We start from the raw sequence: 447,073 nt of genomic DNA, 5'->3' as shown, positions 1-447,073 counted from the left end.
TCCGGCGCAGGCCGAATGGAAACGAGGCGTGATGAGCGGCGAGATCGAGCTGGAGGAGATCGACACGGAGGCCTTTACGGATCGCTACGGCAAGCTCGCGATCAACGTCGCGCCGGCGAAGGCTGCGGCGGGGTAGGGCTCGCACCTGGCCGCATGGGCCCCGGCTCAGCAGCGCATCGCTGCACGCTGCGCTGCGTCCGGGGCACGAGACTGTCGATCGACTTGCTCCTCTCGTGTCCCGGACGCGCTGCAGCGCGCAAGCGCTGCTGCGCAGAGCCGGGACCCGGAGGCGTCGTGAGCCGCCGTCTCCGGCTTTCGGCAACATCCCGCGCCTGCTATCCTCCGCTAAAAGAACTTCGGTGGAGGAAACCAATGCGGCCCCAAGGGATGGTCTCAAATCCTGCGGCCGGCGATGTCACGCCGGCGGTGCTCGCCATCGGCCGGCCTGACTTTCCGAACATCCTCATCGACACGCTGCGCCGGCAGGCGGGGGTCGGTCATTGCATGGTGTTTGCGCTGACGCGCGCGGGCGCGGCCCGTTGTTTGCTGGACGCCGGCAACATCCCGATCGGCGGCGATCTCGGCGCCGCCTATGCCGGCCAGTTCCACGAATCCGATCCGAACCGCGATGCGCTGTTCGAGGCCGAGGGCGATGCGCCGATCATGCTCCCGGCGTTCGCCCCGCGCATGTACGGCGCGCGCTATCGCAAGATCTTCTTCAACGATTCCGGCATCGTCGACAAATGCGCGACCGCGATCTGGACCGGCGACACCTGCTTCTATGTCAACTTCTACCGCATCGCGGCGCAGGGCCGCTTCGGCGACGAGCAGCGCCGACGGCTCGAGGGAATCGCACCGGCGATCGCGGCGAGTGTCGCCCGCCATTTCCAGGCAAACGCAACGCCGGACCAGACCCTCGCCGCGCTGTTCGCGACGCGCGCGCCGCTCGCCGATCTCACGCCGCGCGAGCAGGACGTCTGCCGGCGTATCTTGTCCGGCTTCAGCTCCGAAGCGATCTCGCAAGCACTCGGCATCAGCCTGCATTCGACACTGACCTATCGCAAGCGCGCCTATGAGCGGCTCGGCATCTCCTCGCAGAGCGAGCTGTTCGCGATCGTGCTCCGCTTGCTCTCGGGACCTCACAGCCTGAACTGAGGGACACTGGGTTCGCGATATCTGCTTCCGGGAGCAAAGCGGACACGCAGTCTGGCCGCCATGATCGTCGCCTTTTGGACCCGGAGCTGACGTTGTCGGGCAATGCGCGTGACGTTTAATCATCTAGGCTTTTGCAAGATAAACTACAGATGGTTCCACCTCGACAAGAAATTCATCGTTCGCGAGGCTTGGCACTCCAATCCATGTAGCACACGGCGGATCGTCACCGAACGTTGCTCTGAGTGCGCCACTGATGGCCTCGCCCTCGTGCATATGGCTTTGCTTTATGTAGAGCCGCAATGCACCGACCTGATCAAGTTTTGCGCCTACCGATGCAAGTGCGACAGCGAGGTTCTCCAAGCTCTTTCGGAGTTGGCGCCCGATATCTCCCGCGCCAACGACCTTTCGATCGGCGTCCCAGGCGACTTGACCGGACACGTGCACGGTGTCACCGAAGGGCGTCGGGACAACCACCACTTGCGCGAATCCATAATGTAGGCTGTCAAAGATTCCGGTCGGAGAATGTACCCGTCGGCTCATGGGCGCTCCTTAGTCAGTGTGGCCCAATCAGCGACGCCACCGCTCTGCAAATAGACCACATGAATATATAAGGGAAACTTCGGCTTTTGACCCTTCGCTGCCGTTAAAGCGGTGCCGCTACATGACGGTTCAGAGGGTAGACCGGAAGTCTGCAGCCGAGCGCTGGACTGACGCTTTGACCCATTTTGGACATCAGCTGCAAACCCACGCCCAGCCTCGTTGAAACGTGCTGGCCGAGCTTGTATGCTCAACGCAAAATTGTGAAGGCTCGGAAGACATCGGTCGGGAGGGCGCGCAAAATGAATCCAATCTCCCGAAGGATTATTGTCGCGACGCTTCCGCTTGTAGCAATTGGGCTTGCGGCCGCCGCTCGCGCTCAAGGCAGCCCGTCATCCAATACCGGTGCGACGTTGTTCCAGAATGTGCGCATCTTCGACGGCAAGGGCGCTTCACTCTCCGCATCGTCCAATGTGTTGGTCAGAGGCAATATCATCGAGCGCATCTCGACGGAGCCGATCGCCGCAGACCCAGGCGTATCTGTGATCGCCGGGAACGGGCGAACCCTCATGCCCGGCCTGATCGACGCCCACTGGCATGCGATGCTGATCCGGCCAAATCCTGCCCAGGCGATAGCGGGTGACGTCGGATACAACAATATTGCCGCAGCCGTCGAGGCGACCGACACGCTGATGCGTGGTTTCACCACGGTCCGCGACGTAGGCGGTCCCGTATTTGGACTGAAAGCCGCCATCGATGCGGGATTGGTGGCAGGGCCCCGCATCTATCCCTCGGGAGCAATGATCACGGTGACCAGTGGACACGGGGATTTTCGCCAGCTGTCGGAGCTGCCGCGCACGATCGGCGGCATGCTCAGCCGCATGGAGCAGATTGGCGGCAGCGTGGTCGCCGACAGCCCCGACGAAGTCCGCGTCCGCGTCCGCGAGCAACTCATGCAAGGTGCCTCCCAGATCAAGCTGACGGCCGGTGGCGGTGTTTCCTCGCCGTTCAGTCCCATCGACGTGTCGACTTTCACGGAACTGGAACTGCGGGCGGCCGTTGAAGCGGCCGACAATTGGGGCACTTACGTCACTGTCCACGCGTTCACGCCTGCAGCAATCCAGCGGGCGATTGCCGCCGGTGTGAAGTGCATCGAGCACGGCTTCCTCATGGATGATGCCACCGCCAAACTGATTGCCGAAAAAGGGATATGGCTCAGTACGCAACCTCTCCCGGAGGAATTGAGGGAAGGCTTTCCGCCAGGCTCGGTCCAGCGAGCCAAGGCGGATGAGGTCTGGCCCGGCATAGCCAGATCCTACGAGCTGGCGAGGAAGTACAAGATCAAGACGGCGTGGGGCACCGACGTCCTGTTCTCTGCAGCGCTGGCGCGCCAACAAGGGGCCATCCTGGCCTCACTCGCTCGCTGGTACACGCCCGCCGAAGCGCTGACCATGGCGACATCGACAAACGCCGAACTGCTGGCGCTATCGGGCAAACGAAATCCTTATCCCGGCAAGCTCGGCCTCGTGGAACAGGGCGCACTCGCGGATCTGCTGCTCGTCGACGGAAATCCCCTGGACAATATCGGCCTTCTTGCCGACCCCGCCAAGAATTTCAAGATCATCATGAAAGATGGAATCATCTACAAGGATGCGCTTGCCCGTTAGCAGCAACGTCATCGCGCTGTTCGATGGGTCGCGCTCGATTCCAGGGCAAGTACCAACCCGGGCCGGGCAATTCGGCTTGTAGCCCGTTCGAGACATCCAGCGATATCCGCTCTGTGGCCGCTATCGGGGGAAAGCGGAAGTCCCCCGGCGCGCGCATTTTTGGGCGCAGACTGGCACGGCTATCCAGTTGCCGCGGGTCGGTTACCGGCTTCTCGCACGAGCGTTCGCGCGCCATCGCTCGGGGAGGCTCTGCGGCGAGGCGGCCGGTTTCCACTGCAGGGACACGACCCAGTTGTCGAAGACCGTGTTGAAGCTCCCGGACTGGTACGAGAAGTTCTCGTACGCCGGCCAAAAGTAACCGGCATCGGCTGCGTAGGTAAAGAGCGTCCAGGTATGGGGCTTCTTCCAGAACGCGTTGCCGCCGTCCGGGTCCCCGTCGAGGGCGCTGAAGTCGAGGAAGAGCCAGAGAGGTGCATTCTTGGTGCCGAGGTTCGTATCCGGCGAGTTGAACTGCAGCGCGTTCCAGTAGATCCCAGGTCCGGCTCCGGGATCAGCATCGTCCACGAGCTTCTGCAGCCGCCAATAGAAGCTCGCGTCGCCGGTCATAGTGGTCTCGCCGGTGAACGTGATCAGGCCAGCCTGCGGGCCTGACTGGATGATGCCGCTGATGGAGGTGGTCCCGCTGATTGTTCCGCTCCCTTGCAATATGCCGCCGGGAGCAGGCGTATCGGTGCCGGTCGCTGCAATGGTGACCGGGCCCGAGACCGTCCCACCGTTCATGAACAGTGTGCCCGACTCGCCGACAACAACCGCGCCGGTCACCGTGCCGGCGACCTCCAGCGTCGCCGCGTAGGATACCAGCACCTCGCCGGCACCCGTTGCTGATCCACCGGTACCGCCGGCAATCAGCGTACCCCCATTGACCCTGATCAGACCGGAAAGCGTGCCGCTGCTGTCTGCACTCAGGGTCAGCGTGCCGGGACCGAAGATCGTCAGGCCCGCCGATCCCTCGATGGCGGCTGCGATCTGCGAACTACCGCCGCTGGCATTGGTGTAGATCAGGCCTTCTGCCGCGCCGAACGAAAGGCTCGCAGTAGCGATGCTGCCGCCGTTCATGATGAGGCCCGCGGCGTCGCCGCTCGCCTGGCTTCCGACCAGAATGCTCGCATCGCCGCCCGTAATCGCCCCGCCGTTCACTTCGAGCGCCGCCACCTGCGGCACACCGCTGCTCTCGACCGCCTGGCTGTCGACGACCTCGTAGACGGCATCGGCCGGAACGTCGTTGATGCCGACATCCGTCGACGACACGGTCGCCGCGCTCGCGAAGCCCTCGGAGGGCGAATAGGTCAGGAACTTGCCCGAACTGGCCGCGTCGTCGTCCTCTCCGAGAATGTAGGGAGCGACGATCCCGTTCGTGATGATGGGCAGGTTTGCTCCCGTTCCTGCCACGAACACCTGTTGCGTCAGCCCAAGCTGGGCCATGCCGCCGCCCGGCACGATAACAAGAGTTCCGCCGGAGTTGCGGACAATGTTCGTCAGGGTACCGTCGTCATTGCCCCCGATTACGACGCGATAGTTGCCGCTTCCGGAAAGCTGCAAGGCGCCTCCTGTAGAGCCGATGACGAACGTCGCCAGAGATCCCGAGGCGATCTGCACATCGACCGTCGCGCCGTCCGAACGAAGCTCGAGTATTCCGCCGTTCGTCACCATCACCCTGAAGCTGCCAAATGGTGTGCCGGATGTCCGGGTACTTGCCAGCGTCCCAGCGCCTACGGTGTTGTGTCCCATCAGCTGGTTCGTGTTGGTGAGCAGGAGCGTGCCTTCGCCGTATTTGTGGAGGCCGCCCAGCCCGGAGATCGGCGCGACGACGGTCAGCGTGCCGCCGTTCGTGTTGATGACCTTAGGCTGGTTGATCGTCCACGTGCTGGGTTCATATCCGGATGTCGAGGGCAGCGCCGACGGCGAGATCGCCCAGGCTTGCCCCTGCCAGAGCACGGCGTAGACGCCCCACCCGGTGAGCGCGTCGGTGACGACCTGGCTGTAGTCTTCGGAGGGTAGCGGCAGATTTTCCAGCGTCCATCCGCTGGGCATCTGCGCGATCTGGACGGTCTGCGGATTGCTGGACGGGAGGTTGGGTACGTTCTCGAACGAGGCGGGGAAAGCGTTGTTGATGGTGATCGTGCCGCCCGTCAGGTTCACCGTGAGCGGCGCGAGGACATGGCCGCCGTTATTTTCCATGTATCCCTTCGTCGTCTGGGAAACGGAATACCAGCCAACCGCGAAATTGGCCAAGACGATCGTCTGCGGACTCTCGGACACGTTCGGGGCCAACTGATCGGCGAGCCACGCGAGGTCCGGATTGGAAGTGCTCGTCAAATGATAGAGATCAGGCCCGATTCCGCAGGCCGACAGATAGTCGGCCATCCCGCTGGTCATGCCGTCCACGAAGCTGCCGCTCTCGCTCGACGTCCGCATCAAGCCTGCGACCACCCTTTCCAGGTTGATCGCCACGGGGTCGTCCTCGCCGTTGTAGACCGCAGGAGCAACCTGCGTGAAGCCGTTTGCCGACAGCCAGTAAAGGCCCATGACCATCGACGTCGGGCCGCAATAGGCTTCACCGTCCCCCGGCAGGCTCTGCCCGAAGGGCCCGAAATCGGTCTGGATGATCGAAGGCGTGCTCTTGATGGGGTCTTTCCACATGGGGCTGGTCCACTCCTGTCCGACAAGGCCACGGTACGCGCTTGAGCCGCAGGTTAATGTCCCGTCAATTGCGGGACACAACTTGTGGATACTTTAGTTGGTCGATACCGTCTAAGAGTGTAGAGCGGAATCTTGAAAGTAGGCAAGCTGGGTCTCCAGCTTGGCCGGGCAGGGACGGCTTAGGAGTTCAAGCGCGGGCCGCCGAGCGGCAGCATGTTCGTCGTGAGTGGCGCATATCTGCCACCAGCGGCGATGTCCTGCGGCAGGGCCTGATAACAGGTGGTGTCGCGGCCGTCCTCGTAACGCGAACGTCTACTTCTGAGGCGTGCTGCGAATCCTGGAAGTGGCACCTTTGAGATATGGCGACCGGCTCTGAAGATGTCCGTTCATTGGGGCAGACCGGACGTATCCGACTGACTGCTCAAACGGCGCCTTTGACCCGAAGCCGACCTTTTCGGTTGAACTCCTCAGAGGTCAATCAGATATTCAATGAGGGCAGAACCAACGACGGCCCGGTATTCGGAACCAAGGAAGCAGCCCCCTCTCGGTGTTCTTAGATCAGGGCGGTCACGGGGGTAGGCAGGCCCGAGTAAGCTTCGCGCAAGCTGCGAGGCTGGCGGCTAGATTACGAACGTCGTGCTAAGGTTGAGGACCGCCTTTATCACCCACTGGCCCCTGATCGTAAAGGTCATCGGATCGGGGTTGGGTATCTCGAAATTGAAAAAGACGCTTCCATTCTTGTTAAGTGCCACGCCCGACAGCGCATTTGGCAAAAATGACACGTTTTGAGTGACGTCGCCACGATGTCCCTTTATGTCCTTCAATGACCATGGACCGCTGAAATTGCGCACAAGTTGGCTATCTAATTGGAAGTCTGTGTCCGAAACACCGGATCCAGAAATTGCTCCGGAGCAGCCTAATAATGCTGCGATGTTGGCTATTCTGCTGCCAATCTTAAACGATATCGAAGCGGCACCCGATTCCGTGCGTATCCTTAGTACGTGCGCAGCAATAAACCAATCGTCTGCTTTTGTGTCTACCGCCAACACTGCCTCCCCAGGTTTACAGCCTTGATGTTAGTGCAATACGCATGTGAGGAGGTTCATGCTCGCTTGCGGGCCGTAGGGTGCCCAGCTGTGCAGCGGCATTGAGCAGAGGTGCAATAGCGATGGCACACCAGCGGCACCTCCCCCCGACCTTCGGACACGCATTCGGCATTCCTGCTCCGGTCGTATCTCCCAGCGAAAATGATATTCTGATCAGGAAGCCAAGCAGGGAATGTCTGTATTTGGCCGTGCCTGACCTTGGCCCAAAGCGCCGCAAGGTCCGCTTCCTTTAGCTGACCCGAACAGGGCGATGCGAGCGGGCAAAGGCGGACCCACTACGGTCATTGTTGTGAGCAAAAGTGGAACTTCCATCGAACCAGGCGGTGTCGTCGATCCCTAGTATCAATGTGTATGGAGACGACCGCGCCTAAGACTTGGGAGGAGAGCGGGCATGCTAATAAACGCCAAGGTGGCAGCCAGGCTTCCCGCCCGGGACCTGAATCGGGCGCGGGCGTTCTATTCGGAAAAACTTGGGCTTGATCCGGTCGAACAGCGTGAGGGTGGGCTCCGCTACGTCTGTGCGGGCGGTGAGTTTGCGATCTTCGTCTCGGCTGGAATGCAATCCGGCACGCACACGCAGATGGCCTGGGAAGTCGAGGACATCGAGACAACCGTGCGCGAGCTTCGTGCCCGGGGAGTTGAGTTCGAGGAGTATGACCTGCCAGGACTGAAGACCGTTGATGGGATCGCAGAAATTACCGGGAATTATCCCAGCAAGGGTATCGGTGAGAGGGGCGCTTGGTTCCGCGACAGCGAAGGCAACGTGCTGGGAATCGGGCAGCCAATCCGATCATAAGGTACGCTCCGCACGTCTGCAGTGGGCCCGAAGGCGAAGATTGTGATGGCGTCTGGCCGCGTCAGCGGTCGAGGTTAGATCGGACTTGGCAGAACCCAAGCCAAATCGACGCGATTGGCCCCGAAGCCGCGGTTCATGAAGGGCGGCGTGTCCGCTCCGCCGGGCGATTCAAATCTCGACTCGTTCCACGACGAGAAGCGCGCGTTCATGCCGCGGCCTGAATAGCAGACGGTACTCCCGGTTCCTGTGTTGCCGAACAGGAGTTCAGCGTTAACCACAGCTAACGGTTCCGGTCTGAGCGAAATCGCTTGGAAGTTTCTTAAATTTTGCTGGGTACCTCTCTTGGGCATGGTGACCTGGGGAGAGACGTGAGCAAGCGGGCCAAACGTGGAAAGGCGGAGACGCTCGCGCTGCCGATGGCCGCGAGAGTTGCCATGGGCGCGGTGGCCGTCGCCGCATTGGGCTACGGTTTGCTGTCCCGTCCGGCGAGCGTGCAGCAGGCGAAGAAGCCGTCCGCACCACAAGCCCAGGCATCGTCAACGCCCGTTTACGTGGCCACCCCGGTTCATGCATCAGCGCCGGCTCCGGCTCCTGCTCCGATTCCGGCCCCGGCGCCTCTGGTCGAACCGCCAAAAGCCGCTGAAGGTCCCGGAGCATTCGTTCGGCAGGTGGTCGACTATGCCAGCCGCCAGCCGCCGGGCACCGTGATCATCGATACCAAGAACACATTCCTTTATTTCGTTCTGAACGACGCGCAGGCGATGCGTTATGGCATCGGTGTCGGCCGCGAAGGTTTCACATGGTCCGGTGAGCAGACTGTGGCCCGCAAGGCCGAATGGCCGGATTGGCATCCGCCTGCGGAGATGGTGTCACGTCAGCCTTATCTGCCGCGGTTCATGGCAGGTGGCCCCGGCAATCCGCTCGGCGCCCGGGCGATGTATCTGGGCGAGACCGAATATCGAATTCACGGCACCAACAATCCCGCGACGATTGGGAAGAAGGTGTCGTCTGGCTGCATCCGGCTGACCAACGAGGACGTCACGGATCTCTACGAGCGGGTGAAGGTCGGAGCGAAAGTGATCGTGCTTCCGGCGACCGCTGCCCGTCGTCCGGGAACGCCGCCCGATGCCGCCTTCCGATTGCCGGATCCGGCATCGCCGTCAAAGCGGCCCCTGGCGGCCAACGCGCAGATGCCGTCATCCGGACCGAAGATCGCCGAGGCCCGGTAACTCCAATGCCGCCCGTCCCTATCGTTAGGGACAGACGCCGGCGTCGGACCTCGCTAGTCTCCTGGAAACGAGACTCCAGGAGGGACCGCCTTGAGCACCGCGCCGCGCATCGACATCGACCCGGCCGCCTTCTGGGCCGATCCCTATCCGATGCTCGCGAAGATGAGGCGAGAGGCGCCGATCGCGTTCGTGCCGCAGCTCGGCTCGACGCTGCTGACGAGCCGCGACGACATCTCGATCTCCGAGAAGCAGATCGACGTGTTCTCCTCGCACCAGCCCGCCGGCCTGATGAACCGGCTGATGGGCCACAACATGATGCGCAAGGACGGCGAGGCGCACCAGGTCGAGCGCCGCGCGATGTTTCCGACGGTCTCGCCGAAGACGGTGAAGGCGCACTGGACCGCGCTGTTCCAGGCCCATGCCGACCGCATCCTCGATGCGATCAAACCGGGCCGGATCGATTTCATGCGCGACTTCGCGCTGCCCTTCTCCGGCGAGTGCCTGAAGTCGATCACCGGCCTCACCAATATCGGCTTCGGGGCCATGGATGCGTGGTCGCAAGGCATGATCGAGGGCATCGCCAACTATGCCGGCGACCCCGAGGTCGAGGCGCGCTGCCATGCCGCGACGTCGGGCATCGATGCCGCGATCGACGACATGCTGCCGGTGATGCGCAAGCATCCCGACCAGAGCATTCTCGGCGTGCTCCTCGCCTCGGGCATGCCGATGGAGAGCGTGCGTGCCAACGTCAAGCTCGCGATCTCGGGTGGCCAGAACGAGCCGCGCAAGGCGATCGCCGGCACGGTGTGGGCGCTGCTCACCCATCCCGAGCAACTCGATCTCGTGCGCAAGGGCGAGGTGTCCTGGCTGCAGGCCTTCGAGGAATATGCCCGCTGGATCTCGCCCATCGGCATGTCGCCGCGGCGGATCGCAAAGCCCTGGAGCATCCGCGACGTCTCGTTTGAGACCGACGAGCGCGTATTCCTGATGTTCGGCTCCGCCAACCGCGACGAGAAGCACTTCGAGCGCGCCGATGCGTTCGACGTGAGACGAGACACCTCCAAGAGCGTCGCCTTCGGCGCCGGCCCGCATTTCTGCGCCGGCGCCTTCGCCTCCCGCGCCATGATCGCCGACGTCGCGCTGCCGACCGTGTTCGCCCGCGCCAAACGGCTCGAATTGGCCGATGACGAGGAAGTGCGGATCGGCGGCTGGGCATTTCGTGGGCTGCTCAATCTGCCCGTGAGATGGCAGCACTAGCTGCCGAGGGCCTGCCTGCTCCTCCTGCCGCACGATGACATTCTGTCACTGTATTGCCCGACGGGTCAAGTGAGATTCGGCAAATACGAAATATGTTTCGAAACAAGACCTTGGCTACTGTGCATGGGGTTGTTCTCGCATTTCTTTGGTCTTGGGTCCCTGTGCGCTGCGATTGTCACATTCGCGTGCGGAAAAATTCGCTCTGCATTCGCTCCGCGGATTGAAAGATTAATCATGCCCCGCGCCTCGCGCGCAGTGCTCGCATCGCTATTTTTCCGCACGTCTCGACACCCGCAATAAGCCGCACCATCATTCGGGCAACGCGAATGAATGACGGCCGCATGCGGCCGGGAGTGTGGAATGCGGCGTCGAGACTTTCTGAGACTTTCCGTCGGAACTGCGGCCGTCGCCGCGTTCGCCTCGCGCGTCAACGCGCAAGGCGCGGTGAAGGAAATTCGTATCGGCTACCAGAAGAACGGCGTGCTGGTCGTCGCGCGCCAGCAGGCCGCCTTGGAAAAACATTTCGCCCCGCAAGGCATCGAGGTGAAGTGGGTCGAGTTCTCCTCGGGGCCTCCGATGATGGAGGCGATGAACGTCGGCAGCGTCGACTACGGCGCGGTCGGCGATTCCCCGCCGGTGTTCGCCCAGGCCGCGGGCGCCGCGATCGTCTATGCCGCCGGCCAGCCCATCACCAACGGCCAGGGCATCCTGGTGCCGAAGGATTCGCCGATCCGCACCATCGCCGAATTGAAAGGCAAGCGCATCGGCTTCACCAAGGGCTCCAGCGCGCACAACATCGTGGTGCAGACGCTGGAGAAGGCCGGCCTCACCTATGCCGACATCACGCCGGTCTACCTGACGCCACCTGACGCCGGCCCTGCCTTCGCCAATGGCAGCATCGAGGCCTGGGCAATCTGGGATCCTTACTTCGCGATCGGCGAGACCAGGCAGAGCGGCCGCATCCTGATCAATGCGCGCGAGGTCACCAAGACCAATTCGTTCTACATCGCCAACCGCGACTTCGCGAAGAACCACGGCGCGATCCTGCAACAGATCGTCGACGTCACCACCGCGACCGCCAGATGGGCCGAGCAGCACCGCGACGAGGTCGCGAAATCGCTCGCTGCGGTCACCGGCATTCCCCTCGACATCCAGACCATCGCCGCGAACCGTTCGTCATTCGTGGTCGGCCCCGTCACCGACGACATCGTCGCGACCCAGCAGGGCGTCGCCGACCGTTTCCACAAGCTCGGCCTGATCCCGAAGCCGATCGTGATTCGCGACATCGTCTGGCGCAACCCGGCAGCCTGATCGTGCCGACCGGCCTTCCCATCCACAGGGGTTTGAACATGAGACGTATCATTCAGCGTCCGATCGCGGCCATCGTGCTCTCGATCGGCATCGTCGCCGCCGCGGTCGGCACGACTTACGGTTAGGAGCACATCCATGAGCCAATCCAAGAGCAATATCCTCTGGTTCCTGCCGACCCATGGCGACGGGCGCTATCTCGGCACCGGCATCGGCGGCCGCGAGGTCGACTTCAACTATCTGCGCCAGATCGCGCAGGCCGCAGACCAGCTCGGCTATTTCGGCGTGCTGATCCCGACCGGCCGGTCGTGCGAGGATTCCTGGATCGTCGCCTCGAGCGTGGCGCCGTTCACCGAGCGGCTGCGCTATCTCGTGGCGGTCCGTCCCGGCCTGCAATCGCCGAGCGTGGCGGCGCGCATGACGGCGACGCTCGATCGCATCTCGAACGGCCGGCTCCTCGTCAACGTCGTCACCGGCGGCGATCCGGTCGAGAACAAGGGCGACGGCGTCTTCCTCGGCCATGACGAGCGCTATGAGGTCACCCGCGAGTTCCTGGGCGTCTACAGCGACCTGCTCGCCGGCAAGACCGTCAATGTCGAAGGCAAGCACATCCGTGTCGAGGGCGGCAGGCTGCTGTTTCCTCCGGTGCAGTCGCCGCGGCCGCCGCTCTATTTCGGCGGTTCGTCCGATGCCGGCATCGATGTCGCCGTGGACACCGTCGACAAATATCTCACCTGGGGCGAGCCGCCGGCGCAGGTCGCCGAGAAGATAGCTAAGGTGAGGGAGGTCGCCGCCGCGCGCGGCAGGAAACTCTCCTTCGGCATTCGCCTTCACGTGATCGTGCGCGAGACCAATGAAGAGGCCTGGAGCGCGGCGAACGAGCTGATCAAGCATGTCAGCGACGAGACCGTCGCGCTGGCGCAGAAGAACTTCGCCCGCATGGATTCCGTCGGCCAGCAGCGCATGGCGCAGCTTCATGGCGGCAGGCGCGACAAGCTCGAGATCGCGCCGAACCTGTGGGCCGGTGTCGGCCTCGTGCGCGGCGGCGCCGGCACGGCGCTGGTCGGCGACGCCCGGACCGTCGCGGCCCGCATCAGGGAGTATCAGGATCTCGGGATCGATACCTTCATCATGTCGGGCTATCCGCATCTGGAGGAAGCCTATCGCTTCGCCGAGCTGGTGTTCCCGCTGCTCTCGCTGGAGCAGCCGAGCAACGTGACGAAGCTCCATTTCAACGGCGGTCCGTTCGGCGAGACGGTCGGCAGCGATCTCCGTCCGCAGCACCGGGTGTCGCAGTCATGAGCCTGATCGACAGCGTTTCGCTTCCGCGCAGCCTGCGCCTGCCGCGCCTCGACGGCCTGATCCAGTGGATCGTGCCGCTCGCCATCATCGCGATCTGGCAGGTCGCGAGCGTCACCGGCTTCGTGCCGACCCGCGTGCTGCCGGCGCCGAGCGACGTCGTGCTGGCCGGCTGGAAGCTGCTGCTCTCCGGCGAACTCGTCCGCAACATCTGGGTCTCGTTCTGGCGCGCCTCGATCGGTTTTCTGATCGGCGGCAGCATCGGTTTTGCGTTCGGCCTCGCCAACGGCCTGTCGCAGCTCTCGGCAAGGCTCACCGACACCACGCTGCAGATGGTGCGCAACGTGCCGCATCTGGCGCTTATCCCGCTCGTCATCCTCTGGTTCGGCATCGACGAGAGCGCAAAGCTGTTCCTGGTGGCGCTCGGCGTCTTCTTCCCGATCTATCTCAACACGCTGCACGGCATCCGCACGGTCGATCCCCAGCTGATCGAGATGGGGCGCATCTACGGCATGACCGACGGCGAATTGTTCCGCCGCGTGATCTTCCCTGGCGCGCTGCCCTCGATCTTCGTCGGCATCCGCTTCGCGCTCGGCATCATGTGGCTGACCCTGATCGTCGCCGAGACCATCGCGGCCTCCTCGGGCCTCGGCTACATGGCGATGCAGGCGCGCGAGTTCATGCTGATCGACGTCGTCGTGCTCTCGATCCTGATCTACGCCCTGCTCGGCAAGCTTGCCGACAGCGCCTCCCGCGTGCTGGAGCGCCTGACGCTCTCCTGGCACCCCGCCTTCCAGAAACGTTGAGCAAGAAATACTGGGAATCACATGCAGACAGCGCTTCGTACCTCTCTTCCCGAGACCGAGCTCGCCAGCCGGGCCAATTTCGTCCCTCATGCGCGTGCCGTGCACGAGGAGCGTCCGGTTCACACCGGCGGCCGGCCGCTCAGCATCCGGGGCTTGCGCAAATCCTTCGGCGCCAACGAGGTGCTGCGCGGCATCGATCTGCACATCCCCGCCGGCCAGTTCGTCGCGATCGTCGGCAAGAGCGGCTGCGGCAAGAGCACGCTGCTGCGTCTGATCGCCGGCCTGGACGAGATCGATGCCGGCAGCATCAGCTTCGGCGGTGACGTCCAGCCCGAAGACATCCGCGTGATGTTCCAGGAGCCGCGGCTGCTGCCCTGGGCCCGCGTGCTCGCCAATGTCGAGGTCGGCCTCGGCCGCGATCGTGCCTCCGGCAATGCGCATGCGCGTGCCGAGAAAGCCTTGAGCGAGGTCGGTCTCGCCGACAAGCGCGACCAATGGCCCTCGGTGCTGTCGGGCGGCCAAAAGCAGCGCGTCGCGCTCGGCCGCGCATTGGTCTCGCGCCCGCGCGTGCTCGCCTTCGACGAGCCGCTCGGCGCGCTGGACGCACTGACCCGCATCTCGATGCAGCGGCTCCTGGAACGCGTCTGGCGTGACCAGGGCTTTACCGCGATCCTGGTGACCCACGACGTCTCGGAAGCCGTCGCCTTGGCGGACCGGGTGCTGGTGATCGAGGAGGGCCGGATCGCCCATGACGTCACCGTCAACGCGGCCCGGCCACGCCAGCGCGGCTCGGCCGAGCTCGCAAGCCTTGAAGGCTCGATCCTCAGCCACCTTTTGTCGGCGGACGATCGTACCTAAATAAGAGGGATCCCCGCTTCGGGGAGCAATGCCATGAATGTAGTGCCCCGCGATCTCATGACCGAAATCCCCGTCTCGTCTGCCGATTTTCGCGGCGCCATGCGCCACCTCACCGGCGGCGTCAGCGTCATCACCGCCGGGCGGGGCAAGGATATTACGGGCATGACGGTGACCTCGGTCACCTCGCTGTCGGTGGAGCCGCCGACGCTGCTGGTCAGCATCAACCGCGATGCGTCGTCCTTTCCGCTGATCAAGCGCCACGGCGCCTTCGGCGTGAACATCCTCAACGCCGACCAGCTCGAGATTGCCGAGCGCTTTTCCGGCAAGGGCGGGTTGAAGGGCGCCGATCGCTTCGCAGGCGCCAAATGGGTGACGGCGGTCTCGGGCGTTCCCCTGCTGTTCGGCGCATTGTCCGCCTTCGATTGCGAGGTCGAGGAGATCGTCGAACGCCACTCGCACGGCATCGTCATCGGCCGTGTCAGGGACATCAGGAGCTCGGCCCGCACAGCTGCACTGGCCTATTGGCACGGCCAGTATGTGGCGGTCGACCAGGACGAGGACGCGGCCAGGCTTGCGGATGTCAGCCTTCCCGCGCGCGGCCGGCGCGGCATTTGATCGCCGCGCGTGTCGGCGCGGAAGGCTGGCCTTTTCCCCGTCGTCGCTCTAGAAGCGCCTGAACCCCCATGCGGGACGGCAATGGAGCGGATCGATGAAACGCGTTGCGACCTGGGCCTTCTACGCCGTCGGCGCGCTTGCGATCGCCTATCTCGCGCTCTACGCCTACGCGATGTTCTCAGGCTCTCCGATCGTGCCGGGCGACCCCATCCACATCTTCCGCAAGCCCGACGCGCCGAGTTATTCGTAGAACTTGGTCGGTCTCGTAGAGTGGGCAAAGGCGCCCTTGCGCCGTGCCCACCATCTTTCCCGCAGGTGACGGAAGTGGTGGGCACGCTTCGCTTTGCCCACCCTACGGCAGCTGCATTCACCCCCGCAAGATCGCCAGCGCGAGCGCCTGTGCGCGCGGCACGATGCTGTCGAGCTCGAGATATTCCTCCGGCGTGTGCGCGAGCCCGCCGACCGGGCCGAGGCCGCAGATGGTCGGCGTGCCGACCGCGGCCGTGAAGCCGGAATCAGCACAGCCGCCGGAGAATTCGCCCTGGAGCGTGGTGAGGCCGACCTGTCTTGCGGCGGCCTGATAATTTTCGAACAGCGCTTTCGAATCCGGGCTCTGCACCACCGGCACGAACTCGCCCTTGATCGTCAGCGTTGCACTCGTGCCCGGCACGTAGGAGGTCGCGACAATCGTCTCGATTGCGGCCATCACCCTCGCGCGATGCGCCGGATCGACGTAACGCAGGTCGATCTGGCCCTCGGCGTAGGGCGCCGTGGTGTTGACGGACTGGCCGCCCGAGACGAGGCCGACATTCAGCGTGATGCCCTTGTCGAGATCGGTCAGCGCATGGATCTGCACGATCTTGTGTGCGAGCTCGCCGATCGCGCTGATGCCGGCGGCGAAATTGGCGCCGGAATGGGCGGCCTTGCCGGTGATGCCGAGATGCATGAAGATGCCGCCCTTGCGGCCGGTGACGATATTGCCGGTGGGGCGGCCCGGCTCGGAATTGAACACCGCGCGCGCGGCGCGTCCTTCACGTTCGATCACCGGGCGTGAGGAGGGCGAGCCGATCTCCTCGTCCGAGGTGATCAATACCTTGATCGGGTGCGGTGAGCCGCCGAATTTGTGGAAGGCGGTTGCCACGAACACGTTCATGACGAGGCCGGACTTCATGTCGGCGACACCCGGTCCATAGGCGCGGCCATCTCTGATCGTGAACGGACGCCGCCCGGCCTCGCCCTTGCCGAACACGGTGTCGCGATGCCCCATCAACAGCACGGGCTTCTCGTTGCTGCCGGGCTTTGCCACCTCGGCATGGATCGCATCGCCGAAAGTGGCGTTGGCCTCGCGCCGGAATGGAATGCCGTGCTCGGCAAAATGCCGCTCGAACCGCGCGCCGACCGCGTCGACGCCTTCCTTGTCGTAGGACCCGGAATCGATGTTCACGACGTCGCGGAGCAGATCGATCATCGCCTGCCGCTGCGACGCCAGCCAATCCGTGATTTGAGCTTCAGACATGTGGTCCCTCGCGTGGTTTTCGGGCGTGGTTATAGGGCGTTGTGCCGGCTTGACCTAGTCGCCGAATGCGGCTCCCCTTTGCATTCGAAGCAGCCGAAGTTCTCTCACCGTCACCCTGAGGTGGCCGCTTCTTCAGCGGCCCTCGAAGGGCGACGGCCCGGCTGTGGCCGTTCATCCTTCGAGGCTCCGCACGCGATGGGTTCGCATCGCGCTTCGCACCTCAGGATGACGGGGTGAGTATTGGTGCGCGCCAAACAAAAATGCCCGGGACTGAGCCCGGGCATTTGCATCCTCGATGTTCGGCAGGAGCGCTACGCCCCCATCATCGGCATGCGCGGATACTCGCCCGGCGTTCCCGCGGGCGGGATCGGGATGCCGCCGTCGGCATATTCGTTGAGCTTGTTGCGCAGCGTGCGGATCGAGATGCCGAGGATGTTGGCGGCATGGGTCCGGTTGCCGAGGCAGTGCTTCAGCGTCTCCAGGATGAGGTCGCGCTCGACATCGGCCACGGTGCGCCCCACCAGCGCCCGCGTCACCTGCTCGGCGGCCATGGTGGCATGCGCCACGGCCGGCGCGGTCTTGGCGAGATCGAGGCGGTCGCCGTCCGGCGTGATGATGGCGTCGGGTCCGATCTCGTCGCCGTGCGCCATCAGCACCGCGCGGTGCATGGTGTTTTCGAGCTCGCGGACGTTGCCCTGCCAGCGGTTGCCGGAGAGCACGCGGCGGGCTTCCGCCGAGATCGGGCGCAGCGGCACGCCGTTGGCCTCCGCATACTTCTTCACGAAATGCTGGGCGAGCTCCAGGATGTCGGCAGGGCGCTCGCGCAGCGGCGGGATCTTCAGATTGACGACGTTGAGGCGGAACAGCAGGTCCTCGCGGAACGTGCCCTCGCGCACGGCTTCGACGAGGTTGCGGTTCGAGGTGGCGATGATGCGGATGTCCACCGGCACCGGCTTGGTGCCACCGACGCGGTCAATCACGCGCTCCTGGATGGCGCGCAGCAGTTTCGATTGCAGGCGGACGTCCATCTCCGAGATTTCGTCGAGCAGCAGCGTGCCGCCGGTCGCTTCCTCGAACTTGCCGATCCGGCGCGCGACTGCGCCGGTGAAGGCGCCCTTCTCGTGGCCGAACAGCTCGGACTCCAGGAGGTGTTCGGGGATCGCGGCGCAGTTGATGGAGATGAACGGGCGTTTGGCGCGCGCCGAGCGGGTATGGACGTAACGGGCCAGCACCTCCTTGCCCGTGCCGGATTCCCCCGTGATCATCACCGATGCGTCGGAGCCGGCGATCTGCTGGGCAAGCTTGATCACCTTCGCCATCGCCTCGTCGCGATAGACCAGCTCGCGGGAATCGTTGGCGACCGCGGCGAGCACCGCGGCGATCAGTTCCGGGTCCGGCGGCAGCGGGATGTATTCCTTGGCACCGGCGTGGATCGCGGCGACCGCGGCGCGGGCGTCGTTGGTGATGCCGCAGGCGACGATCGGGGCGTGGATGTGCTCGGCCTCCAGCCGCAGCACGAGGTCGCGGATGTCGAGGGCGACGTCGACCAGCAGGAGGTCGGCGCCCTTGCCGCCGCGCAGCACGCGCATCGCCTGCTCGTGATCCTCGGCATGGGTCACGGTGGCGCCGTTCTCCATCGCGATCTTGGTGGCGGTGGTGAGCTGGCCCTTCAATGTGCCAACGATGAGAAGCCGCATGTCAGTCTCCTGTCCGTCTGTTCGCGCTGCCGCGCGTCATGTCCTTGTGCTAGCCGCGTTCGGCCTTGATGATTTCCGTCATGGTGACGCCGAGCTTGTCCTCGACCAGGACGACCTCGCCGCGGGCGACCAGCTTGTTGTTGACGTAGATGTCGATGGCTTCGCCGACGCGCCGGTCGAGCTCGAGCACGGTGCCTGGTCCGAGCTTCAGGAGCTCGCCGACGTCCATCTTGGAGCGGCCGAGCACGGCCGAGACCTGCACCGGCACGTCGAACACCGCTTCGAGGTCGGCGGCGGCACGCGCCGCATATTCGTCCTCGCTGTAGCCGACGTCGGTGCCGGTCGGCGGCATCGGGCCGTTGAGATCGGGCAGCGGGACCTGTCCGTCTGTTTCGCTCATGGCTTAATTCCCCCTGCGGGACGCGATATAGCGCCCGACCATTTCGTCGATCTTGGCCGCGATGGCGCCGCGCTCCAGCACGACGCCGCCATCGGCCCATTCGATCCGGCAGTCGCCGGTGGCGATTTCCGGCTCGGCCAGGATCACCAGGCGGCCCTCGAAGCCGCTCTGCTTGGCGAGCTGCTCGATCTTCTCTCGCGCGGCGTCGTAAAGCGCATCGTTGATGCGGACGACGAGATGCGGCGTCGCGACCAGATGCGAGAAGCAGTCCTTGACCAGCGCTATGACCTCGCCGAGCGGCTCGGCGGCGACGAGATCAGCGCACAGCTTGCGCGCCACCGCGACCGCGACCTCGACAGCCTCGGTCTCCATCCTGGTCTCGATGTTGCCGATGCCGGAGGCGACGCCCCGAATTGCGATGTTGATCTCCTCCATGGCGAGCGCGACGCGGCGGTCGCTCTCGGCCTTGGCCTCGTGCTGGCCGGCGGCAAAGCCCTGCTGGTAGGCGCGCGCCTCGGCTTCCGCGATCTTCTGGGCGATCTCGGCTGCGGTCGCGGCCTTCTCGCGCGTCGTCCGCTCGGGCGCCGCGAAGTCGGTATCGAACAGGAATTTTGCCGGAGCGGCCATCAGTACACCAGCTCGTCGTCGGCGCGGTTCTTGGTCAGCATGATCTCGCCCTTGGCGGCGAGATCCTTGGCGAGATTGACCAGAAGCGCCTGCGCTTCGTCGACGTCGCGCAGGCGCACCGGGCCCATCGCCGCCATGTCGTCCTGGAGCATCTTGGCCGCGCGCGAGGACATGTTGCCGAAGAAGAAGTTGCGGACGTCCTCGTTGGCGCTCTTCAGCGCGACGCCGAGCTTGTCCTTGTCGACGTTTCGCATCAGGGTCTGGGCGGAGCCGGAATCGAGCTTCACGAGGTCGTCGAAGGTGAACATCAGCGCCTTGATGCGCTCGGCCGATTCGCGGTTGTCCTCTTCCAGCGAGGTGATGAAGCGGGTTTCGGTCTGGCGGTCGAAATTGTTGAAGATCTCCGCCATCACCTCGTGGGCGTCGCGGCGGCGGGTCTGCGACAGGTTGGACATGAATTCGGTGCGCAGCGTCTTCTCCACGCTCTCGATCACCTCCTTCTGCACCGCTTCCATCTTCAGCATGCGGTTGACGACGTCGAGCGCGAGCTCCTCGGGCAGGATGCCGAGCACGCGCGCCGCATGCTCGGACTTCAGCTTCGACAGCACCACGGCGATGGTCTGCGGATATTCGTTCTTGAGGTAGTTGGCGAGGACCTCTTCCTGCACGTTGGAGAGCTTCTCCCACATGTTGCGTCCCGCGGGGCCGCGGATCTCATCCATGATGCCGTTGACGCGCTCCGGCGGCAGATATTGCTGGAGCAGGCGCTCGGTGGCGTCGAAATTGCCCATCAGTGCGCCGGAAGCCGACATGCGCGAGACGAATTCGAGCAGCATGTCCTCGACGGTTTCGACCTCGACGGTGCCAAGCGTCGACATCTCCAGCGAGAGCTGGCGCACCTCGTCGTCGTCGAGCAGGCTCCAGATCTTGCCGCCATATTGCTCGCCCAGCGCCAGCATCAGGATCGCAGCACGCTTCGGCCCGGCCAGCGCCTCGGACTTGCTGCCCCCGCGGCTGCCGGCGCGCTGGCCCAGCGTGGAGATCACGCTGGTGATGTCATTCGAATTGGCGTTTTGCAGGGAGGCGGCCATGTCAGATCACTTCTTGATGCACTTGGCAGAGTTGCGTGGCTTGGGTTATTTCGCGGGTTCGGTAAGCCATTGGCGGATGATGGCGACGGTTTCGTTGGGGTTGCGCTCGGCGAGCTCGCCGACGCGATGAACGGACTGGGCGTGGACCTGGCCCTGGATGGTGGCGACGTCGATGGCGCTGGCGGCGCCGCTCGGCAGCAGCGGCTGGCCGGAGGCCGGCGCGGCCTCTTCCGACGCGGCGGGGCCCGTCAGCACGCCGGAGATGGCGGCGGCGACCTCGTCGGAGGCGAGGATGCGCTTGACCAGCGGGCGGATCACCAGGAACAGCACGACCAGGCCGAGCAGCATCATTACGCCGAGCTCGACGAAGTACATGACGTCGTCCTTGGTGAACTGGAGCATGCCGAGGAAGCCTGAGGACTCGCCGACCGGCGCGGTTGAGGGCGCGTCGGCAAAGCGCAGATTCACGACCTCGACCTGGTCGCCGCGCTTCTGGTCGAAGCCGATCGCCGAGCGCACCAGGGTGGCGATGCTGTCGAGCTGCTCCTTGGTGCGGTCCTGATAGGCCAGCTCGCCCTTGTCGTTCTTGCTGTAGATGCCGTCGACCAGCACCGCGACCGAGATGCGGTTGACCCGGCCGGCTTCGGTCACCTCGGTCTTGGTGGTGCGGGAGATCTCGTAATTGTTGGTCTCTTCGGACTTCTTGCTCTGGTCCTTGGCGACGGCGGCGGCGTTGTTCTGCTGGTTGCCGGGCAGCTCGTTGTTGACGGTGACCTGGCCGTTGTTGTCGGCGGTCATGCTCTGCTCTTCGCGGGTCTGGCTCGAGCGCAGCACGCGGCCTTCGGGGTCGAACTTGTCCGAGGTCTGGGTGATCTTGTTGAAGTCGAAATCGGCGGAGAGCTGAACGCGGGCGCGGCCCGAGCCGACCACGGAGGACACGATGTCCTCGACCTGCTTGCGCATGCGCTTTTCGAAGGCGATGCGGCGCTCGTCTCCGACCGTCTGCTCCGGATCGGTCGCCGCGCCGTCGGCGAGCAGCTGGCCGGCCTCGTCGACGATCGAGACCCGCTGCGGCTTCAGCCCGTTGACGGCGGAGGCGACGAGATGGCGGATGGCGCGGATCTGCTGGGCTTCCAGCGAGCCGCGGACGCGGACCACGATCGAGGCCGACGGCTCCGGCGCCTCGCGCGCAAACAGCGGGCGCTCGGGCAGCACCAGATGGACGCGCGCGGCCTGGATGCGGTCGATGGCGCGGATGGTGCGGGCGAGCTCGCCCTCCAGCGCGCGGAGATGATTGATGTTCTGGACGAAGGAGGTGGTGCCGAGTGCGTCCGACTTGTCGAACACCTCGTAGCCGACGCCGCCCCCCTTGGGCAGGCCGCCCTCGGCAAGCTTCATCCGCAGCCGCGTGACCTTGTCCTTGGGCACCATGATGATGGAGCCCTCATTGCGGATCTCGAACTGGATGCCCTGGCGTTCCAGGTCCTTGATGATGCTCGAGGAATCCTCGACGCTGAGGTCCGTGAACAGCGTCGTCATCTGCGGCGTGGTGACGCGCATGATGACGAAGGCGAAGAAGCCGATGAGCGCGGCAGTGACCGCGATCATCGCCCCGAACCGGGCGGCACCGATACTCTTCAGAAAGTCCGCAAGCCCTTGCAAGCAACCGCCCCAACAGATTCGGCCGCTTTCACCGGAAAGGCCGAGTGGGCAATTATTGCCTAGGTGATGGTTTCGATATGGTTAACGAGAGTTAAGAGGTCGGACAAAACTGCATCATCAAAAAAATCGGCCTCGCAGGGCGAGGCCGATTTTCGTCAAAAGCAGCAGATTTCCGGATCGCCTACTGGCGATATTGCTGGATGCGGGTGGTGCGAAGACCCGCCAGACCGTGCTGGTCGATGGAAAACTGCCAGGAGAGGAATTCGTCGACCGTCAGGGTATAACGGCTGCAGGCCTCCTCGAGCGAGAGAAGCCCACCACGGACAGCGGCGACGACTTCGGCCTTGCGGCGGATGACCCAGCGTTTGGTGCCCGGAGCAGGCAGATCCGCGATCGTCAACGGACTGCCGTCCGGCCCGATGACGTATTTTACCCTCGGGCGATGGGGTTCTGTCATGGCGTACTCACAAACTCTCAACCACTGAACTCACGCCAGTAACCCTACGCCCCGCGGCTTAAAAATCCGCTAAGCCTAAGGCTTCAATACAATTCTCGTTGAAACTTGCGGGAACACGGCCGTCTCGACGGCGGGAGACGCGATTCCGGCGGGCCAAGCGGGACAGAAGGTAAATACTTTAATAACGAACCGGACCCGAGCGCGGTGCCGCCGACGCCCCAACCGTCGTCCCGGGGCGCGCGTAGCGCGAGCCCGGGACACCCATAACCCTAGGGAGTAGTTCTTACGAAGACTCGGGGTTACTGCCTCACGCGAAAACGACTTCCTGGGGTTATGGATCCCCGCTTTCGCGGGGATGACACTGAATTTGTCGTTGCAGCGTTTCCCCTCAATAGGCGCTTGTCGCGATGATGCTCTTGACCTGGCTCAGCGTGTAGCTGGCACCGTCGATGGTGAGCAGCGGCGGCGACTGGGTCAGGTCGACCGACGACACCACGCCCTGCACCTGCGCGGCGATGCCGACATTGTTGTTCGCCACGTCCTTGCCCGTGGCCGAGATCGTGTACTTGCCGTCGGGCCATTGCGTGCCGTCATTGCCCATGCCGTTCCAGGTGAAGGGAATGTCGGTGCCGGCGGAGGAGCTGTATTTGCCGGTGAACACGGTCTGGCCGCTGGAATTGGCGATGGAGATCTCGACGGTGGAGTCCGTCGGCACGTTGAGATGCCAAATCGCCGCCGAGTTCGTCATGCTCGTCGTCGAGCCGTCGACCAGCGCGGTCTTGCCGACGAAGCCCAGCGCCTGGGTCGCCTGCGTGGTCTGCTGGAGGGTGACGAGCTGGGCCAGCGAATCGTTGGTCTTGAGCTGCTGCTCGACGCCGGCGAACTGCACCAGCTGCTGGGTGAACTGGTTGGTGTCGAGCGGATCCAGCGGGTTCTGGTTCTGGAGCTGCGTCGTCAGCAGCGTCAGGAAGGTCTGGAAGTTGCCGGCGAGCGTCGACCCCGTGGTCGAGCTCATCGAGTTCGACGAGGAGGATTTCGGGATGTCGGTCGTCCCGGAGACGACGGAAGGGGCGGTGGCGGCATTCGTGGTGGCCATTTTCGAATACTCCTCACACTCTGATGTCGACGCCGCTGCTCGATCCGAGCATGCGGCCGTAGCCGCGTCCGACGGGCGCGGCGGCAACTGTTTCGTCCTCGCTGATGATCAGCCGGCGGGCATTGCCGCCATTCTCGTGATTCTGCCCGGAATTCTGGCCCGATGAATTCTGGTCGCGCAGGCTGAAGGACAGCCCGTTGCTGCCGGTCTTGAAGCCTGCATCGTCGAGCGCGCGCTGCAATTGCGGTGCGTCCTGCTTGAGCATCGAGAGCGTCTCCGGCTTCTCCACCGTGAGATGCGAGGTGACCTGGCCGTTGCGGTCGACATTGATGCGGACGTCGATGCGGCCGAGCTCGGCCGGGTCGAGGCTGATGTCGAACCGGGACTTGCCGGCGCGAATGGCAGCCGCGATCTCGATCGGCACGCCGCTGATCGGCACGGTCGCATGGCTTGCCGCGGTCGCGGTGAGCGTCGCGGTCGATGCTGTGGCGGCCGAGGTCGTATTGGTCAGCGGCGCCTGCACGGCGGAAGCGGCCTGCGCGCCGGTATCCGTCGGGGCGATGGTGGCTTGCGTGCCCGCATGCGCGTGCGTGGCTGGCGCGCCCTGTGCCGGGTCGGCGGCGCGGTCGGCGAGGGCTGCCTTGGCCTCGGTCGCTCCGCCATCTGCCTGCGGCTTTGCGGTTTGCGGATGCGCGGCCGTCGCGGTCGCCGGAGCCTGCGCGGCGTTCGTCTTGCCGGTGTCCTGGCCGATATTCGAGACGTCGGTCTGGGCCTGCGCGGTTGCGGCGTCCTTGAACGAGGTCTTCGGCGTGCCCTGGCTGGCGGCGGCGATCAGTCCGCCATTGGCCTTTGCATCGGTCGCGGTCGCCTCGCTCGCGCCGGTCGCGGTCTCGCCGAGCGTCGTCGTGGTCTCGGCATCGATCTCGGCGCCTGCGGCCTTGGCGCTCTTGTCGCCGGCGGTATCGGTCTTGTTGCCGGCGATCTGCGCCGCAGTGGAGGCACTGGCGGCAAGACCTGCTGCGGCGATCGTCAGCGGCGAGGCGGCGGCATCGCCGGCCTGGCTCGTAGCCGCATTCGGATCGGCCGGCACAACGGGCGCGGCAACGACAATCGCGTTCGGATCGGGCAGGGCGGGCTGCGTCGCATCGGTCGGCGCGGCGGCAGCCGCGTCGACAGTGGTGGTGAGGGCGTCGGTGCCGTCGGTCTTGTCGCCCTTGGTCTCGTCGGATTCGTCCGCCGATTTGGCGTCCGATGTCTCGGACTTGTCCTTGATCTTGCCGGCGTCCTTGGCGGGATCACTGGCCGCGTCGCTCTTGTCGTTCTTCGCCGGCGCAGACGTCTCGGTATCGTCGCTCGCCCTGCTCTGCGAAGACTGCTCCGTGGAAGAGGTGTCGCGCGGACTCCGGTCGGATGCCGTGGAGGATGACGTCGAATCGCTCCGGCGCGCCGTATCCTGCGCCTGCGCCTTGTTGCTGATTGCCTGGGTATTGCTGTCGACCAGCGAGCCGAAAGCGTCGCTCGCGGGCGTGTCCTTCGAGGCTTGCGACCGGGCAGGCTTTTGCTGCGCGCTCTGGACTTGCACGCTTGCCACGACATCTGACGTACGACCAACCACAGGCGACCCCTTGGAAGCAACTTCGGACAAGGCGTAGCAAGGAGCGGGCCAGCGTCTCTCCATGTAGATTTATGCAGCAAAATCAATGTGTTGATTGTTTATGCCGCCGCCCGGCAGCGCGCCGCGCCCCCCGCCATTTCTGCCGGCCCCGGCAAGAATTGCCCTAAGCTGGCCGCCCGCGTGATTGCTTCACCGGAATGCCGCCTATATTAAAGAGGTCACTCTCAGCCGCTTTCGACTTGGGCAGCCGTGCCCTTCGGGAACTAAAGTTCCGGGGGATCGCCGATGCCCCGCGAGAAGGCACAGGAATCGCGGATCGCGCTACGCCGCCGTCACAACGCTTTAAGGCCCATGCTGAACAGTCTGGATCTCGAAGGCCGTCCCGAAGACACCAGGGTCGTCGTCGCCATGTCGGGCGGCGTCGATTCTTCGACGACGGCTGCGCTGCTGAAGGCGGAGGGCTACGACGTCGTCGGCATCACGCTGCAGCTCTACGACCATGGCGCGGCGACCCACCGCAAGGGCGCCTGCTGCGCGGGCCAGGACATCCACGACGCCCGCGATGTCGCGGCCAAGCTCGGCATTCCCCATTACGTGCTCGACTACGAGGACCGTTTTCGCGAGTCCGTCATCGACAACTTTGCCGACTCCTACGCGCTCGGCGAGACGCCGGTGCCGTGCGTCGAGTGCAACCGCTCGGTCAAGTTCCGCGATCTCCTGAAGACCGCGCGTGAGCTCGGCGCGCAGGCGCTCGCGACAGGCCATTATGTTGCCTCCCGCCGCCTGCCCGATGGCTCGCGGGCGCTGGTCTGCGCCGCGGATGCCGACCGCGACCAGAGCTATTTCCTGTTCGCGACCACGCGCGAGCAGCTCGACTTCCTGCGCTTTCCGCTCGGCGACATGACCAAGCCGCAGACCCGCGAGCTGGCGCGCCGCTTTGGGCTCGTGGTCGCCGACAAGCACGACAGCCAGGACATCTGCTTCGTGCCGACGGGCCGCTACACCGACATCATCACGCGCCTGCGTCCGAACGCGATGGACCCCGGCGACATCGTCGATCTCGACGGACGCGTGCTCGGCCGGCACAACGGCATCGCCAATTTCACCGTCGGCCAGCGCCGCGGCCTCGGCATCGCATCCGGTTCGCCGCTGTTCGTGGTGCGGCTGGATGCAGCACACCGCCGCGTCGTCGTCGGTCCGCGCGATGCGCTGAAGATGCACCGCATCGTGCTGCGCGACGTCAACTGGATCGGCGATGGCGACATCGACAGCGCGATCGGCGGCGGCCTCGAGATGTTCGTGCGCGTGCGCTCGACCCGCAGCCCCCAGCCGGCGTGGCTGCGCGGCGGCAATGGCCAATACGAGGTCGAGCTCGTCGCCGGCGAGGAGGGCGTCTCGCCCGGCCAGGCCTGCGTTTTCTACGACGCAGCCAGCGGCCAGGCCCGCGTGCTCGGCGGCGGCTTCATCCAGAGCGCCGCGGCGAAGGTCGGCGCGGCCACCTCGCGCCCGCTGGCGGAAGCGGTCCGCGGCTGAGCAGCATGAGCCGGAAAAGTGTGAGCGGTTTTCCGACAAGATCATGCGCAAGACAATGACGACATTCAGCGCAGCTGGTCGGGCTGGGGTCACCTCTCCCGCAGGGAGAGGTCGGATCGCATCGATAGATGCGATCCGGGTGAGGGGTTACGGTCCACTGTATGCCGCGGCCCCTCACCCGGATTGCTGCGCAATCCGACCTCTCCCCGTCGGGGAGAGGTGAAGTAAGGGCAGGGGCATGGCAGCAGACATCTCGCGGGCCGGGGTCGAGAAGGCCTATGGCCGCTGGGCGCCGGTCTATGATCTCGTGTTCGGCAAGGTGTTCGACGCCGGAAGGCAGTCGACCATCGCGGAGGCCGACCGCATCGGCGGCCGCATTCTCGACGTCGGCGTCGGCACCGGGCTTTCGCTCTCCGACTACGCGCGCACGACGAAGGTATGCGGCGTCGACATTTCCGAGCCGATGTTGCGCAAGGCGCAGGCGCGCGTGCGCGCGCTTCGCTTGAGCAACGTCGAAGTGCTCTCGGTGATGGATGCGAAGAACCTCGCCTTCCCCGACAACGCCTTCGACGCGGTGGTCGCGCAATATGTCATCACTGCCGTGCCCGATCCCGAAGGCACGCTCGACGAGTTCGTCCGCGTGCTCAAGCCCGGCGGCGAGCTGATCCTCGTCAACCACATCGGCGCCGAGAGCGGCCCCCGAAAGCTGTTCGAACTCGCCTTTGCTCCCATCGCCCGCCGCCTCGGCTGGCGCCCGGAATTCCCGTGGGCTCGCCTCGTCAACTGGGCCGCCAGGCACGGCGGCATCACCCTCACCGAGCGCCGCCCCATGCCGCCGATGGGCCATTTCTCGCTGATCCGCTACCGCAAATCGTGATTGCATGACATGGGAACAGGGGACGCCGCGCGGGCGTTTCCTTTCCATGCGCACGACATCACACATCATTCTGGCCGGCCTCCTGATCGCCGCTTCAGGCAGCGCGATCGCGCAGGCCCCGCCCGCCCCGGCGACGCCGCCGCAACAGACCGCGCCGCCGTCCCCGCAACACGCGGTGAACTGCACGCCGCAGGACCGTCCGAATCGTCAGGCCGACGGCACCACCACCGGCCAGTCCCGGGAACCGCTCGGCGATAGGCTGGCCAAATCCGACGGCGTGCTCTGCCCGCCCTCAGGCATCGACCCCGAGATGCACGCGCCGGCCCCCGACACCGGCGGCAACACCCCCGTGATCCCGCCCCCCGGCAGCCCCGGCGGCGATCCGAATGTGAGGCCGAAATAGGCCTTTAGTCCCCCAGAATCTCGTCGTGCCCGGGCTTGTCCCGGGCATCCACGTTCCTGGGCTGCGAATGAAGGCGTGGATGGCCGGGACAAGCCCGGCCATGACGAAGGTATTGAAAAAGAGGCCGTATTCGCCAAGTGGCTTGTGCGACCTGGCCTCGGCGAGGCCGGAAAAAGGCGGCCCACTTTGCTTGACTTCCCGCCGCCCGCTTCTTTATATGCCGCGCGTTCGCGAGATCGGCCTCAGTCGCCGCCGCGATCCCTGTGGCGGGGTAGCTCAGCTGGTTAGAGCACGGGAATCATAATCCTGGGGTCGGGGGTTCGAGTCCCTCCCCCGCTACCAATCGTTCGATTTTGCCCGCTGAACTGCGATTTGCTGCGATCTCATCCGCTAGCGCTAGGAAGCCGACCCGATGCGTGAATTGCGTCGGCTGATAGGGCCGCGCATACGGTCGGGGAACCCCGTTCCTGGATACATGCGCATCGCGCTTCAGAACGGATCTACGGGAACCGCGAAGATATAGCCGACGCCGCGTTCGGTCTGAATGACGCGCGGCGCACTCGGATCGACCTCCAGCTTGCGCCGCAGCCGCAGCACCTGAACGTCGATGCTGCGGTCGAAAATGTCTTCATGAATGCGCGTCGCCTGAAGCAGATGCTCGCGGGTCAGGGGACGCTGTGGCGCCTCGAGGAACGCGAGCAGCAAGGCATATTCTCCCTTGCTGAGCGGGACCTGCGCTTGACTGGGATCGATGAGCTTTCGGCCACGCCGTTCCAGCTTCCACCCATTGAAGCGATAGCCTCCGCGCTCGGGATCGCGGCCGCGCGCGGCTCGGCCTATCTCCTGCCGCCGCAACACCGCCCGAACGCGTGCCAGCAGTTCGCGCAGCGAGAACGGCTTGACGATGTAGTCGTCGGCGCCGAGCTCGAGCCCGACGATGCGATCGATTTCGTCTGGGCGGTGGCCCGTCGTGATGATGACAGGCACATCGGAATGAGAACGGATCTCCCGCAGCACATCCAGACCATCGTCCTGACCAAGGCGAAGGTCGAGAATGATCAGGCTGGGCCGGCCGGCCTCGAAATGATGCTTGAGTTCGGACCTGTTGCACGCCGCCCTGGTCGGGACATTGTGCTCCTCCAGATATTTCATCACCATCTGTCGCAAGGCGGGATCGTCATCGACAACTACGACGTGGCCAACTGCATGCATACTTCACTCAAAAATCCGCTATCTCATCCTGATCCCTGAGGATACCAGGGTCGAATCCAAACGAGCGCAATTCCCCCGGCAAGCCGCCAGCGAGATCCTGGCCGTGACATTCACGACCATCCTCATGGAACAAGAGGCACTGGCCATCGCGTAGCGGTCTCGCCTTCCTCAACCCGCACGATCAGAGCAGCGTGATGTCTCGGTCATCAATTGCCGCTTCCGACCAAAATCGCCGCCGTATCTCTGCGGCGCGCCGAACGGCGCTCTTCCGACTACGAGCGCAGAATTACCGTCCCATTTCAGGCCCGGCACCCTGCGTTACAATCGTAATCCAAGTGCGTCATTGCGGCTCGCGTGGTGCGGCTCGCCATCAATCTCCCCGGCAATGAGCCCACGCTCGAGGGGAGAGACTTCTCCACACCATCGGCGAGCCGCATGCTTCGTGTCGCTCCCGCGCAGGAGCGACTATGGCCGGTCCGAACGATCAGGCGGTTTCAGCGGTAGCGCGATATCGCGCACGCGAAGTCCTGATGTAGCGCGCACGTCCTATCCATGACAGGCGGTCGTTCGCAACCGGGACGATCGACGTGAATCGAGATAAGGGAATGCCGATGTACAAACGATTTGGGCGGCGGACGGCGGTCGCCGCTTCGTTGCTGTTCAACTGGGTGCCCGCCCTTGCGGCCGATGCAAACACGACCAGTGCGGTCCACGGGATCGCAGCCTGCTCGCTTGGCCAGGATCAAGCCTCGGAGCATGCCGGCACGTTCCGCCAGGCTCCCATAGGTCACCGGCAGCCGCGGCCAGGCGACATTCCTGAGGGGATGCGTCTGTCGCCGCTTGAACTGGAGCTCAGACAGATCGATGAGGAGGTCGATCGCAGACTGATCATCTGCCGCGGCTGTTGAACCCCAAGCCGTCCAGGGCGGACACGGCGCTCGAGCGCCTCGATGGGCAATGCGCCAACTGCGTCAAGAATTTACGCTATCGAACTCGATGCCTCACGCTTGACTGCGTGGAGGTGACAGCGCCCGTTCGTGTGGCACTCGTGTCCATTCCGAGCCGAAGGATTTCCCTTGGCCGCAGAACGAGACAAGGCGCCCGCCGGAAGCGGGCGCCTTGAGGGAATGGTTCACCAGGGGCCATTCGATCGGGTTTCTCTCCTATGCGATAGCCCGGACAAGAGAGGGGATCGTTTCCCAACCCAGGGCTATGTCACCTTGCTGCTCGGCGGGAGCGGGCGGGCTTCATGGTGGCGGCGCGCGGCTGCGCGCGTCGTTGGCTTTCCAGACGGCGGATGGTCCGGACAACCTCCGAGCGCGTGTCGATGCTGGCGAATTCGTCGGCCATTTGGGTGGCGCGCATGCGGTAGGAAGGACGATCGAGCACTGTTCGCGTTGCCTCTCGCAGTGCTTCAGATGTCGGTGCGTTGGTCGCCAGGTTGATCCCGACGCCCGACCACGCCACGCGTGCGTTGACGTCGGCCTTGTCCTCGATCAGGCCCGCCGTAACCAGAGGGATTCCGAAGCTCAGTGCCTGGTTGACGGTGCCATAGCCTCCGTTGGTGACGAGTGCATCCACGCGGGGGAGCAGCCATTCGAACGGCAGATAGCTGGCAAGCCGCGCATTGGAGGGTATGGGTCCGGGAATCGTTTCAATCGGTCGGCCGCCGGCGGTGGCGACAACCAGCAAGTCGGGCTCGTTGGCGAGAGCCGCAAGTGTTGGCGCGAGCAGGAGCCCGAAATTGTGGTTGGTCACGGTACCCTGCGTGACCAGGACGACCTTGCGTGAACCGTCCAGCTCGTGCGCCCAAGGCGGCAACGGGGCCTGATTTCGGATGATGGGCGGCGTTCCGACGAAATGCACCGTGGGTGGAAGCTCGCGCGGGAATTCGAGGCCCGGCACTGACAGCTGCAAGTAGGCATCGGCCAGGCTGACGACGGAATGAAAGAGCGGCACCGACACCGGTCCCACGCCGTAGGTCTTCAGCACCTCGTTCAGTTTGCGCAGGACGGGCTGGTTGACGTTGGCGTCGCGCTCTCCCGCCAGGACGGCGTATTGCTCGCGCTGATCCTTCGTCGTCGCGGGTGGCAGGCCAACGAAATCCGGTGCGCCGTCATCGCGCTTCCAGTGCAAGAACGATGTGCCGCACAGCACGATCGGCGGCCTCATCTCGCGCGGTCCGAGCAGCATCGGCAGGACGCCGAACAGCAAGTCATCGCCGACGATGACGTCGGCTTGAAAGTGCTTCAGCGCCTCGCGAAGGCCTCGGTCCTGGGCAGGGATGGCATCGACGAAGAGGCGTTCGCAGACGATGCGCAGCCACTGGGATCCCGGTGGGATATCCTTCAGTTCGGGAATCGGCGAGGGCAGATCCCGCCCGTCGAAATCGGCGTTGGCCGGAAGAGGAAGGAATTGCGCGCCGCTGGCTTCGATGCGATCGCGAAATGCGGTCCCGGTCAGGAAGGCGATCTCGTGGTCGTCGTCGAGAAGTATCCGCGTGATCGCGAGCATCGGACTGATGTGGCCCGCCGCAAGCGTCGAAGCGATGAGAATCTTCATTGTTGGCCTCTGATTGTCGAACCTCGACCGTGGCTGGTCGACTAGCAGAGGGAGGGTGCTAAGCCGACTGTTACGGCCAAGCTTCGGCGCGGCCTCCAATTGGTTACGGCGGAAACGCAGCAAGGCCAATTCGGGACGCAGCCCAGCTTGGCTGCACGTCCCAGTGCGCGGCGGCTACCAACTCAACGGCGGGAAGCTGCGATTCGCAGCGGCAGGCTCGCAGCGGTGCCGTTCGGAACGCTCCGAAACGTACGGCACAATGCCAGCCGCCCCAGTCGACAGGCGACAATGTGGCCAAAAGAGACTGCCGATGTTGCAGCCGCAGCGTGACTTTGCCGATCTGCAATGATGCGGACATCGCGGTGCCTCAGGTTCCCTAGCCTCAACCGTCACCTGCCGGGTGGCGCCTGGCGAACAGAAGATGGGAGCCGCATCCTTGAACCGTCGCGACTGTCTGATCACCAGCTGCCTTGCACTGAGCGGGCTCGCAAAACCCGCAGCTGCCAGCGCTGCAGAGTCGGATCGCATCCGGCTTTCACTGAACGAGAACCCGTTCGGCCCATCGCCCCGCGCGCTCGCGGCGGTCCGCGATCAAATTGGCGAACTGTGCCGCTATGGCGGGGATCTCGGATCTGCCCTCACGGAGTTGCTGGCCTTGCGCGAACGCGTGCTGGACGATCAGATCGTGATCGGCGATATCCTCAAGCCGCTCGGATTGCATCTCGCCCAAGGCGCGCCGCTCGTAGCCGAGTTCATCTATTCCGAGCCGGGTTATGCGGCTCTGGTGGATGCGACGCGGCCAAGCGGCGGGGTCGTGGTCGGCGTTCCTCTCAATTCGAGGCTCGAGAACGATCTTGACGCCATTGCGGCCAAAGTCAGCGAACGGACGCGGGCGATCTACCTCGTCAATCCTCATAATCCGTCGGGCACCGTCAGCGATCCGGCAGCTTTTCGCGCTCACGTTCGCGCGATGTCGAAGCAAACGGCCGTCATTGTCGACGAGGCCTATCTGGAGTTCGATCCTGATTTCGAGAAGCGAACGGTCATGGACCTCGTCCGGGCGGGCGAGAACGTGGTCGTGTTCCGGACTTTCGACAAGATGTTCGGATTGGCCGGTCTCGGGCTTGGCTATGCGGCGGCGCCTCCGGCGCTCGCAACGTCGCTTAGGCGGGCCGGGTTCGGTCGGGTCGACGCACTTGATCGGCTCGCACTCGTGGCGGCGGCAGCAAGCATACGGGATACCGAGTATGTGGCGACGACGCGTACAAAGGTCGCCGCCGAGCGGGACAAATGGCACCAGTTGCTCGCCAGTCTGAAGCTTCGCCACTCCGACTCGCGGGCAAACTTCATCTTCTTCGAGGCCGACCGTCCTCAGACCGAGATTGCTGCGGCCCTGCGGAGCAAAGGTATCGACATTGGCCGCGCCTTTCCGCCGCTTGAGCGCTGGGTCCGTATCACGATTGGTCTGCCGCACGAGAACGCGGCGACGCGTGCTGTCGTTGCCGAACCGTTGCGGTGAGACCCCCATATGCGATTGCCCTGCCTCAGTCCGCGAGCGGCCTCGTATCCTTCCCTGCTTGACAGAGACGTGAGTTGATCGCGGTCGCGGCCGCAACTACGTGAAGCGTCGCCAGTCTCACCAGTTCCTCAGCCCTCACCTTCTGCGACAACGGAGTGTCATACTGAATGAACGTTGTGGAGTATCCGATCGGGGGCGGTGCGACCATTTCGGCGCAGGAGCAGCCTGGTGTTCTGAGGTGTTTTCGATCGTTCCCACTATCCGACATCATCGAAGCAATCTGGGACTGTGACATTCCCGATGGCGATTTCGCCAAGTCGCTTACGATCAAGTGCCCGCCCGGCACATCCTTGCAGCTGATCGGCCAGTACCGGAAGCCGGCCAGAATCGCACAGAGCGAGACGGTCCTTCCGTCAAAATGCGCTACCCATGTTCAGACGCATGCTCTCACTCTGTTCCCCACGGGAGCGTTCGGAGCCGTCATCGTTTGCCTCAGGCCGGACGCAGCCAGCCGCATCGTCAAGGCTCCGTTCAGGGAGTTCGCGAACGCCAGTCTCTATCTCGGGGATCTGTTCGGCAATTGGGAAGTCGAGATGTGCGACGACCTGCTCGCCGGGGCGAGGACGAGCCAGGAGCGGATCGCCGGTGTCCAGGCCTTCCTGCTTCGGCAGCTGAGTCCCCAAATAGACAGTCTCGCCAACCGCGCGGCTGGGTATCTCAGAAAAAATCCGGCCATGCCTGTCAGCGCGCTGGCCGCGCTGCTCGGCACCAGCGAGCGCAACCTGTCACGCGGCTTCAAGAGAGCCTTCGGCCTCAGCCCGAAGCGGTTTGCGCGCCTTGCGCGGTTTCAGAGAATTCTCGCTGAGCGGCGCCTCGACCGCTCCTGGGCGCAGGTCGCCCATGCCTGTGGTCTTTCCGATCAAGCCCATCTCATCGGCGAGTTCCATGATCTCGTGGGCGAGGCACCAACGCAATTCTTCACGCGCGAGCTGCACATCGGGGCCGATGGAATGGACGAAGCCAACCTCATCATCCAGCGAACGGCCGGAACGGTCGGTCGCAATTAGTTGATGCGGACTTCCGAAACGGCCAAGAGCGGTTTTGAACGCTCACCTAGCTGAAACGCATTGGTTGTTTCGAGCGAAGGTGAAACATGTTGGCTCGCCTGAGGGACCCCGGGCCCGTTGAGAATGCGGCGGAGAAGCCCTCTGTCTATCCAAGCTTATCTCGGATTTGCGACAGTGCGGGTGCAATCACGAGCGCCGCGCACAATATCCTCCTTGTCGAGGACGACCCGGAAACGCGCTCGTCGGTCGTCGATCTTTTTGAAGATCATCATTTTGCCGTTCATGCCATCTCCCGCCGGCATGAGATCAGTCGATACTTCGCCTGCAATCATCCAAACTTGCTCATTCTCGACCTGCAACTGGGCCAGGACAGCGATTTGAACCTTTTGAGGGAGCTTCGATCCCGCTTCGACGTCCCCATTATCGCGACCGGCGACCGCCGCGACGAGATCAGTTGCGTAATTGCCCTCGAACTCGGGGCCGACGACTATATCGCCAAGCCGTTCGGCCTGAGGGAGTTGCTCGCGCGCGCTCGCGCCGTGCTTCGGCGGCAGAAGTGCGGCCGAGCGGCTCGGACGAACGGCTCGCAGCGCGGCGGCTTCAGGTTCTGCGGGTGGACGCTCGAACGCCGCGCCCGACGCCTGCTTAGGCCCGACGGCAGTCCCCTGGTGCTGACGAAAGCCGAATACGTCCTGCTCGTCGCTTTCCTCGAAGCACCGCAGCAGACGCTCTCGCGCGAGCAATTGCTGCAGGCAACCCGAATCCACGAGGATGTGTTCGATCGGAGCATCGATGTGCGGGTCTGGCGTCTCAGACGCAAGCTCGAGATCGATCCGCGCGCGCCCGAGATCATCAAGACCCAACGCGCGGTCGGCTATCTGTTCACTCCCCCGGTTGAGGCATTCTAACCGGCGAAGCGTGGGCTTTGTTCGGTCGCAGCGTCCCGCAAGCATCACGGAAGCGCGCCGAGACGTGAGCGATTTACGTCTGTCACGTAAACCTGACGCAGCCGTCCGATACTGCCAAGACGGATATCGCCGATCTTGTCACGCTGGTCCGGGTGCGATTGTCTCGATGAGAGAGGAACGATGAGCAATTCGGAGAAAGTGGCTGTGGTGACCGGGGCATCCCAGGGCATCGGCGCCGGAATAGTCGAGAAACTCCTCGACAACGGCTACCGCGTCGTCGCCTGCTCGCGAAACATCACCAGCAGCGGCCGGCCAGATCTTGTCGAGGTGGCCGGCGACGTCGCACGGCCCGAGACCGCCAGGCTCGTGATCCAGGCGGCAAGAGAGCGCTTCGGCCGCCTCGATACCCTTGTCAACAATGCCGGTGCCTTCCTGTCGAAGCCCTTCACCGAGTACACGGAAAGCGAGTTTGCGAACCTCGTCCAGGTCAATATGGGAGGTTTCTTTCACATCTCGCAGCTGGCCATTGCCCAGATGCTTCGTCAGGCGAGCGGCCACATCATCAACATTACGTCCAGTCTCCTGGCCGAGCAGCCGGTGAAAGGATTGCCCGCGGCTTTGACGGCAATCACCAAGGGTGGCGTCAACGCGGCGACACGGTCGCTTGCGATCGAATACGCGGATAAGGGCATCCGCGTGAATGCGGTAGCTCCCGGCGCGGTTCGCACGCCGATGCATGCCCCCGAGAGCCATGGGTTTCTAGCGACGATGCACCCGATCGGGCGCATTGGAGAAATTGAGGATATCGTCGACGCGGTCCTCTATCTCGACAATGCATCCTTCGTGACCGGGGAGATATTGCACGTCGATGGCGGCGCCAACGCCGGTCGTTGGTGACCGCCGGAGGGATCTCCGGGTGTCAGGATACGGGAGAGAGCGTTGAGCGTTTATCCTCGACCCATACTCGACTTGTTCGGAATTGATCTGCCGATCATCCAGGCTCCGATGCTCGGCATGGTGACAACCGACATGGTCATTGGAGTTGCCGAAGCAGGCGGGCTCGGCTCGCTTCCTGCGTCCGGACTCAATGCGGAACAGACCCGTAGCATCGTCCGCGAAATACGGCGGCGCACGCCGAGGCCGCTCAACCTGAACTTTCTTTGCCATGAGGCGCCCACACGGGACCGGCGGCGTGAGGAGGCCTGGTTCCCCTCTGTATCGAGAGGCGGCGCGCTCGACGCCGCCCGAGCAAACGGTGATCACCAACGTCTTCACCGGACGGCCTGCGCGCGTATGCGACACGCGGGTCGTTCGAGAGCTTGGCCCGATCGGGATCGACATGCCCGAATTCCCCATTCCGGCAGCTCCACTGGCGCCGTTGCGTGCTGCATCCGAACGTCAAGGGCGCACGGATTTCACCCCGCTGTGGTGCGGTCAGTCAGCGCGCCTGGGCCGCGCGCTCTCAGCTGCCGCGTTGACGAGACGGCTGTCGGATGCCCGCGAGCACGGATCTCAACCATCGGTGACGAGAGCCGGCGATTGAGCTTCCGTGTGGGTGCCGACGACCAGCGATACGGCGACATCCGGTGCTGACGAGAACTGCAGCGCGGCCGTGCGAAGATCAACGCCAAACTGGTTGGCGATGGCACGCAGCTTGTCCCGCTTGACGATGTGCTCCGCCGGGATCTTCCAGCTGTTCTGGCCGCAATTGTATCGCGAACGACCAGAGATGAAGCCGGCATTGAGGGATGATCCCACGACGAAGCTCACGTTCTTTTGCCGTGCGACTGGGAAGAGATTGTTCAGCGCATTGGCGTGATCGATCAGGGAGTACTGCGAGGCGAGCAGGCACACGTCAGGGTCCGCCTCCTGCATGACGCGCAGGATCGGTTCCGGCGTGTTTACCCCGGTCCCCCACGCCTTGATGATGCCCTCCTCCCGCATCCGGGACAGCGTGGGGAAGGCCCCCTTCATCGCGATCGCGAACTCCTCCTGTGTTTTGCGCGATTGGCCATGGTTCTGTCTCCGTGAGGGGGCTGCTGTGCGGCAGTTGCCAGCGACGGCGCCAGGATGGTCCCAGCTGCGGCGGCTCCGGCGATTGTCAGGAAATCACGACGGCTGTTCGTTTTGTCAGGCACGAGACTCCTCCTTCGCGAGTGATATGGTTCGGCTAACAATCGAAAGAAGGTTGCGTTCGTTGAGCTGTGCTCAATGCCGCCTTGATATCGGCGTGATCGGTTGTGATCCCAATGCTCATGCGCGAAGCGCCTTGTTACCATTGTAATCGTCGCCAGCTGGGGTGCTTCGCTGCGAGCGGAGGCCAGATGCGTTCTGACAGCAACTCTCAAAAACGTGTGCTGCAGTTCGGGGGGCCTTCCTATATCTTCGGGGAGCCGCGACATGGAACACCCAAAGGACTACCAGACCGACCGCGCTTGCCACCCATCCTCGGAATTGATGCGGTCGGATGGTCCATTGCCCCCAAGCGACACCTCGAAGCGCCGGGTGCCACTCTGTCTTGTCGTCGAGGACGACATGACCATGCGGCATCTGGTGACCAACTATCTCGAAGACCATGACATTCGGACTCTCTCTGCTTCGCGACGAGAGGAGGTCCCGGCTCTTCTTCTCCGCAATTCACCGGACCTCGTGGTGCTCGATCTTCGCCTTGGTCAGGAGGACGGTCTGGATCTGCTGCGCGAGATACGCGCGCAATCGGATGTGCCGGTCATCATCACGACGGGGCATCGGCGCGACGAGATCGATCGCGTGATCGGGCTCGAGTTGGGCGCGGACGACTATTTGACGAAGCCCTTCGGTCTGAGGGAACTCGTCGCCCGCATCAAAGCCGTTCTCAGGCGGCGGGAGGCCGCACCGTCCCTGGCCCAGCAGCGTGATGCCGAGAACGGCCGCTGGCGCTTTGGCAGCTGGCAGGTCGATCGGCGCCTGCGTCGGCTGACGAATTCGCACGGCGAACCAGTCGGCCTCACGAAAGGCGAATATGCGCTGCTGATGGCCTTCCTCGATGCGCCGCAAAAGCCGCTGTCCCGTGAGCATCTCTTGCAGGCGACGCGTCTGCACGAGGATGTATACGACCGGAGCATCGACGTGCAGGTGCTCCGGCTGCGCCGCAAGCTGGAAACAGATCCGAGTGTGCCGTCCATCATCCGGACCGAACGCGGCATTGGCTATGTCTTCACGCTATCGGTGGAGCGGCTTTGACGGTCGGAGCGGTGAGGGGCCGCCCATTCGGCGGCGGGCTGGTAACATGGCGCGCCGCTTCGAATGTGCCGGAATTCGTATTACAGATGTAGTCGTTTTGGCCCGCGTTGGAATGTCCTGGAAACGTGACGGCAGCAGAGTCTCCCATGCAAACGACATGGAGACGATCATGCTGATGGTCAAGAAGACAACATGCGATGGTCCACGAAGCGCGATCCAGGAGCGACCTGACGAACGTGTGCGCCACGAACGATCTCTGCCCGCAATAAGGCCCTCATCCTGGCCCGCGCGAATCGATGAAGGTGCGCTTCAACCGAAGGTGACGAGGCGCTTCACGAATGTCCTCGCACGATCGGCGATGGTCCCGGCCAAAGCGCTTGTCGATTTCACGGTGACCGTTGGCTCCGTGCTGACTGCCGAGTTCCTTGCTGGTTGTGCCGCCTACGCTTGTGCGATGTATCCATACCATGCTCTGCCGGAAGAACGCGAAGCGGAAGTCGAGATCGAGCCCGCTCCCGATCAGGCGAAGAGCGATCGGGCGCACAGGGGTCGGGGAAACCTGCGCTTGATCGCGCGTCAGGTCAGCCTGCCGGTCGAGGACGTGGAATCGCATCGGCCGCTGCCGCTGCCGGATGCGCAGCCGTTCATGTCCGACGTTCCGCTCGTCAGTCGCCCCGCGCAATCGTCCCCAGCCTGGTATGCATCGATCGGCGCGGCGGCGCTGGCGCTGGGCAGATCGATCGGCGAACGCAGGGCCGTGCGGCGCTCCGTGGCCGAACTGCGCCAGCTCGATGATCGGCTCCTGCGAGACATGGGGCTTTGTCGTCTCGATATCGAAAACGCAGTCAAAGGTGAAATCGATCTGAGATGAAATCGATCGTGGCAGCCGTCTGCGCAACAGTGTTACTTGCAGGAACGTTTGCCGGCCTCGGGCCGTCGACGGTATCGTCTTCGACGGCCCCGACCGAAGCCGATGGCGAGCCGATCACGCCGATCCCGCCGCCGCCGCCGGCTGATCCCCGAAAACTCGCTCTGGGCGAGCGCCTGTTTGGCGATACGCGGCTGTCCGCCGACGGGAGGTTTGCCTGCTCATCCTGCCACGACCTCCGCACCAATGGAGCGGATGGAGGCAGAAGCCGGAATCCGGCATCAGGGCAGCTCGACACGCTCACCGTGTTCAATGCCGCTCTGAGCTTTCGTCTGACGTGGGAAGGCCGTTTTCGCAGTTTTTCCGATCAGACGGAAGATTCGATCAGCAGCCCGACCAGCATGCGCAGCACCGTTGCCGACGTCGTGCAGAAGTTGAAGGCCGATGCGGCCCTGAACAAGCAGTTTCGTGCTGCCTACGGCCGCGACGTCGATCGCGACAGCCTGCTCGATGCCATCTCGACATTCGAGCGATCCCTGCTCACGCCGGACAGCCGCTTCGATCGGTGGCTCGCAGGCGATGCATCCGCGCTCTCTCCGGCCGAACTCGAAGGCTACAAGACCTTCAAGGCTTTCGGCTGCAGCGCGTGCCATCAAGGCGTCAATATCGGGGGCAATCTGATCGCTCGTCAGGGCATTTTCCGTCCCCTGGTTGCACGCGGGCCTTTCCGGGTTCGTGTGCCGAGCCTGCGCAATGTCGCCGTCACCGCACCCTATTTCCACGACGGAAGCGGCGCCACCCTGGAAGACGCGGTGCGCCGGATGGCGGCTGCGCAGCTCGATCGGACGTTGAACGATGATCAGGTTGCCTCGCTGGTAGCCTTCCTCGGAACCTTGACGGGCAATTACCGTGGCAAACCCGTGACCGGAGCGGCGCCATGAGGGCCGTGCGATGGGCGGCGGTCGTGATCGGGCTGTCGGTTCTGCTGACCTGGTTCTCATGGCGCGCGGTGAATCCGGAGGCGGAGCTTTATGATCGTGCGCTGATCGAGATCGATCGTTTCGGCTTGATCGAGGATGCGCTGTACCGTGACCTCTTCACCGCCCGCGCGGGCCTGTTACTCAACTATGATCCATTGGTCAGCGAGATCGATGGGCTGCACGAGGCCATCGCCCGCTTGCGCGCAACCGTCGAGGTCGACGGCCGGACCGCCGACATGGTCAATCGGCTCGCCGCCTCGGTGGACCGCCAGGAGGAACTGGTCGAGTATTTCAAGAGCCAGAACGCGGTCATGCACAACTCGCTGTCCTTCTTCGCGCGTTTCGCAACGAATTCGGACCGCCGCGATCTGGACCTCGCCATCAGGTCGGCGGGGACGGCCATTCTCCACCTGACGCTGGACACGTCGTCGACTGCGGTCAAGGAAGCCGAAGAGCGCCTGGACGAACTGGACGGGCAGGCGGCCGGATCCGGGCAGGTGGTCCTGATCGAGCCCTTCCTCGCTCATGGCCGTTTGCTGCATCGGCTGCTGCCTTCGGTCGACAACATCCTGAAGAAGATGTTGACGCTGCGACACAAGCAGGATCAGGCGGCCTTGCGCGCGACTATCCTGGACCTGCAGGTCACCTCGCGAAATTCGGCCCGCTTCTATCGCGCAATGCTCTACGGCTCCTCGATCGCGCTGATCGCATTCCTGATCTATCTCGGTCTCCGGTTGAGATCACGCGCCAACGCGCTGCATCGGCGCGCGGCGCTGGAACACATTATTGCGGACATATCGATGAATTTCATCAATGCGACTCCGCAAGGCATCGAAGCGGAAATCCAGCGAGCCATCGCTTCGTTCGGTATTTTTGCAGGATCTGACCGCGTCTATGTCGTCGTGTCCGGCGCGACGACACGGTCGTATGTCTGGCATCAGCCGGGCAGGGAGTTCCCGCCCGGCTGGCCTGAAGCCGCGGTCGATCTGGCCTGCCGGATGGTCGACGGGGAAGGAGTCGTCCACGTGCCCGACGTGCGCCGCATGCCCGTGGGCGACAACAAGCTCTTCCTGGAGGGCATGGGTCTCGGGGGATGGGCATGTGCGATCAATAGCGATCGTCAAGGCCGCATGGTCGCGTTCGGCTTCGATGCCGTCGGTTGCAAGTGTCGCGTTTCTCACGCCGGCGAACTCGTTCTCCTGCGTATGGCCTTGGACACTTTCATCCATGCAGTCGAGCGGCGAAGTGTCGACGAGGAGCGAAATCGCCTGCAGAAGCGCTTGCAGCAGGCGCGCCGCATGGAGAGGATCGGCACTTTCACCAGCGGCATCGCTCATAACTTCAATAACATCCTGGGAGGAATCCTCGGCTATGCCGAAGTGATGGAAGAGCACGCCCGCTCCAGCCCCGCGCTGGTGCGCTATCTCGCCGGGATACGGCGAAGCGCAGACCGGGCCCGCGATCTCGTCAGTCAAATCCTCATGTTCGGCCGTCGCTCCGACATTCGTCGCGACTCCGTCAGCATCGGTGCGCTCGTCGCCGAAACGGTCTCGCTGTTGCGCGTTGCGCTGCCGCCCCGGATTGAAATGGTGGTCAGACAGCATCCGGCCGGATTGATCGTCATTGGCGAGAGCGTGCAGCTGCAACAGGTCATCATGAACCTGTGCAACAACGCGGCGAACGCGATACCGGAGTCAGGACGAATTGAGATCGAGATCGAGCTGCATGAGGTGCTCGATCCGATCTGCCTCAGCCACGACAAGATTGAGCCTGGCCAGTACGTGCGAATTTCGGTTTCGGACACGGGGGCGGGCATGGACGGACCGACATTGGACCGGATATTCGAGCCGTTCTTCACGACGAGGTCCAGCGGAAACGGATTGGGACTCGCAACGGTGAAGGAGATCGTGCTCGACCACGGCGGAGGGATCAATGTGCGCAGTTGTCCGGGCGAGGGCAGCCATTTCGACGTCTGGTTGCCGCGGGCCACGGCGGCGGCCTTGCCGGAGCAGCGCCCGCCTGAGCATATGACAGGACAGGGCAAGGTCGTGATGCTCGTAGCCGGCGACATTCACCGCCTTCGTGGTGACGAGGAAATGATTGCTGCGCTCGGCTTCGAAGCCGTGGGCTTCGCCACGGCTGAGGCTGCACGTTCCGCGTCCAAAGCAGCTCCCGACCGGTTCGATTTCGTGGTCGTCGGTCCGGTCGGCTCGCTCGGGCAATCCCTTGAACTGGCGACCGTGCTGCATCACGAGCTTCCGTCGGTTCCGATCGTCCTTGCGACGAGGACGGCATTCGAGATCGGTGCCGATGCGTTGTTGGGGGCTGGTATTTCTGACGTCGTGCGATGGCCCATTGTTGCCGAGGAGATTGCGATTGTCCTGTCGCAGATCTCCCGCGTCGGCAGGCGCGAGGTCTCGAGGCGACTGATATCGGAGGCGTCAGCGACACTTCCGGCGCTATCGTGATGCGGAGAAATTGGCGAGACGGAAGGACCGGCGGACTTTCCCATCACCTGACGCTTTTTCAGCGCGCAAGGGTCCGAGCCAGGATGCCCTCCAAAGGAAACAAGATCAACGGGCGCGTCGTAATTGATGTGACGGTGTAGAATCGCCTCTCACGACAGCGTACGCCGCCGGCCTGCTGGAATAGCCGAGGGCGGCGCCGATGGTCCGGGCCGCCTCCATGACGTGAACCGAATACTCCTTGATCTGCTTGCGCTTCACGCGGGTGTCGGGGCCGGACATGCCGATCGCTCCCACCAGTTCGCCGGAGCGGCCGAGGATCGCGCAAGCGCAGGCCGCGATGCCCTCGCGCCACTCGCCATGCAGCACGGAGGAGTAGCCTTGCGCGCGTGCCAGCTCGATGTCCTCCCGCAGTTCCTCGATCGTCGTTCGCGTCGTTTCCGTGTAGCGCCTCAGATGCGGCCGGAATCGTTCCAGGTAGTCATCAGGCATATGTGCGAGCATTGCCTTCCCCGTCGCCATGGTGAAAGCGGGTGCGCGCATGCCCACGCTCGTATGGGCGCGGATATGGTGAGCGCTTTCGATCTTGTCGACGTAGACGACGTCGGTATCTTCGAGCACGGACAGGTGAATGGTCTCGCCGGTGATCTCGGCAAGCTTGGTCATTGCCGGTCGCGCGACGTTGATGAGATCCATCCGGTGGATGACATGGCTGCCGAGCGCCCAGATCTTGGTCGTGAGCTCGTAGGTGCTGTGCGGGGGGATCTGGCGCACATAGCCTTGGGACTGCAAAGTCATCAGCAGCCGATGCACGTTGCTCTTGGTGAGCTTCAGCTCGCTCGCGAGGTCCGTGACCCCGCGGGGCCGCTCGCTCAGAGCAAGCGCTTCCAGGAGACGCAGTCCCTTGGTAAAAGCCTTATCCATCCACCAGCCAAAATAGAATGATCTTTCACTCGATCTAGCATGGCCGCGCGAACGGCAATAGCCCGGGTGTGGAATCGGCCCCGATCCTTTCGGATCGGGGCCGATCAGCCTGCTTACTGGGCCAGCAAGGCGTTGAGCTTCTCCTGCCCGTACTCTTCGTTGGTGGAATTTCCGGCCGGCGAAGCCGCGCCCCAATAATCCGGACTCCATTCGATTGCTTTCGAGATGTTGTCCGGGTTGTTGGCCCAGTAACGGGCGAGCTTCTTGTCGGTCGCCGCCTCGAACACGACCCGGGAGGGGAGGGCTACCGGGAAGGTCGAGGTGAGCTGCGCCGCGCGCTTGGGCTCGAGCCGCCAGGACAGCAGTTTCAGCGCGTTGTCGTAGTTCGGCGCTCCCTTGGGGATCGAGAAGAAGTCGTAGTAGACGAAGCCCTGGTTGAAGGTCAGGTCGATCGGCGCGCCCTCCAGGGCGAGCTTGCTCATCGAGCCGGTATAGGCCATGCACATGTCGGCCTCGCCGTCGAGCAGGAGTTGCGGCGGCTGTGCCGACGTCGTCCACCATTTGGCGATGTGCGGCTTGATCTCCTTGACCTTCTTCAGCGCCCGCTCCATGTCGATCGGGTAGAGCTTGCTCTTCTCCACGCCGTCAGCCATCAGCGCCGCTTCGAACACGAAGCGGGGCCAGGCGGGCATGCAGCGCCGGCCGGGGAATTTCTTCACGTCCCAGAAGTCGGCCCAACTCGTCGGTACGTTTTCTCCCTTGTACTTGTCCTTGTTGTAGACGAGGCCGACGCCGATCACCTGCAAGGCTACGCCCTTCTTGCGCTTCAGATTGTCCGGCATCGCCGCCAGCGTTTGCTTCGCCCCGTCCGACAGCTTGGAATAGTCGATATCGGCCAGGCAGCAGTCGCCGAGCAGCTTCGTCTCCTGGTCGAAGATAAACGTCAGGTCCCATTGCGCTTTGCCGGCTTCGGCCTGAGCCTTGATGCGCGGGCCGCTACGGGCTTCCTGGACGGTGACGACCTTGATTCCGGTCTCCTTCTCGAACGGGTCGTACATGACCTTGCGCAATGCATCGCCATATCCGCCGCCCGGATCCTGCATGATCACGACGTTGCTCTGCGCTTGAGCCAGACCCGTCCCCATCGCGATGCACAGGGCCGAGGCCAATACGGAAGCCGATAGCCGCCAGCGTTTCATTCCCAGCATTTTCTCTTTCCTCCTGTTGAAATCGATCATTGTGACGTCGCTTTCCGCGACGTCGCGAGAACGGGGCGTGCAAGGGCGAGCCCGGCGACCACCAGCAGCACCTCCAGCGTCGAGACCACGGCCAGCACCGGGTTGAGCCGATAGTTGACGTCGCCCCACAGCATGAGCGGAAGCGTCTTCAGCTCCGCGCTCGACAGGAATAGCGTCAGCACCAGCTCGTCGAACGAATGCAGGAAGGCAAAGAATGTCGCCGCAGCCAGGCCCGGCATGATGGCAGGCAGCGTCACCAGGCGGAACACCGTCAAGGACGACGCGCCATGGACGGCGGCCGCCTGTTCGAGCCTGGAATCGACGCCTTGAAGCGAGGCGGACAGGATCACGACGACGAGGGGAAGGCCGCCGATCGCATGCGCCGCGGCAAGGCCGAAGACGGAGCCGACGAGATCGAAGCGCAGGAACAGGCTGTAGAGCGACAGGCCGAGCACGACCGGAGGGACGATGATCGGACTGACGAGAAGCAGCATGATGGCGGATTTGCCGCGAATGCTGCTCCTGACGATGCCGAGGGCGGCCGACGCGCCCAGCACGATCGCGATTCCGGAGGACATCGCCGCGACGACCAGGGATGTCCAGAACGCCCGCATCCAGTTCGAATCGGAAAAGAACTGCTCGTACCAGCGCAGCGAGAAGCCCGGTGGCGGGAAGGTCAGATAGCTTGCGCTGCTGAAGGAAATGATCATCACGACGATGATCGGCAGGATGAGAATGGCAATGACCAGGCCGCCCATGATGCGAACGGTCCAGGTCCCGCAACTCGCCGGCAGGCGCCCGAACAGCCTCAGAAGCGGCCAACCGATCACGTCGGCAGCTGAGGCGCCGAGACTGCGGCGGCCGACATCGGCGGCGTGGCGGTCTATCGTCCTCGGTGTGGCCTCCGTCAGCTTGCGGCCGCCCCAGATGAACTCGAATCCAAGGAACCGTCCGGCCACCGCGACCACCGCCAATGTGATCGTCAGCAGCACCACGCCCAAGGCCTGCAGGAATCCCTCCGAGGTGACCGAGTCCGCCTGCTGGGTGATATGCATGGCAAACATCTGGTCCCCGGGTCCGCCGAGCAGGGTTGGCGTAATGAAGAAGCCGATCGCGGCGACGAAGACGAGCAGGAAGCCGGCGCCCATGCCGGGCAAGGTCAGTGGCAACATCACGCGCCAGAAAGCCGCAATGGGCCCGGCGCCGCTGGCCAGCGCCGCGCGCGTCAGGCTTTGATCGAGCCGCGCCACACTGGAATAGATCGTCAGCACCATCAACGGCAGAAGCACAGCGGTCATGCCGAGAAGCACCGTGCCGCGATTGAAGAGCAGCTGCACCGGCTCGCTCAATATGCCGATCGAAACCAGCATCTTGTTGACCGGCCCGTTGCGGCCGAGCAGGACCATCCAGGCGTAGGTCCGGATCAGGATGGCGATGAAATAGGGCAGCACGATCGCGGTCGCGATCAGGACCTGGGCAATGCCGCGACTGCGGTGAATGAGCAGCGCGGTCGGATATCCGAACAGCAGGCACAGGCCCGCAACGGTGACCGAGATCTGCATCGTGCGGACGAGCGAATCCCAATAGAGCGGTATCGCGAATACCCGCTCGAAGTAGGACGTCCATGATGGCCCGCTCAGGCTGATACGGATGAGGTCAATCAGCGGGAGCAGGTAGATGAAGGCCAGGAAGGCGAGCGCAGGCAGGAGCAGCAGCGCGGGATCCCTCAACCTCCTGACGAGATCAAGATCCGCGGGACGGTCTGCCTGGACGCCGATCGATGCCGAGGTCATGCAAGCACCCAGCAGTCCGCGGCGCCCCAGCTCACGTGCAGACGATCCCCGACGGTCGGCAGGGGCCGGTCGGCCATGTCGGTGCACCTGATCAGGAGTGGCTCTCCGCCGTCCATCTGGGCTTCGATCCGCAGGATCTCGCCGAGGAAGATCGCAGACGTGACGCTGACGGGCGCGGAATTCGCAGTCGGTTCGTTCGACACGGCGATGCGTTCCGGACGCACGAGCACCGTTGCGCGCCCAACGTCGATCGTGTCCCGGCTTTCGGCGTTGAACACGTATCCTGCGCGGCTCTTCATCGTCAGCGTCGATCCGCGCTTGTGCAGAATCTCAGCCTCGATCAGATTGCTCTCGCCGACGAACGAGGCGACGAAGCGATCGATCGGATGCCGATAGATGTCCAGCGGGCGGCCGATTTGAACGATCTTGCCGGCGTTGAGTACCGCGATGCGGTCGCTCATCGTCAGGGCTTCGCCCTGGTCATGGGTGACGAACAGGATCGTGCTCCCGATGGTCCGGTGAAGGTCGCGGATCTCGATCTGGATCGACTCGCGCAACCGCCGGTCCAGGGCGCTGAGGGGTTCGTCCATCAGCACGACCTTGGGCCTCCTCACGATCGCGCGGGCGATCGCGACACGCTGCTGCTGCCCGCCCGACATTTGCGAAGGAGACTTCGTCGCATGCTCCGTCAGCCGCATGATCTCCAGCGTTTCGGCGACGCGCCGCTCCGCAGTCGCCCGGTCGACACCGGCCATGCGAAGTGGAAACGCGACGTTCTGGCTGACCGTCATGTTCGGAAACAGCGCGTAGCTCTGGAACACCATGCCGAAGCCGCGCTTGTGCGTCGGAACGTTGTGGACAGGCTTGCCGTCGACGAGGATTTCGCCGCTGTCGAGGCTCTGGAATCCGGCCACGAGATTGAGCAGCGTCGTCTTTCCGCTGCCGGAAGGGCCAAGAAGCGTAATGAACTCGCCCGGCTCGATGTCGATGCTGATGCGGTCGACCGCGTGGAAGCTGCCGTATCTTTTCACCGCGTCGCGGACGGCGATGCTCGATCCGATGGCGTCGCGTTCCCGGAGGCGGCCGGTCGGCGAGGTCCCAACGTTCGCGTCGCCGGCGCGCATTGCGCGCAGAGCCGCTGGCTCAGCCATTCTCTCCTCCCAAATTGTTCTATATTGTAGAACGCTATTCCAATTATTGTTGGCCTAGCGCGCCGTCTTGTCAAGTCGAGACACCCGATCGCGGCGCGATGGCGCGCTGCTGCGATCCATGCGGAGGCCGGATCCCCTGCAAACAAAGGCTCCATTCGTGAAGCCAGATTGACAGTGTCATCCCGATCCGCCTAACATAAACTTGGAATAGCGTTCTACAATATAGAACATACCGAAGGGAGGACGATGGTGTTGAGTGAGCCTCGCGCAATGGCGAAGCACATCGAGCCGGGCATGCGCGTGGCGCTGCCGGTCGACTACGCCGGCGTCTCCATGGCCATGACGCGGCCCATCATCGAGCATGGCGCGGGCAATCTCGATCTCGTCTGCGTGCCAACCGGCGGATTGCAGGTCGACCAGCTTGTCGGCGCGGGTCTTGTCCGGACCGTGGAGACCAGCGCCGTCTCGCTGGGTGAAGCCGGTGCCGCGCCCCGGTTCAACGCTGCGGTCAAGGAGGGCGCCGTTCGATTGAAGGACGCAACGTGTCCTGCCATCCATGCCGGCCTGATGGCGGCGCAGAAGGGCAGTCCCTTCATGCCGCTCCGGGGGCTGATCGGAACGGATCTGCTCCGCCATCGCGACGATTGGCGCGTCGTCGACAATCCGCTGGCGGATGGAGGCGATCCGATCGTGCTGATTCCCGCCATCAAGCCCGACGTCACGATCTTCCACGTGCCCATGGCTGATCGCTTCGGCAATGTCTGGATCGGCCGTCGACGCGAGCTTGCCGCCATGGCCTACGCTTCGCGCACCGTTCTGGTCACGGTGGAGCGAATCGTCGAGGAAAATCTGCTCGCCGACGAGATGAGCGCTGCCGGCGTGCTGCCGGCACTCTACGTCACGGCAGTCGCGCGCGCTCCGAAGGGGGCGTGGCCCTACGGTCTGTGGGGCGAATATCCGGCCGATAGCGCGGAGATCGCACGTTACGCGAAGGCCGCGCGAACGGCCGACGGCTTCTCTGCCTACATGGCGCAGGCGCAGATGGAGCCCGCGTGATGGCTGAAGTTCTCCCTCGCGAAGTGCTGATTTGCACGATCGCGCGGTTGCTCGACGGGGTCAGGCACGTCGCCGTAGGTGCCTCCTCTCCGATTCCTGCCGCCGGCGCGATGCTGCTGCGTGCAATGAAGGAAGCGGGCGGCACCGTCGGGCCACGCATCTCCATTCTCGGTTCTGTCGAGCATAATTTCTTCACCAACGGTTCGGCGGAGCTGTTCGATTGTGCCGGTCAGGGCCGGATCGACGCGTTCTTCCTCGGCGGAGGCCAGATCGACGGCTTCGGCAACGTGAACCTCGTCGGGACCGGCGATTATCCGCGCTCCAGCGTGCGCTGGCCCGGCTCGTTCGGGTCGGCCTATCTCTACTTTGTCGTGCCGCGGGTCATCCTCTTCCGCGAGGAGCATACGCCCCGCGTCTTCGTCGAGCACGTGGACTTCATCAGTGCGCCGGGCGTCAGTCCTGAAGGAGTCTTCCGGAGCGGCGGCCCCATTGCTCTCCTGACCGGCAAGGGACTCTTTCGATTCGACAAGAGGCGGCCGGGGTTCGACCTGGAGAGCGTCCATCCCGGGCACGATCTTGCGGAGATCAAGCAAGCGACCGGTTTTCGCTTTGGCCATGATGCCGAGCCGAGGCAGACCCCGCTGCCCGATCGATCGACGCTCGACCTGCTCCGCGGCCGTGTCTTCGACGAGCTCGCCGAGACCTATCCCGAATTCGCCGCCCATATGCGGCGCGATCTTGTGGCGGTCGACGCATGAGCAGGATCAAGCGGGTCCCGCATTGCAGCCATTGGGGTGCGTACACGATCCTCGTCGAGGACGATCGCATCGTCGGCGTCGAGCCGTTCGAGCACGATCCGGCGCCTTCCCCGATCATCCACTCCATTGCCGAATGGGCCAACCCCGAGCGGCGCGTGCTGCGACCGATGGTCCGCTCGGGCTGGCTCGACAAGCGCGAGAAAAGCGATCGCCGGGGCCGCGGCCGCGAGAAATTCGTGCCGGTGAGCTGGGACGAGGTGACGACGCTGGTCGCCGACGAAGTGCGCCGCGTGGCCGGTACGTTCGGCAATGCGTCGATCTTCGCGGGCTCCTATGGTTGGACCAATTCCGGCCGCCTGCATCATGCTTCTTCGCTTCTGAAGCGCATGCTCAATCTGGTGGGCGGCTTCACCAGGCACGTCGACACCTATTCGATCGCGGCAGGTCCCGTGATCCTGCGCCACACGCTGGGCAGCGACGACGCATGCGGCGGCCGCGCCAATACGCTCGACACGATCGCGCAGCACACCGAGACGCTGATGGTGTTCGGTGCTCTCTCGCCGCGAACCGCGCAAAACGAGGCCGGGGGAATTGGCAGCCACCGTCTTGAGACTTATCTCAGGAAGATCGTCGAGCGCGGCGTCAAGGTCATCCACGTCTCGCCGCTGAAGGACGATCTGCCGGAGTGGGTCGATGCCGAATGGTGGCCGATTCGACCGAACACGGACGCTGCGCTGATGCTCGGGCTTGCCGGCGAGATCGTGAAGGCGGGCAGGCACGACAGGGATTTCCTCGCGCGCTGCACCAGCGGCGCGGATCGCCTTCTTCGCTATCTCGAAGGCCAGGCGGATGGCGGACGCAAGGATGCCGCGTGGGCCGCCGGCATCTGCGGGCTCGATGCGGGCCGGATTGCCGAGCTCGCGAGGCGCCTTGTCGACACGCGGAGCATGCTGACGGTGAGCTGGAGCCTGCAGCGTGCCCATCACGGCGAACAGCCGTTCTGGGCCGCGCTCGGACTTGCATCGGTTGTCGGCCAGATCGGGTTGCCGGGCGGCGGCGTCGGCTACGGCTACGCCTCGCTGGGGGGCGTGGGGGCACCGCTCAATCTGAGCCGCTCTCCTGCCATTTCACAGCTGACGAGGCCGATCGACAGCTTCATTCCGGTGGCGCGGATCAGCGACATGCTGCTCAATCCTGGCAGGCCGTTCAGCTACGAAGGCGAGATCCGCACCTATCCGGATACGAGGCTGGTCTATTGGGCGGGCGGCAATCCCTATCATCATCACCAGGATCTCAACCGCCTGTCGGAAGCCTGGACGAGGCCCGAAACGATCATCGTGCAGGACCCGATGTTCACGGCGACAGCCCAGCGGGCCGACATCGTGCTGCCGGCAACCACGTCGATCGAGCGCAACGATCTTGCCGGCAACAGGCGCTCCGACTTCATCCTGGCGATGAAGAAGGCGATCGAGCCGCTCGGCGAATCCCACTCCGACTTCGAGATATTCAACGCGATCGCAGGTAAGCTCGGGGTGGCCGATCGGTTCAACGAGGGCCGGGACGAAATGGACTGGGTCCGCCATCTCTACGAAGCCTGCCGCAGCGACGCCTCGCAGCGCTTCGGCTTCGCGATGCCGGATTTCGATGCGTTCTGGGAAGCCGGCTATGCGCGCTGCCCGGTCAAGGCAGGGCATACGTTCCTGTCCGACTTCCGCAACGAGCCGGAGGCGCATCCGCTCGGGACCGAAAGCGGAAAGATCGTGCTCGGCAGCGAGACTCTGGCCAGGCTGGACTATGCCGACTGCCGCCCGCATCCCGCGTGGATCGAGCCGGCTGAATGGCTCGGCAACGCCGCCGACGCCGGCCAGATGCACCTCATCTCGCACCAGCCGGCCGGCCGTCTTCACAGTCAGCTCGAAACCGGCGCATCGAGCCGGAGCATGAAGCGCAATGGCCGTGAACAGGCCCGCCTTCATCCTGACGACGCGGTTGCTCTCGGCATCGCCGACGGCCAGACGATCCGCATCTGGAACGGCCGCGGGGAGTGCCTCGCGACGGCAGAGGTCACCGACAAGGTCCGTCAGGGCGTACTGGTGCTTCCGACCGGTGCCTGGTTCACGCCGACCGGCAATAGCGGCCTGGAGATCGCAGGCAATCCGAACGTGCTCACGCTCGATATCGGAACGTCTCAATTCGGCCAGGGCTGCTCGGCCCATACCTGCCTCGTGCGAGTCGAGCCGTACGCCGCCGATCGGCGCGATGCGTTCGAGGCCTATCAGGAAACGCTCGTCGCGCTCGCGGCAGTCTAACAGGAGCTTGGAACATGTCTGCGCCCGCCATCAGCCGCTTTCCCGTCCCCGATATCGCGACACTCCCCGAGGATATCCGCTCGCGGATCGAGGCGGTTCAGGAGAAGTCCGGCTTCGTCCCCAACGTCTTCCTGACACTCGCGCATCGTCCTGACGAGTTCCGGGCATTCTTCGCCTATCACGACGCTCTGATGGACAAGCCCGGGCCGATCACCAAGGCCGAGCGCGAGATGATCGTTGTCGCGACCAGCAGCGCCAATCAATGCCAGTATTGCGTCGTCGCGCATGGCGCCATCCTGCGCGTGCGCGCGAAGAATCCGCTGATCGCGGACCAGGTCGCCGTCAACTACCGCAAGGCCGATATCACCGCCCGGCAGAGGGCGATGCTCGATTTCGCGATGAAAGTCTCGGCGCGCGCCTATGAGGTGGACGACTCCGACATCGTCGATCTCAAGGGACACGGCTTCACCGAGGAGGACGTCTGGGACATTGCCGCCATCGCTGCCTTCTTCGGCATGTCGAACCGCCTCGCCAACGTCACCAGCATGCGTCCGAACGACGAGTTCTTCGCGATGGGACGCTGAACGCCGCGGACGGAAACTGAAATGGTATCGTTGGTCATCGACAGACGCTTCCGGGGCCCGCCCAATTCCGGCAACGGAGGCTACGTTTGCGGATGTCTCGCAAGGTACGTCGCCGGAGACGCCGAAGTGACGTTGCGCGCCCCGCCGCCGCTGGAGCGGCCGCTCGACGTGCTGACGAAGGTCGACGGCGGGATCGAGTTGCGCGAAAAGGACGAGCTGCTCGCGACGGCGCGTGCAGCAGGCATCGATGTGTCGGACGTTCCCAGGGTGAGCTACGAGGTGGCCGAAGAGGCGGTCGGCAGAACACCCTACGACGAGCAGACCCACAACCTTCCGGGATGCTTCGTCTGCGGCCCCGCACGTGGCCATGGCGACGGTCTCCGGATCTTCGCAGGTCCGCTGCAGGCGGGGGCAGTCCCGGGCAAGCCCGTCGTGTTCGCGGCCTCCTGGGTGCCTCACGGCAGTCTGTCCGGCGAGGACGGTCATGTCGCGCCCGAATTCGTCTGGGCCGCTCTCGATTGCCCGACCGGCTATTGCAGCGTGGGCGCCCGTCACCTGGGATTGAACGGTGACGAGACGGTCCTGCTCGGACGCATGGCTGCACGGATCAATCGCCGGCCGCGTCCCGGGGATCGATGCGTGGTGGTGGCGTGGCCGACGGGGCGGGAAGGCCGCAAGCTCTTTGCCGAAAGCGCCCTGCTTGATGCGGAGCAGGAGGTGCTGGCGACCGCGCGAGCCACCTGGCTGTTGGTCGACCGGCAGGTCCAGCTCGGAGCAAGTGCATGAACGCGAATGGGAAACAGGGCATGAGCGGCTGCGATACGGAGCTCGAACTTCGTCAATCCATCATCGATGCGTGTCGCGAGATGGCGGCGCAAGGCATCAACCAGGGAACGTCCGGAAACATCAGCGTCCGAACCGACGACGGCATCCTGCTCACGCCGTCCGGTCTTCCATACGACCGCATGAAGCCCGAAGACATCGTTGCCATGAAGTGGGACGGCTCGTGGACCGCCTCGGCCGGCAACGTTCCGTCGACGGAATGGCGTTTTCACCTCGACATCCTGAGGTCGAAGCCGGAGGTTGGCGCCGTGGTTCACGCCCATCCGATCTTCTGCACGATCATCGCGATCATGAATCGCTCGATCCCCGCGATTCACTACATGATCGCCGCTGCCGGCGGAAACAACGTTCCCTGCGCGCCCTATGCCCAATACGGCACGGCGGAGCTGTCGCAGGCCGCCCTGGACGCGCTTCGCTATCGCCGCGCCTGCCTGCTCGCGCATCACGGGCTGATCGCCATCGGTCCCAACCTGCGCAAGGCCATGTGGCTCGCGGTGGAGGTCGAGGTGCTCGCCAAGCAGTATCACGGCTGTCTTCAGCTTGGCTCTCCTCCGCTGCTGCCGGACGAGGAAATCGACAGCATCCTGAAGCGATGGGGGCAATACGGCCTGCGCGATAGCGAGGGTGCGCCCAAGATCCCCCAGCATTCGAGCTAGATCACGATCAAACAACTATCCTGCGAGACCCCATGGCTCATTCTCACGACGTCAGCGTCTGCGGCACTTATATTCTGGATATTCTGGGAGTTCCGGTGACGGAGATTCCGCCCGGTGGCGGCCGCTTGCTGATCGAAGAGATACGTCTCGCGGTCGCAGGCACCGCCGGCGGAACGGTCGTCCCTTGCGCGCGCCTCGGTCTGAAGGCGCTCGCGGTGGGCGCCGTCGGCTCCGACGAGAAGGCCGACTGGATGTTGAGCGCGCTGCAGCGTGAAGGCATCGACATCTCTCTCATGGAGCGGATGGCCGACAGTCCGACTTCGGCCACGATCCTGCCGATCAGGCCCGACGGCTCGCGTCCGGTCATGCATGCAAGGGGTGCGTCCGCCCGCTGGCGCATCGCGCCCGAAACGCAAACCGCTGCCTGCCGAAGCAGAATTCTGCATCTCGGCGGGGTCGGCTCCTTGCTTGCGATGGATGGAGCGCCGTCCGTCGCATTGCTGCGCGAGGCGAAGGCGGCCGGCTGTACCACGACGCTCGATCTCATCCAGGCGCGGCGTGAAACGCTGGCGCTGGTCGAGCCGCTGCTGCCCTATGTCGACTTCTTCATGCCGAGCATCGATGAGACCAATGCGATGGTCGGAACCGACGATCCTGCCGCGTGCGCGCGGTTCTTCATCGAGAGGGGCGCGGGGGCCTGCGCCATCTCTCTTGGCGCCGATGGCTCGTTCGTGATGACGCGTGACGGACGCCAGTTCACCGTGCCGGCGTTCGAGGTCGCGGTCCGCGACACCTCGGGATGTGGCGATTCCTACACAGGCGGCTTCATCGCCGGTCTGGTTCGCGACTGGGACCTGCTCGACTGCGCCAGGCTCGCGACCGCGACGGCCGCGATCGTCGCGACCGGGCTGGGTTCGGGCGCCAATCTCGTCTCGTTCGAGGAGACCGTGAAGGCCATGAACACCTTCCCGGTCCGCAAGGCCGCTCGCGCCTGATCCATTCACACCGGCAGAAACTATTCATTCGAACAACAGGGGAGAACGCAACATGGCCCGACATGCGATCGTGACGGGAGCAAGCCGCGGAATTGGCCGCGCGATAGCCATCGGCCTTGCAAGGCGCGGCTACGATCTCGCGCTGACCGACATCGCTGCCCAGGAGAAGGTCCTTCTCGAGACCGTTGCAGAGGTCAGGAAGCTTGGCGGCCGATGCATCCCGGTGCTGGGCGATGTGAGTGATATCGGCGATTGCAGGCGGGCCGTGGCTGAAGCCATCCAGGGACTTGGGCACATCGATGTCCTCGTCAACAATGCGGGAATCCTCAGGCTGGCGACCATCGACGAGCTGACGACCGATACGTGGGATCAGACGTTCGCCGTCAACACGCGCGGCGTGTTCCAGATGACCCAGGCCGTGGTGGCCCATATGAAGGAGCGCAAATACGGGCGAATCGTCAACATCGCCTCGCTCGCCGCCCGAACGGGCGGTCCGGGACAGTCCCACTACGCTGCATCGAAGTCGGCCGTGGTCGGCTTCACGCGCGTCTCGTCCATGGAGTTCGGAGGCCACGGCATCACCGTGAATGCCGTATGTCCAGGCATCATCGTGACGGAGATGGGGCTCAACAATCTCCGCGATCCCGAGCGAGTTGCCTATTTCGAGAAGGTCACCGACCTCCACCGGCTCGGCCAACCGGAGGACGTCGTCGGTCCAGTAGCGTTCTTTGCGTCGGATGATTCCGCGTTCGTAACCGGCCAGGCCCTCAACGTCGACGGAGGCATCTTCTACAGCTAGCAGCTGGGTCGTGCGCCGCCAGCAAGTTTCTGGCTCCGGGAGCACGGCATAGCCGTGCAACCATCGCGCAGGGAGGGCCGAGTGATTGGCACGACCTGTATGCTGCTGTGCGGTCTCCTGGCGCTATTTCGCGCAGCAGACCGCGGGTGCGAGGTCAGCTCCTGTCCTTCCCTGCGCCTCCTGGCTTTAGAGGGTGGAGCGATCAAGCAAAGCTTGGGCGGATTGCGCCGCGAGAGCGCGAAGCCGCAGCCGCTATTTGATAGCCGAGGCCAGCGGCAATTTCGCTGGTGAGAATGGATTCCGCCCGGCGTGGACGGGCGCGCAGGAACTCTTGCACATGGTCGAAGCTTGACTCCGCGGGCCAGCGTCGCCGCCGATGGCTGGCCTGCACGGCCCCGCCTCCAAGCCCCCCAGTACCCCCAAGGGTGGGGCCGTGCTTCCAAAGCAGGAGGTGCAATTGTCCGAGCCGACCGAGCAAGAGATCAGAGAACGCGCGCATCGCTTGTGGGAGCAAGCCGGCAGGCCTGAAGGCCGCGAGGAAGAGTTTTGGCACGCCGCCGAGCAGGAGCTGCGCAACGAGGACAAGTCGAACACGTTGCGGACGCCGGATACGCTGTGACCGACAAGACCTGCCCCTCCTGCCACGGACTGGGATGGGTCTGCGAAAACCACCCGTTCCGGGTCTGGAGTGAGAAGCTGGCCGGCTGCCGCTGAGGCGAGGGCATGCCCTGCATCTGCAACACGGCCGAAGATCCCGAAGTCAGGGTGGTGATCGTCGAAGCGGACGCGACGTGGCACTAAGGCGCGATGCGATTGCGATGAATCGTCATCGCGCTTCGGGGCGTTGATGGGCTTCGCTTGCTCTACCGTTCCTGAGAGCTTGATTGCCCGTACCTCTCGCAAGAAGGAGAAAAGCCGCCGGGTTCCTCGCCCTGGCGGCTTTCGAAAGTCCGTAGCTGTCGATCGTCTCCGCAGCTCGTGCGTACCGCCGTTACCTTGTTTGCGGCCATGCCTGGTCTTTGTAGGGGAAGGCGCGCGCTTCTGCTGTGATCTGGAGCACACAATGGAAGGGATTCGGTCCATGTCGCCTTCCGGATCCCGGCGCTGCACCGCGATAAGCGCATTCACGCGCGTCTTCGACACGCGATCTGCGTTGCAGCTTGTCCGGGACCCGAGAGATTTCGGCGAGCTCCCCGTCAGCTCCGATACCACGCCGCCAGGTTCCATGTGATGGTGTCCCACCCGGAGATGTCGGTCATGAGGCTGTTGACGCTCGCGTTGACGATGTGGCGCGAGAGCAGCGGCAGGAACACGTTGGCCCCGCAGAAGATCTCGTCGACCTTCATCAGCAGCGCGGCGCGCTTGACCGGGTCGAGCTCGTTCTGGGCGGCCTTGTAGGCCTTGTCGGCTTCGGGATCGGAATAGCGCGAGTTGTTGCGGCCCAGCCACTTGTTGTCCTTGGTGGCGATCTCCCAGGAGACACACTGGTTCAGCAAGCGCTCCGGATCGGGCTGCGGCTGCGTCGTGTTGTACATCTCCATGTCGGCATAGAATTTCGAGTAGGTGTCGGGGTTGCCGACGTCGGAGGAGAAGAACACCGATGCGGTCACGGCCTTGATCTCGATCTCGATGCCGGCCTTCTGGCAGGCCTGCTTGATGATGGCCTGGGTCTTCTGGCGCGGGGCGTTGGTCGAGGTCTGGAAGACGTATTTGAGCTTCTTGCCGTCTTTCTCGCGGATGCCGTCCGCGCCCCTGGTCCAGCCGGCCTCGTCGAGGATCTTGTTGGCCTTGTCGATGTCGAACTCGTATTTCAGCCTGGGGGACTTGAACTGCTTGGGCGCGTTGACGAAGCTCGCGGTTGCGAGGGCGCCGCGCCCGTAGATGAATTTCTGGATCGAATCGCGGTCGATCAGGAGATTGATCGCCCGACGAACCGCGGGATCGGACAGTGTCGGGTGCTTGGTCTTGACGCTCGAACGCTCGCCGTCGACCTCGGTCCAGGGGTCCGTCGTGTTGAGGATGATGAACTCGACATTGCCCGAAGGCGTGATGTCGAGCTTGCCTTTGCCGCCCGCCTCCATGCGCTTGAGGACCTCCTCCTCCACCTGCATGTTCCAGGCAAAGTCGTATTCGCCGGTTTGCAGCACCGCGCGCGCCGCAGACACCGCGTCGCCGCCACCCTTGACCTCGAGCGTATCGAAATGCGGCTGGTTCTTGACGTGATAGTCGGGATTGCGCTCGGCGCGGATCAGGTCACCGGGCTTGAACTCGACGAATTTGTAGGGGCCGGTGCCGACCGGTTTCAGATTGGCCGGCGCCTCGCGCGACTTGGCGCCGACATAGTCGCCGAAATGATGCTTTGGCAGGATTTGTCCGACCGAGCCGCCGACGAACGGGTCGGCCCAGAACGGCGTCGGCGCCTTGAAGAGCACCTTGACGGCGTAGTCGTCGATCTTCTCGACCTTGATGTCCTTGTAGGAGCCCGTGGTGTAAGCCGCGGTCGCGAGGTCCGCGGCGTACTGCCAGGTGAAGACGACGTCGTCGGCGGTGAAGGGCTTGCCGTCGTGCCAGTTGACGCCCCGCTTCAGCTTCCAGATCACGCTCATGCCGTCCGCGGCAAGGCCGCCGTTCGCCTTGGTCGGCACCTCGGCGGCCAGGCAGGGAATGAGATTGCCGTCTTTGTCCCAGCCGGCGAGCGGCTCGAAGAAGATGCGCGTGGCGATCTGGTCCTTGGTGCCGATCGCGAAATGCGGATTGAGCAGGGTGGGTGCCTGCCAGAGCAGGATCTTGAGCGTGCCGCCGCCGCCGGCCTTGGTCGGCTTGTACTGCAGCCTGGCGTCCGCCATCGCCACGTCGTGCCAAACCAGGATCTGGCTCGCGACCGGTGCCGCGATCCCGATCGCGGCGACTTTCCGAATGAACGAGCGTCGCGACAGCCTGCCTTGCTTGACCTCGGCGATCAAACCGCGAATTTCGTTCTCGTTCATCGGATGTCCTCCACCTGCGCAACTCGTCGCCAAGCAACCATCATGTTTCATGACGGCCGGGGCGGCAATGCCGGCAAGGCGGGGATGCGACGAAATGACGATGCGGAGAGCGCCCCCCGGTCGGGGCGCGGACCCGGATCGCCTGCCTGAGAGACCCAGGTGGCGATCCGGTGCGATCTAGGTGAACTTGGGGAAGTTCTAAGGCCGCACCGAAACGCTAACCCGGCAGGCGCAGATCCATCAAGTTTCGGAGTGTTGCGCTGGCGAAAGAATCATTGCCGCGGCCGGGAAATCGCCACACATGACGGATGCCCGGCGTGATTTCTTTTCCGTTTGATGTCGAATGGAGAACGTGCGTCCGCGGGGGCCTGCCAATATGGTTTTCCATTTCATTGATTTCGCGCGGCGGGGAAGCGAATACGGTTCCATATTTGTCTGTCGCAGACCTACGGAGACCAAGATGTCGTTTCGCCTCCCTTTGATACTCTCGACCGTGCTCGCCGTCTGGTCCGCCGCAGCAACCGCCGAGACGATCAAGATCGGGGTGACGCCGGGTCCGCATGCGCAGATCCTCGAGGCCGTGAAGCCGATCGCCGCCAGGCAGGGGCTCGACATCCAGCTCCTCGAGTTCTCCGATTACGTGGTGCCGAACGCCGCGCTCGACGCCGGCGAGATCCAGGCCAATTCGTTCCAGAATCAGCCCTACCTGGACAACCAGAAGGCCGATCGCGGCTACAAGATCGAGGCCGTCGGCCTGACCGTGAATTTCCCGATCGGCGTCTATTCGAAGAAGCACAAGGCCTTCGCCGACCTCCCCGAGGGCGGCAAGGTCTCGATCCCGAACGATCCGACCAATGGCGGCCGCGTGCTGCTGCTGCTGCGCGACAAGGGCGTGATCAAGCTGAAGGACGGTGTCGGCTTCAAGCCGACGGTGCTCGACATCACCGAGAATCCCAGGAAGCTGAAGTTCATCGAGGTGGACGCGGCGCAGGCGCCGCGCGCGCTCGACGACGTCGATGCCGCCGCGATCAACACCAATTATGCAACCCAGGCCGGCCTCGATCCGGTCAAGGATCCGATCCTGCGCGAGGATCCGAAGGGCCCCTACGTCAACCTGATCGCCGTCCGCACCGCCGACAAGGACAAGCCCTGGGTCAAGATCCTCGTGGACAGCTATCACACCCCGGAGGTCAAGGAGTTCGTGCTGACCAAGTTCAAGGGCGCCGTGCTGCCGAGCTGGTAGGCAATCTGCCTGCGTAAAGTCCAAGTAACGGCGATCCGGCGGGCAGCCTTGCGCAATGCCCCGCTTGTCTGGAGCTGCGGCAACCGACATCATCGGGGGCGTGGCAATCCTCGCCCGACAGGGGTCGTATGAAACGCTTCGCAAACCTGAAACGTCTGGGCTTCTTCACGCGGTTGCTCGACGAGGCGCCGCCGGCGGACCGCTATCGCTTTGCGGCCGAGCAGATCGTGCACGCCGAGAAGGCCGGGCTCGATTCCGCATGGATCGCGCAGCATCATTTTCACGAGCGCGAGGGCGGCCTGCCGTCGCCCTTCACGTTCCTCGGCTACGTCGCCGCGCAAACCTCGCGCATCCGCCTCGGCACCGGCATCGTCACGCTGCCGCTGGAGAATGCGGTCAGGGTTGCGGAGAATGCCGCGGTGCTCGATCTGCTCTGCAACGGCCGCTTCGAGCTCGGCGTCGGCACCGGCGGCAATCCCTCGGCCTTTGCCGCTTTCGGCCTCGACAGCGCGCAGCGCAACGAGATCTTTGCGCGCAATCTCGAAATCGTTCGCACGGCCCTGGTCGGCCAGCCGCTCGACGGCGGCGACACGATCTATCCGTTGCGGCCGCAACTGGACAAGCGCATCTGGCAGGCGACATTCTCGGTCGCGGGCGGTGCCCGGGCCGGCAAGGCCGGCGATGGACTATTGCTGTCGCGCACCCAGCCGCGGGCCAAGGAGGCGCCGAAAGCCACGCTCGCCGAGATCCAGAACCCGATCATCGATGCCTATCTCGCAGCGCTGCCGCCGGGATGCGAGCCCCGCATCATGGCCTCGCGCAGCGTCTTCGTCGCCGACGACCATCGCGAGGCGATGCGCCTCGCAGACATCGGACTGCGTCGCGCCCTGCCGCAGTTCCTCAAGGGAGGCCACGCCAGGCCGGGCGAGACGCTGGAGGAAATGATCACCGCGTTCGACACCCATGTCGGCGGCGCCGATGAGGTGATCGCCTCGCTCCGCACGGATGCCACGCTCGAGCGGGTGACCGATCTCGTCTTCCAGGTGCATTCGGTCGATGCGCCACATCCTTATGTGCTGCGATCGATCGAGCTCGTCGCCGACAAGGTCGCGCCGGCGCTAGGCTGGACCCGGACGGCACCCGAAGTGGCGCTGGCGGGCTAGCCGGAATGAAACATGTTCGCGCTGCACGAGGCTGACTGATGGGTACACTGGACATCATCGACACGCTCGCCGGGATCGAGCCGGGATCGGCTCTCGACGCCATCCGCGCGCGTCGTCCGCAGGCGCGCGAGAACGCGCAGAAGAGCTATCTCGCCCTGTTCGACCCGATCGATTCGAGCGAATTCTCGCTTTCCGAGCGCGCAGCCGTGGCGGCTTTCGTGACCGGGCTTCATGGCGAGTCCCCCGTCGCCGCCTTCTATCGCGAGAAGCTTGCCACGAGCGCGGATGGAGCGCCCTTGCTCGAAGCGATCAAGGCCGAGATCGCGCGCGGCAGGACGTCCGGGCCGTACGGCGCCTATCCGGCCGGTCCGTTGTCGATCGAGAACAAGGCCGGGCTGATCTATCGCGTCAGCGCGGAGCGGAAGACTGTCCTCGGCGCCCGGCTGGCCGCGGCACTGGAGCACGCGCATCTCCTGGTGTTCCACCCGCGCGATGCTGTGTCCGCCGACATGAAGGCGCTGCTGACGGCCGGCTGGTCGAGCACCGGCATCGTGACGTTCTCCCAGCTCGTTGCGTTCCTGTCGTTCCAGGTGCGCGTCGTCAGCGGCTTGCGCACGCTCGCAGCGGCAAGCGCGCAGGAGGTCGCATCATGAACGCCGTCAATCCGCCCGTCGTCTTCACTCAGGACGAACTCGGCTGGGTCTCGTGGATCGATCCGCTGCCCGAGACCGAGCTGACCGAACGGCACTTCGCCGGTCTGGTCGACCGCGCCCGCGCCAAATCGGAATATTTCCGGCTCCTGGTGCGCGATCCCGAGGTGCTGGAAGCCCGCACCAAGACCGACAAGGACATCTTCTACAACGTTGCTGACGGCCTGCCGCGCGCCGAGCGCGAGCTCGCGGCGGCTGCGACCTCGCGCTACAACGGCTGCATCTACTGCGCCTCCGTGCATGCGCGGTTCGCGAGCACCTACTCCAAACGCCGCGACGACGTGCAGCGCCTGCTCGACGAAGGCGTTGGAGCCGAACTCGGCGAACGCTGGAATGCCGTGGTCAAGGCGTCCGTGGCATTGGCCGCGACGCCGATCACGTTCGGTCCCGACAATATCGAGGAGCTGCGCCGTGCGGGCCTCGACGATGCCGAGATCGTCGACGTCATCAACAGCGCCTCGTTCTTCAACTGGGCGAACCGGCTGATGCTGTCGCTCGGCGAGCCCTCGAAATAGGCAATCTCACCGGCACGAGAATTGCTGCTGTTTCAACATTGAATGGATGGAGCCGTGCATGAGCAACATCGATCGCCGCACCCTGGTCAGGGGCTCACTCGCCGCCATGATGGCGGGGGCGGCCTTTTCGCGCGCCGCCCTTGCGCAATCCGCCGAACCGATCCTGCTCGGCGTCAGCGGCCCCTTGACCGGGCCCAATGCGCAATATGGCGCCCAATGGAAGCAGGGCTTTGATCTCGCGCTTGACGAGATTCACGCCGCCGGCGGGATCAACGGACGCAAGCTCGCCTACCAGTTCGAGGACAGCCAGAGCGATCCGCGCCAGTCGGTGGCGATCGCCCAGAAATTCGTCTCCGATCCCCGCATCGTGATGGAGCTCGGCGATTTCTCCAGTCCCGCCTCGATGGCGGCCTCGCCGATCTATCAGCGCGGCGGCCTCGTGCAATTCGGCTTCACCAACTCACACCCCGATTTCACCAAGGGCGGCGACTTCATGTGGAGCACGTCCGTCAGCCAGGCCGACGAGCAGCCGCTGCTGGCGTCCTATGCTGTCAGGCGCCTTGGCCTGAAGAAGCTCGCGGTGCTGCACCTCAACACCGACTGGGGCCGCACCAGCCGCGACCATTTCGTCAAGGCGGCGAAGGAGTACGGCGCCGAGGTCGCGGTGACCGAGGGCTACATCGCGGAGGAGCGCGACTTCCGCTCGACGCTGGTGCGCGTGCGCGACGCCAGTCCGGACGGGCTGATCCTGATCTCCTATTATTCCGACGGTGCGCTGATCGCCCGCCAGGCACGCCAGGTCGGCCTGAAGCAGACGATCTGCGCGGCAAGCTCGGTGTACTCGCCGAAATTCCTGGAGCTCGGCGGCGAAGCGGTCGAGGACGTCCATCTCGGCACGCGTTATTTCCCGGAAGATCCGCGGCCAGAGGTGAAGAAGTTCATCGCGGGCTTCAAGGCCAAGTACAACGGACAGGAGCCCGACGCCTTCAACGCCTATTCCTATGACGCGATGAACATGGCCGCTGCCGTGGTGAAGATCGGCGGCACCGACCGCCGGGCCATCCGCGACGCCTTCGCCAAGGTGAAGGACGTCTCCAGCGTCATCTACGGCCAGGCGACGTTCGACGTCGAGAGCCGCCGCGTCAAGGGTGCCATGAACGCCGAGCTCGTCGTGCGCAAGGGCCAGTTCACGCTGTGGGACGGCAAGCCGACCTGACCTGATGGCCGGAGCGGGCGCTCCGGCCGCGCTTCTCTTTTCGCGGGGATCATCGCTTGTCTTCCTGGCTCGACTACACGATCAACGGGCTGATCGTCGGCAATGTCTACGCCCTCGTTGCGGTCGGGCTCGCGCTGATCTTCGGCGTCAGCCGGCTGATCAACTTCGCGCAAGGATCGATCTATCTGGTCGGGGCCTATATCGGCTGGGTCGCGGTGGTGAAGCTGCATACACCGCTGCCGCTGACCATCATCGTGGTGGCGGTGGTCGCGGCGATGGTCGGCTTGATCATCGAGCGGTTCGGCCTGCGTCCGCTTCAGAACTCGGTGCGGATCGCGCCGCTGCTCGCGACCATCGGCATCAGCTTCGTGCTCGATCAATTGGTGATGCTGACCTTCTCGCCCAATCCGCGCGCGCTGCCGAGCCAGCTGCCTGACGTTCGCTTTCAGCTCGGTGGCGGCACCGTCGGGCCGCTCGATCTTCTGATCGCCGGCGTCGGCATCACCAGCGCGCTGTTGCTGTTCGTATTCCTGCGCTACAGCAAGCTCGGCTGGGCGGTGCGTGCCACCGCGCAGGATCGCGACGCAGCCATGCAGATGGGCGTCGACGTCAACCGCGTCAATCAGGCGGTGTTCGGCATCGCGTCCGCGCTCGGCGGCGTCTCCGGCATGCTGGTCGGCATGTACTACAACCAGATCGACACTGCGATGAGCCTGCAGGCGACGCTCAAAGGCGTCGTCGCGGAAGTGGTCGGCGGCGCCGGCAACGTGCCCGGCGCGGTGATCGGCAGCCTGTTGCTCGGACTGGTGGAGAGCTACGGCGTCGCCGTGTTCGGCACCAGCTACCGCAATCTGTTCGCGTTCCTGCTGCTGGTCGTCGTGCTCGTGCTGCGCCCGAACGGCCTGTTCGCAAGCGCGCGGCAGGCCCCGCCCGAGCCGCTCACCGGCACCTTCATCGCGCCGAGCCGTCCGGTCCGCATTCCGCGCTGGGCCCTGTTGGTCGCGGCTGCTGCCTTCGCGGTGCTGCCGTTCTTCCCGGTGTCCTCCTACGTGCTCCAGACCCTGATCAACGCCTGGCTGCTCGGCATGCTCGCGCTCAGCCTGACGCTGGTCGCGGGCACGATCGGCCAGGTCTCGCTCGGTCACGCCGCGCTGCTCGCGATCGGCGCCTACACCTCGGCGCTGCTGTCACTGACGCTGGCCGTTCCGGTCGGCCTTGCCGTCATCGGCGGCGGCCTGATGAGTGCTGCGCTCGGCACGCTGTTGATCTCCCCGTCGTTTCGCCTGCGCGGGCACTATGTGTCGATTGCGACACTCGCCATCGGCGAAATCGTCTCGCTGGTGATCCTCAATTGGGAGAGCGTCACCCGCGGTCCGATCGGCATCTCAGGCATCCCGCCGTTGTCGCTGTTCGGCTATGACCTGATCAGCCCGTTCTCGGTCTACTGGTTCAGCTTCGCGGTGATGCTCGTGCTGGCCCTGCTGCAGGGACGGCTGCTCGGTTCGCATCTCGGCCGCAGCTTTCGCGCCATCCGCGACGATGACATCGCCGCACGTGCCTATGGGCTCAGCCTGAACCGCTACAAGTCGCTGGCCTTCATCTTCGGCGGTTTCGCCGCCGGCGTCAGCGGCGGCATCGCCGCGCATCTTTATTCCTATATCAACCACGAGACCTTCAACACGCAGCAATCCATCCTGGCGCTGACGGTCGTGATCCTCGGCGGCCTCGGCAACGTGGTCGGCGCGATCCTCGGATCTGTCGCATTGGTCGGCTTGCCCGAACTCTTCCGCATCGCGGCCGAGTACCGCATCCTGATCTATGGCATCGTGCTGCTGCTGCTCGTGAGGTTCAGGCCGCAGGGCCTGTTGGGGACGATCTGATGGTGGAGCAGCACGCGCCCATGTTGTCCCTGCGCGGCCTGACGCGCCGCTTCGGCGGCCTCACCGCGGTCGATGCGATCGATCTCGACCTCGCCAGGGGCGAGCTCATCAGCATCATCGGCCCGAACGGCGCCGGCAAGACGACGCTGTTCAATCTCGTGACCGGGCTCGACCGGCCCGATGGCGGCGCCGTACGCTTCGAAGGCCGGGACATCACCGGTCTCTCGCCGGAACGGCTCGCGGCCGAAGGCATCGCCCGCACCTTCCAGCTCGGGCGCGTGTTCGGCAATCTCAGCGTCATGGACAACGTCCTGATCGGCGCGCATACGCGACTGCGTGCCGTGAAGCCGACGGTGCCGGTGATCGGCCCGCTGCTGGAGTTGGGCCTTGCGCTGCTGCGGCCCGCCAGCGTCAGGGCCGAAGAGGAGCGGTTGCGCGACGAAGTGAAGGCCATTCTCGCCCGCTTCGGCGAGCGGCTGCTGCCGCGGATCGACCAGCCCGCCTATAGTCTGTCCTACGCCAACCGCCGCCGCGTCGAGATCGCGCGTGCGCTCGCCTTGAGGCCGCGCCTCTTGCTGCTCGACGAACCCACCGCCGGCATGAACCCGACCGAGACCGCGGAGATGCAGGGCCTCGTCGCCGGGCTGAAGGCGGAAGGGCTGACCATCCTCCTGATCGAGCACAAGCTGGAGATGGTGATGCGCCTGTCCGACCGCGTCATCGTCATGGACGAGGGCAAGAAGATCGCGGAAGGGCCGGGCGAAGAGGTGCGTGGTGATCCCAAGGTGATCGAGGCCTATCTCGGCCACGGCCTGTCGGGCACGACGGAGCGGGAGAGTGCGGCATGACGAATCCTTCGCCCGAACTGCTGCTGACCCTCTTCAACGTCAACACGTTCTACGGCCAGGCGCAGGTGCATTTCGACCTGTCGATCACGGTTGCGCGCGGCCACATCGTCTGCCTGCTCGGCGGCAATGCCAGCGGCAAGTCGACGACGATGAAGATCATTCTCGGTCTGGTCAAACCGCGCTCGGGCGAGGTGACGTTCGACGGCGCCTCACTGATCGGCCTCTCCACGCCGCAGATCGTCCGCCGCGGCATCGCCTCGGTGCCGGAGGCGCGGCGGCTGTTCGCGGACATGAGCGTGCGCGAGAACATCCTGATGGGCGCCTTCGTGCGCAACGACCGTGAGGCGGTGGCGCTGGATCTCGACAGGATGCTGACGCTGTTCCCGAAGCTTGGCCAGCGGCTGTCGCAGCGCGCCGGCTCCTTGTCCGGCGGCGAGCAGCAGATGGTGGCGATGGCGCGCGCTCTGATGAGCCGGCCGCGCATGATCGTGATGGACGAGCCGACCATGGGCTTGTCGCCGCTCTATGTCGATCGCGTGCTGGAGTTGATCCGCTCCATCAACCAGGCGGGCGTCTCGGTGTTCATGGTCGAGCAGAACGCCAGCCTCGCGCTCGAGATCGCACATGAAGCCTATGTGCTGCAGACCGGCAGGATCGTGCTGTCAGGCCCGGCGCGAGCGCTGAAGGATGATCCGCGGGTGCGCGATGCCTATCTCGGCGGCTCCGAGGCAGCGTAGCAATTCGGGTGCGATGACGCGCCCGCAGGCGGGACAAGCGCGGCATGACGAACCCTCTCCGGGACTAGCCAGTGTGACCAATCTATGAAAAAATCATACCGTTGGCGCGACAGGGTGTGCGGCGGGACGGAATGAACTTCGTGACGAAATTGGTGCGGGCGGCCGAGCCCGGAACGGTGGTGCTGCTCGGCGGGCTCGTCGCCGCCAACGTCGCCGCATGGGCCTGGGCCTTCTCGCTGTTCGGCGACCGGCCGACGGTGATGGCAACGGCGCTGCTGGCCTGGGTCTTCGGCCTCCGCCACGCCGTCGATGCCGATCACATCGCCGCCATCGACAACGTCGTGCGCAAGCTGATGCAGGCGGGCGGCGCGCCGCGCAGCGTCGGTCTCTATTTCGCGCTCGGCCATTCCACCGTGGTCGTGGTCGCGACCATGCTGCTGGCGCTCGGCGTCGTGAGTCTTGGCGGTGACAGCCTGCTCAAGGAGATCGGCGGTCTGATCGGCACGTCCGTGTCGGCGCTGTTCCTGCTGGTGATCGCAGCCATCAATCTCGCCATCTTCGCCGGCCTGTGGCGGACGTTTCGCATGGCGCGAGAGCAGGGCGTTCACGATGCCGCAGGCCTCGATGCGCTTATCGCCCGTCGCGGCGTCCTGGCGCGGCTGCTCGGTCCGCTGTTCCGTCTCGTGACGAAGCCGTGGCACATGTATCCGCTCGGGTTCCTGTTCGGCCTCGGCTTCGACACCGCGACGGAGATCGGTCTGCTCAGCATCTCCGCCAGCGAAGCCGCGCGCGGCGCCTCGCTCGCCGATGTCCTGGTCTTCCCGGCGCTGTTCGCCGCCGGCATGGCGCTGGTCGACACCGCCGATTCGGCGCTGATGGTCAGCGCCTATCGCTGGGCCTTCGTCGATCCCCTGCGCAAGCTCTGGTACAATCTCACGATCACGGGCGCTTCCGTCGCGGTCGCGCTGTTCATCGGCGGCATCGAAGCGCTCGGCCTGATCAGCGATCGGCTCGGCCTCTCCGGCGGCATGTGGACGCTGGTCGACGGCCTGAACGAGTCGCTGGCGAATGTCGGCTTCGCGGTGATCGCGCTGTTCGCGATCGCATGGCTCGCCTCGATCGTGCTCTATCGCCGCATGTTCTCGGATGACGGGCGAGGATCGGCGGACGCGGCAGAAGGCTTCGATGCGACCGAGGCCGTCGTGGTGAGACGTCCCTGATTCCACCTATTCAGAGCGAAGCCGCGCTCTGGACCTGTTCCACCGGCAAGTCATCGGCGTTGGGATCGCCCGGCGCGGTCGCCCAGGCGAGTTCCACCAGGGTCACGATCCGGCGTCCGCCGCCGTCAAGCTGGCAGACGATCAGGCCCTGCTCCTCCATATAGCCGAGCAGCCGCTGCGCGCGGCGCAGCGAATGCGAGCCGTAGGCGCGGGCGATCGCAGCATCGCCGGGACAAGGCCAGCCTTCCTTGGCCGCGCGCGCGATCATCATGAACACGCCCTGCATGTCGTCGGGCAGGATCGAGGCGCGCAGCGTGACGTCCTGCCAGGCGTCGTCATCGGCGAGATCAGTCCCGAGCCCGGCGCGCGCATGCGTCAGCATGCGGCGGAATTCGTTGAGGTCCGGCACCGCCGCGCCGAGGCCCTCGATGCGGCAGCGGACCACGAACTCCTGATAGAGCACGCCGATGGCGCGGAAGCCGGCATCGGGCTCCGCCAGCACGGCGCGCAAGGTGCGGGCGACGCGTTCGCGCCGCTCGGCGAGCTCTTCTGCGCTCACCGGCACCTCGGCCACTTCGGTCCGGATCTCCGGCGCGGCGGCCGCCTTCGCTGCGCGAAGCTGCTCCAGCAGATCCGGCGCAGGCCGGCGCTGTTGCCGGCTGGCATCGGGCGGTGGTGCCGCGAGGATCACGGCGCGCGCATCCTCCAGGGTTGCCTCCGGCAGCGGCATCAGCCGCGGCGTCGAATTGCGCGGACTTGTATCGGTCGGGCCGATGTTCAGGCGCAGCGGACGGCGCGACAGCGCAGGTCCCAGCGCCATGAACTGTCCGCGCTCGAGGTCGCGAAAGGCTTCGGCCTGCCGCCGCTCCATGCCGAGCAGATCGGCGGCGCGCGCCATGTCGATGTCGAGGAAGGTCCGGCCCATCAGGAAGTTGGAGGCTTCCGCCGCGACATTCTTGGCGAGCTTCGCCAGCCGCTGGGTCGCGATGATGCCGGCGAGCCCGCGCTTGCGGCCGCGGCACATCAGATTGGTCATGGCGCCGAGCGACAGTTTTCGCGCCTCGTCGGAGACTTCGCCGGCAACGGCCGGCGCGAACAGCTGCGCCTCGTCCACCACCACCAGCATCGGATACCAATGGTCGCGGTCGACGTCGAACAGGCCGCCGAGGAAGGCCGCGGCGCGCCGCATCTGGTTCTCGGCGTCGAGCCCTTCGAGATTGAGCACGGTGGAGACGCGATGCAGCCGGGCACGCTCGCCCGCGACCTGAAGGCCGCGCTCGGTGTGGTCCTCGGCCTCGATCACGAGATGGCCGAAGCGCTCGGCCAGTGTCACGAAGTCGCCTTCGGGATCGATGATGGCCTGCTGCACCCAGGGCGCGCTCTGCTCCAGGAGCCGCCGCAGCAGGTGCGATTTGCCGGAGCCCGAATTGCCCTGCACCAGGAGGCGGGTCGCCAGCAGTTCCTCGAGGTCCATGGCGGCCGCGGCGCCTGCCGTGGTCTGCCCCATCTCGATCGCAACCGTCATGTCCCCGACTCAAGTCCCCATCATTCGCGGACAGGGGCTTATCAATCCCGTCGCGGCGCGTCGAGCGGTGCAGGGCGAATCATGCCGCGTTGCCCACGACGGGGTTCAGGCGTGCCCCGACAACCGTAGAAGCGCGGGCCGATAGGGGGCTTGCGGATCATCGTCCCCGGTCTCGGGGATCGCGCAGGAGCCGAATTCCTGCCTGATCCGCTCGATCTCGGCGATTCGCTCGTGCAGCCGCTGCAAATGCTCCGGCGATGTCGCCTTCCAGAATTGGAAAGTGTCGGCCGTGAGCGGCAGGAAGGCGGTGCCGAACGGCGTCGGCTCGGGAACGATGGTGCGTCCAAGCAGCAGGAAGCGCTCGGTGGCGGAGACGACGAGGGTGGCATAGCCGCGGTTTCCGATCCGCCTGATGCCGTTCAGCGACCATTCGGCGAGCTTGCTGAAATATGGCTCCCCGCGCCAGCGATCCGGGCAGTCGTCGTCGACGGTGACATTGACGGCGTCCTGGCTGAAATGCACGACGAGGCCGGCCGTCTCGGGAAACCAGTCGTCGTCGAGATGGCCCTGCAGCCAGGCGCACGCGAATGAGCGGCACATTTGCGGGCGGCGGTCATAGATCGTGCACCCCGTGCCGGTCTGCCAATGCCGGCACAGCTGGTTCACCGGCTTGTCGACCGCGGCCACTTCGAGGATATCGCAGCAGGCGTTGCACGATCCGCATTGCCGGGCCGGCCGGGTCGTCTTCGGCAGGCCGGTCGCGCGAAAGCCCTGTGCGTCGCGGACCAGCAGCTTCTGCTTCTCCAGCGCATTCAACGCACGTTCGATCTTGAGACGGGATAGTCCGGTGGCGTCGATCACGCCCTTCATCGTCGTCGCGCCCGCCTCCACGGCGCGGACGACGCTCAGCATCGCCTGATCCATTCTTGTTGTTCTTGTCTGGCTAACTCAGTAGTGCATAGCGATCGCGCCGGAACAAACGGACCGGCTAACAGGTTGCGAAAACCTGACCTAGAAACGTATCTTGCTCATCTCCCCGTGGCGGAGCAAGACGCCGTGCCCGTCCTGCGTGCATGCAACGTTTGCGCGAATGAAGGACCTGCGCGTGTGCGAGCTGATTCCGCGTGGAATCGGCTCGCTTTGCCCACGAAGCGCCGGGTTATGACGAGCGGCATGCGGTCGTCTCACGCAGTCGTGATATCGGCGGTCCGCGCGCAGGCGCGGCCAATCGTGTGGCCGATGAGGCGCAAGAATTGTCGTTGAGTTTGTGCAACACCGGGAACAGCGTCGCGCCGAAGCTGGGCGAGCGGCAATGCAAGAGGCGATCCCGCGCTCGCCACGGAATGACGCAGATCAAGATCCGTGAGCCCCAGGCCTGTTATTTGGCCGTATGACTTTTCTGACCTTCATCACGGCGGCCTATTTCCTGCTGGCGGTGCCGGGGCCGACCAACACCTTGCTCGCGACATCAGGCGCGGGGGCTGGTATCTCGCGCTCCCTTCATCTGCTCGCGGCGGAGCTGTGCGGCTACCTGCTGGCGATCGCAGTGCTGCGGCTGGCGCTTGGTCCCGTCATCAGCGACATCCCGATTGCGGCGGTCGTGCTCCGCGTCGCCGTGACCATCTACATCCTGTGCCTCGCCGTCATGCTCTGGCGCGTCAACACGCGCGAGTTGCGCGAGGGGGCTGCGGTGACGTTCGGCCAGGTGCTGCTGACGACCCTGTTGAACCCGAAAGCGCTGGTCTTCGCGTTCCTGCTCCTGCCCCTTGGGGCCGGGCCGCTTGAAATGTTGCCCTGGCTCGGCGTGATCGCGCTTCAGATCGTCACTGCTGGAGCCGCGTGGATCATTCTGGGCGCAACGCTCGGCCGCGGCGCCCGCCACCTCGGGCATCCCGACCTGATCGCGCGCACCGGCGCGGTCACGCTGGTCGCCGTGACCGGCCTGATCTGGCTTCAATCGTTTCTGATCGCCTGAGCGCCGACGTCGCTGGAAACGGCGCGTTATTGCGCGCCCGATCCACCCTGCACGATCCTCTCGTTCAGCTTCTGGTCCACGGTGTCGACGGTGCGGTCGATCTCGGCGTTCGGGACGCCGAGCTGATGCGAGATCAGTTTCACCAGGAGGTCGACGCGCTCGATGAAGGGCGCGCCGCTCGCGACCGCGCGCGCGGCCGAAGACGGCTTGAGCAGGCTTTCTGCTGCCTTGGCGTATTTCGCGAACGGCACCTGGTCCTGCGGATCGGCGCCGAGCCGGCGGGCGATCGCGTCGACGTGGTCGTAGATCGTCTGCGAGCGCTTGAGATCGCCGTGCACGGCATCGCGGATCGACTGCGGCTCGCTGGGCGTGATGCAGCGGTAATTGCCGGTGAGCAGCATCGACCATTTCGCCAGCGGCACGAACAGCGAGTCGAACACTTTCAGCTTCACCGGCACGTCGTGGCCGTCGAGCGTCACGGCGTCGATGTCGGCTTCGAGCTCGCGCAGCAGCTTGTTGTGCTTCTCGTCGGCAAAGACCGATGCCTTGAAGTTGGTCGGCAGGCCGACATGAAGCACGTTGGCGGCTTCTTCCGGCGGACGGAATGCCTGCGGATCGGGCGAGCACAGCGTCACCAGCCCCGGCTCGAACCGCTCCCACACCTGTGCATTGGTGTAGGCCTCCTCGAGATCCATGTCGGCGAGTGCCGGAATCCGCTTCAGATAGGGCAGCGGCGGCATGTTCATGATCGACAGGCACGGCAGTTTCGCCGCGGCGATCTTGACCATGAGAACGCGCACCGTGTGGTTGGTGTATTGCGGCTCCTGCATCGCAAGTCCGACCAGATCGTAACGGGAGAGGTCGACATTGGCCGGCGTGACCGCATCGAGCTTGCCGGGCAGGTCGCGCGAGAAGATCGCACGGTGCACCGCCTCGTCGCGCAACTTGATGCGCACCTCGGTACCATCCCGATTGATCAGCTCCGCGGTCTTGGCGCGGCAGACCAGGGTTACGTTATGCCCTGCCATCAGCAGCTTCGTGCCCAGCAGCGAGCCGTAAGAAGCCCCCAGAATCAATATGTTGCGCGCCATGCTCCGTCCCTTTGAATGTGTGCAATTTTCAGCCCTGCCCTTTCTCTGCGGGCGAGTTGGCGGCATGTAAGGCGAACTGCGGGAAGTTGGCAACTGGGATAATGCATACAAGGAGGCGCCACTGCCCCCGAGGCCGAGGCTCGGACCTTGTTCCTTCAAGGCGATTGAGCTTCCCGGATTGGGTTGGCGTTGCGGCTATTCCACTCCCTCGCGGGCGCGACCGTCGTCGTCACGCGCCCTTCGCGAACGACTGTCACAATGGAAGATCTTGGCGTCTTCCTGCGGGCTTGGCACACGATGGTAGTGCGCTGCACCCTTCACCACATCGTGCTTTCACAATCGGGGCTTACACAGGCATGTCTCTTGTGTCGGCACGAATGGTTTTGACTCGCCGATCGCAACAAGAAACGACAAAGCCCGCTGCGTAAACCTCGTAGGTTGCGTGGCGCTAGACTGTGGATCAGCGACGGAGCTGAAACGTGACGATTGGGGTGAGCCGGCCGGGATTTTGTGCCCAAGCCCGCTCGTTTGGAATGCGGATCGCTTCGCGCAGCAGCTTTGCTGCGCGGCGTCGAGATGGCGACGAAGACCATCACCGAGTCAGGCAGCGTTGTGGGGCGCAGACGCAATCAGGCGCGCCCGCGATCGGGCGTGTGTGGCCCCGCGCAGAGCACGACGCCGGCGAGTCTGGACGCAGGTCCGCGCAATCGTTGGCGGCGGCGTTCGGGGGCCGACATGGAAGGTGAAACTTCGCCTCACCGTTCGTGCGACGGCGCCGGACGAAATCTGGCTCATTTGCGGGATCGAGCCTCCCAGTTTTTCGAAAGCCTGTCCGTCATGGAGCTTGCGCACGAGTCGCACCGGCATCTGTGGATTTCGGACTGGTTGAGCGTGGCCGACGACTACCGGACATTGGCCGAATCTGCGCGCGAGACGCGTTCGGCTCAGATTGCCGGGGAAGCGTGGCTGTGCTCGCTGACGGCCCTCGAAGTCGTCAGAAGTCTGAGTAGTCCGGGAGATGTCGAGAGTGCCGACCTCGCAGACGAGGTCGTCACCGGCCTGAGAGGCCTCGAGACAGAGGCTGGTCTGCCGATCGAGCGCGTCAAGATCGACTGCTTCGATCAAGGCGCCCTGGCTGGCTTCTTCCTGCCCGCGCTTCGTCGCGGCTCTGCCGCGCCGGCGGTGATCTGCGTCAGCGACGACGATGCCACCCTGGGCTCGATGATGAGCAGGCTGTTGCCCGCCTCGCTCTGCGGGACCATGTCGCTGCTGCTCGTTGACTCCGGCAATTCGACCGTTCATCGCTCCTTCAAGCCGGAGCACAGGCTTCAGTTCTGGTTGGACTACCTGGAAGCCCGCCCCGATGTCGACCCGCGGCGGATCGGTATCTACGGCGAAGGGGCGGGCGCCGCTCATGCCTCCCGCCTTGCGCTCTCGGATCGCAGGATCGCGGCCGCCGTGTGCGACGGCGGGCTTGTGAGGCCGGTCATGTGCCAGGCGTCACTTCGCTGGATGACCGGCTTCGGGCAGGCCGTCCCTGACGAGGTCTCGAGAGAGGCAATGCTGCCGCCGCGTCGAGTCCCGTGCCCGCTGCTCATGGTCGTCGGGAGTCGCTCCATGGTGTGGGAGCAGGATGCTCTCGAGCTGCAAGCCGACTACCGGCGGATTGGAGCCGATTGCTCGGTCGTCGTGCCCAACAACTTCCCGCACCCGCTCGGCGAGGTCGAGAATTTCGTCGCCGTTGACGACTTCATTGTCGAGTGGCTCGACAGCAAGCTTGGAACTGCCCGCAAGCTCGACCCGGTGACCCACCTCTAGCCTGGTCCGGCGGAATTGCAGGTCCCCGCGGCGCGACGACAGCAGCGTCCGGCTTGCATTCTGCGCCCGGCATCGGCCGATCAGGACGCGTCGATAGCCAGCAATCGCGCAGCCAGCCGGGCGTTCTTGGCGATCATTGCGAGCGAAGCGTTCAATTCAGCCAAGGTCTTTTCGTCCAAATCGTTGAACATCGTCGAATTCAGGGCGAGCTTTCGCTTCGATAATTTCTCGATCTCGGTCGTCGCCTTCGCCGTGAGCGACATCAGGACGAAGCGGGCATCGTCCGCCGCCGGTCGTCGTGACAGAAAGCCGCCTTTTTCGAGGGTCTTGGTTTGGTTGGTCACGAAAGCCGGGTGGACCCGCAGCTTGTTGGCGATGTCGATCCCGGCGACGCCGCGCCCCTCGTCCAGTTCGGTGATCGCCATCAGGATCAGCCATTGCGGCTGGGTAATGCCCAGCAGTCCGGCCCAGCTGGTGTGAATGTTCTCCAGCTGCGAGTGAATTTCGACGACGTTCCAGACGAAGTCCATGATCGCCCTGTCGAGTTTCTTCTCGATCATCCAGCTGCCCCATTCTGCTCTGATCGTTCTTCTTGTTGTGCCCTGGAGCAGTGTTTTAGCCGGATATTGCGGAGCCGTCTCGGACTTCGCGTAAAGATGGAACGGTAGACACCGCATCGCAAAAACAAACCAGCGCTTCGATGCTTGCAAAAAACAATTAATTAGATTACGTCTCTTCGCACTCAGAATTTGCTGCTCTTGACCGTTGCGATAGGCAGCGATGTGAGACCTCCAAGAAAGCCCTCGGGATGCCCCCTGGGGGCTTTTTCTTTTATTTCAAGCCGTTTCTTAGGTGCGTTGGGGCCGCCTGTTGCGCTCGGGCAACATCCCCAATGGAAGTTTCAATTCACTGGATCAATAAATTGAGGCAATGAATTTTATAAACTATACGTGAGGTACGACGGAGGGGGGGCACCTCGCTGTCGTTTCAGTCCGGACCTTCAGTGCGGATCTGAATTGAACGGAAATTAAAGTGGGTAAAGCGGCCTCCGCCGAGGAGCCGAGCCCCCTGAACCGACGTGGAGGTTTACCAATGAAGTTGACGAAGACGCTCTTTCTCGGCTCGGCAGCCGGCCTGATGGCCGTCTCCGGTGCGTTCGCAGCCGATCTTCCCGTGAAGGCCAAGGCCGTCGAATACGTGAAGATCTGCTCGCTGTACGGCGCCGGCTTCTACTACATCCCGGGCACCGACACCTGCATCAAGCTGGGTGGTTACCTGCGCGCCGAAGTCGCGTTCAACACCAACAGCAACTACGGCATCTCGAACGGCGCTCCGGCCGGTGCACACAACCGTCTGAGCAACTACTACTCGATGCGCGCTCGTCAGGATCTCAACATCGACACGCGCACCGCGACCGAATATGGCGTCGTCCGCACCTACTTCGACGCGGTCTTCACCTGGACGACCGGTGGCTACGTCGGCACCGGCTCGGGTACGGGCACGACCGGTTACACAGCCACGACGGCTGGTACCACCACCATCAACTCGACCGACGGCGGCACCTCGGGCGGTTCGCTCGGCGTGTACTACGCCTTTATCCAGTTCGCCGGCTTCACCATGGGTAAGGCCGTGTCGCAGTTCGACGCGCCCTGGACCAACTATCCCGGCAACAACATCGACAGCCTCGTCGGCGGCAGCGGCACGGTCACTGGTGTCAACCAGTTCACCTACACCGCTGACTTCGGTCAGGGCATCACGGCAGCCTTCTCGGCCGAAGATGCGACGGCCTACTACCAGGCCGGCAACCTCAACTTGAACGGCGCGACCGCCGCTGGCATGGTTGGCGGTTCGTATGGCTCGAATGCCATTGGCGGCTCGCGTTCGCCGAACCTCGTCGGTATGGTCCGTGTCGACCAGGCTTGGGGTCTGTTCCAGGCGTCGGTTGCCGCGCATGACAACCACGTCGCCTATTACGGCGCGACCGAGACCTCTGGCCACCCCGACGACAAGTGGGGTTGGGCGGTTCAGCTCGCTCTGTCGATCAAGAACATCCCGACCGGCGCGGGTGACACGATCAACATCCAGGGCGTCTACACCGACGGTGCGACCCGCTACAACTTCCAGAACCTGGCGGGCAGCTCCTACCAGATGTACGGCAGCTCGGGCAATGCGTACCAGAGCGTCGGCTTCGCCAATGCTCCGGATACGGTGTTCGTGACCGGCGGCTCGCAGGAGACCGTCAAGACCTGGGGCTTCCGTGGTGCTTACACCCACAACTGGGATCCCTACTGGAACACCGCGCTCTACGGTGCTTACGCTCAGGCCCAGTTCGGCACGCTCGCCAAGACCACGCTCTGCGGCGCCAACGGTGCAGGCGGCGTGTTCGGCGGTCTCGCCGGTGTCACGGGTTGTAACCCTGACTTCGCCGTCGGCCAGATCGGTATCATCACCCGCTGGACCCCGGTCAAGAACCTCACCTTCTCGGGCGACTTCAACTGGACCCGTCTCGACCAGAAGTACTCGGGCACTGCCGTGCTCAGCCCGGCTGCCAACACGGCCAAGCCGACTGCTGTGTACGAGCTGAAGGACCAGGACAGCTTCACGCTGCTGCTCCGCGCCCAGCGCAACTGGTAAGATCTGTCGAAGCATTTCGACGAGCACCCGGCGGGAAACCGCCGGGTGCTTTTTTGTTGTACGGTATGCGCCATGAAACTGGATCGGTTGTCCGATCGTGCGCTGCGAACATCCGGTCGTCCGCGCCTGAGACGCGATTGTCGGATGGCGTTGCGCGCCATCCGGGGGCAAGGGGCTTTGCTGTGTCGCCCTCTGTCAACCCGGTGTCGCGAAAATATTTCGCTTTACCGAAATTCGGATTTATCGTATGTGTCGCCCATCCCGGCTCATCCTTGAGGGGCGATCGTGTGGTCGTCATTGTCGCGAGCCGGGCTTGCGGTGGACGCGGCAGCGTCGGGCGCGAGTTGCCGGGGCAGGGCGGATTGCTCTCCGTGAGCCCTGAGGCTTCGCGCGGACGAACGGCGCTGTCAGGTTCGTCTCGTCTGTAAGTTTCCAGCTCCGTCGACAGGGCCGGGAAAACTGCGGCGAAATGGCGGGCCGTGCGTACGGCAAAACCGTGTGGTCCTGGCCGTCGTTGCTACGGTCAAGCTCTTGCGGAGGCGGCAGTCGCGTCAACCGGCGCGGTGCCGGTGAATTTCGCGAGAGCCAGGGAGGCCAGAACGAACTCGGCTCCCGGGAGAGCACGGCATAAGCCGTCCGACCATCGCGCAGGGAAGGCCGTGTGTTGGGCTTCACCTGTATGCTGCTGTGCGGTTCTTCCTGCGTGTGCATTTCGCGCAGCGGACCGCGGGTGCCGGCCGGCACCCGGCCTTCCCTGTGCCCTCTTGGCTCAAGAGGGTGGAGCGACGAGCAAAGCTCGGGCGGGTTCAGCCGCGAGAACGCGGAGGCATGTCTTGCAAGTTGAAATGCGTGTTGGGACTGCGATGACGCCTGTGCTCCGCAATTGCGAGTTGGAACCAGGCTTGAGGAGCAGACGCGCGCTGAATGAAACTTTGGAATCCCTCCAGGGAAACACACCGGATTTGCTTCGCTGCGCTCGCAATGCCGACGTGCTCGCGGGAGGGACACGTGCGCATCTCGAAGAGATTCTTCCGCTGCGAGATCTTCCGCAAGCATCTTCCGCAAGTCTTGGGTCGTCATCCCAGGCTGTACGGCTGCGGTCGAGCCGTCCGCCTCACCCCCGGCTCGCCGCGCGCGCGGGGTCGAGATGCTGCTCGATCTTGGGGCGGTCGCGCGTGCGCTCGAAACTGGTGCAGAGCAGCTCGGTCTCCTCGAGGGAGACCGGCGCACGATAGAGCCGGCACATGAATTCGGCGGTTGCACGTCCCTTGCCGGTGCCCGGACCGCGCTCTGCGAGAAACATGCAGTCCCGGCAGATACTGGCATTGAGCCGCTGATGGGCAGCATCGAGGTGATTAAGGATCTCGCGGAGAGAGTCGCGCAACCTGATGCACTCGTCGGTCCCGAGCGAAGTGACCGCATTCACCACGTGATTGATCGGGTCGTGCTGGCTCAGGCATTTCTCGCCCTGGGCGGTGACGTGCAGGACGACAGAACGCTTGTCCTCATGCGACGGCTTTCGCACCAGAAAGGACTTGCCCTCCAGAGTCTTCACGATCTGCGATGCAGTCGCTCGGGTGGCGCCGATGAAGCCGGCCAGCGCGGACGGGGTGCGCGAAAACCTGTTGGCGCGGCCGAGAAAGCGCAGCGCCATCCACTCCCGATCGCGCAATCCATGCTGATCGCCTTCGAAATACCAAGCCCTCGCCGCCTGAACCAGCAGCTCGACGGCTTCTCGCGCCAACGGCATGGAATCTACCTCGTCCCCGGAACTTTGTCTGCGGCGCCCCGGAGCCGCTCTGCGCCCTGAGTGTGCGACGAGCCTGTCGTGCCGAACTCTCGTTCAAAGGCACGGACCACAACGCGCCGCACCTTGGCCGTTGCGGAACGCGTCGTCCGGAACGAGAGGCTGCGTCGATGGCATGCCAGCAGCGTCGTCGTCGCGCGGGAGCCCGGGTTGCCGTCACCGGCAGACGGTGGATCGGAGTGGTTCAACCGAAGCCCCCAAAAGTTCAAGTCACAGGCAGACGTTTCTTATACTCGAGCGAAACGATGAATGAGCTTCTCAACAAAATCAAGTCAAGACGCTCGCTGAGACTGGATGTCGTCGTAAGCGACTGTAACGTTCAAGACAATCGCGCTCTTCGGGACACATGATGGTGAACGCAATGCGCTACTCGACGAGCAACATGCGCCCGACTTTGCGAGCGGCTGATTGCGCGGCATGTTGTTGTCTGTCGTCGACGCAAATTGACCGAAGCTTGTGCACGACGATGATGTGTGTCGGCACGTCATCCACAACTTGTGCGTTCCGGCGGAGAATCGCCCAAGGGAACTCACAGGAATTACACGTGGCGGTTGTCGTCGCCGTGCTCGCAGAATCGTCGCGCTCGATCGCTTGCACCGCGGCGGCGCGCGGTGCTCACCCGAATGGTGACGGGCTCATGACCGAAATCGGTGACGGATACGGGAACGCATGCGCCGGAAGCGTAACACCATGCGCAATCTCCTGTCGAAAACCACGACCAGGACGGGCGGCAGGCGCCTCTCATACGCCGCCTCACCCTTCCGTTCGCTGGTCGCCCTTGAGCATGTCCCGGAGCTCGCGGAACGGATCGGCGCTCGGCGGAGCCGAAGCGCCCTGCCGCATCGCGTTGTAGATTCTCGGAACCATGTCGACCGCCTGATCGAGACCCGAATCACGTCCCGACTGATATCCGCCCATCAAGCGAAGATCGCGCGTGTCCTCGTATTGCGCGATCATGGCGCGCAGCTTGCTCACCAATTCGCGCTCCTCGGGGTCCCAGACGTTATGGGCGAGGCGTGAGACCGACGCCAGAACATCGACGGCCGGATAGCGCGCCTGGTCGGCGATGTGCCTGGAGAGCACGATGTGCCCATCAAGCGTGCTGCGGATGGTGTCGGCGATCGGCTCGTTGTGATCGTCGCCGTCGACCAGCACGGAGAAAATCCCGGTAATCGTGCCGGATCCCTCCTCGCCTGGACCGGCGCGCTCCAGGAGGCGCGGCAAATCGGTGAAGACCGTCGGCGCGTAGCCGCGCGCGACCGCGGGCTCCCCGGCGGCGAGCGCGACCTCGCGAGCGGCGTGGGCGAAACGGGTGATCGAATCGACCATGAGCAGGACTGATTCGCCGCGATCGCGGAAATATTCGGCGACCGCCATGGCCGTCTTCGGCGCCAGCCGCCGCATCATCGGGCTTTCGTCCCCGGTCGACACGATGGTGACTGCGCGGAGACGGTCGCTGCCCAGCACGTCCTCGATGAACTCGCGCACCTCGCGGCCGCGCTCGCCGACCAGGGCCAGCACGACGGTGTCGAAGCCCTGGCTGCGGGCGAGCATCGCAAGCAGCGTCGATTTGCCGACGCCGGAGCCGGCGAAGATGCCGACGCGCTGGCCGGCGCAGATCGGCGAAAACAGGTCGATGACGCGCACGCCGGTGCGCAGCGGCTTGTGCACGCGAGCGCGCTTCATGGCCGACGGTGCCTCCGCTTCCGCCGAGACCGCCTGGGGGCCCTGGATGAGGGGGCCCTGTCCGTCCAGCGGTGCGCCGAGAGCGTTGATGACGCGGCCCTTCCAGCTCGGATCGGGCGCGAAGGACAGAGGCGGCATCCGGTAGGCGACCGAGCCGAGCCCGCCGGCAAATTGGCGGTCAAACGGCTTGGCAACGATGCCGTCGCTGTCGATCCGCACCACCTCGCCGATCTGGCGCTTTCCGGCCGAATTGACGCCGATGAGCTCGCCGAGCCTGACGAAGCGCGACAGGCCGGAGACGCGGAAATGCGTCGGCGCGATCTCGGAGATCGCGCCGCTGACGCTTGCCAGGGGAGTGCTCTGCTGAAGCTCCAGCAGCGCCCACTCGAGTTGCCGAAGAGCGTTCAAGGAAACCGTCCAACCTCAATCTCAACGCGCGCGAGGCGCAGTCTACTTGCCGGGTTCGCCGAGTGTCCGGATCGCGTTCTGGAGCGAGCTCTCGGTGCCCTCGATCATCGAATTGGTGCCGTCGAAGGCGCGCGAGGCCGCGATCAGCTTGGTCAATTCCATCATGGGATTGGCCCCGGAGCCCTCGACATAGCCCTGCTTGAAGCCGTCGCGCGAGAAATCGGCGATGGCGGTCGCGGGCCGGTCGGGCGTCACGCCGGAATTGCCGTAGCGTTCGAGATTGGCATCAGCGGGGATGTTGAACAGGCCGATGGTGCCGATCTCGTTGTTGTCCTGGGTGATCGCGCCGCTGCGCGCGATCGAGATCGGTCCGCCGTTCGGGTCCAGCGTGATCTGCGCGCCGCCGGAATCGACGACTGGGAAGCCGCTCACGGTCTGAAGATCGCCGTTGGGAGCGATCTGGAGGCGGCCGTCGCGCGTGTAGACCGTGCCGTTCGGACCGGCGAAGGCGATCCAGCCCTGTCCGACCACGGCGACGTCGAGCGGGTTGCCGCTCTCGGTGATGCTGCCCATCTCGCGGGAGATGATGTTGTCGCCGGGCGAGGAGAACGCCACCGGCGTCGGGCCCGCCTTGGAGAGCACGGTCTCGAACTTCACCACGTCGGTGCGGAACGCCGCCGTGTTGACGTTGGCGACGTTGTTGGCGATCGTCTGGAGGCGCTTTTCGAGGGCGACCTGCGCCGACAATCCCACATAGAGAGCCGATTGCATGGCTTACCTGTTGAACTTGATGTTCTGAAGTGTCGCGAGCAGGTTGGTATCCATGCTGATCGACGTCGCGGCGCCGGCGATCAGGACCAGCGCGGGGTTGGTCGAGGTGTCGTTCTGGGCCTGGGTCGCGTCCCACATCGCCGCAAAGCGCTGCACGAACTTGGTGACCTTGGCCGGGTCCTGGAAATCGGCGAGATCGATCTTGCTCGCGATCAGCTTGGCCTGCGCGTCGATGTCGGCCGAGCTGATCGTCGACGGCAGGCCGAGCGCGGTCTGAACCACCTGCGTCAACGCCTTGTCGGCGAGGATCTGGTAGGGGGTCGTGATCGTGGAAGCCTTGCGGGTGAAATACAGCGCCAGGCGCAAGCCTTCGTTCTGATTGCCGGCCTTCTCTTCCATCGTCTGCGTGACGTATTGGGTCGCGGTGCCGGTCGTGGCTGCGGCGGCCTGCGTTGCCTTGTCGCCGAGGGCAGCGAAATTGAACGCGGTCGCGAATTGCCGGTAGCGGGTGTCGGTCAGCTTGTTGGCGAAGGCGTCCTTGCTCGCAACGCCCTCGGTCAGCACCTTGCGCATGAACGCCTTGGCATAGGTCATGTCGCTGAGGCCGTAGGCCTTCATGGCGTAGGAATAGAGACGATAGTCCTTCAGGAAATCGTCGATGGTCTTCACGTTGCCGATATGGCTGAGGAAGTAGTCGGTCTCGCGGCTGACGTCCGGTTGCTGTGCGACCTGCGTCAGCGACTTGCCCATGTCCTTGGTCAGTCGGGTGTAGTCCGCGATGGTGGATAGCATGACGCGCGCCCCTCTGGCCGCTGTTGCGGCTTCGCCTCAAACTGCCGCGAATTGCTTGCGCGAGGCTGGCGACGAAGAAGCCAGCCTCGCGCAAGCGTGGCCGACTAGATATTCCCGATGGGATCGGCGATGGAGCGGCGCGTTGGGCAGTTTCGTGGGGATTTTCATCACGGTAGCGGCACTGCTCGGCGGCTTTGCAGCCATGGGCGGGCATCTGGCCGTGCTCATGCAGCCGTGGGAATTCGTGATCATCGTGGGCACGGCGGTCGGCACCTTCATCGTGGCCAATCCTTGGAAGACGGTCGTGGACACCGGCGTTGCCTGCATGCAGGCCATCACCGGCGCGGTGCCGGGGCAGCGCTATTATCTCGACCTGCTCGGGGCCCTGCATGCCCTGATGCGTGAGCTGCGGGGCAAGGGCCGCAACGAGGTCGAGGCGCATATCGACGATCCCTCGTCCTCCGAGATCTTCAAGGCGTTTCCGAGCGTGCTCGGCGATCCTTCGCTGCTCCAGTTCATCTGCGACTACGTCCGCCTCATCATCATGGGCAACGCGCGCACCCACGAGATCGAGGCGCTGATGGACGAGGAGATCCATACCATCGTGAAAGGCAAGCTGGCGCCCTATCATGCGCTGGTGACGGTGTCCGAGGCGCTGCCGGCGCTCGGTATCGTCGCCGCCGTGCTCGGCGTCATCAAGGCCATGGGCGCGCTCGACCAATCGCCGAAGCTGCTGGGCGGCTTCATCGGCGCTGCCCTGGTCGGCACCTTCGCCGGCATCTTCCTGTCCTATGGCGTGCTTTCGCCCTTCGCGATCAAGATCAAGATGACGCGCGAGAAGAAGTGCCGTCCCTACATCATCGTCAAGCAGACGCTGCTGGCGTTCATGAACGGCGCCATGCCGCAGATCGCGGTCGAGCACGGCCGCAAGATGATCGCAAGCACGGAGCGGCCGTCGATCGACGTCGTCGAGAACGAGACCATCGCAGGTCCCAAGCCGGTCGTGGCCGAAGCCGAACCCAAGGCGGCGCGCGCATGATGATGGAAGACGCCGAAGTGGATCAGCGCAAGCAGCTGCCGAACTACCTGCTGGACGCAGCCGGCATATCGATCGATCGTATGCCGATGCTCAATGTGATCTTCGATCGCATGGCGGCATCGTGCACCGACAGTCTCCAGCCGATGGCTGGAACACCCTGCTATTTCTCGGTCAACGGCATCACCAACGACCGCGTCGGCGACATCATCAAGGACTACGAGGCCAACGCGGTCGCGGCGGTGCTCTATGCCGAGCAGTGGGACTCCCGCATCATCATCATGCTCGATCGTGACTTCGTGTTCACGATGGTCGAGGCGATGTTCGGCTCCGACGGCGCCGAGCCGCCGCTCGACGTCGAGCGCTCTTTCTCCAACATCGAGCTCCGCCTGGTGCAGGCACTGTTCGAGCGGTTCGCCAAGGCGCTGCAATCCGCCTTCGCCGGCACTTCGAACGTCACCTTTCGCGTGGAGCGGGTCGAGACGGCGATGGCTTCGCTGGCGATCGGGCGAAGCGGCAACATGTCGATCTGCGCGAACATCATGCTGCAGGCGCTCTATCGCGGCGGCCAGATGTTCCTCATCATTCCTCACTCCGCGCTCAATCCGCTCCGGCAGAAGCTTGCTCATGTCGTGGTCAGCGACGGTCGCGCGGCCGACCCACGCTGGCGCGAGCAGATGGAGAGCGAGGTCCACCGGACCGAGGTGACGCTCAGCGCGGTGCTCGACGAGAAGACGGTGTCTCTCGGCGACGTCGTGAAGTTCCAGGTCGGGCAGGTGCTCGAGCTTGAGGCCACGCCGCGCACGCTGGCCCGTCTCGAAAGCAACAATCAGGTGCTGTTCTGGTGTCAGATCGGCCAGCTTGACGGCTATTACGCCATGCAGGTGGCAGATCCGGTCGACCAGAAACGGGAGTTCGTCGATGATATCCTATCTCGTTGATGCCGTGCTGCTGATCGCGCTCGCCTTCACCAGCATGCGGGTGACAAGGATGCACCGCGAGCTGGCGCGGCTGCGCAGCTATCAGGGCGAATTCTCGACCATCGTGCACGAGACGGCGGGCGCCTTCGACACGGTCATCACGGCGGCGCACGATTCCACCGCAAATCTCGGACGGCTCGCCAACGTGCTGAGCACGAAGATCGATCAGGCCCACGAGGCGATCGCGGCGCTCGATGCCAGAAGCGGCCTCGCACCGGCCGCGACCGCAGGCGGCGCCGACTTGAACAAGCATTGAAGCCGAAGCCGGCAGGACGACTACGATCGGAACGCCACGGCGCTCCGGCAGCGGACATACCAAGAGGCGATACCAGATGGCGCAATCCTTCGACTATGAATCTGCACCCGCATCGGCAGAAGCCGAAACGTCTCCTCTTGAGCGGCTGGCGGAGATCGCCCAGCGCACGGCCGAGGAGACCGGCAAGTTCGCCAATATCGACGCCATCCTGCGGATTCCCGTCACCATGCAAGTGGTGCTCGGCTCGGCGACCATTCCGGTGGCGAACCTGATGAAGCTCGGCCGCGGCGCCGTGGTTCCGCTCGATCACCGGGTCGGAGAGCCCGTCGACGTCGTCGTCAACGGCCGCATCGTCGCCCGCGGCGAGGTGGTCGTCGTCGAAGAGGACAATTCCCGCTTCGGCGTCTCGCTCACGGAGATCGTTGGTCCGCTGGGCCAGGGTGATACCTGATCATGGCGGCACCGGTCGGCATCGCGCCAGCCAAGCAGCGAGGTGTTACCACGCTGGGCGGCACGGAAAAGGTTGCCGCGCTCCTGCTGGCGATGGGCCGGCAGGCGGCGGCGAGCGTGCTGCAGCAGTTCGAGCCGCAGGAGATCCGCATCGTTACGAAGGCGGCGGCGGAGCTGCGGCCGATCACCGCGCAGGAGCTCGAGGGAATCGTCGAGGAGTTCGCCCAGCAGTTCTCGATGGGCGCGAACATCCTCGGCACCCTCGGCGGCCTGGAAGCCGTGCTCGGCGACGTGCTTCCGGCCGACCAGGTCTCGCAGATCATGTCGGATCTGCTCGGCAATTCGAGCCGGTCGGTGTGGGACCGCGTCTCGTCGGTGTCTGAGAACTCGCTCGCGAGCTATCTGTCCAAGGAGCATCCGCAGACGGCGGCGCTGATCCTCTCCAAGGTCAAGCCAGCCTGCGCCGCCAAGGTGATGAGCCAGCTGCCCTCGAGCCTGCGCAACGAACTGATGCGGCGCGTTCTGAGCCTCAAGCCGATCGTCGACGATGCCATGCGCATCATCGAGAAGACGCTGCACGAAGACCTGACGCTGAACTTCGCCCGCAACCTCGGTGCCGACACCTACGCCCGCGTCGCCGACATCATCAACAAGATGGAACGCGGTCATATCGAGGACATGCTGAAGAGCCTGTCGGAGAAGCGGCCGAAGTCGGCCGAAGTGCTGAAGGAGCTGCTGTTCACCTTCGACGACGTGGTCAACCTGACGCCGAAGGCGCGCACCATGATCTTCGACCAGGTGCCGACCGATCGCATCGTCGTCGCGCTGAAGGGCACCGACAAGCATTTCCGCGAGCTGATCCTGTCCTCGGTCGCCTCGCGCGTCCGCCGCGTGGTCGAGCACGAGCTCGCCATCGGCGAGCCGTCGAACCAGCGCGACGTGCTGGAGGCGCGACGCGTGATCACCGATCTTGCGCTCGAGCTGGCGGAGAAGGGCGAAATCGAGCTCAACCCCGAGCAGGAGGATGAGCTGGTCTTCCGCTGACCGCTGAACGGGCATGGCAGAAACATCCGATCCGGAGAGCAAGACAGAAGAGCCGACCGAGAAGAAAGTCCGTGATGCGCTCGAGCAGGGCAAGATTCCGGTCTCTCGGGAGGCCTCCATATTCGCCTCGATGGCCGCGCTGATGGTGATCCAGGCCTTCCTGATCGGCCAGGGCGTGCAGCAATTGACGCCGACGCTGAAGAGCCTCCTCGACGATCCCGAGGGCTTCCCGCTCAGCACGGGCGCAGACGCGCAGAACCTGCTCACCGTGGTCGGACTTCAGGCGCTCCGGTTCCTGGTGCCGCTGGTCGTCATCCTGGTGGTGTTCGGGCTCGCCGCTTCGCTGCTGCAAAACGCCCCGCGCGTGGTGCTCGCGCGCATCAAGCCGGACTTGAACCGGATCTCCCCGATCAGCGGGTGGAGCCGGTTGTTCGGGACGCAGGGCCTGATCGAGTTCGCCAAGTCGCTGTTCAAGCTTGGCGCGGTGAGCGCCGTCGTCGCCTTCGTACTGCGCTCGTCCGAAGCGAGGGCGTTCGAGGCGATGTACACCGATCCGGTCGCGCTGCCGGAGATGATTCTCAACATCGCGATGCGGATCGTCTCGGCGATCTGCATCGCGACCATCGTCCTGGTGGCGATCGATCTCGCCTGGGCGCGCTTTCACTGGCGGCGCGAGCTGCGCATGACCAAGCAGGAGATCAAGGACGAGCACAAGCAGGCGGAAGGCGATCCGCTGATCAAGGCGCGCCTGCGCTCGCTGGCGCGCGACCGTTCGCGCCAGCGCATGATCGCCTCGGCCTCGCGCGCGACGCTGGTGATCGCGAACCCGACGCATTTCGCGATCGCGCTGCGCTACAAGCGCGAGGAAAATGCCGCGCCGCTCGTCGTGGCCAAGGGCATGGACGTGATCGCGCTGAAGATCCGCGAGGTTGCCGAGCAGAACCGAATCCCCGTCATCGAGAACAAGGCGCTGGCGCGCGCGCTCTACGAGGCGGTCCAGGTCGATCAGGTGATTCCGGCTGAATTCTTCCGACCCGTCGCCGAGATCATCTACTTCCTCCAATCCAAGCAGACGCCGCGGCCGGAGAAGGTCCAGTAGAATTTCGGAGGATGGCGTCTGCCTCATCAGCCTGACGAAAGCTTGACGCCCTAAGCTTCTCTCGAATGGACCAGAATGGGGCTGTCGTGGGACCGCTTTATCTCTTCGAACTCGCATCGTCGCAGGCGCGGTACCTCGAACTCCGCCAGTCGACCATCGCCGCGAACGTCGCCAACGCCAACACGCCGGGCTTTCGGGCGCGCGACGTCGAGCCGTTCAACAAGGTGCTCGACGGCATGCCGGTCAGGCTTGCGACGACGTCGCCGTCGCACATGCAATTGTCCGCAACCGAGACCGACACGCGGGCGACCGCGAAGAAGGACAGCTGGGAGGTGGTTCACTCCGGCAACTCCGTCAGCCTCGAGCAGGAAATGATCAAGGGCAGCGACGTCAATCGCGACTATTCGATGAACTCGGCGATCGTGCGGTCGTTCCACCGCATGGTTCTGTCGAGCGCAAAAGCCTGAGGTGAACTGACATGCTGGACTCACTGCAATCTTCGTTGACGGTCGCGAGCTCCGGGCTCGAAGCGCAGTCGACGCGCATGCGCATCGTCTCGGAGAATCTCGCGAACGCCACCTCGACCGGGCGCATTGCCGGCGCCGATCCGTATCAGCGCAAGACCATCACCTTCGATGCCGCGATGGACCGGGCCTCGGGCGCGCAGCTCGCGAAGGTCAAGGAGATCGGGGTCGACACCACGCCGTATCGCGTGGAGTACGATCCGGGACATCCCGCTGCCGACAAGGCCGGCTACGTCAAGCTGCCGAACGTCAACATGATGATCGAAATGGCCGACATGCGGGAAGTCAACCGGTCCTATGAAGCCAATCTCCAGGTCGTCAAGCAGGTGAGATCCATGCTCGGCATGACCATCGATCTTCTGAGGAACTGACAATGCTAGAGGCGATTTCATCCACGGCGATATCCGCTGGCCAGGCGGCGACCCGCGCGACCGAGACGCAGGCCGTCTCGCCCGCGGCGACCACGGCGATCCAGACCGGTGACGATTTCGGCTTCGAATCCGTGATGAAGCAGGTGACGACCGACGCGATCGGGACGCTGAAGGCGGGTGAGGCGGCGTCGATCTCGGCGATGCAGGGCAAGGAATCGACGCGTCGCGTCGTGGAGGCGCTGATGTCAGCCGAGCAGGCCCTGCAGACGGCGGTCGCGGTTCGCGACAAGGTCGTGCAGGCCTACCAAGAAGTCGTTCGGATGTCGATCTGATCTGAAGGAATGAAATAAGTGAAATCGCTCGCCATTGCGGCCACGGGCATGAACGCCCAGCAGACCAACATCGAAGTCATCGCGAACAACATCGCCAACATCAACTCGACCTCGTACAAGCGGGCGCGCGCGGAGTTCACCGATCTGTTCTACCAGATGGACCGCATGCAGGGCGTGGCCAACGTCAACGGCTCCTCGCCGATTCCGGAAGGCGCCAATCTCGGCCTCGGCGTCAAGTCGGCGGCGATCCGCAAGCTGCACATCCAGGGCGCGCTGACCCAGACCGGCAACCCCTACGACCTCGCGATCAACGGTCGCGGCTGGTTTCAGGTGCTCGGCCCCAACAACGAGGTGCAGTACACCCGCGCGGGCTCGTTCAACACCAATGCCAACGCTCAGCTCGTCACGATCGACGGCTATCTCCTGGATCCCGCGATCACCGTGCCGCAGGGAACGGTCGAGGTCACGGTCAACGCCACCGGCCAGGTGTTTGCCAAGCTGGATACGGAAGTGAACCCGCGGCAGATCGGTCAGCTCAACCTCGCCAACTTCGCCAATGAAGCGGGCCTGGAGCCGCTGGGCGGAAATCTCTATCGCGAGACCACGGCGTCCGGCACGCCGGTCGTCGGGCTGCCCGGCGATGCCGGCTACGGCAAGATCAACCAGAAATGGCTCGAAGCCTCCAACGTCGATCCGGTCAAGGAAATCACCGAGTTGATCTCGGCGCAGCGCGCCTATGAAATGAATGCCAAGGTCATCCAGGCCTCGGATGAAATGGCCCAGACGGTCTCGAAGGGCATGCGCTAGTTCCGGTGTCTCGATGTTGAACAGGGTGGGCCTGATCATGCGCGGGTTGGCCGCCGTGCTGCTGGTTCTCGTCGCGGCGCGCGGCGCTGCGGCCGAGGAGAAGCGGCTTCCCGTGCCGGCCGTCTCGATCCGCGCCGGCGAGCTGATCCGGGAGGAGATGATCACCGAACGCGCCTTCGCGCCGAGCCTGCTCGGCGTCGCCATGTTCATCGAGGGCCGTCAGGTCCTGGTCGGCCGCATGGCGCGGCGCGCTCTGTTTCCGGGCCAGCCCATTCCGACCAATGCGGTGGAAGACCCCTGGACCGTCGCCCGCGGCGCCACGGTCAAGGTCGTGGTCGAAGACAGCGGCCTGTCCATCGTCACCTACGGTTCGGCGATGCAGTCGGGTGCGGCCGGCGCGCTCATCCCGGTACGCAATACGGATACCGGGGTGATCATCAGGGGCGTCGTCCAGCCGGACGGCACCGTCAAGGTCGTGGACGGGTCATGACAAGACTCCTGCTTGCGTTCGTCCTGCTCATGTCGGTCGCCGGCGCCCAGGCCGCCGTCCGCGTCAAGGACATTGCGGACATCAAGGGTTTGCGCGAGAACCAGATCGTCGGTTACGGCCTCGTCATCGGCCTGAACGGCACCGGCGACACGCTTCGCAACGCGCCGTTCACGGAACAGTCCCTGCAATCGATGCTCGAGAACATGGGCATCAATGTCAGGAACGAGACCACGAGCACCAACAATCCCCCGCGTCCGACGACGCTGCGCACGCGCAACGTCGCGGCGGTGATGGTGACCGCGGACCTGCCGCCATCGATCGGGCCCGGCGAGCGCATGGACGTCACCGTGTCGTCGCTCGGCGATGCGACGTCGCTGCTCGGCGGCACACTGGTCATGACGTCGCTGCGCGCCGCGGACGGCGCCGTCTATGCGGTGGCGCAGGGCGCGATCACGGTGGCCGGCTACAGCGTCGGAGGCCAGGCGCAGAACGTCAGCCAGGGTACGCCGACGGCCGGGCGCATCCCGAACGGTGCACTGGTCGAGCGCGAGGTGCAGGGAAGTCTCCGCGAGATGGAGTTCCTGGTGCTGGAGCTGAAGAACCCCGACTTCGTCACCGCGACGCGCATCCTCGACGCCATCAACCGATACGCCGGCGGACGCTACCGTGCGCAGATCGCCTTCGAGCGCGACTACCGCACCATCGTGCTGTCGAAGCCGCGTCACATTGGCCCTGTCCGTTTCCTGGCCGAGATCGGCGAACTGACGGTCGAGCCGGATACGCCGGCGCGGGTCGTGATCAACGAGCGCACCGGCACGGTAGTGATCGGGCGCGACGTGAGGATATCGACCGTTGCCGTCACCCACGGCAATCTGACGGTTCGTGTCACGGAGATGCCGGTCGTGTCGCAGCCGGCGCCGTTCTCGCGAGGGCAGACGGTGGTCGTCCCGCAGACGGTGGTCGAGGCCAACGAGGCGGGAGCGCAGGTGGCGATCCTGAGCGGGGTCGACCTCCAGCGCCTGGTGCGCGGGCTGAACCAGATCGGCCTGAAGCCATCGGGGATCATCGCGATCCTCCAGGCGATCAAGACGGCAGGCGCGCTCCAGGCCGACGTCATCGTGCAATGATGCATAAGCGTCGTGCAAGCTTGGTCGCTCAATGCTCAAGTCTCGACCGAGAATCGCACGCGGCCCGATGCTGAAGCTGGATCACAAAGCCAAACTCCTCCTGCTGGCCGCGGCCTCAATGCTCGCGAGCGCATCGCCCGTGCTGGCGCTGGACGAGGCGAGGCCGTCGAGGCCGCTCAACCTGCTCTCCTTCGCGCGCGCCCGCGCGGCGGGACCGCAGAAGCCGCAGGTGCCGGCCGCCCCGAATTCCGGCGAGAGTGCTTCGATCCGGGCGACGGCATGGGCGGCCGAAGAGTCAGGACCCGCGGTCACCGGGGCGATGCCGGCTTCCGAGACCCCGACACCCGCGCCTGCGCCCGCACCGGTCCGTCCGGCCAAGCCCGGCAGCGTCGCGGCGCCGCCGAAGCCTGCGCCGCCGCAGGCTGCGCCGGCCCCTGACAACGAGATCGCCCTGTTCTGCAGCAACGTCGCCGATCCCGCCGTCGACGCAAGGCTGGCCTGGCAGCTCAGGGAGCTGGAGAAGGCCGAGAGTCAACTGCGCGAGCGCATTGCCGAGGTCGAGGCCAAGCGCGCCGAATACGAGAAGTGGATGGCGCTGCGCGACGACTTCCTGAAGAAGGCCGAGGCGAGCATGGTCGAGATCTATTCGCGCATGAAGCCCGAGGCCGCGGCGACCCAGATCGCCGGCATGAGCGACGAGACCGCCGCCGCGGTGCTCGCCAAGCTCAGCCCGAGGAACTCGAGCGCGATCTTCAATGAGATGGATACGGCTCGCGCGGCCCACCTCGCCGACCTGCTCGGCGGTATGCGTCGCGTGGACGACGGAAAGACCAAATAGATGAACAAGCCGATCCTCATCCCTTCGCTTCTGCTGGCGTCCGTGGTCCTGGCGGGATGCTTCCATGATCCGGCCGAAGTCCTGACCGGTCCGCAAATGTCGCCCGTCGGCAGCGGCCTGAGGATGCAGGCCGATCCGATCCCGGTGACGCCGCGCATGCGCACGCCTGTCAGCTATCGTTCGACCTGGGACGACGGCACCGATCTCTACCGCGATCCCCGGGCCCGGCGCACCGGTGACGTCGTGACGGTGATCATCTCGATGCAGGACAAGGCCAAGCTCGACAACAAGACCGACCGTTCCCGCGATTCCCAGGTCAAGTTCGGGCTCGACTGGCTGATGGACGTCGCAGGCTGGAGCGACACCGGCCAAGCCAACGCCAACCTCAACACCAATACCCAGATCAAGGGCAACGGCCAGATCGATCGCACCGAGGACATCAAGCTGTCGATCGCGGCCATCGTCACCGACGTGCTGCCGAACGGCAACATGATGATCAGCGGCTCGCAGGAATTTCGCGTCAACACGGAGATGCGCGTGCTCAACGTCGGCGGCATCGTACGTCCGCGCGACATCTCGCGAACCAACACGATCTCCTACGACAAGATCGCCGAGGCGCGCGTATCCTATGGCGGGCGCGGAAATCTGTCGGACGTGCAGCAGCCTGGATGGGGACACCGGATCTATGATGCCGTGGCACCATTCTGAGGCTTGCGGACGGGTCGCGCCGCGATGGCAGGGGGCGTTATGCGCCTGATTGCCGCCATCGTCGTGCTGACCTTGATCGCGATCGGCGCGGGCGCCCTTGCCGGCCTGCATCTGATCGCGACCGCCGAGCGCGTTGCCGATGCGAAGAAGAGCGCCACGCCGCCGCCGATCGCCTCGAGCTACGCCGGCAGCGCGCGGCTCAGGAAACTGTCTCCGATCGTGACCAATCTCGCCGCGCCGGCCAACAACTGGGCGCGCATCGAAGCCTCCATGGTGACTGACAGCATGAGCGACGAGGATGCCGGCATTCTGGCCGCCCACATCAGCGAGGACATCGTGACCTACCTGCGGTCGGCGACCGTTGCGCAGTTCGAGGGATCGCGTGGGCTCCAGCATCTGCGTGACGACCTGACCGAGCGCGCCAACATCCGCTCGTCGGGCAAGGTCCGCGAACTGATCATCGAGACGCTGGTGATCCAGTGAGAGTGAAAGTCCTGCTGCTCGCGTTTGTCCTGGTCGTGCTGCCCGAAGCGGCGCTGGCCCAGATTCCGGACCTGAATTCCCTGTTGCCGCCGGGAAACGGCTCGACCAGCGGCCGCATCATCCAGCTGATGGCGCTGATCACGGTGTTGTCGGTCGCGCCGGGGCTGCTCATCATGGTGACGAGCTTCACGCGATTTGCGGTGGCGTTGTCGTTCCTGCGCGCCGGTCTCGGCCTGCAGACCACGCCTGCGAACCTCGTACTGATCAGTCTCGCGTTGTTCATGACCTTCTACGTCATGGCACCGACCTTCGACAGGGCCTGGGAGACCGGCGTCCAGCCGCTGATGAAGAACGAGATCTCCGAAGAGCAAGCCTATCTGAAGATCACCGATCCGTTCCGCGAGTTCATGCTGGCCCATGTCCGCGACAAGGATCTCCAGACCTTCGAAGCGCTCGCCGCGGAAAGCTTCCGCAAGAAGTTCGACGACAAGCGCGTTGATCTGCGCGTCATCATTCCGGCCTTCATGATCTCCGAGCTCAGGCGCTCGTTCGAGATCGGATTCCTCATCATCCTGCCGTTCCTGGTGATCGACATGATCGTGGCGACGCTGACCATGTCGATGGGCATGATGATGATGCCGCCGACGATCCTCGCGCTGCCGTTCAAGATGCTGTTCTTCGTGCTGATCGACGGCTGGAACCTGCTGGCCTCCGGACTGGTGCGCTCGTTCTCGTAAGAGCCGAGATCGCTGACCGGATGGATATGGTTAAGCGATCGGCGCGGGATATGGTTAGCGGCTGGTAATGTTAACCATATGATTTTACGCCGAAATTCAGGCCGGCCTTAATCTGGAGGCAAGATTCGGCGTGCTAGCAATGCGGCACGGCGGGTTGGACCCCACCCACATCAGTCCAAAGGCATGATGCCGTCCCTCCGTACCGGTGAAAGCCCGGTATGTCCCCTCGTGAAAATGTATCGCGTACAAAAAAGGGACATTCGCAATGTCAAGCCTGCTTACGAACTCGACTGCCATGACCGCCCTCCAGACCCTGCGGTCTGTGAGTTCGCAACTCTCCACCACGCAGAACCGGATCTCCACCGGCCAGCGCGTGGCCACCGCTTCGGACAACGCAGCCTACTGGTCGATCGCGACGTCGATGCGCGCCGACAACGCCACGCTCTCCGCCGTTTCCGACTCGCTCGGTCTGTCGGCCGCGACCGTCGACACCGAATATACCGCTCTGACCTCGGTGATCGGCGACAAGGACTCGGGTCTGACCAAGCTCCAGGCGCTGCTGGTCCAATCCAAGACCGCCGGTATCGATCGCACCAAGATCCAGGCCGACATCACCCAGATCCAGCAGGATATGAAGCTCAAGGCCAACTCGGCCACCTTCAACGGCATCAACTGGCTGAGCACGACGACCGGTACCACCCCGACGAGCTTCAATCTCGTATCGTCGTATTCGCGTGTCGGCGGCACGCCCACCATCGGCTCCATCACGGTGACGACCGCCAACTACACGCTCTACTCCACGACGCAGACCGGCATCCTGGACACGGTGAGCGGCAGCGCGTCGGTCGACACGATCAACATCTCCGCGCTGACCGACTCGGCGGCTGACCAGACCACGCTCGATGGCTACATCGCGCAGGTCACCACTGCGATCAACTCGGTGGCCTCGGCTGCCGCCAATCTCGGTGCCGTCAAGAACCGTATCTCGACCAACACTAACTTCGTGAAGTCGCTGATGGACTCGGTTGACCGCGGTGTCGGCCAGCTCGTCGACGCGGACATGAATGCGGAATCCACCCGCCTGGCCGCTCTTCAGGTTCAGCAGCAGCTCGGCGTTCAGGCGCTTTCGATCGCCAACAACAGCAGCCAGAGCATCCTGTCGCTGTTCCGCTAAGACTCAAGTCATCGGAGGAGGGCCGCGCTTCTCGCGAAGCGCGGCCCTTTCGTTGGGGCGTGACGCCACGCGCACGCCGTCATTTCGGCTCCCTGTTGCCGCTGGAGCACAGCGCCACAAGCCTCGCACAAGCTTCGCTCGCTAACCTCGCCGTTACGACAGATTGGGCCCTGAATCCGCGTTTGCGGGAAGCCCAAAGGCATGACGCCGCCCTGTCGTACCGGTGCAAGCCCGGTATGTCCCCCAAGCTCGATTCAATCTTCAAAGGGACATCAAAATGGGTTCTAGTCTCCTCACCAACTCCTCCGCCATGACCGCGCTCCAGACCTTGCGGTCTGTCAGCGCGCAACTCGCCACCACCCAGAACCGGATCTCCACCGGCCAGCGTGTGGCCACCGCTTCGGACAACGCCGCCTACTGGTCGATCGCGACGTCGATGCGCTCCGACAACGCCGCGCTCTCCGCCGTCTCCGACTCGCTCGGTCTGTCGGCCGCGACCGTCGACACCGAATATACCGCTCTGACCTCGGTGATCGGCGACAAGGAATCCGGCCTGACCAAGCTGCAGGCGCTGCTGGTCGAAGCCAAGACCGCCGGTATCGATCGCACCAAGATCCAGGCCGACATCACCCAGATCCAGCAGGATATGAAGCTCAAGGCCAATTCGGCCACCTTCAACGGCATCAACTGGCTGAGCACGACGACCGGTACCACCCCGACGAGCTTCAATCTCGTATCGTCGTATTCGCGTGTCGGCGGCACGCCCACCATCGGCTCCATCACGGTGACGACCGCCAACTACACGCTGTACTCGACCACGCAGACCGGCATCCTGGACACCGTGAGCGGCAGCGCGTCGGTCGACACGATCAACATCTCCGCGCTGACCGACTCGGCGGCTGATCAGACCACGCTCGATGCCTACATCGCGCAGGTCACCGCTGCGATCAACTCGGTGAGCTCGGCTGCCGCCGATCTCGGTGCCGTCAAGAACCGCATCTCGACCAACTCGGAGTTCGTGAAGACCCTGATGGACTCCGTGGACCGCGGTGTCGGCCAGCTCGTCGACGCCGACATGAACGCGGAATCGACCCGCCTCCAGGCTCTGCAGACCCAGCAGCAGCTCGGCGTTCAGGCGCTCTCGATCGCCAACCAGAACAGCCAGAGCATCCTGTCGCTGTTCCGCGGCTAAGCGGCGCTTTCGAAATGACCGTGCTCCCTCAGGGAGCACGATCCCCGCCATGATCGGCGGATGCGACGGCACACGACACGCCGGCATCGACCTTCCGACGCCAGACTTCATGCAATACGCCGCAGCCGATAGCGCTGCCATGCGCCCGAGCGTCGGCTTGTGGCCGCCGAACGGATTGCGTCGTCCTGGCTTCTTGCAAAATTGCAACGCCTCGCCAGCGAACTGACACATTCGCGGCCTCGCGCAACCTTCAGACAAGGTTGGCAGCTGAGTGTCCTGTACGTTCGCATTGGTACGAGGTCATATGCTCAGTCGTGCGCAGGTACAGCAACTGCTCAACAATCTGCTGGAGCTTGGGCCGCGACGCCTGATGGCCTTGGGACTGATCGGCTTTGCCGTTCTCGTCACCGTCGTCGGCGGTACCTATTATCTCAGCCGCCCCGAGTTCGAAACGCTCTATACCGGCCTCACCCGCGAAGATGTGACGCGCATAGGCGCGGCGCTGCGCGAGCAGAACATCACCTTCGACGTCAATTCCGCCGGCGATGCGGTCTCGGTGCGCCCGAGCCAGACCATGCAGGCGCGGATGCTGCTTGCCGAGAAGGGGCTGCCGACCAGCGCCAACTCCGGTTACGAGCTGTTCGACAAGATCGGCTCGCTCGGCCTGACGTCGTTCATGCAGGAGGTCACCAAGCTCCGCGCACTGGAGGGCGAGATTGCGCGCACGGTGCAACTGATGAAGGGCGTGAAGGCGGCGCGGGTGCACATCGTGCTGCCGGTCCGCGGCTCGTTCCGCGCGACGCAGCAGCCGCCATCGGCCTCGGTCGTGCTGCGCACCGACGGCGCGATCGAGGCGCGCACGGCGCAGTCGATCCGTCATCTCGTCGCCGCCGCCATCCCCGGCATGAGCCGCGACAAGGTGACGGTGCTGGACGCCGACGGATCGATGCTGCTCGCCGAAGAGGACGAGGCGAGCGCCGCGCCGACCAAGATGGCGAGCCTTCAGAAGACGGTCGGCGGCATGGTGCAGGAGAACATCCGCAAGGCGCTGACGCCGTATCTCGGCCTCGACAATTTCGAGGTGAGCGTTGCGCCGCAGCTCTCCACCGACAAGCGGCAGATCAACGAGACGGTCTATGATCCCGAGAGCCGCGCCGAACGTTCGGTCCGGAACGTGCGCGAGAAGGAATCGTCGCAGAACGCCGACCGCTCGACGCCGACCACGGTGCAGCAGAATCTTCCCGACCAGCAGGTGAATGCCGGCGGCGGCAAGAACTCGAGCGAGGACAAGAGCCGCCGCGAGGACGTCACCAATTTCGAGGTCTCGTCCAAGACCACGACGACGGTAAGCGACGGCTATTCGGTCAAGAAGCTCTTCATCGCCGTCCTGGTCAACCGCGCGCGGCTGGTCGCCGATCTCGGCGACAAGAGCAACCAGGCCATCGTCGACAGCAAGCTTGCAGAGATCAGTCAGCTCGCGGCGACGGCGGGCGGACTGGACAAGACGCGCGGCGACCAGATCCAGGTGACGGCGGTCGACTTCATCGAGGGCTCGCGCGAACTGGCGCCGGTGCCCCCGATCAGCTTCGTCGAGATGATCAACAAGCAGCTCGGCAGCGTCATCAACGCAGTGACGATTCTGGCGGTTGCTGCGATGCTTGTCTGGTTCGGGCTTCGGCCCGCGGTCAACGGCATTTTGACCCATCGCGCGGAGCAGGAGCAGGCCGAGGCGGCTGAGGCCGCCCAAATCGAGGCTGCGGCGGCCCTTGCGTTGCCCGACAGCGAGGAGGCCGAGCTCAACCTCGTCGAAGACCTCGAAGGCAAGATGCAGCGAACGCCGCAGAAGCGGCTGGAGCAGATCGTCCGGCTCGATCAGATGCAGGCGGCTGCGATCCTTAAAGACTGGATGCGACGTGAGGAGGCGGCATGAACGCGGCAATCGGAAAACTCCTGACGCAGTTCGACGCGAATGGCCGGGTCAAGTCGTCGCCGCCTCCGTCGCCGAAAATCCAGGACGTGCTGACGCGGTCGAAGGAAGCCTGGCGCGAGCCGCAACCTCATCCGCAGCCCCAGACCCAGCCGCAGCCGCAGCTACAGGCGCCGCCTCCGGCGCCCGCGACGGAAGCTCCATCCGCCAACCTCCTGGACGATGCCTATCGGCGAGGCCATGCCGCCGGCGTCGCGGAAGGCGAGGCCAAGTTGGCGGAGGAGCGCGTCCGCAGTGCGATCCGGCTCGGAGAGGAGCGGGCAAAATGGTCCGACCAGCAGGCGGTCGCGATCGTTGGCGGCTTCGAGGCGGCCTGCCGGGAGATCGAGAGCAACATCGCAAGCTCCGTTGCACGGATATTGCTGCCGTTCCTCACCGAGGCGGTGCGCAACAAGGCCATCGGGTCACTGGTCGAGCAGATTGCGGTGCTGACCGGCGGTTCACCGGTGCCGGTCTTCAAGGTCACCGGCCCGAGCGAGCTGCTCGACCTCGTGAAGACGCAGCTCGAGGCTTCCAGGCGAACCGGCATCGAGTACGAGGCCGCCGACACCTTCGAGGTCCGCGTCGTGGCCGACCAGACCGTGATCGAGACGCAGATCTCCGCGTGGAGCGAGCGCCTCAGGGAAGCGCGCCGGTAGTCCGCCATGGAAGAGGTCAAGCATGAGATCGTGATCGTCCGCCGGCGTAGCGCCTTCGCCGAGGAGGCGCATCACGGCGGCGTCTGGAAGATCGCCTATGCGGACTTCATGACCGCGATGATGGCGTTCTTCCTGGTCATGTGGCTGCTCAATGCGCTCAACCAGGACCAGAAGCAGGTGGTCGCGAGCTATTTCAATCCGATCAAGCTCGCGGAGAACGCACCTGCTCCAAAGGGTCTCAAGGATCTCTCCAAGAAGGAGCCGTCCTCGTTCGAAGGCCAGGACGGCAAGCGTCAGCCGGCCGGGCCGAACGAAGAACGTCGCGGTGACTCTCCGACGGCCGAGAAGCCGGCCTCCTTCGAGGAGAAGGTCCTGTTCCGCGATCCCTATGCGACGCTCGCGGAGATCGCCAACAGCGCGAACCAGTCCACGGGTCAGCGGCGTGCGGGCGCTCTGACGTCGGTCGAAGAGGACGGCCTCAAGGGCGGCGACGCCTACCGCGATCCTTTCGATCCCGGCTATTGGAAGCTGGCGCCGCAGGCGTCCAAGGACGCCGATCGTTTCATCGAGAGCGAGCCCAAGCCGAATGCCTCCGCGCGCGACGGTGCAGCCGGACCAAACCCGGGCGAGCCGCAGGCACGCCGTGCCAAGGCGGAAGAGGCCGGCGGAAGCGTGGCTCCGAACGCAGATAGTCCGTCCGCAAGCCTGTCGCCCCTTCTGCCGCCGGGCCCCGCACCCACGCAATCCTCGCGCGAGGGCGCCCAGCCTGGCGTTCAAGCCAATGCCGCCCCCCAGGCGCGTCCCAACGACACGGTAAAGGAGTCCGAACCGCGCGATGCGGCGCAAACTCAGCAGCCGACCCTCAAGCAGCTTCAGTCCGCGATCGCGGACGCGCTGTCGGATATCAAAGCGGGGGCGGGACCGGCGGCCGAGGTGCGTCAGGTCGAGGAAGGTCTCCTGGTCAGCCTGACCGACGATGCGAGCTTCGGCATGTTCGCGGTCGGCTCGGCCGAGCCGCGGCCCGAGCTGATCCGCGTGATCGACAAGATCGGGCCGCTGCTGACGAAACGCCAGGGCACGATCATCGTCCGCGGCCATACCGACAATCGACCATATCGTTCGGAAACCTACGACAACTGGCGGCTGTCGACTGCTCGTGCGCAAATGGCATATTACATGCTGGTTCGCTCCGGCGTCGATGCGCGGCGGATCGAGCATATCGAAGGCTACGCCGACCGTCGGCCGAAGCTTCCGAACGATCCGGCGGCCGCACAGAACCGCCGGATCGAGATCCTGATCCGGGAGAAACGCCCTTGATCAGGCTGCTGCGCCGCGCCGCCCTGCTGCTGCTGCCGTTCACGGCGGCGAGCGCGCTTGCCCAGCCTGCGCCCCAGCCCGGCGAGCCCTATGAGCTCGTTCGTGCGCTACAGGCGGTGCAGGACGGCATCGCCAACGGCGACACCGCCGCGCATAGCAGCCACATCTCGCTGATCCGGCAGATCGGCGAGAAGTTTCTCGCGGCCGATCCCGCCGTGTGGAGCAATCCGCAGAACAGCCAGGCTGTGGTCATCTACCTGCTCAGCGGCGGTGCGCCGCAAGTGGTCCGCAAGCTGCCGCGCGACAGGATGAACGTCGACGAGCGGCTGTTCAATGGTGCGCTCGCCTATGTCGAGGGTCGTCAGGACGAAGCGCGGGAGCTGCTCAAGGACGTCAAGCCGCGGACGATTCCCTCGGGCCTGGGCGGACAGGTCGCGCTGGTCCAGGGCGCGCTGTTCGCGCGCGCAGAGGCATCGCTCGCGATCGAGCGTCTGGACGATGCGCGCCTGCTGTTGCCCGGCACGCTCGTCGAGGAGGCGGCGCTGCGGCGCGAGATACTGCTGGTGGGTCAGGCGGAGGATTTCGAGAAGTTCGAGTTCCTGACGCTGGCCTATATCCGCCATTACCGCAACTCGATCTATGCCGGCGACTTCTGGCAGCGCTTCTCCGCGGGGCTGACGCAATCGAGCCTGGCGCTCGACGAGCGCCGTTTTGCGCGGATCACGGCCCTGTTGGAGCAGATCGATCGTGCGAGCCGCCTCAAGCTGTACCTCGTGATCGCGCGCGCCGCGATGGTACGCGGACGGCTGGCCGTGACCCGGCTTGCCGGCGAGCGGGCGCTGGCGCTCAGCGCCGACGCCTCGGCGGATCGCGAGCGCGCCCATTTCTTCCGCGGTGCCTCGCGGGTGCTTACCGACGAATATGACGGCGGTCTCGCCGAGTTGAAGGCGCTCGACCGGTCGAAGCTGCCCGAGCGCGACGTCCCCCTTCTGAATGCCACGGTGCAGCTCGCGCTCGACGTCCGCAAGCCGTTCGCGCTCGGATCCGTTGCGGCTGCCGACAAGCCTCCGGCAACGCCGGCGCGGCTCGATCTGTCCTCATCGACCGTGACGCTCGCGCGCGCGCAGAAGCAGCTCGGCGAGCTCGAACTCCTTACCAGGGACCGCCGTCCATGACCAAGCTCAGTGGAACCTCCGGACAGCTCTTCTCGGGTCTCGCCGAGAGCCTCAACGTGCGCGGGACGTCACGATCCGCGAAGAGCGCCGGGACCAGACCGCAGGCAAACTCGTCGTTCAACGATCTGCTCCACACCGTCTCGAATCTCGCGAAGCAGGCACTGAGCGATGGTGCCAGCGACACGACCGCGAAGGCCGGAACGCTGCGCACGCGTCTGGCCCATTCCAGCGAGCAGGAGAAGCCGAAGGACGCGGCGGTGCGCGAGCGCATCGCGGCGTCCGAGGGACCAGAGGCCACAGAGGAGTCCTCCGACGACAAGGCCGACAGGTCGTCGGAGAAACTACGTCCGGTGGATCAAGCCGCCGGGGCAGACGTCCAGGGTCAATCGGGCATTGCCGTGGCGGTTGGGCAGGAGATCGCTGCCGCGCCTGCCGTGAAGACGCAGCTGCAATTGCTGTCCGCCGACAAGGACGGACCCGCCCGCGACGAGCGGTCCTCCACGACGAAGCGCGAGGCTTCCGGCACGGGCGCGGCGAAGGTGGCGACGGTCGACACCGCCCCATCCGGTGTCGCTCCCACCGCCGCGCGCTCGCAGGCTGCGGCTTCGCAAGCGACGGGCGCGGAGCAGTCGGCACCGACGCAAGGCACGGAGGCTTCGAGCGCAATGCCCGCGTCAGCGGGCTTCGAGGCGGTCACGGCCAATGTCGAGCGCGCCGCCAAGGCCTCGGCGCGCGCCGCGCTGCCCGAGACGACCAAGGTCACCGTGGTCCAGCAGGAGACCCATCTGCCGCCGGCGCAGTTCAACGCCCCGCAACAGGTCGCCAATGCAGTCATCGCCGAGCTGAAGGAGTCCCCGGCACCGGCGGCGTCGGCTGCGTCGGACCTTGCGGCTTCCCAGACCAATGCGCCGGATCAGCCGCTCAAGATCCTGACCGTCAATCTCGAGCCGCCGGCGCTCGGCAACGTCACCGTGCGCCTGCGTCTCGTCGGCACCGAGGTGTCCGTCCAGCTTGCGGCCGAGCGCAAGGACACGAGCCAGATGCTCGACCAGCAGCGCGACCAGATCCGCGATCTCATGCAGTCGGCGGGCTACGTCGCCGACGTCGCGCCGGTCCAGCACGGCTCGCTGGACGGATTCCAAAGCGGCTCCGGCCAATCTCAGCCGCAGCTCTCGGGCCAGCACCAGCCCTCGTCGCAGTCGCAAGGCACGTTCGGCGGTGCCGGCACGTCGTCGGGGCAATCCGACGGCGGTGCGAAGCAGGCCCGGCAGGAGCACCAGTTCAACCAGGAGACGCGTCATGATCAGGACGTGGCGCCGCATCATCGTCGCGGCCCTGTTTATCTCTAGTGCGAGCGCTGCCCAGGCGGCCGCCGAAACTGCGCGCCCCTGCGAGCGCGAGATGGCGCGCGCGGCTCGGCAGCACGGGATTCCGCTCGGCATTCTCTACGCGGTCGGCCTCACCGAGACCGGTCGGCGCGGCGCGCTGCATCCTTACGCCCTCGGTGCCGACGGCCAGACCGTGTTCGCCAAGGACATGACTGACGCAATCGCGAATTTCGAGGCGATGCGCAGCAAGGGGATCAAGCTCATCGACCTCGGTTGCATGCAGATCAACCACTATTATCACGGCGACAAGTTCGCTTCGGTACGGGCGATGTTCGATCCCGCCAGGAACGTCGACTACGCCGCGCGCTTCCTGAAGGAGCTGAAGCAGCGCGAAGGCAGCTGGACCATGGCGGTCGCGCGCTACAATGCCGGTCCCAACAACCAGCCGGCACAGAAGCGCTACGTCTGTCACATCGTCGCTCATCTCGTCTCGAGCGGGTTCGGCGCGTGGACCGACAAGGCGCGCTCGTTCTGCCAACCGAAAACGACATGACAACATGAAGTTGTGCATCGCTTCCAATCATCAGCCCCGCGCAAGCAAGACCCCCCATTGTAGCTGCAACCTACCAAAGGAGCCCAATTCATGAGCCTGTATGGTGTTATGCGCACCGGCGTTTCCGGTATGTCTGCGCAGTCCAACAAGCTGTCGACGGTCTCGGACAACATCGCCAACGTCAACACGACCGGCTACAAGCGGGCTTCCACGGAGTTCTCCTCGCTGATCCTGAAGAGCGGCTCCGGCAACTACGATTCCGGCGCCGTCGAGACTACGGTCCGCTACGCCATCACCGATCCCGGGCATACGCAGTTCACCACGTCGAGCACGGACCTCGCCGTTCAGGGCAATGGCTTCTTCGTGGTGTCGAACGCGAACAACACGCAGCAGTATCTGACGCGCGCCGGCTCCTTCGTGCCGGACAGTCAGGGCAATCTGGTCAACGCGGCCGGCTACTATCTTCTGGGGCAGCCCGGTCTCGTGACCAACTTCTCGCAGAACAGCCTGTCCGGCTTGCAGATCGTCAACGTTGCCCAGGTTCCCCAGGTGCCTGTGCCGTCGACGGCGGCAACGCTCACGACCGGAAATCTGGATCCGAAGGCGGCTGTTATCGCCGGTCCGCCCGGCCCGGCGTCATACTCATCGAAGAGCTCGATCGTGGCCTACAACAATATCGGCCAGGCTGTTACGCTCGACGTCTATATGTCCCACACGGCGACGGCTGCCGGCTCGGATACCTGGCAGATTCAGGTCTATGACTCCGCGACGGGCACCTCGCTCGGCGCCGCCACCACGTTCACCTTCGACACCACGGCGGCCGGCAGGGGCGCGCTGGACGCGGCGAGCCCGACCGGTCTCACCGTGACCGTCCCCGGCGGTGCGGCGCTGACCATGGACCTGTCGAACATGACGCAGGTCGGAACCGACTTCAGCTTCAAGGCGACCGTCAATGGCAGCGTTCCCTCGGCCATCGACAAGGTCGACGTCGACGATGCGGGCCACGTGACGGCGATTCTCAAGAACGGGCAGCAGCTGACGCTCTACACGATCATGCTCGCCGACGTCGCGAGTCCCGACAATCTGACGCCCGAGCCGGGCAACGTCTATTCGACCAACATGGATTCCGGCAACGCGCAAGCGGGAAATGCCGGCACCGGCGGGCTCGGCACGATCCAGTCCGGCGCCCTGGAAGCCTCCAACGTCGACCTCGCGGACGAGCTCACCGGGATGATCGAGGCCCAACGCGGCTTCACCGCGAACTCGAAGTCGTTCCAGACCGGTGCCGACCTGCTCGACGTCGTCGTCAACTTGAAGCGCTGAATTCTTCAGCGCCCATTCCGGGCAAGAGCAACCCATGTCCCTGACCTCCGCTCTCGACTCCGCGCGCGCTTCGCTCATGGCGTCGGGCATTCAGTCTTCGACGATCTCGCGCAACATCGCCGGTGCCAGCGCTGCCGGCTATTCGCGCAAGATCGCCGTGCTGGACAATCTGCCAAATGCCGGCGTCTATGTCGCGGCGATCCAGCGCGCCGCGAGCGGCGGCCTGTTCACCAACGTCCTGACCGCGACCTCGGCGTCCGCCAAGCAAAGCGTGATCTATGACGGTCTCCAGAAGATCGCGGCATCGACCGTGGATGATCCCGAGCTTGATCAATCGCCGACGGCGCAGCTCAATGAGCTGAAGCAAGCGCTGCAGAAATATGCCAATGCCCCGGACAACACCACGCTGGCGCAGGCGGCGGTCGCATCCGCGAAGGACATGGCCACCGCGCTGAACCAGGCGACCCGGACCGTGCAGTCGGTCCGCGAGGGCGCCGATGCCGACATGAGGACGTCGGTCCAGAACATCAACCAGTTGCTCTCCCAGTTCGAGACCGTGAACACCGCGATCGTGAAGGGCACGATCTCCGGCGACGACATCACCGATTACCTCGACCAGCGCGACAACATCGTCTCGCAGCTGTCGCAGGAGGTCGGCGTCACGATGTCGATCCGTCCCAACGGCGACGCTGCGCTCTACGCCGACAGCGGCGTCGTGCTGTTCGACAAGACGGCGCGGACCGTGAGCTTTGCGCCGACGAATGCCTACACCGCCGGCACCACGGGCAATGCCGTCTACATCGACGGCGTCCCCGTGACCGGGGCCAATTCGGTGATGCCGCTGAAGTCGGGCAAGCTCGCGGGCCTCGCCCAGCTGCGTGACCAGGACGCCGTCACCTATCAGAGCCAGCTCGACGAAATCGCGCGCGGCCTGATCAACACTTTCAGGGAAAGCGATCAGACCGCTGCGGCTCTGCCCGACGTCCCCGGTCTGTTCACCTATCCCGGCGCGCCGGCCATGCCCGCGAGCGCCACCGTCTCGGTGGGCCTCGCCGGCACGATCTCGGTCGCCGCATCGGTCGGTCCGGCCCAGGGCGGCAACCCGAATCTGCTGCGCGACGGCGCGATCAGCGGCAACCCCGCCTACCAATACAACACCGCGGGCAACGGCGGCTACTCGACCCGGCTGCAGCAGCTCATCGACGGCATGGATGCGTCGCAGCCGTTCGATCCAACAACGCAAGGCAAGCCGAGCGGCAACCTGATCGACTTCGCGTCGTCGTCGACGAGCTGGATCGAGAACCAGCGCAAGACCGCCAACGACAACTCCGAGTACCAGAACACGCTGCTCAACCGCAGCATCACGGCGTTGTCGAACGTCAATGGCGTCAACATGGACGACGAGATGGCGTTGATGCTCCAGGTCGAGCGAACCTATTCGGCTTCGTCAAAGATCATTTCGACCGTCGATGAAATGCTGCAGAGCCTGCTGGCTGCGGTGGGGAACTAAGCCATGATGAGCGCGAACTACGTCTCGACCTTGATGCTGTCCTCGTCTTTGAGGTCCTCGATCACGAATAACCAGGCTGCGCTGAGCAGGGCCTCGACGGAGGCGACCACCGGCCGCTTCTACGACGTCGGCCTCGAGCTTGGCGCCACGACGGGAAGCGACCTCACGCTGCGGGCTGACTTCAGCTTCGCCGATCAGCTCGTCGATACCAACGGGCTTGTCGCGGGACGCCTGGACGTGACGCAGAACCGCATCACCCAGCTCAGCAAGACCGCGACGGACTTCCTCAAGGACCTGATCGCGGCCCGCAGCACCGACGGCGGCGGGCGGGTCATCCTGCCGCCTGCGGCCTCCAATCTCCAGGATCTGATCGGGGCGCTGAACGTCTCCTACAACGGCTCGTATCTGTTCTCGGGCATCAACACGCAGAACACGCCCATCACGGCTTACACCGCCGGCTCGGCCAGCAAGAATCAGGTCGACGCGGATTTCCTCGCGACCTTCGGCTTCTCGCAATCTTCGCCCGCCGTGGGCACCATTACCCCGGCCCAGATGCAGACCTTCCTCGACACCACGTTCGATGCCGAGTTCGCGAGCCCGGCCTGGAATACCAACTGGTCATCGGCCACCGACCAGACCATGCAAAGCCGCATCTCGACGACCGAGATCGCCGATACGTCCGTCAGTGCCAACGAGGCCGGCTTCCGCAAGCTCGCCGAGGCCTACACCATGATGGCCGATCTCGGGAATGTGAACCTGAGCCAGGAGACGTTCCAGGTCGTCGTGGACAAGGCGATCGGGCTCGTCGGCAACGCCATCACGGACCTCGCTGCGCTCGGCGGCAGCGTCGGCACGGTCCAGCAGCGGATCACCACCGCAACCGCCAAGCTCAAGACGCAGCAGGACATTCTGAACAATCAGATCGTCGGTATGGAGAAGGTCGACCCGACCGAAGCCTCGGTCCGTGTCAACACCCTGCAGACCCAGATCCAGACCGCCCTGGCGCTCACCTCGCAGCTCCAGAAGATCAGCCTCATCAATTATCTCTGAGCCAAGGCTGCCCCTGGAAGCCTCGTAACCCTTGTCGAGTTGTTCGGTCTCCTGCGAAGAGTGGTCCTGATGACGTTTGAAGCCTATGAAGCGGTCGTTGACGAAAGTGGCTATGAGGCGCGAAGCCGGGAACGGCAGGCGCTCACTCTCGGAATCGACCGGCTCGAGCGGATCCAGAAGGGTCGCTTCAGCGCCGAGGACCTGGTCGAGAGCCTGCTCTATGTGCGGCGGCTGTGGACGATCTTCATCGAAGATCTCGCGCACCCGGAAAACGGGCTGCCGGAGAAGTTGCGCGCCGACATCATCTCGATCGGCCTATGGGTCGTCAAGGAAGCCGACCGTCTTCGCGAGCAGAGGTCGAACGACGTGGTGCAACTCATCGAGATCAACCGCCTGATCAGAGACGCGCTCTAATGAAGATTTCCCTGCGGGCGGGCGAGCGGATCTACATCAATGGCGCGGTGCTTCGCGTGGACCGCAAGGTCTCCGTCGAGCTCGTCAACGACGTGATGTTCCTGCTCGAAGGGCAGATCATGCAGGCTTCCGACGCCACCACGGCGCTGCGGCAGCTCTATTTCATCGTCCAGCTCATGCTGATGAACCCGACCGACGTCCGCGACGCTGCGGCGCTCTACGCGCAGCATCACGCCGCCCTGTGTGCTGTATGCGAAAACCGCGAGATGCTGGACGGACTCGGCGCGATCGACGAACTGGTCGAGTCGACCCGCTACTTCGAAGCGCTCAAGCGAATTCGGGCACTGTTCCCGGTGGAGCAGGCCATCCTGGCCGGCGCCGCCACCGTTTCCCCATTCGAGGCTGCCTGACAGCGGAGAGGCCAGATGAACGTCACCAGCGCGACCGATACGACCGGAAATGGCTCCAGTTCGAACAGCACCAACTCGCCGACGTCGAGCAACAGTGTGGACTACAACACGTTTCTTCAGCTCCTCATCGCCGAGATGAAGAATCAGGATCCGACCAATCCGATGGATACCTCGGAATATATGAGCCAGTTCGCCCAGCTCTCGACGGTCGAGCAGGCGATGCAGACGAATTCGAAGCTGGACGCGCTGCTGTCCTCGCAGTCCTTGTCGCAGGCCAACGGGCTGATCGGGAAGACGGTCAGCTTCACCGATTCGACCGGTGCCAGTTTCAGCGGCAAGGTCGTTTCGGTCTCCATCAACAGCGACGGCTCCATCGCGACGCTCGCGGACGGCACGAAGGTCGCCGTCGGGCCCGGACTCACGATCAGCCAGTCATGAACGAGCGGGACGCTCTCGATATCGTCCAGGCCGCGATCTGGACCATCATCGTCGCCTCTGGTCCCGCGGTCGGCGCCGCGATGCTGGTCGGCACCGTCATCGCGTTGATCCAGGCCCTGACCCAGATCCAGGAGGTGACGCTGACCTTCGTTCCGAAGATCATCGTCATTCTCCTCGTCGTTGCCGTCTCGGGCTCCTTCATCGGTGCGCATCTGTCGACTTTCACCGAGATGGTCTATTCGCGGATCGAACACGGCTTCTGATCCGGACAGCCCGGCACCACCCTCGCGTAAGCTTTGCGCGGCAGATTGCGGGCGGACCCTTCTGCCGGTGACCCATGGCCGATACGTTAGCTGCCAGCCTGCCCAGCCCGCGCCGCCTCGGAGCGGACGCCTTCTTCGCGGCCGGCATCGTGACCATGCTCACGATCCTGTTCCTGCCGATTCCTCCGATCCTGATCGATCTCGGCCTCGCATTCTCGATCGCGCTGTCGGCGCTGATTCTGATGGTCGCGCTATGGATTCAGCGTCCGCTCGACTTCTCGGCCTTCCCGACCGTACTGCTGATCGCGACGATCCTGCGCCTGGCGCTGAACATCGCGACGACGCGCCTGATCCTGTCGCGGGGCGGGGAGGGCGAACAGGCCGCAGGCCATGTCGTCGCCGGATTCTCGAAGTTCGTCATGGGCGGCGACTTCGTCATCGGCCTGATCATCTTCGCGATCCTTGTCACCGTGAATTTCGTCGTGATCACCAAGGGTGCGACGCGTATCGCCGAGGTCGGCGCCCGTTTCACCCTGGACGCCATTCCCGGCAAGCAGATGGCGATCGACGCGGATCTTTCCGCAGGCCTGATCGACGACAAGGAAGCCCAGCGCCGTCGGCGCGAGCTCGAAGAGGAGAGCGCGTTCTTCGGCGCCATGGACGGCGCCTCGAAATTCGTCCGCGGCGACGCCATCGCCGGCCTCATCATTACGGCGATCAACATCTTCGGCGGCATCGTCATCGGCGTCACCCATCACGGATTGACTCTCTCCCGCGCCGCCGACGTCTACACCAAGCTTTCCGTCGGCGACGGTCTGGTATCGCAGATGCCGGCGCTGATCGTGTCGCTGTCCGCGGGCCTCCTGGTCTCCAAGGGCGGCACCAGGGGCTCGGCCGAGCAGGCGGTGCTGCGGCAGCTCGGCGGCTATCCGCGCGCGGTGTCGGCTGCCGCGCTGATGATGTTCGTGCTCGCCCTGATGCCGGGGCTGCCGATGGCGCCGTTCGTGCTGCTTGGGGGTGTCATGGCCTTCGTCGGCTATTCGCTGCCGAGGCGGCAGGCGGCGCGGGAGCGCAAGGAGGCTGCATCCAAGGCCGACGAGCGCGCCCAGGCCGAGGCCAAGGAATCGGTGAAGGAGCAGCTCAAGACCGCCGAGATCGAGCTGGCGCTCGGCGGCCACCTTTCGGTCCATCTCTTGGGCTCGCGCACCGAGCTCGCCCACCGCGTGGCCAAGATCCGCAAGAAGTTTGCCAAGCAGTACGGCTTCGTCATTCCCGAGATCAAGCTCACCGACAATCTGTCGATTGATCCCAAGAGCTACCAGATCCGGATCCACGACACGCGCGTTGCCCATGGTGAGCTCAGGCTCGGCGAGGTGCTGGTGCTGGTCGACAAGGACGGCAAGCCCGACGTGCCGGGCGACGAGGTGATCGAGCCTGCCTTCGGCATGAAGGCGCTGTGGGTGACGGAAGCCTTCACCGACGAGGTCAAGCGGCAGGGCTGCAAGCCGGTCGACAATCTGTCGGTGCTGCTCACCCATTTGAGCGAAGTGATCAGGGCAAACCTCGCCCAGCTCCTGTCCTACAAGGACATGCGGGGCCTGCTCGACCGGCTCGATCCCGAATACAAGCGCCTTGTCGAGGATCTCTGCCCCTCGCAGATCTCCTATTCGGGCCTGCTGGCGATCCTCAAGATTCTGCTGGCCGAGCGCGTGTCGATCCGCAACCTCCATCTGATCCTCGAGGCGATCGCCGAGATCGCGCCCCATGTGCGGCGCTCCGAGCAGGTCGCCGAGCACGTGCGGACGCGGCTTGCCCAGCAGATCTGCGGCGACCTCTCCGACAATGGCGTGCTCAACGTGGTCCGTCTCGGCAACCGCTGGGACCTGGCGTTCCACCAGAGCCTGAAGCGCGATGGCAAGGGCGACGTCGTCGAGTTCGACGCCGATCCGCGCCTGATCGAGCAGTTCGCGACCGAAGCCAGCGCCGCGATCCGCAAGTTCACCGAGAACGGCACCAGCGTGGTGCTGGCGGTGACCCCCGAAGCCCGTCCCTACGTCCGGATGATCCTGGAGCGGGTGTTCCCGACCCTGCCGATCCTGTCGCACGTCGAAGTCGCGCGCAGTGCCGAGATCAGGGCGCTCGGAGCCGTATCGTGATCAGCGGCCTCGCCGACAGCGTACTGGTGACGTTCATCGTGTTCTGCCGCATCGGCGCCTGCCTGATGCTGGTGCCCGGCTATTCCAGCGTCAACGTTCCGCCCCAGGTGCGCCTGTTCGTCGCGCTGGTCACGACGTTTGCGCTGACGCCGATCCTGATCGCGGTCCTGAAGCCGCTCACGGACAACGCGGCACCGCTGACGCTGGCGCTCCTGATCTGCTCGGAGCTCGTGGTCGGCAGCGTCATCGGGCTCGGCGGGCGCGTGTTCTTCCTCGCGCTCCAGACCATGGCGACCATGATGGCGAGTGCGATCGGGCTCAGCAACATCCCGGGCACCCCGGTCGGCGACACCGATCCGGCGCCGGCCCTGGTGCCTCTGATCATGGCGGCCGTCACCACGCTGTTCTTCATGACCGACCAGCATTGGCAGGTGCTGCGCGGGCTGATGAACTCCTACGACGTCTGGCAGCCCGGCAGCAAGCTTGGTGGCAGCATGGCGCTCGACCTGCTCGTCGGTCGCCTCTCGGAAGCGTTCGTGCTGACGCTGCGGATCACCAGTCCCTTCATCGTCTATTCGGTGATCGTCAACCTGGCGGTCGGCCTGATCAACAAGCTGACGCCGGCGATCCCGGTCTATTTCATCTCGGTGCCCTTCGTGCTGTTCGGCGGCTTCCTGCTGCTCTATCTCACCAGCGACGAACTGCTGACGCAATTCATGCTCGGCGTCTCGTCGTGGCTGGCGGAGTGACCCGGTCATGACGTCGCGCGCGCACAAGCTCGGCCGGATGGTCTCGCTGGTGAAGCTCCAGCTCCGGCTGTCCGAATGGCAGCTCGCGCAACTGCGGCAGCAGGAGCGCAGCCTGCAGGACGAGCAGGAATGGCTGGTCGGAGCCCTGAACGACGGCAGGCCGCCCGCTGGATCGTCGAGCGAATCGATCGCGCGGCGCCTGAACAGGACGAGCGTCGGCGCACGCGCGGTGCGGGCGCAGGCCGCGCAGCAGCTCGACCATGTTCGCGCGGAAAGCCGCCGCGTGAGGCAGCTCGAGGAGGTGGCGAAGGCCGCGCTCGCCGACAAGCTCCGTGACGCGGAGAAGCGCGCGCTCGAGGAGATGACGGGAACAAGCCCTGCCGTGCGCGCGTGGATGCCACGGCCAGCCAACCGGGACAAGATATGATCGTGACCGCGACACCCGACCTCGTTCTCGATGTCCTCGAAGCCGCCGATCCCGTGTCGCAGCGCGCGGCGACCGCGAAGCTCGACGCGTTGAAATCCGCCGATGCCGACTTCGCCGCCACGATGGACGCCGAGATCGGCAAGGCTGCCGCCGATCAATCCGCGAAGGTTTCGGAAGCGCAGCCGGGTGCAGTGAACGGTTCGCCGGTGCAGGTGATCAAGGCGCCGGCATCCGGCGATGTTTATCGCAAGTTTGAAGCGTTCATCCTCCAGACCTTCGTCGAGACGATGTTGCCGAAGGAGTCGGAGGAGGTGTTTGGCAAGGGCACGGCTGGCGGCGTCTGGAAGTCGATGCTTGCGGAGCAGCTTGGCAACCAGCTGGCAAAGGGCAAGGGCATTGGCATTGCCAGGCAGCTCGCCGCCGCACATCCGGCCGGACCGGACGCGGCGGGGAAGGCTGGATCATGATCTGCGAACGGGTGACAGAAGTTGAGGGGTGAATTTCCGATGCAGGCACAAGAAGGCGCGGCGGCCATGGCGATGGACCAGGCGGTCGCGGACAGCGAAATGATGACGACGGAAGCAGCAGCAAGCGATGCGCTGCTGCCCGTCCTGCTGCCGATCGCGGGCGGCGAGGCGGTGGTCGAGGCCGCGGACGCGGTGAGATCGGACGAGGTGCGCGGCCTCTTAGCCGCAATCCGCCGGCTCGCGAGTATCGTCGAGGAGGAGACGGCCGCGCTCGCGACGGGTCGGAAGATCGATTTCGACGACTTCAGCGCGCGGAAGAGCCGGAGCATGCTCGAATTCGTCCGCCTGATGCGGGCGCGGATGCACCTCGGCAGTGAAGTCGAGATCACCGAGGAGATCCAGCGGCTGCGCGAGAAGCTCGAGCGGAATCGTTCCATTCTGGAAATGCACTACGATGCGGTGCGTGAGGTCGCGAGCATCATCGTCACGGCGATCAAGGAAGCCGAATCGGACGGCACTTATACCGGTCGCGCAACGCAGGACGGAAAATGATCAGGCTGGTGCTGGCCGGACTGTGGGTATGCATCCTCACCGCGGGCACGAGCTATGCCGTCGCCTATTGGAAGGAGAACGGCAGCCTGCTGCCGGCGAAGGACGAATATCTCGACGGGCTGCAATATCAGAAGACGCGGGCACTCAGCGTGCCCATGGTCGAGAACGGCAATGTGCAGGGCTACATCGTCGCGCGCTTCGTCTACACCGTCGAGGGTCGGACCATGCACCAGCTGAACGTTCCGCCGGAACCGTTCGTCGTCGACGAGGCCTTTCGCAGGATCTATGCCGACGAGCGTCTCGATTTCAGGAAGCTCGCCCGTTACGACCTTTCCATCCTGACCACGGCCATCAAGCAGCGTGTCAACGAGCGGATGCAGGCTGAAATCGTCCAGGACGTCCTGGTGGAGGACTTCAACTACGTGTCCAAGGAAGAATTCCAGCAGAAGCCCTAGAGCAAGCCATCCCGGACGGCGTTTCCGGGAGGATCGTGCCCCAAATGGCCAGCTGACGCCGGCGCCACGACAGTCGCGCCCCGAATGCAGGCATCTGTCCTGCCGCCTCTGCCGCTGAAAGCACAACGGCCTCTGCGAAGTTGCTCGCAGAGGCCGTTGCAGGTCTGGCGGCAGCCTCCTGCCGCGTCAGTTTCCGGCCGAATAGGCCGCGGGGGCGGCATGGGCTCTGTTCAGGAGGATCCCGACCTCGTCGAGCTCCTGCACCGGCTCGTCGAGGGTCTCGCCGGCAGGAATGTTGAGGCGGTATCCGACGTAGCGTCGGGCCACGATCGCGTCGAAGCCGAGGCGGTCGCGGAGCTTCTTGCGCAGCTTGCTGACGTGACTCTCGATCACGCTCTCGTCGAAGGTGGACTCGAAGATGCCGTAGACCGCGTTGAAGATCTGCGTCTTGGTGATCCACTTGCCGTGGTTGGCGACCATATATTCGAGAATGCGCAGTTCGCGGCGGGGCAGGGTGAGGGCGTGGCCCGCGATCTCGGGGTCACGGCCGTTGAAGAAGACCTGAATCCTGCTCTCGCAGGGCCTCGGCAGCTCGCCTACCCGGCGCCGCGCGATCGCGGCCGTTCGGGCGAGGATCTCCCGCAGGTGAACCGGCACGTGCACGACGTCGTCGACGCCCGATTCGAACAGCTCCAGCGTGTTCTTGAGCATCTTCTGGCCGCTCACGGCGATGATGGGCGCCGAGGAACGCTTGCGCATCGCCCGTGGCAGACTTCCGCGTGCATCGCAATCCCCGAGGAGAAAGGCGTCCACCGCTGCCAAATCCGATTCACTCGCGGATTGCAGCCAGTCCCAGAATTCTCCGGAAGAGAAGCCGATCGACGATACACCTTCGCGAACGAGCCCTCCGACGTAGCTGTTCGCGACGCTCTCGCGATCATCAACGATAATATACATCAGTCTTTCGCCCCTGTTTCGCACTTGTTGCGGCCGGCTGGTTGTTGTGATGCTCCGGCTCGGCAACGATGCTGTTTGACGACATTCCTTCCCGCGAACCGTTGTTATGGTTTCGATATTCGCGGGCAGCCCTACGCATTCAGTGCCTGCGTCACGCAGGCCTGCTACATCAACTCGATACTGAACGCTTACTGGCGTGAGGCTCGGCGGGTGCCTTGCGGATCACCTCGCGGAGCGGATTGAGAAACGACCTAGATCAGGTGCGCCAAGTTGCTCATCGCTTCCGAACACTGCTGAACTGTGTCGATCTCCTCGCCAACTGGCGAGAATCACTTGAGTAGGACCGTAACAATTGCCGGTTTCCGATCAAGCGTGCGCAACAAAGCGGTTGCTACACGTGCTTGATGCTGTTGATTCGTTTCCGGTTGTTTCTTGGTGTATTCAATCGCATCAGTTGATTTGGATACCAAACTAGTTTTGCACCGCAGCGGATATAAAGTTCCGCATCCCCGTACAATTGCAGCTGTTTTGAGTACCGCAACGGTCTTGCAAATCGATCTGTCTTCAACCCCGGATTGACTCCGGCGCTTGTTTTTCCACCTGCGACAAGTCGACTCACTTGTGGCGACACGATGCCAGCTTGGTGAAATCTTGGCGAGTGTGTGTCTTTCGAGTCGCACTATCGCCGCGTGTATGACGCGATCCGACTCTTGCAGCGCCAGATCGCGCGCTATGGAAAGTTTTCGATGCACATGTTTCAGACAAGCTTCGGCAAATAGCGTCACCGTTCGACAGATCGAACGAACGGAGCATTTTCGCATGTTGTCCGATGGACAAGCTCGTCCCAACGCGACCGCGGATGCTTCCGCGGCGGCGAAGCCGGCTCCGGAGGCGCGCGATACAAAGGACAGTGCGACGCGAGGGGACAAGCCCGTTGCGAGCGCAAAGCGTGTATCGGCCGCGGCGAGCGACGAAGTTCTCGCGAAGGAAGCTCTCGAGGGGCTGAAGCGCATTCGTGCCAAGGCGCGCCTCGACAAGATGGCGATCCCGAAACCTGCGCCGGCCGTGATCAAGCCGGCCGTGATCGTGGCCAAGCCACCGCCGCCCCGTCCGACATGGGTCGCACCGCTCGCAACTCTGGCAGTCGCTGCCATGCTGGTGGTCTGCGCCTGCACCGGCGTGATCGCCTATCTCACCACCCAGCCCGCTCAGAACAACGTTGCGACCAATACCGAGATCAGGAATCTGCGCGAGACCGTGGCGCAACTGCGCAGGCAGGTGTCGGGCGTGTCCGAAAATCTCGATGGCTTGCGTACTGCGGTCGATCAATCGAGCAAGGCGACGAATGATCGCTTCGGCAGATTTGCCGAGAACCTGGACCGGATCGAGCGGGTGAGCTCGTCCTCGACGGCGAAGCTCGACAAGCTTGCCCAGGCACAGGTTCAGGCGCAGGCCCAGGCTCCGGCGCCGGCAATGGTGCAATCGCAGCCGGCGTCGCAGCAAGGACCGGTGATGGCTTCGGTCGCGGCGCCCGAATTCACGGGCTCGGTGCCTGCGTCCGAGCGTACGTCGGTGCCGCGCAAGATGATCAAGGGCTGGTCGGTCCGCCAGGCCTATGAGGGGATTGCGATTCTGCAAGGCCCGAACGGGGTCATCGAGGCCGTGCTGGGACAACAAGTGCCCGGCCTCGGTCGCATCGAAGAGATCAGAAACGAGAACGGGCGCCTGGTGGTGGAATCCAGCGGCGGCGTCATCTATTCGTCACGCAAGGCGACGCCTTGAGCAGCCTTCTATTGACGGTGATGCTCGAAGCTGGTGCATAGCAGATCGACCTCTGTCTCCGCGATCGGTGCACGAAACAGGCGGCAACTGAACTCGACCGTCGTCTTGCTGTCCGTGGTGGTGCGATCTTCCCGCAGGAAGATGCATCGCTTGCAAACGTCGGTGTGATGCCGCTGCTCGGCTGCGTCGGACTGATCCAGCACGTGCCGGAACGTGTCGCGGAAGCGGATCTTGACGTCGTCGTCGAGAACGGCAATCGCCTCGACGAGAACGTTGACGGGGTCGCGCACCAGGAACTTCTTGCCCTGCTGGGTCACGCTCAACATCACCGACCGCTTGTCCGTGGCCGAACGTTTTCGTTCGAGGTAGCCGAGCCGCTCGAGTTCGCCGATGATGAACGAGGCGGTGCCCCGCGTGGTGCCGACGTAGCTCGCCAGCGCCGACGGCGTTCGGGAAAACCGGTTGGCCCGGGAGAGGAAGCGCAGCGCCATCCATTCGCGGTCGCGCAAGCCGTGCTTGGTGCCTTCGAACCACAGGATGCGCGCGGCCTGCTCCAACAATTCAATCGATTCGCGAGCCAAATTCATTTCAGTTCCAGGTCGTATAAACGTCTATTCAATTGAGCCTTGGGTAGCGCAATCCGGGTGACGAGAATGAAGCCCGCAGGCGCTCCTTCGTCCGTTGATGGGCGGCGGATCACGCTTGGGGGAAGAAGCCTCTCCGTTTCGGAGATGGAACTTCCGGCCGTGGACTAGTGCGTCACAAAGAAAGTTCGAGTAAATCGCGCGGCTCGGATCCTCGGAAAATTTCAATCAAATGACGACGGTTCGCCCGCGAATTGGCGATGATGTGCGATGCGCGAGCAACATGATGTGTCATTGCCGCCGCTGCAGTGGCCATTTGTTGCGGCTGAGCATGTCGAGCGTGCGAACAAGGGCATCCTTCGCGACCTCTCGCAGCGTGGCCGGCCGGGAAGGAACCATATTCTTCGGTTAATGGATGTTGCGATGCAATGTAGCTAGACGGTTAAGTCCGGTACACGCGCGATCCAGGGACCGGGTGTCCTTGCGAGATGGACAGGCAGGCGAGGTTCGACGTCGAAACGTGCCGCCTTCGTGGCCACGATCGGCAGCATCCTCGAATTCGTCGCCTCGTGCTCGCAGGCTGGTGATTTGCGTTTCGCCGGCAACTATTGGCGAATGCGTCGCGCCAGGGGATAGCAGGCAGCAGGAAGGGATGAACCGATGAGCTTCGAAATCACCACGACATCCGACGTCGTCGGGCTGACCAAAAGCGCCCCGGTCTCACGTCGTGGATTCATGAGTGCCACCGCGGCCGTCGCGGCGGGCTATACGCTTGCGGCCGGGCCCGTGCGCGCCGAGGTGGTCACGACCGACACCAATGGTCTTGAGGCCGGCGATGCCAAGATCAAGGCCGGCTCCGAGGAGATGCCGGTCTATTTCGCCCGCCCGGCCGGCAATGCCAAGGCGCCGGTGGTCGTCGTGGCGATGGAGATTTTCGGCCTGCACGAATACATCAGGGACGTGACGCGGCGCCTGGCCAAGCTCGGCGCGTTCGCGGTCGCGCCCGACTATTACTTCCGCAAGGGCGTCGACTTGACCAAGGCGTCGGACATCAAGGACCTGCTGGCTGTGGTGAATGCCAAGCCGGACGCCGAGATGATGTCAGATCTCGATGCGACGGCGGCGTGGGCGGGATCGCAGGGCGGTGACACCGCCAGGCTCGGCATCATCGGCTTCTGCCGGGGCGGCCGCACGGTCTGGGAGTACGCCGCCCATAGCGGCGCTCTCAAGGCGGGCGTCGCCTTCTATGGCACGCTGGTCGATCCTGCCAATCCGGCGTGGCCGAAGAGCCCGATGCAGGTCGCGCCCGAGATGAAGGCGCCGGTGCTCGGCCTTTACGGCGGCGCCGATACCGGCATTCCCGTCGCCCAGGTCGAGCAGATGAAGGCAGCCCTCGAGCAGAACAAGAAGACGGCCGAGTTCAAGATCTACCCCGAAGCGCCGCACGGCTTCCATGCCGACTATCGCAGCAGCTACCGCAAGGAAGCCGCAGAAGACGCCTGGAAGCAGGCGCAGGCCTGGTTCAAGAAATACGGCGTGTTGAGCTGATGCTGGGCATCAAGAGAGCGGCCAAAGCGGCCGCCCTCTCTCTATCAATGCGTACCGGTCTCACTTCGTCATCGCGCCGTAGACGATGTCCTGAACCTGCTCGCGGTAATATTTCCTGAGCTCGCCGGGCGCGGCCGTTCCCACCACGACGACGAGACGCTCCTTGGGGTCGCAGAAGAACTGCGTTCCAAAGGCACCATTCCAGGTGAACTCGCCGGGATTGCCGGGGACTGAAGACAATCCTTCGCTGGTCCGGACCGCAACCGAAAGGCCGAAGCCGAAGCCGCCGCGATGCGGCTCGACATTGGCCACCTTGTTCCTGATCCCGGGGCCGAGGTGATTGGACGTCATGTGATGCACGGTCTTCGGACCGAGGATGCGCTGGCCGTCGAGTTCGCCGCCGTTGAGCAGCATCTGTCCGAAGCGGATGTAGTCGCCGACCGTCGCGAACGAGCACGCGCCGCCACAATCGAACTTGGTCGGGGTGTCCAGGAGCTTGATGGCCTGCGGCTTGCCGGTCAGCGGATCGTTCGTGAACGGGCGGGCAAGGCGAGGGCGCTGGGCGTCGGTCGGGTGGAAGGTCGCATCCTTCATGCCGAGCGGCTGCCAGACGTTGGCGGCGAGATAGTCGCCGAGCTTCTGCTCGCTCACCTTCTCGACGACCGCGCCGAGCACGTCGATCGAGAAACCATATTCGAACTCGGTCGAGGGCTGATGCGCCAGCGGCAGCTTGGTGATGCGGTCGATGAAGGCCTGGGTGTCGCCTTCGATCGCCGGCGCGACGCCGTCGGGATATTGCCGCGCCACCGGGCTCGATGAGTCCGGGCGGCCGCCATACATCAATCCCGACGTATGCCGGTAGAGATCGTGGATGAAGATCGGCGAGGCCTGCGGCTCGAGCTTGAGCGAACCGTCGGCCTGGGGAACACCGACCTTCATGTCGGCGAAGCCCGGATAGTAATCGGACAGCTTGGCCTGGAGCGGCAGACGTCCCTGCTCCATCAGGGTCAGGCCGGCGACCGCGGCCATCGGCTTGGTCATCGAGGCCAGCGCAAAGATCGCATCGATCGGCATCGGCGTGCTCTTGGCGGGATCGAGCAGGCCATAGGCCTTGTAGTGGACGAGCTTGCCGTCGCGCGCGATGGCGACGACTGCGCCGGGTACGCGCTTGGCCGCGATCTCGCGCGCGAAGAAGCTATCGAGGCGTGCAAGGCCTTGTTTCGAAAAACCGACGTCGTCGGGATTGGCTTCGGGCAGCGGGGCGGCACGCGCCGCACCGAGCGCGATGACGGCAGTCGCAGCGATCATGGCGATCGTCTTGTTCATTGCATTCTCCCAAGAGGCGAGCTCGTTGTGTGGTGGCTCGCTCGATGGCTAGATCACGACCGCACCGGGATGAAGTCAAGCGCGGGCAAGGCATGTCAGGGAGGCGTTGGAGTGCAGGCCTATCGTCCTTCGCCTGTCCGCCACAGCGCGTCGAGGCCGTGCCGATAGGTGGGGCAGGCCAGCGAGACGCCGAGCTCGCGCTTCAGTTTCGCATTGGAGACACGGGCGCTGCTGGCATAGAAGCTGCGGGCCATTGCCGACATGTCGGCGGTCGCGAACGCCTCTTCTGGCGGCGGCGCCACGCCCATCAGCTTCGCCGCATAGGCGATCACGTCCTGCGGCGGCGCGGGCTCGTCATCGCAGACGTTCCAGGTGCCGCCGTTCGGGTAACGAATAGCGGCCATGATCGCGCTCGCGATGTCGTCGACGTGGATGCGGTTGAACACCTGTCCCGGCTTGATGATGCGCCTCGCCGTTCCCGCGCGCAGCGTCACGAGCGCGTTGCGACCGGGACCGTAGATGCCCGCGAGCCGCAGGATCGCCGCATCGCCGCGCGCCGCGTCCGTCCAGGCCTGCTCCGCAGCAACCCGCATGCGCGTGCGGTCGAGGACGGCCTGCGGCGGCGTGCTCTCGTCGACCCACGCGCCGCCGTGATCACCGTACACGCCGATGGTGGAGAGATAGACGACCTTGCGGCGGCCTTCCTGTAGCACGTCGCCGAACGCCGTGATCGCGGGATCGCCGGCGCTGCCGGGCGGGATCGATACCAGGAGGACATCGGCATCGCGAACCTGTTGAACCGTCTGTTGCGACGGACGGCTGCCGGAAAACGGATGCACCTCCAGGCGGCCGAGGTCGTTCCGTTGCGCGGGGTCGCGCACGGTGCCAGCGACATGCGAGAAGCTGCTGCCGTGTTGGCGAACGAAGTGCCGGGCACTGTAGCCGAGGCCGAGGATGAAGAGCCGCATGCGTCTCCTGTGCAGGTCGGAGTTCCCGCTCGCGCCGTGGCGCCTCTCGCTCATAAGAGATTTTTGGGTCCGGCAAAAGATATTGCGATTTGTCACGCCCGCCACTGCGGGCAATGCTCGCATGTCACAGGCAGCTCGGGAGGGAGGCGTCGTTGGCGACCGGGTCGATCATTCAGGCGGAGGCGCCCGCGGCAGTGCGATGCGATGCCAGCGAGCTGATCCGGCGCGCGGCGGCGCTGATCTTCGACGTCGACGGCACCCTCGCCGAGACCGAGGAGCTGCATCGGCAGGCCTTCAACTTCGCCTTCGTCCGCCACGGTCTCGACTGGCGGTGGGACCGTGCCGTCTACAAGGACCTGTTGCGCGTGACGGGCGGCAAGGAGCGCATGCGCGCCTACCACACGAGGCTCGGGACCGCTCCGCCATTGTCGGACAGGGACATCGCAGAGCTGCACCGCGTCAAGACCGCGCATTATGCCGAGCTGATCGAAACGGGCTGCTGTCCCTTGAGGCCTGGCGTGACGGATCTACTCGCTGCGGCCCGGGCGCGCGGCCAGCGGCTTGCCATTGCGACCACCACCTCGCATGGAAACATCGATGCGCTGCTCTCGCAGGTGCTGGGCAAGCGCTGGGCCGCGGATTTCGAGGCGATCGTCGCCGGCGATGACGTGCGGCACAAGAAGCCTGCGCCGGACGTCTATCTCGAGATCCTGGCGCGGCTGAAGCTGGGCGCGCCCGACTGCGTCGCGATCGAGGATTCCGCCAACGGCCTGATTGCGGCCTCGCGTGCCGGCATCCCGGTTCTGATCACGCGCAGCATGTTCTTTGGGGACGATGACTTCACCGCGGCGCGGGTGGTGCTGGACGACCTGTCGGAACTCGGTGCCGCCAAACAAAAAACTGAAGAACAACCCCATGCACAGTAGATCACGCCCACGTGATCGCTGCGGTCAGTGGACGCGGTGGCTCGTTCTATCGTCCTCAGCCTGTTCGACAATCTGCGCGATCGGGCTGGACTGATGGTGCACCAGGCGCCAGTCGTCGCCGACGCGGCGAAAATGGTTCGCGGCGGCCAAGGCGGTGCCGTCGACGATCTCGATGCAGAGCACCCGCGCGCTGTCGCCATCGACGATCGCCTGTGGCTCGGCGCAGACGATCTGCGGCCGCTCCGGGTTTTGCAGGATGTCGCGCCAGCTTCCGATCACGGTGGCGCGCCCGATGATGGCCGGCCAGCCGGGATGGATGCAGGAGATGGCGTCGTCATCCGCCCACATCCGCTGCATTTCGTCGAAATCGCCGGCCGAAAAGGCGGCGTAGAAGGCCGCGTTGGCGGCGATGACCTTGCTGTCCTTTGCCATGCCTCCGGGGTGGGGCAAGGACAGGCAAAAATCAAGCGCGACTTCCGTCGATTTTGGCCGCAGTGCAGCATTCAGGATCGCGCCTGCTCTGTGGGCGATCCACGCGGGGGAAGGCGGGCGAAGACGCATCATCCGATCGCAAAATCGGCTGCCGTCTCCGCGTGAATGGCCGTCGTGTCGAACGTCTCGACCGAGGTATCGTCCTGGCCGACCAGCATCGTGATCTCGGTGCAGCCGAGGATCATGCACTCGGCGCCGCGGTCGACGAGGGCCGCCATCACCTCCTGATAGCGACGGCGCGAGGGAGCGGCGACGTTCCCGAGGCACAGCTCGTCGTAGATGATGCGGTTCACGTCGGCGCGCTCGTCGGCCGGAGGAATCAGCACATCGAGATCATGCGCGCGCAGCCGATCGATGTAGAAATCCTGCTCCATCGTGAACTTGGTGCCGAGCAGCCCGACCCGCCGGTATCCCTTGGCCCGAATCCGCTGCGCCGTCGCGTCGCCGATGTCGATGAACGGAACGGTCAAGCTCGCCGTGATCTCGGGCGCCAGCTTATGCATCGTGTTCGTGCAGAGCACGATCGCACGCGCCCCGGCGCTTTCGAGCCGCCGTGCGACCTCCGCCAGGCTGGCCGCCGCCTCCTGCCAGCGGCCGGCGTACTGCATCTGTTTGATCTCCTCGAAATCGTAGGAATACATCAACAAGGGAGCCGAATGCAGCTTGCCCAAGCGGTCGCGGACCCGCTCGTTGATCAGCTTGTAGTAGAGCGCGGTGCTCTCCCAGCTCATGCCGCCGATCAGGCCGATGGTTTGCATTCCAGTGCTCCCAGCAGTGATTCAATCGCATCGTAGACGAAGATGCCGAAGCTCGGTAGCCGTCCCTTGATTGCGGCGCCTTCGTTGTGTCATTGTTCCCCCGCGCCGATTTGATCCTCAGCTTGCGGGCGCTTCTACAAATGCAGCTAAAGAGAACCGCTATCCCTGCATCGTCCCGCATTGCGTGAATCGTCGGCCATCTCGACTGGGAGGGTCAAATGAAATTTGCTGCGATCGCGGATGTGCACGGGAATCGTCCGGCGCTGGACGCCGTTCTTGCGGACATTGCCGCGCTCGGTATCGACGACGTCGTAAATCTTGGAGACCACGTCAGCGGACCCCTCGAGGCGGCAAGAACCGCAGACCTGCTCATCGAGCGGGGCTTTCCGTCGGTGCGGGGCGATCAGGATCGAATCCTGCTGGAGCTCCGGCAGGCGGGTACTTCCGCGCGCAGCGATTTCCAGCAACTCGCGCGCAAGCATTTCGACTGGATGGCGAGCATGCCGCCCACGCTGATGTACAGAGACCGCGTGTTCCTGTGCCATGCGTCACCCAGGAACGATGCCGCCTTTTGGCTCGATCAGATAGCCGATGACGGCGGCGTGCGTGCCAGTCCGATCGAGGCGATCGAGTCCGAAGCCGCGGGGATCACTGCCCAGGTCATCCTGTGCGGGCACACTCACATTCCGAGGGTCGTTCGTCTGAGGGATGGGCGACTGGTCGTAAACCCCGGCAGCGTCGGGCTGCCTGGCTACGACGGGAAGTTGCCTGTGCCCTACGTGGTTGAGGTCGGCACGCCCCACGCGTGCTATGCCCTGCTGGAGCATGCCGGAGGAGCCTGGACCGCGACGATCCGCTACGTGCCCTACGATAGCGCGGCCATGGCCGCACTGGCGCGCAGCAAGGGCATGCTCACCTGGGCGAGCGCGATTGCAACCGGCTGGATTCGGCCGGAGCGGAGTTAGGCCGGCACCGGGTCAGAACGGCACGCCGCGCTCCTCGCTGAAGCCGCGGAGCTCCAAGCCCTTCGGTATCTGCTCGCGGATCTGGTCCTGGGTGGCCGCGATACGGGCGGTCGTGCAAACGGCAGGGACGGGCATGCCGCCTGCGCAGGCTGCGAAAAGCCTTTCGATCTTGCGCGTCCTGTCGGCCTGTCCTACGCCACGTCCGAACGCAATTTTGCGAGGCGGTGAGGGGCATCGCCGAAGTCTCGAGGGAGCCGACATGACCATTCGCAACACCCGCACCGGAGGCCAGATCCTGATCGATCAGCTCGTCGCCCAAGGCGTCGAGCGCGTCACCTGCGTGCCGGGCGAGAGCTATCTGGCGGCGCTCGACGCACTGCATGACAGCCCGATCGACGTCATGATCTGCCGGGCCGAAGGCGGCGCGGCGATGATGGCGGAGGCCTATGGCAAGCTGACGGGGCGGCCCGGTGTCTGCTTCGTCACCCGCGGGCCCGGCGCGACCAATGCCAGCCATGGCGTCCACATCGCGATGCAGGATTCGACGCCGATGATCCTGTTCGTCGGCCAGGTCGATACCGGCATGCGCGAGCGCGAGGCGTTCCAGGAGCTCGACTACAAGGCGGTGTTCGGCTCCATGGCGAAATGGGCAGTCGAGATCGATCGCCCCGACCGCATTCCGGAGCTGGTCGCGCGCGCCTTCCGCGTCGCCATGCAGGGCCGCCCCGGTCCCGTGGTGATCGCGCTGCCGGAGAACATGCTGACCGAGACCGCCGCCGTTGCCGATGCCATGCGCATCGAGCCTGCCGTGAGCTGGCCGGCGCCTGCCGATATCGAACGCGTCGGCGCGATGCTTGCGAGCGCCAAGGCGCCGCTGGTCATCCTCGGCGGCACGCGCTGGACCGATGAGGCGACCAAGAGCATTGCGCGATTTGCCGAGCGGTTCGACCTGCCGGTCGCGACCTCGTTCCGCAGGGCCTCGCTGATCGATGCCGACCATTCACACTATGCCGGCGATCTCGGCATCGGGCCGAGCCCGGGCCTGAAGGCGCGCATCGAGGGCGCCGATGTCATTCTGCTCATCGGGGGCCGCATGTCGGAGATGCCGTCCTCATCCTATACGCTGCTCGACATTCCGACCCCGCAACAGAAGCTGATCCATGTGCACCCGGGCTCCGAAGAGCTCGGCCGGGTCTATCAGCCGGCGCTTGCGATCCAGGCAACGCCGGCCGCATTCGCTGCCGCCGTCGAGACGCTGAAGCCATCAGGCACGGTGGCCTGGAAGGGCGAGGCCGCCAAGGCGCACGCCGATTATCTCGCCTGGACCGAAAAGGCGCGCGAGCTGCCGGGATCGTTCCAGTACGGCCAGGTGATGACCTGGCTGCGCGACCGCCTGCCGAAGGACGCCATCGTCTGCAACGGCGCCGGCAACTATGCCGGCTGGATCCATCGCCATCACCGCTTCCACAGCTTTGCCGCCCAGCTCGCGCCGACCTCGGGCTCGATGGGCTATGGCGTGCCGGCCGGCGTGCTCGCCAAGCGGCAGTATCCGGATCGCGTCGTCGTCGCGTTCGCCGGTGACGGCTGCTTCCTGATGAACGGCCAGGAATTCGCGACGGCCGTGCAGTATGACGCGCCGCTGATCGTCGTCGTCATCGACAATTCGCAATACGGCACCATCCGCATGCACCAGGAGCGCGACTATCCCGGCCGTGTCGTCGGCACCCAGCTCAAGAATCCGGACTTCGCGATGTATGCGAAGGCGTTCGGCGGCCATGGCGAGCGCGTCGAGCGCACCGAAGAATTCGCTCCGGCCTTCGAGCGCGCGCTGGCCTCGGGAAAGCCGTCGATCCTCCACTGCATCATCGATCCCCGTGCGATCTCGGTCGGCAAGGATTTCGTGCCCGCGGTGAAGGCCTAAAGCGATGTCGGCCGTCCGCCACGTCGCCATCATCGGTGCCGGCGCGATCGGCGTGATCAGCGCGATCGAGGCGCTGCGCGAGGGCCATCGCGTCACGCTGATCGACCCGGGCGAGCCCGGCGGCGAACAGGCGGCGAGCTATGGCAATGCCGGCTGGCTGTCGTCGCATTCGGTGATCCCGCCGGCCGAGCCGGGCATCTGGAAGAAGGTGCCGGGATATCTGATGGATCCGCTCGGGCCGCTCGCGATCCGCTGGTCCTATTTGCCAAAGGCGCTGCCCTGGCTGGTCAAGTACCTGCTCTCGGGCTGGACCGCCTCGCGCGTCGAGACGACGGCGTTCGCGTTGCGTGATCTCCTGAAGGATGCGCCGTTGCTGCACCGGAAGCTCGCGGAAGAGGCTGGCGTGCCTGAATTGATCGAGCGCAACGGCGTGATGCATGTCTTCCCCGCGCGCGGCAATTTCGACAATGACCTCGGCTGGCGCCTGCGCAGGAAGGTCGGCGTCCAATGGCTCGAGCTCAACGCGGACGAGATGCGGCAGCGCGAGCCGGACCTGCATCCGCGCTACACCTTTGGCGTGGTGGTGGAGGAGGCCGGACGGTGCCGCGATCCCGGTGCCTATGTCGCCGCGCTCGCCGCACATGCATTGGTGAGCGGTGCCAGGCTGGTGCGCGCCAAGGCGACGGGGCTCAAGCTTTCCGGCAACAAGCTCGTCGCCGTCATCACCGAGACCGGCGAGATTGCCTGCGATGCCGCGGTGATCGCCGCCGGCGCGCGATCCAGGCAGCTCACCGCGTCGGTCGGAGATCCCCTGCCGCTCGAGACCGAGCGTGGCTATCACGTCGTGATCGAGAATCCTGAGTCCGGTCCGCGTAGCTCGATGATGGCGTCCGACGCCAAGATGGTGGTGAACTGGACCAACAAGGGCCTGCGCGCCGCCGGCACGGTGGAGATTGCCGGTCTCGAAGCCGCGCCGAACTGGAAACGCGCCGAGATCCTGCGCAGCCACCTCCTCAGCATGTTCCCGAAACTGCCGAAGGACATCCCGGCCTCGCGCATCAAGACCTGGTTCGGCCATCGCCCGAGCATGCCGGACGGGCGTCCCTGTATCGGCTACGCGCGCGCCTCGCGCGACATCGTGTATGCCTTCGGCCACGGCCATGTCGGCCTGGTTGGCTCGGCCCGCACCGGCCGTCTTGTCGCCCAGCTTGTGAGCGGCAAGGCGCCGGAGATTCCACTCGCGCCATTCGCGCCCCATCGTTTCCTCTGAGAGCGCACCATGATCGTCTCAGCCAGTCCGTCCTCCCGCATCGCCCGTGGTGGCAAGGCCATCTATGGCGCGCCGCTCGGCATCCTGATGCTGGAGGCGCGCTTCCCCCGGATTCCCGGCGACATGGGCAACGGCACGACCTGGCCGTTCCCCGTGCTCTATCGTGTGGTGAGTGGGGCTTCGCCGGAGAAGGTGGTGCTGAATGGCGCAGCCGGCCTGCTGCCCGACTTCATCGACGCGGCCAAGGATCTGGTGCGGCTCGGGGCCGAAGCCATCACCACCAATTGCGGCTTCCTCTCGCTGTTCCAGAAGGAGATCGCGGCGGCCGTCGGCGTCCCCGTCGCGACCTCGTCGCTGATGCAGGTGCCCTGGGTGCAGGCGACGTTGCCGCCGGGCAAGCGCGTCGGTCTCGTCACGGTGTCGGGCTCGACCCTGACGCCGGCCCATCTCGAAGGCGCCGGCGTGCCGCTCGACACGCCGCTGGTCGGCACCGAGAACGGCAAGGAGTTCTTCCGCGTCCTGATCAAGGCCGAGAAGGACGACATGGACGTCGCGCAAGCGGAGCGCGACGTGGTCGAGGCCGGCAAGGCGCTCGTCGCCAGGAATCCGGATGTCGGCGCCATCGTGCTCGAATGCACCAACATGCCGCCTTATGCCGCAGCGCTTCAAGCCGAAGTCGGGCTGCCGGTCTACGACATCTATTCCATGATCACCTGGTTTTACGCCGGACTGCGCCCGCGCGTCTTTGCGTGAACGCGTCCGCGAGATCGTCACAAGTCCTGGAGCGAACCCATGAAACTATCCGGCAAGGTCGTGGCCATCACCGGCGCGGCGCGCGGCATCGGCAAGGCCTGCGCGAAGAGATTCCTGGACGATGGCGTCAAGGTCGTCATCTCCGATGTCGATGCCGAGAGCCTCGCCGGGACGGCTGCCGAGTTGGGGCGGCCGGATGCCTTGCGCACTGTGGTCGGCAATGTCGCCAAGCGTGCCGATGTTGATCAGCTCGTCGCGACCGCCGTGAAGGAGTTCGGCCGGCTCGACATCATGGTCAACAATGCCGGCGTCGCCCGCAACCGGGACATCCTCGACATCACCGAAGAGGAGTTCGACGAGATCATCGGCATCAACCTGAAAGGCGCGTTCTTCGGCGTGCAGGCGGCGGCGAGGCAAATGATCGCGCAAGGCGGTGGTGGCGTCATCATCAACATGTCCTCGGTGAATGCGCTGCTCGCGATCCCGGCGCTGGCGACCTACGCGATGTCCAAGGGCGGCATGAAGCAGCTCACCTCGGTCGCGGCGGTGGCGCTGGCGCCGCACAACATCCGCGTGGTTGCCGTCGGGCCGGGCACGATCCTGACCGACATGGTGGCCTCGTCCATCTACACCTCGGAGGATGCCCGCAAGACCGTGATGTCACGCACGCCGGCCGGCCGCGGCGGCGAGCCGAGCGAGGTCGCGTCGGTCGTGGCGTTCCTCGCCAGCGACGATGCGTCCTACATCACCGGGCAGACGATCTATCCCGATGGCGGCCGGCTGATCCTGAATTATACGGTGCCTGTGAAGGACAAGTAGGCCTCGCTGTATCTCAGTCGTCATGCCCGGGCTTGTCCCGGGCATCCACGGCTTTCGGCAATCACGGTGCTGCGTGGATGGCCGGGACAAGCCCGGCCATGACGGCAGGGAGGCCACGACGCCTCACTCCGCCGCAACATTGATCCCGTAACCCAGCCGCTTCGAAATGCCTCCCGCACAGTCGCGCAAGGCATGCGCGATCGGGCTGTCCCAGCGCGCGTCGAACGTGCCTTCCGGCCCCATCGCGGTGATGACCAGCGCGACATGGCCGGAATGGTCGAACACCGGCGCCGAGAATGCGTTGACCCCGGGCAGGGGATCGCCGAGCGCACGGGCAAGGCCGTGCTTGCGGACCTCGGCGAGTATCTCTGCGACTTTCGCGCCCTTCACGGCGCGCTTCGGGTTGTAGCCGACGCCGCGACGATCGAGCCCGCTTTCGAGCGCGGCAGCGATCGTCTTCTCCGGCAGGAACGCCGCAAAAGCGCGGCCCGTCGCGGTTTCCAGCAGTGCCATCACCGAACCGGCCCGCATCACGATGTGGACGGGCTGGGCCGGCTCTTCGAGCTGCACCACGGTTGGACCGTGCGTGCCCCAGACGGCGAGCGAGACTGCATGTCCGATCTGGTTCGCGAGCGCCGCGATCCTGGGACGCGCGATGCGCACGCCCGAGAGCCGGCGCAGGCTGATCAGGCCGAGCTCGAGCGCCAGCGCGCCGATCTCGTAGCGGCCGGTGGTTTCGTCCTGCTCGATCAGGCCGATGCGGGAGAAGCTCGCGAGATAGGGATGCGCCTTGGCCGGCGTCATGCCGGCTTCGCGTGCGAGATCGCGCAGCATCATCGGCTCGCCGCATCTTGCGAGCGCGCGGAGCAATTCTCCGCCGACCTCGATCGACTGGATGCCGCGGCTTTCTCTCTTCATGCGCCTCCTGGCGGGTGGCCTACGCTGCGTCGCGCTTGGCGGCGCTGTCGGCAAGATGCCGTCCGGCAATGTAGCCGAAGGTCAGCGCCGGCCCAAGCGTGATGCCGGCGCCTGGATAATTGCCGCCCATGATGCTCGCCATGTCGTTGCCGGCGGCATAAAGGCCGGGAATCACCCGGCCCTCGGCGTCGAGCGCCCGCGCGTTCTCGTCGGTGACGATGCCGGCATAGGTGCCGAGATCGCCGATCACCATCTTGATGGCGTAGAACGGTCCGTCCTCGATCGGCGCGACGCAGGGGTTCGGGCCGTGCAGTGCGTCGCCCTGGTAGCGGTTGTAGGCTTTCGAGCCCTTGCCGAAGGCGGCATCGTGACCGAGTGGGGCGGTCGCATTGAACTGCCTGACCGTTTCGGCGAACGCCTTGGCATCGATCCCGGCCTTCGCCGCCAGCGCCTCCAGCGTGTCGCCGCGCATGAGATAGCCGGACTTCAGGTGATGGCCCAGCGGCATCGGGAAGGGCGGCACGCAGCCGAGGCCGTATTTGCGCAACGTCTTGTGGTCGCAGACGAGGAGCGCGGCGATCTCCTCGCCCGGCTTGGCCGCCTTGACCATGGCCTGGACGAAGTCGTGATAGGAATTGCCTTCATTGGCAAAGCGCTTGCCGTCGCGCATCACCGCGATCACGCCGGGCTTGGCGCGGTCGATGAAATGCGGCATCACGCCCTTGGAGCCGTCCTTGCGAGTGGTCAGCGACACCGGCACCCAGGCTGCCGCGTTCGGCAGGCGGTCCTCGACATGCCCGCCGGCGGCTTCCGCCAGACGTAGTCCATCCCCGGTATTGCCGGTCGGCCCCGGCGAAAAATGCTCGTTGCCGGTCGGTGCATGCGGAAACATCCTCTTGCGCCGTTCCACATCATGCGGAAAGCCGCCGCAGGCGAGCACGACGCCCTGGCGTGCCCGGATGCGCACGTTGCGTCCTTCGCGCGAGACGATCGCGCCGGTGACGGCGCCATTCTCGACCGTCAGCTCGCGCACCGGCGAGGACAGCCACATCGGAATCTTCAGATCCAGCGCGGATTTTGCGAGGCGCCCCGCCAGCGCATTGCCGTTCGTGAGCGTCATGCCGCGGCCGTAGCGCAGCACGTCCATCAGATGCCGCGACAGGCGCTTGGCGACGTAGACCGCGGAGGTCAGCGACTTCGTCACCCGCATGAAATGGATGATCTCCTTGCCGGAGCCAAGCATCATGCCGAACACGGTCAGCTCGGGCAGCGGCATGCCCAGCGTCTTGATCTGATCACCGAGCTCGCGCCCGTCGAACGGCCGCGTCACCATGGAGCGGCCGCCCTGGGCGCCACCGGGGGCCTCCGCGTGATAATCCGGAAACACCAGCGGCATGTCGAAGCGCAACGCGGTCCTGGTCGTGAAGAAATCGACCGCCTCGGGGCCGGCGCTCAGGAAGGCATCGACGCGCGCGGCATCGTAGTTGTTGCCGGCTTCGTGGCGAAGATAGGTGCGGGCCTGTTCCGGCGTCTCCTCGATGCCGTAGGCTTTCGCCAGCGACGTCCCGGGAATCCAGAGCCAGCCGCCGGAGCGCGCGGTGGTGCCGCCGAAGCGCGGCTCCTTCTCGACGATCAGCACATCGAGGCCACGGGAGCGCGCGGTGATCGCGGCCGACATGCCGGAGCAGCCCGATCCGGCCACGAGCACATCGCACTCGTAAGTCTCAATGGCGCCATGCTCGTTGCCGGTCATGCCTCACCTCATTTCTTCAGGAGCGGACATTTGGATTCGGAGACGGGGCGGAAGGCGTCCTCGCCCTTCACGGTCTTGACGATATCCAGATAGTCCCACGGCTCCTTCGATTGCTCGGGCGTCTTCACCTTGGCGAGATACATGTCGCGGATGACGCGGCCGTCCTCGCGCAATTTGCCGCCGTGAACGAAGATATCCTCGATCGGCAGCTCGCGCATCCTGGCCATCACCTTGGCGGAATCGTCGGTGCCGGCGGCCTTGATGGCCTTCAGATAATGCAGAACCGCGCCGTAGACCCCGGTCTGGATCATGGTCGGCATCACCTTGGTGCGCTCGTAGAACTTCTTGGACCAGGCGCGCGTCGCCTCGTCCATGTTCCAGTAGGAAGCCGTGGTCATGTAGGTGCCCTGCGCAGCCTTCAGGCCGATCGCGTGCACGTCGGTGTCGAACATCAGGAGGCCGACCAGCTTCTGGCCGCCCTGGACCAGGCCGAACTCGCCGGACTGCTTGATGGCGTTGTCGGTGTCCTGGCCGGCATTGGCGAAGGCGACCACGTCGGATTTCGAGCTCTGCGCCTGGAGCGCGAAGGAGGAGAAGTCGGCGGTGTTGGTCGGATGCTTCACGCCGCCGAGCACCTTGCCGCCCATCTCGTTGATGAAGCGGGTTGCGTCCTTCTCGAGCTGCTGGCCGAAGGCGTAGTCGGCGGTGATGAAGTACCAGGACTTGCCGCCTTCCTTGATGACGGCCGAGGCCGTCACCTTCGACAGCGCGTAGGTGTCATAAGTGAAGTGCACGGTGTTCGGGCTGCACAGCTCGTCCGTCAGCGAGCTCGCGCCGGGACCGGACAGCAGCGCGATCTTGCCCCGCTCGCGCACCATGTTGTGCACGGCGATCGCGATGCCGGAATTGGGGATGTCGACGACGGCGTCGACCTTGCCGTTGTCGAACCAGCCGCGCACGATCTGCACGCCGACGTCGGTCTTCATCTGATGGTCGGCGCCGATAATCTCGATCGGCTTGCCGAGCACGGTCGGCCCGAACTCCTCCACCGCCATCTTCGCCGCTTCCACCGAGCCCGGCCCGCTATTGTCGCGGCCCCAGCTGGACAGATCCGTCAGCACGCCAATCCGCACCACGTCGTCGGAGACTTGTGCGGTGGCCGCTGTGGTCATGGCGGCCGAAGTCATCGCCGCGAGCATGGCGCAGGCCAGAAGCCCTCTCATCATCGTTCCCTCACTTGATCGGCCGCCTGGCGCGGCAGGTTGTTCTGGAGGTAAATTAGATAATAGCGAATAAGTTTGTCAATGGCGAATAAATGCGGGGTGGGGTTCCACGATCGCCCGGCGATGCAATTGCCTCACCACCATCATCGCGAGCGGCTTGTCCGCCGAAGCTCGAAGAGCGAAAGCGGAAACGGAAGCGAGGCAATCCAGATCTTCCCGCGGAGGCATTCTGGATTGATTCGTCGCAAGGGCTCCCCGCAATGACTGATGTGGCAGTCGTGCGCCAAAATCTCGCGCCGTATCGTGCGAGAGCCGGCGCTTCCGCAGGTTGCAACGGCCGCTGCGATTGGCCATGATGCCCAACGGAATCTCTGGGCAGGGCATGACGGCAGCAGTAGGGGCCTCCGCTTCGGCGGAGAGATCGACGACGGCGCACGTAGTGTGGGCGAGCGCGCTCGGCACCGCCATCGAGTGGTACGATTTCCTGATCTATGGCACGGCGGCAGCGCTGGTCTTCAACAAGCTGTTCTTTCCGAGCTTCGATCCCTTCGTCGGCACGCTGGCGGCGTTCTCGACCTATGCGGTCGGCTTCGTGGCGCGGCCGATCGGCGGCGCCATCATCGGGCACTACGGAGACCGGCTCGGCCGCAAGACCATGCTGGTCGCGACCATGATCGCGATGGGACTCGGCACCTTCCTGATCGGCTGCCTGCCGACCTACAGCCAGATCGGCCTCTGGGCCCCGGTCCTGCTCGTGATCTTCCGTTTCGTTCAGGGCATCGGGCTCGGGGGCGAGTGGAGCGGCGCGGTGGTGATGGTGATCGAGCACGCCGGCAATCGCCGCGGCTTCTACGGCAGCCTGGTGCAGATCGGCTTTCCCGTCGGGGTCGCCGCCTCCACGGGCATCTTCGCTCTGATGACGAAGCTGCCCGAGGCGGACTTCCTCAGCTGGGGCTGGCGCGTGCCGTTCCTGATCAGCATTCTGCTCGTCGGCGTCGGCTTCATCGTGCGTCTCAAGCTCGCGGAGACGCCTCACTTCAAGGAGATCGTCGAACGCAAGGAGGTGCTGGCGCAGCCGGCCCTCGAGGTGCTGCGCCGCGACTGGCGCAGCTTCCTGCTGGCGATCGGCATCACGGTATCGGAGGTCGGGCTCGCTTATCTCCTGACCGTCTTCACCGTGGTTTATGCCACGACAAGGCTCGGCCTGCCGCGGCAGGTGATCCTGGATGCGGTGGTCTATGCCGCCATCGTCGAGTTCGCGACGCTGCCGCTGGCCGGCTGGCTCTCCGACATCTTCGGCCGCAAGGCGCTGTATCTGGCCGGCGGCGTCTTCTCGGTGGCGCTGGCCTTTCCGCTGTTCTGGTTCCTGGACACCAGGGAGCCGGCGCTGATCACGCTCGCGCTCGTTGTCACGATGACGCTGACCCATGCGCTGTTGTTCGGCCCCAAGGCCGCGTTCATGCCGGAGCTGTTCCGCACCCAGGTGCGCTACAGCGGTGCCTCGCTCGGCGCCAACGTCGCGGCAGCGCTGAGCGGCGGCTTCTCGCCGCTGATCGCGGCTGGGCTGCTGGCATGGGCCGGCTCGTACTGGGCGGTGTCCGTCTACATCATCGCGCTGTCGATCGTCACGATCATCGCCACGCTGCTGGCGCCGGAGACGGCGCGGGACGCGCTGAGATCCTGACCATCAACGCCCGATCCCGGGGGCAGGGCTATGAGTGGCGTCGGTGCCCGCTGAAACTGCTGCCGCGCACTCCGTCCTCATCGTGAGGGCCCGCCAACGGCGGGCGTCTCGGAGGATGTCCGCAGGGAAAGCGCTCAAATGCGATAGCCCTGCCCCGGTCTGAACAGCCCCGGGGGGCCTCGGATTTTTTTTCGGCCGGGCCCTTGAAATCGATTTCCGATTTTCTAAGTCGTTTTTCGCCGCGAGAGCGGTGTGCCGGATGCCAGAATCGGGTCCGGCACGGGCGCCGGGCTGGTCTTTTCAGACCCGTCTGAATCCCCGCCTTGCGCTCCTTCGTATCCATCTTGCTCTCAGGAGGACTTGGTTATGAGGACCAGTTTTGATTTCGCGCCCCTGTGGCGCTCCACCATCGGCTTCGATCACCTGGCCGACCTCGTCGACAGCACGCTGCGCCAGGCGACCGAGGACAACTATCCCCCCTACAACATCGAGCGTTCCGGCGAAGACCATTACCGGATCAGCCTTGCGGTGGCAGGCTTCGGCGCCAGCGACATCACCGTGACGGCCGAGCAGAACGCGCTCACCATCGAGGGCAAGAAGCCCGAGACCGCCGCGCGCGAATACCTGTACCAGGGCATCGCCGCGCGACCGTTCCGGCGCGTGTTCAATCTCGCCGACTACGTCCAGGTGAAGCAGGCCTCGTTCCAGGACGGGCTCCTGATCATCGACCTCGTCCGCGAGGTTCCGGAAGCCATGAAGCCGCGCCGGATCGCGATCACGAACGGCGCTCCTGCGGCATCGCAGATCGAGCAGAAGAAAGCAGCCTAAAGCGCTCGATCGATTGAATGGCGGAACGCGGCGCGCGGATGCGCGGGCCGCGCTCCCGATGCATGAAGGAGAGAACCATGGCTTTTCGTGATCTCATTCCCTGGTCGAGAAACCAGGAGCTGGCGCCCGCGCGCGACAATTTCGATCCGTTCCTGACGCTTCACCGCGAGATGAACCGTCTGTTCGACGACGTCTTCCGTGGCTTCGGCGGGACCGGCCTGTCGCCGCTGATGGAAGGCCGGTTCGGCTGGCCGAAGGTCGAGCTCAGCGAGACCGACAAGACGCTGACGGTCTCGGCCGAGCTACCCGGCCTCACCGAGAAGGACGTGCAGGTCGAGATCGCCAATGGCGTCCTGACCGTCCGCGGCGAGAAGAAGGCAGAGCGCAACGGCGAAGGCAGGTACTTCACCGAGCGCTATTACGGCGCCTTCGAGCGGCAGATCCCGCTGGAGGGCGTCGAGGAGGACAAGGCCGAGGCGTCGTTCAGGAACGGCGTCCTGACCGTGTCGCTGCCGAAATCGGAGAAGGCGCGCGAAGGCGTCAAGCGCATCGCGATCAACACGCATTGATGTCAAGCGGGACGGCGACGGTTGGCGCCGCCGTCCCGTCGTCGACAAAACCGTCCCCCGGAAAGGAGCATGAGGGAGACACACCGATGACCAACGCGAATACCAATCCCGGCACTCTCAATCCGCTGTTTCATCCTGCGGCCCACTACGAGTCGCCCGCCGACGTTCTGAACGCGCCGGAGCTGTCTTCGCCGGAGAAGCGCATCATCCTGTCGTCCTGGGCATCCGACATGTACGCGGTCGAATCCTGTCCCGCCTTGCGCGAGATTCCCGGCATGAGCCACACGGTCCGGCTCGCCGACATTCTGGCCGCCTTGCGCAAGCTCGACGGCGACAATGACAATGACGATCCGCCGCGGGGCGGCGGCGTGCCGATGCGGCTGCGGCGGCCATGGGCCGCCGCAGAAGAGCGGGCTGCATGATGTTCACGCCCGCCGTTCTCGGGCTCGTGCTGCTCGGCCAATCCGCGGCCGCCTGGGCCGTTCCGTTTCTGGCCCTTCAGGGCTGGATCGTCGCCTCACGCGACGAAGGCTGACGAAGGTCTCGAACATCCACACAACACAAGCGGCAGGTGACGATGATGAATGCTGTGCGTCTGCTCTCGCTGGCCCTGCTGGTGCTGACGCTCACGGCGTCGCAGCCTGCCGCCGGCCAGATTCCGGATCTGAAGACCGGCGGCTCGGTGCCGACCCTGGCGCCGCTGGTGCGCCAGGTGACGCCCGCCGTGGTCAACATTTCCGTGCACGGCCGCGTGCGCGAGGACAACCCGCTCTATCGCGACCCGCTCTTCCGCGAATTCTTCGACGTTCCCAGGCAGATCGAGAAGGAGGTCAATGCGACCGGCTCCGGGGTCATCGTCGACGCCCAGCGCGGCTATGTGCTGACCAACAATCACGTGGTCGAAGGCACCGCCGCCGTTCAGATCACGACCAAGGACGGCCGCCAGTTTTCCGCCAGGGTCATCGGCCGTGATCCGCCGACGGATGTCGCGGTGCTCCAGGTCCAGAACCCGGCCGGGCTCAAAGCGCTTCCCTTCGGCGACAGCGACGGGCTCGAGGTCGGTGATTTCGTGCTTGCGATCGGCAATCCCTTCGGCCTCGGCCAGACCGTGACGTCAGGGCTCGTCAGCGCGCTGGGCCGCACCGGCCTCGGCAAGCAGGGCTATGAGGATTTCATCCAGACCGATGCGGCGATCAATCCCGGCAATTCCGGCGGGGCGCTGGTCAGCCTGCGCGGCGAGCTCGTCGGCATCAACTCTGCGATCATCTCGCCGGCGGGCGGCAATGTCGGCATCGGCTTTGCCATTCCGGTCAACATGGCGCGCAAGGTGATGGAGCAGATCATCGCCAACGGCCGCGTCGAGCGCGGCCGTATCGGCGTTTCGCTGAAGGACCTGCATCCCTCGATCAACAAGGGATTGAATCAAGGTGCCGTCATCGCCGAGATCGCTGCGGATTCGCCCGCAGAGAAGGCCGGCTTGCGCAAGGGCGATATCGTGACCGGAGCCGACGACCGCCCGATACGCACCGCCGCCCAGCTCCGCAACACGATCGGCCTTGCGCGCATCGGCGAGGACGTGAAGCTCACTCTGCTGCGCAAGGGTGCGCCGCTCACCGCTACCGTGAGAGTGGCGCCGGCGACTGAGCCCAGCAGCGCGCTCGCAGGCCCCAATCGCCTCGTTCGCTGAAACGAATGCGGGGACGAACCGCGCAAGCAGGTCGTCCCCTGCGATGGCAGGGCTATCGCATATGAGATGTCGCTATGGGCACCGGCTGTCTCCACAGCGTCATGGCCGGGCTTGTCCCGGCCATCCACGCCTTTCCACGCGGCACAAGAACGTGGATGCCCGGGACAAGCCCGGGCATGACGACCTCTGCAAAATTCAAATGCGATTGCCCTGGGGTGACGGGGCGTGTGATCTCCCAGCTCAGGCGGCGCGGTGATCCAGCCCGCCTTGCAGGTCCCGGATCAGCCGCCGCTCGCGTTCGATGCGTTGGCGATAGAGCTCGCGCTCGTGCTCGGTCTTGGCGCTTGCAAGAAGCAGCTCGTAATGGCCGATGACCTTCTCGCTGCCTCGAATGAGCAGGTCTCGCTGGCTGTTCATTGCGCCATCCCCGTCGCACTGGCCGGCGCTCCGGAGGTGCGGAAGCTGACAGGGAAGGTCGCCGCGGTCAGGCCATCGAGCGCCGATTGCTCTTCCGCGAGGCGTCTCTCGACGAACTGGCGCTCCAGCTGCGACAGCCTGGTATTCAGCAGACGCCGGTAGCGGTGGATGTTGTTGCGGTGCGCACGAATGCGGGCCAGATTCTCATCGAGCATCATCGTCTCTCCAGACGGTCTTCAGGTCCTTTGATTGTCGAGGGGCGAGAAGTTCTTCTCGGCGAAAAAATAAGCAACTGAAGATCGGTGTCAAGACGTGCGAAGCCGGTGCCGCTGTCGTCCTCGCGATCTCGAGAAAGACATGGCGGCAGAAGCGCTCGGAGATTGAACTTCGACCACGCCGCGTGCTCGGCCCGATCCACTCGGCCAGGAAGCCGCGTGCGCTCCGCACGTTTGGCGCTGATGGTCCGGTCTGACGCGGGTTGCCCGAGTTCCATTTGGCCATTGCCTCTTGTTGGCCGGCAAGCGAACCTCGTGCGGCCATATTTCGGCAGGAGTGATTTCCCGAGAGGGAGGCGCTCCGATGACCAAAGCTCTGATCACCGCTGCTGCAATACTGGCGTGCGTGCCGGCGAGCGCGATTGCGCAGGAGCGCGCGGGCGATGCGGCGCTCGGCGCGGTGTCGGGCGCGGTCGTGCTGGGCCCGGTCGGAGCGGTCGCCGGAGCCTTGATCGGCTACACTGCCGGACCTTCGATCGCCCGCTCCTGGGGCCTGAGAGGTTCGCGGCCGGCAACACACCGGCAGCCGCCTCGCCGCGCGGCCGCGATCCGCGCCGCACCGCGCACGCGAGAGGCGATGGCTGCCAACGGCCAGATGCGAGCTGCCGGCAATCCGGCCCCACCGGTTCAAGCCGCGCCTGCGGCGCCGGCCCCAACCTCGGCGCCGCCCGTTCAGGGATTCGACTGAAGCCGGGACTTCAAGTCGAAGCTTCGGGCGCAGCCGATCGAGCTGGCGGGGCTTGCGTCCTGGCCTAGGATTGGCCCAGGATCTTCCTCGCGGCGCGAAGGTGCGGCTTGTCGATCATCTGGCCATCGAGCCGCAGCGTGCCGGAATCGGGATTGCTCGCGAACGCCGCGATCACCTTCTCTGCCCATTTGCGCTCCGTGTCGGTCGGCTCGAAGGCCGCGTTGACGATGTCGACGTGCTTGGGATGGATCAGCGCCTTGGCCGAAAAGCCGTCGCGCCGCGCCGCGCGCGTCTCGGCTTCGAGGCCCGCGAGGTTGTCGATGTCGGTGTAGACCGTGTCGATCGGCGCGACCTCGGCCGCCGCCGCGGCCATCAGGCAGAGATCGCGCGCGAGGCGATAGGGGCTGTGGAAGACGCCGCCGCTCGCTTTCTCGGTCGCGCCGAGCGAGGCGGAGAGATCCTCGGCGCCCCACATCAGGCCGGCAAGGCGAGGGGAGCAGCCCTTGTAGCTGCCGAGCCCGAAGATCGAGCCGGCGGTCTCCGTCGCGACGCAGACGATACGAGTCGTGCCGATCTCGATGCCGGCTGCTGCTTCCAGGGCTTCGAGCCAGGTCGCGACCTGCCGCACGTCGTCGCCACCTTGCGATTTCGGCAGCACGATGCCGTCGGGCCTGCCCGGCATCACCGCGGCGAGATCGGCCAGCGTCATGCCGGTGTCGAGCGCGTTGACCCGGACGTAGAGCTGATGTGGCTTGCTGCGACCCTTCAGCGTCGCAAGCGTCAGCCCGCGCGCCTCCGCTTTCTTCTCGGTGACGACGGAGTCCTCGAGATCGATGATCAGCGCGTCGGCCTTGCCTTCGCTCGCCTTCTCGAATTTGCGCGGGGAATCGCCCGGCACGAACAGCATCGAACGCATCAGACCGGCCTCTTGTGCATCATCGCCATGCGGCGGCATTTGCCGACGATCTCGTCGTTCTGGTTCAAGGCCTGGTGCTCGAACTCGACGATGCCGGCCGTGGGCCGCGATTTGGAGTCCCGCACCGAGAGCACCTTTGTCGTGGCCCGCAACGTGTCGCCATGGAAGACCGGCTTTGGAAAGGTGACGTCGGTCATGCCGAGATTGGCGACGGTGGTCCCCATGGTCGTATCATAGACCGTCATGCCGATCATGATGCCGAGGGTGTAAAGGCTGTTGAAAATGCGCTGGCCGAACTCGGTCTTCTCGGCGAAATGCGCGTCGATGTGGAGCGGCTGCGGGTTGAGCGTCAGCAGGCTGAACATGGTGTTGTCCATCTCCGTGACGGTCCGGGTCAAAGGATGCCTGAACTCCTGGCCCACGGAAAAGTCTTCGAAATAAAGTCCTGCCATCGCGGTTTCCTCCCTGCGAAATTACGGCGCACGCATACCTTCGCGCCGCATGACCCCATGCATGGTAGACACAGTTGATCGCCAATTTCACGTATCTGTACCCGGTTTTTCGAGCTAAAGAACGCAGGCGAGGCGTCAGGGCGCAGCAAGCGGCCACGGCCTTTGCGTGGGGAACGCGAAAGAAGGGAGATGGCGCGGTCGCGGCTCCCAAGAAGGAGACCAACGACATGGATTTCGCGCTCACCGATCAGCAGGAAGCCATTCGCGACGCCGTCGCCAAGATATGCGAGGGCTTTCCCGACGCATACTGGCTGAAGAAGGATCACGACGGCGGCTTCCCGCACGACTTCCACAAGGCGCTGGCGGACGCCGGCTGGCTCGGTATCTGCGTGCCGGAAGAATATGGCGGCTCCGGGCTCGGCATCACCGAAGCCGCGGTCATGATGCGCACCATCGCGGAGTCGGGTGCCGGCATGTCCGGCGCCTCCGCGGTGCACATTAACGTGTTCGGCCTCAATCCCGTCGTCGTGTTCGGCACCGAGGAGCAGCGCAGGCGCATGCTGCCGCCGATGGTCGAGGGCCGCGAGAAGGCCTGCTTTGCCGTGACCGAGCCCAACACCGGTCTCAACACCACGCAGCTCAAGACCCGTGCGGTCGCCAAGAACGACCGCTACATCGTCAACGGCCAGAAGGTGTGGATCTCGACCGCGCAGGTCGCGCACAAGATCCTGCTGCTGGCGCGCACCACGCCGCTGGAAGAGGTGCGCTCGCCCACCCATGGCCTCAGCCTGTTCTATACCGATTTCGACCGCAACAGGATCAAGGTCCACGAGATCGAGAAGATGGGCCGCAAGATCGTCGACTCCAACGAGCTGTTCTTCGAGGACTTTGAAATTCCGATGGAGGATCGGATCGGCGAAGAGGGCAAGGGCTTCGAGTACATCCTCGAAGGCATGAACCCCGAGCGCATCCTGATTGCCGCGGAGGCGGTCGGCCTCGGCAAGCTCGCGCTGTCGCGCGCCACCGAATACGCCAAGACCCGCGTCGTGTTCAATCGCCCGATCGGCAAGAACCAGGGCATCCAGCATCCGCTCGCAGTGAACTGGGTCGAGCTCGAGGCCGCCTGGCTGATGGTGATGTCGGCGGCCTGGCAGTACGACAAGGGCATGCCGTGCGGTGCTGCGGCCAATGCCGCGAAATATCTCGCCGGCGAAGCGGGCTTCTCGGCCTGCGAGCAGGCGGTGATGACCCATGGCGGCTTCGGCTATGCCAAGGAATTCCACGTCGAGCGCTACCTGCGCGAAGTGCTGATCCCGCGCATTGCGCCGGTCAGCCCGCAGCTCGCGCTCAGCTTCATCGCGGAAAAGGTGCTCGGGCTCGCGAAGTCGTACTGAGCGAGTTTTGTTGGCGCAAACCAGAGAGGCGGCCTATTCGGCAGCGATCCGCTCCATCGCCATGGCACGGAGCCTGGCGCGCTGGATCTTGACGCCGTTGGCGCTGTCGGTGACGGGGAAAGCGTCCACGACATAGATCCGCGCCGGCATCTTGTAGCCGGCGAGCCGCTCGCGCAGGCGTGCCGCGAGCGCATCCTGCTGCGGCGGCTCCCCTGCCGGAATCACGAAGGCGACGCAGCGCGCCTGGCCCTTCAGATCAACTGCAACCACCTGGGCGTCGGCCACGCCGGTGCACGATTTGAGCTCGTCCTCGATCTCGCCCGGCCCGACCAGGAAGCCGCCGAGCCGCATCGCATCGCCGGCGCGCGTCTCGTAGACGAAGGAGCCATCGCCGCGCAGCCGGCCGATGTCGCCGGTGCGGAAGAACCCGCCGGCGGTGATCGCCTCGCGCGTCGCCTCGGGATTGTTGAAATAGCCGAGGAAGCGTGATGGTGCGCTGATCTCGATCTCCCCGGAGACGCCCTGAGCCGCAAGCTCGCCGGTCTCGAGGTCGCGGATGCGGACTTTCGCATTGGGCGACATTGGCCAGCCGCCGCCCTCGATGCGGTCGGCGAAGGCATCACCGGCGCGGGCGATCGAGAACAGCGCCTGCACCTCGCTCGAGCCGTAGAGGCCGAACAACGGCATGCCGCGCGTCTCGGCCTCCGCTGCAAGCTCGCGCCAACCGGGTTGGAACGCGGCGAAGCCGCAGACCTCGAGATTTGGAAATGGGCGTGGCGCATCGGTGAGGGCGAGGATGCGGCGGAACATCTCGTCCGAGCCGAAGGAGTGCGTAATTCCGTGCTCGCCAAGGATCTTCAGGGCCGGCGCGGCCTCGAAGGCGTCGAGTACATGGATGGTGGCGCCGGCTGCGATGAAACCGAGCAGGCTGGTCATGCCGAAGGTGCCGCAGAACGGCAGCATGGCCAGCAGCGAGTGACGCTGGTGATCGAGCCGGAGCGCGTGGGCGACGGAGGCGGCGTGCGTCGCCAGCGTCCGCTGCGAATGTCCGACGAGCTTCGGCCCCTTGGTCGTCCCTGATGTCGTGTAGAGCAGCACCGGCAGGTCGACGTCGCCTTGAGCAGGCGGAGCCGGCGGATAGGACTTGTCGAAGGCATCGAACCGCACGCAGGGCCAGTGTGCCGGGATCGCATCCGCGCCGACCACGGCGAGATTTTGCAGCGCGGGCACCTCGGCCTCGGCGATATCGGCGAGGATGGCGGCAAAGTCGATCGAGCGGAATGCGGCCTCGACCACCATCAGCCTGGCAGCGGACACCTTGAGCAGGTGCGCGACTTCCGCGCTGCGGTAGCGCGTGTTGACGGCGGCGACGACCGCGCCGAGCCGTGCGGCGGCGAACAACAATGCCAGCCACTCGATCCGGTTGACCAGCCAGACCGCGACGACGTCGCCCCTGCCGATGCCCTGGCCCGCAAGCCAGGCGGCGGTCTGATCGACCTTCGTCGAGAATTCCGCGCGAGAGACTGGTCTGCCGTCGAATACCAGGGCGGGATCGGCGGCGGTTTCGATACGGATCAGCGATTGCAGTGAAAAATCGTTGGCGCTCATGGCAATCGGAGTAACCCGATCGCGCCAAGCTGTCTACTTGGTGCCGAACATCCGGTCGCCGGCATCGCCCAGGCCCGGCACGATGTAGCCGTGGTCGTTGAGCCGCTCGTCGATCGCGGCGGTCCAGATCGGCACGTCGGGATGCTCGCTCTCGAACTGCGCGATGCCCTCGGGCGCGGCCAGAAGACAGACGAAACGGATGTCGCGGGCGCCGCGCGCCTTGAGCAGGGAGGCGCCGGCGCAGGCCGAGTTGCCGGTCGCCAGCATCGGGTCCATCAGGATCACGGTGCGGTCGGACAGGTCCTGCGGCGCCTTGAAGTAATATTCCACGGCCTGCAACGTCTCGGGGTCGCGGTAGAGCCCGATATGGGCGATGCGCGCCGAAGGCATCAAGGCGAGCATGCCGTCGAGGAAGCCGACGCCGGCGCGCAGGATCGGCGCCAGCGTGAGCTTCTTGCCGGCGATCTTCGGCGCCCGCATCGGCGCGATCGGCGTCTCGATCTCGACCAGCTCCAGCGGCAGGTCGCGCGTCACCTCGTAGCACAGCAGCATCCCGATCTCGTTCAGGATCTCGCGAAAGCTCTTGGTCGAGCGGTCCTTCTCCCGCATCAGGGAGAGCTTGTGCTGGACCAGGGGGTGGGCGACGACGTTGACGTTGCTGGCGCTCATGAAACCGCTCTACACCGTTCCATGAAATTGCGCCAGATCGGCCGGGTCTTTTCCGTGGGAGACGCGGCCTAACGGGGCATCGCGACCGCGCTGCGGGCGCGGTTGCTCGCCTCGTAGGCAGCCATGGTCAGCTCGCGGTCGATCGCCATGCGCATGGCGTCCATGGCCGGCTGGCGCAGGCGCCTCTTCGCGGTCGCATGCGACGGCTTGTGGATGGCGCGCAAGCCAGCGATGATCTTCTCGAGCGTGGTGTCGACCATCTCCGGCGCGACCACGCGATCGAGAAGGCCGGCGGTCAACGCCTCCTCCGGCTCGTACATCTCGCCCAGCGTGGCGGTACGGCTGAGCCAGGCCGGATGCAGGCGGCTGCGCGCGAGCTCGATGGCAAAGCTGGGTGGCGCGATGCCGATCGCGACCTCGTTCAGCCCCATGCGGTGCGGTCCGCGTGCGCCGAGCCTGACGTCGCAGGCGAGCAGCAGGAACGCCCCCATCGGATAAGCATGGCCCTCCATCACGCCGATGGTCGGATGCGGAAACGACATCAGCCGCAGCGCAAGCTCCGCGCCGGCCCGGACCATCTCGAGGCTCCTGGCGGCATCGCCCGAGGCGAACACTTTCAGGTCGAAGCCGGCGGAAAAGACGCCCGGCCGCGCCGAGCGCAGCACCACGATCTCCGCTTCCGTCTCGGCACGGTCGAAGGCGGCTGCGATCTCGCCCAGCATCGCGGCCGACATCGCATTGACCTTGCCGTCGTCGAGCCCGATCCGCGCCACGCCGTCTCTGAGTTCGTAGGTCACTCCCTTGGGCATCTGCCTCTCCCTGTCATGGTCATGTCTTGACTGTCGGAGGCTGATGTAGACCAATCAATATAAACTCTTGACCGGAGGAGAGTGCCATGCCGGCCGTGCCAAAGCACCGTCAGCCCATCATCAATGCCGCGGTGACCCTGTTCCGCCGGCAGGGATTTGCCCGCACCGGCCTTAACGACATCGTCGACGTCAGCGGCGCGCCGAAGGGATCGCTCTACCATTACTTTCCGGACGGAAAATCCTCGATCGCGGTGGCAGCGGTGGAGGAGGCGGGGCGCCGCGTCGCGGCGACGGTCGCCAGGCTCGCGGCGGAGTGCGGCTCGACCGGCGAGCTGTTGCGCGCGCACGCAAGGCTGCTGGCAGGCTGGATGCAGGGCTCCGGCTTCCGCAACGGCTGCCCGATCACGACCGTGCTGCTCGAGCTCGCGCCGCGCGAACGGGCCGTGTCGGAGGCCGGTCGCAAAGCCTATGCGGCGCGTCTGGCGATCCTGCGCGACAAGCTGGTCGCCGACGGCTTCGCCAGGCCACGGGCGGAGGCGCTGGCCGTGCTCTGCACGTCGGCGCTGCAGGGCGCATTGATCCAGGCCCGCGTCGAGCGTAGCCGCCGGCCGATCGAAGTCACCGCGGGCGAGCTGGCACGGCTGATCGAAGCGGAGCGGATGAGCTAAAGCATGATCCGGAAAAGTGCGCGGCGGTTTTCCGAAAAGATCATGCTTAAACAACAACCTAAAGCGCGATGACGATTCATCCTAATCGCATCGCGCTTTAGACTCCAAGCCCGCGCGCCACCAGCGTGATCACGAGCGTCAGGATGCCGCCCCAGACCAAGCTCAGCGTCATCGTCAGAATGGTCACGGTTATTGCCTGCTCCAGAGTTCCCCTGAAGGGCTGCATGCTAGCCGTCCGAGGTCGGGTTCGCGGTGGCGCGCATGCCGAGCAGCAACGCGCCCATCAATGCGACCAGGATGACGATCTTGAGCTCGATCATGTCGTTACCTCGCAAGGCGCGCCAGGCGCCGCTTCGCCCCGCTCAGCCATCGCGCCGCCAGCGCGCCCAGCGGATTGCCCTGGTTCGCGACGTCGAGCTCGAAGGCCTCGGCCGGAAACACCAGCGCGAATCGTGCCGGTGCGCTCTGCCGGTTGGCGAAATCGATCGCGGAGCTCCTGAACAGGAAGAGGCCGCCGACGCGCCCCCTGGCCTCGCGGGCCACCCAGAGCCCGGCACGGTTACGTCCGATGAAGAAAGCGGGAATGGCGGTACTGACGACATCAGGGTCGAGTGGCTTCAGTGCCGTCGTCGTGCCGATTTCAGGCGCCGTCGTTCGCGACTCCGGCAGGCGGTGCACGGCTTGAAGGGCGATCGCGGCCATGGCGGCCTCCTCACAGATCTGCAAGGTCACGACGTCTGCCGCGCCGGTCAGGCGGGGAGATGCCAGACATGGATTGCGGTTCTCAGCGCGATCAGCGCGGTGAGCACGCTGCCCATCGAGAGCAGGCCGAGCGCCCGGAGCGCGATACGCTCGAGCCGGGCCTTGCGCGCTTCGGAGATGCGCGCCGTGCGTTCGGCGCCGAAGGGCCGGTCGAAACCATGTGTCAGGATCGACATCGTGGAAGTCCTTGTCCTTGGCGCAGCGAGACGGCCGCTCCAATCTGCCGCTTATGATGTCCATCGTTGCGTAGGATTGCGAGATGAGCGCCGGTGCATCCGCATATGAATGTCATAAAGATGCCGATCCTCGCGCCGGCAGCCCTCTGAAGAGATCGGGGTTCCGCTTCGGTCGGGGGGCCTGAGACGGCGCGGAATCCGAATGCGTGATCTCGACCGCCGCGGCAAAGGCGAGGCGCAGCCGCGGCTCCTCGATCTGCCTGCAGAACCGGTCCAGGATGTCCGCCGCGTTCTGTGGCTGCCCGCTGATCGCCGCGCAGAGCTGGGAACTGGTTCGCCGGAAGAAGTGGAACGTCTCGTCGGCGGTGCGCCGTCCCCCGAGGCGATCGAGCTCCGCCGCGAGTGCTGCAACGTTGAGCCTGTCGGCTTCATCCCGTGTCACGGCAAAGCGCAGCAGCGCCAGCTTCCAGGCGTGGAGCAGCCTGTCAGATCCATCGAGCGGGTTGAGCATGCAATTCCGGACGGCCTAGAGCATGATCCGGAAAAGTGTGCAGCGGTTTTCCGAAGAGATCATGCTCAAACAATAACCTCGAGCGCGGTGACGATTCATCCCAATCTCATCGCGCTATAGCCGCGTCAGGCTCCGACGCTGTCGATCAATTCTTCGTCGGCGATCGCAGCGAATGCGCGCACCACGCCTCTCTGCGCGGCTGCGTCCAGCGGCACGATCGGAAGCCTGGTGGCGGCGGACATCAGGCCAAGGAGGTTGAGACCGTATTTGAGCGCGGCCGGACTTTCCCTGGACAGGCAGGCGATGAGCGGGATCAGGCGCTTGTGCAGATAGCGGGCGGATTGCAGCCGGCCCTGCCTGACGTGCGAGAAGATCGTGCGACAGAGATCCGGCGCGATGTTGGCGACTTCCGAGATCGCGCCATCGCCGCCGTCCGCGATGAAGCCGAATGTGGTGGTGTCGTCGCCGGAGAGAAAGCGAAAACTTGCCGGCAAGTTGCGGGACAGCCGCATCGGACGGGTGATGTCACCGCTCCCATCGCGGAGGCCGACGAACTGGCGGGACTCGACCAGACGCAGAAGCGTCTCGTCGGCGAGCGGGCGCAGCGTGCGGGAGGGATTGTCGTGCAGGATCACGGGCAGCCCGATCGCACCGGCGATGGTGCGGAAATGCGCGAGCATGCCTTCCTGCATCGGCTTGTTGTAGGCGGGCACGACCGACATGACGGCATCGGCGCCGGCCGCCTCCGCCCGCCGCGCAAGCTCGATGGCGTGGCTGGTTGCGTTGGATACCGCGCCTGCGATGACCCGCACGCGGCCGCGAGCGACGTCGACCGCGGTGCGAATGACGAGCTCCTGCTCGGCCGACGAGAGCGTCGGCGCTTCCCCGGCCGTCTCGCAGACCACGATGGCCGGCACGCCGGCCGCGACCTGTCGCTCGCACAGTGCGGCGAACGCCGCGAGATCGATCGCATCTGCCCCGTCGAACGGGGTCGGCAGGTCGGGAATGAATCCGGTGAACCAGGCGGCGGGAGGGATGAGCATTGGTTTTCCCCTGTTGGCGCTGGCTCAGGCGGCGCGCTGCGCGACGGTGGTATTGGGGCTCTTGCCCATGTCGAGCTCGATCTCGCGCGGCAGCTCGACGATGGTTTCGGGATGCTGTCCGTTCTCGAACAGTGCATATTTGATCGCCTGGGCGCGGCTGACGAACAGGCCGCCATAGAGGCCGTTCTGCTCCTGAGCGACCCATTGCCCCCGGCGATTGCGGCCGATGAAGACGATGGTCGAGGGCGAGCTGCACGAGGGAGGTTCGACGAGTTTCACGGGTTTGATCCTTCTGAACGACGCCGGCTTCGGACGCAGGTCCTCGCCGGCGTGCTCAATATCCTCAGTCGCGAATATGATTTCGAGGGCGGGTGAGCCGCGATCTCATAGGAAGATCATAAAGCCGGAGCCGTGCGGTTCAGGCCGGATCGATGACGACGTGGACCAGCGCGAACAGTGCGCCGAACGCGACAGCCTCGTCCCAATGATTGAGCGCAGCTCCGAACAGCGGCTCCCGCCTGACGAGGCTGGCGAGCGCGCACAGGACGATCGACATCCAGAGCAGGACGGCGAGGCTCCGGCCGAAGCCGACGCTGCCGAATGCGGCAAAGCCCATGAGCAGCACGAGGCGGACGGCGAATCGCGCGATCACGCGCGCCGGGCTCAGCATGCGCGGCATGTCCGGAGCTTGCGGCATGGCCTCGATCCGTCGGGCGTGTCTAGGCGAAGTTGTCGCAGACGACCGGCTCGCAGAGCGGATCCGGGACGGGACGAACGGAAGGAACGCTCGGCCGCGATACATCCGCCGGCAGCGCCCGGACGTCGAGGAACGCCGACATCAGGGCGAGCGCGAGGTCGGCATGGCACGCCTCGACCGCGGCGTCCAGCCAGTCCGGCAGCTCTCGCTCGCGCGACAGCGCGCAATGCCACTCGCCCTCGTCATAGGCGATGCGGCGGACCTGCCACATCGGCAGCTCCAGCTCCATCAGCACCAGCGCCGCGTCGGCCCATGCCTCGGCGTCGATCAGGCGTGTGAGGCGTTCGGTGCGGCCGTTCTGGCCGAGCGAGGGGATGCGCCGGCAGGCCGTTTCGATGATCTCGATCATCAACGGTCGCGTCATCGCCTGCGCATTGCGCAAGCGGTCGCCGAGTGATGGGGGATCGTAGCGTCGGAGAGCAGCGGTCATGTCAGGCCTCCTGGAGTTGGCGTCGGTCAGTCGGCCGGCCTCTCCAAGATGGCCCGGAGGGCATTTGAAAACGAGATAGGGATCGGGCGAGAGATATAGGGATTTCATAAGTGTACGGAGTCTTCCGTCCAGGCGCGCCGGATCTTCGACTGTCATCTCCGCCGAAGGTGGGGGCTTATAGAAGAAGGGCTTTTTGAAAAGACCTTGGCCACGGCTTGCTGTAACCACGATTGCGAGGGCGATGGTGGGCCGCGCCGCTGCGCTGCCGACCCGGAACGACCGCCTGGAATGCATTGCCGGCGTCACGTCGCCGCCGGTCATGGCGAGCCGGCCTTTATGAGATTCCTATAACGTCGCCATAGGCTCCATCTCGAAAACCTATGTGCGCGGTGGCAAGTCAGTGCAGTGAAAGTTCCAGGCGGGCGCCGCGGGACATGCGCTGTGCTTGATCAATCGCAAGCTGCCTGCCGGAATCAGAGACATGGTTGCGCCAGAGGCAGAGCGCAACGAGGAGCACTTCGATGATGGACATTCTCATGCTGGCGCTGGGCTTCGGCTTCTTCGCGCTCGCGATCGGTTACACCTACGCCTGCGAACGGCTGTGAGGGAGCGGACCATGATCTTCGACTATACGCTCGCCGGCGCCGTCTCGTTCGGCCTCCTGGTCTATCTCACCTACGCACTGCTGCGGCCCGAACGGTTCTGACGCCGTGCTGCTGCTCGTCGAATTGCTGCTGGCCGACGCTGCGCTCGTCGCGGGCCTGCTTGCGCTGCTCCTGCCGCTATTGCGCCGGACCCGAAGCCTGAAGGGTTAATGCCATGACTGTCATCGGTTGGTTCCAGATCATTCTTTATTGTGCGATCGTCGTCGCGCTGACCATGCCGCTCGGCTGGTACATGACGCGCGTGTTCAACGGCGAGCGCACATTCCTGTCGCCCGTCCTGCGCCCGATCGAGGCCGGCATCTATTGGATCTCCGGTGTCGACGAGAGGCGGGAGCAGCACTGGCTGACCTACACGGTCGCCATGCTGTTGTTTCATGTCGGCGGCTTCCTCATCATCTACGGCCTGATGCGGCTCCAGGCCATGCTGCCCTTCAATCCGGCCGGGCAGTCCGCGGTCGCCGAAGACCTGTCGTTCAACACCGCGATTTCCTTCATCACCAACACCAACTGGCAGAACTACGGCGGCGAGAGCACGCTGTCCTATCTGACCCAGATGGTCGGCCTCACGCACCAGAACTTCCTGTCGGCGGCGACCGGCATCGTGCTCGCGGTCGCGCTGATCCGCGGCTTTGCCCGCGCCTCGATGCGCACCGTCGGCAATTTCTGGGTCGATGTGACCCGCTGCACCCTTTATATCCTGCTGCCGATCTGCATCGTCTTCACGTTGTTCCTGGTCTGGCAGGGCATGCCGCAGACGCTCGGGGCCTATGTCGAGGCGACCACGCTCGAAGGCGCCAAGCAGACCATCGCGGTCGGCCCGGTCGCTTCGCAGGTCGCGATCAAGATGCTCGGCACCAATGGCGGCGGCTTCTTCAATGCCAACGCCGCGCACCCCTTCGAGAATCCGACCGCGCTGTCGAACTTCGTGCAGATGCTGTCGATCTTCGTGCTTGGCGCTGCGCTGACCAACGTGTTCGGCCGCATGGTCGGCAACCAGCGCCAGGGTTGGGCGATCCTCGCCGTGATGGGCGTGCTGTTCGTCGCCGGCGTCGGCGTCTGCTATTGGGCGGAAGCCAACGGCACCTCGACCATGCATGCGCTGGGCCTGACCGGCGGCAACATGGAAGGTAAGGAGGTCCGCTTCGGCATCGTCGCGTCCTCGCTGTTCGCCGTGATCACTACGGCCGCCTCCTGCGGCGCCGTCAATGCCATGCACGACAGCTTCACCGCGCTCGGCGGCATGATCCCGCTGATCAACATGCAGCTCGGAGAGATCATCGTCGGTGGCGTCGGCGCCGGCATGTACGGCATGCTGCTGTTCGTCATCCTCGCGATCTTCGTCGCGGGCCTGATGGTCGGCCGCACGCCGGAATATGTCGGCAAGAAGATCGAGGCGCGCGAGGTCAAGATGGCGATGCTCGCCATTCTCGTCCTGCCGCTGATGATTCTCGGTTGGACCGCCGTCGGCGTGGTCTATCCGGCGGCGGTCGCCTCCATGGCGAATGCCGGGCCGCACGGCTTCACCGAAGTGCTGTACGCCTTCACCTCGGGGACCGCCAACAACGGCTCGGCCTTCGCAGGCCTCACCGGCAACACCTTCTTCTACAATCTCACGCTCGCCAGCGCGATGTTCGTCGGCCGCTTCTTCATGATCGTGCCGGCGATGGCGATCGCGGGATCGCTCGCGGCGAAGAAATCGATCCCGCCGTCGATGGGCACGTTCCCGACCACCGGTGGCCTGTTCGTCGGTCTCGTCGTCGGCGTCATCCTGATCATGGGCGGCCTGACGTTCTTCCCGGCGCTCGCCCTCGGCCCCATCGTCGAGCAACTCGCGATGAACGCCGGCAACCTGTTCTGATCCAGCTCTTTCGGAGTGACCTCCATGGAACCCGTCCATAAACCCAACAAGCGCATGCCGGTGTCGGCGATGCTGGATCCCAGGATCGTGATGCCGGCGATCGGCGCGGCTTTCGCCAAGCTGGATCCGCGCGCCATGATCAAGAACCCGGTCATGTTCGTGGTCGAGATCGTCGCTGCGCTCACCACCGTGATCTTCCTGCGCGATCTGCTGACCGGCGGGGAAAATCTCGGATTCACCTTCCAGATCATCCTCTGGCTGTGGTTCACCGTGCTGTTCGCCAACCTTGCCGAAGCAGTCGCCGAGGGCCGAGGCAAGGCGCAGGCCGAGACGCTGCGCAAGACCCGCACCGAGAGCCAGGCCAAGCTCCTGAGCGGCGCGAGCCGCGATTACAAGCTCGTATCAGGCACGAGCCTGAAGGTCGGCGATCTCGTGCTGGTCGAGGCGGGCGACACGATCCCCTCGGACGGTGAGGTGATCGAGGGCGTCGCCTCCGTCAACGAGGCCGCCATCACCGGCGAGTCGGCGCCCGTGATCCGCGAATCCGGCGGCGACCGTTCGGCGGTGACCGGCGGCACGCAGGTGCTGTCGGACTGGATCCGCGTCCGCATCACGGCAGCCCAGGGCTCGACCTTCATCGACCGCATGATCAAGCTGGTCGAGGGCGCCGAGCGGCAGAAGACGCCGAACGAGATCGCGCTCAACATTCTGCTCGCCGGCCTCACCATCATCTTCGTGTTCGCCACCGTGACGATCCCGAGCTATGCGGCCTATGCCGGCGGCTCGATCTCGGTGATCGTGCTGGTTGCGCTGTTCGTGACGCTGATCCCGACCACCATCGGCGCGCTGCTGTCGGCGATCGGCATCGCCGGCATGGACCGCCTGGTCCGCTTCAACGTGCTGGCGATGTCCGGCCGCGCGGTCGAAGCCGCCGGAGACGTCGACACGCTGTTGCTCGACAAGACCGGCACCATCACGCTCGGCAACCGGCAGGCGACCGCGTTCCGTCCCGTGCGCGGTGTGACCGAGCAGGAATTGGCCGACGCCGCCCAACTCGCCTCGCTGGCGGACGAGACGCCGGAAGGTCGCTCCATCGTCGTGCTGGCGAAGGAGAAGTACGGTATCCGCGGCCGCGACATGGCGGAGCTCGGCGCCACCTTCGTTCCGTTCACGGCGCAGACCCGCATGAGCGGTGTCGATGCCGGCGGCTCGTCGGTGCGCAAGGGTGCGGTCGATGCCATCCTCAATTATGTCAACGGCGGCGCGCCGACGGCGGTCGCCTCGGGCAACGCGGCGCGGGCCATCCAGCCCGCGGCGCTCTCCGACGTTGCGCGCGAGATCAGCGCCATCGCCGACGAGATCTCGAAGTCCGGCGGCACGCCGCTCGCGGTGGCCAGGGACGGCCGCCTGCTCGGGATCGTCCAGCTCAAGGACATCGTCAAGGGCGGCATTCGCGAGCGCTTCGCAGAGCTGCGTCGCATGGGCATCCGCACCATCATGATCACCGGCGACAATCCGATGACGGCCGCCGCCATCGCCGCGGAAGCCGGCGTCGACGACTTCCTGGCGCAGGCAACTCCCGAGGACAAGCTCAAGCTGATCCGCGACGAGCAGGCCAAGGGCAAGCTGGTCGCCATGTGCGGCGACGGCACCAACGACGCGCCGGCGCTCGCCCAGGCCGACGTCGGTGTCGCCATGAACACCGGCACCCAGGCCGCCCGCGAGGCCGGCAACATGGTCGACCTCGACTCCAACCCGACCAAGCTCATCGAGGTGGTCGAGATCGGCAAGCAGCTCTTGATGACGCGCGGCGCGCTGACGACGTTCTCGATCGCCAACGACGTGGCCAAGTACTTCGCGATCATCCCGGCGATGTTCCTGGCGTTCTACCCCCAGCTCAACGTGCTCAACGTCATGAACCTGTCGAGCCCGCAGAGCGCCATCCTATCGGCGATCATCTTCAACGCGTTGATCATCATTGCGCTGATCCCGCTCGCGCTGAAGGGCGTCGCCTATCGCGCGGTCGGTGCCGGTGCGTTGCTGCGGCGTAACCTCTTGATCTACGGGCTTGGCGGCATCGTCATTCCCTTCATCGGCATCAAGGCGATCGACCTCGTGGTGACCGCCTTGCATTTGGCATAACGCCGTCATTGCGAGGAGCGAAGCGACGAAGCAATCCAGACTGCCTCCCAAGAACGCCCCTGGATTGCTTCGCTTCGCTCGCAATGACGAAAGAAAGGAAGACTTCAAATGCTCAGAGAAATCCGCCCCGCCATCGTCCTCTTGCTGGCGCTCACCGCCATCACCGGCCTTGCCTATCCGCTCGCGATGACCGCCATTGCCGGCACGTTGTTTCCCGTGCAGGCGCAGGGCAGCCTCATCGAGAAGGACGGCAAGGTGGTCGGCTCCGCCCTGATCGGGCAGGAGTTCAAGGACGACAAGTACTTCCATGGCCGTCTCTCGGCGACGCTTGCGCCGGACCCCAATGATTCGACCAAGACGGTGTCGGCCCCCTACAACGCCGCCAATTCGGGCGGCTCCAACCTCGGCCCGACCAGCAAGGCGCTGGCCGACCGGCTCAAGGAAGATGTCGACAAGCTCAGGCGCGAGAATCCGAACGCGGCCGTGCCGGTCGACCTGGTGACGACCTCGGCCAGCGGCCTCGACCCGAACATCTCGCCGGAAGCGGCGCAATTCCAGGTGCCGCGCGTGGCAAAGGCGCGGAATCTGCCTGAGGATCAGGTCAAGCAGCTCGTGACCGCCAACACCGAAGGCCGTCTGCTCGGCCTGCTCGGCGAACCCAGGGTTAACGTTCTGGCGCTGAATCTCGCGCTCGATCGCATGGCCGCGAAGTAGCAGTCTAGGCTCGCGGCACGCAGATGATTATATTGGCGAGATGGTCCGAGAGCGCCGCGATCCCGAACAACGTCCCTCTCCCGAAGCGCTGCTGGAAGCCGCGCGCCGGGAGGAGAGTGCCAGCGGCAAGCTGAAGATCTTCGTCGGCGCCGCTCCCGGCGTCGGCAAGACCTACGAGATGCTGCAAAGCGCCCATGCCAAGCGCAAGGCCGGCATCGATGTCGTGGTCGGGTTCGTCGAAACCCATGGCCGCGCCGAGACCGAGGCGCTGGTGCGCGGCCTCGAAGTGGTCCCGCGCAAGAGGCTGGAGTACCGCGGCCAGATTGTCGAGGAGATGGATCTCGATGCGGTGATCGCGCGGCGGCCGCAGATTGCTTTGGTCGATGAACTCGCCCACACCAACGCGCCCCTTTGCCGCCATCCCAAGCGCTATCTCGACGTCGAGGAGCTGCTCTCCCACGGCATCGACGTCTACACCGCCGTCAACATCCAGCACATCGAGAGCCTGAACGACGTCGTTGCCCAGATCACCCATGTCAGGGTCCGCGAGACCGTGCCGGATTCGGTATTCGACCGCGCCGATGCGATCGAGCTGATCGACCTGACGCCGGACGATCTGATCCAGCGGCTGAAGGAGGGCAAGGTCTATGTGCCCAAGCAGGCCGAGCGGGCGCTGGAGCATTATTTCTCGCCGGGCAATCTCACCGCGCTCCGTGAGCTCGCACTGCGGCGCACCGCCGAGCGGGTCGACGAGCAGCTGCTCAACCACATGCAGGCCAATGCCATCGCCGGGCCCTGGGCCGCGGGTGAGCGCATCCTGGTCTGCGTCAGCGAGGATCCACGGGCCGCCGGCCTCGTGCGCTACACCAAGCGGCTGGCCGACCGGCTGCATGCGCCTTTCACCGCGATCTCGATCGAGACGCGGAGATCCCTGCAATTGTCGGACGAGGAGCGCGATCGGCTGGCCGACACGTTGCGGCTGGCGGAAGCCCTCGGCGGCGAAGCGCTGACCATTCCCGCCGTCGGCCGCCGTATCGCCGATGACGTCGTCAATTTCGCGCAAGGCAACAACGTCACCCAGATCGTGATCGGCAAGTCGACGCGCTCGCGCTGGTTCGAGATGACGCGCGGCTCCGTCGTGCACGACCTGGTGCGCCGCGCCGGCAACATCACCGTCCACGTCATCGCCGGTGACGAGATGCCCGGCGAGGCCGCGCCCAAGACCGCGGTGCAGACCGCCGCGCGGTCGGAGCCGTTCAATCCGCTGCCCTATCTGAAGGCGCTCGGCATCGTGCTGATCGGCCTCGGCGCCGCGGAGCTGATCCAGCCCCGCTTCGGCATCGAGAACGTCGACCTCGTGCTGCTGACGGCGGTGGTCGTGGTTGCCGTGCGCTATGGCCTATGGCCGTCGCTGCTGGCGACCGTCGCCGCCTCGCTGTCCTACAATTTCTTCTTCCTGCCGCCGATCTACACCTTCACGATCACCGACCCGACCAACGTCGCCGCCTTCGTGCTGTTCATGGTGGTGGCGATGATCGTCTCCAATGTCGCGGCGCGCGTGCGCATCCAGGCCGACACCGCGATCGGCCGGATCAGGATGACCGAGCAGCTCTATGCCTTCAGCCGCAAGCTCGCCGGCACCGCCACGCTCGACGACGTGCTGTGGGCGACCGCCTACCAGATCGCGTTGATGCTGAAGGTGCGCGTGGTGCTGCTGCTGCCTGACGAGGGCCTGCTCACGGTGAAGTCCGGCTATCCGCCCGAAGACGAGCTCGACCAGGCCGATCTTGCCGCCGCCAATTGGGCCTGGAGCAACGATCGCCCCGCCGGCCGCGGCTCGGACACGTTGCCGGGCGCAAAGCGGCTGTTTCTGCCGATGCGAACCGGGCGCGGCCCGATCGGCGTCATCGGCATCGACAACGACCGCACCGGCCCGCTGCTGACGCCGGACCAGCGCCGGCTGCTCGATGCGCTGGTCGACCAGGGCGCGCTCGCGATCGAGCGCGTGCTGCTGGTCGAGGACATGGACCGCGTCAAGCGCACGGTCGAATCCGAGCGGCTGCGCTCGGCGCTGTTGACCTCGATCTCGCATGATCTGAAGACGCCGCTCGCCTCCGTGTTGGGAGCGGCCTCCACCATGCGCGATCTCGCCGGCGCCCTCTCCGACACCGAGAAGCGCGACCTGCTCGCCACCGTGATTGACGAATCCGAGCGGCTCAACCGCTTCATTGCCAATCTGCTCGACATGACCAAGCTCGAATCCGGCGCTATCGTGCCCAATACGGCGCTGCACGATCTCGGCGAAATCGTGGGCAGCGCGCTGCGGCGCGCCAGCAAGATCCTCAACCGACACAAGGTCGAGCTGGTGCTGGCCGCCGATCTGCCGATGCTCCAGCTCGATGCCGTGCTGTTCGAGCAGGTGCTGTTCAATCTGCTCGACAATGCCGCAAAATATTCGCCGCCAGAGACCACGATCTCGATTCGCGGCCGGCGCGAGAGCGGTCATGTCGTGCTCGATATCGCCGACGAGGGGGCCGGCATTCCGCCTGACGAGCTCGAGAGCGTGTTCGACAAGTTCTATCGCGCGCAGAAAGGCGATCACGTCCGGCCCGGCACCGGGCTCGGGCTCGCCATCTCCCGCGGCTTCGTCGAGGCGATGCGCGGCACGATCTCCGCCGCCAATCGCAGCGAGCGGAGCGGCGCGGTCCTCACCATTCGCCTGCCCGTTCCGGCAGAGAGCCACGCATTGGATACCGCCGCATGAGCGCTGCTCCGATCAAGGTCCTGGTCATCGACGACGAGCCGCCGATCCGCAAACTGCTGCGGATGGGGCTGACGACGCAAGGCTACGAGATCCTGGAGGCGTCGAACGGCAAGGCTGCACTGGAGAAGCTTGACGAAGGGCCGGCGCTGATCATCCTCGATCTCGGCCTGCCCGACGTTCAGGGGCATGATCTGCTCCGCACCATGCGCGCCCGCAACGAAGGCGTGCCGATCGTGGTGCTGTCGAGCCGCGGCGACGAAGCCGGCAAGGTGCAGGCGCTCGATCTCGGCGCCGACGATTATCTGACCAAGCCGTTCGGCATGGAGGAGCTTTTGGCGCGCCTGCGCGCCGCGCTGCGCCACCAGCTTCAGGTCAAGGGCGAGCGCCCTGTGTTCCGCACCGGCGATCTCTCCGTCGATCTGGTCCGTCGCATCGTCAAGGTCGGCGAGCGCGAAGTGAAGCTCTCGCCGAAGGAATATGACCTGTTGCGCGTGCTGGTGCAGCATGCCGGCAAGGTGCTCACGCACAGGTTCCTGCTGAAGGAGCTGTGGGACGAACTGACCGACGCGCAATATTTGCGTGTCTATGTCCGCCAGCTCCGGCAGAAGATCGAAGCAGATCCGGAACGGCCGCAATACGTGCTGACGGAAACCGGGATCGGGTACCGGCTGAAGGCGGGGGATTAGCACCGTCGAGCGAGCCGTCATGGCCGGGTCAAGCCCGGGCATGACGACGGAGGTTGAGGCGCGAGCTCACGTCGAGCCGGATTAGCCCGCCTTCCGATGCCTCGCCGTCGACCGGTGCGGCTTCTTCGCGGCGCGATGCCGTCCGCTCGCACGCCGCGTATGGGATTGCGTCGCCGTCTTCTTCCCGCCGCGTCCCTTCAGGCTCTGCTTCAGCGCGTCCATCAGGCTGACGACGTTGCTCGGTCGCTCCTCGGGCTCCGGCAGCTCGATCTTCTTGCCGCTGGCCTTGCGCTTCACCAGCGCCTTCAGCGCGTCCTCGTACTCGTCCTTGAACTTGCCGGGGTCGAAATGCGCCGCCTTGGTGCGCAGGATATGGCCGGCGAGCTCGACCATGTCCTTGGTGATCTTCGGGCTCTTGATGTCGTCGAAGAACTGGTCCTCCTCGCGCAGCTCGTATGGGAAACGCAGCGTGGTGCCGAGCAGGCCCTTGCCGAGCGGCTCGATCGCCATCACGTGCTCGCGGTTGGTCAGCACGATCTTGGCGAGCGCGACGCGCTCCTCGTCCTTCATGGCGTCGCGGATCACGGCGAAGGCGTCGACCGCGGCCTTGCCGTCGGGCGCGATGTAATAGGGATGGTTGAGATAGCGCTGGTCGATCTCATCGCGCGGCACGAAGCTCTCGATGTCGATGGTGTGATTGCTCTCGATCTGGACCGCTTCGAGCTCCTCCGGCTCGATCTCGACATATTTGCCCTTGCGCAGCTCGTAGCCGCGGCCCTTCTGGTCGCTCTCGACGACGTCGCCGGTCTCGGAATCGATCATCTGCTGCTTGAGCCGGTTCCCGGTCTCGCGGTTGATCAGGTGAAACCGCGTCTTCTCGGCCGCAGTGGTCGCCGGATAAAGCACGACCGGGCAACTAACCAGCGACAGCTTCAACGTTCCCTTCCAATAGGCGCGCGGGGCCATTCCGTTCTCCAGCGTTTTCAAGGCGTTTTGGAACCCCAACCGTCCCATAGGGTTTTGGTTCCGGGCGGGACTTTCGCCGTGATAGGCTTGGATGCCGAAAGAGAAGCGGGACCGGTCGTGCTGCAAAAACTCTCCACTTACCGACGGAAGCGGGATTTCGAAAAGACGCCCGAACCATCGGGCAAGAGCGCAGTGGCGCCGTCGAAGCAGCGGCGCTTCGTCATCCAGAAGCACGACGCCAGCCGCCTGCACTACGATCTGCGACTCGAATTCGACGGAGTGTTCAAGTCCTGGGCGGTGACGAAAGGACCCTCGCTCGATCCGCACGACAAGCGGCTGGCAGTCGAGGTGGAAGACCATCCGCTCGACTATGGCGATTTCGAAGGCACGATTCCGGAAGGGCAATATGGCGGCGGCACGGTGATGCTGTGGGACCGCGGCACCTGGGAATCGGATGACCCGGAAGCCGGCTTCAAGAAGGGCGATCTGAAGTTCACCCTGCACGGCGAGAAGCTGCATGGAAGCTGGGTGCTGGTGCGCATGCGCAACGACCGTACCGGCGGCAAGCGTACCAACTGGCTCCTGATCAAGCATCGTGACGAATATGTCCGCGAAGGCGCGGACAACGACGTTCTCGACCAGGACAAGTCCGTCGCCTCCGGCCGCGCGATGGAGCAGATCGCCGAAGGCAAGGGTCGCGCGCCAAAGCCGTTCATGCTGGCCAATGGTCCTAAGGGTCCCAGGGGCAGGGCCGATGCAGTCTGGCAATCCAACCGTGCCGAGGAGACGAAAGGGCGCACGGTCAAGCCGGCGCCGCGCACCGCGCTGAAGGACGGCAGAGCGGCGAAGAAGAGAGCCACGACTTCGACGAGCGCCAGCAAGGTCGCGGAGATGCCGGATTTCGTCGCGCCGCAGCTCTGTACGCTGGTGGAGCGGCCGCCGGCCGACCAGGGCTGGTGCCACGAGATCAAGTTTGACGGCTACCGGGTGCAGCTCCGGGTCGAGGCCGGCGAGGCGACGCTGAAGACGCGCAAGGGTCTCGACTGGACCGGCAAGTTCGCCTCCATTGCCAAGGAAGCGGCTGCGCTGCCCGACGTGATGATCGACGGCGAGATCGTCGCGCTCGACCATAACGGCGCGCCGAACTTCTCCTCGCTGCAGGCTGCGTTGTCCGACGGCAAGACCGACGAGCTGATCTTCTTTGCCTTCGACCTGCTCTTCGCCGAGGGCGAGGATGACCGCCGCCTGCCGCTCGGCGAACGCAAGGCCCGGCTGAAGGAGCTGCTGGAGTCCGGCAGGCGGAAATCGAGCCAGCTCCGCTATGTCGAGCATTTCGAGAGCGGCGGCGATGCCGTGCTGCAATCGGCCTGCAAGCTCGAGCTCGAGGGCATCGTCTCGAAGAAGCTGAACGCGCCCTATCGTTCCGGCCGCACCGAGAGCTGGGTCAAGTCGAAATGTCGCGCCGGCCACGAGGTGGTGATCGGCGGCTACAAGACCACGAACGGCAAGTTCCGCTCGCTGATGGCGGGCGTGCAGCGCGGCGATCATCTCGCCTTTGTCGGCATGGTCGGCACCGGCTTCGGCGCGGACAAGGTCAAGCGCATCATGCCTGCTTTGAAAGCCATGGCGGCCAAGGACAGCCCCTTCGGCGGCAAGAATGCGCCGAGGAAGACCCGCGACGTGCACTGGCTGAAGCCGGAGCTCGTCGCCGAGATCGAGTTCGCCGGCTTCACCGCCGACGGCAACATTCGCCAGGCGGCGTTCAAGGGACTGCGGCAGGACAAGCCTGCCGAGGAGGTCGAGGCGGAGACGCCCGTCGACACCGAGCTCGCCGAGCCCTCCGCCACGAAGGCGGCGCGCACGAAGGCGGGGCGGCAGTCGAAGCAGACCGCTCAAAATACCGAGGTCATGGGTGTCGTCATCTCCAAGCCGGACAAAGAGCTGTGGCCTGACGACGGCGATGGCGGCGTCGTCACGAAGCTGGACCTTGCCCGCTATCTCGAAGCCGTCGGCGAATGGATGATCGTGCACCTCAAGGGCCGGCCGTGTTCGCTGATCCGCGCGCCGGACGGCATCAAGGGCGAGTGCTTCTTCCAGCGCCATGCGATGCAGGGGACGTCGAACCTTCTGGAGCTCGCAAGGGTCTCCGGCGACCGCAAGCCCTACCTTCAGATCGATCGGATCGAGGGGCTCGCCGCCGTGGCGCAGATCGGCGGCGTCGAGCTGCATCCCTGGAATTGCGCGCCTTATGCCTATGACACGCCGGGTCGGCTGGTGTTCGATCTCGATCCCGCGCCCGACGTCGACTTCGCCGGCGTCGTCGAGGCGGCCAAGGAGATGCGGCAGCGCCTTTCCGACATCGGCATGGACAGCTTCTGCAAGACCACGGGCGGCAAGGGCCTGCACGTCGTGGTGCCGCTGCTCCACGGTGCGCGCGACAAGGTGAGCTGGAAGGAGGCCAAGGCGTTCGCGCAGGGCGTCTGTCAGTGGATGGCCGACGACGATCCCGAACGCTACCTGATCAACATGTCGAAGAAGCTGCGCAAGGGAAAGATCTTCCTGGATTATCTGCGCAACGACCGCATGTCCACGGCGGTGGCCCCCTTGTCGCCGCGGGCGCGCGCCGGGGCCACGGTATCGATGCCGCTGACCTGGGCGCAGGTGAAGAGCGATCTCGATCCCAAGCGCTACACGCTGCGCTCCGTGCCGGGCCTGTTGCCGCGATCGAAGGCGTGGGAGGGCTATGACGATGCCGCCGTTTCGATCAAGGCGGCGATGAAGAAGCTGGCGGCGAAGGTAAAGTAGGCGCTTTCCAAGACGTCATTCCGAGCTGCGCGAAGCGCAGACCCGGAATCCAGCGGTGTGGCGCGGGCGCGCGCCCGGAATGACCGCCCTGACTAGATCCGTCCCATCAGTAGCAGGATCAGCAGGATGATGATGACGAGCCCGAGGCCGCCGCCACCATAATATCCGGTGCCGTAGAACGGCCCGCCGCCGATGCCGCTGAAGCCGCCAAGCAGGGCGATGATCAGAATGATCAGAATGATCGTGCCGATTGACATGCGAGTCTCCTCCAGCCCTTTGTTGAAAGGGTCGTTTGCACCTGTCCCGTCGTGCGGGGGCAACTTGCCGCAGGTTGTAAAGTTCCCGCATTGAAACAAGGCCGAGGGTCCAACTTGCATGGAACCTTTGCAGGTGCAGCGGGCATGACTATGTGGGAAGAGCCATCACCGGACAGGAACCATGTCAGCACCGCTTGTCGTTTCAATCCCGCATCGTCTCGGCCGCGAGGAGGCGGTGCGCCGGCTCAAGACCGGGCTTGGCCGCGCCGCGGCAAGCATTCCGGTAATGCAGGTCGAGGAGGAACGCTGGACCGGCGACAGCATGAATTTCCGCATCCGCGCGCTTGGGCAGATCGCGACCGGCCAGGTCGACGTCGCTGACGACCAGGTCAGGGTCGAGGTGGTGCTGCCCTGGCTGTTGCAGCGCTTTGCCGAGATGGCGCAGGCGACGATCAGGAAGCGGGGCCAGTTGCTGCTGACCAAGGACGGCGGCAAGTAGCCTCAGCCGCGTACGCGCTGCCGCATCGGCTTCACCGCGTTCGCAGTCCGCGCCTCGATGACGGCTACGGGAAGATCGCGCCAGGCCTGCGCGAGCCGGACTTCGTTCCCCGCAAGGCCCGTCGCGGTATAGCCGCTGATATCGACGGTCGCATCGAAGCCTTCCACCGCGGGCCATTCCCGGCCCCCTTGGGTAAACGGTGCGAAATGACGCCCGACCACGACGATCGCGGCCGCGCGGCCATGACGGCGCGCAAAGGCGATCACGTGGTCGGCATGTGCGCCGCGCACCTCGAGCGGCTGATAATCACCCCGGGCGAATACGTCGCCGAGTCCGTTGCGCAGCTTGAGAAGATGCCGCGTCCAGGCAAGCTTGAGCTGGCCGTCCGGCCAGCTCTTGCTCAGGCCGCGCCAATCCGGATCCTCCAGCGAGCTCAGCGCCGTGTGGCGTGCGACAAAGTCCACCGGGCGGCGGTTGTCGGGGTCGACCAGCGACAAATCCCAGAACTCGGTGCCCTGATAGAAGTCCGGCACGCCCGGCAGCGTCGCCTTGAGCGTGAGCTGGCTCAGCGAGTTCAACGTGCCGAGCAGTGCTACGCGGCGAGCCAGCGTTTGCAATGCCTCCAGGAATTCTGCGGACCGGGCGGGATCGAGGATCTTCCCGACGAAGTCCCGTATGCCGTCCTCATAGGTTTCATGCGGGTTGAGCCAGCTCGTCTCCTCCTTGCCCTCGCGCGCGGCCTTGAGCGCATAGGCCTGGATGCGCTCGACGAAAGCGGCATCGGCCGGCTCCTCGAGCGGCCAGGCGCCGAGCAACGTCTGGTAGAGCATGTATTCGAACGTCGCCGACGGCGCGCGGAAACTGCCATGGTGCGTCAGATGCGGCGCGTTCAACACCTTCCAGCGCGCCACCGCGCTGGTCCATTCGCCGGGAATCTCGCTGAGCGCGGCGATGCGCGTGCGGGCATCCTCGCCGCGTTTCGTGTCGTGCGTGGCGGTCGCGGTCATGCCTTGCGGCCATTCCCTGGCGCGGGTCTGCATGACCTGGTGGAAGGCGGGAACGGTGAGGCCGGTGCTCGCGGGATCGCCGCCGACCTCGTTCAGCGCAAGCAGCCGGTGGAATTGATAGAACGCGGTGTCCTCCAGCGACTTTGCCATCATCGGTCCGGTGAATTGCTGCACCTTCAGCGCGAAGCGGCGCACGCGCGTGGCGCTGTGCGGAGGGCGACCGGGCCTGAGCAGGTCCATGGTGAGGGCATCGCGCAGGAAGTCGAAGATGCCTTCGTCGGCGGCAAACCACTCCCCGCGGGCGCGCTCGATGGTGTCCTCGATCAGCTTGCGGTCGGGTGCCGTCGGGCCGCTGTGCGTCAGGTAGGTGCGATAGACCGGGAAATGCAGCACATAAAGCTCGAGCGCCTGCCGCAGGCTGTCGGCCGAGAAGTCCCGTGTCGAGTAGTGCCCGTTGGCGATGCGCGCGAGCAGACGCGACAGCACGGTGAATTCGCTGGCGAGCAACGTTTCCAGGACCCGCCGCTTGGCGTCCTTGACGTAAGGCGCAAGCCGCGGCGGCCGGTTGCTGATCTGCCGCCAGGTCTCGTCCAGCGCTTCGAGGCCTTTGGGATCGACCAGCACATGGGTGATGACGTTCATCCATTCATAGCCCGTGGTGCCCTGGACGCCGGCGAACTTCTGCAGGCGCTCGTGCTCGCACAGGATCTTTTCGATCACGGTATAGAAAGGCTTCGTGTTGCCCTGGGCGTCGCGCACCAAGCGGCGCAATCGCTGGCAATATTGTGCGGGGTCACGCAGGCCGTCGATGTGATCGAGCCGGATTCCCTGTAGTTTGCCGTCGGCGATGAGTTGCTTCACCAGCCGGTGCGTGGCGGCAAATGTGCCGGGATCCTCGACGCGCAAGCCGGCGAGGCCGTTGACGTCGAAGAAGCGGCGATAGTTGATGTCGCTGGAGGCGAGCCGCCAGTGCCCGAGCTTGTAGTGCTGGCGCTCCAGCAGATGATGCAGCGTCAGCGTCTGCGCCGGGCGGTCCTTGCCGGCGCGATACACGGCAAGGCCGCGGCCGATGACGTCGGCGGCGCCCGCGATCTCCTTGAGCTCGGTCTTGAAGACGGGAGCTTCCTTGCGATTGGGACGGCGCAGCCCCGTGTAGCGGGTCGCGAGCGACAGCAGGCGCTTGCCGGGCTCCGTCTCCGCCGCATCCGCCTCCTTGACGATCACGCGCAGAATTTCGCCATAGCGCTCAGGTGCGATCGGCAGGCGATGCTCGAAATACCAGGCGGAGAAACTTCCCTCTTCGGGATCGTAGCGCAGCTCGATCTCGCCGCGCTCCAGTGCCTCGCCGTAGGACAAGCCGAGGATGGGCAGCAGCACGCCGCCGCGGGCGCGGAAGGCCAGTTGATCCCAGTCGATGTCGAAGGAGGCGGCGTGCGGCGAGGCCTGGCCCCATTCCAGCACGTCGAGCCACCAGGGGTTGTCGGCGAAATGCACGCCGACATGGTTGGGCACGAAATCGATGATGAGCCCGAGATCGTGCGCCTCGAGCGCCTCGTTCAGTCGTGCGAAGCCGGCCTCGCCGCCGAGCTCGGGATTGAACTGGCTGTGATCGACGGTGTCGTAGCCATGGGTCGAGCCCTTGCGGGCCTTCATCACCGGCGAGGCGTAGAGGTGCGTGATACCCAGCGCCTTGAGATAGGGCACGACCGCGGCGGCCTTGTCGAAGTCGAAATCCGCGGTGAGCTGAAGCCGGTAGGTCGCGAGAAGAATGGCGGGAGGCATGTCAACCTCCGAGCCGCCAGACCACTGACCATGGCGGGAGCCGCTCGCTGGCGCCGCCCCAGATCGGCGTGCCCGCGCTGGTAGTGGAGGTGATCTCGTGATCCGACAGATTGGCGACGAGGCGCAACGTCGTGCCGTCGCCCATCCGCCAATGCGCGGTGAGCAGGCCGTTGTCGGCCGCCTCGGCGTCGCCGAAGCTTGCGCCCTTGAGCCGGGGCATGATCTCCTTGCGACGCAGCGCGAGCAGGTCTTTCACCAGCGCGAGCCGCGCGTCCTGTTGCGGCGTGCGGCCGGTCCAGTCGAGCACCGCGGATTGCAGCGTTGCCGGATCGAGCGGGTCGGGCACTTCGTCGCCGTATTTTTCGTAAGCCCAGGCATATTCCTGCTTGCGACCCTTGCGCACGGCCTCGGCGAGTCCGCCGTGGAAATCGCAGAAGAACGGGAAGGGGACCGTCGAGCCCCATTCCTCGCCCTGAAACAGCATCGGCACCATCGGCGCGAGCAGGGTCACTGCGAGGGCGGCCTCGATCTGTTCCGGCGATGCCAGGCTTTCCAGCCGCTCGCCAAGCGGACGGTTGCCGATCTGGTCGTGGTTCTGCAGGAAATTGACGAAGGTCGCCGGCGGCAGCTCACCGCTCGGCTCGCCGCGCGGCCTCTTGCCCCAGAATTCCGAGATCTCGCCCTGATAGACGAAGCCCGAGGCCAGCGCGCGCGCGAGGTCCATGCGCGGCGTCTGGTAGTCGGCGTAGTAACCGGCGAGCTCGCCGGTCAGCATCACATGCCAGACGTGATGATAGTCATCGTTCCACTGGCCGCGATATTTGCCGTTCGGCGGCTCTTGCGCGGCGTCGAGCAGGCTGGCGCGATTGTCGCCGTTCTCCAGCACGAGGTGGATGTGGCGTCCCGTGGCCTTGGCGAGCTCGCCGGCGGCAACGCTCAGGTCCTGCAGCATCGATTGCTCGCCGGGAATCGCCATGATGTGGTTGGCGGCATCCAGCCTCAGGCCGTCGAAGCGGTAGTCGCCGAGCCAGGACAGCGCGTTCTCGACGGCGAAGGCTCGCGCCTGCGGCACGCGATAATCGATCGCACTGCCCCACGGCGTGTGCGCATCGGTGAAGAAGGTCGGCGCATAGCGGCCGAGGTAGTTTCCTTCCGGGCCGAAATGATTGTAGACCACGTCGAGAAACATCATCAGCCCGCGCAGATGGGCCTCGTCGATCAGCGTCTTCAGGTCTTCCGGCCGGCCATAGGCGCTGTCGGGCGCATACCACAGCACGCCGTCATAGCCCCAGCCGCGGCGTCCGGCGAAATCAGCCAGCGGCATCAATTCGAGCGCGGTGATGCCGGTCGCCGCCAGATGATCGAGCTTGTCGATCATGGCGCGGTAGGTGCCCTCCGGCGTGAAGGTGCCGACATGAGTCTCGATCAGCACCGTCTCTTCCCAGGGCCGGCCGCGCCATTCGCGCGCGCGCCATACGAAGGCGTCGTGATCGATCACCTCGCTCGGGCCGAACACGTCCTCGGGCTGGAAGGCCGAAGCAGGATCCGGCACGTCGATCTCGTCGTCGATCCTGAACTTGTAGGGACTGCCGGCCGTGAGGCCGGCAATCTCTGCGACGTACCAGCCATCCTGCCGGCGCTGCATCGCGTGCCCGCGGTCGAGCAGGAGGTCGACGCGGCGCGCGGCGGGCGCCCATAGTCGGAACGACACGCCATCCTTCGTCGGCCTCGCCCCGAAGGACGGTCTCATAGCGCCCCCGCGAAGGCGAGCACGGAACGCGGCGGCGCCTTGCTGTCGCTCCCGGGCAGGAAGTCGATCGTATTCAGCATGGCATCGGTCGTGTTCAGGATCTGCTGCCAGCTCTTGTATTCGGTCATTTGCGGCAATTTGAATGCGATTTCTTCGGGAGCGGCGTTCAGTACGATAAAGATCGCAGCACCGCCCGGTTCCATCGGCCCCATCACATAGGAGAGGAACCGGCCTTCCGGGAATTTCCAGTCGCTCTCCGTCATCTCGTGGCCGGCTGGGGTCAGCCATAGCGCACCGTACGACACGCCGTCCTTGGGACGGCCATCGAGCCAGCGATGGCTGCGGAGCTGCGAGAACCGGCGGCGGATGTCGGCGAGATGGGCGACGAAGTCGACCATGTCGTCGCCCTCCTTGCCGAGATTGTCCCAGCCGACCCAGCCGACTTCGTTGTCCTGGCAATAGGCGTTGTTGTTGCCGGATTGCGAGTTGCCGACCTCGTCGCCGGCGAGGATCAGCGGAACGCCCTGCGCCAGCATCAGGCAGGCCAGCACGTTCTTGCGCAGCTGCCGGCGCAGGCTGATGATGTTCGGATCGTCGGTCGGACCCTCGACACCGCAATTGTTGCTGTGATTGTCGTTGGAGCCGTCGCGATTGTCCTCGCCATTGGCCTCGTTGTGCTTCTCGTTGTAGCTGAAGAGGTCGGCGAGCGTGAAGCCGTCGTGGACGGTGATGTGGTTGATGCTGGCGCGCGGTCGCCGTCCGTCGTGGTTGAACAGATCGGACGAGGCGGTCATGCGGCTGGAAATGTCGCCGATCAGGCTGCCTTCGCCGCTCCAGTAGCGGCGCATGGCGCTGCGATAGCGGTCGTTCCATTCCGACCATTGCGAGGGGAAGGCGCCGACCTGGTAGCCGCCGAGGCCAAGGTCCCATGGCTCGGCGACGAGCTTGACGGTCGCCAGCACCGGGTCCTGCCGGACCGCGGTCAGGAACGAGCTGCCGCGATCGAAGCCGTTCGGCCCGCGTGCCAGCGTGGTGGCGAGGTCGAAGCGGAAGCCGTCGACGTGGCAGACCTCGACCCAGTAGCGCAAGGAATCCATCACCATCTGCAGCACGCGCGGATGGGTGAGGTTCACCGACGAGCCGCAGCCGGTGAAGTCGTCGTAATAGCGCGGGTTCTCGCGGTTCAGCCAGTAATAGGAGGCGTTGTCGATGCCGCGATAGCACAGCGTCGGGCCGAGATGGTTGCCCTCGGCGGTGTGGTTGTAGACGACGTCGAGCATCACCTCGATGCCGGCATCGTGCAGCCGCGCCACCGTGGTGCGGAAGGAATCCAGTGCATTGTCCTGGGCGTAGCGCGGCTCGGGCGCGAAGAAGGACAGCGTATTGTAGCCCCAGTAATTGGCGAGCTTCTTTTCCACGAGGATGCGGTCGTCGACGAAGCTGTGGATCGGCAGCAGCTCGACCGTGGTGACGCCGAGCTTCTTCAGGTGCTCGATCATCGCCGGCGAGGACAGGCCGCCATAGGTGCCGCGCAGATTCGGCGGCACGTCGTCGCGCTTCTGCGTCAGGCCCTTGACGTGGGTCTCGTAGATGATGGTGTCTTCCCAGGGGATGTTGGGGCGGATCTCGCGGCGGCCCCAGTTGAAGGTCTCGTCGACCACGACGGCCTTCGGCATGCCCCGCGCATTGTCGCGCCGGTCGAAGGACAGGTCCTCGCGCGGGCTCCCGGTGCGGTAGGCAAAATGCGCATCGCTCCAGACCAGCCGCCCCGAGAGCCGCTTGGCATAGGGGTCGAGCACCAGCTTGTTGGCGTTGAAGCGGTGACCGTGCTCGGGCTCGTACGGGCCGTGCACGCGGTAGCCATAGAGCTGGCCGGGCGAAACGTCGTTGAGATAGCCGTGCCAGACATCCTCGGTCTTCTCAGGCAGTTCGATGCGCTCGAGCTCGCGGCGGCCTTGTGCGTCGAACAGGCAGAGCTCGACCTTCTGCGCGTTGGCGGAGAACAGCGCGAAATTGGTGCCGCGTCCGTCCCAGCTTGCGCCGAGGCGTGCGGGCGATCCAGCAGTCAGACGCATCAGTCAACTTTCCGGAACGAGAAAGATCGCAGCGAGCGGTGGAATGGTGAGGCGGAGCTCGCCGTCCTCGGCATGAACTTCGCCGATATTCCCGACATTGCTGCCGCCATAATGGGCGGAATCCGAGTTGAGCACTTCCTTCCACTTGCCGCCAAGGGGCACGGGAACGCGATAGTTCTGGTAGACGTTCGGCGAGAAGTTGACGATCACCAGGCACCGCGCGTGCTCGTCGAATCCCTTGCGCAGCCAGGCGAACACGTTGCGGTTGGCGTCATCGGTGACCAGCCATTCGAAGCCGGCCTGGTCGCAATCCATCTGGTGCAGCGCCGGCACCGCGCGATAGAGCCGGTTGAGATCGCGGATCAGCGCCTGGACGCCGGAATGGTACTTGTATTCGAGCAGGTGCCAGTCGAGCGACTGGTCGTGATTCCATTCGCGGCTCTGCGCGATTTCCGCGCCCATGAACAGCAGCTTCTTGCCGGGATGGCCGAACATGAAGCTGTAATAGGCGCGCAAATTGGCGAAGCGCTGCCACTCGTCGCCGGGCATGCGGCCGAGGATGGAGCGCTTGCCGTGCACGACCTCGTCATGCGACAGCGGCAGGATGAAGTTCTCCGAGAACGCGTAATGCAGGCCGAACAGGATCTCGCCGTGATGGTGCTTGCGGTGGATCGGATCCTTGCTGATGTAGTTCAGCGTGTCGTGCATCCAGCCCATGTTCCACTTGTAGCCGAAGCCGAGCCCGCCGAATTCGACCGGGCGCGAGACCTGCGGCCAGGCGGTGGACTCCTCGGCGGCCGTGGTCGCCTGCGGGAAGCGGGCGAACACTTCCGTGTTGAAGCGGCGCAGGAAGTCGATCGCCTCGATGTTCTCTCGGCCGCCATACTGGTTCGGAATCCACGCGCCGGGTGGCCGGCTGTAGTCGAGATAGAGCATGGACGCGACCGCATCGACGCGCAGTCCGTCGATCGCATAGCGCTCCAGCCAGAACAGTGCATTTGACACCAGGAAGTTCGTCACTTCGGTGCGGCCGTAATTGTAGATCAGCGTGCCCCAGTCGAGGTGGCGCCCCTGCAGCGGGTTGGCGTGCTCGTAGAGCGAGGTGCCGTCGAAATGGCCGAGCCCGTGCGGGTCATCGGGGAAATGACCGGGCACCCAGTCGAGCAGCACGCCGATGCCTTCGCGGTGGCAGGCATCGACCAGTGCCGCAAACTCGTCGGGTGTGCCGAAGCGGCTGGTCGGCGCATAGAGGCCGGTCGGCTGGTAACCCCACGAGCCGTCGAAGGGATGCTCGCTCACGGGAAGGAATTCGAGATGGGTGAAGCCCATGTCGCGGGCGTAGGCCGGCAGCTGCTCCGCCAGTTCGCGATAGGTCAGCCATTCATTGTCGTTCTTGCGCCGCCACGAGCCGAGATGGACCTCGTAGATCGACATCGGCGCCGACAGCGAATTGATGCCGTCGGGCGCCGGCCGCGGCCGCGGCAGGTGCGCTTCGTCGAAAACGATGGACGCCGTCTTCGGCCGTACCTGGCTCGCGAATGCCAGCGGATCGGATTTCAGCGGAATCAGATGACCATGCGGGCCGATGATCTCGAACTTGTAGTGATCGCCGGTCTTCGCATGCGGGATGAACAGCTCCCAATAGCCGCTGCCGCGCACCCGCATCGGATGGCGGCGACCGTCCCAGAAGTTGAAGTCGCCGACCACGGACACGCGGCGCGCATTCGGCGCCAGCACCACGAAGCCGATGCCGTCGACGCCGTCGAGCTGCATCGGGTGCGCGCCGAGCTTGTCGTAGAGGCGCTGATGGGTGCCTTCGCCGAGCAGGTAGAGATCAAAATCGGTCAGGATCGGCGGAAAACGGTAGGCATCCTCGAACTCGACAACGTCGTTGCCGAACTTTGCGCGGAGCTGGTAGTGCTTCGAGCCATTGGGCAGGGCGCCGATGAACAGGCCAGCGTCGTGGACGCGGTCGAGCGGGGCGACCTCGCCATGTTCGCCGACCGCCTCGACGTTGACGGCCTCGGGTAGAAACGCGCGCACCACGCTTCGACCACCCTCGGGATGCAGCCCGAGATAGTGGAAGGGATCGGAATGGCGGCCCTCGATGATCGCATAGGCCTCGGCAGGCAGTTTAGGCATGGGCTTCGCTCTCGGCACTGGACAGAATGCGAAGCAGTCCGGTCAGCGGCGCATGCAGCCCCTCAGGCCGGTAGGACAGCTCGTACTCTACTTCGTTGAATGCGTGATCAAGCAGGAAGAACCTCAACAGGCCTTCCGCGGCTCGCCGATCTTCCGGCCATAACCGCCGATCGGTCATGGTTTCGTGATAGGCCGACAAGAAGGTCGCGGTAGCACGCTCGCGCCATTCGTCGAGCGCCGCCGTGAGCCGGCCCTGCTCGTCGGAGCCGCCCTTGAGCGCGCGATTGAGGGCCGTGTCAATCGAAACTTCAATCGAGTGGATCAGGCCCGCGACGTCGCGCGCCGCCGGCGCCTTGCGCCGCTTGTCGGCCAGCGGCACACGCGGATCGCCGTCGAAGTCGATGATGAAGATATCGTCCTTCACGATCAGAGTTTGCCCCAGGCGGAAGTCGCCATGATGACGGATGTTCAACCCGCCGATCCCGGAAGGCAATAGCGCATTCAGTCGGTCGGACAGGCTCGCACGGGCCTCCGCGAGCTGATCGATCAGCGGGCGGTCCGCCTCCCGCAGTCCGTCGCGGCTCTCGGCCAGCCGGTCCAGAACCCGTTCGGCGCGTGCTTTGAGGTCGGATACCTGGCGCCTGATGTATGCGGAGCCGATCGGCTCCGGAGCGAGATCGTCCGGCTTTGCCGCCGCGAGAGCGACATGCAGCTCGCCGAGCCGCCGGCCGATCTGCGCGACGAAGTGCAGGTAAGGCGCCTGCTCCTGGGTCTCGCGGAGCTTCTCGCCCGCCGGCAACACGCGCTGCTCGTCGATATAGCGATCGAGATACCCCGTGGTCACGGTCCAGCCGTCGCCCTGGTTCTCGACATAGGCGTGCAGCACGCCGAGCGCGCTGCGCTGGTCACCCTCGACCAGTTCGACGCTGCCGAGCAGCGCCGGCGTATTGGCGAAGCGCGCGACCTCCGTGAGATAGTAGCCGATCTCGATCTCGGGGCTGATGCCGCTTTCGAGCTGGCGATAGATCTTGGCGACGTACTGGTTGTCGACCAGTGCGGTGCTGTTCGACTGCTCGATCGCGCGGATGCGTTCGGGCTCCTTGATGGTGTAGTCGGCGAAACGGCTGGTGGGCTTGAACTCCAGCCGCAGATTGTTTTCTTCCACCACCAGATGCTGCGACAGATTGCGCAGGAACAGGCCGATGAAGATCTGGTCGGTCGCGACGTCGAGCAGCGTGCCCTCGCGTGCGCCCTGGCGCACGGCAGCGAGCGCCCTGGGATTGAAGCGCTCGCGGTCGAAGCGGACCCATTCGATCTGCAGCGGCAGAACGTAGCGCGCGGCCGCGTCCCCTTGCCCGGTCTCGAAGAACGCGATCCAGGGCCTGTTGTCGCCGATGTCGCAGAACGGCACCGCCGAGGTCAGCGCGGTCTTGATCTGCTTGGGATTATGCTCGGGGTACCACCGCGTCCGTGACAGGAATCCCGGCAGCACGTCGCGCTCGAACACGCCGCGCTCGCGGGCGAGGGAGACCCAGTTCGAATTCACCGGCACGACCAGCGTTTCGAACTCCGGCACCGCGCGCGGCGTCACCGGCTCGGACTTGTCGCGTTCCAGCAGCTGGAACCAGTAGAAGCCGTAGGGCCCGAGCGTGATCATGTAGGGCAGTTCGCCGATCGCAGGGAAGCGCGTGCGGCCGAGCATCTCCTGCGGGATGCGGTCCTTCCACGGTGACAGGTCGAGCTCGGTCGCCTGCGCGGCGCGCGAGAGATTGGCGACGCAGAGGATCACCTCGTCGCGGTATTGCCGGACATAGGCCAGCACGGCGCGGTTGGCCGGGCGGATGAAGGTCATGCTGCCGCGGCCGAAGGCGAGCGTCGACTTGCGCACCGAGATCAGCCGTTTGGTGGCGCTGAGCAGCGAGGACAGGCTGCGCGACTGCGCCTCCACGTTCACGGATTCATAGCCGTAGACGGGATCCATGATCAGTGGCGCGTAGAGGCGGGCCGGGTCGCAGCGCGAGAAGCCGCCGTTGCGGTCCGGGCTCCACTGCATCGGCGTGCGCACGCCGTTGCGGTCGCCGAGATAGATGTTGTCGCCCATCCCGATCTCGTCGCCGTAATAGATGATCGGCGTGCCCGGGAACGACAGCAGCAGCGAGTTCATCAGCTCGATCTTGCGGCGGTCGTTGTCCATCAGCGGCGCAAGGCGCCGGCGGATGCCGACATTGATGCGCGCGCGCGGATCGTTGGCGTAGGTGGTCCAGAGATAGTCGCGCTCGACGTCGGTGACCATCTCCAGCGTCAGCTCGTCATGGTTGCGCAGAAACAGCGCCCATTGGCAGGTCGCGGGAATATCCGGCGTCTGGCGCAGGATGTCGGTGATCGGGAAGCGGTCCTCCTGCGCGATCGCCATGTAGATGCGCGGCATCAGCGGGAAATGGTAGGCCATGTGGCATTCGTCGCCGCGGCCGAAATATTCCTGCACGTCCTCCGGCCATTGATTGGCCTCGGCCAGCAGCAGCTTGCCCTTCGAATACGCGTCGAGCTCCTGGCGCAGCCGCTTGATGATGGTGTGCGTCTCGGGCAGGTTCTCGTTCGAGGTGCCCTCGCGCTCGCAGAGATAGGGAATGGCGTCGAGCCGGAAGCCGTCGACGCCGGCATCGAGCCAGCGCTTCATCACCTGGATGATGGCGCTGACCACGCGCGGATTGTCGAAATTGAGGTCCGGCTGGTGCGAGAAGAAGCGGTGCCAGTAGAACGCGCCGGCCTCGGGGTCCCAGGTCCAGTTCGATTTCTCCGTGTCGGTGAAGATGATGCGCGTGCCCTGGTATTTCTGGTCGGTGTCGCTCCAGACATACCAGTTGCGGGCGCTGGAGCCCGGATGGCTGCGGCGCGCGCGCTTGAACCATTTGTGCTGGTCCGAGGTGTGGTTGACGACGAGCTCGGTGATGACGCGCAGGCCGCGCTTCTGCGCTTCCTGGATGAAGCGCTTGAAATCCTTCATCGTCCCGAAATCGGGATTGACCGAGCCGTAATCGGCGATGTCGTAGCCGTCGTCGCGGCCGGGCGAGGGATAGAACGGCAGCAGCCACAGCGCGGTGACGCCGAGCTCCTGCAGATAGGGCAGCTTCTCGGTCAGTCCGGCGAAGTCGCCGATGCCGTCATTGTTGCTGTCGGCGAAGGCCTTGACGTGGAGCTGGTAGATGATGGCGTCCTTGTACCACAGCTCATCCACGATCTCGGCAACCTCGGCCTTCTTGGTGTCGACGGAAGACAGAACATTCATGGCGTGAACCTTTACGCCAGGCAGCGGAACAGGAGCGCCGGATCGCGGTCGGGATCAATACGCAACCTGATCCCGCCCCATTCGATGCGGGACCGTTCGCCGGTGAGAAGGTCTTCGAGTGCCGTCACATGGTGGCGCCGTCCACCGGCGTCAACGGTGACGTCGCCGAGCGGCAGCCAGCATTCACGCACATGACGCGAGAGTGCGATCACGATGACGACAGTGTTGGCCGGATCAGCCGCCTCCTTCGCGAAGGCGATCGTCTCGCCGTCCTCGATGCCGAGGAAGCGCAGATTGGCCGTCTGCTGCAGCGCCGCGTTCTCGTAGCGGACGCGGTTGAGCTCGGCGATGTAGGATTTGATGTTGCCGGGCTTGTCCCAGTCGCGCTGCCTGATCTGGTACTTCTCGGAATCGAGATATTCTTCGCGGCCGGGAATCGCTTCATGCTCCAGCAGCTCGAATCCGCCAAAGATGCCGTAATTGCCCGAGAGCGTCGCCGCCAGCGCGACGCGCGACTTGAATGCCCAGGCCTCTCCGCTCTGGAGGTGATAGGGCAACAGGTCGGCCGTGTTGACGAACATGTGCGGACGATAGAAGTCGCGTTCGGGATAGCGCGTCAGCTCGCCGAGATATTGCTCCAGCTCCCACCGCGAGGTGCGCCAGGGGAAATAGGTAAAGGACTGCGCAACGCCGAGCTTGGCGAGGCCCTTCATCAGCTTCGGCCGTGCGTAGGTCTTGGAGAACAGGATCACCTCGGGGTGACGGTGGCGGATGTCGCGGATCAGCCACTCCCAGAATGCAAGCGGTGCGGTGTCGTGATTGTCGATGGCGAAGATGGTCACGCCATGGTCGATCCAGAACAGCATGGCATCGCGAAACGCGTTCCATAGGCCGGCCCGATCCACCGAGCCGAAGTCGGGGATGACGATGTCGGAATAGGGGCCGTCCGCCGTCCGGACCGAGCGGTCCGGCCGCCATTTGAACCATTCCGGATGCTGCGTCAGCCAGGGATGGTCCGGCGAGCACTGCACGGCGAAGTCGAGCGCAAGCTCGAGGCCGTATTCGAGGCAGGTCGCGACCAGCGCGCGGAAATCCTCGATCGTGCCGAGCTCGGGATGCAGGGCATCGTGGCCGCCCTCGGCCGAGCCGATCGCATAGGGCGAGCCGGGATCGCCGTCGCGCGCCACCGGCGCATTGTTGCGGCCCTTGCGGCGGGTATGGCCGATCGGGTGGATCGGCGTGAAGTAGAGCACGTCAAAGCCCATGGCGGCGATGTCAGGCACGCGCGCGATGCAGTCGCGCAGCGTCCCATGCCGGCCCGGCAATGCGCTCTGGCTGCGCGGCATCATCTGATACCAGGCGCCGAAGCGCGCCTTGTCGCGGTCGACCGTCAGCGGGAAGAGCTCCGAGCGCGTCAGGTCGGGCCGGGACTGGCTCTCGGCCATGGCTTCGCCGAGCTCGGTTGCGAGCAGCGAATTGACGTCGCCGTTCCTGAGATAATCCTCGCACTGCCTGATGATGACCGCCGCTGCGTCCTGTCGCGCGCCATGCGCCTTGGTCAGGAGTCCGGCGCCCTCGATCGCATCGAGGCTGACATCGGCTCCCGCGCGCTGCTTGCGCGCGACCGCGTGAGACCAGGTGGCGAACTCATCGGTCCAGGCTTCGATCGCGTAGACATATTGGCCGGGCTCAACGGGCGTGAACGCACCGGACCAGCGGTCATTGCCGTGATGGGTCATCGGTTCGCTCCGCCATTCGCGCTCCTGCTCGCGGCGCCAGATCAGCGCGGCAGCGATCACGGCGTCGCCGCCGCGATAGATGTCTGCCCAGACCTCGACCGGTTCGCCCACGATCCGCTTCACCGCGAAGCGGCCGCCATCCACCGAGGGATAGACGTCCTCGATCAGGAAAGCGCTGCCGGCTGCGGCACTTTCGACAGTTTGAATTGTCTTGTTCACGGTGATGCCATTGACAAGAAAGCAGGGGCCCGTTTCCCTTGTCGGGAACCTACGCTTGATACCTATATAGAAAGCCGCTTGTGTGTCATTAGTTCCCCCCGGGAACGGCAGGCATGACTCGTGAGTTGAGCCCGACTAACGTCTTCCGCGACCTCGTTAAAATCGATGCCCTTGGCCAAACAATGGCCTGCAAGCTGCGTGCCGAATGGATCTTTTAGCTCAAGCCCGGATCAAGGGCGTTCAGTCCGAATTCGTTGACGCCCTCGGCAAGCTGCGCATCACCGCGCCCGAGGCGCTCAAATCCATCCTCGATGCCCTGCCGGAGAGGCGGGTCTACCGCTTCGTCAGCGGGCCGGTCGTGGTCCGCGCATTGGGACATCCGCGCACGGAATTGGCGGCGATCGGCACGCCGCCGCTGCAATGGAAAATCCTCGGCAACGGCAATGTGATCGCCCAAGGCGAGACGCGCGAGCCTGTGATCGCCTGGCCCGCCGGCCTGGCGCTCGGGTACCACCGCTTGACGCTGACCGATGCCGCAGGCGTGACGGAAGAGGTGCCGATGATCGTGGCGCCCGAGCGCGCCTTCGGCGGCGATTTCGACCGCGGCTGGCTGCTGGCCGTCCAGCTCTACAGCGTCCGTTCGGACCGCAATTGGGGCATCGGCGACTTCACCGACCTCGCAGGGCTGGTCCGGCTTGCCAAGCAGCTCGGGGCCGACGGCGTCGGGCTCAATCCGCTGCATGTCCTGTTCGACGACCACCCGGCCGATTGCAGCCCCTACTCGCCGAACAGCCGGCTTTTTCTCAACCCGCTCTATATCGATGTCGAGGCGATTCCCGAATTCTTGGCAGGCCTCGTGCCCGGCGCGGCGGCGACGGCCGCCCGCCTGCGCGAAGGTGACCGCGTCCCTTATGCCGACATGGCGGCGTTGAAATGGCGGGGTCTTCGCGCCGCCTTTGACAGCTTCGTGACAAGCGCGAGCGAGGCACGCCGCAAGGCGTTTGACGCCTTCCGTGCCGCCCGCGGGCCGCTGCTGTCCCGCTTTGCCTGCTTCGAGGTGCTGCGCCATCGCTTCAACGCCCCCTGGTGGGAATGGCCGCTGGAATGGCAGCAGCCGGATGAGGCGAAATGCGCCGAGCTGCGCAAGGGGCCGGACAAGCGCGAGGTCGAGTTCGTCGAATTCGTGCAATGGACCGCCGATAGCCAGTTGCACGCCGCCAAGGAGCTCGCCAGCCGGCTCGGCATGCGGGTCGGGCTTTATCTCGACGTTGCCGTCGGCGTGCAGTCCAACGGCTTCGATGCCTGGAACGAGCAGACGGCGATTTCCCGGCATCTCGCCGTCGGCGCACCACCCGATGTGCTCAACACCATCGGCCAGGACTGGGGTCTCGCCGGCTTCAACGCCGGGGGGCTCGAAGCGCAGTCCTTCGTGCCGTTCGCGGACATGCTCGCGGCGTCGATGCGCCATGCCGGCGCCATCAGGCTCGATCACGTGCTCGGCCTGAAGCGGCTTTATCTGGTGCCGCGCGGCTTCAAGCCCGACAACGGCGCCTATGTGCAGATGCCGTTCGAGGCGCTGCTGGCGGCCGTGGCGCGCGAGAGCGCGGCCCATCAATGCATCGTGATCGGCGAGGACCTCGGCACCGTGCCTGAAGGTTTTCGCGAGATGATGCAGGATTTCGGCATCTGGTCCTATCTCGTCATGATGTTCGAGCGCGACGATGCCGGCCATTTCCGCAATGTCGACCACTACAGGCCCAATGCGCTGGTCACGCTGAACACGCATGACCTGTCGACCTATGCCGGCTGGCGCTCCTTCAGCGACCTCAAGATGAAGCGCTCGCTCGGGCTCGATCCCGGCGAGAACGACCAGGCGCGCTGGGACGCGCTCGGCAGGCTCGACGAGATCCTGCGCCAGAACGGGATTCGAGCGAACGACCTCTATTCGGTGCTCGCCTTCCTGTCGCGCACGCAGTCCCGGCTGCTCGCGGTGTCAATGGAAGACCTGCTCGGCGTGATCGACCAGCCCAACATTCCCGGCACGATCGACGAGCACCCGAACTGGCGCCAGCGCCTTCCTGTTGCCCTCGACAAGATCGCGTCCAGGATCGATCTCGCGGCCTTGAAGGCCGCGACGCGGGAACGTTCATTGCCCGGCGGGAGTTGAACGGCCGGGGTTTCCCAGGGTTGTACGACATTGTCTCAGAGGATCGAGGACTATGCGCTGATCGGCGATTGCGAGACCGCGGCGCTGGTCGGGCGCAACGGCTCGATCGACTGGCTGTGCTGGCCTGCCTTCGATTCCGACGCCTGCTTTGCCGCCATCCTCGGCACGCCCAAGAACGGACGCTGGCTGATCGCGCCGAGCGAGACGGAGAACCGCATCACGCGGCGCTATCTCGGCAATACCCTCATTCTCGAAACGCGTTTTGAGACGAAGAGCGGCACCGTCGCGCTGATCGACTTCATGCCGCCGCGCGGCAAGGCGTCGGACATCGTGCGGCTGGTCCGCGGCATCCGTGGCACCGTGAAAATGCGGATGGAGCTCGTCATCCGCTTCGGCTTCGGCGTGGACATTCCCTGGGTGCGACGGATCGACCATTCCTTGATGGCCATCGCCGGCCAGGACATGACGGTGTTGCGCACGCCGGTCGAGACCCGCGGCGAGGACCTGACCACCGTCTCCGACTTCGAGGTGAAGGAAGGCGAGACCGTGCCCTTCGTGCTGACCTACGGCCCCTCGCATATCGAGCCGCCCGGGTCGATCGATCCGGAGGTCGCTCTCCAGGAGACCGAGAAGTTCTGGCAGGACTGGTGCAGCCATTGCACCCGCGACGGCGAATACCAAGATCTCGTCTTGCGCTCGCTGATCACGCTGAAGGCGTTGACCTTCGCCCCGACCGGCGGCATCGTCGCGGCACCCACCACCTCCTTGCCGGAAAAGCTCGGAGGCAGCAGGAACTGGGACTACCGCTTCTGCTGGCTGCGCGACGCCACCTTCACGCTGCTGGCACTGATGAACTCGGGCTACACCGAGGAAGCCTTGGCCTGGCACAATTGGCTGCTGCGCGCAGCCGCGGGTTCGCCGGCGAACATGCAGATCATGTACGGCATCTGGGGGCAGCGGCGGCTCTTGGAATGGGAGGCGGGCTGGCTCGGCGGCTATGAGGGCGCCCAGCCCGTGCGCGTCGGCAACGCAGCGCACGCGCAGCTCCAGCTCGACGTCTATGGCGAGTTGATCGATGCCTTTCACCAGTCGCGCATGGCCAAGCTCCAGCTCGACGACGAGACCTGGGCGCTGGAATGCGCCGTGCTCAATCATCTGGCCGAGGTCTGGGACCGGCCCGATCACGGCATCTGGGAGCGGCGCGGACAGCCCAAGCACTACGTCTTCTCCAAGGTGATGACCTGGGTCGCATTCGATCGCGGCATCAAGAGCGCCGAGACCTTCGGCTTCAAGGCGCCGCTCCTGCATTGGCGCACCTTGCGCGATGCGATTCATCGCGACGTCTGCAACAGGGGCTTCGACGCGGAGGAGAACGCCTTCGTCGAATCCTACGGCTCGAAACTGCTCGACGCCAGCGTGCTGCTGTTGCCGGCCGTCGGCTTCCTGCCGGCATCGGATCCGCGCATCCGCGGCACCATTGCTTCCGTCGAGACATGCCTGATGCGCGACGGCTTCGTGCTGCGGCATGATCCGCGCGAGCTGCCGGCGGACCAGCCGCCGCTCGAAGGCGCGTTCCTGGCCTGTAGCCTGTGGCTCGCCGATGCCTATGTGCTGTCAGGCGATCTCGACAAGGCGCAAGCCTTGCTCGATCGCGTGGCCGGGATTGCCAACGACGTCGGCCTGCTGGCCGAGGAATATGATTCAGTCGCACGGCGCCAGACCGGCAATTTCCCGCAGGCGCTGACCCACATCGCGCTGATCAACACGGCGCAAAATCTGTCGGCGGCAAGGCAGGAGAGCGAGAAGGCGGCGGTGCAGCGGTCGAAGTAAGCTGGTGCTCCGAGGGAGGTGCGCTCCCTCTCCCGCCTGCGGGAGAGGGTTGGGGAGAGGGTATCTCCACTCGCGAGAACCCCCAAGAGGAGAGAACCCTCACCCGCCGCGGCGCGGCGACCTCTCCCGCAAGCGGGAGAGGTTACAGCGAGCCCGCGGCTTGATCCGCCCGTTCAAGGCCAATTAGCTCTAGCCAATCCCGTTCCGCTTCAGGATCATCTCCATCGCCTCGGCAAAACCGTCCTGCTCGTTGCTCGCGGTGACGTGGGTGGCCTGGTCCTTGACGTTGTCGGCAGCGTTGCCCATGGCGATCGAGGTGCCGCTGACGCGGAACATGGCAAGGTCGTTCTGCATATCGCCGATGGTGGCGACCGCGTCGGTGGCGATGCCCAGGCGCTTTGCCATGGCCTTGACGAAGGTGCCCTTGTCGAACCCGGGTGGGGTGATGTCGAGATAGTAGGTCTGCGAGCGCACCGCGGTGGCTTCGCTGCCGAGCGCCTCCTGCATCGCCTTCTCGCAAGCCGCGAGCCCGGCGGCATCGGCACTGGCGCCGACGATCTTGCAGGCGCTCGAAAGGTAGGGCGAGAAATCGGACACGATGGTGGGGTCGGCGCGGATCGTGTGCTGCTCGTGGGCGACGTAGCTGCCGCTGGGATTGTCGATCAGCCATTTGTCGGTGGTGAAGAGCCAGATGTCGGCGCCGAATTCGCGGAGGATCTGCAAGGACCGCTCGGCCGCGCTCGCGGGGATCAGGTGCTGCTCGACCGGCCTCATCTCGGGATCGACGATCGAGGAGCCGTTGAACGGGCCGACCGGCAGCCACAGCGCCAACGGCTCGATCAGGAAGCGCATGCCGATCGCGGGGCGGCTGGAGGTGATGGTGAAGCCGATGCCGGCCTGGTGCAGCCGCTGCACCGCGCCTCTCGCGCGCTCGGTCAACGTCTTGTCCTTGGTCAGCAGCGTGCCGTCGACATCGGAGACCACGAGTGAGATTTGCGTCATGGCAGGACCTTGGGTATTGCGCTGCCCAGCTTCAATTGGCGCACCACGCCGTCCACGATCGCTTCGACGGATTCGTCGATCGAGACGGTGACGACGTGCTCGCTGGCCTCGGGCGGCTCCAGCGTGTTGAATTGGCTCGTCAGCAGCTCGGGCGGCATGAAGTGCCCCTTGCGATGGGCCAGCCGTTCGGCGATCAGCTCCTTCGTGCCCTTCAGGAAGACGAAGCGAACGTCGTCGCGACCGCGCAGCAGCACGTCGCGATAGCCGTGCTTCAGCGCCGAGCAGGCGATGATGACGTGCTCGCCGCGTCCGCACACGCGCGCGATCTCGTCGGCGATGGCGTTCAGCCAGGGCCAGCGGTCTTCGTCGGTGAGCGGATGGCCGGCCCGCATCTTCTCGACGTTGCTGGCGGGATGGAAGCTGTCGCCGTCCTCGAAACGCCAGCCGAGCCGCTCGCCGAGCGCCTTCGCAACCGTGCTCTTGCCCGAACCCGACACGCCCATCACGATCAATGCACAAGGTGCTTCAGCGTGGCCCACGAATTTCCTCCGGAAGCGCGGCCTGGTCGACCAGCCAGACGGTCTCGCCATTCGAGCGCGCGCGCAAGGCCGGCAGATTCTCGCCATTGAGGAGGCGCGTCAAGATCGGTCGCTTGTCGTGCCCGGCAATCTCGAACAGCATCTCGCGGCAGGAGGCCAGAACGGGCAGGGTGAGCGAGACCCGCGGCACGAAGGGCGCGACATTGGCTTTGGCGACGCCGACGACCCAGCGCCGGGTCTCTTCGATCTCGGGATAACCCGGAAATAGCGAGGCGGTGTGGCCGTCCGGCCCGGCGCCCATCAGGACGAGATCGAACAGCGGGCGCTGCGGATCGAGCCGGTCTGCGCCATAGAAGGCCTGCAGCTCGTTTGCATAGGCGTCCGCGCTGGCATCCGGAGTCTCGGCCGTGGTCGGAATCGGGTGGATGTGGCCGGCGGGCGCATTGCGATCGAGAAACGCCGCACGCGCGATCGCCATGTTGTTGAGGGGATCGCTCTCGGGCACGAAGCGCTCGTCGCCGATGAACCAGTGCACGCGGTCCCACGGAATCCGGCCGCGCCAGGCTTCGCTGCCGAGCAACTGATAGAGCTTCTTCGGGCTGGAGCCGCCGGTGAGGCAGATCGCGATCCGTCCGGGATTGGCCGCGAGCCGCGCCGTCACCCGTTCGGCCGCGGCGCGGGCAAGAGCTTCGGCATCAGCTTCGACGATCAGCTTCGGCTGGTCGGCCGCCGCCATCACGAGTACTTCCGCCAGCTTCGCCCGTCGCGCCGCAGCAGCTCATCGGCGCAGGCGGGGCCGTCGCTTCCGGCTTCATAGGTCTCGATGCCGTTGGTGCCGGCGCTTGTCCAGGCGTCCAGGAACGGCTGCACCGCCTGCCAGCCGGCCTCGACGCCGTCGGCGCGCTGGAACAGGATATTGTCGCCGATCATGCAGTCGTAGATCAGCGTCTCGTAGCCGGTCGAGGGATCGACGCGGAAGTAGTCGCCGTAGCGGAACTTCATCTCGACGCCGTCGATGGTGATGCTTGGCCCCGGAATCTTGGCGTTGAACTGCAGCTCGATGGTCTCGGTCGGCGCGATGCCGATGGTCAGGAAATTCTGCGACAGGCGGTCGATGTCCGTGCCTGAGAACATCGACAGCGGCGCCTGCTTGAACTTGATCGCGACTTCCGTGCGCTTGTGCGCCAGCGCCTTGCCCGTGCGCAGATAGAACGGTACGCCGGCCCAGCGCCAATTGTCGATCATCAGCTTGAGCGCGACATAGGTCTCGGTGGTGCTGCCGGGCTTGATGTCCGCGGTCTTGCGGTAGTCCGGAATCTCCTCGTCGCCGATGCGGCCGGCGAGATACTGCGCGCGCACTGAGCTCCTCAGCGCTTCCTCCCGGCTCGGCCGCTGGATCGCGGTGAGCACCTCGGCCTTCTCGGAGCGGACCGAATGGGCATCGAAGCGCGTCGGCGGCTCCATCGCGACGAGGGACATCAGCTGGAACAGATGGTTCGGCACCATGTCGCGCAGTGCACCGGTGGCATCATAGAAGCCGCCGCGATGGCCGACGCCGAGCTTCTCCTCCACCGTGATCTGGATGTGGTCGATGTGGTTGCGATTCCAGATCGGCTCGAACATGCCGTTGGCGAAGCGCAGCACCAGGATGTTCTGCACCGTTTCCTTGCCGAGATAGTGATCGATCCGGTAGATCTGGTGTTCGTCCATGATCTTCAGGAGCTCGGCGTTGAGCGCGCGGGCCGAGGCGAGGTCGGTGCCGAACGGCTTCTCGATCACCAGCCGCCGCCAGGCGCCGTTCTCCTTCATCAATCCGGTGCGGCCCAGCTCCCGCGCGGTCGGCGCGAATGCGGCCGGCGGAGTCGCGAGGTAGAACAGGCGGTTGCCGCCGGTGCCTTGCGAGCACTCTAGAGAATCCAGATGCTCGCGCAAGCGGTCGAACGACGGCGGGTCCTTCGGATCGGCCTCGACGAAGGTGACGCATTGCAGCAGCTGCCTGGCGATGTCATCGTCGACAGGCCGCGTCGCAAATTCGCGCAGGCCCTTCATCAGGCCGTCGCGCAGCTCGTCATCCGACTGGCTCTTGCGGGCGACGCCGACGACGCAGAATTTTTCCGGCAACAGATTCTCGGCCGCCAGATTATACAGCGATGGCATCACCAGCCGATGGGTCAGGTCGCCGGTCACGCCAAAGATGACGAAGGCGCAATTTTCCGGCTTGCGCTTTGGCTGCGGGTCTTTTGTCACGAATGGTCGGCCTTCGCTTGTTACGTCCTGCTTGATCTCATTTGGGCTTCGCCGCGCCCGGCTGCTTCGGCTCCTTGTGGCCGCCGAACCCTGCACGCATCGCAGAGAGAATTTTTTCGGCGAATGTGTGTTCCTTGCGGGAACGGAAACGTGTGTAGAGCGCCGCGGTCAAGACTTCGGCCGGCACCGCCTCGTCGATCGCAGCATTCACGGTCCAGCGGCCTTCGCCGGAATCCTCGACGAAGCCTGAATATTCCGACAGAAGCGGGCTGTCGGCGAGTGCGGTCGAGGTGAGGTCGAGCAGCCAGGACGGAATCACGCTGCCGCGCCGCCACACTTCGGCGATGTCGGCGAGATCCAAATCGTAGCGGTGATCCGCCGGCAAGGCCTCGATGTTGGCATTCTTGAGAATGTCGAAACCTTCGGCATAGGCCTGCATCAGGCCGTATTCGATGCCGTTGTGGATCATCTTGACGAAGTGGCCGGCGCCCACCGGGCCGGCATGGATGTAGCCCTGCTCGATGCGGGGATCGCGGCCCTCGCGTCCCTCCGTGCGCGGAATGTCGCCGGCGCCGGGCGCGAGCGCGGCGAAGATCGGATCGAGCCGGTCGACCACCTGCTTCTCGCCGCCGATCATCATGCAATAGCCGCGGTCGAGCCCCCAGACGCCGCCGGAGGTGCCGACGTCGACATAGTGGATGCCGCGCGCCTTCAATGCCTTGCCGCGGCGGACGTCGTCCTGCCAGAAGGTGTTGCCGCCGTCGATGATGACGTCGCCTGGCTGCATCACGCCTGCGACTGTGTCGATCGTCGTCTCCGTGATGTGTCCCGCAGGCAGCATCACCCAGGCGGTGCGCGGCCGCTCGAGTTTCGAGACGAACTCTTCCAGAGTCGCCGAACCTGTCGCACCGTCGGCGGCAAGGCCGGCGACGGCCTTGGCGTCCTTGTCGTAGACCACGGTCGAATGTCCCTGTCGCATCAGGCGGCGAACGATGTTGCCGCCCATCCGGCCGAGGCCGATCATGCCGAGTTGCATGTGAGAGATTCCCTTAGTTCAGCGCGTCGTTGAGCGCCGCATTGAGCGCCGCGAGGCCTTTCTTGACTCCGCCCTTCAGGTGCACACGCAGCGCACGCCGGCCGCGTTCGGTGAGCACGTCGAAATCGCCGCGTGCCTGCGCCGCCTTGATGACGCCAAAGCTGGCCTTCTGCCCCGGCACCGGCAGATCCCTGGCATCGTCCGCCGTGATCTGGAGGAACACGCCGCTGTCGGGGCCACCCTTGTAGGCCTGTCCGGTGGAGTGCAGGAAGCGCGGTCCGAACTCGGCGCAGGTCGCGACGTGCCGCTTCTCGCGCACTTCGAGCCGCATGGCCTGGAGCGCGTCGATCGTCGCCTTGTCACGCGCGATATAGCCGAGCAGGGCGACATAGTCGCCATGGTTCGAGCGGGAGAGATGCGCCTTCAGCCAGGAGGTGAGGTCGCCATTGGCGCCGGCGGCGCGCAGTGCGGTGGCGTTGGCTTCGTCGGTGTAGAGATCGGCCTCGTCGGTGCTGACCACCGGCTGCTCTTCCGGCAGCGCGCCGGTCTTCTCGAACGCGGCGGTGAGCTCGCGGGTCTTGATCTTGGCCGCTTCCACGTCCGGCTGGTCGAACGGATTGATGCCGAGGATCGCGCCGGCGACCGCCGTCGCCATCTCGAAGCGGAAGAACTCCTGGCCGAGATGCTCGATCGACTTCATGACGATGCGCACGACGGGATGGCCCGCCGCCTCGATCGCGGCGAGCTTGGAGTCATGGGCGGCGTCCGCTTCGCCGTCGACACGGATGTCGATGAAGAACCGGTCGTTGCCATAGACGCTGGGATCGCCGAGCGGCTCACCCTCGATCGGGATCAGGCCCTTGCCTTCCTTGCCGGTGGACTCCGCGATGAGCTGCTCGGCCCAGGCGCCGAAATCGGCGATCTTCTTCGACGCCAGGATCGTCACCTTGTCGCGGCCCTCGAGGCCTGCGAGGCCCATGGCGAGGCCAAGCTGCACGCCCGGGTTCTCAGCTGGCGGCACGTCCGGCCCGCAGGAGCGGGCCATCGCCAGCGCATGCTTGATGAAGGTCTTGACGTCGACGCCCGCGGTCGCCGCCGGCACGAGGCCGAAGGGCGATAGCACCGAATAGCGGCCGCCGATCGAGGGCTCGCCATGGAAGATGCGGGCATAGCTCAGCTTCTTAGCCGCCTTCTCCAGCGACGAGCCGGGATCGGTGACCGCGATGAAGCGATGGCCGGTCTTCACCTTCGGCCCGACGGCCTTGGCAACCCGCTCATGGAAATAGTCCTTCATCGCGTTCGGCTCTGTGGTGCCGCCGGACTTGCTGGAGACGATGAACACGGTGTTGGCGATGTCGATCTTCGCCTCCATCGCCCGCACCTGCGCCGGATCGGTGGAATCCAGCACATGCAGTTTCGGGAAGCCGGGCTTCTTGCCAAAGGTCTCGGCCAGCACCTCGGGCCCCAGGCTCGATCCGCCCATGCCGAGCACGACGGCATCGGAGAATTTCTGGCCCTTCACGCGGCCGGCATAGTCCTCGTAGTCGGCAATGTCGGCCTTGGCCGCGCTGTCGAGCCAGCCCAGCCACTTGTCCTCGTCCGCACCGGTCCAGACCGACTTGTCGCGCTGCCAAAGCCTGCGGATCTTGGCGGACGCCCGCCAGTCCTCGGTGCTCTTGGCCACGGCTTTGCCCAGCCCGTCGCCGAGCGAGAGAAGCTGGCGGTCGAGTGCGGGCCCGAGCACGACCGCGCGCTTGTGCGCGACGGCGCCGTAGAGCTTGTCGGCGGCATCCGCAAACAGCTTGACGCCGTCCTTGACCAGCTCCTCGGTGATCGCCTCGAGCGAGATGCCGGAGCGCTCCAGCTCCTCCAGCACGCGCCTTGCGTCCTCGATGTTCTCCTCCAGGCTGTCGCGCGGCTTGCCATGGTCGCGGAACGCATCCAGCGTCGCCGGCGGCACGGTGTTGATGGTGTTGGGACCGATCAGCTCCTCGACATAGAGGACGTCGCTGTAGTCCTTGTTCTTGGTGCCGGTGGAGGCCCACAGCATGCGCTGCGGCTTGGCGCCCTTGGCGGCGAGCTTCTCCCAGCGGGGACCCGAGAACAGGCGCTTGTAGTCCTGATAGGCGAGCTTGGCATTGGCGATCGCGACCTTGCCCTTGAGCGCGGCGAGCCTTTCCTTCTCGGACGGATCGTTGGCGCGCGCGATCTTCTCGTCGAGCTGCTTGTCGACCACCGAGTCGATGCGGCTGACGAAGAAGCTCGCCACGCTCGCGACATGCGAGGGGTCACCGCCGCCTGCGACGTATTTTTCGAGGCCGGCGATGTAGGCTTCGGCCACCTCGAGGTATACCGCCTTGGAGAACAGCAGCGTGATGTTGATGCTGATGCCGTCGCCGATCAGCTGCTCGATCGCCGGCAGGCCCTCCGGCGTTGCCGGCACCTTCACCATCAGGTTCTTGCGACCGACGTCCTTCCAGAGCCGCCGCGCCTCGGCGACCGTGCCGGCGGTGTCCATCGCGAGATAGGGCGAGACCTCCAGGCTGACATAGCCGTCGCCGCCCTTGAGGCGGTCATAGACCGGGCGGAGCACATCGGCGGCGTTCTGGATGTCCTCGACCGCGACGGCCTCGAACAGGTCGGCCACGTTCCGGTCGCCGCGCTTCAGCGCCTTGCCGATCGGAGCATCGTATTCGTCGGAGCTGCCGATCGCCTTCTCGAAGATCGATGGATTGGAGGTGACGCCCTTGACGCCGTCGGTGTCGATCAGCCGCTTCAGGTCACCCTTGGCGATGAAGCCACGGGCCAGGAAGTCCAGCCAGACCGCTTGTCCGTGCTTTTCCAGTTCTTTGACGGGATTCATGATGCTTATTTTCTCCAAGCCTGCGGACGAGGGGGTTTCCGCGCCGGTCCTGACGCGCTATCCTCTAGCTTACATGCTCCCGGGAGGGAACCAATCAAGGGTATGTGCGTCATACCCTCCGGTGTAACTCCGTCGCGATCATGGCGATCCAGGCGGGTGTTGTGATGTCGTGTGGCCGCGAAGGGCCATGCTGAAAACACATGTTCCCCGTCATGAAGATTTGGCGCTGGCCGTTGCCGACAGCCAGCGATGGGGTGCGTCTGCGGTCAGCGCCGACGGATTGCGTGATCTCAAATTCCAGTCGATGCGCGACGCGACTGCGGCTGCTGGTCGCGGCGGGCCTTGCCATGATCTTGCTCAGCGCAAGCCTTGCCATCGACTGGTGGGATGGTCTCAGCGACGACGAGACGACGATGGCAATGTCGGCATCGCGCCGACATTTCGGTTGAAGCATGCCGCAGCCGCGGGATGATCGCATCGTCATCCGGTCGGAGGGCCTGGCGACCGATTTTGATACACTGTTGCGCGCTTGCCGCGACTGTCACGCTGCCAGCAGCCCGCGCACTGCATTGCAGCAGGAAGATGAACGCGGTCCCCAAGGCTCGGCGTACAAGGCTTCGCCGTACAAGTGTCATAAGATCGCCGCGCCCGGATCGCTATGCTGCATTGCCGGATGGACGTATCCCCGGGAATGCCCGGATGTTGCGACCGAGTGACATTTTCTGGAAATGAGCCAATATAGACAAAGATTCGCACAAATTACAGGCATGTGCCTGTTCGTAACTCAGAGAGTGCCTACGTTGTGCGTTGCGTCGAGTTGGCACCCGGGTGTCCAATGATCGTCATGTGCTCACGCTGATTCGAAACGGCCTGAGGAACGGTCCGGTAACTGCTTTCGTTTCAGCTTGTAGCGGAACTCACGCGGAGAGGGATCATGTACAACGATTCTTTATTCAACGCTTTCGCTCGGTCGTTCGAGGCGAGAAGCCAGCACGACATGTCGATGGCGGAATATCTGGAATCGTGTCGAAGCGATCCCATGAAATACGCGAACGCGGCCGAACGACTGCTAGCGGCGATCGGTGAGCCCCAGACGATTGACACGGCCAAGGACCCACGCCTTGGCCGTATTTTTTTGAACCGCACGATCCGCACCTATCCGGCCTTCGCCGGCTTCTACGGCATGGAGGAAACGATCGAGCGCATCGTCGGTTTCTTCCGTCATGCGGCGCAGGGCCTGGAGGAGCGCAAGCAGATCCTTTATCTGCTCGGCCCGGTCGGCGGCGGCAAGTCCTCGCTCGCCGAGCGGCTGAAGTCGCTGATGGAAGTGCATCCGATCTACGTGCTCAAGGCCGGCGACGAACTCTCGCCCGTGTTCGAAAGCCCGCTCAGCCTGTTCGATCCCGATCAGCTCGGCCCGATGCTGGAAGAGAAGTACGGCATTCCGCGCCGTCGACTCACCGGCCTGATGAGCCCGTGGTGCTACAAGCGGCTCGAGGCCTTCGGCGGCGACATTTCCCAGTTCCGGGTCGCAAAAATCCAGCCGTCGCGGCTGCGTCAGGTCGCGATCGCCAAGACCGAGCCCGGTGACGAGAACAACCAGGACATCTCCTCGCTGGTCGGCAAGGTCGACATCCGCAAGCTCGAGACCTACGCCCAGAACGATCCCGACGCCTACAGCTATTCCGGCGGCCTCAACCGCGCCAACCAGGGCGTGCTCGAGTTCGTCGAGATGTTCAAGGCGCCGATCAAGATGCTGCACCCGCTGCTGACCGCAACGCAGGAAGGCAACTACATCGGCACCGAGAACATCGGCGCGATCCCGTTCACCGGCGTGATCCTGGCGCACTCCAACGAAGCGGAGTGGGCGAGCTTCAAGGCCAACAAGAACAACGAAGCCTTCATCGACCGCATCTGCGTCATCAAGGTGCCGTACTGCCTGCGCGTCACCGAGGAGCAGAAGATCTACGAGAAGCTGATCCAGGGCTCGGAGCTCGCGGCTGCGCCCTGCGCACCCTCGACCCTGGAGACGCTGGCGCGGTTCTCGGTGATGTCGCGGCTGCGCAAGCATGAAAACTCCACGATCTACGCCAAGATGCGGGTCTATGACGGTGAAAGCCTGAAGGAATCCGATCCGAAGGCGCGCAGCGTCCAGGAATATCGCGATGCCGCCGGCGTCGATGAGGGCATGGACGGCGTCTCCACCCGCTTCGCCTTCAAGATCCTGGCCGCGACCTTCAACCACGATCCGCAGGAGGTCGCCGCCGACGCCGTGCATCTGATGTACGCCCTCGAGCAGTCCATCAAGCGCGAGCAGCTGCCCGAGGAGGTCGAGAAGCGCTATCTCGAATTCATCAAGGCGGATCTGGCACCGCGTTATGCCGAGTTCATCGGTAACGAGATCCAGAAGGCCTATCTCGAATCCTACTCGGATTATGGCCAGAACCTGTTCGATCGCTACGTCGACTATGCCGACGCCTGGATCGAGGACCAGGACTTCAAGGATCCCGACACCGGCCAGCTGCTCGATCGCGAGCTTTTGAACCAGGAGCTGACGAAAATCGAGAAGCCGGCGGGGATCGCCAACCCCAAGGACTTCCGCAACGAGGTCGTCAAATTCTCGTTACGGTCGCGGGCCCAGAACGGCGGCAAGAATCCGACCTGGACCTCCTATGAGAAGATTCGCGATGTGATCGAAAAGCGGATATTCTCCCAGGTCGAGGACCTGCTTCCGGTCATCTCCTTCGGGTCGAAGAAGGACGGCGAGACGGAGAAGAAGCACGGCGAGTTCGTGGCACGCATGGTGGAGCGCGGCTACACCGAGCGTCAGGTTCGCCGGCTCGTCGAATGGTACATGCGCGTGAAGCAGGCCGGTTGAGGCGCCTGGGAGGCGAATGGAAAAGTGCCCATCCACATCATTGACAGGCGCCTGAATCCAGGCGGCAAGAGTCTTGAGAACCGTCAGCGGTTCTTGCGTCGGGCCAAGTCCCTGGTGCAGGGCGCCGTCAAGAAGACCTCGCAGGAACGCGACATCAAGGACGTCCTGGAGGGTGGTGAGGTCACGATTCCGCTCGACGGGATGCACGAGCCGCGCTTCCGCCGTGAAGGCGGAACGCGGGACATGGTCCTGCCCGGCAACAAGAAGTTCGTCGAAGGCGACTATCTGCAGCGCTCCGGCCAGGGCAGCGCCAAGGATTCCGGTCCCGGCGAAGGCGACAGCGAGGACGCCTTCCGCTTCGTGCTCAGCCGGGACGAGTTCGTCGATCTCTTCCTCGACGACCTCGAGCTTCCGGATCTCGCCAAGCGCAAAATCGCGCAGACCGAGAGCGAGGGCATCCAGCGCGCCGGCTACACCATGTCGGGCTCGCCCGCCAACATCTCGGTGAGCCGGACGGTGAAGCTCGCGCTTGCGCGCCGCATCGCGCTCAAGCGTCCCCGCAAGGACGAGATCGAGGAGCTGGAAGCCGCGATCGAAGCATGCACGGACGAGGACGAGCGCGCGGAGCTGGTCGCTCAGCTGGAAAGGCTGAAGGCGAAGTCCAAGCGCATTCCCTTCATCGATCCGCTCGACATCCGCTACCGGCGCTTCGAGACGGTGCCGAAGCCCGTCGCGCAGGCCGTGATGTTCTGCCTGATGGACGTCTCCGGCTCGATGTCCGAACACATGAAGGATCTGGCAAAGCGCTTCTACATGCTGCTCTACGTGTTTCTGAAGCGCCGCTACAAGCATGTCGAGATCGTCTTTATCCGCCACACCGACCGCGCCGAGGAGGTGGACGAGCAGACCTTCTTCTACGGCCCGGCTTCGGGCGGCACGCTGGTCTCCAGCGCGCTCCAGGCGATGCATGAGATCGTGCGCGAGCGCTTCAACCCGTCGGACTGGAACATCTACGCCGCGCAAGCCTCCGACGGCGACAATTCCTATTCCGACGGCGAGCTCACGGGGCTCCTGCTGACCGAGAAGATCCTGCCGGTCTGCCAGTTCTTTGCCTATCTCGAGGTCGGGGAAGCAGGCGGCAGCGCCTTCGATCTCTCCGACTCCTCGCTTTGGACCCTCTACGAGCGCCTGCGCAACAACGGCGCACCGCTCTCGATGCGCAAGGTCTCGGAGCGCAGCGAGATCTTTCCGGTGTTCCACGACTTGTTCCAGCGCCGCGAAACTGCCCAGGAGAAGACTGCTCCATGACGGAACGATTGTTCGAAGGCGCCGATTGGGATTTCCACACCTTGCAGCGCATCACCGATGCCTGCGAGGAGGTGGCGCTGAAGGATCTCGGGCTCGACGTCTATCCGAACCAGATCGAGGTCATCACGGCCGAGCAGATGCTGGACGCCTATTCCTCGGTCGGCATGCCCTTGTTCTACAAGCACTGGTCGTTCGGCAAGCACTTTGCCTTCCATGAGGCGTCCTATCGCAAGGGCCTGATGGGGCTCGCCTATGAGATCGTGATCAACTCCTCGCCCTGCATCTCCTATCTGATGGAGGAGAACACGGCGACGATGCAGACGCTGGTGATCGCGCACGCGGCCTTCGGCCACAACCATTTCTTCAAGAACAATTATCTGTTCAAGCAGTGGACCGATGCCGACGGCATCCTGGATTATCTCGACTTCGCCAAGAACTACGTCATGCAGTGCGAGGATCGCTACGGCCGCATCGAGGTCGAGCGCACGCTCGATGCCGCGCATGCGCTGATGTCGCACGGCATCGACCGCTATCCCGGCAAGAAGAAGCTCGATCTGCGCGCCGAGGAGAAGCGGGCAGGGCGCCGCCGCCAGCATGAGGAGGAGGTCTTCAACGATCTCTGGCGCACCGTGCCCAAGGGCGTCGCCAAGAGCCGGTCGACGCTCAGCATCGAGCGTCGCCGCAAGCTGCTCGGCCTGCCGCAGGAGAACCTGCTCTATTTCCTGGAGAAGAGCGCGCCGCGGCTGGCGCCCTGGCAGCGCGAGCTCTTGCGCATCGTCCGCCACATCGCGCAATATTTCTATCCGCAGAGCCAGACCAAGGTGATGAACGAGGGGACGGCGACCTACGTCCACTATCGCATCATGACCAGGCTGCACGAGCAGGGCCGCATCACCGACGGCAACTTCCTCGAATTCCTGGGATCGCACACCAACGTGGTGTTCCAGCCCGAGTTCGACGACCCGCGCTTCTCGGGCTTCAACCCCTATGCGCTCGGTTTTGCCGTGATGCAGGACATCGAGCGCATCGTCACCAGGCCGGAAGACGAGGACCGCGAATGGTTCCCGGACATCGCCGGAAAGGGCGACGTCATGGGCGTGCTGCGCGACGTCTGGGCCAATTACCGCGACGAGAGCTTCATCGGCCAGTTCCTGAGTCCCAAATTGATGCGGCACTTCCGCATGTTCCATCTGCACGACGATCCCGAGGAGCGCGCCGGCATCCGCGTCGATGCCATCCATGACGAGCGCGGTTTCCGCCGCGTCCGCCGCGAGCTGGCGCGGCAGCACGATGTCGGCTTCATCGACGCCAACATCGAGGTGGTCGACGTCGATCTGTCCGGCGACCGCCGACTGATCCTGCATCACCACGTCATCAAGGGCTCCCAGCTCAACGAGACTGACGCCAAGCGCGTGCTCCAGCACCTTGCCGATCTCTGGACCTACGACGTCGCGCTGATCGAGGTCGATGCCAACGACAAGGTCCTGCGCGAATACGTCGTGAGCCCGCGTCCGATTCCCGCGGCGGTGGCCTGAGGCGGCTGGCTCTGCGGGCACTTGATGATTGAGCTTCAGCTCGCGCTCCGATGAAAGGTGCGCTCCCTCCCCCGCTTGCGGGGGAGGGCTGGGGAGAGGGTATTTCCGCAGTGGGACTCCCCCAGAGGAGAGAACCCTCTCCCGGCGCTACGCGCCGACCTCTCCCGCAAGCAAGCGGGAGAGGCTAAGGCCCGCCCGCGGCTGCCAAGAGCGATCAACGTCAACCTATTGCGCTCTACGCCGGTTGCTTCCTGCTCGGCTTCTTCTTCGACGTATTCAGCTTCACCGCGGCGCGGATCAGCGCCTTCAATGCCTTCTCGTTGATGGTCTCGCCTTCGCGAATATCGATCGCGCGGCGCACATTTCCATCGAGGCTGGAGTTGAACAGGCCTGACGGATCCTCCAGCGCCGCGCCCTTGGCAAAGGTCATCTTCACCACTTCCTTGTAGGTCTCGCCGGTGCAGATGATGCCGTCGTGCTCCCACACGGGAACGCCGCGCCATTTCCACTCTTCGACCACATCAGGGTCGGCCTCCCTGATCAGGCCGCGGATTCGCCCCAGCATCTCGCCGCGCCAGTCGCCGAGCTCCTTGATCCGGCCGTCGATCATCCTGGAAGGCGATGCAGCATTCGCGTCCTTCGCGCCAGTCTTCTTCGCCGTCTTCATCATCGCGCCTCGTTCACGCGGGTGCCGCGGCGGACATAGGGCAGCGCGAACAGATAGAGCCCGGTCGCAAGCAGCGGGATCAGCGGCACGAACGCGAGGAAGCCGATCCACACGGCCTGGACCTGCATGATCATCGCGACGATGTTGGCGATGACCGCGAGCGTGAAGGCCATCGACAGCCAGCGATGAATCTGCCGAATCCACATATGCGTGCTCATTGGGTCCTCCCTTGCAACCGATTGGAACTGACGCCGGCGGAGCTAGCCTGCCCGCGCCAGCACGTCGTCCAGCCTGGCCAAGAACTGCTTCCAGCCGGCATGCGCGCCGCCGAAAGCCTGCTTCTGCGTCGGGCTGAAGCCCGCCTGCTCGACGCGCAAATGCGTGCCGGTGTTCGTCGGCGTCAGCGTGAAGGTCACAACGCTCTTCAGGTCGAACGCGGCGTCCTCATGGGTGAAATTCCAGGTGTAGGCGAGCGTCTTCTGGGGCTCGATGGTGAGCACCTCGCAGTCCAGCACGCCGCCCCATTCGCCGCGCAGGTTGAAGCGATGACCGACGGTCGGCTTGAAGTCGTTCTTCATCAGCCATTCCTCGATTAGATGCGGCTGCGTCAGCGCGCGCCAGATCCGTTCAGCCGGATAGGCAAATTCGCGCTCGATGACGACTGAACGCTTCTCGGTCGCGGTGTCGGTCATTGGTCCATCCTCTTCAGGAGATCGTCGAGCGCGTCGAGCCGGTTCTGCCAGAAGCCGGCCATCTGGCCGGTCCAGTCGATCAGCGGATTGAGCGCACCGGGCCGCGCGCTGTAATGGGTCTGGCGTCCCTCGTGGCGGTCGCGCACCAGGCCGGCCTGCTTCAAGGCGCCGAGATGTTTCGACACGGCCGGCTGCGACACGCCGGATCGCGCCGTCAGGGCCCCGACGGTTTGCTCCCCCTCGCGGCACAGCCGCTCGAAGATCGCCCGCCGGGTCGGATCGGCGAGCGTCCGGAACAGGAGGTCGGGGGTGGCAGACATGCAGGATCCATAACTCGTAGGTTATGATTTAATTCATAACCGCGGAGTTATGGGTAAGTCAAGTGGGACTGGCGGCGCCTGTAGTTTTGAAGCGAAAGGCATCCGCGGGCTCCTCTTACCTCTCCCGCTTGCTTGCGGGAGAGGTCGGCGCGCCGGGCGATGCGCAGCATCGTCCCGTGCGCCGGGTGAGGGCTCTTTCTTCTAGGGGACTGTCCCATTGCCGGAGACACCCTCTCTCCAACCTTCCCCCGCAGGCGGGGGAGGGAGCGCACCTCTCTCGTGGCAAGTGCAGTGACTTTACGGCCGCAGATACAAATATCCCTGCGACTGCAATTCGGCGAGGCGGACCACGCCGCCGTTCTCCGCGCTGACGAAGCCAGGAAGCAGCTCCTTCAGCGTCACGTTCTGCGCCTTCATGGTGTTGCCGCAGGCGGCGAGCTCGACGCCGTCCTTGGAGAACGCGCCGACACGCTTGCTGACATCGGGATTGGCCTGGGCGGCGTGAAACGCCTTCAGCGCCGGCCCGTGGATCACCAGCGCGAGGGTCACGTGCTCGGGACCACCGACGCCATCGATGTGGTTCTGGATGTTGCCGAGCACGAAACTGACCTTCTCGGCATCGTTGAGATGATAGACGACCTTCAGCTTGTTGCCCGTGCCGGCTTCCGTCGCAGCTTTCGCGCTGGAGGCGCCCAGCGCCGCGCCCAGGGCCGAGACGGCGCTCCACAAGATGTTCCGTCGGTTCATGGCGATCTCCTTCGGCTGCACTGAGCTCGCGCGACAGATATCACTTGTGGCGCAGTGCGGCGAGCTCCTTGCGGTCGGTCACGAGCGAGGCGCACTCGCTGTTGTCGGTGCGGTCGAGACGGAAAATCTTGTCGTCGGCGCCGGCGACCAGCGATTGCTCGGCGTCGTCGTCTGGCTTGTTGTTCTGCCAGACCCTGATCCGCTCGAGGCGGACGATCGCGGACTTGTTGTCCTTGGACAGAGCCACTTCGATGCCGCCGCCTTCGCAGTCCACGCCGCAGCCCAGGCGGACCTCGTCCCCCTGGCTGAGAAGCACCGCGTGGCTGCCGCACGAGCCGCTGGAGTCGAAATCGCCGGAGCGATGGCGATAGCGAAAACCCAGACGGAAGGAATTGCGCAGCTGCTTGTCCTCCTTGTCGGTTTCCGCCGAGATCAGCAGCTTCATGGAAGCCACCTTCTGCTTGGGGTGCCGCGCCAGATGCTCGGCATCGTAGCGACGGACGAAGCAGGCATAGGACTTGACGCCGGGCGTCCCCGCATGGAGCCGCGCATTGAAGGCGTCGGCTTCGGCCTTTGTGGTCTCCCGGACCTTGTCGGCCTCATCGGCGTGGGCGACGCCGGTCAGGGCGGCGAAAGCCAGGGCAGCAATGAGGAAGAGCTTCATGTGACGACCTTATCGCAGCACAATAGAATCGCTGTCCGTTAGACGCCCGGCAGATGCACCGCGTTCAACGTTCGCACGTCGCGCGTGTAGCCGCGAGCAGGGGCCACGGGCCGGCAGGCACCGGCCGGGCCTTAGTCATTGCTGCGATCAAGAAGGTTCAATGGATGCAGCGCCTTGGTCCGACGGAACCCGACGCCGGCGATCGCTGCGACATTGTCTCGGTTCGTCAATGTGATAGCCTTCACAGACGGCCGCCTTTGGCTGTCGTAAGCTGGGGCTGCCTCGCAGTTTCTGGAGTCCCCCCGCATGGGCGAAATTCGCAACTTCAGATCCGGAAGTCAGGATGAGCCGCCGTCGCACAGCGGAGTGCCTCGTCGACTCGCCGCGATCATCGTCGGTGACATCGCTTCCTACAGTCGGTTGATGCAGGCCGACGAGGAAGGCACGCATGTTCGCGTCAAGCGGATCGAGCGGGATCTCATCCAGCCCAGCATCATCGAGCACCATGGAAGCCTGGTGAAGACGACCGGCGACGGCTTCATCGCCATCTTCGACAGCCCCGTGGAGGCCGTTCGATGCAGCATCGTCATCCAGCAGAATCTCATCGGCCGCAACGCCTCGCTTCCCAAGCATTCCCGGCTCGAATATCGGATTGGCGTCAATCTCGGCGATGTCATCGTGGAGCCGGACGACATCTATGGTGACGGCGTCAACATCGCCACGCGTATCGAGGGCATCGCGGAACCGGGGCAGGTCTACATCTCCGGCGCGATCTACGAACAGATCAAGCACAAGGTCGTGTGCGGCTATGAGTCGCTCGGGGACCGCAAGGTCAAGAACATCACCGATCCCGTGCGCGTCTATCGGGTGCTGCCGGATGCCGATGCCGTCGGCAAGACAAGAAGCCGGCGCGAGAACACGCTGATCTTTCTCCTCGGCGTCACGCTGCTCGTCATTGCCGCCGGCGCACTCTGGTATTTGCTGGCACAGCCTCAGGGCAGGGTGGGCGAGCAGGTCGCAACGCCCGCCGCTTCTCCGGCGCCGTCCCCCGCTCCGCAAGCTCCGCCGCGCGAAGCGGCGACGCAGGCGCCGCAACCATCTCCCTCCTTGGCTTCGGCGCCTTCATCGCCCGCGCCGGCGCCAAGCGCGTCCGCGACGCCGGTGCGCGAGCCCGAAATGGTCGCCATTCGCGGCGGCAGTTTCGCGATGGGAAGCAATGATGATCCGACCGAGCGTCCCGTCCACCAGGTCACGGTCAAGCCGTTCTCGATCGGAAAATATCCGGTGACGGTGCGGGAGTGGAACGAATGCGCGGCTGCGGGCGCGTGCGGTTTCACCGCGACCGGCAAGGACGATGCGCCGGTCAGCAACGTGAGCTGGACCGACGCGCAGCAATATGCCGCCTTTCTGTCGCAGGCGACGAAGAAGCAGTATCGGCTCCCAAGCGAGGCCGAATGGGAATATGCGGCCCGCGGCGGAACGCAAACCAAGTATTGGTGGGGCGACAAGCTCCAGCCGGGCATGGCCGGATGCAAGGACTGCGGCGACCTCGCCGCCGAGCAGCCGGCGAAGGTCGGCAGCTTCAAGCCCAATCCATTCGGGCTCCACGACATGGGCGGTGGCATCGACCAGTGGGTCGAGGACTGCTGGCACAAGAACTATCAGGGTGCGCCGGTCGACGGTTCGGCATGGACGAGCGGCGACTGCTCATCGCACGTCCTGCGCTCGGGCTCCTGGAAGAACGATTCGAGATACGTGCGGCCGTCCAACCGCGATGGCTACGATACCAATGTCCGTTATCCCACGCATGGATTCCGGATCGCGCTCAGTCCCTGACGCATGATCCGGAAAAGCGTGCAGCGGTTTTCCGAAAGGATCATGCTCAAACAATAACCCAAGGCGCGATGACGATTCTTCCTGGTCGCATCGCGGTTTTTGAGCTGGAGTAGGTTTGATGAAGATCATTTGCTGCGCCGCGCTGGCGGCGGCGCTCGCATTGCTGCCGGGCACGGCTTACTCTCAGGGCAAGACCGCTCCCAAGGACGCGAAGCTCTATTTCATCACGCCGCAGGACGGGCAGAAGATCCGTGGTGGGTTCTGGGTCCGGTTCGGCCTGCGCAACATGGGCGTGACGCATGCCGGCGACGACTACCAGAACGCCGGTCATCATCATTTGCTGGTCGACGTCAACGCTCCCATCGATCCCAAGGAACCGATCCCGCAGGACAAGTCCCATCTGCATTTCGGAGCCGGGCAGACCGAGACTCTTCTCGAGCTTCCGCCCGGCACGCACACGCTGCAGCTGGTGCTCGGCGATGCGAAGCACTATCCATTCGAGCCGCCTGTCGTGTCCGAGAAGATCACCGTGCGAGTCAGGCAGCCCGTTTCGGTCCGGCGCCGATGATCACCGCAGGCTGGCGTTGAACTTGTCCAGCACCGCCGAGCCCGGGCACAGCGAGTCCGCCTCGAGGCTGTTGAGCGGCGTCTCGACCGTATTGAGATGCTCGTGCATGTCGTCTGCGTCGGGATCGACATAGAGCAGGCCGGTGACGATCTGGCCCTTGGCGGCGTGCTTCTGCAGGAAGGTCATCGCCCCCAGGCGGTCATGCGGATCGTAGTCGGCATCGATCTTGCGCAGCGCAATCCTGCTGCCGTCGTGCTGCTCGACCACCTGCACCGTGCCCGGCGCGTAATCGACGGCGATCGGATCGCGGCCGACCAGCACGTCGAGCCGGTTCACCGCGTCGTTGTGCTCCCGGACATAGTCGAAGCTCTTGGTCGAGCCGGCGTGATTGTTGAAGGCGATGCAGGGGCTGATGACGTCGATGAAGGACGCGCCCTTGTGGCGGATCGCGGCTGCGATCAGCGGCACCAGCTGGGTCTTGTCGCCCGAGAACGAGCGGGCGACGAAGGTGGCGCCGAGCTGCAGGGCGATGGCGACGAGGTCGATGGCGTTGTCGGTATTGGTGACGCCCTTCTTGCTCTTCGAGCCGCGGTCGGCGGTCGCCGAGAACTGGCCCTTGGTCAGGCCGTAGACGCCGTTGTTCTCGACGATATAGGTCATGTTGACGGCGCGCCGGATCGAATGCGCGAACTGGCCGAAACCGATCGAGGCGGAATCGCCGTCGCCGGAGACGCCGAGATAGATCAGGTCGCGGTTGGCGAGGTTGGCGCCCGTGAGCACGCTGGGCATACGGCCGTGCACGGAGTTGAAGCCGTGCGAATTGCCGAGGAAATAGTCCGGCGTCTTCGACGAGCAGCCGATGCCGGAGATCTTTGCCACCCGGTGCGGCTCGATCGAGAGCTCGTAGCAGGCTTCGATGATCGAGGCCGTGATCGAATCGTGGCCGCAGCCGGCGCACAGCGTCGAGATCTTGCCCTCGTAGTCGCGATGCGTGTAGCCGAGCTCGTTCTTCTTCAGGCCCGGATGATGGAATTTCGGCTTTGCGATGTAGGTCATGCGAGCACCCGTAGTCCCAGCCTCGTCATGGCCGGGCTTGTCCCGGCCATCCACGTCCTGGCGGGAGAGAAGAAAGGCGTGGATGCCCGCGACAAGCGCGGGCATGACGGCGGAGAGAGAGAATCGCGTGTCATGACACGGCCTTGCGGAGCGGGGTCACCTTGAGGTGATCCTGGTGGTCGCCAATGGCTTTTGCGATGAAGCGGGCGGTGATCGGAGAGCCGTCGTAATGCACGATCGGCACGAGGCGGACGGGATCGATGCCGTTCTCGTTGACGATCAGCTGGCGGAGCTGGCTGTCGCGGTTCTGCTCGACCACGTAGACGAAGTCGTGCTCGGCGAGAAAGCTCGCGACGCTTGAGTGGAACGGGAAGGCGCGGATGCGCAGGCGGTCGAGCTGATGCCCGCGGGCCTCGAGCAATCCGATCGCCTCGTCCATCGCCGGCGAGGTCGAGCCGAAATAGATCACGCCATATTTGGTCGGTCGTTCCGCATTGGCCTGCAGCGGCCGCGGCACCAGATCCTGCGCAGTCTCGAACTTGCGCACCAGGCGCTGCATGTTGTCGGCGTAGACCGTACCTTCCTCGGAGTAACGCGCATAGCGATCACGCGAGGTGCCGCGGGTGAAGTAGGAGCCCTTGGTCGGATGGGTGCCGGGATAGGTGCGGTAGGGAATGCCGTCGCCGTCGACGTCGAGATAGCGGCCGAAGTCGCGGCCCTCTTCCAGCATCTGCGCGGTCATGATCTTGCCGCGGTCGTATTGCCGGGCGTCGTCCCATTTCAGCGGACGGCAGAGCCGGTGGTTCATGCCGATGTCGAGATCGAGCATCAGGAAGATCGTGGTCTGGAGCCGTTCGGCGAGATCGAAGGCGGCCGCCGCGAACTCGAACGCCTCGGCGGGATCTTCCGGGAACAGCAGCACATGCTTGGTGTCGCCGTGCGAGGCATAGGCGCAGGCGATGATGTCGCATTGCTGGGTGCGGGTCGGCATGCCCGTGGAGGGGCCGGCACGCTGGATGTTCATGATCACGGCCGGGATCTCGGCGAAATAGGAGAGGCCGATGAACTCGGTCATCAGCGAGATGCCGGGGCCCGAGGTCGCGGTGAAGGCGCGGGCGCCGTTCCAGGACGCGCCAATGACGATGCCGATGGAAGCCAGCTCGTCCTCGCCCTGCACGATGGCGTATTTCGCCTTGCCCGTCTCCGGATCGTGCCGGTACTTCTTGCAGTGGGCGGTGAAAGCCTCCGCCACCGACGAGGACGGCGTGATCGGGTACCAGGCGCACACGGTCGCGCCGCCATAGACCGCGCCGAGCGCGGCGGCGCTGTTGCCTTCGATGAAGATGCGGTCGCCGACCTTGTCGGATTTCTTCACGCGAAGCCCGATCGGGCATTTCAGGTTCTGCAGCGCCCAGTCGCGGCCGAGATGCAGCGCGTGGACGTTGGAGGAGAGCAGCTTCTCCTTGCCCTTGTACTGCTCGCCGATCAGCTGCTCGATCAGCTTCGGGTCCATGTCGAGCAGCGCACTGAGGCTGCCCAGATAGATGATGTTCTTGAACAGCTGGCGCTGGCGCGGATCGGTGTAGGTCGAATTGGTGATCGCGGTCAGCGGCACACCGATCACGGTGATGTCGTCGCGGAATTTGGTCGACGGCATCGGCTTGGTGGAATCGTAGAACAGATAGCCGCCGGGCTCGATGCCGGCGACGTCCTTGTCCCAGGTCTGCGGGTTCATCGCCACCATCATGTCGACGCCGCCGCGGGCGCCGAGATGGCCGGCTTCCGTCACCCGCACCTCGTACCAGGTCGGCAGGCCCTGGATGTTGGAGGGGAAGATGTTGCGCGGGGACACCGGCACGCCATGGCGCAGGATCGCGCGGGCGAACATCTCGTTGGCGCTGGCCGAGCCCGAGCCGTTGACGTTGGCGAAGCGGACGACGAAGTCGTTTACGCTGCTGATCGGCTTTTTGTCGGACATGTCGAACCTGCGTAGGTCATCTCGATCAAATATTTCTGCATGTCCCAGGCGCCGGTGGGACAGCGCTCGGCACATAGCCCGCAATGCAGGCAGACGTCCTCGTCCTTGACCATCACCCGCCCGGTCTTGAGGTCGCTGGAGACGTAGAGGTCCTGGTCCGGATGGAGTGAAGGCGCCTTCAGGCGCTGGCGCAGGTCGCTTTCCTCGCCGTTGCCCGTAAAGGTGATGCAATCCATCGGGCAGATGTCGACGCAGGCATCGCACTCGATGCAGAGCGAGGTGGAGAACACCGTCTGTACGTCGCAGTTCAGGCAGCGATGCGCTTCGCCGAGCGCGAGCTTGACGTCGTAGCCGAGCTCGACCTCGGCGCGGATGTCCTTGAGCGCGACGACCTTGTCGCGATGCGGCACCTTGTAGCGCTTGTCGACGGAGATGTCGTTGTCATAGCTCCATTCGTGGATGCCCATCTTCTGCGAGGAGACATGCACCTCCGGCAGCGGCCGCTCGCTGATATCCTCACCCGAAAGCATCTTGTGGATCGACAGCGCGGCGTCATGGCCGTGCGCGACCGCCCAGATGATGTTCTTCGGGCCGAACGCGGCATCGCCGCCGAAGAACACCTTCGGGTTGGTCGAGACGAAGGTGTTCGGATCGACTTTCGGCATGTGCCATTTGTCGAACTCGATGCCGCAATCCTGCTCGATCCAGGGGAAGGCGTTCTCCTGGCCGACCGCGACCAGCACGTCGTCGCAGGGAATGGTCTGATCGGGGTCGCCCGAAGGCACGAGGTTACGGCGGCCTTTGGCGTCATATTCGGCTTTGACGTGCTGGAAGGTGACGCCGATGAGCTTGCCGGCGACCTGCTTGAATGCCACCGGCACCATGTAGTTGAGGATCGGAATATCCTCGTGGATCGCGTCCTCCTTCTCCCACGGCGAGGCCTTCATCTCCTCGAAGCCGGAGCGCACGATCACCGTGACTTTCTCGCCGCCGAGGCGGCGCGCGGTTCGGCAGCAATCCATCGCGGTGTTGCCGCCGCCGAGCACGATCACGCGCTTGCCGATCTTGTCGACATGGCCGAACGACACGTTGGCCAGCCATTCGATGCCGATATGGATGTTGCCGGCGGCTTCCTTGCGCCCGGGAATGTCGAGCTCGCGGCCGCGCGGTGCGCCGGAGCCCACGAAGATGGCGTCGTACTTCTCCGCGAGCAGCGCCTTCATGCTGTCGATGCGGTGGCCGCCCTTGAAGTCGACGCCGAGACCCAGGATGTAGCCGGTCTCCTCGTCAATCACGGAGTTGGGCAGGCGGAATTTCGGGATCTGCGTGCGCATCATGCCGCCGGCTTCCGGATCGGCATCGAACACCGTGCAATGATAGCCGAGCGGTACGAGATCGCGCGCCACCGTCAGCGAAGCGGGACCGCCGCCGACCAGCGCGACGCGCTTGCCGTTCTTCGGCGCGGGCCGCGGCAGGCGCTGCCTGATGTCGTCCTTGAAGTCCGCGGCGACCCGCTTGAGGCGGCAGATCGCCACAGGGGTTTCCTCGACGCGTCCGCGCCGGCATGCCGGCTCGCAGGGACGGTCGCAGGTGCGTCCCAGGATTCCGGGAAACACGTTCGACTTCCAATTGATCATGTAGGCGTCGCTGTAGCGGCCTTGTGCGATCAGTCGGATGTATTCGGGAACGGGGGTGTGCGCAGGACAGGCCCATTGGCAATCGACCACTTTGTGAAAGTAGTCGGGGGCCGCGATATCGGTCGGTTTCATTCCTACCCTGTCCGCGCAGGCTCAAAGACCCCGCGGCCTTTTTTGTTTGAGCTTGGCGGACGCTTAACGCGTCTCGATCTGGTTTCTGAATGACGTCATTGGGTTAGCTTATTAGAACCGTTCCGAAGTACAACGGCAAAGTTGCGCGATCATCGCCTTTCATGGGAGCTGCGCGCGCAGAGCATTAACGCCCGCGCGCAGCATGTGCGGTGCAATATATTGCGTTGCGGATGACTGCCTCAGCCGCGGGCGATATCGCTCTTCGCGAGGTCCCACATCAGGCAGTAGGTGCCGACCGAGATCGGAAGCGGGAGGGGCGCAGCAGCGGGACCGGTGAAGCGCTCGGCGATCACGGCCGAGACTGCGCCGACATGCGTGCCGTCGATCAGCACGAACCAGTCGCGCGCGCCTTCGTTACTCGTCGCCGGAATTCCTGCCGTTGCACCCGACAATTCGGGCTCGCTTTCGAGCAGATGCATCGAGATGATGCCGTCGCACTTGTCCGGCGCCAGCTTCTCTTGCAGCGCATCACGCCAGGACGTGGCATTGTCGGGCGTCGGCCGCAGCCGCACCAGGCCGAGCGCTGCGCCTCGTCCGGTGCCGTTGCTGATGGTGATGCGCGCGACGACGCGCAGCATGTCCTTGAAGCGCGCCATGGTCTGCCGCGACCAGTCGGTCGGGTTCGCGAGCCGCGCCCGGTAGGCGGGGCTGTCGAGCACGTCGAGCGTCGCGGTCGAATACAGGCTGAGATATTTGGGACTGGCGGCATGCGCGACATAGCGCCGCGCTTCGACGAACCCCTCGATCGCGACGCGCTCTTCCAGATGCTCGCGATCGTACCAGCGGTTGAAATCGGCCTCGTCGGCTGCGTCGATATTCATCGACGTCAGCAGCATGCCTTTCGCGGCGAGCGGCATTTTCTTGTTGTCCTTCCCATGCGAACCCAGACCCTCATGGTGAGGAGGCGCGTAAGCGCCGTCTCGAACCATGCAGGCCCCGCTGCTGCATCTCGGCCTTTCATCCTTCGAGACGCGCTCTCCGAGCGCTCCTCAGGATGAGGAGATAGACCCTAATGCCCGATCTTCGACGCGAGGTCCGCAATCGACTTCATGACGGCATCCCTCACGCCGCCATCATAGAGCGAATGTCCGGCCTCTTCTACGACGCGAATCTCGGAACCCGGCCAAACTTTCGCGAGCGCCTGGGATGTCCCGGGAGGACACAGCAGGTCATAGCGGCCCTGTACGATGATGCCGGGAATGCCGGCGAGCCGATGCGCGTCTCGCAACAGCTGGTCTTCGCTCATGAAGCTGTCGTTGACGAAATAATGCGCCTCCATGAAAGGCGTCGCCGGCAGTGTGCGCCAGACGTTCAGCGCGGCGAGGTCCAGCCGGGTCCGCGCCGGCTTGTGCTCGGACAGGGTGCGTTCAACGTCGTGCCAGGCCCGCGCCGCGGGACCGTGCACGGCAGGATCGGTATCGAGGATACGGCGCCAATAGGCGCCCACCGGTTGCTCGCGTTCCTCGGGCGTCAGCACGCTCAGGAAATCCTCGTAGAGCGCGGGATAGAACTGCGACAGGCGCGAGGTGAAGGCCGCCTCGACCTCGGCGCGCGTGCCGAGGAAGGTTGCGCGCAGCGCAATGCCGGAGACGCGCTCCGGATGCGCCTCGGCGTAGGCCAGCGCCAGCGTCGCGCCCCAGGAGCCGCCGACCACCATCCAGCGTGTGAAGCCGAATTTCTCGCGGATCTTCTCCATGTCCGCAACCAGATGCGCCGTGGTGTTGTGCGCGCGCGATCCCTTGGGCCGGCTGCGGCCACAGCCGCGCTGGTCGAACAATACGGCGCAGAAACGATCAGGGTCGAACAGTCGGCGATGGTCGGGCTGGCAGCCGCTGCCCGGCCCGCCGTGCAGATAGACCGCAGGGATTCCGGCAGCGCGGCCGACGCTCTCGACATGGAGCTCGTGGCCGTCGCCGACATCGAGCATCTCGGAGGTCAGCGGCGCAAAGGGATCAGCGCGTTTGACCGCGCTGGCCGCATCGGCGTCAGGCATCATTCTCGGATTCCAGAGTGCCGCCGGCGAAATTGCGATAGAGGAAGCGGTTGGTCTCGCCCTCGGCCTCGCGCTCGGCCTGCTTGAAGATCGTCTCGTGCAGCGGCGACAGCGCGCAGGCCGGATCCGTATTGGCCGCATCGCCCGTCAGCGCAAAGGCCTGGCAGCGGCAGCCGCCGAAATCGATCTCGCGGAATTCGCAAGACTTGCACGGCTCCTTCATCCAGCCGGTGCCGCGATAGCGGTTGAAGGCCTCCGAGTTCTGCCAGATCCAGGCGATCGAATGGTTGGAGCGCACGGATTCGAAGTCGAGCCCGGTGATGCTCTCGGCGGCGTGGCAGGGCAGCACCTTGCCGGCGGGCGAGATGTTGAAGAACTGCCGGCCCCAGCCGCCCATGCATTTCTTCGGCCGCAGCGCGTAATAGTCCGGCACGACGTAGTCGATCGTCAGCCGGCCCTTCAGCCGTTCGCGTGCCTCCTCGACGATGCGGGTGCACTCGTCGAGCTGCGCCACGGTCGGCATCAGCGCGGCGCGGTTCTTCAGCGCCCAGCCGTAATATTGCACATTGGCGACCTCGAGCCGGTCGGCGTCGAGGTCGAGCGCCATCTGGACGATGTCAGGGAGCTGATGCAGGTTCTGCCGATGCATCACCGCGTTCACGGTGAGCGGCAGATCGAGCTCGCGCGTCCACTTCGCCACTTCGAGCTTCTTGCGGTGGCCGCCCCTGTAGCCGGCGACGCGGTCGGCGAGGCCCTCTTCGATGCCCTGGAAAGAGATCTGCACGTGGCAGAGCCCGGCATCTGCGAGATCGCCGAGCTTCTCGCGCGTCAGCAGCACCGCCGAGGTGATCAGGTTGGTGTAGAGGCCGGCGTCGCTGGCGTGCTTCACCAGCTCGACGAGATCCTTGCGCGCGGTCGGCTCGCCGCCGGAGAAATGCACCTGGAGCACGCCGATCTCGGCGAGCTCGCTCAGCACCTTCTTCCATTCCCCGGTGGTCAGCTCCTTGGCCGAGCGGTCGAGCTCGACCGGGTTGGAGCAATAGGGGCATTGCAGCGGGCAGCGATGGGTGATTTCGAGCAGCACCGCGAGCGGGATGCCGAAGGTCTCCGCCGTCGAGCGCTGCTTCTCCAGCACCGCGAGGCTGTCGCTGGGTGGGATGGTCACGTCGCTCATGACGTCTTCTCCCTGATCTCGGTGAGAAAGCCCTTGTCGGCGAGATCCTGCAGCATGGCGATGACGTCGGCCAGGATTGCCTCGCGGGGAGCTGCGTATTTCGCCGCCAGCTGATCGGAGACGTCGCCGACGCTGCGCTGGCCGTCGCAGAGCTGCAGGACCTCGACCGCGATCTCGTCGGGCGCCAGCACCCGCTCCGGCGCCAGGATCACCCAGACCTTTCGGGTCTCGTCATATTTCAGCTTGGCATGCCGCGGCAGCACGGGGCGGCTTGCCTCGCTGACGCTGATGTTCCGCGGCCCGGCCATCGCTAGTCCTTCAGCTCGCTTTGGGCACGAACGCGCCCGGCGGAATGTGGCCCTCGACATAGGCGTGCTGGAGCGCGTCCAGCTGCACCCACAGCACGTTGGTCTTGAAGATCAGCGCATTGCAGACGGAGGCGCGCTCCCCCGGCGTCCTCGCATGCGTCTTGACATAGTCCAGCGCGAAATTGGCATCGCGCGGCGCCTGGGTCAGGCGGCGCTTGAAGTAGCTCATGATGTCGGGATTGACGAAATCGTAATGCTCCAGCATGCCGGCGATGCGCTCTTCATGCAGGTTCGGCGCGAACAGCTCGGTGAGCGAGGAGGCGATCGCCTCCAGCGGGCTCTTCTCGCGGCAATAGTGGACGTAGGCTTCGACGGCGAAGCGCGTCGCCGGCAGGATGCCTTCGGTGGATTCCACGTAGGCCGTATCGAGCCCGAGCCCTTCGGTCAGCTTCAGCCAGCGCTCGATGCCGCCCTCGCTGCCGACATCGCCGTCATGGTCCTCGATGCGATGGCGCCATTCCAGGCGGGTGGCGCGGTCGCGGAAGCGCGAGATCACCACCGCGTCCTTGATCGGGATCGTGCTCTGGTAATAGTAGCGGTTGAGCGCCCAGGCCTGCACCTGGCCCTTGTTCAGCTTGCCGCCATGCAGCAGCTTATGGAACGGATGCAGGCTGTGATAGCGCGTCGCCCCGATATGGCGCAGCGTCGCCTCGAGCTCCTCGGCGCTAGTGAGCCTGATGCCCTTGCCGATCGAGAGCGCGGTCATTCCAGTCAGTGATGCGGCGTTCACAGCACGATCTCCGTTCCGTCAGCGGGTATCTGCCAGCCCGCCTGCTCGGCGGCCTTGCGCTCGGGCGAGCCGGGCAGCAGCGCCGGATTCGAGTTATTGATATGCAGAAACAGCTTCCTGTCGATATTGAGGTCGGCCAGCCGCGCGATCGCGCCGTCGTCGCCGGACATGGCGACATGTCCCATGCTCTTGCCGGTCTTGTGACCGAGGCCGGCCCTGATCATCTCGTCGTCGCGCCAGACCGTGCCGTCGAAGAACACCAGCGCGGCGCCGTCGATCTCGGCCTTGAGCGCGTCGGTCACCTCGGCACAGGCCGCGATGAAGTAGAAGCACTTGCCCGTCGCCTTGTCGGTGATCGCAAGGCCAAGCGTGTCGCCGTCGCCGCTCTCGCCGCCCGGATGCGCCTTGCCTTCCAGATACCAGGCCGACTTGCCCGGCACCGCGAAGGGCAGCACCTCCAGGCCGGAGCGCGCACCATCCGGCAGGCGGGGCTCGAACGGCTCGCGGAGAGTGATCGGCTGGCGCCGCACGTTCTTCTCATTCAGCACGTTGAAGATGCTGTTGCTGGCGAGGATCGCCAGCACCTTCTCGTGCGCATAGACCGTAAAGGGCGAGCCCTCGCGCATCGACAGCAGGCCCGCCACCGCATCGACTTCACTGTTGGTCAGGATCACGCCCGCAATCGGCGTGTGCCGCAGCGCGCCCGCCTTGGGGTGCAGCTGTGGCGTGGCGTTCAGTTGCTGCCGCAGGTCGGGGGAGGCGTTGATCAGGAACCAGTGCTCGCCGTCGCCGCTGAAGGCGACCGAGGCCTGGGTCCTTTGCAACTCGTGGCCGCCGCTACGGGCCGCTCGGCAACCCTCGCAGCCGCAATTCCATTGTGGAACTCCGCCGCCGGCCCCGGCGCCCAGGACGACGACGCGAAGCATGATCCGTCTCCTGGAGGTAAGGTCGCGAGGTGGATCTCAGGCCCCCACACAAATCCTGTCTTCCGGAAACGTATCGTGACCGGAAGAGCTCGGGGCGAAAGATCCACCTGCGCGGAACGCAATCTCACCAACCGCTTACTTGCGGGTGGCGCTCACATACATGTTGATTTCCATGCCGCAGGGCACTTCGACGATCTTCGGGGCTTTCCAGGCCATTTCGGCTCTCCATATTCGCGAATTCGGGACGTATCCGCCCACCCGTTAGACTAATGCTGGCGGAGAACTTCGCCAGTGAAATTTTCCCGAGAAGGTCATGCTGCGCCGCGAAAAATGCTAGGGGAACTTCACTTCTGAAGCGCTGCCTTGCGTCAGACGCATTCGGTCGCGAACCCTGCCCTGATAAAGCTGTTTGTGGAGTGCAGTGCAGCTTCAATCCGATACAGGCGAACCAACTGGATCTCGATATGCCCAGATACTTCTTCAACACCCGTATCGGCGACGAGCTGATCGTGGACCCCGACGGCGAGGACCTGCGCAACCCCGACCGCGCCTGGGAGGTCGCCCGCCAGATGATCCTGGAGGTGGTGAAGTCCGAGGGTGCACAGCCGGCGCTGCTCGAGGCGGTCATCGAGGTGACCGACGATGATGGGGAGATCGTGCTGGAGTTTCCCTTCACCGAGGCGCTGCTCGACATCCCCGACCAGTCCGCGACAAGGCATTAGCCGCGGCTATGGCTGAGGCGGCGGTGTCCACCCCTCCCCGCCGGGGAGAGGTCGGATTGCGAAGCAATCCGGGTGAGGGGCCGCACCAGACTGTGAGACCGCAACCCCTCACCCGGATCGCATCTTCGATGCGCTCCGACCTCTCCCTACGGGAGAGGTGAGCGACCCCCTCACCCCCGCGAAATCCGCATGGCTTTGCCGCGTTCCCGGCGCTAAAAGACGCCGATTACACGGAGCAAGCCATGCAAGATCTCTGGCGCCTCTCGGCCGCCGACCTCGCCACCCTCGTCAAATCCAAAAAGGTGTCCGCCAGGGAGGCCGCGCAGGCCGGCCTTGCGCGCCTGGATGCCGTCAATCCCCGGCTCAACGCGGTGATCGATCACCGGCCGGACGATGTCCTCAGGCAGGCCGATGCCGTCGATGCCGCCATCGCCCGGGGGGAGGACCCCGGTGTGCTCGCCGGCGTGCCCGTCACCATCAAGGCCAATGTCGACCAGGAAGGCTTTGCCACCACCAACGGCCTGAAGCTCCAGCGCGACGTCATCGCGCGCGAGGACAATCCGGTGGTCGCCAATTTCCGCAAGGCCGGCGCCGTCCTGCTCGGCCGGACCAATTGCCCGGCCTTCTCCTACCGCTGGTTCACCACCAATCTCATTCATGGCGATACCAAAAACCCCCGCGACGCCGCGCTGACGCCGGGCGGCTCCTCCGGCGGCGCCGGCTCGGCGGTCGCGGCCGGCATCGGCCACATCGCCCACGGCACCGACATCGCCGGCTCGATCCGCTATCCCGCCTATGCCTGCGGCGTGCACGGCCTGCGCCCGACGCTCGGCCGGATCCCTGCCTTCAACCCGGCGCTGCCGGAGCGCCCGATCGGGCCGCAGATCATGGCGGTGTCGGGACCCCTGGCGCGCACCGTCAACGACATCAGGATTTCGCTCGAGGCGATGTCGGCCCGCGACATCCGCGATCCCTGGTTCGTGCCGGTGCCGCTGCAAGGGCCCGCGCGGGACAAGCGCGCCGCGCTCTGCCTCAACCCGGGCGGTCTTGCCACCACGCCGGAGGTGAAGGCCGCAGTGAGCGATGCCGGCAAGCGCCTCGAACGTGCCGGCTGGACCGTCGACATCATCGAAGACACGCCGCCGATGCGCGAGGCGGTGGAGTGGCAGATCAAGCTCTGGCTCGGCGACGGCTTTGAGGCGCAGCTGGAGATGGCCGAGCGCGAGGGCGATCCCGGCGCGCTGGCCTGCCTGCGCGGCAACCGCGCCAGGGTCACGCCGATGGACCAGGCGAACTACGCCAAGGCGCTGACCCGAAGAGCCGCGCTGACCCGCGAATGGATGTTGTTCTTCGAACAATATGCGGTGCTGCTGACGCCGGTCTCCGGCGAGCTGCCGTTCCCGGATCATCTCGACCGCAAGGACGACGAATCCTTCAAGCGGGTGTGGGAGGCGCAGCTGCCGCAGATCGCCATTCCCTTCATGGGCCTGCCGGGCCTCGTGGTCTCCACCGGGCTCGTCGGCAAGGCCCCGGTCGGCGTGCATATCGTCTCCGGCCGCTACCGCGAAGACCTCTGCCTGCTCGCAGGCGAAGCGATCGAGGCCGGCGGCGTGCCGCCGTCGCCGATCGATCCCGTGGGCTAGCGATGACCGCCATCTACGACTTCAAGGCCAACTCGCTTGCCGGCGAGGAGGTGCCGATGAAGCGTTTCGAGGGACAGGTGCTGCTGATCGTCAACACCGCGAGCAAATGCGGCTTCACGCCGCAATATCGCGGCCTCGAGGATCTCCACCGCGATCTCTCGCCGCGCGGCTTCTCCGTGCTCGGCTTTCCCTGCAACCAGTTCGGGGCGCAGGAGCCGGGGCAGGCGAGCGAGATCCAGGAGTTCTGCTCGACCCATTACGACGTCACCTTTCCCCTGTTCGAGAAGATCGACGTCAACGGGCCGCAGGCGCATCCGTTGTACGACTACCTGAAACGCCAGCGATCCGGCCTTCTCGGCGCCTCCATCAAATGGAATTTCACCAAATTCCTGGTGGATCGTGCCGGCAAGGTGGTCGCGCGCTACGCGCCGACCGCACGGCCCGAAGGATTGCGGCAGCAAATCGAGACCCTGTTGTGAGCGAGACAATCATGAGCGACGAATTTCCGGACCGCCTGTCGGTCGACCCGAACAGCCCCTATTACAACGCGGACATTCTGGCGCGCGACGTCGGCATCCGCTTCAAGGGCATCGAGAAGACCAATGTCGAGGAATACTGCATCAGCGAAGGCTGGGTCCGCGTCACCGCCGGCAACGCCAAGGATCGCCACGGCAATCCGCTGACCATCAAGGTGCACGGGCCCGTGGAGCCGTATTTCAGGGATAAGAAGTGACGGCGAAGCCGTCACTGCAATGAAGGGGCGCGACGCGTCCAAATGCATATCCGTCACCCTGAGGTGCTCGCCTCTTCGGCGAGCCTCGAAGGGCGACGGCCCGGCTGCACCTCGGCCGTTCATCCTTCGAGGCTCCCGGCGCGATGCTTTTGCATCGCGCCACTCGCACCTCAGGATGACGGGGGAAACAGTCCGACGAAGTTCCTCTCGACCACCGAAGGCTGAACAACCATGTCCGTCCGCATCGTCGACGTCAGCGAGATCACGAAACCGATCTCGTCCCCGATCCGCAACGCCTATATCGACTTCACGAAGATGACGACGAGTCTCGTCGCCGTCGTCACCGATGTCGTGCGCGACGGCAAGCGCGTCGTCGGCTACGGCTTCAACTCGAACGGTCGCTACGGGCAGGGTGGCTTGATCCGCGAGCGGTTCGCCGCGCGCATCCTCGAGGCCGATCCGAAGTCGCTGCTGGATGCGGCCGGCGGCAATCTCGACCCCGACAAGGTCTGGGCCGCGATGATGACCAACGAGAAGCCGGGCGGCCATGGCGAGCGCTCGGTCGCGGTCGGCACCATCGACATGGCGGTGTGGGACGCGGTGGCGAAGATCGCAGGCAAGCCGCTGTTTCGCCTGCTCGCCGAGCGTCACGGCCTGACCGCCAATCCGCGCGTCTTCGTGTATGCCGCCGGCGGCTATTACTATCCCGGCAAGGATCTTTCGATGCTGCGCGGCGAGATGCGCGGCTATCTCGACCGCGGCTACAACGTCGTGAAGATGAAGATCGGCGGCGCGGGAATCGACGAGGACCGCACCCGCATCGAGGCGGTGCTGAAGGAGATCGGCAACGCCGCGCAGCTCGCCGTCGACGCCAACGGCCGCTTCGATCTGGAGACCGCGATCGCCTACGCAAAGATGCTGCGCGACTATCCGCTGTTCTGGTACGAGGAGGCCGGCGATCCCCTCGACTACGCGCTGCAGGCCGCGCTCGCCGAGTTCTATCCGGGCCCGATGGCGACAGGCGAGAACCTGTTCAGCCACCAGGATGCCCGCAACCTGATCCGCTACGGCGGCATGCGTCCCGACCGCGACTGGCTGCAATTCGACTGCGCACTGTCCTACGGACTGTGCGAATACCAGCGCACGCTGGAAGTGCTGAAGACCCACGGCTGGTCGCCCAGCCGCTGCATCCCGCATGGCGGCCACCAGATGTCGCTCAACATCGCAGCCGGCCTCGGTCTCGGCGGCAATGAAAGCTATCCCGACCTGTTCCAGCCCTATGGCGGCTTCCCGGACGGCGTCCGCGTCGAGAACGGCCACATCACCATGCCGGAGCTGCCAGGCATCGGCTTCGAAGGCAAGTCCGATCTCTACAAGGAGATGAAGGCATTGGCGGAGTAGCCCGGCTGGTGCCGCACACTCCGTCATTGCAAGCGAAGCGAAGCAATCCAGAATCTTTCCGCGGCGGCAATCTGGATTGCTTCGTCGCTACGCTCCTCGCAATGACGAATGTGGTGCGAGCCGACCGGCCCCCTACGACAGCCTCATGTCCAGCAACCTTCGTCCCTCGCTCTTCAGCAGCTTCTTCACCGCGCTCGACGCAACCACCTCGCCGTCGTTGGCGTAGGCCTCGTGGTTCTTCTCGATGTCGTCGAGGCGGTAGAGGTAGTTGACCATGATGCCCGCCGATTCGCGGATGCCCTTCGGCGAGAGGTCTCCGAGCCAGTTGATGCGCTCGAGCCTTGCGCCGTTGCCGAGATGGAAGCGCGCGACGGAATCGATCAGCCGGCCCTTCGGCGTGCGTGCCTTGAGGAAATAATGCGCCGCGAGCGGCTCCAGCACGCCGCGGAGCAGCGCCGCCGTCTCGGGGCTCTCGAACCATTTGGGATCGTCGAGACGCTTCAGCACCTCGCGGTCCTCGTCCGACAGCGGCAGGTCCCTGTCCTGCTTCACCCAAGCCATGAAGCCCGGCACCGGCGACAGTGTCACGAAGGTGTCGAGCTTCGGCAACTCGCGGCGCAGCTCTTCCACCACCTGCTTGATCAGGAAGCTGCCGAACGAGATGCCGCCAAGGCCGCGCTGGGTATTGGAGATCGAATAGAACACGGCGGTGCGTGCGCGCTCGATCGGCAGATACTGGCGGTCGACCGCGAGCAGCGGCGCGATTGCGCCCGGGATGGTCTCGGTCAGCGCCACCTCGACGAAGATCAGGGGCTCGTCGACCATCGCGGGATGGAAGAACGCGTAGCAGCGGCGGTCGACCGGATCGATGCGGCGACGCAGATCGTCCCAGTCGCTGATCTCATGCACGGCTTCGTAGCGGATGATCTTTTCGAGGATGTTGGCCGGGGTCGACCAGTCGATCCTGCGCAGCACGAGAAACCCCCTGTTGAACCACGAAGAGAGAAGGTGCGAGACGTCGCGGTCGAGCGCGGCGAGATCGGTGTGCCCGTTCATCATGCCGAGCAGATCGGCGCGCATGTTGACGAGATCGCCGGTCCCGCCGGGCGCACGGTTGAGGCGGCGGATCAGCTCCTGCCGCCGCGGCTCCGAGGCGAAGTGCAACGAGCTCGCGTCCTCGTCGCTGGGCGCGGCGCGCCATGTCTCGATCGCCTTGGACAGGCGCTCCCGATCGGGGCCGAAATCGCGCACCAGTCCCTCGAAGAAGGCGCGGCGTCCTGCCGCATCCAGCTCCCGGTAGATGTCGAGCACCTCACGCGCCATCGCGGTGCCGGAGGCTTCGCCCCGGCCCGACAGCAGCGCATCGCAAAGCTCGATCAGCCCATCGGCGTCCCGCCTGGTATCGGCGGAGTCCCCGCGGCGAAGCAGCGTGCGGCCGCGCTCGGAGATGGTGGCGAGCAGGTCGGAGAAGAAGGCATTGGCCATCTGGGCTTTTCGATTCCAGGTTTGTGCGTTGCGGAAGTTTACACAAGATTTGGGCGGAAGCCGATCACAATCAAGCGGGGGAATTTGGCAACTTCAGTCGGGCCGTGCGTTTCGAGAATGCCGACATGTCCCGCGAAGGCGGTGCGCGCTGGGCGTCCAAGCCTCCACGTCGTCATGGCCGGGCTTGTCCCGGCCATCCACGCCTTGCCACGCAGCACAAAGAACGTGGATGCCCGAGACGAGCCCGGGCATGACGGCCCTTGCGTTCATTGTGCTAGCGCTATCCAGAGTGTTCCTCACCCCTTCGCAAACTCCGTCGGCGTGCGCCCCGTCACCTGACGGAACGCGGCCGAGAATGCCGGCACGCTGGCATAGCCGAGCTGGGTGGCGAGCTGCTTCACCGACACGCTAGCATCCGTCGACAGGCGCTGGATCGCGGAAGCGATGCGGGCGCGCTGGCACCAGGTCTTGAAGCTCAGCTGCGTCTCGCTCGAGAACAGCCGCGACAGCGTGCGGGCGGAGGTTCCGACCTCGCGCGCCAGCGTGTCGATGTCGTGCAGGCCGGTGGGGTCGTCGAGCACGATCATGGCGGCGCGGCGGCAGCGCGGCTCGCGCGGCAACGGCACGAAGGTGGCGGAATCCTCGGCCTGGTGCAATTCCAGCATCACCAGGCGCACCAGCAGCTCGGTCCGCTCTTCCGAATTGCGCGCGTCGAACAGCGCCAGGATGGCCTGGTTCAGCAGCGGCGACACCCGGACCACGAATTCCCTGGTCAATCCCTCATAGCGCTTCTCGTGCTTGAGCCAGGGCAGGTCGAAATACAGCGTGCGCATCTCGATGTCGGCGAGCAGGTCGATGGCATGTTGAAGCCCGGCCGGCACCCAGACCGCGCGGTCCGGCGGCACCAGCCAGCGTCCCCCCGGCGTCGTCACCTGCATCGTGCCCTTGGCCGCATAGATCAGCTGCGCCTCGCGGTGCAGGTGCGGTTCGATCCGCATGCCCCTGGGATAGTCGCGCGCGACCAGGTGCACGCCCGCAGGCGAGCGGTGATTGCTCCGGACCTCCCGCAGGATTGGCGTTTCCAAGATTGGCGTTTCCAAGACAGTCATTGGCAGCATCCCGTCATGGGCACGACATATAACTCATTTCGGAGCAGGAGAGGATTCGTATGAACAGCCCAAGCCGGGTCATCGCTTTCGTCAACGCAGGCCATTTCATCGACCATTATTCGATGCTGATCTTCGCCGCCGCTGTCATCATCATGGGCCCGGCGCTCGGCATGGCCTATTCGGAACTCCTGCCTTACGCGACGCCGGGCTTCGTCGCCTTCGGAGCGGGCTCGCTGCTGACCGGCTGGCTCGGGGACCGCTGGAGCCGCCGCCACATGATGCTGATCTTCTTCGTCGGCATCGGCGCCTCCATGATCGCGGTCGGCTTCGTGCAGACCCCGGTGCAGCTCGGCGCGGCGCTGCTCGCGATCGGCATCTTCGCCTCGATCTATCACCCCGTCGGCACCGCCATGATCGTGTCCTATGCCGACAGGCTCGGCCGCGAGATGGGCATCAACGGTGTCTGGGGCAATCTCGGCGTTGCCTCCTCCGCACTGGTCACTGGTGTGATCGGCCAATATCTCGGCTGGCGCTTCGCGTTCATCGTTCCCGGCGTGGTCACCGTCCTGATCGGCGTTGGCTTCGCGATGAGCGTCGTGCACGAGGATCGCAAGGGCTCGAAGCAGGCGGCGGCCCAGGCGCGGGTCGCTAGGCAGGACATGTGGCGCGTGATCCTGGCGCTGCTGATCGTCGTGATCGCGATCTCCACGACCTTCAACGCCGTCACCGTCGCGCTGCCGAAGCTGTTTGCCGAGCGGCTCGCGGACCTGACCAGGAGCCCGGCGCTGCTCGGCGTCATCGCCGCCTGCGTCTACGTGTTCGGCGCGATGACGCAGTACACGATCGGCCGGCTGCTTGATCGCTATTCGCTGAAGACGGTGGCGCTGCCGCTGTCCTTCATGCTGGCGCCGTTCCTGTATCTGGCCGCCAGCCTGAACAACCTGCCGCTCATCCTGGTGTCGATCGGCATCGTCATGGGCGCGTTCGGACAGGTCACGGTGAACGACGCCATGGTCGGCAAGTACACCACCGAGGAGTGGCGCTCGCGCGCCTATGCGGTGCGCTATTTCGTCGGCTTCACCGCGGCCGGCGCGTCGGTCGGCCTGGTCGCCTGGCTCTACGAGCAGGGCGGTTTCGTCACCATGCTGCACGCCTTCGCCGCGCTCTGCCTGCTCGCGATCGCGGCCGCGATCATCCTGCCGCGCGAGATCCGGACGCCGCAGGCGGTGTGAAGGGACACCGCTCTCGTGTCCCGGACAAGTCGCTGCGCTCGCAATGACGGAGGATGAGGCGGGGCCCATCACGCATGCCACCCATGATGCCATTCTGCCAGTGTTTTGCCCGACGGCGCAAGTCACTTCGGCAAGGCCGAAATTTTCGCGAGGTTTTTCAAACCCATCCCTACTGTGCATGGGGTTGTTTTCGCACTTTTCGTTTTTGACCCCACCGCGCGCGGCGGAACCGGCGCCGCCTTCCGCGGGTTCTGTCCCTGTGGCGCCCCGACGCCGGGGCGGATGAAGGGGGAAAGACACCTGCATGCCATGGCGCCTGCTCCGACCGGTCGTCCTCGTCCCCGCGGCGCTTGTCCTCACCACCCTTGCGGCCAGTGCCGAAGCGGGCAAATCGGCCGGCCCGTCGGAATTCCTCCTGATCGTACAGATCGTCCTGCTGATCGCGGTCGGCCGCGGGCTCGGCGAGGTCATGCAGCGGATCGGTCAGCCCTCGGTGATCGGCGAACTGCTCGCCGGCATCATCCTCGGGCCCTCGCTGTTTGGCTGGATCTGGCCAGAGGCGCAAGCCGCGATCTTCCCGAAGACGCCCGAGCAGAAGGCGATGATCGACGGCATCGCGCAAGTCGGCATCCTGCTGCTGCTGTTGCTCACCGGCATGGAAACCGACCTCAAGCTGGTCCGGAAGGTCGGCAGGGCGGCGATCGCGATCTCGATCGCCGGCATCGTCGTGCCCTTCGCCTGCGGCTTTGCGCTGGGTGAATTCCTGCCGGACGCGCTGCTGCCCAATCCGCAGGAGCGCCTCGTGGCCTCGCTGTTCATGGGCACCGCACTGTCGATCTCCTCGGTGAAGATCGTCGCCGTGGTGGTGCGCGAGATGAACTTCATGCGCCGCAATGTCGGGCAGATCATCGTCGCGACCGCCGTCATCGACGACACCATCGGCTGGATCATCATCGCGGTCATCTTCAGCCTGGCCTCGCACGGCACGCTCGATGTCGCCTCGGTGGCGAAAGCCGTGCTGGGAACGCTGGCCTTCCTCGCCGTCAGCTTCACCATCGGACGCCGCCTGGTGTTCCTGCTGATCCGCTGGGCCAACGACAATCTCGTCAGCGCGGCGGCCGTCATCACGGTGATCCTGCTGTTGATGAGCGTCATGGCGATGATCACGCATCTGATCGGCGTCCACACCGTGTTAGGCGCCTTCGTCGCCGGCATCCTGGTCGGCGAGTCCCCGATCCTGACGCGGCAGATCGACGAGCGCCTGCGCGGACTGATCTCGAGCTTCTTCATGCCGGTGTTCTTCGGCCTCGCCGGCCTCAGCGCCGATCTCTCGGTGCTGCGCGATCCCAACCTCCTGATGCTCACCGGCCTGCTGGTCGTCATTGCCAGCGTCGGCAAGTTCGGCGGCGCCTTTGTCGGCGGCACCGCGGGCGGCTTGAGCTATCGGGAATCGCTGGCGCTCGCCAGCGGCATGAACGCGCGCGGCTCGACCGAGGTCATCATCGCCACCATCGGCCTCTCCATCGGCGTGCTCAGCCAGAACCTGTTCACGATGATCGTGACCATGGCGATCGTGACCACGATGGCGATGCCGCCGATGCTGCGCGCGGCGCTGGCGAGGCTCCCGATGAACGAGGAGGAGAGGGAGCGGCTGGAGCGCGAAGAATTCGAGAAGCGCGGCTTCGTCGCCAATCTCGAGCGCCCCTTGCTGGCGGTGGACGAAAGCGTCAACGCCGGCTTCGCCGCCTACATTGCGGGCCTGATCGCCGGCATGCGCGGCCTGCCGATCACCGTGCTGCATATCGGCCAGCGCGCCAAGGAACAGGGGAAGGGACGCGGCGAGGAGGAAAGCCACGAAGCCGTGGTGAAGAAGGCCGCCGAGACGGTGTCCGTCAAGAGTCACGGAGACACCGGCAACATCGACGTCGTCACCCGTGCGAGGCAGGCGGAGCTCGGCGCGACCATCGCCGACGAAGCGCGCAAGGGCTTCGATCTTCTGGTCGTCGGCATCGACAGGGTGACCGCGACCAAGGACCGCTTCGACCGGAAGATCGACGACATCGCCGCGGCGTTCGAAGGACCGCTGGCGATCGTCGCGGCCAAGGGCAAGCACCTGAAGCAGCCGATGCCCGACGCGCTCAACATCCTCGTTCCCGTTTCAGGCAGCGGCGTCTCCAAACGCGGGGCCGAGGTGGCGGTGGCGCTGGCGCAGGCCGGATCGGGCTCGCTGCGGGTGATCTATGTGGCGACGACGCGGGACAAGGGCGCGCAGCGCGGGGTCTCCCGCGGGCTGGGCCAGGAGACGGGCATCCTCAAGGACACCAGCGATCTCGCCGCCCGCTACGACGTCGACATCACCACCACGCTGCGGGTGAACCGGGCCCCGGAGGCGGCGATCCTTCGCGAGATCGATACCACCGACGTCGATCTCGTCGTCATGGGCGTCGACCGCATCCAGGCCGATCACCTTTCCTTCGGCGGCGTCGCCGACGCCGTGCTCAGGCAGTCGAAAGTGTCTGTGCTCCTGGTGTCGAGCGGCGAGGCGCGGCAGGCACCGGCGGAGAGGGCTTGAAATCTCTCTCCGCCGTCATTGCGAGGAGCGAAGCGACGAAGCAATCCAGACTCTTTCCGCGGAAAGATCCTGGATTGCTTCGCTGCGCTCGCAATGTCGATCGTGGTCGATAGCGGTCGCCTACTTCACCTCCGCCACCGCCTGCGCCTTCGGCGTCTTCTTCGACGCCCGCCAGTTCTCGAAGCGCTGCACCACCACGAAGAAGGCCGGCACGAACAGCACCGCGAGGCAGGTCGAGGCCAGCATTCCCGAGAACACGGTGATGCCGATCGACTTGCGCGCGCTGGCGCCGGCGCCGGTGGCGAGCACCAGCGGCACCACGCCGAGGATGAAGGCGAAGGAGGTCATCAGGATCGGACGGAAGCGGGCGCGCGCGGCTTCGATGGCGGACTCCATGATCGGCTTGCCCTCGCGGCCGTGCAGTTCGAGTCCGACCTCGACGATCAGGATGGCGTTCTTGGCCGACAGCGCGATCAGCAGGATCAGGCCGATCTGGCAATAGAGGTTGTTGTCGATCTTGAGCCCGGAGAGGATCAGCATCGGCCCGAGCAGCGACAGCGGCACCGCGAGGATGACCGAGATCGGCGCGTACCAGCTCTCATACTGACCGGCGAGCACGAAATAGACCAGCAGCATGGCGAGGCCGAACACCCAGTAGATCTGGTTCGAGACCGCCTTCTCCTGATAGGACATCGCGGTCCATTCATAGCCGGTGCCCGGCGGTAGCGTCTTGTCGGCGATCTCCTCCATCAGCTTCAAGGACTGGCCGGAGGAGTAGCCCTGTGCCGGCAGGCCGATCACGGTCGAGGACGGATAGAGATTGTAGAGGCTGATCAGCGACGGGCCGGTTGCCGGTGTGATCTTGGCGACGGTGCCGATCGGGATCATGTCGCCGTTCGAGTTGCGCACCTGCATGTTGGCGATGTCGCGCTCGGTGACGCGGAACGCCGGATCGGCCTGGGTATAGACCTGGAACACGCGGCCGAACTTGTTGAACTGGTTGACGTAGGACGAGCCGAGATAGGTCGACAGCGCCGAGAACACCTGGTCCGTCGTCACGTGCAGGGTCTGGGTCTTGACGCGGTCGATCTCGACGTTGAATTGCGGCACCGACGAGCGGAACGAGGACTGCACGCGCTGCAGCGCGCTCTGGCTCTGGCCGTTGCTGACCATCGCACTGGTGATCGCCTGCAGCTTGGCAAAATCGCTGTTGCCGTCGCGCAGCTCGACCTGCATCGAGAATCCCGCGGCGTTGCCGATACCCTGGATCGGCGGCGGCGGCAGCACGATCGTGCGCGCTTCCATGATCGTCGCGAGCTTGTCGTTCAGTCCATAGACCAGCGAGCGCAAATCCTCGCCGGGCCCTTTGCGGGCGTCCCAGTCCTTCAGGATGATATAGGCGACGCCGGCATTGGCGAGGCTCGCGCTGTTGTCGAGCGCCGAGATGCCGGCGATGGTGATGACCTGCTGGACTCCAGGGGTGTCCTTGATGATCTCGCTCGCTCTGTCGAGCACCTTCTGGGTCCGCTCCAGTGCGGCGCCGTCGGGTAGCTGCACGGCGGCGATCAGATAGCCCTGGTCCTCGATCGGCAGGAAGCCGGTCGGCACCCGCGACAGGCCGTAGGCGCTGGCTCCGATGATCAGCAGCGCGAACGCGACCGAGATCGTGGCATGTCTCACGAGGAAGGTGATCAGCCTTGTATAGCCGCGCTCGACGCGGTCATAGACCGCGTTGAAGCCGCGATAGAAGAAATTGCGCTGCTCCGGCGGCACTGCAGGCCGCAGCCAGAGCGCGCATTGCGTCGGCTTCAAGGTCGCCGCGTTGATGGCGGAGAGCAGCGCGGTCGCGGCGATCACCAGCGCGAATTGCGAATAGATGCGTCCCGTCAGCCCCGCGAGGAACGAGGCCGGCAGGAACACCGAGATCAGCACCAGGGTGATGCCGACGATCGGCGCGAACAGCTGGTCCATCGCCTTGATCGCGGCATCGTGGCCGTTCATGCCCTGCTCGATGTTGTGCGCGGCGCCCTCGACCACGACGATGGCGTCGTCGACCACGATGCCGATCGCGAGCACGATCGCGAACAGCGTCGACATGTTGATGGTGAAGCCGAGCGCCGCCATCGCGGCGAAGGCGCCGATGATGGTGACCGGCACGGTAGTCGCCGGCACCAGCATCGCGCGCCAGTCCTGCAGGAACACGAGGATCACGACCAGCACGAGCAGGCCGGCCTCGATCAGGGTCATGTAGACCTCGTGCACCGAGGCCTCCACGAACTTGGTGGTGTCGAACGGCGTGTCGTACTTGATGCCTTCCGGAAAGCGCTTGGCGAGCTCGGCCATCTTCTTCTCGACGGCCTGCTCGACCTGGAGCGCATTGGCGCCGGGCGACTGGAAGACGCCGATGCCGACCGCCGGCTGCTTGTTGAGCGAGAAGATCTGGCTGTAGGTCTGCGCGCCGAGCTCGACCCAGCCGACGTCGCGCACCCGCGTGACATCGCCGTTGGCGCCTGACTTGACGATGATGTTCTCGAACTGGCCGACGTCGTCGAGCCGTCCGTTGACGTTGAGCGTGTACTGGAACGCCTGTCCCGGCGGTGTCGGCGGCGCGCCGACCTGGCCGGCCGAGACCTGCTGGCTCTGCTGCTGGATCGCCTGGATCACGTCCTGCGGCACCAGCCCGCGGACCTGCAGCTTGTTTGGATCGAGCCAGACCCGCATCGAATACTGGCCGGCGCCGAACACGGTGACGTTGCCGACGCCGGGGAGGCGGGAGAGCTCGTCGCGGATGTTGATGGTGGCGTAGTTGCTCAAGTAGAGGCTGTCGTACCTCGCATCCGGCGAGGTCAGCGTCACGAACAGCAGGATCGAGGTCGACCGCTTCTGCACGGTGACGCCCTGGTTCTGCACCGCCTGCGGCAATTGCGACAGCGCGCTGGAGACGCGGTTCTGCACCAGCACCTGCGCGAAGTTGAGGTCGGTGCCGATCTTGAAGGTCACGGTCAGCGTGTAGGTGCCGTCGGAGCCGCTGTAGGACTGCATGTACAGCATGTCCTCGACGCCGTTGACCTGCTGTTCGATCGGCAGCGCGACGGTGTCGATCACGGTCTTGGCGCTGGCGCCGGGATAGCGCGTGGTGACCTGCACCGTCGGCGGCACCACGTCGGGATATTGCGCGATGGCGAGGTTGAACAGCGCGACTCCGCCGATCAGGACCATCAGAAGCGCGATGACGTTCGAGAGGACCGGCCGCTCGATGAAGAATTTCGAGATCATGGCTGGCAGCCCCTCACTTGGCCGAGGCCTGAGACTGGTCGATCTTCGTCGCTTGCGGGTCGATCTTCTGGCCCGGGATGACGCGCAGCAGCCCCGCGATCACCACGCGGTCGTCCGGCTTCAAGCCGCTTTCGATCACGCGCAGGCCGTTGTCGACGGGGCCGATCTGCACCATGCGCTGCTCGACGACGTTGTCGCCGTTGACCACCAGCAGATAGCGGCCGCCCTGGTCGCTTCCGAGCGCGGTGTCGGGAACGAGCAGGGCGTCCTTCTCCTGGTCGAAGGGCACGCGGACCCGGACGAAATAGCCGGGCAGCAGCAGCCGCTTGTCGTTGGGAACGAGGCCGCGGACCGCCAGCGTGCCCGTCGACTGGTTCAGGGTCGGCGCAACGTAGTCGAGCTTGCCTTCATGGGGATAGCCGGTCTCGGTCTGCAGTCCCAGTTGAACCGGGATTTGCTTCATATTGGCGGGAGTCAGCCCACGGCGAGCCGCCTCGGCGCGGATGCGCAGCACGTCCTGTTCATTGACGGTGAAGTTCACATAGATCGGGTCCATCGCGACGATGGTGGCGAGCTGGGTCGGCGAGGAAACGCCGACGAGTTCGCCGACCGAGACCATATGGGCGCTGACGACGCCGTCGAACGGCGCCGTCACCTTGGTGTAGCCGTAATTCACTTCGGCGAGTTTCGTATTGGCCTGGGCCTGCTGCAGATTGGCCTGGGCATTGTCGCGGTTGGACGTGGAGGTGTCGAGCGTGGCCTGGGAGACGGCCTGGCGCTGCACCAGCTCGGCCTGCCGCTTGTAATCGGCTTCCGCCTGCCGGAGCGAGGCCTGCGCGCCGGCCTCGGCCGCCTGCGCCTGCTCGAGCTTGAGCTTGTAGGTCTCCGGCTCGATCGTGAACAGCTGGGTGCCCTGCTTGACGAAGGCGCCGTCCTGATAGTCGATCGTTTGCAGAAAGCCCTGCACGCGCGCGACCAGATCGACGCTCTTGATCGGTGCGGTGTTGCCGGTGGCCTCGATGTAGCGCGTCACCGCACGCTGCACCGGCGTCGCGACGTCCACCTTGGGCGGGGGCGGCGCCACGAACGCGTTCTTGTCCTCGCAGCCGGCGAGCACGGCCATGGATGCCGCGATGGCCAGTCCCCGCCCGATATGTCGCCACACTCCATTGCGCCGTGTGGGAGATGCGGGATTCGCTGAGGTCATTCGGTGGTCCCCGATGAGTGTCTGTCGGTGCGGCAGGCTAGCAACAAATGACTGGCCGTGGAACACCATAGCCATGGCAGTCACCGGCCTTGCAAGGTGCAGTGTGGCCGACGGCAGATTTGTTTTGTCGTCACAGACCGCTTCGCACTGGGTGCACGGTCGACCCCAATTGCATCAAAGGCGCGACGACGACCAGCGGCACGCCGCGCAAGGCTCACGACAATAATGGTTGACTTACCCATCGGGATGGCATGGTCCATCGGCGCGATGGGGCTAGATCCGGGTCGCAGCCGCCCCTTGCGCATGCCAGGCCGCAAGTACGTCCCGCTCCTCATCGGCGGTAAGCCCGATGACCGGACCGTTGCTGGCGTTGAGCCAATGAAGGGTGTCGTGTGCGGTGACCGCGACCGGTCGCGAGATCAGTCCGGCCGCGCGCGCCGGCGAGGTGTCGCGTGTCAGGAATCCGGCGAAGTCGGGCAGGGGCAGCCACATCGGCAATGACCGCGGACCTGCCCAGCGCCGCACGTCGTGCGCTTCGAGGAAGGTGCGATCGACCCAGGTGAAGGTGCATGATGCGTTCAGCGCGGATGCGCACTCGGCCAGGAATTCGCCGCGTGTGCGAATTGGCCCGATCCCATCATAGATTCCGGTGAGGCGAATCTCTGCCGCATGCACGATCCATTGCACGAGATCGCGCACGTCGATGAACTGGACGGCGTCCTCCGGCGATCCCGGCGCCAGCACCTCGCCGCCGCGTGCCAGCCGCGCCGGCCAGTAGGCGAACCGCCCGGTCGGGTCTTCCGGCCCGGCGATGAGGCCGGCCCGGCAGATGAAGGCGTCGTTGCCGACCGCTTGTTCGCAGGCGACCTTGGCGGCGCCGTAGATTGCGTCGGTGCTGTGCGCGATCTCCGCTGAACTGGGCTCGCGCAGCGGCGCGGTGTCGGCGCGTTGCCCCGGAATGCGGTTGTCCGCATACACACTGATCGTGGACACGAAGGTCCAATGCACGCCCGGCCGCTTCAGGGCGGCGACCGCGCGGCGGACCTGGCCGGGATGACGCGAGACATCGACCACGGCGTCGAATGTCTCGCCCGCGAGCGGCGCAAGACCGTCGGCGACGTCGCGATCGATCCGTACGAAGCGCGTGCCCGCGGCAATCGGCCCCGCAAGGCCGCGGGCAGCGCAGGTCACGTCATGGCCGGTCGCGCAAGCATGGCTTGCGATCGCCCGTCCGAGAAACTGGCTGCCGCCGAGAATGAGAACGCGCATGTAAGGGTCCGTGTCTCCGATGAGATCGCGAGACTACAACGTCAGGTGGCGGTTGCAACCGATCCATCAGCGCGGCCTGATCTCCGCATATTTCGCCATCGCGCGCTCGAACTTCCGGTTGAACAGCCACATGGCAGCGAGGATCTCGCGGTAGCTTGCCGAGGTGCGCGCCCGGTCGGCCTGTCCGAAGGCAAAGATGCTGTTGTTGCGCAGGTGCTTCATGATCGTGGGGCTGGACACCCTGTAGTTCAGGAGATCGCCCGATTTGAGCGCGGACCTGGTCGGGGTCGGCACGATCTGGATCAGCTCGAACAGCTTCATCTGGTCGATCGGGTCAGGCAGCGTCTTCACGATTCCAGGGATCTCGCGGAACAGCTCAGCGTGCGCGTTCATCAGGCCGTCGCGCACGTTGGTCCAGTGGTTGAAGCGGTGATCGGTGCCGCGGGCCCGGGCCTCTTCCCTGTCGTCGCGCGCGCTCAGCCCCGGATCGATCGCGGCGATATCGCCCTTGATGGCCTCCCATTTCCGGTGGCCGTTGCGGTCTTCGGAGGGGCCGGTCTGGAAGCTGCCCATATAGGTGTTCGAGCGCGCGTTGCGGACGTTCTGCTTGCCATTGGTTTCCGCAAAGAACAGCCCGAGGCTGATGCGGCCCGCAGTCTCGGCATGTTCAGGCGCAAGCCCCTTGGCGCGCGCGATCGCAACGGCGAGATCGACCACGTCCTTGAACGGCGTTGGCGAGTCCTGCGCGCTGGCAGGCGGTGCCTCCATGATGTCGAACAGCTTTCCATATTCGTCGACCAGCGGCTCGATGTCGGCATCGAAATAGGCGGGAGGAATCTCGAACTTGTTGCGCCGGCCGATCCGCGACGGCATGGCGTCAGTGATATCCTTGTAGGTACTGATCACGGCGACGCGCGCGAGGTAGAGCGCCTGTCCCGGCAGGTTCGGCAGCGGCTGCTTCGCTTCGATCTGGCGCCGTCGCTCGGCGAGGATGGATTTGAAATCGCCGAGCGCGCGATCATAGGCGGCAAGTGCCTCCGCTTGCCTGGCCGTGAGCGCGCTCTGTCCCATGGCAGGCGCCGCGAGAAGCAGGGCAAGCACGGCGACAATCGCGGCGGCGTGACGTCTTGGTTCCATCGCGGGCTCCCGGGCCGGCCGATTCGTCAGCCGGAAGCGTAGGCAATACGGCCTGGCCTGGCGAGCCGCGAGTTCGGGTCGGCGGCAACCTGCCAGCCGTCACGCCGTCACCGGGTACTCCGGCGCGGAAGCCAGGAACTTGGCGTATTCATCGGCGTCCGGAGGCAGGAAGCGGCCTGCGAGACCGCCGCGCTTCTGGTTCTTCGCGCCGATGTCGGCCATCAGCTCGTCGAAATGACGGTAATGATAGGGCGCGACGCACAGGCCGCCATAGACGCCCGCGGCCGGCCGCTCGACGCGCTTGAAGTGCAGCATCATCTCGATGTTGTCGCGCATCGCCTGCGCCGTCGGCTGGTTGGCGAGCTGGCCGTCGGCATAACGCACCAGCCAGTTGGCGGCGAGGTCGGCGCAGAGCACGGTGCAGAACGACGAGTTGAAGCCGACGAAACCGAGCTCAGGCAGATCGGGATTGGCGATCAGGCGATAGAGCCGGTACTGTCCGTCGGCATCGACCAGCTTCTGCCTGTAAGCTTCGGGAAGGAAGGGCACGCCGAGCTTGTAGCCGATCGCGAGCACCGCGACGTCGGCACCGACGCGCTCGCCGCCGCTCATCACGATGCTGTCGCCTTCATAATGGCCGAACGTGCCGAACACCGCCTTGATGCGGCCGTCGGCGACCATCGGATAGAAGCCCGGCGTTGCGATCGGCACCGAGCAGTTGACGCCGTCCTCGATCCGGTCCTTCGGCACCATCTTGCATTGCTTGAGCTTGAGCTGCGCCTTCAACAGGCTCTCCAGCCCGCGCCAGTTCGCCCAGACCAGCGGCGCGGCGAGGCGGTGCGCGAGCCGCGCCATCGGGCCGATGCCCCAGCCCGGAAACATCTCCTCCTGCGCGCGGATGTAGAGGATACGCTTGAAGTTCACGAGGCCGCCGATGAAATAGGGAATGCGCCAGACCGGCTCGCGCATCACGATCGTCACCTCGCGCGCGCCCGATTTCACCGCGTTCACGGCGATGTCGGTCGCCGACTTCGAGCCGCCGAGCACGACGACGCGGCGTCCCTTCGCCAGCGTCGGATCGCCGTATTTCGACGAATGCAGGATCTGGCCGCCCTGTGCGAGAAAGCCGTCCTCGCCGGGGCAATGCAGCTCGCGTGGCTCGTTGAACTGTCCGGTGCAGATCGCGACGAAATCGAAATCCTCGCTCGTGCTCGTGCAGTCCTTGTCCTTCAGGGACAGCGTCCAGCCCGGCTTGCCGTCGGCGCGCCGTTCCATGCCGGCGACCTCCGTGTTCAGGCGCAGCATGCGATCGAGGCCAAAGCTCCTGGCGTAGTCGGCGAGATAGGCATGGACCTGCGGTCCGGTCGGCCATTCCGGATAGGCGTCCGGCATGGCGCGATCGGTGTAGCGGTAGAGCTCCTTCGGGCTCTGGGTCTGCACGTCCGGGTAGGAGCGCGCCGGCTCCCAGACGCCGCCAAGATCGCCGCTGCGCTCGACGATGGTGACGCGATGGCCGCGGGTGGAGAACGCCTTTGCGGCGGCAAGTCCGGAGACGCCGGCGCCGATCACGCAGACTTGCTTGGGGTTGACCATGGGATGGCTCGCAATCACTGTGTTTCGCGCAAGCGGCCACGTTCGGCCGCAAGGCGCGGCCGGCCGAGCTGCAAGCAGATGAAAGTGGACGAGAAGGCGGATCGCCTAGTCGTTGGCCTCGGGCGGCAGGAAGTCGACCTCGTGCAGCGCCGAGATGCGCACGACCTCGGCGGGGTCGGTCAGATTGTGCAGCTGTTCGAACAGCGCCTCCAGCTTCTGCATCGGCGAGACCCAGAACAGCGCGCGGCACGGCTTGTCGGACTTGTTGAAATAGCCGTGGGGGATGCCGCGCGGCATGCGGACGAGGTCGCCGGCATGGGCCTTGACCCATTGACCGTCCAGCTTGAGGTCGAGCGTGCCTTCCTGCACCAGGATGAACTCGTCCTGGGTCGGATGGATGTGCACCGGCACGAACTGGCCGGGATCGCTGTTGGTTTCGAACGCGAAGGTGGAGTCTGTGACGGCCTTGGGGAAATAGACCTGGCCCAGGATATTCCAGCTCTTCCCGCCATAGCCCGTGCCGTTTGCAGTAATGCCCTTTTCGAGTGCAGTCATGCTCGCCTCCTGATGGATTCCGGCGGGGACGGAGCATCGGCCAGCCAAGGGCCGCCTGTCTATCCGCTAAACGAATCCCGCGCGGCTTATCGCCATGCAGCACGACGATAAGGTGGACGCGGCCCTTTTCGTCCGCCGGGAACTATTATAGGCTTAAAATAATTCCCGGGCGCGAAGCATGGTCGACGATGTCCGCAGCCGAGCTGGAAACGAGCGCAAGAGCCTCTGCAGCCGAACGGCTCGCGGACTTCGCCCGCGTCACCACGGATGATGTCGACGAAGCGGCCGAGCAGATCGGGCGCATCTTTTGCCCGCACGATCTCAAGCCCGCGCAGGCGCGCGCCGCCGGCTTCTCCGCCCGGCACAATTGCGCTGCGTTCGACGGCTTTTCGATCAACTACGTGGCCTATGGCGGATCGGTCGGCATCGATCCCGGCTGCCTCGAGCGCTTCTTCCTGGTGCAGGTCCCGCTTGCGGGCTCCGCCCGCATTCGTGCCGGCGTCAGCGAGCTCGACGTCGCGCCGGCCCGGACAGCGTCGCTGCTGTCGCCGACCGTCCCGACCCGGATGATCTGGGCCGACTGCGCCCAAGCGATCCTGCTGCTCGACCGCCGCCTGGTCGAGCAGCGCGCTGCGGCGTTGTCGGGCAGGGCGACCGGGGTGGTCGAGTTCGATCCCGCGATCGACCTGGAGGCGCCGTCCGGGCGGGCCTTGCAGACCAGTCTCGCCGGGCTGATGACGCTTGCCGAGCGTCTCGGGCCATCGGGAAGGCTTTCGCCGGTGGCGATGGCCGATTGGCGCGAGCTGCTGCTCGATCATCTCCTCAACGGGCAGCGGCATGGCCTGTCGGATGCGATCAGGACGTTCTCAGGGCAGGCCGAGCGCCTGCCGCGTGCGCTCCGCGTTGCGCGCGACCATCTGGCGGACAATGCCGGCGAGCCGCTCGATCTCGCGCAACTCGCCTGCGTGTCCGGCATCGGCATCCGCGCGCTCCAGCTCGGCTTCCGCCGTCACTTCGGCGTGCCCATTTCGCAGATGCTGCTCGACATGCGGCTCGCCGGCCTCCACGCCCGCCTCGCGCAGGCTTCCGCCGGTGTCTCCATCACCGACCTCGCCTTCGATCTCGGCTTCACCCATCTCGGCCGCATGGCCGGCGCGTACCGCGAAAAATTCGGCGAGACGCCGTCGGCAACGCTGCGGCGAAGGATGAGCTGATTTACCGATCTTGCGACTTCGTCCCGCGATCTTCGCGCAGCGTCGTCACCCAGATCACGCGCGCCGCCTGCTGGGTCGGATTGTCGAACATGTGGGGCACGGTGCTCGGAAAGCGGAAACTGTCGCCGGCTTCCAGCACATGGGCCTGGTTGTCGAGCCACAGCCGCAGGCTGCCCGAGAGGATGTAGCCCGCCTTCTCGCCGGTGTGCTGCAGGAAGTCGGTGCCGGAGGAGGCGCCGGGATTGAGCGTGAGCTCGTAGAGCTCGAGCTGGCCTTTGCCTTCCGGGGTCAGTGCTTCCTTGACGACACCGCTGGCGGTGAGACGCAGCAGCCGCCGGTTGGTCTTCCGCACGATGTAGCGCGGCACGTCGGCGGGATCGCTGCTCTCGAAGAAATAGGAGATGGGAACGTCGAGCGCGATGCTGAGCAGGCGCAGCGTGCGGATCGACGGCATGGCGCGCGCGCGTTCGAGCTGGCTGATCATGCCGGTGGAGAGGCCGGTCTTGTTGGCGACGTCCTGGATCGAGAGGCCCGCGCGCTGCCGCAGCAGCCGCACGGTTTCACCCAGACGCTGGTCGACCGCGTCACCGGGCTCGGCCGTCGCGAGTTCCTTGGGGCCGTTCGTGCCGCCGCGACCGTCCATGTCGCTCTCCCAATGCATCATCTGCCCGCAACCGTATCGGTCGGAGCGTCAGTCCGAGTGAAAAGACTGCGCACACTAGCAATCCGATTGACAGCTGTATTTAGTCGTGATGAAATTTTGGCACAATAATTTAGAAGCACTAAAGCCCACTCCTGTCCCTTTTGCCGGGGTCTCGGGGGCGCGGGAGACGGTGCCGCGTGCGACAACGGAGAGTGGTCATGGCAGGCGACACCGGCAAGCTCGGCGTTGGGGCACTGCATCTCGGCATTCCGAATCGCCGTCAATTCTTCCAGCTCGGCGCGGGAGCCGCGGCGGGATGGACGCTTTCAGGCAGCGCCTTCGCGCAGACCGAACGACCCACCAATCCGCCGGACAAGCCGCGCGGCCAGGTGATCGCGGCGCTGTCGCAGGAGCCGACCGTCTTTCATCCCTTGATGCCGGGCATCGAGGTCGACCAGGGCGTCTGGTGGCAGGTGTTCTCGCTGCTCTGGTTCATCGATCCCGCCGGCAATTTCGTTCCCGACCTCGCCCGCGAAGTCCCGACCATCGAGAATGGCGGCCTGTCGGCCGACGGCCTGACCTGGAAGATCAAGCTGCGCAACGACGTGAAATGGCATGACGGCACGCCGTTCACGGCCGAGGACGTGAAATTCTCGCTCGAGCTGATCAACGATCCCAATTTCCGCGCGCGCAGCCGCGTCGGCCACAGCCTCGTCAAGGACATCAAGGTCGTCGCGCCCGACGAGATCCATTGGCGCATGGAAGCGCCCTATTCGCCCTACATGTCGATCCTGGGATCGCTGACCTTCATCGTGCCGAAGCACATCCTGGAGAAGGTGTCCGATCCGAACGCCTCGCCGTTCCACAACGCGCCCGTCGGCACCGGGCCGTTCCGCTGGGGCGAGCGCGTGCCCGGCGACCACATATTGCTCAATGCTCACGCCGGCTATCACGGCAAGGGACCTTACGTCGAACGCGTGGTCTTCAAGTACATTCCCGACCTCACCGTGCTCTACACCCAGTTCCGCACCGGCCAGGTCGATTACACCGGCCTGCAAGGCATCTTGCCGAACTTCGTGCAGGAGGCGAAGACGCTGAAGGGCCGCAAGGTCTTCGTCTCCTCGACCTCCTCGGTGGAGCATATCGCGCCCAATCTGGAGTTCGGTCCCTTCGCCGACCGCGCCGTGCGCGAGGCGCTCTACCTCGCCATCAACAAGCAGGCGATCATCGATGCGCTCTATTACGGCCTGCCGACGCAGACCGAGAGCTTCGTGCCGCAGCAGGCCTGGTCGTTTCAGCAGGGCCTGCCGCAGCACAAATACGATCCCGCCAAGGCCAATGCGCTGCTCGATGCGGCAGGATGGGTCCGCGGCGCCAGTGGCATTCGTGAGAAGGGCGGCGTCAAGCTCGAATTCACCAACTCGACGACGTCGGGCAATGCGGTGCGTGAGCAGACCCAGCAGCTGCTGATCCAGGACTGGCGCGCGATCGGGGCTGCGATGCGCGTCAACAACATGCCGGCGGCCGTGATCTGGGGCGAGTTCTGGCAGCAGTCGAAGTTCAACTCGGTGCTGGTGTCGGTGAACTTCATGCTGGGCAGCGACCCCGACGTGACGCCGCGCTTCGGCTCCGGCGCCATTCCCGCCAAGGGCGGCCGCGGCTACAACACCTATCAGTACAAGAGCCCCGAGGCCGATCGCCTGCTCGCCGACGGCGCCAGGCAGTTCGATCTCGCCCAGCGCAAGACCACCTATGGCGACCTGCAAAAGCTGATCCGCAACGACCTTGCGATTCTGCCCATGTTTCAGGGCTTCATCGCCGAAGGCGTGAAGGAAGGGCTGCAAGGCTTCCGTCCCAACATCAACACCTCGATCAACTGTTGGAACATCCGCGAATGGTACTGGGCCTGATGTCTCAGGCACGCTGGATCGCCTGAGATGGCCCGTTACGTCGTCAACCGCCTGGCGCAGGCGATCATGCTGCTGGTGATCGTCTCGGCGATCGGCTTTGCAATCCTGCATCTGGCGCCCGGCGGTCCGCTGTCGCAGTTCGCCGTCTCCGGACAGATGACGCAGGAGGATCTCGACCGCGTCACCAGGCAGCTCGGGCTCGATCGCCCGGTGCCGATCCAATATATCGACTGGTTCGGCCGCATGGTACGGGGCGACTGGGGGCGCTCCTATCGCGACGGCGAGGCGGTGCTGTCGGTGATTTCCTCGCATCTCGGCGCCACACTGGAGCTGATGGCGACGGCGACGATCATCGCGGTGCTGCTCGGCTGCTGGATCGGCGTGCTGGGTGCGCTGCGCCGCTACTCGCTGTTCGACACGCTCGCCACCGTCGGTGCCATGATCGCGCTGTCGATTCCGACCTTCTGGTTCGGCCTCGTCACCATCTACGTCTTCTCGGTGAAGCTCGGCTGGCTGCCGGCCGGCAACAGGCAGACCATCGGCGACGGCTCCTTCCTCGACCTGCTGCATCATCTGATCGCGCCGGCAATGGTGCTGGCGCTGGTCGAAACCGCGATGTGGGGCCGCTTCATGCGCTCCTCCATGCTCGAGGTCATCAACCAGGATTACATCCGCACCGCGCGCGCCAAGGGCATGCCGGAATGGCGCATTCTCACGGTGCACGCGCTTCGCAACGCGCTGCTGCCGATGATCACGGTGGCGGGCTTGCAGTTTCCGACGCTGCTCGGCGGCGCGCTGGTGGCCGAGACCGTGTTCACCTGGCCCGGCATGGGCCGGCTGTTCCTCGATTCCATCGGCTATCGCGATTATCCCGTGGTGATGGGCATCCTGATGTTCTCGGCGACCATGGTGCTGATCGGCTCCCTGCTCGCCGACATCCTCTATGCCGTCGTCGATCCGCGCATCCGGGTGGGCTAGCGATGACGGCTGCGACCATCTCCACCGTTCAGCCCGCGCCCGGCCAGGCCGCGTGGCGTCGTTTTCGTCGCCACCGGCTCGCGCTCGCGGGCGCGGTGATCATCCTCGTTCTCGTCCTCGGGTCGGCGTTCGGCCCTTATCTGCTGCCGTTCGACGACACCTATATCGACATCATGAAGCGGTTCGCGCCGCCGCTGTCGGGCGCGCATATCCTCGGCACCGACGAACTCGGCCGCGACGTGCTGGCGCGGCTGATGATGGGCGGTCGCGTCTCGCTCTCGATCGGCATCGTCGCGATGGTGATCGCGATGGCGGTCGGAATTGCCGTCGGCGCCTTCGCCGGCTTCTATGGCGGCGTGGTCGGTGCGGTCCTGATGCGGCTTGTCGATGCCGTGCTGTGCTTTCCGACCATCTTCCTCCTGCTGGCGCTGGCCGCGCTCACCGAGCCCGGCCTCGTCACCACCACCGTGCTGATCGCGGCGACGGCCTGGATGGCCGTCGCTCGCGTCGTCGAGGCCCAGGTGCGGTCGCTGCGCGAGCGCGAGTTCGCGGTCGCCGCGCTCGCCTTCGGCTCGTCGAACCTGCGGATCATGTTCCGCGAGCTCGTGCCCAACGCGATCGCGCCGATCGTGGTGGCGGCGACGCTGAACGTTGCCAAGGCGATCCTGCTCGAATCCTATGTCAGCTATCTCGGCTACGGCATCCAGCCGCCGGCCGCGAGCTGGGGCAACATGCTCAACAACGCGCAGATCTATCTCACCAGCGCACCCTGGCTCGCGATCGCGCCGGGCCTCGCCATCACGCTCGCGGTGACCAGTTTCAACTTCCTCGGTGACGGCCTGCGCGACGCGCTCGATCCGCGCATGAACATCCCATGACGAGCAAGACCTCGATCGAACTGAACTCCAGGAGTGCCCCATGTCCCCGCCGCTCAACCGTATCAACAGCGACGAACGCTTGCCGCAGCAGGTGGATGTCGTCGTCATCGGCGGCGGCGTCATCGGCGTCTCCGCGGCCTATCATCTCGCGAAGAAGGGCCATTCGGTCGCATTGGTCGAGAAGGGTCATGTCGGCGGCGAGCAGTCGAGCCGCAATTGGGGCTGGTGCCGGCAGCAGGGCCGCGCCCGCGAGGAAATTCCGCTCGCGCGCGAGGCGCTGCGGCTGTGGGAGGACATGCAGAACGATGCGGGCGTCGATGCCGGCTTCCGCCGCACCGGCGTGCTGTTCCTGACCAAGAGCAAGGACGAGCTCGCAAGCTGGGAGCGCTGGGCCGCGGTCGCGCGCGAGATGCAGGTCCACTCCACCGTCCTGACGCCGGCGGAGGTCGCCGAGCGCATGCCTGATAATACCGACACATGGGTCGGCGGCCTGCACACGCCGAGCGACGGCCGCGCCGAGCCGTCGATGGCCGTGCCCGCGCTCGCGGCCGCCGCGCGCAAGCACGGCGTCACCATCCATCAGGGCTGCGCCGCGCGCGGGCTGGAGACGACCGGCGGCAGCGTCAGCGCCGTCGTCACCGAGAAGGGCACGATCCGCACCCAATCCGTTCTGCTGGCGGGCGGCGCTTGGTCGTCGCTGTTCTGCCGCCGCCATGGCATCGAGCTGCCGATCGGTCTCGTCAACGCCACCGCCTGCCGGACCACGCCGGGGCCGGAGATCACGTCGGGCGCGCTCGGCACCGATTTCTACTGCATCCGTCGCCGCCTCGACGGCGGCTTCACGCTGGCGCTGCGCAACCGCGGCACGGTGGAGCTATCGCCGGATCTGTTGCGCTACGCCTGGACCTTCTGGCCGACCTATCAGCATCGCAAGACCGGCCTGAAGCTGTCGTTCGGCAAGTCGTTCTTCGACCAGCTCATGCGCGGCACGAATTGGAGCTTCGACAAGCCGTCGCCGTTCGAGGCCGAGCGCGTGCGCGATCCCGCGCCCGACATGTCGCTGGTCAATTCGGCACTATCAGCGCTGATCAAGTCGAATCCGGAATTGAAGGACATCGAGATCGCGGAAGCTTGGGGCGGCACGATCGACTGCACGCCGGATACGATCCCCGTGATCTCGGCGGTCGATGCGCTGCCGGGCTTCTTCCTCGCCACCGGTTTCTCCGGCCACGGCTTTGGCATCGGCCCCGCAGCCGGCAAGCTCGCCGCCGACATCGTGACCGGCGCGACGCCGCTGGTCGATCCCGCCGCCTACAGCCACAAGCGCATGATCGACGGCCGTCGGCTCGCGCCGGTCAGCCCGTTCTGAGGGCGTTAGCTGCATGACGGTTCTCTACAAGGCCAACATGGTTCGCGGTGCCGAATGGGCGCGCTTCTTCGCGGAGCGCGCGCCCGACGTGCCGTTCCGGCTCTGGCCCGACATCGGCAATCCCGCCGACGTCCGCCATCTGGTGGCGTGGGTGCCGCCGGATGACATTGCGACGACCTTTCCCAATCTCGAACTGGTCTTCTCGGTCGGCGCGGGCGTCGATCAGTTCGATACCACGAAAGTTCCAGCGCATATTCCGTTGGTCCGCATGCTGGAGCCCGGCATCGCCGAGACCATGGTCGAATACGTCACCATGGCCGTGCTCGCGCTGCATCGCGATCTCCTGGATTTCATCAACCAGCAGAAGCAGCAGGTCTGGCGCGAGATCCGGATCACGCCGGCGAAGCGGCGGCGTGTCGGCGTGATGGGACTGGGCCAGCTTGGCCAGGCGGTGCTCGAACGTCTCAAGGCGTTCGGCTTTGCATTGTCGGGGTGGAATCGTTCGCCGCGCGAGATCGAAGGCGTCACCTGCTACGCGGGCCTGGATACTTTGCCGGAGTTTCTGGCGCAGGCCGACATTCTGGTCTGCCTGCTGCCGCTGACGGATCAGACGCGTGGGATTCTCAATGCCGACCTGTTCGCGCGCCTGTCGCGCGGGGCAGGGCTCGTCAATGTCGGCCGTGGCCCGCATCTCGTCGAGGCTGATTTCCTCGCGGCGCTCGACAGTGGTGCACTGTCCGGCGCGGTGCTCGACGTCGCCGATCCCGAGCCGCTTCCGCCAGGCCATCCGTTCTGGAGCCATCCGCGCATCCTGCTGACGCCGCACAATGCCAGCATGACGACGCCCGACACCGCCGTCGATTTCGTGCTCGACGTCATCGCCCGTCACCGCCGCGGCGAGGAGCTGCCGGGGCTCGTCGATCGCAGTCGTGGTTACTGAGGGCGCGATAATGATGGGAATATCGGTGCAGCCACGGACTCGGTTCACCTCTCCCGCTCGCGGGAGAGGTCGGCGCGAAGCGCCGGGTGAGGGCTCTTTCCTCTTGGGGGGGCTCGATTGCGGAAGCACCCTCTCCCCAACCCTCCCCCGCAAGCGGGGGAGGGGGCGCACCTCCTCCGCGGCACGCGCCAGGACCATCGCATGAACACCGACGCCAGCAGATCCGGCCAAGTCGTTGTCGAGTCGCAGGCCCCCGTGCTGTTGGTCTCCGGCCTCACCACCTCCTTCATGATCGAGCGGCGATGGATTCCCGTCGTGCGCAACGTGTCATTCGACGTCGCGCCCGGGGAGACCGTGGCGATCGTCGGAGAGTCGGGCTCGGGCAAGAGCGTCACCGCGCTCTCGATCATGCGGCTGATTCCGCAGGAGATCGGTCGCGTCGAGGGCCGCGTCATGTTGGCCGGCCGCGACCTGCTCGCGCTGCCCGAGGCGAGCATGACCAGCATTCGCGGCAATGACGTCGCCATGATCTTCCAGGAGCCGATGACGAGCCTCAATCCGGTGCTCACCATCGGCTTCCAGATCGCCGAGGCGCTGATCCAGCATCGCGGCCTGTCGCGCGCGGCCGCCGAGGCGGAAACCATCCGCCTGCTCGATCGCGTCCGCATCCCCGCAGCGAAATCCCGCTTCCACGAGCATCCGCATCGCTTCTCCGGCGGCATGCGCCAGCGCGTGATGATCGCGATGGCGCTGGCCTGCAGGCCGAGGCTGTTGATCGCGGACGAGCCGACCACCGCGCTCGACGTCACCATCCAGGCCCAGATCCTCGAGCTGTTGAAGGAGCTGCAGCAGGAGGAGGGGATGTCGATCCTCTTCATCACCCACGACATGGGCGTGGTCGCCGAGATCGCCGACCGCACCGTGGTGATGTATGGCGGCCAGGCGGTGGAGATCGACGCGACCCCGCGCATCTTCGCCGCACCCTCGCATCCCTACACGAGCGCGCTGCTGGCGGCCGTGCCGCGTCTCGGCTCGATGGATGGACGGGCGCGGCCGATGCGGTTTCCGATCGTCGACAAGGTGACGGGGACTTCGGACCAGCCGGTGGAGACGCCCGACACCGTTTCGACGGCCGAGCGGCCGTTGCTGGAAGTCTCGGGCCTCACCACGCGTTTCCCCATCCGCTCCGGATTGTTCGGCAAGGTCTCGGGCCGCGTCCACGCGGTCGAGAACGTCTCCTTCACCTTGCGCGCCGGCGAGACGCTGGCGCTGGTCGGCGAATCTGGCTGCGGCAAGTCGACGACGGGGCGCTCGATCCTGAGGCTACTCGAGCCGGACAGCGGGACGGTCCTGGTCGACGGCGAGAACGTGCTGGCCATGAACTGCCGAGCCTTACGCGATTTTCGCAAGCAGATGCAGATCGTGTTCCAGGACCCGTTCGCGAGCCTCAATCCGCGCATGTCGGTGGGAACGGCGATCGCTGCGCCCTTGCTCGCCAACGGGCTCGCCTCGGCGGCACAGGCGCGGGAGAAAGTCGCCGACCTGCTCGTGCGCGTCGGCCTGACCGCCGACATGGCGGCGCGCTTCCCGCACGAGTTCTCCGGCGGCCAGCGCCAGCGCATCTGCATCGCGCGTGCGCTCGCGCTTGGGCCGAAGCTGATCGTCGCGGACGAAGCCGTCTCCGCGCTCGACGTCTCGGTCAAGGCGCAGGTCGTCAATCTGATGCTCGACCTCCAGGCCAGCATGGGCCTCGCCTATCTCTTCATCTCCCACGACATCGCGGTGGTCGAGCGCATGAGCCATCGCGTCGCGGTGATGTATCTCGGCGAGATCGTCGAGATCGGCCCGCGCGCTGCGGTGTTCGGCGATCCGCAGCATCCTTATACCAAGAAGCTGATGGCCGCCGTGCCGGTGCCCGACCCGTCGCGTCGCGGAGTCCGGCGCGAGGCCTCGAACGACGAGATCAGAAGCCCGGTTCGCGCGCCGGACTACCAGCCGCCGATCCGGCAGTACCGCGAGGTCACGCCGGGCCATGTCGTTCAGGCGTGGGGCGAGGAGTGGTCGGCCTGACGCGTGAAGGCGCGGAGCACCTCGAGACTTCGCTTCACCATCTCTTCCAACTGCGGTTTTCCGCGCCGGCAACGCTGACGTTTATGTGATCGAATTTCCTGGCGATCCCTTAGCGTTTGTAACGCCTGCATTTTCCAGCCCACGACCCGTCGCTCCGGAATTTCTGAGTGCGCCGATGGAATAGGACGTGCGCCGGCTCGTCCTACTTCTCAGTCCCTGCTGCTGGGATGACCACCATCGGAGACGGCAAAAATCTTGAAGCGGTAGGCGGAATAACAGGCGTTGCGAGACGTCACACCCTCAATACACCCGCGGAGTTCAAAATGCACAGGTCAGGGTTTCGCAGCGTCATGACGGCGCTCATTGGCAAGGTTCGGCGACCGGGTCTCGCCGCAGCTGCATTCGGCGCGCGGCTGCTGCTCGCCTTTGCGGTTCCGTCATTGCTCCTTGCTCACGAAAGCCATCCGGTCGAAAGCCATCCGACGGCGCTCAACGCCGACGAGAGTGCGTTCCTCAAGGAGAACGATGCCGCCATGACGAAGATGATGAACGACATGGCGGTGAAGCCGACCGGCGACATCGATCGCGATTTCGTTGCCATGATGAACCCGCATCATCAGGGCGCCATCGACATGGCCGTGATTGAACTGCGCTACGGCAAGAACGAGCAGCTTCGGCGAATCGCGCAGGAGATCATCGTCGACCAGACGCAGGAGATCGCAGCCATGAAGCTCGCGATCGGCGAGCCCGTGACCGATACCGCCCCCGCGCCGACCCAGCCGCAGCTCGTCCCGCCGGCGCAGGATCACCATTCGGACATGCAGTTGAACATGCCCGCCGGAACGAAACACTAGGAGCCAGACATGAAAACCTTGAAGACACTTTTCTTGGCGGCCACAATGCTTGCGACCAGTGGCGCCGCGTGGGCCGGCCAAGCTCCGGGCGCACTGGCCTCGCCCGATCTCCCGATCGGCCATCATGACCGTGTCTACGCGGCCGAGCAGTTCTCGAACACGGTCTCTGTGACGGATCCCGTCGACAACAAACTGCTCGGCGTGATCAGGCTCGGTGATCCTCAGCCCGGCAACTTCAGCCCGCTCTACAAGGGCCAGGTGCTCGTCCACGGCATGGGCTATTCGCCCGATCACCGCACACTCGCAGTAGTCTCGATCGGCTCGAACTCGGTGACCTTCATCGATACGGCGAGCAATGCCATCAAGCATGTCACCTATATCGGCCGCTCGCCGCATGAGGCGTTCTTCACGCCTGACGGCAAGGAGGTGTGGGTTACCGTACGCGGGGAGAACTACATCTCCGTGCTCGATGCCGGAACCTTCGAGGAGAAGGACCGCATCACGACGCCGAGCGGCCCGGGCATGCAGATGTTCTCGCCGGACGGCAAGTACGGCTATATATGTTCCTCCTTCAATCCGGAGACCGACGTCGTCTCGGTCGCCGAGCACAAGATCATCGCCAAGGTGAAGCAGGAAAGCCCATTCTGTCCGAACATCGCGGTGACGCCGGAAGGCGACCAGGTCTGGTTCACGCTCAAGGACATCGGCAAGACCCAGGTATTCAACGCCAGGCCGCCGTTCGATCCAATCAAGACGATCGACACCGGACCGATTACCAATCACGTGAACTTCGCCCATACGGCAAAAGGAACGTTCGCCTACGTCACCGTGGGCGGATTGAACGAGGTCAAGGTGTTCAGCACGGGCGACTTCTCGCAGGTCGCAACCATCCCGGTCGGCAATCTTCCACATGGCGTGTGGCCTTCGGGTGATGGCACGCGCGTCTATGTCGGGCTGGAGAACGCAGATGCGCTGGCCGCGATCGATACTGCGACCAACAAAGTCATCGCCAATGTCCCAATCGGGCAAGCGCCGCAGGCGATCGCCTATGTGCCGAATGCCGCCCCCGATCCCGATGACCGCCAGAACCTGCAGGCCCTCGGCGTCGCCGGCCAGGTCGCGCACCTCGCGCTGGCGCCGAAGGAAGGAGGGAGGGCCGGCAGGGCGCCGACTACCGTATCGCTGTTCGATCAGGGTCTGGTTCAGATCCTGCAGGCCTCCGTCACCGGACTTCAGCCAAAGCAGAAATATGTGCTGGCGCTCGCCAGGCATGAAGATGGTAGCGGCCCGTTGCAGCCGCTGGCTGCTTTCATGACCAATCCGGCCGGATCTGCTATTGTCAACGCCACAGGCCCGATCCGTCAGATCGTCGACACGAACTCCAGGACGGACAGGCGATATTTGGTCATTGCGTCCGGCGATGCGGCAATGCCGGGCAAACCGGTCCAGATCGAGTCCCGATAGCGTTCATTCTGAAGACAACAGAGAGAGCAGGCGGAACGCGCGATGCAGGACATGCTGGTTCAGGTCGAGCCGCTGATCCCCGCGCTCCGCCGCTACGCGCGCTCGCTCGTTCGCGATCGTGTGGCCGCCGACGATCTGGTACAGGATTGCCTGGAGCGCGCGGTCAGTCGCTGGTATCAGCGGCGCGATGGCAATGTCCGCTCCTGGCTGTTCTCCATACTGCACAACCTCGCAGTCGATCAGTTTCGCCGATCGGCGTCGCGCGGCAGCCACGTTCCGATTGACGAGAGAGACGAGAACGAATTCGGCGAGGCTGCTGCACAGGAGCAGAAGCTCATGTATCAGGATGTGCTGAACAAGCTCGCGAAGCTCCCGAGGGATCAGCAGGCGGTGCTTCTGCTCGTCGCGGTCGAGGACTTGTCCTATGCGGATGCTGCCAAAGTGCTCAACATTCCCGTGGGTACGGTGATGTCGCGGCTGTCCCGTGCGCGAGAAAGGCTGCAGCAGGAGCTTGAACGACCGTCTATCGGCGCTGCAGGCAACATCGTGTCAATCCGGAGCGCGAGAGAATGAGCCATCGTCCGATCACGGAAGATGATCTCCATGGCTATGTGGACAGGGTCCTCGAGCCGGAGCGGCAGGCAGAGGTCGCTGCATATCTGAACGATCATCCGGATGTCGCCAGGCGCGCGGCCGCCTTTGCCAGCCAGCGCGAGCTGTTGCGCGCGGCGCTCGCGCCTGTTGCCGAGGAGCCGTTGCCCGCAGAGCTGAATTTGTCGCGTATCATCGAGCGGCGGGCTCGAAGGCCGTCCCTCGTGCCCTGGGCCGCGGCGGCGCTTCTGCTCTTGAGCATTGGCGGCGTCGGCGGCTGGTCCATGCGCGGTGCGCTCCAGCCGTCGCCGAGCGGACTGGCTGCGCTCGGGCAGGAGGCGGCGTCCACCTACAGCGTCTACGCACCGGATCGCGTCCGGCCCGTCGAGGTTCGCGCCTCCGACAGCGCCGAGCTCGTGCACTGGGTCTCTGACCGGCTGCGCCGGCCGGTGAAGGTGCCGGACCTTGCCGCGTCAGGCTATCGGTTGATGGGAGGTCGCGTTGTTGCCAGTCCGCATGGTCCGGCGGCCATGTTCATGTATGACGATGACCGTGGCAGCCGGATCGTCGTGCTGATCCGGTCCATGAGCAGGGCGGATCAGAACGCGCCCATGACGCATCAATCGCAGGGCGACGTCGGAGGCTATACCTGGGCCGACGACGGGCTGGGCTATAGTCTGGTTGGCCGTGCCGCTCCTGAATCGCTGAAGCCTATCGCAGATGCGGTTCGGAGACAGTCCCGTCCAATCTGAACGCCGTGTCGCCGCTCGCGCTCACGAATTGACGTGCACGAAATCGCGCAGCAGCGGGTAGATCTCGTTGTTCCAGCGCTTGCCGGAGAACACGCCGTAATGGCCGACGCCGGCCTGCATGTGGTGGACGCGCCGATAGGCGCGCACGCCGGTGCAGAGGTCCTGGGCGGCGAGGGTCTGGCCGATCGAGCAGATGTCGTCCTTCTCGCCCTCGACCGTCATCAGGCCCATGCGGCTGACGGCCTTGGTGTTCACCGGGCGGCCGCGATGCATCAGCTTGCCCTGCGGCAGGAGGTGCTCCTGGAACACGTCGCGCACGGTCTCGATGTAGAATTCCGCAGGAAGATCCATCACCGCGAAATATTCGTCGTAGAAGGTCTTGATGGTCGCCGCCTTCTCCTTCTCGCCCTTGGCGATGTGGTTGGCGAGATCCATGTGCTGCTTGATGTGGCGCTCGAGATTCATCGAGACGAAGGCGGTGAGCTGCACGAAGCCGGGATAGACCTTGCGCAGCGCGCCGCGGCACTGCACCGGCACGTAGTTGATCAGGTTCTGCTCGAACCAGTCGATCGGCCGGCTCTTGGCGAACTCGTTGACCCGGGTCGGTTGAATGCGTGTGTCGATCGGCCCCGCCATCAGCGTCAGCGTCGCCGGGCGTGACGGATGGTTGCCCTCGCACATCACGGCGGCGGCCGCGAGCGCCGAGACCGACGGCTGGCAGATCGCCACCATGTGCGGGCGCGGCCCGAGCTGTCCGAGGAAGTCGATGAGATGATCGGTGTAGTCGTCGAGCCCGAAGCGGCCCTCGCTGCGCGGGATGTCGCGCGGATTGTGCCAGTCGGTGATGTAGACGTCGTGGTCCTGGAGCAGTGTCTTGACGGTGCCGCGCAGCAGCGTGGCGAAATGGCCGGACATCGGCGCCACCAGCAGCATGCGCGGCTGCTCGCCCACGCCGTCCTTGCGAAAACGCAGCAGCGAGCCGAACGGCGTCGCGTAGGCGATCTCCTCGGTGACGGCGATCTCGCGGTTGCCGACCATGACACTGTCGATGCCGTAGGCCGGCCGGTCGTAGGTGAGGGTGGAGCGCGAGATCAGCTCCAGCGCGGCCGACAGCCGGCCGACGACCTGATCCGACCTGCCTTGCGGCACCAGATTAAGGAATCTGAGCGCCGACGAAGCCCCTGCGCGCCAGGGCGCCGTCAGGTCCATGTGGTTTTGAAAGGCCTGATAAAACATCGACATCATGCTGAAACGCCCATCCCGTCCCGTGCTGCTATGCAATAAGGACGCCAGACGGCGGGTCGGGCCGTCGCAGAATTGGCACGTCGCTTGCTGCTCAGACCCATGGAAAGTTCAGGCCACGGGCACGTCCGGGCTGATGTCGGGACCAGGGAAGGGCCATATGGCGAAGGCGACACTGACCATCAGCAGCAAGAACTACTCGTCCTGGTCGCTGCGTGGCTGGCTGCTGACGAAATTCTCCGGGCTCGATTTCGAGGAGATCGTCACCGCCCCGGACGATCCGTCGGCACGTGCCGAGATTTTGCTGCTGTCGTCGTCGATCCTGGTGCCGTGCCTGCGGCACGAGGGCGCCGTGGTCTGGGATACGCTGGCGATCGCCGAATATCTCGCCGAGCTGATGCCGGACGCCGGCCTGTTGCCGGCCGACCGTATCCAGCGCGCCCATTGCCGCTCGATCTCAGGCGAAATCCATTCCGGCTTCACCACGCTGCGCGCCTCGCTGCCGGTCAACCTGAAGGGACACTTTCCCGGCTTCAAGATCTGGTCGCGGGCGCAGGCCGACATCGACCGCGTCGCGTTCATCTGGCGCGACTGCCTGGAGAAATCGGGCGGCCCCTTCCTGTTCGGCGCGCAGCGCACCATGGCGGATGCGATGTACGCCCCGGTGGTGACGCGCTTTGTGACCTATGACGTCAAGCTTGATCCGCGCCTGAAGGCCTATGCCGATACCATCATGGCCATGCCGGAGATGCAGGAATGGATCGCTGCGGCGCGGGAGGAGCCAGCCGAGATCGAGGAGCTCGAGGTCGAATATTAGGCAGGTGTTGCGCCGCCCTGCCTGTTTCGGGGGCGGAGCCCTCGCGCGGCGGCCTCACGGCGATGCCTTTGCCGCGATTAACCTTTGGCGTCGGTGACAGGCCGGGCCCATCCCGCGTGCTGCGCAGATATTGTGCGCGCCCGCACAGCCATGTCGACATCTAGCCGTGAACAGCTGCGTACACGGCCTTTCGGCTGATTCGGACGTGATTCGTTCGGGCCGCGTTCCGAAGGTTAAGGCGGAGCGCGGCGCCGTTGCATTTTGAAACAGAAGCCGCGCTCAGGCGGCCCCGCGCTGCTTCACGCGCGGCAGGCGCCAGCCGATGACGGTTGCTTCGACCGCGATGCCGGCCTCGTGGTTCTGCCAGCGTCCCTCGACGTAGCGGCAGGCGAACGGCAGTTGATATGTTCCGCTGTGATCCTCGCAGAGCACTTCGAGTGGCAGGCCCGGCGGTGGTTCTCCGGCTCCGTCGAACTCCGCCAAACGTCTGTCGCGCGTTGCCATTCCAAAAATCTCCCCTAAACAAAGCCGCGGAAAGAGTGCCCACTTCTTCCGCCTGCGGATCATCGTTCCCCATCCCTGGGAACAGACGCAAGCTCAACGCGAGAATGCGGTACGAGTGTGGTAGCGTCACGCTGCGGCGCGCAAACGGCGCACATTGCTGTGATCGATCGGACGAGGAACCTGCATGCTGCTTCGAAACACCGGCATTTGTTTCGCGATGTTGCTGCTCGCAGCGCTGGCGCCGCTGCCGCTCCGCGCGCAGGACGTGCCCGGGATCGAGATCTGCACCGTCGAGAAGACCATGGAGCGGCGCACCAGCTGCCTGCAGAGCAATGTCGATTTCCTGCAGAAGACGATCGCCAAGCTCGCCCTTGATCATCAGCAGAAGCTGGATGCCGCCAATCGCCAGATCGACACGCTGAAGTCGAGCCTCGCCGGCTTGCAGAAGACGCTCGGCGAGCTTCAGGCCGCGCAGGCGAAGGCCGCCGAGGATCTGAAGAAGAAGCAGGATGCGCCGCCGCCCAAGGACGCCGCGAAATAAGCGCGCCGTTCACGCGACGCGATAGCGCTCCATCACGGCACGATCGGGGTCGCAGCCGAGCCCGGGGCCTGAGGGCACCGCGACATGGCCGGTGGCATCGACATCGGCGCGTCCGCCCCAGAGGCAGGCCTCGCGCTTGAGATAGAACATCTCGACCAGCCCGTCGTCGCGCGTTGCGAGCAGATGCAGCGTCGCCAGCAGGCCGGGACCGAAGTAAGGGGAGTGCGGCACGATCTTGACGCCGAGCCGATCGGCCAGCGCCGTGACCTTCAGGAATTCCGTGATGCCTCCGACCTTGATGACCGAGGGCTGGGCGTGGCTGACCGCGCCCGCCTCCATCATCTGGCGGAATTGATATTCGGTGCAGGCATTCTCGCCGGCGGCGACGCCGAGCCCGCCCTTGCTGCGGACGTCGGCAAGCGTGGCGAAGTCTTCCGGTGGCCAGACCGGCTCCTCCAGGAACATCGGCTGCGCCTCCCGGCATGTTTTCGCAAACGCGATCGCCTGCTCGCCCGTCAGAGGACAGTTCATGTCGACCATCAGCGGAATGGCTGGCCCGATCGCCTCGCGCGCGGCGAACACTGCAGGGGCCGTGGTCTCGTGCAGCTTGATCGCGCCATAGCCGAGCGCGAGCGCCTTCCTGCATTCGGCGGCGATGTTGTCGGGCGAGCCGATCCGCAGGAGGCTCGCGTAAGCTGGAATGGCCGTGCGCCTGATCTCGCCCAGCAGGCGGTGCAACGGCACGCCTTTGACCTTCGCAGCCAGGTCCCACAATGCGATATCGAGCCCGGAGATCGCGAACATGGTGATGCCGTAGCGGCCGAACAGATGCAGATTGCGCTGGATCTGTTCCATCACCGCGGGAATGCCGGCAGCATCGGGCACCTTCAGCCCGCGGGCCTGCGGCGCGATCATCTCCTCGACGGCGCTGCGCGTGGTGCGCGGGCAGACATAGGCGAAGGCGTCGCCCCAGCCGGTCAGCCCGGCATCGGTCGTGACCTCGACGAGGACGATGTCGAGCGCGGAAATCGCGGAAGCACCCTGGCGGAAGCTTGCGACACCGGCGTCATAGGGGATGCGGATATGGTGCGCCCGCACATCGGTGATTTCCATGACCCGGTTCCCTCTTTCTCGTGAGCGGTTTCAACGAGTGTAGCCACGACCAGCAGGGCGTTGCCAGTGACGATTGCCGGACTATCCTGACGCGAAGGACAGCAATGCCGATCAAGCAGAGCGGCAGAGACCGGCGCATCATCGCCGCGCTTCGAACGTGAGCCTGAACCGCCATGAATCCAGCCCAGCGCGCACTCTGGTATATCGAGAGCCATCTGGCCGAGCCGATGACGCTCGACGAGATCGCGGCGATCTCAGGCGTGTCGCGGTTCCACATCGTGCGTGCGTTTGCCGCAGCCACCGGTTTTCCGGTGATGCGGTACGTGCGCGCGCGGCGGCTGACGGAGGCGGCGCGCAGTCTGGCAAAGGGCGCACCCGACATCCTATCGCTGGCGCTGGAGGCGGACTACGGCTCGCACGAAGCCTTCACCCGCGCGTTCCGCGACCTTTTCGGCACCACGCCCGAAGCGGTGAGGGCGGCAACGTGCGTGAGTCACCTCGAGCTTCAGGAGCCGATCCTCATGAATTCCACCATGCTCGACCATCTTGCCCCACCGCGTTTCGAGATCGCAAAGGCCTTCCTCGTCGCCGGCCCCGCCGAGCGCATCTCCTGCGACAACGGCGCAATGATCCCCGGTCTTTGGCAACGCTTCCATCAGGAGATCGCTGACATTCCCGCGCGCGTCGGCCAAGGAAAAAATCAAGTCGCCTACGGCGTCTGCTGCAACGGCGATGACGCCGGCAATTTCGATTATATCGCCGGGATCGAGGTCGCCGATTTCTCCGACCTGCCGCGCCGCTTCGGCCGCATCCGCATTCCCGAGCAGCGCTATGCCGTGTTCACGCATACCGAGCACGTCGCTTCGATCCGGCGCACCGTGAACACGATCTGGAATCAGTGGCTGCCGGCATCCGGTCTCAAAGCCGCGGACGCGCCGAATTTCGAGCGCTACGACGAGACGTTCGATCCTGCAACCGGCAATGGCGGTTTCGAGATCTGGTTGCCGGTGAGGGAATAGCATGATCCGGACCCGAAGGGCCGCGTTAGCGTAAAGTGTGCAGCGGTTTTCCGAAAGGATCATGCTCGAACGAGGACGCAAGGCGCGATGACCTTCATCGTGCTTTGCAGCGCAACGCTGGCATACCGTCCGGCTTGCTTGGCAAGGCTTGGCGACTTTGTCATAACCGCAGGCAAATCTTGCCTGCGGAGCCCGTGCCGGACATCCCGTGCAAGCCATAACAAGCAGCCGGGAGGGTCCCAATGTCGAATGCCACGACCAACATCCGCGTTCTCGCCACCGACCTCGAATTTCCCGAAGGCCCGGTCGTGATGCCCGACGGCTCGGTGGTGCTGGTGGAGATCCGCGGCCAGCGCCTGACGCGCGTCTATCCTGACGGCCGCAAGGAGATCGTCGCCAAGATTCCGGGCGGTCCGAACGGCGCCGCGCTCGGCCCCGACGGCAAGATGTACATCTGCAACAATGGCGGCTTCTCCTGGATCCCGACCCGCAACATGATCATGCCGGGTCCGCAGCCGGACGATTATCTCGGCGGCGCGATCCAGCGCGTCGATCTGCAGTCCGGCAAGGTCGAGACCGTCGTGAGCAAATGCGGCGCGCACGACCTGCGCGGGCCGAACGACCTCGTCTTCGACAGGCAGGGTGGCCTCTGGTTCTCCGATCTCGGCAAGCGCCGCGCGCGCGAGATGGACGTCGGCGGCATGTATTACCTCAAGCCCGGCATGAGCGAGATCGTGGAGGTCGTGCACGGGATCCTGCCGGCCAACGGCATCGGGCTGTCGCCGGACGAGGGCACCGTCTACATCGCGGAGACGCCGACCGGCCGTCTCTGGGCCTATGAGCTCTCCGCGCCGGGCACGCTCAAGCCCCGCGACGTGATCTACCGCGGGGAGCGGGGAAAGCCGATCTGCGGCCTCGGCGGCTACCAGATGTTCGATTCGCTCGCGGTGGAGGCGGGCGGCAATGTCTGCGTCGCGACCCTTGTCTCCGGCTGCATCTCGGTGATCGCGCCCGACGGCACCCTGGTCGAGCAGGTTCCGACCGGCGACCGCGTCACCACCAACATCGCCTTCGGCGGCCCCGAGCTGAAGACCGCCTACATTACCCTGTCCGGCAAGGGCGAACTGATCGCCATGGACTGGCCACGCGGCGGTTTGCCGCTCAATTTCCTAAACAAGTAAACGGTGCTAGTGACCGTCGTTGCGAGCGAGGCAAAGCAGCTTTCAGACCCTCACCCTGAGGAGCGCGCCCTTGGCGCGCGTCTCGAAGGGCGAGGCCACAGCCGGGCCTTCATCCTTCGAGACGCGCGTTCCGCGCTCCTCAGGAGGAGGATCTGGCGTCTGGATGCCTCGCTGCACAATGACGAAGGAGAGACTTTCAATGCCCTGGCCTGATCCCATCACCCTGCGCGGACAGCACGCCCGTCTGGAGCCGCTGTCGCATCAGCATCGCGACGGTCTGGTCGAGGCCGTCAGGGACGGCGAACTATTCAAGCTCTGGTACACCGCGGTCCCGACGCCTGAGGGCATGGCGAAGGAGGTCGACCGCCGCCTGGGGCTGCAGTCCGCGGGCTCGATGCTGCCGTTCACCGTGTTCGACGCCGGCGGCAGGATCGTCGGCATGACCACCTACATGAACATCGATGCCGCCAACCGCCGCGTCGAGATCGGCTCGACCTGGTACGCAAAGGGCGCGCAGCGCGGCCCGCTCAACACGCAGTGCAAGCTTTTGCTGCTGCGCCACGCCTTCGAGACGCTGGACTGCATCGCGGTCGAGTTCCGCACCCATTTCTTCAACCACCAGAGCCGCCGCGCCATCGAGCGCCTGGGCGCCAAGCAGGACGGTATCCTGCGCAGCCACCAGATCGCGCCGAACGGCACGCTGCGCGACACCGTGGTCTACAGCATCACCGCCGCCGAATGGCCGACGGTGCAGGCGCATCTGGAATTTCAACTCAACGACAAGCCGCGCTAGTCATGATGTGCCCCGATCTTGCCGCGAGCTCGATCACCTCTCCCATAGGGAGAGGTCGCGCCGAAGGCGCGGGTGAGGGGACAGGTCTCTCGTGGGACCTAACTCCCCTCACCCGATTTGCTGCGCAAATCGACCTCTCCCCTACGGGGAGAGGTGTCAGCGTGCGCGGCTGCAATTCATTCAATCTCACGACACGCTAGAGGCGGCCGGCACCATGGACAGATTCGATTACGTCATCGTCGGCGCGGGCTCTGCCGGTTGCGTGCTCGCCAGCCGGCTGAGCGAAGATCCCAACACCAGCGTCTGCGTGCTGGAGGCTGGCCCGAGGGACTGGCATCCCTACATCCATCTGCCGGCGGGCTTCATCAAGACCTTCCACATGAAGAGCATCAACTGGGCCTATCAGCAGGAGCCGGGGCCCTGGACCGGCGGGCGCAGCATCTACGCGCCGCGCGGCAAGACGCTCGGCGGCTCGTCCTCGATCAACGGCCACATCTACAATCGCGGCCAGCGCATGGATTTCGACACCTGGGCGCAGATGGGCAATCGCGGCTGGGGCTATGCCGACGTGCTGCCTTACTTCCGGCGGCTGGAGAAACGCGTCGGCGACGGCGAGGCGCTCTATCGCGGCCGGGAGGGCAGCCTCACGGTCACCACCATGGACTGGCGCGATCCGCTCTGCGAAGCCTTCATGGAAGGCGCCGTCTCGCTCGGCATTCCCCGCAACCCCGACTACAACGGCAAGACCCAGGAAGGCGTCTCCTATTGCCAGCGCACCATCAACAACGGCCTGCGTGTCTCCGCCGCGACCGCGTTCCTCAGGCCGGCGATGAAGCGGCCGAACGTGCATGTGCACACGCATGCGCATGCGACCGAGATCATCTTTGAAGGCAAGCGCGCCGTCGGCGTGCGCTACATGAAGGGCGGCCGCGGCGGGCATCCCGTCGAGGTGCGCGCCAACAAGGAGGTGATCCTCTCCGGCGGCAGCTATAATTCGCCGCAGCTGTTGCAGCTCTCCGGCATCGGCTCGCCGGATCTGCTGCAGCAGCACGGGATCGCGGTGCGCCACGCGCTCCCCGTCGGCGAAGGCCTGCAGGACCATTACGCCCCGCGCACGGTGGCGCGGGTGAAGGACATCAAGACCATCAACGAGCTCCGCCGCGGCCTCTCGCTCTGGATCGAGGCGCTGAAATGGGCGACCGCGCGCCGCGGCCTGCTGTCGCTGTCGCCGACCATGGTCTACTGCTTCTGGCACTCCGGCGAGAGCGCGGAGAGCTCGGATCTCCAGCTCACCTTCACGCCGGCGAGCTACAAGGAAGGCGTGCAGGGCCAGCTCGAGGACGAGCCCGGCATGACCGTGGCCTCCTGGCAGCAGCGCCCGGAGAGTCGCGGCTATGTCCGCATCCGCTCGAACGATCCGTTCGCGCCGCCGATCATCCAGACCAACTATCTCGACGCCGAGCTCGACCGCCGCGTCGTCGTCGGCGGCATGAAGCTCGCGCGGCGCCTTTTGAAGTCCGCGCCGCTGTCGCCCTACTACGCCTACGAGGACTTCCCCGGCCCCAACGTCAACACCGACGACGAGTTCCTGCACGCCGCCACCGAGCGCGGCACCACCACCTTCCACCCCGGCTGCACCTGCCGCATGGGCCCGGCCGATTCCACCTGGGCGGTGGTCGACGATCAGCTCCGCGTCCACGGGCTCGAAGGCCTCCGCGTCATCGACGCCTCGGTGATGCCGCGCATGATCTCGGCGAATTTGAATGCCTCGACGATGATGATAGCTGACCGCGCGTCGGATTTGATTCGCGGCAAGCAGCCGATGGAAGCCGCGCGGATTCCGGACACGGCGGTGGCGTGACATCTTGTAGGATGGGTGGAGCGCAGCGAAACCCATCATGCTTCAGCGAGTGCTGCACGATGATGGGTTTCGCTGCGCTCTACCCATCCTACAAGCCGCATGAACTCGATCTTGAGTTGTGCTACGGTGCGGCATGACCTCCTATCGGCGCAACTTCGTCCCCGGCGGAAGTTACTTCTTCACCGTCAACCTGGCGGATCGAAGCCTCTCATTGCTGACCGCGCATGTCGATCTGCTGCGCGCCGCCTTTCGCCAGACCCGCCGGCGTCACCCTTTCACAATCGATGCGATCGTGGTGCTGCCTGAGCACCTTCACACGGTTTGGACGATGCCGAACGGCGATGCGGATTTCGCAATGCGATGGAGGCAGATCAAATCCGCCTTTTCTCGCAATCTTGACAACGTCGAGCCAGTTTCGCCGAGCCGGGCCGCCAAAGGCGAGCGCGGCATCTGGCAGCGTCGTTATTGGGAGCACACCATTCGTGACGAGGACGACTACGCGCGGCATATTGATTACGTGTACATCAATCCCGTCAAGCACGGACTGGTCAATCGAGTCTGCGATTGGGTACCATCGTCGTTCCATCGCCACGTGGCGCTCGGCATCTACCCGCCGGATTGGGCTGGCGATCTGTCTCAATACGGCGACGGTGCAAAGTTCGGGGAGCGCAGTTGAAGGCGCTGTAGGATGGGTAGAGCGCAGCGAAACCCATCATGCTTTAGCGAACGCCGCACGATGATGGGTTTCGCTTGCGCTCTACCCATCCTACAAGCTGTATGCCGCTGTGCAGTCTTTTTGCGCTACATGCGCACAGCGGACCGTGGGTGCGAGCCGGCACCCAGCCTTCCCTGCGCCCTTTCCTGAAGGGGGCGATGGAGAGAGCAAAGCTCGGGCGAAATGCGCCGCGAGGATGTGAAGGCGTGTCTGCAACGCAGGTGCAAACTTGAGAATGGCGCCGCGGCCTCTTGCGCCGTCATTGCGAGCGCAGCGAAGCAATCTAGACTGTCACTGGAGGGATTCTGGATTGCTTCGCTGCGCTTGCAATGATGATGTGGGGGAGCGTACGTCAATTCAACGCTCGTTTCCCGGACGTAGCGCAGAGCTACTTCAGCGGTGCGCTGCAGAGCCAGGGCCCATGTCCTCAAGCAACACTCAGAGCAAGCCTTGCGCAGCAGCGTTGCACGCTGCAGCGCGTCCGGGACACGAGAAGCCTCACACTTCCCTTCGGCTCAAGAACGCCAGCCGCTCGAACAGATGCACGTCCTGCTCGTTCTTGAGCAGCGCGCCGTGCAGCGGCGGGATCAGCTTGCGCGGGTCGCGCTCGCGCAGCTGCTCGGCGCTCATGTCTTCGTTGAGCAGCAGCTTGAGCCAGTCCAGAAGCTCCGAGGTGGACGGCTTCTTCTTCAGGCCGGGCACCTCGCGCACCTCGAAGAAGATGCGCAGCGCTTCCTCGACGAGGCGCTTCTTGATGCCGGGGAAGTGGACGTCGACGATGCGGCCCATCGTGTCGGCGTCGGGGAACTTGATGTAGTGGAAGAAGCAGCGGCGCAGGAAGGCGTCCGGCAGCTCCTTCTCGTTGTTGGAGGTGATCATCATGATCGGGCGCTGCTTGGCCTTGATCGTCTCGCCGGTCTCGTAGACATGGAATTCCATGCGGTCGAGCTCGAGCAGGAGGTCGTTGGGGAATTCGATGTCGGCCTTGTCGATCTCGTCGATCAGGAGCACCGGGCGCTGCTCGGCGGTGAAGGCCTCCCACAGCTTGCCGCGCTTGATGTAGTTCTTGATGTCGGACACGCGCGCATCGCCCAGCTGGCTGTCGCGCAGGCGCGAGACCGCGTCGTATTCGTAGAGGCCCTGCTGCGCCTTGGTGGTGGACTTGATGTGCCAGGTCAAAAGCGGCGCGTTCAGCGCCTTCGCCACTTCCTCCGCCAGCACCGTCTTGCCGGTGCCGGGCTCGCCCTTCACCAGGAGCGGGCGCTCGAGCACGATCGAGGCATTGACGGCGACCTTGAGATCGTCGGTCGCAACATAGTCCTTGGTGCCGGTAAATTTCATCGCGCGTCCTTGTTGGTCGTCGTCGTGAGGCAATGCCAATTTCGTTGCCTTGGTCACGACAAGCGAACGGCCGCGCATGGCGGCCGTTCCTGGTTCGGTCAGGCTTTCAGACCCGTTTTATCAGCGAAAGGATGACCAGCACAATCACCGCGCCGATCGTGGCGTCCACGATGGCACCTAACGTGCCGGTGGCGAGCTGGATGTGCAGCTGGGGCAGCACCCAGCCCGCAACCAGTGCGCCGATGATGCCGACGACGATGTTGCCGACCAGCCCAAATCCCGCCCCGTGGACAATCTTGCCCGCGAGCCAGCCTGCGATCGCGCCGATGATGAGCGCTGCGAGAATTCCCATTGCAAACGTCCCCAAAACAACCCCGTGAGAAGGCCAATTCTAGAGCAAAAAGGCGTCGGGTCCACGTTGAATTGGTTCGCCGACGCGGGTGGCTTCACCTCTCCCGATGGGAGAGGTGGAGCGGCGCCCCTTGACGTTCGCCACCCGACGGGCAATCTGTCAGCCATGTTCCTGCAATTCTTCACCTCTCTGCGCGACGCGCAGGTCCCCGTGACGCTGCGCGAATACCTCACGCTGATGGAGGCGCTCGACGCTGACCTCGCGGACTACACCGTCGAGAATTTCTATTATCTGTCCCGTGCCTCGCTGGTGAAGGACGAGCGCAACCTCGACAAGTTCGACCGCGTCTTCGGCACGGTGTTCAAGGGGCTGGAAAGCCTGCTCGAGGCCATGGACAAGGCGGAGATCCCCGAGGAGTGGCTGAAGAAGCTCGCCGAGAAATACCTGACAGAGGAAGAGAAGAAGCAGATCGAGGCCATGGGTTGGGACAAGCTCATGGAGACCCTGAAGAAGCGCCTTGAGGAGCAGAAGGGCCGGCACCAGGGCGGCTCGAAATGGATCGGCACCGCCGGCACCTCGCCCTTCGGCGCCCACGGCTACAATCCCGAGGGCGTGCGCATCGGCCAGGAGAAGAACCGCAACAACCGCGCCGTAAAGGTGTGGGACAAGCGCGAGTTCAAAGATCTCGACGGCAATGTCGAGCTCGGCATCCGCAACATCAAGGTGGCGCTGCGCCGGCTGCGCAAGTTCGCGCGCACCGGCGCGCCCGACGAGCTCGATCTCGACACCACGATCCGCGAGACCGCCAATCACGGCTATCTCGACGTGCACATGCGCCCCGAGCGGCGCAACGCGGTGAAGCTGCTGGTGTTCTTCGACATCGGCGGCTCGATGGACGCGCATATCGAGCAGGTCGAGGAGCTGTTCTCGGCGGCGAAGAGCGAGTTCAAGCACATGGAGTATTTCTACTTCCACAATTGCCTCTATGAAGGCGTGTGGAAGCAGAACAAGCGCCGTTTTACCGACCGCACGCCGACCTGGGACGTGCTGCACAAATACCCGCACGACTACAAGGTCGTGTTCGTCGGCGATGCCTCGATGTCGCCTTACGAGATCATGGTGCCCGGCGGCTCGGTCGAGCACGTCAACGAGGAGCCGGGCTCGGTCTGGCTCGATCGCATCATCCGCACCTATCCGCACAGCGTGTGGCTGAACCCGGTGCAGCAGAAGCACTGGGACTATTCGGAATCGACCACCATCATCCGCCGCATCTTCGCCAATCGGATGTATCCGATCACGATCGAGGGGCTGGAGAACGCGATGAAGGAATTGACGCACTGATGCATGAGTGAGCCCGGCTCTGTCGGCGACGGGACTGCGCTCCCTCCCCCGCTTGCGGGGGAGGGTTGGGGAGAGGGTTCTCTCCGCGAGCGACCTTCCCCAAGAGGAGAGAGCCCTCACCCGCGTCGCTCAGGCGCGCAAGTGCGCTGCCGAGTTCCGCGACCTCTCCCGCAAGCGGGAGAGGTGACCTCCACCTCCGGCAGTTCGCCTGGGAATGACGACGTAACAAGAAGGGAAGACACATGCCCCAGACCATCACCCGCGGCATCAAGGCGCTGATCGACGAGGCCAATGCCGAGATCGAGACCCTCACCGCCAAGGACGCCATCGAGATCTCCAAGAACGGCGATGTCGTCATCGTCGATATCCGCGACCCCCGCGAGATCGAGCGCGACGGCCGCATCCCCGGCGCTTTCGCCTGCACGCGGGGCATGCTCGAATTCTGGATCGATCCGCAGAGCCCGTACGCAAAGCCGATCTTCCAGGAGGACAAGAAATTCGTCTTCCACTGCGCCGGCGGCCTGCGCTCCGCGCTCGCGGCCAAGACCGCGCAGGACATGGGCCTCAAGCCCGTCGCCCACATCGCCGGCGGCTACGCCGCCTGGCGCGACGCCGGCGGTCCGACGGAGAAATGGGAGCCGAAGAAGAAGGGGTGAGGGGGCACACCTCCCTCGCCTCACATACTCCGTCGTGCCCGGGCTTGACCCGGGCATCCACGTCTTCGCCACAGGACAGAACGTGGATGGCCGGGACAGGCCCGGCCATGACGACCGAGACAATTGCCGGAGAATGCCAATGACCGCCACCGACCCCCTCGTCTCCACAGAATGGCTCGCCGCGCACATGGGCGACGCCAACGTCAAGATCCTCGACGCCAGCTTCAAGCTGCCGGGCGTCTTGCCGCTGCCGAAGGACGACTATCTCGCCGTGCACCTGCCGGGCGCGGTATTCTTCGACGTCGATGCGGTGTCGGATCATTCCAATCCGCTGCCGCACATGTTTCCGAGCGCCGAGCAGTTCGGCCGCGATGTCGGCAATCTCGGTATCGGAAATAGCGATACCGTCGTGCTCTACGATGCCGGCGGCTGGGTCGCAGCGCCGCGCGCGTGGTGGATGTTCCTGTCCTACGGCCACGGCAATGTGCGCATCCTCAATGGCGGCCTGAAGAAGTGGCGTGCCGAGGGCCGCCCCGTGGAGAGTGGCGAGGTCAAGCCGAAGCCTGCGACGTTCAAGGCCAGCTCTGATTCAAACCGCGTGCGCAGCATGCAGCAGCTGATCGCCAATGTCGAAAGCCGCAAGGAGCAGGTGATCGATGCGCGCGCCGCCGACCGTTTCGAGGGCCGCGCGCCCGAGCCGCGGCCGGGCATCCGCTCCGGGCACATCCCCGGCGCCCGCAACGTGCCCTACAACCTGCTGTTCGATGCCGCGACCGGCGAGATGAAGCCGCTCGAGGAGCTGCGCGCTGCCTTCACGGGCGCCGGCGTCAAGCTCGATGCGCCGATCGTCACGAGCTGCGGCTCCGGCGTCTCCGCCGGCGTGCTGACGCTCGCGCTCTATCGCCTGGGGATCACCGACACCGCGCTCTATGACGGCTCCTGGTCGGAATGGGGCCAGGCCGGCGGCCCGCCGATCGCGACGGGGCCGGCGTAACACCGGGACGACGGTGCGCCCCCTCGCCCCGCAAGCGGGGAGAGGCGAAGGAAGGGAGTCAGCGCGTGCGCGCGGTCGTTGTCGCGAAAGCCGGCTGTGGCTGTCCAAACGGATCCAGCTGCTGCTGCAACTGCTGAGGCGGCGGACGCCGCACCACGCGGGGCCGCTTCTTCGCCTTCGCCTTCGCCTTGCGCTGCGTCGCCTTGCCGTCGGATGCGCTGCCATCCGGCTTGTTGCTCTCGGCCTTGGCCTTCGCCGGCGCGTCCTTCACGGCTGAGGTTGCGGGGTCGTTCAGCGCGGCCACGTTCGCCGAGACGACATCAACCGCAGAGGAGGCGAGCGCGGCACCGGGATCAACCTGCGCCGGCTCGCTGGCGGCAGGCGCAAAGTCCGGCTTGGCCTCGGGGATCGAGGCCGTGGTGTCGGCGGGAGTGAGCGTGTCAGCGGTGCTGAGCGTGTCCGTTGGCGCTGGCGCTTCGGCTTCCGTCGTCGTCTCGGGCTTGGCCGGCTCAGGGGCCGGAGGCGAGGCTTCAGTGACCTGAGGCTGAGGGTCAGCCTCGCTCGTCAGCGCGGCAACCTGCTCGGGCCCGCTCGCCGGCAGCCCGATCGTCGGCACCCGGTCGCGGAGCGACGGTGCGGGATCTGGCGCGATCTCCGGCTCCTCTCGCAACACCGCGAGCACCGGCTGGGCCGGTTCGGGCACTTGCGCAAACACCTGCTCCTGCGGGCCATTCCGCCAGGAGGGGTTGCTGACATATTGCTGATGGGTCGCCCGCAGCAGCGCGGCGGCTCCTAGGCCGAACACCAGGATGGAGGTTGACAGCAGGATCGCGGCAAACAGGAAGCGAAAGCCGGGAAGCATCGAGCGATTGCGAATTTCCGCCCCGGCGGCGAGGTGGCCAGGGCCAAAGAGCCATCTGAACGCGGTGACGGTACTGATTGCCGCGTTCGCCACGCGGGATCGGAGCTCGGAAAGGTGGCGAATCAGGCTGATTCGACCATATCGCAACGATCCCGCGCCGTTCCGCTAAAATCGCGGCCGAATAACACGGCAATTGATGGCGCAATACGATTTCAGCCCCGTGATGCAACGGGGCAACGGTCGTCTCGCGGATCACAAATCGGCAAATCCGGCGCAAATAGGCCTGATATGTCTTGAATGTGCCGCTATCTTCCGTCATCTGGCCGTTAACGGTCCGATTGGGCTTCGGGACTATACAAGAGCGATGATGATCAAACACTTTCTGACGATATGCGCTGCCGCAACAGTCGCTGCGGCGGGAACCTCGCTCGCTCAGGCTCAGAGCTATCCGGTCCAGCAGGCGCCGAGCTATGGCGCCCCGGCCGAATATCGGCCCGGTGACCGCACGCCGAATTTTGATGCACTGGACGAAGACGACGACTCGATGCCGCAGGCCTCGCTGCCGCCGCCCGGCCCAGTCGACGATCCGCGCTACGGTCGCCCCGTCGGCGCGCCCCCGGTCTATTCCGCCGCCCCGCAGGGGCCGGTGATGTCGCCGGATGATCCCCGTTATGGTCGTCCGGCTGGCGCTCCGCCGGTCTATTCGGCGGCGCCCCAGGGGCCCGTGATGTCGCCGGACGATCCCCGCTACGGCCGGCCCGCCGGTCCGCCGCCGGTGATTTATGCCAATCGTCCGGGGCAGCAGGCGCCCGCCAGTGACGGCCTGCGTCCGCCCGAGGCGGTCGGTGGTCCCGCCGCGACCGGAACGGTCGATGCCGCCCAGCCGCCCGGCGGCGCCGCCGGCCGGCCGATGACTTTGGCCGCGCTACCGCCCGAGGAGCAGCCCGATGCTGCGCCGGTGCAGCTGCCGCCGAACCTGCGCCGCCAGGAGGTCGCGTTCCAGACCAAGGAGCCAGCCGGCACGCTCGTGGTCGATACGTCCAATACCTATCTCTATTACGTGCTCGGCAATGGCCGTGCGATCCGCTACGGCGTCCGCGTCGGCCGCGACGGTTTCACCTGGACCGGCGTGCAGAAGATCACCCGCAAGGCCGAATGGCCGGATTGGCATCCGCCGACCGAGATGATCGAGCGTCAGCCCTACCTGCCGCGCTTCATGGCCGGCGGCCCGGGCAATCCGCTTGGCGCCCGCGCGATGTATCTCGGCTCGACCGTCTACCGTATCCACGGCACCAACCAGCCCTCGACGATCGGCAAGTTCGTCTCCTCCGGCTGCATCGGCATGCTCAACGAGGACGTCTCCGACCTGTTCGATCGCGTCAAGGTCGGCACCCGCGTGGTGGTGCTGCCGGGTGGCCCGCCGCCGGGAACGGCGACCGCCTCCGCTGCGCCGACGCCGGGAGCTGCATCCGTCGCGGCTCAGGCCGGCCCGGTCCCCGGCACCCAGCCGACGGTCGTACCGCCGCTGCCCGCGCCGGTCACCGTGCGCTGAGCGCTTCGTCCCTACCAGATTGCAGAAGGGGCGTGCCGTCGGCGCGCCCTTTTCATTTCAGGCCAGCCTGCGCGGCAGCTCGCCGCCCCTGGCGAAGGCGTCGATCGCCTCGACCATCTGGCCGTAATGCATGCGCAAGCCGTCCGCGGTGGCGTAGCCGAGGTGTGGCGTCAGCACGAGGTTGTCGAGCTTGCGGAAGGGATGGTCGACCGGCAGCGGCTCGACCGAGAACACATCCAAGCCGGCGCCTGCGATCCTCCTCTGCTGCAGCGCTTCGAGCAGCGCCTGCTCGTCCACGATCGGCCCGCGCGCGGTGTTGACGAGAAAGGCGGTCGGCTTCATCCGCGCGAGATCGGCAGCTCCAACCAGCCCGCGAGAACGCTCGCTCAGCACCACATGGATGGTGACGATGTCGGCCTTGGCGAACAGCTCCTCCTTGCTGGCGTAGCCGACGCCGGCTTCCTTGCACTTCTCCGGCGTGAGGTTCGGGCTCCAGGCGATCACGTTCATGCCGAACGCCTTCGCAATGCCCGCCATCTTGCTGCCGAGCTTGCCGAGCCCGACGATGCCGAGCGTCAAGCCCTCGATCTCGACGCCGGCAAAGCTCTGCCAGGGCTCGCCGGCATGCATGCGTGCATTCTCGCGGCCGATGCCGCGGGTCAGCTCCAGGATCAGGCCCATGGTGAGCGGCGCCGTCGGATCGCGGGAATATTGTGTGCCGCCGATGGCGATGCCGCGCGCTTTCGCGGCCTCCATGTCGATCGAAGCGTTGCGCATGCCTGACGTCAGCAGCAGCTTCAGCTTCGGCAGGCTCTCGAACAGGCTCTTGGGAAAAGCGGTGCGCTCGCGCATCGCGCAGATGACGTCGAAGTCCGCCAGTGCGCTCGCCGCGGCCTGCTCCGAAACGAAGGGGTGGCTGAACACGGTGACGTCGACCCGGTCGGACAGTTTCGGCCAGTCGGCGACGTCGAGCGCGAGGTTGAAATAGTCGTCGAGAATTGCACAGCGCAGCCGGCTCATCAGCGTTCATCCATGGCGAGAGATGACGGCGCAGGCGGGCACCGTCGTCGGAGCCCGGCCATGGTTGCGCGCAATCACACCCGTGCGCAAGCAGCTGACGACTTCAAAAGTCCGATAGGAAGGAGACGCTCAGAGATCGCGGGGCTTCAGGCGGAACGGCGCATCCATGCCGTGCTTGGCGCGCCAGGCGGGACCGGGTCCACGCATGTAGTGCAGTTCGGGCCGGTAGGGATTGAAGGCGGTGGCGAAGAAGCGCTTCCAGAAGCCCTTGACCTCCGAAACGAACCCGAAGACGTGGCCGGCTCCTGCCGGAACAGGATGAGAATGCGTCTCGATCAGAGCCATGATGCGGCCTCGCTGTGCTCCCGTTCATTCTGGCGGGTGGCGCTGTTTCCGCGCGAAACCGAGCTTTCGGCCTGATTTATTAAAAGATAGTTTCAATTGTCCGGATTGGCGTCCGGATGGTGTCCATTCCGTATTCATCCGTGGTGAACGGACGGAAAACATTGCCCTTTTGGGGCGGGATCGTTACATCGGCGGCAAGCAAATTTCCTCAAATCGAAGGTGTCACGGGACCGATGGCGCGCCAGTTCATCTATTTCATGCAGGGCCTGACCAAGAGCTACCCGACCCGGAAGGTGCTCGATAACATCCACCTGAGCTTCTACCCCGACGCCAAGATCGGCGTGCTCGGCGTCAACGGCTCGGGCAAGTCGACGCTGCTCAAGATCATGGCTGGCCTCGACAAGGAGTACACCGGCGAGGCATGGGTCGCAGAGGGCGCCCGCGTCGGCTATCTCGAACAGGAGCCACAGCTCGATCCCAAGCTGTCCGTGCGCGAGAACGTCATGCAGGGCGTCGCCAAGCAGAAGGCGATCCTCGATCGCTACAACGAACTCGCGGTCAACTATTCCGACGAGACCGCCGACGAGATGACCAAGCTCCAGGATGAGATCGAGGCCCAGGGCCTCTGGGATCTCGACAGCAAGGTCGACCAGGCCATGGACGCGCTGCGCTGCCCGCCTGATGATGCCGACGTGACCAAGCTTTCCGGCGGCGAGCGCCGCCGCGTCGCGCTGTGCAAGCTGCTGCTCGACCAGCCCGAACTCTTGCTGCTTGACGAACCGACCAACCATCTCGACGCCGAATCCGTGTCGTGGCTGGAAGGGCACCTGCGCAACTATCCCGGCGCGATCCTGATCGTCACCCACGACCGCTACTTCCTCGACAACGTCACCGGCTGGATCCTCGAGCTCGATCGCGGCCGCGGAATCCCCTATGAGGGCAACTACTCGTCCTGGCTGGTGCAGAAGCAGAAGCGCCTGGAGCAGGAGGGGCGCGAGGACGCCGCGCACCAGAAGACGCTGGCCCGCGAGCAGGAATGGGTCGCCTCATCGCCGAAGGCTCGTCAGGCCAAGTCGAAGGCGCGCTATCAGCGCTATGAGGAGTTGCTCAAGAAGGCGAGCGAGAAGCAGACCCAGACCGCGCAGATCATCATTCCCGTGGCCGAGCGGCTCGGCGCCAACGTGGTCGATTTCGAAGGTCTCAGCAAAGGCTTCGGCGATCGCCTGCTGATCGACAATCTCACCTTCAAGCTGCCTCCCGGTGGCATCGTCGGCGTCATCGGCCCCAACGGCGCCGGCAAGACCACGCTGTTTCGGATGATCACCGGCCAGGAGAAGCCGGATGCAGGCACGATCACGGTCGGCGAGACCGTGCATCTCGGCTATGTCGACCAGTCGCGCGATGCGCTCGACGGCAAGAAGACCGTGTGGGAGGAAATCTCCGGCGGCAACGAGCTGATCCTGCTCGGCAAGAAGGAAGTCAATTCGCGCGGCTATTGCTCGGCCTTCAACTTCAAGGGCGCGGACCAGCAGAAGAAGGTCGGTGCGCTCTCCGGCGGTGAACGCAACCGCGTTCATCTGGCCAAGATGCTGAAGTCCGGCTCCAACGTGCTGCTGCTCGACGAGCCGACCAACGACCTCGACGTCGACACACTGCGCGCGCTCGAAGAGGCGCTGGAGGACTTCGCCGGCTGCGCCGTCATCATCAGCCACGATCGCTGGTTCCTCGACCGCATCGCGACCCACATCCTGGCCTTCGAAGGCGACAGCCATGTCGAATGGTTCGAGGGCAACTTCCAGGACTACGAGAAGGACAAGATGCGCCGCCTCGGCCAGGACAGCATCATCCCGCACCGCGTGAAGTACAAGAAGCTGACGCGGTGATGGCGGCATGATGCGGCGGGCGCTCATCGCTGCGGTGATCGTGGTCACCTGCGGCTGGTCGTCCGCCCGCGCAGCAGACGCCGCCTTCACGCAATTCGTCGCCTCGCTCTGGCCGGAGGCGCAGACCGCGGGCGTCTCGCGCGCGACGTTCGAGCGGGAGACGCGCGGGCTCGAGCCTGATTACAAGCTGCCCGACCTGCTTCTGCCGGGCCGGCCTGCGACCGGCGCGCCGTCGCAGGCCGAGTTCGTGCAGGTGCCGGCCGATTACGTCAGGGAAGCGTCGATCGCGCGGCTCGCCGGCGAGGGGCAGCGGCTGCTGCAAAAATATCGCACCGCGCTGACCGAGATCGAGAAAAGCTCCGGTGTGCCCGCTACCGTGATGCTCGCGATCTGGGGCCGTGAGACCGATTACGGCCGCTACACGCTGCCTTACGATCTCGTGCGCGTGCTGGCGACGCAAGCCTATGTCGGACGTCGCAAGGACCAGTATCGCAACGAGTTCATCCTCTCGCTCAAGATTCTCGGCGAGGGCGTGGTGACGCGCAAGGACATGCGCTCGTCCTGGGCCGGCGCCACCGGGCTGACGCAGTTCCTGCCGTCGGAATATTACAAGCATGGCGTCGACTTCGACGGCGATGGCCGCATCGATATCTGGCACTCCATGCCGGATGCGCTGGCCTCCGCCGCGCAGCAGCTTGTCAACAAGGGCTGGCAGAGTGGCCTCCGCTGGGCCTATGAGGTGCAGGCGCCAGCGAAGGTTGATTGCACCACGGGCGTACCGGAGGTGACGAAGCCGATCGGTCAATGGCTGCGCGAAGGCTTTGTGCCGGTGCGTGGCCAGAAACTCGGTGCCGCGGAGCAGGCGCAGCAGGCCTCGCTGCTCCAGCCCGAAGGCATCTACGGCCCGTCCTTCCTGACCACCAGGAACTACTTCGTCATCAAGGAATACAATTTCTCCGACCTCTACGTGCTGTTCGTCGGGCATCTCAGCGACCGCATGACCAGCCCGCTGCCATTCGCAACGGCGTGGTCGGCTTCGAAGCAGCTGCGCACGAAAGACGTCGAGACCATGCAGCGCGAGCTGACGCGCATCGGGCTCTACAAGGACAAGATCGACGGCAAGGCCGGCATGCAGACGCGCGCCGCGCTCGGCGCCTATCAGAAGTCGGCGGGCCTCAAGGTCGATTGCTGGCCGAGCGAAGAGGTGCTGCGCTCGATCCAGGCGGGGCGATAGCGCAGGACCAAAAGAAAAAACCCGGCCGATGGTCTCGGCCGGGCTTCGATCGCGGCGCTTGCGAGCGCCGTGCGATCAGATCAGTAGCAGACGCGAACCGGGCGAACGACCCAGCCATAACCGTCCCAATAGCGCTGGCGCTGCCAGTAGCAGGGCGGGGGCAGCGGGCCGGGCTCGGCCACGTAAACGGGACCACCATAGGCCGGACGGCTCGACGCGATGGCGCCGCCGACGATCGCGCCGCCGATCAGGCCGGCCGCGATGCCGGCGCCAATGTTGTCACCGGCCTTGGCGGGCGGGGTGGCGGTCACCAGCGATCCGGCGACTGTCGCAACCGTGAGGGCAGCAACTAAAGTCTTCTTCATGCTCTTGGCTCTCCTGGGAGATGGACTTCCCCTGTAAGGGATGGCCCGGGTTTCAAAGGTTCACGCACACTCTGATGGAATTTGGCCTTGCGGTTAGGAAGCGCGCAAATGGTCAATCCACGGTAAACGCACACGGAGCTGTGACGAGAAAAAGCGGTCTTTTTCGGGCTCCGAGATGAACGGCGCATCCGTAGTGCGCCGGTTAAGCGCGCGCCTCAGCCACAAACTCTGACGCGGCGGACGCGCCAGGCATAGCCGTCCCAGAAGCGCTGCTTCTGCCAGACGCAGTTGCCGTAATAGTCGTCGGCGACATAGCCCGGACCGGGGGCGTAGTAGCGGGGCGGATAATAGCCCGGTTGGTAATAACCGGGACCTGGTCCGTAATAATACGGAGAGGCCAGTGCGCCACCGACGATGGCGCCGCCGATGATCCCGGCCGCCACGCCCGCCGCGACACCGCGCTGGGCATGGGCGGGTGTGCCGGCCGTCAGGGCCAGAGTGAGGACGGCAGCGACTGCCAGGAGCGACTTCTTCATGCGCTTGACCTTATCACACGTGGGAACTGTTTGGGGCGCAAAGTTCCATACTTCGCTTGAATGATCAATGAACGGCCCCTTTGCCGGAGACGACCAACCGGCATGGGCCCCAGTTTCATCAGGAGACGCTGATGGGCAACGTGATGGTCAATGCATTGATTGCTGCCGGGGTCGTCTTCGCGATCGGCTACGGCTGGATCGCTCACCTCCAGAACCGGGGCCGGCGGCGCACGCGTGTCGGGGCCGGAGGTAATGGCGGTGGTAGTGGCGCCGACACCTACATGGGGACAAGCGACGGCTTCTCGTTGGGAAGCTGGTTCTCCAGCGACCGTTCGGGGAGCTCGACCGACGGCGGCAGCTGTTCCAGCAGCGATGGCGGCAGCAGTGGCGGGGACTGCGGAGGTGGCGGCGATGGTGGTGGAGGCGGTGGCGGCGACTAGCTCCGCCACAATCTTGATCAACCGCAATACCTGGTTTTTAGAGCCGTTCTAGGCTGATTGCCGGGCCAGTTTGGAATAGCTTCAAATACCGCTTTTTCCTTTTGCATCCGGCCGGCCCGTTAAATATCGATGATGGCGCATCACCGAAGGGCCTGCCGCTTCCATGATCGTTTGTTCCTGTAACGTGCTGAGCGATGAAGACATCCGCGCCGCCGTCGCCGAGTCCGACGACGCCGTGCGCCATGCCAAGCAGGTCTATGGGTGTCTCGGCTGTAGCGCCGAATGCGGTCGCTGTGCCCGGACCATCAAGACCATCATCGACGAAGCGCTTGGCCCCTGCGCCCAGTCTTGCTGCGCCGGCTGTCCCCATGGCCACACCGTCGCCGCCAATGACGAGACGGCCGAACCCGCCCAGTTCGCCCTCGCAGCCTGCTGAAAACTTCCGCATCCTCAGCTGAGCTTTTCCCCGGCTGCGTCCGCGTAGCCGGTTGCCGGCATGCGCAAACTCATTTAGAAGCATTCTAAATTCGGTTTAGGGCCGATTTGGACTGCAAAGCTGGAGTGAACCATGCAGGGCGACGCGAAGGTCATCGACTATCTCAACAAGGCACTGCGTCATGAGCTGACTGCGATCAATCAGTACTGGCTGCACTACCGCTTCCTCGACAATTGGGGCCTGCTGGACATGGCCAAGGTCTGGCGCAAGGAGTCCATCGAGGAGATGGAGCATGCCGACAAGCTCACCGCGCGCATCCTGTTCCTCGACGGCTTTCCGAACATGCAGGTGCTGGATCCCCTGCGCATCGGCCAGAACGTCAAGGAGATCATCGAATGCGATCTCGCCGCCGAGATGAGCGCGCGTGCGCTCTACCAGGAAGCGGCGACCTACTGTCACGGCGCCAAGGACTACGTCACGCGTGACCTGTTCGAGAAGCTGATGAGCGACGAGGAGCACCACATCGACTTCCTCGAAACCCAGCTCGACCTCATTGGTCGCATCGGTCTCGAACTCTACACCCAGAAGCACGTCGGCGGGCTCGAGGGCGAGGGGCACTAGTTCGGCTCTGGCGGCGCACTCCACGCTCCGCCGTCGCCAAACGAGCTGGTCATCGGTTCCGGATCGGCGCTCCGCTTCGTTGCGCTTGTCCGGGACGACACCGTGATTGTTGATCGCCTACAGCTGCGTCTTGTACCGAGCCTCTACGATCTCCTGGCTCTCCGGTTCGCCCAAGCCCGTCTGGTCGTGGATGACCTCGACGATGCTCGGCATCACCGAGCGCTGTACCTTCTCGGATAACCAAAGCTTCGAGCGCATCAGCGCCTTGCCGCAGTGGAAATAGACCTCGCTGACCGCGACGTTCAGCACCGCGCGGGGCGGCTTGCCGAACTCCACCATGGCGGCGAGCAGATCCGGATCGGCCGACAGCGTGCCGCGTCCGCCGACGCGCAGCGTCTCGTCGATCCCCGGCACGAAGAACAGCAGCTGCACGAAGCCCGAGCCCTCGACGACGTTCCGAAAACTGTCGATGCGGTTGTTGCCGGAGCGGTCGGGCATCAACAACTGGTTGGGACCGGCGACGTGGACGAAGCCGATGCCGCCGCCGCGCGGCGAGGCGTCGACACTGCCGTCCGCGCCCGAGGTCGCGAGCACGCAGAACGGCGACATCTCGATGAACTTCTTCGCATGCGCATCGATCGCCGGCCGCGCTTTCGCGATCACGCGCGGGGTCGGCTTGGCGTAGATGGCGGCGAGGTCTTCGGCGCTAAGATCGGTCAACGGCGTGCCTCCGCTTCAACTCGGCCCAAAGCTACCCGACCAGGGCGCATTCAGCCAACGAAATCCAGCGCGCAAAAGCATGATCCGGAGAAGTGCGCAGCGGTTTTCCGAAGAGATCATGCTCAAACAACAACCTAAAGCGCGATGACGATTCATCCTATTCGCATCGCGCTTTAGACTGCATCCGCCGGCACGAAGCAACTGATGATGATGGCGCCGCGATGGTGGACGTACCACACCACGGCCTGGCCCACGGGATTGCCGCGGTCGCGGATGATGGCGCGCGCGGGCACCTCCATCCATTGTCCGTCGATCGGCACCCAATAGGCGCCGCCGCGCACGTCGTATTCGGTGCGATGGCCATCGGAGATATCGCAGCAGGGCACGCCGTTCGGAGCGATCACGCTCTTGAACCAGGCGCGGATATCGGGCGGGACGTGGTCGTATTGGCCGTTGTCGAACGCGAATGCCGCGCTCGTCAGCGCTGCCGTTGCAGCCAGCCAGACGCACAGTGCCAGCCCGTGCATGCGATCCTCCTCATCGCGTATCGTGCCATTGGCGCCCGATTGTCCCGCGCGCCGATTCGCATCGTCGGCGCAATTAAGCCCGAGCTGTCGGCGCAATGCATGCTCAAATAATACGCTGCGCCGGGGCGCCGCACATGATGCGTTGCGAGATGAGACAGCTTGTGGCGGTGCGCAGCCACGGAGTTGATCGGCATGGCGCGATGGAACTTCGCAGAAGCGCGAAGGCCGATGTAGGATTTCGGCCTAGACCTTCGTCTTCAAGAAAACGTCGGGAGAGAGTGCATGTGCCGCAACATCAAGACGCTGTTCAATTTCGAGCCGCCGGCGACGGAGGACGAGATCCATGCCAGCGCGCTGCAGTTCGTGCGAAAACTGTCCGGTTTCAACAGGCCGTCGCAGGCGAACGAGGCGGCGTTCGAGCGTGCGGTGGCGGAGGTCGCGGAGGCCGCACGAAAGCTCCTGACGTCGCTGCATACCCATGCGCCGGCGCGCGACCGTGAGGTCGAGGCGGACAAGGCAAGAGAGCGCTCGCGGCTGCGCTTCGGTTCGTGAGCTCGAACGGCGCACTCCGTGACCTGGCTCACGGTATCTGCTGCCTCAGCTTGCGATGGTGTCGGCCGGGGTTTTGACCGCCCGGAGCACGACCATGAGCTGCCCCCTTCTTCCCTTGAAAGCAGGTGCCATCGTCTTCACGCTGCTGTGGACTGCGTGGATGATGTGGTGGAGCGGCTCGTTCTCGAGCGCGAACATGGTCATCCTCGCCCTGTGCGGCGCGGCGGTCGGCTACCTCTGGTATCGCGCGATGCGCTGGCAGTTCGAGCGCATGGGCATGTTGCCGCGAGACGAGGATCGGCCGAAATAGACGCGTCTGCTAGGCCTTGTCGCCGTGCTTCTTCTTTTTCTTTCTCTTCTTGTGGTCGTCGCCGTCATCGCTCTCGTCATCGACGATTGTCTCGTCTGGCTCCTGGACGGCGGCCGCGAGCGCTTCGCGCTCGGCGGCTTCGCGCTCGCGCTGGCGGCGGCGTTCGTCCCAGGCGTCGAAGAGCTGGTCGAGCCACGGCAGCACTTGCTCGATCGACGGCAATTGGCCGGGCGGACCTGGTTCGCCGCGCGGGCCTTGCGGCCCCGCCGGCCCCTGTGGCCCGGCAGGTCCCGGCGCGCCGGCTGCGCCGCGCGGGCCGGCTTCGCCCTGCTTGCCTTGCGGACCGGGTTTGCCGGGCGGGCCAGCCTTTCCGACCGGCCCCGGCTTGCCCTGCGGTCCGGGCTTGCCGCGCGCTCCGTCCGGGCCGCGCCGGCCCGGATGGCCCTGCGGCCCCGGCCGCCCCGGCTCGCCTTGCCGCCCGCGCGGACCCTGAGGTCCCTGCCGTCGTCCCTGATCGTCTGCCACGCCACCGCTCCCTTGACCGGAAGCAAGCTACTTAGCGGCCTTTGACGACAGCAGCAATTCTGCCCGCGCACCGTGTCAGGCTTGATCAACATCAATCGTCGGGGCGAGCCGCCATGTCATCGATCGCGCACGGCCACACCGCTTGGAGGAGCGACCGATGCGTGCAGCGTGGAAAGTCTTTTGCCTGTTCGCGGTCGTTCTCGTCGTCTCGCTCGGCCTCGCTCAGCTGCTGGTGCCCGATATCGTGCCGGTCGGATTCGCCGAGGAGCCGCAACCGCTATGGGCCGTCATGACGGCGTTCCTGCTCCGCGCGGTCGAGCTGATTGCCGCCTCGGTCGCGATGATCGCGCTTGCGGTCATCGCCGGCGTATATCTGCGGCACGAGCTGCGCCGCTTGCGGCGCAGCTCGCCATCGCGGGCGGACTGATGTCGCCCGCTAATCCTGATAGGCAGGCACCTCGATGCCGGAGGCGGCGTAGATCCTGATCTTGTTGCGCAGCGTGCGCACCGACAGGCCGAGCACGCGCGCTGCGCGCGTGCGGTTGCCGTCGCAGCGTGCGAGCGTCTGGAGCACGAGCTCACGCTCGACCTCGTCGACCGTGGCGCCGATCAGAAGCGGAACGATCTGGTTGGGAGCAAGAAATTGCGCGCCCGGCTCGGACGCGACATGAACAGTGGTCATCAACACACCTCCCGATCAACGCCGCTTCCATCATTGGAAGCGGATCGAGAACCAACGACCCCCAAGCCGTAATTTCACGGTGGTCCTGTTTGGTTAATGAAGGGTTAATCGGGAGCGAGCCCACCAATTGACCCCAGGAATGCCGCGAAGCCGCCGCGATTGGCGAAGGATGCATCGTGGTGCGGACCTATCTCGCGCGACAAGTACGGTGTCATCGTCCGCGGAAGAGGACGATCCAGTACGCCGCGGCCCCTCGTGGGATGTTAGCGTCTCTGGAATACTGGATCACCCGCCTTCGCGGGTGATGACACCGTGTATGTGGTGAAAGCGTTCTCCCTCACACCGTGCGGTACCCGCCGTCCACCATCACGATCGTTCCGGTGACGTAGGCCGACAGGTCCGACGCCAGGAAGATCGCGGGTCCCACGATGTCCTCGGGCTTGCCGGTGCGCGCCAGCGGGGTGTGATCGAGGAAGGCCTGCACCAGCGCCGGATTGGTCGCGCGCACATTGGCGTTGATGTTGGTCTCGATGAAGCCGGGACCGATCGCGTTGACGCGCACGCCTTCCTTGCCGAGCTCGGCGGCGAGCGCCTTGGTGAAGCCGAGCACGCCGTGCTTCGAGGTGGTGTAGGCCGCCGAGCTCGGCGTGCGCAGATGCACGAAGGACTGGATCGAGCCGATGTTGACGATGCGGCCCTTGCTCGCGCGCAAGGGTGCGAGGAACGCCTGCGTCATGTTGAAGACGCCATTCAGGTTGAGCGAGATGATGTCGTTCCAGTCCTTCGCCACCGTCTCCGTCTCGGCGGTGAAGGCGTTGCGGCGGGTGATGCCGGCATTGTTGACGAGGATCGAGACCTGCCCGACCTTGCCCTCGACCTGCTTGGCCAGGGCAAAGCAGTCCTCGCGCCTGACAACGTCGAGCGGAAAGCTCTCGGCCTTGCCGCCCGCCTGCCGGATCTCCCGAGCCGCTTCCGCCACCGTCTCGGCGTTGACGTCGAGCAGCACGACCTGTGCGCCCTCGCGCGCGTAGCCGGCGGCGATCGCCCGGCCGATGCCGGAGCCGGCACCCGTGACGACGGCGATGTGGTTTGCGAGCAATGCCATGACATATTCCTCCCGGTTTCTTTTCGAAGTTTCACGAAAAGCTAACTCGAAATTAAGGGGGCGGAAACGGCGGCCTTGGCATACTGATCCTGATTGCTAAACGTTGCGCGCATGATGGAACGGCTGGACTCCTGGAAACTCGCTCTCGAACGGCTGCGGTCGGCGCACGCGCCCGATTGGGCCGAGGCGGGCCGGCTCGTGGCCGAGATCGCGCGGATGAGCAGCGACGTCACGCTGCGCCAGGCCGCCGAGCAGGCGCTGCCGGTGCTGCGCCAGGCCGCGGACAATGACGACCACGGCGTGACGCTGGCGGCGCAGCGCCGTCTCGGCGTGGTGCTCGAGGTCGTCCACGATCTGACAGCCCCGCGCTTCGGCCGCCGCAACGCCATGCCGAAGCAGATGTCCAGGGAGGACCGCGCCCGCAAGGTGCTCGGCCTGCCGCTCGCGGTGCAGCTCACCTGCGAGGACATCAACCAGGCCTATCGCCGCGCCGCCAAGGGCATGCATCCCGACCAAGGCGGCAGCGCGCAAGGCTTCATCGACCTCGCCGCCGCGCGCGATCTCCTGATCCATCCGGGCGCGTACAAGGACGCGTGAACATCAATGTGCTAGACTGTAGCCCGGATGAGCGAAGCGATATCCGGGGCAGGTCTCGCCATGGTTCTGTACCGCAGAAATTTCATTCCCGGCGGCACTTACTTTTTCACAGTGACGCTTTTCGACCGTCGGTCGAGCGTCCTTACTGACAACATCGATGCTCTTCGCAACGCCTTCCGAACCGCTCGGAACGAGCGACCGTTTGAGCTCGACGCCATCGTGATCCTTCCGGATCATCTGCATGCGGTCATGAAACTGCCGCTGGACGACTCTGATTTTGCAGGACGGTGGCGTCGGATCAAGGGGCACTTCAGCAGTGCTCTGCTGCATGCCGGTGTCGACATAGCTCGCCACTCCAATGGAGAATTGGCGCTATGGCAGCGGCGATACTGGGAGCACACGGTCCGCAACGAAGACGACTTTGCACGTCATATCGATTACGTTCACTTCAATCCCGTCAAGCACGGCTACGTTCGGCGCGTTGGTGATTGGCCGCATTCGTCCTTTCACCGATACGTGCGGACTGGGCTGCTCCCGGGGGATTGGTCCGGTGAGGCGAGCGAAAGTGGGGATGTCTTCGGTGAGCGTGCCGAGGAAGGCTGACGGGAGAACGAGTCGCGTCCCGGATATCGCTTCGCTCATCCGGGCTACGGAGTGGAAAAAAACCGGACAGGGACGCTGGCGTCCTGCCCGGCTCTTCGTCCGCCGATCGAATTGTTACCAGGTGCACTGGCCGTTCTTGAGCGCGGCGTCCTTCATGGCGAGGGCGTCGATGAAGGTCGGCACGCTCGCGCTGGCGCGGTGGTAGCCCGCCGGCCACGGCGTGGTCGGGATGCTCTCGTCCCAGATCTGGCAGAAGCCGCTGTCCTGCCAGCGGATCAGATGATAGCTGGCCTCCGCTGGGCTCGCGGCGGCGAAGGCAGTGACGGCAAGACCGACGGCTGCGCACAGCACGGAAATACGACGCATGATCAGCTCCTCAAAATGAAAGACGTGATGCACCTCCCGACAATGACGGGAGGGGGTGGCGCGGGACGCTTTGGGGGATGCGCCCCGGACAAGATGTGAGTAGTTCCGCCGGCCGGTCAGGTTCAAAAGAGCCGCTGCGGGAAATACGCAATTTGAACAGATTCTGCAAAAGAGAAGGGCGGACCGTTCGCGCGGTCCGCCCCATGAAAACTCATCCGTATACGCGATCCCGTCGCGTCGGGCTCAGAGCGTGCAGCGGCGCTCGGCGCGCATCTTGATCTGGACGTCGGACGCCTCCTGGAAGGTCGGGAACGGCTTGCTGACGACCTTGTAGGTCGAGGCGCCAAACTGGAACGGCTTGTACTTGAGGTCCTCGTTCCAGACCTGGCAGATGCCGGTGTTGTCCCAGCGGATCACGTAATAGCCGACCGCCGCCGAGGCCGGCACGGCGAACACGGAACTGGCGATGCCGGCAACGGCACAGAGGGCGAGAACGCGACGCATGAAGTATCTCCTGTGGGGAAGGTGGATCGGAAAATTCGTGCGGTAAAAGCAGGACCTTGGCAAGCCGGGGAGCGGCCGCTCACGGACATGTCAGCCGATCCGAAAGCATTTGGTTCGGCCGCGTGCCCGATGGGCCACAGCCAGCTGACTTGAACCTGACATGACTCTCACTTGGAGAGCGACGCCACCGCCTCGATCTCGATCAGCATCTTCGGATCGGGCAGGGCCTGTACCACGCAGGTCGTGCGCGCAGGATAGGGCGGCGGGCCGAAGGCGCCGGCATAGAGCGCGTTCATGGCGGCGACGTCGGCGGCGCGGGTCAGGAGCACGTTGACCTTGACGAGGTCGCGGATATCAGCGCCGGCCTCCCCCAGCACGCGCCTGATGTTGACGACGACGTTGGCGAACTGGGCCTCGAAACCGTCGGGCAGCGCGCCACTGGCATCGAAGCCGGGAATGCCCGAGACGAACAGGAGATCGCCGACCCGCGTCGCAAAGGACAGCGGCGGGGCCTTGACGTGCGGCGGGGGCGCGAAATGCTGGATCGGCATGGGATCACCTCGGGAAGGTCGCTGACGCCTGAGCGTAGCGGCAGGCGGAGGATGCTCAAAACAAAAAGTGCGAAAACAACCCCATGCACAGTAGGGATCGTGCAGAGATCATTGGGCTTTTTCAGAATTCGGGAACGGCGAACTATCCGCTTGCTCCGTCGGGCAAAACAGGGGCAGAATGGCATGATCGCGGGGCTCCAGCGTCCAGCACCAAACCTCGCCGTCATGCCCGGGCTTGTCCCGGGCATCCACGTTTGTTGTGCCGAGAGGAAGACGTGGATGGCCGGGGCAAGCCCGGCCATGACGCTGTGGAGGCACGTGCCTTAAATGCTGACCTCGCTTGAGACTGCCTTGCCGCGTAGCGAAGGCAGCCTACTGCCATGCCGCGCCCCATCATGTTGCCGCCCCGATCGATGGGGTAAGTTCGCTGCGTCTGATTCGCCAATCCTGCCTTGAAAAATAGCCTCCGGAGACATCCATGAAGTTCGCAACCACCCTTCGCGCCGCGCTGGTCGCCATCGCCGCCCTGGCCGGACTTTCGACCGCCGCGCGGGCCGACAGCGGCTTCGTGACGCTGACGATCTACAAGGCGGGCTGGATCATCGGCGGCTCCGGCGGTTCGGGCGTGCTCAACTTCCGCGGCCGCTCCTATGCGCTCTCCACCGGCGGCCTCGACTACGGCCTCGTGTTCGGCGGCTCGAAAACCGTGCTGCGCGGGCGCGTCTCCAACATCAACCGCCCCTCGGACGTCGCCGGCGTCTACGGCGCGGCGGGTGCAGGCCTTGCCGTCGGCCGCGGCGCCCGCGCCATCGTGCTGACCAACCAAAAGGGCGCGGTGCTGGAACTGACGGGTCACCAGGTCGGGTTGATGGCGAACGCGGATCTCAGCGGGCTCGCGATCACGATGCGGTAGGGCGCGCCCGCCTCACTTCGTAGCCCGCATGAGCGATAGCGATGCGGGTCAACGCTCGGCCCCGGATGTCGCTATCGCTCATCCGGGCTACACTCCGCTCACCATCGCATGAATCCGCTCGCAATGCGCGACGAGATTTTCGTGCGCATCGACGAAGGCCTTCAGCGGCGTCGGGATCGGAAAATAGTAGATGTTGGCGACGAAGCCGTAGATGCCGGCATCGACGCTGGTCGGCGCCGCGCCGTGGACGAAGCCCGCGGCCGGCACGATCTCCGCCAGCACCTGCAGATCGGCAAGCCCCCGCGCGTAGGCCTGCTCGGGCGTGTAGCGGCCGATGCCCTGGTGGTGATAGCGCTGCGCGTTGTACGCCTTCGCCTTCTCGAACCCTTCCGCGTCGATTTGCGGATGCTGCGCGATGAAGCCGTCGCGGAACGCGGGATAGAAGCGCTCGTCCTTCCAGCGCGAATACGACATCACCCAGTAGAGATCGTCCAGCATGCGCGTGACCAGATGATCGATGCGGCGCTGCGCAGCCGACAGCGCGGCATCGATGCCGAGCCGGTATTTCGCGACGACATGCGCGATGATCGTTTCGCTGTCGCCGATGGTCTCGCCGTCATCGACGATGTAAGGCAGCTGCCCGCGCGGCGCGGTGGAGGCATCGAAGATGTGCTCCTGCACGAACGGCACGCCCGCGAGCTTCAGGAAGGCATAGACCTTGAGGCCGTAGCCGTTGTTGTCGGCGACGCCGAAGAGGTCCGGGTAGGAGTAGAGGGTCAGCATCGGCGCGCTCCTCCGTGTGGGGCAACCCAGAATGCAGGGGGGCCGAAATGGATGCAATGCCCTCCCGGAGGCCATGAGCGGAAGCGAGATACGGGTCGACTGCCGGCCCCGGATATCGCTTGCGCTCATCCGGGTTGTGAACGTGACGAGGCGTTGAACACCGCCAATTGCGCCTCGAACGCGCGCTTGAACGCCGGCCGCGCCTTGCCGCGGGCGACATAGGCGGCGATGGCAGGATGTTCGTCCAGCAGGCGAGATGTATTCAGCCGGCGCAGCACCGTCACCATCATGAGATCGCCGGCGCTGAAGGTGCCGTCGAGCCAGTCGGCACCGCCGAGGCGGCGGGACAGTTCGCCGAGCCTGACACGGACGCGGTCCTGCAGCAGGGGCAAGCGCTCCGCGTACCAGCTCCTGTCGCGCTCGACCAGCATGGCCATGCCGAGCTCGACGATCGGCGGCTCCAGCGTGTTCAGGGCCGCAAACATCCACGCGATGGCACGCGCCCGCGCGTTCGGCTCAAGCGGCAGCAGCCCGGCATGACGTTCGGCGATGTCGAGCACGATCGCGCCGGACTCGAACAGCGCGAGATCGCCATCCTCGAAGGTCGGGATCTGCCCGAACGGATGCAGCGCAAGATGCGCCGGCTGCTTCATCTCTTCGAACGAGACGAGGCGAACGTCGTAAGGCTGGCCGACTTCTTCCAGCGCCCAGCGCACCCGCATGTCGCGCGCCTGCCCGCGGCCGCGATCGGGCGAGTTTGCGAAGGCAGTGATGGTGGGAGGCATCTGGCGGCTCCTGGTTGATCGTGCTTTGCACCGGAGGACGAACGGCCGATGCGGATTCCGACACGAGCCCAATGGACGATCTCGTAGCCCGCATGAGCGGCAGCGACATGCGGGTCGCCTGCTGGTCCCGGATGTCGCTTGCGCTCATCCGGGCTACGCCACCTCACCCTGCGCAGGTCTGTAGGATGGGTAGAGCGCAGCGAAACCCATCGCCGGGTCTGCGGTCCAGTCAGCGTTTGGTGTGATCGAACGGGTGCACCTGTTGCTTCGGCTCAGCTGATGGGTTTCGCTGCGCTCTACCCATCCTACAAACTACGCAGCGATCCACGCCGCCAGCTCACGCCACGGCTCAATCGTCCAATGCCCGGACGCCGCGCCGGACGGCGACGGCAGCACGAACACCTCCGGCAGGCTCGCCTCGCGCTTCTGCCGCCCCAGCACAATCCCGCTCGACGGCTTGCCGTAGAACAGGCTCGCCGCCTTCTTGCTCGTGAACGCAATCGTCCGCGGCCGATATGTTTCCATCTTCGCCCTGAAGCCCGGCACGTCGATCGGCTCCGCCGCGATCTGGTGATCCATCCCGGCGCCCGTCTTGCAGAGATCGGTGAAGCCGATCCCGAGGTCGATCAGACTAGCGAACTCGCTGGGCTGATAACGCCGCGGCGTGATGCCGGCCTCGTGGATCGCGCGCCAGAAGCGGTTGCCGGGATGGGCGTAGTAGTGCCCGAGCTCGGCCGAGCGCGTCGAGGCGGCGGTGCCGACGAAGACGAGGCGGAGGTCGGGACGGAGCTGGTCGGGGAGGCGGTGGAGCTTGCTATCGGACAAATCATTTATCCGCGGAGTTGTAGCCCGCATGAGCGTAGCGATATGCGGGGCGACAAAGACCCCGGATGTCGCTACGCTCATCCTGGCTACGCTTGTTTCATCTGGGGTGAAAATGCAAGATCAGTTCGAATGGCCCGAGCCCGAACCCGAAGCCGACAAGGTCATTTTGCGTAACGTCCGCAATCACGGCTGCCATGTCACAGGCATACCAGATGCAAATCCACCGTTTGCATTTTCAATCGGTCTATATCTGAACTATGGGCATCCCGAACTCATCATTTTCGGCCAGAGAGCCGAAACGGCGCAGGCCATCATCAACCTTATCCGCGACCGCGTCGCATCAGGGCATCAATTCGTCGACGGCGATGTCGCCGACGACATGCTGGAGAACGGCTACAAGCTCGGCTTCTGGCAGGTGCCGCTCGGTGTCTATCGCGAATATCTTGGCACGGCGATCTGGTTTTACCAGAAGTCGCGGTTCGCATTCCCGTGTCTCCAAGTCATCTGGCAAGACCTCAATAGGCGTTTCCCCTGGGAGGCGGAATGCTCACCCGCTGTCAAAAAGGATCAGCCGCTGTTGAAGAAAATGGTTTCTTGAAGGGATGCTTCGCAAAAAAAAAGCCGGGCTTTTTGCCCGGCCTCTCAATTTTCAGATGGATGCCCGGGTCAAGCCCGGGCATGGCGAACGGAGGGGCCTCACAACACCCGATTGCTCTCCTTCACCTTCTCCGCGTCCAGATACACGCTTGAGCCCATCTCCTTGAACTTCGCGCTCATCTGCTTCATGCCGTCCTCGGCGGTGCCGCTCATCGACATGCCCACGCTGTTCGGATCGTTCAGCGTCGCGGCATAGTCCCGCACGTCCTGCGTGATCTTCATCGAGCAGAACTTCGGGCCGCACATCGAGCAGAAATGGGCGACCTTGTGGGCTTCCTTCGGCAGGGTCTCGTCGTGGAAGTTCTTCGCGGTGTCCGGATCGAGGCCGAGGTTGAACTGGTCGGTCCAGCGGAATTCGAACCGGGCGCGGGAGAGGGCGTCGTCGCGCAGTTGCGCGGCGGGGTGGCCCTTGGCGAGGTCGGCGGCGTGGGCGGCGATCTTGTAGGTGATGACGCCGGTCTTGACGTCGTTGCGATCGGGCAGGCCGAGATGCTCCTTCGGCGTGACATAGCAGAGCATGGCGCAGCCGAACCAGCCGATCATGGCAGCGCCGATGCCTGAGGTGATGTGGTCATAGCCCGGCGCGATGTCGGTGGTCAGCGGTCCGAGCGTATAGAACGGCGCCTCGCCGCATTCCTTGAGCTGCTTGTCCATGTTGATCTTGATCTTGTGCATCGGCACGTGGCCGGGGCCTTCGATCATGACCTGGCAGCCCTTGTCCCACGCGATTTTGGTGAGTTCGCCGAGCGTTTCGAGCTCGGCGAACTGGGCGCGGTCGTTGGCATCGGCAATCGAGCCCGGACGCAGGCCGTCGCCGAGCGAGAACGAGACGTCATACTTGCGCATGAGGTCGCAGATCTCGTCGAAATGGGTGTAGAGGAAGCTTTCCTTGTGATGCGCCAGGCACCACTTCGCCATGATCGAGCCGCCTCTGGAGACGATGCCGGTGACGCGGCTGGCGGTGAGGTGGATGTATTGCAGGCGCACGCCGGCGTGGATGGTGAAATAGTCGACGCCCTGCTCGCACTGCTCGATCAGCGTGTCCTTGTAGAGCTCCCAGGTCAGCTTGACGGGATCGCCGTTGCACTTCTCCAGCGCCTGGTAGATCGGCACGGTGCCGATCGGCACCGGCGCGTTGCGCAGAATCCATTCGCGGGTGGTGTGGATGTTGCGGCCCGTGGAGAGATCCATCACGGTGTCGGCGCCCCAGCGGATCGCCCACACCATCTTCTCGACCTCTTCCTCGACCGACGAGGTCACCGCCGAGTTGCCGATATTGGCGTTGATCTTGGTCAGGAAGTTGCGGCCGATGATCATCGGCTCGAGCTCGCTGTGGTTGATGTTGCAGGGGATGATGGCGCGGCCGCGCGCGATCTCGTCGCGCACGAACTCCGGCGTGATGAAGGCGGGGACCGACGCGCCGAAGCTTTCGCCGTCGGCCAGCGCTGCCTCGGCGCGTTCGAGCTGCTCCTTGCGGCCGAGATTTTCGCGCGCGGCGACGTAGATCATCTCCTTGGTGATGATGCCGGCGCGGGCGAATTCGAGCTGCGTGATCTTGTGGCCGTCAAGGCCGCGTAAGGGTTTGTGATAGGCCGAGAAGGCGCGCGCGGCCTTGTCGGTGGAGAGGTTGCCGTTGTCCTCCGGCTTGACCTGCCGGCCCTCATATTCCTCGACGCCGCCGCGCTCCAGCACCCATTGCTTGCGGTTGCGCGGCAGGCCGGCGTTGACGTCGATGGTGACGGACGGGTCGGTATAGGGGCCGGAGGTGTCGTAGACCGGCAGGTTGGGCTCGCCCGCGCCCTCGGAGAGGATGATCTCGCGCAGGGGCACGCGCAGGTCGGGCGCGGCGTCAGGCGTTGCGAAGATTTTTCGCGAGGAGGGAAGGGGGCCGGTGGTGACGGCGGGCACGGTCTTGTCGGGATTGGAGCGGATGTTCATGGGGATCCTCCGGTTCAATTTTGTTGTGCGATGTCTGATCTCGTCATCCTGAGGTGATGTTGGGCGCCCGCGCCGCAACGAGAGCCTCGAAGGATGAACGAGCCGGGCCGTCGCCCTTCGAGGGCCGCTGAAGAAGCGGCCACCTCAGGGTGACGGGACGAAGAAGAGCGGACCTGCATCATGCGGCCTCCTTGGATAAGCCGAGCCATTGCCGCACCCGCGCGTCGGGATCGGCGTTCTGGGTGACGTCGCTGACCACCGCGATCGAATCCGCGCCGGCCGCAAAGATTTCTGCGGCGTGCTCGAACTTGATGCCGCCAATGGCAACCAGCGGGATATCGCCGATGCGCTTCTTCCATTCGGTGATCTTCGGGATGCCCTGCGGCTCGAAGCGCATCGATTTGAGCGTTGTGAAGAAGATCGGACCCAGCGCGACGTAGTCGGGCTGGGCTTCGAGCGCGGTCGCAAGCTCGTCGTCGTCGTGGGTGGAGATGCCGAGCTTGAGGCCGGCCTCGCGGATCGCCTTGAGGTCGGCCTCAGTGAGATCCTCCTGGCCGAGATGCAGATATTCTGCGCCGGCGACGACCGCCGCGCGCCAATAGTCGTTCACCACCAGCTTGGCTTGCGTTCCCTTCGTGATCGCCAGCGCGTCGCTGACGATCTGCAGCGCCTGGGAGTCGTCGAGCTCCTTCGCGCGCAGCTGGATGGTGCCGACGCCGAGCTTGGTCAGGCGCTCGACCCATTGAAGGCTGTCGACGACGGGATAGAAACGATCAGGATACGGCATGCCAGAACGGGGTCCCAACGACAGGGGTGGAGGGGGAGGCGAAATCGCGGGCGTTCATCAGCCCGGCTTCATAAGCGGTGCGGCCGGCATCACAGCCGAGGCGGAAGGCGTTGGCCATGGCGACGGGATCGGCGGCCTTGGCGATGGCGGTGTTGAGCAGCACGGCGTCGTAGCCGAGCTCGAGCGCCTGGGCCGCGTGGCTCGGCGCGCCCAGGCCGGCGTCGACCACCAGCGTGATGTCGGGCAGCCGGTCGCGCAAGAGCTTCAGCGCGTCGCGGTTGGTGATGCCCTTGGCGCTGCCGATCGGCGCGGCCCACGGCATCACCACCTTGCACCCCGTTTCGACCAGGCGGCTGGCGACCGAGAGATCCTCGGTGCAATAGGGGAACACCTCGAAGCCGTCCTTGACGAGGATGCTGGCAGCTTCGACGAGGCCGACGACATCGGGCTGCAGCGTGTCGTTGTCGGCGATGACTTCGAGCTTGATCCAGTTCGTGCCGAACAGCTCGCGCGCAAGTTTCGCGGTGGTCACGGCCTCGCGTACGGTGCGGCAGCCAGCGGTGTTCGGCAGCACGGTGACGTCGAGCTCGCGGATCAGCTTCCAGAACGCGTCCCCGGTCTTGCCGCCGGCGGATTCGCGCCGCAGCGACACCGTGACGATGTTGGCGCCGGACGCGCGGATCGCGTCCTGCATGATCGCGGGCGAGGGATAGAGCGCGCTGCCGATCAGGAGGCGGGAGGCGAAGGTCTTGCCGTAGAAGGTCACCATGGCGGTGTTTCCTCGAATTCAGTGCGCTCCCTCGCCCCGCTTGCGGGGAGAGGGTTGGGGTGAGGGGGAGCCTCCGCGGGGACGGTGAGAGTTGGACTCGCGGAGAGTCCCCCTCACCCGGAATTTGCTTTGCAAATTCCGGCCTCTCCCCGCAGGCGGGGAGAGGCGAAGGAAGGCGATAGCTTCACTCATCCCGCTCACCCTCCCTGCCGCGGCGTGATGATCTCGATCTCGTCGCCGGCTTTCAGCGGCGTCTCGGCCCAGCGGCTTTTCGGCACGACGTCGTAGTTCAGCGCGATGGCGAAATGGGTGCCTTCGTAGTCGAGCTCGTTGAGCAGCGCGTCGACGCTTGCGGAATTCACCTCGCGCTGCTCCCCGTTGACGATCACAAGCACTGCATCACCTCATTGTCGATCTGGCCGCGCTGGACATAGGCCAGCGTCAGCTCGGCAAGCGCTGGCGCGATCAGGAAGCCGTGGCGGTAGAGCCCGTTGACGCTGATCTTGCCGCCACGGATGCCGATGCGCGGCAGGTTGTCGGGATAGGCGGGCCGCAGGCCCGAGCCGAATTCGAGGATGCGGGCCTCGCCGAACGCCGGATGCACGGTATAGGCCGCGCCCAAAAGCTCCAGCGCCGAGCGCACGCTGACGCCGGTGTCTTCGGCCTCGATCGAGGTCGCGCCCAGCATGAACAGGCCCGCCTCGCGCGGGATGACGTAGAGCGGCCAGCGCGGATGGATCAGCCGTACCGGGCGCGCCAGCTGCACCTCACTGGTCTCGATCAGGATCATCTCGCCCTTGACGCCGCGAAGCTCCGGCTGCTCGTCGCGGGCACTGATGCCGCGGCAGTCGATCACGATGCCCTCGGGATCCTTTGCGAGGTCGTTTGCAGTGACGTCGCTGGAAAACTTGATGGTGCCGCCGGCGGCGCGGATGCGCTCATGCAGCTTCGGCAGCACGCGGCGCGGCTCGACATGGCCCTCGGCCGGGAAGAACAGCGCGTCGCGGAAGCGTCCCTCCAGCGAGGGCTCCAGCGCGGCGAGGCCGGCGGCGTCGAGCCGCTCGTGGCCCTCGGTCATCCGGGCGAAGCGCTCGAAATCGTTGCGCTCGCGCGGATGGGAGACGACGAGCGAGCCGTTGAAAGGCGTGTCGGGCAGCTCGCGCCGCCAGATGTCGAGCGAGCGCAGCCCGAGGCGGCTGATGATGGGTTCTGCGACCTCGGCCTCGCAATAGGGCGCGAGCATGCCGCCGGCCCAATGGCTGGTGGCGTCCGTCATCGCCTCGTCACCGCGCTCGTGCAGGGTCACGGCGTGACCGGCCTGTGCGAACAGCAAGGCCTGCCAGGCGCCTGCGATGCCTGCGCCGATGATGGATACCGGGGAATCCGGTCGCTTGGTGGTCTGCAACATCCCTGTCCCTTCGCCGGCATGACCCGGATCAGGTTCAAAGGGTCACCGCGGTCCTGGGCAGGATTGCCCATTTAGCGGTATCTCAGCTCCTCCTCGGAGCACCCCTCGGAACGGTGCTAATGTATGCCAGTGGCGGGCGGTGTCAACGCGTGTTGGCCCGGAACCTCAGTGTCCGTGCCCCGGACGAGATGCAGCGCGCCGCCCTTTGCGGCGTGGTGCGTCGCAGAGCCGGGGCCCAGGGCTGGAGCGCGAGGTTGCTGGGTCCCGGCTCTGCGCAGCAGCGTTGCACGCTGCAGCGCGTCCGGGACACAAGAAGCTTATTTCAAGGCCTGCGCCCGCGCGTTGCGGAAGCCTTGTGCGAGCTTGCGGCGCGGCGCGGTTCCGAACATCGGCTGCGGATTGCCGTTCGGCTCCAGCCAGCTCTCGTTGCTGGCCTGCTGCACGATCGCCTGTTGCTGCTCCTGTCGCTGGCGCTTTGCAGCGTAGTAATAGCCGCCCGCGAAATAACGCACGGCTCGGGCATGATCGCCGTTGGCGGCGCGATAGGCGCCGGCGAGGTATTTGACCGCGTAGGTGAGGTTGGTGTTGGGATCGCGCAGGCCGGCGGCATCGCCGGTGTAGCCGACCCCACGGGCGGTCGCGAGCTTGATCTGCATCAGCCCGATGGTGCCGCCCCGGCCGACGAGGTGCGGCTGGTAACGGCTCTCGCGCATGATCACGCGGTGCACCAGCGCTTCCGGCACGCCGTTGGCGCGGGCATGGGCCGCGACCATCTCGGCATATTCGGCTTCGCCGGCGAACGCGGCCTGCGGCAAAATCAATCCGGCCGCGAGCAACGCGGCAACGCGTAAAATTTTCATCAGTTATTCCCGACTTGCCTGCGCCCGGCTGCTGTTAGGCAACCCGAACGCGGCGATGATGTGACCAAACGACGCCGTTAACGTTTTTGCGGTGCCGTGCCGCCGTTACGACTCAAAGCTGGCGTAATTGGGCTTCCGGGGCGGATGACCCCCGCTCGCGACAGCACGCCTGTCTATTCGTGCCGGCTCGCGAAAGCGAGCACGCAAGCGCTGCAAATCGGGAGAGGTGCCATGACAAAAGCCAGCCTCGTCAGTGCACACACCGGCGACATCCCCAGACACAACCCTTGCGCCCAGTGCGGCACGCCGATCGCGCAGCCCGATTGGATCGAGCCGGGCGAGGGGCGCGTCTCCTACCTCTGGACCTGCCGCGCCTGCAATTATCGCTTCGAGGCGGTGGCAATCTTCCCGCATGAGGCTGTCGAGCACCCGCCGCTCGCGGCGTGAGGTGCGTCAAGCCGCGAGCCGCGGCTCCTGCCAGATCGGCAATCGCATCCGCACGATCAGGCCATGTGGCTCGCGGTCGTGCAGCGACAGCTCGCCGCCATGGGTGATCGCGATCGCGCGCGCGATCGAGAGGCCGAGCCCGAAGCCGGTGGACTCGTCCATGGTGCGCGCGTCGTCGCCGCGCACGAACGGCTCCAGCATCTCCTGCTTGCGCGCATCCGAAATGCCGGGGCCGTCGTCCTCGACGTCGATGACGAGCGTCGTGCCCGAGACGACGAGACGGATCGTCACCTCGGCGCCGAAGCGCACCGCGTTCTCGACGAGGTTGGTGACGCCGCGATGCAGATCGTCGGGCCGCGCGGCGGCGGTCGCGGACGCCGGCCCGTCGTATCGCACGACATGGCCCATGTCGCCGAACTGGTCGGCGATGAGCTGGAGCGTGCTGGCGATGTCGACCAGCGTCAAGGCCTCGATCTTGCGATCGTTGCGCAGCAGCGACAGCACCGATTCCAGCATCGAGCGCATCTGGTCGAGGTCGATCAGCATGCGCCTGCGGTTGCCCTCGTCCTCGATGAACTCGGCACGCAGGCGCAGCCGCGTGATCGGCGTGCGCAGGTCATGGCTGATCGCGGCCAGCATCCGCGTGCGATCCGCCATCAGCCGCGCGATCCGCTCCTGCATGCGGTTGAGCGCGCGCGCGACCTGGCGGATCTCTTCCGGGCCGCGCTCGGGCAGCGGCTCGGAAGTGCGGTCGAGACTGAAATTCTCGGCGGCCTTGGCGAAGGACGACAGCGGCCTCGTCAGCGTACGCGCCGCCCACAGGCCAAGCACGGTGACACAGATGAAGGCCGTCATCAGCGCCGTTAGCCAGGGCGCGCCCCAGAACATCGGCCGCGGGCCGCCGTCGACACGGGCTGCGATCATCGTGCCGTCGGGCAATTCGATGCCGACGCGGCGCGCATTCCCGTCCGGGGCGAGCTGCACCGCCTTGAAGCCCGGGGGGAGGTGGCGGCGCATCCCGCGCAGGTGCGGACTGTCGCTCGTCTCGGCGGTCGCGGTGCCGGGTGCCGGCATCTCGATGCCGAGCCTGGGAAAGGCGCGCGCCAGATCGGCGACGAGGCGCGGCCGCTCGCTCGCCTCGGCCGCGCCGAGCAGCAGTGCGGCATCGGTCAGTTGATGGGCGCCGTCCGGCGGCGTCTCCTGGCGGTCGGGCCGGCCGATCAGGAAAGCGGTGGTGACGACGAGATGGAGCGCGACTGTCGACGCCAGCACCAGCGCGGCGATCTGCCCGCCGATGCCGTTGAGGTGGAAGAACCCGGGCGGCTTCATCTTCGGCAGGCTCAGCCGCTCAGAGGCGTCGCGACCGCTTCCGTCCTCGGCGTGAACAGATAGCCGCCGGAGCGCACCGTCTTGATGAGGGTGGGGTCGGCCGGATTGGGCTCGATCTTGCGGCGGATGCGGCTGACCAGCACGTCGATGGAGCGCTCGAACGAGCCGGCGTTGCGTCCCTGCGTGAGATCGAGCAGGCTGTCGCGCGACAGCACGCGGCCCGGCCGCTCGCAGAACGTCCTGAGCAGATCGAACTCGGCGCTGGTCACCGCGACGCGCGCGCCCTCCGGATTGCGCAGTTCGCGCAGGCGCAGATCGATGCGCCAGCCTTCGAAGGCGAGCGTGCTCGCGCCTTCGACCGCGCTCGCTGCCTGCGCCGCGGCCTGGCGGCGCAGCACCGCGTTGATGCGGGCGAGCAGCTCGCGCGGGTTGAACGGCTTCGGCAGATAGTCGTCCGCGCCCATCTCGAGGCCGACGATGCGGTCGACGTCCTCGCCGCGCGCGGTCAGCATGATGATCGGCGTCTGCGATTCGGCGCGCACCTTGCGGCACAGGCTGAGACCGTCCTCGCCGGGCAGCATGACGTCGAGAATGATGAGGTCGACGCGATGGTCGGCCATCGCCCGCGACATCTCGCGGCCATCGCTCACGGCGGTGACGTTGCAGGCGTTGCTGCGCAGATATTTTGCAATCAACGCCCGGGTTTCGCGGTCGTCCTCGACGACCAGGATGTTGGGATTGGGGATGGCCATGCGATTTGTTTGACCAAGATTCGGGCCAAATGGCGAATATTTTTGTTTCGATTTGTTTCTGTTCGGCTGCCTGAAACGAGCGGCAATCGACGGATGGCGGAGCGGCAAGACTGCGTTAAGGCCGTTAACCATACCGTGGCGTGGTCGGCGACGAAACCCCGCAACAACCACGGAGCCATCATGACCTCGATTTCGGCGGCCTCCGCCGGCAGCTATCAATCGCCGCTCCAGCGGCTTCAGCAGGAATTGCAATCGCAAGTCTCCACCGGCACGATCTCGTCGTCGGACCAGTCCGCGCTCTCGACGGCGCTGACCGATATCGACACGGCGCTCCAGCAGAGCCGATCGAGCGAGCAGTCGAGCGGCGCGCCTCCCTCCAAGGAGGAGATGCAGTCGAAGATCGACGACCTCATCTCGAACGAAGTGTCGAACGGGACGCTGACCTCCGACCAGGCCGAGGAGCTGAAAAGCGTGTTTCAATCCGCCTTCGCGGGCGGCGCGGGTGGACCGGGTGGCGCAGGCGGCCCGCCGCCGGACGACGACTCCTCGGATTCGACGACGACGGACTCGACGAGCAGCAGCTCGACGGACCAGACCACGGCCGAGATCCTCCAGCAGTTCCTGCAGGCGCTGCAACAGTCGCAATCGTCGGCATCGTCCTACGGCGCCAACGGCAGCTCATCGAGCAGCTCGGATTTCTCCGCGCTCCTGATCGACTTCAAGAGCTGACCTGAGCGAGTTGAGGTCGGGCGCGGTCCTCGCCGCGGTCATGCGTTACCCAGGGCGCACGATTGTCGGCGGGGAACCGTGCATCGCAAAATGTTCCTGAGTGACGCAGGAACAATAGTTGTGGCTCCCGCTCGCGCATTGCGCGACGAAATTGCGGCGCGCAAGGAACTGCAAGTGATCAGCGCTGTTCTTCCCGCACGAGTTTTCAGTGAAGGAGAGGACAAACATGCTGACGAAATCGATCGCCGCCGGCCTTGCCGGCACCGCACTTCTTGCAACCGTCGCGTTCGCGCAATCGCCGACCGCCACCACCGACAAGGCGCCGACCGCGGCCGCCACCACGACATCCACGACCGCGACGGGCCAGTGGCGTACGTCCAAGATGGACGGCCTGAAGGTCTACAACGAAGCCAACGAGAACATCGGCACGATCAATGATCTGCTGATGGACAAGAGCGGCGCCATCAAGATCGCCGTGATCGGCGTCGGCGGCTTCCTCGGCGTGGGCGAGCATCTGGTCGCCGTGCCCTATGAGAAGCTGAAGTTCGTCAACGAGGCCGTCGCCTATACCGGCACGAGCGCCAAGCCGGGCGCGACCACGACCACCACCACCGGCGCTGCGACCGGCACCGACAGGCCCGCTGCGACCACGACGTCGTCGACGTCGAAATGGTATCCGGACCACGCCGTGTTCAACGCCAGCAAGGACGAGCTGAAGAACATGCCCGAGTTCAAGTACTCGGAGTAATGCGGCTCGCGTAACTGCCTGGACGAAGCGCGCCCGGTTCTCACTGGGCGCGCTGTCGAGTCTTTTCGCCATCGCGAGCAGCGCGCGACGAAATTGCGACGCCGCCGTTCAGGCCCCGCTGCCCTTGAGCCGCTCGTTGCGCCGGCGCAGGCCTTCCAGGGTGGCGAGGAGGATGATCGAGACCGTCGTCAGAATCACCGCCGCTGCCGTGATGGTCGGGCTGATGTTCTCGCGGATGCCGCTGAACATCTCGCGCGGCAGGGTGCGCTGCTCGGGGCCCGCCATGAACAGCACGATCACCACCTCGTCGAAGCTGGTCGCGAAGGCGAACAGCGCACCCGACGCCAGGCCCGGCAGGATCAGCGGCAGGATCACGCGGCGGAACGCCTGAAGCGGCGAGGCGCCCAGCGAGGCGGCGGCGCGTGCCAGATTGGTGTCGAAGCTTTGCAGCGTCGCACCGACCGTGATCACCACGAAGGGCGTCGCCAGCGCGGTGTGGGCCAGGATCAGGCCGAGATAACTGCCGGTCAGCCCGATTGGTGCGAAGAAGAAATACAGGCCGACCGCGGTGATGACCCCGGGCACGACCACCGGCGACAGCACGAAAGCCAGCACGAGCGGTTTGAACCGGCTCTTCCACTGCGCCAGCCCCAGCGCGGCCGTCGTGCCAAGGACCATGGACAGCGCCGTCGAGGCGACGCCGATGATCATGCTGTTCTTCAGCGAGTTCATCCAGCGCGGCGAACTGATGAAATCGTCGTACCAGCGCAAGGAGAGGCCTGGCAGCGGATAGGTGAGGTACGAGCCCGAGCTGAAGGACAATGGCATGATCGCCAGGATCGGCGCGATCAGGAAGACGAACACCAGCGTGGAGACGATGATCGTCGCGGTCCACGCGATGCGCTGGCTGGGTGTGCGGAGGGAGGGGCTATCGCTCAATTCTTCATGCCTCCCGTGACCTGCTGTCCCTGCACCAGCTTGCCGTAGACGAGGGCGAGCAGAACGGTGGCCAGCAGCAGCACCGCACCCAAAGCCGAAGCGAGGCCCCAATTGGCCGTCTCGGTCGTGTAGAGCGCGATGAAGTAGCTGATCATCTGGTCGGCGGCGCCGCCGACGAGCGCCGGCGTGATGTAGTAGCCGAGCGCCAGGATGAAGACGAGCAGGCTTCCCGCGCCGATGCCGGGCAGGGTCTGAGGCAGGTAGATGCGCAGGAAGGCCGTGGCCGGCGGCGCACCGAGCGAGGCCGCGGCACGCATGTAGGCAGGCGAGATCGCCTTCATGCTGCTGTACAGCGGCAGGATCATGAACGGCAACAGAACGTGGGTCATGGCCACGCAGACGCCGAAGCGGTTGTAGATCAGGCGCAACGGCTCGTCGACAATGCCGAGCCACAGCAGGCTGTCGTTCACGACTCCCTTGCTCTGCAACAGGACGATCCAGGCGCAGGTGCGGACCAGAAGGGACGTCCAGAACGGCAGCAGAACGAAGATCATCAGCAGGTTCGACCGGGCCGGCGGCAACGTCGCCAGGAGGTAAGCGACCGGGAAGCCGAGGATCAGGCAGAGTACGGTGACGCTGAGGCTGATGATGAAGGTGCGGGCAAACAGGCTGCGATAGATGGCCTGGTCCGGCGGGGCCGCGACGATCGCGCCGTCCACGTTCCGCGTCAGGTCGAGCGCCGCCAGCAGGTAGAAGCTGGTCAGTGGACCGCCGGCGTCCTTGATCGTCGTCCAGGTGGTGCGTTCGCGCCAGGCCGGGTTGATCCTGCCCAGCGTCTCCTTGGCCGTCCCTCGCTCCGGCTCCGCCTTCAGATTGCGGGCCGTGCCGGTCAGGATCGTGCGGAAGCCGTTCAGCGCGTAGTTCAGCCGCTTGGCTGCGATGGCGATGGTGCCGGAGGCGCGCGCCGCCAGGATGTCGCTTGCCAGCGCGGTGTAGGCGTTTTCGTCCGGCAGGTCCTTGCCGTCCCACGCGGCGAGCGCAGCCAGGGTGTTCGGCAGAACCTGACGGACCTCGCGGTCGTCGACCGCACGCCACAGCATGCCGGCGATGGGCCCGGCGAAGGTGAAGAGCAGGAAGACGAGAAGCGGTGCTACCAGCGCCAACGCCTTGACCTGGCGTGTCCGCTCGGCGCGCTTCAATCGGCGCTTGAGCGGCACCTCGGTCGACGTATCGGCGCCGGTCAAGAGTGCATCCGTCATGGCATGAGCCCTTTTGAACGGACATCACTCGCCAATTCGTGCAGGGCAATCGCATGCGGTCTCTTGGCGCGGCCTGAGCGAGCGCCTCGTCCTTCGAAACGACCGCTTCGCGGTCTTCTCAGGATGAGGCTCCACGGCATCGGTGTCTGTGAAGTCGTTGCCGCACACTCAACCCTTATCCTGAGGAGCCCGCCTAAGGCGGGCGTCTCGAAGGATGGCCGCAATGAAACTGCTTTCCATGTGCGCCGCACGCGGGTGCTGCCGCGTGCTATTTCGCCGCCCATTTGTTGAAACGCTCGGTCAGGCGGTCGATGTTCTCGAGCCAGAAGGCAACGTTGATCTCGACCGCGTTCTTGATGTTGTCAGGCGCGGTCGGCAGATCCTTCAGGACGGCGGCTGGGAGCCGTCCGGCCGCATCCTTGTTCGAAGTGCCATAAGCAATGTTCTCCGACAGTTTTGACTGGTTCTCCGCCTTGCCGACGAAGTCCAGGAACTTGTAGGCCGCGTCCTTGTTCGGGCTCCCCTTCAGGATGACCCAGCTGTCGAGGGTGAACAGCGCTCCGTCCCACACCATGCCGAAATTCTTCTTCTCGTTCTTGTTCGCGGTGTCGATGCGGCCATTGTAGACCGAGGTCATCGCCACCTCGCCGGAGGCGAGCAATTGCGGCGGCTGGGCACCGGCCTTCCACCACACGATGTCGCCCTTGATGGTGTCCAGCTTCTTGAAGGCGCGATCGATACCTTCGTCGGTCGCCAGCACCTTGTAGACGTCCTTCGGCGCGACGCCGTCGGCCATGAGGGCGATTTCGAGCGTGGTCTTCGGGCCCTGACGCAAGGCGCGCTTGCCCGGAATCTTCTTGGTGTCGAAGAAGTCGGCCCAGCCGCCGGGGGGCTGCTTCAGCTTGTCCTTGTCGTAGCCGAGAACGAAATCGTAGAGGATGGCGCCGACGCCGCAAGGGTTGACCGATGGCGGGATATAGGCGGCCTCGCCGCCGATCTTGGAATAATCCAGCTTCTCGAACAGGCCTTCCTCGCAGCCGACCGCCAGTTCGTCGCTCTCGACCTGGACGACGTCCCAGGTGGCGGCACCGCCCTGCACCTTGGCGCGCAACACGCCGACGCCGCCGTCCCAGGACTCGTCGTTCATGGGAATCCCGGATGCCTTCTTGAACGGCTCGAAATAGACCTTCTTCTGCGCATCCTGATACGCGCCGCCCCACGACACGACGGTGAGGTCGCGTGCTTGCGCAACCGTCGCCAGTGCAGCGCTGGCGCTCAGTGCCGCGACCAAGCCCAGAGCCGTCTTGCCATTCTTGCGCTTCAGCATGGTCTTTGTTCCTTCTTCATGTGAGTTGCATTGAGGTTGGTCGATGCAGATCCGTTCGCGTGGATCAGGCGGGATCGAGGGCCAGGCAGTCCTCCGGGCGGAACGTGACGAAGACGTCTTCGCCAGGCCTTAGGCTGCCATGTCTCAGGCTGCCATGTCTCAGGCTGTCATGCGCGCCCGGCTGAAGCTTGACCATGAACTCCCCGTTGCCGGCGACGTCGAGCACGGCCAGCGCGTGGTCGCCGAGATAGATGGTGTTCTGCACCCTTGCCGGCAGCCGGTTCGGTCCCTCGCCGGAGCCGTCGTCCAGGACAATGGCGACGCGCTCCGGCCGCACCGACAGGGAGGTCGATGCGCCCGCGCCTGCGACATTGATCGCCCGAGCGGTCACGGTGCCGCCAGCCGTCAGCGCGACGCGGCAATAGCCCTTGTCGACCGCTTCGACGGTGCCGGGGAGCACGTTGTTCTCGCCGATGAAGTGAGCGACGAAACTGTTCACCGGATGCTCATACAGCGCATCGGGCCTGTCGATCTGCTGCACGATGCCATCGTTGAACACGGCGATGCGGTCCGACATGGTGAGCGCTTCACTCTGATCGTGGGTGACGTAGACGATCGTGATGCCCGTGGTCTCGTGCAGTTGCTTGATCTCCAGCTGCATCTGCTCCCGCAGGCGCTTGTCGAGGGCGCCAAGGGGCTCGTCCATCAGCACGAGTTGCGGATTGAAGACCAGCGCGCGGGCCAGCGCCACGCGCTGCTGCTGGCCGCCGGAGAGCTGACCCGGCCGCCGGTGCGCCAGGCTTTCCATCTTGATCATGCGCAACGCTGCCCTCACGCGCTCCTGCACTTCCGCCTTGTTCGTCTTGCGAACGGACAGCGGGAAGGCGATGTTCTCCGCGATCGTCAGGTGCGGAAACAGGGCGTAATTCTGGAACACCATGCCGATGTCGCGCTTGTGCGGCGGCACGTTCTTGATCGGGCGGTCCGCGAGATAGATCTCGCCATGGGTCGGCACCTCGAAGCCGGCCAGCATCATCAGCGTCGTCGTCTTGCCCGAGCCCGACGGGCCGAGCAGGGTGATGAACTCGCCCTTCCTGATGTCGAGATCGAGGTTCTTCACCACGAGATGCTCGCCATCATAGGTCTTCTGAATGCCGGAAAAGCGTACCAGTGCCGGCGCAGGTGTGACCATGCCGGCTTCCATGTCGTCCTCGCGTTATCAGCTACGTTGCTGCCACGACCTCGTCCGATGTCGCGAGGAACAGCTTAGCATCCTCGGGCGAGAATGCCAGCGGCGGAAGCGGCGAAGGCGCGTGCGGGTCCGGAATGAAGGCGCGCTACATGCCCGACAGCTTCGTCACGAACACGTTCAGCGAGCCGCCGGCTTCCGCGACCACGCGGAGGGTCTTGGAATCGAAGGCGATGTCGGCGAGCGTCAGGCTGTCGATTTTGGCCTCGACCTTGAGGCCGTCCTCGCTCTTCTGGTAGTCGGCGATTGCGGCCGCGATCTTCTCGCGGGCGTTCGCAGCGATCGGCTTCAGATCGAGCGTTGCCCGCTGCAACAGCGCCTGCTGCAGCTGCGGCACCACCGCGCGCGCGGCAGCGCCCAGCAGGCCGAAGGCGGCCTCGGATTCCACCGCGAGCTCGATGTCGTCGAGCCGCAGCGTCTGCCGTGCCTGGTCGAGAATCGGCCGGCCCCAGATGTGCACGGTCGCCTCGGCGCCGAGCCCGAACCAGCTCTTCTTCTCCTTGGCGCGCACCAGAAGCGAGATCAGCAGCCGGTCGCCCGAAGGGGTCACGTTGGCGCTCTTGACGGTGACGTCGACCGGGCCGGAGCCGTCCTCGGGATAGGTGCGGCCGACCATCTGCGCTGCGATCAGCTTGTTGATCTCGGTGAAAGGTACGTCGATCGGCACGCCGATGCTCACACCGGTGCCGGTCGGCGGTACGATCGAGATCTTGTCGGGAAACGGACACTCCGGCTTGGTCGCCGTCGAGGTGACACGTGTCTCGGCCTCGAGGCCGAGCAGCAGCGTCACGGCCTGCGCATCGACGCGCGGCTGCGCCGCGATCGCGCGCACCGGCTTCATCTCGAGCCAGAGCGGCGGCAGCGCGGCCGAGGAGCCCGAGCCTTGCAGCGGAATCGAGCGGCACGCCTTGGCCCATTGCACCCTGGCGTTCTCCCGCAGCGAAGGATCGTTGCGGATGCGTTCGGCGACCGCGTTGATCTGCTCGCCGACCGTCTTGTCGATCAGCGGCTTCACCTGCGCCGGCACGTTGACCTTGGCGCCGGCGACCGCGAGATTGGTGTCGCCGAGATTGACCTGGGCGCCGAGATTGGGCTCCAGATGCCAGGCGGCCGCGAGCTTCGGGCGCGAGGTGACGACCACGTTGCCCTTGATCTCGGCGCTGGCGTTCAGGTTCTTGATGTTGACGGCGCCGATCCGTTTCGCCGCGTCACCGCCGAGCACGCTGCCGAGCGCGTCGCCGAGCGCGCCCGTGGCTTTCGACGACAGCGACCCCGTCACGTTCAGCCTGCCGCTGAGCGGCGTCGAGATCGTCAGCACGTCCTTGTCTCCGGCAGCCGCCATCGGGCCGCGCGCGGCGGACCAGCCGATATCGGCGTTCTCCAGGATTTGCGAGATCGGGTTGTCGGCCTTGCCGGCGAAATTGCGCGGCGCGGCCTTCTCGGCCTGCTCGCGGATCGCAGATATCGCGATGGCGACCGGCGCGATGACGATGGAGCTCTTCGACGCCGGCGGCAGCGGCGGCAGTTGTGCGACCGGCGGCGCCGAGTTCGTCGCGTGCGGCGACAGGAAGTCCATCGCCTTCAGGCTGATGAAGAACGACGCTGCGAGCACTGCCAAGCCGATCAGGATGGTCTTCAGATTCAACGTCGGTCGCATCAATCCCCCAAGCAGCCCCGGCGGGATTCTACAGGGCGGGCGAAGAGGGCGCTAGAGCGCACAGGTGGGGTGGAATTGGGGCGAACAGGTTAACGGCCGCGAACGCGCCGTTACTAGGCGTTCAAGCATTGCGGGGCTAAAGCGCGATGCGATCGGGATGAATCGTCATCGCGCCTTAGGCTGTCGTTAAAGCATGATCTTTTCGGAAAACCGCTGCGCACTTTTCCGGATCATGCTTTAGCCGCGCCGAGGACGGCGGATCGCCCTCACATTGCCGCGATTGCCGCCGCCGCAGAAGAAGCGGTCGCCGCCGTCGGATTCCAACCCCGACACCACCGTCCCGGCGGGCAGGTCGAGCTGCTCCAGCACCTTGCCCGTATCAGGGTCGATCCGTCGCACATCGCTCTCCTCGCCCTCCCAGGTGCCGTGCCAGAGCTCGCCGTCGACCCAGGTCACCCCGGTCACGAAGCGCTTGCTCTCGATGGTGCGGAGGACCTTTCCCGTTTCGGGATCGACTTGATGGATCTTGCGCTCGCGATATTGTCCGACCCAGAGCGAGCCCTCGGCCCAGGCAAGGCCGGAATCGCCGCCGCCGCCGGGCGCCGGAATGGTGCCGAGCACCTTGCCCGAGGCGGCATCAATTTTCTGGATGCGATCCTCGGCGATCTGGAACAGGTGCCGGCCGTCGAACGCCGTTCCCGCATGCGCGGCGACGTCGATGGAGCGCGCGATCTTGCCGCTGGCCGGATCGACGGCGTTCAACCTGTCGCCGGATGCGAACCAGACGTGCCTGCCGTCATAGGTGACGCCATGCACGGTCTCGACGCCTGGAAAGGGCCCATACTCGGTGACGATCTCGGCGGCCGAACGTTTCATGTGCTCGATCCCTGATGCTTGCGCGCATCCTACGTCTTCAGGAGCGGGGTGGGGAGTAACAAGCCTGTCGGGAAACCCGGAACGGGCGGCGTCATCCAGCGGCGCGCCCGTCCGTGTCCGAAGCACTGCACCTTGTGCGACCGCGCCAGCTCGTCGAGCGCCCGCTGCACTGTGCGCGGACTGATCCCAAGCGCAACTGCGAGCGCCGAGCTCGACCATGGCTCGCCGTCGGCGAGAAAGGCCAGCACGGCCGCGTGCTTCTCCTCGAGGGGCCGAGCCAGCACGAGGACGTCGCGCGTCTTCCGCGGCGTCAGCACGAAGCCCGGCTTCGTCGCGCTGATCTCGGCCAGTGGCTTCAGCTTGGTGCGGAGCCGTCCGATCTCGACGCGCAATCGCGCGCGGTGCGACTCATCGGCGTGCCTTGCGTGAAAGGCGCCTGATATCAACGCCTCCCGCGAGACATCCGCGGGCCATGCCTGCGCCAGCAGGCGAGCGAGCGCGAACAGCACCGGTCGCGTTCCGAGCGGCACGACGACGCCTTGCCTGCGCACGACATGATGGAAGGTGTCCACGACGAGCGCCGTCGAGGTCGCCAGCCTTTCGACCTCTCCGAGCAACAGCGGGTGTTCGCTGCCGCGCGCGATCAGGCGCGCTGCCGGCGTGTCGAGCATGAGGCTCGCGCTGTCGACCTCCGCCAGGAGCGCCGGGATTTCGGCCAGCCGCGCTGCGTGAGCCGCGCGGCTGAGTGCCGTGCGCGCCTCTTTCGTTCTGAGCCGCCTGATCGCGATGCCGGCGACCACGAGTTCGCGGACGACCTGGGACGCGGGCGGGAGCGGCGCAGGACGGACGTCGGCCAGCGTGCGCTCGGCCTCGTCGAGGCGCCCGACCAGTAGGAAACGGCGCGCCTCGATATGGCCCGCATGGGCGGCATTGGCGAGATCGCCATGGTTTTCCAGCGTCGCGCGTGCCGCTGCGAGGGTCTTCACCGGCCAGCTCAGATCGCGCGAGACCAGCGCAATCTCGGCTTCGGCCACCACGCATCTTGCGCGTGCCACCGCCTCGCGCGGACCGAAGCGGCGCGCGGCGCTTCGCAGCAGCGTCTTGGCCTTGGCGAGATCGCCGAGCTGCGCCATCGCGATGCCGCGCAGCGCGAGCGACGGCGCATCGTTGCGCAACGCAACGCGGTTCAGCGCGCCGAGCGGATCGCCGGCTTCGAGCGCGCGCGCCGCGGCGGTGATCAGCGACTCCATGTCAATCCCGCCACACTTGTTACTCCCACCGCGCTGCTGTCCGGTGCCAGAAATCGCTGACGGCCGACGATGTGCGGCGAGGGACGATCGGTTCCGCGACCGTCAAGGTGCGGCGGAGCTTCGCCCAGGCAAGGGAATTGGAGGACCATGATGAATTCAGCAGACAACGCAGCGACGCACGGAAAGACCGCCATGCAGACACCGCCGGTGGTGTCGCCGCAGGACTGGGAGGCAGCCCGTCAGCAACTGCTCGTGAAGGAAAAGGCGCATACCCGTGCTCGCGATGCCCTGGCCGCCGAGCGGCGTCGCATGCCGTGGATGGCGGTGGACAAAACCTATGCGTTCGAGGGCCCCGGCGGCAAGCTCAGCCTGCGCGACCTGTTCCAGGGCCGGCGGCAGCTGATCGTCTACCGCGCGTTCTTCGAGCCCGGCGTGTTCGGCTGGCCCGATCATGCCTGCCGCGGCTGCTCCATGGTGGCGGACCAGGTCGCCCATGTCGCGCACCTCAACGCCCGCGACACCACGCTCGTCTTCGCCTCGCGCGCGCCGCAGGCCGACATCGTCAGGCTGAAGCGGCGGATGGGCTGGACCATGCCGTGGGTCACCATCACCGACAGCTTCGATGCCGATTTCGGCGTCGGCGAATGGCATGGAACGAACGTGTTCTACCGCGACGGCAACCGCATCTTTCGCACCTATTTCGTCAAGAGCCGGGGCGACGAGCAGATGGGCGGCACCTGGAACTATCTCGACATCACGCCGCTCGGCCGCCAGGAGGTGTGGGAGGACTCGCCGGAGGGCTATCCGCAGACGCCGACCTACAAATGGTGGAACTGGCACGACAGCTACACCGAAGGCGCCGAGCCCGACAAAAAATGGGTCGAGATCTCGGACGCCGGCGAGAAGGCCTTTCGCGAGGAGGCCGCGGGGGAACGGAAATGACCGGTCCGGCCAGCGCGGCCCCCGGCGCCGGCCACGACGGCGCCGCGACCGCGGGTCACCTCGCCCGATGGCTCGCTCTGGCGGCCACGCCGACCTTCGCGATCATGGCGCTGCTGACCGCCGTGCTCGCCGGCGGTCCGGCGGACGCGCTCTGCTCCGCCGGACCAGGTTCCGCGCTGGGCGGAATGGTGCCGATGTATCTGTTGATGAGCGCGTTTCACGCATCGGCGTGGCTGCGGCAGATTGCGGGGCGAAGGCACGCCGCGCGTCAGTAGGTACGGATGACTCCGGCACAAACAAGCCCCGGTCTCGCCGGGGCCGCATCGTCACGAGCCTTGTCCGCCGAAGTGCAAGGCCATCAGGATCTCATCGTAGTATCGGCCGTCCTGCTTCAGCGCCTTCACCTCGCGACCGTATTCGACGAAGCCGGCGGCGGCGTAGAGGCGCAAGGCGGCCTCGTTCTCGCTGACGACTGCGAGTTGCAGCTGTTCGACGCGGGTCGCAGCGTGCGCCGCGATCGCGTCGACGAGCCTCCGGCCCGTACCGGATTTGCGCGCCTGCGGCCGCACATACATGCCCCAGAGCGCCGCCTTGTGCTCGGTCTTTGCGCCGTCCACACGGCGAAAGCCGGCAATGCCCACGAGTTCCTGGGCGCAGAAAGCGCCGAAGACGTCCGATGTCGTGAGGCGCTCCTCGAACCAAGCGAGCGGCTTTCCCTGCTCGCGCGCGAGCGTGCTGGAGTAGGCCTCCGGATGCGCGGCGAGCGCCTCCAGCCTGATCCCGCGGTAGAGCGAGGCGTCGGCAGGCGTCAGCAGTTTGATCATGGCCAGGACAGATGCGCCAGCGGCAGGGGCGCGTCGGCCTTGAGAGTCTGGATCGCGATGCTGCTGCGGACCTCTCGCACAATCGGCAGATTCAGCAGCTTGTCGACAAGGAAGCGCTGATAGTCCTCGAGCTCGGGCACGACGATTTCGAGCAGGTAATCGGCCTCTCCGGCGACGAGGTGGCAGGCAACGACCTCGGGCATGGCGACGACGGTCCTCTCGAAGCTCAGCGCCTGGTCGTTGGCGTGGCCGCTGATCTTGACGCCGAGAAAGGCCGAGAAGCCGAGCCCGAGACGGCCACGCCGCAAGGAGGCGCGATAGCCGTCGATATATCCCTCCTGCTCCAGTCGCCGCACGCGCCGCAGGCAAGGCGATGGCGACAAGCCGACCCGGTCCGCCAGCTCGATATTGCTCAGTCGTGCATTGGTCTGGAGTTCGGTGACGATGCGCCGGTCGATCGCATCCAGCTCGCATTTTGGCATGAACCGCATCCCATTGGATCAAGAAGGGCACGATGTTGCGCCCGAGCCGTCGAGATTAGCCTAGTTCGCAAGGACATGCCTCGGCTTTCCATGGGATGGAGTGCTCCGATCCTGCCAACAATGGAGTGAACCATGACCGAAGGCCCGACTCTCGCGCCCCTGCTGGAGGCTGTCGACCGTTACTTCACGCTGATGTACGACAATGACGTTTCGCAGTTCGACCGCGTTTTTGCGCCGACTGCGCAGCTCCATGGAATTCGCGACGCGGAATTGCGGATACTGCCGGTTCGCGACTACAGAACCCTGCTGGCGTCGACCCCTTCGCCAGAATCCAAGGATGCGCCGCGGCTTCAGGAGGTCTTGCTGATCGACGTGGTGTCGCCCGCGCAAGCGCTCGTGAAGGTTCGGGTTCGGATCGATGTACTCCAGTATGTCGACTATCTGGCGTACCACCGCATCAATGACAGCTGGTTGATCACGGCGAAATCGTTCCACGTCGAGCGACGGTATGAGCCAACGGGCACCTAGCGCCGTTCCTGTTGGCTTCCGGTCGATTGCAGATACGCAAACACCTTGCCCGCTTCCTCCGCCGAGACGCCGCCATAGGGCTGCATCTTGTGGCCGGAGACGACCTCGTCCGGCTTGACCATGAAGCGGGTGAGCTTGTCCTGGTCCCAGGCGAAGCCCGCTTCCTTCATCGACGAGGAGTAGTTGTAGTCCGGCAGCGAGCCGGCCTTGCGTCCGACGATCTTGTTGAGGTTGGGACCGAGTCGATTGTCGCCCTCCTTCATGGAGTGGCAGGTGCGGCAGGAGTTGTTGAAGGCCTGCTGGCCGGTATCGTCACTCGCTGGTTGCTGCGCGAGCGAGAAGGGCGCGGACAACAGCAGCGTCAGTGCCCCGGCGCCGATCCACGCTTTTGACGAAGGTTGCAGGCGGGGTTGCATTTGCGCCTCCATCGGGGATCGCGCCGCAGCAAGCGCGTCGGGATGTCGAGGGCAAACAAAGATGGCCCCGGCGGGTTCCGGGGCCGCTTGCGTCACAATGTCCGGTCGCTCAGCGCGTCGCCGTGCCGAGCTCGGCCCTGCGTTCGGTCATCGGCAGCACGATCACCTTGGTGCCGATATTGACGCGGGAATAGAGGTCGGTGACGTCCTCGTTGGTCAGGCGGATGCAGCCGGAGGAGACGCGCTTGCCGATGGTGTCCGGCGCATTGGTGCCGTGGATGCGGTAGATGGTGCCGCCGAGATACATGGCGCGGGCGCCCAGCGGATTGCCGGGACCGCCGGCCATATGACGGGGCAGATAGGGCTGGCGGGCGATCATCTCGGGCGGCGGGGTCCAGTCCGGCCATTCCGCCTTCCGGCTCACCGACTGAATGCCGGACCAGGTGAAGCCGTCGCGGCCGACGCCGATGCCGTAGCGCAACGCCTGGCCGTTGCCGAGCACGTAATAGAGATAGGTGTTGGGCGTATCGATGATGATGGTGCCCGGCGCCTCGCGCGTCGCGTAGGAAACGGTCTGGCGGCGGAAGCGGGCCGGCATCTCGACCGCGTCCTGATCTTCCGACGGCGCAGCCTGGTAAGGCGTTGCCTGATAGGGTTGATAGGGCTGGATCGGCTGCGGCGCGGCCATTGGCGGCAGCGGCTGGAAGAGAGGAAAAAGCTGCGCGGGCGCGGCGTTGGCTGCGCCTGTGAATGCGATTGCGGAGATCGCGGCTGCACCGAATGCAACGGCGCGCGAAAATGTCTTGAACGTATCCAGATTGAACATTGGTCGCCCCTGTTTGCTCGGTGTTTCTGCTCACCGCGGCACCATTTCGGTGCTCCGTTGCCTCAAGTCTTAACGGCGAAACGTTTCGGGACATTTGCGCGGAAAACCGAAAACGGTTTCGTCGCGGAAAGGATTGTTTCATGACAGTTTCGTGGCTCCGCGCGCCCGTTAACGAACAAAACAGCACGCCGACACTTCTGTGACGTCACACGCCTGAAATATCCTTCGTTGATGGTCGATGCCTGAGAATCATCAAACTCTCGGAATTTCCCCATGCGGGTATTAATCGCGACTGACGCCTGGCATCCGCAGGTCAACGGTGTGGTGCGGACGCTGACCTCGCTGGCGAACGCGGCCAAGGCCCTCGACGTCGAGATCGACTTCCTCACGCCGGACGGCTTTCCGTCCTGGCCGCTGCCGACCTATCCGGGGCTGCGCATCGCGCTGCCTGGCGCCAAGGAGATCGCGCGGCGGATCGAGCGGGCGGCGCCGGACGCGCTGCACATCGCGACCGAGGGCCCGATCGGCTGGGCGGCACGGGCCTATTGCCGCCGCAACCGGCTCGCCTTCACCACCTCCTACACGACGCGTTTTCCGGAATATGTCGCGGTGCGGACCGGTATCCCGGCCGCCGTCGGCTATGCCGTGCTGCGCCACTTCCACGATGCCGCCGCCATGACGATGGTGGCGACGCCCTCGCTGCGGCAGGAACTGTCCGAGCGCGGCTTCAAGCGGCTCGGCTTCTGGACGCGCGGCGTCGACACCGAACTGTTCCATCCCGATTCTCCGGCCAGGCTCGACCTGCCGCGGCCGATCTTCATGACCATGGGCCGCGTGGCGGTGGAGAAGAATCTCGAAGCGTTCCTCTCGCTCGACCTGCCCGGCACCAAGGTCATCGTCGGCGACGGCCCGCAGAAGGCGGCGCTCGAAAAGAAGTACCCGGACGCGGTCTTCCTCGGCGAGAAGAAGGGCGCGGATCTGACCGCGCATCTCGCCGCTGCCGACGTCTTCGTGTTTCCGAGCCTGACCGACACCTTCGGCGTGGTGCAACTCGAGGCGCTCGCCTGCGGCACGCCGGTTGCGGCGTTTCCGGTGACGGGGCCGAAGGACGTCATCGCCGATCACCCGATCGGCGCGATCGACCACGACCTGCGCACCGCGTGCCTGCGCGCGCTCACCATGTCGCGCGAGACCTGCCGCAATTTCGCGCTGGAGCGCTCCTGGGAGAACAGCGCGCGCCAGTTCGTCGGCAATCTCACCTCTCTTCAGCCCAGCCGCATGCTGCGTGCCTCGCCTCGCATGGCGCGGCGGCCGGTGCGCAGCTGATCGTCAATTCGAACCACAGCGAGAACCTCATCGATGGCTAAGATCATGAACCTTGACGGCACGCAGCAGCTCGACCTCACCCGTGGCACGGTCGAGCAGGCCTATGACCGCTGGGCGCCCGTCTACGACCTCGTGTTCGGCGGCGTGTTCGCCAAGGGGCGGCAGGCCGCGATCGCGGCCACCAACAAGATCGGCGGCCGCGTGCTCGAGGTCGGCGTCGGTACCGGCATCTCGCTGCCGCTCTATGGCCCCAACCTTCGCATCTTCGGCACCGACATTTCGGAAGCGATGCTAGACAAGGCGCGCCGCCGGGTGAAGGAGCAGAAGCTGAAGAACGTCGAGGGCCTCGCGGTGATGGACGCCGAGAAGCTCGAATTCCCCGACAATTCCTTCGACGTCGTGATGGCGCAATACGTCGTGACGGCCGTGCCGAACCCGGAGAAGGCGCTCGACGAATTCGCCCGCGTGCTGCGCCCGGGCGGCGAGCTGATCATCCTGACCCGCGTCAGCGCCGATGCCGGCATGCGCCGCTTCATCGAGCAGAGGCTCCAGCCGGTGGTGCGTCCGCTCGGCTTCCGCACCGCCGAGTTCGCCTGGTCGCGCTATGCGAAGTGGCTCTCCGGCGCGAACGGCATCGAGCTCGCCGAGCGCCGCCTGATCCCGCCGCTCGGTCACTTCTCGCTGGTGCGCTTCCGCAAGGTCGACGTCGCCAAGGCGGCTTGAGTTCTTGCTCCTCATGGTGAGGAGGCGCGCAAGCGCCGTCTCCCGGACGATGCTTCGCATCGCTCGGAGAAGCATGAAGGCCCCGCTGCTGCAGCTCGGCCTTCATCCTTCGAGACGTGCGCAAGAGCGCGCTCCTCAGGATGAGGGGAGAGAGTAATCCGTGCGTCATCGCGCCGCTGCGCATCGTCACATGACAAAATGATGATGTCACACGGCCTACATCGAATCCCTGTAATCCCGTACCCGAAAGCATTTTGGGGGAGAGCATGATCAAGAACTATCTCGAGCAGCTGCGGATCCAGCGCTGGGACGACCATCGCTACTATCACCACAGCCGCATCAACCAGAGCCTGCACTTCGTCAGCGCGCTGAGCTTCCTGTTCGCCTATGTCTGGCTGTTCATCGATCCCGTGGTCTCCGCGCTGGTCGGCTGGCTGATCTCGATGACCTCGCGTCAGGCCGGCCACTTCTTCTTCGAGCCGCACGATTACGATCACATCAACCATGCGACGCACGAGTACAAGGAAGAGATCAAGGTCGGCTACAACCTGCAGCGCAAGGTGGTGCTGATGGCGATTTGGGCGCTGTCGCCGCTGGTCCTGTTTGTCGATCCGACGTTGTTCGGCCTGTTCACGCCCTGGGCGAGCGCGACCGACTTCATGCGCCAGGTCGCCAAGATCTGGCTCGTGGTCGGCGGCGGCGGCCTGTTGTTCCGCACCGTGCACCTCTTCTTCATCCGCGACGTCGAGACCGGTCTCGTCTGGATGACCAAGATCCTGACCGATCCGTTCCACGACCTGATGCTCTATCACAAGGCGCCGCTGGCGCTGATGCGCGGCGAGCTCATGGATCCGGGCCTGCACCTCAATCCCGAGCATACGCTGGGCCTGATCGTCGAGCCCACACTCGAAGAGCGGCACGCCTGAGCGCGCCGCGTACGCAAAACACTCCGATGTCTGATGGTTGCGTCATGCCCGGCCTCGCGCCGGGCATCCACGTCTTGGGGGCGGCTTCTTCGCCTCTCCCCGCTTGCGGGGAGAGGCCGGAGCGCATCGCAGATGCGATCCGGGTGAGGGGGAGTCACCGCGGGGGCGCTGCCAGCGGGGCGTGCGCCAACTCTCACCGCGCGCGCGGAGAGTCCCCCTCACCCCAACCCTCTCCCCGCTTGCGGCAGGGCAATCGCATATGGATTTCACGGGGATTGTCCGCTGGCTTGCTCCGCCTCTCCCGCTTGCGGGAGAGGCCGACGCGCTCGCAGAGCGCGGCGGGTGAGGGCTCTCGCCACGCAGGGACGTCCTCAGTTAATCTCAATAATCGCAGCGCGGAGATACCCTCTCCCCAACCATCCCCCGCAAGCGGGGGAGGGAGCCTAGTGCCGATGCCGCCGCACCGTGCGCACCATATGCGATTGCCCTGCCGCAAGCGGGGAGAGGGGGAGGAGAGACCTCGCCCCGGAACAACGATGAATGTGGTTGGACTGTTGCCCTCAGCGCCCGAAGCGCTTCGCCAGCATCTCTTTCAGGATCTGCCGCTTGATGTTCTTGTTGGTGAGCACGCCGTCGTGCCACCAGAAGCCGTCGGCCTTCATCTTTTCGGCGCCGCGGACGAAGCGTTCGGCGACCTCGGTGAAGTCGGCGTCGGTGTAGTTGAGGCTGAAGATCAGCCGGCCGGTGCCGACCCAGCTCAGCGCCAGGCCCTCGGCGCGCAGGTAATATTGCAGCATCCAGTTGTAGCGGGAAGGCGTGGTGTATTTCACCGTCCAGATCGAGGAGAAGTTGGCGAACCGCACCGGCAGGTCAGCGCTCTCCATCATCCGGTTGAGCTTCTGGACGCGGCCGTTCCAGGTCTCCTCGAGGCCGTCATAGACCGCGCGGAAGTTCGGGCTGGCGAGGCGGCTCAGGAACTCGTCCATCGCCGTCATGACGTAGGGATGGGAGTTGAAAGTGCCGCGGGCAAAGCAGATGTCGGCGGGACGATCGTCGCGGAAGCGGCGCATCAGATCCTTCTTGCCGCAGACCACGCCGACCGGCAGGCCGCCGGCGAGGCTCTTGCCGTAGGTCACCATGTCGGCGCGCACGCCGAAATATTCCTGGGCGCCGCCGGCGGCGAGACGGAAGCCGACGAAGACCTCGTCGAAGATCAAGACGATGCCGCGTTCGGTGCAGACTTCGCGCAGCCTCTTCAGCCACTCCGTGTAAGCGGCCCGATCGAAATTGCCGCCGCGGGAGGAATCGACCAGCGAGGAATCGCCGGGCGCGTTGGCGTTGGGATGCAGACCCTGGAGCGGATTGACCAGCACGCAGGCGATGTCCTTGCGCGTCTTCAGCACATGCAGCGTCTTCTCCGACATCTCGGCGAGGGTGTAGGTCTCGTGCGCGGGGATGGGATTGCCGACGCCGGGCTGCACGTCGCCCCACCAGCCATGATAGGCGCCGGCGAAGCGGACCAGATGCGTGCGCTTGGTGTGGTAGCGCGCCAGCCGCACCGCCTGCATCACGGCCTCGGTGCCGGACATGTGGAACGACACTTCGTCGAGGCCCGAGATCCGGCAGAGCCGGGTCACGTTGTCGAGGATGACGGGATGGTAGGGGCCGAGCACCGGTCCGAGCGCATGTGCCCGCTTCTCGGCGCCCTCGATGCATTCCTTGTAGAAGTCGTTGCCGAAGATGTTGACGCCGTACGAGCCGGTGAGATCGTAAGAGGTGTTGCCGTCGACGTCGGTGACTGTGACGCCGCGCGAGGACTCCATGAAGGTCGAGGTGCCCAGGTGCTCGCGGACGAGACGCGAGAACTGGAACGGCACGCGGTAGCTCTCGGTGAAGTTCAGGTCGGAGATCTTCTCCGCCGCCTCCTTCGTCATCGCGCGGCCCTTCGGGTAGCGCTCGGCGTAGAGGCGGGCGAGACGGAAGAAGCCGTCCTTGCGTTGCGCGGCGACGTTCGCGGGCGCACCGTCGCAGGAGAAATAGTCGTTCTCTCCGTACTCGTAGAACGGCAGCAGCCGCGCTACCCGGCGCGACATCTTGGAGTGCCCGGCGAGCGACCGGTGCTTGGCGCGGGAGAGTTCGATGCGCGCCTTGAGCTTCGGGAAGGCGGCGGCAGCGGACGCTGCGGCGGCCACGGACATCGAGAGAATCGGGAGTGTCGTTTCCATGACAACAAGCGCTAACCCTGCGAGCTGACAGATTCATGACAGTCAAAGCCCTCATCGCCTCTTTCACCCAGCAGGAAGACCTCAACTTCCTGTTGACCAACCGCATCCCCCGCGCGGCCCTGACCCGCTTCATGGGCTGGTTCTCCAAGGTCGAGAATCCGCTCGTCCGCGACTTCTCGATTGCGCTGTGGAAGCTGTTCTCGGACCTCGATCTGTCGGAGGCGCGCAAGACGCATTTCAAGAGCCTGCACGACTGCTTCACCCGGGAGCTGAAGCCGGGCCTGCGGCCGTTCGATCCGGATCCGGCGGTGGTGGCGAGTCCCTCTGATGGAATCGTCGGCGCCCACGGCAAGATCGCCGACACCGAGCTGTTCCAGGTCAAGGGTGCGCCCTATTCGCTGCTCGACCTGCTCGGCGATTCCGCGCTGGTCGACCAGCACCGCAATGGCTCCTTCGTCACGCTGCGGCTGACGTCGAGCATGTATCACCGCTTCCACGCACCCTATGACGCCCATATCGAACGTGTCACGCTGATCCATGGCGACGTCTGGAACGTCAACCCGATCGCGCTCAAGCGCGTCGAGCGGCTGTTCTGCAAGAACGAGCGCGCGGTGATCCGCACCCACCTCTCTACCGGCGAGGCGGTGACACTGGTGCCCGTTGCGGCGATCCTGGTCGCGAGCATCCGGTTGCACTTCCTCGACATGGTGCTGAACGCGCAGACGAAGGGGCCGGTCAATTTCCCCTGTGACGTCAACGTGGCCAAGGGCGAGGAGCTCGGCTGGTTCGAGCACGGCTCGACCATCATCATCCTGGCGCCCGGCGATTTCAACTTTTGCGACGGCATCGCCGAGGGTTCGCGCATTCGCGCGGGTCAAGCGCTCTTGAGGAGAAACTAGCCTTCAATCTGCCGTCCCCGCTGGCTATATCGTCTGTCGGGGACGACGATTTGGATGTGTGAGCGATGGCGCGGGCGCCGGTCTTGGCCGCGGGGGGTATTGTGCTGCGGCGTGGCTCGGCGCCGTTGATCGCGGTCGTGCGCCAGCGCAAGCGCAACGAATGGGTCCTCCCCAAGGGCAAGCTCGACGACGGCGAGACGCCGAAGGAAGCTGCGCACCGCGAGGTGCTGGAGGAGACCGGCCACGAGGTTGCCGTGCACGAATTTCTGGGCACCCTCGTTTATCAGTCCGGCGGGCGCTCCAAGGTCGTGCATTTCTGGCGGATGGAAGCTGACGGCGGGCCGGTCCGCAAGCTGATGAACGACATCAAGGCGGTCGACTGGCTGACGCTGGACGATGCGATTGCCCGCCTGTCGCGCGAATATGAGCGCGCGTTCCTCAACCAGGTCGGCCCGATCGCGCTTGCGGCGGCGGGGCTGGCAGCGTCGCCGCCGCCGCCCGAGCAGGCGCAAGCGGCCGATGACATCGATACCGCCTTGCAGACGCTGACTCCGGCCGAGGCGGCGTCCGTCGACGAGCTGCGCCACGGTTTGCTGCAGAAGGTGAGGGCGTGGCTGCGCGGCGAGGCGTGAGACCTGTTCACGCCGCTCTGCTGCGCTCGCAATGACGGAGGGGCGGCGCCGTCACCGCCGCTCTTTCTTTTCCCTCGGAGAAGGCGCCGGTCTTCGTGGCGGTGCGAGGCGCTGCATGGCGGGGGGGCGCTGCTGGAATCCACCGGGGCGCTGCATGCCTGGCTGTTGAGTCGCGGCCGGCTGGCCCGGCTGCGGCGGCACGATTCCGCCGGGCTGGGGTTGCATCTGTCCATCGCGCTGCGGCCGGGTTTGCGGCGCGGCGCCCGGCTGCGTTGCTTCTCCGCGGCGCGGTGCGCCTGTCGGGCGACCTGCGCCTTGCTGCTGGCCCTGCTGCTGTCCCTGGCCTGCGCGCCGGCCACCCGGCTGCATGGCGCCGCCTTGTCCCTGCCGCTGCGGCGGCTGCGCGCCTCGCCGGTCAGGCGTACCCGGCTGCTGCTGACCCGGACGGATGTTCTGGCCGGGCTGGCCGCTCGGTCGCTGTTGTCCCGGCGGCGTATTCGGCCGCAATTGCTGCTGCTGCGGTTGGACCGGTCGCGGAATGCGGCTGAGCGCGCCCGGATTGGCGCGGCGGAAGTCGCGCTGCTCGGTGACGATCTGGCGGCCCGTGGTTTGTGCCAGATGCACCTGGCTGACGAAGCCGCGGTCGCGCGCGATCTGCTGCGCGGGAATCGTGATCGGTACCGCGGCAAAGCGCATGACGCCGCCGCCCGCACCCGGCCGGATCGCAAAGCCGCTGGACGCCTGCGTCAGCGCGCCGAGCCGCGTGCCGCTGCTGCGGTCGTCGACGTCGATGTGGCCGACCCGGCCATCGGCGTCGGGATAGAGCTTGATGTTGACGTTGCTGGCCCTGCTCGCCGCCGCGCCTTCCGGCACCTCGACGACGCCGGTGGTGCCGCGGATGCCGAGCGTTGCCGTCGGCGTGGTGATCTTCATGTCGCCGGTCTTCGCCACCGCTGCCGCCACGAAGGCAACCGTGCCCTTGCCGACGTCGAAGATCGCCGAATTCTGCCTGCCGCCGTCCTCGTAGACGTAATTGTCGATCGTGATTTTGGCGCTGGCCGAGAGATTGAACGTGGTGGCGTCGTTGAAGGTGATGCCGAGCGAGGAGTTCGACGAGGTCTGCACCACGTCGTTGAGATAGATGTCGTCGCGCACGCGCAGCGGATAGGAGTTCTTGTCGCGGATCACGGTGGCGATCCCCGTCACCGTCGCGACGTTGCCGATCGGCTCGACGGCGGCGGGCTGCGCGTCTACAGACGGCGTCGGTGAGGCCGACGGCGTCGGGGAGGGGCCGGGTAGCGGCTGTGCTTGCGGTTGCGTCTGGGCGAGCTCGAAGGCCTCGAATGCACAAGCCGCGTTGCCGCCGGCCAGCGACAAGGCCAGCAGCACAAGCGCGAACGCGAAGCGGCGCCGAGCCACCATCAAATCCACGAAAAAGTCCCGGTGAGAACGCGAGGCGAGAGCTGCGGATATGAGCCGGGTTTGGCTGAATGGCGGATGAACATGTTTCGCAGGGCGAGGGGCGTTTGAAAGCCACGTTCGCCCAGAATGTGGCGTCGCCTTCTTGCTCGTCATTCCGGGGCGCGACGACGTCGCGAACCCGAAATCTCGAAATTGGAGTGGGTCTGCGGAGCGAGATCCTCAGGTGCGCAATTGCGCACCATAGTTCGATGCTTCGCATCGCCCCACGGTGGTAATATCAGCTCACGCGCTTCCAGGTCTGGCCGCCGCAGAACATGCCGCCGAAGGCGCAGCCCTGCACGCGCATCGCGTTCGGACCCTTCATCGCGATCGTGGAATCGTAGTTGCGGCCGGAGTCGGGATCGTGGATGCGGCCGCTCCACGTCGAGCCGTCGGGCCTCATGTTGATCAGGATGCGCGCATTGGTCTTCTCGGCGTAACCGCAGAGATTGGCGCCGCACTGCTCGACGCGGACATTGCCCTTGTTGCCTTCGGTCGCCCACAGGCCGATCGGCGAGTTCGGCGCCGCGACGGGCGCGGCGGCAACAGGAGCCGGGGCCGGCGCGGGAGCAGCAACGACGGGAGCGGGCGGGGCAACCGGAGCAGCGGGCGCAGGTTGCGTGGCGTCGACGGCGACGGACGGAGCGGCGGCAACGGTCGCTGCCGGGGCGGCGGGCGGCGTCACGGCCGGCGCCATGGGCGCAGCCGCCTGGACCGGAGCCGGCGCAGGCTGCGCCGTCGTGGGGGCGGGAGCCGGCGCGGTGTCGGCGTCATCGTCCTTGAAACCGCCAAGACCCTTGAGGTTGATGTCGTTCAGCTTGATCGGCTTGTCCGACAGGCCCGGCGCGACGATGGTCACGCAATCGAGCGAGGCGCAGTTGCGCGGCGTCTCGATGCGAATGCGCTGCCCTTCGATCTGGAACGAGATCGAATTGCCGGCATATGCGGCGGCAGTCGAAGCGAGCAACAGCGCGGTGGCGGCGAAATAGAGCTTCTTCATGAGACCTCCAAAGATGCAGCCTTGAGCGGGTATGGTCTATGTCGCTAAGCCAGCGAGCGTGGTTCGACCCTAGGCCGCAAGCCTCGCTCCCTCTGTGACTGAAGTCACGGCCGCCGGCCCGCGCAGCGCAAAGTGTCGGGCGGCTCGCGGTCGTAACAGCGTCTCGCTGCTTGCTCGGTCTTGCGGAAGAAGCCATCCAGACCGGCAAGCGCCGTTACCCAGAGCACAACTCGTTATCGGGAGTAGTGAATCCGTGCCACGCGTTCTTGGGAATGAACTTGGGAATGAACTTGGGAATGAATATCGTTGCGGCTTTCTCAATTGGGCAACTGACATCCATCATTCGCGTCAGATGTGTCGACGCTGTCCGCTTCTCGCCCATTTGCAACCGCCTCGACTTCTGGACTCCCTGCAGCCCTTCGATTAAGTTGATCGCTCCGGCTTCTGAATTGATCGCTCTGCCTTCCTGCGCAGCCAGCCGTCACTGACGCGCTCCTCCGTCCACGACGAACAAGGGGTCACGCATGGTGAAAGACGTTCCGGAGCTGGAGCACCGATCGCCGCGTGAAGTCGAGCGGGAGCCAAAGAGGCCGCTCGAGACGCAGAGCGTCCCCATGATTCGAGAACTCAAGGATCACCCGAGCGCCAAGGCGTTTCCGGCGAACGACAGGCTCCAGGTCGCCGCTCCGGATACGGTCGTGGCCGACAGGGTGTTGCGGTCGGGGACGGCCGGGCACAACGGGTTCAGGAATTTCGTGTTTGCATACGCGAGAGGGTTGCCGGCGCGCGTATGCGCCGTGGTGCCGGACGGCACGACCGAGTTCACCCGCGCGCTCATCTTCTTCCATCCGCTGCCCACACCACGGGCCGGATACGACGACGGACAGTACGCGGACCAGACCGGCGGCTGGCACAACATCTACCGCTACTGCGAGCAGCAGGGCGCCCAGCTCGCCGCGTCGAACAAGAAGATCGTGCTCATCATGCCGATCTTCAGCCTCGCGTCGACGGGAACGTGCGGCGTGTTTCCCGACAAGTGGAAGGATTTGATCGAGTTGATCCTGAGGCATATCCGCGACCAGCGTTTTCCGGGACGGAAAAACGAGGATATGGACCTCAAGGAAGTGATCACGGCGAGCTACAGCGCCGGCGTGGAATACATGAGTACGTTCCTGAACAAAGCCAAGGACCTCAAGTCCGCTCTGAAAGAGGTTTGGGACTATGACGGCCGCTTCTCGACGAGCAGGGACAAGAGTGAGGGACTGCGCTCTTTCGCCCCGAAGGTGTTGACCTACGACCAGCGCCCGGTGAAGCTGAACCAGGTCGTGCAGGAATTCCGCCTCAACAAGGGGATCCACATTCCGCTGCCGCGGTGGCAGGACCTCGGCAAGTCGTCGAGCTTCCTCGACGTTGCCGACCCCAACGTCGCAGCGGTCCCGGGTGCATCGCTGTTCGTCCACGGCGCCATGCCGCGATACCTGATGTTTCACTCGCTGATGCAGAGCTCGGTTGGCTAGCACTCGGCTCAGGCTGGCATTCACACCGCTTTAGAGCCTCGGCGGCCTGATGGCAGGCTGTGATGCGGTCGGTGAACGCTGTTAGATCATGCCGAGTACAATGGCACCGACGAAGGCCATGGCGAGGTAGGCGGTGATAACGCTCAGTCTGCCGGCGAACGTCATGAGTCGCTCCCGATGGTCGCGCGCTCTGCCAAGACCATCATGGTTAACAGAGAGTCACCTCGCGAAAAAGGCAGTCTCGCTGTCGCTCATCGTCGGCAGCCGGCAGCGCGCGCGGCCGCCATGGTTAAGGAATGCTGAAATCAACGTGTTGAAGAGTCTTTAAGTAAATTCACCGAACGTGCGTGCATGACGCGCGGAGTTCGTTTGTATCTCGTCGGCTCCATCGTCCTTGTTTCGCTAGCGGGTTGCGGTCGCGGCTTCTTCCAGGCCGAACGCGAACCGTGGCGGGCCGAGGCGGAAGCCGCATGCCTGAAATCGGGCGCGGTGAAGGAGGGGCCGGATCTCGTCCGCATCGACCCGATCTCCGGCCCGGGCATGTGCGGTGCCGAGTTTCCGCTCAAGGTCGCCGCCATCGGCGAACCCTCGAGCAGCTATGGCTTTGCCGACGAGGCGCTGCGCCCGCCGGCCAGCATCGGCGGCCAGCCGCGTTGGCCGGTGACGCAGCCGCGATCGAATTATCCGCAGAGCCAGAACGATCCGGCATCGACCTATCCGCAAGGCTCGAACTATCCCCAGGGCGCGGTGCGCCAGCCCGGCGGTTATGGCACCTCAACCGGGCCGATATCGCTGAACGCGCCCGGCGTGGCGCCGCAGGAGGACGAGATCGACCTGCCGCCCGACGGTACCGACGCCGCGGGTGCGGCGCGCTACATGAACGCACCGAGCTATCCGGCACGGCCAGCGCCTTACTCGCAGGCGCCAGCGCAGCAGCCGCTGCCACGTCTTGGCCCTGCGCAGGGCAATCCCGTTACGACTCTCGGTCCCGTCGCGATCAAGCCGACGGCGACGCTCGCCTGCCCGATCGTATCCGAGCTCGACCGCTGGCTCGCCGACACCGTGCAGCCATCGGCGATGCGCTGGTTCGGCGTCCGCGTCGCCGAGATCAGGCAGATTTCCGCCTATTCCTGCCGCGGCATGAACGGCAATTCGCGTGCTCACATCTCCGAGCACGCCTTCGGCAACGCGCTCGACATCTCCGCCTTCGTGCTGGCCGACGGCCGCCGCGTCACGGTGAAGGACGGCTGGCGCGGCATGCCGGAGGAACAGGGTTTCCTCCGCGACGTGCAATCGGGAGCGTGTGCGCATTTCACCACCGTGCTCGCGCCGGGCTCGAACGTCTTTCACTACGATCACATTCACGTCGACCTGATGCGCCGCGCCAGCCGCCGCCTGATCTGCCAGCCTGCCGCCGCGTCCGGCGAGGAGGTCGCCGCGCGCGCGCAGTCGCGCAGACCCTATGCGAGTGCGCGCGAGCCATCGGTGACCGGTTCACTCGGTGCGCGCAGGAGCATGGCGCGCAAGCACGAGGAAGACGAGTACATCGACGAATAGCGGCGCGTTTCACCCGTGGCCGAAATGGAGCGAAGCGCAGTCCGGGACAATCGTCCCCGCATTCCGCTTCGCTCCCTGCCGACTACGATCTACGAGACCGGCTTGACGGTACCGGGGCCAGCCCCATGCATCGCTGCACCTCACCCGGAACGTTGTAGGTGCGCATGATGTGGCGGCTGTCGCGCAGGCCGGATGCCTCACGTTGGACGACGAACATCCAAAGCGCGTGGCCGGCTTCCATCACCAGCTTGCGCCTGGCCGGCTGCATTGAGGCCGGAACCTCCGAAGGTGCGTGGGCGGCGTCGAATTCGCGCAAACGCGCGAGGCTCTGTTCGAGTGCGCGGCCCATCCGTCCAAGCGCCGAGGCCTGTTCCTGGACGATCTCATAGTGGAGGATGTCGACCGGCGGGCGAAGATCACGAGACATGGCCGCAATATAGTGCTGCCCGGCCCGTCTGCGCAACGCGCTGCTACTTCGTCTTGTATGCCGCCAGGAACATCCGCGTTGCGCTGTCGACCACCTCGGTCATGCGCTGTTCCGAAGGCGCGGGCGCGGCCTGGAAGACGAAGGGCAGGAACAGCGAGGCCTTGCACAGCTCCATGAACTGCGAGGCGGCAAGATCGCAATCGTCGATATCGAGATCGCCCGCGGCGACGCGGGCCTTGAGATAACCGGAAAGGCGGTTGATGGACTTGTCCAGCACGCGCCCATAGTAACGGCGGCCGACATCGGGCATGCGTTCGGCGATCGCCATCACGGTGCGGATCGCCGATCCGCCACCGGGCCGGCAGACCAGGTGAAGGTAGGCGAGGCCAAACTCCTTCAGCGTGGTCTTGGCATCACGGGTGGGATCGAAATTGAACACGACCTGGCCGTGCTGGAGCGCTTCCTGCTCGAGGATGGCTTCGAACAGCGCGGATTTATCGGCGAAGTAGACGTAGAGCGTGCCCTTCGAGACCTGAGCGGCGCGCGCGATCTCGCCCATGCTGGCGCCATCGAAACCGAGGTCCATGAACACTTTGCGGGCGCCGTCGAGGATCTGGCGGCGCTTGGAGCTGTCCTCTTCATGGACAACCTGCGGATGTTCCTTGGCAACTACAACCATTGGTTTAGAGTCTCGGAAAGTTTTTGGACCGGATCAGGTCCATGAGACCCGAATAAAGCCTTCGAGGTCGTATGGTCTGTCCGTGAAGATTGTCTATATTGACCGAACGGTTCGGTCAATGATACTTGGGATCAGCGAGAGGGAACCGGCTGCGCAGCGGCCGCCCTCGATCGCACCTATTTGGGGGAGGCCTTTATGGCCGTATCGAGAGACCAGACTGCTCGCGTCCTTCGCCAGGACGCGGTGGCGGAGCAGTCGGGGGACGATGCTGCGTCCGAGACATCCGCACCCCATGCCGAGCAGTTGCGCGCTCATGTGGCCGAGGAAGCGAAACGTCCGACCCCGGAGGCGCCAAAGCCCGTGACAGACAAGCCGGCCGCACCCGCGCCAGGCGCACCCGCCGCCGGTGCGCGCAACTCCGGCAAGCGCAAATTCGTCCTGATGGGCGTCGGCCTCGTCCTCGCGCTCGCGGCAGCGAGCTACGCCGGCTATTACACACTGGTCGGCCGCTTCTATGTTTCCACCGACGACGCCTATGTCCGCGCCAACAATACGATGCTCGGCGCGCGCGTTGCCGGCCACATTGCCGCGATCCTCGCCGGCGACAACACGCCGGTGCGTGCCGGCGACATCGTCTTCCGCATCGACGACGGCGACTACAAGATCGCGGTCGAAGCCGCGGCGACCAAGATCGCGACCCAGCAGGCCACCATCGATCGCATCGGCCGCCAGGTCGCCGCGCTCGACAGCCAGGTCGCGCAGGCCAAGGCGCAGCTCGTCTCCGCGGAGGCGGGCCTCAAGCGCGCCGACCTCGATTATGAGCGCCAGCAGGCGCTGAGCAGCAAGGGCTTTGCCTCGCGCGCCACCTTCGAGAGCTCGGAAGCCGGACGCGATCAGGGCGCCGCCGCGGTCAAGGCCGCGCAGGCCGCCTACGACGTTGCCGTCAGCAATGTCGATGTCGCCAGGGCGCAGCAGGCCGAGGCCCAGGCCCAGCTCGCCGAGCTCAAGACCACGCTCGCCAAGGCCGAGCGCGACCTCGCCTTCACCGCGGTGCGCGCGCCGGTCAATGGCACGTTCTCCAACCGCCTTGTCAACACCGGCGACTTCGTCGCGGTCGGCCAGCGCCTCGGCAACATCGTGCCGCTCGACGACGTCTATATCGACGCCAACTTCAAGGAAACGCAGCTCAAGCGCATCCGCCCCGGCCAGCCGGTGACGATCAAGGTCGACGCCTACGGCATGCGCAAGTTCTCCGGTGTCGTCGACAGCATCGCGGCGGGTGCGGGCTCGGTGTTCACGCTGCTGCCGCCGGACAACGCCACCGGCAATTTCACCAAGATCGTGCAGCGCGTGCCGGTCCGCATCCGCGTGCCGAAATCGGTGGCGAAGCAGAACCTGCTCCGTGCCGGCATGTCGGTCTACGCGACCGTCGACACCAACAAGGGCGCCGCCGACGCCGACAGCGAGGTCGATCTCGACGATCCCGCGGTCCATCCGCAGTAAGCGCGGTGACATGAGCCTCGACGCACTCTTACCCCGAGCGCAGGTGCGCTCCCTCCCCCGCCTGCGGGGGAGGGTTGGGGAGAGGGTGTCTCGGCCAGGGAGATTCCCCAAGAGGATAGAGCCCTCACCCGCCGCGCTCTTTGAGCGCGGGAGAGGTGTACCCAACTCGCAGCCTGCTCCAGTCGGAGCTGACACCATGGCCGACGCCACCACTGCTTCACCTGCCATGACGGCGGATCCCGCTTCGGAGCGCATTGCGCCGAAGCGGCTGTTCGCGTTCATCATCATGGTGTTCGGGATGTTCATGTCGATCCTGGACATCCAGATCGTCTCGGCTTCCCTCAGCGAGATCCAGGCCGGACTGTCGGCGAGCTCCAGCGAGGTCTCCTGGGTTCAGACCGCCTATCTGATCGCCGAGGTGATCGCGATCCCGCTGTCCGGTTTTCTGTCGCGCGCCTTCGGCACGCGGCTGCTGTTCGCGATCTCGGCGGCCGGCTTCACCGCCTCGAGCCTGCTCTGCGGCTTCGCCACCACCATCGAGGAGATGATCGTCTGGCGCGCGCTTCAGGGCTTTCTCGGCGCCGGCATGATTCCGACGGTGTTCGCCTCGGCCTACACCGTCTTCCCGCGGACGAAATTCCACATCGTCGGGCCCATCATCGGCCTCGTCGCGACGCTGGCGCCGACCATCGGGCCGACGGTCGGCGGCTACATCACCGACCTGATGTCGTGGAACTGGCTGTTCTTCATCAACGTCGTGCCCGGCATCGGCATCACCATCGGCGTGCTGGCGCTGGTCGATTTCGACGAGCCGCAGTTCGAACTGCTCGACCGCTTCGACTGGTGGGGCCTGCTGTTCATGGCCAGCTTCCTCGGGACGCTGGAATATGTGCTGGAGGAAGGCCCGCAATATGAATGGATGCAGGATACGTCGGTCGCGATCTGCGCCTGGATCTGCGCGATCTCGGCGATCGCCTTCTTCTGGCGCGTGTTCACGGTGGACGAGCCGATCGTCAATCTGCGCACCTTCTCCGATCGCAATTTTGCCGTCGGCTGCACGCTGCAGTTCTGCATCGGCATCGGCCTCTACGGCCTGACCTATATCTATCCGCTCTATCTCGCCCAGGTGCGAGGCTACAGCGCGCTGATGATCGGCGAGACCATGTTCGTCTCCGGCATCACCATGTTCCTGGTCGCGCCGCTGGTCGGCCGGCTGATGGCCACGCTCGACATGCGCTACATGATCGCGTTCGGCCTCATCGTGTTCGCGATCGGCTCCTACCAGATGACCTGGATCACCCGCGAATACGATTTCTACGAGCTGCTGGTGCCGCAGATCCTGCGCGGCGTCGGCATGATGTTCGCGATGGTGCCGACCAACAACGTCGCGCTCGGCACGCTGCCACCTGACCGGGTGAAGAACGCGAGCGGCCTGTTCAACCTGATGCGCAATCTCGGCGGCGCGGTGGGTCTTGCCGTGATCAACACCGTGCTCAACGACCGCACCGACCTGCACATCGCCCGCCTCCAGGAACGCGTGACCTGGGGCAACGCGACCGCGACCGAAACCCTGAGCATGTTCATGCAGAAATTCCAGGGGCTCGGCGATTCCACGCTGATGGCGATGAAGCAGCTCTCCCAGCTCGTGCATCGCCAGGCCGTGGTGATGAGCTTCGGCGACACCTTCCTCATGCTGACGCTGTTCTATCTCGGCCTCAGCCTGCTGGTCGCGCTGCTGAGCAAGCCGGCCTCGCCGTTCGGCGCCGGCGGCGACGCGCACTAGCCTGCTCCACGTTCGCTGTCGTCGCCGGGCGCGACCGGGCGATCCAGCATTTGGCGGAGATTGGTGCGGCGGCGAGGCGCACCAAATTGCAACACTCGTCCGTGATTTCGCGTGGGCCCCGTTGCAAATCGCAAACGACACATCTATAAAGCGCACCTCATTCATTCGAACCGGGAGGGATTTGCATGATTTCGTCGCATTCGCAGATCGTACGCCCGCGCTCGATGATGTCCTGGCTCGGTATGTACGCGGCCTGTTAGAGGCCTCTTCCGCCAGCTTCGATTGGGCCAAGGTTTCGACCCAGCGCGATCGCTCCGCTTCCCAAGTCAAAGTCAGTTTTGAGTGACGCCGTTCCGGCCTTCGCGGCCGGCTTGCGTCCATCGATGGAGCCGGCCCGCGCGTGCGGCCGGATGATGTCATGACCGCTCTGTCAAAGAAGCCCGCCGCGATTCGCGTGGTGCTGCCCTTCGTGTTCCGGCACTGGCTGAAGCAGCCGGGGCGCGGCCTCATCGTGGCCGGCGGGCTGCTGGGTGCGACCGTTGCCGACCTGTTCATGCCGGTATTCTCGGGACATCTGGTCGATGCGCTGACCCGTGGTCCGTCCGATCCGGATGCGCGCCACGCGGCGCTGGTCGCGTTCGGCGCCATCGTGGCGCTCGGCGCGGCCTCGATGGTCCTGCGTCTCGTCGGTCTCCAGGCGATCGTGCCGTTCACGCTGAAAATCATGTCCGACGTCGCGCAGGACGCGTTCACGCGCGTGCAGCGTTTCTCGACCGACTGGCACGCGAACTCCTTTGCCGGATCCACGGTGCGCAAGATCACCCGCGGCATGTGGGCGCTCGACCTGCTCAACGACACCATCCTGATGGCTCTGGCGCCGTCGCTGCTGGTGCTGGTCGGCTCGATGATCCTGATCGGCGCGCACTGGACCTCGCTCGGCCTGGTGATCGCGATCGGGGCGATCCTCTACGTCACGATCACGGTGGTGTTCTCGACCCGCTACATCGCACCGGCGGCGCGCATCTCCAATGCCTGGGACACCAAGGTCGGGGGCACGCTGGCGGACGCGCTGACCTGCAACGCGGTGGTGAAATCGTTCGGCGCGGAGCTGCGCGAGGACACGCGGCTCGCCCGTGTCATCAACCGCTGGCGCGTGCGCGTACGGCGGACCTGGTTTCGCTACAACTACACCGCCATGTCGCAGCTTGCGCTGCTGCTGTGCCTGCGCGCGTCCGTGATCGGCGGATCGGTGCTGCTGTGGATGTCAGGTCACGCCTCGCCCGGCGACGTCACCTATGTGCTCACGAGCTACTACGTCATTCACGCCTACCTGCGCGACGTCGGCATGCACATCAACAACCTCCAGCGCTCGGTCAACGACATGGACGAACTGGTGGCGATCCATGACGAGCCGATCGGCATTGCGGATGCTTCCGACGCACGGCCGATCGCGATCGAGGGCGGCGAGATCGTGTTCGACGACGTCACGTTCCATTATGGCGGCCATCGCGCGCCGCTGTACGACGGCTTGTCTGTCAAGATCCGCGCCGGCGAACGCGTTGGCCTGGTCGGCCGCTCCGGCTCCGGCAAGACCACCTTCGTCAAGCTGGTGCAGCGGCTCTACGACGTCACCGGTGGCCGCGTGCTGATCGACGGGCAGGACATCGCGCTCGCCACGCAGCAGTCGCTGCGCAGCCAGATCGCGATCGTGCAGCAGGAGCCGATCCTGTTCCACCGCACGCTTGCGGAGAACATCGCCTATGGCCGGCCCGGCGCCAGCCTCCAGGCGATCGAGCAGGCGGCGCGGCTTGCCAACGCGCACGATTTCATCCTGCGCCTGCCGAAGGGCTACGGCACGCTGGTCGGCGAGCGCGGCGTGAAACTGTCGGGCGGCGAGCGGCAGCGCGTGGCGCTGGCGCGCGCCTTCCTGGCGGACGCGCCGGTGCTGATCCTGGACGAGGCGACGTCGAGCCTCGATTCGGAATCGGAAGCGCTGATCCAGCAGGCGATGGAGCGCCTGATGAAGGGCCGCACCTCGATCGTGATCGCGCATCGCCTGTCGACGGTGAGGAGCCTCGATCGCATCCTGGTGTTCGACCGCGGCGAGATCGTCGAGCAAGGCACGCATGCGATGCTCGCAGCCAAGCAAGACGGCGTCTATCGCGGCCTGTTCGAGCGCCAGGTGGTGGAGCTCGGACAGATCGCAGCGGAGTGAGGCGCGCGGCGGCGGGGCGAAGGTCCCGACGTCACGCCGCCATAGGTGAATGACATGAAAGACCTGGCGAACGGCTCCATCGTGAGACACATCCTGGCCATGACGCCGCCGATCATGGCCGGCATGATCTCGATCATGGTCTGCCAGCTGGTCGACCTGTACTTCGTGTCGGGCCTGGGCGATGCCGCCGTGGCAGGCGTCGCCGCGGCCGGCAATGCCGGCTTTCTCGTCAACGCGCTGATGCAGGTGCTCGGCGTCGGCACGGTGGCGCTGATCGCGCACGCCGTCGGGCGCAAGGATCGACCCGATGCCAATCTGATCTTCAACCAGGCGGTTGCGCTGTCGGTGCTGTTCGGCGTGTTGACCCTGGTCGCGGGAGCGGTGCTGTCGCGCGCCTACATGCGTTCGGTCGCCGCGGACGAGGCCACGATCGAGGCGGGGACCACTTATCTGTTGTGGTTCATGCCGGCGCTCGCGCTGGAATTCGTCATGCAGGTGACGGCATCCGCCCTGCGCGCGACCGGGATCGTGCGCCCGGCCATGTTGGTGCGGGTCATCGCGGTCGTCATCAACATCGCGCTGGCGCCCGTGCTGATCTCGGGCTGGGGCACCGGCTACGCGCTCGGCGTTGCCGGCGCAGGGCTGGCGAGTTCGATCGCGGTCGCCATCGGCGGGCTGATGCTGCTTGTCTATTTCCGCAAGGTCGAGCGCTATGTCGCCTTCAATCCGGCGCAGTGGCGTCCACAGCCGCGTCATCTCATGCGCATTCTCAATGTCGGCCTGCCGGCCGGCGGCGAGTTCGCGATGATGTTCATCTTCATGGCGGTGGTCTACTACGTGCTGCGCGATTTCGGCGCGGCGGCGCAGGCCGGATTCGGCATCGGGCAGCGGGTGCTCGGCCTGATCCAGATGCCGGCACTCGCGGTGGCGCTGGCGGCTGGGCCGATCGCCGGCCAGAATTTCGGCGCCGGCAACGGCGCGCGCGTGCGGGAAACCTTCGTCAAGTCGGCGCTGATCACCAGCGCCGTGATGGCCGGCTTCATGATGCTGGCGCAGCTGAGGCCGGAGCTGCTGCTCGCCGGATTCTCGAACGACCGGGAGACTATGGAGATCGCCTACCTGTTCCTGCGGATCATCTCGCTCAACATGGTGGCGCAGGGTCTCATCTTCACCTGCTCGAGCATGTTCCAGGGCCTCGGCAACACCAAGCCGGTGCTGCTGAGCTCGGCGACGCGCGTCTTCACCTATTCGCTGCCGGCAATCTGGCTGTCGACGCGGCCAGGCTTCCGGATGGAGCACGTCTGGTACCTGTCGATCGCGGCGACGACGCTCCAGGCCGCGTTGAGCCTGTGGCTGTTGCGTCGCGAATTCAGGAAGCGCTTCGCGCCGTTGCCGCAGGACGAGGCTGCGGAGCGAGTGGAAGCTGAGCCTGTCGCGCCTCCTGCGCGTGTGCCCGCATAGCGGTTGACCTGCTCCCCACGTCTCCCGCCAATTTGCGGCGCCGTGGGCTAAAGCGGAATGGCTTTAGGTTGAATCGATTGCCATTGGCTCGGTGCCACCTCTCCCGCTTGCGGGAGAGGTCGCGCCGAAGGCGCGGGTGAGGGCTTTCTCCTCTAGGGGATTGTCCCATCGCGGAAACACCCTCTCCCCAGCCCTCTCCCGCAAGCGGGAGAGGGAGTGCACCTTCGTTGTAGCAGTCAAACCTAATCGCATCGCGCTTTAGTGCGTGCCAACACTGTTCCAGACGAGGCCAAGGCCTGACAGGAACAACAGGCCGAGCACGACATCGCCGAAATGCTTGTCGCTCAGGGCGTGATAGACCCGGGCGCCGGCCCATGCGCCGATCAGCGTGCCCGGAAACGCGACCAGTGCGAGCCAGACCACTTTCAGTTCGACCAGGCCTGATGCCGTCTGCAGCACCAGCGCGGTGGCGAGCACCGTGAAGTTGAAGAGCTGGAAGATGCCGCGACGCTCATGCTTGTTCCAGCCGCGGATGTTGGCCCAGAGGATCGGCAGCGGCCCCGAGAGTCCGGCGAGGCCGCCGAGAATGCCGCCGGCAAAGCCGATCGCTCCGTCGGCGATCCTGCCGCCGAACTTGAAGGCGAGGGGCCTCTTGTTGAGATAAAGCGCGCTCGAAAAGATCAGGAGCAGCACACCGACGCTCAGCTTGAATACCTTCGGATCGGCCGTGGCGACCATCATGGTTCCCAGCGGGACTCCGATCAGGCCTCCGATCAGGAACGGCCAGACCAGCGAGAGGTCGAAGCTTTTCCACATCGAGGGTAGCGTCGAGATCTGCGCGATCACCGAGCAGATCAGCACCAGCGGTACCGCGAGCGAGGGCGGCAGGACGTAGAGCCAGATGCCGAGCGCCATCAGCGCCGTGCCGAACCCGGCCAGTCCCGAGACGAAGCCGCCGGCCAGCGCGCCGAACAGCAGCAGGACGTAGGTGAGCGTTTCCAACAGATTAGCCTTGTCGCGAGGGGCGATCCCGGATGGCTGACCGCCATCGCTCGCATAACATGCTTGCTGCCGTTCCGGTCAATCCATGCTGCACGCAAGCGTGATCTGCCGCGTCGGGCTTTCCCGGAAGACACGCCTACATGATGGCCGTACTTCAATCCCGGGGCCGCCCGACGCGATCATGCGCCCGGATCGGTCAGTCCTGAATGCGATGATGGAGAATGACCATGACCCGCACCAAGATTGCCGTTGCAGCCGCGCTGCTGGCGGTCGCGTTGACGCCTACAATGGCCCAGGCACAGTTTTCCGAGCCTGCGGCCTATCAGGCCGCTCATCCCGATCGCGATGTACTCAACGGCGGCCAGCTCACGCCTGCGGCGCGTGCGGCTCTCGGTCAGCGGGGAACGCCGGGCGATGCGTATGCATCGCAGGCCTATCCGTCACCTGCGGCACCCCCCGTGCGCTCCGGCCATCGCCGTCATCGCCGATGATCTAGACGATCTGCCTGGTGTCGGCAGGCTTCTGCAGCGCGCCGACCAGGATGCGCAGCGCCTCCGCCAATTCCGATCTGTTCCGCGCCGCCCCCAGTGAGACACGTGCCGCATGCGGCGGTGCCCCGTCGACCGTGAAGGCATCGCCGGCGACGACCGCAAGTCCGTTCCGCAGAAGATGTGCCGCGATATCGGGCCGGCCTTCCGGAAGCCGCAACCACAGATGATGGGCGGCGGGCCTGGCCAGGAATTGAAAACCCCTCAGCGTGCGCTGCGCGAGCTGCTGGCGGCCGACCGCCTCGCTGCGGATGGCGGCGATGATGCGATCGGCAATGCCGCTTTCGATCCAATGCGTCACCAGCGCGACCATCAATGGCGGCGGCATCTGCACGGTCGCCTGCAAGTATGTTCGCATGTCCCGTTGCGCGCTGCTGTCGGGCGTCACCAGGTAGGCGACGCGCAGCGCGGGCGCGATGCATTTTGACAGTGTGGTCGCGAGATAAGTCCGCTCCGGAATGAGGCTCGCGATCGGCGATGCCGAGCGCTCGAGCAGGCCGTAGGCGTCGTCCTCGATCAGGGTCGTGTCGGCATCGCGAATGATCTTTGCGACGGCACTGCGCCGCTCGGCGGACAGCGTTGCGGTGGTCGGATTGTGCAGCGTCGGAATGAGATAGACGGCCCGTGGCCGGTGCGCGCGGCACGCCTTCGCCAGCGCATCGGGCAGGATGCCGCCGTCATCCATGGCGACGCCGACGAGCTTGACGCCGAGCCGGGCCGCGGCGGCCTTGATGCCGGGAAAGGTGAGGGCTTCCGTCAGAACGACGTCGCCGGGCCGCGCGAGATGGGCGAGCAGGTTGAACAGGATGGTTTGCGCGCCGGGGAAGATCAGGAGCTTGTCGGCCTGCGCATGCGCAACGCGTGCGCGCATCCAGCGCGCCGCGACCTCGCGCTCATGTGTGCTGCCGCCGGGCGGCTGATAGTTGAGATACGCCGTCAGGCCCGATTGCGCGCGGATGGCTTCCATGCCGGCGATGATGCGCTCGTCGAGCTGCGCCTCCAGCGGATGCGGCGGCACGTTCATCGAGAGATCGATCGCGACGGGATGCGGCAGGTCGACCGCGCGGCGCGCGCTGGTCTCCGACACGAACGAGCCCTGTCCGACGCGGGCTTCCATGATGCCGCGGCGCCTCGCCTCGGTATAGGCGCGCGTCACCGTGGTCAGGTCGATGCCGAGGGCTTTTGCGAGCGCGCGCTGCGTCGGCAATTGCTGGCCGCGCACCAGCCTGCCCGCAGCAATGTCGGCCTCCATCGCATCGACGATGCGTTGATAGCGCGGGCCGCTCAGCTCCGAGATTGTAGGGGTCCAATCCATGCAATTTAGCCCCATATCCTTTGAATGTATGGATGCAAGATACTATTGTATGGATCGTCGAAAAGGAAGAGGTGTGGTCATGGCGACGGTCTCTCTGGCAAAGGCGATGTGGCGCGGTTTCAGCGGCAAGTGTCCGAATTGCGGGGAAGGGCACATGTTTGGCCGTTTCCTGAAAGTGGCTGATGCTTGCGACCATTGCGGCGAGGAGCTGTTTCACCAGCGCGCAGACGACTTTCCGGCCTATCTCGTGATGGTCGTGGTCGGCCATCTCGTGGTGCCGGCGATCCTCGCGGTCGAGACCGCCTATGCGCCGCCGGAATGGTTGCAACTCGCGGTGTGGCTGCCGGTGACGCTGTTCGCCTCGCTCGCGCTGCTGCAACCGACCAAGGGCGCCATCGTCGGGCTGCAATGGCAGCTGGGCATGCACGGTTTCGAGGCGAGCAAGCTGCGGCGCGAGGCCGCCGAGCTTGCACCGGCCCTGGTGAAGGCGGATACCCGCGCGGCCTGAGCGGCGTTTACATCGCGCGCCCGGCCGCTACACTCCGTCGTACCAACAAGAACGATGGAAACGCCGATGGCCGCACGCGCGAAGACCTTCCTGCTTTGTCATGGCGCCTGGTCCGGCGGATGGGCCTGGAAGAAGATGCATCCGCTGATGGCGCAAGCCGGCCATCGCCTGGTGGCGCCGACCTACACCGGGCTCGGCGAGCGCGCGCATCTCGCAAGCCCCACGATCGATCTGGAGACGCACATCCAGGACATCCTCAACGTCATCGCCTTCGAGGATCTCAGCGACATCGTGCTGCTTGGCCATAGCTATGGCGGCATGGTCGCGACCGGCGTCGCCGATCGCGCGCGCGAGCGCGTGACGCAGCTGATCTATCTCGATGCCTTCGTGCCGCGCGATGGCCAGTCGCTGTTCGATCTCAACGAGGGCGGCCGCGAGCCGATGCGAAGGGCAGCAAGCTCGGGCGACGGCTATCGCATCCCGCCGAATCCGCCGCCGCCCGACACGCCCCAAGCCGATCTCGACTGGCTCAATGCACGCCGCGTCCCAATGCCGATCAAGTGCTTCGAGACCAGGCTGAGGCTCGAGCACAGCGAGCCGGCGATGCCGCGCAGCTACATCTATTGCACGCGCATCCCGCCGGGCGACGTGTTCGGGCAGTTCGCCAAGCGGACGAAGAGCGAGGACGGCTGGCGCTATGTCGAGCTCGACGCCAGCCATGCGCCGAACGTGACGGCGCCGGAGGCCTTGATGGGCGTGCTGGAGAAGATCGTCGCCTGACTCCCGCTCGTCATTCCGGGGCGCGACGAAGTCGCGAACGCGGAATGACACCAGCTGAAGGACTGCGCGCTCGGCCAAAATGGTGAGGGGTCCGGTGCGTTGGCACCGAACCCCTCGTCGCTTACTGCGCAAGATGCGTTTTCTTCACGCGAACCGGAAACCCACTTCGCTCGAAAACGCTTTAGAGTATCAGCCGGCCTGTAAGCCGGGTTCTGTAGGGCACCGTCCGCTTGCGCGAACGATACGTGACGACCATTCCTCTGGGACCGTGTTTGCACATGGCCTCGAGCAACCTACCCGGACGGCGGGCCTGACATCGCCCCGCGGCGTTATCGCTTGCGCGAACAGCCCGCTTAAGCCGTCCCTATTCGGTTTTGCTCCCGGTGGGGTTTGCCATGCCGGCTCCGTTGCCGGAACCGCGGTGCGCTCTTACCGCACCTTTTCACCCTTACTTCCTCCGAGGAGGAAGCGGTTCGTTCTCTGTGGCACTTTCCCTGGGGTCACCCCCGCCGGACGTTATCCGGCACCGCATGTCAAGGGAGCCCGGACTTTCCTCCCCGGCGGCCTTTCGGCACGTGCCGGAGCGGCCGTCCGGCCGACTGACGGCCTACGCATGGGGCATTTGTGACGGTTTCGTCAAGCCGATATCGCGACGCGCGCCTCGCCGGCGAATAATTTATCCTGAAGATGTCGTTTGGTGCGTGTCCCGTTCGACTGGATGTCGGCAACACAGCCGGGCAACAGGAGTGAAGCAATGCAATATCTGCTGATGATCTATCAGAACGAGGTCGAGTACGCGAAGAACGACGCGGCGACGAGCCAGAAGATGCTGGCCGAATACCAGGCCTTCACGCAATCCATCATCCAGAGCGGCAACTTCAAGGCCGGCGACCGCCTGCAGCCGACCACGACCGCGACGACCGTGCGCGTGCGCGAGGGCAAGACGCTGACGACCGATGGTCCGTTCGCGGAAACGCGCGAGCAGCTCGGCGGCTACTATCTCGTCGAGGCGAAGGATCTGAATGCGGCCATCGAGATCGCGGCGCGGATTCCCAGCGCACGCATCGGCTCGATCGAGGTGCGGCCGATCTGGGTGTATGAGAAGTGACAACTCTCACCTTCGTCATTCCGGGATGCGCCGTAAGGCGCAGGCCCGGAATCCATATCCCCGAATCGTGGTTATGGATTCCGGGCTCGCGGCTTTGCCGCGCCCCGGAATGACGAGAGGGGAGTGATCGCCTGACATGACCCGCAGCGAGATCGACAAAATCTTCCGCGACGAGGCGGGGCGGGCGCTTGCCACGCTGATCCGTCTCGTCGGCGATTTCGATCTTGCCGAGGACGCGCTTCAGGATGCTTTTGCCGTCGCGCTGGAACGCTGGGCGGGGTCTGAGGTCCCCGGCAATCCGCGCGCCTGGCTGGTCAATGTCGCCAAGCACAAGGCGATCGACCGCATCCGTCGCCAGGCCGTCTTCCGCGGCAAGCAGCAGGCGCTGGTGCATGAGCTCGAACTGAACGCGCTGGGCCCCGACGAGCTGCCGGCAACGCTCGACGACGACATGCTGCGGCTGATCTTCACCTGCTGCCATCCCGCGTTCGCGCCCGAGGTCCAGGTCGCGCTGACGCTGCGCACGGTGTGCGGGCTCACCACGGCGCAGGTCGCGCGCGCCTTTCTCGTCGGTGAGGAGGCGATGGCACAGCGCCTCCTCCGCGCCAAGCAGAAGATCCGCCTCGCCGGCATCCCCTATGAGGTGCCCGAGCGCGACGCGCTGGCGCCGCGGCTCGATGGCGTGCTCGCCGTGATCTATCTCGTCTTCACCGAAGGCTATGTTGCGACCGAGGGCGCGGACCTGATGCGGCCCGATCTTGCGGCCGAGGCCATCCGGCTCGGCCGCTTGCTCGATCGGCTGATGCCCGATCGTGCCGGCATCAAGGGCCTGCTGGCCCTGATGCTGCTGCACGACGCCCGCCGCGCCGGACGCGAGACGCCGGCCGGCGACATCGTGCTGCTCGAAGAGCAGGACCGCTCGCTGTGGGACCGCGCGCAGATCGATGAGGGCCTGCGTCTGGTCGACGATGCGCTGCGCGTGCCCGGCCGGCCGCAGCCCTATGTGGTGCAGGCCGCGATCGCTGCGCTGCATGCGCGTGCGGCGAGCTTTGAGGAAACCGATTGGCCGCAGATTGCGGGACTCTACGAGGTCTTGCTGCGCATCAACCCGTCGCCGGTGATCGAGCTGAACCACGCCGCGGCGGTGTCGATGGTCGATGGGCCGGCACGAGCGCTCGATCTCGTCGATGCGATCACCGCGCGCGGCGGGCTTCGCGGCTATGAGCTGTTGCCCGCAGTGCGCGCGGATCTGTTGCGGAGGCTCGGCAGGACGGAGCAGGCGCGCGAGGCCTATCGTGCCGCAACGGAGTCGACGCAGCTCGAGCCGTTGCGGAGGCTCTATGCGCGAAGGATGAGGGAGATGGAGTAGTCGCCACACATTCCGTCATTGCGAGCGTAGCGAAGCAATCCAGAGTCTTTCCGCAGAGACATTCTGGATTGCTTCGTCGCAAGAGCTCCTCGCAATGACGGCGGATGTGGCCTACGCCGTCACTTCGACGCCACGGTCGTGCCTTCCGCCGGCAGGCTCGCCAGCAGTGCCTGCAATGTCGACAGCGTCGAATGATCGGCGACGCCATCGAGCCGCGCCGGACGGAAATGGCGCTGGAAGGCGGTGACGACTTCCATCGTCGCGGCGTCGTATTTGCCGGTCAGCGGCACGCCGTAGCCGTACCTGGCGAGCGCCTGCTGCATGCTCAGCACGGCGTCGCTGATGGTGCCGAGCATCAGAGTCTCACCACGCACGATCGGGGCGGGCGTGACCCAGTGGCCGACGCCGGAATTGGCCAGCGAATGCCACGGAAACTTCTCGCCGGGGTCCTTCTTGCGGGCGGGCGCGACGTCGGAATGGCCGAGCACCCGGTGGGACGGCACCTTGCGCCGGAGCATGATGCCGCGGCACAGCGCGATCACGGCGGCGATCTGGCGCAGCGGAAACTCGGGATAGCCCCAGTCATGGCCGCGATTGATGATCTCGATGCCGATCGAGCAGGAATTGATGTCGTCCTCGCCGGCCCAGGAGGAGGCGCCTGCGTGCCAGGCGCGCTTGGCCTCGGGCACGCATTGCACGATGCGGCCGTCCTCCAGCACGACATAATGCGCCGAGACTTCGGTGCCGGCCGTGCACAGCCGTGCCAGCGCGCCCTCGACATCGGGCATGCCGGTGTAGTGCAGCACGATCATGTCCGGCTGCCGTCCCTTGTTGCGCTCGCCATAATTGGGCGAGGGGATGATGTCCGAGACGATCGACGAGTCGGGCTCGAACGTCCGCAGGCTCGCCACGGTCTTGGGAACCGGGAGAACGCGTTGGCGCTTCGAATCAGATCCAGACGGTGTGGACGAACCGGAGGGCATGAGCAGCTCGAACGAACGGAGAAGGGGCAAGCCCTTCTCTTTACTATTCCTTTACCGTCCACCGTACGCAATCGCGCGGCGCGGTTAACGGATGCATTTCGGCGATGTGTGTGGATGAGGCATCACCCCGCTCGTCACCTTTACGACTTGTATCGAGTCGAGCAACGCTTTCTTAACGCTAAGGGCCGTTACTGAGGGATGAAGTGCCGACCCGCGTCCGGAGGCGGCCAAAGCGTATTTTGGCTCGAAATCCCATGGCTGCCCGACAAATTCCACTGGGAACACTGGGTTTGTGGCCTGGGACGACCGGGCTCGGTAACCATGCTGGACAGGGGCTTTGTCGTGGAACCGCCGCGACGCGGAATGATTCGAGGCGTTATGGGCTTGTTCGTCCCCGATCTTGCTTGGATGTCAGGCCGGTCGGTCGGCAGGCGTTACGCATGACCTCGGTTCCGCACATCCCCGTTCTTGGTCGGGAGGCCGTCGCGCATCTCGCCTTGCGCGAGGGCGGCGTCTATGTCGACGCCACTTTTGGTGCCGGCGGCTATAGCCGCGCGATCCTGGAAGTGCCGGGAACCCGACTCATCGCCATTGATCGCGACCGCACTGCGATTGCCGGCGGTGCCGAGCTGGTCGAACGTTCCGCGGGCCGGCTGATGCTGGTCGAGGGCCGCTTCTCAAGTCTTGCCGAGGTCTGCGCGGCGCAAGGCGTCGAGGCGATCGACGGCGTCGTGATGGACGTCGGCGTGTCCTCGATGCAGCTCGATCAGGCCGGCCGCGGCTTCTCCTTTCGCCTCGACGGTCCGCTCGACATGCGCATGGGGCAGACGGGCCCGACCGCGGCCGACGTGGTCGCGCGTGCGTCGGAAGGCGATCTCGCCGACATCATCTATCTCCTCGGCGAGGAGCGGCATTCGCGCCGCATCGCGCGAGCTATTGTCGCGGACCGCCAGGAGACCCCGTTCACCACCACGCGCGCGCTTGCCGATCTCGTCGGAAGGGTGGTGCGCTCAAAGCCGGGGGACATTCATCCGGCAACGCGGACGTTCCAGGCGCTGCGCATCTTCGTCAACGAGGAACTCGACGAGCTCCAGACCGCGCTCGCGGCGGCCGAGCGCGTGCTCAAGCCCGGCGGCCGCCTCGTCGTGGTCTCGTTCCATTCGCTGGAAGACCGCATCGTCAAGAATTTTCTCACTGAGCGCTCCAGGACCGGCGGCGGTTCGCGGCATCTGCCGGAAGTGGCGCAAGTGACGCCGAGCTTCCGGGTTCTGACGCGGCGGCCCGTCGTCGCCGGCGAAGACGAAGTTGCGCACAATCCTCGTGCGCGCTCCGCAAAGCTGCGCGCCGCCGAGCGCACCGCGGCGCCGGCCCATGAGGCCGACGAGGCATCGCCTTGGCCCAAACTCTCCGACGTGATGAGGGGCGGCTAGCGCATGCGCATCATCCACCTCCTCGTCATCGGCGCGCTGATCTTCGCGGCGGCCCATGTCTACCGGATCAAGATGGACTCCACGGCGCGCACCGAGAAGGTGCTGCGGCTGCGTGCAGAGATCCGCGAGGAGCGCGACGCGATCGCGGCGCTGCGGGCCGAGTGGGCCAAGCTCGATGCCCCGCTGCGGCTGCAAGGCCTGTCCGACCGGCATCTGCACCTCAAGCCGGTCAATGGCACGCAATATGACTCGCTGAAGAATCTGCCGGAGCGCCCGCCACGGATGTTCAGGCCGGGCGATCCCGATCCGATCGGGGCCATGCTAAACGTCATCGAAGCCGCGAGCGATCCCGATACCGTGACGGGCTCCGTACCTCAGCCCGAGGACAAGCAATGAGCGCGGCAACGCCTGCAAAACCGACCGAGAAGCCGGCTGAACCGTGGCGGCAGCGGCTGATCCGCAGCCTGCTCTACGGGCGCAATGTCGATCGCGCCGTGAAGGCGCGAGCGCGCGTGGGCCTTGCGATACTCGCCTTCGCTTCGGTCTATGTTTTGATCGGCGGGCGGCTCGTGATGTTCGCGATCGGCGCGGACGCCCACGGGGCGCGCCGCGCCGCGGCGCAAGAGGTGGTTGCGACCGCGCGGCCCGACATCGTCGACCGCAACGGCGCGATCCTGGCGACCGACGTCAAGGCCGCGAGCCTGTTCAGCGAGCCGCGCCGCATCATCGACAAGGATGAGGCGATCGAGCTCCTGACGGCGACCATTCCCGACCTCGACGAGGCCGAGGTGCGCGAGCGCCTGAAGTCGCGCAAGGGCTTCGCCTGGCTCAAGCGCGAGGTCACGCCGGCGCAGCAGCGGGCCATCCACAAGCTCGGCCTTCCCGGCATCGGCTTCCTGCGCGAGAACAAGCGCGTCTATCCGACGGGCAACGAGGTCGCCCACATCATCGGTCTCGTCAACATCGACAACCAGGGCATCGCCGGCCTGGAGAAGTGGCTCGACAACCAGGGGCTCGCCGATCTCCACCGCGCCGGCTTTGCAACCGACCGGCTGCAGAAGCCGATCGAGCTCTCGGTCGATCTGCGCGTCGAGCATGCGCTGCGCGACGAACTCCTCAAGGCCAAGGACAAGTTCCGCGCCAAGGCCGCTTCCGGCATCATCTCCAACGTCAAGACCGGCGAGATCGTGGCGATGGTCTCGCTGCCGGATTTCGATCCCAACAATCCGAAGGAAGCGCACGACCCCGATCGCATCAACCGCCTGACCACCGGCGTCTACGAGATGGGCTCGACCTTCAAGGCGTTCACGTTGGCGATGGGGCTCGATTCCGGCAAGATCAATCTGAACTCGATGTGGGACGCACGTGGCAACCTGCACTACGGCAAGTTCACCATCCACGACAGCCATCCGCTCGGGCGCTTCATCAACACCAAGGAAGTGTTCACCTACTCCTCCAACATCGGCGCGGCGCGGATTGCGCTCAACCAGGGCGTGGAGGCGCACAAGGCGTTCCTCGCCAAGCTGGGCCAGACGACGCGGCTGCGCACCGAATTGCCGGAGAGCGCGGCGCCGCTGATCCCGCGGCGCTGGAGCGAATTGAACACGGTCACCGCCGCGTTCGGCCAGGGACTGTCGGTGGCACCGCTGCAGGCCGTGATGGGCATCAATGCACTGGTGAACGGCGGCTATCTCATTCCGCCGACGTTCTTGAAGCGTAGCGAAGCCGAGGCCGCGGCAATGGCCAAGCGCGTCATCAAGCAGGATACCAGCGACAAGATGCGGTATCTGATGCGGCTCAATGCCGAGATCGGTACCGCCAAGACCGCCGACGTCAAGGGCTATTACGTCGGCGGCAAGACCGGCACGTCCGAGAAGGTCATCAACGGGCGCTACGCCAAGAAGCGCGTGCTCAACTCCTTCACCGCCATCCTGCCCTGCGACGATCCCAAATATCACGTCCTGATCATGCTGGACGAGCCGCAGGCGCTGCCCGAGACGCATGGTTTCATCACCTCGGGCTGGAACGCGGTGCCGACCGGCGGCAAGGTGATCGAGCGGATCGCGCCGCTCCTGGGCGTCGAGCCGCGGTTCGACCTGCCGCCGTCCGACCGCCTTATTCTTGCAGCATCCAGGACAACCCAGTAATCAACCGGGTGGGCCATCGCCGGTGCCGAGTCGGGATTTTCAAAGGGATTCGGCTTTCCGGCAGGCATGTCGACTGGAAGACCATGAAGCTGCGCGACCTCTTGGGCAATGATGCCGCGATCGAGCCCGCTGTTGCGGCGCTCGATGCGAGCGGCGTCGCGCTCGACAGCCGCATGGTCAAGCCGGGCGATCTCTTCTTCGCAATCGCGGGCAGCAAGACCGACGGCGCGCGCTTTATCGATGCGGCAATTGCCGCGGGCGCGATCGCAGTCGTTGGCGACCATGCGCCTGCGGCGACCAAGGTGCCGTTTATCACTGTGGCCAATCCGCGCCGCACACTGGCGCTGGCCGCGGCAAGGTTCTTTCCCGCGCAGCCCGCGACGATCGCCGCCGTGACCGGAACCAGCGGCAAGACCTCGGTTGCCGCCTTCACACGTCAGATCTGGGAGCGGCTGGGGCATGCCTCCGCCAGCATCGGCACCATCGGTCTCGTCTCGCCCAAGCGCACCGTCTATGGCTCGCTGACGACGCCGGATCCGATCGCGCTGCACCGGCAGATCGACGAGATCGCGCGCGAGGGCGTCACCCATCTCGCCTTCGAGGCCTCCTCGCACGGGCTCGACCAGTATCGCCTCGACGGCGTGCGCGTCTCCGCCGGCGGCTTCACCAACCTCTCGCGCGACCACATGGATTATCATCCGAGCGTTGCGCATTATCTCGCCGCGAAGCTCCGCCTGTTCCGCGAGCTGGTGCCGCCGGGTGGCGCCGCGGTGATCTCGGCCGATCATGATTGCTCGGCCGAAGCGATCGAGGCCGCCAAGGCGCGCGGCCTGCGCGTCATGGCGGTCGGCCGCAACGGCGACGGGGCAGGCGAGGGCATCCGCCTGACGGAGGCCGTGGTCGAAGGTTTCTCGCAAAAGCTTACGCTCGAACATCGCGGCAAGCGCTTCGCCATCCGGCTGCCGCTGGTCGGCGAATTCCAGATCGAGAACGCGCTGGTGTCGGCGGGCCTTGCGATCGGCACCGGCAGCGATGCGGCAGATGTGTTCGCAAGTCTCGAACATCTCGAAGGCGCCAAGGGCCGGCTCGAGCGCGTCGGCGAGCGCAACGGCGCGCCGATCTTCGTCGACTATGCGCACAAGCCCGATGCGCTGGCGAAGGCGCTGCAGGCGCTGCGGCCTTATGCGAAGCGCAGGCTGGTCGTCGTGTTCGGCGCCGGCGGCGACCGCGATGCCGGCAAGCGTCCGATCATGGGCGAGATTGCGGCCGAGAACGCCGACGGCGTCATCGTCACCGACGACAATCCGCGCAGCGAGAAGCCGGAAGCCATCCGCGCCGCGATCCTCGCCACCGCGAAGGGCGCCCGCGAGATCGGCGACCGCGCCGCCGCGATCCGCGCCGCGATCGAGGAACTGGAAGACGGCGATGCGCTGCTCATCGCCGGCAAGGGCCATGAGACCGGGCAGATCGTCGGCGGAGAGGTTCTGCCCTTCAGTGATCACGAGGCGGTTGCCGCCGCACTAGCGTCGAGGGTTGCATGAGCGCGCCAATATGGACGGTTGCCGAGGTCGCGCGTGCGCTGGGCGTCACCGGATCGTTCCCGGACACGGGAATCGACTTCATCACGCAGGACAGCCGGCTGGTGAAGCCGGGCAGCCTGTTCGTCGCGCTCAGCGGCACCCCGAGCGGCGGCTTCGTCTCGGCCTTCGCCAGCGCGCGCGACGGCTGGGAGTTCGCGGACAAGGCGGAAGCTTCGGGCGCGGTCGCGATGATCGTGCCGCACGAGATCGCAGGCATCCGCATTCCGCAGATCGTCGTCAAGGACACGCTGATCGACGGTCTCTGGGGCCTTGCACGTGCCGCGCGTGCGCGCTTTGCCGGACCGGTGATCGGGCTCACCGGAAGCGCCGGCAAGACCAGCACCAAGGAATTTCTGGCCGCCTATCCGAACGCCTATGCAAGCCCGTCGAGCTTCAACAATTTCTGGGGCGTGCCGCTGACGCTGTGCAATGCCAGGCGAGACGCCAGCCTCTGGGTCGTCGAGATGGGCATGAACCAGCAAGGCGAGATCGCGCGGCTCAGCGAATTGACGCGCCCGACGGTCGCGCTCGTCGTCAACGTGCAGCCCGTGCATCTGGAAAAGCTCGGCTCGCTGGAAGCCATCCGGCGCGAGAAGGTGTCGATCGCGCTCGGCCTGCCCGAGAATGGTGTGCTGGTGCTGCCCGCCGGGATCAAGGCGCCCGAGTGGAAGGGCAAGGTCGTGCGCTTCGGCGGCGAGCATGCCGAGGTGCACGAGGTCGCGCACGCGCCGCACGGCGAGAGCTGGCAGGTCGTGGCCGCGATCGGCAAGAAGGAGATCGCCTTCAGCCTCACCCCTGGCGCGCCGCACCGGGTCCATAATGCGCTGGCCGCGGTCGCCGCCGTTCATGCTGCGCATCTCGACGTCGCGACGCTGGCGATCAAGCTCGACCGCGTCGGCATCATGACCGGCCGCGGCGTCGAGCAGGCGGTCGGCGATATCACGGTGATCGACGACAGCTTCAACGGCAATCCGGCCAGCGTGGCGGCTGCGCTGCAAAGCCTGCAGGCGCGCCACGTGAGCGACGGCCGCCGCATTGCGGTTCTCGGCGACATGCTCGAGCTGGGCGAGGACGCACCGAACTATCACACCGGCCTCGCCAAATATCTCGAAGGCATCGACGGCGTCTACTGCGTCGGTCCCTTGATGCGCCACCTCTACGACGTGCTGCCATCAGGCAAGGGCCTCGGCTGGCACGATGATCCGGCCACGCTGAAGCCGGGCGAGGTTGCGAGCCTGCTGAAGGCAGGGGATGTCGTGGTTGTCAAGGGCAGCAAAAAGATGTTCTGGGTCAACAAGTTTGTGCCGGGCCTGATGACCGCCTTGCAGGCGAAGGCGTAAACTGCTTGGAAGGCGCTGTTCCCGAATCCCACCCTTTGTGGCGCGAAGCCGTCCGTTTTCCCAGAGGTCGCGCGACCCATGACGAAGACCAGCGAATGCCCGCGAGGCACGTCGAGGCCAGGATAACGGCCACGAACAAGGCCAAGGCTGCGTGTGCAAAGGCGCCATAGGACCGTCTGAATGTTTTACTGGCTGATCGAGCTCTCCAACACATTTCCGGGCTTCGGTGCCATTCGCACCTTCCTGAACGTCTTCCGCTACATCACCTTCCGCACCGGCGGGGCGGTCGTGACCGGCGCGCTGTTCGTGTTCCTGTTCGGGCCCTGGATCATCGACCATCTGCGCATCCGCCAGGGCAAGGGCCAGCCGATCCGCTCCGACGGCCCGCAATCGCATCTCGCCAAGAAGGGCACGCCCACCATGGGCGGGCTGATGATCCTGTCCGGCCTCACCGTCGGCACGGTGCTGTGGGCCAATCCGCTCAACCCCTATGTCTGGATCGTGCTCGCGGTGACGCTCGGCTTCGGCTTCGTCGGCTTCTATGACGATTACCTCAAGGTGACCAAGCAGACCACGACCGGGTTCGGCAGCAAGCTTCGCCTGCTGATCGAGGCGGTGATCGCGCTGGTTGCCTGCTACGCGCTGGTGCGGCTGAACCGCGATCCCGCCTCGACGGCGCTGACGATCCCGTTCCTCAAGGACACCGTGCTGCATTTCGGTTGGTTCTTCGTCATCTTCGGCGCCTTCGTCATCGTCGGCTCCGGCAACGCGGTGAATCTCACCGATGGTCTCGACGGCCTCGCCATCGTGCCGGTGATGATCGCGACCGCGAGCTTTGCGATGATCGCCTATCTCGCCGGCAACGCCGTGTTCGCCGAATATCTCCAGATCAAATATGTCGCCGGCACCGGCGAACTCGCGGTGCTCTGCGGCGCATTGCTGGGCGCCGGTCTCGGCTTCCTCTGGTTCAACGCGCCGCCGGCCTCGATCTTCATGGGTGACACCGGCTCGCTCGCGCTCGGCGGCATGCTCGGTGCCATCGCCGTCGCAGTGAAGCACGAGATCGTGCTCGCCGTGATCGGCGGCCTGTTCGTGCTGGAGGCGGTCTCCGTCATCGTGCAGGTGGTGTCGTTCAAGCTGACGGGCAAGCGCATCTTCCGCATGGCGCCGATCCATCACCATTTCGAGCAGCTCGGCTGGACCGAGCCGCAGATCGTGATCCGCTTCTGGATCATCTCGGTGATGCTGGCGCTGGCCGGCCTCTCCACGCTGAAGCTGCGGTGATCGCTCGATGATCCCCGTCACATCCTTCGCCGGCAAGACGGTCGCGGTGTTCGGCCTCGGCGGCTCGGGGCTCGCCTCCTGCCATGCCCTGAAAGCGGGCGGCGCCGAGGTGATCGCCGCCGACGACAATGCCGAGAACGTCGCCAAGGCCGCGCAGGCGGGCTTCATCACCGCCGATCTGCGCAACGTCTCGTGGGCGAATTTCGCCGCCCTCGTGCTCGCGCCCGGCGTGCCGCTCACTCATCCCGTGCCGCACTGGAGCGTGCTGAAGGCGCGCGAGGCCGGGGTCGAGGTGATCGGCGACATCGAGCTGTTCTGCCGCGAGCGGCGCCGCCACGCGCCGGATGCGCCCTTCGTTGCCATCACCGGCACCAACGGCAAGTCGACCACGACGGCGCTGATCGCGCATCTGACGAAAGTCGCCGGCTACGACACCCAGATGGGCGGCAATATCGGCACCGCGATCCTGTCGCTGGAGCCGCCGCGCATGGGCCGCGTCCACGTCATCGAGATGTCGTCCTACCAGATCGACCTCACGCCCTCGCTCGATCCCTCCGTCGGCATCCTGCTCAATGTCAGCGAGGACCATATCGACCGTCACGGCACGATCGAGCACTACGCTGCGGTGAAAGAGCGCCTCGTCGCCGGCGTGCAGGCGGGCGGCACCGCGATCGTCGGTGTCGACGACGGCTATAGCCGCGATGTCGCCGACCGGCTCGACCGCGCCGGCAAGAACGTGGTGCGCATCTCCGTCAAGAATCCGCTGGCGAGCGGCATTTATGTCGAGCATGGCAATATCGTGCGCACCGCGGGCGGCGCCCGCAGCGAGATTGCCGCGCTCGGCGGCATCGGTTCGTTGCGCGGCCTCCACAACGCGCAGAACGCGGCCTGCGCCGCCGCCGCCGCGCTCGCGATGGGCATCAGCTTAGAGGTGCTGCAAAACGGCCTGCGCAGCTTTCCCGGCCTTGCGCACCGCATGGAGCAGGTCGGCCGCCGCGGCAATGTGCTGTTCGTCAACGATTCCAAGGGCACCAATGCGGACGCCACCGCGCACGCGCTGTCGTCGTTTGCCGACATCTTCTGGATCGCCGGCGGCAAGCCCAAGGCCGGCGGGATTACGAGCCTCACCGGTTTCTTCCCGCGCATCCGCAAGGCCTATCTGATCGGCGAGGCCGCGCAGGAATTTTCGGGCACGCTGGGCACGCAGGTTGCGCACGAGATCAGCCAGACCCTCGATGTCGCGGTCGAGCACGCCGCACGCGATGCGGAAGCCTCTGGCCTGACTGATGCCGTCGTGCTGCTGTCGCCCGCCTGCGCCTCGTTCGACCAGTACCGCAATTTCGAGATCCGAGGCACCAAGTTCCGCGAGCTGGTGCAGGCGCTGCCGGGCGTGAAGCCGGTGGTGTGAGTTATGTCGCGGCGACGCTGGATCGGAATTGTCGTCGCTGCTCTTGCTGTTCCAGTCGCCGCGGGTTTTGTCTTCGTTGTCGTCGTCGACAATCTCATGAGTGGCTTCGGTGCGTGCCGCGTCGTTCGCCAGCGCGCATTCGCCTCGCCTAGCGGCAGCAAGCTGGTTGTCGTGGTCTGGAAGTCATGCGGCGCGACGGTCCCCGACAGCACGCAAGCCAGCATGATTGCGCGCGGCCGGACGTTCTCGCCCGAGAGCACGCCGATCTTTCTCAGCGTGCGCGAGCATCTTGATGTCGTCGTCGCCTGGAGCAGCGAGCGGGCGGTCAGGATCGGATTCATTCCCGGGACGGTCCAGGTCTACAAGCGCGATCAGCGCGTGGGGGATATCACGATCAATTACGAGTAGGGCTCTCGTGTCCCGGACGCGGTGCGGCACGAAGTGACGCTCCGCAGAGCCGGGACCCAGGCCGCTACACGATACACTGCCGCGATATGGGCCCCGGCTCTGCAGCGCACCACGCCGCAAAGGGGCGGCGCGCTGCGCTGCGTCCGGGGCACGAGACTCTCCACAACTTGATCCATCATGTTAACCCTCCGGTAACCAACCTCGGCGACCAATGGACGGACCTCTGTCCGAAAGCGGCCGCCATGCTCTCCCGTGAAGAACGCACCCCCTTTTCCGAGTGGTGGTGGACCGTCGACAAGCCGCTGATGGGCGCCATCCTGGCCTTGATGCTGACCGGCGTGATCCTGTCGCTGGCGGCGAGCCCGCCGGTTGCGACGCGCATCGGGCTCGATCCCTTCCATTTCTTCAGCCGCCACGTGCTGTTCCTGGTGCCGTCCTGCATCGTGCTGCTCGGAGTGTCCTTCCTGTCGCCGCGCGCCATCCGCCGCAGCGCGCTCATCATCTTCGCGATCAGCATCGTCCTGATCGTGGTGACGCTCGCCATCGGCCCCGAGGTGAAGGGTTCGCGGCGCTGGATCACGCTGCTCGGCGTCAACATTCAGGCCTCCGAGATCGCCAAGCCGTCGTTCGTCGTGATCGCGGCATGGCTGTTCGCGGAATCGACCAGGCGGCCGGAGATGCCGGCGACCTCGATGGCGCTGGTGCTGCTCTTGATGCTGGTGACGCTGCTGGTGATGGAGCCCGACTTCGGCCAGACCATGCTGGTCCTGATGGTGTGGGGCTCGCTGTTCTTCATCGCGGGCATGCGCATGATCTGGGTGTTCGGTCTCGCAGGTCTCGGCGCCGCCGGCCTGTTCAGCGCCTATCTGTTCGTCCCGCACGTCGCCGGCCGCATCAGGCGCTTCATGAATCCGGCCTCCGGCGACACCTTCCAGGTCGATACCGCCATGGAAGCCTTCTACAACGGCGGCTGGTTCGGCCTCGGGCCGGGCGAGGGCATCGCCAAGCGCAGCCTGCCGGACAGCCACACCGATTTCGTGTTCGCGGTCGCGGCCGAAGAGTTCGGCATCATCCTGTGCCTCGCCATGCTGGCGCTGTTCGCCTTCGTCGTCATCCGCACGCTGTCGCGCGCCTATGCCAACGAAGACATGTTCTCGCGTTTCGCAGCGTCGGGGCTTGCGATTCTGTTCGGCGTGCAGGCCGCGATCAACATGTCGGTGAACCTCCAGCTGATTCCAGCCAAGGGCATGACGCTGCCGTTCATCTCCTATGGCGGCTCCTCGATCGTGTCGCTGGCCTACGGTGTCGGCATGATGCTGGCGCTGACGCGGCTGCGCCCGCGCACCGAGGTCGAAGCCAGCGGTCATGCCGAGGCGATGCGCAGCTACGCGTAGGCATTGTCATTGCGAGGAGCGAAGCGACGAAGCAATCCAGGCTGTCTCCGCGGAGAGATTCTGGATTGCTTCGCTACGCTCGCAATGACGGAGGATAGGCTGTAAAACCTCCGACCATGGACACGTCCCCCCTGATTCTTCTCGCCGCGGGCGGCACCGGCGGCCATCTGTTTCCGGCCGAGGCGCTTGGCGTCGAATTGATCCGGCGCGGCTTTCGCGTTCGCCTCGTCACGGACGAGCGCGCGCTGCGCTATAGCGGGCTGTTCAGCAAGGACATGATCGACGTCGTGGCAAGCGAGACCGCGCGGGGCCGTAATCCGCTCCAGCTCGCCTATGCCGGCCTGACGCTCGCCGCGGGCACGCTTTCCGCGTATCGCCTCATCAAGCGATTGAAGCCCGTCGCCGTCGTCGGCTTCGGCGGTTATCCGACGCTGCCGCCGCTGGTCGCTGCGAAATTCGCCGGCGTGCCTGGTATCATCCACGATGCCAACGCCGTGCTCGGCCGCGCCAACCGGTTCCTGTCGAGCCACGTCCGCGCCATCGCGACGTCCTTGCCCGGCGTGCTCGATCGCGATCCGGCGCTGGCAGGCAAGACGACGACCGTCGGCACGCCGATGCGGCCGGCGATCCTCGCAGCCGCTGCGGTAAAATATGTCGCGCCCGAGGTGAACGGCCCGCTGCGCCTGCTCGTCGTCGGCGGCAGCCAGGGCGCGCGCATCATGGCCGATATCGTGCCGGGCGCGATCGAGCGGCTCGAGCCAGCGTTATGGAGCCGCCTCGTCCTCACCCAGCAGGTGCGCGAAGAGGACATGAGCCGCGTGCGCGCGGTCTATGACAAGCTCAAGATCAAGGCGGAGCTCGCGCCGTTCTTCACGGATCTGCCGGCGCGGCTCGCCTCCAACCATCTCGTGGTGTCGCGCTCCGGCGCCGGTACCGTCGCCGAGCTCGCGGCGATCGGCCGGCCCTCCATCCTGGTGCCGCTGCCCGGCTCGATCGACCAGGACCAGTTCGCCAATGCCGGCGTGCTGGCCAAGGTCGACGGCGCGATCCGGATCCCGCAGACCGAGTTCACCTCCGATCGTCTCGCCGCCGAAATCTCCGGTCTGGCCGCCGAGCCCGCGCGCCTCGCCGCCATGGCCGCGGCCGCGAAGGGGGCAGGGCGGCTCGACGCGGCCGAGAGGCTCGCGGACCTCGTGGTGAAGACCGCCGGAATTTAGCGTCCGCGCCGTTCAAGCCTGCACATGGGTCGCTCGGCCCGATGGTCGCACGCGCGGCACGTTCAATCGTGCCCGGCGGAGGATTTGTTGGTGGCAGGCCTGCTGATTCACTCCCTCGCGGAATTTTCCGATCTGGTCCTCGAGGGACTCAGGCTCGCGGATGCGCGCGAGATCGTCGAGATCGGCTCGGAATATGGTGGCATGTCGCCTTTCCTTGCCGCGCATTGTCGTGAGCGCGGCGGACACCTCACCGCCGTCGATCCCGCGCCGAAGCACGAATTCATGGAGTGGCTGAAGATCAGCCCGGACGTTCGCCATCTCGCAAAAACGAGCCTGGAGGCGTTCGCCGATATTGACGAGGCCGATGCCTGGGTCGTCGATGGCGATCACAACTGGTACACGGTCTACAACGAGCTCGGCCACATCGATACGATCAGCCGTCGCGCCGGCAAGCCGCTTCTGGTCTTCGTGCACGACATCGGCTGGCCGTGTGGTCGGCGCGATTTCTACTATGCGCCCGAGCGAATTCCACCCGAGTATCGCCATGCCTACAGCTTTGACGCCGGTGCGGTTCCCGGTCAGGCAGCCCTGGTCGATGGGCGTGGCTTTCGCGGCATGGGCCAGTTCGCGTTTGCCGAGGTCTCCGGCGGTGCGCGCAACGGCGTGATGACGGCGATCGACGACTTTCTGGCCGACGCGCTCAGGGGCGGCCGCGAGCTCGGCTTTGCCGAGATCCCGGCCGTATTCGGGCTCGGCGTGATCTTCGATCTGGACGCGCCCTGGAGCGCGCCGCTCGCCGATCTCCTGTTGCCGTATCATCAGAACAAGCTCATTGGCGCGCTCGAGGCCAATCGCCTGCGCAACTATCTTCGCGTGCTCGATCTCCAGGATGAGGCGGCCGCGCGAACCGGCTCACTCTGACCGCAGCGCCGACATGGTCCCCGTGATCCGAGTGCGGGCCTCGCGGTCCGCGAAACCGGCCAAAATGGGGCATCCAAGCGGGAAATTACCTCGTTTGGAGGTCGCACCGGGCTTGTCCCGATCCGTCCGGTCTTGCATGAAGTGGAGGAGATTCGCCGCTGGCCGGCCACGACGGGGGTAATGCCGCGGCCGCAGCCGGACTAGACAGAGATACAGCCATGAGACTGCCGCGCGAGATCGGACCCATCCACTTCGTCGGGATCGGCGGGATCGGCATGAGCGGCATCGCCGAGGTGCTGGTCAATCTTGGCTATGCCGTGCAGGGCTCGGACGCCTCCGACAACTACAATCTCGACCGTCTGCGCAAGAAGGGCGCGAAGGTTTCGGTCGGCCACAAGGCCGAGAATGTCGATGGGGCCGAGGTCGTGGTCGTGTCCTCCGCGATCAAGCGCGACAATCCGGAATTGATGGCGGCGCGCGAGAGGCGCATTCCCGTGGTGCGCCGCGCCGAAATGCTGGCCGAGCTGATGCGGCTGAAGAGCTGCGTCGCCATCGCCGGCACCCACGGCAAGACCACGACGACCACGATGGTCGCAACGCTGCTCGACGCCGGCGGGCTCGATCCCACCGTGATCAACGGCGGCATCATCAATGCCTACGGCTCCAACGCGCGGCTGGGGGCCGGCGACTGGATGGTGGTGGAGGCCGACGAGAGCGACGGCACCTTCCTGAAGCTGCCGACCGATGTCGCGATCGTCACCAATGTCGACCCCGAGCATCTCGACCACTTCAAGACCTTCGAGGCCGTGCAGGACGCCTTCCGCCATTTCGTCGAGAACCTGCCGTTCTACGGCTTTGCCGTGATGTGCATCGATCATCCGGTGGTGCAGAGCCTCGTCGGCAAGATCGAGGACCGCCGCATCATCACCTACGGGGAAAATCCGCAGGCCGATGCGCGCCTGGTCGATCTCACCGCGGGCGGCGGCGGCTCGAAGTTCAAGGTCGTGATCCGCAACCGCAAGGCCGGCACCACGCACGAGATCGCCGACCTCGCGCTACCGATGCCGGGCCGGCACAACGCCTCCAACGCGACGGCGGCGATTGCGGTCGCTCACGCGCTCGGTGTGTCCGACGACAAGATCCGCAGCGCCATCGCAGGTTTCGGTGGCGTCAAGCGCCGCTTCACCAAGACCGGCGAATGGAACGGCGTCACCATCATCGACGATTACGGCCATCACCCCGTGGAGATCGCGGCGGTGCTGAAAGCGGCGCGCGATTCCTACACCGGCAAGGTCATCGCCGTGGTGCAGCCGCACCGCTACACCCGCCTGCAATCCCTGTTCGAGGAATTCTGCACCTGCTTCAACGATGCCGATGCGGTGATCGTCGCCGATGTCTATTCCGCAGGCGAAGCGCCGATCGAGGGAATCGACCGCGATCACTTCGTCGCCGGCCTGCGTGCCCACGGCCATCGCGAGGTGATCCCGCTGCCGGCGGCATCGGAGCTGGCGGGCATCGTCAAGGGGCTCGCGAAGCCCGGCGATCTCGTCGTGTGCCTCGGGGCCGGCAACATCACACAATGGGCGTATGCATTGCCGGACCAGTTGAAGGCGCTGGGGTGAGCATGCGCTTGTGCAGCTCCTATGCCGCCACGCGGCACACTGCGTTCCCTCCCCCCTTGTGGGGCAGGGTGGGGGAGAGGGGTAGCCACAAACTCCGTTCTCGCTTGGGGCTACCCCCCTCCCTGACCCACAAGGGGGGAGGGAACGGAAGCAGCTTGCCTACCTCACTCTCGGAGGCGGCATGAGCTTCCCCGACATCACGCCCGCTCTCAAAGCCGCGATGCCAGACTTGCGCGGCCGGCTGCTGGCGAACCAGTCGCTGGCCGAGCTCACCTGGTTTCGCGTCGGCGGCCCGGCGCAAGCGCTGTTCACGCCCGCGGACGAGGATGATCTCGCCTATTTCCTCGCGCATCTCGCCAGCGACATTCCGGTCTACGTCGTCGGCGTCGGCTCCAACCTGATCGTGCGCGATGGCGGCATTGCGGGCGTCGTGATCCGCCTTGCGCCGCGCGCCTTCGGCGAGGCCACCGCGAGCGGCGATGTCGTCACCGCCGGCGCGGCAGCGCTCGACAAGCGTGTGGCGGAGGTGGCGGCGTCCGCAAATATCGGCGGGCTCGAATTCTACTTCGGCATTCCCGGCACGATCGGCGGCGCGCTGCGCATGAATGCGGGCGCCAATGGCGGCGAGACCAAGGATGTGCTGATCGAGGCGAGGGGTGTGGGGCGCGACGGCACGAAGCACGTCTTCTCCAACGCCGACATGAAGTTCGTCTACCGCAACAGCGGCGTCGATGCCTCCATCATCTTCACCTCCGCCCGCTTTCGCGGCGCGATCAGGGATTCGGAAGCAATTCGCGCGCGCATGGCGGAGGTGCAAAGCCATCGCGAGACTGCGCAGCCGATCCGGGAAAAGACCGGGGGCTCGACCTTCAAGAACCCGCCGGGACACTCCGCCTGGAAGCTGATCGACGCCGCCGGGTGCCGCGGCTTGCGCGTTGGCGGCGCGCAGGTCTCCGAGATGCACTGCAATTTCCTGATCAACACCGGCGATGCCACCGCGCACGATATCGAGACGCTCGGCGAGACCGTGCGCGAACGGGTGAAGGCAAATTCCGGAATCGAGCTACACTGGGAAATCAAGCGGATCGGGATGTCCGCGTGAATGCCGTTCCGGGGCGGTGCGAAGCACCGAACCCGGAACCTCGAGATTCCGGGTTCGCGCTTTGCGCGCCCCGGAATGACAAAGAAACAGAGGCAGCGAATGCGCATCACCATTCTTTTTGGCGGCTCCAATCGGGAGCGTCTGGTTTCGGTCGCCTCGGCCCAGGCCCTGCATCAGGCATTGCCCGAGGCCGATCTCTGGTGGTGGGACGTCGAGGACAAGGTGCATGTCGTCCAGTCCCGGCAACTGCTCGAACATGCCCGCCCATTCGAGGACGAGTTCAAGCCGGGCACATCGGGCATTCCGCTGGAGCAGGCGCTCGACCAGGCCAAGGCCGAAGGGCGGGTGCTGGTGCTCGGCCTGCATGGCGGACGGGCCGAGAACGGCGAATTGCAGGTGATGTGCGAGGTGCGCGGCGTGCCCTTCACCGGCTCGGGCTCGGCCTCCTCGCACCTCGCCTTCGACAAGCTCGCGGCCAAGCGATTCGCCGCGCTCGGCGGCGTGACGCCGCCGTCGAACGTTGCGCTTGATAAGATCGACGAGGCCTTCGCCGAATACGGACGGCTGATCGCGAAGCCGGCGCGCGACGGCTCGAGCTATGGGCTGATCTTCGTCAACGCCAAGCAGGACCTCGTCGCCGTCCGCAATGCGGCCAAGCACGAAGAGTACGTGATCGAGCCCTATATCGCCGGCGTCGAGGCGACCTGCGGCGTGCTGGAGCGCACCGATGGCTCGATCATCTCGCTGCCGCCGATCGAGATCATCCCGGGCGAGGGCAATTTCGACTACGCCGCGAAATATCTCCTGAAGTCGACCCAGGAGATCTGTCCCGGCCGCTTCGCACCCGAGATCACCGCCGCGCTCGAGGAGCAGGCGATGCTGGCGCATCGCGCGATGTCCTGCACCGGCTATTCCCGCTCGGACTTCATCGTCTCGGACAAGGGCCTCGTCTATCTCGAAACCAACACGCTCCCCGGGCTGACCAAGTCCTCGCTCTACCCCAAGGCGCTGAAAGCTGCAGGGATCGAGTTCGTCGACTTCCTGCGCGGCCTGGTCGAGCTCGCCGGGCAGCGCGTGCGGAAATAGTCGGGACTGGTTAACGGCCGGATCGGCGAAATCGCCCGGTTTGGCGGCCAAAACCGGTAAAATGCCGGACATCGCGCCACAAATGCCGGATATCGCGGGGCAAAATGCGCATGTCGTTAACGAATTTTACCTTTTGTTTACCAGGACGTCCGAAGGTTAACGCTGGCGGCGCATATGGCGCTTTGGCTGCCGGCGCGTGAGCTGTCGCGGGTGATGTCACCTCCAGCGAACGCTTTGAAGGGGAGAGGTTTTCTTCTGCTGAAGACCAGCACCCGGCCCGGCAGGTCCGAGACGTCATGTTCGCCAGGATCCGCGCGCTGTCGCGGGGAAACTGTTGACGAGCTCGTGCAATGGATGGAGCAGGAAGCCTCACCCGATCGCTTTTCAGATCGCTGAGGCCCCAAGCTGACCTGAAGGCGGCCGCGATTGGAGCGGTCGTGCTTTTGCGCGAGTGGGTGCAGGACAAGCGCCAGGAAAGACTCCAGGCCGCGCGCGCCGCCGCCAAGGACAAGATCAAGAGCAGGGCCAAGGCCGTCGTCGAGCGTGAGCCGACACCGCGCGTCGTTGCGCTGGTCGAGCGCTATCTGCCGCACCGGGTCGGACTCGGCATGACCGTGCTGCTGCTGATCGGGAGCTGCGGCTTCGGCATCGTCAAGGGCGGCCATCTCCAGGACTTCGTCACCGCGGTCAGCAACGCCCGCAACGCGCTGGCCAATTCCGCCGGCTTCCGCATCACCTCGGTCGTGATCAACGGCCGCAAGCAGCTCACCCAGGACGAGATCCTCGCCATCGGCGGCGTCAGCGGCCGCTCCTCGCTGCTGTTCCTCGACGCCGAAGCGGTGCGCGACAAGCTCAAGGCCAATCCCTGGATCGCGGATGCGACCGTGCTGAAGCTCTATCCGGGCCAGCTCATGATCGAGCTCACCGAGCGCAAGGCGTTCGCGCTGTGGCAGGAGGCCGGCCGGCTCTCCGTCATCGCCGATGACGGCGCCGTGCTCGAACCCTACGTCTCGCGCCGCTTCCTGTCGCTGCCGCTCGTGGTCGGCAAGGGGGCCGACACGCAGGCGCGCGATTTCCTGGCGCTGCTGGCGCGCTATCCGCAGGTCAATTCGGTGACGAAAGCCGCGATCTTCGTTGGCGAGCGGCGCTGGAACCTGAGGCTCAAGGACGGCCTCGACATCCGCCTGCCCGAGCAGGACGTCGGCAACGCGCTTGCGATGCTGTCGAAGCTCGACAAGGACGACAGGCTGTTCTCCCGCGATATCGTCGCCGTCGACATGCGCCTGCCCGATCGGCTGGTGGTGCAGCTGTCGGAGGACGCCGCCAAGGCGCGTGAGGATCAGTTCAAGGACAAGAAGAAAAAGAAGGCCGGGGATTCCGCATGACCGGTCTCGATCGCACCCAGACGCCGAAGACGCGCCCGATGCCGCACAAGCGCGGCGGCATCGTCGCCTGCCTCGACATCGGCACCAGCAAGTTCGCCTGCATGATCGCGCGGCTGAAGCCGTCGCCGCCGAGCGATGCGCTGCGCGGCCGCACCCACGCCGTGGAACTGATCGGCTACAGCCAGATCCAGGCGCGCGGCATGAAGGCCGGCGCGGTGATCGATCTCGGCGAATGCGAGCAGGCGGTGCGCCAGGCGGTCGGGCTCGCGGAGAAGATGGCCAAGGTGCGGGTCGAGTCGGTGCTGCTGTCGGTCTCCGGCGGCCGCCTCTCCGGCCAGCTGGTCGAAGCCGCCGCGGACATCCGTGGCGGCGCCGTGACGCCGGCCGATGTCAGCCGTGTTACCTCCACCGGCATGCGCCACGCCACCGGCGAGGGCCGCACCGTGCTGCACGCGCTGCCGGTCGGCTACACGCTCGACGGCGTCAAGGGCATCCGCGATCCCCGCGGCATGGTCGCGCACCAGTTCGGCGTCGACATGAACGTCGTCACCTGCGACGCCACCGTGGCGCGGAACCTGATGCTGGCGGTGGAACGCTGCCACATCAATGTCGAAGCCATGGCGGCGAGCCCCTACGTGGCCGGCCTGTCGGTGCTGACCGACGACGAGGCCGATCTCGGCGCCGCCGTCGTCGAGATGGGCGCGGGCACCACCACGATCGCGGTCTATGCCGGCGGCCGTTTCGTGCATGCGGCGGGTTTTGCGGTCGGCGGGCAACACATCACGATGGATCTCGCGCGCGGACTCTCCGCGACCATTGCCGATGCCGAGCGAATCAAGACGTTATACGGGACCGTCATCACCGGCGGATCGGACTCGCGTGAGCTGATGTCTGTGCCGACGGCCGGTGACGAGCAGGATCTGCCGCAGATCGTCTCCCGCGCCACCATCGCGAACATCGTCAAGCACCGCGCCGAGGAAGTCTTCGAAATGGTTCGGGACAAGCTGAAGGATTCGCCCTTCGCCTCAGAGCCCAACGGCCGCGTCGTGCTGTCGGGCGGCGCCTCGCAGCTCACAGGCCTCGTCGAGCTCGGCACCCAGATTCTCGGCCGGCCCGTGCGGGTCGGTCGTCCGCTCGGTTTCGGCCGGCTGCCCAACGAGGCGAAGAACGCCGCGTTCGCGGTGCCGGCCGGACTCCTCGTCTACCCGCAATATGTTCACCTCGAACATGTCGAACCGCGGCATACGCGGCAGCAGGTCAGGACAGGGACCGGCGGATATTTCGGAAAGGTCGGACGATGGCTACGCGAGGGCTTCTGATGACGGCTTTCCGCAATCTTCGATTTTCACCAACTCCCGCGGCCGCCGGCCGGGGCGAACCCACGCGCGCGTGATCGAGAGGCAACCATGACCATCAGCATCAATGTTCCTGATATTCACGAACTGAAGCCCCGGATCACCGTGTTCGGCGTCGGCGGCGCCGGTGGCAACGCCGTCAACAACATGATCACGGCGGGCCTCCAGGGCGTCGATTTCGTGGTCGCCAACACCGACGCGCAGGCGCTGACGATGTCGAAGGCGCAGCGCATCGTGCAGATGGGCACGGCGGTCACGCAAGGCCTCGGCGCCGGCTCGCAGCCGAACGTCGGCGCCGCGGCGGCGGAAGAGGTGATCGACGAGCTGCGCGACCATCTCTCGGGCGCCAACATGGTGTTCGTCACCGCCGGCATGGGCGGCGGCACCGGCACCGGCGCCGCTCCCGTGATCGCCAAGACCGCGCGCGACATGGGCATCCTCACCGTCGGCGTCGTGACCAAGCCGTTCCACTTCGAGGGCGGCCGCCGCATGCGCACGGCCGAGGCCGGCATCGCCGAGCTGCACAAGGTCGTGGACACGCTCCTGATCATCCCGAACCAGAATCTGTTCCGGGTCGCCAACGAGAAGACCACCTTCGCCGACGCCTTCGCCATGGCCGACCAGGTGCTCTATTCGGGCGTCGCCTGCATCACCGACCTGATGGTCAAGGAAGGCCTGATCAACCTCGACTTCGCCGACGTCCGCGCCGTCATGCGCGAGATGGGCAAGGCGATGATGGGCACCGGCGAAGCCTCCGGCGACAAGCGCGCGCTGACCGCCGCGGAAGCTGCGATCGCCAACCCGCTGATCGACGATAGCTCGATGAAGGGCGCCAAGGGCCTCCTCATCTCCATCACCGGCGGCAAGGACCTCACTCTGTTCGAGGTCGACGAGGCCGCGACCCGCATCCGCGAGGAAGTGGACCAGGACGCCAACATCATCGTCGGCGCGACCTTCGACGAAGCCCTCGACGGCCTGATCCGCGTCTCGGTGGTCGCCACCGGCATCGAGCAGGCCGCGATCGCCCGCAACAGCCAGGCGACCTCCGCGCCCGTTGCAAACCCGGCACCGCAGGCGCAGCAGGCTGCCGCACCTGCCGCCGTTGCCGAGAGCCGTCTCGCCGACCTGACCGCGCGGCTCCGTGCCGACAACCAGCGCCTGGCCGAACGCGCCCAGAAGCTGGAAACGCAGAGCCCGGCCGCGCCGGCTCCGGGTGCTGCCGCGCCCCGTCCCAACGTCGAGCGTGCTGCGCTCGCCGCCATCGCCGCTGCCGTTGCCGAAGCCCCGCAGGCGCCGGCGCCGACGCAGACCTATGGCGACGTCACCGTGCGCCCGATCGCGCAGAAACCGACCCTGTTTCCGGAGCCTGACATGGCCCCGGTCGCGATGCAGGAGCCGATGACGCCCGAAAACTTCATTCCGCCGCAGGCGGAACGTCCGCCGGTCCGCGCGCCGCGGATGCCGCGCATCGAGGAACTGCCGATGCCGGCCCAGGCCGAGATTCGTCAGGCCCGCGGTGAGGTCGAGGAAGAGACCCCGCAGAAGACCCGCCTGTCGCTGCTGCAGCGCCTCGCCAATGTCGGCCTCGGCCGTCGCGACGAGGAGAGCGAGCCGCCTGTCGCCGCCCGCACCGCCGGTCCCGCCATGCCGCCGCTGCCCGAGCGTCGCCCGCAGAAGACCGTGGCGCAGCAGATCGCATCCAGCGAGCCGGTATCGGAGTATGCCCGTCGTCCCGCGCCGCAGGGCCTGGACATGCACGGCCGCCCCGCGCCTGTTGCGCCGGCGCCACAGGGCGACGATCATCTTGATATCCCGGCCTTCCTGCGGCGGCAGGCGACCTGAGGATTGTTACAATAAGGCAGACGGAAAAAGGTCCCGGCAGCAAGCTTGCCGGGACCTTTCCTTTTCTCCCGCCCAGACCCCGATTTTTCTACCAAGCAACTGATTTTAAATCATTAATTACACATTCGGTGGTTCAGTAAAACTGCCGATAACCGCCTCAAGCCTGGGCTCAATTTGGTTAAGCCTTGGCGCGAATACGGCGGGTTTGGGGTAACAATCGGTAAAAAAGCGTGAGTTGGCGCTGTTTGAGGCAGTGACTATGGTTTGCCGTGACTTGGGGATACGGATTCGCGGGGCGTCGGCACTGGCCGGCGAAGCGGGTTTGTATAAGTCGCGATGGTCGTAGTGGGGCGGTTCCTGATGAAACTCAACCGGCAAACAACGCTTCGTGCGCAAGCCTCTGTGGCAGGCGTAGGCGTTCATTCCGGTCTTCCCGTCACTCTCACCCTTGGGCCTGCGCCTGTCGACGCAGGTTTTATTTTTGTCCGTACGGGCCTCGAGGGAAGTGACCGTGAAGTTCAGGCGACCGCCGAGCAGGTGGTGGCAACCGACCTCGCTACCGTTCTCGGCGACCGCAGCGGGCCGCTGGTATCCACCGCCGAGCACGTGCTTGCCGCACTGCGGGGCATGGGCGTCGACAACGCCACCATCGAGATCGATGGTCCCGAAGTGCCGATCATGGACGGCAGCGCCGCCGCCTTCATTGCGGCGATCGAGCAGGCCGGCATCGTCAGCCAGCCGGCGCAGCGCCGCCTCATTCAGGTTTTGAAGCCGATCTCGGTCAAGGTCGGCGACTCCTTCGGCGAGATCAGGCCGCACGCCAGCGGGTTCCGCGTCGAGGTCGAGATCGACTTCACCAATCCCGTCATCGGCCAGCAGAGCTACGTCTTCGACCTCAACCCTGAGGGTTTCCGCCGCGAAATCGGCCGGGCCCGGACGTTCGGTCTGATGTGCGACGTCGCGCGGCTCTGGAGCGCGGGCTATGCCCTCGGCGCTTCCTTCGACAATACCGTCGTGTTCGACGATGAGCGGCTGCTCAATCCCGAGGGCCTGCGCTACGCCGACGAATGCGCCCGCCACAAGGTGCTCGACGTGATCGGCGACCTCTCGCTGGCCGGCCTGCCGCTGCTTGGCGCCTACCGCTCGGTGCGTGGCGGCCACAAGCTCAACCACGCTGTCCTGACCGCGCTGCTCGCCGACCGTACCGCCTGGCGCGTGGTCGAAGGCGAGGCTGCCCGCCGTACCGCGCGTCCCGTGGGCGAAGTCGGTCGCGGCATCGTCGGTGGCCGGGTTGCCGCGGCGTTCGGACCGGACGTGTCCTGAAAGAGACCCGTCGCCTCGGCGTTTGGTTGGCGGCTTCCTCCCCCCGGGAAACTCCTGGTAACCAAGATCGGCTAGGATTGCGGCACGTTCGCCTTAATCCGGGCGAAATGCCTGCCTATCCGGTGGTTTACGATCGTTTGTCGGATACATTGGCGTGGTCGCATGGCAGGCACCACGGTTACAACTCGCGCCCAGGACGGGGTTCGTGGGCTGGCGGACACCGCATCACAGGGCGTCAGGGCTTAAACTCATGTCGGCACAGCGTATGACGCGCGGATATTTCTCGGCCTCGTCGCGAGCCCGTGGGCTGCTGCAGGCCGTCACCTTCATCATGTTCGCCCTGCCGCTCGCCGGCTGCGGCACGGGCTCGCTCTGGGACAAGTTCACTGCCAAGGACGACACCTTCGTCGAGGAGCCCGCCGACAAGATCTACAATGAGGGCCTGTACCTCATGAACGAGAAGAAGGACATGAAGGCGGCGACCAAGAAGTTCGAAGAGGTCGACCGCCAGCATCCTTATTCCGACTGGGCCCGCAAATCGCTGCTGATGTCGGCCTATGCGTCCTATCAGGGCGGCGACTATGACGGCTGCATCGGCGCTGCCACCCGCTACGTCACGCTGCATCCGGGCAGCCCGGACGCTGCCTATGCGCAATATCTGATCGCCGCCTCCCATTACGACCAGATCCCGGACATCAGCCGCGACCAGGCTCGCACCGAGAAGGCGATCGCCGCTCTGGAAGAGGTGGTGCGCAAATATCCGACTTCCGAATATGCGACTTCGGCCAAGGCCAAGATCGAGGGCGCGCGCGACCAGCTCGCCGGCAAGGAAATGAACGTCGGCCGCTACTACGCGCAGAAGCGCGACTACACCGCCGCGATCAACCGCTACAAGACCGTCGTCACGCAGTACCAGACCACCCGCCATGTCGAGGAGGCGCTGTTCCGGCTCACCGAGGCCTATATGGCGATCGGCATCGTCGGCGAGGCGCAGACCGCGGCGGCCGTGCTTGGGCACAATTTTCCTGACAGCCGCTGGTACAAGGACGCCTATAATCTTGTAAAATCCGGCGGTCTCGAGCCGAGCGAGAATCAGGGGTCCTGGATCAGCCGGACCTTCAAGAAGATGGGTCTCGGCTAGGAAATTTGGTTCCATGCTGGCGCGTCTGTCGATCCGTGACATCGTCCTGATCGAACGGCTCGATATCGAATTCGCCTCGGGCCTCGCGGTTTTGACCGGCGAGACCGGTGCGGGCAAATCCATCCTGCTCGATGCCTTTGCACTGGCGCTCGGTGGCCGGGGCGATGCCGGCCTCGTGCGCCACGGCGCGGAGCAGGGGCAGGTCACCGCCGTATTCGATATCCCGAAGAATCACCCCGCGGCGAAGATCCTCGCCGAGAACGGCCTCGACGATACCGGGGAGATGATTCTCCGTCGGGTGCAGCTCGCCGACGGTCGCACCCGCGCCTTCATCAACGACCAGTCGATCAGCGTGCAGACGCTGAAGGCGGTCGGTGCCGCCCTGGTCGAGATCCACGGCCAGCACGACGAGCGCGCGCTGGTCGATGCCGCCACCCACCGCCGCCTGCTCGATGCTTTTGCCGGCCTGGAAAAGGACGTCGCGGCGGTCGAATCGCTCTGGGACGCGCGCCGCACCGCCAATACCGCGCTGGAGGAGCATCGCGCCGCCATGGAGAGCGCCGCGCGCGAGGCCGATTATCTCCGCCATGCCTCCGAAGAGCTGAAGCAGCTCGCGCCCAAGGAAGGCGAGGAGACCGCGCTGGCCTCGCGCCGCACCACCATGATGCAGGGCGAGAAGATCGCCTCCGACCTGCGCGAGGCGCAGGAGGCGGTCGGCGGCAATCATTCGCCGGTCGCTACGCTGTCGGCGGCGGTGCGCCGGCTGGAGCGCCGCGGCGTCAACTCGCCGGCGCTGGTCGAGCCTGCGGTGAAGGCGATCGACGCTGCGATCAACGCGCTGGAGGAAGCCGATCAGCATCTCCAGGCGGCGCTGGCGGCGACCGATTTCGATCCGGCCGAGCTCGAACGCATCGAGGAACGGCTGTTCGCCCTTCGCGCCGCCTCGCGCAAATATTCGACGCCGGTCGACGGCCTCGCCGCGCTGGCCGCCAAATATGCCGCCGACGTCGTGCTGATCGATGCCGGTGCCTCGCGGCTCAAGAAGCTGGAGCAGGCCGCGATCGAGGCAGACGGCCGCTATGCCGCCGCCGCCAAGAAGCTGTCGCTGGCGCGGCAGAAATCGGCGGAGAAGCTCAACAAGGCCGTCAATGCCGAGCTCGCGCCGCTCAAGCTCGAACGGGCCAAGTTCATGACCCAGGTCGAGACCGATGAGGCCGCACCCGGTCCGCAAGGCTTCGACCGTGTCGAGTTCTGGGTCCAGACCAATCCGGGCACCAAGCCGGGTCCGCTGATGAAGGTCGCCTCCGGCGGCGAGCTGTCGCGCTTCCTCCTTGCGCTCAAGGTCGTGCTGTCCGACCGCGGTTCGGCGCCGACCCTGGTGTTCGACGAGATCGACACCGGCGTCGGCGGTGCGGTCGCGGACGCCATCGGCGGGCGCCTCGCGCGCCTTGCCGGCAAGGTCCAGGTCATGGCCGTGACCCACGCCCCACAGGTCGCCGCCCGCGCCGACCAGCACCTCCTGATCTCCAAGGACGCCCTGGACAAGGGCAAGCGCGTCGCCACCCGCGTCAATGCGCTCGCCGCCGACCACCGCCGCGAGGAGATCGCGCGCATGCTCGCGGGCGCCGAGATCACGGCGGAGGCGAGGGCCGCTGCGGAACGGCTGCTCAAGGCGGCGACGGCTTAAGCCGTGTCCCGGACGCGCATAGCGCGAGCCGGGACCCAGAATGCCGCCCCGTGGGCCCCGGCTCTGCAGCGCACCGCTGAAGAAGCGCTGCGCTGCGTCCGGGGCACGAGAGTTCTACTGACTTTACCCTTCCGCCCGCTCCGTCGTATCCAAGCACCATGGCCAGAGCAGCAAGATCCAAAGCAACACCGCTTCGCGACGTCGCCGACCTCACCAAGGCGCAGGCCAAGGTCGAGCACATGCGGCTCGCGCTCGAGATCGAGGGGCACAACGAGCGCTACTATCAAGAGGACGCGCCCACCGTCACCGATGCCGAGTACGACGCGCTGCGCCAACGCTTCAACGCGATCGAGAAGCGCTTTCCCGAGTTCGTCACCGCGGACTCGCCCTCGCAGAAGGTCGGCGCGGCGCCGTCGGGCCGCTTCAGGAAGGTCCGGCATGCCGTTCCCATGCTGTCGCTCGACAACGCCTTTGCCGAGGAGGACGTGCGCGACTTCGTCGGCCGCATCGTGCGATTCCTGAAGCTCGACGACGACAAGGTCGATTTCTCCGCCGAGCCGAAGATCGACGGGCTCTCGATGTCGCTGCGCTACGAGGGTGGCGAACTCGTCACCGCCGCAACGCGCGGCGACGGCGCGGTCGGCGAGGACGTCACCGCCAACATCCGCACCCTCGAAGACGTGCCGCAGACGCTGAAGGGCCGCAACGTCCCCGACATCTGCGAGGTGCGTGGCGAGGTCTACATGACCAAGAAGGCCTTCCTGGCGCTCAACGAAAGGCAGAAGGCCGAAGGCGGCACCATTTTCGCCAATCCGCGCAATTCGGCCGCGGGCTCGCTCCGGCAGAAGGACCCGACCATCACCGCCTCGCGCCCGCTCGGCTTCTTCGCCTACGCGTGGGGGCAGATGAGCGCGATGCCGGAAGAGACGCAGAGCGGCATGATCGCCTGGTTCGAGCGCTGCGGCTTCAAGACCAATCCACTGACCAGGCTCTGTCACTCCGTCGAGGAATTGCTCGCCTTCCATCATGCGATCGAGGAGCAGCGCGCTCGGCTCGACTACGACATCGACGGTGTCGTCTACAAGGTCGATCGCATCGACTGGCAGGAGCGGCTCGGCTTCGTCTCACGCACGCCGCGCTGGGGCATCGCGCACAAATTCCCGGCCGAGCGCGCCATGACGGTGCTGCGCGACATCGAGATCCAGGTCGGCCGCACCGGCTCGTTCACGCCGGTCGGCAAACTCGAGCCGGTCGGCGTCGGCGGGGTGATCGTGCAGAACGTCACACTGCACAACGAAGACTACATCAAGGGCATCGGCAACAAGGGCGAGGTGCTGCGCGAGGGCCGTGACATCAGGATCGGCGACACCGTCGTGATCCAGCGCGCCGGCGACGTCATCCCGCAGGTGGTCGACGTCGTCCTCGACAAGCGGCCGAAGTCCGCCAGGGAATTCCACTTCCCGAAGAAGTGCCCGTGTCCGCTCCACACCGACGTCGTGCGCGAGGAGACGGCGACGGGCGAGGAGGGCTCGCGCGCCCGCTGCACCGGCGAATTCGCCTGTCCCTATCAGAAGATCGAGCATCTCAAGCTGTTCGTCTCGCGGCGCGCCTTCGACATCGACGGCCTCGGCGAGAAGCAGCTTCAGTATTTCTTCGACGAGGGGTGGGTGAAGGAGCCCGCCGACATCTTCACGCTGGAGAAGCGCAACGCGAAGCTCAAGCTCGAGGAGATCGAGGGCTATGGCACGACCTCGGTCCGCAATCTGTTCAGCGCCATCGAGAGCCGGCGCAGAATCGCGCTGGAACGCTTCATTTATGCGCTCGGCATGCGCCATGTCGGCGAGACCACGGCGCTGGCCCTGGCTCGTGGCTACGGCTCGTGGGAGGCCTTCCACGATGCCTGCCTCAAGGTCGCCAAGGGCGAGGAGGAGGCGATCGCGGAGATGGACGCGCTCGACCAGATCGGCGACACCGTGATCAAGAGCATCGCCGACTATTTCGGCGAGAGCCACAATCGCGGCATCGTCGAGCGGCTGACCAAGGAGGTCGAGATCGTCGACGCCGAGAAGCCGAAGAGCAATTCGGCCGTCGCCGGCAAGACCGTGGTGTTCACGGGCTCGCTGGAGAAGATGACGCGGGATGAAGCCAAGGCCACGGCAGAGCGTCTGGGGGCAAAGGTGTCGGGCTCGGTGTCGAAGAAGACCGATCTCGTCGTCGCCGGCCCCGGCGCGGGCTCGAAGCTCGCGGAAGCCAACAAGCACGGGGTCAAGGTGCTGACGGAAGACGAGTGGCTGAAGCTGATCGGGGAGTGAGGTCTCTCTCCGTCATTGCGAGGAGCGTAGCGACGAAGCAATCCAGAATCTTTCCGCAGTGACGGTCTGGATTGCTTCGCTCCGCTCGCAATGACGCGGGAGAGAGCACCGCCCCCCTACATCATTCCCGTCTCTTCCTCCTCGGCCTTCTCGATCAGTGTCTCGCTCACCATCACCTCGCGCCGAGGGACGACGAAGATCATCATGCAGGCGCAGAGCAGCGAAATTGCGAGGACCGCGGAGGTGAGCGGCAGAGTCGTTGCGGAATGGCCGCCGAGATAGGCGCCGAATTGCGACATCAGCGCGCCGATGCCTTGCTGGAGGAAGCCCATGGCGCCCGAGGCGGTGCCGGCGGCCTCCGGGCGGATGCTGATGGCGCCGGCGGCGGAATTCGCCATCACGAACGCATTGCCGGCCATCACGATCATCTGCGTGCCGAACAGCCAGGCGGGCGCCTCGTTCCAGCCGACAAGGCTCCAGAGCAGGTTCAACAGGCTGCCGCAGAGCTGCAGGGCGATCCCGAGCCAGATCAGTTTCTCCAGCGAGTGCCGCGGCGCAAAGCGCACGCAGAGCAGATTGCCGACGAGATAGGCAAAGCCCGTCGTCGCGAACCAGGCGCCGTATTCGGCGCTGGTGCGGCCCATCTGCGTCACCACGATGTAGGGGCCGCCGCCGGCGAAGGTGAAGATGATCTGCGAGGCCAGCACCTGGCACATGACATAGCCGACGAAGGCGCGATTGCGGATCAGCATGCCGACGTCGCCGCGGAAGCCGCTGCCGGCGGCGCGGCTGCGGCGCGTCTCGGGCAGCGCCACCGCGATACCCACGGCGACGACGATCGCGGCGATGGTGATGGCGTAGAAGATCGCGCGCCAGCCGAACGCGGTCTCGATCAGGCCCCCGGTGAGCGGCGATACCATCTGCCCGATCATCAGCGCGGCGATGACGAGGCTGATCATCGAGGCGACACGGTCGCGCTCGTAGATGTCCCGGATGATGGCGCGGCTGACCACCATGCCGGCGGCGCCGCCCAGCGCCTGGAAGAAGCGCGCGGCGATCAGTTGCGGCAGGTTCTGCGCGAAGATGCAGGCGATGCTGGCCGCGACCATCAGCGCCAGCCCTCCGAGCAGCACCGGGCGCCGTCCGAACCGGTCCGACAGCGGTCCCATGATCAGCTGCGACAGCGCGATGCCGACCATGTAGAGCGAGACCGTCATCTGAGCGATCGAGATGTCGCTGCCGAAATTCGTCGCCAGCACCGGCAGCGCCGGAACCAGCATGTAGAGCGAGATCGGCGCGATCCCGGTCATGACGACCAGCAGCAGCAACACGACGCGCGATGTCGCGATGCTGGTGGCCGCTCCCGGCGGCTTGCTGATCATGCCGTGCATGCGTGTCCGTCTCTCGAATTCGAATCGACTGTAGCGCGCCCGCGCAAGACGGATATCGGCGTTTCGGAATGCGGCTATACGGATTCCGGGACGGTTATGATTGGGCACGCTGCTTGCGCGATAAAGCAGGTGTCATTCCCCGCGCAGGCGGGGAATCCGGTATTCCAGAGACAGAAGAGGGATATGGAGAAGCCGCGGCGTCCTGGATGCCGCGCCTGCGCGCGGCATGACGGTTGTGATGGGGAAGCAGCGTTGCGTTGATCGCGTAGTGCTATGCGGCCCGGAATGAGTGATTAAGCCTTCAGCTCCGCGGTCGCCTGATCGAGCCAGGCCTTCGTCGCCTCGTCCAGCGCCGGCCGCACCTCGGCCCGGACGCGGGCGTGATAGGCGTTGAGCCAGTCGAGTTCATCGCGGCTCAGCATCGCCGCATCGATCAGCCGTCGGTCGATCGGCGCCAGCGTCAGCGTCTCGAACGCATTCATCGGCTTCTCGGCGCCCTTGATGTCGGCGGAGACGACCAGCTCGAGGTTCTCGATACGGATGCCGAAACCGTCGGTCTTGTAGTAGCCGGGCTCGTTGGAGAGGATCATGCCGCGCTTCAGCGGCGTGGTGCCGAGCTTCGAGATCCGCGCCGGGCCTTCGTGCACCGAGAGATAGCTGCCGACGCCGTGGCCGGTGCCGTGCTCGAAATCGAGGCCGGCAGCCCAGAGGTATTGCCGCGCCAGCGTGTCGAGCTGCGCGCCCGTGGTGCCGTCGGGGAAGACCGCGCGCGCGATCGCGATATGGCCGCGCAGCACGCGGGTGAAGCGGTCGCGCATCTCTGCCGTGGGCTCGCCGACCGCCATGGTGCGCGTGACGTCGGTGGTGCCGTCTTCATATTGCGCGCCGGAATCGATCAGCAGCAGGTCGCCGGGCGCGATCCGCCGGTTGCTCTTGCGGGTGACGCGGTAATGCACGATGGCGCCGTTCGGGCCGGTGCCGGAGATGGTCGGAAACGACACGTCCTTGAGCGCGCCGGTATCGCGGCGGAACGTTTCCAGCGCCTCCACCGCATCGATCTCGGTCAGCTTGCCGCTTGGCGCCTCGCGATCGATCCATGCGAGGAAGCGCGCCAGCGCCACGGCGTCGCGCACATGGGCCGTCTTGGTGCCCTTGATCTCGGTCGCGTTCTTGACCGCCTTGAGCAGTGCGACCGGATCGCTGCCGCGCACCGGCTTGCCGCCGGCGCCCGCGATCAGCCGGCTCAGTGCGTCGGCCGCGGTGGCATTGTCGAGCGCGATCGCCGCGCCGCTCTTGGCGAGCGCCATCAGAGTCGGCGCCATCGCATCGGGCTCGCGCACGTCGGCGGACTGCTCGAGATGGTCGCGCGTCAGGTTGGAGAGCTTGCGGTGGTCGATGAAGATGGTCGGCCGTCCCTCCTTCGGCACCAGCGCGTAGGACAGCGGCAGCGGGGTATGCGCGACGTCGGCGCCGCGGATGTTGAAGGTCCAGGCCACCGCGTGGCTGTCGGACAGCACGAGCGCATCGGTTCCGAGCTTGGCGATCTCACCCCTGATCTGCGTCAGCTTCTCGGCCTCAGCGACGCCGGCATGCTGGAGGCCGTGCACGGCGACGGGAGCGAGCGGCGGCTGCGGCCGGTCCTGCCAGATCGCGTCGATCGGATTGCTGTCGACGGCCACCAGCTCGGCGCCGGCCTTGGCGCAGGCTGCAGACAGGCGCTCTGCTGCCGCAAAAGTGTGCAGCCACGGATCAAATCCGAGGCGGTCACCGGCTTTCAGATGCGCCGCCACCCAGCTCTCCGGCGGCGGGTCGATCAGCGATTCCACGGCCCAGGCCTTTGCGTCGACCTGCTTGGCGGCCTGAAGCGTGTAGCGGCCATCGACGAACACCGCAGCTTCCTGGGACAGCACCACCGCCAGTCCCGCCGAGCCCGTAAAGCCGGTCAGCCAGGCCAGCCGCTCTTCCGATGGCGGCACATACTCGTTCTGCTGCTGATCGGCGCGCGGGATCACGAAGCCGGTCAGCTTGCGACGGGCGAGTTCTTCGCGAAGTGCGGCCAGCCGTGCCGTTAATGCGACACCGGCCTCCGGCTCCTCGAATGTCTGGAAGTGTGCTTCGAACATGGTGGATCACTTTAGGATCATGAGGATCGGTCCGCAATCTCGACGCATTTGCGTCGCATGTGGCATGGACTGTGCTTGAAATAGTTCCATTCGAATCGAGTGGAGTAAGGATGCGGCAGTTGCGCTTCGTCCGGATAACAGGGAAATTCGAGCAAGTGGTTCATCTCAACGGCGAGGGGACACACGATGCCAGCGTTCACGTTTGAGAAGATTTCGCCGCCAGTGCGCCGCGGCCCGGCTGCAACACCACCGAAGAAGCCGCGCGGCCTCATCAGCCAAATGATCGACCGTTTAGCCGAGCGCCGCGCGAGGCGCACCTTGCAGCAGCAACGCGCGATGCGCCGCGACGAGAAGCCGGCAGAGTAGCCTCAGCAGTGGCGGCGTCGTCACCTCGCCCAGTTCACCCGACCTTCCGCAGCAACAGGCTGCTCCACCCCTCGATCCGCAGATGCTTCAGGGGCACGAGGCCGCGCGCGCGATAGGCGGCGATCACGGCCGGGGCCTGGGGCGTCAGCAGGCCGGAAAGGATGACGCGGGCGCCGGGCGCAAGGTGCTGTGCCATCGGGCTCGCCAATTGCCGCAAGGGATTGGCAAGGATGTTCGCGAGCACCAGGTCGAACGGGCCGGCGCGCGCAAAATCCGGCGCCGCAAACCCGGTGGCGCGGATCACCCGGACCTGGTTGCCGACTTCGTTCAGGGAGGCGTTCTCAGCCGCCACCCGCACCGAGGGCGGATCGATGTCGGAGGCAAGCACGGCGCGATGCAGCGCCTTCGCCGCTGCGATCGCCAGCACGCCGGTCCCCGTGCCGAGGTCGAGCACGTGCTGCGGCCGGGAACTCTTCAGGGCATGGTCAAGCAGAAGTAAACAGCCGCGCGTCGTGCCGTGGTGACCGGTGCCGAAGGCGAGCGCCGCCTCGATCTCGATGGCGAGCTTGTTGGGCGCCACACGCTCACGGTCATGGCTGCCGTGCACGACGAAGCGCCCGGCCGGGACCGGCACGAGATCTTCGAGGCTGGCCTTGACCCAGTCCTTGGCCTCGACGGTGTCGAAGGCGAGGGTCGCGGCGATCTCATTTCCTGCTGAAGTTGCAACGAGTTCGCGCAGCCATGCGTGATCCGGCGCCTCGGCGAAATGGAGCGTGACGTCCCATTCTCCGTCCGGCCGCTCGAAGGCGGCGACCGCGGCATCGCCGTCGAAAAACACCTCGGTGAGCACGTCGACGACGCGCCTGGCGTCGGCCTCGCTGCCGATTGAAAAGCTGGCGCGATGGGTGGGCGAAGGCTGCATTCAGGGTTCCATTGAGTTCAATTTTTGGAGCTTTTGGTACCAATTTCCCGACAAGTTGCGGTTCCCGGGTTAACTGGGCCGAAGGTTCCGCCCTCTACATTCTCACGTGTTGGATCCAGCTAGCACAGCTTGGAGTTGAAACGGAGGCGAGTCTTGAAGCGCATGATTCAGAAGTTCTGGTCGGACGAGTCCGGTGCAACCGCGATCGAATACGGTCTGATTGCCGCGGGTATCGCCCTGGCGATCATCACCGTGGTGAACGGCCTGGGCACCGCCATGAATGAGAAGTTCACTTCGATTAGCACCTCCTTGAAGTAATTTCCGCCTGCATTTCCCAGCGGGGGGCTGTTTTTCTTCAGAGGCTGTTCCTGATCACCGCCCGCCAGGGATTTCCCTGGCGGGCGGTGTCGTTTCTGCGGCATCTGTTCTGCGGATCTTCAACAGGTTATCCGCCGGCTTGCCGGGACCCTATCCACCGCTTTTCCCGCAATTGTCCCAGCGATTTTCCACCGACTTTCCCCAGCTTCGGCGTGGCGGTCTGGCCCAGGCATCATCTGCCCGACCACAGGCCTTTCGACAGGCTGTCCACAGGCAGTCCACAGACCTATCCACGGCTTCCGAACAGCGACCGGTGATCCCGCAGGATCGCCTGCGCCGCGTTGTGGCCGGGAGCGCCGGTGACGCCGCCGCCGGGATGGGCACCGGAGCCGCAATGGTACAGGCCCTTCAGCGGTCCGCGATAATCGGCATGGCCCAGCATCGGCCGTGCCGAGAACAGCTGGTTCAGCGTCAGCGCGCCGTGGAAGATGTCGCCTCCCAACAGTCCGAACTGCCGTTCGAGATCGAGCGGGGACAGGATCTGACGGCCGAGCACGCTCGCCGCAAAGCCGGGCGCGTATTTGTCCACCGTCGCGATCATGAGATCGGCGACCTCTTCGCGATGGTCGTCCCACGAACGTCCACCGGGAAGCTCCGGGGCGACATGCTGGCAGAACAGGCTCGCGACATGCTTGCCGGCGGGCGCCAGCGTGTCGTCGAGCGTCGAGGGGATCAGCATCTCGACGACGGGCGAACGGCTCCAGCCCTGGGCTCGCGCATCGAGCCAGGCGCGGTCCATGTAGTCGAGGCTTGGGGCCAGGATGATGCCGGAGCTGAGATGATCGCCCTCGCCCGGCAGCGCAGTGAAGGAGGGCAGGCGGTCCAGCGCCACGTTCATGCGGAAGGTGCCGGAGCCGTTCTTCCAGCGCCGGATGCGGGCGAGGAAGTCCGCAGGGAGAGCGTCGGCCGCGACCAGCCGCGTGTAGAGCAGCTTTGGATTGACGTTGGCCGCGACATATCTTGCGCGGACGGCCGAGCCGTTCTCCAGCACGACGCCGACGGCGCGGTCGCGCTCCACGATGATCTCACGGACGCCGGCATCCGTTTCGATGACAACGCCGTGGTCGCGGGCGGCGCGCGCCATCGCCTGTGTGATCGCGCCCATGCCGCCGATGGCGTGGCCCCAGACGCCCTTCTTGCCGTTCACCTCGCCGAAGGCGTGATGCAGCATCACATAGGCGGAGCCGGCGGCATAGGGGCTGGCATAGTTGCCGACGATGGCGTCGAAGCCGAACAGCGCCTTGACCAGATCATGTTCGAAACGTTCGTCCAGCATTTCGCCGGCGGAACGGGTGAAGAGATCGAGCAGGCTGCGGCTCTGTTCCAGCGTAAGCCCGCGCAGGATGTTGGCGCTCTGGAGCGCGTTCACGGCTTCGCGGATCGCGCTCGTGCCAAATCCGTCGAGCAGGTTCGGCGGCGCGCGCAGCACGAACTGCCTGAGCACGTCGGCGATGTCTTCCAGCTCGCGCGAGAAGCCGTCGAGGGCTTCCGCATCATGCGCGCTGAGCCGGGCGACTGACGCTTTCGTCCGCCCCTCGCCGGTGAGGAGATGGCTGCCATCTGGCGCGGGCAGAAAATTCTGCGCGCGCCGTTCGACGATCCGCAGGCCGTGCTCGGCGAGCTTGAGGTCACGGATCACCCGCGGATTGAGCAGGCTCACGGTGTAGGCCGCGACCGAATTGCGGTATCCCGGATGAAACTCCTCCGTGACTGCGGCCCCGCCGACCACCTTGCGGCGCTCGACCACGCGCACCCGCAGGCCCGCCATCGCGAGATAGGCCGCGCAGGTGAGGCCGTTGTGGCCAGCGCCGATGATGACGACGTCGGTTTCGCTCATGAAGATGCAAGGTCCAGTCTACCGTCATTCCGGGGCTCGCGAAGCGAGAACCCGGAATCTCGAGGTTCCGGGTTCGATGCTCCGCATCGCCCCGGAACGACGTCTAATATCAAGCAATTCACGCTGCAACATCACGCGCCCCTTTGTTGCCCGATCAGGCGCCTTGTGCTCCATTGCGCGCGTCCGGCGCCCGCCGGAGTCTTGCCGGAGCATCCATGGATTCCATCGTGCAACCCGCCGCCACGGAGCAGCCTTCGTCGTCGCGCAACCGGCTGCTGCTGGCGGTCTACACGGCTGCGATCTTCGTCAGCGCGCTGCTGCTGTTCTCGGTGCAGCCGCTGTTCACGAAGATGGTACTGCCTCGGCTCGGCGGCTCGCCGGCGGTGTGGTCGGTGGCCATGGTGTTCTTCCAGTCGCTGCTGCTCGCGGGCTACGCCTATGCGCATCTGCTGATGCAGGCCAAGAGCCGTATCGTTCCCGTCGCGGTGCATCTGGTGCTGCTGATCGCGGCCTTCGCCACGCTGCCGCTCGGCATCGCCTCCGCCTATGGCGAGCCGCCCGCTTCGGGCTATGCGTTCTGGCTGCTCGGCCTGTTCGCGGTCTCGATCGGGCTGCCGTTCTTCGCGCTCGCCGCCAACAATCCGCTGCTGCAGGCCTGGTTCGTCCGCACCGGGCATCCCGCCGGGCATGATCCCTATTTCCTCTATGCCTCCTCCAACATCGGCAGCTTCCTCGCACTGTTGTCCTATCCGTTCCTGCTGGAGCCGATGTTCACACTGCACCTGCAGAACCGGTTCTGGACGGGAGGCTATGGCCTGTTGATCCTTCTCATCGCCGCCTGCGGCGTGCTGTTGTTGCGTTCGCCGAGGCTGGCACTCGTCGACGCGCGAGACGAGGAGGTGAACGCGCCGGCGCCCGGACTTGTCACGCGGCTGCGCTGGATCTTCCTGGCCGCGGTGCCGTCCGGCCTGCTCATCGCGGTGACTGCGCATATCTCCACCGACGTCGCGGCGGCGCCGCTTCTGTGGGTGCTGCCGCTGTCGCTGTACCTGCTGACCTGGGTCGTCGTGTTCCAGTCGCGTCCGCTGCTGCCGCACAAATGGATGCTGATGCTCCAGCCGGTCGCCATCGCCGGCGTCGTGGTGCTGCTGGCCTTCGGCGGCGAGCAGAATCTGCTGCTGACGCTGGGCGGCCATCAATTGTGCTTCTTCGTCATCGCCATGGCCTGCCACGGCGAACTGGCGCGGACGCGGCCGGCCGCCAAATATCTCACCGGCTTCTACGTCGCACTGTCGTTCGGCGGCATGGTCGGCGGCCTGTTCGCAGGGCTCGTTGCTCCATTCACCTTCTCGTGGATCGCCGAATATCCGATCCTGATCGCGCTTGCCGCGCTGTGCCGCCCCTCCGCGAGCGAACGTCTCGCCGGCATCGTCAAATGGTACTGGCTGGCGCTCGCCGCGCTCGCGGTGGCGCTCGTCGCGCCGTCTTATACGACCGGCGACCTCTCGACCTGGTTAGAGGATCACCGCGTCTGGGTCGCCGGCGCCGTCGGCGTGCTCGCCGCGCTGCTCGCGCTGATCCTCAATGCCGGCCGCTGGAAGATATTTGCCACCGTCGCGCTCGCGCTGGCGTTGATCCGTGTCTATCCCGCGGACGAGGGCCGCGTCACGACGGTGCGCAGCTTCTTCGGCGTGCACAAGATCGTGGTGACGCCGGGCGGCTATTTCCATGTGCTGATGCACGGCACCACCATTCATGGCGCCGAGCGCTTCCGCAACAATGACGGCACGCCGGTCATCGGCCGGCCGGAGCCGATCACCTACTACCACATGGACGGCGGTATCGGTCAGGCCGTCAGCGCCATCCGCGAGCGCAAGGGCGCGCCGCTGAAGGTCGCCGCGATCGGCGTCGGCTCCGGCACGCTTGCCTGCGCAGCCGAGCCGGGAGACAGCTGGACCTTCTTCGAGATCGACCAGTCCATGGTCGACGCGGCGCGCGACCCCAGGAATTTCCGCTACATCTCGAGCTGCATGCCGGACATGAAGCCCGTCATCGGCGATGCGCGCCTCACCTTCGCGAAGGAGCCCGATGGCGCTTACGATCTCATCATCGTCGATGCCTATTCGTCCGATGCGATCCCGATTCATCTCGCCACCGAAGAGGCGATGAAGATCTACAAGGACAAGCTCGCGCCCCACGGCGCGGTCGTGATGCACGTCTCCAACCGGCATCTGGATCTCGAGACGGTCGTTGTCGGCATTGCGGATGCCAACGATCTCACGAGCTGGGTCTTCAACGAGGATTCCGGGCGCGATTCCGACTACATCTTCTCGACCGACGTCGTCATCTCCGCGCGCGAGGAGGCGGACATCGGCAGGCTCGCGTCCTCCAAGCAATGGGTACAGACCGAGGCCGATGACAGGGCGCGGGTCTGGACCGACGACTATTCGAATATCCTGGGCGCGCTGTATCGGCGTTTGCGGGACGGGGAGTAGGGAAGCTCCGTCGCCCGGACGAATCCGGTGCCCCGGACGCTGCGCAGCACGAAAGTGATGCGCTGCAGAGCCGGGACACGAGATCGGAGTTATGGCGCTACCGGCGTCGCCGCCGGCAGCGCGATTCCCTTCTCGCCGGCGATCTGCCGCAGCAGGTCCGGCCTGTCCGAGATGATCCCATCGACGCCGAGCTCGATCATGCGCGCCATGTCTTCGGGCTTGTTGACCGTCCAGACCACGACGCGCAATCCGAGTTCATGGGCCTCGGTGACCAGTGACGCGGTCACATCGCCGAAGTAAGGCGACCAGATCGCGCCGCCCGCAGCCTTGATCGTCCGTGGCAGCGAGCCGCCTTGATCGGCCGGGTTGAAACCCGCCGTCCAGTTGGTCGCCTTGTCGCGTGCCACCGTCGGGCTCGAGCCGCGCTGGAGCGTCAGGTACACGGTCGGAATCTTCGGCGCCTGCTGCTGGACGAGAAGCAGGGTTCGCCAGTCGAACGACTGGATCGTGACGCGGTCGGAGAGTCCTTCGGTCTCGATCAGCCCGAGCAGCTTCGCGACGAAGGCCTGCGGATCAGGCGCTTCGTCCGGATGGTTCGGATCGATCTTGGTCTCGATGTTGAAGCCGACGCGCGCGTTGCCGGACTTGCGCACCAGCGCGAATAGCTCGCGCAAGGTGGGAATGCGTGTCCCCGGCACGGCACGCTGGTCGGGGAATTGTCTTGCGTAGGCACTGTCCGGCCGGATCTGGCCGACGTCATAGGTCCTGACCTCGTCGAGCCGCAGCTTCACGAAAGGCGTGCCGGGCGGAGTGATGTAGGCTCCATCGGGGCCGCGGGCGAGATCGGGGCTGAGCCTGCGCTCATGCGACAGGATGACTTCGCCGTCGGCGGTGACACCGACGTCGAGCTCCAGCGTGTCCACGCCCATCGACAGCGCATTGGCGAAGGCGGGCAGCGTGTTTTCCGGCAACAGCGCCCGCCCGCCGCGATGCGCCTCGAGATCGAAGCCCACATCAGATCCCATGGCCCGTCCCGCCATCAGAGCGCAGAGCACGATCAGAATGGTCGTGGCACGTGGCTTCATGGTGCCTCGGCCGGCGAGGGCGGTTGATGGCGGTAGCGTCAGTTCTGATAGTAATAGCCGCGCGGCTGATAATACTGCCGCGGCTGCGGCTGATAGTAGTAGCCCTGCTGGCCGTAGCCCTGGTCGTAATAGGTCCGCGGCTGCTGCTGATAGACCTGCGTGTCGTAGAGCGGGCGGGTGGCCGAGCGCGGCGCCGGATAGCGCGCGCCGGTGTCGCTGCCATCGGCCGGATAGATGTAGTTGTCGTCCTGCGGCATGTAGCGGCGCGCGGGCTGCGCCGGCGGCGCCAGGTTCACGGGATCGCCGGCGGTCGCGTATTGCTCCTCAGCCGGCTGCGGTGCGCGGGCCACCGCATTGGCGTTGCGGCCGCGCGGATTGCGAGCCAGCGCCACCTGGGCCGAGCCGGTCAGCGTCACCGTGGTGTTGAGCACACCCTGCTGCTGAACCAGCGCATAGAGCGTCGAGGCATTCTGGCGCGACAGCCGCACGCAGCCATGGGAGGCGGGGGAGCCGAGCCGGCCGACCGAGTCCGTGCCGTGGATGGCATGCCCGACCTTGGTGAAGAAGATCGCGTGCGGCATCGGCGCGTCGTCGAATTCCTTGGAGTAGTGATCCTCTTCCATGCGGAAGGCGCGAAACGCGCCGTTCGGCGTCTCGCGCGAGGGGATGCCGGTCGACACCGGCCAGTGATAGCGCGCGACGCCGTCGACGGCGACGGTCATCTGCTGGTTGTCCTTGTCGACGGTGATCTCGACCTTGGCCTGCGCGGCGCCCGCGCTCAAAAGCAGCGATAAGGTGAAAGCAATGAAAAACGAACGCATCTGGAAACGCATATCAATCTCGGCCTCCGGCCTGTTCACGCTAGGCGCCGCGGCTCTCCGTCCCCGGCGTGCAATATGCCTGCAATCCGGCTTTCGTTCCAGCGAGCTGCAAGCCCATCGTTAACGCGATGCCGGGCGTAAGCAAGGCCGCTTTGTGCCGCGTCACGCGCGGCAGCGCTGACATTTTCGCGAGCGGAGGCGCGTTCACAACACCGACAATTCGTCACAAAGGCGCAACCATTCCGCCCCGCGGCGCGTTGGTGATGGCCTCTCTCGACAGGCGGCACGTCCGCCGCCGTTTACCTCTTTCCTTTCCTGGGGACCCGAAAATGAACAAAGCACGTCTCGCCGTTGCGCCTTTGCCGGCCAATCTGCCCATTCGCCTGCTGTTCGCCGCCGCCACTCTGCTGGCGCTATCGTCGTTGCCGCAAGTCAGTCACGCCCAGGGCATCGTGCGCGGCGCACAGGAGGGCTCTTATGAAGGCAACCGCATCGCCGGGCCCGTGGGCGGCGCGGTCGGCGGTGTCGTCGGCGCCGGCGTTGGCGGGGCTGTCGGTGCAGTCGAGGGCGTGCTCGGCGTTCCCCACCGCCATTACCGGCACCGCTGTCGCGGATATTACGACAGCCATCACCGTTTTCATTGCTACAGGTGAGACCATCGCCGTCATTCCGGGATGCGCGTAGCGCGAGCCCGGAATGACGATCAGTTCTTCAGCCGGTATCCCGTCCGGAAAATCCACCAGATCACGACGAGGCAGATCACCAGGAACGCCAGCGTCATTCCGATGCTGACGGCGACGCTGACATCCGCAATCTCGTAAAAGCTCCAGCGGAAGCCCGAGATCAGGTAGACCACCGGGTTGAGCAGCGCGACCGTGCGCCAGGTGGGCGGCAGCATGTCGATGGAATAGAAGCTGCCGCCGAGGAACGTCAGCGGCGTCACCACCAGCATCGGGATCATCTGCAGCTTTTCGAAGCCGTCGGCCCAGATGCCGATGATGAAGCCGAACAGGCTGAACGTCACCGCCGTCAGCACCAGGAAGGCCAGCATCCAGACCGGATGCTGGATGTGCAGCGGCACGAACAGGCCGGCCGTCGCCAGGATGATGAGGCCCAGAATGATCGACTTGGTCGCGGCGGCGCCAACATAGCCGAGCACGATCTCGAAATAGGAGATCGGCGCCGACAGGATCTCGTAGATCGTGCCGGTGAATTTCGGGAAGTAGATTCCGAAGGAGGCGTTGGCGATGCTCTGCGTCAGCACCGAGAGCATGATCAGGCCCGGGACGATGAAGGTGCCGTAGCTGACGCCCTCGACCTGGCTGATGCGGGAGCCGATCGCGGCGCCGAACACCACGAAATAGAGCGAGGTCGAGACCACGGGCGAGACGATGCTTTGCAGCAGCGTGCGCCAGGTGCGCGCCATTTCGAACAGATAGATGGCGCGAATGGCGCGATGGTTCATGACGTCCTCACGAGGTCGACGAAGATGTCCTCGAGCGATGATTGCGTCGTGTCGAGGTCGTTGAAGCGGATGCCGGCGGCGCGGAGATCGCCGAGCAGGCTGGTGATGCCGGTGCGCTCGCCCTTGGTGTCGTAGTCGTAGACCAGCGTCGCGCCGTTGTCGCAGAGCTCGAGCTCGTAGTGGCGAAGGCTCTCCGGCAGCGAGGCGATCTTGCCCTGCAGATGCAGCGTCAGCCGCTTCTTGCCGAGCTTCTGCATCAAGGTCGTCTTGTCCTCGATCAGCACGATCTCGCCCTTGTTGATGACGCCGATGCGGTCGGCCATCTCCTCGGCCTCCTCGATGTAGTGCGTGGTGAGGATGATGGTGACGCCGGACTGTTGCAGCCCGCGCACCACCTCCCACATGCCCTTGCGCAGTTCGACGTCGACGCCGGCGGTGGGCTCGTCCAGGAACAGGATCTGCGGCTCGTGCGACAGCGCTTTGGCGATCATCACGCGACGCTTCATGCCGCCGGAGAGCGTGATGATCTTGTTGTCCTTCTTGTCCCACAGCGAGAGGTCCTTCAGCACCTTCTCGATATGTTCGGGGTTCTTCGGCTTGCCGAACAGGCCGCGCGAGAAGCTCACGGTCGCCCACACGCTCTCGAAGGCGTCGGTGTGCAATTCCTGCGGCACGAGGCCGATCAGCGAGCGCGCCTTGCGGTAGGAGCTCTGGATGTCCTCGCCACCGACCAAGACCCTGCCTTCGCTCGGGTTGGCGATGCCGCAGATGATCGAGATCAGCGTGGTCTTGCCGGCCCCGTTGGGGCCGAGCAGCGCAAAAATCTCGCCGCGCTTGATGTCGAGATTGACGTTCTTGAGCGCCTTGAAGCCGGACCCATAGGTCTTGGACATATTGGCGACGGAAATGATGGGGGGCATGATGGCCGCGAGGCTGAGGGCAGGGCTGGGGAGGGAGGGCTGGACCGATCCGGGAGGGCGGGTCGGCGGAGCCCTGAAATAGGAACGCTGTCATCGGCCCGCAATTCCCCGGAGGAAAATGGTCTCAAACCAGGCCGTTCAGTGGCATGTTTCGGGCAAGTGTTGCGCGATGGTCACGGCTTGCTGCGAAGATTGCCGCTCACGCGGCTCTTTGTTGCGTCTGCGAGCGGGCCGTGGCTACGATTCCGGCCAATCGCCAAGCGTATTGTCTCCAGGGAAAAAATCGATGAGACCGAACGGCCGTCACACCGCCGGCGCCCGCCAATTGTCCACCCTGCGGGTGTGGGCGATGGGCCTGCTCCTGCTGTCAGCTGTTGCCATCAGCCCGACCACCGCCAAGGCCGCGCCGAGCGAGGCCGCTGTGGCAACCACGCATGTCTACCTGCTCCGTGGCGTGCTCAACATCTTCTCGCTCGGGCTCGACACGATCGGCGCCCGGCTCCAGGCGCAGGGCATTCCGGTGACCGTCGCCAACTTCGTGTCCTGGTCCTCGCTCGCCGACGAAGCGGCGGCCGCCTACAGGGCCGGTCGGCTCAAGACCATCGTCCTGGTCGGCCATTCCTCCGGCGCGACGGCGCTGCCGGACATGATCGCCAAGCTCAATCAGCTCGGCGTGCCCGTGAAGCTCGCGATCGGCCTCGACTCCGTGTTCAAGACCAAGCTCTCGACCGGCGCGGAGCGCTACATCAACATCTATATCGGCGATGGTCCCGGCGAGCCGGTGCGGGCCGCGGCGGGTTTTCGCGGCAAGCTTGACAATGTCGACGTGCGCGGCACCGGCGTCGGCCACGTCTCGATCGACAAGAACGAGGCGATCCAGCGTCGCGTCATTGCCGAGATCGATGCCGCCATCATGCGCTCGCGCGCACCGGCGGCGCCGGTCGCCGAACCCGGCACGCCGCGACGGGCACGCTCGGCGGCGGCCGCTCCTGCCAGGAACTGAGAGCTTCCTTGCGCGACGGACTCGTCGCGCAGCCATCCTCCGGCGATCGCGGGAATAGCGCGGTCGGGAAGTCCTGGAAGGCGGGATAGAGCGCTTTGTAGCAAGTAGACGCCCTATCGCTTCCTAACCAGCGTGAGGGGACGGCCGGCCCTTTGATCGCGGGGCTTGCTCTCGGCTCCGGGCGGGCTCAGGAAGCGGATGAGCATCGTCTTCAGATGCGCAGTGCTCTGCTTGATATCCAGCCTCGGATTGCGGATCGGCATTGCGCGCGACCCGTCGATGATCGCGATCAGGATGTTCGCCGTCGCCTCCGGGTCCAGTCCCGGATCCACCCGGCCCTGGCTTTGCGCCTGGCGCAGGAAGTCGGCCCACATGCGGCGAACCGCTTCGGTGTGCCGTTCGATGATCTTGGCGAATTCCGGATTGCGTGCGGCCTCCGCGAGGCCATCCAGACTGAGGATCTGGGCAGGACGAAACCGCAGGCTGGTTTGCTCGATGTCGGCGAGCAGCGCCTCGATCACGTCCGTGGCCGCGAGAATCTTTTCGAAACGCTCCGCCGAACGGGCCAGACCCAAATCGATCATCGCCTCGATGATCGCGATCTTGCTCGGAAAGTAGTGATAGAGGTGCCCCGGACTGATCCCGGCCTCGGTACAGATGTCGGTCGTGCTGGCGCCGCGGAAGCCGTCCCTGGTGAAGCAGCGGATCGCCGCGTCGAGGATCTCCCCGCGCTTCCGCTCATGCTTGACGGGGTCCACCTTCCTCAAGGCGCGTTCTCCTTTTCGTGAGGGCCCGATTTAGCATGCCGGTCCGTCACGAGAAAATCAAAATTAGAGAGTTCCATCTATTTATGTTGACGGGCGGCAACCGGCGTGGGAATGATTAATAGATCGATCTCTCTAGTAAAGAGTCCGGGCCTGAGCGGGACCATGCGCGTTCGATGGGCGACACTGGTGTCTATCACGCTCGCGCTCGGTGGTTGCGCGACCGCGCCGCTCGAACGGGCCGGCTCGCTCAGGAGCTACGACCGGATGTCGGATGCGAACGGACTGGTGACGCGATCGCAGATCCGCGTGAACAAGAAGGATTTGCTGGCGGCGAAGACGATCCGGATCGCGACGACGGTCTTTCCCGCGCGTTCCGACGTCGCGCTGACCGAAAAGGAGCGGCGCCTGGTCGCAAACGCCGTCAGCCGCGAGCTTTGTCTGCGCCTGAGCGAGCGCTTCCGCATCGTTGCCGCCGATGACGATGCCGACCTCACGGTGCAGGCGACGGTGACGCATGCCGTGCCGACCAGCCCGACCGCCTCGGGCGCGTCGAAAGCGCTGTCGATCGCCAAGACCGTTGCGCTTCCCGCCGTACCTGTGCCGGTGCCGCGACTCCCGGTCGGGCTCGGCAGCCTGTCGGTCGAGGCGGAGGCGCGCGACTTCGCCGGATTTCAGAAGGCGGCCATGGTCTGGGGGCGCAGCGCCAACTCCATCACGAATTCTCCGCGGGTCGCCAACGAGGGCGATGCGTACGATCTCGCTGCCGATTTCGGCGCCGACTTCGCCAAGCTGGTTGCGACGGGAGAGTCGCCGTTCGGCGGCATCCCTGCGCTGCCTCCGATGGACAGCATTCCCGTGCGGTTCGGCGGTGCTCCCAAATATGTCGCGTGCGAGGCGTTCGGGCGGTTTCCCGGCATCACCGGCTTCGCGGGGCAGGGGCTCGGGCTGCCGCCGGCCTGGACGGATTCCGGTGCCAAGGAGAGTCCGGCCGGGAATCCGGCCCCGGCAACCCAGGTGAATTCAGAGCAGACGCTCACGCAATGATCCGGATGCGTTGCCCGTCACATCCGACTTCAACAACATTCGTGGCTGACCAGAGTAGATGAAATGACCCAGGCAACGATCCGTCCCTTGCGCCAAGGTGCAGCGCGCGCCGATGCGCGTGTGTGCGCGAGGAGCGCGCCCCTGTTCACGGCCGATGAGGTGTGGAGCCGAACCAACGCGGATCGGCGTTCGGCCGGCGAGACGGACGACCAGGATTCGATTCTGGAATCCGGCTTCTGGATGGCGACCGTGGTCGCGTTCCTGCCCACGGTCGCGGGCTGCCTCTATCTCTTTCTGACCCAAGGATGAGGCCCAAGGATGAGGCGCGTATCGAGCGCGGCCGCCTTGTCCGCGGTCTTGACACTGTTGCTGGCGGGCTGCGGGTCGAGCGTCGATCTTCCTCCGGCGTATGAACCTCCGCAGCCGCCCAGTGCCAAGGCGGTGAAAGACGGCGTCACGAAAGCGGCTGCCGAAGCCAAGCTGAGCGGGGGACTGGAGACGTCCGCCGTTCGCCATTCCGACCACGGGCCGGGATCGTATTTCGTCTGCCTGAGGCAGAGTGGCCCATCAGCCAGCAGGCGCCCCGCCTATTCGGTCTTTTTCGACGATGACACCTACAAGGGTGTCCAGACTTCGGTGATTCTCGAGGCCTGCGAAGCCGAGGCATGGACACCCTTCGATTGAATGGGTTCCCTCCAATGATGCCAAGATGCTGCGGGTGTCACGGTCCCGGTTCCGTGCCCCAAATTCCACCCAATCGGCGGTCACTAAGCGCGGCGGGGGAGCCTCTGCTTCCTGTAGTGGGACTGCTGGACTGATGCTTGATCCAAGGCGAATTGTCGCGCTGGCAGCGATTGCGCTGCTCGCCTTCGGCACCGGCACGGCCGCTGCCACACCAGCCAAGTCCAAGACCAACGCGGCCGCTCCCGCCGCGGCGCCGTCGCCTGTGCCGTTCGAGCCATTGCCGCCGCCAAAGATCTACCTGTTCCGCGGCGCCATGGGTCCGATCTTCTCGACCGGCATGGATCGGCTCGAAGAGAAACTGACCAAGGCTGGCTTCTCGGCCAGCGTCTACGAATTCACCATCTGCCGGTGGATCGGCGATCGCGCCATCTCCAGCTACAAGGAATCGCCGGCGCCGATCGTGCTGATCGGCCACTCCATGGGCGGCCTGTGCTCGATCGTCATCTCCGAGATGGCGGCCAAGGAGAACATCCCGATCAGCCTCGTCATCGTCATCGATCCTGCGCATGCGACCGGCGACGTGCCGCTCAACGTCGAGCGCTTCATCAACATCTTCCTGTCCGACAGCGTGCTCGGCGGCGGCGACGTCGTGGCCGTGCCCGGCTTTCGCGGCCATTATGCGAGCTACGACCTGAAGGAAAGCTCGCGCGTCAGCCACATCAACATCGAGAAGTCCGACGACATCCACCGCCAGATCGTCGAGATGGTGACGCAGCTCCCGCGCATCCCGCCGCAAGCCCAGGCCGATGCCGTGCCGCTGCGCTATCTGGTGCCGGCGGACACGCTGGTCGAATTGTGGGACAGCGGCGTTCGGGTGCCGGTGCGCCGAGGCGACACCATGGAGAGCATCGCCGCAGCTAATCGCGTGCCGCTGTGGACGCTCGCGCAGAGCAATTCGTTGCCGGAGAACGCGCAGCTCACCCCGGGACAAACCATCATTGTCCCGCGTCACCTGACGCCGCCGGAGCCTGCGGCTGCGATGGCACTGCCACCGCCGGCGGCGGGTGGACGAAAATAAAACGTCATGCCCGGGCGCGTCCCGCCTGCGGCATCCGCGTTCTTGATTGCCGCGCGAAACATCGTGGCCGGAGCAAGCCCGGCCATGACGTAGAGCAGTGATCAGACATTCGACCCGTTGATCGCGTCGATCACGGCATCGGTCACTTCCTTGGTGGTGGCCTTGCCGCCGACATCCGGCGTCAGCACGCCGGCCGCGCAGACGCGTTCGACGGCCGCCATCAGCCTCGAGGCGGCATCCTTCTCGCCGAGATGCTCGAGCATCTGCGCGCCGGTCCAGAACGTCGCGACCGGATTGGCGATGCCCTTGCCGGTGATGTCGAAGGCCGAGCCGTGGATCGGCTCGAACATCGAGGGGAAGCGGCGCTGCGGATCGATGTTGCCGGTCGGCGCGACGCCGAGGCTTCCGGCCAGCGCACCGGCGAGATCGGAGAGGATGTCGGCGTGGAGATTGGTCGCCACGATGGTGTCGAGGCTCTTCGGATGCAGCGTCATGCGCACAGTCATGGCGTCGACCAGCATCTTGTCCCAGCCGACGTCGGGGAATTCACCGGCAACCTCGGCCGCGATCTCGTCCCACATCACCATGCCATGGCGCTGCGCGTTCGACTTGGTCACGACGGTCAGCAGCTTGCGCGGACGCGACTGCGCGAGCTGGAACGCGTAGCGCATGATCCGCGTCACGCCGACGCGGGTGAAGACCGCCACTTCCGTGCCGACCTCCTCCGGCAGGCCCCTGTGGGCGCGGCCGCCCATGCCGGCATATTCGCCTTCCGAGTTCTCGCGCACGATCACCCAGTCGAGATCGCCGACGCCGACATTGCGCAGCGGCGAGGCCACGCCCGGCAGGATTTTTGTCGGCCGCACATTGGCGTATTGGTCGAAGCCCTGGCAGATCGGCAGCCGCAGGCCCCACAGCGTGATGTGGTCGGGCACGTCAGGGGCGCCGACCGCGCCGAAATAGATCGCGTCGAACTTCTTCAGTTCGGTGAGACCGTCCGCCGGCATCATCACGCCGTGCTTCTTGTAATAGTCCGAGCCCCAGTCGAACGTCGTGATGTTGAAGGCGAGATCGCCGCTGCGCTTTGCCAGAGCCTCCAGCACGCGGACACCGGCCGAGATCACCTCGGGCCCGATGCCGTCGGCGGGGATGGCTGCGATCGAATGGGTGCGCATGGGAATGCTCCGTATCAGTGAGGTTGCGGCGAGGATCACGGTCCGGGCCACAGCGAGTCCTTGCCGGCCGCAGGGCCAATTCAATTGACGCTGGCTTATACAGAAAATGATACGCTATGACATCAATCCGGCGGGAAAGTGGGATGCGATGACCGATCAGAGGGGCCAGAGTGAGTTGCGGGTTGCCATTGCAGGGCTGGGCTCGATCGGCACCAAGATCGCGACGGCGCTCGACCAGGGCATCGAAGGACTGGCGCTGTCCGCCGTCGCTGCGCGTGATCCCGCCAAGCATCGGGCCTTCCTTGACGGCCTGAATCGTCCGCCGCAGGTTCTGTCCCTCGACCAGCTCGGCGATGCCGCCGATATCGTGGTCGAGTGCGCGCCGAGCAGTCAGCTTCGCGCGATCGTCGAGCCCGCGGTGAAGCGCGGCAAGGCCGCGGTCGTCGTCAGCGTCGGCGGATTGCTCGACAATTTCGATCTCGTCGATCTCGCCCGCGCCAATGGCGGCCGCATCCTCGTACCGACCGGCGCGCTGATCGGGCTCGATGCCGTGAACGCCGCCGCGGTCGGCACCATCCATTCGGTGAAGATGGTGACGCGCAAGCCGATCGATGGGCTGAAGGGCGCGCCGTTCATCGTCAAGAATGACATCGACATCGACAATCTGCGCGAGCCGCTGAAGCTGTTCGAAGGCACGGCGCGCGAGGCCGCGAAGGGCTTTCCGGCCAATCTCAACGTCGCGGTGGCATTGTCGCTCGCGGGCGTCGGGCCCGACCGCACGATGGTGCAGATCTGGGCCGACCCGACCGTGACGCGCAACGTTCACCGCATCGAGGTCGAGGCGGATTCGGCGCGGTTTTCGATGTCGATCGAGAACATCCCGTCCGATAATCCCAAGACCGGGCTGATCACGGCGCTCTCGGTGATCGCGCTGCTGCGCAAGCAGCGCGCCACGCTCTGCGTCGGGACGTGAGCCTCAAGCTCCCGTCACGCGCCAGATCACGTTGCCGACGTCGTCGGCCATCAGCAGCGATTTGTCCGGGCCGATCGCGACGCCGACCGGGCGGCCATAGGACTCCTTCTCGTCCGGCGCGAGGAAGCCCGACAGGATGTCGCGCGCCGGACCGGCCGGCCGGCCGTTCTCGAACGGGATGAACACGACCTTGTAGCCGGACAATTTGCTGCGATTCCACGAGCCGTGCTGGCCGATCACCATGCCGTCGCCGAAGCCGGGCAGGGTACCTCCGGGCATCCAGCACAGGCCGAGCGAAGCCGTGTGGCCGCCGAGCGCATAGTCCGGTTGAAGCGCCTTGGCGACCATCGCCGGATCCTGCGGCACGCGGTCGTCCACCGTCCTGCCCCAATAGCAATAGGGCCAGCCGTAGAAGCCGCCGTCGCGCACCGAGGTGAGATAATCCGGCGGCGTCTCGTCTCCCAGGCCGTCGCGCTCGTTGACGACGGTCCAGAGCGCGCCCGTCGTCGGCTCCCAGGCAAGGCCGACCGGGTTGCGCAGGCCGGCCGCAAAAATGCGATGCGTGCCGGCGACGAGGTCGAGCTCGTAGACCGCGGCGCGGCCTTGCTCGACCTCCATGCCCATCTCGGCGATGTTGCTGAGCGAGCCGACGCCGGCATAGAGCTTCTTGCCGTCGGGGCTTGCCAGAAGACTGCGCGTCCAGTGTCCGCCCGGCTTGAACGTCGTGAGCCGCTTGCCCGGGGCGGTGATGCGGTCGGCGTTCGCGGCGTAGGGAAAGGCCATCACGCCGTCGGTGTTGCCGACATAGAAGGTGTCGCCGACCAGCGCCATGCCGAAGGGCTGGCTGAGATTCTCCATGAAGGCGCCGCGATATTCGGCGACGCCGTCGCCGTCCTTGTCGCGCAAAAGCGTGATGCGGTTGGCGGAAATGCCGAGCGCCGCGGCACGCCGCATCGTCGCCTGCATGGCGTAGTGGAACACGGAGCGCGGGGGACCGGCGATCTGCGTTGCTTCCGCGATCAGCACGTCGCCATTGGGCAGCACCTCGATCCAGCGCGGATGGTCGAGGCCGGTCGCGAACGCATTGACCTTGAGCCCGGGCGCGACCGTCGGCTGCTGGCCCTCGCGCCAGCCGCGCGCGGTCGGCATCTTCAAGGTCGGAATCGCGCCTTGCGGCTTCGCCTCGGGAATGGCCGGCTTCTCGCCCCAGGCAGGTGCGGGCTCGGTGCCCGTCATCTTGCGCCATTGCAGCGCCATGCCGCCGAGGATCGCGACGAACTGCGCGAAGATGCTGGAGAAGGTCATGAGGAGCCCCTGTTTGCGCGCGCATCCAACTGGCTGACGGGGCAGACGTCAACCGGTGCAGCGCACCACCGGGGTCAATTCCCATGGAATGGCAGCCGATCGAATTTGCATGGGACGGGCGCGGCGCTTGCGCCGGAGATCAGCGGCCGATCTGCCGCTCCAGCCGCCGCGCCGCGCGAAAATCATCCAGGTGCTGGATGTTCGGCGCCAGCGCGGCTTCCCTGGACAGCAGATGATACACCCGCGCGACCGTGCGCTGCTTCTGCTTGGTCCGCCCGGGCGGCAGCGCCCGCGCCTTGCGGAGCGCGGCGATCGCGTGCGCGCGGAAATAATCGTAGGCGTCCGACATGGCTCGATGCTCTGCGGCAGGTAGCAGGTGTCGAGAGGGTAACGGGCGAGTGGAGAGGCGGTTCCTTGGCGAAGATCGTAGCCCGGATGAGCGAAGCGACATCCGGGGCGACTGATCCCGCATGTCGCTTTGCTCATGCGGCTACAGGTCTCGCGCTTGCGAGCTTACCGCGGCGACAGGAACGGAATGATCATCGGCACGCGGCGGCAATAGGCGCCGTAGGCGTCCTCGCCGAGCTCCTTGGAGAGGAACACCTCTTCCATCCGGCCCTTCTGCCACATGCCGAGCGAGATCAGGATCGCGCCGAGCATCGCAGTCACCGTGCCGACCGCGATGCCGGTCGCCAGCATGCCGGCGATCAGGCCGGTGTAGATCGGGTGGCGCACGATGCCGTACGGCCCGGTGTCGATGACGCGATGGTCTTCCTTGTGGGTGATGGTGTTGGACCAGAACTTTCCGAGATGCAGCCGGCCCCACCACGTGAAGGAGATTCCGGCGAGCACGATCAGCGCCGTGATGTAGACGGCCGTATTGCTGAACACCCAGAGCGGCTTTTCGTTCAGCACTTCGGCGGTCCACGGCGTAAACAGGATTCCGCCGACCAGGATCGGAATGCGATAGCGGCCGGACTCCAGCGTCATCACCTGCTTTTGCGTGCGCCCCTGCCAGAACGAGGCGCCGACCCAGCTGGCGAGCCAGGCGAGCCAGATCAGGGCGAGCAGTTGCGTCGGCCAGGTCGTGGTCCAGCCACCCCAGGCGACAGAGAGAAGCTTGCTGAAATCGAAGGACATGAAGGTTCTTTGCGTTGGGCGGAGCGATCAGCTCGCGCGCGAGGAGAGCGCGTGATGCTTGATGGCGCCGGAGGCCTGCTGACCGTTGCGGGCGAGCAGATGGGTGATGGTTTCGCGCAAGACCGGCTCGATCGGACGCGGCGAATAGCCGAGCTCGGTGCGCGCCTTGCCGATCGAGAGGTCGCTCGCGGCGAGCGCGATGCGCACGCCCTCGGCGGTGCCGTTGGGCGGCCGGCGCGTGACGTGATCGGCGATGTATTCGAGCATGATCGCGGAGAGCTCGGCGATCTTTCCGGGCACGACGACCGGAAACTGCCGGCGGCCGCTCATCGCCGACATCATCCGCAGGATGTTGCCGAGCGGGACGCAGTCGCCGCCGAGAATGTAGCGCTGGCCGATGCGGCCGCGTTCCATGGTCAGCACGAGGCCCATGGCGACGTCGCGGACGTCGACCAGGTTGACCAGGAAGTTGAGATGCGGCTGCACCTTCTTCTGGAGGAAGTACCACAGCATCGCGGTCGGCGGCGTCAGATTGTGGTCGGCAGCGCCGATGGGCATGGTCGGCGTGCCGATCACGAGCGGGAAGCCCGCGGCCGCCGCCTTTGCGGCATGATGCTCGGCGAGCGACTTCGATCGCGTATAGGCGCCGGGCATCGCGTCGGCCGGTTGCAGCGCCTCTTCGGCGGGAACGCCTTTGAGGTCGGAATAGGGGAACAGGATCGATTCGGTCGAGCAGTGCAGGAAGCGCGAGACACCGCGCTTCATGGCAGCCGCGAGCACGATCTCGGTGCCGCGGCAATTCACGTCGTGAAAGTCCTGCTTGTTGGCGACCCACATGCCGGGCAGGCCGGCGAGGTGATAGACCTGATCGACACCGGCGATCGCAGCATCGACCGCGGCGCCGTCCAGCACCGAGCCGTGGACGTGTTCAACGTCGGCATTCGCTGTGGCCGGCACCCGGACATCAAGAACACGGACCCGCTGCCCACGGGCGCGGAGCGCTTCGACGAGATGATGTCCGATGAAGCCACTGCCACCGGTAACCAGGACGAGAGCCATGCAGAAGGTTGCTGTTTCGCTTTTGGAGTTATCGGGTCGAAAGGGAATTGGTCGGAAGAGGCGCCAGAATCGCGGCAAGGTCGCGACGGAAGCCCAAGGCAATGAACAATTTTGCCATCACGAACATCGGTCCAAGCAAAAGATGCGAAGGAAAAGTGAACAACGAGGCCTCGCGGCCCTCGAAAACCTTGTGGCCGATGGTCTGCGCGGCGAAGCCGAGCACCACCAGCGTGGCGAAAATTGCCCACATGGCCGTAGTGCTGACTTGCGCTGCGGTCGTTGTCGCAACCGAAAATAGGACGACGGAGACGGCCAGAATGCCGAGCCCGAGCGCCATGTCGAGCAGCAGCCAATAGATCAATACCGGCAAGGCGAGGACCACCGCCAGGCTGACGTTGAAACCGAGCAGCGGAAGCTTGACCAGCGTCAGCGGCAGCACGGCGCCGGTGAACAGCAACAAAATGCCGACCACATGCATCGCCGTGTTCCGGGGATCGCGATGGTACTCAACGTAAACGGCAAGTTGGCGCTGAAAAAAGCCACCCATTTCGGTCTCATGCTGCACGGGGTCAGGAAGGGCGAACAGAGGCTATAGCACTGGACCCGGCGGTGCACAAACCGGCGCTTTTGTCGCGCCAAGCCGTGCTGATGCGCCCCGGGACAGGCTGCAAAACGCCAGCGCCTCAAAGGGTTCCGCTCGCCGCGGAACCGCGTTCGCTCAGCGCTTCTTGGCGGGTTTTTTCGCCGCAGGCGCAGGGGCCGCAGCCGGACGCGGCTCCTCCGGCAGCTTGGCATAGGTCAGGATCTGCAGCTGCCCGTTGACGGCCGAGGTCGGCTTCGCCCGGTCGAGAAATTGCTCCTCGCCGAGGCCGATCGGATGCAGCCGCTTGGTCGAGATCTTGAACGTGTTCACCAGCACGTCGCGGATCGCGTCTGCCCGCCGCTGGCTCAGGATCGCATTGGCCTCGCGCGTCTTCGAATTGGATTCGACGTGGCCGACGATCAGGAACGTGTAGGGCAGCAGCGAGGCATGTACCAGCGCATCGGCGATCCGGCCGACGGTCTGGTAGGACGCCGGCTGGATGATCGGCGTGTCAGCGTCGAACTGGATCTGCGCATTGAAGGCCGGCAGCTTGGCGAGGTCAGGCGCGATCAGCGGCCGGTTCACGGGTCCCGGATCGTTCTTGATCCTGGTCTTGGCGCGCTCCATCACCTGCTGCTTCAGCGCGGGCAGATCGACCTCGGCGGCCTCTTCGAAATGATTCAGCTTGCCGACGATGTCGTCGCGGGTCGGCGCTGCCGTTTGCGCGCCGGCAGTGCCCGCGAGCAAGGCGAGCCCCAGCGCAACGATCGTTCCGGCAGTGAAGAGCCCCTTCGCGCGCATCAGCGGTACCCCGCGTCGTCGACGGCCTTCAGGCAGCTGTTGCTGATGCCCTTGGGCGTCGAGACCAGGCAGGGGACCGATTTGCTGGTCTCCTTGGTCGAGCCGCCGCAGACCTTGACGATCTCGCGCTGGCACGCGTTCGCCACCGTGACGCGCGCGGCGACGCGCTTCTGGATGGCGTCGAACACGCCGAAATAGTCGCTCGCGCATTGCGGGGACAGCACGTCGCGGTTGCGCGACAGGCACTCCTTCAGCCGGTTCGAATCCGGATTGACGCCGCGGCAATTGGCGACGATTTCCGCGCCGCAGCTCGCCGCCAGCTTTCCGATCGAATCGCCAAAGCTCATGGTCTCCGCCGCCGCAAGCGACGGCATCCCCAATGCAAGCACGATCAATGTGATGGAGCCCCGGAACATGGGTTTATCTGATACGGGGAAGTTCGCGATGGTCAAGGGCTGTTCGGCGGAGAACCGTCGGGAGTCCGGCCAGTGCGGCGAACAGTCCTCACTCGGCGGCATCGGTGCGGGCGGGAAATTCGATCTCGGCGACCATGTGTTTCCCCAGCTCGTCGGCGACCTCCGGATCGGCCTCGAGCTCGGCCAGCGTCCGTGGCGGGGGAAGCTGCCGGCCGTCCGCGATCAGTTCCTGTGCGTAGAGCGCGAGGGCCTCAGGCGCATTCTCCAGGGCCTCGTCGACGTCGTCACCGCCGGAGATGCAGCCGGGCAGGTCGGGAAACCACAAGCCGACGGCCTCGTCCGGGCCTGCGTCCTCGATGATGGCGATGTAGTGGGGCATGCTGGCCTCACGCCCTTTGCACGAAGCTGTCCACGACCTTCTTCTCGCCGGCCTTGTCGAAGGCGATGGTAAGCTTGTTGCCGTCGATCCTGGTGACGCGGCCGTAGCCGAATTTCTGGTGGAAGACGCGATCTTCGAGCGAGAACTCCGAGGTCGTGCCGGTGGACTTGGCGACCAGTTCGCCCTCGATGGTCAGAGGCCCGCGGCGGCGCGAGGAGAAGCTGCCGAAATCGGGTGAGGACGAGGCGGAGGAGAACGTGGTGGCCTCCTCCTCGAAGCCGCCCCGGCCGCCGCCGCTGCGGCCACCTTGACCGCCTCGGTTGCGATTGGCCTGCGCCCGCTGCCAGCCCGGCGTCGAATAGCTGGAGCCGAACGCCTCCATGTCGTCGAAGCGCGAGGCGCCGTAGCCGCCGGTGCCGCCCCAGGCCGAGCCGCCCTTGGATTCCGTGATCTCGACATTGGCCGCCGGCAATTCGTCCAGGAAGCGCGACGGGATCGTGGTCGACCAGGTGCCGTGGATCCTCCGGTTGGTCGCGAAATAGATCTTTGCGCGGCGGCGGGCGCGGGTGAGGCCGACATGGCCGAGCCTGCGCTCCTCCTCGAGGCCGGCGCGGCCCTGTTCGTCCAGCGTGCGCTGGCTCGGGAACAGGCCTTCCTCCCAGCCCGGCAGGAATACGTTGTCGAATTCGAGGCCCTTGGCCGAATGCAGCGTCATCAGCGACACCGCGTCGTCCTCGGCGCCGCCCTCACGGTCCATCACCAGCGAGATGTGCTCCAGGAACCCTTGCAGGTTCTCGAACTCCTCCATCGAGCGCACCAGCTCTTTCAGGTTCTCCAGCCGGCCCGCGGCGTCCGCCGAGCGGTCCTTCTGCCACATCTCGGTGTAGCCGCTCTCGTCGAGCACGATCTGGGCGAGATCGGTATGCGCGGTGACCTCGCGCTGGGCGCGCCAGCGGTCGAACTGGGCGACGAGGTCGCGCAAGCTTCCGCGCGCCTTTGGCTTCAGCTCGTCGGTCTCGACCACCGCGCGGGCTGCCTCGAACAGGGGAATGCGGCGCTTGCGGGCATGGTCGTGCAGCATCTGCACGGTGGCATCGCCAAGGCCGCGCTTCGGCGTATTGACGATGCGCTCGAAGGCGAGGTCGTCGGCCGGCGAATTGATGACGCGCAAGTAGGCCAGCGCGTCGCGGATTTCGGCGCGCTCGTAGAAGCGCGGGCCGCCGATGACGCGGTAGGGCAGGCCGAGGGTGACGAAGCGGTCTTCGAATTCGCGCATCTGGTAGGAGGCACGCACCAGGATCGCGATCTCGTTGAGCTTCTCGCCCTGGCGCTGGAGCTGCTCGATCTCCTCGCCGATGCCGCGGGCTTCCTCTTCGGAATCCCAGGAGCCCGTCACCGTGACCTTCTCACCGTCCTGATCCTCGGTGCGCAGCGTCTTGCCGAGCCGGCCTTCATTGTGCGCGATCAAATGCGAGGCGGCGGCGAGGATGTGGCCGGTCGAGCGATAGTTGCGCTCGAGGCGGATGACCTTGGCGCCGGGGAAATCGTGCTCGAAACGCAGGATGTTGTCGACCTCGGCGCCGCGCCAGCCATAGATCGACTGGTCGTCGTCGCCGACGCAGCAGATGTTCTTGGTGGCGCCTGCTGCAGATGCCGTCATTCCGGAATTCGCCGCAGGCGCAGACCCGGAATCTCGAGCTGAGGACTCATTTCCAGATTCCGGATTCGGCTCTTCGAGCCGCCCCGGAATGACAGTGGAGGCGGGCTTTGCCGGCGCCTGCGACAACAGCCGCAGCCACAGATATTGCGCGACGTTGGTGTCCTGGTACTCGTCGACCAGGATGTATTTGAAACGCTGCTGATACTGCCGCAGGATGTCCGGGTGCTCGCGGAAGATCCGGATGTTCTCCAGCAAGAGATCGCCGAAATCGGCCGCGTTCAGGATCTTCAGCCGTTCCTGGTAGCTCGCATAGAGCTTGCCGCCCTTGCCATTGGCGAAGACAGCAGCCTCGCCCGAGGGCACCTGCGACGGCATCAGGCCGCGGTTTTTCCAGCCGTCGATCAGGCCGGCCAGCATGCGTGCCGGCCAGCGCTTGTCGTCGATGTTCTCGGCCTGCAGCAGCTGCTTGAGCAGCCGGACCTGGTCGTCGACGTCGAGCACGGTGAAGTTCGACTTGAGCTGCGCCAGCTCGGCATGGAAACGCAGGATGCGGCCGCCGATGGAGTGGAAGGTGCCGAGCCACGGCATGCCCTCGACGGCATGACCGAGCATCTGGCCGAGCCGATGCTTCATCTCGCGCGCGGCCTTGTTGGTGAAGGTCACCGACAGGATCTCGGCGGGGCGGGCGCGGCCCTGGCTCAGGATGTGGGCGATGCGCGTGGTCAAGACGCGCGTCTTGCCGGTGCCGGCGCCGGCCAGCACGAGAACCGGGCCGTCCAGCGTCTCCACGGCCTCACGCTGCTCGGGATTGAGGCCGGAGAGGTATTTCGGACCCACCGAGGCGCGCGCACGCGCGGCGATGCCGCCGGCTGCGGGCTGGTGGTCGGGGACATTCTGGGACGTGATCTTGCTCGGCTCGGTCATGCGAATCATTGGCCCCACGATGGCACCGCGGGGTGACGGAAGGGAGCCTTCTTAACAGGGATTGGTGCCTATATGGGGCGCCGGGGACAGGTTTTCCACGTGCGCGGCAGGCCGATTTGTTCCAGCGCCGGCCGCGAATTTCGCCCCCGCACGGGCCGGAACCATCGTTCCCGCGTCGAGATTGTCTGGGCAAGTGGCGCGGCCAGCCGCGTCGACGCAGACAACATCAAGACGAGGGTTTGACCATGCTAGGCTGGGTTGTGACGTTTCTGGTTATTGCACTGATCGCCGGCATCCTGGGCTTCGGCGGCATCGCCGGCGCCTCGATCGAGATCGCCAAGATCATCTTCTTCATCGCGGTGGTCCTGTTCCTGGTCTCGGCCGTGGTCAGCCTGGCGCGCGGCCGCAACAGGATATAGCGCTATCCTCGCGGCGCATCCTTCGAGACGCCCGCCTTCGGCGGGCCCTCAGGATGAGGGCAGAGTGTGCGGCAGCAGTCTCGAAGAGCGCAAATGCCGCTTAGCCTCATCCTGAGGAGACCGCGAAGCGGTGGTCTCGAAGGACGAGGCGCGCGCTCAGACCGCGGCCATAACGCTGCGGCAGCGCTTTGAAATTACCGCTTCGCGGGCATCGCCACGCTCCGGCCGATGCCCTCGGGCCGCGGCACCGCGCTGTGGGCCTTGGTGACCGCAGCGATGCGCTCGCTTATATCGGGCGGAAACGGCGCGACGCGCCGTGCATTCATGTCCATGTGCAGCGACATGTTCTCGGACGTGGCCGACAGCCAGCCCTCAGTCGCGTGCCGCATCTCCTCGAACGTGTGCAGCCGCTTGTCGTCGGCCTCCAGCAGCCAGACGAAGATCTGCACGGGATCGCCGAGGTGGATCTCGCGCAGGTATCTGACGTGGCATTCGGCCGTGAAGGTCGAGCCGCCTCGCTCCTTCATGTAAGTCGGCCCGATGCCGAGCTCGCTCCAGAGCTGGTCGATCGCGCGGTCGAACATCACGTTGTAATAGGCCATGTTGAGATGGCCGTTATAGTCGATCCATTGCGGCTCGATCTGCATGATCGAGGCGCGGAACGGCTCGGCTTTGGGCGCTGAGGCGGTGGTCTCCGGCATGTTTCCTTCCAGCTATGCGTCCGGTCGCTTGACTTGACCGGTTTTATGTCCTTTGCCACGGTTCTTCTTTCGGGAGGAATTCCGTGGGTACGACCATCACCAATAATCCGCCGCGGCCGGAGCCGAAAGCCCTCGCGAGCACGCTGGAGCAGCTTGCCGCACGCTTCGGCAACCGCCTCATCACCTCGCAGGCCGTGCGCGAGCAGCACGGCCATACCACCACATGGATCCCCAACCAGCCGCCGGACGGCGTGGTGATGGCGCAGGAGACCGCCGACATCCAGGACGTGGTGCGGATCTGCGCCAAAAACCGCGTGCCGGTCATTGCCTTCGGCACCGGCACCTCGCTCGAGGGCCAGGTCAACGCGCCCGCGGGCGGCATCTCGATCGACCTGCGCGACATGAACAAGGTGCTGGCGGTGCATGCCGAGGATCTCGACTGCGTGATCCAGCCCGGCGTCACCCGCAAGGCGCTGAACGAGCATCTGCGCGACCAGGGCCTGTTCTTCCCGATCGATCCCGGCGCGGATGCTTCGCTCGGCGGCATGGCCTCGACCCGCGCCTCCGGCACCAATGCGGTGCGCTACGGCACCATGCGCGACAGCGTGCTGGCGCTGAAGGTCGTGCGCGGCGACGGCGAGATCATCACCACGGGCACGCGCGCCAAGAAGTCGTCCGCGGGCTACGACCTCACGCATCTGTTCGTCGGCGCCGAGGGCACGCTCGGCATCATCTCCGAATTGACCATTCGCCTGCGCGGCATCCCCGAGACGATCGCGGCGGGCGCGGTGTCGTTCGAGAGCGTGCACGGGGCCTGTCAGGCCGTCATCCTGGCGATCCAGACCGGCATTCCCGTGGCGCGCATCGAGCTGCTCAACGCCGCGCAGGTCAAGGCCTGCAATGCCTATTCGAAGCTGACGCTGCCGGAGACGCCGCTGCTCTTGATGGAATTCCACGGCAGCGAGATCGAGGTCGGCGAGCAGTCCAAGGCGTTCGGCGAGATCGCAAGGGAGTGCGGCGGCGGCGATTTCGCCTGGACCACCAAGCCCGAGGACCGCACGAAGCTCTGGCAGGCGCGGCACGACGCCTATTGGTCGGTGAAGGCGCTGCGGCCCGGCGACAGCATCGGCGTGGTCGCCACCGACGTCTGTGTGCCGATCTCGCGGCTTGCCGATTGCGTCAGCGAAACGGAGGAGGATCTCAAGCGGCTCAACCTGCTGTCGCCGATCGTCGGCCATGTCGGCGACGGAAATTTCCACTGCTCGCTGGTCTGCGACGTCAACGATCCCGACGAGATGGCACGCGGCGAGGAGTTCATGCATCGCCTCGTCGAGCGCGCGCAGGCGATGGACGGCACCTGCACCGGCGAGCACGGCATCGGCCAGGGCAAGCAGAAATATCTCAAGGCCGAGCTCGGTCCCGAGGCGCTCGATGCGATGCGGTCGTTGAAGAAAGCGCTCGACCCGCTCAACATCTTCAACCCCGGCAAGATCGTGCCGGAGGCTTAGCGCACAGTCCGCGCAATCCAGGCCGGCTGGATGCGGGAAGCCGTTCAGCGCGAATGTCCGGCACTGGCGCAATAGATGCGGCCCGCGCGATGGGCGCGGGCCGGTGCGAGTTCATGCCGGATCGGCTCAATACCTGCGGTAGTCGCCGCGTGCCGGGCCGCCATAGCCACCACCATAGCCACCGCCGTAGCCACCGCGGCCCATGCCAATTCCGATCCCGATGCCGACACCCACGGCTGCGGGCGGGGGCGGCGGGGCACGCTCGTAGACGACCACTTCGTCGGGCGGGGGCGGCCGACGCGGCTTCGGTGGCGTCTCGACCACCTTGCGCTTCGGCGGGGTGTCGACGCGTTTCTTGATGGTGGGCGGAACGCTCGGATTGACGGGCGTCGCCGGCGTCGGAGTCGAGCACGGGCAGGTCGGCGCCATCGCAACGGCGACCGGGGCGGGCGTCGCCGCGGCGGCAACGGGCTGGCCATAGTTGCGGTTCTGCACGCGCAGCAGCAGCCTGCGCGCGGTGGCAGCCAAATCGCTGTTGTCCCAGTTCGCCAGATAAGCCTCGAACGAGGCGCGTGTGTTGATCGCGGTCGCGCGCTCCCAGGCCAGCATCTGGCGCCGGCGCTCCAGCACGGTGCGCAGGCGCGGCGTGCGGGTGTCCTGCGCGTAGAGCTCGATATAGGCCTGATAAGCGGGCACCGTGTCCTCGGTGATCACGAGCTCATAGGCGACCGGGGCCGGCTTGCCCTGCAATTCCTTGCGCCAGTCCTCGAGGCTGCGCGTGGCACTCGCAAGCGCCATTGAAGCTGCGCCTGGAAGGGCGGACGTCTGGACGCTGCTCTCGCCGAAGAACCTGAAGTCCGTGGTCAGCGACGAGCTCTCCCAGGGGATCTGCCGGCCGTCGGTCGATTGCGCCACGGCGACACGGATGCGCTTGAACACCTCCTCGATCGGCAGATTGGGCTGCTTGGCGATGGTCAGCGCAGCGGCGGTGTAGGGGCTGTCGATGCCGTTGCCGTCCTCGGCTTCGGCGCCGGGCGAGGTCGAATAGGAGATGAAGGAGCCGGGCGCGCCGGCCTTGGTGTCGACGATCGCAAGTCCGTGGCCGGCGCCGCTGAGCGCGGGGAACGGATTGTTGCGGCAGGCATCGAGCATGAAGATGCGCGCCCGCGTCGGCAGCGCGCCGAGCGTGTTGAGCAGGTCGTTCAGCCGCACGCCCTGGAGCGGAATGTCGGCCTCGCGCTTGGGGTCGAGATCAACCGGCACCAGATAATTCTCGCCGTCGATCTGCAGGCCGTGGCCGGCATAGAACACCAGTGCGACGGTATCGGCGCCGCTGGCACCGACCTTGCCGGCGAAATCCGAGATCGCCGCGCGCATCTCGTTCTGCGACAGGTTGGCCGCAGTGGTGACGGTGAAGCCGGCATTGCCGAGCAGCTCCGTCATGCCTTTGGCGTCGTTGGCGGCGTTGGGCAGCTCCGGCACGGCGCGATAGGCGGATTGGCCGATCACCAGCGCAAGCCGCGTTTCGGCGGCGGCGCCGGTCGGCGTCATCAATTGCGTGAGCGCAAGAAGCCCGGATGCAAGCAGAAGATTGGAAAAGGTCGGACGGCGCATGATGTCACCTCGATCGGCAATACGCGCGATGATGTCACTCTTTCTACGTTTGCGCCATGCGGCCGTCTGTGCGCTGGATCACGGAGCGAGCCGATCTTCCACGGCTACAATCGATCGACCGCCCTGAACGTCCCGTCCTTCTGGATCACCGTCAGGAACACCTTCGGCGGCGTGTCGATCATGCGCGCGCCGACAGTGACGATGGTGCCGCTGATGTCGAAACGGCCGATATCGTTGATGGTGCGCAACAGGCTCGCGCGCGTCGGCTGCGGTCCGGCCTTTTCCAGCGCCGCGGCCGCGAGGCGACCGGAGATATAGCCTTCGAGCGACACGAAGTCCGGTGTCAGCGTCGGATCGAACGCCTGCTGCGCCCTCTGGTAGTCGGCGACGAGCTTGAGCGAGCGGTCCCAGGGAAAAGGCACGACCTGCGAGACGATGACGCCTTCGCCGTCCGGGCCAAGCTCCCCGGCGAGCGCGTTGGCGCCGACGAAGGAGACGTTGACGAAGGTCGGAGCGAAGCCGCTGCGGCGCGCGAGCTTGATGAATTCCGCGCAGGGGCCGTAGGTCCCGACCATGATGACGGCTTCGGGCTCGGCGCGCTTGATCATCCGCAAGGCCGCGGCCACCGCGCGGGTGTTGCGCTCGAAAGTGCCTTCGGCGGCGAGTTCGAGGCCGCGCCTCGCAAGCGCCCGCTTGACGCCGAGGAGGCCGTCGCGGCCGAACGAATCGTCCTGGTAGAAGATGCCGATGCGGGTGAAGCGGCGATCCTCGGTGAGGTGCTTGACCCAGGCCTCGGCCTCCGCGCCGTAGCTCGCGCGGATGTTGACGACGTTGGGAAGCTCGAGGTCGCGGAGAAATTCGGCGCCGGTGAAGGGGCCGATGAAGGGAATGTTCCTGGTGCTGGTGATCGGAATTGTCGCGATGGCGGTCGGCGTGCCGACCGCGCCGATCAGCGCGAACACCTTGTCGTCCTCGATCAGGCGCAGCGTCTGCGTCACCGAACGATCGGGATCGTAGCCGTCGTCGCGGCTGATGAGCTGGAGCTTGCGGCCGTGGACGCCGCCCTTGTCGTTGATCTCGGTGAATGCCGCGACGATGCCTTGCCGCATGCGCTGTCCGAGCGCGGAGGAGGGGCCCTCGAGTGCTGCCGCCTGACCGAACAGGATCGCGTCCTCGCCGACGCCGACTTCGTCGCCCTTGGCGGAAAACGTTGCTGCGGCCAACAATGCGATGGTCAAGCCGACGTAGCTCGCGAATGGCGATCGTGACATGAGGATGCTTGCCGGATACAGGACGCGTTGTGGAGACGATAAATCCTGCGGGCTGAACAGGACGCTAATTTGTGCCGCGTCGACGGTCCGTAAGACTCCGGGTAAAATCGGCAAGTTACTGCCACTCTGCCGGAACTTTCTGGGCAATCGTTAACTAAGCCGCGCGATGCGCGGCGGTGCGGTTTGCGAAATTGGGCAGTTCTTAACCCCGATCCTGGTCCGATAGTCGCGCCGGCGGCTCAACCAGAAGTTCGTGCCGCCGTACCGATGGGGACTTGCAGATCAAGATGGGCGATCGCGATCAGAACGATCAGGATCGGAGGCGTATGAGCGGATGGTGGCGTGCCGCGCCGCTGCTCGGGCTCTATCGCCCTGCGCTCGTGGCGATCGGCATCGGCCTGCTGTTCTCGATCGTGGGGGCTGCCGCCGTGGCGCGGTGGGAAGATCGCGTCAACCGGGGCGAGTTCGAGAACGCGGCCGAGACCCAGTCGATCGTCATGCAGAACGGCATGAACGAGTACATCTCGCGGCTCCTCGCACTGCGCACGCTGTTCGAATCGACCAGCGACGAAGTCACTCGCAGCGAATTCGAGACCTTCAGCGCCCGCCTGTTCGAGCGACATCCCGGCATGCTGCGCCTTGCCTGGTTGCCGCGCGTCAACAGCAAGGAGCGCGCCGAATACGAGGCCGCGGCGATCGCCGACGGCGTGTCCGGCTATCGGATCAAGTCGCTGCAGGGTGAGAGATTCGTCACCGCGACGCAGGGCGACGAATATTTTCCGGTGTTCTACTCGACTCAGCCGAAGACCTCGTCGGTCTATGGCATGGACTACGCGACCGTTCCGGAGCGCCGGGCGCTGCTGGAGCGCGCGCGCGACAACGATCGCGTCGCAGCCATTCGCACGCGCCTCTTCGAGCCGAAGCAGGGGGGCAGCGGTGTGCCCGACGTTCTCGTCGCCATTCCCGTCTACGCCAAGGGCACGTCGCGCGAGGAGATCGCGGACCGGCGCCGCAATCTCGCCGGTTTCGTGGTCGGCATCTTCGACCTGCCGCTGCTGATCCAGTCCATTCGCGTGACCACCGGAGCAAGCCCGGCGGTCAGCATGAACGTCTACCCGCCCTTCGCGGCGCAGGTCGCCAACGAAGAGGAAACGCTGCCGGACTACTCGTCGGCCGCCACCGCGCCGCGTTCGATGCGGGACATCGCGCAGGCCGTGCACTGGTCGGGCAGTCTCAAGATCGGCGATACCGACTGGCAGGTGCGGGCGGTTCCAACCGCCGGCGGTCCGCTGGCGACGACTTACGATCGCGCGGGCGCGGTGCTGATCGTCGGCATGCTGCTGACGATGTCGCTGTCGACCTATCTGATGCTCGCGAGCCGCAATTCGCGGCGGCTGTCGCAGGCGAACCGGCGGGTGCTCGAGCTTGCCCAGACCGACATACTCACCGGACTGCCGAACCGCGCCTTCTTCCTCACCCGGCTCGACGAGATGAACGGGCAATCCGGCGTGACTGGTCTGCCCTTCGCGATCCTGATGCTCGACCTCGACCGCTTCAAGAACGTCAACGACTCCCTCGGTCACGCAGCCGGCGATGCGCTGCTGCGCCAGGTGGCGCAGCGGTTGAGATCCGCGATGCGCGCGAACGACGTGCTGGCGCGGCTCGGCGGCGACGAATTCGCCATCATCCAGGAAGCCTGCGAGGATCAGCGCGCCTGCTCGACCGAGCTGGCGGCGCAGATCGCCAAGCTCGTGAGCGAACCGTTCCTGCTGCCGGGACACCGCGTCGAGATCGGCACCAGCATCGGCATCGCGATCTCGCCGGACCACGGCAGCGATCAGGAGCAGCTCCTGAAGAAAGCGGATCTCGCGCTTTATCGTTCGAAATCAGCGGGCCGCAACTGCTTCACCATCTACGACGAGGCGATGTCGGCCGAGCTGGAGGCCCGCAACACGCTGGAAGGAGATCTGCGCGACGCCATCGCACAGTGCCAACTGGAGGTGCACTACCAGCCGTTCGTCGACGCCCTCAGCGGCGTACGGCGCGGTTTCGAGGCGCTGGTGCGCTGGCGGCATCCGACGCGCGGTCTGATCCCGCCGGACCAGTTCATCTCGCTTGCGGAGGAGACCGGTCTGATCGTGCCGCTCGGCGAATTCGTGCTGCGGCGCGCCTGCGCGGACGCCGCCGGCTGGCCCTCCGATCTCATGGTCGCCGTCAATTTGTCGCCGATCCAGTTCAAGGAGGCCGAGCTGTTCGACATGATCTGCGCGGCGCTCGCCGATTCCGGCCTGCCGCCGCAGAGGCTGGAGATCGAGATCACGGAATCCGTGCTGCTGGAGCGCGCGGTCGAGAACCACGCCTTCATGGAGCGGCTGAAGAGCATCGGGATCGAGCTGGCGCTCGATGATTTCGGCACCGGCTATTCGTCGCTCAGCTACCTGACCGCGTTCCCGTTCGACAAGATCAAGATCGACAAGTCGTTCATCCGCAACCTCACGCATCAGCCGCGCAGCTCCGCCATCATCTCCGCGATCGTGACACTGGCGCGCGGGCTGGACATGTCGGTCACGGCCGAGGGCGTCGAGACGTGCGAGGAGTTCGAGCGGCTGAAGGTGCTCGGCGTCAATTTTGCGCAAGGCTATCTGTTGGGCAGGCCGCAACCGATCGAAGGGATCCAGTTCGACGAGCCGGCCAAACCTTCGCGGCGCGACGCCGCCTGAACGCGCCTCGGCGAGGCGTGTATGGCCGGAACGAAGTCCGGTCCGACGCCGTGGAAGCCCCGTCCTCGCTCAGCGGGCATGCGCGAAAAAGCGCTTGACCAGAGCATCCCCGGATGATCCGAAGGAACGTCTAGGGATGAAACAAGCACAACATGCGGCTTCCGTTCTTCTACGGCTGGGTGGTGGTCGCCGTGACCTTCGTCACCATGGCCATCGGCGTCAACGCGCGTACCGCCTTCTCGCTGTTCTTTCCGCCCATCATCTCCGAGTTCGGCTGGGAGCGCGGCGTCACAGCGGGCGCCTTCTCCTTCGGCTTCGTGGTGTCGGGCGTGGTCAGCCCGCTGATCGGCCGCCTGATGGATCGCGCCGGTCCGCGCGCGGTGATGGAGCTCGGCGTCGTGCTGATGGGCGGCGGACTGCTGCTCGCACCGCTGACCAGCGCGCCGTGGCATCTCTATGTCACCATCGGCGTCATGGTCGGTGCGGGCTCGGTGTGCCTCGGCTATTCCGGCCAGTCGCTGTTCCTGCCGAACTGGTTCATCCGCAAGCGCGGCTTCGCCATCGGCATCGCTTTCGCCGGCGTCGGCATCGGCTCGGTGACGCTGCTGCCATGGGTGCAGCACATGATCGAGCAGACCGGCTGGCGCACCGCCTGCACGGCGATGGGCCTGCTCGTCGTGGTGGTGCTGGCGCCGGTCAATCTGCTGCTGCACAAGCGCCCGCAGGACATCGGCCTTGAACCGGACGGCGACGCCGCCCCGGCGCCGGGCGCAGCCCAACCGGTCTCCAACATCGTCGATCCCGTCTGGGTCGGGATCGACTGGACGCTCAAGCGAGCCGTCGCGACCGCGCGTTTCTGGTGGATCGCGCTCGGCTATTTCTGCGGCCTTTACATCTGGTACGCGGTGCAGGTGCATCAGACCAAATTCCTGCTCGACATCGGCTTCAGCGCCAGTGTTGCGGTGTGGGCACTCGGCATCGTCAGCCTGCTCGGAATTCCCGGCCAGATCCTGCTCGGCCATGTCTCTGACCGGATCGGGCGAGAATGGGTGTGGGCGATCAGCTGCGCGGGCTTTGCGATCTGTTTTGCGGCGCTGATGGCGCTGAAGTTCCAGCCGTCGCTGTGGCTGGTTTACCTGATGGTCCTCACGCAAGGCGCGCTCGGCTACGGTCTCACCTCGATCATGGGGGCGGTGGTGTTCGAGATTTTCCAGGGCAGGCACCAGGGCAGTATCTTCGGCACGATCATGCTGGCGGCGCTGGCGGGTGGTGCGGCAGGACCGTGGGTGACGGGCTTCCTCTATGATCGTGCCGGCGACTACACGCTTGCGTTTGCCATTGCGATCGTCATGAGCGGATTGTCGGCGCTCTCGATCTGGCGGGCCGCGCCGCGCAAGGTGCGGGCCGTCGCCGGCCGGCTGCACAAGCTCCCCGGCGGTATTGCGCGGTAGGTTGTCTCAAGCATCGCATTGCTCGTTTCTTCTTCGGAGAGCGTTAAGCATATCGCGTCTTGGCGTGACGCCACGGGCCCGCAAAAACGTCTTGGACACCATCGGAGCGCTAGCGTCGGCTCAGTACCACTTCTTCCCGACGCCGTCCGGTTCCAACGATGTCTGCCTCCGATTGTCCCGCGACCGAAATGCCGGACGTGCTGCGCGCCGCACTCGCACGCGCCGAGGACGGCGTCGTCATCGTCGATGACGCGCATCGCATCACGCACTTCAACCCTGCCGCGGAGCGGATCTGGAAGCTTGCTGCCACCGAGGTGCTCGGCCGCAACGCCGCAGTTCTCACCCTCAAATGTCTCGAGGCCGGCGCGACCCCGGAGTTCCGCGAGGAGATCAGCCTCGTGCGGCGCGACGGCAGCCGTATCAAGGCGCTGGTGTCGATGTCGTCAACGACGATTGGCTGCGCGACCCATCGCATCGTGTTCGCACGCGACGTCACTCTTGATGCGGAGCGGCGCGTCAGGATCGGGCTTCTCCACGCCGTCGCCGACCAGACCAACCGCGCGGTGATCATCACCGACGTCGGGCGGAACATCGTCTACGTCAATTCGGCGTTCACGGCGCTGTTCGGCTATACCAGCGAGGAGGCCGCAGGTCGCAGCGCCGACGGCCTCGTTGCCGGTCGTCACACCGACCGCAAGGCCCTCGCGAAGCTCGTCAGGCGTCTGATGCGCGGCGGACATCGCGGCGAGGCCGAGCTGCTCGTCTACGACAAGGACGGCGAGGAGATCTGGGTCTCCGCCCGGATCGACACGTTCCGCGACAGCAAGGGCCGGGTCAAGCATATCTTCGCGCTGCTCGAGGATATCACCGAGACCAAGCAGCTTCGCTCGCTTCAGCAGCTCATCATGAGCGCGCTCGCCGACGAGGTGCCGATCGGCGAGATCGCCGACCGGCTGTGCCGCCGCGTCGAGGAGATCGCGCCCGACGTGGTCTGCTCGCTGCTTCACGTCGATGCCGCCGGCCTGATCCATCCGCTCGGCGGTCCCAGCCTGCCTGAGGACTATTCCCGCGCGCTGGACGGCATCGCGATCGGCCCCAATGTCGGCTCCTGCGGCACCGCGGCCTTCTACGGTACACCGGTTCTGGCGACCGACCTCGACACCGATCCGCGCTGGCAGCCCTACAAGGCGATGCCGCTCGCGATCGGCCTGCGTGCGTGCTGGTCGACCCCGGTCAAGGCCAAGGACGGCCGCGTCATCGCGACCTTCGCCTTCTACTATCGCGAGCCGCGCGCGCCGAGCAATTGGCACCGGCGCATCGTCGAGGCCTGCGTCAACCTCGGCGCCTTCGCGATCGAGCGCAAGGAGGCGCGCGCCGAGATCGCGCGGCTCGCCTATCACGACATCCTCACCGGCCTGCCCAATCGAGCCCAGTTGCGGCACCTGATCACCACGGCCATCGATGCCTGCCCGACCAGCAGCCATGTCGCGCTGGCCTTCCTCGACGTCGATCATTTCAAGGACGTCAACGATACGCTCGGTCACGCCGCCGGCGACGAGCTCCTGGTCCAGCTCGCGCAACGCCTGCGCGAGCATATCGGTCCCGGCGACATGCTGGGTCGGCTCGGCGGCGACGAGTTCGTCATCCTGCTGCCGCAACGCAACGTCGAGAGCGCCGAGCGCGTCGCGGCCGATATCGCCGAAGCGCTGGCGCGGCCGCTCCGGCTCGGGTCGAAGCTGATGCCGATGTCCGCCAGCATCGGCATCAGCCTCTACCCCGATCACGCCACCGATATCGACACCTTGATGCAGCAGGCGGACGCCGCGATGTACATGGCCAAGCAGGCCGGACGCTCGACCCATCGCATCTTCAGCGCCGAGATGAACGTGCTCGCCGAGCAGCGGTTGGCCCTGATCGCGGCGCTGCGCCGCGCGATCGCGGAGGGCGCGCTGAGTCTCAGCTATCAGCCGCAGATCCGCAGCTGCGACGGCGCGATCCATGGCGTCGAAGCGCTGGCGCGCTGGCGCGATGCCGTGCTCGGCGACGTCTCGCCGGCAAAGTTCATCCCGCTCGCCGAGGAATGCGGCCTGATCGAGCAGATCGGCCTGTGGTCCGTGCGCGAGGCCTGCCGGCAGATCGCGAGCTGGCGCCACGCCGGGCTCAACATTCCCTGCGTCTCGGTGAACCTGTCGCCGATCAATTTCCGCAACGTCGCGCTGGCGGCGCGGCTGAAGGACATCCTGGCCGAATACGATCTGCCGCCCGACGCGCTGATGCTGGAAATAACCGAAGGCGCGTTCATGCAGGATGGCGTCGCAGCGCTGGAGACGATGAACGCGATCCGCGAGCTCGGCGTCGGCCTCTCGGTGGACGATTTCGGCACCGGGTATTCCAGCCTCAGCCGGCTCGCGCATTTGCCGATCCGCGAATTGAAGATCGACCGCAGTTTCATGCGTGACATCGAGAAAGACGCGGGCGCGCTCGCGATCGCCACCGCGGTGGTCCGCGTCGGCCAGGGCCTCGGCATCACCGTGGTTGCCGAGGGCGTCGAGACCGAGGGGCAGCGCAAGACGCTGGCCGAGCTCGGCTGCGACATCGTCCAAGGGTTCCTCTACACACCCGCGTTGCCTCCTGTCGCTTTCGAGCGCTGGCTGATCGACCACTGCGCCGAGCAGGCGAGGGCGATGCTGGGGCGGCTTGATATTGCGCCGGCGGGCGCGACTGCGGTGAAGCGGTCGGCGTAGCTGCCTTCGAGCGATATTTCCGGCCGGTAGGAACGCATCAAGGCTCAGCGGCTTGGTCTTTGACGTCTCCCTGAAGGGGCGCCAGGCCTTGTCCTGCTTGCAAACCGCATGAGCCCAAATGAAACGACGGGAAACCGGCGCCACTGCCCGAGCGGCAGGCTTTCGACCTTCGCCACCGCAGCTCAAGGCCATCACGGCATGGATGGCTTGTCAGAGCGACGAGCCCAGCCTGTCCGAAGCGATAGGTCGCCTGGTGGAACTGGGGCTTGCGTCGCACGCCGCTCCGGATCGCCAGAAGCAGCGCGCGCGCAAGATGGCCGGCGATGCGATCGATCGCATGGGCGACACGACGACGACGGCGGAGGACAGGGCAATCCGCAAGCGGGATCTGCTCGATGGACCCAAGGAGTTCGATCGCGTACGAATTGATCGGTCCAAATGCAGCAAGCCGATTCGAGAATAGGCTGGGTGACAAGACGTCGCCGACACCGAAGCAATTCGAACCACCGGCGATATGGAGGACAAGCAATGAGACGGTATTCCCAATCGCATGCGGCGAAAGAGGCGAACAGTCTCTTCAAGCAGACCGTGACGAAGCCCGCGACCGATTACGAGAAGGCGGAACAGACCTTCCACGCAAATCGCGAACGGCTGAAGGCTGAACGGTTGGCGAGGGAGGCTGAACGACGCAGCCAGTCCGAGAGGACGACTTGAGTGTCGCTGTTCTACTTCGACATCTGGGACGGTGAATCGCTCGTCGTGGACGAAGAAGGTCTGGATCTGGCCAGCCGGCGGGCCGCGGAGATCGAGGCGGCGCTGTCTCTTGCCGACATCGCCAAGCAGCTTGAACCGTTCGACAGCAGCGACGGCCTCGCCATCATTGTTCGGGATGCGAGCGGCCCCGTCTCGAGAGCGACATTCATCGGCGAAAGAGTTCGCCAGGTCAATTGAGATCGCGCTCTCGCCCACGTGTGTGCGCTGGATGAATCGTCATCGCGCTCTAGGTCGTCGTTTGAGCATGATCTTGTCGGAGAACCGCCGCGCACTTCTCCGGATCATGCTTTAGAGCATCGGAAGCACGACAATCCCGTCTTCGAGCTCCCCTGAAGCAAGGCGCGCCCGCGCCATACGCTCGAACTCCGTTCGGTGCTTCTGCAGATAGCTGAAGGCCTGCTTCTGGGTATTGAATGTCGTGGCAAGCCGGCACAGCTGGCGGTTTGCGCCGGATGCGAGGAAGAAGGTGATGGTTCCGTGGTCTGGCTTGATTCTAGGCACGATCTGCACTCTCCGGCAATGAGATCGGCACTCAAGTCTGGCCGGCGGCGTTGAAGTCGACTATCGCGCCGGCTTCCTTGAACGCCTCTTCAGCGTAGGCGCCGGCAAAGCTGTTCGAAGCGCGTCATCAGCCGCTTCCTTCGCCTCGCGCACCTCTCGAAGCCGCGCCATGTTCTTGCGAACCTCGATGGCTTGTCTTTCGACGTCTGCCAATGCCCGGGCTCCCTCTTCAGCGGCGAGGCGCTTGCGATCGGAACGCGCAATGCTTTCGGGTGACGGCTCTGCCGGTTTCTTGGTGCTCATCGTTCACCCGGATCCGCAACAGCCAAACCCGCTCAATCCCGGGATTGAGCGGGCGAAGCAACCGTTTCAGTACATCCGTGAAACGGCGCCACGATATCAAGCCAGCGAGAGGTTCTCAGCGCTGACTTTGCCTCGCATCTTGTCGGTCTTGATCTCGAAATTGACCTTTTGGCCCTCGCCGAGACCAGCAAGACCAGCTCGTTCAACCGCGCTGATGTGAACGAACACATCGTTGCCGCCATCGCTCGGCTGGATGAAACCGAAGCCCTTTTGGCCATTGAACCACTTGACTGTACCTGTCGTCATTCTCTTCTCCAAAGCGCGCAAGCGCATCCCGCGCGACAATCACGCAGGTATCTTCAACTTCGTCGATGTCTTTGGAAAAGGAGCCCGCGGGCGCATTCAACAAGGCACAGCGGCTAATCGAACGACCCACAATATACACCGCTTTCGCGATTTTGCAAGGAGCGCAGCCGGTTTGTTTTCTGCGGGCCAGTTCTTCTGTTCCGATCGAGGCGTTTTGCGTGTGTCCGTCGACCTGCAGGCAGGACGTTATCGATTGACAGCGCTGCGCGACAGTGGTCACGTTGACGCCACCAAGGTGCTCGCCGTGACAGGCAGATCGGCTCGTCCGAAGCCGCGACGATGTCGCCATCGCTATCCTCAAAAATTCGCAATGAAGCTCCTGCGCAATTGGGCTGCCCTGCAGGACGTGTCGCATTCGCAGCCCGGGCCAGGAGGATCAAATTGCACGTACTCGTCAGAGACAACAACGTTGAGCAGGCACTCCGCGTTCTCAAGAAGAAGATGCAGCGCGAGGGCGTCTTCCGGGAAATGAAGCAGCGCCGTTCCTACGAAAAGCCGTCCGAGAGAAAGACCCGCGAGAAATCCGAGGCCATTCGCCGCGCCCGCAAGCTCGCCCGGAAGCAGGCGATCAGGGAGGGATTGCTGCCCGCGCCACCGAAGAAGAAACCCTTCGAGCGCAAGCCGCCCCTGCCGGAGATCAAAGCAAGGCCGGAGTAGAAGCGATCTTGATTCCGGATATCATGATGGCGCGTCACCGCTGAGGCCGCAGAAAGGCCGGGCCTGGCTGTCCCGGCTGCTGTCTTCCTTATGGCCTGAAATCGATGCCTCGAAGCACGATGCCCGGCGGCGTGCCTTCGAACTCGGTGGCGCGATATTTGCTCTCGGCGCATGCTTCGATGCGATCGCGTAGACGGGCGAATTGGGCTTCCCGCTGCTCGGGCTTGACTTGCGCGCCGCGCTCGAGGTCATCCATCGCGGAGGTCGAGATCGCGCAAGGAATCTCCCGGGCGCCGTCATGCATCGAGAACCGGACGATCATCCGGTCGTATTCGTGGTCGATAAAGCGGCTGCTGGTCAGTGTCATGGCTCACTCCGTTACGTGTTGGCTTCCTTGCGAGTTCGCGCCATCCAATCATTGAACGGTACCGCGCGCCCGCTCCCCGGCTCCCGCCGAGCATGCACGTGTCGAGAATGCAGGTGGCCCTCGCTCAGCCCTCTCCGGACAGCCGAGCGAAATCGTCGAACAGCGCCGAGACGAGCGCGCGATGGCGCGTGTCCTCGGCCGGCAGGCCCGCAGCATAGAGGTTGAGCAGATGGCGCGCCTTCATCGAGGCTTCCTGCCAGGACGCAGCGGGCACTGTCATCATGCGGTGTTCGAGGTCGGCCTCGCGCTCGCGCAGCTCTCTGACATGGGCCTCGACCTCCGCCAGCGCGCGGCGCAGGTCGGTGGCCTTTTGCGCGGCCATGCCACGGCGCTTGTCGAGATCGACCGGCTGGTCACTCATTGGCGATGCTCGCGTCTGCAGCTTGAGCATTCGCAAGATCGACGGAGCCGATCGACAGCATCTCCATGGTGCCGCCCGCACCTTCGGCTGGCACGGTGATCATCGTGGCGACCCGGCGATACGCAGCGAAGGTCAGGCCTTCGATCGTCTCCTCATCGGTGACGACCTCATAGGCGCCGGCCGGCAGAATGCGCTCGATGCCGCGGATGTGGAACGGATGCCTGAAGGTGACGGTCTCTCGCCGCGAGCGGATGGTCATGCGCACGCCTGCCTTTCGCAAGTGAAGCCCCAACCGGTGCCGGCTGCTGCGAGCATGCGCTTTTGGCACGGCAATAGCCAGCACTATCGTGTCCGTACGGGCAACGGTCATGTCGCGATGCGACGACAAGAGGCACTTAACGCTCGCTATTGGTTCGGCGCGGGCGTAGGCTCGCTGCCATCACCGCGCGTCTCGACGGCTTCGACCGGTGACTGTGGGCAAATGTGCTTCCGCCGAAGGCTGCGCTGGAGCGTTCGATGTCGGGTGATCGCATTTCGGAATGGATCGTGCCGCCGGTGATCGTTCCGCTGTTCCTGCTTCTCGAGTGCGGAGCCGCGGTCCTCAATGGCTAGGACAATACGCGTGCCGTATCTGGTCAGTGGAACCAACGAATACGGCAGCTCCAATCTCGGCCGGGGAACGGCGGCGGTCGCGCTACGCCTTGCGGAAAAACTGCTGCGCGAGGGCTACATGGACGTCAGGGTCTGTACCCCGCGCGGCCGGGTCCTGCAGCCGAGTGAATTCGACGAACTCAAACCAGCAAAGGAGAGCGACATGGCAAAGGGCCAACAACGCGGCAACCGCGAAGTCAAGAAGCCGAAGAAGGACAAAGCCAAGGTGATCGCCGCGGCGCCGTCCCGCAAGGAAGCTGCCTGGCAGCCAGATTTCGGACCTGCGAAGAAGAAGTAGCGAGGGGGCCGCATCTAAAGCGCGACAAGCATGTCGCGCGGCGATCGAAGGCACAGATGCTGATGCGACGCCGATCCCCTCCGACGCCGCAACCGTGATCGCGCAGGAAGCTGTCGGCCGGCATCGATCGGCCGGTCACGGATGCTCCAAGCAGGCGCGCGCTTTCACAAATGCACGATGGGCGGACGACGAGTTGTCGAGGTACTGAACGGAGATTGCGCGAGAGGCATCAGAATCCGTTGAAATCTCATGTGAAAACCTCTCTTGAACGATAGCTGCGGCGAGCGGTCACACGGCTGGCGTTCCAACGCGTAAATCTGGACCGTCGGTTGCCGATGTCAGATAATTGCGTGGATCTGATGTGGCGCCTCCGCTCCCCAGGCTCCTCGCATTATTGAGACACACGCCATGGCACAGGCGCGCGCCTTCGCGCAGAAGCTCGAACGGTTCTTGCATTTGAAGGATGCGCCGCCAACGCTGGTCACGCGTTCACTGCGCAGCGCCGAGCTCGCCGTCACCGAGACACGGGATGATCATCCGATTCCGCGTCTCTCCGAGTCGATGCCCTCGGAGGACGCCTATCTCGTCAGCCTCAAATTCCGTGATTTCGCCGATTGTGAGTGCTGGGAGCGCGGCCGGTGCGTGATCAAGCGCGATATCCGCGCCGGTGCCACTTATCTGTACGACCTGAAACGCGATCCACGCTACGTGATCGACAAGCCCTTCCATTCTCTGTTCTTCCATCTGCCCCGTTCGGCGTTGGACGACATGGCGAGGCAAAGCGGCGCGTCGCGGATCGGTGAGCTCGCCTATCAGCCCGGCGTCGGCCACGACGATATGACGATCCGTCATCTCGGCGCGTCGTTCCTGGCGGCGTTGCGGCAGCCTGAAGAGGCCAACCAGCTCTTCATCGACCACATGATGCTCGCGCTCACAGCACATGTTGCGACGACCTACGGCGGATTGCGGCGCGCCGCCGAGCCGGCGCGCGGCGGCCTCGCCCCCTGGCAGGTGAAGCGGGCTTGTGAAAGGCTGGAGTCCGATCTCCGCGGAAAGCTTTCGCTGGAGAAGATCGCAGCCGAGTTCGATCTCTCGGTCAGTCATTTTTCGCGCGCATTTCGCGTCTCGACCGGCCTGCCGCCGCACCAATGGCTGCTGCGCCAGCGCGTGGACACGGCCAAGCAATTGATGACGGTGCGCGACCTGTCGCTGGCGGAGATCGCGATATCGGCCGGGTTCGCCAATCAAAGCCACTTCACCCGGGTGTTTTCCTCGGTGGTCGGCGTCAGCCCGGGAATGTGGCGCCGTGAGGCGCAGGGCGTGCCGGACGGCGAAGCGTGATCCCTCCGTTCAGCGGCGCTCTGTCTGGGAGATGGCATAGGCGTCGCGCCGCGCCGCAAATATCTCGTCCGGCGGATGGCCGATGCCTTCGGCAAGATTGGCTGGATTGAATACGGACGCCTCGCACGCTCCGTTCGGTTCAGTGCCCGTTATCACGATCGTTCCGAGGCGCACCGCTTCGCGTCCATCCTCGTCGGGCCAACGGATGGTCACGTCCATGACGGGATCGCCGGGACGGTCCAGCAGCGCCATCACGCTGAACCTGACATCGCGCGCCGCAATCCGGGAGTCGAGATCGCGCAGCAAGCCGGTGGACTTGGCCGTGCCGGCGTGCTCGCTCGGCCTGCGTTCGTCGCCGACCGGCGCGACCTTGAACTTGATGAACCGCGTCTCACCCCTCGCATTCGTTGCGGGAAAGGCGTGCACCCCCCAATAGATCGTGCGGGCGAGGCTTGCCGGCGGCGGATTCGCGGCAAGGTAGCTTGCCTGATGCAGCGTTTCGGGATTGGCGGCGGAAAAAGCTTCGACTCGGGCCATGTCCGGCCTGCCGTCCGGTCCCGGCATGTGTGCTTGCAGGAAGGCCAGCATCTGGTCGAGCGTTCTGGCGAAATGAACCGGGGCGCTCTGGGTGACGATTTCGGAGAACTGATTGCCGCTGCCGAGTCGGAAGCTGAAGCCGCGCAGCGAGCGACCGTCCGTATCGGCCGCGTTTGCGGGGACGCCGTCCGCCGAGAAACGCGCCAGCACCCGGGAGGGCGTGGTGAAGCTGCAGGACCTGGTGATCTCCCTGGCCTGATCCGAGGGGGCATAGGTGCCGCGAACGCATCGGCCCCAGCAAAAGCTCGCACGCGCCTTCGGCGGAAGACCGGCAACAACCGCCCTCAAGGCATCGACGACGGACATCGGAGTGGCTGCGCCGCTCGGGAACTGAGGCAGAACGGAACCTTTGGATTCGAACGATGGGCCTGTTTATGGCGCAGGGCGCGCCGAAAGATCTTTCCCAAAGCGGACATGCCTTGTCCGATCCTGCGACGAATCTCGCAACTCGCTGGCTCGGGCCGCGCTCTGAAGAGCTCCGCTAGCCGGAGGCCAACCCCGTCCTGCGCCTGAGATCCGTGATCGCGCGCAGGAAACTGTCGGCCGGCGTCGTCTCCGGATCGATCAGCCGGTGCAGGCGAAAGCCGTCTTCCAGCGCGAGCACGACGGAGGCCATCCATGGCGGGTTCAGATTGTCGTTGCGCCCGTTGCTCTTCAATGTCGCCTCGACGATGTCGGCGACCAGCTTGCGCCGCGCGCGCAGGCGCTTGGCAAGCTCCGGGCGGCGCTTCTCGGCGCGTGCGACGAACAGGATCATCTCCATGTGGAGGAGGGGCGAGCGGCCGATCGGATCCTGCCGGCTGCGGTCCATTGTCTTCAGCGCCGCGATGAAATCGTCGAGATTGTCGTGCTGCGCGAGGATGTCCATGTTGCGCCGGATCGACTGCTCGACATGGTCCTCGAGCATGGCGATGATCAATTCGTCCTTGCTCTTGAAGTTCGAATAGAACGCCCCGCGGCTAAAGCCCGCTGCCGCCGCGATCGCCTCGATGCTGGCGCCGCCGATGCCGTCCTGTTCGAACACGCGCGCGGCCGCCTCGAACAGCCTGTCGCGCGTGTCGTCCCTGGTCGGTCTCGTTCTCACCCTTGACATCGGCACAGGTTAGGGCAGACTGCAACTCGATACAACAATGTATCGAGTTCGATAATTCAGGGATGGTTACGCTGCGCATGAGGGGCTGCCCGGCGTATTCGATTCATGCGGCAACCGGTCTGAGGTCACCATGAACGAGCACGTGCAAGGCGCCGGCGGCGGACCGCTGTTCAACCCGCTCTCGCCGGACTTCATCCGCGATCCCTATCCGCATTACGACCGGCTGCGCAGGCTCGATCCGATCCATGTGACGCCGTTCGGCCAGTTCGTCACCAGCCGCCATGCCGAGGTGAGTTTGGTGCTGCGCGACAAGCGCTTCGGCAAGGATTTCGTCGAGCGCAGCACGCGCCGCTACGGTCCCGAGATCATGAAGGAGCCGGTGTTTCGCAGCATGAGCTACTGGATGCTGCAGGCCGATCCTCCGGACCACACCCGCCTGCGCGGCCTCGTGGTGAAGGCCTTCACCGCCCGCCGGGTCGAGGACATGCGGCCGCGAATCCAGCAGATCGTCGATGAGGCCATCGACGCCGTGATCGACCGCGGCCACATGGACCTGATCGAGGATTTCGCCTTCCGCCTGCCCGTCACCATCATCTGCGACATGCTCGGCATCCCCGAGGAGCACCGCGAAGTCTTCTACAAGAGCTCGCGCGACGGCGGGCGGCTGCTCGATCCCGTGCCCTTGTCTGCGGAGGAGATCAAACAGGGCAACGCCGGCAACCTGATGGCGCAGATGTATTTCCAGCAGCTGTTCGAGCTGCGCCGCCGCAATCCCGGCGACGACCTCATCACCCAGCTGGTGCAGGCCGAGGAGGACGGCAACAAGCTCACCAACGAGGAATTGACCGCCAACATCATACTCTTGTTCGGCGCAGGCCACGAGACCACGGTCAACCTGATCGGCAACGGCCTGCTCGCGCTCCATCGCAATCCGGATCAGCTCGCGCTGCTCAAGGCGCGGCCGGAAATGATGGTGGGCGCGATCGAGGAATTCCTGCGCTACGATTCCTCGGTGCAGATGACCGGGCGCGTCGCGCTGGAGGACATCGACGATCTCGGCGGCGCGAAGATTCCGAAGGGCGAGAGCGTGCTGTGCCTGCTCGGCTCGGCCAACCGGGATCCCGCGGTCTATCCTGATCGGCCCGACCGGCTGGACGTCACCCGCCCGAATGTGAAGCCGCTGTCGTTCGGCGGCGGCATCCATTTCTGCCTGGGTGCCCAGCTGGCGCGCATCGAGGCCGAGATCGCCATCGCCACGCTGCTGCGGCGGCTGCCCGACTTGCGCATCGACGACGTCGAGAACCCGGAATGGCGGCCGACCTTCGTGCTGCGCGGCCTGAAGCGGTTGCCGGCGAGCTGGTGAGGCGCGCCAGCGTTAACCTCCGCGCGCAACAGTCGCTGTGACTTCGCCACACTTCCCTCTATATAAGGGGCTGTTCCGGCGCGCCTGAGGCCCTCAGGTTCGGCCCGGGCCGGTTTGGCCGAGGGGAGACCCGTGCAGACGACGCTGCTCGGATTGGCGATTGCCTTCATCATTGCGCTGCTGGCCGCGCTGATCGGGCCTTACTACGTCGACTGGAACCAGTTCAGGCCCCAGTTCGAGGCGGAGGCCGGCAAGATCATCGGCGTGCCAGTGCGGGTCGCAGGCGAGCTCGACGCGCGGCTGCTGCCGGCGCCGACGCTGCGGCTGCGCGGCGTCACCTTCGGCGGCAACAACGATCTCGGCCGCCTGCGCGCCGACAAGCTCGACGTCGAGTTCAGCCTGGGCTCGCTGATGCGCGGCGAGTGGCGCGCCACCGAGCTTTCGGTGGGCGGCATGGCGGTCGATCTCGGCCTGGATGCGCGCGGGCGGGTCGATCTGCCGTCGAGCGCGAGCGGCACCTTCAACCTGGCGTCCCTCGCCATCGAGCGGCTGAATCTCACCGGCCGCATCGCCCTGCACGATGCCGCCAGCCGCTCGACGCTTGAATTGAACGACATCACCTTCTCCGGCGACGTGCGCTCGCTCGCGGGCTCGGTGCGGGGCGACGGCAGTTTCACCGCCGCCGGGGTGCGCTACCCGTTCCGCGTCTCCTCCGGCCCGAGCGCCGACGGCAGCGCGACCCGCCTCCACCTCAACATCGATCCGGGCGAGCGTCCCATCCTCGCCGATCTCGAAGGTGTGCTCGCCTTCGACAACCGCCAGCCGAAATTCGACGGCGCGCTGACGCTCGCCGTGCCCGCGACCAAGAAGGCGGGCGAGGCGGGGCCGACGCCCTGGAAGCTCGCGACCAGGCTCAAGGCCGATCCGGCCGGCGCGAAATTCGAGCAGATCGACGCCAGCTTCGGCACGGAGGATACCGCGCTGAAGCTCGGCGGCGTCGGTGATCTCAGGTTCGGCGCCTCGCCGCTGCTCCGCGCGGTGCTGTCGGCGCGGCAGGTCGATGCCGACAGGCTGACGGCCAGGGACGATGCCGATCCGCAGCGCGTCCTGCCGGCGCTGCGGGCGGGCCTTGCGGCGATCCCGCAGACGCCAATCCCGGCGCAGATCGAATTCAATGCCGACCAGATCATGCTCGGCGGCCGTCCACTTCAGAACATTGCGGCCGAACTTCAGACCGACGGCAGGTCATGGACTTTCCAGCGGCTCGAATTGCGTGCGCCCGGCATGACGCAGCTTTCGCTCAACGGCGCGACCCCGGGCGCGGACAGCTTCAGCGGCCGTCTGCGCATCGAATCGTCCGATCCGGACACGCTGGTGGCCTGGCTTCAGGGCCGCAGCGAGGTCAACCGGCGCAGCACGCGGCCGCTGCGCCTCGCCGGGGACGTGACCATCGCCGCCAATCACCTCGCCATCGACAGGCTGAAGGCCGACATCGACGGCGGCGCGGTGGAGGGCCGCATCGCCTTCGTGCAGACCGGCGCGAGCAAGGGCTCGCGGATTGACGCGGAGCTCAAGGCCGACCGGCTCGATCTCGATGCCGCCGCGAGTTTTGTCCGCGCGCTCGCGGGGCCGCAGGGCGAGTGGCCGGAAGAGGCAAAACTCTCGCTCGCTATCGGCCGCGCGATCTCCGCCGGCCAGGAGCTGCGGCCGTTCGCAGCCAGGCTCGCCTACAGCCCCGCATCGCTGTCACTGGAGCAGTTGCGCTTCGGCCAGGCCAGCGGCCTGACCACGGAGGCGAGCGGCAGCTTCGACCGCACCAAAGCCACCGGCAAGCTCGCGGTGCAATCCTCGGCCAATTCGCTGCGCGAGCTCACCGCGCTGATCGAGCCGTTTCCGCCCGCGGTGCGCGCGCGCTTCGATGCCCTGCCGTCCTCGCCCGGCGCGACCCGTCTCAAGCTCGATCTCAGCCTCGACAGGAACGCCGAGCAGGCCGATCGCAGCAATGCCCGTATCGTGCTCGACCTCGACGCGCCGCAGCTCAAGGCGACCACGACCCTGGTCGCGCAGACGCCGGCGGCCGCCATCGGAGGGATCGATCTCGAAAGGTTGCGCAACAGCGACTTCACGCTGGACACGAAGGGCTCGGCATCGCAGGCCGGCGCGCTGCTGGCGCTGCTCGGGCTCGATCGCGTCGTGGCCGCCGGCGAGGGCGCCACGCAATTCGAAGGCCGCTTGAGCGGCGCCTGGCGCCGACCGCTGCAATTGAACGCGAAGCTCAGCGGCGGCGGGCTCGATGCGGATGCGCAAGGCAGCGTCGAATTGTCGGAGCCGAAGGCCAGCGTGAACCTGCGCGTGCGCAACGCCAATCTGGCGCCGCTGCTCGGCACCGGCCCGACCGACAAATCGGCGCAGAATGTCAGCCTGTCTTCCCGCCTCACGCTGTCAGGCAATCGCCTGACCTTCGACGATCTCGACGGCAATGCAGCAGGCTCGCATCTGCGCGGGCATCTTTCGGTGATGCTCGATCAGGAGAAAAGCGTCGACGGCGAGGTCGGCCTCGACTCGCTCGATCTTGCCCCCGCGCTCGCAGTCGCGATTGGCGCGGCCGGACATCAGTCCGGCGAGCCGTTCAGTCCGGGGCTCGTCGGCGGCTGGCGCGGCCGCATCGCCTTCCAGGCCCTGCGCGGAACGTTGCCGGGCGGCATCGAGCTGCGCCCCTTCGGCGGCACGATCCGGAGCGACGGGCAGTCGCTCGCGTTCGATGCGCTCAAGGGCGGCGTCGGCGGCGGCGAGATGTCCGCGAGCCTCGACGCGCGCAACGGCGCGAATGGTCTTGCGCTGAACGCGCGCATCGAGCTCGGCAATGTCGATGCGGCGACGCTGCGCTATCGTGACCTCGCGCTGTCCAAGGGGCGCGCCTCGGTGCAGATGGCGCTGACCAGCCAGGGCCGCAGCGTCGCGGCTTTGACCGGTGCGCTCGCCGGCAACGGCACGGTGACGCTCGAGTCCGCGGAAATCAGCGGCCTCAATCCGCGTGCGTTCGAGATCGCGATCCGCGCCAGCGACGGCGGCCAGGTCGCGGACGACAACCGTCTGCGGCAGCTCGTCGAGCCCGCGCTGTCGGCGGGTCCCATTACGATCGCCTCGGCACAGATCCCGTTCACGATCCGCGACGGCCGGCTGCGCGTCGGGGCGACGTCGCTGGAGGCCAAGAACGCCCGCGCCATCGTCTCGGGCGGCTACGACATTCCCGCCGACCAGGCCGACATCCGCGCCAGCCTGACGCCGATCATGACCGGCCTCTCCGGCGCCCCTCCGGAGATCCAGCTGTTCGCGGCAGGGCCCCCCGACAAGCTGAGCCGCACCATCGACCTCACGCCGCTGTCGTCATGGCTTGCGGTGCGCACGATCGATCGCGAGACGCGTCGGCTCGATGCCATCGAACGCGGCGAGCCGCCGCCGGCCACCGCTGCGCTGCCGACGCTGGTGTCGCCCGATCCGGAGCCGCCGCTGCTGGATGTGCCGCTGCCCGGCCGCGATCCGCGCCGCGCGCCGCAGAAGTCAAAGGCCGCGCCGACGCCGAAGGCCCCGCAGGCCGCTCCCGCCGCGCCAAGCCCTCCACTCACAAGCCCTCCACTCACAAGCCCGCCGCTCGCAAGCCAGCAGGCCGCGCCGCTGCCGCCGCCGATCGAGGTGAAGCCGGCTCCGGGCCCGCCGCCCGCCAAGCCGAGGCCAAAGCCGCCGCTGGTGCTGACGCCGCAGAATCCGTGAGGGCGAAGTCGGTTTGGAGAGACGGAGCCGCAGGCTCGTTTAACCTCTTCCGCTTGCGGGAGAGGTCGGCGCGAAGCGCCGGGTGAGGGTTCTCTCCTCTGGGGGACTATCCCGTTGCGGACACACCCTCTCCCCAACCCTCTCCCGCAAGCGGGAGAGGGGGCGCACCGTCTCCGTTGCCCGCCCCTTAACCCATTCCCTCGCATTTGAACGAATTTTCGTCGGCAAAACTGATTTGCCGATTTTACTGAATTCTCGCGTTTCATCTCTAGCGTCGGTTCCCAGATGAATTCGGCGTCGCGCCAAGAGTGGCGGGACGGCTTGCCGAACGGCTACCAAGAACTGGGGTGATCGAGATGAACGGGGCGAAATCGCTTCTACAGGATCTGGACGACGCGATCGCGCGCGGCACCGACGAAAGCCGGGCGAAGGCGTTGTGGCATGCGACCGATATCCTGATCACGGGCCGCTACAGCGACGACGAGATCTCCACGTTCGGCGAGGTCATCGGCCGGCTCGCCGAGGAGATCGAGGTCGCCGCGCGGGCGCAGCTCTCGGAGCTGATGGCGGCCTGCGATCACGCGCCGCTCAACGTCATCGAAAAGCTCGCGCTCGACGACGAGATCGAGGTCGCCGGTCCCGTGCTGCGCGAGTCCAATCGTCTCGACGAGAAGATGCTGGTCGAGAGTGCCCTGACCAAGAGCCAGTCGCATCTGCTCGCGATCGCCCAGCGCAAGTCGATCGGTGAAGCCGTGACCGACGTGCTGGTCAAGCGCGGCAACCAGGAGGTCGTGACGTCGGTTGCCAGGAACGACGGCGCGCGCTTCTCCGGATCGGGCCTGTTGCACATGGTCCGCCGCGCCGAGGGCGATTCGATTCTCGCCGAACAGCTTGGCCTGCGCAAGGACGTGCCGCGCCACATCTTCCAGCAGCTCATCTCGAAGGCGTCGGAAGACGTGCGCCGCCGCCTCGAGACCGAGCGGCCCGAGATGATGGCGCAGATCCAGAGCTCGGTGACCGAGCTCACCGGCGATCTCCAGTCCAAGTTCGGCCCGTCCTCGCGCAGCTATTTCGTCGCCAAGCGCGTGGTCACGACGCAGTACCGGCAGGGCAACCTCAATCAGGACTCCATCTCGAACTATGCGCGCCAGCACCGCTTCGACGAGGTGCAGATCGGCCTGTCGCTGCTCTCGTCGCTTCCTGTCGACGTGATCGAGCGCGCGCTGATGGACCGCAACCGCGAGATGATCCTGGTCTTGTGCAAGGCGCTCGACTTCTCCTGGGACACGACGATGTCGCTCCTGTTCCTCGGCGCCAAGGATCATCTGATCACGGCGCGCGAGCTCCAGGACAACGAGCGCGAGTACGGCCGGCTCAAGATCGAGACCTCGCGCAGCATCTTGAAGTTCTACCAGTCGCGCAAGAATGGCGCGGGTGCCGAGACCGTTACGGGCCGTCAGCCCGAGTTCCAGGTCCACTAGTCGGGTGCACTGAGCATCATCCCGGAATTCGAAGGGGAGTATTTGCAATGTTGCCTCAATTCGGCACCGCCGTTCGCAAGAAGAACCTCGGCAATGCCGTCACCGCCGATCTCGGCGGCGGCGCACCGGACAAGGCGTCGGTGGACGCCGCCTGGCTCGTGCTGGAAGCCGCCAACGATCTCGGCGACCACGCCGCCGTCGATGCCTGCCGTCGCGTCATCGACGCGGAGTTGAACGGCGCGGTCGCGGGCAGCGCGGATGTCGATCTCGTGCTGGGATATTTCCGGTAGGCACGGGTCAATCCTGCCTGACGCACCGAACCTCAAGAGTTCAGCAAAGAGCTGGAGCGTTTGGATTGCGTATCAATTTGAAGGGTCGACTTCGCGGCATTCAGTGCCGCGGCCAGCTCGTCGATGTGATACGGCTTGGCTAATATCTGGATACCCGCCGTTTCGGCTTCATGGATCGCGGCCTCGGCGTATCCGCTGGTCAGCAGTACGGGTATGTCGCTGCGCCGTCTCCTGATCTCCCGCGCGAGTTCCACGCCATTCATGCCGCCCGGCATCATGATGTCCGAAAAGATGAGATCGACAGACCGACCATCGGCCAGAGCACCGAGAGCAGCTGCAGCGCTGGCGGCCCGCGTGACTTCGTAGCCGAGCTGACCAAGCATCTCACCAACGAGTGCGGCCACCTCGTCGTCATCTTCGACCAGCAGGATTTGGCCCTGGCCGTTCTTCTTCGGCCGTACCGCCCTGTTGAAATCGATCAAGTGTCGTTGCTTGGAAGCGAGATTCAACGAGCGGGGCATGTAGAGCTCGATGCTGGTGCCCTGATCGACTTGCGATTTGATGCGGACGGTCCCGCGTGACTGGGTCGCAAACCCGTGGACCTGCGCGAGCCCCAGTCCGGACCCCTTGCCGACGTCCTTAGTCGTGAAGAACGGCTCGAAGACCCGCGACAGGATCTCCGGAGGCATGCCGACGCCCGTATCGATGACCGACAGCCTTACATAGTCGCCGGCGATCTCCCCGTCATTCAGACCAGGCAGATTCTCGCCGCGGACGACGATGGTGCCGCCGTTGGGCATCGCATCCCGGGCATTGACGGCCAGATTGAGAATGACCAGCTCGAGCTCGCCGGGATCGACCTCCACCGGCCAAAGAGCATCCGGGAAGTCGAATTCGACGTGGACGTCGCCTCGCAGGCTTCGATCGAGCAGCTCGCGCATACCGCCGATCTGCATGGCGACGTCGACGGCTTCCGGGCGCAGCCTCTGCCGGCGTGAGAATGCCAGCAGCTGCTTGGTCAGGCTGGCGCCGCGCTGTGCGGCCTGGATCATCCCGTCCATCAGACGCCGGCGCCGGTTTGGATCCGTCTGGCGGTCCAGCATGTCGAGGCCGCCGGAAATCACCATCAGCAGATTGTTGAAGTCGTGCGCGACCCCGCCGGTGAGCTGGCCGATAGCTTCGATTTTCTGCGCCTGGCGAAGCGTTTCCTCGACGCGAGCGCGCTCGTTCATTTCGAGACGCAGTTGCTCGTTGGCCTCCTCCAGCTCTCGCGTGCGCTCGACCACCAGTTTTTCGAGCTCCTGCGCAGTCTGCTCGCGCGCTGCGATCAGGGCCCGGATCTCATATTGACGCCGCCGCGCCCGCATCGCCGATTGAACCGCGCTGGTCAGCGTGATCGGCTGGACCGGTCGTTCGAGCAGCGAAACGTTACGAAGCAGGGCGACGATATTGCGGCGCCAGGCGACGACCGCGGGCTGCTCTCGATGGCTGGTGAGAACGACAAAGGGGAGGTCGGACCATGGCGGTTGGCTCGCGATCCATTCAGCGAGCGGCGCCGTGTCTTTCCCGAATAGTCCTTCCTCGGCAAGGAAGACCGCGCCCACGCCGGCACTCATCTCGCTGACGAGTTCGGGCAGACTTCGGCAGTTGACCGCTTCGAGGCTCGCACCGCGGAAAAGCTCGGCCGACGCCGGCCCGTCGCGGCCGATCGGAGCGAAGATGAGAACGCGGTGTCCGCGGTCGGCGCTCATCAGGCCGATCCTTCCGGGATGTCCGTGCCGGTATAACGCGGATTGCCCGAAAAGATGCCCATGAAGTTGGTGAGAGGCGGGCCGAGCTTGACACCGGTGCTGCCGAGCCGAAACTCGCGGATGGTGTGCTCGTGGTTGCCGCTGCGCTTCTTGACGACAGACAAGGCGCGCCGCACCGATCCGCCGGCCTCGAAATAGCGCAGCATGAGCACCGCGTCGCTCAAATAGCTGATGTCGAGCGGCGTATCCATCGGGCCGACCAGCCCATGTTGAGCGAGGATCAGGATGGTGAGCACTCCCTGCTGCGCCAGGTAGGTCAGCAGTTCGTGCATTTGCAGGATGAGAAACCGCTCGTCCGGCATCGCGTTCAGGTAGCCGTTCAGGCTGTCGATGATGACCACGCGGGCGTTGTCAATTTCCGCGCTCCGGCGCAGGGTCGCCGCGAACTCGCCCGGCGACAGCTCGGCTGGATCGATCTGTTGAAAGCGGATAAGGCCGGACTCGACGTACTTTTCGAGCGGCAGGCCGAGCGTCCGGGCGCGAGCTTCCACGGTGCCGCGGCCTTCATCGAAGGCAAAAAACGCAGCGTGCTCGCCGCGTTCCGCGGCCGCTATCGCATATGTGAGTGCGAGCGAGGATTTACCTACTCCGGCAGCGCCGATGAACAGTGCGTTGGTGCCGCGCTCGAGCCCGCCTCCGAGCAGTTGGTCCAGCTCGGGATTGCCGCTGGGCGTGAACTCGCCGGGAAACGGTTTGTGATGCTCGGCCGCCACGAGGCGCGGGAAGATCCGCAAGCCACCCTTTGCAATCGTAAAGTCGTGGAAGCCGCCGCGGAATCGAATGCCGCGCATCTTGATTACGCGGATCCGTCGTCGCTCTGCCCCGTAATCGACCGCGAGCTGTTCGAGCATGACGACGCCGTGCGCAATCGAATGCAGTTGCAGATCATCCTGGGAGGACGAGAGATCGTCGAGGAGCACGACGGTGCAATTGCGGTTGGTGAAGAAATGCTTCAAGGCCAGCACCTGGCGCCTGTAACGAAGCGGGTTCTGGGCAAGCAGACGCAGCTCGGAAAGGCTGTCGAGCACGACGCGCGTAGGGTTGATCCGCTCGACCTCCTTGAAGATCAGACCGGTCGTTTCGCTCAACTCCATCTCGGCGGGATGGAAGACCGTGAGCTCCCGGTCCGGATCGAGCGTGGTCTCGGGGGGGACCAGCTCAAAGATGTCCACGCCTTGCAAGGACCAGCCGTGCCGCTGTGCGACGACCGTCAGCTCCCGCTTGGTCTCGGACAGGGAGATATAGAGCACGCGTTCACCATCACGCACGCCGCTGAGAAGGAATTGCAGCGCAATCGTGGTTTTGCCCGTGCCCGGCCGCCCCTCGTACAGATACATCCGATTGGCGTCGAAGCCGCCGCCCAGAATGTCATCCAGGCCGTCGCTGCCAGTCGAAACTCTCGGTAAATCCTTGAGGGCGCTGTCTGGAGCGGCCTGGGATGGGCCAGTCATTGTACCCCCTTACGCAGGTTCCGGAAGCCGATGTTTACCCCAAGCGTCCACAAGCTGGGTTGGACCGAGATTGGTCCGTACAAGGAACTCTTCAGCAGCGGTCGAGTTCCCGGCGAGCTGTGTCCCGCCGTTCAGAAGCAGGTGCGGATGATGCTCGTTCTGTCTGTTCAGGATTGAACACAATCAGGTCCGGACTTCAGCGCGCTCCAATCCGGTGATTGTGACCTTCACCGCCGAATGCGGTAGATCACGACATCTTCGCCGTGGCGGTTCGTGCTCCGCTCGAGAAGGTAGTTCGACTTCTCCAGCACGCGGCGGGATGCACCGTTCCCGACATGCACGATGCCGACGACGGACGTTAGCGCGAGCTGTGACAATCCGATGCGCGTCATCGCGGTCGCGATCTCACCGGCAAGTCCCTGGCCCCAGAGGTTGCGCGTGAACGCGTAGGCGATCTCGATCTCGTCGATGTCATCCACCAGGATGTGCCGGAGGCCCGCCCGTCCTGAGAACGCCCCGTCGCCCGTTCGCAGCGCCCACAGCCCAAAGCCATACCGGTCCCAATGCGCCATGTTGACGTCGAGATATTCCTTCGTCGTCTCGGCCGAGCGCACGCCGCCAAGATGACGGGACACCTCGGGATCCAGATGCAATGCGACGAGATCTGCGAGATCAGCCTCGCGCAGTCGTTCGGCGGTCAGTCGTTCGGTGACGAAGCGATCGATGGAGCCAGATGGACGCATTTCGAGAAGGTCGCCATGCCGTATGCCGTTGCGAGCCGATGATGCCATTGTGCCGCTGTTTTGCCCGACGGTGCAAGCGGACTTAGGATAATCCGTAAGTCATTGTTTTCACAGCCTCCGTCTACTGTGCATGGGGTTGTTTTCGCGTTTTTGATCTGGCGAGGGCTATCCCGCCCCGAACGCGACCGCGACATTGTACGTCACGAGGCTCGCCGTATAGGCCAGCACCAGCATGTAGGCGAAGGTCACGGCCATCCAGGCCCAGCTTCCGGTCTCGCGCCGGATCACGGCCAGCGTCGAGGCGCATTGCGGGGCGAAGATGTACCAGGCCAGCAGCGACAGCGCGGTCGCCAGCGACCATTTCGTCGCCAGCACCTGGCCGATCTGCTCGGCCGCTTCCTTGCCGCCCTCGATCGCATAGACGGTGCCGAGGGCAGCGACCGCGACTTCGCGCGCCGCCATGCCCGGGATCAGCGCGACCGCGATCTGCCAGTTGAAGCCGACCGGCGCGAGCAGCGGCTCCATCGCCTTGCCGATGATCGCGGCGAGACTGAAGTCGATGGCGGGTTCGGTGGCGCCCGCGGGCGGCTGCGGGAACGAGGCCAGGAACCAGATCAGCACCATCATCGAGAAGATCGTGGTGCCGGCGCGCTGCAGGAACATCTTGGCGCGGGTGTAGATGCCGATCGCGATCGATTTCAGCCGCGGCATCTTGTAGTCCGGCAGCTCCAGCATGAACGGCGCCGGCGCAAAGTCGCGCAGCATGAAGAATTTGATCAGGAACGAAACCAGCAGCGCACTGATGATGCCGGCCGCATAGAGGCCGAACATCACGAGGCCCTGGAGGTTGATGAAGCCCCAGACGTCCCTGGCCGGAATGAAGGCCGAGATGATCAGCGTGTAGACCGGAATGCGCGCCGAGCAGGTCATCAGCGGCGCGATCAGGATCGTGGTCAGCCGGTCGCGCTTGTTGTCGATGACGCGCGTCGCCATGATGCCGGGAATGGCGCAGGCAAAGCTCGACAGCAGCGGAATGAAGGCGCGGCCGTGCAGGCCGGCGCCGCCCATGATGCGGTCCATCAGGAAGGCGGCGCGCGCCATGTAGCCGAAATCTTCCAGCAGCAGGATGAACAGGAAGATGATGATGATCTGCGGCAGGAACACGATCACGCTGCCGACGCCCGAGATCACGCCGTTCTGGAGGAAGCTCTGGAGCAGGCCGCCGGGCAGGGTGTCGTGGACGAACTCGCCGAGCGCATCGAAGCCCGAATTGAGCAGGTCCATCAGCGGCTGCGCCCAGGCGAACACCGCCTGGAACATCACGAACAGGATCAGCGCGAGCACGATGAGGCCGCCGACCGGATGCAGCACCACGGCGTCGATCCGCGCGGTCCAGGTGTCGGGCCTGGCAGGCAGGCTGACGCAGTCGGCGATGATGCGGTCGGCCTCGCGCTGGGTGGCGCGCAATTCGCTGACGCTGAGCGCGCGCCAGCTGTTCTCCCGCGGCTCGGCGAGCTTCGCCGAGATGTCGTCGGTCAACTGGAGCAGATCGGCGGTGCCGCCCTTGCGCACCGCGATCGAGGTGACCACGGGCACGCCGAGCTCCTTGGCGAGCCGCTCGACGTCGACGGTGATGCCGCGGCGGCTCGCGATGTCGAACATGTTGAGCACCAGGATCATCGGCCGTCCCGTGCGCTTGAGCTCGAGCAGCAGGCGGATGGTCAGGCGCAGATTGGTGGAATCGGCGACGCAGAGCACGAGATCGGGCACCGTCTCGCCGCTGGCCTTGCCGAGCACGAAGTCGCGGGTGATCTCTTCGTCCGGGCTGCGGCCGCGCAGTGAATAGGTGCCGGGCAGGTCGACCACCGAGACCTGGCGTCCCAGGGGGGTGACGAAGAAGCCCTCCTTGCGCTCGACCGTGACGCCGGGATAATTCGCGACCTTCTGCCGGCTGCCGGTCAGGGCGTTGAACAGCGAGGTCTTGCCGCTGTTCGGCGTGCCCACCAGGGCGAGATGCAGCAGGGGTAGTTCCATGTGATCAGGGCCCGGATGAGGCGTCCCGTCGCGATCTAGGCGACGATGATGGCCATGGCTTCGCGACGGCGGACCGCGATGGTGATGCTGTCGACCCGTACGGCGATCGGATCGCGCCCGACCAGCCCCTCATGCAAGATCTCGACCCGGGCGCCCTCGACGAAGCCGAGTTCGATCAGGCGGCTTTCGAGCTCGACGTCCGAGAGCGCCGAGCCCGCCTGCTTGGCGGAAAGGTGCTGGATGACGCCGGTATAGCCGCGCTGGGCCAGACCCAGCGGCATGTGCGGACGCGTGTCGGTGGTGTCGGTCATGCCCTGTATTTTCAACGCAAGGCATCGAGGTCAAGCGCGCACGTTCGCGGAAGCTGCACCTTAGAGTGATTTTAAAGTATTGCAGCCGGGGTGCCCTCGTGGGCGCCCCCGAGGGCTACTGGGCCGGGACCTTGTCCGGCTGGGCGGCCATGGCGCGGCTCTTGAAGTAGTCCAGGACGAAGAGGCGGATCGCCGAAGACAGATTGCCTTGCTGGCGGTTGTTGTCGATCTCGCCGACCAGCTCGGACAACGTCATGTTGCGCAGGCCGGAAATCTCCTTCATGCCGTTCCAGAACGCCTCTTCCAGGCTGACGCTGGTCTTGTGGCCAGCGACGACGATTGACCGTTTCACGACGGGCGACTTCATGGCTGCTCCTCGCGATCGATCCGGTGCTGGTCCAGGTGCTCCTTGGCCTGGTCCACCCGCGTCTCCTCCGCCGAGCGTGCCGCCTTCGTGCGACCGAATTTCGCCCGGTTGGCGTCCGCCTGCTTCGCCGAGGCTTCCCGCTCGGCGCGCTTCCTGAATCGATTCAGGTTGATGACGTTCCCCATGCCGTGTCTCCATCATCCGATCCTCTTCAGGCAGGATGAAACATTCAGAAACAGGGTGCCGCGTTGCGCCCCGCAAGACTTGATCGTCATTCGCTCGTCCTCGTCAATCGGCCCATCGGGCCATCAAACGATGAATTTCGCCCGTCGAGGGCAGAAGAGCTGCGTAACACGCCCCTCCGCCGTAACATTGACGGTAATCAAATCCCTCCTCCAAAACCGCATATTTCTGGAGGGTCGAGGCTCCGTATCATTACGGAGTGCTGTCGGAATTCGGAAATCTATCCCGGGCTGGTCATCTTCTCGGGGCGTACCAGACGGTCGAACTCGTCGGCCGAGACGAACCCGAGCCGCAGCGCTTCCTCCTTCAGCGTCGTGCCGTTGGCATGCGCCGTCTTGGCGACCTTTGCCGCGTTGTCGTAGCCGATCTTCGGGGCCAGCGCCGTGACCAGCATCAGCGAGCGCTCCATCAGCTCCTTGATGCGCTTTTCGTCGGCGCGGATGCCGCTGACGCAATGTTCGGTGAAGGAGCGTGCGGCATCCGCCATCAGGCGGATCGAGTGCAGCATGTTGTAGGCGAGCACGGGCTTGTAGACGTTGAGCTCGAAATGGCCCTGGCTGCCGGCGACGGTGATGGCGGTGTGATTGCCGAACACCTGGCAGCACACCATGGTCATCGCCTCGCATTGGGTCGGATTGACCTTGCCGGGCATGATCGAGGAGCCCGGCTCGTTCTCCGGCAGGATCAGCTCGCCGAGGCCCGAACGCGGGCCGGAGCCGAGCAGGCGGATGTCGTTGGCGATCTTGAACAGGCCGGTCGCGACCGAATTGATGGCGCCGTGCGCCAGCACATAGGCGTCGTTCGAGGCCAGCGCCTCGAATTTGTTGGCGGCGCTGGTGAACGGGAGCTTCGTGATGCGGGCAACATGCTTTGCGAACAGCTTTGCAAAGCGCGGCTTCGAGTTGAGGCCGGTGCCGACGGCGGTGCCGCCCTGCGCCAGCGGATAGAGGTCCTTCACCGCGACCTTGAGCCGGGCGATGCCGCTTTCGACCTGCGCGGCATAGCCGGAAAATTCCTGGCCCAGCGTCAGGGGCGTCGCATCCTGGGTGTGGGTGCGACCGATCTTGACGATCCTTGCGAACTCCTTCTCCTTCTTGCGCAGCGCGCGGAGCAATTCGCCGAGGGCAGGGACGAGATCGGCATTGATGCGGCTTGCGGCCGCGATGTGCATCGCGGTGGGAAACGAGTCGTTCGACGACTGGCTCATGTTGACGTGGTCGTTGGGATGCACCGGCTTCTTGGCGCCGAGCTCGCCGCCGAGCAGCTCATTGGCGCGGTTGGCGATCACCTCGTTGAGGTTCATGTTGCTCTGCGTGCCGGAGCCGGTCTGCCACACGACAAGCGGAAAATGATCGTCCAGCCGGCCTTCGATCACCTCGCGCGCGGCGCGGATGATGGCGCCCGCCCGGCGCTGGTCGAGCAGGCCGAGCTCGAGGTTGGACTGCGCCGCAGCGAGCTTGACGATGCCGAGGGCATGCACCAGCGAGATCGGCATGCGGTCGGTGCCGATGCGAAAATTCTGGCGCGAGCGCTCGGTCTGGGCCCCCCAATAGCGGTCGGCGGGGACCTCGATGGGACCGAAGCTGTCGGTTTCGATGCGGGTCGCGGAGCGTGAAGGGCGGGTCTTCTTGGCCATGAGCACATCCATTCCGCCGCGCGAATGCCGCACGGCCATTTCATGTGCTCTCTATATACGCAGTTTGGCTGTGTGCGACGGGCTCAAGCCCAACCTAGATCATTTCTTACGGAAACGATCGAGCCGCACGACTTCGGCGCCGCCCTGGCTCGGCGGGGTCGGCTCGTCGGTGGCTTCCGCTGTCTCGGTCGCAGGTGCCGGGACCGAGACAGCCGACGGCGCGGGCGCTGCAGGCAAAGTCTCGGGTGCGACCTCGGCGACGTCGGAGGTGTCGAACTGGAGGCCGAACTTCACGGACGGATCGAGGAAGCTCTTGATGGCACTGAACGGCACCACCAGCCGCTCCGGAATGCCGCCAAAGGACAGGCCGACCTCGAAGCGGTCCTCGAGCACGGTCAGGTCCCAGAACTGGTGCTGGAGGATGATCGTCATCTCTTCCGGATATTGCGCGAGCAGTCGCGGCGACAGCTTCACGCCCTCGGCCTTCGACACGAAGGTGATGAAGAAATGGTGCTCGCCCGGCAGGCCATGGGCCGCGGCATCGGTCAGCACCTTCCGCAGCACGCCGCGCAGCGCGTCGCGGGCCAGCACATCATATCGGATATGATCGGTCGCCATGGTGGTCCTGTTGCATCCCCGAAGCCCGACCCTGCCGGCCCGACTCGCCAAGCCGCAATAGTACCGCGCCTGACGGGTGAGCAGGAGTCCCCGCCGGGGAAGAAATGAAAGAGTTAAAGTGGAGGCTTCTGTTGCCAGGTGCCTCCGAACCCCGCCTAGCGGAGCTTAACCCGCTAGGACTTTAGAGTGGTCTTTCAAACTGCGTTACGCAGCCTGAGCAACCGGAGCAAAGTTGTCGTTGGCAACTATTGCAGTAGCCCGATAACGGCGGAACAATACCGGGAAAAAGTACGCCCTTTACGCCCTCGTCGATCCTATTTCGCCCCCGCCAAAGCCCGCTTCGGGACAGCCCGATAGTGGGCTTTGGTGGAGGCGCCGGGTACCGCCCCCGGGTCCGAATGGTTTATTGCGACGACCGTTTATTTCCATAGCCGGCGAACCGGCACTCCCAATATAGGACGCAAAGCTTTCGAAAAACAGGGGTTTCGAGCGGATTGGCTGCGGTTCCCTTTGGATAGGTTCCGGACCGTCTTGGCCGCGGCGCGACCCTCGTTCTAAGCTCCTGACATGTCCTCGGGTTCAGCACCGGCCGTCCAAGAGCCGGATCTCGCCACCGCACCGCCAAGCCTGGTCGCGCTGTTTCTGGCCTTCGCCAGGATGTCGCTGGCGGGTTTCGGCGGGGTCCTGGTGTTTGCCCGGCGAGCGATCGTCGAGCAGCACCGCTGGATGACGGCGGACGAGTTCAACGAGACCTTTGCGCTCTGCCACTTCCTGCCCGGGCCCAACATCGTCAATCTGTCGATGGTGTTCGGATCGCGGCTGCGCGGCATCGCCGGCGGCGTGGCCGCCTTCGCCGGGCTGTTGCTGCCGCCGACGCTGATCATGACGGCGCTTGCGGTCGCTTACGCCCGTTTCGGTGATCTCGAGGTGCTGCGCCGAATCCTTGCCGGCATCTCCTGCGCGGCGGTCGGCCTCTTGATCGCCGTGGTCTTCCGCATGATGACGCCGCTGCTCAAGCGGGCGGATCCCTTCGCGGTGATCCTGATGCTCGGTGTGTTCCTCGCCATCGGCGTGCTTCGCCTGCCGCTCCAGGCGGTGCTGCTGGTCGCGATCCCCGTCAGTGTCGGCCTCACTTATTTCCTGCGGCGGAAAGTAGCAGCATGACCGGCCACAGCCCGATCTGGTCGCTGATCTCCACCTTCGGTCTGATGTCACTATTTGCCGTCGGCGGGGCCGCGGCAGCGGTGCCCGAGATGCACCGGATCGCGGTGGAGGTGAATCACTGGATGACCGACAAGCAGTTCGCGGACGCCTATGCGATCGCGCAGCTCTCGCCAGGTCCGAACGTGCTTATCGTGACGTTAATCGGCTATGCCGTGGCCGGCGTCCCCGGCGCGCTGGCGGCGACGCTGGCGATGTGCCTGCCGACGGCGCTGCTTGCCTATTATGTCAGCCGGCTCCTGAATCGCCCCAGCCAATCGCGCTGGCCCGGCCTGATCCAGGCTGCACTGGTTCCGCTCTCGATCGGTTTGATGGCGGCGAGTGCCCTGATCCTGGCCCAGTCCACCGATCGCAGCATTGCTGCACTGCTTCTGACCGCAATGGTTGCGGTGATGGCATCCGTCTCGCGCGTCAATCCACTGTGGCTCCTGCTCGCCGGGGGCGTGTTGGGTTTTGCTGGCATTGTGTAATGAAAATCGCTAGGCAGTGATCCGGGCGGGGGACCCAGTTCCAGCCGATTTAGAACAACAGTGCTCGTGACTTACGGTCGCGGAGGAGACAGGCATGGCCGACACGATGGGCCACTCAGCGACAGCCACCCGAAATACCCGGCTGGCGGTTGGCTTTTGTCTGCTGGCGATTGCGCCGCAGATCTTCGAATTGATCTGGTCGATCGGAACGATCTTCGGCTGGGGGGCCGGCCGCGGCCCGGCGACGGTGATCACCAGCCACGTGACGGCGCTGCTCGCCGGCGCGCCCAGTGCCATCTTCGGATCGTTCGGCGGCGGCACCAAGAAGATGTCGTCCGAGGTGCTGCTGGCGCTGATCTATTCCTATCCGCTGTTCGCGGTGGCGATCCTCACGCTGTTCATGACGATCCGCTCGGCGCAAGACTATGTCGGCGGCGTCGTCCTGATGGCGGTCGCCCTGTTCGCGCTGTGGGCATCGAGTGATTTGCAGGGCATGCGAGGCTTCTCCTTCGGCGCAGGGACCGCGCCGCGCATGTTCGGCGGGCTGCTGGTCGCCTTGTCCGCCGGCATCGCCTTGACCGGTCTTCTGACCGATGGGCCTGCGATGGCCCATTATTCCTGGCGCGGACCGCTGTTCGTGGTGGCCGCGATCCTCTTCTTCGCGCTGGCGATTCGGCCGCTCGGCGTCGTGGTCACGGCCTTCGCGAGCTTCATGATCGCGGCGACGGGCTCGCACGAGACGCGGTGGCTCGAAGCGGTGATCGTCGGCGCCTGCCTGACGATCGGCTGCGCCATTCTGTTCCCCTTTGTGCTCGGGCTGCCGATGCCGATGTACCCGCGTTTCCTGATCCAGTGAGGGTGTGATGGATATTTTTGCCAACCTCGCTCACGGCTTCGCCGTCGCCTTCTCTCCGATCAACCTCCTGATGTGCCTGATCGGCGCGCTCGTCGGCACGCTGGTCGGCGTGCTCCCGGGCATCGGCACCATTGCGACGGTCGCAATGCTGCTGCCGATCACCTTCGGACTGCCGCCGGTCGGCGCCCTGATCATGCTCGCCGGCATCTATTACGGTGCCCAGTATGGCGGCTCGACCACGTCGATCCTGGTCAATATTCCAGGCGAGGCGACATCGGTGGTCACCGCCATCGACGGGCACCAGATGGCCAAGCAGGGCCGCGCCGGCCCGGCGCTGGCGATCGCCGCAATCGGCTCGTTCTTCGCCGGCTGCGTCGCGACCGTCCTGATTGCCATCCTCGGCGCGCCGCTCACGAAGCTCGCGCTGGCGTTCGGCCCGGCCGAATATTTCTCGCTGATGGTGCTCGGCCTGATCTTCGCGGTGGTCCTGGCCAAGGGCTCGGTGCTGAAGGCGATCGCCATGATCGTATTCGGCCTGCTGCTGTCGATGGTCGGCTCGGACATCGAGACCGGCGCCTCGCGCATGGCCTTCAACATTCCCGAGCTCGCCGACGGTCTCGGCTTTGCGACCGTGGCGATGGGCGTGTTCGGCTTTGCCGAGATCATCCGCAACCTCGACCATGGCGCCGGGATGAACCGCGACCTCGTGCAGCAGAAGATCACCGGCCTGATGCCGACCAAAAAGGACCTGCTCGACTCGGCGCCGCCGATCCTGCGCGGCACCGTGCTCGGCTCGATCCTCGGCATTCTGCCCGGCGGCGGCGCGGTGATCGCATCCTTCGCGGCCTATACGCTCGAGAAGAAGCTCGCCAAGAACCCGTCGCGGTTCGGCCGTGGCGCGATCGAAGGCGTGGCGGGGCCGGAAAGCGCCAACAACGCCGCGGCGCAGACCTCGTTCATCCCGCTGCTCACCCTCGGCATCCCGCCGAACGCGGTGATGGCGCTGATGGTGGGAGCGATGACCATTCACGGCATCGTGCCGGGTCCGCAGGTGATGCAGAAGCAGCCGGACCTCGTCTGGGGCATGATCGCCTCGATGTGGATCGGCAATCTGATGCTGATCATCATCAACCTGCCGCTGGTCGGAATCTGGGTGCGCCTCTTGCGCGTGCCGTACCGGCTGATGTTCCCCTCGATCGTGATCTTCTGCGCGATCGGCATCTATTCGGTGAACAACGCACCGGTCGACGTCATCCTGGCCGGTATCTTCGGCCTCGTCGGCTACTGGCTGATCAAGCACGATTTCGAGCCGGCGCCGTTGCTGCTCGGCATGGTGCTGGGACCGCTGATGGAAGAGAACCTGCGCCGCGCGCTGCTGATCTCGCGTGGCGACTGGAGCGTGTTCGTCACGCGTCCGTTGTCGGCGGTGTTGCTGGCGGTTGCGGCGGGCCTTCTTGTCCTTACGGTGCTACCGGCGTTGCGCGCCAAGCGCGACGAGGTGTTCACCGAGTCCGAGAACTGAGGTCGCCGCCCAACGGCGCGCCGCGTCCTGCGTCGGCGCGCCGCATTCGGAAGTCGAATCGACTTGTGTGACGGCTTCGTGAAATGAAAATAGTGGCCTTTGGGCCGGTAGTTTGTTTGTGTCCAAGGGGATCCACATGACCTTTCTTCGCGCGCTCACGGGCGCATGTGCCGCAGCGCTTGCCTCGCTGGGCGCCTTCATCGCGCCGGCCGAGGCGCAGACCTACCCGACGCGCAGCATCACGATGATCGTGCCGTTCGCGGCCGGCGGACCGACCGACGTCGTCGCGCGCATCGTCACCTCGCACATGGCGCAGACACTGGGACAAAGCATCATCATCGAGAACGTCGTCGGTGCCGGCGGCACCACCGCGACCACGCGCGCCGCGCGCGCGGCCAATGACGGCTATACGCTGATCACCGGTCATATGGGCACGCATGCCGCATCTGTGCCGCTGTATCCGAAGCTCGCCTACCATCCGGAGAAGGACTTCGAGCCCATCGCGCTGCTCGCGGGCACGCCGATCCTGATCCTTGCGCGCAAGGACTTTCCGCCGAAGGACCTCAATGAGTTCGTCGCCTATGTGAAGGCGAACGCCGAGAAGGTGAACGCCGCGCATGCCGGCGTCGGCTCGGTCTCGCATGTCTCCTGCGAATTGCTGCACTCCATCCTCGACATCAAGCCGGTCGGCGTGCCCTTCAACGGCACGGGACCCGCGATGAACGCGCTGGTCGGAGGCCAGGTCGATTACATGTGCGACCAGATCGTCAACGCCGTGCCGCAGATCAACGCCGGCACCATCAAGGCCTATGCAATCGCAACGCCGGAGCGCAATCCGTCGCTGCCGAACGTGCCGACGACGGCCGAAGCGGGCCTGCCCAAGTTCCAGGCCCAGGCCTGGAACGCGATGTTCGCACCCAAGGGAACCTCGCCCGCGGTCGTGGCGAGCCTGAACGCTGCGGCCGTCAAGGCACTCGATGACGAGACCGTGCGCAAGCGCCTGCTCGAGCTCGGCAGCGTCATCCCGGGCCCCGCCGAGCGGACGCCGGAATCGCTGGCCGCCCTCGTCAAGAGCGAGATCGCGAAGTGGACCCCGGTGCTCAAGCCGGCAACTTAGGCAATGCGATCAAGCCGATAGGCTGGAAGGGCGGGACGCAGGTTCCGCCCTTGTCGTTTGTGCCGGGACCGCTCACTTTTCCGGGTATAATCGCCACAGACAGCGAATCGCTGCTGTCGCAGCATGGGGGCGGCCGCTAACTTCGCCGCCTCCCCCAGAGGCTGCCGTCTTCCTAAGGTTTTTGGCACATGCACCAGTATCAGGACCTGCTTGAGCGGATTCTTTCAGACGGCGCCGAGAAGACCGACCGGACCGGTACCGGCACGCTTTCCGTGTTCGGCCACCAGATGCGCTTCAATCTGTCCGCCGGCTTCCCGATGCTGACCACCAAGCGGCTGCCGCTGAAGGCGATCGTGCACGAGCTGTTGTGGTTCCTGAAGGGCGACACCAACATCAAATATCTGCGCGACAACGGCGTCACCATCTGGGACGAATGGGCGGACGCCAATGGTGATCTCGGCCCGGTGTACGGCCATCAATGGCGCTCCTGGCCCACGGCCGACGGTCGCAGCATCGACCAGATCGCCAATGTCGTCGACATGATCAAGCGCACTCCCGATTCCCGCCGGCTGATCGTCACCGCCTGGAATCCGGCCGACGTCGAGAAGATGGCGCTGCCGCCCTGCCACCTGCTGTTCCAGTTCTATGTCGCGAACGGGAAACTGTCGTGCCAGCTCTATCAGCGCTCGGCCGACGTCTTCCTCGGCGTGCCCTTCAACATCGCCTCCTATGCGCTGCTCACCATGATGGTGGCGCAGGTCACCGGGCTGAAGCCCGGCGACTTCGTGCACTCGCTCGGCGACACCCATCTTTATTCCAACCATCTGGAGCAGGCGAAGCTCCAGCTCACCCGCGCGCCACGTGCGCTGCCGGTGATGCGCATCAACCCTGATGTAAAGGACATCTTCTCCTTCCGCTTCCAGGATTTCGAGCTCGTCGGCTACGATCCGCATCCGCACATCAAGGCGGAAGTCGCGGTCTAGCGCAGATGTCGTTGGCCATCCGTCGTGTCCAGGCTGGAGAAGCCGGCCTCGTTCTGTCCTTCATCCGCGAGCTTGCCGAATACGAAAAGCTGTCGCACGAGGTGGAGGCGACCGAGGCTGACATCGCCGACGCGCTGTTCGGTGAAAGGCCGCAACTCTATTGCGCGATCGCCGAGTGGAACGGTGAGCCGGTCGGCTTCGCGGTGTGGTTTGCGAATTTCTCCACCTTCAGCGGCCGCCACGGCATCTATCTCGAAGATCTCTACGTGCGGCCGTCGCATCGGGGCAGGGGCCTCGGCAAGGCGCTGCTGGTCTATCTCGCCAGGGAATGCGTCGAGAACGGCTGGTCGCGCCTGCAATGGGCGGTGCTCGACTGGAACGCGCCGTCGATCGCGTTCTACAAGTCGCTGGGCGCCGTCATGATGGACGACTGGACGCTGTGCCGCGTCACCGGGCCTTCGCTGAGGCGGCTTGCCGGGAGTGCGCCCTGATGGAGATCGTCTTCGTCGTCGCGATTGCGGAGAACGGCGTCATCGGCGCCGGCAACGCCATTCCGTGGCGACTGAAATCCGACATGGCCCGTTTCAAGGCGCTCACGATCGGCAAGCCGGTGATCATGGGTCGCAAGACCTTCGAATCCTTGAGCCGGCCGCTGCCGGGCCGCACCAACATCGTGATCACGCGCGATCCGGCTTATCGTGCCGCGGGCGCCGTCGTCACGACATCGGCTGCGGATGCGGAGGCGGTCGCGCGTGGCGATGCCCTGCGGCGTTCGGTCACTGAGATCGCCGTGATCGGCGGCGCCGAGATCTACCGGCAATGGCTCGATCGCGCCGATCGCCTCGAAGTCACCGAAGTGCACGCGCGGCCCGAAGGCGACACGCGTTTCGACATCGACAAGGCCGGGTGGGAGGAGACCACGCGCATGCGTCATCCTGCCGGACCCGACGACAGCGCCGACTTCTCCTATGTGACATATCGTCGGCGGGCGGCCATTAACCGCATTCGCCAATGTTTACATTGACTTTTTCGTGCCCGAGCATAGCTCGGAAGACGGCCCGGGTTGCGTTGTAAGGGACCTGCCTGTCCCCTATAAAGCCGGACCGGACAAAGCGGGCGGGGGCAATTCGACCCTGCCGAGGAGATCATCGAATGCCGTGGAAGAATCAGGGCGGTGGCCCATGGGGCTCGGGTCCAAAGGGACCATGGGGCTCAGGCCCGCAACCGGTCGGGCCGAGGCCGCCGGATCTGGAAGACCTTCTGCGGCGCGGCCAGGACCGCCTCCAGCAGATCATGCCGGGCGGCTATTTCTCCGGCATCGGTATCACGCTGATCATCCTGCTGATCGTTGCATTCTGGCTGCTGTCGGGCTTCTTCCGCGTGCAGTCCGAAGAGCTCGGCGTCGTGCTGCGCTTCGGCAAGCATGTCCGCACCGTGCAGCCGGGCCTGAACTATCATCTGCCTTATCCGATCGAGACCGTGCTGCTGCCGAAGGCGCTGCGCGTCAACACCACCTCCATCGGCATGACGCTGATCGAAGATCCGGCGCGGCGCGGCCGCTCCATTCGCGACGTGCCTGAAGAGAGCCTGATGCTGACCGGCGACGAGAACATCGTCGACGTCGACTTTACCGTGCTCTGGCGCATCAAGCCGGACGGCGTCGGCGACTTCCTCTTCAACATCCAGAACCCCGAAGGCACGGTCAAGGCGGTCGCCGAGAGCGCGATGCGCGAGGTGATCGGCCGCTCGCAGATCCAGCCGATCCTGACCGGCGCGCGGAACGTCACCGAGCAGAACGTGCACGAACTGATCCAGAGGACCCTGGATAGCTACGGCGCGGGTATCCAGATCAGCCAGGTGCAGATGCAGAAGGTGGATCCGCCGGCGCAGGTGATCGATGCCTTCCGCGACGTCCAGGCGGCGCGCGCCAATCTCGAGCAGCTGCAGAACGAAGCGCAGACTTACGCCAACCAGGTCGTGCCGCAGGCGCGCGGCCGTGCCGCGCAGATCCTGCAGGCTGCCGAAGGCTACAAGGAGCAGGCGGTCGCCGAGGCCAAGGGCCAGAGCGCGCGCTTCCTGAAGGTCTACGACGAGTACAAGAAGGCGCCCGACGTGACGCGCGAACGGATCTATCTGGAGACCATGGAACGCGTGCTCGGTGGCGCGGACAAGCTCATTTATGACGGCGGCAGCGCCTCGGGGCAGGGCGTCGTGCCCTATCTCCCGCTTCCCGAACTGACGACCAAGCGGCCGCCTACCACCGGTCCGCAGTCGAGCGGAGGCAGCCGATGAGGTCCCCGGTTACAGGTTTCGTCACGCTGCTCGGGCTGCTTCTGGTCCTGATCGTAGCCTACATGTCGCTGTTCACGGTGCAGCAGACCGAGCAGACGATCGTGCTCCAGTTCGGCCGGCCCGTCGACGTCGTCACCGCGCCCGGCCTGCATTTCAAGGCGCCGTGGAATTCGGTGATCAACATCGACAAGCGGATCCTCGACCTGGAGAATCCGTCGCAGGAAGCGATCGCGTCCGACCAGAAGCGGCTCGTGGTCGACGCCTTCGCGCGCTACCGCATCAAGGATGCGTTGCGCTTCTATCAGAGCATCGGCTCGATCCAGGCTGCCAACGTCCAGCTCACCACGCTCCTGAACGCGGCGCTGCGCCGCGTGCTCGGCGAAGTCACCTTCATCAACGTGGTGCGCGACGACCGCGAGAAGCTGATGCAGCGCATCCGCGACCAGCTCGATCGCGAGGCCGACGGCTACGGCATCGAGGTCGTCGACGTCCGGATCCGCCGCGCCGACCTGCCGGATCAGAACAGCCAGGCGGTCTACCAGCGCATGAAGACCGAGCGCGAGCGCGAGGCGGCCGAGTTCCGTGCACAGGGCGGTCAGAAGGCGCAGGAGATCAAGTCCAAGGCCGACCGCGAGGCCACCGTGATCGAGGCAGAAGCGAGGTCGCAGGCCGACCAAACGCGCGGCATTGGCGACGCCGAGCGCAACCGCCTGTTCGCCGAGGCTTACGGCAAGGACCCCGACTTCTTCGCCTTCTACCGGTCGATGACGGCCTATGAGAACGGGCTCCGTTCGAACGACACCCGCTTCCTGCTGCGACCGGATTCGGATTTCTTCCGGTACTTCAGCAACCCGTCCGGCAAGATGGCGACCGAGACGCCGGCGAAGCCGTAAGCTAGACAAGGGCGGCCGGTCTGGCCGCCCTTTGTCCAGACAAGAACAGTACAACGGGGAGGTTCCATTCCGATGAGGTCCATTGCGTTCGCCGACTTCCTCATCGGCCTAGGCATCCTGTTCGTGCTGGAAGGCTTGATGTTCGCGGCCAGTCCCAACTGGATGCGCAAAGCCATGAAGAGCGCCATCGCTACGCCGGACAACATCCTGCGGGCGGTTGGGATCGGTTCGGCCGTGGCCGGTCTGGTCCTGATCTGGGTTATCCGGCGCCCGATTTAGGGCATCAGGCCAACGCCAAAGTGAAGGCGCCAGACCGGTTTTCGTCGTATTGTCGGTGTCTTGAGGCCCGTTAAGCTCCGCGCTTGCGCCGTGCCCCCGTTCGAGCGCAGTCTGGCGCCGAATCCCTTTATCTGGAGATCACAATGACCGCTGCCACCACTGCCCCGTCCCGCTCGCGCCGTTGCGTGCGACTTGGTGTGCGAATTGGGCTGGCCGCGCTCGCCGTCGGTGCTTTCAGCGCGTTCGGCACGCCGGCCCATGCGCGCGGACCGGATGGCATCGCCGACGTCGCCGAGAAGGTGATCGACGCGGTCGTCAACATCTCGACGTCGCAGACGGTCGAGGCCAAGGGCGGCGGCGGCAGCAACACCATGCCGCAACTGCCGCCCGGCTCGCCGTTCGAGGAGTTCTTCGACGACTTCTTCAAGAACCGCCGGGGTCCCGGTGGCGGCAGCAAGGGCGGCGACAACCCGCCGCGCAAGACCAACTCGCTCGGCTCCGGCTTCATCATCGACGCATCAGGCGTCGTCGTCACCAACAACCACGTCATCGCGGACGCCGACGAGATCCACGTCATCCTCAACGACGGCACCAAGATCAAGGCAGAGCTGGTCGGCGTCGACAAGAAGACCGATCTCGCCGTGCTCAAGATCAAGCCGCCGAAGCCGCTGGTTGCAGTCAAGTTCGGCGACTCCGACAAGCTGCGCCTGGGCGACTGGGTGGTCGCGATCGGCAACCCCTTCAGCCTGGGGGGCACGGTGACCGCCGGCATCGTCTCCGCCAAGAACCGCGACATCTCATCAGGACCATACGACAGCTACATCCAGACCGATGCCTCCATCAATCGCGGCAATTCCGGCGGTCCGCTGTTCAACCTCGACGGCGACGTCATCGGCGTCAACACGTTGATCATCTCCCCATCCGGCGGCTCGATAGGCATCGGCTTCGCCGTGCCGTCGAAGACGGTGGTGGGCGTCGTCGATCAGCTCCGCCAGTTCGGCGAACTGCGCCGCGGCTGGCTTGGGGTGCGCATCCAGAGCGTCACTGACGAGATCGCCGAGAGTCTCAACATCAAGCCGGCGCGCGGTGCGCTGGTCGCCGGCGTCGACGACAAGGGCCCGGCCAAGCCCGCCGGCATCGAGCCCGGCGACGTCGTCGTCAAGTTCGACGGCAAGGACGTCAAGGATCCGAAGGACCTCTCCCGCGTCGTCGCCGACACGGCGGTCGGCAAGGAGGTCGACGTCGTCATCATCCGCAAGGGGCAGGAAGAGACCAAGAAGGTCACGCTCGGCCGCCTCCAGGACCCCGAAAAGGTGCAGGCCGCGGTGAAGACCGACGAGCCCGCGCCCGAGAAGCCGGTGACGCAGAAGGCGCTTGGCCTGGACCTCGCAGCGCTCAGCAAGGATCTGCGCGCGCGCTACAGGATCAAGGACAGCGTCAAGGGCGTGGTCGTCACCAATGTCGACGCCAATTCGGACGCGGCCGAGAAGCGCCTGTCCGCCGGCGACGTCATCGTCGAGGTGGCGCAGGAGGCCGTTTCCAGCGGTGCCGACATCCAGAAGCGGGTCGATCAGCTCAAGAAGGACGGCAAGAAATCGGTGCTGCTGCTGGTCTCCAACGGCGACGGCGAGCTGCGCTTCGTGGCCCTGAGCGTGCAGTAACTTCATCCGTCATTCCGGGGCGATGCGAAGCATCGAACCGGGAATCTCGAGGTTCCGGGTCTGGTGCTTCGCACCATCCCGGAACGACGATTGTGTCAGCCCTCCACAAACTCCTCCCGCCGATAGCCTTGCGCATAGAGCAGCGCGGTGAGATCGCCGTGATCGATCCGCGCCGCCGCGGCCGCGGCCACCGCGGGCTTGGCGTGATACGCCACGCCGAGCCCCGCCGCCTGAATCATCGCAAGATCGTTGGCGCCGTCGCCGACCACGACGGAGTCGATGTCGTCGAGATCGAACGACTCCATCAAATCCACCAGCGTCGCGAGCTTTGCGGCGCGGCCGAGGATCGGCTCCTTCACTTCGCCGGTGAACTTGCCGTCGCGCACGACGAGCTCGTTGGCACGGTTCTCCTGGAAGCCGATCCTGGCGGCGACCGCGGTCGTGAAAAGCGTGAATCCGCCGGAGACGAGGCAGGTGTAGGCGCCGTTCGCGCGCATGGTCGCGACCAGTGTTCTGCCGCCCGGCGTCAGCGTGATGCGCCTGGCCAGCACATCGTCGACCACGCTTGCGGGCAGGTCCTTGAGCAGCGCGACGCGCTCGCGCAGCGCCGGCTCGAACTCGATCTCGCCGCGCATCGCGCGCTCGGTGATGGCGGCGACATGCGCCTTCACCCCGACGAAATCGGCGAGCTCGTCGATGCATTCCTGGCCGATCATGGTGGAATCCATGTCGGCGAGAAAAAGCTTCTTGCGCCGGGCGCCGACTGGCTGCACGACGATGTCGATGGGCAGGTCGCCGCGAAGCTCGCGCAACCGCTGCTCGATGGCGTGACGGTCGCCTTCGAGGTTACTGTCGGTGCCGAAGGGGATGTCGACCGCAACCCCGTCGAACAGCCAGTGCGCGGGCGCCGCCTGTGGCAGCACGGCGCGGGCGCCATCGACGATGGTCGAGTCGAGCGCGGGATTGTCGGGGTTGCAGATCAGCGTGGCAACGAGGGACATTGAGGTTTTCGTGAGCGAGGGGCATTCAAGCAGGGCCGTGCTTATCGCAGGCCCGACCGCCAGCGGCAAGTCGGCGCTGGCGCTCGAGCTTGCGCTCGCCACCGGCGGCGTCGTCATCAATGCCGATTCCATGCAGGTCTACCGCGACCTCCGCATCATCACGGCGCGGCCGACGGCGGCGGATGAGGCGCTCGTGCCGCATCGTCTCTACGGCCATGTCGATGCCGCCGTGAACTTCTCGGCGGGTGCCTGGGTAAGCGACGCGGCGAAGGCGCTCGATGAAGCGGGGGCTCAAGGCCGTCTGCCGATCTTCATCGGCGGCACAGGGCTCTATTTCAAGGCTCTGACGGCCGGCCTCTCCGTGGTGCCGCCGATTCCTGCCGAGGTGCGCGACGATGTGCGTGCGCGGTTGGAACGGAATGGCGTCGAGGCGCTGCACGCGGAACTTGCGCGCCGGGACCCAGCTGCAGCCGAGCGATTGAGCCTGCGCGACCGCGCGCGGATTGCGCGCGCGCTCGAGGTGATCGAGGCGACGGGGCGTTCGCTGCTCGACTGGCACCGGGAGGGACAGCCACCGCTGCTGCCGAAGGACAGTTTTCGCGCTGTGTTTCTCGCGCCCGAGCGGGACGAGCTCTATGCCCGCATCGATGCCCGCTTCGACGCCATGTTGGGAGCCGGCGCGTTGAGGGAAGTCGAGCGGCTCGCCGCCCGACACCTCGATCCGCTGCTGCCGGCGATGAAAGCCCATGGCGTGCCGGCCTTGATCCGGCATCTGCGCGGCGAACTCGGCCTGGAGGAGGCCGCCAGCATTGGCCGCGCCGACACCCGTCACTACGCCAAGCGGCAGTTCACCTGGTTCCGGCACCAATTGCCGGAATTCGAATGGATGAGGCCGGGTGAGGCGCGGGGATGGCTCGCAGCCATCGTCAGTGCAGTCCGGGACCCCAGCTGACCGTCTTTCCGGGGGGGCACAAGGCGAGAACCCGGCATCTCGAGATTCCGGGTCTGGTCCCTGCGGACCATCCCGGAATGACGATGCGCGTGGGCAGGCGACACGCTTTTGGGCCGGGTTCCCGAATTTACCTCTCGCCGAACTGCGGGAACACCGCTACACTGCCAAAATCGCGCGGGTACGGCCGCATTGCCTTGACATCCGGGCTTTGGCCGCTATGTTTCGCGCAACCTTTGGGAAGCCGATCGCCTGCCATGCGTAACATTATTACCAAACTCCTTATCGCCGTCGTACCCAGGCACACCGCCGGGGATGGCTAGCTGCCATCCACAAGACAGGCGGTGTGCATGGGCCCTCTTCGGGGCCTTTTTTATTTCCCGAACCCGACACGAACGAAGCCGCTGACAACAGCGCATCCGGAGCAAGCCAATGAGCGACAAGAGCCACGATCCGAACCAGATGACCGGCGCCGCGATGATCGTCCGCGCGCTCATCGATCACGGCGTGACCGACATTTTCGGCTATCCCGGCGGCGCGGTGCTTCCGATCTATGACGAGATCTTCCAGCAGAGCGAGGTCCAGCACATCCTGGTCCGCCATGAGCAGGGCGCGGGCCATGCCGCCGAGGGCTATGCGCGTTCGACCGGCAAGCCGGGCGTTGCGCTGGTGACCTCCGGTCCCGGCGCCACCAACATGGTGACGCCGCTCACCGACGCGCTGATGGACTCGATCCCGCTGGTCTGCATCTCCGGCCAGGTGCCGACGCATCTGATCGGCAACGACGCGTTCCAGGAATGCGACACTGTCGGCATCACGCGCCCCTGCACCAAGCACAATTGGCTGGTGCGCGACGTCAACGATCTCGCCAAGGTGCTGCACGAAGCCTTCTATGTCGCGACCTCCGGCCGGCCCGGCCCGGTGCTGGTCGACGTGCCCAAGGACGTGCAGTTCGCGACCGGCACCTATCATCCGCCGCGCAAGTCCGACGTGCACCGCTCCTATGCGCCGCGCGTGAAGGGCGATGCGACGCAGATCCGCAAGGCCGTGGCGCTGCTGGCCAATGCCAAGCGCCCCGTGATCTACAGCGGCGGCGGCGTCATCAATTCCGGTCCCGAGGCGACCAAGCTCTTGCGCGAGCTGGTCGAGGTCACCGGCTTCCCGATCACCTCCACGCTGATGGGTTTGGGGGCGTACCCGGCCTCGGGCAAGAACTGGCTCGGCATGCTCGGAATGCACGGCACCTACGAGGCCAACATGACCATGCATGATTGCGACGTCATGCTGTGCGTCGGCGCGCGCTTCGACGACCGCATCACCGGCCGCGTCGATGCGTTCTCCCCGGGCTCGAAGAAGATCCACATCGACATCGACCCGTCCTCGATCAACAAGAACATCCGCGTCGACGTGCCGATCATCGGCGATTGCGGCAACATCCTCGGCGACATCCTCCAGGTGTTCAAGGCGGAGGCGAAGAAGCCCGACATCAAGAGCTGGTGGCAGCAGATCGCGCAGTGGCGCGCCCGCAACTCGCTCTATTACAAGAAGAGCAACGACGTCATCCTGCCGCAGCATGCGATCCAGAGCCTGTTCGAGGCCACGCGCGGCAAGGACACCTACATCACGACCGAGGTCGGCCAGCACCAGATGTGGGCGGCGCAGTTCTACGGCTTCGAGGAGCCGCATCGCTGGATGACGTCGGGCGGTCTCGGCACCATGGGCTATGGCCTGCCGGCCGCTGTCGGCGTGCAGGTGGCCCATCCCGACAGTCTCGTCATCGACATCGCAGGCGATGCCTCGGTGCAGATGACGATGCAGGAGATGTCGACGGCCGTGCAGTACGAGCTGCCGATCAAGATCTTCATCCTGAACAACCAGTACATGGGCATGGTGCGGCAGTGGCAGCAGCTGCTGCACGGCAACCGCCTGTCGCATTCCTACTCGGAAGCGCTGCCGGATTTCGTCAAGCTCGCGGAAGCCTATGGCGCCGTCGGCCTCCAGGTGCACAAGCCCGGCGATCTCGACGGCGCCATCCAGGAGATGATCTCGGTCAAGCGCCCCGTTCTGTTCGACTGCCGCGTCGCGGCGCTCGAAAACTGCTTCCCGATGATTCCGTCCGGCAAGGCGCACAACGAGATGCTGTTGCCGGAGCAGGCCAATGACGAGGCGACCGCGAAGGCATTCGCCGGCGGCAAGGCGCTGGTGTGACGAGCGACATTTGAGGGGACGACAATGAACCAGCCCGCATCCGCCTATTTCATCGAGGACCGCCACGATCCCAACGAGACGCACACGCTTGCGGTGCTCGTGCAGAACGAGCCGGGCGTGCTCGCGCGCGTCATCGGCCTGTTCTCGGGTCGCGGCTACAACATCGAGAGCCTCACGGTCTCGGAGACCGAGGCCCAGAAGCATCTGTCGCGAATCACCATCGTCACGACGGGTACGCCGATGGTGATCGAGCAGATCAAGCACCAGCTCGATCGCATGATCCCGGTCTACCGCGTCGTCGACATGACCCTGACCAGGCGTTCGATCGAGCGCGAGCTGGCAATGGTCAAGGTGCGCGGGCAGGGCGAGCACCGGGTCGAGGCGCTCAGGCTGGCGGATGCATTCCGCGCCCGCGTGATCGACGCCACCACCGAGAGCTTTGTGTTCGAGATCACAGGCAATACGGACAAGATCAACCAGTTCATCGACCTGATGCGCCCGCTCGGCCTTGTCGAGGTGTCGCGCACCGGCGTCGCCGCAATCGGTCGCGGACCTGAAGGGATGTGAGCCATGTTGGCGCGCGACTGGTACTACAACGAGCGGAATCGGATGGGGATCGAGCCCGCTGTGGCATCGATCTACGACAGCCATGACGATGCCGATCTGCGGGCGCGCGCCGCGCTGAAAATGCTCGGTGTGCAGCGCGGCTGGCGTATCGCCGATATCGGCTGCGGCAACGGCGTGCTCGCCACCGAAGCCGCGCTGATGGGCGCAGAGGTCGACGCCATCGACATCTCGCCGGCGATGCTGGCGCTCGCCGAGATCTACGCTCGCGACCGCAAGGCCCCGGTGCGCACCCAGTCGGCGGGCCTGCTCAGTTTCGCCTACCGGCCGGCCTCCTATGACCTGATCGTCAGCGAGTTCACGTTGCACCATCTGCCGGATTTCTGGAAGGCGGTGGCGATGTCGCGGATCTATCGCGCACTGAAGCCGGGTGCGAGCTTCTACCTGCGCGACATCGTCTACACCGCGATGCCCGACGCGGTCGAGCGTGACGTCGAGCAATGGGCCGACTTCCAGATCAAGAACCACGATTTCGCGCGGGGGAGCGTGGTGACGCATATGCGCGACGAATATTCCACCTTCGGCTGGGTGATGGAGCGGATGCTGACCGATGTCGGCTTCACGCTGGTCTCGGCCGACTACCATGCACCCATGCACGGCACGTATCTGCTGCGCAAACCGAAAGCCGGCGAGCAAGGCTGAAGCTGTGAGAGCAAGCTGCAACTACGTCGTAGCTGCGCTCCCTCCCCCGCTTGCGGGGGAGGGTCTAGAGGGTATCTCCACAAGCGAGAACCTCCAAGAGGAGAAAGCCCTCACCCGCGCCTTCGGCGCGACCTCTCCCGCAAGCGGGAGAGGTTAGGGAGTCTGGAATGAAGCCGGCCGACATCCTCATCGCGATCACGGTGGCGATCATCTGGGGGCTTGCCTTCGTGGCGAGCCGGATCGTGCTCGACGAACTGTCGCCGGAGTTGATGACGGCGCTGCGCTTCACCATTGCCGCGGTGCCCTGCCTGTTCATTCGCAAGCCGAAGATTGCCTGGTCGCTCCTGATCGCGATCAGCTTCACGCTGTTTCTCGGCCAGTTCCTGAGCCAGGCCTATGGCATCGCCCATGGCGTTCCGGTGGGCTTGACCTCCGTCGTGGTGCAAAGCCAGGCGCTGTTCACCATCGGCTTCGCCGCGCTCGCCTTCGGTGAGCGGCCGACGCCGGTGCAGACGCTGGGCATCGTCGTTGCCGCTGCGGGCCTGCTGATGATCTGCGGCACCGTTGGCTATGATTTCAGCGTCGCGGCATTCGCGGTGCTGATGATCTCGCCGCTCAGCTTTGCCGTCGGCAATCTCCTGCTGCGCAGCGCCCGCGGCGTGCCGATGTTCGACCTGTTCGCCTGGCTCTGTCTCGCCGCGGCGGTGCCGCTGTTCGCGCTGGCGCTGATCGCCGATGGGCCGGCGCCGACCTGGACGTCGCTGACGCACCTATCGCTGACGTCGGCGCTCTGCATGATGATGCTCGGCGGCATCTCCACCAGCATCGCCTATTGGCTGTGGGGCCGCCTGTTGCACGACTATCCCGCCGCGCAAGTGGTGCCGTTCGCGCTGCTCGTGCCGTTCGTCGGCTCGGCCGCCTCCAGCATCGTGTTCGGCGAGCGGTTCGGACCGTTGCGCCTCGCCGGCATGCTGACCGTGATCGGCGGCATCGCCGTGATGGTGCTGGCGAAGCGCCCGCAAGTCCTGCCCAAGACCGCGTGAGGTGAATATGACCTACTCGCTGTTCTACGCCTTCCTCGCCTTCATGGCGGTGATGTACTTCACCCCGGGGCCGAACAACATCATGCTGTTGTCCTCCGGCCTGACCTACGGCTTCCGGCGCACGATCCCGCACATCGTCGGCATCGTCATCGGCTTCGCATTCATGATCGCAGCCGTCGGCCTCGGGCTCGGCACCGTGTTCCTGGCCTATCCGATCCTCCAGACCATCCTGAAATATGCCGGCGCCGCCTACCTGATTTACCTGGCCGCCGTGATCGCGATGTCCGGTCCGGCGAAGCCGGGCGAGGAGAAGGCGCGCGGCCCGATGACCTTCTGGGGCGCGGCCATGTTCCAGTGGATCAACGCCAAGGGCTGGGTGATCGTGATCGGTACCATCACCGCCTATGCCGCGATCGCCCAATTCCCGCTCAACATCGCCATCCAGACCGTGATCAGCCTCGTCGTCGGCACGGTCTCGACCGTGGTCTGGGCCCTGTTCGGCACTGCGCTGCGGCCGGTCCTGACCTCCGAGCGGCTGGTCCGCGCCTTCAATATCCTGATGGCGATCCTGCTGCTCGCTTCCCTCTACCCCGTTTTCATGGATGCATGATGTCGCGGATTTCCATGCAGAAACGGGTTTCCCTCAGGGCTGAAAATGCTCTAGACAGCCCCCGAAATCCGCAAATTTCACCCTTCGGACACTGACCATCGGCCGATTTTCGGCCCTGAACGAGGAAACGACCATGCGTGTTTACTACGATCGCGACGCCGACCTGAACCTGATCAAGGGCAAGAAGGTCGCCATCGTCGGCTATGGCAGCCAGGGCCACGCCCATGCGCTCAACCTGAAGGATTCCGGCGTCAAGGAAGTCGCCATTGCGCTGCGCAAGGGTTCGGCCTCGGCCAAGAAGGCGGAGAACGCCGGCTTCAAGGTGATGGAAGTCGCCGAAGCCGCCAAATGGGCCGACCTCGTCATGATGCTGACGCCGGACGAGCTCCAGGGCGACATCTACCGCGAGCACCTGCACGACAACATGAAGAAGGGCGCCGCCCTCGTGTTCGCGCACGGCCTCAACGTCCATTTCAACCTGCTCGACCCGCGCGCCGACCTCGACGTGCTGATGATCGCGCCGAAGGGCCCCGGCCACACCGTGCGCTCGGAGTACCAGCGCGGCGGCGGCGTGCCCTGCCTGATCGCGATCGCCAAGGACGTCTCGGGCAACGCCCATGACCTCGGCCTGTCCTATGCTTCCGCCATCGGCGGTGGCCGCGCCGGCATCATCGAGACCACCTTCAAGGAAGAGTGCGAGACCGACCTGTTCGGCGAGCAGGTCGTGCTCTGCGGCGGCCTGGTCGAACTGATCAAGGGCGGCTACGAGACACTGGTCGAAGCCGGCTACGCGCCGGAGATGGCCTATTTCGAATGCCTGCACGAAGTGAAGCTGATCGTCGACCTGATCTATGAAGGCGGCATCGCCAACATGAACTACTCGATCTCCAACACCGCCGAATATGGCGAGTACGTCACCGGCCCGCGCATCATCACCGACGAGACCAAGAAGGAGATGCGCAAGGTTCTGGCCGACATCCAGGGCGGCAAGTTCGCCCGCGACTGGATGCTGGAAAACAAGGTCAACCAGACCTCGTTCAAGGCGACCCGCGCCAAGCTCGCCGAGCATCCGATCGAGGAAGTCGGCGCCAAGCTGCGCGACATGATGCCCTGGATCAAGAAGGGCGCCCTGGTCGACAAGAGCAAGAACTAGTCGTCGTTCCCCGGACGCAGCGCATCACGCAATGGTGCGCTGCTGATCCGGGGGCCATGCGGCTCCCAAAGCGTGATCCGGAAAAGTGCGCAGCGGTTTTCCGAAAGATCATGCTTGAACAACAACCTGAAGCGCGATGACAATTCATCTCAATCGCATCGCGCTTCAGCTCCCGGCTCTGCGGCGCATCGCTTGTGCGCTGCGCCTTGTCCGGGACACGAGTGACCCAAGCCTCGCTCGCCAAACCAAATCTTAAATCTTCGCGGCTATGGTCGGGCCAGATCGCAAACAGCGGTCCCGCTCTTTCCATCTCGCACGAAGCATTGCTGCTTCATTCAAATTCTTTGCGGGTTGACGCGCAGCCTGAACGCGAAGAACTGACGTTTAAACCACATTCTTGGTATCGCGTCGCTTCTCGCACTTTCTCACGGCCTTTAGAACACCAAAACGTCTGCGTCTTCATGGTCGGGGATCCGACTCTTCATCCTTATTCTCATCTCGCGTCTATTGAGACCTCTCGCGTGTTGCATACCGGCAGAGCGGCGCGGGTTGTGCCGCAGTGATGCCGGCACCTCAGCGCGTCGCGACCGCTTCCCTGCGCGGGTGGCGGGCCATCGCGATCATGCGCAGCATCAGCACGATCAGGAGCGGAACGAGGAAAGCGGTATAGAGCGGCATCGCCGGCACGCGCTTGCCGAACGACACCATGAACTGGAACCAGAGATAATAGCCGCCTAGCAGGTGCAGCGCGCGCCAGATGCGCGGCCCGATCACCGCGGCTGTGCGGTCGAACGAAGTCGCGCTCATGGCGATGATGAAGGCATAGCCGATGCCGCCAAAAATGTAGGAGGCGGCCGAGGTGGCGTCCGCAAAGCCCGCCGGATCCATGTTGGCAAAGATGACGATCGCCACCGCGTGGATGCCATGGGAGGCAGCAAAGCTTAAGCCCAGATAGCGGCGGTTGCGGCGCTGCCAGCGCGTCCAGCCGTTGGGCCAGAGCTGCGCAAGGGCCGCGGCGCTGAAGGCAAGGCAGAACAGCAGGAGCGAGCTTCGCGCCGTGAAGCGGATCACCATGCGGACGCCCTCGACCTCGAACTGCCGCATCGAGGCGATCCAAAGGCTGAGCGCGATCAGGCTCAAGGAGAGGGCGGCAAGCAGCCGCCAGCCTTCGAACCAGCTTCGAGGTCGTGACATGGGCGATCTCCTCTTTATGTAATCATCGATTACATTTGGACGGGGCGGTATCGTCAATGGTGTAATCATTGCTTACATTCACGTTCGGGTGAGGTTAGAAAGAACATCCATGCCTGTCCGTCAGCCGTCCAAGCCGCGCGCCCGTCGCCCCGCAGCCGAAGCCCGGCCGTATCACCACGGCGACCTCCGCCGCGTGTTGATCGATGCTGCGCTGCAACTGGCCGCCGAAGGTGCCGAGGTCTCCGTCCGTGAGGCCGCGCGCCGGGCAGCAGTGTCGCCGGGAGCGCCGTTCCGGCACTTTCCGACCCGCGACGCCCTGATGGCGGCAGCAGCCGAAGAGGCGCAGCGGCGCTTTCGTGCCGAGATCGAGACGGCGCTGGCGCAGGCTCCGGTCGCCGATCCGCTGGCCCGCTTTCGCGCCTTTGGCCTCGCTTACCTGCGCTGGGCGATGCGCAACCCCGCGCATTTCGAGATCATCTCGACCGGGCGCTATTTTGCCCATGGCAGCTCACCGGAGCTGACGCGGGACAATGCCGAGCTGGTCGCGCTGACCGAGCGGATGCTGACCGACGCCGCAGAGCAGGGCCTGCTACGGTCGGCCGACCTCAAGCGCGTCCAGATCGCCGGCCGCGCCCTGGTCTACGGCTTCGCTCGGATGAATCTCGACGGCCACTTTCCGCGCTGGGGCGTGGAGGAGAGTGAGATCGAGCGAATGGCCGAAGGGGTGCTCGACCTGTTCATCGCCGGCATCACCAAGGCTTAGAAACGGCGCGACGCCGCACTGGCCAGAACCTCCCTTCTTTTGCAGTGGCGGGCGCTGCCTCAAATCGAGATGCCTGTAGCTCCGCCGGTCGGTCAGTGTGGACGGCATCAGCGCGAGCGTTCCGAACGCTGATCGCGCCAGACGCCGGCTCCCGCATTGAGCGAGGGGCGGACGATGGTCCGCGTTGCCTGTCCTTGACCATTCCGTTACAGTTTTATGACACGGTGCAGGCTTCCGGCTGCGCCGGACGCCCTGACCCGCCGGTCAGACGTGTCACCGGGCCGGACTTGAAGTTTAGCGTATTGTCGATGGCGTCCGCGCCCAATCCAGGTCCTTCCGCCACGATGGCCGTGCTGGCGAGCGTCGCCGCGCTTGGCATCTGGCGCCTGCTCGCGGTTGCAGCGCCGCATCTCGCTGCGCTCGCGCTGATGTACAAGACCGAGACCGATTTCGGCTCGCGTCTGTCCTTTGTGCTCGCCTGGGGCATCCTGAACTTCTTCTGGATCACGCTGCTGCGGCGGCCGGCGCTCTCGGGCGCATTGTCGCTGACCATGGTCGTCGTGCTGGTGCTGCTGTCGCAGCTCAAGCACGAGGTCGTGCAGATGACGGTCAACTTCATCGACCTGATGATGATCGACCGCGACACCGTCGCGTTCCTGTTCACGATCTTCCCGAACTTGCGCTGGTCGGTGATTCTGGCCGGCCTGGTCACGCTGCCGTTGATGTATTCGCTGTGGTGGCTCGACCCGTTCCGCGTCCGCCGCCTGCCGGCGCTGGCCTGCAAGCTCGCCTGCCTCGCCGGGCTTGTCGGGTATTCGCTCTACCATCCGGATGAAGCCTGGCGCAGCTATTACGACGACGGCTATCTCTCGAAATTCTTCCGCTCTGGCGTCAGCGCGGTGTCGGATTTCGCGCAGCACGGCTTCATGGAGGCGGCCGCTTCGACCAATGAACGGCTCAATATGCCGCTGGTCGATGCCTGCCATCCCGCCGGCCGCCGGCCGAACATCGTCATGATCCATGATGAATCGAGCTTCGACATCCGCGCGGCGCAGGGCATCAAGGTGCCGCAGGGCTATGGCAGCCACTTCATGTCCTGGGACGGCAAGCAGCGCACGTTCCTCGCCGAGAGCAATGGCGGACCGAGCTGGTTCACCGAATACAACGTGCTCGCGGGGCTTTCCTCGCGCTCGTTCGGACGCTTCGCCTATTTCGTCACACGCATTGCCTCGAGCCGGGTTGAGCGCGGCCTGCCGCTGGCGCTGCGCCGTTGCGGCTACGAGACGCTGTCGCTCTATCCCGCCAACGGCGGCTTCATGGGCGCGCGCAGCTTCCAGATGACGACCGGCATCGAGCGCTTTCTCGATTCGAAAGATCTCGGCGCGAAGGATGTCGAACCCGACAGCTTCTTCTACGACAAGGCGCTCCAGCTGATGGGCCAGCAGCCGCCGAACAAACCGCTGTTCACCTTCATCTATCTCGGCGCCAATCATTTCCCCTGGGAGACGCGCTTCCGTCCCGAGCTGCTGCCGAACTGGCGCGCGCCGGGCAATGTGCCGTCGATCGACGAATATCTGCGCCGGCAGGCGATCAGCGCCGAGCAGTACAGGGCCTTTGTCGCAGGCCTGAAGAAGAACTTTCCGGGCGAGCCCTTCCTGATCGTGCGCTACGGCGATCACCAGCCGGAATTCGCTCCGCAGATCCTCGAGCCCGGGCTCGACGAGGGTGCTCTCGGCAAGAAGCTGGACAATTACGATCCGCGCCTCTACGCGACCTATTATGCGATCGACGCCGTCAATTTCGAGCCGCTGAAGAGCGCTGCGGTGATGGACACGATCGACGGTCCCTATCTGCCGCTGGTGATCCAGGAAGCTGCCGGCATCCCGCTCGACCCGTCCTTCGCCGAGCAGAAGGAGATCATGCTCCGCTGCAAGGGCATCTTCTACGGCTGCAAGGACGGCGCCGAGGCGCGGCGACTGAACCGGCTGCTGATCGACGCGGGGATGATCAGGGGACTGTAGCCGTCCTTATTGTCGCCTGATCTTGTCCCACAGCCACTTCGCCACCGCATCCGGCGACGAGTTCGCATCGTTGCCGCTGGCGCGCAAATTGGCTTCGCGCATGGCGGCGATGTCGATCTTGCCGAGCAGCGGCCTCAGCGCCGCCTGCAATCGCTCGTCACCGGCGCGTTTCGGCGCGAGCAGCAGGATCGCGTCGTAGGGCGGGATGGCGTGCCTGATATCGTCCAGCGCGACGAGATCGTATTTCGCGATCAGGCCGTCGCTGGTGTAGCCGGCGATCACGTCGACCTCGCCGCTGGCGGCGGCCGCATACATGAAATCCGGCTGCATCTGGCGTTGGGCGCGGAACGAAAGGCCGTAGGCCTTTTTCAGGGCCGCCCATTCGGGCCGCGAGAAGAATTCGTAGTCGCCGGCAATCGACATCGTCGATGCGTGTGCGGCGAGATCGGCGATGGTGCGGATGCCGAGCGCCTCGGCGCGCTTCCTCGGCATCACCAGCGCATAGGCGTTCTCGAAGCCGAGGTCGCCGAGCAGGGTGATGTTGTCCCTGGCGAGCGCTGTCTTGAGTTCCGCGAGCAGCTCGGTGCGCGGCTTGATATCGCTGCGATGCAGCTGGTTGGCCCAAAGCGTGCCGGAATAGTCGACATAGAGATCGATGTCGCCGGCCTTCAGCGCTTCGAAGATCACGCTCGAACCGAGGCTCGAGCGTGCCGTCGCGGACAGGCCGGCGGCCTGGAGACGGTCCCTGAGCAGCGCGGACAGCACATATTGCTCGGCAAATGTCTTGGCGCCGACGATGTAGCCCTGCGAGGAACGGCCCATTGTCGGCACCAATGTTGCGGCAACGAGAGCTGCGATCCCGACGCAGCCGAGCGCTGCGCGCAGACGGCTGCGACGACGCAGACCGTTCTCGATCAGGCCAAGCAGCTGATCGACGGCGAGCGCGAGCAGGGCCGAGGCCAGGCAGCCGAACAGCACGAACACCCAGTTCTGGGTCTGGAGCCCGGCAAAGATGTAATTGCCGAGGCTGGTCTGCCCGATCGGGGTCGACAGCGTCGCGGTGCCGATCACCCAGACTGCGGCGGTGCGGATGCCCGCCATCATCACCGGCAGTGCCAGCGGCAGCTCGACCATGAGCAGCGATTGGCGTCCGGTCATGCCGACGCCCTTGGCGGCTTCGATCAGCGCGGGATCGATGCCGTTGAGCCCGGTAATGCCGTTGCGCAGCACCGGCAGCATCGAATAGAGCGCCAGCGCCAGCATCGCCGGCAGGAAGCCGAACGCGGAGAAGGAAACGCCGAACCAGGCCAACGCGACCGAGGCCGCCGCGAGCAGCAGCGGATAGAACAGTGCAAGCAGCGCCAGTCCCGGCACGGTCTGCACGATGCTGGCGAACGCGAGCAGCATGCCGCGCGGCGCCGGGCGATTGTGCGTGAGGATCGCCAGCGGCAGGCTGACGGCGAGACCGAGCGCCAGTGCGGCAAGGCTGACCTGCACATGGTTGCCGAGATAGTCGGGCAGATGCGCCAGCGCCTCGCCCCAGCGTGGATCGGCGAGGAGGCTCATGCCGCACCGCTCTGCGGCAACAGCGCATTGAGCCGCTCGGCCTGGCGCCGCGGTGTGCGCAGCAGCTCCAGCACGTAGGCGTCGCCGCTCTTGGCGAGCTCATTGGGCGTGCCCTGCGCCAGCAGCTGTCCGCCGCGCATCACCGCGATGCGGTCGGCGAGCAGAATCGCCTCCGTCATGTCATGGGTGATCATCACTGTGGTCAGCCCCAGCTTGCGATGCAGCGAGCGATAGTCGTCGCCGAGCGCATCGCGGGTGAGGGGATCGAGCGCGCCGAACGGCTCGTCCATCAGCACGATGCGAGGCCTTGCCGCGAGCGCCCGCGCCACGCCGACGCGCTGGCGCTGGCCGCCGGAGAGCGCTTCCGGCAGACGGTCGCGATGCGCAGCACGGTCGAGCTGCACCAGCTCGAGCAGCTCGTCGACACGCGCCGCGATATCCGCCGCCGATACGCCCAGCAGTCTCGGCGTGATCCCGATATTGTCGGCGACGCTCAAATGCGGGAACAGCCCGCCGCTCTGGAACACGTAGCCGATCCGCCGACGCAGCGCCACCGGATCGACGTCTCTCACGTCCTCGCCCTCGACGGTGATGGCACCGCCGTCGGCCTCGATCAGCCGGTTGGCGAGCCGCAGCAGCGTGGTCTTGCCCGAGCCGGAGCCGCCGACGATCGCCACAAACTCGCCCTCGGCGATGTCGAGCGATACATCGCTCAGAGCCATGAGGGAGCCGAAGCTCTTGGTGACGTGCTGGTAGCTGATCGCCAGCTGGGAGGGCATCGCAGGTGAGCTCGCTTCTTTCTTACCCTTCCCCTCCAGGGGAGGGTAAGAGCGCGGCAGCGCGGTATGCGTAGCACGCTTGGCGCCTTGATTGAACTTGGCCGCGCGAGCGGCTAAGGCATCGGCCTGAACTCGGAGGAAGCACATGACGACGCCCACG

At 65.1% G+C, this 447,073-nt stretch carries 428 protein-coding genes, 1 tRNA gene, 2 other RNA genes and 1 riboswitch (2 of these 432 cut by a window edge); of the genes, 247 read left to right on the top strand and 184 right to left on the bottom strand.

Annotated features, from left to right (window positions below):
• On the top strand, window positions 1-136 hold the end of the coding sequence (locus FJV43_RS11090; RefSeq protein WP_239626937.1) for an LLM class flavin-dependent oxidoreductase. The gene continues 1,070 nt to the left of window position 1, outside the view; 136 of the gene's 1,206 nt are visible here — the last part of the coding sequence; its start codon lies beyond the left edge, outside the window; its stop codon occupies window positions 134-136.
• A gap of 236 nt (window positions 137-372) precedes the next feature.
• Window positions 373-1,155 (top strand): helix-turn-helix transcriptional regulator, encoded by a 783-nt coding sequence (locus tag FJV43_RS11085; RefSeq protein ID WP_239626936.1) that lies wholly within the window; start codon window positions 373-375, stop codon window positions 1,153-1,155.
• A 123-nt stretch (window positions 1,156-1,278) separates the two neighbouring features.
• Here the strand turns inward: FJV43_RS11085 and FJV43_RS11080 are convergent, their stop codons facing one another.
• Entirely contained in the window at window positions 1,279-1,695 is a 417-nt protein-coding gene (locus FJV43_RS11080; protein ID WP_239626934.1) for a Rid family hydrolase, read from the bottom strand.
• 299 nt (window positions 1,696-1,994) lie between these two features.
• Here FJV43_RS11080 and FJV43_RS11075 point away from each other — a divergent pair, with 299 nt between their 5' ends.
• A complete protein-coding gene (locus tag FJV43_RS11075) occupies window positions 1,995-3,359 on the top strand; it encodes an amidohydrolase family protein (RefSeq protein ID WP_239626927.1) in 1,365 nt (454 codons plus the stop codon).
• A gap of 201 nt (window positions 3,360-3,560) precedes the next feature.
• Here FJV43_RS11075 and FJV43_RS11070 read toward each other — a convergent pair whose 3' ends face one another.
• Window positions 3,561-6,059 carry a hypothetical protein gene (locus tag FJV43_RS11070; protein ID WP_239626925.1) on the bottom strand — a complete coding sequence of 833 codons (2,499 nt, stop codon included), beginning with the start codon at window positions 6,057-6,059 and terminating at the stop codon, window positions 3,561-3,563.
• A gap of 620 nt (window positions 6,060-6,679) precedes the next feature.
• The gene (locus FJV43_RS11065; RefSeq protein WP_239626923.1) at window positions 6,680-7,105 is read right to left on the bottom strand and encodes a hypothetical protein; all 426 of its coding nucleotides are present in this window, start codon (window positions 7,103-7,105) and stop codon (window positions 6,680-6,682) included.
• A gap of 451 nt (window positions 7,106-7,556) precedes the next feature.
• Here FJV43_RS11065 and FJV43_RS11060 point away from each other — a divergent pair, with 451 nt between their 5' ends.
• The 9 genes from FJV43_RS11060 (at window position 7,557) to FJV43_RS11020 (ending at window position 15,583) form a co-directional block, all read left to right on the top strand.
• Window positions 7,557-7,961: a VOC family protein gene (locus FJV43_RS11060; RefSeq protein ID WP_239626922.1), complete on the top strand. Its 405-nt coding sequence runs from the start codon at window positions 7,557-7,559 to the stop codon at window positions 7,959-7,961.
• Window positions 7,962-8,329: 368 nt separating this feature from the next.
• The gene (locus tag FJV43_RS11055; protein WP_239626920.1) at window positions 8,330-9,190 is read left to right on the top strand and encodes a L,D-transpeptidase; all 861 of its coding nucleotides are present in this window, start codon (window positions 8,330-8,332) and stop codon (window positions 9,188-9,190) included.
• Window positions 9,191-9,280: 90 nt separating this feature from the next.
• Window positions 9,281-10,447 (top strand): cytochrome P450, encoded by a 1,167-nt coding sequence (locus tag FJV43_RS11050; protein WP_239626918.1) that lies wholly within the window; start codon window positions 9,281-9,283, stop codon window positions 10,445-10,447.
• Between the two features lie 360 nt (window positions 10,448-10,807).
• Entirely contained in the window at window positions 10,808-11,758 is a 951-nt protein-coding gene (locus FJV43_RS11045) for a sulfonate ABC transporter substrate-binding protein (protein WP_239626917.1), read from the top strand.
• A gap of 135 nt (window positions 11,759-11,893) precedes the next feature.
• Window positions 11,894-13,057, top strand: coding sequence for an FMNH2-dependent alkanesulfonate monooxygenase (gene ssuD, locus FJV43_RS11040; protein ID WP_239626915.1), 1,164 nt, complete (start codon window positions 11,894-11,896; stop codon window positions 13,055-13,057).
• Window positions 13,054-13,860: an aliphatic sulfonate ABC transporter permease SsuC gene (gene ssuC, locus FJV43_RS11035; RefSeq protein ID WP_239626913.1), complete on the top strand. Its 807-nt coding sequence runs from the start codon at window positions 13,054-13,056 to the stop codon at window positions 13,858-13,860. Before ssuD ends, ssuC begins: the two co-directional genes overlap by 4 nt.
• Window positions 13,861-13,881: 21 nt before the next feature.
• Window positions 13,882-14,718: an ATP-binding cassette domain-containing protein gene (locus FJV43_RS11030; RefSeq protein ID WP_239626911.1), complete on the top strand. Its 837-nt coding sequence runs from the start codon at window positions 13,882-13,884 to the stop codon at window positions 14,716-14,718.
• 33 nt (window positions 14,719-14,751) lie between these two features.
• Window positions 14,752-15,333: a flavin reductase family protein gene (locus FJV43_RS11025; protein WP_028182092.1), complete on the top strand. Its 582-nt coding sequence runs from the start codon at window positions 14,752-14,754 to the stop codon at window positions 15,331-15,333.
• A 94-nt stretch (window positions 15,334-15,427) separates the two neighbouring features.
• Window positions 15,428-15,583, top strand: a complete 156-nt coding sequence (locus tag FJV43_RS11020; protein ID WP_028180679.1) for a hypothetical protein — start codon at window positions 15,428-15,430, stop codon at window positions 15,581-15,583.
• Window positions 15,584-15,700: 117 nt separating this feature from the next.
• Here FJV43_RS11020 and FJV43_RS11015 read toward each other — a convergent pair whose 3' ends face one another.
• From FJV43_RS11015 to FJV43_RS10975, 9 genes are all read right to left on the bottom strand, one after another.
• Window positions 15,701-16,849 carry a M20 family metallopeptidase gene (locus FJV43_RS11015; protein WP_239626909.1) on the bottom strand — a complete coding sequence of 383 codons (1,149 nt, stop codon included), beginning with the start codon at window positions 16,847-16,849 and terminating at the stop codon, window positions 15,701-15,703.
• Window positions 16,850-17,160: 311 nt separating this feature from the next.
• Window positions 17,161-18,546: a sigma-54 dependent transcriptional regulator gene (locus FJV43_RS11010; protein WP_028180681.1), complete on the bottom strand. Its 1,386-nt coding sequence runs from the start codon at window positions 18,544-18,546 to the stop codon at window positions 17,161-17,163.
• A gap of 49 nt (window positions 18,547-18,595) precedes the next feature.
• On the bottom strand, window positions 18,596-18,946 hold the full coding sequence (gene fliN, locus FJV43_RS11005; protein WP_239626907.1) for a flagellar motor switch protein FliN: 351 nt from the start codon (window positions 18,944-18,946) through the stop codon (window positions 18,596-18,598).
• 3 nt (window positions 18,947-18,949) lie between these two features.
• Window positions 18,950-19,573, bottom strand: coding sequence for a FliH/SctL family protein (locus FJV43_RS11000; protein WP_239626905.1), 624 nt, complete (start codon window positions 19,571-19,573; stop codon window positions 18,950-18,952).
• On the bottom strand, window positions 19,573-20,664 hold the full coding sequence (fliG, locus tag FJV43_RS10995) for a flagellar motor switch protein FliG (protein WP_239626903.1): 1,092 nt from the start codon (window positions 20,662-20,664) through the stop codon (window positions 19,573-19,575). The genes FJV43_RS11000 and fliG overlap by 1 nt, the downstream gene beginning before the upstream one ends.
• A gap of 45 nt (window positions 20,665-20,709) precedes the next feature.
• Window positions 20,710-22,326, bottom strand: a complete 1,617-nt coding sequence (gene fliF, locus FJV43_RS10990; RefSeq protein ID WP_239626902.1) for a flagellar basal-body MS-ring/collar protein FliF — start codon at window positions 22,324-22,326, stop codon at window positions 20,710-20,712.
• Window positions 22,327-22,507: 181 nt separating this feature from the next.
• Window positions 22,508-22,783 carry a DUF1153 domain-containing protein gene (locus FJV43_RS10985; RefSeq protein WP_002714638.1) on the bottom strand — a complete coding sequence of 92 codons (276 nt, stop codon included), beginning with the start codon at window positions 22,781-22,783 and terminating at the stop codon, window positions 22,508-22,510.
• A gap of 388 nt (window positions 22,784-23,171) precedes the next feature.
• Window positions 23,172-23,879, bottom strand: a complete 708-nt coding sequence (locus tag FJV43_RS10980) for a flagellar hook capping FlgD N-terminal domain-containing protein (RefSeq protein ID WP_028180686.1) — start codon at window positions 23,877-23,879, stop codon at window positions 23,172-23,174.
• Window positions 23,880-23,892: 13 nt separating this feature from the next.
• Window positions 23,893-25,494: a flagellar hook-length control protein FliK gene (locus FJV43_RS10975; protein ID WP_239626900.1), complete on the bottom strand. Its 1,602-nt coding sequence runs from the start codon at window positions 25,492-25,494 to the stop codon at window positions 23,893-23,895.
• A 351-nt stretch (window positions 25,495-25,845) separates the two neighbouring features.
• On the opposite strand from FJV43_RS10975, the gene mnmA reads away from it, so the two are divergent.
• The 4 genes from mnmA to FJV43_RS10955 all read left to right on the top strand — a co-directional run bounded on the left by mnmA (window position 25,846) and on the right by FJV43_RS10955 (window position 28,649).
• Window positions 25,846-27,027, top strand: a complete 1,182-nt coding sequence (mnmA, locus tag FJV43_RS10970) for a tRNA 2-thiouridine(34) synthase MnmA (protein ID WP_239626898.1) — start codon at window positions 25,846-25,848, stop codon at window positions 27,025-27,027.
• A gap of 238 nt (window positions 27,028-27,265) precedes the next feature.
• Window positions 27,266-27,904, top strand: a complete 639-nt coding sequence (locus FJV43_RS10965) for a class I SAM-dependent methyltransferase (protein WP_239626897.1) — start codon at window positions 27,266-27,268, stop codon at window positions 27,902-27,904.
• Between the two features lie 46 nt (window positions 27,905-27,950).
• Window positions 27,951-28,307: a hypothetical protein gene (locus tag FJV43_RS10960; RefSeq protein WP_239626895.1), complete on the top strand. Its 357-nt coding sequence runs from the start codon at window positions 27,951-27,953 to the stop codon at window positions 28,305-28,307.
• Between the two features lie 265 nt (window positions 28,308-28,572).
• Window positions 28,573-28,649 (top strand) — tRNA-Met (locus FJV43_RS10955).
• Window positions 28,650-28,796: 147 nt separating this feature from the next.
• On the opposite strand, the gene FJV43_RS10950 is transcribed toward FJV43_RS10955, so the two are convergent.
• Entirely contained in the window at window positions 28,797-29,519 is a 723-nt protein-coding gene (locus FJV43_RS10950) for a response regulator (RefSeq protein ID WP_239626894.1), read from the bottom strand.
• 605 nt (window positions 29,520-30,124) lie between these two features.
• Between FJV43_RS10950 and FJV43_RS10945 the strand changes: the two genes are divergently transcribed.
• On the top strand, window positions 30,125-30,427 hold the full coding sequence (locus FJV43_RS10945; protein WP_239626892.1) for a hypothetical protein: 303 nt from the start codon (window positions 30,125-30,127) through the stop codon (window positions 30,425-30,427).
• Between the two features lie 307 nt (window positions 30,428-30,734).
• Here the strand turns inward: FJV43_RS10945 and FJV43_RS10940 are convergent, their stop codons facing one another.
• Window positions 30,735-32,081: a glycosyltransferase gene (locus FJV43_RS10940; RefSeq protein WP_239629393.1), complete on the bottom strand. Its 1,347-nt coding sequence runs from the start codon at window positions 32,079-32,081 to the stop codon at window positions 30,735-30,737.
• A gap of 436 nt (window positions 32,082-32,517) precedes the next feature.
• Between FJV43_RS10940 and FJV43_RS10935 the strand changes: the two genes are divergently transcribed.
• The 5 genes from FJV43_RS10935 to FJV43_RS10915 all read left to right on the top strand — a co-directional run bounded on the left by FJV43_RS10935 (window position 32,518) and on the right by FJV43_RS10915 (window position 37,168).
• Complete coding sequence (locus FJV43_RS10935) at window positions 32,518-33,600, top strand: histidinol-phosphate transaminase (RefSeq protein ID WP_239626890.1); 1,083 nt, start codon at window positions 32,518-32,520, stop codon at window positions 33,598-33,600.
• A 176-nt stretch (window positions 33,601-33,776) separates the two neighbouring features.
• A complete protein-coding gene (locus FJV43_RS10930) occupies window positions 33,777-34,667 on the top strand; it encodes an AraC family transcriptional regulator (RefSeq protein WP_239626889.1) in 891 nt (296 codons plus the stop codon).
• Window positions 34,668-34,753: 86 nt separating this feature from the next.
• Window positions 34,754-35,575: a response regulator gene (locus tag FJV43_RS10925; protein WP_239626887.1), complete on the top strand. Its 822-nt coding sequence runs from the start codon at window positions 34,754-34,756 to the stop codon at window positions 35,573-35,575.
• Window positions 35,576-35,755: 180 nt separating this feature from the next.
• Entirely contained in the window at window positions 35,756-36,472 is a 717-nt protein-coding gene (locus tag FJV43_RS10920; RefSeq protein WP_239626886.1) for an SDR family oxidoreductase, read from the top strand.
• A gap of 108 nt (window positions 36,473-36,580) precedes the next feature.
• Window positions 36,581-37,168, top strand: coding sequence for a hypothetical protein (locus FJV43_RS10915; protein ID WP_345946199.1), 588 nt, complete (start codon window positions 36,581-36,583; stop codon window positions 37,166-37,168).
• Here FJV43_RS10915 and FJV43_RS10910 read toward each other — a convergent pair.
• Window positions 37,088-37,549, bottom strand: a complete 462-nt coding sequence (locus tag FJV43_RS10910) for an aldo/keto reductase (RefSeq protein WP_239626884.1) — start codon at window positions 37,547-37,549, stop codon at window positions 37,088-37,090. The two genes, FJV43_RS10915 and FJV43_RS10910, sit on opposite strands and share 81 nt — an antisense overlap.
• Before the next feature lie 483 nt (window positions 37,550-38,032).
• Between FJV43_RS10910 and FJV43_RS10905 the strand changes: the two genes are divergently transcribed.
• The 4 genes from FJV43_RS10905 (at window position 38,033) to FJV43_RS10890 (ending at window position 43,113) form a co-directional block, all read left to right on the top strand.
• Window positions 38,033-38,797, top strand: a complete 765-nt coding sequence (locus FJV43_RS10905; protein ID WP_239629391.1) for a response regulator — start codon at window positions 38,033-38,035, stop codon at window positions 38,795-38,797.
• Window positions 38,798-38,966: 169 nt separating this feature from the next.
• Window positions 38,967-39,668 (top strand): DUF1127 domain-containing protein, encoded by a 702-nt coding sequence (locus FJV43_RS10900; protein WP_239626882.1) that lies wholly within the window; start codon window positions 38,967-38,969, stop codon window positions 39,666-39,668.
• Complete coding sequence (locus tag FJV43_RS10895) at window positions 39,665-40,606, top strand: cytochrome c peroxidase (protein ID WP_239626881.1); 942 nt, start codon at window positions 39,665-39,667, stop codon at window positions 40,604-40,606. Before FJV43_RS10900 ends, FJV43_RS10895 begins: the two co-directional genes overlap by 4 nt.
• Complete coding sequence (locus tag FJV43_RS10890) at window positions 40,603-43,113, top strand: two-component system VirA-like sensor kinase (RefSeq protein ID WP_239626879.1); 2,511 nt, start codon at window positions 40,603-40,605, stop codon at window positions 43,111-43,113. The genes FJV43_RS10895 and FJV43_RS10890 overlap by 4 nt, the downstream gene beginning before the upstream one ends.
• Before the next feature lie 105 nt (window positions 43,114-43,218).
• On the opposite strand, the gene FJV43_RS10885 is transcribed toward FJV43_RS10890, so the two are convergent.
• The 4 genes from FJV43_RS10885 to FJV43_RS10870 form a co-directional block, all read right to left on the bottom strand.
• Window positions 43,219-44,034: an IclR family transcriptional regulator gene (locus tag FJV43_RS10885; RefSeq protein WP_239626878.1), complete on the bottom strand. Its 816-nt coding sequence runs from the start codon at window positions 44,032-44,034 to the stop codon at window positions 43,219-43,221.
• 113 nt (window positions 44,035-44,147) lie between these two features.
• Window positions 44,148-45,242 (bottom strand): extracellular solute-binding protein, encoded by a 1,095-nt coding sequence (locus tag FJV43_RS10880; protein WP_239626876.1) that lies wholly within the window; start codon window positions 45,240-45,242, stop codon window positions 44,148-44,150.
• A 26-nt stretch (window positions 45,243-45,268) separates the two neighbouring features.
• Window positions 45,269-47,065 (bottom strand): ABC transporter permease subunit, encoded by a 1,797-nt coding sequence (locus FJV43_RS10875; protein WP_239626874.1) that lies wholly within the window; start codon window positions 47,063-47,065, stop codon window positions 45,269-45,271.
• A complete protein-coding gene (locus tag FJV43_RS10870; protein ID WP_239626873.1) occupies window positions 47,062-48,216 on the bottom strand; it encodes an ABC transporter ATP-binding protein in 1,155 nt (384 codons plus the stop codon). The genes FJV43_RS10875 and FJV43_RS10870 overlap by 4 nt, the downstream gene beginning before the upstream one ends.
• 270 nt (window positions 48,217-48,486) lie before the next feature.
• Here FJV43_RS10870 and FJV43_RS10865 point away from each other — a divergent pair, with 270 nt between their 5' ends.
• The 9 genes from FJV43_RS10865 (at window position 48,487) to FJV43_RS10825 (ending at window position 56,835) form a co-directional block, all read left to right on the top strand.
• Complete coding sequence (locus FJV43_RS10865) at window positions 48,487-49,272, top strand: CoA transferase (RefSeq protein WP_239626871.1); 786 nt, start codon at window positions 48,487-48,489, stop codon at window positions 49,270-49,272.
• The gene (locus FJV43_RS10860; RefSeq protein ID WP_239626870.1) at window positions 49,272-50,030 is read left to right on the top strand and encodes a CoA transferase; all 759 of its coding nucleotides are present in this window, start codon (window positions 49,272-49,274) and stop codon (window positions 50,028-50,030) included. The genes FJV43_RS10865 and FJV43_RS10860 overlap by 1 nt, the downstream gene beginning before the upstream one ends.
• Window positions 50,027-52,339, top strand: a complete 2,313-nt coding sequence (locus tag FJV43_RS10855) for a molybdopterin-dependent oxidoreductase (RefSeq protein WP_239626868.1) — start codon at window positions 50,027-50,029, stop codon at window positions 52,337-52,339. The genes FJV43_RS10860 and FJV43_RS10855 overlap by 4 nt, the downstream gene beginning before the upstream one ends.
• A 14-nt stretch (window positions 52,340-52,353) precedes the next feature.
• Complete coding sequence (locus tag FJV43_RS10850) at window positions 52,354-52,923, top strand: peroxidase-related enzyme (RefSeq protein WP_239626867.1); 570 nt, start codon at window positions 52,354-52,356, stop codon at window positions 52,921-52,923.
• Window positions 52,924-53,049: 126 nt separating this feature from the next.
• Window positions 53,050-53,709 carry a hypothetical protein gene (locus tag FJV43_RS10845; protein ID WP_345946185.1) on the top strand — a complete coding sequence of 220 codons (660 nt, stop codon included), beginning with the start codon at window positions 53,050-53,052 and terminating at the stop codon, window positions 53,707-53,709.
• Window positions 53,710-53,729: 20 nt separating this feature from the next.
• Window positions 53,730-54,422 (top strand): L-fuculose-phosphate aldolase, encoded by a 693-nt coding sequence (locus FJV43_RS10840; RefSeq protein WP_239629389.1) that lies wholly within the window; start codon window positions 53,730-53,732, stop codon window positions 54,420-54,422.
• Between the two features lie 32 nt (window positions 54,423-54,454).
• The gene (locus FJV43_RS10835) at window positions 54,455-55,417 is read left to right on the top strand and encodes a sugar kinase (RefSeq protein ID WP_239626864.1); all 963 of its coding nucleotides are present in this window, start codon (window positions 54,455-54,457) and stop codon (window positions 55,415-55,417) included.
• Window positions 55,418-55,469: 52 nt separating this feature from the next.
• On the top strand, window positions 55,470-56,216 hold the full coding sequence (locus FJV43_RS10830) for an SDR family NAD(P)-dependent oxidoreductase (protein WP_239626862.1): 747 nt from the start codon (window positions 55,470-55,472) through the stop codon (window positions 56,214-56,216).
• A 457-nt stretch (window positions 56,217-56,673) separates the two neighbouring features.
• On the top strand, window positions 56,674-56,835 hold the full coding sequence (locus FJV43_RS10825) for a DUF2934 domain-containing protein (RefSeq protein WP_080659892.1): 162 nt from the start codon (window positions 56,674-56,676) through the stop codon (window positions 56,833-56,835).
• A 577-nt stretch (window positions 56,836-57,412) separates the two neighbouring features.
• Here FJV43_RS10825 and FJV43_RS10820 read toward each other — a convergent pair.
• Entirely contained in the window at window positions 57,413-59,203 is a 1,791-nt protein-coding gene (locus FJV43_RS10820; RefSeq protein ID WP_239626861.1) for a peptide ABC transporter substrate-binding protein, read from the bottom strand.
• A 460-nt stretch (window positions 59,204-59,663) separates the two neighbouring features.
• Between FJV43_RS10820 and FJV43_RS10815 the strand changes: the two genes are divergently transcribed.
• From FJV43_RS10815 to FJV43_RS10775, 9 genes are all read left to right on the top strand, one after another.
• Complete coding sequence (locus tag FJV43_RS10815; RefSeq protein WP_239626859.1) at window positions 59,664-60,446, top strand: MetQ/NlpA family ABC transporter substrate-binding protein; 783 nt, start codon at window positions 59,664-59,666, stop codon at window positions 60,444-60,446.
• 128 nt (window positions 60,447-60,574) lie between these two features.
• Window positions 60,575-61,609: a putative FMN-dependent luciferase-like monooxygenase gene (locus FJV43_RS10810; protein ID WP_239626857.1), complete on the top strand. Its 1,035-nt coding sequence runs from the start codon at window positions 60,575-60,577 to the stop codon at window positions 61,607-61,609.
• A gap of 38 nt (window positions 61,610-61,647) precedes the next feature.
• Window positions 61,648-62,262 (top strand): CMD domain protein, encoded by a 615-nt coding sequence (locus tag FJV43_RS10805; protein WP_239626856.1) that lies wholly within the window; start codon window positions 61,648-61,650, stop codon window positions 62,260-62,262.
• Window positions 62,259-62,834: an alkylhydroperoxidase domain protein gene (locus FJV43_RS10800; RefSeq protein WP_239626854.1), complete on the top strand. Its 576-nt coding sequence runs from the start codon at window positions 62,259-62,261 to the stop codon at window positions 62,832-62,834. Before FJV43_RS10805 ends, FJV43_RS10800 begins: the two co-directional genes overlap by 4 nt.
• A gap of 58 nt (window positions 62,835-62,892) precedes the next feature.
• A complete protein-coding gene (locus FJV43_RS10795; RefSeq protein ID WP_239626852.1) occupies window positions 62,893-64,050 on the top strand; it encodes an ABC transporter substrate-binding protein in 1,158 nt (385 codons plus the stop codon).
• 56 nt (window positions 64,051-64,106) lie between these two features.
• Entirely contained in the window at window positions 64,107-65,930 is a 1,824-nt protein-coding gene (locus tag FJV43_RS10790; RefSeq protein WP_239626849.1) for an ABC transporter permease, read from the top strand.
• Window positions 65,930-66,778, top strand: a complete 849-nt coding sequence (locus FJV43_RS10785; RefSeq protein ID WP_239626848.1) for an ABC transporter ATP-binding protein — start codon at window positions 65,930-65,932, stop codon at window positions 66,776-66,778. The genes FJV43_RS10790 and FJV43_RS10785 overlap by 1 nt, the downstream gene beginning before the upstream one ends.
• Window positions 66,775-67,515, top strand: a complete 741-nt coding sequence (locus FJV43_RS10780) for an ABC transporter ATP-binding protein (protein WP_239626846.1) — start codon at window positions 66,775-66,777, stop codon at window positions 67,513-67,515. The genes FJV43_RS10785 and FJV43_RS10780 overlap by 4 nt, the downstream gene beginning before the upstream one ends.
• Window positions 67,516-67,646: 131 nt before the next feature.
• Window positions 67,647-68,735, top strand: coding sequence for a HoxN/HupN/NixA family nickel/cobalt transporter (locus tag FJV43_RS10775; protein WP_239626845.1), 1,089 nt, complete (start codon window positions 67,647-67,649; stop codon window positions 68,733-68,735).
• A gap of 10 nt (window positions 68,736-68,745) precedes the next feature.
• Here FJV43_RS10775 and FJV43_RS10770 read toward each other — a convergent pair whose 3' ends face one another.
• Together FJV43_RS10770 and FJV43_RS10765 are read right to left on the bottom strand one after the other, a co-directional pair.
• Window positions 68,746-70,260 carry an ATP-binding protein gene (locus FJV43_RS10770; RefSeq protein WP_239626843.1) on the bottom strand — a complete coding sequence of 505 codons (1,515 nt, stop codon included), beginning with the start codon at window positions 70,258-70,260 and terminating at the stop codon, window positions 68,746-68,748.
• A 105-nt stretch (window positions 70,261-70,365) separates the two neighbouring features.
• Window positions 70,366-71,184 carry a YkgJ family cysteine cluster protein gene (locus FJV43_RS10765; protein ID WP_239626842.1) on the bottom strand — a complete coding sequence of 273 codons (819 nt, stop codon included), beginning with the start codon at window positions 71,182-71,184 and terminating at the stop codon, window positions 70,366-70,368.
• Window positions 71,185-71,650: 466 nt separating this feature from the next.
• Between FJV43_RS10765 and FJV43_RS10760 the strand changes: the two genes are divergently transcribed.
• Window positions 71,651-72,235, top strand: a complete 585-nt coding sequence (locus tag FJV43_RS10760) for a LysE family transporter (RefSeq protein ID WP_239626840.1) — start codon at window positions 71,651-71,653, stop codon at window positions 72,233-72,235.
• A 26-nt stretch (window positions 72,236-72,261) separates the two neighbouring features.
• Here the strand turns inward: FJV43_RS10760 and FJV43_RS10755 are convergent, their stop codons facing one another.
• A complete protein-coding gene (locus tag FJV43_RS10755) occupies window positions 72,262-73,326 on the bottom strand; it encodes a 2-dehydropantoate 2-reductase (protein WP_239626839.1) in 1,065 nt (354 codons plus the stop codon).
• A gap of 576 nt (window positions 73,327-73,902) precedes the next feature.
• On the opposite strand from FJV43_RS10755, the gene FJV43_RS10750 reads away from it, so the two are divergent.
• Window positions 73,903-75,144 (top strand): alpha/beta hydrolase, encoded by a 1,242-nt coding sequence (locus tag FJV43_RS10750; protein WP_345946184.1) that lies wholly within the window; start codon window positions 73,903-73,905, stop codon window positions 75,142-75,144.
• A gap of 80 nt (window positions 75,145-75,224) precedes the next feature.
• On the opposite strand, the gene FJV43_RS10745 is transcribed toward FJV43_RS10750, so the two are convergent.
• The gene (locus FJV43_RS10745; RefSeq protein ID WP_061877151.1) at window positions 75,225-75,704 is read right to left on the bottom strand and encodes a MarR family transcriptional regulator; all 480 of its coding nucleotides are present in this window, start codon (window positions 75,702-75,704) and stop codon (window positions 75,225-75,227) included.
• A gap of 532 nt (window positions 75,705-76,236) precedes the next feature.
• Here FJV43_RS10745 and FJV43_RS10740 point away from each other — a divergent pair.
• A complete protein-coding gene (locus FJV43_RS10740; RefSeq protein ID WP_239626837.1) occupies window positions 76,237-77,778 on the top strand; it encodes a porin in 1,542 nt (513 codons plus the stop codon).
• A gap of 1,114 nt (window positions 77,779-78,892) precedes the next feature.
• Here the strand turns inward: FJV43_RS10740 and FJV43_RS10735 are convergent.
• The 4 genes from FJV43_RS10735 to FJV43_RS10720 form a co-directional block, all read right to left on the bottom strand.
• The gene (locus tag FJV43_RS10735; protein ID WP_239626836.1) at window positions 78,893-79,528 is read right to left on the bottom strand and encodes a MarR family transcriptional regulator; all 636 of its coding nucleotides are present in this window, start codon (window positions 79,526-79,528) and stop codon (window positions 78,893-78,895) included.
• A gap of 810 nt (window positions 79,529-80,338) precedes the next feature.
• Window positions 80,339-81,679, bottom strand: a complete 1,341-nt coding sequence (fliI, locus tag FJV43_RS10730; RefSeq protein ID WP_239626834.1) for a flagellar protein export ATPase FliI — start codon at window positions 81,677-81,679, stop codon at window positions 80,339-80,341.
• A 42-nt stretch (window positions 81,680-81,721) separates the two neighbouring features.
• On the bottom strand, window positions 81,722-82,450 hold the full coding sequence (flgF, locus tag FJV43_RS10725; RefSeq protein ID WP_239626833.1) for a flagellar basal-body rod protein FlgF: 729 nt from the start codon (window positions 82,448-82,450) through the stop codon (window positions 81,722-81,724).
• A gap of 3 nt (window positions 82,451-82,453) precedes the next feature.
• Entirely contained in the window at window positions 82,454-83,242 is a 789-nt protein-coding gene (locus FJV43_RS10720) for a DUF1217 domain-containing protein (protein ID WP_239626831.1), read from the bottom strand.
• A gap of 142 nt (window positions 83,243-83,384) precedes the next feature.
• Here FJV43_RS10720 and motA point away from each other — a divergent pair, with 142 nt between their 5' ends.
• The 37 genes from motA to FJV43_RS10535 all read left to right on the top strand — a co-directional run bounded on the left by motA (window position 83,385) and on the right by FJV43_RS10535 (window position 114,102).
• Window positions 83,385-84,281 (top strand): flagellar motor stator protein MotA, encoded by an 897-nt coding sequence (gene motA / locus FJV43_RS10715; protein ID WP_239626830.1) that lies wholly within the window; start codon window positions 83,385-83,387, stop codon window positions 84,279-84,281.
• Entirely contained in the window at window positions 84,278-85,219 is a 942-nt protein-coding gene (locus FJV43_RS10710) for a FliM/FliN family flagellar motor switch protein (RefSeq protein WP_061877144.1), read from the top strand. The genes motA and FJV43_RS10710 overlap by 4 nt, the downstream gene beginning before the upstream one ends.
• Window positions 85,200-85,514, top strand: coding sequence for a hypothetical protein (locus FJV43_RS10705; protein ID WP_035670167.1), 315 nt, complete (start codon window positions 85,200-85,202; stop codon window positions 85,512-85,514). Before FJV43_RS10710 ends, FJV43_RS10705 begins: the two co-directional genes overlap by 20 nt.
• 76 nt (window positions 85,515-85,590) lie before the next feature.
• The gene (fliN, locus tag FJV43_RS10700) at window positions 85,591-85,965 is read left to right on the top strand and encodes a flagellar motor switch protein FliN (protein WP_061877142.1); all 375 of its coding nucleotides are present in this window, start codon (window positions 85,591-85,593) and stop codon (window positions 85,963-85,965) included.
• Window positions 85,966-85,967: 2 nt separating this feature from the next.
• Complete coding sequence (locus tag FJV43_RS10695) at window positions 85,968-87,008, top strand: flagellar motor switch protein FliG (RefSeq protein WP_035670173.1); 1,041 nt, start codon at window positions 85,968-85,970, stop codon at window positions 87,006-87,008.
• Between the two features lie 13 nt (window positions 87,009-87,021).
• Entirely contained in the window at window positions 87,022-88,107 is a 1,086-nt protein-coding gene (gene flhB / locus FJV43_RS10690) for a flagellar biosynthesis protein FlhB (protein WP_239626828.1), read from the top strand.
• Between the two features lie 65 nt (window positions 88,108-88,172).
• The gene (gene flgB, locus FJV43_RS10685) at window positions 88,173-88,574 is read left to right on the top strand and encodes a flagellar basal body rod protein FlgB (RefSeq protein WP_239626826.1); all 402 of its coding nucleotides are present in this window, start codon (window positions 88,173-88,175) and stop codon (window positions 88,572-88,574) included.
• 11 nt (window positions 88,575-88,585) lie between these two features.
• Window positions 88,586-89,002 (top strand): flagellar basal body rod protein FlgC, encoded by a 417-nt coding sequence (gene flgC / locus FJV43_RS10680; protein WP_239626825.1) that lies wholly within the window; start codon window positions 88,586-88,588, stop codon window positions 89,000-89,002.
• Window positions 89,003-89,004: 2 nt separating this feature from the next.
• Entirely contained in the window at window positions 89,005-89,334 is a 330-nt protein-coding gene (locus FJV43_RS10675) for a flagellar hook-basal body complex protein FliE (RefSeq protein WP_061877139.1), read from the top strand.
• Window positions 89,335-89,352: 18 nt separating this feature from the next.
• Entirely contained in the window at window positions 89,353-90,141 is a 789-nt protein-coding gene (flgG, locus tag FJV43_RS10670) for a flagellar basal-body rod protein FlgG (protein ID WP_035670189.1), read from the top strand.
• A gap of 13 nt (window positions 90,142-90,154) precedes the next feature.
• Window positions 90,155-90,631, top strand: coding sequence for a flagellar basal body P-ring formation chaperone FlgA (flgA, locus tag FJV43_RS10665; protein WP_081494926.1), 477 nt, complete (start codon window positions 90,155-90,157; stop codon window positions 90,629-90,631).
• Window positions 90,628-91,758 (top strand): flagellar basal body P-ring protein FlgI, encoded by a 1,131-nt coding sequence (gene flgI, locus FJV43_RS10660; protein ID WP_239626823.1) that lies wholly within the window; start codon window positions 90,628-90,630, stop codon window positions 91,756-91,758. Before flgA ends, flgI begins: the two co-directional genes overlap by 4 nt.
• Window positions 91,759-91,825: 67 nt before the next feature.
• Entirely contained in the window at window positions 91,826-92,596 is a 771-nt protein-coding gene (locus tag FJV43_RS10655; protein ID WP_239626821.1) for a MotE family protein, read from the top strand.
• Complete coding sequence (flgH, locus tag FJV43_RS10650) at window positions 92,597-93,304, top strand: flagellar basal body L-ring protein FlgH (RefSeq protein ID WP_239626819.1); 708 nt, start codon at window positions 92,597-92,599, stop codon at window positions 93,302-93,304.
• Window positions 93,305-93,343: 39 nt separating this feature from the next.
• Window positions 93,344-93,787, top strand: coding sequence for a flagellar basal body-associated FliL family protein (locus FJV43_RS10645; RefSeq protein WP_194394079.1), 444 nt, complete (start codon window positions 93,344-93,346; stop codon window positions 93,785-93,787).
• Window positions 93,784-94,524, top strand: a complete 741-nt coding sequence (gene fliP / locus FJV43_RS10640; RefSeq protein WP_239626817.1) for a flagellar type III secretion system pore protein FliP — start codon at window positions 93,784-93,786, stop codon at window positions 94,522-94,524. The genes FJV43_RS10645 and fliP overlap by 4 nt, the downstream gene beginning before the upstream one ends.
• A gap of 265 nt (window positions 94,525-94,789) precedes the next feature.
• Window positions 94,790-95,698, top strand: coding sequence for a flagellin (locus tag FJV43_RS10635; RefSeq protein ID WP_239626816.1), 909 nt, complete (start codon window positions 94,790-94,792; stop codon window positions 95,696-95,698).
• 277 nt (window positions 95,699-95,975) lie between these two features.
• Complete coding sequence (locus FJV43_RS10630) at window positions 95,976-96,890, top strand: flagellin (RefSeq protein WP_239626814.1); 915 nt, start codon at window positions 95,976-95,978, stop codon at window positions 96,888-96,890.
• A gap of 304 nt (window positions 96,891-97,194) precedes the next feature.
• Complete coding sequence (gene fliF / locus FJV43_RS10625; protein WP_239626812.1) at window positions 97,195-98,820, top strand: flagellar basal-body MS-ring/collar protein FliF; 1,626 nt, start codon at window positions 97,195-97,197, stop codon at window positions 98,818-98,820.
• Window positions 98,817-99,515: a hypothetical protein gene (locus FJV43_RS10620; protein ID WP_239626811.1), complete on the top strand. Its 699-nt coding sequence runs from the start codon at window positions 98,817-98,819 to the stop codon at window positions 99,513-99,515. Before fliF (FJV43_RS10625) ends, FJV43_RS10620 begins: the two co-directional genes overlap by 4 nt.
• 6 nt (window positions 99,516-99,521) lie before the next feature.
• Complete coding sequence (locus FJV43_RS10615) at window positions 99,522-100,832, top strand: MotB family protein (RefSeq protein ID WP_239626809.1); 1,311 nt, start codon at window positions 99,522-99,524, stop codon at window positions 100,830-100,832.
• Complete coding sequence (locus tag FJV43_RS10610; RefSeq protein WP_239626807.1) at window positions 100,829-102,007, top strand: chemotaxis protein; 1,179 nt, start codon at window positions 100,829-100,831, stop codon at window positions 102,005-102,007. Before FJV43_RS10615 ends, FJV43_RS10610 begins: the two co-directional genes overlap by 4 nt.
• Window positions 102,004-103,356 carry a flagellar hook-length control protein FliK gene (locus FJV43_RS10605; protein WP_239626805.1) on the top strand — a complete coding sequence of 451 codons (1,353 nt, stop codon included), beginning with the start codon at window positions 102,004-102,006 and terminating at the stop codon, window positions 103,354-103,356. The genes FJV43_RS10610 and FJV43_RS10605 overlap by 4 nt, the downstream gene beginning before the upstream one ends.
• Complete coding sequence (locus FJV43_RS10600; RefSeq protein WP_239626803.1) at window positions 103,307-103,888, top strand: transglycosylase SLT domain-containing protein; 582 nt, start codon at window positions 103,307-103,309, stop codon at window positions 103,886-103,888. Before FJV43_RS10605 ends, FJV43_RS10600 begins: the two co-directional genes overlap by 50 nt.
• A gap of 90 nt (window positions 103,889-103,978) precedes the next feature.
• Window positions 103,979-105,211 (top strand): flagellar hook protein FlgE, encoded by a 1,233-nt coding sequence (locus FJV43_RS10595; RefSeq protein ID WP_239626801.1) that lies wholly within the window; start codon window positions 103,979-103,981, stop codon window positions 105,209-105,211.
• Window positions 105,212-105,245: 34 nt separating this feature from the next.
• Window positions 105,246-106,721 (top strand): flagellar hook-associated protein FlgK, encoded by a 1,476-nt coding sequence (gene flgK, locus FJV43_RS10590; protein ID WP_239626800.1) that lies wholly within the window; start codon window positions 105,246-105,248, stop codon window positions 106,719-106,721.
• A 3-nt stretch (window positions 106,722-106,724) separates the two neighbouring features.
• Window positions 106,725-107,771: a flagellar hook-associated family protein gene (locus tag FJV43_RS10585; protein WP_239626798.1), complete on the top strand. Its 1,047-nt coding sequence runs from the start codon at window positions 106,725-106,727 to the stop codon at window positions 107,769-107,771.
• A gap of 69 nt (window positions 107,772-107,840) precedes the next feature.
• Complete coding sequence (gene flaF, locus FJV43_RS10580; protein WP_239626797.1) at window positions 107,841-108,185, top strand: flagellar biosynthesis regulator FlaF; 345 nt, start codon at window positions 107,841-107,843, stop codon at window positions 108,183-108,185.
• Entirely contained in the window at window positions 108,185-108,595 is a 411-nt protein-coding gene (gene flbT, locus FJV43_RS10575) for a flagellar biosynthesis repressor FlbT (RefSeq protein WP_239626795.1), read from the top strand. The genes flaF and flbT overlap by 1 nt, the downstream gene beginning before the upstream one ends.
• 15 nt (window positions 108,596-108,610) lie before the next feature.
• Window positions 108,611-109,033 (top strand): flagellar hook assembly protein FlgD, encoded by a 423-nt coding sequence (gene flgD / locus FJV43_RS10570; RefSeq protein ID WP_239626793.1) that lies wholly within the window; start codon window positions 108,611-108,613, stop codon window positions 109,031-109,033.
• Window positions 109,030-109,296, top strand: a complete 267-nt coding sequence (gene fliQ / locus FJV43_RS10565; RefSeq protein WP_027572776.1) for a flagellar biosynthesis protein FliQ — start codon at window positions 109,030-109,032, stop codon at window positions 109,294-109,296. Before flgD ends, fliQ begins: the two co-directional genes overlap by 4 nt.
• A gap of 74 nt (window positions 109,297-109,370) precedes the next feature.
• Window positions 109,371-111,452: a flagellar biosynthesis protein FlhA gene (gene flhA / locus FJV43_RS10560; RefSeq protein ID WP_239626792.1), complete on the top strand. Its 2,082-nt coding sequence runs from the start codon at window positions 109,371-109,373 to the stop codon at window positions 111,450-111,452.
• Window positions 111,449-112,201: a flagellar biosynthesis protein FliR gene (gene fliR, locus FJV43_RS10555; protein WP_035670248.1), complete on the top strand. Its 753-nt coding sequence runs from the start codon at window positions 111,449-111,451 to the stop codon at window positions 112,199-112,201. The genes flhA and fliR overlap by 4 nt, the downstream gene beginning before the upstream one ends.
• Window positions 112,202-112,208: 7 nt before the next feature.
• Complete coding sequence (locus FJV43_RS10550) at window positions 112,209-112,628, top strand: hypothetical protein (RefSeq protein ID WP_239626790.1); 420 nt, start codon at window positions 112,209-112,211, stop codon at window positions 112,626-112,628.
• Complete coding sequence (locus FJV43_RS10545) at window positions 112,625-113,095, top strand: rod-binding protein (RefSeq protein ID WP_239626788.1); 471 nt, start codon at window positions 112,625-112,627, stop codon at window positions 113,093-113,095. Before FJV43_RS10550 ends, FJV43_RS10545 begins: the two co-directional genes overlap by 4 nt.
• A gap of 39 nt (window positions 113,096-113,134) precedes the next feature.
• On the top strand, window positions 113,135-113,647 hold the full coding sequence (locus FJV43_RS10540) for a flagellar biosynthesis protein FlgN (RefSeq protein ID WP_239626786.1): 513 nt from the start codon (window positions 113,135-113,137) through the stop codon (window positions 113,645-113,647).
• Window positions 113,644-114,102, top strand: a complete 459-nt coding sequence (locus FJV43_RS10535) for a hypothetical protein (protein WP_035670256.1) — start codon at window positions 113,644-113,646, stop codon at window positions 114,100-114,102. Before FJV43_RS10540 ends, FJV43_RS10535 begins: the two co-directional genes overlap by 4 nt.
• A gap of 186 nt (window positions 114,103-114,288) precedes the next feature.
• On the opposite strand, the gene FJV43_RS10530 is transcribed toward FJV43_RS10535, so the two are convergent.
• Complete coding sequence (locus FJV43_RS10530; RefSeq protein ID WP_239626784.1) at window positions 114,289-115,059, bottom strand: winged helix-turn-helix domain-containing protein; 771 nt, start codon at window positions 115,057-115,059, stop codon at window positions 114,289-114,291.
• A gap of 819 nt (window positions 115,060-115,878) precedes the next feature.
• On the opposite strand from FJV43_RS10530, the gene FJV43_RS10525 reads away from it, so the two are divergent.
• Window positions 115,879-116,841, top strand: a complete 963-nt coding sequence (locus FJV43_RS10525) for a hypothetical protein (RefSeq protein ID WP_239626782.1) — start codon at window positions 115,879-115,881, stop codon at window positions 116,839-116,841.
• Window positions 116,842-116,849: 8 nt separating this feature from the next.
• Here FJV43_RS10525 and FJV43_RS10520 read toward each other — a convergent pair whose 3' ends face one another.
• Window positions 116,850-117,428 carry a MarR family transcriptional regulator gene (locus FJV43_RS10520; RefSeq protein WP_124162937.1) on the bottom strand — a complete coding sequence of 193 codons (579 nt, stop codon included), beginning with the start codon at window positions 117,426-117,428 and terminating at the stop codon, window positions 116,850-116,852.
• Between the two features lie 657 nt (window positions 117,429-118,085).
• Here FJV43_RS10520 and FJV43_RS10515 point away from each other — a divergent pair.
• Window positions 118,086-118,973 (top strand): dienelactone hydrolase family protein, encoded by an 888-nt coding sequence (locus FJV43_RS10515; RefSeq protein WP_239626781.1) that lies wholly within the window; start codon window positions 118,086-118,088, stop codon window positions 118,971-118,973.
• Between the two features lie 60 nt (window positions 118,974-119,033).
• Here the strand turns inward: FJV43_RS10515 and FJV43_RS10510 are convergent, their stop codons facing one another.
• Complete coding sequence (locus FJV43_RS10510; RefSeq protein WP_239626779.1) at window positions 119,034-120,299, bottom strand: serine hydrolase domain-containing protein; 1,266 nt, start codon at window positions 120,297-120,299, stop codon at window positions 119,034-119,036.
• A 119-nt stretch (window positions 120,300-120,418) separates the two neighbouring features.
• Window positions 120,419-121,267: an SDR family oxidoreductase gene (locus FJV43_RS10505; protein WP_239626777.1), complete on the bottom strand. Its 849-nt coding sequence runs from the start codon at window positions 121,265-121,267 to the stop codon at window positions 120,419-120,421.
• 170 nt (window positions 121,268-121,437) lie between these two features.
• Here FJV43_RS10505 and FJV43_RS10500 point away from each other — a divergent pair, with 170 nt between their 5' ends.
• A complete protein-coding gene (locus FJV43_RS10500; RefSeq protein ID WP_239629386.1) occupies window positions 121,438-122,193 on the top strand; it encodes an HAD family hydrolase in 756 nt (251 codons plus the stop codon).
• A 24-nt stretch (window positions 122,194-122,217) separates the two neighbouring features.
• Here FJV43_RS10500 and FJV43_RS10495 read toward each other — a convergent pair whose 3' ends face one another.
• Complete coding sequence (locus FJV43_RS10495; protein WP_239626775.1) at window positions 122,218-122,625, bottom strand: nuclear transport factor 2 family protein; 408 nt, start codon at window positions 122,623-122,625, stop codon at window positions 122,218-122,220.
• Between the two features lie 128 nt (window positions 122,626-122,753).
• Window positions 122,754-123,443: an aspartate/glutamate racemase family protein gene (locus tag FJV43_RS10490; RefSeq protein ID WP_239626774.1), complete on the bottom strand. Its 690-nt coding sequence runs from the start codon at window positions 123,441-123,443 to the stop codon at window positions 122,754-122,756.
• Window positions 123,444-123,661: 218 nt separating this feature from the next.
• Here FJV43_RS10490 and FJV43_RS10485 point away from each other — a divergent pair, with 218 nt between their 5' ends.
• On the top strand, window positions 123,662-124,408 hold the full coding sequence (locus tag FJV43_RS10485) for a metallophosphoesterase family protein (protein ID WP_239626772.1): 747 nt from the start codon (window positions 123,662-123,664) through the stop codon (window positions 124,406-124,408).
• 12 nt (window positions 124,409-124,420) lie between these two features.
• Here the strand turns inward: FJV43_RS10485 and FJV43_RS37150 are convergent, their stop codons facing one another.
• A complete protein-coding gene (locus FJV43_RS37150; protein WP_256457170.1) occupies window positions 124,421-124,543 on the bottom strand; it encodes a hypothetical protein in 123 nt (40 codons plus the stop codon).
• Window positions 124,544-124,667: 124 nt separating this feature from the next.
• Between FJV43_RS37150 and FJV43_RS10480 the strand changes: the two genes are divergently transcribed.
• From FJV43_RS10480 to FJV43_RS10465, 4 genes are read left to right on the top strand one after another with little or no spacing between them, the layout of a single operon-like run.
• Window positions 124,668-126,329 (top strand): thiamine pyrophosphate-binding protein, encoded by a 1,662-nt coding sequence (locus tag FJV43_RS10480; RefSeq protein WP_239626771.1) that lies wholly within the window; start codon window positions 124,668-124,670, stop codon window positions 126,327-126,329.
• Window positions 126,330-126,333: 4 nt separating this feature from the next.
• Window positions 126,334-127,599, top strand: coding sequence for an FAD-binding oxidoreductase (locus FJV43_RS10475; protein ID WP_239626769.1), 1,266 nt, complete (start codon window positions 126,334-126,336; stop codon window positions 127,597-127,599).
• A gap of 9 nt (window positions 127,600-127,608) precedes the next feature.
• Entirely contained in the window at window positions 127,609-128,352 is a 744-nt protein-coding gene (locus tag FJV43_RS10470) for an aspartate/glutamate racemase family protein (RefSeq protein ID WP_239626767.1), read from the top strand.
• Between the two features lie 39 nt (window positions 128,353-128,391).
• Window positions 128,392-129,171, top strand: a complete 780-nt coding sequence (locus FJV43_RS10465) for an SDR family oxidoreductase (protein WP_239626765.1) — start codon at window positions 128,392-128,394, stop codon at window positions 129,169-129,171.
• A 123-nt stretch (window positions 129,172-129,294) separates the two neighbouring features.
• Here FJV43_RS10465 and FJV43_RS10460 read toward each other — a convergent pair whose 3' ends face one another.
• From FJV43_RS10460 to FJV43_RS10450, 3 genes are read right to left on the bottom strand one after another with little or no spacing between them, the layout of a single operon-like run.
• Window positions 129,295-130,089, bottom strand: coding sequence for an IclR family transcriptional regulator (locus FJV43_RS10460; RefSeq protein ID WP_239626764.1), 795 nt, complete (start codon window positions 130,087-130,089; stop codon window positions 129,295-129,297).
• 19 nt (window positions 130,090-130,108) lie between these two features.
• Window positions 130,109-131,842, bottom strand: coding sequence for an FAD-dependent oxidoreductase (locus tag FJV43_RS10455; RefSeq protein ID WP_239626762.1), 1,734 nt, complete (start codon window positions 131,840-131,842; stop codon window positions 130,109-130,111).
• 8 nt (window positions 131,843-131,850) lie between these two features.
• Window positions 131,851-133,065 (bottom strand): ABC transporter substrate-binding protein, encoded by a 1,215-nt coding sequence (locus tag FJV43_RS10450; RefSeq protein ID WP_239629384.1) that lies wholly within the window; start codon window positions 133,063-133,065, stop codon window positions 131,851-131,853.
• A gap of 382 nt (window positions 133,066-133,447) precedes the next feature.
• Here FJV43_RS10450 and FJV43_RS10445 point away from each other — a divergent pair, with 382 nt between their 5' ends.
• The 5 genes from FJV43_RS10445 to FJV43_RS10425 all read left to right on the top strand — a co-directional run bounded on the left by FJV43_RS10445 (window position 133,448) and on the right by FJV43_RS10425 (window position 137,833).
• Entirely contained in the window at window positions 133,448-134,749 is a 1,302-nt protein-coding gene (locus tag FJV43_RS10445; RefSeq protein ID WP_239626760.1) for an MFS transporter, read from the top strand.
• Window positions 134,750-135,115: 366 nt separating this feature from the next.
• Window positions 135,116-135,577, top strand: a complete 462-nt coding sequence (locus tag FJV43_RS10440; RefSeq protein WP_239626759.1) for an Hsp20 family protein — start codon at window positions 135,116-135,118, stop codon at window positions 135,575-135,577.
• Between the two features lie 77 nt (window positions 135,578-135,654).
• Window positions 135,655-136,146, top strand: a complete 492-nt coding sequence (locus tag FJV43_RS10435; protein ID WP_239626757.1) for an Hsp20/alpha crystallin family protein — start codon at window positions 135,655-135,657, stop codon at window positions 136,144-136,146.
• 86 nt (window positions 136,147-136,232) lie between these two features.
• Entirely contained in the window at window positions 136,233-136,568 is a 336-nt protein-coding gene (locus FJV43_RS10430) for a hypothetical protein (protein WP_239626755.1), read from the top strand.
• A gap of 158 nt (window positions 136,569-136,726) precedes the next feature.
• Window positions 136,727-137,833 carry a trypsin-like peptidase domain-containing protein gene (locus FJV43_RS10425; protein WP_239629383.1) on the top strand — a complete coding sequence of 369 codons (1,107 nt, stop codon included), beginning with the start codon at window positions 136,727-136,729 and terminating at the stop codon, window positions 137,831-137,833.
• Window positions 137,834-138,073: 240 nt separating this feature from the next.
• On the opposite strand, the gene FJV43_RS10420 is transcribed toward FJV43_RS10425, so the two are convergent.
• Both FJV43_RS10420 and FJV43_RS10415 read right to left on the bottom strand, forming a co-directional pair.
• Entirely contained in the window at window positions 138,074-138,250 is a 177-nt protein-coding gene (locus tag FJV43_RS10420) for a hypothetical protein (RefSeq protein ID WP_162832035.1), read from the bottom strand.
• Window positions 138,247-138,465, bottom strand: coding sequence for a hypothetical protein (locus FJV43_RS10415; protein WP_239629381.1), 219 nt, complete (start codon window positions 138,463-138,465; stop codon window positions 138,247-138,249). The genes FJV43_RS10420 and FJV43_RS10415 overlap by 4 nt, the downstream gene beginning before the upstream one ends.
• Before the next feature lie 364 nt (window positions 138,466-138,829).
• On the opposite strand from FJV43_RS10415, the gene FJV43_RS10410 reads away from it, so the two are divergent.
• On the top strand, window positions 138,830-139,213 hold the full coding sequence (locus FJV43_RS10410; protein ID WP_239626753.1) for a hypothetical protein: 384 nt from the start codon (window positions 138,830-138,832) through the stop codon (window positions 139,211-139,213).
• 64 nt (window positions 139,214-139,277) lie between these two features.
• Here FJV43_RS10410 and FJV43_RS10405 read toward each other — a convergent pair whose 3' ends face one another.
• Together FJV43_RS10405 and FJV43_RS10400 are read right to left on the bottom strand one after the other, a co-directional pair.
• Window positions 139,278-140,129 (bottom strand): CoA ester lyase, encoded by an 852-nt coding sequence (locus FJV43_RS10405; protein WP_239626751.1) that lies wholly within the window; start codon window positions 140,127-140,129, stop codon window positions 139,278-139,280.
• Window positions 140,129-140,581 carry a MaoC family dehydratase gene (locus FJV43_RS10400; RefSeq protein WP_239626749.1) on the bottom strand — a complete coding sequence of 151 codons (453 nt, stop codon included), beginning with the start codon at window positions 140,579-140,581 and terminating at the stop codon, window positions 140,129-140,131. The genes FJV43_RS10405 and FJV43_RS10400 overlap by 1 nt, the downstream gene beginning before the upstream one ends.
• A gap of 227 nt (window positions 140,582-140,808) precedes the next feature.
• Between FJV43_RS10400 and FJV43_RS10395 the strand changes: the two genes are divergently transcribed.
• Window positions 140,809-141,975: an acyl-CoA dehydrogenase family protein gene (locus tag FJV43_RS10395; RefSeq protein WP_061877093.1), complete on the top strand. Its 1,167-nt coding sequence runs from the start codon at window positions 140,809-140,811 to the stop codon at window positions 141,973-141,975.
• 33 nt (window positions 141,976-142,008) lie between these two features.
• Here the strand turns inward: FJV43_RS10395 and FJV43_RS10390 are convergent, their stop codons facing one another.
• From FJV43_RS10390 to FJV43_RS10380, 3 genes are all read right to left on the bottom strand, one after another.
• Entirely contained in the window at window positions 142,009-143,583 is a 1,575-nt protein-coding gene (locus tag FJV43_RS10390) for an AMP-binding protein (RefSeq protein ID WP_239626747.1), read from the bottom strand.
• Between the two features lie 33 nt (window positions 143,584-143,616).
• Window positions 143,617-144,252 carry a uracil phosphoribosyltransferase gene (gene upp / locus FJV43_RS10385; protein WP_061020773.1) on the bottom strand — a complete coding sequence of 212 codons (636 nt, stop codon included), beginning with the start codon at window positions 144,250-144,252 and terminating at the stop codon, window positions 143,617-143,619.
• A 68-nt stretch (window positions 144,253-144,320) separates the two neighbouring features.
• Entirely contained in the window at window positions 144,321-145,061 is a 741-nt protein-coding gene (locus FJV43_RS10380) for a crotonase/enoyl-CoA hydratase family protein (protein WP_239626745.1), read from the bottom strand.
• 86 nt (window positions 145,062-145,147) lie between these two features.
• Between FJV43_RS10380 and FJV43_RS10375 the strand changes: the two genes are divergently transcribed.
• Entirely contained in the window at window positions 145,148-145,729 is a 582-nt protein-coding gene (locus FJV43_RS10375; RefSeq protein WP_239626743.1) for a TetR/AcrR family transcriptional regulator, read from the top strand.
• A gap of 324 nt (window positions 145,730-146,053) precedes the next feature.
• Here the strand turns inward: FJV43_RS10375 and FJV43_RS10370 are convergent, their stop codons facing one another.
• From FJV43_RS10370 to FJV43_RS10340, 7 genes are all read right to left on the bottom strand, one after another.
• Window positions 146,054-146,431 carry a hypothetical protein gene (locus FJV43_RS10370; protein WP_345946183.1) on the bottom strand — a complete coding sequence of 126 codons (378 nt, stop codon included), beginning with the start codon at window positions 146,429-146,431 and terminating at the stop codon, window positions 146,054-146,056.
• Between the two features lie 47 nt (window positions 146,432-146,478).
• Window positions 146,479-146,667, bottom strand: coding sequence for a hypothetical protein (locus FJV43_RS10365; protein WP_239626739.1), 189 nt, complete (start codon window positions 146,665-146,667; stop codon window positions 146,479-146,481).
• Between the two features lie 112 nt (window positions 146,668-146,779).
• Window positions 146,780-147,178 (bottom strand): hypothetical protein, encoded by a 399-nt coding sequence (locus FJV43_RS10360; protein ID WP_239626737.1) that lies wholly within the window; start codon window positions 147,176-147,178, stop codon window positions 146,780-146,782.
• A 125-nt stretch (window positions 147,179-147,303) separates the two neighbouring features.
• On the bottom strand, window positions 147,304-148,221 hold the full coding sequence (gene dapA / locus FJV43_RS10355; protein ID WP_239626735.1) for a 4-hydroxy-tetrahydrodipicolinate synthase: 918 nt from the start codon (window positions 148,219-148,221) through the stop codon (window positions 147,304-147,306).
• Between the two features lie 24 nt (window positions 148,222-148,245).
• On the bottom strand, window positions 148,246-148,500 hold the full coding sequence (locus FJV43_RS10350; RefSeq protein ID WP_239626733.1) for a hypothetical protein: 255 nt from the start codon (window positions 148,498-148,500) through the stop codon (window positions 148,246-148,248).
• A gap of 139 nt (window positions 148,501-148,639) precedes the next feature.
• Window positions 148,640-148,918: a hypothetical protein gene (locus tag FJV43_RS10345; protein WP_239626731.1), complete on the bottom strand. Its 279-nt coding sequence runs from the start codon at window positions 148,916-148,918 to the stop codon at window positions 148,640-148,642.
• 22 nt (window positions 148,919-148,940) lie between these two features.
• Complete coding sequence (locus tag FJV43_RS10340) at window positions 148,941-149,408, bottom strand: hypothetical protein (protein WP_239626729.1); 468 nt, start codon at window positions 149,406-149,408, stop codon at window positions 148,941-148,943.
• A 616-nt stretch (window positions 149,409-150,024) separates the two neighbouring features.
• Between FJV43_RS10340 and FJV43_RS10335 the strand changes: the two genes are divergently transcribed.
• The 6 genes from FJV43_RS10335 (at window position 150,025) to FJV43_RS10310 (ending at window position 158,237) form a co-directional block, all read left to right on the top strand.
• Window positions 150,025-150,114 carry a K(+)-transporting ATPase subunit F gene (locus FJV43_RS10335; RefSeq protein WP_239626727.1) on the top strand — a complete coding sequence of 30 codons (90 nt, stop codon included), beginning with the start codon at window positions 150,025-150,027 and terminating at the stop codon, window positions 150,112-150,114.
• 113 nt (window positions 150,115-150,227) lie between these two features.
• Entirely contained in the window at window positions 150,228-151,931 is a 1,704-nt protein-coding gene (gene kdpA / locus FJV43_RS10330; RefSeq protein ID WP_239626725.1) for a potassium-transporting ATPase subunit KdpA, read from the top strand.
• A 24-nt stretch (window positions 151,932-151,955) separates the two neighbouring features.
• A complete protein-coding gene (kdpB, locus tag FJV43_RS10325; RefSeq protein ID WP_239626723.1) occupies window positions 151,956-154,073 on the top strand; it encodes a potassium-transporting ATPase subunit KdpB in 2,118 nt (705 codons plus the stop codon).
• 108 nt (window positions 154,074-154,181) lie between these two features.
• A complete protein-coding gene (locus FJV43_RS10320) occupies window positions 154,182-154,787 on the top strand; it encodes a K(+)-transporting ATPase subunit C (RefSeq protein WP_239626721.1) in 606 nt (201 codons plus the stop codon).
• Between the two features lie 40 nt (window positions 154,788-154,827).
• Window positions 154,828-157,551 carry a sensor histidine kinase KdpD gene (locus FJV43_RS10315; RefSeq protein WP_239626720.1) on the top strand — a complete coding sequence of 908 codons (2,724 nt, stop codon included), beginning with the start codon at window positions 154,828-154,830 and terminating at the stop codon, window positions 157,549-157,551.
• A complete protein-coding gene (locus FJV43_RS10310) occupies window positions 157,548-158,237 on the top strand; it encodes a response regulator transcription factor (RefSeq protein WP_239626719.1) in 690 nt (229 codons plus the stop codon). Before FJV43_RS10315 ends, FJV43_RS10310 begins: the two co-directional genes overlap by 4 nt.
• 81 nt (window positions 158,238-158,318) lie before the next feature.
• Here the strand turns inward: FJV43_RS10310 and FJV43_RS10305 are convergent, their stop codons facing one another.
• Window positions 158,319-159,203, bottom strand: coding sequence for a Ku protein (locus FJV43_RS10305; protein WP_239626709.1), 885 nt, complete (start codon window positions 159,201-159,203; stop codon window positions 158,319-158,321).
• 117 nt (window positions 159,204-159,320) lie between these two features.
• Here FJV43_RS10305 and ligD point away from each other — a divergent pair, with 117 nt between their 5' ends.
• Complete coding sequence (gene ligD, locus FJV43_RS10300; RefSeq protein ID WP_239626708.1) at window positions 159,321-162,008, top strand: DNA ligase D; 2,688 nt, start codon at window positions 159,321-159,323, stop codon at window positions 162,006-162,008.
• A gap of 92 nt (window positions 162,009-162,100) precedes the next feature.
• On the opposite strand, the gene FJV43_RS10295 is transcribed toward ligD, so the two are convergent.
• The gene (locus FJV43_RS10295; protein WP_074117325.1) at window positions 162,101-162,265 is read right to left on the bottom strand and encodes a DUF3309 family protein; all 165 of its coding nucleotides are present in this window, start codon (window positions 162,263-162,265) and stop codon (window positions 162,101-162,103) included.
• Window positions 162,266-162,446: 181 nt separating this feature from the next.
• On the opposite strand from FJV43_RS10295, the gene FJV43_RS10290 reads away from it, so the two are divergent.
• Window positions 162,447-162,764 carry a polyhydroxyalkanoic acid system family protein gene (locus FJV43_RS10290; RefSeq protein ID WP_061877079.1) on the top strand — a complete coding sequence of 106 codons (318 nt, stop codon included), beginning with the start codon at window positions 162,447-162,449 and terminating at the stop codon, window positions 162,762-162,764.
• 2 nt (window positions 162,765-162,766) lie between these two features.
• Here FJV43_RS10290 and treY read toward each other — a convergent pair whose 3' ends face one another.
• From treY to FJV43_RS10260, 6 genes are read right to left on the bottom strand one after another with little or no spacing between them, the layout of a single operon-like run.
• A complete protein-coding gene (gene treY, locus FJV43_RS10285) occupies window positions 162,767-165,553 on the bottom strand; it encodes a malto-oligosyltrehalose synthase (RefSeq protein WP_239626705.1) in 2,787 nt (928 codons plus the stop codon).
• A gap of 1 nt (window position 165,554) precedes the next feature.
• Window positions 165,555-167,303: a malto-oligosyltrehalose trehalohydrolase gene (gene treZ / locus FJV43_RS10280; protein WP_239626702.1), complete on the bottom strand. Its 1,749-nt coding sequence runs from the start codon at window positions 167,301-167,303 to the stop codon at window positions 165,555-165,557.
• Window positions 167,300-169,378, bottom strand: a complete 2,079-nt coding sequence (glgX, locus tag FJV43_RS10275; protein WP_239626700.1) for a glycogen debranching protein GlgX — start codon at window positions 169,376-169,378, stop codon at window positions 167,300-167,302. The genes treZ and glgX overlap by 4 nt, the downstream gene beginning before the upstream one ends.
• A gap of 3 nt (window positions 169,379-169,381) precedes the next feature.
• Entirely contained in the window at window positions 169,382-171,520 is a 2,139-nt protein-coding gene (gene glgB, locus FJV43_RS10270; RefSeq protein ID WP_239626697.1) for a 1,4-alpha-glucan branching protein GlgB, read from the bottom strand.
• Window positions 171,513-174,806 carry a maltose alpha-D-glucosyltransferase gene (gene treS / locus FJV43_RS10265; RefSeq protein WP_239626696.1) on the bottom strand — a complete coding sequence of 1,098 codons (3,294 nt, stop codon included), beginning with the start codon at window positions 174,804-174,806 and terminating at the stop codon, window positions 171,513-171,515. The genes glgB and treS overlap by 8 nt, the downstream gene beginning before the upstream one ends.
• An 11-nt stretch (window positions 174,807-174,817) precedes the next feature.
• Complete coding sequence (locus FJV43_RS10260; RefSeq protein WP_239626694.1) at window positions 174,818-176,764, bottom strand: maltotransferase domain-containing protein; 1,947 nt, start codon at window positions 176,762-176,764, stop codon at window positions 174,818-174,820.
• Window positions 176,765-176,969: 205 nt separating this feature from the next.
• On the opposite strand from FJV43_RS10260, the gene malQ reads away from it, so the two are divergent.
• Both malQ and FJV43_RS10250 read left to right on the top strand, forming a co-directional pair.
• Window positions 176,970-178,931: a 4-alpha-glucanotransferase gene (gene malQ / locus FJV43_RS10255; protein ID WP_239626692.1), complete on the top strand. Its 1,962-nt coding sequence runs from the start codon at window positions 176,970-176,972 to the stop codon at window positions 178,929-178,931.
• A 30-nt stretch (window positions 178,932-178,961) separates the two neighbouring features.
• A complete protein-coding gene (locus tag FJV43_RS10250) occupies window positions 178,962-180,761 on the top strand; it encodes a glycoside hydrolase family 15 protein (RefSeq protein ID WP_239626690.1) in 1,800 nt (599 codons plus the stop codon).
• Window positions 180,762-180,950: 189 nt separating this feature from the next.
• Here the strand turns inward: FJV43_RS10250 and FJV43_RS10245 are convergent, their stop codons facing one another.
• From FJV43_RS10245 to FJV43_RS10220, 6 genes are read right to left on the bottom strand one after another with little or no spacing between them, the layout of a single operon-like run.
• Entirely contained in the window at window positions 180,951-181,763 is an 813-nt protein-coding gene (locus FJV43_RS10245; protein WP_239626688.1) for an HAD family hydrolase, read from the bottom strand.
• Window positions 181,760-182,302 carry a gluconokinase gene (locus FJV43_RS10240; protein ID WP_239626687.1) on the bottom strand — a complete coding sequence of 181 codons (543 nt, stop codon included), beginning with the start codon at window positions 182,300-182,302 and terminating at the stop codon, window positions 181,760-181,762. The genes FJV43_RS10245 and FJV43_RS10240 overlap by 4 nt, the downstream gene beginning before the upstream one ends.
• Window positions 182,289-183,038 carry a 6-phosphogluconolactonase gene (gene pgl / locus FJV43_RS10235; RefSeq protein WP_239626685.1) on the bottom strand — a complete coding sequence of 250 codons (750 nt, stop codon included), beginning with the start codon at window positions 183,036-183,038 and terminating at the stop codon, window positions 182,289-182,291. The genes FJV43_RS10240 and pgl overlap by 14 nt, the downstream gene beginning before the upstream one ends.
• Entirely contained in the window at window positions 183,038-184,549 is a 1,512-nt protein-coding gene (zwf, locus tag FJV43_RS10230; RefSeq protein ID WP_239626683.1) for a glucose-6-phosphate dehydrogenase, read from the bottom strand. The genes pgl and zwf overlap by 1 nt, the downstream gene beginning before the upstream one ends.
• 37 nt (window positions 184,550-184,586) lie before the next feature.
• Complete coding sequence (gene gnd, locus FJV43_RS10225) at window positions 184,587-185,585, bottom strand: phosphogluconate dehydrogenase (NAD(+)-dependent, decarboxylating) (protein ID WP_239626681.1); 999 nt, start codon at window positions 185,583-185,585, stop codon at window positions 184,587-184,589.
• A gap of 13 nt (window positions 185,586-185,598) precedes the next feature.
• A complete protein-coding gene (locus tag FJV43_RS10220) occupies window positions 185,599-188,448 on the bottom strand; it encodes a bifunctional transaldolase/phosoglucose isomerase (protein ID WP_239626680.1) in 2,850 nt (949 codons plus the stop codon).
• 200 nt (window positions 188,449-188,648) lie between these two features.
• Between FJV43_RS10220 and FJV43_RS10215 the strand changes: the two genes are divergently transcribed.
• The 4 genes from FJV43_RS10215 (at window position 188,649) to FJV43_RS10200 (ending at window position 194,169) form a co-directional block, all read left to right on the top strand.
• Window positions 188,649-188,897: a hypothetical protein gene (locus FJV43_RS10215; RefSeq protein WP_239626678.1), complete on the top strand. Its 249-nt coding sequence runs from the start codon at window positions 188,649-188,651 to the stop codon at window positions 188,895-188,897.
• A gap of 485 nt (window positions 188,898-189,382) precedes the next feature.
• Window positions 189,383-191,326 (top strand): PrkA family serine protein kinase, encoded by a 1,944-nt coding sequence (locus FJV43_RS10210; RefSeq protein WP_239626676.1) that lies wholly within the window; start codon window positions 189,383-189,385, stop codon window positions 191,324-191,326.
• A gap of 30 nt (window positions 191,327-191,356) precedes the next feature.
• Entirely contained in the window at window positions 191,357-192,634 is a 1,278-nt protein-coding gene (locus tag FJV43_RS10205) for a YeaH/YhbH family protein (protein ID WP_239629379.1), read from the top strand.
• Entirely contained in the window at window positions 192,631-194,169 is a 1,539-nt protein-coding gene (locus FJV43_RS10200) for a SpoVR family protein (RefSeq protein ID WP_239626675.1), read from the top strand. The genes FJV43_RS10205 and FJV43_RS10200 overlap by 4 nt, the downstream gene beginning before the upstream one ends.
• A gap of 235 nt (window positions 194,170-194,404) precedes the next feature.
• Here the strand turns inward: FJV43_RS10200 and FJV43_RS10195 are convergent, their stop codons facing one another.
• The 6 genes from FJV43_RS10195 to FJV43_RS10170 form a co-directional block, all read right to left on the bottom strand.
• A complete protein-coding gene (locus FJV43_RS10195) occupies window positions 194,405-194,839 on the bottom strand; it encodes a DUF1801 domain-containing protein (protein ID WP_239626673.1) in 435 nt (144 codons plus the stop codon).
• On the bottom strand, window positions 194,836-195,054 hold the full coding sequence (locus tag FJV43_RS10190) for a hypothetical protein (RefSeq protein ID WP_239626671.1): 219 nt from the start codon (window positions 195,052-195,054) through the stop codon (window positions 194,836-194,838). Before FJV43_RS10190 ends, FJV43_RS10195 begins: the two co-directional genes overlap by 4 nt.
• Window positions 195,055-195,096: 42 nt before the next feature.
• Window positions 195,097-195,528, bottom strand: coding sequence for an SRPBCC domain-containing protein (locus FJV43_RS10185; RefSeq protein ID WP_239626669.1), 432 nt, complete (start codon window positions 195,526-195,528; stop codon window positions 195,097-195,099).
• Window positions 195,525-195,848 carry a metalloregulator ArsR/SmtB family transcription factor gene (locus tag FJV43_RS10180; protein WP_239626667.1) on the bottom strand — a complete coding sequence of 108 codons (324 nt, stop codon included), beginning with the start codon at window positions 195,846-195,848 and terminating at the stop codon, window positions 195,525-195,527. The genes FJV43_RS10185 and FJV43_RS10180 overlap by 4 nt, the downstream gene beginning before the upstream one ends.
• Before the next feature lie 297 nt (window positions 195,849-196,145).
• A complete protein-coding gene (locus FJV43_RS10175) occupies window positions 196,146-196,595 on the bottom strand; it encodes a DsrE family protein (protein WP_239626648.1) in 450 nt (149 codons plus the stop codon).
• A 40-nt stretch (window positions 196,596-196,635) separates the two neighbouring features.
• A complete protein-coding gene (locus tag FJV43_RS10170; protein ID WP_239626646.1) occupies window positions 196,636-197,259 on the bottom strand; it encodes a hypothetical protein in 624 nt (207 codons plus the stop codon).
• Window positions 197,260-197,565: 306 nt separating this feature from the next.
• Here FJV43_RS10170 and FJV43_RS10165 point away from each other — a divergent pair, with 306 nt between their 5' ends.
• Together FJV43_RS10165 and FJV43_RS10160 are read left to right on the top strand one after the other, a co-directional pair.
• Window positions 197,566-199,095, top strand: coding sequence for an SUMF1/EgtB/PvdO family nonheme iron enzyme (locus FJV43_RS10165; protein ID WP_239626644.1), 1,530 nt, complete (start codon window positions 197,566-197,568; stop codon window positions 199,093-199,095).
• 118 nt (window positions 199,096-199,213) lie between these two features.
• Window positions 199,214-199,663 carry a DUF4399 domain-containing protein gene (locus FJV43_RS10160; RefSeq protein ID WP_239626642.1) on the top strand — a complete coding sequence of 150 codons (450 nt, stop codon included), beginning with the start codon at window positions 199,214-199,216 and terminating at the stop codon, window positions 199,661-199,663.
• Here the strand turns inward: FJV43_RS10160 and FJV43_RS10155 are convergent, their stop codons facing one another.
• The 10 genes from FJV43_RS10155 to pqqA all read right to left on the bottom strand — a co-directional run bounded on the left by FJV43_RS10155 (window position 199,664) and on the right by pqqA (window position 209,933).
• Window positions 199,664-200,719 carry a 2-oxoacid:ferredoxin oxidoreductase subunit beta gene (locus FJV43_RS10155; RefSeq protein ID WP_239626640.1) on the bottom strand — a complete coding sequence of 352 codons (1,056 nt, stop codon included), beginning with the start codon at window positions 200,717-200,719 and terminating at the stop codon, window positions 199,664-199,666.
• Window positions 200,720-200,849: 130 nt separating this feature from the next.
• Window positions 200,850-202,697, bottom strand: coding sequence for a 2-oxoacid:acceptor oxidoreductase subunit alpha (locus tag FJV43_RS10150; protein ID WP_239626638.1), 1,848 nt, complete (start codon window positions 202,695-202,697; stop codon window positions 200,850-200,852).
• Complete coding sequence (locus FJV43_RS10145; RefSeq protein WP_239626637.1) at window positions 202,667-204,466, bottom strand: FAD-dependent oxidoreductase; 1,800 nt, start codon at window positions 204,464-204,466, stop codon at window positions 202,667-202,669. Before FJV43_RS10145 ends, FJV43_RS10150 begins: the two co-directional genes overlap by 31 nt.
• 239 nt (window positions 204,467-204,705) lie before the next feature.
• The gene (locus FJV43_RS10140; protein WP_239626635.1) at window positions 204,706-205,383 is read right to left on the bottom strand and encodes a DUF4286 family protein; all 678 of its coding nucleotides are present in this window, start codon (window positions 205,381-205,383) and stop codon (window positions 204,706-204,708) included.
• 152 nt (window positions 205,384-205,535) lie between these two features.
• Window positions 205,536-206,522 (bottom strand): prolyl aminopeptidase, encoded by a 987-nt coding sequence (gene pip / locus FJV43_RS10135; RefSeq protein ID WP_239626633.1) that lies wholly within the window; start codon window positions 206,520-206,522, stop codon window positions 205,536-205,538.
• Window positions 206,512-207,693, bottom strand: a complete 1,182-nt coding sequence (gene pqqE / locus FJV43_RS10130; RefSeq protein ID WP_239626631.1) for a pyrroloquinoline quinone biosynthesis protein PqqE — start codon at window positions 207,691-207,693, stop codon at window positions 206,512-206,514. The genes pip and pqqE overlap by 11 nt, the downstream gene beginning before the upstream one ends.
• Window positions 207,690-208,001 (bottom strand): pyrroloquinoline quinone biosynthesis peptide chaperone PqqD, encoded by a 312-nt coding sequence (pqqD, locus tag FJV43_RS10125; RefSeq protein WP_239626629.1) that lies wholly within the window; start codon window positions 207,999-208,001, stop codon window positions 207,690-207,692. The genes pqqE and pqqD overlap by 4 nt, the downstream gene beginning before the upstream one ends.
• A gap of 10 nt (window positions 208,002-208,011) precedes the next feature.
• Complete coding sequence (gene pqqC, locus FJV43_RS10120) at window positions 208,012-208,791, bottom strand: pyrroloquinoline-quinone synthase PqqC (RefSeq protein WP_239626627.1); 780 nt, start codon at window positions 208,789-208,791, stop codon at window positions 208,012-208,014.
• Window positions 208,788-209,717 carry a pyrroloquinoline quinone biosynthesis protein PqqB gene (gene pqqB / locus FJV43_RS10115; protein WP_239626626.1) on the bottom strand — a complete coding sequence of 310 codons (930 nt, stop codon included), beginning with the start codon at window positions 209,715-209,717 and terminating at the stop codon, window positions 208,788-208,790. The genes pqqC and pqqB overlap by 4 nt, the downstream gene beginning before the upstream one ends.
• A gap of 135 nt (window positions 209,718-209,852) precedes the next feature.
• On the bottom strand, window positions 209,853-209,933 hold the full coding sequence (gene pqqA, locus FJV43_RS10110) for a pyrroloquinoline quinone precursor peptide PqqA (RefSeq protein ID WP_007595659.1): 81 nt from the start codon (window positions 209,931-209,933) through the stop codon (window positions 209,853-209,855).
• 248 nt (window positions 209,934-210,181) lie between these two features.
• On the opposite strand from pqqA, the gene FJV43_RS10105 reads away from it, so the two are divergent.
• The 5 genes from FJV43_RS10105 to tarD all read left to right on the top strand — a co-directional run bounded on the left by FJV43_RS10105 (window position 210,182) and on the right by tarD (window position 214,216).
• Window positions 210,182-210,439: a hypothetical protein gene (locus FJV43_RS10105; protein ID WP_028177529.1), complete on the top strand. Its 258-nt coding sequence runs from the start codon at window positions 210,182-210,184 to the stop codon at window positions 210,437-210,439.
• A gap of 242 nt (window positions 210,440-210,681) precedes the next feature.
• Window positions 210,682-212,082, top strand: coding sequence for an amidase family protein (locus FJV43_RS10100; RefSeq protein ID WP_239626624.1), 1,401 nt, complete (start codon window positions 210,682-210,684; stop codon window positions 212,080-212,082).
• A 2-nt stretch (window positions 212,083-212,084) separates the two neighbouring features.
• The gene (locus FJV43_RS10095) at window positions 212,085-212,561 is read left to right on the top strand and encodes a glutathione peroxidase (RefSeq protein ID WP_239626623.1); all 477 of its coding nucleotides are present in this window, start codon (window positions 212,085-212,087) and stop codon (window positions 212,559-212,561) included.
• Window positions 212,562-212,572: 11 nt separating this feature from the next.
• Window positions 212,573-212,815: a DUF3297 family protein gene (locus tag FJV43_RS10090; protein ID WP_029674077.1), complete on the top strand. Its 243-nt coding sequence runs from the start codon at window positions 212,573-212,575 to the stop codon at window positions 212,813-212,815.
• 231 nt (window positions 212,816-213,046) lie between these two features.
• Window positions 213,047-214,216, top strand: coding sequence for a mandelate racemase/muconate lactonizing enzyme family protein (gene tarD, locus FJV43_RS10085; protein ID WP_239626621.1), 1,170 nt, complete (start codon window positions 213,047-213,049; stop codon window positions 214,214-214,216).
• Window positions 214,217-214,348: 132 nt separating this feature from the next.
• Here the strand turns inward: tarD and FJV43_RS10080 are convergent, their stop codons facing one another.
• The gene (locus tag FJV43_RS10080) at window positions 214,349-215,701 is read right to left on the bottom strand and encodes a malonyl-CoA decarboxylase (protein WP_239626619.1); all 1,353 of its coding nucleotides are present in this window, start codon (window positions 215,699-215,701) and stop codon (window positions 214,349-214,351) included.
• Between the two features lie 296 nt (window positions 215,702-215,997).
• Entirely contained in the window at window positions 215,998-216,819 is an 822-nt protein-coding gene (locus tag FJV43_RS10075) for a helix-turn-helix transcriptional regulator (RefSeq protein ID WP_239626617.1), read from the bottom strand.
• A gap of 50 nt (window positions 216,820-216,869) precedes the next feature.
• Here FJV43_RS10075 and FJV43_RS10070 point away from each other — a divergent pair, with 50 nt between their 5' ends.
• Together FJV43_RS10070 and FJV43_RS10065 are read left to right on the top strand one after the other, a co-directional pair.
• Entirely contained in the window at window positions 216,870-218,042 is a 1,173-nt protein-coding gene (locus FJV43_RS10070) for an MFS transporter (RefSeq protein WP_239626615.1), read from the top strand.
• 304 nt (window positions 218,043-218,346) lie between these two features.
• Window positions 218,347-220,614 carry a cation:proton antiporter gene (locus FJV43_RS10065; RefSeq protein WP_239626613.1) on the top strand — a complete coding sequence of 756 codons (2,268 nt, stop codon included), beginning with the start codon at window positions 218,347-218,349 and terminating at the stop codon, window positions 220,612-220,614.
• Between the two features lie 120 nt (window positions 220,615-220,734).
• On the opposite strand, the gene FJV43_RS10060 is transcribed toward FJV43_RS10065, so the two are convergent.
• From FJV43_RS10060 to FJV43_RS10035, 6 genes are all read right to left on the bottom strand, one after another.
• A complete protein-coding gene (locus FJV43_RS10060) occupies window positions 220,735-223,890 on the bottom strand; it encodes a multidrug efflux RND transporter permease subunit (RefSeq protein WP_239626612.1) in 3,156 nt (1,051 codons plus the stop codon).
• 13 nt (window positions 223,891-223,903) lie between these two features.
• Window positions 223,904-225,097, bottom strand: coding sequence for an efflux RND transporter periplasmic adaptor subunit (locus FJV43_RS10055; RefSeq protein WP_239626610.1), 1,194 nt, complete (start codon window positions 225,095-225,097; stop codon window positions 223,904-223,906).
• 273 nt (window positions 225,098-225,370) lie between these two features.
• The gene (locus FJV43_RS10050; protein WP_239626608.1) at window positions 225,371-226,366 is read right to left on the bottom strand and encodes an NAD-dependent epimerase/dehydratase family protein; all 996 of its coding nucleotides are present in this window, start codon (window positions 226,364-226,366) and stop codon (window positions 225,371-225,373) included.
• Between the two features lie 66 nt (window positions 226,367-226,432).
• The gene (locus FJV43_RS10045; protein ID WP_239626606.1) at window positions 226,433-227,503 is read right to left on the bottom strand and encodes a hypothetical protein; all 1,071 of its coding nucleotides are present in this window, start codon (window positions 227,501-227,503) and stop codon (window positions 226,433-226,435) included.
• 99 nt (window positions 227,504-227,602) lie between these two features.
• Entirely contained in the window at window positions 227,603-229,096 is a 1,494-nt protein-coding gene (locus FJV43_RS10040) for an NAD(P)/FAD-dependent oxidoreductase (protein WP_239626604.1), read from the bottom strand.
• A 105-nt stretch (window positions 229,097-229,201) separates the two neighbouring features.
• On the bottom strand, window positions 229,202-229,651 hold the full coding sequence (locus tag FJV43_RS10035; protein WP_061027189.1) for a cupin domain-containing protein: 450 nt from the start codon (window positions 229,649-229,651) through the stop codon (window positions 229,202-229,204).
• A 188-nt stretch (window positions 229,652-229,839) separates the two neighbouring features.
• Between FJV43_RS10035 and FJV43_RS10030 the strand changes: the two genes are divergently transcribed.
• Entirely contained in the window at window positions 229,840-230,865 is a 1,026-nt protein-coding gene (locus FJV43_RS10030; protein ID WP_239626602.1) for an AraC family transcriptional regulator, read from the top strand.
• Between the two features lies 1 nt (window position 230,866).
• Here FJV43_RS10030 and FJV43_RS10025 read toward each other — a convergent pair whose 3' ends face one another.
• Window positions 230,867-231,508 carry a cupin domain-containing protein gene (locus FJV43_RS10025; RefSeq protein WP_239626600.1) on the bottom strand — a complete coding sequence of 214 codons (642 nt, stop codon included), beginning with the start codon at window positions 231,506-231,508 and terminating at the stop codon, window positions 230,867-230,869.
• A 218-nt stretch (window positions 231,509-231,726) separates the two neighbouring features.
• Here FJV43_RS10025 and FJV43_RS10020 point away from each other — a divergent pair, with 218 nt between their 5' ends.
• The 10 genes from FJV43_RS10020 (at window position 231,727) to FJV43_RS09975 (ending at window position 243,314) form a co-directional block, all read left to right on the top strand.
• A complete protein-coding gene (locus FJV43_RS10020) occupies window positions 231,727-233,418 on the top strand; it encodes a peptide ABC transporter substrate-binding protein (RefSeq protein ID WP_239626598.1) in 1,692 nt (563 codons plus the stop codon).
• Between the two features lie 27 nt (window positions 233,419-233,445).
• The gene (locus tag FJV43_RS10015; RefSeq protein ID WP_239626596.1) at window positions 233,446-234,396 is read left to right on the top strand and encodes an ABC transporter permease; all 951 of its coding nucleotides are present in this window, start codon (window positions 233,446-233,448) and stop codon (window positions 234,394-234,396) included.
• Between the two features lie 2 nt (window positions 234,397-234,398).
• A complete protein-coding gene (locus FJV43_RS10010; RefSeq protein ID WP_239626594.1) occupies window positions 234,399-235,274 on the top strand; it encodes an ABC transporter permease in 876 nt (291 codons plus the stop codon).
• Between the two features lie 40 nt (window positions 235,275-235,314).
• Complete coding sequence (locus tag FJV43_RS10005) at window positions 235,315-236,643, top strand: FAD-binding oxidoreductase (protein ID WP_239626592.1); 1,329 nt, start codon at window positions 235,315-235,317, stop codon at window positions 236,641-236,643.
• Between the two features lie 13 nt (window positions 236,644-236,656).
• Window positions 236,657-237,583, top strand: a complete 927-nt coding sequence (locus FJV43_RS10000) for a glyoxylate/hydroxypyruvate reductase A (RefSeq protein WP_239626590.1) — start codon at window positions 236,657-236,659, stop codon at window positions 237,581-237,583.
• A gap of 201 nt (window positions 237,584-237,784) precedes the next feature.
• Entirely contained in the window at window positions 237,785-239,653 is a 1,869-nt protein-coding gene (locus FJV43_RS09995; protein ID WP_239626588.1) for an ABC transporter ATP-binding protein, read from the top strand.
• Between the two features lie 350 nt (window positions 239,654-240,003).
• Window positions 240,004-240,507 (top strand): DUF305 domain-containing protein, encoded by a 504-nt coding sequence (locus FJV43_RS09990; protein WP_239626586.1) that lies wholly within the window; start codon window positions 240,004-240,006, stop codon window positions 240,505-240,507.
• 9 nt (window positions 240,508-240,516) lie between these two features.
• The gene (locus tag FJV43_RS09985) at window positions 240,517-241,971 is read left to right on the top strand and encodes a YncE family protein (protein ID WP_239626584.1); all 1,455 of its coding nucleotides are present in this window, start codon (window positions 240,517-240,519) and stop codon (window positions 241,969-241,971) included.
• Window positions 241,972-242,013: 42 nt separating this feature from the next.
• Window positions 242,014-242,544, top strand: a complete 531-nt coding sequence (locus FJV43_RS09980; RefSeq protein ID WP_239626582.1) for a sigma-70 family RNA polymerase sigma factor — start codon at window positions 242,014-242,016, stop codon at window positions 242,542-242,544.
• Complete coding sequence (locus FJV43_RS09975; protein WP_239626580.1) at window positions 242,541-243,314, top strand: anti-sigma factor; 774 nt, start codon at window positions 242,541-242,543, stop codon at window positions 243,312-243,314. The genes FJV43_RS09980 and FJV43_RS09975 overlap by 4 nt, the downstream gene beginning before the upstream one ends.
• A 21-nt stretch (window positions 243,315-243,335) precedes the next feature.
• Here the strand turns inward: FJV43_RS09975 and phaZ are convergent, their stop codons facing one another.
• A complete protein-coding gene (gene phaZ, locus FJV43_RS09970) occupies window positions 243,336-244,559 on the bottom strand; it encodes a polyhydroxyalkanoate depolymerase (RefSeq protein WP_239626578.1) in 1,224 nt (407 codons plus the stop codon).
• A 157-nt stretch (window positions 244,560-244,716) separates the two neighbouring features.
• Here phaZ and FJV43_RS09965 point away from each other — a divergent pair, with 157 nt between their 5' ends.
• The gene (locus tag FJV43_RS09965; protein WP_239626575.1) at window positions 244,717-245,373 is read left to right on the top strand and encodes a glutathione S-transferase family protein; all 657 of its coding nucleotides are present in this window, start codon (window positions 244,717-244,719) and stop codon (window positions 245,371-245,373) included.
• 279 nt (window positions 245,374-245,652) lie between these two features.
• Here FJV43_RS09965 and FJV43_RS09960 read toward each other — a convergent pair whose 3' ends face one another.
• Window positions 245,653-245,877: a hypothetical protein gene (locus tag FJV43_RS09960; RefSeq protein WP_024339451.1), complete on the bottom strand. Its 225-nt coding sequence runs from the start codon at window positions 245,875-245,877 to the stop codon at window positions 245,653-245,655.
• A 184-nt stretch (window positions 245,878-246,061) separates the two neighbouring features.
• On the opposite strand from FJV43_RS09960, the gene FJV43_RS09955 reads away from it, so the two are divergent.
• Window positions 246,062-246,418 (top strand): hypothetical protein, encoded by a 357-nt coding sequence (locus tag FJV43_RS09955; RefSeq protein WP_239626573.1) that lies wholly within the window; start codon window positions 246,062-246,064, stop codon window positions 246,416-246,418.
• Between the two features lie 9 nt (window positions 246,419-246,427).
• Here the strand turns inward: FJV43_RS09955 and FJV43_RS09950 are convergent, their stop codons facing one another.
• On the bottom strand, window positions 246,428-247,531 hold the full coding sequence (locus FJV43_RS09950) for a mandelate racemase/muconate lactonizing enzyme family protein (RefSeq protein ID WP_239626572.1): 1,104 nt from the start codon (window positions 247,529-247,531) through the stop codon (window positions 246,428-246,430).
• 173 nt (window positions 247,532-247,704) lie between these two features.
• Between FJV43_RS09950 and FJV43_RS09945 the strand changes: the two genes are divergently transcribed.
• The 5 genes from FJV43_RS09945 (at window position 247,705) to FJV43_RS09925 (ending at window position 253,061) form a co-directional block, all read left to right on the top strand.
• Window positions 247,705-248,550 (top strand): AraC family transcriptional regulator, encoded by an 846-nt coding sequence (locus FJV43_RS09945; RefSeq protein WP_239626570.1) that lies wholly within the window; start codon window positions 247,705-247,707, stop codon window positions 248,548-248,550.
• A 242-nt stretch (window positions 248,551-248,792) separates the two neighbouring features.
• The gene (locus FJV43_RS09940; RefSeq protein WP_239626568.1) at window positions 248,793-249,731 is read left to right on the top strand and encodes an SMP-30/gluconolactonase/LRE family protein; all 939 of its coding nucleotides are present in this window, start codon (window positions 248,793-248,795) and stop codon (window positions 249,729-249,731) included.
• Window positions 249,732-249,930: 199 nt separating this feature from the next.
• Complete coding sequence (locus FJV43_RS09935; RefSeq protein WP_239626566.1) at window positions 249,931-250,524, top strand: GNAT family protein; 594 nt, start codon at window positions 249,931-249,933, stop codon at window positions 250,522-250,524.
• A gap of 214 nt (window positions 250,525-250,738) precedes the next feature.
• Window positions 250,739-252,385 (top strand): GMC family oxidoreductase N-terminal domain-containing protein, encoded by a 1,647-nt coding sequence (locus FJV43_RS09930; protein WP_239626564.1) that lies wholly within the window; start codon window positions 250,739-250,741, stop codon window positions 252,383-252,385.
• Between the two features lie 133 nt (window positions 252,386-252,518).
• The gene (locus FJV43_RS09925) at window positions 252,519-253,061 is read left to right on the top strand and encodes a transposase (RefSeq protein ID WP_239626563.1); all 543 of its coding nucleotides are present in this window, start codon (window positions 252,519-252,521) and stop codon (window positions 253,059-253,061) included.
• A 537-nt stretch (window positions 253,062-253,598) separates the two neighbouring features.
• Here the strand turns inward: FJV43_RS09925 and FJV43_RS09920 are convergent.
• Window positions 253,599-254,441: a MoxR family ATPase gene (locus FJV43_RS09920; protein WP_024339458.1), complete on the bottom strand. Its 843-nt coding sequence runs from the start codon at window positions 254,439-254,441 to the stop codon at window positions 253,599-253,601.
• 106 nt (window positions 254,442-254,547) lie between these two features.
• Entirely contained in the window at window positions 254,548-254,793 is a 246-nt protein-coding gene (locus FJV43_RS09915; RefSeq protein ID WP_131869655.1) for a GlsB/YeaQ/YmgE family stress response membrane protein, read from the bottom strand.
• A 165-nt stretch (window positions 254,794-254,958) separates the two neighbouring features.
• Between FJV43_RS09915 and FJV43_RS09910 the strand changes: the two genes are divergently transcribed.
• The 3 genes from FJV43_RS09910 (at window position 254,959) to sseA (ending at window position 257,784) form a co-directional block, all read left to right on the top strand.
• Window positions 254,959-256,134, top strand: a complete 1,176-nt coding sequence (locus FJV43_RS09910) for a VWA domain-containing protein (protein ID WP_239626561.1) — start codon at window positions 254,959-254,961, stop codon at window positions 256,132-256,134.
• Window positions 256,135-256,376: 242 nt separating this feature from the next.
• On the top strand, window positions 256,377-256,790 hold the full coding sequence (locus FJV43_RS09905; RefSeq protein WP_028179894.1) for a rhodanese-like domain-containing protein: 414 nt from the start codon (window positions 256,377-256,379) through the stop codon (window positions 256,788-256,790).
• 139 nt (window positions 256,791-256,929) lie between these two features.
• On the top strand, window positions 256,930-257,784 hold the full coding sequence (gene sseA, locus FJV43_RS09900) for a 3-mercaptopyruvate sulfurtransferase (protein WP_239626559.1): 855 nt from the start codon (window positions 256,930-256,932) through the stop codon (window positions 257,782-257,784).
• A gap of 58 nt (window positions 257,785-257,842) precedes the next feature.
• Here the strand turns inward: sseA and FJV43_RS09895 are convergent, their stop codons facing one another.
• Window positions 257,843-258,646, bottom strand: coding sequence for a hypothetical protein (locus FJV43_RS09895; RefSeq protein ID WP_239626557.1), 804 nt, complete (start codon window positions 258,644-258,646; stop codon window positions 257,843-257,845).
• A 367-nt stretch (window positions 258,647-259,013) separates the two neighbouring features.
• Between FJV43_RS09895 and FJV43_RS09890 the strand changes: the two genes are divergently transcribed.
• Window positions 259,014-260,198, top strand: coding sequence for a L,D-transpeptidase (locus FJV43_RS09890; RefSeq protein ID WP_239629378.1), 1,185 nt, complete (start codon window positions 259,014-259,016; stop codon window positions 260,196-260,198).
• A gap of 57 nt (window positions 260,199-260,255) precedes the next feature.
• On the opposite strand, the gene FJV43_RS09885 is transcribed toward FJV43_RS09890, so the two are convergent.
• Together FJV43_RS09885 and FJV43_RS09880 are read right to left on the bottom strand one after the other, a co-directional pair.
• Entirely contained in the window at window positions 260,256-261,218 is a 963-nt protein-coding gene (locus FJV43_RS09885; protein WP_239626555.1) for a D-2-hydroxyacid dehydrogenase family protein, read from the bottom strand.
• Window positions 261,219-261,347: 129 nt separating this feature from the next.
• Entirely contained in the window at window positions 261,348-261,563 is a 216-nt protein-coding gene (locus tag FJV43_RS09880; protein ID WP_028179899.1) for a hypothetical protein, read from the bottom strand.
• Between the two features lie 233 nt (window positions 261,564-261,796).
• Here FJV43_RS09880 and ettA point away from each other — a divergent pair, with 233 nt between their 5' ends.
• Together ettA and FJV43_RS09870 are read left to right on the top strand one after the other, a co-directional pair.
• Window positions 261,797-263,446, top strand: coding sequence for an energy-dependent translational throttle protein EttA (gene ettA, locus FJV43_RS09875; RefSeq protein WP_239626553.1), 1,650 nt, complete (start codon window positions 261,797-261,799; stop codon window positions 263,444-263,446).
• A 7-nt stretch (window positions 263,447-263,453) separates the two neighbouring features.
• The gene (locus FJV43_RS09870; protein ID WP_239626552.1) at window positions 263,454-264,680 is read left to right on the top strand and encodes a lytic murein transglycosylase; all 1,227 of its coding nucleotides are present in this window, start codon (window positions 263,454-263,456) and stop codon (window positions 264,678-264,680) included.
• A gap of 80 nt (window positions 264,681-264,760) precedes the next feature.
• Here the strand turns inward: FJV43_RS09870 and FJV43_RS09865 are convergent, their stop codons facing one another.
• A complete protein-coding gene (locus FJV43_RS09865; protein ID WP_239626550.1) occupies window positions 264,761-265,045 on the bottom strand; it encodes a hypothetical protein in 285 nt (94 codons plus the stop codon).
• 215 nt (window positions 265,046-265,260) lie between these two features.
• Window positions 265,261-265,581, bottom strand: a complete 321-nt coding sequence (locus FJV43_RS09860) for a hypothetical protein (protein WP_239626549.1) — start codon at window positions 265,579-265,581, stop codon at window positions 265,261-265,263.
• 131 nt (window positions 265,582-265,712) lie between these two features.
• Between FJV43_RS09860 and FJV43_RS09855 the strand changes: the two genes are divergently transcribed.
• The 3 genes from FJV43_RS09855 (at window position 265,713) to bfr (ending at window position 267,078) form a co-directional block, all read left to right on the top strand.
• The gene (locus tag FJV43_RS09855; RefSeq protein ID WP_239626547.1) at window positions 265,713-266,021 is read left to right on the top strand and encodes a hypothetical protein; all 309 of its coding nucleotides are present in this window, start codon (window positions 265,713-265,715) and stop codon (window positions 266,019-266,021) included.
• A 163-nt stretch (window positions 266,022-266,184) separates the two neighbouring features.
• On the top strand, window positions 266,185-266,457 hold the full coding sequence (locus FJV43_RS09850) for a (2Fe-2S)-binding protein (protein WP_028182392.1): 273 nt from the start codon (window positions 266,185-266,187) through the stop codon (window positions 266,455-266,457).
• 132 nt (window positions 266,458-266,589) lie between these two features.
• On the top strand, window positions 266,590-267,078 hold the full coding sequence (bfr, locus tag FJV43_RS09845) for a bacterioferritin (RefSeq protein WP_024339472.1): 489 nt from the start codon (window positions 266,590-266,592) through the stop codon (window positions 267,076-267,078).
• A 117-nt stretch (window positions 267,079-267,195) separates the two neighbouring features.
• Here the strand turns inward: bfr and FJV43_RS09840 are convergent, their stop codons facing one another.
• Together FJV43_RS09840 and FJV43_RS09835 are read right to left on the bottom strand one after the other, a co-directional pair.
• On the bottom strand, window positions 267,196-267,798 hold the full coding sequence (locus FJV43_RS09840; protein WP_239626545.1) for an MSMEG_1061 family FMN-dependent PPOX-type flavoprotein: 603 nt from the start codon (window positions 267,796-267,798) through the stop codon (window positions 267,196-267,198).
• A 173-nt stretch (window positions 267,799-267,971) separates the two neighbouring features.
• On the bottom strand, window positions 267,972-268,325 hold the full coding sequence (locus tag FJV43_RS09835; RefSeq protein ID WP_239626544.1) for a hypothetical protein: 354 nt from the start codon (window positions 268,323-268,325) through the stop codon (window positions 267,972-267,974).
• Window positions 268,326-268,607: 282 nt separating this feature from the next.
• Here FJV43_RS09835 and FJV43_RS09830 point away from each other — a divergent pair, with 282 nt between their 5' ends.
• Window positions 268,608-268,877, top strand: a complete 270-nt coding sequence (locus FJV43_RS09830) for a DUF2277 domain-containing protein (RefSeq protein WP_239626542.1) — start codon at window positions 268,608-268,610, stop codon at window positions 268,875-268,877.
• A 94-nt stretch (window positions 268,878-268,971) separates the two neighbouring features.
• Window positions 268,972-269,187, top strand: a complete 216-nt coding sequence (locus FJV43_RS09825) for a hypothetical protein (RefSeq protein ID WP_239626541.1) — start codon at window positions 268,972-268,974, stop codon at window positions 269,185-269,187.
• Between the two features lie 9 nt (window positions 269,188-269,196).
• On the opposite strand, the gene FJV43_RS09820 is transcribed toward FJV43_RS09825, so the two are convergent.
• The gene (locus FJV43_RS09820; protein WP_239626539.1) at window positions 269,197-269,712 is read right to left on the bottom strand and encodes a collagen-like protein; all 516 of its coding nucleotides are present in this window, start codon (window positions 269,710-269,712) and stop codon (window positions 269,197-269,199) included.
• A gap of 157 nt (window positions 269,713-269,869) precedes the next feature.
• On the opposite strand from FJV43_RS09820, the gene FJV43_RS09815 reads away from it, so the two are divergent.
• On the top strand, window positions 269,870-270,139 hold the full coding sequence (locus tag FJV43_RS09815) for a hypothetical protein (protein WP_239626538.1): 270 nt from the start codon (window positions 269,870-269,872) through the stop codon (window positions 270,137-270,139).
• A gap of 9 nt (window positions 270,140-270,148) precedes the next feature.
• Here FJV43_RS09815 and FJV43_RS09810 read toward each other — a convergent pair whose 3' ends face one another.
• Complete coding sequence (locus FJV43_RS09810) at window positions 270,149-270,394, bottom strand: helix-turn-helix domain-containing protein (RefSeq protein WP_239626536.1); 246 nt, start codon at window positions 270,392-270,394, stop codon at window positions 270,149-270,151.
• 337 nt (window positions 270,395-270,731) lie between these two features.
• Window positions 270,732-271,499: an SDR family oxidoreductase gene (locus FJV43_RS09805; protein ID WP_239626535.1), complete on the bottom strand. Its 768-nt coding sequence runs from the start codon at window positions 271,497-271,499 to the stop codon at window positions 270,732-270,734.
• A 111-nt stretch (window positions 271,500-271,610) separates the two neighbouring features.
• On the opposite strand from FJV43_RS09805, the gene FJV43_RS09800 reads away from it, so the two are divergent.
• Window positions 271,611-272,096 carry a J domain-containing protein gene (locus tag FJV43_RS09800; protein ID WP_239626533.1) on the top strand — a complete coding sequence of 162 codons (486 nt, stop codon included), beginning with the start codon at window positions 271,611-271,613 and terminating at the stop codon, window positions 272,094-272,096.
• Between the two features lie 60 nt (window positions 272,097-272,156).
• On the top strand, window positions 272,157-272,699 hold the full coding sequence (locus FJV43_RS09795; RefSeq protein ID WP_239629376.1) for a transposase: 543 nt from the start codon (window positions 272,157-272,159) through the stop codon (window positions 272,697-272,699).
• A gap of 114 nt (window positions 272,700-272,813) precedes the next feature.
• Here the strand turns inward: FJV43_RS09795 and FJV43_RS09790 are convergent, their stop codons facing one another.
• The 3 genes from FJV43_RS09790 to FJV43_RS09780 all read right to left on the bottom strand — a co-directional run bounded on the left by FJV43_RS09790 (window position 272,814) and on the right by FJV43_RS09780 (window position 274,120).
• Window positions 272,814-273,065: a hypothetical protein gene (locus FJV43_RS09790; protein ID WP_028182194.1), complete on the bottom strand. Its 252-nt coding sequence runs from the start codon at window positions 273,063-273,065 to the stop codon at window positions 272,814-272,816.
• Window positions 273,066-273,308: 243 nt separating this feature from the next.
• Window positions 273,309-273,569 carry a hypothetical protein gene (locus FJV43_RS09785; protein WP_239626532.1) on the bottom strand — a complete coding sequence of 87 codons (261 nt, stop codon included), beginning with the start codon at window positions 273,567-273,569 and terminating at the stop codon, window positions 273,309-273,311.
• Between the two features lie 167 nt (window positions 273,570-273,736).
• Window positions 273,737-274,120 carry a RidA family protein gene (locus FJV43_RS09780; RefSeq protein WP_239626530.1) on the bottom strand — a complete coding sequence of 128 codons (384 nt, stop codon included), beginning with the start codon at window positions 274,118-274,120 and terminating at the stop codon, window positions 273,737-273,739.
• 478 nt (window positions 274,121-274,598) lie between these two features.
• Here FJV43_RS09780 and FJV43_RS09775 point away from each other — a divergent pair, with 478 nt between their 5' ends.
• Window positions 274,599-275,033: a hypothetical protein gene (locus FJV43_RS09775; RefSeq protein ID WP_239626528.1), complete on the top strand. Its 435-nt coding sequence runs from the start codon at window positions 274,599-274,601 to the stop codon at window positions 275,031-275,033.
• Between the two features lie 87 nt (window positions 275,034-275,120).
• On the opposite strand, the gene FJV43_RS09770 is transcribed toward FJV43_RS09775, so the two are convergent.
• The 3 genes from FJV43_RS09770 to FJV43_RS09760 form a co-directional block, all read right to left on the bottom strand.
• Entirely contained in the window at window positions 275,121-275,816 is a 696-nt protein-coding gene (locus tag FJV43_RS09770; protein ID WP_239626527.1) for a glutathione S-transferase family protein, read from the bottom strand.
• A gap of 125 nt (window positions 275,817-275,941) precedes the next feature.
• A complete protein-coding gene (locus tag FJV43_RS09765; protein ID WP_239626525.1) occupies window positions 275,942-276,601 on the bottom strand; it encodes a glutathione S-transferase family protein in 660 nt (219 codons plus the stop codon).
• A gap of 312 nt (window positions 276,602-276,913) precedes the next feature.
• Window positions 276,914-277,456 (bottom strand): mismatch-specific DNA-glycosylase, encoded by a 543-nt coding sequence (locus FJV43_RS09760; RefSeq protein ID WP_239626524.1) that lies wholly within the window; start codon window positions 277,454-277,456, stop codon window positions 276,914-276,916.
• Here FJV43_RS09760 and FJV43_RS09755 point away from each other — a divergent pair.
• Window positions 277,455-278,024: a DUF4262 domain-containing protein gene (locus FJV43_RS09755; protein ID WP_239626522.1), complete on the top strand. Its 570-nt coding sequence runs from the start codon at window positions 277,455-277,457 to the stop codon at window positions 278,022-278,024. The two genes, FJV43_RS09760 and FJV43_RS09755, sit on opposite strands and share 2 nt — an antisense overlap.
• 98 nt (window positions 278,025-278,122) lie before the next feature.
• Here the strand turns inward: FJV43_RS09755 and thiC are convergent, their stop codons facing one another.
• The 6 genes from thiC to FJV43_RS09725 all read right to left on the bottom strand — a co-directional run bounded on the left by thiC (window position 278,123) and on the right by FJV43_RS09725 (window position 283,845).
• Entirely contained in the window at window positions 278,123-280,021 is a 1,899-nt protein-coding gene (gene thiC, locus FJV43_RS09750) for a phosphomethylpyrimidine synthase ThiC (protein WP_239626520.1), read from the bottom strand.
• Window positions 280,022-280,199: 178 nt separating this feature from the next.
• Window positions 280,200-280,808 carry a thiamine phosphate synthase gene (locus FJV43_RS09745; RefSeq protein ID WP_239626518.1) on the bottom strand — a complete coding sequence of 203 codons (609 nt, stop codon included), beginning with the start codon at window positions 280,806-280,808 and terminating at the stop codon, window positions 280,200-280,202.
• On the bottom strand, window positions 280,795-281,577 hold the full coding sequence (locus FJV43_RS09740; RefSeq protein WP_239626516.1) for a thiazole synthase: 783 nt from the start codon (window positions 281,575-281,577) through the stop codon (window positions 280,795-280,797). Before FJV43_RS09740 ends, FJV43_RS09745 begins: the two co-directional genes overlap by 14 nt.
• Window positions 281,578-281,774: 197 nt before the next feature.
• Entirely contained in the window at window positions 281,775-281,972 is a 198-nt protein-coding gene (thiS, locus tag FJV43_RS09735; protein WP_239626514.1) for a sulfur carrier protein ThiS, read from the bottom strand.
• Window positions 281,963-282,985: an FAD-dependent oxidoreductase gene (locus tag FJV43_RS09730; RefSeq protein WP_239626512.1), complete on the bottom strand. Its 1,023-nt coding sequence runs from the start codon at window positions 282,983-282,985 to the stop codon at window positions 281,963-281,965. Before FJV43_RS09730 ends, thiS begins: the two co-directional genes overlap by 10 nt.
• Window positions 282,973-283,101: riboswitch (TPP riboswitch) on the bottom strand. It overlaps the preceding gene by 13 nt.
• 201 nt (window positions 283,102-283,302) lie before the next feature.
• Window positions 283,303-283,845 (bottom strand): lytic transglycosylase domain-containing protein, encoded by a 543-nt coding sequence (locus tag FJV43_RS09725; RefSeq protein ID WP_239626510.1) that lies wholly within the window; start codon window positions 283,843-283,845, stop codon window positions 283,303-283,305.
• 231 nt (window positions 283,846-284,076) lie between these two features.
• Here FJV43_RS09725 and FJV43_RS09720 point away from each other — a divergent pair, with 231 nt between their 5' ends.
• Window positions 284,077-284,292 (top strand): hypothetical protein, encoded by a 216-nt coding sequence (locus tag FJV43_RS09720; RefSeq protein ID WP_028178064.1) that lies wholly within the window; start codon window positions 284,077-284,079, stop codon window positions 284,290-284,292.
• A gap of 6 nt (window positions 284,293-284,298) precedes the next feature.
• Here the strand turns inward: FJV43_RS09720 and FJV43_RS09715 are convergent, their stop codons facing one another.
• Both FJV43_RS09715 and FJV43_RS09710 read right to left on the bottom strand, forming a co-directional pair.
• Window positions 284,299-285,621 carry an ATP-binding protein gene (locus FJV43_RS09715; protein WP_239626508.1) on the bottom strand — a complete coding sequence of 441 codons (1,323 nt, stop codon included), beginning with the start codon at window positions 285,619-285,621 and terminating at the stop codon, window positions 284,299-284,301.
• Window positions 285,622-285,632: 11 nt separating this feature from the next.
• On the bottom strand, window positions 285,633-286,373 hold the full coding sequence (locus tag FJV43_RS09710) for a response regulator (RefSeq protein ID WP_061877526.1): 741 nt from the start codon (window positions 286,371-286,373) through the stop codon (window positions 285,633-285,635).
• Between the two features lie 180 nt (window positions 286,374-286,553).
• On the opposite strand from FJV43_RS09710, the gene FJV43_RS09705 reads away from it, so the two are divergent.
• Both FJV43_RS09705 and FJV43_RS09700 read left to right on the top strand, forming a co-directional pair.
• Window positions 286,554-287,102: a hypothetical protein gene (locus tag FJV43_RS09705; protein ID WP_239626507.1), complete on the top strand. Its 549-nt coding sequence runs from the start codon at window positions 286,554-286,556 to the stop codon at window positions 287,100-287,102.
• Between the two features lie 226 nt (window positions 287,103-287,328).
• Entirely contained in the window at window positions 287,329-287,850 is a 522-nt protein-coding gene (locus FJV43_RS09700) for a PRC-barrel domain-containing protein (RefSeq protein ID WP_239626505.1), read from the top strand.
• Window positions 287,851-287,958: 108 nt separating this feature from the next.
• Here the strand turns inward: FJV43_RS09700 and FJV43_RS09695 are convergent, their stop codons facing one another.
• The 7 genes from FJV43_RS09695 to FJV43_RS09665 all read right to left on the bottom strand — a co-directional run bounded on the left by FJV43_RS09695 (window position 287,959) and on the right by FJV43_RS09665 (window position 296,407).
• Window positions 287,959-288,789: an ABC transporter permease gene (locus tag FJV43_RS09695; RefSeq protein ID WP_239626504.1), complete on the bottom strand. Its 831-nt coding sequence runs from the start codon at window positions 288,787-288,789 to the stop codon at window positions 287,959-287,961.
• Window positions 288,786-290,048, bottom strand: coding sequence for an ABC transporter permease (locus FJV43_RS09690; protein ID WP_239626502.1), 1,263 nt, complete (start codon window positions 290,046-290,048; stop codon window positions 288,786-288,788). Before FJV43_RS09690 ends, FJV43_RS09695 begins: the two co-directional genes overlap by 4 nt.
• A 268-nt stretch (window positions 290,049-290,316) precedes the next feature.
• Window positions 290,317-291,375 carry an ABC transporter substrate-binding protein gene (locus tag FJV43_RS09685; RefSeq protein WP_239626500.1) on the bottom strand — a complete coding sequence of 353 codons (1,059 nt, stop codon included), beginning with the start codon at window positions 291,373-291,375 and terminating at the stop codon, window positions 290,317-290,319.
• A 64-nt stretch (window positions 291,376-291,439) separates the two neighbouring features.
• On the bottom strand, window positions 291,440-292,579 hold the full coding sequence (locus FJV43_RS09680) for an ABC transporter ATP-binding protein (protein WP_239626499.1): 1,140 nt from the start codon (window positions 292,577-292,579) through the stop codon (window positions 291,440-291,442).
• 133 nt (window positions 292,580-292,712) lie between these two features.
• The gene (locus FJV43_RS09675) at window positions 292,713-294,281 is read right to left on the bottom strand and encodes a DUF4403 family protein (RefSeq protein ID WP_239626497.1); all 1,569 of its coding nucleotides are present in this window, start codon (window positions 294,279-294,281) and stop codon (window positions 292,713-292,715) included.
• A 237-nt stretch (window positions 294,282-294,518) separates the two neighbouring features.
• Complete coding sequence (locus tag FJV43_RS09670) at window positions 294,519-295,157, bottom strand: PQQ-binding-like beta-propeller repeat protein (protein WP_239626495.1); 639 nt, start codon at window positions 295,155-295,157, stop codon at window positions 294,519-294,521.
• Window positions 295,158-295,186: 29 nt separating this feature from the next.
• On the bottom strand, window positions 295,187-296,407 hold the full coding sequence (locus FJV43_RS09665; RefSeq protein WP_239626494.1) for a helix-turn-helix domain-containing protein: 1,221 nt from the start codon (window positions 296,405-296,407) through the stop codon (window positions 295,187-295,189).
• Window positions 296,408-296,554: 147 nt separating this feature from the next.
• On the opposite strand from FJV43_RS09665, the gene FJV43_RS09660 reads away from it, so the two are divergent.
• Window positions 296,555-297,349, top strand: coding sequence for a DUF899 domain-containing protein (locus tag FJV43_RS09660; RefSeq protein ID WP_239626492.1), 795 nt, complete (start codon window positions 296,555-296,557; stop codon window positions 297,347-297,349).
• Entirely contained in the window at window positions 297,346-297,624 is a 279-nt protein-coding gene (locus FJV43_RS09655) for a hypothetical protein (protein WP_239626490.1), read from the top strand. The genes FJV43_RS09660 and FJV43_RS09655 overlap by 4 nt, the downstream gene beginning before the upstream one ends.
• A 51-nt stretch (window positions 297,625-297,675) precedes the next feature.
• Here the strand turns inward: FJV43_RS09655 and FJV43_RS09650 are convergent, their stop codons facing one another.
• Together FJV43_RS09650 and FJV43_RS09645 are read right to left on the bottom strand one after the other, a co-directional pair.
• Entirely contained in the window at window positions 297,676-298,173 is a 498-nt protein-coding gene (locus FJV43_RS09650; RefSeq protein ID WP_239626489.1) for a GNAT family N-acetyltransferase, read from the bottom strand.
• Window positions 298,170-298,655: an Lrp/AsnC family transcriptional regulator gene (locus FJV43_RS09645; protein ID WP_028178078.1), complete on the bottom strand. Its 486-nt coding sequence runs from the start codon at window positions 298,653-298,655 to the stop codon at window positions 298,170-298,172. Before FJV43_RS09645 ends, FJV43_RS09650 begins: the two co-directional genes overlap by 4 nt.
• A gap of 132 nt (window positions 298,656-298,787) precedes the next feature.
• Here FJV43_RS09645 and FJV43_RS09640 point away from each other — a divergent pair, with 132 nt between their 5' ends.
• Window positions 298,788-299,183 carry a nuclear transport factor 2 family protein gene (locus FJV43_RS09640; protein ID WP_239626487.1) on the top strand — a complete coding sequence of 132 codons (396 nt, stop codon included), beginning with the start codon at window positions 298,788-298,790 and terminating at the stop codon, window positions 299,181-299,183.
• Here FJV43_RS09640 and FJV43_RS09635 read toward each other — a convergent pair.
• Together FJV43_RS09635 and FJV43_RS09630 are read right to left on the bottom strand one after the other, a co-directional pair.
• Window positions 299,180-299,611: a c-type cytochrome gene (locus FJV43_RS09635; RefSeq protein ID WP_239626486.1), complete on the bottom strand. Its 432-nt coding sequence runs from the start codon at window positions 299,609-299,611 to the stop codon at window positions 299,180-299,182. The two genes, FJV43_RS09640 and FJV43_RS09635, sit on opposite strands and share 4 nt — an antisense overlap.
• Before the next feature lie 97 nt (window positions 299,612-299,708).
• Window positions 299,709-300,425 carry a L,D-transpeptidase gene (locus FJV43_RS09630; RefSeq protein ID WP_239626484.1) on the bottom strand — a complete coding sequence of 239 codons (717 nt, stop codon included), beginning with the start codon at window positions 300,423-300,425 and terminating at the stop codon, window positions 299,709-299,711.
• 273 nt (window positions 300,426-300,698) lie between these two features.
• On the opposite strand from FJV43_RS09630, the gene FJV43_RS09625 reads away from it, so the two are divergent.
• The 3 genes from FJV43_RS09625 (at window position 300,699) to FJV43_RS09615 (ending at window position 303,400) form a co-directional block, all read left to right on the top strand.
• Window positions 300,699-301,751, top strand: coding sequence for a glycosyltransferase family 1 protein (locus FJV43_RS09625; RefSeq protein WP_239626482.1), 1,053 nt, complete (start codon window positions 300,699-300,701; stop codon window positions 301,749-301,751).
• 33 nt (window positions 301,752-301,784) lie between these two features.
• On the top strand, window positions 301,785-302,474 hold the full coding sequence (locus tag FJV43_RS09620) for a methyltransferase domain-containing protein (protein ID WP_239626481.1): 690 nt from the start codon (window positions 301,785-301,787) through the stop codon (window positions 302,472-302,474).
• 266 nt (window positions 302,475-302,740) lie between these two features.
• The gene (locus tag FJV43_RS09615; RefSeq protein WP_239626479.1) at window positions 302,741-303,400 is read left to right on the top strand and encodes a hypothetical protein; all 660 of its coding nucleotides are present in this window, start codon (window positions 302,741-302,743) and stop codon (window positions 303,398-303,400) included.
• Between the two features lie 560 nt (window positions 303,401-303,960).
• Here the strand turns inward: FJV43_RS09615 and FJV43_RS09610 are convergent.
• Window positions 303,961-305,625, bottom strand: coding sequence for an aminotransferase class III-fold pyridoxal phosphate-dependent enzyme (locus FJV43_RS09610; RefSeq protein ID WP_239626478.1), 1,665 nt, complete (start codon window positions 305,623-305,625; stop codon window positions 303,961-303,963).
• 35 nt (window positions 305,626-305,660) lie between these two features.
• On the opposite strand from FJV43_RS09610, the gene asd reads away from it, so the two are divergent.
• Window positions 305,661-306,524 carry an archaetidylserine decarboxylase gene (gene asd, locus FJV43_RS09605; RefSeq protein ID WP_197968177.1) on the top strand — a complete coding sequence of 288 codons (864 nt, stop codon included), beginning with the start codon at window positions 305,661-305,663 and terminating at the stop codon, window positions 306,522-306,524.
• Window positions 306,525-306,589: 65 nt separating this feature from the next.
• On the top strand, window positions 306,590-307,156 hold the full coding sequence (locus tag FJV43_RS09600; RefSeq protein WP_239626476.1) for an NUDIX hydrolase: 567 nt from the start codon (window positions 306,590-306,592) through the stop codon (window positions 307,154-307,156).
• Window positions 307,157-307,207: 51 nt separating this feature from the next.
• Here FJV43_RS09600 and FJV43_RS09595 read toward each other — a convergent pair whose 3' ends face one another.
• Entirely contained in the window at window positions 307,208-308,578 is a 1,371-nt protein-coding gene (locus tag FJV43_RS09595; RefSeq protein WP_239629374.1) for a FecR domain-containing protein, read from the bottom strand.
• Window positions 308,579-308,855: 277 nt separating this feature from the next.
• The gene (locus FJV43_RS09590) at window positions 308,856-309,617 is read right to left on the bottom strand and encodes a DUF2147 domain-containing protein (RefSeq protein WP_239626474.1); all 762 of its coding nucleotides are present in this window, start codon (window positions 309,615-309,617) and stop codon (window positions 308,856-308,858) included.
• Window positions 309,618-310,231: 614 nt separating this feature from the next.
• On the opposite strand from FJV43_RS09590, the gene FJV43_RS09585 reads away from it, so the two are divergent.
• Together FJV43_RS09585 and FJV43_RS09580 are read left to right on the top strand one after the other, a co-directional pair.
• Window positions 310,232-311,134, top strand: coding sequence for a hypothetical protein (locus FJV43_RS09585; protein ID WP_239626473.1), 903 nt, complete (start codon window positions 310,232-310,234; stop codon window positions 311,132-311,134).
• Between the two features lie 351 nt (window positions 311,135-311,485).
• Window positions 311,486-312,691 carry an extensin family protein gene (locus tag FJV43_RS09580; RefSeq protein ID WP_239626471.1) on the top strand — a complete coding sequence of 402 codons (1,206 nt, stop codon included), beginning with the start codon at window positions 311,486-311,488 and terminating at the stop codon, window positions 312,689-312,691.
• 82 nt (window positions 312,692-312,773) lie between these two features.
• Here the strand turns inward: FJV43_RS09580 and FJV43_RS09575 are convergent, their stop codons facing one another.
• Window positions 312,774-313,118: a DUF6665 family protein gene (locus tag FJV43_RS09575; protein WP_239629372.1), complete on the bottom strand. Its 345-nt coding sequence runs from the start codon at window positions 313,116-313,118 to the stop codon at window positions 312,774-312,776.
• 43 nt (window positions 313,119-313,161) lie between these two features.
• Window positions 313,162-313,797, bottom strand: coding sequence for a TetR/AcrR family transcriptional regulator (locus FJV43_RS09570; RefSeq protein ID WP_239626470.1), 636 nt, complete (start codon window positions 313,795-313,797; stop codon window positions 313,162-313,164).
• 195 nt (window positions 313,798-313,992) lie between these two features.
• Here FJV43_RS09570 and FJV43_RS09565 point away from each other — a divergent pair, with 195 nt between their 5' ends.
• The 4 genes from FJV43_RS09565 (at window position 313,993) to FJV43_RS09550 (ending at window position 320,759) form a co-directional block, all read left to right on the top strand.
• The gene (locus tag FJV43_RS09565; protein ID WP_239626468.1) at window positions 313,993-315,300 is read left to right on the top strand and encodes an HlyD family secretion protein; all 1,308 of its coding nucleotides are present in this window, start codon (window positions 313,993-313,995) and stop codon (window positions 315,298-315,300) included.
• A gap of 196 nt (window positions 315,301-315,496) precedes the next feature.
• Window positions 315,497-317,083 (top strand): DHA2 family efflux MFS transporter permease subunit, encoded by a 1,587-nt coding sequence (locus tag FJV43_RS09560; protein ID WP_239626466.1) that lies wholly within the window; start codon window positions 315,497-315,499, stop codon window positions 317,081-317,083.
• A gap of 418 nt (window positions 317,084-317,501) precedes the next feature.
• On the top strand, window positions 317,502-319,298 hold the full coding sequence (locus FJV43_RS09555) for an ABC transporter ATP-binding protein (RefSeq protein ID WP_239626464.1): 1,797 nt from the start codon (window positions 317,502-317,504) through the stop codon (window positions 319,296-319,298).
• A 54-nt stretch (window positions 319,299-319,352) separates the two neighbouring features.
• On the top strand, window positions 319,353-320,759 hold the full coding sequence (locus FJV43_RS09550) for an MATE family efflux transporter (protein WP_239626462.1): 1,407 nt from the start codon (window positions 319,353-319,355) through the stop codon (window positions 320,757-320,759).
• Window positions 320,760-321,017: 258 nt separating this feature from the next.
• Here FJV43_RS09550 and FJV43_RS09545 read toward each other — a convergent pair whose 3' ends face one another.
• Window positions 321,018-321,761 (bottom strand): sulfite exporter TauE/SafE family protein, encoded by a 744-nt coding sequence (locus FJV43_RS09545; protein WP_239626460.1) that lies wholly within the window; start codon window positions 321,759-321,761, stop codon window positions 321,018-321,020.
• A 227-nt stretch (window positions 321,762-321,988) separates the two neighbouring features.
• Here FJV43_RS09545 and FJV43_RS09540 point away from each other — a divergent pair, with 227 nt between their 5' ends.
• Window positions 321,989-322,252: a hypothetical protein gene (locus tag FJV43_RS09540; protein ID WP_239626458.1), complete on the top strand. Its 264-nt coding sequence runs from the start codon at window positions 321,989-321,991 to the stop codon at window positions 322,250-322,252.
• A gap of 1 nt (window position 322,253) precedes the next feature.
• Here the strand turns inward: FJV43_RS09540 and FJV43_RS09535 are convergent, their stop codons facing one another.
• Window positions 322,254-323,624 (bottom strand): PLP-dependent aminotransferase family protein, encoded by a 1,371-nt coding sequence (locus FJV43_RS09535; protein WP_239626456.1) that lies wholly within the window; start codon window positions 323,622-323,624, stop codon window positions 322,254-322,256.
• A gap of 79 nt (window positions 323,625-323,703) precedes the next feature.
• On the opposite strand from FJV43_RS09535, the gene FJV43_RS09530 reads away from it, so the two are divergent.
• On the top strand, window positions 323,704-324,132 hold the full coding sequence (locus FJV43_RS09530; RefSeq protein ID WP_239626454.1) for a DUF983 domain-containing protein: 429 nt from the start codon (window positions 323,704-323,706) through the stop codon (window positions 324,130-324,132).
• A gap of 66 nt (window positions 324,133-324,198) precedes the next feature.
• Window positions 324,199-324,912, top strand: coding sequence for an alpha/beta hydrolase (locus tag FJV43_RS09525; protein ID WP_239626452.1), 714 nt, complete (start codon window positions 324,199-324,201; stop codon window positions 324,910-324,912).
• A gap of 185 nt (window positions 324,913-325,097) precedes the next feature.
• Here FJV43_RS09525 and rnpB read toward each other — a convergent pair.
• An RNA gene (gene rnpB / locus FJV43_RS09520) (RNase P RNA component class A) lies at window positions 325,098-325,515 on the bottom strand.
• A gap of 151 nt (window positions 325,516-325,666) precedes the next feature.
• Here rnpB and FJV43_RS09515 point away from each other — a divergent pair.
• Together FJV43_RS09515 and FJV43_RS09510 are read left to right on the top strand one after the other, a co-directional pair.
• Window positions 325,667-326,020, top strand: a complete 354-nt coding sequence (locus FJV43_RS09515) for a YciI family protein (protein ID WP_027572587.1) — start codon at window positions 325,667-325,669, stop codon at window positions 326,018-326,020.
• 136 nt (window positions 326,021-326,156) lie between these two features.
• Window positions 326,157-327,389, top strand: a complete 1,233-nt coding sequence (locus FJV43_RS09510; RefSeq protein WP_239626450.1) for an RNA polymerase sigma factor — start codon at window positions 326,157-326,159, stop codon at window positions 327,387-327,389.
• A 119-nt stretch (window positions 327,390-327,508) separates the two neighbouring features.
• On the opposite strand, the gene FJV43_RS09505 is transcribed toward FJV43_RS09510, so the two are convergent.
• Complete coding sequence (locus FJV43_RS09505) at window positions 327,509-328,372, bottom strand: N-acetylmuramoyl-L-alanine amidase (protein ID WP_239629370.1); 864 nt, start codon at window positions 328,370-328,372, stop codon at window positions 327,509-327,511.
• Between the two features lie 440 nt (window positions 328,373-328,812).
• On the opposite strand from FJV43_RS09505, the gene rsmH reads away from it, so the two are divergent.
• The 21 genes from rsmH to ligA all read left to right on the top strand — a co-directional run bounded on the left by rsmH (window position 328,813) and on the right by ligA (window position 356,356).
• The gene (gene rsmH / locus FJV43_RS09500; RefSeq protein ID WP_239626448.1) at window positions 328,813-329,802 is read left to right on the top strand and encodes a 16S rRNA (cytosine(1402)-N(4))-methyltransferase RsmH; all 990 of its coding nucleotides are present in this window, start codon (window positions 328,813-328,815) and stop codon (window positions 329,800-329,802) included.
• Window positions 329,803-329,805: 3 nt separating this feature from the next.
• Complete coding sequence (locus FJV43_RS09495; RefSeq protein WP_239626446.1) at window positions 329,806-330,198, top strand: hypothetical protein; 393 nt, start codon at window positions 329,806-329,808, stop codon at window positions 330,196-330,198.
• Window positions 330,195-331,949 (top strand): penicillin-binding protein 2, encoded by a 1,755-nt coding sequence (locus FJV43_RS09490; protein ID WP_239626444.1) that lies wholly within the window; start codon window positions 330,195-330,197, stop codon window positions 331,947-331,949. Before FJV43_RS09495 ends, FJV43_RS09490 begins: the two co-directional genes overlap by 4 nt.
• 83 nt (window positions 331,950-332,032) lie before the next feature.
• Window positions 332,033-333,490 carry a UDP-N-acetylmuramoyl-L-alanyl-D-glutamate--2,6-diaminopimelate ligase gene (locus FJV43_RS09485; RefSeq protein WP_239626442.1) on the top strand — a complete coding sequence of 486 codons (1,458 nt, stop codon included), beginning with the start codon at window positions 332,033-332,035 and terminating at the stop codon, window positions 333,488-333,490.
• The gene (gene murF, locus FJV43_RS09480) at window positions 333,487-334,869 is read left to right on the top strand and encodes a UDP-N-acetylmuramoyl-tripeptide--D-alanyl-D-alanine ligase (protein ID WP_239626440.1); all 1,383 of its coding nucleotides are present in this window, start codon (window positions 333,487-333,489) and stop codon (window positions 334,867-334,869) included. The genes FJV43_RS09485 and murF overlap by 4 nt, the downstream gene beginning before the upstream one ends.
• Before the next feature lie 180 nt (window positions 334,870-335,049).
• Window positions 335,050-336,153: a phospho-N-acetylmuramoyl-pentapeptide-transferase gene (gene mraY / locus FJV43_RS09475; RefSeq protein ID WP_061877567.1), complete on the top strand. Its 1,104-nt coding sequence runs from the start codon at window positions 335,050-335,052 to the stop codon at window positions 336,151-336,153.
• Window positions 336,154-336,160: 7 nt separating this feature from the next.
• Window positions 336,161-337,561 (top strand): UDP-N-acetylmuramoyl-L-alanine--D-glutamate ligase, encoded by a 1,401-nt coding sequence (murD, locus tag FJV43_RS09470; protein ID WP_239626438.1) that lies wholly within the window; start codon window positions 336,161-336,163, stop codon window positions 337,559-337,561.
• Window positions 337,562-337,657: 96 nt separating this feature from the next.
• Complete coding sequence (locus FJV43_RS09465) at window positions 337,658-337,969, top strand: hypothetical protein (RefSeq protein ID WP_239626436.1); 312 nt, start codon at window positions 337,658-337,660, stop codon at window positions 337,967-337,969.
• Between the two features lie 242 nt (window positions 337,970-338,211).
• Complete coding sequence (gene ftsW, locus FJV43_RS09460) at window positions 338,212-339,363, top strand: putative lipid II flippase FtsW (protein WP_239626434.1); 1,152 nt, start codon at window positions 338,212-338,214, stop codon at window positions 339,361-339,363.
• 116 nt (window positions 339,364-339,479) lie between these two features.
• A complete protein-coding gene (gene murG, locus FJV43_RS09455; RefSeq protein WP_239626433.1) occupies window positions 339,480-340,580 on the top strand; it encodes an undecaprenyldiphospho-muramoylpentapeptide beta-N-acetylglucosaminyltransferase in 1,101 nt (366 codons plus the stop codon).
• Window positions 340,581-340,670: 90 nt separating this feature from the next.
• The gene (locus FJV43_RS09450) at window positions 340,671-341,501 is read left to right on the top strand and encodes a class I SAM-dependent methyltransferase (RefSeq protein WP_239626431.1); all 831 of its coding nucleotides are present in this window, start codon (window positions 340,671-340,673) and stop codon (window positions 341,499-341,501) included.
• A 218-nt stretch (window positions 341,502-341,719) separates the two neighbouring features.
• The gene (murC, locus tag FJV43_RS09445; protein WP_239626430.1) at window positions 341,720-343,123 is read left to right on the top strand and encodes a UDP-N-acetylmuramate--L-alanine ligase; all 1,404 of its coding nucleotides are present in this window, start codon (window positions 341,720-341,722) and stop codon (window positions 343,121-343,123) included.
• Window positions 343,124-343,304: 181 nt separating this feature from the next.
• A complete protein-coding gene (gene murB / locus FJV43_RS09440; protein ID WP_239626428.1) occupies window positions 343,305-344,225 on the top strand; it encodes a UDP-N-acetylmuramate dehydrogenase in 921 nt (306 codons plus the stop codon).
• Between the two features lie 99 nt (window positions 344,226-344,324).
• Window positions 344,325-345,311 (top strand): D-alanine--D-alanine ligase, encoded by a 987-nt coding sequence (locus tag FJV43_RS09435; RefSeq protein WP_239626427.1) that lies wholly within the window; start codon window positions 344,325-344,327, stop codon window positions 345,309-345,311.
• A gap of 350 nt (window positions 345,312-345,661) precedes the next feature.
• On the top strand, window positions 345,662-346,696 hold the full coding sequence (locus tag FJV43_RS09430; RefSeq protein WP_239626425.1) for a cell division protein FtsQ/DivIB: 1,035 nt from the start codon (window positions 345,662-345,664) through the stop codon (window positions 346,694-346,696).
• Window positions 346,693-348,015 (top strand): cell division protein FtsA, encoded by a 1,323-nt coding sequence (ftsA, locus tag FJV43_RS09425; RefSeq protein WP_239626423.1) that lies wholly within the window; start codon window positions 346,693-346,695, stop codon window positions 348,013-348,015. Before FJV43_RS09430 ends, ftsA begins: the two co-directional genes overlap by 4 nt.
• 87 nt (window positions 348,016-348,102) lie before the next feature.
• Window positions 348,103-349,893, top strand: a complete 1,791-nt coding sequence (gene ftsZ, locus FJV43_RS09420) for a cell division protein FtsZ (RefSeq protein ID WP_239626421.1) — start codon at window positions 348,103-348,105, stop codon at window positions 349,891-349,893.
• 360 nt (window positions 349,894-350,253) lie between these two features.
• A complete protein-coding gene (gene lpxC / locus FJV43_RS09415) occupies window positions 350,254-351,216 on the top strand; it encodes a UDP-3-O-acyl-N-acetylglucosamine deacetylase (protein WP_239626420.1) in 963 nt (320 codons plus the stop codon).
• Between the two features lie 250 nt (window positions 351,217-351,466).
• Window positions 351,467-352,357 (top strand): outer membrane protein assembly factor BamD, encoded by an 891-nt coding sequence (locus FJV43_RS09410; protein WP_239626418.1) that lies wholly within the window; start codon window positions 351,467-351,469, stop codon window positions 352,355-352,357.
• Window positions 352,358-352,370: 13 nt separating this feature from the next.
• A complete protein-coding gene (recN, locus tag FJV43_RS09405) occupies window positions 352,371-354,044 on the top strand; it encodes a DNA repair protein RecN (protein WP_239626416.1) in 1,674 nt (557 codons plus the stop codon).
• A 158-nt stretch (window positions 354,045-354,202) separates the two neighbouring features.
• A complete protein-coding gene (ligA, locus tag FJV43_RS09400; RefSeq protein ID WP_239626414.1) occupies window positions 354,203-356,356 on the top strand; it encodes an NAD-dependent DNA ligase LigA in 2,154 nt (717 codons plus the stop codon).
• A 116-nt stretch (window positions 356,357-356,472) separates the two neighbouring features.
• Here ligA and FJV43_RS09395 read toward each other — a convergent pair whose 3' ends face one another.
• Entirely contained in the window at window positions 356,473-357,747 is a 1,275-nt protein-coding gene (locus FJV43_RS09395) for a multidrug effflux MFS transporter (protein ID WP_239626412.1), read from the bottom strand.
• A 293-nt stretch (window positions 357,748-358,040) separates the two neighbouring features.
• The gene (locus FJV43_RS09390) at window positions 358,041-359,870 is read right to left on the bottom strand and encodes an aminopeptidase P family protein (protein ID WP_239626411.1); all 1,830 of its coding nucleotides are present in this window, start codon (window positions 359,868-359,870) and stop codon (window positions 358,041-358,043) included.
• Between the two features lie 186 nt (window positions 359,871-360,056).
• Between FJV43_RS09390 and FJV43_RS09385 the strand changes: the two genes are divergently transcribed.
• Window positions 360,057-360,236 carry a hypothetical protein gene (locus FJV43_RS09385; protein ID WP_082821949.1) on the top strand — a complete coding sequence of 60 codons (180 nt, stop codon included), beginning with the start codon at window positions 360,057-360,059 and terminating at the stop codon, window positions 360,234-360,236.
• Window positions 360,237-360,270: 34 nt separating this feature from the next.
• Here FJV43_RS09385 and FJV43_RS09380 read toward each other — a convergent pair whose 3' ends face one another.
• The gene (locus FJV43_RS09380) at window positions 360,271-361,158 is read right to left on the bottom strand and encodes a 50S ribosomal protein L11 methyltransferase (RefSeq protein ID WP_239626409.1); all 888 of its coding nucleotides are present in this window, start codon (window positions 361,156-361,158) and stop codon (window positions 360,271-360,273) included.
• Window positions 361,159-361,311: 153 nt separating this feature from the next.
• Here FJV43_RS09380 and FJV43_RS09375 point away from each other — a divergent pair, with 153 nt between their 5' ends.
• Complete coding sequence (locus FJV43_RS09375) at window positions 361,312-361,476, top strand: Flp family type IVb pilin (RefSeq protein ID WP_035700501.1); 165 nt, start codon at window positions 361,312-361,314, stop codon at window positions 361,474-361,476.
• Window positions 361,477-361,762: 286 nt separating this feature from the next.
• On the opposite strand, the gene FJV43_RS09370 is transcribed toward FJV43_RS09375, so the two are convergent.
• Window positions 361,763-363,373 carry an NAD(P)/FAD-dependent oxidoreductase gene (locus FJV43_RS09370; protein ID WP_239626407.1) on the bottom strand — a complete coding sequence of 537 codons (1,611 nt, stop codon included), beginning with the start codon at window positions 363,371-363,373 and terminating at the stop codon, window positions 361,763-361,765.
• A gap of 215 nt (window positions 363,374-363,588) precedes the next feature.
• Between FJV43_RS09370 and FJV43_RS09365 the strand changes: the two genes are divergently transcribed.
• The gene (locus FJV43_RS09365) at window positions 363,589-365,868 is read left to right on the top strand and encodes a fused MFS/spermidine synthase (protein WP_239626405.1); all 2,280 of its coding nucleotides are present in this window, start codon (window positions 363,589-363,591) and stop codon (window positions 365,866-365,868) included.
• 89 nt (window positions 365,869-365,957) lie between these two features.
• Here FJV43_RS09365 and FJV43_RS09360 read toward each other — a convergent pair whose 3' ends face one another.
• Both FJV43_RS09360 and FJV43_RS09355 read right to left on the bottom strand, forming a co-directional pair.
• On the bottom strand, window positions 365,958-366,953 hold the full coding sequence (locus tag FJV43_RS09360) for a glycerophosphodiester phosphodiesterase (protein ID WP_239626404.1): 996 nt from the start codon (window positions 366,951-366,953) through the stop codon (window positions 365,958-365,960).
• A gap of 38 nt (window positions 366,954-366,991) precedes the next feature.
• Entirely contained in the window at window positions 366,992-367,774 is a 783-nt protein-coding gene (locus tag FJV43_RS09355) for a L,D-transpeptidase (protein WP_239626402.1), read from the bottom strand.
• A gap of 329 nt (window positions 367,775-368,103) precedes the next feature.
• Here FJV43_RS09355 and FJV43_RS09350 point away from each other — a divergent pair, with 329 nt between their 5' ends.
• Window positions 368,104-368,427 (top strand): hypothetical protein, encoded by a 324-nt coding sequence (locus FJV43_RS09350; RefSeq protein WP_239626400.1) that lies wholly within the window; start codon window positions 368,104-368,106, stop codon window positions 368,425-368,427.
• A gap of 50 nt (window positions 368,428-368,477) precedes the next feature.
• On the opposite strand, the gene FJV43_RS09345 is transcribed toward FJV43_RS09350, so the two are convergent.
• Together FJV43_RS09345 and FJV43_RS09340 are read right to left on the bottom strand one after the other, a co-directional pair.
• Window positions 368,478-369,239: an ABC transporter permease gene (locus tag FJV43_RS09345; RefSeq protein ID WP_239626399.1), complete on the bottom strand. Its 762-nt coding sequence runs from the start codon at window positions 369,237-369,239 to the stop codon at window positions 368,478-368,480.
• Window positions 369,236-370,159, bottom strand: coding sequence for an ABC transporter ATP-binding protein (locus FJV43_RS09340; protein WP_239626397.1), 924 nt, complete (start codon window positions 370,157-370,159; stop codon window positions 369,236-369,238). The genes FJV43_RS09345 and FJV43_RS09340 overlap by 4 nt, the downstream gene beginning before the upstream one ends.
• A 286-nt stretch (window positions 370,160-370,445) precedes the next feature.
• On the opposite strand from FJV43_RS09340, the gene FJV43_RS09335 reads away from it, so the two are divergent.
• On the top strand, window positions 370,446-371,162 hold the full coding sequence (locus FJV43_RS09335; protein WP_239626395.1) for a hypothetical protein: 717 nt from the start codon (window positions 370,446-370,448) through the stop codon (window positions 371,160-371,162).
• A 113-nt stretch (window positions 371,163-371,275) separates the two neighbouring features.
• Here the strand turns inward: FJV43_RS09335 and FJV43_RS09330 are convergent, their stop codons facing one another.
• A complete protein-coding gene (locus FJV43_RS09330; protein ID WP_239626394.1) occupies window positions 371,276-371,929 on the bottom strand; it encodes a TetR/AcrR family transcriptional regulator in 654 nt (217 codons plus the stop codon).
• A 186-nt stretch (window positions 371,930-372,115) separates the two neighbouring features.
• Between FJV43_RS09330 and FJV43_RS09325 the strand changes: the two genes are divergently transcribed.
• The 4 genes from FJV43_RS09325 to FJV43_RS09310 all read left to right on the top strand — a co-directional run bounded on the left by FJV43_RS09325 (window position 372,116) and on the right by FJV43_RS09310 (window position 374,735).
• Window positions 372,116-372,973 (top strand): DUF3313 domain-containing protein, encoded by an 858-nt coding sequence (locus FJV43_RS09325; protein WP_239626392.1) that lies wholly within the window; start codon window positions 372,116-372,118, stop codon window positions 372,971-372,973.
• 63 nt (window positions 372,974-373,036) lie between these two features.
• Entirely contained in the window at window positions 373,037-373,282 is a 246-nt protein-coding gene (locus FJV43_RS09320) for a hypothetical protein (protein WP_239626390.1), read from the top strand.
• Between the two features lie 9 nt (window positions 373,283-373,291).
• Window positions 373,292-373,657 (top strand): hypothetical protein, encoded by a 366-nt coding sequence (locus tag FJV43_RS09315; RefSeq protein ID WP_239626389.1) that lies wholly within the window; start codon window positions 373,292-373,294, stop codon window positions 373,655-373,657.
• 133 nt (window positions 373,658-373,790) lie between these two features.
• On the top strand, window positions 373,791-374,735 hold the full coding sequence (locus tag FJV43_RS09310) for a LysM peptidoglycan-binding domain-containing protein (RefSeq protein ID WP_239626387.1): 945 nt from the start codon (window positions 373,791-373,793) through the stop codon (window positions 374,733-374,735).
• Between the two features lie 101 nt (window positions 374,736-374,836).
• Here FJV43_RS09310 and FJV43_RS09305 read toward each other — a convergent pair whose 3' ends face one another.
• Window positions 374,837-375,910 carry a tartrate dehydrogenase gene (locus FJV43_RS09305; protein WP_239626385.1) on the bottom strand — a complete coding sequence of 358 codons (1,074 nt, stop codon included), beginning with the start codon at window positions 375,908-375,910 and terminating at the stop codon, window positions 374,837-374,839.
• Window positions 375,911-376,058: 148 nt separating this feature from the next.
• On the opposite strand from FJV43_RS09305, the gene FJV43_RS09300 reads away from it, so the two are divergent.
• On the top strand, window positions 376,059-376,883 hold the full coding sequence (locus FJV43_RS09300) for an aspartate dehydrogenase (RefSeq protein WP_239626383.1): 825 nt from the start codon (window positions 376,059-376,061) through the stop codon (window positions 376,881-376,883).
• Window positions 376,884-376,886: 3 nt separating this feature from the next.
• On the opposite strand, the gene FJV43_RS09295 is transcribed toward FJV43_RS09300, so the two are convergent.
• The 9 genes from FJV43_RS09295 to FJV43_RS09255 form a co-directional block, all read right to left on the bottom strand.
• Entirely contained in the window at window positions 376,887-378,188 is a 1,302-nt protein-coding gene (locus FJV43_RS09295) for a sorbosone dehydrogenase family protein (protein ID WP_239626381.1), read from the bottom strand.
• Between the two features lie 139 nt (window positions 378,189-378,327).
• Window positions 378,328-378,537, bottom strand: a complete 210-nt coding sequence (locus FJV43_RS09290; protein WP_194392389.1) for a hypothetical protein — start codon at window positions 378,535-378,537, stop codon at window positions 378,328-378,330.
• Between the two features lie 164 nt (window positions 378,538-378,701).
• The gene (locus tag FJV43_RS09285; RefSeq protein ID WP_212471266.1) at window positions 378,702-379,328 is read right to left on the bottom strand and encodes an isoprenylcysteine carboxylmethyltransferase family protein; all 627 of its coding nucleotides are present in this window, start codon (window positions 379,326-379,328) and stop codon (window positions 378,702-378,704) included.
• Between the two features lie 27 nt (window positions 379,329-379,355).
• A complete protein-coding gene (locus tag FJV43_RS09280; RefSeq protein WP_239626379.1) occupies window positions 379,356-380,387 on the bottom strand; it encodes an NAD-dependent epimerase/dehydratase family protein in 1,032 nt (343 codons plus the stop codon).
• Window positions 380,388-380,415: 28 nt separating this feature from the next.
• On the bottom strand, window positions 380,416-380,934 hold the full coding sequence (locus FJV43_RS09275) for an Mpo1-like protein (RefSeq protein ID WP_239626377.1): 519 nt from the start codon (window positions 380,932-380,934) through the stop codon (window positions 380,416-380,418).
• A 171-nt stretch (window positions 380,935-381,105) separates the two neighbouring features.
• Window positions 381,106-381,771 carry an OmpA family protein gene (locus FJV43_RS09270; protein WP_239626375.1) on the bottom strand — a complete coding sequence of 222 codons (666 nt, stop codon included), beginning with the start codon at window positions 381,769-381,771 and terminating at the stop codon, window positions 381,106-381,108.
• Window positions 381,771-382,187 (bottom strand): hypothetical protein, encoded by a 417-nt coding sequence (locus FJV43_RS09265; RefSeq protein ID WP_239626373.1) that lies wholly within the window; start codon window positions 382,185-382,187, stop codon window positions 381,771-381,773. The genes FJV43_RS09270 and FJV43_RS09265 overlap by 1 nt, the downstream gene beginning before the upstream one ends.
• Window positions 382,188-382,275: 88 nt before the next feature.
• Window positions 382,276-382,566, bottom strand: a complete 291-nt coding sequence (locus tag FJV43_RS09260) for a type II toxin-antitoxin system HicB family antitoxin (protein WP_239626371.1) — start codon at window positions 382,564-382,566, stop codon at window positions 382,276-382,278.
• 7 nt (window positions 382,567-382,573) lie between these two features.
• Window positions 382,574-385,159, bottom strand: a complete 2,586-nt coding sequence (locus FJV43_RS09255; RefSeq protein WP_239626369.1) for a UvrD-helicase domain-containing protein — start codon at window positions 385,157-385,159, stop codon at window positions 382,574-382,576.
• Window positions 385,160-385,395: 236 nt separating this feature from the next.
• Here FJV43_RS09255 and FJV43_RS09250 point away from each other — a divergent pair, with 236 nt between their 5' ends.
• Window positions 385,396-385,569, top strand: a complete 174-nt coding sequence (locus FJV43_RS09250) for a DUF1328 domain-containing protein (protein ID WP_239626367.1) — start codon at window positions 385,396-385,398, stop codon at window positions 385,567-385,569.
• Window positions 385,570-385,763: 194 nt separating this feature from the next.
• Here FJV43_RS09250 and FJV43_RS09245 read toward each other — a convergent pair whose 3' ends face one another.
• Entirely contained in the window at window positions 385,764-386,270 is a 507-nt protein-coding gene (locus FJV43_RS09245) for a thioesterase family protein (RefSeq protein WP_239626365.1), read from the bottom strand.
• Window positions 386,271-386,353: 83 nt separating this feature from the next.
• On the opposite strand from FJV43_RS09245, the gene FJV43_RS09240 reads away from it, so the two are divergent.
• Complete coding sequence (locus FJV43_RS09240) at window positions 386,354-387,778, top strand: FAD-linked oxidase C-terminal domain-containing protein (protein ID WP_239626363.1); 1,425 nt, start codon at window positions 386,354-386,356, stop codon at window positions 387,776-387,778.
• A gap of 126 nt (window positions 387,779-387,904) precedes the next feature.
• On the opposite strand, the gene FJV43_RS09235 is transcribed toward FJV43_RS09240, so the two are convergent.
• Together FJV43_RS09235 and FJV43_RS09230 are read right to left on the bottom strand one after the other, a co-directional pair.
• A complete protein-coding gene (locus FJV43_RS09235; RefSeq protein WP_239626362.1) occupies window positions 387,905-389,392 on the bottom strand; it encodes a caspase family protein in 1,488 nt (495 codons plus the stop codon).
• 104 nt (window positions 389,393-389,496) lie between these two features.
• Window positions 389,497-390,663 (bottom strand): ABC transporter substrate-binding protein, encoded by a 1,167-nt coding sequence (locus FJV43_RS09230; RefSeq protein WP_239626360.1) that lies wholly within the window; start codon window positions 390,661-390,663, stop codon window positions 389,497-389,499.
• A gap of 326 nt (window positions 390,664-390,989) precedes the next feature.
• Between FJV43_RS09230 and FJV43_RS09225 the strand changes: the two genes are divergently transcribed.
• The 6 genes from FJV43_RS09225 to FJV43_RS09200 all read left to right on the top strand — a co-directional run bounded on the left by FJV43_RS09225 (window position 390,990) and on the right by FJV43_RS09200 (window position 398,529).
• Window positions 390,990-393,383, top strand: coding sequence for an EAL domain-containing protein (locus FJV43_RS09225; RefSeq protein ID WP_239626358.1), 2,394 nt, complete (start codon window positions 390,990-390,992; stop codon window positions 393,381-393,383).
• Window positions 393,384-393,535: 152 nt separating this feature from the next.
• A complete protein-coding gene (locus tag FJV43_RS09220) occupies window positions 393,536-394,834 on the top strand; it encodes an MFS transporter (protein ID WP_239626357.1) in 1,299 nt (432 codons plus the stop codon).
• A 158-nt stretch (window positions 394,835-394,992) separates the two neighbouring features.
• A complete protein-coding gene (locus FJV43_RS09215) occupies window positions 394,993-397,578 on the top strand; it encodes an EAL domain-containing protein (RefSeq protein WP_239626355.1) in 2,586 nt (861 codons plus the stop codon).
• A 118-nt stretch (window positions 397,579-397,696) separates the two neighbouring features.
• A complete protein-coding gene (locus FJV43_RS09210; RefSeq protein ID WP_239626353.1) occupies window positions 397,697-398,041 on the top strand; it encodes a hypothetical protein in 345 nt (114 codons plus the stop codon).
• Window positions 398,042-398,106: 65 nt separating this feature from the next.
• Window positions 398,107-398,292, top strand: a complete 186-nt coding sequence (locus FJV43_RS09205) for a hypothetical protein (protein WP_239626352.1) — start codon at window positions 398,107-398,109, stop codon at window positions 398,290-398,292.
• Window positions 398,293-398,529 (top strand): hypothetical protein, encoded by a 237-nt coding sequence (locus FJV43_RS09200; protein WP_239626350.1) that lies wholly within the window; start codon window positions 398,293-398,295, stop codon window positions 398,527-398,529. It begins immediately after the preceding gene.
• 111 nt (window positions 398,530-398,640) lie between these two features.
• Here the strand turns inward: FJV43_RS09200 and FJV43_RS09195 are convergent, their stop codons facing one another.
• The 3 genes from FJV43_RS09195 to FJV43_RS09185 all read right to left on the bottom strand — a co-directional run bounded on the left by FJV43_RS09195 (window position 398,641) and on the right by FJV43_RS09185 (window position 399,462).
• Entirely contained in the window at window positions 398,641-398,862 is a 222-nt protein-coding gene (locus FJV43_RS09195) for a hypothetical protein (protein ID WP_028181636.1), read from the bottom strand.
• Window positions 398,863-398,913: 51 nt separating this feature from the next.
• Window positions 398,914-399,156 (bottom strand): transcriptional regulator, encoded by a 243-nt coding sequence (locus FJV43_RS09190; protein WP_131869777.1) that lies wholly within the window; start codon window positions 399,154-399,156, stop codon window positions 398,914-398,916.
• A gap of 96 nt (window positions 399,157-399,252) precedes the next feature.
• Window positions 399,253-399,462 (bottom strand): cold-shock protein, encoded by a 210-nt coding sequence (locus FJV43_RS09185; RefSeq protein ID WP_028181638.1) that lies wholly within the window; start codon window positions 399,460-399,462, stop codon window positions 399,253-399,255.
• A 441-nt stretch (window positions 399,463-399,903) separates the two neighbouring features.
• Here FJV43_RS09185 and rpsU point away from each other — a divergent pair, with 441 nt between their 5' ends.
• Complete coding sequence (gene rpsU, locus FJV43_RS09180) at window positions 399,904-400,179, top strand: 30S ribosomal protein S21 (RefSeq protein WP_025038058.1); 276 nt, start codon at window positions 399,904-399,906, stop codon at window positions 400,177-400,179.
• A gap of 88 nt (window positions 400,180-400,267) precedes the next feature.
• Here rpsU and FJV43_RS09175 read toward each other — a convergent pair whose 3' ends face one another.
• From FJV43_RS09175 to FJV43_RS09165, 3 genes are all read right to left on the bottom strand, one after another.
• Window positions 400,268-400,546, bottom strand: coding sequence for a DUF1488 domain-containing protein (locus FJV43_RS09175; RefSeq protein ID WP_239626348.1), 279 nt, complete (start codon window positions 400,544-400,546; stop codon window positions 400,268-400,270).
• A 124-nt stretch (window positions 400,547-400,670) separates the two neighbouring features.
• Window positions 400,671-400,967: a hypothetical protein gene (locus FJV43_RS09170; protein WP_239626347.1), complete on the bottom strand. Its 297-nt coding sequence runs from the start codon at window positions 400,965-400,967 to the stop codon at window positions 400,671-400,673.
• On the bottom strand, window positions 400,960-401,226 hold the full coding sequence (locus tag FJV43_RS09165) for a hypothetical protein (RefSeq protein ID WP_239626345.1): 267 nt from the start codon (window positions 401,224-401,226) through the stop codon (window positions 400,960-400,962). The genes FJV43_RS09170 and FJV43_RS09165 overlap by 8 nt, the downstream gene beginning before the upstream one ends.
• 363 nt (window positions 401,227-401,589) lie before the next feature.
• On the opposite strand from FJV43_RS09165, the gene FJV43_RS09160 reads away from it, so the two are divergent.
• Window positions 401,590-401,916, top strand: a complete 327-nt coding sequence (locus FJV43_RS09160; RefSeq protein ID WP_239626343.1) for a hypothetical protein — start codon at window positions 401,590-401,592, stop codon at window positions 401,914-401,916.
• 408 nt (window positions 401,917-402,324) lie between these two features.
• Window positions 402,325-403,257: an AraC family transcriptional regulator gene (locus FJV43_RS09155; protein ID WP_239626341.1), complete on the top strand. Its 933-nt coding sequence runs from the start codon at window positions 402,325-402,327 to the stop codon at window positions 403,255-403,257.
• A 9-nt stretch (window positions 403,258-403,266) separates the two neighbouring features.
• Here FJV43_RS09155 and FJV43_RS09150 read toward each other — a convergent pair whose 3' ends face one another.
• Together FJV43_RS09150 and FJV43_RS09145 are read right to left on the bottom strand one after the other, a co-directional pair.
• The gene (locus tag FJV43_RS09150) at window positions 403,267-404,160 is read right to left on the bottom strand and encodes a catalase (RefSeq protein ID WP_239626339.1); all 894 of its coding nucleotides are present in this window, start codon (window positions 404,158-404,160) and stop codon (window positions 403,267-403,269) included.
• Window positions 404,161-404,335: 175 nt separating this feature from the next.
• Window positions 404,336-404,947 carry a TetR/AcrR family transcriptional regulator gene (locus FJV43_RS09145; RefSeq protein ID WP_239626337.1) on the bottom strand — a complete coding sequence of 204 codons (612 nt, stop codon included), beginning with the start codon at window positions 404,945-404,947 and terminating at the stop codon, window positions 404,336-404,338.
• Window positions 404,948-405,077: 130 nt separating this feature from the next.
• On the opposite strand from FJV43_RS09145, the gene FJV43_RS09140 reads away from it, so the two are divergent.
• From FJV43_RS09140 to FJV43_RS09125, 4 genes are all read left to right on the top strand, one after another.
• The gene (locus tag FJV43_RS09140; protein WP_239626335.1) at window positions 405,078-406,310 is read left to right on the top strand and encodes a cytochrome P450; all 1,233 of its coding nucleotides are present in this window, start codon (window positions 405,078-405,080) and stop codon (window positions 406,308-406,310) included.
• A gap of 132 nt (window positions 406,311-406,442) precedes the next feature.
• A complete protein-coding gene (locus FJV43_RS09135; protein ID WP_239626332.1) occupies window positions 406,443-410,081 on the top strand; it encodes an AsmA-like C-terminal region-containing protein in 3,639 nt (1,212 codons plus the stop codon).
• 356 nt (window positions 410,082-410,437) lie between these two features.
• Window positions 410,438-411,562 (top strand): DUF2336 domain-containing protein, encoded by a 1,125-nt coding sequence (locus tag FJV43_RS09130; protein ID WP_197967870.1) that lies wholly within the window; start codon window positions 410,438-410,440, stop codon window positions 411,560-411,562.
• Window positions 411,563-411,609: 47 nt separating this feature from the next.
• Window positions 411,610-411,852, top strand: a complete 243-nt coding sequence (locus FJV43_RS09125) for a hypothetical protein (RefSeq protein WP_197967869.1) — start codon at window positions 411,610-411,612, stop codon at window positions 411,850-411,852.
• 32 nt (window positions 411,853-411,884) lie between these two features.
• Here the strand turns inward: FJV43_RS09125 and FJV43_RS09120 are convergent, their stop codons facing one another.
• From FJV43_RS09120 to ssrA, 10 genes are all read right to left on the bottom strand, one after another.
• Complete coding sequence (locus tag FJV43_RS09120; RefSeq protein ID WP_239626331.1) at window positions 411,885-413,603, bottom strand: ATP-binding protein; 1,719 nt, start codon at window positions 413,601-413,603, stop codon at window positions 411,885-411,887.
• Window positions 413,603-415,114 (bottom strand): ATPase domain-containing protein, encoded by a 1,512-nt coding sequence (locus FJV43_RS09115; protein WP_239626330.1) that lies wholly within the window; start codon window positions 415,112-415,114, stop codon window positions 413,603-413,605. The genes FJV43_RS09120 and FJV43_RS09115 overlap by 1 nt, the downstream gene beginning before the upstream one ends.
• A 227-nt stretch (window positions 415,115-415,341) precedes the next feature.
• Window positions 415,342-415,839, bottom strand: a complete 498-nt coding sequence (locus FJV43_RS09110; RefSeq protein ID WP_239629369.1) for a GNAT family N-acetyltransferase — start codon at window positions 415,837-415,839, stop codon at window positions 415,342-415,344.
• A gap of 183 nt (window positions 415,840-416,022) precedes the next feature.
• Entirely contained in the window at window positions 416,023-417,891 is a 1,869-nt protein-coding gene (locus FJV43_RS09105; RefSeq protein ID WP_239626328.1) for a ferrous iron transporter B, read from the bottom strand.
• 35 nt (window positions 417,892-417,926) lie between these two features.
• The gene (locus FJV43_RS09100) at window positions 417,927-418,202 is read right to left on the bottom strand and encodes a FeoA family protein (protein WP_061879324.1); all 276 of its coding nucleotides are present in this window, start codon (window positions 418,200-418,202) and stop codon (window positions 417,927-417,929) included.
• A 115-nt stretch (window positions 418,203-418,317) separates the two neighbouring features.
• On the bottom strand, window positions 418,318-418,569 hold the full coding sequence (locus FJV43_RS09095) for a ribbon-helix-helix domain-containing protein (protein WP_025038043.1): 252 nt from the start codon (window positions 418,567-418,569) through the stop codon (window positions 418,318-418,320).
• Window positions 418,566-418,754 carry a DUF4169 family protein gene (locus FJV43_RS09090; protein WP_239626326.1) on the bottom strand — a complete coding sequence of 63 codons (189 nt, stop codon included), beginning with the start codon at window positions 418,752-418,754 and terminating at the stop codon, window positions 418,566-418,568. Before FJV43_RS09090 ends, FJV43_RS09095 begins: the two co-directional genes overlap by 4 nt.
• A gap of 278 nt (window positions 418,755-419,032) precedes the next feature.
• Complete coding sequence (fumC, locus tag FJV43_RS09085; protein WP_239629367.1) at window positions 419,033-420,460, bottom strand: class II fumarate hydratase; 1,428 nt, start codon at window positions 420,458-420,460, stop codon at window positions 419,033-419,035.
• A gap of 87 nt (window positions 420,461-420,547) precedes the next feature.
• Window positions 420,548-421,066, bottom strand: coding sequence for a ClpXP protease specificity-enhancing factor SspB (locus FJV43_RS09080; protein ID WP_061879322.1), 519 nt, complete (start codon window positions 421,064-421,066; stop codon window positions 420,548-420,550).
• A 117-nt stretch (window positions 421,067-421,183) separates the two neighbouring features.
• Window positions 421,184-421,549, bottom strand: a transfer-messenger RNA (tmRNA) gene (gene ssrA, locus FJV43_RS09075).
• 84 nt (window positions 421,550-421,633) lie between these two features.
• Between ssrA and FJV43_RS09070 the strand changes: the two genes are divergently transcribed.
• The 12 genes from FJV43_RS09070 (at window position 421,634) to FJV43_RS09015 (ending at window position 432,360) form a co-directional block, all read left to right on the top strand.
• A complete protein-coding gene (locus FJV43_RS09070) occupies window positions 421,634-422,230 on the top strand; it encodes a chromate transporter (RefSeq protein ID WP_239626324.1) in 597 nt (198 codons plus the stop codon).
• Complete coding sequence (locus FJV43_RS09065; protein ID WP_197967864.1) at window positions 422,227-422,757, top strand: chromate transporter; 531 nt, start codon at window positions 422,227-422,229, stop codon at window positions 422,755-422,757. Before FJV43_RS09070 ends, FJV43_RS09065 begins: the two co-directional genes overlap by 4 nt.
• 94 nt (window positions 422,758-422,851) lie before the next feature.
• On the top strand, window positions 422,852-423,613 hold the full coding sequence (locus tag FJV43_RS09060) for a tripartite tricarboxylate transporter TctB family protein (RefSeq protein WP_239626322.1): 762 nt from the start codon (window positions 422,852-422,854) through the stop codon (window positions 423,611-423,613).
• Between the two features lie 7 nt (window positions 423,614-423,620).
• Window positions 423,621-425,135: a tripartite tricarboxylate transporter permease gene (locus FJV43_RS09055; protein ID WP_239626320.1), complete on the top strand. Its 1,515-nt coding sequence runs from the start codon at window positions 423,621-423,623 to the stop codon at window positions 425,133-425,135.
• Between the two features lie 136 nt (window positions 425,136-425,271).
• Window positions 425,272-426,252: a tripartite tricarboxylate transporter substrate binding protein BugD gene (locus tag FJV43_RS09050; RefSeq protein ID WP_239626319.1), complete on the top strand. Its 981-nt coding sequence runs from the start codon at window positions 425,272-425,274 to the stop codon at window positions 426,250-426,252.
• A gap of 188 nt (window positions 426,253-426,440) precedes the next feature.
• Entirely contained in the window at window positions 426,441-427,235 is a 795-nt protein-coding gene (locus tag FJV43_RS09045) for a thymidylate synthase (RefSeq protein ID WP_239626317.1), read from the top strand.
• 5 nt (window positions 427,236-427,240) lie between these two features.
• Complete coding sequence (locus FJV43_RS09040) at window positions 427,241-427,726, top strand: GNAT family N-acetyltransferase (RefSeq protein ID WP_239626315.1); 486 nt, start codon at window positions 427,241-427,243, stop codon at window positions 427,724-427,726.
• Window positions 427,726-428,259, top strand: coding sequence for a dihydrofolate reductase (locus tag FJV43_RS09035; RefSeq protein WP_239626312.1), 534 nt, complete (start codon window positions 427,726-427,728; stop codon window positions 428,257-428,259). The genes FJV43_RS09040 and FJV43_RS09035 overlap by 1 nt, the downstream gene beginning before the upstream one ends.
• A 128-nt stretch (window positions 428,260-428,387) precedes the next feature.
• A complete protein-coding gene (gene hflK / locus FJV43_RS09030) occupies window positions 428,388-429,527 on the top strand; it encodes an FtsH protease activity modulator HflK (protein ID WP_239626310.1) in 1,140 nt (379 codons plus the stop codon).
• Window positions 429,524-430,420 carry a protease modulator HflC gene (locus FJV43_RS09025; RefSeq protein ID WP_239626309.1) on the top strand — a complete coding sequence of 299 codons (897 nt, stop codon included), beginning with the start codon at window positions 429,524-429,526 and terminating at the stop codon, window positions 430,418-430,420. Before hflK ends, FJV43_RS09025 begins: the two co-directional genes overlap by 4 nt.
• 72 nt (window positions 430,421-430,492) lie before the next feature.
• The gene (locus FJV43_RS09020; RefSeq protein WP_061027496.1) at window positions 430,493-430,699 is read left to right on the top strand and encodes a DUF2065 domain-containing protein; all 207 of its coding nucleotides are present in this window, start codon (window positions 430,493-430,495) and stop codon (window positions 430,697-430,699) included.
• 143 nt (window positions 430,700-430,842) lie between these two features.
• Complete coding sequence (locus FJV43_RS09015) at window positions 430,843-432,360, top strand: Do family serine endopeptidase (RefSeq protein ID WP_239626307.1); 1,518 nt, start codon at window positions 430,843-430,845, stop codon at window positions 432,358-432,360.
• Between the two features lie 95 nt (window positions 432,361-432,455).
• Here FJV43_RS09015 and serB read toward each other — a convergent pair whose 3' ends face one another.
• Window positions 432,456-433,361: a phosphoserine phosphatase SerB gene (gene serB / locus FJV43_RS09010; RefSeq protein ID WP_239626305.1), complete on the bottom strand. Its 906-nt coding sequence runs from the start codon at window positions 433,359-433,361 to the stop codon at window positions 432,456-432,458.
• 10 nt (window positions 433,362-433,371) lie between these two features.
• Between serB and miaA the strand changes: the two genes are divergently transcribed.
• From miaA to ilvC, 7 genes are all read left to right on the top strand, one after another.
• Window positions 433,372-434,313 (top strand): tRNA (adenosine(37)-N6)-dimethylallyltransferase MiaA, encoded by a 942-nt coding sequence (gene miaA / locus FJV43_RS09005; protein WP_239626303.1) that lies wholly within the window; start codon window positions 433,372-433,374, stop codon window positions 434,311-434,313.
• A gap of 429 nt (window positions 434,314-434,742) precedes the next feature.
• Window positions 434,743-436,518, top strand: a complete 1,776-nt coding sequence (locus FJV43_RS09000) for an acetolactate synthase 3 large subunit (protein ID WP_239626301.1) — start codon at window positions 434,743-434,745, stop codon at window positions 436,516-436,518.
• 24 nt (window positions 436,519-436,542) lie between these two features.
• Entirely contained in the window at window positions 436,543-437,085 is a 543-nt protein-coding gene (gene ilvN, locus FJV43_RS08995) for an acetolactate synthase small subunit (protein ID WP_028177127.1), read from the top strand.
• A 3-nt stretch (window positions 437,086-437,088) separates the two neighbouring features.
• A complete protein-coding gene (locus FJV43_RS08990; protein ID WP_239626299.1) occupies window positions 437,089-437,784 on the top strand; it encodes a class I SAM-dependent methyltransferase in 696 nt (231 codons plus the stop codon).
• Between the two features lie 167 nt (window positions 437,785-437,951).
• Window positions 437,952-438,827, top strand: a complete 876-nt coding sequence (locus FJV43_RS08985; RefSeq protein WP_239626297.1) for an EamA family transporter — start codon at window positions 437,952-437,954, stop codon at window positions 438,825-438,827.
• Between the two features lie 7 nt (window positions 438,828-438,834).
• The gene (locus tag FJV43_RS08980) at window positions 438,835-439,437 is read left to right on the top strand and encodes a LysE family translocator (RefSeq protein ID WP_239626295.1); all 603 of its coding nucleotides are present in this window, start codon (window positions 438,835-438,837) and stop codon (window positions 439,435-439,437) included.
• A 133-nt stretch (window positions 439,438-439,570) separates the two neighbouring features.
• Window positions 439,571-440,590, top strand: a complete 1,020-nt coding sequence (gene ilvC, locus FJV43_RS08975) for a ketol-acid reductoisomerase (RefSeq protein ID WP_028137983.1) — start codon at window positions 439,571-439,573, stop codon at window positions 440,588-440,590.
• A 573-nt stretch (window positions 440,591-441,163) separates the two neighbouring features.
• Here the strand turns inward: ilvC and FJV43_RS08970 are convergent.
• Window positions 441,164-441,784 (bottom strand): ferric reductase-like transmembrane domain-containing protein, encoded by a 621-nt coding sequence (locus tag FJV43_RS08970; RefSeq protein ID WP_239626293.1) that lies wholly within the window; start codon window positions 441,782-441,784, stop codon window positions 441,164-441,166.
• A 109-nt stretch (window positions 441,785-441,893) separates the two neighbouring features.
• Here FJV43_RS08970 and FJV43_RS08965 point away from each other — a divergent pair, with 109 nt between their 5' ends.
• Together FJV43_RS08965 and FJV43_RS08960 are read left to right on the top strand one after the other, a co-directional pair.
• Entirely contained in the window at window positions 441,894-442,547 is a 654-nt protein-coding gene (locus tag FJV43_RS08965; protein ID WP_239626292.1) for a TetR/AcrR family transcriptional regulator, read from the top strand.
• Between the two features lie 308 nt (window positions 442,548-442,855).
• Window positions 442,856-444,568: a sulfatase-like hydrolase/transferase gene (locus FJV43_RS08960; protein WP_239626290.1), complete on the top strand. Its 1,713-nt coding sequence runs from the start codon at window positions 442,856-442,858 to the stop codon at window positions 444,566-444,568.
• A gap of 6 nt (window positions 444,569-444,574) precedes the next feature.
• On the opposite strand, the gene FJV43_RS08955 is transcribed toward FJV43_RS08960, so the two are convergent.
• The gene (locus tag FJV43_RS08955) at window positions 444,575-446,134 is read right to left on the bottom strand and encodes a glycine betaine ABC transporter substrate-binding protein (protein WP_239626288.1); all 1,560 of its coding nucleotides are present in this window, start codon (window positions 446,132-446,134) and stop codon (window positions 444,575-444,577) included.
• Complete coding sequence (locus FJV43_RS08950; RefSeq protein ID WP_239626286.1) at window positions 446,131-446,913, bottom strand: ATP-binding cassette domain-containing protein; 783 nt, start codon at window positions 446,911-446,913, stop codon at window positions 446,131-446,133. Before FJV43_RS08950 ends, FJV43_RS08955 begins: the two co-directional genes overlap by 4 nt.
• 145 nt (window positions 446,914-447,058) lie before the next feature.
• Between FJV43_RS08950 and FJV43_RS08945 the strand changes: the two genes are divergently transcribed.
• Window positions 447,059-447,073, top strand: the 5' end (the start) of a protein-coding gene (locus FJV43_RS08945) for an ABC transporter ATP-binding protein (RefSeq protein WP_239626284.1). Its footprint extends 804 nt past the window's final position; 15 of the gene's 819 nt are visible here — the first part of the coding sequence; its start codon is at window positions 447,059-447,061; its stop codon lies off the right edge, out of view.

Origin of the sequence: Bradyrhizobium sp. I71, from assembly GCF_022354745.1 — a bacterium.
In the GTDB taxonomy this organism is placed as follows: Bacteria; Pseudomonadota; Alphaproteobacteria; order Rhizobiales; family Xanthobacteraceae; genus Bradyrhizobium; species Bradyrhizobium liaoningense.
Note: the sequence above shows the minus strand (reverse complement) of the source record. Positions and strands in the feature narration are given on the sequence as shown.

Excerpts from the sequence above, each read along its gene's own strand:
- tarD (WP_239626621.1), top strand. The coding sequence starts at position 213,047 with ATGTCCGTCCGCATCGTCGACGTCAGCGAGATCACGAAACCGATCTCG.
- FJV43_RS10450 (WP_239629384.1), bottom strand. The coding sequence starts at position 133,065 with ATGAGAGGGCTTCTGGCCTGCGCCATGCTCGCGGCGATGACTTCGGCC.
- FJV43_RS10345 (WP_239626731.1), bottom strand. The coding sequence starts at position 148,918 with ATGCCGCAAGCTCCGGACATGCCGCGCATGCTGAGCCCGGCGCGCGTG.
- FJV43_RS10170 (WP_239626646.1), bottom strand. The coding sequence starts at position 197,259 with ATGAAGCTCTTCCTCATTGCTGCCCTGGCTTTCGCCGCCCTGACCGGC.
- fumC (WP_239629367.1), bottom strand. The coding sequence starts at position 420,460 with ATGGATGTGCTCATGGCCAAGAAGACCCGCCCTTCACGCTCCGCGACC.
- treZ (WP_239626702.1), bottom strand. The coding sequence starts at position 167,303 with ATGAGACCGTCCTTCGGGGCGAGGCCGACGAAGGATGGCGTGTCGTTC.
- FJV43_RS10600 (WP_239626803.1), top strand. The coding sequence starts at position 103,307 with ATGATCAGGACGTGGCGCCGCATCATCGTCGCGGCCCTGTTTATCTCT.
- FJV43_RS10885 (WP_239626878.1), bottom strand. The coding sequence starts at position 44,034 with ATGGATAAGGCTTTTACCAAGGGACTGCGTCTCCTGGAAGCGCTTGCT.
- FJV43_RS09570 (WP_239626470.1), bottom strand. The coding sequence starts at position 313,797 with ATGGTTGTAGTTGCCAAGGAACATCCGCAGGTTGTCCATGAAGAGGAC.
- FJV43_RS09790 (WP_028182194.1), bottom strand. The coding sequence starts at position 273,065 with ATGCGTCGTATTTCCGTGCTGTGCGCAGCCGTCGGTCTTGCCGTCACT.
- ilvN (WP_028177127.1), top strand. The coding sequence starts at position 436,543 with ATGAACCAGCCCGCATCCGCCTATTTCATCGAGGACCGCCACGATCCC.
- ilvC (WP_028137983.1), top strand. The coding sequence starts at position 439,571 with ATGCGTGTTTACTACGATCGCGACGCCGACCTGAACCTGATCAAGGGC.
- FJV43_RS10705 (WP_035670167.1), top strand. The coding sequence starts at position 85,200 with ATGATATCCTATCTCGTTGATGCCGTGCTGCTGATCGCGCTCGCCTTC.
- FJV43_RS10470 (WP_239626767.1), top strand. The coding sequence starts at position 127,609 with ATGATCGTCTCAGCCAGTCCGTCCTCCCGCATCGCCCGTGGTGGCAAG.
- FJV43_RS09650 (WP_239626489.1), bottom strand. The coding sequence starts at position 298,173 with ATGATCAAACTGCTGACGCCTGCCGACGCCTCGCTCTACCGCGGGATC.
- FJV43_RS11085 (WP_239626936.1), top strand. The coding sequence starts at position 373 with ATGCGGCCCCAAGGGATGGTCTCAAATCCTGCGGCCGGCGATGTCACG.
- FJV43_RS09465 (WP_239626436.1), top strand. The coding sequence starts at position 337,658 with ATGAGTGGCTTCGGTGCGTGCCGCGTCGTTCGCCAGCGCGCATTCGCC.
- FJV43_RS09300 (WP_239626383.1), top strand. The coding sequence starts at position 376,059 with ATGACCGATCAGAGGGGCCAGAGTGAGTTGCGGGTTGCCATTGCAGGG.
- FJV43_RS10370 (WP_345946183.1), bottom strand. The coding sequence starts at position 146,431 with ATGGCCGCGATCGCCCTTCAAGCCGTGCACCGCCTGCCGGAGTCGCGA.
- FJV43_RS10675 (WP_061877139.1), top strand. The coding sequence starts at position 89,005 with ATGCTAGAGGCGATTTCATCCACGGCGATATCCGCTGGCCAGGCGGCG.
- FJV43_RS08950 (WP_239626286.1), bottom strand. The coding sequence starts at position 446,913 with ATGCCCTCCCAGCTGGCGATCAGCTACCAGCACGTCACCAAGAGCTTC.
- FJV43_RS09775 (WP_239626528.1), top strand. The coding sequence starts at position 274,599 with ATGAAGTTCGCAACCACCCTTCGCGCCGCGCTGGTCGCCATCGCCGCC.
- FJV43_RS10765 (WP_239626842.1), bottom strand. The coding sequence starts at position 71,184 with ATGGATCAGGCGATGCTGAGCGTCGTCCGCGCCGTGGAGGCGGGCGCG.
- FJV43_RS09720 (WP_028178064.1), top strand. The coding sequence starts at position 284,077 with ATGACAAAAGCCAGCCTCGTCAGTGCACACACCGGCGACATCCCCAGA.
- ftsW (WP_239626434.1), top strand. The coding sequence starts at position 338,212 with ATGCTCTCCCGTGAAGAACGCACCCCCTTTTCCGAGTGGTGGTGGACC.
- FJV43_RS09535 (WP_239626456.1), bottom strand. The coding sequence starts at position 323,624 with ATGGATTGGACCCCTACAATCTCGGAGCTGAGCGGCCCGCGCTATCAA.
- FJV43_RS08985 (WP_239626297.1), top strand. The coding sequence starts at position 437,952 with ATGAAGCCGGCCGACATCCTCATCGCGATCACGGTGGCGATCATCTGG.
- FJV43_RS09185 (WP_028181638.1), bottom strand. The coding sequence starts at position 399,462 with ATGACGACAGGTACAGTCAAGTGGTTCAATGGCCAAAAGGGCTTCGGT.
- FJV43_RS09295 (WP_239626381.1), bottom strand. The coding sequence starts at position 378,188 with ATGACCTTCTCCAGCATCTTCGCGCAGTTCGTCGCGATCCTCGGCGGC.
- FJV43_RS10950 (WP_239626894.1), bottom strand. The coding sequence starts at position 29,519 with ATGCATGCAGTTGGCCACGTCGTAGTTGTCGATGACGATCCCGCCTTG.
- kdpA (WP_239626725.1), top strand. The coding sequence starts at position 150,228 with ATGACTGTCATCGGTTGGTTCCAGATCATTCTTTATTGTGCGATCGTC.
- sseA (WP_239626559.1), top strand. The coding sequence starts at position 256,930 with ATGACCGCCACCGACCCCCTCGTCTCCACAGAATGGCTCGCCGCGCAC.
- FJV43_RS10405 (WP_239626751.1), bottom strand. The coding sequence starts at position 140,129 with ATGCGTTCGATGCTGTTCGTGCCGGGCGATTCCCCGCGCAAATTCGAG.
- pgl (WP_239626685.1), bottom strand. The coding sequence starts at position 183,038 with ATGGCGGCGGCCGACCAGCCGAAGCTGATCGTCGAAGCTGATGCCGAA.
- FJV43_RS09045 (WP_239626317.1), top strand. The coding sequence starts at position 426,441 with ATGCACCAGTATCAGGACCTGCTTGAGCGGATTCTTTCAGACGGCGCC.
- murD (WP_239626438.1), top strand. The coding sequence starts at position 336,161 with ATGATCCCCGTCACATCCTTCGCCGGCAAGACGGTCGCGGTGTTCGGC.
- mraY (WP_061877567.1), top strand. The coding sequence starts at position 335,050 with ATGTTTTACTGGCTGATCGAGCTCTCCAACACATTTCCGGGCTTCGGT.
- FJV43_RS09940 (WP_239626568.1), top strand. The coding sequence starts at position 248,793 with ATGTCGAATGCCACGACCAACATCCGCGTTCTCGCCACCGACCTCGAA.
- FJV43_RS09315 (WP_239626389.1), top strand. The coding sequence starts at position 373,292 with ATGAGGCGCGTATCGAGCGCGGCCGCCTTGTCCGCGGTCTTGACACTG.
- flhB (WP_239626828.1), top strand. The coding sequence starts at position 87,022 with ATGGCAGAAACATCCGATCCGGAGAGCAAGACAGAAGAGCCGACCGAG.
- FJV43_RS09275 (WP_239626377.1), bottom strand. The coding sequence starts at position 380,934 with ATGGGTGGCTTTTTTCAGCGCCAACTTGCCGTTTACGTTGAGTACCAT.
- FJV43_RS10060 (WP_239626612.1), bottom strand. The coding sequence starts at position 223,890 with ATGATCTCGAAATTCTTCATCGAGCGGCCGGTCCTCTCGAACGTCATC.
- ssuC (WP_239626913.1), top strand. The coding sequence starts at position 13,054 with ATGAGCCTGATCGACAGCGTTTCGCTTCCGCGCAGCCTGCGCCTGCCG.
- FJV43_RS10185 (WP_239626669.1), bottom strand. The coding sequence starts at position 195,528 with ATGACCGACACCGCGACCGAGAAGCGTTCAGTCGTCATCGAGCGCGAA.
- FJV43_RS10655 (WP_239626821.1), top strand. The coding sequence starts at position 91,826 with ATGCTGAAGCTGGATCACAAAGCCAAACTCCTCCTGCTGGCCGCGGCC.
- FJV43_RS09780 (WP_239626530.1), bottom strand. The coding sequence starts at position 274,120 with ATGCCGATCCAGCATTTCGCGCCCCCGCCGCACGTCAAGGCCCCGCCG.
- FJV43_RS10155 (WP_239626640.1), bottom strand. The coding sequence starts at position 200,719 with ATGACCTACATCGCAAAGCCGAAATTCCATCATCCGGGCCTGAAGAAG.
- FJV43_RS10735 (WP_239626836.1), bottom strand. The coding sequence starts at position 79,528 with ATGCCGTTGGCGCGAGAAGCCGTCGAGCTGCTGGTTCAGGCGGCGAGG.
- FJV43_RS10210 (WP_239626676.1), top strand. The coding sequence starts at position 189,383 with ATGTACAACGATTCTTTATTCAACGCTTTCGCTCGGTCGTTCGAGGCG.
- FJV43_RS11030 (WP_239626911.1), top strand. The coding sequence starts at position 13,882 with ATGCAGACAGCGCTTCGTACCTCTCTTCCCGAGACCGAGCTCGCCAGC.
- recN (WP_239626416.1), top strand. The coding sequence starts at position 352,371 with ATGCTGGCGCGTCTGTCGATCCGTGACATCGTCCTGATCGAACGGCTC.
- flgD (WP_239626793.1), top strand. The coding sequence starts at position 108,611 with ATGAACGTCACCAGCGCGACCGATACGACCGGAAATGGCTCCAGTTCG.
- FJV43_RS09175 (WP_239626348.1), bottom strand. The coding sequence starts at position 400,546 with ATGACACTGACCAGCAGCCGCTTTATCGACCACGAATACGACCGGATG.
- FJV43_RS10980 (WP_028180686.1), bottom strand. The coding sequence starts at position 23,879 with ATGGCCACCACGAATGCCGCCACCGCCCCTTCCGTCGTCTCCGGGACG.
- FJV43_RS09245 (WP_239626365.1), bottom strand. The coding sequence starts at position 386,270 with ATGCCGGAGACCACCGCCTCAGCGCCCAAAGCCGAGCCGTTCCGCGCC.
- hflK (WP_239626310.1), top strand. The coding sequence starts at position 428,388 with ATGCCGTGGAAGAATCAGGGCGGTGGCCCATGGGGCTCGGGTCCAAAG.
- FJV43_RS09715 (WP_239626508.1), bottom strand. The coding sequence starts at position 285,621 with ATGAAGCCGCCCGGGTTCTTCCACCTCAACGGCATCGGCGGGCAGATC.
- FJV43_RS09100 (WP_061879324.1), bottom strand. The coding sequence starts at position 418,202 with ATGACCGACACCACCGACACGCGTCCGCACATGCCGCTGGGTCTGGCC.
- FJV43_RS09675 (WP_239626497.1), bottom strand. The coding sequence starts at position 294,281 with ATGCGACCGACGTTGAATCTGAAGACCATCCTGATCGGCTTGGCAGTG.
- FJV43_RS10015 (WP_239626596.1), top strand. The coding sequence starts at position 233,446 with ATGGCCCGTTACGTCGTCAACCGCCTGGCGCAGGCGATCATGCTGCTG.
- FJV43_RS10860 (WP_239626870.1), top strand. The coding sequence starts at position 49,272 with ATGGCTGAAGTTCTCCCTCGCGAAGTGCTGATTTGCACGATCGCGCGG.
- FJV43_RS10245 (WP_239626688.1), bottom strand. The coding sequence starts at position 181,763 with ATGACGCAAATCTCACTCGTGGTCTCCGATGTCGACGGCACGCTGCTG.
- FJV43_RS10865 (WP_239626871.1), top strand. The coding sequence starts at position 48,487 with ATGGCGAAGCACATCGAGCCGGGCATGCGCGTGGCGCTGCCGGTCGAC.
- murB (WP_239626428.1), top strand. The coding sequence starts at position 343,305 with ATGAGCTTCCCCGACATCACGCCCGCTCTCAAAGCCGCGATGCCAGAC.
- FJV43_RS09925 (WP_239626563.1), top strand. The coding sequence starts at position 252,519 with ATGACCTCCTATCGGCGCAACTTCGTCCCCGGCGGAAGTTACTTCTTC.
- flgF (WP_239626833.1), bottom strand. The coding sequence starts at position 82,450 with ATGCAATCGGCTCTCTATGTGGGATTGTCGGCGCAGGTCGCCCTCGAA.
- flgI (WP_239626823.1), top strand. The coding sequence starts at position 90,628 with ATGACAAGACTCCTGCTTGCGTTCGTCCTGCTCATGTCGGTCGCCGGC.
- FJV43_RS10755 (WP_239626839.1), bottom strand. The coding sequence starts at position 73,326 with ATGGCGCGCAACATATTGATTCTGGGGGCTTCTTACGGCTCGCTGCTG.
- FJV43_RS10495 (WP_239626775.1), bottom strand. The coding sequence starts at position 122,625 with ATGGCAAAGGACAGCAAGGTCATCGCCGCCAACGCGGCCTTCTACGCC.
- FJV43_RS09310 (WP_239626387.1), top strand. The coding sequence starts at position 373,791 with ATGCTTGATCCAAGGCGAATTGTCGCGCTGGCAGCGATTGCGCTGCTC.
- FJV43_RS09145 (WP_239626337.1), bottom strand. The coding sequence starts at position 404,947 with ATGTCAAGGGTGAGAACGAGACCGACCAGGGACGACACGCGCGACAGG.
- fliG (WP_239626903.1), bottom strand. The coding sequence starts at position 20,664 with ATGGCCGCCTCCCTGCAAAACGCCAATTCGAATGACATCACCAGCGTG.
- FJV43_RS10540 (WP_239626786.1), top strand. The coding sequence starts at position 113,135 with ATGCAGGCACAAGAAGGCGCGGCGGCCATGGCGATGGACCAGGCGGTC.
- FJV43_RS09565 (WP_239626468.1), top strand. The coding sequence starts at position 313,993 with ATGGCCGTATCGAGAGACCAGACTGCTCGCGTCCTTCGCCAGGACGCG.
- FJV43_RS09095 (WP_025038043.1), bottom strand. The coding sequence starts at position 418,569 with ATGAAGTCGCCCGTCGTGAAACGGTCAATCGTCGTCGCTGGCCACAAG.
- FJV43_RS10180 (WP_239626667.1), bottom strand. The coding sequence starts at position 195,848 with ATGTCTGCCACCCCCGACCTCCTGTTCCGGACGCTCGCCGATCCGACC.
- FJV43_RS10905 (WP_239629391.1), top strand. The coding sequence starts at position 38,033 with ATGCGGTCGGATGGTCCATTGCCCCCAAGCGACACCTCGAAGCGCCGG.
- FJV43_RS10360 (WP_239626737.1), bottom strand. The coding sequence starts at position 147,178 with ATGCTCAACCCGCTCGATGGATCTGACAGGCTGCTCCACGCCTGGAAG.
- FJV43_RS09590 (WP_239626474.1), bottom strand. The coding sequence starts at position 309,617 with ATGAAGAAGCTCTATTTCGCCGCCACCGCGCTGTTGCTCGCTTCGACT.
- FJV43_RS10480 (WP_239626771.1), top strand. The coding sequence starts at position 124,668 with ATGACCATTCGCAACACCCGCACCGGAGGCCAGATCCTGATCGATCAG.
- FJV43_RS09260 (WP_239626371.1), bottom strand. The coding sequence starts at position 382,566 with ATGCCCCACTACATCGCCATCATCGAGGACGCAGGCCCGGACGAGGCC.
- malQ (WP_239626692.1), top strand. The coding sequence starts at position 176,970 with ATGGATCTTTTAGCTCAAGCCCGGATCAAGGGCGTTCAGTCCGAATTC.
- FJV43_RS10000 (WP_239626590.1), top strand. The coding sequence starts at position 236,657 with ATGACGGTTCTCTACAAGGCCAACATGGTTCGCGGTGCCGAATGGGCG.
- FJV43_RS09610 (WP_239626478.1), bottom strand. The coding sequence starts at position 305,625 with ATGGAAACGACACTCCCGATTCTCTCGATGTCCGTGGCCGCCGCAGCG.
- FJV43_RS10510 (WP_239626779.1), bottom strand. The coding sequence starts at position 120,299 with ATGAACAAGACGATCGCCATGATCGCTGCGACTGCCGTCATCGCGCTC.
- FJV43_RS10785 (WP_239626848.1), top strand. The coding sequence starts at position 65,930 with ATGGTGGAGCAGCACGCGCCCATGTTGTCCCTGCGCGGCCTGACGCGC.
- FJV43_RS09920 (WP_024339458.1), bottom strand. The coding sequence starts at position 254,441 with ATGAAATTTACCGGCACCAAGGACTATGTTGCGACCGACGATCTCAAG.
- murF (WP_239626440.1), top strand. The coding sequence starts at position 333,487 with ATGAGCGCGCCAATATGGACGGTTGCCGAGGTCGCGCGTGCGCTGGGC.
- FJV43_RS09235 (WP_239626362.1), bottom strand. The coding sequence starts at position 389,392 with ATGCGCCGTCCGACCTTTTCCAATCTTCTGCTTGCATCCGGGCTTCTT.
- FJV43_RS09250 (WP_239626367.1), top strand. The coding sequence starts at position 385,396 with ATGCTAGGCTGGGTTGTGACGTTTCTGGTTATTGCACTGATCGCCGGC.
- FJV43_RS10010 (WP_239626594.1), top strand. The coding sequence starts at position 234,399 with ATGACGGCTGCGACCATCTCCACCGTTCAGCCCGCGCCCGGCCAGGCC.
- FJV43_RS09090 (WP_239626326.1), bottom strand. The coding sequence starts at position 418,754 with ATGGGGAACGTCATCAACCTGAATCGATTCAGGAAGCGCGCCGAGCGG.
- FJV43_RS10835 (WP_239626864.1), top strand. The coding sequence starts at position 54,455 with ATGGCTCATTCTCACGACGTCAGCGTCTGCGGCACTTATATTCTGGAT.
- FJV43_RS10615 (WP_239626809.1), top strand. The coding sequence starts at position 99,522 with ATGGAAGAGGTCAAGCATGAGATCGTGATCGTCCGCCGGCGTAGCGCC.
- FJV43_RS10485 (WP_239626772.1), top strand. The coding sequence starts at position 123,662 with ATGAAATTTGCTGCGATCGCGGATGTGCACGGGAATCGTCCGGCGCTG.
- FJV43_RS09855 (WP_239626547.1), top strand. The coding sequence starts at position 265,713 with ATGGGCAACGTGATGGTCAATGCATTGATTGCTGCCGGGGTCGTCTTC.
- FJV43_RS09335 (WP_239626395.1), top strand. The coding sequence starts at position 370,446 with ATGAGACCGAACGGCCGTCACACCGCCGGCGCCCGCCAATTGTCCACC.
- FJV43_RS10400 (WP_239626749.1), bottom strand. The coding sequence starts at position 140,581 with ATGGCAGGACTTTATTTCGAAGACTTTTCCGTGGGCCAGGAGTTCAGG.
- FJV43_RS10530 (WP_239626784.1), bottom strand. The coding sequence starts at position 115,059 with ATGTATATTATCGTTGATGATCGCGAGAGCGTCGCGAACAGCTACGTC.
- FJV43_RS09355 (WP_239626402.1), bottom strand. The coding sequence starts at position 367,774 with ATGCGTTCGTTTTTCATTGCTTTCACCTTATCGCTGCTTTTGAGCGCG.
- murG (WP_239626433.1), top strand. The coding sequence starts at position 339,480 with ATGGACACGTCCCCCCTGATTCTTCTCGCCGCGGGCGGCACCGGCGGC.
- flgB (WP_239626826.1), top strand. The coding sequence starts at position 88,173 with ATGGACCAGAATGGGGCTGTCGTGGGACCGCTTTATCTCTTCGAACTC.
- FJV43_RS10340 (WP_239626729.1), bottom strand. The coding sequence starts at position 149,408 with ATGACCGCTGCTCTCCGACGCTACGATCCCCCATCACTCGGCGACCGC.
- FJV43_RS10440 (WP_239626759.1), top strand. The coding sequence starts at position 135,116 with ATGAGGACCAGTTTTGATTTCGCGCCCCTGTGGCGCTCCACCATCGGC.
- ettA (WP_239626553.1), top strand. The coding sequence starts at position 261,797 with ATGGCGCGCCAGTTCATCTATTTCATGCAGGGCCTGACCAAGAGCTAC.
- FJV43_RS10585 (WP_239626798.1), top strand. The coding sequence starts at position 106,725 with ATGATGAGCGCGAACTACGTCTCGACCTTGATGCTGTCCTCGTCTTTG.
- FJV43_RS10075 (WP_239626617.1), bottom strand. The coding sequence starts at position 216,819 with ATGCTGCCAATGACTGTCTTGGAAACGCCAATCTTGGAAACGCCAATC.
- FJV43_RS10740 (WP_239626837.1), top strand. The coding sequence starts at position 76,237 with ATGAAGTTGACGAAGACGCTCTTTCTCGGCTCGGCAGCCGGCCTGATG.
- FJV43_RS09435 (WP_239626427.1), top strand. The coding sequence starts at position 344,325 with ATGCGCATCACCATTCTTTTTGGCGGCTCCAATCGGGAGCGTCTGGTT.
- FJV43_RS09555 (WP_239626464.1), top strand. The coding sequence starts at position 317,502 with ATGACCGCTCTGTCAAAGAAGCCCGCCGCGATTCGCGTGGTGCTGCCC.
- FJV43_RS09530 (WP_239626454.1), top strand. The coding sequence starts at position 323,704 with ATGGCGACGGTCTCTCTGGCAAAGGCGATGTGGCGCGGTTTCAGCGGC.
- FJV43_RS11000 (WP_239626905.1), bottom strand. The coding sequence starts at position 19,573 with ATGGCCGCTCCGGCAAAATTCCTGTTCGATACCGACTTCGCGGCGCCC.
- FJV43_RS09410 (WP_239626418.1), top strand. The coding sequence starts at position 351,467 with ATGTCGGCACAGCGTATGACGCGCGGATATTTCTCGGCCTCGTCGCGA.
- FJV43_RS09965 (WP_239626575.1), top strand. The coding sequence starts at position 244,717 with ATGGCGAAGGCGACACTGACCATCAGCAGCAAGAACTACTCGTCCTGG.
- FJV43_RS09115 (WP_239626330.1), bottom strand. The coding sequence starts at position 415,114 with ATGACTGGCCCATCCCAGGCCGCTCCAGACAGCGCCCTCAAGGATTTA.
- FJV43_RS10910 (WP_239626884.1), bottom strand. The coding sequence starts at position 37,549 with ATGAAGGGGGCCTTCCCCACGCTGTCCCGGATGCGGGAGGAGGGCATC.
- FJV43_RS08970 (WP_239626293.1), bottom strand. The coding sequence starts at position 441,784 with ATGTCACGACCTCGAAGCTGGTTCGAAGGCTGGCGGCTGCTTGCCGCC.
- dapA (WP_239626735.1), bottom strand. The coding sequence starts at position 148,221 with ATGCTCATCCCTCCCGCCGCCTGGTTCACCGGATTCATTCCCGACCTG.
- FJV43_RS09220 (WP_239626357.1), top strand. The coding sequence starts at position 393,536 with ATGCGGCTTCCGTTCTTCTACGGCTGGGTGGTGGTCGCCGTGACCTTC.
- FJV43_RS09285 (WP_212471266.1), bottom strand. The coding sequence starts at position 379,328 with ATGTCCTTCGATTTCAGCAAGCTTCTCTCTGTCGCCTGGGGTGGCTGG.
- flgC (WP_239626825.1), top strand. The coding sequence starts at position 88,586 with ATGCTGGACTCACTGCAATCTTCGTTGACGGTCGCGAGCTCCGGGCTC.
- FJV43_RS10055 (WP_239626610.1), bottom strand. The coding sequence starts at position 225,097 with ATGACCTCAGCGAATCCCGCATCTCCCACACGGCGCAATGGAGTGTGG.
- FJV43_RS10960 (WP_239626895.1), top strand. The coding sequence starts at position 27,951 with ATGCGCACGACATCACACATCATTCTGGCCGGCCTCCTGATCGCCGCT.
- FJV43_RS10925 (WP_239626887.1), top strand. The coding sequence starts at position 34,754 with ATGTTGGCTCGCCTGAGGGACCCCGGGCCCGTTGAGAATGCGGCGGAG.
- FJV43_RS10315 (WP_239626720.1), top strand. The coding sequence starts at position 154,828 with ATGGTCCGAGAGCGCCGCGATCCCGAACAACGTCCCTCTCCCGAAGCG.
- FJV43_RS09000 (WP_239626301.1), top strand. The coding sequence starts at position 434,743 with ATGAGCGACAAGAGCCACGATCCGAACCAGATGACCGGCGCCGCGATG.
- FJV43_RS10545 (WP_239626788.1), top strand. The coding sequence starts at position 112,625 with ATGATCGTGACCGCGACACCCGACCTCGTTCTCGATGTCCTCGAAGCC.
- FJV43_RS09060 (WP_239626322.1), top strand. The coding sequence starts at position 422,852 with ATGGCCGACACGATGGGCCACTCAGCGACAGCCACCCGAAATACCCGG.
- FJV43_RS09745 (WP_239626518.1), bottom strand. The coding sequence starts at position 280,808 with ATGCCGTATCCTGATCGTTTCTATCCCGTCGTCGACAGCCTTCAATGG.
- FJV43_RS09385 (WP_082821949.1), top strand. The coding sequence starts at position 360,057 with ATGCCAGCGTTCACGTTTGAGAAGATTTCGCCGCCAGTGCGCCGCGGC.
- FJV43_RS37150 (WP_256457170.1), bottom strand. The coding sequence starts at position 124,543 with ATGCCCGTCCCTGCCGTTTGCACGACCGCCCGTATCGCGGCCACCCAG.
- FJV43_RS10645 (WP_194394079.1), top strand. The coding sequence starts at position 93,344 with ATGCGCCTGATTGCCGCCATCGTCGTGCTGACCTTGATCGCGATCGGC.
- FJV43_RS10200 (WP_239626675.1), top strand. The coding sequence starts at position 192,631 with ATGACGGAACGATTGTTCGAAGGCGCCGATTGGGATTTCCACACCTTG.
- FJV43_RS10415 (WP_239629381.1), bottom strand. The coding sequence starts at position 138,465 with ATGCTCGATGAGAATCTGGCCCGCATTCGTGCGCACCGCAACAACATC.
- FJV43_RS10320 (WP_239626721.1), top strand. The coding sequence starts at position 154,182 with ATGCTCAGAGAAATCCGCCCCGCCATCGTCCTCTTGCTGGCGCTCACC.
- FJV43_RS09280 (WP_239626379.1), bottom strand. The coding sequence starts at position 380,387 with ATGGCTCTCGTCCTGGTTACCGGTGGCAGTGGCTTCATCGGACATCAT.
- FJV43_RS10100 (WP_239626624.1), top strand. The coding sequence starts at position 210,682 with ATGCAAGATCTCTGGCGCCTCTCGGCCGCCGACCTCGCCACCCTCGTC.
- FJV43_RS10045 (WP_239626606.1), bottom strand. The coding sequence starts at position 227,503 with ATGGAACCAAGACGTCACGCCGCCGCGATTGTCGCCGTGCTTGCCCTG.
- FJV43_RS10335 (WP_239626727.1), top strand. The coding sequence starts at position 150,025 with ATGATCTTCGACTATACGCTCGCCGGCGCCGTCTCGTTCGGCCTCCTG.
- FJV43_RS09015 (WP_239626307.1), top strand. The coding sequence starts at position 430,843 with ATGACCGCTGCCACCACTGCCCCGTCCCGCTCGCGCCGTTGCGTGCGA.
- FJV43_RS10215 (WP_239626678.1), top strand. The coding sequence starts at position 188,649 with ATGTTCCCCGTCATGAAGATTTGGCGCTGGCCGTTGCCGACAGCCAGC.
- pqqD (WP_239626629.1), bottom strand. The coding sequence starts at position 208,001 with ATGGCCGGGCCGCGGAACATCAGCGTCAGCGAGGCAAGCCGCCCCGTG.
- FJV43_RS10505 (WP_239626777.1), bottom strand. The coding sequence starts at position 121,267 with ATGCGGCTCTTCATCCTCGGCCTCGGCTACAGTGCCCGGCACTTCGTT.
- FJV43_RS10145 (WP_239626637.1), bottom strand. The coding sequence starts at position 204,466 with ATGAAACCGACCGATATCGCGGCCCCCGACTACTTTCACAAAGTGGTC.
- flgH (WP_239626819.1), top strand. The coding sequence starts at position 92,597 with ATGAACAAGCCGATCCTCATCCCTTCGCTTCTGCTGGCGTCCGTGGTC.
- FJV43_RS09125 (WP_197967869.1), top strand. The coding sequence starts at position 411,610 with ATGTTGCCTCAATTCGGCACCGCCGTTCGCAAGAAGAACCTCGGCAAT.
- FJV43_RS09990 (WP_239626586.1), top strand. The coding sequence starts at position 240,004 with ATGACGGCGCTCATTGGCAAGGTTCGGCGACCGGGTCTCGCCGCAGCT.
- FJV43_RS11080 (WP_239626934.1), bottom strand. The coding sequence starts at position 1,695 with ATGAGCCGACGGGTACATTCTCCGACCGGAATCTTTGACAGCCTACAT.
- FJV43_RS09885 (WP_239626555.1), bottom strand. The coding sequence starts at position 261,218 with ATGAGCCGGCTGCGCTGTGCAATTCTCGACGACTATTTCAACCTCGCG.
- FJV43_RS09580 (WP_239626471.1), top strand. The coding sequence starts at position 311,486 with ATGACGCGCGGAGTTCGTTTGTATCTCGTCGGCTCCATCGTCCTTGTT.
- flhA (WP_239626792.1), top strand. The coding sequence starts at position 109,371 with ATGGCCGATACGTTAGCTGCCAGCCTGCCCAGCCCGCGCCGCCTCGGA.
- FJV43_RS09995 (WP_239626588.1), top strand. The coding sequence starts at position 237,785 with ATGAACACCGACGCCAGCAGATCCGGCCAAGTCGTTGTCGAGTCGCAG.
- FJV43_RS09205 (WP_239626352.1), top strand. The coding sequence starts at position 398,107 with ATGAGACGGTATTCCCAATCGCATGCGGCGAAAGAGGCGAACAGTCTC.
- FJV43_RS09975 (WP_239626580.1), top strand. The coding sequence starts at position 242,541 with ATGAGCCATCGTCCGATCACGGAAGATGATCTCCATGGCTATGTGGAC.
- FJV43_RS10410 (WP_239626753.1), top strand. The coding sequence starts at position 138,830 with ATGACCAAAGCTCTGATCACCGCTGCTGCAATACTGGCGTGCGTGCCG.
- FJV43_RS10490 (WP_239626774.1), bottom strand. The coding sequence starts at position 123,443 with ATGCAAACCATCGGCCTGATCGGCGGCATGAGCTGGGAGAGCACCGCG.
- FJV43_RS09725 (WP_239626510.1), bottom strand. The coding sequence starts at position 283,845 with ATGAAAATTTTACGCGTTGCCGCGTTGCTCGCGGCCGGATTGATTTTG.
- FJV43_RS10525 (WP_239626782.1), top strand. The coding sequence starts at position 115,879 with ATGTTGTCCGATGGACAAGCTCGTCCCAACGCGACCGCGGATGCTTCC.
- FJV43_RS10750 (WP_345946184.1), top strand. The coding sequence starts at position 73,903 with ATGGCGACGAAGACCATCACCGAGTCAGGCAGCGTTGTGGGGCGCAGA.
- FJV43_RS09505 (WP_239629370.1), bottom strand. The coding sequence starts at position 328,372 with ATGCCCTCCGGTTCGTCCACACCGTCTGGATCTGATTCGAAGCGCCAA.
- glgB (WP_239626697.1), bottom strand. The coding sequence starts at position 171,520 with ATGCCTAAACTGCCTGCCGAGGCCTATGCGATCATCGAGGGCCGCCAT.
- FJV43_RS09760 (WP_239626524.1), bottom strand. The coding sequence starts at position 277,456 with ATGCGGGCTACAACTCCGCGGATAAATGATTTGTCCGATAGCAAGCTC.
- FJV43_RS09830 (WP_239626542.1), top strand. The coding sequence starts at position 268,608 with ATGTGCCGCAACATCAAGACGCTGTTCAATTTCGAGCCGCCGGCGACG.
- FJV43_RS10720 (WP_239626831.1), bottom strand. The coding sequence starts at position 83,242 with ATGCTATCCACCATCGCGGACTACACCCGACTGACCAAGGACATGGGC.
- FJV43_RS09345 (WP_239626399.1), bottom strand. The coding sequence starts at position 369,239 with ATGAACCATCGCGCCATTCGCGCCATCTATCTGTTCGAAATGGCGCGC.
- FJV43_RS10220 (WP_239626680.1), bottom strand. The coding sequence starts at position 188,448 with ATGAATCCCGTCAAAGAACTGGAAAAGCACGGACAAGCGGTCTGGCTG.
- FJV43_RS09955 (WP_239626573.1), top strand. The coding sequence starts at position 246,062 with ATGCTGCTTCGAAACACCGGCATTTGTTTCGCGATGTTGCTGCTCGCA.
- ftsZ (WP_239626421.1), top strand. The coding sequence starts at position 348,103 with ATGACCATCAGCATCAATGTTCCTGATATTCACGAACTGAAGCCCCGG.
- FJV43_RS10025 (WP_239626600.1), bottom strand. The coding sequence starts at position 231,508 with ATGGACGGTCGCGGCGGCACGAACGGCCCCAAGGAACTCGCGACGGCC.
- FJV43_RS10535 (WP_035670256.1), top strand. The coding sequence starts at position 113,644 with ATGATCAGGCTGGTGCTGGCCGGACTGTGGGTATGCATCCTCACCGCG.
- FJV43_RS09850 (WP_028182392.1), top strand. The coding sequence starts at position 266,185 with ATGATCGTTTGTTCCTGTAACGTGCTGAGCGATGAAGACATCCGCGCC.
- FJV43_RS10795 (WP_239626852.1), top strand. The coding sequence starts at position 62,893 with ATGAGCAACATCGATCGCCGCACCCTGGTCAGGGGCTCACTCGCCGCC.
- FJV43_RS08965 (WP_239626292.1), top strand. The coding sequence starts at position 441,894 with ATGCCTGTCCGTCAGCCGTCCAAGCCGCGCGCCCGTCGCCCCGCAGCC.
- FJV43_RS09730 (WP_239626512.1), bottom strand. The coding sequence starts at position 282,985 with ATGTTGCAGACCACCAAGCGACCGGATTCCCCGGTATCCATCATCGGC.
- FJV43_RS09340 (WP_239626397.1), bottom strand. The coding sequence starts at position 370,159 with ATGCCCCCCATCATTTCCGTCGCCAATATGTCCAAGACCTATGGGTCC.
- FJV43_RS10945 (WP_239626892.1), top strand. The coding sequence starts at position 30,125 with ATGCCGATGTACAAACGATTTGGGCGGCGGACGGCGGTCGCCGCTTCG.
- FJV43_RS10175 (WP_239626648.1), bottom strand. The coding sequence starts at position 196,595 with ATGAACCGACGGAACATCTTGTGGAGCGCCGTCTCGGCCCTGGGCGCG.
- FJV43_RS09290 (WP_194392389.1), bottom strand. The coding sequence starts at position 378,537 with ATGTCGGACGCCTACGATTATTTCCGCGCGCACGCGATCGCCGCGCTC.
- FJV43_RS09150 (WP_239626339.1), bottom strand. The coding sequence starts at position 404,160 with ATGTCCGTCGTCGATGCCTTGAGGGCGGTTGTTGCCGGTCTTCCGCCG.
- ligA (WP_239626414.1), top strand. The coding sequence starts at position 354,203 with ATGGCCAGAGCAGCAAGATCCAAAGCAACACCGCTTCGCGACGTCGCC.
- FJV43_RS10465 (WP_239626765.1), top strand. The coding sequence starts at position 128,392 with ATGAAACTATCCGGCAAGGTCGTGGCCATCACCGGCGCGGCGCGCGGC.
- FJV43_RS10475 (WP_239626769.1), top strand. The coding sequence starts at position 126,334 with ATGTCGGCCGTCCGCCACGTCGCCATCATCGGTGCCGGCGCGATCGGC.
- phaZ (WP_239626578.1), bottom strand. The coding sequence starts at position 244,559 with ATGATGTCGATGTTTTATCAGGCCTTTCAAAACCACATGGACCTGACG.
- FJV43_RS09835 (WP_239626544.1), bottom strand. The coding sequence starts at position 268,325 with ATGCACGGGCTGGCACTGTGCGTCTGGCTGGCTGCAACGGCAGCGCTG.
- FJV43_RS10005 (WP_239626592.1), top strand. The coding sequence starts at position 235,315 with ATGTCCCCGCCGCTCAACCGTATCAACAGCGACGAACGCTTGCCGCAG.
- flbT (WP_239626795.1), top strand. The coding sequence starts at position 108,185 with ATGAAGATTTCCCTGCGGGCGGGCGAGCGGATCTACATCAATGGCGCG.
- FJV43_RS10695 (WP_035670173.1), top strand. The coding sequence starts at position 85,968 with ATGGCGGCACCGGTCGGCATCGCGCCAGCCAAGCAGCGAGGTGTTACC.
- FJV43_RS10390 (WP_239626747.1), bottom strand. The coding sequence starts at position 143,583 with ATGAGCGCCAACGATTTTTCACTGCAATCGCTGATCCGTATCGAAACC.
- FJV43_RS11075 (WP_239626927.1), top strand. The coding sequence starts at position 1,995 with ATGAATCCAATCTCCCGAAGGATTATTGTCGCGACGCTTCCGCTTGTA.
- FJV43_RS10745 (WP_061877151.1), bottom strand. The coding sequence starts at position 75,704 with ATGATCGAGAAGAAACTCGACAGGGCGATCATGGACTTCGTCTGGAAC.
- FJV43_RS10760 (WP_239626840.1), top strand. The coding sequence starts at position 71,651 with ATGACTTTTCTGACCTTCATCACGGCGGCCTATTTCCTGCTGGCGGTG.
- FJV43_RS09130 (WP_197967870.1), top strand. The coding sequence starts at position 410,438 with ATGAACGGGGCGAAATCGCTTCTACAGGATCTGGACGACGCGATCGCG.
- flgK (WP_239626800.1), top strand. The coding sequence starts at position 105,246 with ATGTCCCTGACCTCCGCTCTCGACTCCGCGCGCGCTTCGCTCATGGCG.
- FJV43_RS09755 (WP_239626522.1), top strand. The coding sequence starts at position 277,455 with ATGAGCGTAGCGATATGCGGGGCGACAAAGACCCCGGATGTCGCTACG.
- FJV43_RS10550 (WP_239626790.1), top strand. The coding sequence starts at position 112,209 with ATGACGTCGCGCGCGCACAAGCTCGGCCGGATGGTCTCGCTGGTGAAG.
- FJV43_RS10710 (WP_061877144.1), top strand. The coding sequence starts at position 84,278 with ATGATGATGGAAGACGCCGAAGTGGATCAGCGCAAGCAGCTGCCGAAC.
- fliF (WP_239626812.1), top strand. The coding sequence starts at position 97,195 with ATGCTCAGTCGTGCGCAGGTACAGCAACTGCTCAACAATCTGCTGGAG.
- FJV43_RS09645 (WP_028178078.1), bottom strand. The coding sequence starts at position 298,655 with ATGCCAAAATGCGAGCTGGATGCGATCGACCGGCGCATCGTCACCGAA.
- FJV43_RS09680 (WP_239626499.1), bottom strand. The coding sequence starts at position 292,579 with ATGGAAGCCGGCATGGTCACACCTGCGCCGGCACTGGTACGCTTTTCC.
- upp (WP_061020773.1), bottom strand. The coding sequence starts at position 144,252 with ATGAGCGCCAGCAACGTCAACGTCGTCGCCCACCCCCTGGTCCAGCAC.
- FJV43_RS09540 (WP_239626458.1), top strand. The coding sequence starts at position 321,989 with ATGACCCGCACCAAGATTGCCGTTGCAGCCGCGCTGCTGGCGGTCGCG.
- FJV43_RS10815 (WP_239626859.1), top strand. The coding sequence starts at position 59,664 with ATGTCGTTTCGCCTCCCTTTGATACTCTCGACCGTGCTCGCCGTCTGG.
- murC (WP_239626430.1), top strand. The coding sequence starts at position 341,720 with ATGAGACTGCCGCGCGAGATCGGACCCATCCACTTCGTCGGGATCGGC.
- FJV43_RS10895 (WP_239626881.1), top strand. The coding sequence starts at position 39,665 with ATGAAATCGATCGTGGCAGCCGTCTGCGCAACAGTGTTACTTGCAGGA.
- FJV43_RS10920 (WP_239626886.1), top strand. The coding sequence starts at position 35,756 with ATGAGCAATTCGGAGAAAGTGGCTGTGGTGACCGGGGCATCCCAGGGC.
- FJV43_RS10105 (WP_028177529.1), top strand. The coding sequence starts at position 210,182 with ATGCCCAGATACTTCTTCAACACCCGTATCGGCGACGAGCTGATCGTG.
- FJV43_RS09615 (WP_239626479.1), top strand. The coding sequence starts at position 302,741 with ATGATCAAGAACTATCTCGAGCAGCTGCGGATCCAGCGCTGGGACGAC.
- thiC (WP_239626520.1), bottom strand. The coding sequence starts at position 280,021 with ATGAACATCCGCTCCAATCCCGACAAGACCGTGCCCGCCGTCACCACC.
- rsmH (WP_239626448.1), top strand. The coding sequence starts at position 328,813 with ATGACCTCGGTTCCGCACATCCCCGTTCTTGGTCGGGAGGCCGTCGCG.
- bfr (WP_024339472.1), top strand. The coding sequence starts at position 266,590 with ATGCAGGGCGACGCGAAGGTCATCGACTATCTCAACAAGGCACTGCGT.
- FJV43_RS09190 (WP_131869777.1), bottom strand. The coding sequence starts at position 399,156 with ATGAGCACCAAGAAACCGGCAGAGCCGTCACCCGAAAGCATTGCGCGT.
- pip (WP_239626633.1), bottom strand. The coding sequence starts at position 206,522 with ATGATGCCTGACGCCGATGCGGCCAGCGCGGTCAAACGCGCTGATCCC.
- FJV43_RS09800 (WP_239626533.1), top strand. The coding sequence starts at position 271,611 with ATGATGGAACGGCTGGACTCCTGGAAACTCGCTCTCGAACGGCTGCGG.
- FJV43_RS09815 (WP_239626538.1), top strand. The coding sequence starts at position 269,870 with ATGCGTGCAGCGTGGAAAGTCTTTTGCCTGTTCGCGGTCGTTCTCGTC.
- FJV43_RS09635 (WP_239626486.1), bottom strand. The coding sequence starts at position 299,611 with ATGGAGGCGCAAATGCAACCCCGCCTGCAACCTTCGTCAAAAGCGTGG.
- FJV43_RS10065 (WP_239626613.1), top strand. The coding sequence starts at position 218,347 with ATGCCATGGCGCCTGCTCCGACCGGTCGTCCTCGTCCCCGCGGCGCTT.
- FJV43_RS10140 (WP_239626635.1), bottom strand. The coding sequence starts at position 205,383 with ATGCCGCTCGCCGCGAAAGGCATGCTGCTGACGTCGATGAATATCGAC.
- FJV43_RS09070 (WP_239626324.1), top strand. The coding sequence starts at position 421,634 with ATGTCCTCGGGTTCAGCACCGGCCGTCCAAGAGCCGGATCTCGCCACC.
- FJV43_RS10095 (WP_239626623.1), top strand. The coding sequence starts at position 212,085 with ATGACCGCCATCTACGACTTCAAGGCCAACTCGCTTGCCGGCGAGGAG.
- FJV43_RS09710 (WP_061877526.1), bottom strand. The coding sequence starts at position 286,373 with ATGGCCATCCCCAATCCCAACATCCTGGTCGTCGAGGACGACCGCGAA.
- FJV43_RS10630 (WP_239626814.1), top strand. The coding sequence starts at position 95,976 with ATGGGTTCTAGTCTCCTCACCAACTCCTCCGCCATGACCGCGCTCCAG.
- FJV43_RS10900 (WP_239626882.1), top strand. The coding sequence starts at position 38,967 with ATGCTGATGGTCAAGAAGACAACATGCGATGGTCCACGAAGCGCGATC.
- FJV43_RS09910 (WP_239626561.1), top strand. The coding sequence starts at position 254,959 with ATGTTCCTGCAATTCTTCACCTCTCTGCGCGACGCGCAGGTCCCCGTG.
- FJV43_RS09380 (WP_239626409.1), bottom strand. The coding sequence starts at position 361,158 with ATGCAGCCTTCGCCCACCCATCGCGCCAGCTTTTCAATCGGCAGCGAG.
- FJV43_RS08960 (WP_239626290.1), top strand. The coding sequence starts at position 442,856 with ATGGCGTCCGCGCCCAATCCAGGTCCTTCCGCCACGATGGCCGTGCTG.
- FJV43_RS09595 (WP_239629374.1), bottom strand. The coding sequence starts at position 308,578 with ATGGTGGCTCGGCGCCGCTTCGCGTTCGCGCTTGTGCTGCTGGCCTTG.
- FJV43_RS09350 (WP_239626400.1), top strand. The coding sequence starts at position 368,104 with ATGAACAAAGCACGTCTCGCCGTTGCGCCTTTGCCGGCCAATCTGCCC.
- FJV43_RS10840 (WP_239629389.1), top strand. The coding sequence starts at position 53,730 with ATGAGCGGCTGCGATACGGAGCTCGAACTTCGTCAATCCATCATCGAT.
- FJV43_RS09430 (WP_239626425.1), top strand. The coding sequence starts at position 345,662 with ATGGATGGAGCAGGAAGCCTCACCCGATCGCTTTTCAGATCGCTGAGG.
- gnd (WP_239626681.1), bottom strand. The coding sequence starts at position 185,585 with ATGCAACTCGGCATGATCGGCCTCGGCCGGATGGGCGGCAACATCGTT.
- FJV43_RS09700 (WP_239626505.1), top strand. The coding sequence starts at position 287,329 with ATGCTGACGAAATCGATCGCCGCCGGCCTTGCCGGCACCGCACTTCTT.
- FJV43_RS09665 (WP_239626494.1), bottom strand. The coding sequence starts at position 296,407 with ATGGAGTCGCTGATCACCGCCGCGGCGCGCGCGCTCGAAGCCGGCGAT.
- FJV43_RS09155 (WP_239626341.1), top strand. The coding sequence starts at position 402,325 with ATGGCACAGGCGCGCGCCTTCGCGCAGAAGCTCGAACGGTTCTTGCAT.
- FJV43_RS09740 (WP_239626516.1), bottom strand. The coding sequence starts at position 281,577 with ATGGTGACCTTCTACGGCAAGACCTTCGCCTCCCGCCTCCTGATCGGC.
- FJV43_RS10425 (WP_239629383.1), top strand. The coding sequence starts at position 136,727 with ATGAATGCTGTGCGTCTGCTCTCGCTGGCCCTGCTGGTGCTGACGCTC.
- FJV43_RS09370 (WP_239626407.1), bottom strand. The coding sequence starts at position 363,373 with ATGAGCGAAACCGACGTCGTCATCATCGGCGCTGGCCACAACGGCCTC.
- FJV43_RS09765 (WP_239626525.1), bottom strand. The coding sequence starts at position 276,601 with ATGCCTCCCACCATCACTGCCTTCGCAAACTCGCCCGATCGCGGCCGC.
- FJV43_RS09670 (WP_239626495.1), bottom strand. The coding sequence starts at position 295,157 with ATGAAACGTTCGGCCGCCGAGATCGTCACCGAGTATGGGCCCTTTCCA.
- FJV43_RS09320 (WP_239626390.1), top strand. The coding sequence starts at position 373,037 with ATGACCCAGGCAACGATCCGTCCCTTGCGCCAAGGTGCAGCGCGCGCC.
- FJV43_RS09365 (WP_239626405.1), top strand. The coding sequence starts at position 363,589 with ATGGATTCCATCGTGCAACCCGCCGCCACGGAGCAGCCTTCGTCGTCG.
- FJV43_RS09985 (WP_239626584.1), top strand. The coding sequence starts at position 240,517 with ATGAAAACCTTGAAGACACTTTTCTTGGCGGCCACAATGCTTGCGACC.
- FJV43_RS10435 (WP_239626757.1), top strand. The coding sequence starts at position 135,655 with ATGGCTTTTCGTGATCTCATTCCCTGGTCGAGAAACCAGGAGCTGGCG.
- pqqB (WP_239626626.1), bottom strand. The coding sequence starts at position 209,717 with ATGCTTCGCGTCGTCGTCCTGGGCGCCGGGGCCGGCGGCGGAGTTCCA.
- FJV43_RS09630 (WP_239626484.1), bottom strand. The coding sequence starts at position 300,425 with ATGTTCAATCTGGATACGTTCAAGACATTTTCGCGCGCCGTTGCATTC.
- FJV43_RS10070 (WP_239626615.1), top strand. The coding sequence starts at position 216,870 with ATGAACAGCCCAAGCCGGGTCATCGCTTTCGTCAACGCAGGCCATTTC.
- FJV43_RS10380 (WP_239626745.1), bottom strand. The coding sequence starts at position 145,061 with ATGCCCAAGGGAGTGACCTACGAACTCAGAGACGGCGTGGCGCGGATC.
- FJV43_RS09065 (WP_197967864.1), top strand. The coding sequence starts at position 422,227 with ATGACCGGCCACAGCCCGATCTGGTCGCTGATCTCCACCTTCGGTCTG.
- FJV43_RS09785 (WP_239626532.1), bottom strand. The coding sequence starts at position 273,569 with ATGCGTCGCGTTCTCGCCCTCTGTGCCGTTGCCGGCATCGCCAGTTCC.
- FJV43_RS09020 (WP_061027496.1), top strand. The coding sequence starts at position 430,493 with ATGAGGTCCATTGCGTTCGCCGACTTCCTCATCGGCCTAGGCATCCTG.
- FJV43_RS10855 (WP_239626868.1), top strand. The coding sequence starts at position 50,027 with ATGAGCAGGATCAAGCGGGTCCCGCATTGCAGCCATTGGGGTGCGTAC.
- FJV43_RS09585 (WP_239626473.1), top strand. The coding sequence starts at position 310,232 with ATGATTCGAGAACTCAAGGATCACCCGAGCGCCAAGGCGTTTCCGGCG.
- FJV43_RS09225 (WP_239626358.1), top strand. The coding sequence starts at position 390,990 with ATGAGCGGATGGTGGCGTGCCGCGCCGCTGCTCGGGCTCTATCGCCCT.
- FJV43_RS09810 (WP_239626536.1), bottom strand. The coding sequence starts at position 270,394 with ATGACCACTGTTCATGTCGCGTCCGAGCCGGGCGCGCAATTTCTTGCT.
- FJV43_RS10310 (WP_239626719.1), top strand. The coding sequence starts at position 157,548 with ATGAGCGCTGCTCCGATCAAGGTCCTGGTCATCGACGACGAGCCGCCG.
- FJV43_RS09860 (WP_239626549.1), bottom strand. The coding sequence starts at position 265,581 with ATGAAGAAGTCGCTCCTGGCAGTCGCTGCCGTCCTCACTCTGGCCCTG.
- FJV43_RS09870 (WP_239626552.1), top strand. The coding sequence starts at position 263,454 with ATGATGCGGCGGGCGCTCATCGCTGCGGTGATCGTGGTCACCTGCGGC.
- FJV43_RS09880 (WP_028179899.1), bottom strand. The coding sequence starts at position 261,563 with ATGGCTCTGATCGAGACGCATTCTCATCCTGTTCCGGCAGGAGCCGGC.
- FJV43_RS11045 (WP_239626917.1), top strand. The coding sequence starts at position 10,808 with ATGCGGCGTCGAGACTTTCTGAGACTTTCCGTCGGAACTGCGGCCGTC.
- FJV43_RS10850 (WP_239626867.1), top strand. The coding sequence starts at position 52,354 with ATGTCTGCGCCCGCCATCAGCCGCTTTCCCGTCCCCGATATCGCGACA.
- FJV43_RS09210 (WP_239626353.1), top strand. The coding sequence starts at position 397,697 with ATGAAACGACGGGAAACCGGCGCCACTGCCCGAGCGGCAGGCTTTCGA.
- FJV43_RS09120 (WP_239626331.1), bottom strand. The coding sequence starts at position 413,603 with ATGAGCGCCGACCGCGGACACCGCGTTCTCATCTTCGCTCCGATCGGC.
- FJV43_RS10780 (WP_239626846.1), top strand. The coding sequence starts at position 66,775 with ATGACGAATCCTTCGCCCGAACTGCTGCTGACCCTCTTCAACGTCAAC.
- flgA (WP_081494926.1), top strand. The coding sequence starts at position 90,155 with ATGTTGAACAGGGTGGGCCTGATCATGCGCGGGTTGGCCGCCGTGCTG.
- FJV43_RS10940 (WP_239629393.1), bottom strand. The coding sequence starts at position 32,081 with ATGAAGATTCTCATCGCTTCGACGCTTGCGGCGGGCCACATCAGTCCG.
- FJV43_RS09805 (WP_239626535.1), bottom strand. The coding sequence starts at position 271,499 with ATGGCATTGCTCGCAAACCACATCGCCGTCGTCACGGGTGCCGGCTCC.
- treS (WP_239626696.1), bottom strand. The coding sequence starts at position 174,806 with ATGAATGTTCTGTCTTCCGTCGACACCAAGAAGGCCGAGGTTGCCGAG.
- FJV43_RS09690 (WP_239626502.1), bottom strand. The coding sequence starts at position 290,048 with ATGACGGATGCACTCTTGACCGGCGCCGATACGTCGACCGAGGTGCCG.
- fliQ (WP_027572776.1), top strand. The coding sequence starts at position 109,030 with ATGAACGAGCGGGACGCTCTCGATATCGTCCAGGCCGCGATCTGGACC.
- FJV43_RS09515 (WP_027572587.1), top strand. The coding sequence starts at position 325,667 with ATGCAATATCTGCTGATGATCTATCAGAACGAGGTCGAGTACGCGAAG.
- FJV43_RS10190 (WP_239626671.1), bottom strand. The coding sequence starts at position 195,054 with ATGAGCACGCATATGTGGATTCGGCAGATTCATCGCTGGCTGTCGATG.
- FJV43_RS09305 (WP_239626385.1), bottom strand. The coding sequence starts at position 375,910 with ATGCGCACCCATTCGATCGCAGCCATCCCCGCCGACGGCATCGGGCCC.
- FJV43_RS09890 (WP_239629378.1), top strand. The coding sequence starts at position 259,014 with ATGATCAAACACTTTCTGACGATATGCGCTGCCGCAACAGTCGCTGCG.
- FJV43_RS11070 (WP_239626925.1), bottom strand. The coding sequence starts at position 6,059 with ATGTGGAAAGACCCCATCAAGAGCACGCCTTCGATCATCCAGACCGAT.
- FJV43_RS10820 (WP_239626861.1), bottom strand. The coding sequence starts at position 59,203 with ATGAACGAGAACGAAATTCGCGGTTTGATCGCCGAGGTCAAGCAAGGC.
- FJV43_RS09575 (WP_239629372.1), bottom strand. The coding sequence starts at position 313,118 with ATGTCTCGTGATCTTCGCCCGCCGGTCGACATCCTCCACTATGAGATC.
- FJV43_RS10915 (WP_345946199.1), top strand. The coding sequence starts at position 36,581 with ATGCTCGGCATGGTGACAACCGACATGGTCATTGGAGTTGCCGAAGCA.
- FJV43_RS10090 (WP_029674077.1), top strand. The coding sequence starts at position 212,573 with ATGAGCGACGAATTTCCGGACCGCCTGTCGGTCGACCCGAACAGCCCC.
- FJV43_RS08955 (WP_239626288.1), bottom strand. The coding sequence starts at position 446,134 with ATGAGCCTCCTCGCCGATCCACGCTGGGGCGAGGCGCTGGCGCATCTG.
- FJV43_RS09655 (WP_239626490.1), top strand. The coding sequence starts at position 297,346 with ATGACCGGTCCGGCCAGCGCGGCCCCCGGCGCCGGCCACGACGGCGCC.
- FJV43_RS11020 (WP_028180679.1), top strand. The coding sequence starts at position 15,428 with ATGAAACGCGTTGCGACCTGGGCCTTCTACGCCGTCGGCGCGCTTGCG.
- FJV43_RS09510 (WP_239626450.1), top strand. The coding sequence starts at position 326,157 with ATGACCCGCAGCGAGATCGACAAAATCTTCCGCGACGAGGCGGGGCGG.
- FJV43_RS09255 (WP_239626369.1), bottom strand. The coding sequence starts at position 385,159 with ATGATTCGCATGACCGAGCCGAGCAAGATCACGTCCCAGAATGTCCCC.
- FJV43_RS09825 (WP_239626541.1), top strand. The coding sequence starts at position 268,972 with ATGAGCTGCCCCCTTCTTCCCTTGAAAGCAGGTGCCATCGTCTTCACG.
- FJV43_RS09945 (WP_239626570.1), top strand. The coding sequence starts at position 247,705 with ATGAATCCAGCCCAGCGCGCACTCTGGTATATCGAGAGCCATCTGGCC.
- FJV43_RS09265 (WP_239626373.1), bottom strand. The coding sequence starts at position 382,187 with ATGTTCCGGGGCTCCATCACATTGATCGTGCTTGCATTGGGGATGCCG.
- FJV43_RS09895 (WP_239626557.1), bottom strand. The coding sequence starts at position 258,646 with ATGCTTCCCGGCTTTCGCTTCCTGTTTGCCGCGATCCTGCTGTCAACC.
- FJV43_RS09980 (WP_239626582.1), top strand. The coding sequence starts at position 242,014 with ATGCAGGACATGCTGGTTCAGGTCGAGCCGCTGATCCCCGCGCTCCGC.
- FJV43_RS09795 (WP_239629376.1), top strand. The coding sequence starts at position 272,157 with ATGGTTCTGTACCGCAGAAATTTCATTCCCGGCGGCACTTACTTTTTC.
- FJV43_RS10520 (WP_124162937.1), bottom strand. The coding sequence starts at position 117,428 with ATGAATTTGGCTCGCGAATCGATTGAATTGTTGGAGCAGGCCGCGCGC.
- FJV43_RS10040 (WP_239626604.1), bottom strand. The coding sequence starts at position 229,096 with ATGGTCAACCCCAAGCAAGTCTGCGTGATCGGCGCCGGCGTCTCCGGA.
- glgX (WP_239626700.1), bottom strand. The coding sequence starts at position 169,378 with ATGCGTCTGACTGCTGGATCGCCCGCACGCCTCGGCGCAAGCTGGGAC.
- FJV43_RS09560 (WP_239626466.1), top strand. The coding sequence starts at position 315,497 with ATGGCCGACGCCACCACTGCTTCACCTGCCATGACGGCGGATCCCGCT.
- kdpB (WP_239626723.1), top strand. The coding sequence starts at position 151,956 with ATGGAACCCGTCCATAAACCCAACAAGCGCATGCCGGTGTCGGCGATG.
- FJV43_RS09140 (WP_239626335.1), top strand. The coding sequence starts at position 405,078 with ATGAACGAGCACGTGCAAGGCGCCGGCGGCGGACCGCTGTTCAACCCG.
- fliN (WP_061877142.1), top strand. The coding sequence starts at position 85,591 with ATGGCGCAATCCTTCGACTATGAATCTGCACCCGCATCGGCAGAAGCC.
- FJV43_RS09525 (WP_239626452.1), top strand. The coding sequence starts at position 324,199 with ATGGCCGCACGCGCGAAGACCTTCCTGCTTTGTCATGGCGCCTGGTCC.
- FJV43_RS10020 (WP_239626598.1), top strand. The coding sequence starts at position 231,727 with ATGGCAGGCGACACCGGCAAGCTCGGCGTTGGGGCACTGCATCTCGGC.
- FJV43_RS10030 (WP_239626602.1), top strand. The coding sequence starts at position 229,840 with ATGTCCGCAGCCGAGCTGGAAACGAGCGCAAGAGCCTCTGCAGCCGAA.
- serB (WP_239626305.1), bottom strand. The coding sequence starts at position 433,361 with ATGTCCCTCGTTGCCACGCTGATCTGCAACCCCGACAATCCCGCGCTC.
- FJV43_RS09050 (WP_239626319.1), top strand. The coding sequence starts at position 425,272 with ATGACCTTTCTTCGCGCGCTCACGGGCGCATGTGCCGCAGCGCTTGCC.
- FJV43_RS10635 (WP_239626816.1), top strand. The coding sequence starts at position 94,790 with ATGTCAAGCCTGCTTACGAACTCGACTGCCATGACCGCCCTCCAGACC.
- FJV43_RS09950 (WP_239626572.1), bottom strand. The coding sequence starts at position 247,531 with ATGGAAATCACCGATGTGCGGGCGCACCATATCCGCATCCCCTATGAC.
- FJV43_RS09105 (WP_239626328.1), bottom strand. The coding sequence starts at position 417,891 with ATGGAACTACCCCTGCTGCATCTCGCCCTGGTGGGCACGCCGAACAGC.
- FJV43_RS09080 (WP_061879322.1), bottom strand. The coding sequence starts at position 421,066 with ATGGCGACCGATCATATCCGATATGATGTGCTGGCCCGCGACGCGCTG.
- FJV43_RS09600 (WP_239626476.1), top strand. The coding sequence starts at position 306,590 with ATGGCGCGGGCGCCGGTCTTGGCCGCGGGGGGTATTGTGCTGCGGCGT.
- FJV43_RS09055 (WP_239626320.1), top strand. The coding sequence starts at position 423,621 with ATGGATATTTTTGCCAACCTCGCTCACGGCTTCGCCGTCGCCTTCTCT.
- FJV43_RS09360 (WP_239626404.1), bottom strand. The coding sequence starts at position 366,953 with ATGAAGCCACGTGCCACGACCATTCTGATCGTGCTCTGCGCTCTGATG.
- FJV43_RS10375 (WP_239626743.1), top strand. The coding sequence starts at position 145,148 with ATGCCGGCCGTGCCAAAGCACCGTCAGCCCATCATCAATGCCGCGGTG.
- FJV43_RS08990 (WP_239626299.1), top strand. The coding sequence starts at position 437,089 with ATGTTGGCGCGCGACTGGTACTACAACGAGCGGAATCGGATGGGGATC.
- flaF (WP_239626797.1), top strand. The coding sequence starts at position 107,841 with ATGACGTTTGAAGCCTATGAAGCGGTCGTTGACGAAAGTGGCTATGAG.
- FJV43_RS10455 (WP_239626762.1), bottom strand. The coding sequence starts at position 131,842 with ATGACCGGCAACGAGCATGGCGCCATTGAGACTTACGAGTGCGATGTG.
- pqqA (WP_007595659.1), bottom strand. The coding sequence starts at position 209,933 with ATGGCCTGGAAAGCCCCGAAGATCGTCGAAGTGCCCTGCGGCATGGAA.
- FJV43_RS10290 (WP_061877079.1), top strand. The coding sequence starts at position 162,447 with ATGTCAGCACCGCTTGTCGTTTCAATCCCGCATCGTCTCGGCCGCGAG.
- FJV43_RS09960 (WP_024339451.1), bottom strand. The coding sequence starts at position 245,877 with ATGGCAACGCGCGACAGACGTTTGGCGGAGTTCGACGGAGCCGGAGAA.
- FJV43_RS10870 (WP_239626873.1), bottom strand. The coding sequence starts at position 48,216 with ATGGCTGAGCCAGCGGCTCTGCGCGCAATGCGCGCCGGCGACGCGAAC.
- FJV43_RS09230 (WP_239626360.1), bottom strand. The coding sequence starts at position 390,663 with ATGTCACGATCGCCATTCGCGAGCTACGTCGGCTTGACCATCGCATTG.
- FJV43_RS09550 (WP_239626462.1), top strand. The coding sequence starts at position 319,353 with ATGAAAGACCTGGCGAACGGCTCCATCGTGAGACACATCCTGGCCATG.
- ssuD (WP_239626915.1), top strand. The coding sequence starts at position 11,894 with ATGAGCCAATCCAAGAGCAATATCCTCTGGTTCCTGCCGACCCATGGC.
- FJV43_RS10035 (WP_061027189.1), bottom strand. The coding sequence starts at position 229,651 with ATGACTGCACTCGAAAAGGGCATTACTGCAAACGGCACGGGCTATGGC.
- FJV43_RS10420 (WP_162832035.1), bottom strand. The coding sequence starts at position 138,250 with ATGAACAGCCAGCGAGACCTGCTCATTCGAGGCAGCGAGAAGGTCATC.
- FJV43_RS09930 (WP_239626564.1), top strand. The coding sequence starts at position 250,739 with ATGGACAGATTCGATTACGTCATCGTCGGCGCGGGCTCTGCCGGTTGC.
- FJV43_RS10965 (WP_239626897.1), top strand. The coding sequence starts at position 27,266 with ATGGCAGCAGACATCTCGCGGGCCGGGGTCGAGAAGGCCTATGGCCGC.
- FJV43_RS09485 (WP_239626442.1), top strand. The coding sequence starts at position 332,033 with ATGAAGCTGCGCGACCTCTTGGGCAATGATGCCGCGATCGAGCCCGCT.
- FJV43_RS10445 (WP_239626760.1), top strand. The coding sequence starts at position 133,448 with ATGACGGCAGCAGTAGGGGCCTCCGCTTCGGCGGAGAGATCGACGACG.
- FJV43_RS10775 (WP_239626845.1), top strand. The coding sequence starts at position 67,647 with ATGAACTTCGTGACGAAATTGGTGCGGGCGGCCGAGCCCGGAACGGTG.
- FJV43_RS10080 (WP_239626619.1), bottom strand. The coding sequence starts at position 215,701 with ATGGCCAATGCCTTCTTCTCCGACCTGCTCGCCACCATCTCCGAGCGC.
- FJV43_RS09915 (WP_131869655.1), bottom strand. The coding sequence starts at position 254,793 with ATGGGAATTCTCGCAGCGCTCATCATCGGCGCGATCGCAGGCTGGCTC.
- FJV43_RS10595 (WP_239626801.1), top strand. The coding sequence starts at position 103,979 with ATGAGCCTGTATGGTGTTATGCGCACCGGCGTTTCCGGTATGTCTGCG.
- FJV43_RS09270 (WP_239626375.1), bottom strand. The coding sequence starts at position 381,771 with ATGCGCGCGAAGGGGCTCTTCACTGCCGGAACGATCGTTGCGCTGGGG.
- FJV43_RS09705 (WP_239626507.1), top strand. The coding sequence starts at position 286,554 with ATGACCTCGATTTCGGCGGCCTCCGCCGGCAGCTATCAATCGCCGCTC.
- FJV43_RS11025 (WP_028182092.1), top strand. The coding sequence starts at position 14,752 with ATGAATGTAGTGCCCCGCGATCTCATGACCGAAATCCCCGTCTCGTCT.
- FJV43_RS09495 (WP_239626446.1), top strand. The coding sequence starts at position 329,806 with ATGCGCATCATCCACCTCCTCGTCATCGGCGCGCTGATCTTCGCGGCG.
- FJV43_RS09040 (WP_239626315.1), top strand. The coding sequence starts at position 427,241 with ATGTCGTTGGCCATCCGTCGTGTCCAGGCTGGAGAAGCCGGCCTCGTT.
- FJV43_RS09865 (WP_239626550.1), bottom strand. The coding sequence starts at position 265,045 with ATGAAGAAGACTTTAGTTGCTGCCCTCACGGTTGCGACAGTCGCCGGA.
- FJV43_RS09395 (WP_239626412.1), bottom strand. The coding sequence starts at position 357,747 with ATGCACGGCATGATCAGCAAGCCGCCGGGAGCGGCCACCAGCATCGCG.
- FJV43_RS09165 (WP_239626345.1), bottom strand. The coding sequence starts at position 401,226 with ATGACCATCCGCTCGCGGCGAGAGACCGTCACCTTCAGGCATCCGTTC.
- FJV43_RS10890 (WP_239626879.1), top strand. The coding sequence starts at position 40,603 with ATGAGGGCCGTGCGATGGGCGGCGGTCGTGATCGGGCTGTCGGTTCTG.
- FJV43_RS09490 (WP_239626444.1), top strand. The coding sequence starts at position 330,195 with ATGAGCGCGGCAACGCCTGCAAAACCGACCGAGAAGCCGGCTGAACCG.
- FJV43_RS09620 (WP_239626481.1), top strand. The coding sequence starts at position 301,785 with ATGGCTAAGATCATGAACCTTGACGGCACGCAGCAGCTCGACCTCACC.
- FJV43_RS10805 (WP_239626856.1), top strand. The coding sequence starts at position 61,648 with ATGGGTACACTGGACATCATCGACACGCTCGCCGGGATCGAGCCGGGA.
- FJV43_RS08980 (WP_239626295.1), top strand. The coding sequence starts at position 438,835 with ATGACCTACTCGCTGTTCTACGCCTTCCTCGCCTTCATGGCGGTGATG.
- FJV43_RS09170 (WP_239626347.1), bottom strand. The coding sequence starts at position 400,967 with ATGAGTGACCAGCCGGTCGATCTCGACAAGCGCCGTGGCATGGCCGCG.
- FJV43_RS10305 (WP_239626709.1), bottom strand. The coding sequence starts at position 159,203 with ATGGCCCCGCGCGCCTATTGGAAGGGAACGTTGAAGCTGTCGCTGGTT.
- FJV43_RS10800 (WP_239626854.1), top strand. The coding sequence starts at position 62,259 with ATGAACGCCGTCAATCCGCCCGTCGTCTTCACTCAGGACGAACTCGGC.
- FJV43_RS10605 (WP_239626805.1), top strand. The coding sequence starts at position 102,004 with ATGACCAAGCTCAGTGGAACCTCCGGACAGCTCTTCTCGGGTCTCGCC.
- FJV43_RS09390 (WP_239626411.1), bottom strand. The coding sequence starts at position 359,870 with ATGTTCGAAGCACACTTCCAGACATTCGAGGAGCCGGAGGCCGGTGTC.
- pqqE (WP_239626631.1), bottom strand. The coding sequence starts at position 207,693 with ATGAGCGACGTGACCATCCCACCCAGCGACAGCCTCGCGGTGCTGGAG.
- FJV43_RS10515 (WP_239626781.1), top strand. The coding sequence starts at position 118,086 with ATGAGCTTCGAAATCACCACGACATCCGACGTCGTCGGGCTGACCAAA.
- FJV43_RS10770 (WP_239626843.1), bottom strand. The coding sequence starts at position 70,260 with ATGACGGTTGCGATCGAGATGGGGCAGACCACGGCAGGCGCCGCGGCC.
- FJV43_RS09905 (WP_028179894.1), top strand. The coding sequence starts at position 256,377 with ATGCCCCAGACCATCACCCGCGGCATCAAGGCGCTGATCGACGAGGCC.
- FJV43_RS11060 (WP_239626922.1), top strand. The coding sequence starts at position 7,557 with ATGCTAATAAACGCCAAGGTGGCAGCCAGGCTTCCCGCCCGGGACCTG.
- FJV43_RS09770 (WP_239626527.1), bottom strand. The coding sequence starts at position 275,816 with ATGCTGACCCTCTACTCCTACCCGGACCTCTTCGGCGTCGCCGACAAC.
- FJV43_RS10295 (WP_074117325.1), bottom strand. The coding sequence starts at position 162,265 with ATGTCAATCGGCACGATCATTCTGATCATTCTGATCATCGCCCTGCTT.
- FJV43_RS10165 (WP_239626644.1), top strand. The coding sequence starts at position 197,566 with ATGGGCGAAATTCGCAACTTCAGATCCGGAAGTCAGGATGAGCCGCCG.
- FJV43_RS09660 (WP_239626492.1), top strand. The coding sequence starts at position 296,555 with ATGATGAATTCAGCAGACAACGCAGCGACGCACGGAAAGACCGCCATG.
- fliN (WP_239626907.1), bottom strand. The coding sequence starts at position 18,946 with ATGAGCGAAACAGACGGACAGGTCCCGCTGCCCGATCTCAACGGCCCG.
- FJV43_RS10160 (WP_239626642.1), top strand. The coding sequence starts at position 199,214 with ATGAAGATCATTTGCTGCGCCGCGCTGGCGGCGGCGCTCGCATTGCTG.
- ftsA (WP_239626423.1), top strand. The coding sequence starts at position 346,693 with ATGACCGGTCTCGATCGCACCCAGACGCCGAAGACGCGCCCGATGCCG.
- FJV43_RS09640 (WP_239626487.1), top strand. The coding sequence starts at position 298,788 with ATGACCGAAGGCCCGACTCTCGCGCCCCTGCTGGAGGCTGTCGACCGT.
- FJV43_RS11010 (WP_028180681.1), bottom strand. The coding sequence starts at position 18,546 with ATGCGGCTTCTCATCGTTGGCACATTGAAGGGCCAGCTCACCACCGCC.
- FJV43_RS10195 (WP_239626673.1), bottom strand. The coding sequence starts at position 194,839 with ATGATGAAGACGGCGAAGAAGACTGGCGCGAAGGACGCGAATGCTGCA.
- FJV43_RS10050 (WP_239626608.1), bottom strand. The coding sequence starts at position 226,366 with ATGCGCGTTCTCATTCTCGGCGGCAGCCAGTTTCTCGGACGGGCGATC.
- FJV43_RS09215 (WP_239626355.1), top strand. The coding sequence starts at position 394,993 with ATGTCTGCCTCCGATTGTCCCGCGACCGAAATGCCGGACGTGCTGCGC.
- FJV43_RS10620 (WP_239626811.1), top strand. The coding sequence starts at position 98,817 with ATGAACGCGGCAATCGGAAAACTCCTGACGCAGTTCGACGCGAATGGC.
- mnmA (WP_239626898.1), top strand. The coding sequence starts at position 25,846 with ATGCTGAACAGTCTGGATCTCGAAGGCCGTCCCGAAGACACCAGGGTC.
- FJV43_RS09025 (WP_239626309.1), top strand. The coding sequence starts at position 429,524 with ATGAGGTCCCCGGTTACAGGTTTCGTCACGCTGCTCGGGCTGCTTCTG.
- FJV43_RS09625 (WP_239626482.1), top strand. The coding sequence starts at position 300,699 with ATGCGGGTATTAATCGCGACTGACGCCTGGCATCCGCAGGTCAACGGT.
- asd (WP_197968177.1), top strand. The coding sequence starts at position 305,661 with ATGACAGTCAAAGCCCTCATCGCCTCTTTCACCCAGCAGGAAGACCTC.
- FJV43_RS10830 (WP_239626862.1), top strand. The coding sequence starts at position 55,470 with ATGGCCCGACATGCGATCGTGACGGGAGCAAGCCGCGGAATTGGCCGC.
- FJV43_RS10880 (WP_239626876.1), bottom strand. The coding sequence starts at position 45,242 with ATGCTGGGAATGAAACGCTGGCGGCTATCGGCTTCCGTATTGGCCTCG.
- FJV43_RS10365 (WP_239626739.1), bottom strand. The coding sequence starts at position 146,667 with ATGTCGATCCTGACACATGGTTTCGACCGGCCCTTCGGCGCCGAACGC.
- FJV43_RS10395 (WP_061877093.1), top strand. The coding sequence starts at position 140,809 with ATGGATTTCGCGCTCACCGATCAGCAGGAAGCCATTCGCGACGCCGTC.
- FJV43_RS10875 (WP_239626874.1), bottom strand. The coding sequence starts at position 47,065 with ATGACCTCGGCATCGATCGGCGTCCAGGCAGACCGTCCCGCGGATCTT.
- FJV43_RS09935 (WP_239626566.1), top strand. The coding sequence starts at position 249,931 with ATGCCCTGGCCTGATCCCATCACCCTGCGCGGACAGCACGCCCGTCTG.
- FJV43_RS10150 (WP_239626638.1), bottom strand. The coding sequence starts at position 202,697 with ATGTCCGACAAAAAGCCGATCAGCAGCGTAAACGACTTCGTCGTCCGC.
- treY (WP_239626705.1), bottom strand. The coding sequence starts at position 165,553 with ATGCCTCCCGCCATTCTTCTCGCGACCTACCGGCTTCAGCTCACCGCG.
- FJV43_RS11015 (WP_239626909.1), bottom strand. The coding sequence starts at position 16,849 with ATGTCTGAAGCTCAAATCACGGATTGGCTGGCGTCGCAGCGGCAGGCG.
- FJV43_RS10985 (WP_002714638.1), bottom strand. The coding sequence starts at position 22,783 with ATGACAGAACCCCATCGCCCGAGGGTAAAATACGTCATCGGGCCGGAC.
- FJV43_RS09685 (WP_239626500.1), bottom strand. The coding sequence starts at position 291,375 with ATGCTGAAGCGCAAGAATGGCAAGACGGCTCTGGGCTTGGTCGCGGCA.
- FJV43_RS09035 (WP_239626312.1), top strand. The coding sequence starts at position 427,726 with ATGGAGATCGTCTTCGTCGTCGCGATTGCGGAGAACGGCGTCATCGGC.
- FJV43_RS10810 (WP_239626857.1), top strand. The coding sequence starts at position 60,575 with ATGAAACGCTTCGCAAACCTGAAACGTCTGGGCTTCTTCACGCGGTTG.
- FJV43_RS10460 (WP_239626764.1), bottom strand. The coding sequence starts at position 130,089 with ATGAAGAGAGAAAGCCGCGGCATCCAGTCGATCGAGGTCGGCGGAGAA.
- FJV43_RS10430 (WP_239626755.1), top strand. The coding sequence starts at position 136,233 with ATGACCAACGCGAATACCAATCCCGGCACTCTCAATCCGCTGTTTCAT.
- lpxC (WP_239626420.1), top strand. The coding sequence starts at position 350,254 with ATGAAACTCAACCGGCAAACAACGCTTCGTGCGCAAGCCTCTGTGGCA.